The 431,095-nt window shown below is 35.8% G+C and carries 358 protein-coding genes, 4 tRNA genes, 1 pseudogene and 1 riboswitch (1 of these 364 running past the window's edge); of the genes and pseudogenes, 142 read left to right on the top strand and 221 right to left on the bottom strand.

Annotated elements, in window-relative coordinates:
* Positions 1-33: 33 nt before the first annotated feature.
* From ACM6F9_RS16970 to ACM6F9_RS16945, 6 genes are all read right to left on the bottom strand, one after another.
* On the bottom strand, positions 34-1,473 hold the full coding sequence (locus tag ACM6F9_RS16970; RefSeq protein WP_414846799.1) for a glycoside hydrolase family 30 protein: 1,440 nt from the start codon (positions 1,471-1,473) through the stop codon (positions 34-36).
* A gap of 38 nt (positions 1,474-1,511) precedes the next feature.
* Entirely contained in the window at positions 1,512-2,321 is an 810-nt protein-coding gene (locus tag ACM6F9_RS16965; RefSeq protein WP_414846798.1) for a family 16 glycosylhydrolase, read from the bottom strand.
* 114 nt (positions 2,322-2,435) lie between these two features.
* Positions 2,436-4,658, bottom strand: coding sequence for a beta-glucosidase BglX (gene bglX, locus ACM6F9_RS16960; protein WP_414846797.1), 2,223 nt, complete (start codon positions 4,656-4,658; stop codon positions 2,436-2,438).
* A 9-nt stretch (positions 4,659-4,667) separates the two neighbouring features.
* Complete coding sequence (locus ACM6F9_RS16955) at positions 4,668-6,092, bottom strand: glycoside hydrolase family 30 protein (RefSeq protein ID WP_414846796.1); 1,425 nt, start codon at positions 6,090-6,092, stop codon at positions 4,668-4,670.
* 2 nt (positions 6,093-6,094) lie between these two features.
* Entirely contained in the window at positions 6,095-7,645 is a 1,551-nt protein-coding gene (locus tag ACM6F9_RS16950; protein WP_414846795.1) for a RagB/SusD family nutrient uptake outer membrane protein, read from the bottom strand.
* An 11-nt stretch (positions 7,646-7,656) separates the two neighbouring features.
* Positions 7,657-10,578: a SusC/RagA family TonB-linked outer membrane protein gene (locus ACM6F9_RS16945; RefSeq protein ID WP_414846794.1), complete on the bottom strand. Its 2,922-nt coding sequence runs from the start codon at positions 10,576-10,578 to the stop codon at positions 7,657-7,659.
* A gap of 176 nt (positions 10,579-10,754) precedes the next feature.
* Between ACM6F9_RS16945 and ACM6F9_RS16940 the strand changes: the two genes are divergently transcribed.
* The 4 genes from ACM6F9_RS16940 to ACM6F9_RS16925 all read left to right on the top strand — a co-directional run bounded on the left by ACM6F9_RS16940 (position 10,755) and on the right by ACM6F9_RS16925 (position 16,170).
* Positions 10,755-11,939 (top strand): MFS transporter, encoded by a 1,185-nt coding sequence (locus ACM6F9_RS16940; RefSeq protein WP_414846793.1) that lies wholly within the window; start codon positions 10,755-10,757, stop codon positions 11,937-11,939.
* 16 nt (positions 11,940-11,955) lie between these two features.
* The gene (locus ACM6F9_RS16935) at positions 11,956-12,744 is read left to right on the top strand and encodes an NUDIX hydrolase (protein ID WP_414846792.1); all 789 of its coding nucleotides are present in this window, start codon (positions 11,956-11,958) and stop codon (positions 12,742-12,744) included.
* Between the two features lie 128 nt (positions 12,745-12,872).
* Complete coding sequence (locus ACM6F9_RS16930) at positions 12,873-14,051, top strand: acyl-CoA dehydrogenase family protein (RefSeq protein ID WP_414846791.1); 1,179 nt, start codon at positions 12,873-12,875, stop codon at positions 14,049-14,051.
* 160 nt (positions 14,052-14,211) lie between these two features.
* Complete coding sequence (locus tag ACM6F9_RS16925; protein ID WP_414846790.1) at positions 14,212-16,170, top strand: T9SS type A sorting domain-containing protein; 1,959 nt, start codon at positions 14,212-14,214, stop codon at positions 16,168-16,170.
* 120 nt (positions 16,171-16,290) lie between these two features.
* Here ACM6F9_RS16925 and ACM6F9_RS16920 read toward each other — a convergent pair whose 3' ends face one another.
* The 6 genes from ACM6F9_RS16920 to ACM6F9_RS16895 form a co-directional block, all read right to left on the bottom strand.
* Positions 16,291-18,648, bottom strand: a complete 2,358-nt coding sequence (locus ACM6F9_RS16920) for a patatin-like phospholipase family protein (RefSeq protein ID WP_414846789.1) — start codon at positions 18,646-18,648, stop codon at positions 16,291-16,293.
* A 168-nt stretch (positions 18,649-18,816) separates the two neighbouring features.
* Complete coding sequence (locus tag ACM6F9_RS16915) at positions 18,817-21,504, bottom strand: PD-(D/E)XK nuclease family protein (RefSeq protein ID WP_414846788.1); 2,688 nt, start codon at positions 21,502-21,504, stop codon at positions 18,817-18,819.
* Positions 21,501-22,040 (bottom strand): DUF922 domain-containing protein, encoded by a 540-nt coding sequence (locus tag ACM6F9_RS16910; protein WP_414846787.1) that lies wholly within the window; start codon positions 22,038-22,040, stop codon positions 21,501-21,503. The genes ACM6F9_RS16915 and ACM6F9_RS16910 overlap by 4 nt, the downstream gene beginning before the upstream one ends.
* Positions 22,037-22,441 carry a hypothetical protein gene (locus tag ACM6F9_RS16905; RefSeq protein WP_105703409.1) on the bottom strand — a complete coding sequence of 135 codons (405 nt, stop codon included), beginning with the start codon at positions 22,439-22,441 and terminating at the stop codon, positions 22,037-22,039. Before ACM6F9_RS16905 ends, ACM6F9_RS16910 begins: the two co-directional genes overlap by 4 nt.
* Positions 22,442-22,502: 61 nt before the next feature.
* A complete protein-coding gene (rsmG, locus tag ACM6F9_RS16900) occupies positions 22,503-23,138 on the bottom strand; it encodes a 16S rRNA (guanine(527)-N(7))-methyltransferase RsmG (RefSeq protein WP_414846786.1) in 636 nt (211 codons plus the stop codon).
* Positions 23,139-23,236: 98 nt separating this feature from the next.
* Positions 23,237-24,574: a M20/M25/M40 family metallo-hydrolase gene (locus ACM6F9_RS16895; RefSeq protein ID WP_414846785.1), complete on the bottom strand. Its 1,338-nt coding sequence runs from the start codon at positions 24,572-24,574 to the stop codon at positions 23,237-23,239.
* Positions 24,575-24,805: 231 nt separating this feature from the next.
* Between ACM6F9_RS16895 and ACM6F9_RS16890 the strand changes: the two genes are divergently transcribed.
* The 5 genes from ACM6F9_RS16890 (at position 24,806) to ACM6F9_RS16870 (ending at position 30,435) form a co-directional block, all read left to right on the top strand.
* The gene (locus ACM6F9_RS16890; RefSeq protein ID WP_414846784.1) at positions 24,806-25,999 is read left to right on the top strand and encodes a pyridoxal phosphate-dependent aminotransferase; all 1,194 of its coding nucleotides are present in this window, start codon (positions 24,806-24,808) and stop codon (positions 25,997-25,999) included.
* Between the two features lie 33 nt (positions 26,000-26,032).
* Positions 26,033-28,972 (top strand): insulinase family protein, encoded by a 2,940-nt coding sequence (locus ACM6F9_RS16885; protein ID WP_414846783.1) that lies wholly within the window; start codon positions 26,033-26,035, stop codon positions 28,970-28,972.
* Positions 28,973-29,119: 147 nt separating this feature from the next.
* Positions 29,120-29,752: a peroxiredoxin gene (locus ACM6F9_RS16880; protein ID WP_034698496.1), complete on the top strand. Its 633-nt coding sequence runs from the start codon at positions 29,120-29,122 to the stop codon at positions 29,750-29,752.
* A gap of 126 nt (positions 29,753-29,878) precedes the next feature.
* Complete coding sequence (locus ACM6F9_RS16875; RefSeq protein ID WP_343658190.1) at positions 29,879-30,187, top strand: thioredoxin family protein; 309 nt, start codon at positions 29,879-29,881, stop codon at positions 30,185-30,187.
* Positions 30,187-30,435, top strand: coding sequence for a DUF6952 family protein (locus ACM6F9_RS16870; protein WP_123939986.1), 249 nt, complete (start codon positions 30,187-30,189; stop codon positions 30,433-30,435). The genes ACM6F9_RS16875 and ACM6F9_RS16870 overlap by 1 nt, the downstream gene beginning before the upstream one ends.
* Positions 30,436-30,997: 562 nt before the next feature.
* On the opposite strand, the gene ACM6F9_RS16865 is transcribed toward ACM6F9_RS16870, so the two are convergent.
* From ACM6F9_RS16865 to ACM6F9_RS16855, 3 genes are read right to left on the bottom strand one after another with little or no spacing between them, the layout of a single operon-like run.
* Entirely contained in the window at positions 30,998-31,687 is a 690-nt protein-coding gene (locus ACM6F9_RS16865) for a Bax inhibitor-1 family protein (RefSeq protein ID WP_129036593.1), read from the bottom strand.
* A gap of 39 nt (positions 31,688-31,726) precedes the next feature.
* A complete protein-coding gene (locus ACM6F9_RS16860; RefSeq protein WP_414846782.1) occupies positions 31,727-32,164 on the bottom strand; it encodes a peptidylprolyl isomerase in 438 nt (145 codons plus the stop codon).
* A gap of 46 nt (positions 32,165-32,210) precedes the next feature.
* A complete protein-coding gene (locus ACM6F9_RS16855) occupies positions 32,211-33,245 on the bottom strand; it encodes an acyl-CoA reductase (protein ID WP_414846781.1) in 1,035 nt (344 codons plus the stop codon).
* 59 nt (positions 33,246-33,304) lie between these two features.
* Here ACM6F9_RS16855 and ACM6F9_RS16850 point away from each other — a divergent pair, with 59 nt between their 5' ends.
* The 8 genes from ACM6F9_RS16850 (at position 33,305) to ACM6F9_RS16815 (ending at position 42,441) form a co-directional block, all read left to right on the top strand.
* On the top strand, positions 33,305-33,655 hold the full coding sequence (locus tag ACM6F9_RS16850; RefSeq protein WP_034698512.1) for a 4Fe-4S binding protein: 351 nt from the start codon (positions 33,305-33,307) through the stop codon (positions 33,653-33,655).
* Between the two features lie 112 nt (positions 33,656-33,767).
* Complete coding sequence (gene serC, locus ACM6F9_RS16845; protein ID WP_414846780.1) at positions 33,768-34,832, top strand: 3-phosphoserine/phosphohydroxythreonine transaminase; 1,065 nt, start codon at positions 33,768-33,770, stop codon at positions 34,830-34,832.
* A 114-nt stretch (positions 34,833-34,946) separates the two neighbouring features.
* On the top strand, positions 34,947-35,912 hold the full coding sequence (locus ACM6F9_RS16840) for a D-2-hydroxyacid dehydrogenase (RefSeq protein ID WP_414846779.1): 966 nt from the start codon (positions 34,947-34,949) through the stop codon (positions 35,910-35,912).
* Positions 35,913-35,914: 2 nt separating this feature from the next.
* Positions 35,915-37,159 (top strand): DUF1015 domain-containing protein, encoded by a 1,245-nt coding sequence (locus ACM6F9_RS16835; RefSeq protein WP_414846778.1) that lies wholly within the window; start codon positions 35,915-35,917, stop codon positions 37,157-37,159.
* Positions 37,160-37,213: 54 nt separating this feature from the next.
* A complete protein-coding gene (locus ACM6F9_RS16830; protein WP_414846777.1) occupies positions 37,214-38,617 on the top strand; it encodes a M28 family peptidase in 1,404 nt (467 codons plus the stop codon).
* A 2-nt stretch (positions 38,618-38,619) separates the two neighbouring features.
* On the top strand, positions 38,620-39,978 hold the full coding sequence (locus ACM6F9_RS16825; RefSeq protein WP_414846776.1) for a M20/M25/M40 family metallo-hydrolase: 1,359 nt from the start codon (positions 38,620-38,622) through the stop codon (positions 39,976-39,978).
* A gap of 3 nt (positions 39,979-39,981) precedes the next feature.
* Entirely contained in the window at positions 39,982-41,340 is a 1,359-nt protein-coding gene (locus tag ACM6F9_RS16820) for a M28 family peptidase (protein ID WP_414846775.1), read from the top strand.
* An 870-nt stretch (positions 41,341-42,210) separates the two neighbouring features.
* On the top strand, positions 42,211-42,441 hold the full coding sequence (locus tag ACM6F9_RS16815) for a hypothetical protein (protein WP_414846774.1): 231 nt from the start codon (positions 42,211-42,213) through the stop codon (positions 42,439-42,441).
* A 158-nt stretch (positions 42,442-42,599) separates the two neighbouring features.
* Here ACM6F9_RS16815 and ACM6F9_RS16810 read toward each other — a convergent pair whose 3' ends face one another.
* From ACM6F9_RS16810 to ACM6F9_RS16790, 5 genes are all read right to left on the bottom strand, one after another.
* Positions 42,600-42,821: a hypothetical protein gene (locus ACM6F9_RS16810; RefSeq protein WP_414846773.1), complete on the bottom strand. Its 222-nt coding sequence runs from the start codon at positions 42,819-42,821 to the stop codon at positions 42,600-42,602.
* A gap of 156 nt (positions 42,822-42,977) precedes the next feature.
* Entirely contained in the window at positions 42,978-43,553 is a 576-nt protein-coding gene (locus ACM6F9_RS16805; protein ID WP_414846772.1) for a hypothetical protein, read from the bottom strand.
* Positions 43,554-43,718: 165 nt separating this feature from the next.
* A complete protein-coding gene (locus ACM6F9_RS16800; protein ID WP_414846807.1) occupies positions 43,719-44,756 on the bottom strand; it encodes a peptidylprolyl isomerase in 1,038 nt (345 codons plus the stop codon).
* A gap of 81 nt (positions 44,757-44,837) precedes the next feature.
* Positions 44,838-45,350, bottom strand: a complete 513-nt coding sequence (locus ACM6F9_RS16795) for an FKBP-type peptidyl-prolyl cis-trans isomerase (protein WP_129036605.1) — start codon at positions 45,348-45,350, stop codon at positions 44,838-44,840.
* A gap of 194 nt (positions 45,351-45,544) precedes the next feature.
* Positions 45,545-46,615 carry a branched-chain amino acid aminotransferase gene (locus ACM6F9_RS16790; protein ID WP_105702989.1) on the bottom strand — a complete coding sequence of 357 codons (1,071 nt, stop codon included), beginning with the start codon at positions 46,613-46,615 and terminating at the stop codon, positions 45,545-45,547.
* A gap of 85 nt (positions 46,616-46,700) precedes the next feature.
* On the opposite strand from ACM6F9_RS16790, the gene mnmD reads away from it, so the two are divergent.
* Both mnmD and ACM6F9_RS16780 read left to right on the top strand, forming a co-directional pair.
* On the top strand, positions 46,701-47,375 hold the full coding sequence (mnmD, locus tag ACM6F9_RS16785; protein ID WP_414846771.1) for a tRNA (5-methylaminomethyl-2-thiouridine)(34)-methyltransferase MnmD: 675 nt from the start codon (positions 46,701-46,703) through the stop codon (positions 47,373-47,375).
* A 216-nt stretch (positions 47,376-47,591) separates the two neighbouring features.
* Complete coding sequence (locus tag ACM6F9_RS16780) at positions 47,592-48,008, top strand: NUDIX domain-containing protein (protein ID WP_414846770.1); 417 nt, start codon at positions 47,592-47,594, stop codon at positions 48,006-48,008.
* A gap of 21 nt (positions 48,009-48,029) precedes the next feature.
* Here ACM6F9_RS16780 and ACM6F9_RS16775 read toward each other — a convergent pair whose 3' ends face one another.
* Positions 48,030-48,734: a DUF4294 domain-containing protein gene (locus tag ACM6F9_RS16775; protein WP_414846769.1), complete on the bottom strand. Its 705-nt coding sequence runs from the start codon at positions 48,732-48,734 to the stop codon at positions 48,030-48,032.
* A gap of 51 nt (positions 48,735-48,785) precedes the next feature.
* On the opposite strand from ACM6F9_RS16775, the gene ACM6F9_RS16770 reads away from it, so the two are divergent.
* Positions 48,786-49,859, top strand: coding sequence for a M42 family peptidase (locus ACM6F9_RS16770; RefSeq protein WP_414846768.1), 1,074 nt, complete (start codon positions 48,786-48,788; stop codon positions 49,857-49,859).
* A 124-nt stretch (positions 49,860-49,983) separates the two neighbouring features.
* A complete protein-coding gene (gene rpe, locus ACM6F9_RS16765; RefSeq protein ID WP_105702994.1) occupies positions 49,984-50,634 on the top strand; it encodes a ribulose-phosphate 3-epimerase in 651 nt (216 codons plus the stop codon).
* Between the two features lie 217 nt (positions 50,635-50,851).
* Here rpe and ACM6F9_RS16760 read toward each other — a convergent pair whose 3' ends face one another.
* The 3 genes from ACM6F9_RS16760 to ACM6F9_RS16750 are packed head-to-tail and all read right to left on the bottom strand — an operon-like array spanning position 50,852 to position 52,699.
* On the bottom strand, positions 50,852-51,337 hold the full coding sequence (locus ACM6F9_RS16760; protein WP_414846767.1) for a DUF1772 domain-containing protein: 486 nt from the start codon (positions 51,335-51,337) through the stop codon (positions 50,852-50,854).
* Between the two features lie 39 nt (positions 51,338-51,376).
* Positions 51,377-52,474, bottom strand: a complete 1,098-nt coding sequence (locus tag ACM6F9_RS16755; RefSeq protein WP_414846766.1) for a DUF692 family multinuclear iron-containing protein — start codon at positions 52,472-52,474, stop codon at positions 51,377-51,379.
* A 3-nt stretch (positions 52,475-52,477) separates the two neighbouring features.
* Positions 52,478-52,699 carry a hypothetical protein gene (locus ACM6F9_RS16750; protein WP_414846765.1) on the bottom strand — a complete coding sequence of 74 codons (222 nt, stop codon included), beginning with the start codon at positions 52,697-52,699 and terminating at the stop codon, positions 52,478-52,480.
* 155 nt (positions 52,700-52,854) lie between these two features.
* On the opposite strand from ACM6F9_RS16750, the gene ACM6F9_RS16745 reads away from it, so the two are divergent.
* Positions 52,855-54,702 carry an alpha-L-fucosidase gene (locus ACM6F9_RS16745; RefSeq protein ID WP_414846764.1) on the top strand — a complete coding sequence of 616 codons (1,848 nt, stop codon included), beginning with the start codon at positions 52,855-52,857 and terminating at the stop codon, positions 54,700-54,702.
* Between the two features lie 68 nt (positions 54,703-54,770).
* Here the strand turns inward: ACM6F9_RS16745 and ACM6F9_RS16740 are convergent, their stop codons facing one another.
* The 9 genes from ACM6F9_RS16740 to ACM6F9_RS16700 form a co-directional block, all read right to left on the bottom strand.
* The gene (locus ACM6F9_RS16740; protein ID WP_034687444.1) at positions 54,771-55,187 is read right to left on the bottom strand and encodes a nucleoside-diphosphate kinase; all 417 of its coding nucleotides are present in this window, start codon (positions 55,185-55,187) and stop codon (positions 54,771-54,773) included.
* A 587-nt stretch (positions 55,188-55,774) separates the two neighbouring features.
* On the bottom strand, positions 55,775-56,701 hold the full coding sequence (gene rsgA, locus ACM6F9_RS16735) for a ribosome small subunit-dependent GTPase A (protein WP_414846763.1): 927 nt from the start codon (positions 56,699-56,701) through the stop codon (positions 55,775-55,777).
* Between the two features lie 163 nt (positions 56,702-56,864).
* The gene (locus ACM6F9_RS16730; protein ID WP_089691033.1) at positions 56,865-57,944 is read right to left on the bottom strand and encodes a chorismate mutase; all 1,080 of its coding nucleotides are present in this window, start codon (positions 57,942-57,944) and stop codon (positions 56,865-56,867) included.
* 399 nt (positions 57,945-58,343) lie between these two features.
* Complete coding sequence (locus ACM6F9_RS16725; RefSeq protein WP_414846762.1) at positions 58,344-58,919, bottom strand: hypothetical protein; 576 nt, start codon at positions 58,917-58,919, stop codon at positions 58,344-58,346.
* A 38-nt stretch (positions 58,920-58,957) separates the two neighbouring features.
* The gene (gene dnaX, locus ACM6F9_RS16720) at positions 58,958-60,043 is read right to left on the bottom strand and encodes a DNA polymerase III subunit gamma/tau (RefSeq protein WP_105702999.1); all 1,086 of its coding nucleotides are present in this window, start codon (positions 60,041-60,043) and stop codon (positions 58,958-58,960) included.
* Between the two features lie 98 nt (positions 60,044-60,141).
* Positions 60,142-60,774 (bottom strand): TetR/AcrR family transcriptional regulator, encoded by a 633-nt coding sequence (locus ACM6F9_RS16715; protein ID WP_105703000.1) that lies wholly within the window; start codon positions 60,772-60,774, stop codon positions 60,142-60,144.
* Between the two features lie 5 nt (positions 60,775-60,779).
* Positions 60,780-62,036 carry an aminotransferase class I/II-fold pyridoxal phosphate-dependent enzyme gene (locus ACM6F9_RS16710; RefSeq protein ID WP_414846761.1) on the bottom strand — a complete coding sequence of 419 codons (1,257 nt, stop codon included), beginning with the start codon at positions 62,034-62,036 and terminating at the stop codon, positions 60,780-60,782.
* 424 nt (positions 62,037-62,460) lie between these two features.
* Complete coding sequence (locus tag ACM6F9_RS16705) at positions 62,461-62,820, bottom strand: helix-turn-helix domain-containing protein (RefSeq protein ID WP_414846760.1); 360 nt, start codon at positions 62,818-62,820, stop codon at positions 62,461-62,463.
* A gap of 96 nt (positions 62,821-62,916) precedes the next feature.
* Positions 62,917-63,654, bottom strand: a complete 738-nt coding sequence (locus ACM6F9_RS16700) for a response regulator transcription factor (protein WP_414846759.1) — start codon at positions 63,652-63,654, stop codon at positions 62,917-62,919.
* A gap of 89 nt (positions 63,655-63,743) precedes the next feature.
* On the opposite strand from ACM6F9_RS16700, the gene ACM6F9_RS16695 reads away from it, so the two are divergent.
* A complete protein-coding gene (locus ACM6F9_RS16695; RefSeq protein ID WP_414846758.1) occupies positions 63,744-64,391 on the top strand; it encodes a DUF1349 domain-containing protein in 648 nt (215 codons plus the stop codon).
* A gap of 91 nt (positions 64,392-64,482) precedes the next feature.
* Here the strand turns inward: ACM6F9_RS16695 and ACM6F9_RS16690 are convergent, their stop codons facing one another.
* A complete protein-coding gene (locus ACM6F9_RS16690) occupies positions 64,483-64,692 on the bottom strand; it encodes a hypothetical protein (protein ID WP_414846757.1) in 210 nt (69 codons plus the stop codon).
* A 755-nt stretch (positions 64,693-65,447) separates the two neighbouring features.
* On the opposite strand from ACM6F9_RS16690, the gene ACM6F9_RS16685 reads away from it, so the two are divergent.
* Positions 65,448-66,422 carry a sensor histidine kinase gene (locus ACM6F9_RS16685; RefSeq protein WP_414846756.1) on the top strand — a complete coding sequence of 325 codons (975 nt, stop codon included), beginning with the start codon at positions 65,448-65,450 and terminating at the stop codon, positions 66,420-66,422.
* A 5-nt stretch (positions 66,423-66,427) separates the two neighbouring features.
* Positions 66,428-67,039: a response regulator gene (locus ACM6F9_RS16680; RefSeq protein WP_414846755.1), complete on the top strand. Its 612-nt coding sequence runs from the start codon at positions 66,428-66,430 to the stop codon at positions 67,037-67,039.
* Between the two features lie 150 nt (positions 67,040-67,189).
* Here ACM6F9_RS16680 and ACM6F9_RS16675 read toward each other — a convergent pair whose 3' ends face one another.
* Positions 67,190-68,035: a hypothetical protein gene (locus ACM6F9_RS16675; RefSeq protein WP_414846754.1), complete on the bottom strand. Its 846-nt coding sequence runs from the start codon at positions 68,033-68,035 to the stop codon at positions 67,190-67,192.
* Between the two features lie 272 nt (positions 68,036-68,307).
* Between ACM6F9_RS16675 and ACM6F9_RS16670 the strand changes: the two genes are divergently transcribed.
* The 5 genes from ACM6F9_RS16670 (at position 68,308) to ACM6F9_RS16650 (ending at position 72,159) form a co-directional block, all read left to right on the top strand.
* Positions 68,308-69,264 (top strand): helix-turn-helix domain-containing protein, encoded by a 957-nt coding sequence (locus ACM6F9_RS16670; RefSeq protein WP_414846753.1) that lies wholly within the window; start codon positions 68,308-68,310, stop codon positions 69,262-69,264.
* 116 nt (positions 69,265-69,380) lie between these two features.
* Positions 69,381-70,583, top strand: a complete 1,203-nt coding sequence (locus ACM6F9_RS16665) for an MFS transporter (protein ID WP_414846752.1) — start codon at positions 69,381-69,383, stop codon at positions 70,581-70,583.
* Between the two features lie 196 nt (positions 70,584-70,779).
* A complete protein-coding gene (locus ACM6F9_RS16660) occupies positions 70,780-71,193 on the top strand; it encodes a hypothetical protein (protein WP_414846751.1) in 414 nt (137 codons plus the stop codon).
* A 175-nt stretch (positions 71,194-71,368) separates the two neighbouring features.
* Positions 71,369-71,716 (top strand): DoxX family protein, encoded by a 348-nt coding sequence (locus tag ACM6F9_RS16655; RefSeq protein WP_414846750.1) that lies wholly within the window; start codon positions 71,369-71,371, stop codon positions 71,714-71,716.
* Between the two features lie 125 nt (positions 71,717-71,841).
* A complete protein-coding gene (locus ACM6F9_RS16650; RefSeq protein ID WP_414846749.1) occupies positions 71,842-72,159 on the top strand; it encodes a hypothetical protein in 318 nt (105 codons plus the stop codon).
* A 71-nt stretch (positions 72,160-72,230) separates the two neighbouring features.
* On the opposite strand, the gene ACM6F9_RS16645 is transcribed toward ACM6F9_RS16650, so the two are convergent.
* Entirely contained in the window at positions 72,231-73,871 is a 1,641-nt protein-coding gene (locus tag ACM6F9_RS16645) for a serine hydrolase domain-containing protein (RefSeq protein ID WP_414846748.1), read from the bottom strand.
* Between the two features lie 119 nt (positions 73,872-73,990).
* Positions 73,991-75,046, bottom strand: a complete 1,056-nt coding sequence (locus tag ACM6F9_RS16640; RefSeq protein ID WP_414846747.1) for a helix-turn-helix domain-containing protein — start codon at positions 75,044-75,046, stop codon at positions 73,991-73,993.
* A gap of 171 nt (positions 75,047-75,217) precedes the next feature.
* On the opposite strand from ACM6F9_RS16640, the gene ACM6F9_RS16635 reads away from it, so the two are divergent.
* The 6 genes from ACM6F9_RS16635 (at position 75,218) to ACM6F9_RS16610 (ending at position 80,550) form a co-directional block, all read left to right on the top strand.
* Positions 75,218-75,814, top strand: coding sequence for a Crp/Fnr family transcriptional regulator (locus ACM6F9_RS16635; protein WP_414846746.1), 597 nt, complete (start codon positions 75,218-75,220; stop codon positions 75,812-75,814).
* 65 nt (positions 75,815-75,879) lie between these two features.
* The gene (locus tag ACM6F9_RS16630; RefSeq protein WP_414846745.1) at positions 75,880-76,500 is read left to right on the top strand and encodes a hypothetical protein; all 621 of its coding nucleotides are present in this window, start codon (positions 75,880-75,882) and stop codon (positions 76,498-76,500) included.
* A gap of 13 nt (positions 76,501-76,513) precedes the next feature.
* Complete coding sequence (locus tag ACM6F9_RS16625; RefSeq protein ID WP_129036631.1) at positions 76,514-76,915, top strand: DoxX family protein; 402 nt, start codon at positions 76,514-76,516, stop codon at positions 76,913-76,915.
* Between the two features lie 482 nt (positions 76,916-77,397).
* Positions 77,398-77,946, top strand: a complete 549-nt coding sequence (locus tag ACM6F9_RS16620; protein WP_414846744.1) for a Crp/Fnr family transcriptional regulator — start codon at positions 77,398-77,400, stop codon at positions 77,944-77,946.
* 281 nt (positions 77,947-78,227) lie between these two features.
* The gene (locus tag ACM6F9_RS16615) at positions 78,228-79,181 is read left to right on the top strand and encodes an alpha/beta hydrolase (RefSeq protein ID WP_414846743.1); all 954 of its coding nucleotides are present in this window, start codon (positions 78,228-78,230) and stop codon (positions 79,179-79,181) included.
* A 130-nt stretch (positions 79,182-79,311) separates the two neighbouring features.
* Positions 79,312-80,550 (top strand): RNA polymerase sigma factor, encoded by a 1,239-nt coding sequence (locus tag ACM6F9_RS16610; RefSeq protein ID WP_414846742.1) that lies wholly within the window; start codon positions 79,312-79,314, stop codon positions 80,548-80,550.
* A gap of 51 nt (positions 80,551-80,601) precedes the next feature.
* Here ACM6F9_RS16610 and ACM6F9_RS16605 read toward each other — a convergent pair whose 3' ends face one another.
* Entirely contained in the window at positions 80,602-81,246 is a 645-nt protein-coding gene (locus tag ACM6F9_RS16605; RefSeq protein WP_414846741.1) for a DUF1062 domain-containing protein, read from the bottom strand.
* Positions 81,247-81,732: 486 nt separating this feature from the next.
* Between ACM6F9_RS16605 and ACM6F9_RS16600 the strand changes: the two genes are divergently transcribed.
* The gene (locus ACM6F9_RS16600; protein ID WP_414846740.1) at positions 81,733-83,148 is read left to right on the top strand and encodes an aldehyde dehydrogenase family protein; all 1,416 of its coding nucleotides are present in this window, start codon (positions 81,733-81,735) and stop codon (positions 83,146-83,148) included.
* A gap of 124 nt (positions 83,149-83,272) precedes the next feature.
* Complete coding sequence (locus ACM6F9_RS16595) at positions 83,273-84,070, top strand: helix-turn-helix domain-containing protein (protein WP_414846739.1); 798 nt, start codon at positions 83,273-83,275, stop codon at positions 84,068-84,070.
* Position 84,071: 1 nt separating this feature from the next.
* Here the strand turns inward: ACM6F9_RS16595 and ACM6F9_RS16590 are convergent, their stop codons facing one another.
* Positions 84,072-84,782, bottom strand: a complete 711-nt coding sequence (locus ACM6F9_RS16590; RefSeq protein ID WP_414846738.1) for a hypothetical protein — start codon at positions 84,780-84,782, stop codon at positions 84,072-84,074.
* Between the two features lie 210 nt (positions 84,783-84,992).
* Complete coding sequence (gene metE / locus ACM6F9_RS16585; protein ID WP_414846737.1) at positions 84,993-87,296, bottom strand: 5-methyltetrahydropteroyltriglutamate--homocysteine S-methyltransferase; 2,304 nt, start codon at positions 87,294-87,296, stop codon at positions 84,993-84,995.
* Positions 87,297-87,470: 174 nt separating this feature from the next.
* Positions 87,471-87,657, bottom strand: a riboswitch (cobalamin riboswitch).
* A gap of 195 nt (positions 87,658-87,852) precedes the next feature.
* On the opposite strand from metE, the gene ACM6F9_RS16580 reads away from it, so the two are divergent.
* On the top strand, positions 87,853-88,314 hold the full coding sequence (locus ACM6F9_RS16580) for an Lrp/AsnC family transcriptional regulator (protein WP_414846736.1): 462 nt from the start codon (positions 87,853-87,855) through the stop codon (positions 88,312-88,314).
* Between the two features lie 86 nt (positions 88,315-88,400).
* Here ACM6F9_RS16580 and ACM6F9_RS16575 read toward each other — a convergent pair whose 3' ends face one another.
* The 3 genes from ACM6F9_RS16575 to ACM6F9_RS16565 all read right to left on the bottom strand — a co-directional run bounded on the left by ACM6F9_RS16575 (position 88,401) and on the right by ACM6F9_RS16565 (position 90,284).
* Positions 88,401-88,937 carry a hypothetical protein gene (locus tag ACM6F9_RS16575; protein ID WP_414846735.1) on the bottom strand — a complete coding sequence of 179 codons (537 nt, stop codon included), beginning with the start codon at positions 88,935-88,937 and terminating at the stop codon, positions 88,401-88,403.
* Positions 88,938-89,047: 110 nt separating this feature from the next.
* Entirely contained in the window at positions 89,048-89,416 is a 369-nt protein-coding gene (locus ACM6F9_RS16570; protein WP_414846734.1) for a VOC family protein, read from the bottom strand.
* Between the two features lie 7 nt (positions 89,417-89,423).
* Complete coding sequence (locus ACM6F9_RS16565; RefSeq protein WP_414846733.1) at positions 89,424-90,284, bottom strand: alpha/beta fold hydrolase; 861 nt, start codon at positions 90,282-90,284, stop codon at positions 89,424-89,426.
* A 287-nt stretch (positions 90,285-90,571) separates the two neighbouring features.
* Between ACM6F9_RS16565 and ACM6F9_RS16560 the strand changes: the two genes are divergently transcribed.
* Both ACM6F9_RS16560 and ACM6F9_RS16555 read left to right on the top strand, forming a co-directional pair.
* Positions 90,572-90,715, top strand: a complete 144-nt coding sequence (locus ACM6F9_RS16560) for a bacteriocin-like protein (protein ID WP_414846732.1) — start codon at positions 90,572-90,574, stop codon at positions 90,713-90,715.
* A 27-nt stretch (positions 90,716-90,742) separates the two neighbouring features.
* Complete coding sequence (locus tag ACM6F9_RS16555) at positions 90,743-90,889, top strand: bacteriocin-like protein (RefSeq protein ID WP_414846731.1); 147 nt, start codon at positions 90,743-90,745, stop codon at positions 90,887-90,889.
* Between the two features lie 220 nt (positions 90,890-91,109).
* On the opposite strand, the gene ACM6F9_RS16550 is transcribed toward ACM6F9_RS16555, so the two are convergent.
* A complete protein-coding gene (locus tag ACM6F9_RS16550; RefSeq protein WP_414846730.1) occupies positions 91,110-92,369 on the bottom strand; it encodes a phage integrase SAM-like domain-containing protein in 1,260 nt (419 codons plus the stop codon).
* Between the two features lie 295 nt (positions 92,370-92,664).
* Here ACM6F9_RS16550 and ACM6F9_RS16545 point away from each other — a divergent pair, with 295 nt between their 5' ends.
* From ACM6F9_RS16545 to ACM6F9_RS16530, 4 genes are all read left to right on the top strand, one after another.
* Positions 92,665-93,267, top strand: coding sequence for a hypothetical protein (locus ACM6F9_RS16545; protein ID WP_414846729.1), 603 nt, complete (start codon positions 92,665-92,667; stop codon positions 93,265-93,267).
* Between the two features lie 78 nt (positions 93,268-93,345).
* The gene (locus ACM6F9_RS16540; protein WP_414846728.1) at positions 93,346-94,380 is read left to right on the top strand and encodes a hypothetical protein; all 1,035 of its coding nucleotides are present in this window, start codon (positions 93,346-93,348) and stop codon (positions 94,378-94,380) included.
* Between the two features lie 333 nt (positions 94,381-94,713).
* Positions 94,714-95,154, top strand: coding sequence for a transposase (locus tag ACM6F9_RS16535; RefSeq protein WP_414846727.1), 441 nt, complete (start codon positions 94,714-94,716; stop codon positions 95,152-95,154).
* Positions 95,155-95,228: 74 nt separating this feature from the next.
* Positions 95,229-95,510: a helix-turn-helix domain-containing protein gene (locus tag ACM6F9_RS16530; protein ID WP_414846726.1), complete on the top strand. Its 282-nt coding sequence runs from the start codon at positions 95,229-95,231 to the stop codon at positions 95,508-95,510.
* A 527-nt stretch (positions 95,511-96,037) separates the two neighbouring features.
* On the opposite strand, the gene ACM6F9_RS16525 is transcribed toward ACM6F9_RS16530, so the two are convergent.
* The 3 genes from ACM6F9_RS16525 to ACM6F9_RS16515 form a co-directional block, all read right to left on the bottom strand.
* Entirely contained in the window at positions 96,038-97,648 is a 1,611-nt protein-coding gene (locus ACM6F9_RS16525; protein WP_414846725.1) for a hypothetical protein, read from the bottom strand.
* Positions 97,649-97,946: 298 nt separating this feature from the next.
* On the bottom strand, positions 97,947-98,933 hold the full coding sequence (locus ACM6F9_RS16520; protein WP_414846724.1) for a hypothetical protein: 987 nt from the start codon (positions 98,931-98,933) through the stop codon (positions 97,947-97,949).
* Between the two features lie 150 nt (positions 98,934-99,083).
* Positions 99,084-99,794, bottom strand: coding sequence for a hypothetical protein (locus ACM6F9_RS16515; RefSeq protein ID WP_414846723.1), 711 nt, complete (start codon positions 99,792-99,794; stop codon positions 99,084-99,086).
* Between the two features lie 208 nt (positions 99,795-100,002).
* On the opposite strand from ACM6F9_RS16515, the gene ACM6F9_RS16510 reads away from it, so the two are divergent.
* The gene (locus tag ACM6F9_RS16510; protein WP_414846722.1) at positions 100,003-100,596 is read left to right on the top strand and encodes a suppressor of fused domain protein; all 594 of its coding nucleotides are present in this window, start codon (positions 100,003-100,005) and stop codon (positions 100,594-100,596) included.
* 299 nt (positions 100,597-100,895) lie between these two features.
* Here the strand turns inward: ACM6F9_RS16510 and ACM6F9_RS16505 are convergent, their stop codons facing one another.
* From ACM6F9_RS16505 to traK, 22 genes and pseudogenes are all read right to left on the bottom strand, one after another.
* On the bottom strand, positions 100,896-101,372 hold the full coding sequence (locus tag ACM6F9_RS16505; protein ID WP_414846721.1) for a hypothetical protein: 477 nt from the start codon (positions 101,370-101,372) through the stop codon (positions 100,896-100,898).
* Between the two features lie 51 nt (positions 101,373-101,423).
* Positions 101,424-101,663: a hypothetical protein gene (locus ACM6F9_RS16500; RefSeq protein WP_414846720.1), complete on the bottom strand. Its 240-nt coding sequence runs from the start codon at positions 101,661-101,663 to the stop codon at positions 101,424-101,426.
* A 158-nt stretch (positions 101,664-101,821) separates the two neighbouring features.
* Positions 101,822-102,571 carry a DUF2625 domain-containing protein gene (locus ACM6F9_RS16495; protein WP_414846719.1) on the bottom strand — a complete coding sequence of 250 codons (750 nt, stop codon included), beginning with the start codon at positions 102,569-102,571 and terminating at the stop codon, positions 101,822-101,824.
* A gap of 416 nt (positions 102,572-102,987) precedes the next feature.
* Positions 102,988-103,371 (bottom strand): hypothetical protein, encoded by a 384-nt coding sequence (locus tag ACM6F9_RS16490; protein ID WP_414846718.1) that lies wholly within the window; start codon positions 103,369-103,371, stop codon positions 102,988-102,990.
* A 236-nt stretch (positions 103,372-103,607) separates the two neighbouring features.
* Positions 103,608-104,897, bottom strand: coding sequence for a helix-turn-helix domain-containing protein (locus ACM6F9_RS16485; protein ID WP_414846717.1), 1,290 nt, complete (start codon positions 104,895-104,897; stop codon positions 103,608-103,610).
* 219 nt (positions 104,898-105,116) lie between these two features.
* Entirely contained in the window at positions 105,117-109,109 is a 3,993-nt protein-coding gene (locus ACM6F9_RS16480) for an NACHT domain-containing protein (RefSeq protein ID WP_414846716.1), read from the bottom strand.
* Positions 109,110-109,371: 262 nt separating this feature from the next.
* Positions 109,372-110,001, bottom strand: coding sequence for a hypothetical protein (locus tag ACM6F9_RS16475; RefSeq protein ID WP_414846715.1), 630 nt, complete (start codon positions 109,999-110,001; stop codon positions 109,372-109,374).
* Positions 110,002-110,253: 252 nt separating this feature from the next.
* Positions 110,254-112,056 (bottom strand): UvrD-helicase domain-containing protein, encoded by a 1,803-nt coding sequence (locus tag ACM6F9_RS16470; protein WP_414846714.1) that lies wholly within the window; start codon positions 112,054-112,056, stop codon positions 110,254-110,256.
* A 2-nt stretch (positions 112,057-112,058) separates the two neighbouring features.
* Positions 112,059-114,200: an ATP-dependent nuclease gene (locus ACM6F9_RS16465; RefSeq protein ID WP_414846713.1), complete on the bottom strand. Its 2,142-nt coding sequence runs from the start codon at positions 114,198-114,200 to the stop codon at positions 112,059-112,061.
* Between the two features lie 170 nt (positions 114,201-114,370).
* A pseudogene (locus ACM6F9_RS16460) lies at positions 114,371-119,534 on the bottom strand (Eco57I restriction-modification methylase domain-containing protein).
* Entirely contained in the window at positions 119,527-120,207 is a 681-nt protein-coding gene (locus ACM6F9_RS16455; RefSeq protein ID WP_414846712.1) for a hypothetical protein, read from the bottom strand. Before ACM6F9_RS16455 ends, ACM6F9_RS16460 begins: the two are co-directional and overlap by 8 nt.
* A 71-nt stretch (positions 120,208-120,278) precedes the next feature.
* On the bottom strand, positions 120,279-121,814 hold the full coding sequence (locus ACM6F9_RS16450) for a hypothetical protein (RefSeq protein ID WP_414846711.1): 1,536 nt from the start codon (positions 121,812-121,814) through the stop codon (positions 120,279-120,281).
* 26 nt (positions 121,815-121,840) lie between these two features.
* Positions 121,841-122,362, bottom strand: a complete 522-nt coding sequence (locus tag ACM6F9_RS16445) for a hypothetical protein (protein ID WP_414846710.1) — start codon at positions 122,360-122,362, stop codon at positions 121,841-121,843.
* Positions 122,363-122,425: 63 nt separating this feature from the next.
* Positions 122,426-123,130 (bottom strand): hypothetical protein, encoded by a 705-nt coding sequence (locus tag ACM6F9_RS16440; protein ID WP_414846709.1) that lies wholly within the window; start codon positions 123,128-123,130, stop codon positions 122,426-122,428.
* Positions 123,131-123,142: 12 nt separating this feature from the next.
* Complete coding sequence (locus tag ACM6F9_RS16435; RefSeq protein ID WP_414846708.1) at positions 123,143-124,015, bottom strand: M23 family metallopeptidase; 873 nt, start codon at positions 124,013-124,015, stop codon at positions 123,143-123,145.
* Positions 124,016-124,019: 4 nt separating this feature from the next.
* A complete protein-coding gene (locus ACM6F9_RS16430; protein ID WP_414846707.1) occupies positions 124,020-126,008 on the bottom strand; it encodes a type IV secretory system conjugative DNA transfer family protein in 1,989 nt (662 codons plus the stop codon).
* A 4-nt stretch (positions 126,009-126,012) separates the two neighbouring features.
* Entirely contained in the window at positions 126,013-126,279 is a 267-nt protein-coding gene (locus ACM6F9_RS16425; protein WP_414846706.1) for a hypothetical protein, read from the bottom strand.
* Positions 126,280-126,284: 5 nt separating this feature from the next.
* A complete protein-coding gene (locus ACM6F9_RS16420; protein ID WP_414846705.1) occupies positions 126,285-126,755 on the bottom strand; it encodes a DUF4138 domain-containing protein in 471 nt (156 codons plus the stop codon).
* Positions 126,743-127,153 (bottom strand): hypothetical protein, encoded by a 411-nt coding sequence (locus ACM6F9_RS16415; RefSeq protein WP_414846704.1) that lies wholly within the window; start codon positions 127,151-127,153, stop codon positions 126,743-126,745. Before ACM6F9_RS16415 ends, ACM6F9_RS16420 begins: the two co-directional genes overlap by 13 nt.
* 4 nt (positions 127,154-127,157) lie before the next feature.
* Positions 127,158-128,372, bottom strand: coding sequence for a conjugative transposon protein TraM (traM, locus tag ACM6F9_RS16410; RefSeq protein ID WP_414846703.1), 1,215 nt, complete (start codon positions 128,370-128,372; stop codon positions 127,158-127,160).
* Positions 128,369-128,719: a hypothetical protein gene (locus ACM6F9_RS16405; RefSeq protein ID WP_414846702.1), complete on the bottom strand. Its 351-nt coding sequence runs from the start codon at positions 128,717-128,719 to the stop codon at positions 128,369-128,371. Before ACM6F9_RS16405 ends, traM begins: the two co-directional genes overlap by 4 nt.
* 2 nt (positions 128,720-128,721) lie before the next feature.
* The gene (gene traK, locus ACM6F9_RS16400) at positions 128,722-129,117 is read right to left on the bottom strand and encodes a conjugative transposon protein TraK (protein WP_414846806.1); all 396 of its coding nucleotides are present in this window, start codon (positions 129,115-129,117) and stop codon (positions 128,722-128,724) included.
* Positions 129,118-129,939: 822 nt separating this feature from the next.
* Between traK and ACM6F9_RS16395 the strand changes: the two genes are divergently transcribed.
* Positions 129,940-130,443, top strand: coding sequence for a helix-turn-helix domain-containing protein (locus ACM6F9_RS16395; RefSeq protein ID WP_414846701.1), 504 nt, complete (start codon positions 129,940-129,942; stop codon positions 130,441-130,443).
* 478 nt (positions 130,444-130,921) lie between these two features.
* On the opposite strand, the gene ACM6F9_RS16390 is transcribed toward ACM6F9_RS16395, so the two are convergent.
* The 23 genes from ACM6F9_RS16390 to ACM6F9_RS16280 form a co-directional block, all read right to left on the bottom strand.
* Entirely contained in the window at positions 130,922-132,676 is a 1,755-nt protein-coding gene (locus ACM6F9_RS16390; protein WP_414846700.1) for a hypothetical protein, read from the bottom strand.
* A gap of 10 nt (positions 132,677-132,686) precedes the next feature.
* Positions 132,687-134,045 (bottom strand): PKD domain-containing protein, encoded by a 1,359-nt coding sequence (locus tag ACM6F9_RS16385; RefSeq protein WP_414846699.1) that lies wholly within the window; start codon positions 134,043-134,045, stop codon positions 132,687-132,689.
* Between the two features lie 27 nt (positions 134,046-134,072).
* The gene (locus ACM6F9_RS16380) at positions 134,073-137,291 is read right to left on the bottom strand and encodes a hypothetical protein (RefSeq protein ID WP_414846698.1); all 3,219 of its coding nucleotides are present in this window, start codon (positions 137,289-137,291) and stop codon (positions 134,073-134,075) included.
* A gap of 23 nt (positions 137,292-137,314) precedes the next feature.
* Positions 137,315-139,408: a hypothetical protein gene (locus tag ACM6F9_RS16375; RefSeq protein WP_414846697.1), complete on the bottom strand. Its 2,094-nt coding sequence runs from the start codon at positions 139,406-139,408 to the stop codon at positions 137,315-137,317.
* Between the two features lie 40 nt (positions 139,409-139,448).
* Entirely contained in the window at positions 139,449-140,153 is a 705-nt protein-coding gene (locus tag ACM6F9_RS16370) for a hypothetical protein (protein ID WP_414846696.1), read from the bottom strand.
* A gap of 91 nt (positions 140,154-140,244) precedes the next feature.
* Entirely contained in the window at positions 140,245-140,877 is a 633-nt protein-coding gene (locus ACM6F9_RS16365; protein WP_414846695.1) for a hypothetical protein, read from the bottom strand.
* A gap of 13 nt (positions 140,878-140,890) precedes the next feature.
* Complete coding sequence (locus ACM6F9_RS16360) at positions 140,891-141,592, bottom strand: hypothetical protein (protein WP_414846694.1); 702 nt, start codon at positions 141,590-141,592, stop codon at positions 140,891-140,893.
* Between the two features lie 5 nt (positions 141,593-141,597).
* The gene (locus ACM6F9_RS16355; protein WP_414846805.1) at positions 141,598-141,915 is read right to left on the bottom strand and encodes a DNA/RNA non-specific endonuclease; all 318 of its coding nucleotides are present in this window, start codon (positions 141,913-141,915) and stop codon (positions 141,598-141,600) included.
* A 32-nt stretch (positions 141,916-141,947) separates the two neighbouring features.
* The gene (locus tag ACM6F9_RS16350) at positions 141,948-142,358 is read right to left on the bottom strand and encodes a hypothetical protein (protein WP_414846693.1); all 411 of its coding nucleotides are present in this window, start codon (positions 142,356-142,358) and stop codon (positions 141,948-141,950) included.
* Between the two features lies 1 nt (position 142,359).
* Entirely contained in the window at positions 142,360-147,456 is a 5,097-nt protein-coding gene (locus ACM6F9_RS16345) for a deaminase domain-containing protein (protein WP_414846692.1), read from the bottom strand.
* Between the two features lie 111 nt (positions 147,457-147,567).
* Complete coding sequence (locus ACM6F9_RS16340; RefSeq protein WP_414846691.1) at positions 147,568-152,262, bottom strand: hypothetical protein; 4,695 nt, start codon at positions 152,260-152,262, stop codon at positions 147,568-147,570.
* A 1,020-nt stretch (positions 152,263-153,282) separates the two neighbouring features.
* The gene (locus ACM6F9_RS16335; protein WP_414846690.1) at positions 153,283-153,582 is read right to left on the bottom strand and encodes a hypothetical protein; all 300 of its coding nucleotides are present in this window, start codon (positions 153,580-153,582) and stop codon (positions 153,283-153,285) included.
* An 11-nt stretch (positions 153,583-153,593) separates the two neighbouring features.
* Complete coding sequence (locus ACM6F9_RS16330) at positions 153,594-154,196, bottom strand: serine hydrolase domain-containing protein (protein WP_414846689.1); 603 nt, start codon at positions 154,194-154,196, stop codon at positions 153,594-153,596.
* 306 nt (positions 154,197-154,502) lie between these two features.
* Positions 154,503-155,606, bottom strand: a complete 1,104-nt coding sequence (locus ACM6F9_RS16325; protein WP_414846688.1) for a site-specific integrase — start codon at positions 155,604-155,606, stop codon at positions 154,503-154,505.
* Positions 155,607-155,855: 249 nt separating this feature from the next.
* Positions 155,856-155,940: transfer RNA gene (locus tag ACM6F9_RS16320), tRNA-Ser, on the bottom strand.
* A gap of 213 nt (positions 155,941-156,153) precedes the next feature.
* The gene (locus ACM6F9_RS16315; RefSeq protein ID WP_414846687.1) at positions 156,154-156,648 is read right to left on the bottom strand and encodes a hypothetical protein; all 495 of its coding nucleotides are present in this window, start codon (positions 156,646-156,648) and stop codon (positions 156,154-156,156) included.
* 78 nt (positions 156,649-156,726) lie between these two features.
* Complete coding sequence (locus ACM6F9_RS16310) at positions 156,727-157,215, bottom strand: hypothetical protein (RefSeq protein WP_414846686.1); 489 nt, start codon at positions 157,213-157,215, stop codon at positions 156,727-156,729.
* A gap of 93 nt (positions 157,216-157,308) precedes the next feature.
* Positions 157,309-158,217, bottom strand: coding sequence for a hypothetical protein (locus tag ACM6F9_RS16305; protein ID WP_414846685.1), 909 nt, complete (start codon positions 158,215-158,217; stop codon positions 157,309-157,311).
* A gap of 23 nt (positions 158,218-158,240) precedes the next feature.
* Positions 158,241-163,052, bottom strand: coding sequence for an RHS repeat-associated core domain-containing protein (locus ACM6F9_RS16300; RefSeq protein WP_414846684.1), 4,812 nt, complete (start codon positions 163,050-163,052; stop codon positions 158,241-158,243).
* A gap of 18 nt (positions 163,053-163,070) precedes the next feature.
* Complete coding sequence (locus tag ACM6F9_RS16295) at positions 163,071-164,330, bottom strand: tetratricopeptide repeat protein (protein ID WP_414846683.1); 1,260 nt, start codon at positions 164,328-164,330, stop codon at positions 163,071-163,073.
* Between the two features lie 6 nt (positions 164,331-164,336).
* A complete protein-coding gene (locus tag ACM6F9_RS16290) occupies positions 164,337-166,499 on the bottom strand; it encodes a type VI secretion system Vgr family protein (RefSeq protein WP_414846682.1) in 2,163 nt (720 codons plus the stop codon).
* A 572-nt stretch (positions 166,500-167,071) separates the two neighbouring features.
* Positions 167,072-168,838, bottom strand: a complete 1,767-nt coding sequence (locus ACM6F9_RS16285) for a S41 family peptidase (RefSeq protein ID WP_414846681.1) — start codon at positions 168,836-168,838, stop codon at positions 167,072-167,074.
* 75 nt (positions 168,839-168,913) lie between these two features.
* The gene (locus ACM6F9_RS16280) at positions 168,914-169,417 is read right to left on the bottom strand and encodes a DinB family protein (RefSeq protein ID WP_414846680.1); all 504 of its coding nucleotides are present in this window, start codon (positions 169,415-169,417) and stop codon (positions 168,914-168,916) included.
* Positions 169,418-169,583: 166 nt separating this feature from the next.
* On the opposite strand from ACM6F9_RS16280, the gene ACM6F9_RS16275 reads away from it, so the two are divergent.
* From ACM6F9_RS16275 to ACM6F9_RS16265, 3 genes are all read left to right on the top strand, one after another.
* A complete protein-coding gene (locus tag ACM6F9_RS16275) occupies positions 169,584-170,720 on the top strand; it encodes a tetratricopeptide repeat protein (protein ID WP_414846679.1) in 1,137 nt (378 codons plus the stop codon).
* A gap of 90 nt (positions 170,721-170,810) precedes the next feature.
* Positions 170,811-171,146: a nuclear transport factor 2 family protein gene (locus tag ACM6F9_RS16270; RefSeq protein ID WP_414846678.1), complete on the top strand. Its 336-nt coding sequence runs from the start codon at positions 170,811-170,813 to the stop codon at positions 171,144-171,146.
* Positions 171,147-171,219: 73 nt separating this feature from the next.
* Positions 171,220-171,558 carry a YciI family protein gene (locus ACM6F9_RS16265; protein WP_414846677.1) on the top strand — a complete coding sequence of 113 codons (339 nt, stop codon included), beginning with the start codon at positions 171,220-171,222 and terminating at the stop codon, positions 171,556-171,558.
* A gap of 61 nt (positions 171,559-171,619) precedes the next feature.
* Here ACM6F9_RS16265 and ACM6F9_RS16260 read toward each other — a convergent pair whose 3' ends face one another.
* The 6 genes from ACM6F9_RS16260 to ACM6F9_RS16235 all read right to left on the bottom strand — a co-directional run bounded on the left by ACM6F9_RS16260 (position 171,620) and on the right by ACM6F9_RS16235 (position 175,853).
* On the bottom strand, positions 171,620-172,183 hold the full coding sequence (locus ACM6F9_RS16260) for a DUF6624 domain-containing protein (RefSeq protein WP_414846676.1): 564 nt from the start codon (positions 172,181-172,183) through the stop codon (positions 171,620-171,622).
* 50 nt (positions 172,184-172,233) lie between these two features.
* A complete protein-coding gene (locus ACM6F9_RS16255; protein WP_414846675.1) occupies positions 172,234-172,794 on the bottom strand; it encodes an AAA family ATPase in 561 nt (186 codons plus the stop codon).
* 25 nt (positions 172,795-172,819) lie between these two features.
* Entirely contained in the window at positions 172,820-173,815 is a 996-nt protein-coding gene (locus ACM6F9_RS16250) for an MsnO8 family LLM class oxidoreductase (RefSeq protein ID WP_414846674.1), read from the bottom strand.
* Positions 173,816-173,879: 64 nt separating this feature from the next.
* Positions 173,880-174,236 carry a winged helix-turn-helix transcriptional regulator gene (locus ACM6F9_RS16245; protein WP_414846673.1) on the bottom strand — a complete coding sequence of 119 codons (357 nt, stop codon included), beginning with the start codon at positions 174,234-174,236 and terminating at the stop codon, positions 173,880-173,882.
* 37 nt (positions 174,237-174,273) lie between these two features.
* Positions 174,274-174,525, bottom strand: coding sequence for a hypothetical protein (locus ACM6F9_RS16240; RefSeq protein WP_414846672.1), 252 nt, complete (start codon positions 174,523-174,525; stop codon positions 174,274-174,276).
* A 32-nt stretch (positions 174,526-174,557) separates the two neighbouring features.
* Positions 174,558-175,853: an Ig-like domain-containing protein gene (locus ACM6F9_RS16235; RefSeq protein ID WP_414846671.1), complete on the bottom strand. Its 1,296-nt coding sequence runs from the start codon at positions 175,851-175,853 to the stop codon at positions 174,558-174,560.
* Between the two features lie 237 nt (positions 175,854-176,090).
* Between ACM6F9_RS16235 and ACM6F9_RS16230 the strand changes: the two genes are divergently transcribed.
* The 7 genes from ACM6F9_RS16230 (at position 176,091) to ACM6F9_RS16200 (ending at position 183,399) form a co-directional block, all read left to right on the top strand.
* A complete protein-coding gene (locus ACM6F9_RS16230) occupies positions 176,091-176,972 on the top strand; it encodes a cupin-like domain-containing protein (RefSeq protein ID WP_121487500.1) in 882 nt (293 codons plus the stop codon).
* Between the two features lie 142 nt (positions 176,973-177,114).
* Positions 177,115-177,819, top strand: a complete 705-nt coding sequence (locus ACM6F9_RS16225; protein WP_414846670.1) for a hypothetical protein — start codon at positions 177,115-177,117, stop codon at positions 177,817-177,819.
* A gap of 63 nt (positions 177,820-177,882) precedes the next feature.
* The gene (locus tag ACM6F9_RS16220; protein ID WP_414846669.1) at positions 177,883-178,419 is read left to right on the top strand and encodes a TetR/AcrR family transcriptional regulator; all 537 of its coding nucleotides are present in this window, start codon (positions 177,883-177,885) and stop codon (positions 178,417-178,419) included.
* A 10-nt stretch (positions 178,420-178,429) separates the two neighbouring features.
* A complete protein-coding gene (locus ACM6F9_RS16215; RefSeq protein WP_414846668.1) occupies positions 178,430-178,963 on the top strand; it encodes a Crp/Fnr family transcriptional regulator in 534 nt (177 codons plus the stop codon).
* Between the two features lie 67 nt (positions 178,964-179,030).
* On the top strand, positions 179,031-179,414 hold the full coding sequence (locus ACM6F9_RS16210; RefSeq protein ID WP_414846667.1) for a hypothetical protein: 384 nt from the start codon (positions 179,031-179,033) through the stop codon (positions 179,412-179,414).
* A gap of 133 nt (positions 179,415-179,547) precedes the next feature.
* Positions 179,548-182,358 carry a TonB-dependent receptor gene (locus ACM6F9_RS16205; protein ID WP_414846666.1) on the top strand — a complete coding sequence of 937 codons (2,811 nt, stop codon included), beginning with the start codon at positions 179,548-179,550 and terminating at the stop codon, positions 182,356-182,358.
* Positions 182,359-182,364: 6 nt separating this feature from the next.
* Positions 182,365-183,399, top strand: a complete 1,035-nt coding sequence (locus tag ACM6F9_RS16200) for a phytase (RefSeq protein ID WP_414846665.1) — start codon at positions 182,365-182,367, stop codon at positions 183,397-183,399.
* A 378-nt stretch (positions 183,400-183,777) separates the two neighbouring features.
* Here ACM6F9_RS16200 and ACM6F9_RS16195 read toward each other — a convergent pair whose 3' ends face one another.
* Entirely contained in the window at positions 183,778-186,027 is a 2,250-nt protein-coding gene (locus ACM6F9_RS16195) for an ATP-binding cassette domain-containing protein (protein ID WP_414846664.1), read from the bottom strand.
* Between the two features lie 51 nt (positions 186,028-186,078).
* Between ACM6F9_RS16195 and ACM6F9_RS16190 the strand changes: the two genes are divergently transcribed.
* Positions 186,079-186,501: a MarR family winged helix-turn-helix transcriptional regulator gene (locus tag ACM6F9_RS16190; RefSeq protein ID WP_414846663.1), complete on the top strand. Its 423-nt coding sequence runs from the start codon at positions 186,079-186,081 to the stop codon at positions 186,499-186,501.
* A 10-nt stretch (positions 186,502-186,511) separates the two neighbouring features.
* Here the strand turns inward: ACM6F9_RS16190 and ACM6F9_RS16185 are convergent, their stop codons facing one another.
* The 8 genes from ACM6F9_RS16185 to ACM6F9_RS16150 form a co-directional block, all read right to left on the bottom strand.
* Positions 186,512-187,234 carry a sterol desaturase family protein gene (locus tag ACM6F9_RS16185; protein WP_414846662.1) on the bottom strand — a complete coding sequence of 241 codons (723 nt, stop codon included), beginning with the start codon at positions 187,232-187,234 and terminating at the stop codon, positions 186,512-186,514.
* 79 nt (positions 187,235-187,313) lie between these two features.
* Entirely contained in the window at positions 187,314-187,583 is a 270-nt protein-coding gene (locus ACM6F9_RS16180) for a hypothetical protein (protein WP_414846661.1), read from the bottom strand.
* A 293-nt stretch (positions 187,584-187,876) separates the two neighbouring features.
* Positions 187,877-189,217, bottom strand: coding sequence for a S41 family peptidase (locus tag ACM6F9_RS16175; protein ID WP_414846660.1), 1,341 nt, complete (start codon positions 189,215-189,217; stop codon positions 187,877-187,879).
* Positions 189,218-189,223: 6 nt separating this feature from the next.
* Positions 189,224-189,967: a hypothetical protein gene (locus ACM6F9_RS16170; RefSeq protein ID WP_414846659.1), complete on the bottom strand. Its 744-nt coding sequence runs from the start codon at positions 189,965-189,967 to the stop codon at positions 189,224-189,226.
* 175 nt (positions 189,968-190,142) lie between these two features.
* The gene (locus ACM6F9_RS16165; RefSeq protein ID WP_414846658.1) at positions 190,143-191,066 is read right to left on the bottom strand and encodes a T9SS type A sorting domain-containing protein; all 924 of its coding nucleotides are present in this window, start codon (positions 191,064-191,066) and stop codon (positions 190,143-190,145) included.
* Between the two features lie 76 nt (positions 191,067-191,142).
* Positions 191,143-192,435 (bottom strand): hypothetical protein, encoded by a 1,293-nt coding sequence (locus tag ACM6F9_RS16160; RefSeq protein WP_414846657.1) that lies wholly within the window; start codon positions 192,433-192,435, stop codon positions 191,143-191,145.
* A gap of 313 nt (positions 192,436-192,748) precedes the next feature.
* Entirely contained in the window at positions 192,749-196,036 is a 3,288-nt protein-coding gene (locus ACM6F9_RS16155) for a TonB-dependent receptor domain-containing protein (RefSeq protein WP_414846656.1), read from the bottom strand.
* A gap of 52 nt (positions 196,037-196,088) precedes the next feature.
* The gene (locus ACM6F9_RS16150) at positions 196,089-197,036 is read right to left on the bottom strand and encodes a FecR family protein (protein ID WP_414846655.1); all 948 of its coding nucleotides are present in this window, start codon (positions 197,034-197,036) and stop codon (positions 196,089-196,091) included.
* Positions 197,037-197,278: 242 nt separating this feature from the next.
* On the opposite strand from ACM6F9_RS16150, the gene ACM6F9_RS16145 reads away from it, so the two are divergent.
* The gene (locus ACM6F9_RS16145) at positions 197,279-197,905 is read left to right on the top strand and encodes an RNA polymerase sigma factor (RefSeq protein WP_414846654.1); all 627 of its coding nucleotides are present in this window, start codon (positions 197,279-197,281) and stop codon (positions 197,903-197,905) included.
* A gap of 107 nt (positions 197,906-198,012) precedes the next feature.
* Here the strand turns inward: ACM6F9_RS16145 and hxpB are convergent, their stop codons facing one another.
* Positions 198,013-198,660 carry a hexitol phosphatase HxpB gene (gene hxpB / locus ACM6F9_RS16140; RefSeq protein WP_414846653.1) on the bottom strand — a complete coding sequence of 216 codons (648 nt, stop codon included), beginning with the start codon at positions 198,658-198,660 and terminating at the stop codon, positions 198,013-198,015.
* A gap of 36 nt (positions 198,661-198,696) precedes the next feature.
* Complete coding sequence (locus ACM6F9_RS16135) at positions 198,697-199,317, bottom strand: helix-turn-helix transcriptional regulator (protein WP_414846652.1); 621 nt, start codon at positions 199,315-199,317, stop codon at positions 198,697-198,699.
* Positions 199,318-199,512: 195 nt separating this feature from the next.
* Between ACM6F9_RS16135 and ACM6F9_RS16130 the strand changes: the two genes are divergently transcribed.
* The 5 genes from ACM6F9_RS16130 to ACM6F9_RS16110 all read left to right on the top strand — a co-directional run bounded on the left by ACM6F9_RS16130 (position 199,513) and on the right by ACM6F9_RS16110 (position 202,048).
* Positions 199,513-200,139 (top strand): superoxide dismutase, encoded by a 627-nt coding sequence (locus tag ACM6F9_RS16130; protein WP_414846651.1) that lies wholly within the window; start codon positions 199,513-199,515, stop codon positions 200,137-200,139.
* Positions 200,140-200,162: 23 nt separating this feature from the next.
* Entirely contained in the window at positions 200,163-200,663 is a 501-nt protein-coding gene (locus ACM6F9_RS16125) for a DUF2480 family protein (protein ID WP_414846650.1), read from the top strand.
* A 3-nt stretch (positions 200,664-200,666) separates the two neighbouring features.
* Complete coding sequence (locus ACM6F9_RS16120; RefSeq protein ID WP_414846649.1) at positions 200,667-201,224, top strand: NADPH-dependent FMN reductase; 558 nt, start codon at positions 200,667-200,669, stop codon at positions 201,222-201,224.
* Positions 201,225-201,229: 5 nt separating this feature from the next.
* On the top strand, positions 201,230-201,553 hold the full coding sequence (locus ACM6F9_RS16115) for a 2Fe-2S iron-sulfur cluster-binding protein (protein WP_414846648.1): 324 nt from the start codon (positions 201,230-201,232) through the stop codon (positions 201,551-201,553).
* A gap of 144 nt (positions 201,554-201,697) precedes the next feature.
* Positions 201,698-202,048, top strand: a complete 351-nt coding sequence (locus tag ACM6F9_RS16110; protein WP_414846647.1) for a 4Fe-4S dicluster domain-containing protein — start codon at positions 201,698-201,700, stop codon at positions 202,046-202,048.
* Positions 202,049-202,162: 114 nt separating this feature from the next.
* Here the strand turns inward: ACM6F9_RS16110 and ACM6F9_RS16105 are convergent, their stop codons facing one another.
* Both ACM6F9_RS16105 and ACM6F9_RS16100 read right to left on the bottom strand, forming a co-directional pair.
* Complete coding sequence (locus ACM6F9_RS16105) at positions 202,163-203,110, bottom strand: ketopantoate reductase family protein (protein WP_414846646.1); 948 nt, start codon at positions 203,108-203,110, stop codon at positions 202,163-202,165.
* Between the two features lie 64 nt (positions 203,111-203,174).
* Entirely contained in the window at positions 203,175-203,756 is a 582-nt protein-coding gene (locus ACM6F9_RS16100) for a Crp/Fnr family transcriptional regulator (RefSeq protein WP_414846645.1), read from the bottom strand.
* Between the two features lie 237 nt (positions 203,757-203,993).
* Between ACM6F9_RS16100 and ACM6F9_RS16095 the strand changes: the two genes are divergently transcribed.
* Positions 203,994-204,749 carry a helix-turn-helix domain-containing protein gene (locus ACM6F9_RS16095; protein WP_414846644.1) on the top strand — a complete coding sequence of 252 codons (756 nt, stop codon included), beginning with the start codon at positions 203,994-203,996 and terminating at the stop codon, positions 204,747-204,749.
* Positions 204,750-204,776: 27 nt separating this feature from the next.
* Entirely contained in the window at positions 204,777-205,937 is a 1,161-nt protein-coding gene (locus ACM6F9_RS16090; RefSeq protein WP_414846643.1) for an FAD-dependent oxidoreductase, read from the top strand.
* A 110-nt stretch (positions 205,938-206,047) separates the two neighbouring features.
* Here ACM6F9_RS16090 and ACM6F9_RS16085 read toward each other — a convergent pair whose 3' ends face one another.
* The 3 genes from ACM6F9_RS16085 to ACM6F9_RS16075 all read right to left on the bottom strand — a co-directional run bounded on the left by ACM6F9_RS16085 (position 206,048) and on the right by ACM6F9_RS16075 (position 212,767).
* Positions 206,048-209,047 carry a reprolysin-like metallopeptidase gene (locus ACM6F9_RS16085; protein WP_414846642.1) on the bottom strand — a complete coding sequence of 1,000 codons (3,000 nt, stop codon included), beginning with the start codon at positions 209,045-209,047 and terminating at the stop codon, positions 206,048-206,050.
* A gap of 636 nt (positions 209,048-209,683) precedes the next feature.
* Entirely contained in the window at positions 209,684-211,108 is a 1,425-nt protein-coding gene (locus tag ACM6F9_RS16080) for a tetratricopeptide repeat protein (RefSeq protein WP_414846641.1), read from the bottom strand.
* A gap of 165 nt (positions 211,109-211,273) precedes the next feature.
* On the bottom strand, positions 211,274-212,767 hold the full coding sequence (locus ACM6F9_RS16075) for a tetratricopeptide repeat protein (RefSeq protein ID WP_414846640.1): 1,494 nt from the start codon (positions 212,765-212,767) through the stop codon (positions 211,274-211,276).
* A gap of 425 nt (positions 212,768-213,192) precedes the next feature.
* Between ACM6F9_RS16075 and ACM6F9_RS16070 the strand changes: the two genes are divergently transcribed.
* Positions 213,193-213,678 (top strand): GNAT family N-acetyltransferase, encoded by a 486-nt coding sequence (locus ACM6F9_RS16070; RefSeq protein ID WP_414846639.1) that lies wholly within the window; start codon positions 213,193-213,195, stop codon positions 213,676-213,678.
* A gap of 326 nt (positions 213,679-214,004) precedes the next feature.
* Here the strand turns inward: ACM6F9_RS16070 and ACM6F9_RS16065 are convergent, their stop codons facing one another.
* Complete coding sequence (locus ACM6F9_RS16065) at positions 214,005-215,051, bottom strand: hypothetical protein (RefSeq protein WP_414846638.1); 1,047 nt, start codon at positions 215,049-215,051, stop codon at positions 214,005-214,007.
* 95 nt (positions 215,052-215,146) lie between these two features.
* Between ACM6F9_RS16065 and ACM6F9_RS16060 the strand changes: the two genes are divergently transcribed.
* Positions 215,147-215,350, top strand: a complete 204-nt coding sequence (locus ACM6F9_RS16060) for a hypothetical protein (RefSeq protein WP_414846637.1) — start codon at positions 215,147-215,149, stop codon at positions 215,348-215,350.
* A 389-nt stretch (positions 215,351-215,739) separates the two neighbouring features.
* Here ACM6F9_RS16060 and ACM6F9_RS16055 read toward each other — a convergent pair.
* Positions 215,740-215,812 (bottom strand) — tRNA-Lys (locus ACM6F9_RS16055).
* A gap of 314 nt (positions 215,813-216,126) precedes the next feature.
* Here ACM6F9_RS16055 and ACM6F9_RS16050 point away from each other — a divergent pair.
* A complete protein-coding gene (locus ACM6F9_RS16050) occupies positions 216,127-216,288 on the top strand; it encodes a hypothetical protein (protein WP_165790583.1) in 162 nt (53 codons plus the stop codon).
* Between the two features lie 193 nt (positions 216,289-216,481).
* Here ACM6F9_RS16050 and ACM6F9_RS16045 read toward each other — a convergent pair.
* Positions 216,482-216,554 (bottom strand) — tRNA-Lys (locus ACM6F9_RS16045).
* 286 nt (positions 216,555-216,840) lie between these two features.
* On the opposite strand from ACM6F9_RS16045, the gene ACM6F9_RS16040 reads away from it, so the two are divergent.
* Both ACM6F9_RS16040 and ACM6F9_RS16035 read left to right on the top strand, forming a co-directional pair.
* Positions 216,841-217,296 carry a MarR family winged helix-turn-helix transcriptional regulator gene (locus tag ACM6F9_RS16040; RefSeq protein WP_414846636.1) on the top strand — a complete coding sequence of 152 codons (456 nt, stop codon included), beginning with the start codon at positions 216,841-216,843 and terminating at the stop codon, positions 217,294-217,296.
* 15 nt (positions 217,297-217,311) lie between these two features.
* The gene (locus ACM6F9_RS16035) at positions 217,312-217,815 is read left to right on the top strand and encodes a transposase (protein WP_414846635.1); all 504 of its coding nucleotides are present in this window, start codon (positions 217,312-217,314) and stop codon (positions 217,813-217,815) included.
* 70 nt (positions 217,816-217,885) lie between these two features.
* Here ACM6F9_RS16035 and ACM6F9_RS16030 read toward each other — a convergent pair whose 3' ends face one another.
* The 5 genes from ACM6F9_RS16030 to ACM6F9_RS16010 all read right to left on the bottom strand — a co-directional run bounded on the left by ACM6F9_RS16030 (position 217,886) and on the right by ACM6F9_RS16010 (position 223,787).
* Positions 217,886-218,524 (bottom strand): DJ-1/PfpI family protein, encoded by a 639-nt coding sequence (locus ACM6F9_RS16030; RefSeq protein ID WP_414846634.1) that lies wholly within the window; start codon positions 218,522-218,524, stop codon positions 217,886-217,888.
* Between the two features lie 104 nt (positions 218,525-218,628).
* Complete coding sequence (locus ACM6F9_RS16025) at positions 218,629-219,693, bottom strand: GlxA family transcriptional regulator (protein WP_414846633.1); 1,065 nt, start codon at positions 219,691-219,693, stop codon at positions 218,629-218,631.
* 117 nt (positions 219,694-219,810) lie between these two features.
* Positions 219,811-221,403 carry a beta-carotene 15,15'-monooxygenase gene (locus tag ACM6F9_RS16020; protein ID WP_414846632.1) on the bottom strand — a complete coding sequence of 531 codons (1,593 nt, stop codon included), beginning with the start codon at positions 221,401-221,403 and terminating at the stop codon, positions 219,811-219,813.
* A complete protein-coding gene (locus tag ACM6F9_RS16015; protein ID WP_414846631.1) occupies positions 221,396-222,460 on the bottom strand; it encodes an HlyD family secretion protein in 1,065 nt (354 codons plus the stop codon). The genes ACM6F9_RS16020 and ACM6F9_RS16015 overlap by 8 nt, the downstream gene beginning before the upstream one ends.
* Before the next feature lie 4 nt (positions 222,461-222,464).
* Positions 222,465-223,787 (bottom strand): TolC family protein, encoded by a 1,323-nt coding sequence (locus ACM6F9_RS16010; protein WP_414846630.1) that lies wholly within the window; start codon positions 223,785-223,787, stop codon positions 222,465-222,467.
* 132 nt (positions 223,788-223,919) lie between these two features.
* Between ACM6F9_RS16010 and ACM6F9_RS16005 the strand changes: the two genes are divergently transcribed.
* The 6 genes from ACM6F9_RS16005 to ACM6F9_RS15980 all read left to right on the top strand — a co-directional run bounded on the left by ACM6F9_RS16005 (position 223,920) and on the right by ACM6F9_RS15980 (position 229,242).
* Positions 223,920-224,732 carry a helix-turn-helix domain-containing protein gene (locus ACM6F9_RS16005; protein ID WP_414846629.1) on the top strand — a complete coding sequence of 271 codons (813 nt, stop codon included), beginning with the start codon at positions 223,920-223,922 and terminating at the stop codon, positions 224,730-224,732.
* A gap of 102 nt (positions 224,733-224,834) precedes the next feature.
* Positions 224,835-225,266 (top strand): RrF2 family transcriptional regulator, encoded by a 432-nt coding sequence (locus ACM6F9_RS16000; RefSeq protein WP_414846628.1) that lies wholly within the window; start codon positions 224,835-224,837, stop codon positions 225,264-225,266.
* Positions 225,267-225,322: 56 nt separating this feature from the next.
* On the top strand, positions 225,323-225,772 hold the full coding sequence (locus tag ACM6F9_RS15995) for a hypothetical protein (protein WP_414846627.1): 450 nt from the start codon (positions 225,323-225,325) through the stop codon (positions 225,770-225,772).
* Between the two features lie 15 nt (positions 225,773-225,787).
* Entirely contained in the window at positions 225,788-226,216 is a 429-nt protein-coding gene (locus ACM6F9_RS15990) for a c-type cytochrome (RefSeq protein ID WP_414846626.1), read from the top strand.
* 43 nt (positions 226,217-226,259) lie between these two features.
* Complete coding sequence (gene ric / locus ACM6F9_RS15985) at positions 226,260-226,985, top strand: iron-sulfur cluster repair di-iron protein (protein WP_414846625.1); 726 nt, start codon at positions 226,260-226,262, stop codon at positions 226,983-226,985.
* A gap of 13 nt (positions 226,986-226,998) precedes the next feature.
* Positions 226,999-229,242, top strand: a complete 2,244-nt coding sequence (locus tag ACM6F9_RS15980; RefSeq protein WP_414846624.1) for a nitric-oxide reductase large subunit — start codon at positions 226,999-227,001, stop codon at positions 229,240-229,242.
* 314 nt (positions 229,243-229,556) lie between these two features.
* Here ACM6F9_RS15980 and ACM6F9_RS15975 read toward each other — a convergent pair whose 3' ends face one another.
* The 5 genes from ACM6F9_RS15975 to ACM6F9_RS15955 form a co-directional block, all read right to left on the bottom strand.
* Entirely contained in the window at positions 229,557-233,039 is a 3,483-nt protein-coding gene (locus tag ACM6F9_RS15975) for a DUF2723 domain-containing protein (RefSeq protein WP_414846623.1), read from the bottom strand.
* Positions 233,040-233,289: 250 nt separating this feature from the next.
* Complete coding sequence (locus ACM6F9_RS15970; protein WP_414846622.1) at positions 233,290-234,078, bottom strand: SDR family oxidoreductase; 789 nt, start codon at positions 234,076-234,078, stop codon at positions 233,290-233,292.
* 91 nt (positions 234,079-234,169) lie between these two features.
* Positions 234,170-234,559, bottom strand: a complete 390-nt coding sequence (locus tag ACM6F9_RS15965) for a RidA family protein (protein ID WP_414846621.1) — start codon at positions 234,557-234,559, stop codon at positions 234,170-234,172.
* Between the two features lie 101 nt (positions 234,560-234,660).
* Entirely contained in the window at positions 234,661-235,224 is a 564-nt protein-coding gene (locus ACM6F9_RS15960) for a Crp/Fnr family transcriptional regulator (RefSeq protein WP_414846620.1), read from the bottom strand.
* Between the two features lie 44 nt (positions 235,225-235,268).
* Positions 235,269-235,928 (bottom strand): TlpA family protein disulfide reductase, encoded by a 660-nt coding sequence (locus ACM6F9_RS15955; protein WP_414846619.1) that lies wholly within the window; start codon positions 235,926-235,928, stop codon positions 235,269-235,271.
* Positions 235,929-236,271: 343 nt separating this feature from the next.
* On the opposite strand from ACM6F9_RS15955, the gene ACM6F9_RS15950 reads away from it, so the two are divergent.
* From ACM6F9_RS15950 to ACM6F9_RS15940, 3 genes are all read left to right on the top strand, one after another.
* Positions 236,272-238,602: a TonB-dependent receptor gene (locus ACM6F9_RS15950; RefSeq protein ID WP_414846618.1), complete on the top strand. Its 2,331-nt coding sequence runs from the start codon at positions 236,272-236,274 to the stop codon at positions 238,600-238,602.
* Between the two features lie 3 nt (positions 238,603-238,605).
* Positions 238,606-239,424 carry a DUF4249 domain-containing protein gene (locus tag ACM6F9_RS15945; protein ID WP_414846617.1) on the top strand — a complete coding sequence of 273 codons (819 nt, stop codon included), beginning with the start codon at positions 238,606-238,608 and terminating at the stop codon, positions 239,422-239,424.
* Between the two features lie 126 nt (positions 239,425-239,550).
* Positions 239,551-239,946, top strand: coding sequence for a VOC family protein (locus ACM6F9_RS15940; protein ID WP_414846616.1), 396 nt, complete (start codon positions 239,551-239,553; stop codon positions 239,944-239,946).
* A 78-nt stretch (positions 239,947-240,024) separates the two neighbouring features.
* Here the strand turns inward: ACM6F9_RS15940 and ACM6F9_RS15935 are convergent, their stop codons facing one another.
* From ACM6F9_RS15935 to ACM6F9_RS15920, 4 genes are all read right to left on the bottom strand, one after another.
* On the bottom strand, positions 240,025-240,972 hold the full coding sequence (locus tag ACM6F9_RS15935) for an alpha/beta fold hydrolase (RefSeq protein WP_414846615.1): 948 nt from the start codon (positions 240,970-240,972) through the stop codon (positions 240,025-240,027).
* 148 nt (positions 240,973-241,120) lie between these two features.
* On the bottom strand, positions 241,121-241,528 hold the full coding sequence (locus tag ACM6F9_RS15930) for an ACT domain-containing protein (protein ID WP_414846614.1): 408 nt from the start codon (positions 241,526-241,528) through the stop codon (positions 241,121-241,123).
* A gap of 463 nt (positions 241,529-241,991) precedes the next feature.
* Positions 241,992-242,645: a response regulator gene (locus tag ACM6F9_RS15925; RefSeq protein WP_414846613.1), complete on the bottom strand. Its 654-nt coding sequence runs from the start codon at positions 242,643-242,645 to the stop codon at positions 241,992-241,994.
* The gene (locus ACM6F9_RS15920) at positions 242,623-244,305 is read right to left on the bottom strand and encodes an ATP-binding protein (RefSeq protein ID WP_414846612.1); all 1,683 of its coding nucleotides are present in this window, start codon (positions 244,303-244,305) and stop codon (positions 242,623-242,625) included. The genes ACM6F9_RS15925 and ACM6F9_RS15920 overlap by 23 nt, the downstream gene beginning before the upstream one ends.
* Before the next feature lie 729 nt (positions 244,306-245,034).
* Between ACM6F9_RS15920 and ACM6F9_RS15915 the strand changes: the two genes are divergently transcribed.
* The 6 genes from ACM6F9_RS15915 to ACM6F9_RS15890 all read left to right on the top strand — a co-directional run bounded on the left by ACM6F9_RS15915 (position 245,035) and on the right by ACM6F9_RS15890 (position 252,508).
* Positions 245,035-246,222, top strand: a complete 1,188-nt coding sequence (locus ACM6F9_RS15915; RefSeq protein WP_414846611.1) for an FAD-dependent oxidoreductase — start codon at positions 245,035-245,037, stop codon at positions 246,220-246,222.
* A gap of 13 nt (positions 246,223-246,235) precedes the next feature.
* Entirely contained in the window at positions 246,236-248,008 is a 1,773-nt protein-coding gene (locus tag ACM6F9_RS15910; protein ID WP_414846610.1) for a flavin monoamine oxidase family protein, read from the top strand.
* A gap of 149 nt (positions 248,009-248,157) precedes the next feature.
* Positions 248,158-249,114 (top strand): bifunctional helix-turn-helix transcriptional regulator/GNAT family N-acetyltransferase, encoded by a 957-nt coding sequence (locus ACM6F9_RS15905; protein WP_414846609.1) that lies wholly within the window; start codon positions 248,158-248,160, stop codon positions 249,112-249,114.
* Positions 249,115-249,117: 3 nt separating this feature from the next.
* On the top strand, positions 249,118-249,528 hold the full coding sequence (locus tag ACM6F9_RS15900; RefSeq protein ID WP_414846608.1) for a DUF2000 family protein: 411 nt from the start codon (positions 249,118-249,120) through the stop codon (positions 249,526-249,528).
* A 318-nt stretch (positions 249,529-249,846) separates the two neighbouring features.
* Positions 249,847-250,986, top strand: coding sequence for a vWA domain-containing protein (locus ACM6F9_RS15895; RefSeq protein WP_414846607.1), 1,140 nt, complete (start codon positions 249,847-249,849; stop codon positions 250,984-250,986).
* Between the two features lie 67 nt (positions 250,987-251,053).
* Positions 251,054-252,508 carry a sigma 54-interacting transcriptional regulator gene (locus ACM6F9_RS15890; RefSeq protein ID WP_414846606.1) on the top strand — a complete coding sequence of 485 codons (1,455 nt, stop codon included), beginning with the start codon at positions 251,054-251,056 and terminating at the stop codon, positions 252,506-252,508.
* Positions 252,509-252,575: 67 nt separating this feature from the next.
* Here the strand turns inward: ACM6F9_RS15890 and ACM6F9_RS15885 are convergent, their stop codons facing one another.
* The gene (locus ACM6F9_RS15885) at positions 252,576-252,983 is read right to left on the bottom strand and encodes a YybH family protein (protein WP_414846605.1); all 408 of its coding nucleotides are present in this window, start codon (positions 252,981-252,983) and stop codon (positions 252,576-252,578) included.
* Entirely contained in the window at positions 252,983-253,231 is a 249-nt protein-coding gene (locus tag ACM6F9_RS15880; RefSeq protein ID WP_414846604.1) for a hypothetical protein, read from the bottom strand. The genes ACM6F9_RS15885 and ACM6F9_RS15880 overlap by 1 nt, the downstream gene beginning before the upstream one ends.
* A 169-nt stretch (positions 253,232-253,400) precedes the next feature.
* Between ACM6F9_RS15880 and ACM6F9_RS15875 the strand changes: the two genes are divergently transcribed.
* The 3 genes from ACM6F9_RS15875 (at position 253,401) to ACM6F9_RS15865 (ending at position 256,483) form a co-directional block, all read left to right on the top strand.
* Positions 253,401-254,225, top strand: coding sequence for an AraC family transcriptional regulator (locus ACM6F9_RS15875; protein WP_414846603.1), 825 nt, complete (start codon positions 253,401-253,403; stop codon positions 254,223-254,225).
* A gap of 70 nt (positions 254,226-254,295) precedes the next feature.
* A complete protein-coding gene (locus ACM6F9_RS15870; protein ID WP_414846602.1) occupies positions 254,296-255,417 on the top strand; it encodes an agmatine deiminase family protein in 1,122 nt (373 codons plus the stop codon).
* A gap of 124 nt (positions 255,418-255,541) precedes the next feature.
* On the top strand, positions 255,542-256,483 hold the full coding sequence (locus tag ACM6F9_RS15865) for a 3',5'-cyclic-nucleotide phosphodiesterase (RefSeq protein ID WP_414846601.1): 942 nt from the start codon (positions 255,542-255,544) through the stop codon (positions 256,481-256,483).
* 126 nt (positions 256,484-256,609) lie between these two features.
* On the opposite strand, the gene ACM6F9_RS15860 is transcribed toward ACM6F9_RS15865, so the two are convergent.
* From ACM6F9_RS15860 to ACM6F9_RS15850, 3 genes are all read right to left on the bottom strand, one after another.
* Entirely contained in the window at positions 256,610-257,890 is a 1,281-nt protein-coding gene (locus ACM6F9_RS15860) for a hypothetical protein (RefSeq protein WP_414846600.1), read from the bottom strand.
* 179 nt (positions 257,891-258,069) lie between these two features.
* Entirely contained in the window at positions 258,070-258,729 is a 660-nt protein-coding gene (locus ACM6F9_RS15855; protein ID WP_414846599.1) for a hypothetical protein, read from the bottom strand.
* Between the two features lie 38 nt (positions 258,730-258,767).
* Positions 258,768-259,535: a helix-turn-helix domain-containing protein gene (locus ACM6F9_RS15850; RefSeq protein ID WP_414846598.1), complete on the bottom strand. Its 768-nt coding sequence runs from the start codon at positions 259,533-259,535 to the stop codon at positions 258,768-258,770.
* Positions 259,536-259,682: 147 nt separating this feature from the next.
* Between ACM6F9_RS15850 and ACM6F9_RS15845 the strand changes: the two genes are divergently transcribed.
* The gene (locus ACM6F9_RS15845; protein WP_414846597.1) at positions 259,683-260,471 is read left to right on the top strand and encodes a PhzF family phenazine biosynthesis protein; all 789 of its coding nucleotides are present in this window, start codon (positions 259,683-259,685) and stop codon (positions 260,469-260,471) included.
* A 1,131-nt stretch (positions 260,472-261,602) separates the two neighbouring features.
* On the opposite strand, the gene cas13b is transcribed toward ACM6F9_RS15845, so the two are convergent.
* From cas13b to ACM6F9_RS15830, 3 genes are all read right to left on the bottom strand, one after another.
* Positions 261,603-265,040, bottom strand: coding sequence for a type VI-B CRISPR-associated RNA-guided ribonuclease Cas13b (gene cas13b / locus ACM6F9_RS15840; protein WP_414846596.1), 3,438 nt, complete (start codon positions 265,038-265,040; stop codon positions 261,603-261,605).
* 282 nt (positions 265,041-265,322) lie between these two features.
* Positions 265,323-265,407: transfer RNA gene (locus ACM6F9_RS15835), tRNA-Ser, on the bottom strand.
* Positions 265,408-265,548: 141 nt separating this feature from the next.
* The gene (locus ACM6F9_RS15830; RefSeq protein WP_414846595.1) at positions 265,549-265,761 is read right to left on the bottom strand and encodes a glyceraldehyde-3-phosphate dehydrogenase; all 213 of its coding nucleotides are present in this window, start codon (positions 265,759-265,761) and stop codon (positions 265,549-265,551) included.
* 206 nt (positions 265,762-265,967) lie between these two features.
* Between ACM6F9_RS15830 and ACM6F9_RS15825 the strand changes: the two genes are divergently transcribed.
* On the top strand, positions 265,968-266,345 hold the full coding sequence (locus ACM6F9_RS15825; RefSeq protein ID WP_317046999.1) for a helix-turn-helix transcriptional regulator: 378 nt from the start codon (positions 265,968-265,970) through the stop codon (positions 266,343-266,345).
* 442 nt (positions 266,346-266,787) lie between these two features.
* Here the strand turns inward: ACM6F9_RS15825 and ACM6F9_RS15820 are convergent, their stop codons facing one another.
* From ACM6F9_RS15820 to holA, 3 genes are all read right to left on the bottom strand, one after another.
* The gene (locus ACM6F9_RS15820; protein ID WP_414846594.1) at positions 266,788-267,165 is read right to left on the bottom strand and encodes a VOC family protein; all 378 of its coding nucleotides are present in this window, start codon (positions 267,163-267,165) and stop codon (positions 266,788-266,790) included.
* A 561-nt stretch (positions 267,166-267,726) separates the two neighbouring features.
* Positions 267,727-268,668, bottom strand: a complete 942-nt coding sequence (trxB, locus tag ACM6F9_RS15815) for a thioredoxin-disulfide reductase (RefSeq protein WP_414846593.1) — start codon at positions 268,666-268,668, stop codon at positions 267,727-267,729.
* A gap of 219 nt (positions 268,669-268,887) precedes the next feature.
* Complete coding sequence (holA, locus tag ACM6F9_RS15810; RefSeq protein WP_414846592.1) at positions 268,888-269,925, bottom strand: DNA polymerase III subunit delta; 1,038 nt, start codon at positions 269,923-269,925, stop codon at positions 268,888-268,890.
* 7 nt (positions 269,926-269,932) lie between these two features.
* On the opposite strand from holA, the gene ACM6F9_RS15805 reads away from it, so the two are divergent.
* The 3 genes from ACM6F9_RS15805 to ACM6F9_RS15795 all read left to right on the top strand — a co-directional run bounded on the left by ACM6F9_RS15805 (position 269,933) and on the right by ACM6F9_RS15795 (position 271,827).
* Positions 269,933-270,364: a type I restriction enzyme HsdR N-terminal domain-containing protein gene (locus ACM6F9_RS15805; RefSeq protein WP_414846591.1), complete on the top strand. Its 432-nt coding sequence runs from the start codon at positions 269,933-269,935 to the stop codon at positions 270,362-270,364.
* Positions 270,365-270,406: 42 nt separating this feature from the next.
* On the top strand, positions 270,407-271,018 hold the full coding sequence (locus ACM6F9_RS15800) for an HAD family hydrolase (protein WP_414846590.1): 612 nt from the start codon (positions 270,407-270,409) through the stop codon (positions 271,016-271,018).
* Between the two features lie 65 nt (positions 271,019-271,083).
* A complete protein-coding gene (locus ACM6F9_RS15795) occupies positions 271,084-271,827 on the top strand; it encodes a dienelactone hydrolase family protein (protein ID WP_414846589.1) in 744 nt (247 codons plus the stop codon).
* A gap of 62 nt (positions 271,828-271,889) precedes the next feature.
* Here ACM6F9_RS15795 and ACM6F9_RS15790 read toward each other — a convergent pair whose 3' ends face one another.
* Positions 271,890-272,270, bottom strand: a complete 381-nt coding sequence (locus ACM6F9_RS15790; protein WP_414846588.1) for a PEGA domain-containing protein — start codon at positions 272,268-272,270, stop codon at positions 271,890-271,892.
* A gap of 180 nt (positions 272,271-272,450) precedes the next feature.
* On the bottom strand, positions 272,451-273,329 hold the full coding sequence (locus ACM6F9_RS15785; RefSeq protein WP_414846587.1) for a T9SS type A sorting domain-containing protein: 879 nt from the start codon (positions 273,327-273,329) through the stop codon (positions 272,451-272,453).
* Between the two features lie 273 nt (positions 273,330-273,602).
* On the opposite strand from ACM6F9_RS15785, the gene ACM6F9_RS15780 reads away from it, so the two are divergent.
* Together ACM6F9_RS15780 and ACM6F9_RS15775 are read left to right on the top strand one after the other, a co-directional pair.
* Positions 273,603-276,434, top strand: coding sequence for a histidine kinase (locus ACM6F9_RS15780; protein ID WP_414846586.1), 2,832 nt, complete (start codon positions 273,603-273,605; stop codon positions 276,432-276,434).
* Complete coding sequence (locus tag ACM6F9_RS15775; protein ID WP_414846585.1) at positions 276,431-277,186, top strand: LytR/AlgR family response regulator transcription factor; 756 nt, start codon at positions 276,431-276,433, stop codon at positions 277,184-277,186. The genes ACM6F9_RS15780 and ACM6F9_RS15775 overlap by 4 nt, the downstream gene beginning before the upstream one ends.
* A 69-nt stretch (positions 277,187-277,255) precedes the next feature.
* On the opposite strand, the gene ACM6F9_RS15770 is transcribed toward ACM6F9_RS15775, so the two are convergent.
* The 7 genes from ACM6F9_RS15770 to ACM6F9_RS15740 all read right to left on the bottom strand — a co-directional run bounded on the left by ACM6F9_RS15770 (position 277,256) and on the right by ACM6F9_RS15740 (position 281,211).
* Entirely contained in the window at positions 277,256-277,615 is a 360-nt protein-coding gene (locus ACM6F9_RS15770; protein WP_105683499.1) for a cupin domain-containing protein, read from the bottom strand.
* The gene (locus ACM6F9_RS15765; RefSeq protein WP_414846584.1) at positions 277,612-278,139 is read right to left on the bottom strand and encodes a GNAT family N-acetyltransferase; all 528 of its coding nucleotides are present in this window, start codon (positions 278,137-278,139) and stop codon (positions 277,612-277,614) included. The genes ACM6F9_RS15770 and ACM6F9_RS15765 overlap by 4 nt, the downstream gene beginning before the upstream one ends.
* 3 nt (positions 278,140-278,142) lie before the next feature.
* Positions 278,143-278,745, bottom strand: coding sequence for a DUF2911 domain-containing protein (locus ACM6F9_RS15760; RefSeq protein WP_034696226.1), 603 nt, complete (start codon positions 278,743-278,745; stop codon positions 278,143-278,145).
* Positions 278,746-278,872: 127 nt separating this feature from the next.
* Positions 278,873-279,478 (bottom strand): CDP-alcohol phosphatidyltransferase family protein, encoded by a 606-nt coding sequence (locus tag ACM6F9_RS15755; RefSeq protein ID WP_414846583.1) that lies wholly within the window; start codon positions 279,476-279,478, stop codon positions 278,873-278,875.
* Positions 279,479-279,541: 63 nt separating this feature from the next.
* Entirely contained in the window at positions 279,542-280,054 is a 513-nt protein-coding gene (locus tag ACM6F9_RS15750; protein WP_414846582.1) for a methylated-DNA--[protein]-cysteine S-methyltransferase, read from the bottom strand.
* Positions 280,055-280,093: 39 nt separating this feature from the next.
* Positions 280,094-280,639, bottom strand: coding sequence for a DinB family protein (locus ACM6F9_RS15745; protein WP_414846581.1), 546 nt, complete (start codon positions 280,637-280,639; stop codon positions 280,094-280,096).
* Positions 280,640-280,692: 53 nt separating this feature from the next.
* Positions 280,693-281,211 (bottom strand): Crp/Fnr family transcriptional regulator, encoded by a 519-nt coding sequence (locus ACM6F9_RS15740; protein ID WP_414846580.1) that lies wholly within the window; start codon positions 281,209-281,211, stop codon positions 280,693-280,695.
* 69 nt (positions 281,212-281,280) lie between these two features.
* On the opposite strand from ACM6F9_RS15740, the gene ACM6F9_RS15735 reads away from it, so the two are divergent.
* Together ACM6F9_RS15735 and ACM6F9_RS15730 are read left to right on the top strand one after the other, a co-directional pair.
* Complete coding sequence (locus ACM6F9_RS15735; protein ID WP_414846579.1) at positions 281,281-282,135, top strand: hypothetical protein; 855 nt, start codon at positions 281,281-281,283, stop codon at positions 282,133-282,135.
* A gap of 23 nt (positions 282,136-282,158) precedes the next feature.
* The gene (locus ACM6F9_RS15730; protein WP_414846578.1) at positions 282,159-283,175 is read left to right on the top strand and encodes a hypothetical protein; all 1,017 of its coding nucleotides are present in this window, start codon (positions 282,159-282,161) and stop codon (positions 283,173-283,175) included.
* A gap of 237 nt (positions 283,176-283,412) precedes the next feature.
* Here the strand turns inward: ACM6F9_RS15730 and ACM6F9_RS15725 are convergent, their stop codons facing one another.
* The 3 genes from ACM6F9_RS15725 to ACM6F9_RS15715 form a co-directional block, all read right to left on the bottom strand.
* Positions 283,413-284,465, bottom strand: coding sequence for an alpha/beta hydrolase (locus ACM6F9_RS15725; RefSeq protein WP_414846577.1), 1,053 nt, complete (start codon positions 284,463-284,465; stop codon positions 283,413-283,415).
* Entirely contained in the window at positions 284,449-285,714 is a 1,266-nt protein-coding gene (locus ACM6F9_RS15720) for a PepSY-associated TM helix domain-containing protein (RefSeq protein WP_414846576.1), read from the bottom strand. Before ACM6F9_RS15720 ends, ACM6F9_RS15725 begins: the two co-directional genes overlap by 17 nt.
* A gap of 216 nt (positions 285,715-285,930) precedes the next feature.
* Positions 285,931-288,081 (bottom strand): TonB-dependent siderophore receptor, encoded by a 2,151-nt coding sequence (locus ACM6F9_RS15715; protein WP_414846575.1) that lies wholly within the window; start codon positions 288,079-288,081, stop codon positions 285,931-285,933.
* Positions 288,082-288,279: 198 nt separating this feature from the next.
* On the opposite strand from ACM6F9_RS15715, the gene ACM6F9_RS15710 reads away from it, so the two are divergent.
* Entirely contained in the window at positions 288,280-288,681 is a 402-nt protein-coding gene (locus ACM6F9_RS15710) for a nuclear transport factor 2 family protein (protein WP_414846574.1), read from the top strand.
* A 323-nt stretch (positions 288,682-289,004) separates the two neighbouring features.
* Here the strand turns inward: ACM6F9_RS15710 and ACM6F9_RS15705 are convergent, their stop codons facing one another.
* From ACM6F9_RS15705 to ACM6F9_RS15670, 8 genes are all read right to left on the bottom strand, one after another.
* The gene (locus tag ACM6F9_RS15705) at positions 289,005-289,505 is read right to left on the bottom strand and encodes a hypothetical protein (RefSeq protein WP_414846573.1); all 501 of its coding nucleotides are present in this window, start codon (positions 289,503-289,505) and stop codon (positions 289,005-289,007) included.
* 181 nt (positions 289,506-289,686) lie between these two features.
* A complete protein-coding gene (locus ACM6F9_RS15700; RefSeq protein ID WP_414846572.1) occupies positions 289,687-291,189 on the bottom strand; it encodes a hypothetical protein in 1,503 nt (500 codons plus the stop codon).
* A 252-nt stretch (positions 291,190-291,441) separates the two neighbouring features.
* Positions 291,442-291,885, bottom strand: coding sequence for a hypothetical protein (locus tag ACM6F9_RS15695; RefSeq protein ID WP_414846571.1), 444 nt, complete (start codon positions 291,883-291,885; stop codon positions 291,442-291,444).
* A gap of 214 nt (positions 291,886-292,099) precedes the next feature.
* Positions 292,100-294,955: a kelch repeat-containing protein gene (locus tag ACM6F9_RS15690; protein ID WP_414846570.1), complete on the bottom strand. Its 2,856-nt coding sequence runs from the start codon at positions 294,953-294,955 to the stop codon at positions 292,100-292,102.
* A 278-nt stretch (positions 294,956-295,233) separates the two neighbouring features.
* Positions 295,234-298,416, bottom strand: coding sequence for a carbamoyl-phosphate synthase large subunit (gene carB / locus ACM6F9_RS15685; RefSeq protein WP_414846569.1), 3,183 nt, complete (start codon positions 298,414-298,416; stop codon positions 295,234-295,236).
* Between the two features lie 60 nt (positions 298,417-298,476).
* Positions 298,477-298,830: a four helix bundle protein gene (locus ACM6F9_RS15680; protein ID WP_414846568.1), complete on the bottom strand. Its 354-nt coding sequence runs from the start codon at positions 298,828-298,830 to the stop codon at positions 298,477-298,479.
* Between the two features lie 41 nt (positions 298,831-298,871).
* Positions 298,872-299,945, bottom strand: coding sequence for a carbamoyl phosphate synthase small subunit (locus ACM6F9_RS15675; protein ID WP_414846567.1), 1,074 nt, complete (start codon positions 299,943-299,945; stop codon positions 298,872-298,874).
* A gap of 182 nt (positions 299,946-300,127) precedes the next feature.
* On the bottom strand, positions 300,128-301,018 hold the full coding sequence (locus ACM6F9_RS15670) for an aspartate carbamoyltransferase catalytic subunit (protein WP_414846566.1): 891 nt from the start codon (positions 301,016-301,018) through the stop codon (positions 300,128-300,130).
* Positions 301,019-301,259: 241 nt separating this feature from the next.
* Between ACM6F9_RS15670 and ACM6F9_RS15665 the strand changes: the two genes are divergently transcribed.
* Positions 301,260-301,721, top strand: a complete 462-nt coding sequence (locus ACM6F9_RS15665; RefSeq protein ID WP_105701629.1) for an Lrp/AsnC family transcriptional regulator — start codon at positions 301,260-301,262, stop codon at positions 301,719-301,721.
* Positions 301,722-301,993: 272 nt separating this feature from the next.
* Here the strand turns inward: ACM6F9_RS15665 and argH are convergent, their stop codons facing one another.
* From argH to ACM6F9_RS15625, 8 genes are all read right to left on the bottom strand, one after another.
* The gene (gene argH / locus ACM6F9_RS15660) at positions 301,994-303,298 is read right to left on the bottom strand and encodes an argininosuccinate lyase (RefSeq protein WP_414846565.1); all 1,305 of its coding nucleotides are present in this window, start codon (positions 303,296-303,298) and stop codon (positions 301,994-301,996) included.
* A 259-nt stretch (positions 303,299-303,557) separates the two neighbouring features.
* Positions 303,558-304,640, bottom strand: coding sequence for a M20 family metallo-hydrolase (locus ACM6F9_RS15655; RefSeq protein WP_414846564.1), 1,083 nt, complete (start codon positions 304,638-304,640; stop codon positions 303,558-303,560).
* Positions 304,615-305,409: an acetylglutamate kinase gene (gene argB / locus ACM6F9_RS15650; RefSeq protein ID WP_414846563.1), complete on the bottom strand. Its 795-nt coding sequence runs from the start codon at positions 305,407-305,409 to the stop codon at positions 304,615-304,617. Before argB ends, ACM6F9_RS15655 begins: the two co-directional genes overlap by 26 nt.
* A 60-nt stretch (positions 305,410-305,469) precedes the next feature.
* Positions 305,470-306,426, bottom strand: coding sequence for an N-acetylornithine carbamoyltransferase (locus ACM6F9_RS15645; protein WP_414846562.1), 957 nt, complete (start codon positions 306,424-306,426; stop codon positions 305,470-305,472).
* A 36-nt stretch (positions 306,427-306,462) separates the two neighbouring features.
* Positions 306,463-307,602, bottom strand: a complete 1,140-nt coding sequence (locus ACM6F9_RS15640) for an aspartate aminotransferase family protein (protein WP_414846561.1) — start codon at positions 307,600-307,602, stop codon at positions 306,463-306,465.
* Positions 307,603-307,686: 84 nt separating this feature from the next.
* Positions 307,687-308,652, bottom strand: coding sequence for an N-acetyl-gamma-glutamyl-phosphate reductase (gene argC / locus ACM6F9_RS15635; protein WP_414846560.1), 966 nt, complete (start codon positions 308,650-308,652; stop codon positions 307,687-307,689).
* A 52-nt stretch (positions 308,653-308,704) separates the two neighbouring features.
* The gene (locus ACM6F9_RS15630) at positions 308,705-309,901 is read right to left on the bottom strand and encodes an argininosuccinate synthase (protein ID WP_414846559.1); all 1,197 of its coding nucleotides are present in this window, start codon (positions 309,899-309,901) and stop codon (positions 308,705-308,707) included.
* Positions 309,873-310,562 carry a GNAT family N-acetyltransferase gene (locus ACM6F9_RS15625; RefSeq protein WP_414846558.1) on the bottom strand — a complete coding sequence of 230 codons (690 nt, stop codon included), beginning with the start codon at positions 310,560-310,562 and terminating at the stop codon, positions 309,873-309,875. Before ACM6F9_RS15625 ends, ACM6F9_RS15630 begins: the two co-directional genes overlap by 29 nt.
* A 160-nt stretch (positions 310,563-310,722) precedes the next feature.
* Between ACM6F9_RS15625 and ACM6F9_RS15620 the strand changes: the two genes are divergently transcribed.
* The 19 genes from ACM6F9_RS15620 to nhaA all read left to right on the top strand — a co-directional run bounded on the left by ACM6F9_RS15620 (position 310,723) and on the right by nhaA (position 337,911).
* Positions 310,723-311,139: a transposase-like zinc-binding domain-containing protein gene (locus ACM6F9_RS15620; RefSeq protein WP_414846557.1), complete on the top strand. Its 417-nt coding sequence runs from the start codon at positions 310,723-310,725 to the stop codon at positions 311,137-311,139.
* A 160-nt stretch (positions 311,140-311,299) separates the two neighbouring features.
* On the top strand, positions 311,300-312,679 hold the full coding sequence (locus tag ACM6F9_RS15615; protein ID WP_414846556.1) for a porin: 1,380 nt from the start codon (positions 311,300-311,302) through the stop codon (positions 312,677-312,679).
* Positions 312,680-312,988: 309 nt separating this feature from the next.
* Positions 312,989-314,569, top strand: coding sequence for an MFS transporter (locus tag ACM6F9_RS15610; protein WP_414846555.1), 1,581 nt, complete (start codon positions 312,989-312,991; stop codon positions 314,567-314,569).
* A gap of 44 nt (positions 314,570-314,613) precedes the next feature.
* Positions 314,614-314,841 (top strand): DUF6814 family protein, encoded by a 228-nt coding sequence (locus ACM6F9_RS15605; protein WP_034696261.1) that lies wholly within the window; start codon positions 314,614-314,616, stop codon positions 314,839-314,841.
* 63 nt (positions 314,842-314,904) lie between these two features.
* On the top strand, positions 314,905-315,099 hold the full coding sequence (locus ACM6F9_RS15600; protein WP_105701671.1) for a hypothetical protein: 195 nt from the start codon (positions 314,905-314,907) through the stop codon (positions 315,097-315,099).
* The gene (locus tag ACM6F9_RS15595; protein ID WP_414846554.1) at positions 315,092-317,794 is read left to right on the top strand and encodes an ATP-binding protein; all 2,703 of its coding nucleotides are present in this window, start codon (positions 315,092-315,094) and stop codon (positions 317,792-317,794) included. Before ACM6F9_RS15600 ends, ACM6F9_RS15595 begins: the two co-directional genes overlap by 8 nt.
* Before the next feature lie 9 nt (positions 317,795-317,803).
* Positions 317,804-318,163 carry a response regulator transcription factor gene (locus ACM6F9_RS15590; protein ID WP_414846553.1) on the top strand — a complete coding sequence of 120 codons (360 nt, stop codon included), beginning with the start codon at positions 317,804-317,806 and terminating at the stop codon, positions 318,161-318,163.
* A 95-nt stretch (positions 318,164-318,258) separates the two neighbouring features.
* Complete coding sequence (locus ACM6F9_RS15585; RefSeq protein ID WP_414846552.1) at positions 318,259-320,145, top strand: AMP-binding protein; 1,887 nt, start codon at positions 318,259-318,261, stop codon at positions 320,143-320,145.
* Positions 320,146-320,201: 56 nt separating this feature from the next.
* Positions 320,202-322,109, top strand: a complete 1,908-nt coding sequence (gene acs / locus ACM6F9_RS15580; protein WP_414846551.1) for an acetate--CoA ligase — start codon at positions 320,202-320,204, stop codon at positions 322,107-322,109.
* A 268-nt stretch (positions 322,110-322,377) separates the two neighbouring features.
* Entirely contained in the window at positions 322,378-324,024 is a 1,647-nt protein-coding gene (locus tag ACM6F9_RS15575; protein ID WP_414846550.1) for a T9SS type A sorting domain-containing protein, read from the top strand.
* A gap of 10 nt (positions 324,025-324,034) precedes the next feature.
* Positions 324,035-326,830: a hypothetical protein gene (locus tag ACM6F9_RS15570; RefSeq protein ID WP_414846549.1), complete on the top strand. Its 2,796-nt coding sequence runs from the start codon at positions 324,035-324,037 to the stop codon at positions 326,828-326,830.
* A gap of 5 nt (positions 326,831-326,835) precedes the next feature.
* Positions 326,836-330,510 carry a DUF6443 domain-containing protein gene (locus ACM6F9_RS15565; RefSeq protein ID WP_414846548.1) on the top strand — a complete coding sequence of 1,225 codons (3,675 nt, stop codon included), beginning with the start codon at positions 326,836-326,838 and terminating at the stop codon, positions 330,508-330,510.
* A gap of 24 nt (positions 330,511-330,534) precedes the next feature.
* The gene (locus ACM6F9_RS15560; protein ID WP_414846547.1) at positions 330,535-330,882 is read left to right on the top strand and encodes an enoyl-CoA hydratase; all 348 of its coding nucleotides are present in this window, start codon (positions 330,535-330,537) and stop codon (positions 330,880-330,882) included.
* Positions 330,883-330,945: 63 nt separating this feature from the next.
* Positions 330,946-332,025: an RHS repeat-associated core domain-containing protein gene (locus tag ACM6F9_RS15555; RefSeq protein WP_414846804.1), complete on the top strand. Its 1,080-nt coding sequence runs from the start codon at positions 330,946-330,948 to the stop codon at positions 332,023-332,025.
* A gap of 9 nt (positions 332,026-332,034) precedes the next feature.
* Complete coding sequence (locus tag ACM6F9_RS15550) at positions 332,035-332,664, top strand: hypothetical protein (RefSeq protein WP_414846546.1); 630 nt, start codon at positions 332,035-332,037, stop codon at positions 332,662-332,664.
* A 124-nt stretch (positions 332,665-332,788) separates the two neighbouring features.
* Positions 332,789-333,751, top strand: coding sequence for an RHS repeat-associated core domain-containing protein (locus ACM6F9_RS15545; RefSeq protein ID WP_414846803.1), 963 nt, complete (start codon positions 332,789-332,791; stop codon positions 333,749-333,751).
* A gap of 293 nt (positions 333,752-334,044) precedes the next feature.
* A complete protein-coding gene (locus ACM6F9_RS15540; RefSeq protein WP_414846545.1) occupies positions 334,045-334,410 on the top strand; it encodes a hypothetical protein in 366 nt (121 codons plus the stop codon).
* Positions 334,411-334,519: 109 nt separating this feature from the next.
* Positions 334,520-336,730 carry a RelA/SpoT family protein gene (locus ACM6F9_RS15535; protein WP_414846544.1) on the top strand — a complete coding sequence of 737 codons (2,211 nt, stop codon included), beginning with the start codon at positions 334,520-334,522 and terminating at the stop codon, positions 336,728-336,730.
* Positions 336,731-336,732: 2 nt separating this feature from the next.
* Positions 336,733-337,911 (top strand): Na+/H+ antiporter NhaA, encoded by a 1,179-nt coding sequence (gene nhaA / locus ACM6F9_RS15530; RefSeq protein ID WP_414846543.1) that lies wholly within the window; start codon positions 336,733-336,735, stop codon positions 337,909-337,911.
* Here nhaA and ACM6F9_RS15525 read toward each other — a convergent pair.
* Positions 337,908-338,921: a YihY/virulence factor BrkB family protein gene (locus tag ACM6F9_RS15525; protein WP_414846542.1), complete on the bottom strand. Its 1,014-nt coding sequence runs from the start codon at positions 338,919-338,921 to the stop codon at positions 337,908-337,910. The two genes, nhaA and ACM6F9_RS15525, sit on opposite strands and share 4 nt — an antisense overlap.
* Positions 338,922-339,182: 261 nt before the next feature.
* On the opposite strand from ACM6F9_RS15525, the gene ACM6F9_RS15520 reads away from it, so the two are divergent.
* Positions 339,183-339,656, top strand: a complete 474-nt coding sequence (locus tag ACM6F9_RS15520; protein ID WP_105701611.1) for a 23S rRNA (pseudouridine(1915)-N(3))-methyltransferase RlmH — start codon at positions 339,183-339,185, stop codon at positions 339,654-339,656.
* Positions 339,657-339,796: 140 nt separating this feature from the next.
* On the opposite strand, the gene ACM6F9_RS15515 is transcribed toward ACM6F9_RS15520, so the two are convergent.
* The 4 genes from ACM6F9_RS15515 to ACM6F9_RS15500 all read right to left on the bottom strand — a co-directional run bounded on the left by ACM6F9_RS15515 (position 339,797) and on the right by ACM6F9_RS15500 (position 342,037).
* On the bottom strand, positions 339,797-340,249 hold the full coding sequence (locus ACM6F9_RS15515; RefSeq protein WP_414846541.1) for a tRNA (cytidine(34)-2'-O)-methyltransferase: 453 nt from the start codon (positions 340,247-340,249) through the stop codon (positions 339,797-339,799).
* A gap of 68 nt (positions 340,250-340,317) precedes the next feature.
* Positions 340,318-341,130: a tetratricopeptide repeat protein gene (locus ACM6F9_RS15510; RefSeq protein WP_414846540.1), complete on the bottom strand. Its 813-nt coding sequence runs from the start codon at positions 341,128-341,130 to the stop codon at positions 340,318-340,320.
* Entirely contained in the window at positions 341,127-341,693 is a 567-nt protein-coding gene (locus ACM6F9_RS15505; RefSeq protein WP_414846539.1) for a phosphatase PAP2 family protein, read from the bottom strand. The genes ACM6F9_RS15510 and ACM6F9_RS15505 overlap by 4 nt, the downstream gene beginning before the upstream one ends.
* Positions 341,694-341,695: 2 nt before the next feature.
* Positions 341,696-342,037: a twin-arginine translocase TatA/TatE family subunit gene (locus ACM6F9_RS15500; protein ID WP_105701607.1), complete on the bottom strand. Its 342-nt coding sequence runs from the start codon at positions 342,035-342,037 to the stop codon at positions 341,696-341,698.
* Between the two features lie 361 nt (positions 342,038-342,398).
* On the opposite strand from ACM6F9_RS15500, the gene ACM6F9_RS15495 reads away from it, so the two are divergent.
* Entirely contained in the window at positions 342,399-343,346 is a 948-nt protein-coding gene (locus ACM6F9_RS15495) for a hypothetical protein (protein ID WP_414846538.1), read from the top strand.
* A 91-nt stretch (positions 343,347-343,437) separates the two neighbouring features.
* Here ACM6F9_RS15495 and ACM6F9_RS15490 read toward each other — a convergent pair whose 3' ends face one another.
* The 7 genes from ACM6F9_RS15490 to secD form a co-directional block, all read right to left on the bottom strand.
* A complete protein-coding gene (locus ACM6F9_RS15490; RefSeq protein WP_414846537.1) occupies positions 343,438-344,238 on the bottom strand; it encodes an arylamine N-acetyltransferase family protein in 801 nt (266 codons plus the stop codon).
* A gap of 106 nt (positions 344,239-344,344) precedes the next feature.
* Positions 344,345-345,598 (bottom strand): TCR/Tet family MFS transporter, encoded by a 1,254-nt coding sequence (locus tag ACM6F9_RS15485; protein ID WP_414846536.1) that lies wholly within the window; start codon positions 345,596-345,598, stop codon positions 344,345-344,347.
* Positions 345,599-345,761: 163 nt separating this feature from the next.
* Complete coding sequence (locus ACM6F9_RS15480) at positions 345,762-347,027, bottom strand: hypothetical protein (RefSeq protein ID WP_414846535.1); 1,266 nt, start codon at positions 347,025-347,027, stop codon at positions 345,762-345,764.
* Positions 347,028-347,112: 85 nt separating this feature from the next.
* Positions 347,113-347,685 carry a hypothetical protein gene (locus ACM6F9_RS15475; protein ID WP_414846534.1) on the bottom strand — a complete coding sequence of 191 codons (573 nt, stop codon included), beginning with the start codon at positions 347,683-347,685 and terminating at the stop codon, positions 347,113-347,115.
* Between the two features lie 463 nt (positions 347,686-348,148).
* Positions 348,149-349,111, bottom strand: a complete 963-nt coding sequence (locus tag ACM6F9_RS15470) for a hypothetical protein (RefSeq protein WP_414846533.1) — start codon at positions 349,109-349,111, stop codon at positions 348,149-348,151.
* Between the two features lie 86 nt (positions 349,112-349,197).
* Positions 349,198-349,770, bottom strand: a complete 573-nt coding sequence (locus tag ACM6F9_RS15465; protein WP_414846532.1) for a hypothetical protein — start codon at positions 349,768-349,770, stop codon at positions 349,198-349,200.
* A 305-nt stretch (positions 349,771-350,075) separates the two neighbouring features.
* Positions 350,076-352,985: a protein translocase subunit SecD gene (gene secD / locus ACM6F9_RS15460; RefSeq protein ID WP_414846531.1), complete on the bottom strand. Its 2,910-nt coding sequence runs from the start codon at positions 352,983-352,985 to the stop codon at positions 350,076-350,078.
* 217 nt (positions 352,986-353,202) lie between these two features.
* Between secD and ACM6F9_RS15455 the strand changes: the two genes are divergently transcribed.
* The gene (locus ACM6F9_RS15455) at positions 353,203-354,570 is read left to right on the top strand and encodes a PQQ-dependent sugar dehydrogenase (protein ID WP_414846530.1); all 1,368 of its coding nucleotides are present in this window, start codon (positions 353,203-353,205) and stop codon (positions 354,568-354,570) included.
* Between the two features lie 47 nt (positions 354,571-354,617).
* Here the strand turns inward: ACM6F9_RS15455 and hemN are convergent, their stop codons facing one another.
* From hemN to ACM6F9_RS15440, 3 genes are all read right to left on the bottom strand, one after another.
* Positions 354,618-355,976, bottom strand: coding sequence for an oxygen-independent coproporphyrinogen III oxidase (hemN, locus tag ACM6F9_RS15450; protein WP_414846529.1), 1,359 nt, complete (start codon positions 355,974-355,976; stop codon positions 354,618-354,620).
* 177 nt (positions 355,977-356,153) lie between these two features.
* Entirely contained in the window at positions 356,154-357,167 is a 1,014-nt protein-coding gene (locus tag ACM6F9_RS15445; RefSeq protein WP_414846528.1) for a WD40/YVTN/BNR-like repeat-containing protein, read from the bottom strand.
* Between the two features lie 47 nt (positions 357,168-357,214).
* Entirely contained in the window at positions 357,215-358,732 is a 1,518-nt protein-coding gene (locus ACM6F9_RS15440; RefSeq protein WP_414846527.1) for an amino acid permease, read from the bottom strand.
* Between the two features lie 161 nt (positions 358,733-358,893).
* Between ACM6F9_RS15440 and pnuC the strand changes: the two genes are divergently transcribed.
* From pnuC to ACM6F9_RS15415, 5 genes are all read left to right on the top strand, one after another.
* The gene (gene pnuC, locus ACM6F9_RS15435) at positions 358,894-359,565 is read left to right on the top strand and encodes a nicotinamide riboside transporter PnuC (protein ID WP_414846526.1); all 672 of its coding nucleotides are present in this window, start codon (positions 358,894-358,896) and stop codon (positions 359,563-359,565) included.
* A 4-nt stretch (positions 359,566-359,569) separates the two neighbouring features.
* Complete coding sequence (locus ACM6F9_RS15430) at positions 359,570-360,250, top strand: hypothetical protein (RefSeq protein WP_414846525.1); 681 nt, start codon at positions 359,570-359,572, stop codon at positions 360,248-360,250.
* A gap of 89 nt (positions 360,251-360,339) precedes the next feature.
* Positions 360,340-361,107, top strand: a complete 768-nt coding sequence (gene dapF / locus ACM6F9_RS15425) for a diaminopimelate epimerase (RefSeq protein WP_414846524.1) — start codon at positions 360,340-360,342, stop codon at positions 361,105-361,107.
* A gap of 33 nt (positions 361,108-361,140) precedes the next feature.
* Positions 361,141-362,166, top strand: a complete 1,026-nt coding sequence (gene mltG, locus ACM6F9_RS15420; protein WP_414846523.1) for an endolytic transglycosylase MltG — start codon at positions 361,141-361,143, stop codon at positions 362,164-362,166.
* 134 nt (positions 362,167-362,300) lie between these two features.
* A complete protein-coding gene (locus tag ACM6F9_RS15415) occupies positions 362,301-364,910 on the top strand; it encodes a TonB-dependent receptor domain-containing protein (RefSeq protein ID WP_414846522.1) in 2,610 nt (869 codons plus the stop codon).
* Positions 364,911-365,043: 133 nt separating this feature from the next.
* Here the strand turns inward: ACM6F9_RS15415 and ACM6F9_RS15410 are convergent, their stop codons facing one another.
* The 7 genes from ACM6F9_RS15410 to ACM6F9_RS15380 all read right to left on the bottom strand — a co-directional run bounded on the left by ACM6F9_RS15410 (position 365,044) and on the right by ACM6F9_RS15380 (position 372,605).
* Positions 365,044-367,707 (bottom strand): hypothetical protein, encoded by a 2,664-nt coding sequence (locus ACM6F9_RS15410; RefSeq protein ID WP_414846521.1) that lies wholly within the window; start codon positions 367,705-367,707, stop codon positions 365,044-365,046.
* 6 nt (positions 367,708-367,713) lie between these two features.
* Positions 367,714-368,493: a GLPGLI family protein gene (locus tag ACM6F9_RS15405; RefSeq protein ID WP_414846520.1), complete on the bottom strand. Its 780-nt coding sequence runs from the start codon at positions 368,491-368,493 to the stop codon at positions 367,714-367,716.
* 79 nt (positions 368,494-368,572) lie between these two features.
* Positions 368,573-368,863 (bottom strand): hypothetical protein, encoded by a 291-nt coding sequence (locus ACM6F9_RS15400; protein WP_414846519.1) that lies wholly within the window; start codon positions 368,861-368,863, stop codon positions 368,573-368,575.
* A gap of 23 nt (positions 368,864-368,886) precedes the next feature.
* Entirely contained in the window at positions 368,887-369,162 is a 276-nt protein-coding gene (locus ACM6F9_RS15395) for a hypothetical protein (protein WP_110367249.1), read from the bottom strand.
* Positions 369,163-369,362: 200 nt separating this feature from the next.
* Positions 369,363-369,815, bottom strand: coding sequence for an adenylyltransferase/cytidyltransferase family protein (locus tag ACM6F9_RS15390; RefSeq protein WP_414846518.1), 453 nt, complete (start codon positions 369,813-369,815; stop codon positions 369,363-369,365).
* Positions 369,816-369,961: 146 nt separating this feature from the next.
* Entirely contained in the window at positions 369,962-370,984 is a 1,023-nt protein-coding gene (gene galE / locus ACM6F9_RS15385) for a UDP-glucose 4-epimerase GalE (protein ID WP_414846517.1), read from the bottom strand.
* A 496-nt stretch (positions 370,985-371,480) separates the two neighbouring features.
* Positions 371,481-372,605 carry a DegT/DnrJ/EryC1/StrS family aminotransferase gene (locus ACM6F9_RS15380; RefSeq protein ID WP_105701586.1) on the bottom strand — a complete coding sequence of 375 codons (1,125 nt, stop codon included), beginning with the start codon at positions 372,603-372,605 and terminating at the stop codon, positions 371,481-371,483.
* 88 nt (positions 372,606-372,693) lie between these two features.
* Between ACM6F9_RS15380 and ACM6F9_RS15375 the strand changes: the two genes are divergently transcribed.
* The gene (locus ACM6F9_RS15375; RefSeq protein WP_414846516.1) at positions 372,694-374,295 is read left to right on the top strand and encodes a S8/S53 family peptidase; all 1,602 of its coding nucleotides are present in this window, start codon (positions 372,694-372,696) and stop codon (positions 374,293-374,295) included.
* Positions 374,296-374,527: 232 nt separating this feature from the next.
* Here the strand turns inward: ACM6F9_RS15375 and ACM6F9_RS15370 are convergent, their stop codons facing one another.
* The gene (locus ACM6F9_RS15370) at positions 374,528-377,062 is read right to left on the bottom strand and encodes a phosphoenolpyruvate carboxylase (protein ID WP_414846515.1); all 2,535 of its coding nucleotides are present in this window, start codon (positions 377,060-377,062) and stop codon (positions 374,528-374,530) included.
* A 132-nt stretch (positions 377,063-377,194) separates the two neighbouring features.
* Between ACM6F9_RS15370 and ACM6F9_RS15365 the strand changes: the two genes are divergently transcribed.
* The 3 genes from ACM6F9_RS15365 (at position 377,195) to ACM6F9_RS15355 (ending at position 379,073) form a co-directional block, all read left to right on the top strand.
* Positions 377,195-377,911 (top strand): hypothetical protein, encoded by a 717-nt coding sequence (locus ACM6F9_RS15365; protein ID WP_414846514.1) that lies wholly within the window; start codon positions 377,195-377,197, stop codon positions 377,909-377,911.
* 114 nt (positions 377,912-378,025) lie between these two features.
* A complete protein-coding gene (locus ACM6F9_RS15360) occupies positions 378,026-378,430 on the top strand; it encodes a hypothetical protein (RefSeq protein WP_414846513.1) in 405 nt (134 codons plus the stop codon).
* Positions 378,431-378,467: 37 nt separating this feature from the next.
* Positions 378,468-379,073 carry a hypothetical protein gene (locus ACM6F9_RS15355; RefSeq protein WP_414846512.1) on the top strand — a complete coding sequence of 202 codons (606 nt, stop codon included), beginning with the start codon at positions 378,468-378,470 and terminating at the stop codon, positions 379,071-379,073.
* A gap of 198 nt (positions 379,074-379,271) precedes the next feature.
* On the opposite strand, the gene lpdA is transcribed toward ACM6F9_RS15355, so the two are convergent.
* Positions 379,272-380,672, bottom strand: coding sequence for a dihydrolipoyl dehydrogenase (gene lpdA / locus ACM6F9_RS15350; protein WP_414846511.1), 1,401 nt, complete (start codon positions 380,670-380,672; stop codon positions 379,272-379,274).
* 99 nt (positions 380,673-380,771) lie between these two features.
* Between lpdA and ACM6F9_RS15345 the strand changes: the two genes are divergently transcribed.
* From ACM6F9_RS15345 to ACM6F9_RS15330, 4 genes are all read left to right on the top strand, one after another.
* Positions 380,772-381,179: a winged helix-turn-helix transcriptional regulator gene (locus ACM6F9_RS15345; RefSeq protein ID WP_414846510.1), complete on the top strand. Its 408-nt coding sequence runs from the start codon at positions 380,772-380,774 to the stop codon at positions 381,177-381,179.
* A gap of 148 nt (positions 381,180-381,327) precedes the next feature.
* Positions 381,328-382,491 carry an iron-containing alcohol dehydrogenase gene (locus tag ACM6F9_RS15340; RefSeq protein WP_414846509.1) on the top strand — a complete coding sequence of 388 codons (1,164 nt, stop codon included), beginning with the start codon at positions 381,328-381,330 and terminating at the stop codon, positions 382,489-382,491.
* Between the two features lie 225 nt (positions 382,492-382,716).
* Entirely contained in the window at positions 382,717-383,178 is a 462-nt protein-coding gene (locus ACM6F9_RS15335) for a lipocalin family protein (RefSeq protein WP_414846508.1), read from the top strand.
* 65 nt (positions 383,179-383,243) lie between these two features.
* Positions 383,244-383,900 (top strand): GDSL-type esterase/lipase family protein, encoded by a 657-nt coding sequence (locus ACM6F9_RS15330; RefSeq protein ID WP_414846507.1) that lies wholly within the window; start codon positions 383,244-383,246, stop codon positions 383,898-383,900.
* A 54-nt stretch (positions 383,901-383,954) separates the two neighbouring features.
* Here the strand turns inward: ACM6F9_RS15330 and ACM6F9_RS15325 are convergent, their stop codons facing one another.
* Positions 383,955-385,307, bottom strand: a complete 1,353-nt coding sequence (locus ACM6F9_RS15325) for a DEAD/DEAH box helicase (RefSeq protein ID WP_414846506.1) — start codon at positions 385,305-385,307, stop codon at positions 383,955-383,957.
* Positions 385,308-385,750: 443 nt separating this feature from the next.
* Here ACM6F9_RS15325 and ACM6F9_RS15320 point away from each other — a divergent pair, with 443 nt between their 5' ends.
* Positions 385,751-387,133 (top strand): DUF3472 domain-containing protein, encoded by a 1,383-nt coding sequence (locus tag ACM6F9_RS15320; RefSeq protein ID WP_414846505.1) that lies wholly within the window; start codon positions 385,751-385,753, stop codon positions 387,131-387,133.
* A 71-nt stretch (positions 387,134-387,204) separates the two neighbouring features.
* On the opposite strand, the gene ACM6F9_RS15315 is transcribed toward ACM6F9_RS15320, so the two are convergent.
* Positions 387,205-388,851, bottom strand: a complete 1,647-nt coding sequence (locus tag ACM6F9_RS15315) for an ABC1 kinase family protein (protein WP_414846504.1) — start codon at positions 388,849-388,851, stop codon at positions 387,205-387,207.
* A gap of 210 nt (positions 388,852-389,061) precedes the next feature.
* On the opposite strand from ACM6F9_RS15315, the gene ACM6F9_RS15310 reads away from it, so the two are divergent.
* Entirely contained in the window at positions 389,062-389,226 is a 165-nt protein-coding gene (locus ACM6F9_RS15310) for a hypothetical protein (protein ID WP_165790479.1), read from the top strand.
* 57 nt (positions 389,227-389,283) lie between these two features.
* On the opposite strand, the gene ACM6F9_RS15305 is transcribed toward ACM6F9_RS15310, so the two are convergent.
* On the bottom strand, positions 389,284-390,792 hold the full coding sequence (locus ACM6F9_RS15305; protein WP_047383509.1) for a carbon-nitrogen hydrolase family protein: 1,509 nt from the start codon (positions 390,790-390,792) through the stop codon (positions 389,284-389,286).
* 89 nt (positions 390,793-390,881) lie between these two features.
* Here ACM6F9_RS15305 and ACM6F9_RS15300 point away from each other — a divergent pair, with 89 nt between their 5' ends.
* Positions 390,882-391,268: a hypothetical protein gene (locus tag ACM6F9_RS15300; RefSeq protein ID WP_414846503.1), complete on the top strand. Its 387-nt coding sequence runs from the start codon at positions 390,882-390,884 to the stop codon at positions 391,266-391,268.
* 608 nt (positions 391,269-391,876) lie between these two features.
* On the opposite strand, the gene guaA is transcribed toward ACM6F9_RS15300, so the two are convergent.
* From guaA to ACM6F9_RS15245, 11 genes are all read right to left on the bottom strand, one after another.
* The gene (gene guaA, locus ACM6F9_RS15295) at positions 391,877-393,406 is read right to left on the bottom strand and encodes a glutamine-hydrolyzing GMP synthase (RefSeq protein ID WP_414846502.1); all 1,530 of its coding nucleotides are present in this window, start codon (positions 393,404-393,406) and stop codon (positions 391,877-391,879) included.
* Between the two features lie 133 nt (positions 393,407-393,539).
* Positions 393,540-394,778 carry a phosphoribosylamine--glycine ligase gene (gene purD, locus ACM6F9_RS15290; RefSeq protein WP_414846501.1) on the bottom strand — a complete coding sequence of 413 codons (1,239 nt, stop codon included), beginning with the start codon at positions 394,776-394,778 and terminating at the stop codon, positions 393,540-393,542.
* Positions 394,779-394,867: 89 nt separating this feature from the next.
* On the bottom strand, positions 394,868-396,385 hold the full coding sequence (gene purH / locus ACM6F9_RS15285) for a bifunctional phosphoribosylaminoimidazolecarboxamide formyltransferase/IMP cyclohydrolase (protein WP_414846500.1): 1,518 nt from the start codon (positions 396,383-396,385) through the stop codon (positions 394,868-394,870).
* A gap of 142 nt (positions 396,386-396,527) precedes the next feature.
* Positions 396,528-397,091 (bottom strand): phosphoribosylglycinamide formyltransferase, encoded by a 564-nt coding sequence (gene purN / locus ACM6F9_RS15280; RefSeq protein WP_414846499.1) that lies wholly within the window; start codon positions 397,089-397,091, stop codon positions 396,528-396,530.
* A gap of 75 nt (positions 397,092-397,166) precedes the next feature.
* Complete coding sequence (gene purM, locus ACM6F9_RS15275; RefSeq protein ID WP_414846498.1) at positions 397,167-398,159, bottom strand: phosphoribosylformylglycinamidine cyclo-ligase; 993 nt, start codon at positions 398,157-398,159, stop codon at positions 397,167-397,169.
* Between the two features lie 282 nt (positions 398,160-398,441).
* Positions 398,442-398,993, bottom strand: a complete 552-nt coding sequence (locus ACM6F9_RS15270) for an NADPH-dependent FMN reductase (RefSeq protein ID WP_414846497.1) — start codon at positions 398,991-398,993, stop codon at positions 398,442-398,444.
* 37 nt (positions 398,994-399,030) lie between these two features.
* Entirely contained in the window at positions 399,031-399,759 is a 729-nt protein-coding gene (locus ACM6F9_RS15265; protein ID WP_105701565.1) for a pirin family protein, read from the bottom strand.
* 308 nt (positions 399,760-400,067) lie between these two features.
* Positions 400,068-401,600: a GMC oxidoreductase gene (locus ACM6F9_RS15260; protein ID WP_414846496.1), complete on the bottom strand. Its 1,533-nt coding sequence runs from the start codon at positions 401,598-401,600 to the stop codon at positions 400,068-400,070.
* 291 nt (positions 401,601-401,891) lie between these two features.
* Complete coding sequence (locus tag ACM6F9_RS15255) at positions 401,892-403,310, bottom strand: MFS transporter (RefSeq protein ID WP_414846495.1); 1,419 nt, start codon at positions 403,308-403,310, stop codon at positions 401,892-401,894.
* Entirely contained in the window at positions 403,310-403,828 is a 519-nt protein-coding gene (locus ACM6F9_RS15250; RefSeq protein WP_414846494.1) for a nuclear transport factor 2 family protein, read from the bottom strand. Before ACM6F9_RS15250 ends, ACM6F9_RS15255 begins: the two co-directional genes overlap by 1 nt.
* Before the next feature lie 9 nt (positions 403,829-403,837).
* Entirely contained in the window at positions 403,838-405,697 is a 1,860-nt protein-coding gene (locus tag ACM6F9_RS15245) for a glycoside hydrolase family 13 protein (protein WP_414846493.1), read from the bottom strand.
* 207 nt (positions 405,698-405,904) lie between these two features.
* Between ACM6F9_RS15245 and ACM6F9_RS15240 the strand changes: the two genes are divergently transcribed.
* Positions 405,905-406,897 (top strand): sterol desaturase family protein, encoded by a 993-nt coding sequence (locus ACM6F9_RS15240; RefSeq protein ID WP_414846492.1) that lies wholly within the window; start codon positions 405,905-405,907, stop codon positions 406,895-406,897.
* 72 nt (positions 406,898-406,969) lie between these two features.
* On the opposite strand, the gene ACM6F9_RS15235 is transcribed toward ACM6F9_RS15240, so the two are convergent.
* The 4 genes from ACM6F9_RS15235 to ACM6F9_RS15220 all read right to left on the bottom strand — a co-directional run bounded on the left by ACM6F9_RS15235 (position 406,970) and on the right by ACM6F9_RS15220 (position 414,684).
* Positions 406,970-409,126, bottom strand: coding sequence for a glycoside hydrolase family 97 protein (locus tag ACM6F9_RS15235; RefSeq protein WP_414846491.1), 2,157 nt, complete (start codon positions 409,124-409,126; stop codon positions 406,970-406,972).
* 79 nt (positions 409,127-409,205) lie between these two features.
* Positions 409,206-410,324, bottom strand: coding sequence for a SusE domain-containing protein (locus tag ACM6F9_RS15230; protein ID WP_414846490.1), 1,119 nt, complete (start codon positions 410,322-410,324; stop codon positions 409,206-409,208).
* A 17-nt stretch (positions 410,325-410,341) separates the two neighbouring features.
* The gene (locus ACM6F9_RS15225; protein WP_414846489.1) at positions 410,342-411,940 is read right to left on the bottom strand and encodes a RagB/SusD family nutrient uptake outer membrane protein; all 1,599 of its coding nucleotides are present in this window, start codon (positions 411,938-411,940) and stop codon (positions 410,342-410,344) included.
* A gap of 5 nt (positions 411,941-411,945) precedes the next feature.
* Complete coding sequence (locus ACM6F9_RS15220; RefSeq protein WP_414846488.1) at positions 411,946-414,684, bottom strand: SusC/RagA family TonB-linked outer membrane protein; 2,739 nt, start codon at positions 414,682-414,684, stop codon at positions 411,946-411,948.
* Between the two features lie 336 nt (positions 414,685-415,020).
* Here ACM6F9_RS15220 and metG point away from each other — a divergent pair, with 336 nt between their 5' ends.
* Positions 415,021-417,057, top strand: a complete 2,037-nt coding sequence (metG, locus tag ACM6F9_RS15215; RefSeq protein ID WP_414846487.1) for a methionine--tRNA ligase — start codon at positions 415,021-415,023, stop codon at positions 417,055-417,057.
* A 282-nt stretch (positions 417,058-417,339) separates the two neighbouring features.
* Here metG and ACM6F9_RS15210 read toward each other — a convergent pair whose 3' ends face one another.
* The 7 genes from ACM6F9_RS15210 to ACM6F9_RS15180 all read right to left on the bottom strand — a co-directional run bounded on the left by ACM6F9_RS15210 (position 417,340) and on the right by ACM6F9_RS15180 (position 426,762).
* A complete protein-coding gene (locus tag ACM6F9_RS15210) occupies positions 417,340-418,044 on the bottom strand; it encodes a class I SAM-dependent methyltransferase (protein WP_414846486.1) in 705 nt (234 codons plus the stop codon).
* 201 nt (positions 418,045-418,245) lie between these two features.
* Positions 418,246-419,058 carry a siderophore-interacting protein gene (locus ACM6F9_RS15205; RefSeq protein WP_414846485.1) on the bottom strand — a complete coding sequence of 271 codons (813 nt, stop codon included), beginning with the start codon at positions 419,056-419,058 and terminating at the stop codon, positions 418,246-418,248.
* Positions 419,059-419,167: 109 nt separating this feature from the next.
* A complete protein-coding gene (locus tag ACM6F9_RS15200; RefSeq protein WP_414846484.1) occupies positions 419,168-421,378 on the bottom strand; it encodes a TonB-dependent receptor in 2,211 nt (736 codons plus the stop codon).
* A 301-nt stretch (positions 421,379-421,679) separates the two neighbouring features.
* Positions 421,680-423,272: an MFS transporter gene (locus tag ACM6F9_RS15195; RefSeq protein ID WP_414846483.1), complete on the bottom strand. Its 1,593-nt coding sequence runs from the start codon at positions 423,270-423,272 to the stop codon at positions 421,680-421,682.
* Positions 423,273-423,373: 101 nt separating this feature from the next.
* A complete protein-coding gene (locus ACM6F9_RS15190) occupies positions 423,374-424,492 on the bottom strand; it encodes an HlyD family secretion protein (protein WP_414846482.1) in 1,119 nt (372 codons plus the stop codon).
* Positions 424,493-424,516: 24 nt separating this feature from the next.
* Entirely contained in the window at positions 424,517-425,827 is a 1,311-nt protein-coding gene (locus ACM6F9_RS15185; RefSeq protein ID WP_414846481.1) for a TolC family protein, read from the bottom strand.
* 89 nt (positions 425,828-425,916) lie between these two features.
* A complete protein-coding gene (locus ACM6F9_RS15180) occupies positions 425,917-426,762 on the bottom strand; it encodes a helix-turn-helix domain-containing protein (RefSeq protein ID WP_414846480.1) in 846 nt (281 codons plus the stop codon).
* Positions 426,763-426,836: 74 nt separating this feature from the next.
* Here ACM6F9_RS15180 and ACM6F9_RS15175 point away from each other — a divergent pair, with 74 nt between their 5' ends.
* On the top strand, positions 426,837-427,310 hold the full coding sequence (locus ACM6F9_RS15175; protein ID WP_414846479.1) for a DUF962 domain-containing protein: 474 nt from the start codon (positions 426,837-426,839) through the stop codon (positions 427,308-427,310).
* Here ACM6F9_RS15175 and ACM6F9_RS15170 read toward each other — a convergent pair.
* Positions 427,307-428,374, bottom strand: a complete 1,068-nt coding sequence (locus ACM6F9_RS15170; protein ID WP_414846478.1) for a DUF2891 domain-containing protein — start codon at positions 428,372-428,374, stop codon at positions 427,307-427,309. The two genes, ACM6F9_RS15175 and ACM6F9_RS15170, sit on opposite strands and share 4 nt — an antisense overlap.
* Positions 428,375-428,559: 185 nt before the next feature.
* Here ACM6F9_RS15170 and ACM6F9_RS15165 point away from each other — a divergent pair, with 185 nt between their 5' ends.
* The gene (locus tag ACM6F9_RS15165; protein WP_414846477.1) at positions 428,560-429,453 is read left to right on the top strand and encodes a DUF4349 domain-containing protein; all 894 of its coding nucleotides are present in this window, start codon (positions 428,560-428,562) and stop codon (positions 429,451-429,453) included.
* A gap of 135 nt (positions 429,454-429,588) precedes the next feature.
* Here the strand turns inward: ACM6F9_RS15165 and ACM6F9_RS15160 are convergent, their stop codons facing one another.
* On the bottom strand, positions 429,589-431,095 hold the 3' portion of the coding sequence (locus ACM6F9_RS15160; RefSeq protein WP_414846476.1) for a lytic polysaccharide monooxygenase. 296 nt of this gene lie beyond the right edge of the window; only the last 1,507 of its 1,803 coding nucleotides appear in the window; its start codon lies beyond the right edge, outside the window; it ends in the stop codon at positions 429,589-429,591.

Below are 431,095 nucleotides of genomic sequence, written 5' to 3'. Positions count from 1 at the left end.
CCCGATTCTGTCAAAAATAATATTAATATGATATTATAAAATTACGGTCTGTATTGAGTGTGCCGGAGCATTCAGTTTGGCAGCCATTCCTTCAATCCACAGATTGGTTTCAATATCATTATCAGAATCGTTCATAATAACAGTAACCAACTGTCCGTTTTCATTCATAAATGCGGAAGAAGTCAGAGCTGCTCTGTTAGAAGAACTTCCGATTCTCTGGGCGTTTGGCTTGATGTATTTTGAAACGTGGCCTATATAATAGTATTCATAGGTGTAGAATACTTCTCCTGTTTTGGTATCTGCGATAATTGGAGCAAAACAGAAGTTTCCTTTATGGTTAGGTCCTCCCGTTTCATCCAGAAGAATATTCCAGTCAGTCCATAGCGCATTTCCTTTGTTGAAATCGTTCAGCATATTTTTGCTGTATAGTTCTCCCAGGCTTACATCATAAATCTTATCCATATTGAACTGCTCTTTACATCCTTCGGTGAATGCTAGAAACTTATCAGGAAAAGCTCTGTGAGTTTCAGCTAAATTGTCAAACAGCTGGGTTTTATTATTCCATGTTTCATACCAGTGATAGCCGATACCGCTGGCATATTTTGATGTTTCCGGGTCGCTTAAAGTGGTCGTGGCTCTCTGATAAATAAGGTCTCTGTTATGATCCCAGATCATTACTTTTTTATCTTTATATCCGTTTTTCCAAAGGGTTGGACCAAGATTCTTTTTCAGGAATTCTCCTTCTTCTTCAGCAGTGTAGATACATGATTCCCAGCTTTGGGTAGCCATTGGCTCATTCTGAACGGTTAATCCCCAGATATTGATTCCTCTTTTTTCGTATTCTTTAATAAATTTGATATAATAATCTGCCCATGTCTGATAATACTGATTTTCCAATCTTCCACCTTTGTATAAGCTTTGGTTTGATTTCATCCATGCTGGCGGGCTCCACGGAGAGAAATAAAAGGTAAAATTATTTCCTATAGCCTTTTGAGCTTCTTTAATCATAGGAATTTTATATTTCTCATCATGAGCAACATTAAAGGTTTTCAGTGAAGTATCATTGTCTTCTACATACGTATAAGAATCACTGGAAAAGTCACAGGAGTTCATATTAGTACGAACCACAGTATATCCCAATCCGTTTTTTCCAAAATAAGCGTCAAGAATTTCCTTCTGCTTGTTCTTTGGCATTTTATAAAAAGTCTCCGCTGATGCATCTGTGATAGCACCTCCTATTCCTATCAGTTTTTGATATTTAAAATTCGGAGCCACAAAAATGCAGGCATCCGTTTCTTTAGGCTGCCCGAATTGTTCAAATTTCACCGCTCCTTTATCCACCATCTTCTCATTCACTTTCGAATTGGTAAGGACTACTTTAGCTGTTCTTCCTGCATTCTTTTTCCAATAATTCTGAGCATTGACATTAATGACAACGCCTACTACAAAACAACTTACAATTAGTTTTCTCATGATTTTTTCTGTTTTTGGACCTTTCGTCCCCTTTTTCATTATTTATTCTGATAGACTCTTACGTAATCTATGTAATACTTCTGTGGAAAAACCGTATCATCAATACCTTCTTTCCCACCCCAAAATCCTCCTACTGCAAGATTTAAAAGAATAAAATAAGGCTGATCAAAAGGCCATGCTTCCTTAGTTTTTTCTTTATTCTCATAGGTGAAGAATTTCTGATTATCTATATAAACATCAATTTTTTCCGGAGTCCAGTCTGCTTTATAGACATGGAATTTTTCGCTGGCATCCTTTACAAATAAAGTATCGGTCTTCTGTGTTCCCTGAATATGATTGTATTTTTTGGTATGAACAGAAGCATGGATATATCCCTGATTAAACCCAACATGTTCCATGATATCCAATTCACCATCATCCGGCCATTTCTTCATATTTTCGCTCATCATCCAGATGGCTGGCCACGTTCCTCGACCTTTGGTAAGCTTTGCTCTCACTTCTATTGTTCCATACTGAAAAGAGAATTTTCCTTTGGTTAAAAGTCTTGCAGAAGTGTATTTATTCTTATCCCAATTTTCTTTTCTGGCTTCAATGATGAGATTTCCATTTTCCATTCTGGCATTCTCAGGCCTGTTTTTGGTATAAAACTGAGCTTCCTGATTTCCAAAGCCGTCTCCTCCGGTCTCATAATTCCATTTTAATGAATCCGGAAGCCCTTTGCCATTAAACTCATCACTCCAAATCAATGTTCTGCCAGCATCTGGTTTGTTTGAAGCACAATTGAATACAGAAAGGAAGAAAATTCCTGCTGCAGACATTTTGATGAGATTTTTAGCTTTGAGATTCATATGTATTAGATTTTTAAGTTTTGGCTAAAGCCAATATTTCTGATGTTTTTAATGAGCAGGGTTCCTTCGTCTCTGCCCAGGATTATAGCCCGCTCCTATTACATTTTCTCCAATTTATTTCGTCCAGTTAACTCTTTTGGCCTGAACATTTTGAGAATTGGCTCCGATCATAATGTCGAATTCTCCACCTTCCCAGTCAAAATTTAACTCGTCATCAAAGAACTTCAAATCTTCTGGAGTAAGTTTAAAATCGATTTTTTTACTTTCTCCTTTTTTGATGAATATTTTCTGAAAACCTTTCAGCTCTTTTACAGGTCTTACTACTTTTCCGAAAAGATCTCTGATATAAAGCTGTACCACTTCTTCTCCATCATATTTTCCTGTATTGGAAACAGTAACGCTGATATTCAACGCTTGATTTCCTGTAAGGTTTGTGGAACTTAAAGTCATGTCAGAATATTTAAAATCCGTATAGCTTAAACCATATCCAAACGGGTATTTTGGATCATTATCAAGATCTATATATGCCGAAACATAGTTTCTGTCTGTATTATTTTTTGCAGGCCTTCCTGTATTATAGTGATTATAATAGACAGGAATCTGACCTTCTGTTCTTGGAAAGCTCATTGGAAGTTTCCCTCCAGGATTTACCGAACCGAATACAACGTCTGCAATGGAATTTCCAGCTTCTGTTCCCAGCCACCACGTGTATACAATTGCAGGAATATTGTCTGACGCCCAGTTGAAAATCAAAGGTCTTCCGGCATTGATCATCAGAATGATTGGCTTACCAGTCTTGGCAATTTCTTTCAGTAAATCTTCCTGAACTCCCGTAAATCCGATATTACTTCTACTTTTTGCTTCTCCGCTCATCGCATGGCCTTCACCTAATGTCATGATGACCACATCAGCTTTTTTTGCCGTTTCTATAGCTTCTGAAAACTGACTTTTGTCTTGATCATCAACGTTACAGCCTTTAGCATATAATAAGGTAGAGTTTTTATCCAGTTGATTCTTAATTCCGTCAAATTGTGAAACAATTCTTTGGTTGTCATCTTTAAAAGCAATAGACCAGAAGCCATGATTAGCCACTGTTTCTTTACCAAAAGGACCAATCAGAGCGACTGTTTTTACCGTTTTTGAGAGCGGAAGAATATTTCCCTGATTTTTAAGAAGAACGATACTCTTTGAACCAAATTCTCTTCCGAATTTTCTGTTTTCCTGATTATCGGTCTGTTCTTTTTGTCTTTTTTCGTTACTGAACCTGAAAGGATCATCGAAAAGTCCCATTTCGAATTTCTTGGTTAAGATTCTTCCCGTTGCATCATCTACCAATTTGGGATCTACTTTTCCTTCTTTAACCAGTTTTGGAAGTTCTGCCATGTAGACACGGCTTTCCATATCCATATCACTTCCCCCTTGTATGGCTCTTTCTGCTGCTTCATTAGCATCTTTAGCGTAACCATGAGGAACCATTTCTCCGATACTTCCCCAGTCTGAAACAACAAAGCCTTTATAATTCCATTTTCCTTTTAAAAGATTTCTCTGAATATATTGGTTGGCCGTTGCCGGAACGCCGTTAATATCATTGAAGGAATTCATAAAAGTGGCAACACCTGCTTCTGCTGCGGCTTTGAACGGCGGAAGATATGTTTCATTCAGCTGTCTGAGACTCATATCTACGGAATTGTAATCTCTTCCACCCACAGCAGCTCCATAAGCTGCAAAGTGTTTTGCGCAAGCCATCACCGCATCCAGACTTCCTAATCCTCTCCCCTGAAATCCTTTAATTCTCGCCAATCCGATTTTTGTTCCCAGGTAAGTATCTTCACCGGAACCTTCCATTACCCTTCCCCATCTCGGATCTCTTGCAATATCCACCATTGGAGCAAATGTCCAGTGAATACCGTAAGCAGCAGCTTCTGTCGCTGCAATTCTTTCAGATTTTTCTATCATTCCCAGATCCCAGCTTGCGGCCTGTCCCAAATTTACAGGAAAGGTGGTACGATATCCATGAATAACATCCTGTCCGAACAGCAAAGGGATTTTCAGTCTTGACTGCATGGCCAGTTTCTGAAAGGCCCGGGTTTCTTCTGATCCTGCAACATTCAGCATAGAACCTACTTTTCCTTTTTTAATTTCATCCAAGACAGCAGCTGAATTAGAATGCTGTGGCCCTGTGGCATATTCAAACCCACTGTACTGAACCATTTGTCCTACTTTCTCTTCCAAAGTCATTTTAGACAGCAATTCTGCTACTTTCTGATCAATTGTCTTTTGTCCGTAAGCATTCAATCCAAATGCGGAAAATGCCAGTAAGAAATAAACTCTTTTCATAGTATCAAATTAAAAAATATAGGTTGCTGTAGAACGTCCTGAAATTGTTACAGCAGCAGTTTTCCCGGCAAATTTAATATTAAAATTCTCATCTTCTTTGTTGTCGTTCTGAACAATTAATACTATTTTCCCAAATTGAGTCTTAAATGCCGCAGTGGAAAGTTTATCGGTTTCTGTGGAAGCAATACGCTGAGATCCTGCAGGAACAAATTTCGAAGCGTGGGCAATAATATAATAGGAAACATTTCTTGTGAAATTCTCACTGTCGGAAACTGTAATGGCTCCTTTACATTCTGTGCACCCGCCGTCTGTATGCGGTGCAAATTTCGGATCATTGGCAAGGTTCCATTCCAGAGCAATTTTGCTCCAGTTTCTCATAGAACCGATGATAACATTTTTTGTATGCCAGTTCAGGTCTTCAGTAAAAGTTCCTTTTGAACCTGTCCATTGTTCAGTAAAGTATAGGTTTTTATCCGGAAAAGCTTCATGCACGGTGCTTAATGCCGAGATATCTCCTTCATACAAATGAAAAGCAGATCCATCAATATATTGGTTGGCTTCAGAGTCTTTTAAAATATCAATAGCATATTCAGGTTTATTGCAATTGTGGTCATAGACAACAATTTTAGTAGTAATTCCATTGGCTTTAAAAACCGGGCCAAGATGATTCTTAATAAAATCTCCCTGTTGTTCAGATGGCATGTACAAACTAGGATTGTTTCCCGGATGTAAAGGTTCATTCTGTGGAGTTACAGTATCAATAGTAATACCTTCTTTTTTCATTCCCTGAATGTATTTTACAAAATATTGCGCGTACGTTCCATAGAATTCAGGTTTTAAGCTTCCTCCTTTTGATTTTCCGTTATCTTTCATCCAAACCGGAGCCGACCACGGAGCTGCAATGATTTTAATTTTAGGGTTGATTGATAAAATCTCTTTCAACATAGCAATCAAAGCTTTATCTTTTGCCAGACTGAATTTTGAAAGAGAAGCATCCGTTTGCCCTTCAGGAAGATCATCGTAAGAGAATACTTCTCCATCAAGATCAGAAGCACCTATGCTTAATCTCAGATAACTTATAGAGATTGAATTTTTATCATTTCCGAAAAGTTCGGCAAGCAGTGCTTTTCTTTTGGAAGGTGACAATCTGTTGATTACCTCAACACTTCCTCCTGTTAATGTATATCCAAAACCATCAACATATTGAAACTTTTGAGCATCATCAATTTCAATATTCTGAAAGCTGTTGGTATTATTTACAAATTTAACGGGAGCCTGCTGCTGTAATTTTACACTTTCATCATCTTTTGTAAGCCAGTACTGCACTTCATTTCCTTTATTGGACATCACTGATGTACATGATAAAGGGAAAAGGGCCACACCACTAAGTAGTGCGGCACCTCTAAAGAAACTATATAAGTTGTAAAACTTCATATTTAGTAACCAGGATTTTGTTTTAAAGCTGTATTCGGCAATTCATTGAACGGAATTGGAAGAATTTCATTTTTATTGGCTTTAAATCCTTTGAAGGCCAGCTTAGAAGGGGCATCTCCCCATCTTACGAGGTCAAACCATCTGTGTCCTTCTCCTGCAAGTTCTCTTCTTCTTTCATCTTTAATAGCCTGTAAAGAAACCGGAACCGACGCTAATCCAACTCTTGATCTTACCGCATCTAATAAAGCCTGAGCTCTTGCTCCTGTTCCACCTAAAGCTTCTGCTTCCATCAGATAAGTATCTGCAAGTCTTATAGCGATATAGTTTTGACGGAAATTCAGCTCTGCTGGTCCTGGGAGTGAACTTTTTAAAGCATTCGTGGGTAAGTATTTATTTAAGAAATATCCTGTATCAGCAAATGCCGGGCTGTATGTTATTTTACCATCTGTTACCAGTTTTTTTGCATTAAAAACAGTCACATCCAACCTTGGATCTCCTTGCATGAAAGTAACAAAATTCTCTGTTACAGTATTAAATGCCCAGCCTGAATAGATATCAGGGGCATCGTTATTCGGGATGTCTTTTAGTGAATAAGAACGCGGTCCTACCATTACGTTGATCGAATTCCCTTCATCTTTACCCTGTCCCCAGAACCCCCAATCGGAGTTTCCTTTATTGGTATGCATTACTTCAAGGATAGATTCTGTTGAAAATTTATAAGGATCTGATAATTCAGGACCTACTTTAAATAAATCTGCATAATTGGCTACCAGTTTATATCCATATTGGCTGGTTCCTCCAGGAGTACCATTTACCTCAGCAAACTGTGCTGCTGCTTGAGGCATTTTTTTATCATACAGATAGATTTTACCTAAAATAGCTCTGGCTGTTCCCTGTGTGATTCTTCCTCTATCATTCCCGCTTGATACCATCATCAGATCCGGAATGGCAGCATTGATGTCACCTTCTATCTGAGTATATACATCACTTGGATTAGCTTGTGGAATATTCCAATAGTTATCATCAAATTTTACGGATTTAAGAATCAAAGGAATATTTCCAAACATTCTTAGTAGTTCGAAATAATATAAGGAGCGAAGAACTTTTGCTTCTGCGATATATCTTTTCTTAATATCATCACCCATATTAGCTCCCGGAACTCTTTCTATTAAAAGGTTAGCACGTGCAATTCCCTGATAATAGTCTCTCCAGTAACTGGCTGGCATTGTATTCGGGTTTATCATATAGTTATTTAGTCCCTGAATTCCTGCTCCATCATTAGAGTTTCCCCCTCCGGAATAAAAATCATCAGATCCTGCATTAAAAAAGGTAACCGTATTCTCAAATCCACCGGAATATTTTCTCAAAAGATCATATACTGAAACCAGAGCACTGAAAGACTGCTGCTCATTCTGAAAATACAAATCAGTATTAAAAGATCCTGAATTCTGAACATCATCCAGATAGGAATCGCTGCAACCCATATTGGTAAAGCTCAGACCTGTCAGAAACGCTACGGCAAGTCCTTTATATATAAAATTCTTATTTTTCATTTTGTTAGTCATTAAAATTGAATATTAGCCCCTATCAGGAATGTTCTTGCCTGTGGATAGTAAGCTCTGTCTACACCCACAATATCCTGTTCAGAATTATTTCTTCCTGCAATTTCCGGATCATATCCTGTGTATTTTGTAAAAGTGATCAGGTTTTCTCCTGTGATATACAGTCTTACTTTACTCATTCCGAACCGTTGAGTAACATCCTTAGGAATGGTATACCCTAACTGAACAATTTTCAAGCGTACATAATCACCTTTCTGAAGATAATAATTAGACATCCATGAATAGTTATGGTTAGGGTCATTACGTGTAACTCTTGGGTTATCGTTGGTAGAACCTTCACCTGTCCATCTGTCTAAGATTTTTGTCTGATAGTTGGCATCAAGCATATCCAGTCTTCTCAGACCCTGGAAAATTTTATTACCAGCCTGCCCTTGTGCAAACATCATTAAATCAAAATTCTTATAATTAAGATTTACGGTAAGTCCGAAAGTATATTTCGGGATAGAGCTTCCCAGGTTTACTTTATCTTCATCATCAATTTTACCATCTCCATTGTTATCCTGCCAGATAAAGTCTCCCGGTTTTGCATCAGGTAGTAATTTTACTCCATTCGCGTTTACATAATTATCAATTTGTGTTTGATTTTGGAAAACACCACTATAGGTCTGTCCGTAAAATGACCCGTAAGGCTGTCCTACTGCTACTCTTGATACAGCTCCCATTGTTTGAAAAGAAGCTAAGTTGAAGTATTTAATATCATCTTCCAATCTAAGAACTTCATTCTTTATGGTTGCAAAGTTACCATTCACTGAAATTCCGAAATCTTCCCAGTTCTTTTTATAACCTAATTCAAGCTCCAGACCGGTATTCTGCATATCTCCCACGTTTGACCAAGGTAAATTCGGAACTCCTACATAACCGGGGATATTGATTTGTCGAAGGATATCACTTGTCTTCTTTTTGTACCAATCTGCTGTAAGGGTGAAATTATTGAATAATTTCAAATCCGCAGCAATATTCAGCTGACTGGTCTGTTCCCATTTCAGATTGGGATTTTCCAGCGTACTTGGTGCATATCCAATGATGATATTATTTCCAGAGTTGGTATAGTTACTTCCTGAAACCATGAAACTTGCAAATCTGAAATTATCCATTTCATCATTACCTAAAACACCGTAACCTCCTCTTAGTTTTAAGTTGTTGATTACTTTATTCTCAGGCCAGAAGTTTTCTTTATGTACATTCCATCCAAGAGACATAGATGGGAAAGTTCCCCAATGCTGATTGGTAGCAAATTTTGAAGATCCATCTCTACGAATTGTTCCCGTGAATAGATATTTGTCTGCATAATCATAAATAATTCTACCAAAATAAGATGCTTTACGGGTTTGAATACCATCCCATCCGGTTGCAGTAATATTATCCTGCGGAATATTAAAGTTGAAAGAAGCATCCTGCCAATTATCAATAGGTAGGTTACTATAGGTAAGACTAGTCCCGCCAGCAATGTTATAGCGGTAAACTCCCTGCCCAACCATAATGTTGATATTATGATCTCCGAACTTATTCTGATAGGTTAAGGTATTTTCCATACTCCATTCGAATTTATTTTCGTCTACCTTATTCAGGCTGTTGAAGCTGGTGTTATTATAGTTTGGACTTAAATAATATTTCGGAGTAAAAGAACGGCTTCCCCAATAAGATTTTTTTCCATTCAAACTGGATTTAAAGGTAAAATGCTCAAGAAATTTAAGTTCGGCAAAAACATTTCCTACAAAATCATCTGACCAGCTATAATTTCCTTGTTGTATGTGACGGAAAGCCTGGGGATTGGTCATTTCCTGATTTACATATCTTGAAATTCCATATGGACGACCTTCAGAATCACGAATGATATATGGATTGGTATAGCCGCTCGGATCTACCATTGACCAATCTGTTACAACAACTGGAGTGGTAGGATCCAGATTAACGGCTGAAGCCAACGGCCCCCCGTATTCCTCGTTTGCACTTACTCCCTGAGACTTCACATGGGTGTATGCAAAGGTTTGACCTAACGTCAGATAATCTGTAACTTTATGTGTTGAATTAAATCTTGCATTGATTCTTTTGTAATAAGAAATATCACTCAATACAATACCACTCTGATCAAAATATCCAAAGGATGTATAATATGTTGACTTTTCATTACCTCCGGTAATGCTTACTTCATGAGAAGATTTTTCACCTGTCCCGAAAATAGCATCCTGCCAGTTTGTGCCTTTTCCAAATGATTCCGGATTAGTAAACCTTGGGGTTCCTCCATCATTAACGAAACCTTCATTGATGATTTTGGCATATTGTGTAGCATCTAAGAGATCCAGTTTTTTAGAAGCATTAGAAAAACCGTAAAAACCATTATAAGAAAGAGTAAGTTTTCCTTTTTTTCCTTTTTTAGTGGTTACCAGAATTACCCCTTTGGCAGCAGAAACTCCGTAAATAGCTGCTGAAGCACCGTCTTTTAATACTTCGATACTTTCTATATCAGACTGGTTAAGCCACCCGATATTGTCTACAACAATACCATCTACCACCCATAAAGGGCTGTTACTTCCTGCTCCAAAACTGGTAATCCCTCTTACACGAACAGTAGCTGCAGCACCGGGCTGCCCGGAATTGGTTACAACAGAAACACCAGCTGCCCTTCCCTGTAATACCTGTTCCGGTTTACCAGATGGAATGTTTTCTATGTCGCTGGCTTTAATACTTGCTATAGCTCCCGTTACATTACTCTTTTTCTGAGTACCGTAACCAATGACTACAACTTCGTCTATTTTGTTTTCTTTAGCAAGTGTGTCCTTCGCCTTGGTAGTCTGGGCACTGAAGTTGGCCGTAAAATAGAGGACGGCAACCACTCCTACACTTCTTGATATTCTTACATTCATATACAGTTATTGTTTAATTCTCAAATTGAGACAATAAAAATATATTTTTTTTTAATTAATTAACATTCTATTCATAAATATTTTAATTTTTCTTTTATTTTTCAGGGTTAGAAGCCCTATCTTCGCATCAATATTTCATAAAATATCATAAAAAATTAATAAAGATATCTCCCAAAATGATCGTCAAGCCTTCAAAAATATCTCTTCCTTTAAAACTTACCTTTCTTATTTTTTCAATGGTTTTAAACTGTATGGGACTTGTGATTCTGCAGTTGTCTGAAGAGAAAATCACTTACGGAGAACTGGGATTATTAGAGTCTTTTAAGGATTTACCTATTGCTTTTATTTCGTTTTTTGCAGTAAGTTTTATTAATAAAACCGGACCTAAAAAGGCATTGATTTTAGCTTTAACCATTGTTGGACTCTGCTCTTGCATTCTTCCATTTGTAGAAGTTTTCTGGTTTTATAAATTATGGTTTGCTATCATAGGGGCCTGTTTTGCCATTGGTAAGATCTGTGTTTTTGGGATCATCAGGAATAATATTTCGGATGAAAAATCCCTGGCAAAAACTATGAATAATGTGGAAGCTTCTTTTATGATCGGAATTTTCGTGGTAAATACCGGCTTTGGGTGGGTCATTTCCAGTCAGTATTCAGAATTCTGGAAATTTGGTTTCTTATTAATTGCTTTATTATCCGTGTTTACCATTTTTCTGCTTTCAAAGATAGAAATAGTGGAATCTAAGCCTATGGAAAACAAAAGTATTCTCACAGAGCTCTCAGGATTTACCACTCCTGCTGTAGCTTTATTTTTAGGGGTAGTGTTCTTTATTGTCTTTGTAGAACAGGGATTCAATTCATGGCTTCCTTCTTTTTACAAAAACCATCTGAAAGTGAATTCTTTTTTTGCTCTTCAGGCTACTTCTTTCTTATCCCTTTTTTCTTATGCCGGAAGAACAGCTACTGCCAATATTATCAAAAGATTTGCACTGCCAAAATACTACATTACATGCATGGCTCTGATCATCACTTTACTCGTAACTATCGTTGGCATACAATATTTTGAATCGGAAGATTCAAGAATGCTTCTTTTTTTGTTTCCGGTTATTGGACTGTTCCTTTCACCACTCTATCCTGTTATCAACTCGAGAATGATTGCTCAGGTGGATAAAGATAAAATCAACCTGTTCACATCTCTAATTGTGATTTTTTCTTCCCTAGGAAGCTCTGTCAGTTCAATTATTATGGCCGTTTTATTTGAAAAACAGCTGTTAAATTACTATCCATTATACATCTTATCCTCTGTAATTCTGCTTTTTGTGATTAGTTTAATATATTTTACTGTCACAAATAGAAAATAGTTTTATTTTTACTACCATGAAAATCAAAGACACAAAAAGTAAAGAAACGCTTCGGGAACTTATCGATACTAAAGATTTCGTAGCGCATATTTCTGTAGACTGCACCATATTCGGCTTTCATAATAACATTCTGAAAGTTTTGCTTTTAAAATATCATGATCTGGATCTATGGTCTCTTCCAGGTGGTTTTGTTTTCAATGACGAAGATCTTAGAGAAGCTGCTGAAAGGGTTTTGTATGAAAGAACTCATCTTAAAGGTTTATTTTTGAAACAGTTTCACACGTTTGGAAGAATAGACCGTACAGAAAATAATGTTCATCAGATTCTTCTTCAAAATAAAGGAATAGCTGTTCCTGAAGACCACTGGATCTTCCAGCGTTTTGTGACAGTAGGCTATTGCAGCCTTATTGATTTTTCATTGACAGATACTTTTCCTGATGCTTTCAACGAAAGCTGTGAATGGTTTGAAGTGAATAACCTGCCCAAAATGGCATTCGATCATGACAGAATCATAGAAACCGGTCTGGAATACCTCAGAATGAATATCAATACGGAAGTTGCAGCAAGTAACCTGCTTCCGGAAAAATTTACCATGAAAGACCTTCAGGCTCTTTATGAAACTATTTTAGGACAGAAATTCAGAAGAAATAACTTTCAGCGAAAAATTTTAAGTTTAAATATCCTTGACAGAATGGAAAAGCTCTATGACGGCTCAGCCAATAAAGCCCCTTATCTGTACAAATTTAAAACTGAAGTTCATAATTCTACCAATCAGTATCCCATCTCAAATGATGAGGAGTCATAAAAATATAAATTTAACCCCAATCACCCATAAAGTAGTATTATATATCTGAAAACCAATATCAAAATAAGTTGCTAAAAAAACTTTTCAGACACCACGAAAAATGCTACTTTTAACCAAATCAAAAAATCATGTCATATTATCCTCTTACAAGCATCCCTGATTATTACGGAATTGATGCTTTACTTACTGAAGAACACAAACTAATCCGCCAATCTGTAAGAGACTGGGTTGAAAGTTTTGTAATGCCGCAGATAGATCAGGCCGCACAAAATCATACAGATATTCCTAATCTGATGAGAGAATTGGGGAAAATCGGGGCATTGGGACCTTATATCCCTGTTGAGTATGGCGGTTCAGGATTAGACCAGATTTCTTATGGTCTGATTATGCAGGAATTGGAAAGAGGAGATTCTGCAGTACGTTCTGCTGCTTCGGTACAGAGCTCTTTGGTAATGTTTCCTATTAATGAATTCGGTTCTGAAGAACAGAAAAAGAAATATCTTCCTAAGCTTGCTGTCGGAGAAATGATCGGATCTTTTGGATTGACAGAACCTAACCACGGTTCAGACCCAAGTTCTATGGAAACTTATTTTAAAGATATGGGAGATCATTATCTTTTAAATGGTGCTAAAATGTGGATCACAAACTCTCCTTTATGCGATATCGCTGTGGTATGGGCGAAAAATGAGGAAGGAAAAGTACAGGGATTAATCGTTGAAAGAGGAATGGAAGGTTTTACCACTCCTGAAACACACAATAAATGGAGCTTAAGAGCTTCTAAAACGGGAGAACTGGTATTTAATGATGTAAAAGTTCCGAAAGAAAACCTTCTTCCTGGAGTAACCGGACTGAAAGGACCTCTTTCTTGTCTGAACTCTGCAAGATACGGAATCTCATGGGGGGTAATCGGTGCTGCTATTGATTGCCATTGTACTGCTGTTCAGTATTCTAAGGAAAGAAAACAGTTTGGAAAGCCAATTGCTTCTTACCAGCTTCAGCAGAAAAAATTAGCTGAATTCTTAACAGAGATTACAAAAGCTCAGCTATTATGTCTTCAGTTAGGAAATCTTAAAAATGCTCACAAAGCAACTCCAGCTCAGATCTCGATGGCTAAACGTAACAACGTAAATATAGCTATTGAAATTGCAAGAGAATCAAGACAGATCCTTGGTGGTATGGGAATCATGGGTGAGTTCCCAATGATGAGACATGCTGCGAACCTGGAATCTGTAATTACTTATGAAGGAACTCATGACGTTCATTTGTTAATCACTGGTTTAGATATTACAGGAATTAACGCTTTCTAAAAAAAGACAAACATATAAAGAAAGAGTCTGGCCAATCGTCAGACTCTTTTATTTTACTCACTTTCCGGAGAATTGATATTCAGTGAATAATTATTGATGCTATAATATTTTTGTTAATTTATTAAAGTTATTACCTTAATGAACACAAAAAACCATCAATATGAAAAAAATTACGACTTTTTTATTGGGTCTTGCGGCCCCATTTTATTTTGCGCAGCAAGCTGGTGATGTTGTAAACGCCGAGCAGAAACTGGATCTTACTCCACAGGGAGTTATCAATTTCATTGCCAATAATCTTGGCGATCAAAACGCACCGGAATTTGCCAGCTATCTGAACAGCTTTAATATTGGCCTGAAAGGATATAAGATCACTTATTACACCAAAAATGAAAACAATGTACTTGTAAAAGCTACCGGATTACTTATGTATCCTAATGTACCCTTCAAACTTTCAACTGTGGTATCAGATCACGGAACAACGGACAGCAGAGATAATGTTCCTTCTAATTTTAAAGGAGCTTTAACTGCAGGATTTGTTGTAGAACTATCTTATGTACTCAACGGCTATATTCTAATGGCACCTGACTATGTAGGTATGGGATCTGGCGACGGAGTCCATCCTTATGTGGATTACGCTACAGAAGCTGGTGCTACCATTGATTTCGTTACTGCTGCCAATAAAGTATTAGCACAATTGAACATTAAACGTTATGACGAATATTTCTTAGCCGGATATTCCCAGGGGGCACATGCTGCTATGTCTACATTAAAAAGATTAAGCATTTCAAATCCCAATAATCTAAAATTCAAATATGCCTATATGGGAGATGGGCCATATGATTTCTCTGGAGTAACGCTAAATAAAGGAGTTCTGGAAAAAGATATTTATCCGTTTACTTCATTCCTTGCTAATGTTCTTCATACATGTAACAACACAGGATATAAAACCTATACTAACAACATTTCAGAAGTTATTTCTGCGGAATATCTCGACAAATACAACTATCATGTTGTTCAGGATAATGGTGGACTTTTATGGGGGCCTGTCATATGGAGAAAGCTCTTTACAACCAGCTTCGTGAATGATGTTACCAATAATCCCAATAACAAGCTCAGGCTATGTATGAAACCTAAGGATGTATATGACTGGTATAATAAAACACCTATGACATTGGGACATTCTACAATAGATCTGGCTATTCCGCCAGAAAATACTTCTAAAACCATTGATGTTCAGCGTGGATATTATCCTTGGTGGGATCTGAATAAATATAAACTGGATTCTTTCTACTGGGGACCACTAGGGCATGTAGGTGGAATTCTACCATTCACTTTAGCATCTAATGCGAAGTTCAATACGTTGAGAAGCGGCGGACTTCTTAATGAATGGGCTATTGCCGGATCAATTTTCGGTAAGCAATCGGCAAAGAAAACTTCTGACAAGCCTACCCTTTTATCCTCACAGATAAAACCAGATTTAGGCAGCATGCAGCTGGTTGAAATTACTGATTTCAATAAAGAAAAAGCGCAGAGCAGAGCAGCCAATGACCGCAATTTATCAACTTTAAAAGACGGCGTTTATTTATTAAAAGTATCAGAAAACAATGAAAACAAAATAATCCCGTACATCAAAAATACCCCTAAAGAAGTTGCTGAAAACGAAATCGTACAATCTGTGAATACATCAGTTCTCCAATTAAAAGTAGATCAGGAAGAACTTACTGCCGTGAATATTTTTGATGAAAATAAAATCCTGATCAAAAGTATTTCCCAAAAACAATATCGTGAAGCCGGAGGAATCAATATTCAGGATCTGGAAAATAAAAACTATACGTTTGAGGTAGTTACACCCTATTATAATCTTCAGTTCAGTAAAGCTGTTGGCGGTACTCCATCACTGGAAAACAATATCGATATCTATGTCCAAAAGCAACAAATTCTTGCCAGATCCAGCAATGACATTAAAAGCATTAGCATCTATAGTATTTCCGGTACTCTGATTGTTCAACAGGAAGTAAACAAACCGTTGTTTGAATCCAGAAGCCTGGAATCAGGAGTATATCTGGTGCAGATTACCCTTTCCAATGGAAAAATTATTAATAAAAAAGTAAAACTCTAAAGACAATCCTCTTCAATAATCTCATTTCAAGTTAATTTTTGGCACTTCAGCGATGAAGTGCTTTTTTATGTGTATGAATAAAAGGATTTTTTAATATCTTCCAAATTGATACGTTATTCTTTAAAACTTAAAGCCTACACTGAAATAGATTCTTGAAAAATCAAGTACGTTATTTCTTGAAATATTAAAACTGATAGGACCTATAGCAGATTCATAGCCTAAATTCAATCCATACCCAAATATATCAAGGCTCTGATTAAAAGGAGAAAACTCATCACTCACTTTGCCATAGCTAACTGAAGGGGTAAGATAGAGCTTTTTCATAATTCTATACTGAAATGATAGGGCTGCCTTAGCAACCGACGTCACTGGAAGCTCTTTCTGACGAAGACCATTGAATTCAGGGCTTAGCATATCATCGTTATATTCACTCCCGCCGAGATCATATTTCTGATTTAGGAAAAGATACGGAATATCATACTCTCTTTCTTTGCCAAAACTTGCTCCTAAAAACACGTTTGCCTTTACGGTCAGTCTTCTTGTAATCGGATGATAGAAATTTTCATTTAAAGTAAAAGAGATTAGGTTTCTAGGTCGGAAATACCCTTCCGTTTCAGGATTTAGTATAAGATTTAAAATGGGTTGCACTGTTTCCAGATCATAAAGCTTATACCTGTCACCATAATATAATCTTGTGCTCACCTGAAGATGGTTACCTTTTGTTGTAAAGTATCTTTTATTAAGACTGTTCTGTTCAAACTTCAGAAAGGTGTTGAAATTGCTATGGTCATATAATTTATTACTGTAATTATCCACTTTTGCCTGATCTACTTTATCCAGTAAACTATACATTCTTTCTGTACTGAACTCCGTTCCCAATGACAGGTATGCATTAGGAGTAATATTATAATTAAGAGCTATCTTTCCGGTGATATTACGGTATATATTGTTAGGAAAGCGGTCACTGCCATTTTCATTGATAGAATACAGCCTAAAGTTCAAATCGTTACTTTTAAGATTAATCATTTTAGCCTCCAGATCCAACCACAAACGATCTCCTTTATCCAGGAACTGCTGATAGGCTAATTTAGCCTTAAAACGTTCGGAAATATCTACCGTTGCCAAGAATCTTGATCTGTTCAGAATAATATTCCTGTAGGTGTAATTAACAATAATTCCAACCGACTGTTCCGTATCATAATGCAGAGCCAGCTTGAAAGCTCCTTTTTTTGCTCTTTTTACAAAAATATTCATTACAAGTCCGTCGTTTGTATTTGTGTAAGTATAATATACCTTTAGATACTGGCGCATTCCGAATACCCTGTCTATTGCTTCATTAATGGTTTTCACATCGTAATATTTACCTTCTGTAAGTCCCATCTGCCTTTTCATCACTTCAATCTCTGCAGAATCTGTCATAGGAGTACCATCTTCTTCATTAAAAGTGAATTTCACAGTAGGCAATTGAACTTCTTCAATCATCCTGTGTTCATACTTGATTCCTAATTTTCTTTGAGCTTCTGCCAAAGCCACAAACTCAGGAAGATGCTTCTTTGCCTCAATCTCTCCTATTCTAATAATCTTTCTGAATTTATCAAAATCTTTTGTTGTAATCTCTCCTAATGGATTTACGAAATCTACGAGGATGTTAGACAATTCTTTTTGATGCTTAAAATCTTCCACTGACCGGATGGCATGAGTCTGATAAATCATTTTCATCGGATTCTCAATTTCTTTTTTGGTAAAAAGCCTGAAACCGGTATACCCTCCGATTACGAAATCGGCTCCCATCTCTCGAACCTCGTTGGCTGGATAATTGCGATCCAATCCACCGTCTACCAGAAGCTTTCCATCAATATAAACAGGTGCAAAAGCAGCGGGAATCGCCAATGTGGAACGAATAGCCAATGGTAAGGATCCTTCTTTCTGCATCACCAGACCTCCATTTTCAATATCGGATGAAGTAAGCTGAACAGGAATTCTTAGTTTACTGAAATCGTTAATGTGTTTGGCGTTGAAAGTAAGCGTATTAAGAACCTCACCCATGTATTGACCCTCAATATAAGAACTTGGAAGTGTAGGAATTCCTTTCACTACCGGAAACTCAAGGATATATTTATCGTATTCGTCTTTTTCGCTGATATTGATTTTATTATAAGGGATTTTGTTACTTAGAATTCTACCCCAGTCCATCTTATATACTGTCTGTTTAAGCTGGTCAGCATTATATCCCATCGCATAAAGACCCCCCAAAATACCTCCCATACTGGTTCCTGTAATATAATCAACTTTGATTCCCAGTGAATCAATCATTTTCAGAATACCAATGTGTGCAAACCCTTTCGCGCCACCACCACTCAGAGCAAGACCAAATTTGGTATCTTTAGTTATATTCTGAAGATCAAGAGAGTCTTTTTTTTGCTGAGATTTGATAATAAAAGAAATGGCTATAGCTAAGAATATCAAGATTTTTTTCATTTATATGCTTCTTCTGGTGTTTAATTTAAATCTTTAAAGTTTCCAAGAGTTAAAGATACACAAAAAACACACCCATATAATTTACATTATCAACAAAGTAAATAATCCTAACTCAGCCTATTCATCGAGAATAAACAAAGATTTAAACGCAACTAAAACTAAAAATTTTTAATACGTTTTTATAGTTTCCACGAAATTTATATCCGGATTCAGTATTTCAAGAATAAGACTTTTGACAGATTTCATGGCATCATCAATATTTCCTTTGTCAAATTGTAGAGAAACCATGCCCTTTTTAGCATCGGCAAAACTCCAGATTCCTGTTTCAATCGGGAAGCCCCAAAACTCCGGAAGATGCTGCACAACGTAATGATAAATACAAAGCTGAAGTGCCTGTTTTCTGTCGCTGTTATGAAAATATCCATCTACATTATCCTGATCAATTTTTACAGTAAGATTTTTGATCTTGGCCGTTTTATAATCAATGATTCTTAGCGTTCCGTTCAGTTTATCAATTCTGTCAATATATCCTAAGAATGAAATTTTATCATTTCCATCAAGAGGAAAATCTATGTTTTCAAACTTTCTTTCAATATCTACAATCTCCAGTTTGTTGCCTTGTTTTATGAGTTCAAGATCATGATTCAGGACATTTTCAATTACTTTTTTGGCAATGGCTTTATGGATGTAGTTCATCCCTTTTTCATAGAATTCCGGCTGATGTTTCAGCTTTTCAATGGCAATATTTATATAGTGATCTATTGCTTTAACTGAATTCTTTAAATCACTTTCTTTTAAAACCTTACCCTTTAATACCTCATACACTTCTTGAAGCGAATAATGCACCAAATTCCCGTAATTCTTTACGGACAGCTCTTCCTCAATTTCATCCGTTTCCGAGGTATTCAAAATCTTGGAAAGGTAAAAATCAATCGGATTATAGAGGTAGCTTGTAAGATGGGAAGCTGATACTTTTCCTTTCCATTTCTGTAGACGTTCCTGTACAATCTGCGTCTTTGTAATTTCGATCGGTTTGGTCGCAATAGGTTCGGAAGAATTTTCAATAATCAGATGTTCAATATCATGAGAACTCTCCATTTCTATCTGTGTAATAAACCTACTCTTTTCCCCTGTATTCACTCCCGAACTTAATGCATTGTACAGTAAATGGACGTTTTTCGCATCCTGAATCAGCCTGTAAAAGTGATACGCATAAATGCTGTCATTTTCCAGAAAAGTATGCAGATCAAAGAATCTTCGGATATCAAAAGGAATATAGGTATTCTGTGAGTTTCCAAGGGGAAGTTTTCCTTCATTGACGGAAAGCAGAATAACATTTTCAAAATTCAGTAGACGTGTTTCCAGCAATCCCATGATCTGTAAACCTCTCAAAGGCTCTCCTTGAAAATCGATACTCTCAGAGTTGATATGCTGGTTGATCAGAATTTCCAGCGTTTCCATTTTGATCTCAATATTGTAAGGAGTCAGCTGGTTTTTGATGATTCTGAATGCATTTTCAAAGTGAGAGACATTCTCATACTGAATATCATCTATTTCGAGCCATTTTACCTGCTGGCAGAACTCAATAAGCATATCCAGATATCTATTTGTTCCCGGAGCTTTCTGAAGAAGTCTAAAGTAAGACAAACCACTCAGCAGCTCTTGTAAAAGCTTATTAGAGATATAAACGATATTCCGCTCTTCTACTTTGGCTTTAAAATCATTGATAACCTTTTCATCTTCTACAGATTTCGGCAGCTCTTCCAGGATTGGAAAAACATCTCTGTAATAGTAAGAAGACTTATTTTTTTCCAATTGTTTCTGCAGATAAAAAAGACGTTTAACCGCATTGGAAAAAGATAAGTTCTTCAACGGGAATCCCATTGTAATATTCAAATTATCAACTCCATGCATTACGTCAAGACTTGCAGGAAGAAGATTTTCGTCCAGCAATACTACTGCAGTATTGGAATAGGTTTTATTATTGATCTCTTTAAAGATCTCAGGCAGTACTTTGGTCTGGGTAACATTCCCGGAGACTTCGTACACCTTAATTTTTTTAGGTTGATTAAAATCGTCTTCTATCCATTGGAAAGCTCTGTTATCATCAAATTCTTTCCATGTTTTATGATTTCTAAGGAATTTTCCGGCTTCCTGTCTTTCATCATCAAAATAATAACGGTCTGCCTGAAAAAAGCACTGTGCTTTATTCCACTGCAAAAGACTTCTTACCAGTTTTTCTTCTACCGGGGTAAAGGCATTGAACCCACAAAAAACAAACTCTTCTTTAGTGTTTTTAGCAAAATCAATAATTTTGGCTTTGGCGGCCTCATGAATCATTCCCGAAGTTGCCCAGTTTCTTTCCTGCAGCCTCTCCTTTAAAACAGGGAGAAAAACGTTCATATTCTGCCAGAAATTAAGGAATTTCTTTCTCGGGACATCATCATCCTCACCTAAGTCCTGGGCCCATTCTTTGATCCTCTCTTCATCAAACATATATTGAAGAACAGCCTGATCGCTGTCTGAGAACTTGAGAATATCATCCCAATCCTTTTGGAGTGTAGGAAACCACTTCAGAAAGTCTGAAAAATCATCTCTTGGAATAAGATTCAGACTTCTGTATACATCAAATGAAAAAAGCCACAGCGGAATTCCCTGAATAGGCTGCTGATCGGCAATTGTATTGATAAGTTCTTCTACTGTAAAAAAGTTGGGCAGAAACCCAGAATAATTATTTTCCTCTAAGATCTGTCTGATAAACACAATGGGACGTTTTCCGGGCAGAATGATATTAAACGCAGAAAGATCCGTGTTTTGGGCTAGCAGTTCGTGGATGATCTTATTGAGGAATTTCAATTGGCTTGGTAGCTTTTTAAGTTGTCTAGTTGTTCAGAAATGGTATCGTTATATTCAGCCTGTTTTTCTTTATCTATTCCATGGCGGGTATCTCTGTCATAAGCCATCTGGAAGTTTTTATAATCTACGGATATTCCATCATAAATAGTTTGGAAATATTTATTATAATCTCCTGATGTTCTGATTTTTTCAGCAACTACCTTCCTGAATTTTCTCACAAATAATTCTGCAATATCAAAATGCTTCTGCTCATGCAACAGAATATAATCATCCATTCTTTTGACATCTTTCCAGGATTTTTCTTCGTGAAACAGGGTCTTAATCGTAATCGTAACAGGAGCCTTTGGATCTGAAGATTTTTTAGAGTAAAATTCCCAGCCACAATGGGTGTATGCTGCTACATCAGGATTCTTTTTCTTGTTAACAGGACTCTTAAAGTTATCCCACGTCAGTTTTTTTCCTTCTTCCCAGATAATTTTCTGTCCGGCCACAGCCTGAGCTGCCAATAAACACAATACAAAAGTCAATCTCATCATTCCACTACAATTGTTTTGGTAATCCAATTATTCCCTCCATTCCAGAATTTAAAAGTATAGGTTCCTTTTTTCTGCGGACTGAAGTTGATTTGATTTGCTCCCACATAATTTCCCTGTGTACAAGGTCCGTTTGTAATATATTTGTAGGAAGTTACGGTTCTTTCCAGATTATTGTTGTAAATATAATCATATCCGTAAAATCCTTCGCAGTGAGACGGATAGGTGGAATAAGTCTTTATGCTCTGTATTGCAAAAACATCCATGGTATCATTGACGATTTTCACACTGTCTATTTTGATTTTATCAATAGACTCAATCGTATGGTAATCGTCATCATTACACGAAACCAGAAGCACGCTCAACACGAATACTGAAAATCCAATATTTAAAAGTTTTTTCATAACCTTTACTTTTCTGATTATTAACAAATATTAGCAAAAATTATTCCTTATTTATATAAAATTAAGAATTAAAATTACCTTTTGATACATAAACTACTTTTTTAGTATCAAAAAATTCTTCATCAAAATAGTGTTTAAGATTAAAAATTTCACATTTAAGTCCGGCTAGTTCTTCTGCAAGATCGCCGCCTTTCAAATATAAAATCCCGTTATGTTTAGCGTTAAACTGTTCTTTTTCAAATTTCCCTTTCAGCCATCTTAAAAATTCCGGCATTTGGGTTACTGCTCTACTGACTACAAAGTGGAATTTCTCTTTCAGTTTTTCCGCTCTTCCGTGGATAGCCGTTACATTGGTCAATCCTACACCTTCTGCTACAGCCTGTACCACACTGATTTTCTTACCAATAGAATCAATTAGAGTAAACTCAGTATCAGGAAAAAGAATCGCTAAAGGAATTCCAGGAAAACCGCCTCCTGTCCCGATATCCAAAACTTTGGTTCCCGGTGCAAATTCCATCACTTTTGCTATTCCCAAAGAGTGTAGAATGTGCTTTTCATACAGCGATTCCATATCTTTTCTGGAAATTACGTTGATCTTTTCATTCCATTCATTGTACAGATTTTCCAATTTTGAGAATTGTTCTTTCTGTTTTTCAGTAAGATCCGGGAAATATTTTAATAGTAACGATGCAGACATGTGAATTATTATAAACCGCAAAAATAAGTTTTATTTCTCTTGTATTCAAATCTACTTTTCCTGATCCGACTGTAAACTCAGCTTTTCTGTACAATCCGTTACTTCGCAATTCCCGGAATTACTGGGACACTCAGGTTTCCTGACTGATTAATTGACTGTACAGCAAAAATATAATTGTCCTTCGAAAGCGGAACCTTCATGGAAAGCTCTGTTGTAAATATTTTTTTCTGCCATACCGGACTGTCCGTTTCCCTTGCCAACACATAATATCCTGCAGGTGTTCCTGATTTTGGTTTTTCCCAATGCAAAGTTGTTGAGTTCGTCAGTTCTTTCACCTCCATTTCTACTTTTTCCGGTTTCGAAGTAGATTTTGCAAGATTAGCCAGTACAGCAATATTGGCAGCAACATTCTTTTTCAGATATTTAAAATCAATAAATTCGGGAAGATCACCGTATTTCTTATTGTTTTCTGTTCTTATATCCTGATGCTGATGATCGTAATTTTCATAATACTCAGTGAGTCTCACGGAAGGAAATCCGTTATTCACAAAGCTGGTATGATCTCCTCCACGCAAAAATCTGTCATTTCTGTAGATCAGTTTGATCTCCAGCCCTTTCACATATTGTTCTGTAATTTCTTTGATATAACGGGCCAGCTGTCTGGATTCACTATCGTTTTCAAAACCCAGATTCCTGATCGTCATTGCTTTTTTATCGAGGTCTTTGTAAGGCATACCTTCACTGAATACACGAAGGATACGGGTATTAATTTCTCCAGTTTCTCCAGCTTTGGGATTACCGATCATATCATTGTTCAGAACAGCTTCCAATTGTAAATTTTCTCTTTTAATCTTTTCTGCCAACTGTTTAGACCCCAATAACGATTGTTCTTCGCCTGAAAAAGCTACAAAGATGATGGATGCCGGAAACGAAGATTTACTCAATATTCTCGCAGATTCTATAACAGCACTTACTCCACTGCCGTCATCATTGGCTCCGGGTGCTATAGAAGTCCTGTTCATCACATCGGTCACTCTTGAGTCAAGATGTCCTCCGATCAGGAAGATTCTTTTATCATTTGGGTCAGTTCCTTTCAGAAAAGCGACAGCGTTTCCAAGATTTACTACTTTATCAATTCGTTTTCCATCGGGCTGAAGATCTTCCTGCTGAAGATAGACTTCCATTCTACCTCCGGAATTTTTAGCATAATCATTGAACTTTTTAATCACCCAGCTTCTTGCCGCACCTATTCCCTGCTTAGGATCATCCGTTGTACTTAAAGTGTGCCTTGTTCCAAAACTCACCAGTTTACCAATATAAGCCTTTAGCGAGTCTTCATTCACCTGCGAAACATACTTCTTCACTTCATTATCTTTTGAATATCTCTGAGAGAAGACAGTACAGGATATCAATAACAAAAAAACGGAATATTTCATAGGATAAGTCTTAGATTGTTTAAAGATACAAAACCATAGGATTAGTATCTAGTTTTTTATTTTAATGAAGTTCACTATCGGTTAATATCTGCTAAAGCGTAAAAAAATATATAATGCTCCAAAACAGGTTAAATTTGGTTAAAACCTGATAAAAATCTTCTCACCTAACCCACTTTTATTACCCCTGCAAGGCGTTTTTATTATATATTTGTTAAAATTCAAAAAAATACAATGGATAGACTTTCAGATAGAGTAAAAAGATTAGGATACTCCCAGACATTCGTAATGTCAAACAAAGCCAGAGAAATGAAAGCCAACGGAATAGATGTGATCAGCTTAACTCTTGGCGAGCCGGATTTCGATGTTCCGGACAATATCAAACAGGCCGCTTTCGATGCCATCAATGAAAATTACAGCCACTACTCCCCTGTTCCGGGATTTCTGGAACTGCGTGAAGCTATTGCATATAAATTAAAAAGAGACAATAAACTGGAATACAAACCTACCCAGATTTGTGTTTCAAATGGTGCTAAACAGGCTATTATTAATGTTTTGGCAGCCATTATCAATGACGGCGATGAAGTTCTTCTCCCTGCGCCTTATTGGGTAAGCTATGATGAAATGGTAAAAATGATGGGAGGAACCTCCGTAATGCTCCCTGCCTCTTATCTTACTGATTTCAAAGTAACTGCAGAACAGATTGAAGAAGCTATTACTGAAAAGACCAAAGCTATACTTTTCAGTTCACCATGTAACCCTTCAGGAGGATATTATACTTACGACGAACTAAAATCTATCGCAAAAGTGATTGCCAAGTACCCACAGGTAACGATCATTTCCGATGAGATTTATGAATATATCAATTACGAAACTAATACTACTTCTATCGCTCAATTTCCGGAAGTATATGAACAAACAGCTGTTATCAACGGAATGTCAAAAGCATTTGCCATGACAGGATGGAGAATCGGATATTCTGCATGTCCGGAATGGCTGGCAAAAGCATGTGAAAAAGTACAGGGGCAGATGACCAGCGGAGCCAATACCGTAGCACAAAGAGCATCCATCGTTGCCCTAAAAACAGATCCTTCCGAATACAAATATATGATTGATGCTTTCAAAAAAAGAAGAGATCTTGTATATGAACTCATCAAAGAAATCCCAGGATTCAAAGTATTGCTTCCAAAGGCAGCATTCTATTTCTTCCCGGATATATCGCACTATATCGGTAAAACCCTTAATGGGACAGAAATTAATAACTCTGATGACTTTGCCATGTTTCTTCTTGAAAATGCTCATGTAGGATGTGTAGGTGGATTCTCTTTCGGAAGCCCGGAATGTATCAGATTCTCTTACGCTGCTTCTGAGGAAGATTTGAGAGAAGCGATGAAACGAATCAAAGATTTACTAGCTCCATTCAATTAATCAACTAACCATCAACAATAAAACACAACAGCAATGAATCTGTTAAAAAAACTAACCATCGCTACAAGTATTGCCGCAGCAAGTTTTGCAGGACATGCTTTTGGCCAGGATTTCCAATGGAAAGAAGCTAATTCTAATGGCTACAAGTACAAATACGTAACCAATGACCCTACTTCCGCAAGGTACTATACCCTGAAAAACGGATTAACGGTTATTTTGAGTCCAACAAATAAGGATCCGAGAATACAAACGTATATTGCCACAAAAGCAGGAAGTAAAACTGACCCTGCAGACCACACCGGTCTTGCCCATTATCTTGAGCATATGCTTTTCAAAGGAACCAATCAGTTTGGATCTAAAGATTGGGCGAAAGAAAAACCTCTTTTAGACCAGATTGATGCTCTTTACGAAAAGTATAATCAGACCAAGGACGAAGCCAAGAGAAAAGAGATCTACAAAGAGATTGATAAAGTTTCTGGAGAGGCTGCAAAATTTGCAATCGCAAATGAATACGACAAAATGATGGCTGGTATGGGAGCTGACGGAACCAATGCCTTCACTTCCTTTGAACAGACAGTGTATACAGAAGATGTACCTGCCAATGTTCTTGACAAATTTCTTGCTGTACAGGCTGAAAGATTCAGAGAACCAGTTTTAAGATTATTCCATACAGAGCTTGAAGCTGTATATGAAGAAAAAAACAGATCTCTTGATGATGACGGAGATAAAGTTTTTGACACCATGTTTGCAAACCTTTTCCCTAACAACAATTATGGAAAGCAAACAACCATCGGAACTATTGAACACCTGAAAAACCCTTCCCTGCACGCGATCAGAGAATACTATAACAATTATTATGTTCCCAATAACATGGGGATCATCATGTCAGGAGACTTTAATCCGGATGAAGTCATTGCAAAGATTGACAAGGCTTTTTCATACATGAAGCCTAAAGCAATTCCTGAATACAAAGTAGGACAGGAAAAAGCGATCACTACCCCGGTTGTAAAAGAAGTTGTAGGACCAAATCCTGAAAATGTAATGCTTGGTTTCAGATTTCCGGGAGCATCTACCAAGGACGCAAGAATGCTGAATCTTGTCGGAAATATGCTTACCAACAGACAAGCGGGATTAATTGATCTTGATTTGGTAAAAAAACAAAAGTTACTGGGCGCTTATGCAGGATCTTATGCTTTAAAGGATTATTCCGTTTTACTTTTACAGGGAAAACCTACTGAAGGACAATCTCTGGATGAAGTAAAGAATCTTCTTCTACAGGAAATTGATAAATTAAGAAAAGGAGATTTTTCTGATGATCTTATCCAGTCTATCGTTAACAACGAAAAGAAAGGAATTATTCAGAAAGATGAAAAATATTCGTCAAGAGCAAGCATTCTGATGGATGAATTCACTTCAGACATTGACCACAAAGCATCATTGGAATATGTGGACGAAATTTCAAAACTTACCAAGAAAGATATCATGGATTTCGTATCCAAATATCTTCAGAATAACAACTACGTTGCAGTTTACAAAAGAAAAGGGGAAGATAAGAGTATTGTAAAAGTTGACAAACCAACTATTACTCCGGTTTCCGTTAACAGAGAGGATCAGTCACCTTTCCTTAAGAAGATTGATGAAATGCCTGAAAACCCTATCGCTCCGGTATGGTTGAACTATGACAAAGACATTGCGAAAAACAAATTAGCTGATGTAGATGTGCTTTCTGTAAAAAATACAGACAATGCATTATTCAGAATGTACTATCACTTTGATTCAGGAAAATGGAATAACAAAATTCTTCCATTGGCTGCCGAATACCTTCAATATCTGGGAACTAAAGACAAATCTTCTGAAGTTATCAGTAAAGAGTTCTACAAACTGGCTTCAAGCTTCAATGTAGGAGCCGGAAATGAAGAAACGTATGTGTCTCTTGAAGGTTTAAATGAAAACTTCGATAAAACGATTGCTTTATTTGAAGATCTGATTAAAAATTGTCAGGCAGACCAGACCGCTCTTGATGCTTACAAAACAAGACTGAAAAAAGCCAGAGCCAACGCTAAGCAAAACAAAGGAACCATTATGGCTGGATTAAGAAGCTATGCTCAATATGGTGCACAGAATCCTTTTAACAATGTACTAAGCGATGCTGAACTTGATGCATTAAAAGCTGAAGATCTGATCAATGTTCTTCATGACTTGTTTAATTTCAAGCACAAAGTATTGTATTACGGTCCAAAGTCAGGAAACGAAGTAGTAGCATCTTTACAACCTGTTCACAAACTTCCTGCAACTCTGAAAGATCTTCCTAAGTCTAAAACGTTTGCTCAGATCCCAACAGATAAGAACAAAGTATTATTTGCACACTACGACATGGTGCAGGCAGAAGTTTTCTGGGTAAGAAATTCTGACCAATACAATCCTTCTATGACTCCTACGGTAAGTTTATTCAATAACTATTTCGGAGGAGGAATGGGATCTATTGTTTTCCAAACCATCAGAGAATCAAAAGCGCTGGCTTATTCTACCTACTCTTATTTCGCACTTCCAAGCAAGAAAACAGATAAGGATATGGTTATGGCTTATGTGGGAACACAGGCAGATAAATTCAATGAGTCTACAACGGCAATGAATGAGCTTCTGACTACCCTTCCAAAATCTGAGCAGTTATTCGAGACAGCAAAAAGCGGATTGAAAAAATCAATTGCTTCTGAAAGAATCACTCAGGACGGAATCATCTTCTCTTATCTGAAGTCTCAAAGACTTGGAAACAATTTTGATATGAGAAAGAATGTCTATGAACAGGCACCAAAACTGTCTTTCACAGATATCAATTCTTTCCACGATAAGGAAATGAAGAACAAGAACTATACTTACTGTCTCGTTGCATCTCAAGACAAAGTGAATGAGGCCGATATGAAAAAATTAGGCGAAGTAAAAAAACTTAATTTAACTGAAATATTTGGTTATTAAAATAAACAAAAAGCCCTGATGTCAGGGCTTTTTTATTTAACAACCCACCAAAAACAATTATAGATTTTATTTATCGATTTTAGTTTGTTTGATAGATGAATCTTTTATATATTTGCAATAGAAATTTAAATATAAAAACAGAAAATTATGTCTTTAGTAGGAAAAAAATTCCCAAATTTAACAATCGACGCAATGTCTGAAATGGGTGACGATTTAAGAATCAACATCCTTGATGAAGCAGTAAACAACCAGCAAAAAGTTCTTTTATTCTGGTACCCTAAAGATTTCACTTTCGTATGTCCTACTGAGCTTCACGCTTTCCAGGAGGCTTTAGGTGAATTCGAAAAAAGAAACACTAAAGTAATCGGTGCATCTTGTGATACTAACGAAGTACACTTCGCTTGGTTGAACACACCAAAAGATAACGGAGGAATTGAAGGAGTAACTTACCCACTTTTAGCTGATACTCACAGACAATTAGCTAACACATTGGGAATTGTTGATCAGGATTTTGAATATGATGAAGATGGAAACGAAGTTTTCACAGGTTCTAACGTAACTTACAGAGCTACTTACCTTATCGACGAAACTGGAAAAATTTTCCACGAAGCGGTAAACGATATGCCTCTAGGAAGAAACGTAAAAGAATTCTTAAGATTAATTGACGCTTACACACACGTACAAAAGCACGGTGAAGTATGCCCTGCAAACTGGGAAGAAGGAAAAGACGCTATGAAAGCTGACAGAACTTCCACAGCAGAATACTTAGCGAAGAACTAATATAATGTGTTAATTTGAAAATGAGATAATTTGAATATTGATCTCAGGATTAATAAAAATTATCTCATTTTCTTCTTTACAAAACATTAGCACATTTTCAAATTAACAAATTTTCAAATTACAATCATGTACACAGAATTAACCGAAGATACATTACAAAATATAGTTAACGACAACGAAAAAGTAGTTGTTCAGTATGGCGCAACATGGTGCGGAAACTGCAGAATCATGAAGCCGAAATTCAAAAAATTAGCCTCTGAAAATGATTCTATCCCATTTTTATATGTAGATGCTGAAAAGCTTCCTGAAAGCAGAAAATTAGCAAAAGTAGACAACTTACCTACTTTCGCCATCTTTAAAAACGGAGAACTAGTGAACCAGGTTCAATCTAACCAGGCAGAAAGTTTAATTAACCTTTTTAACGAATTAACATAATGAAATTACCCGTAATCAGACAGTTTTATCAGAATCAGACTCCTGAAAACCTTGAAAAAACATTAGAAGTACTGGAAAGTTTCTGTGAATTCAGAGGAACAAGTGAAGAAGATCTGAATGTTGCAGGAGAATTGATTACCAATATTTGCGGAGCTTTAGAAGTTCACGCCAACGTACAAAGCGGAATGAGTGAAAAAGATGCTTTAAACTCTTTTGCTCAGAAGGTTTTAGGATCAATCGACAAATAACATCTTTCGATTATTTTTAATCAAAAGACTGCAAAAACACAAACTATACAATACCTGAGGTTTTCCTCATTACTATACTTTTTTCTATTCTTTAAGAATCTTTTATTTCAACTGTAAAATGTACTTCAAAGGACTTTAACCGGTCACATGAGGCTGGAAGTTGTATGAAAATCCGTCAAGAATAACCAATTAAAATCCCGGTGATATTTTCATCAGGATTTTTTGGATTTATTGTTTAAACACGAATAGCACAAATATTTTTCACAAATAACACGAATAAATATACGCAATCATCTGTGTCAATCTGTAGAATCTGTGGGCAAAAAAAAAATAATCAAAAATTATTCTAGGTTTCTGATAAAGCCATCGAAGACATCCACAATGATAAAACGGGCTCCTTCGACCAGGCTCAGGATAATAACGCTTCTATTGATATTATCGAATTCGTGCTATTAGTGAAAACATTGGTGACCTTTGTGTTTAAATTTTATGTTTAAATAATAAAAAATCCCGATGAAAAAATCACCGGGACTCTATTTTAAAAGCTAAAACAACTTATCAATTAGCTTCTTCTGTTCATCAAAATACTTAGAATATACCAGAATAAAAGCATAATGGAAGCAAAAAGCTGCAAAGCCGCTCCTACATACTGGTTCGTTCCATACGAGTCTTTTAATTTACTTGTCTGATATAAAATTGTAGCTGAAGCTAAAATTACCATTCCTACTGAAAACCACAACCCAAGGTTAAAACCAAAGATCATTCCTCCTACAATCAGTCCGATAGAAATAAATCCACCAATTACAATGATATTTCTTAAGAAAGAAAAATCTCTTTTAGAAGTGAATGCCACTGCAGAAATCCCTGCAAACATAGCAATCGTTAAAGTAGCAGCCTGGAAAATTACATTGGTACCACCCGTCATATTGGTTGCAATAAAAAGCAGAGGTAAAAAGATAATTGCTTCCAACAGAATGTAAAATCCTAACCCTAAATACTGGGTAGATTTACTTTGCGAAAGTGACCACTTAGAAGCCAAAACCGAAGCCAACCAGAAAACTCCGATGATCAGCAGCCATATATATCTTTGGCTAAACATCATCGCAATAAGTTCTGCCGGAACAGTTTTCAATAATATCGTTTCAACTCCAATAAATGCAAGAATAGATAAAGCAACATGCAAATACGTCTTCTTGTAAAAACTCGCCTTCTCCACGTCCGAAGAATGAGCGACTAAAACATCTGTCATCATAGTTAATATTTTTTTAGTTAATCGAAAATAAATTTTGATCTATTTCGCAGGCAATACCCCCAGGATTTTTCCATCATCCTCGAATACAGCTGTAATAGCTTCTTTGGAAGATGATTCTCCTGCATATTTATATTTAATACTTGGATGATTGGTACCATCCATCGTTTTATAATATCCTGCTTTTAAAATTTCAAGCTTTTTATTTGGGTCAATACCATCTTTGACCTTTTTAAGAACATTATCTGTAACGATTTCCTTCACTTTCTCAGAAAGTAATCCATCAATCGTTGCACGGTCAGAAGCCTGTAAAGCATCCACAAACTTAAGGAAGTTATCATTGTACAAACTGACTTTCTCCTTACTTATAGCAGCAGGCTGTTCTTTCTTCTGTCCATTTTCAACCTTTACACCCGCTACCTTCTGCGCAAACACTAACTGTACACCTACAAGAGCAAGTCCCAGCAATAATTTTCTCATAATATTCATTTTTATTTGGTGAAATAAGTGATGGAAGATACGAAAATCAGACCAGTTCCAAAAATTTCATCGTATCCACATTATCTGCATACGTATCAAGACCCGGATTTTGTGCTTCTCCAAACGGAATTGCATTCAAACCGATCTCTTCTTTTGCCACTACACACTGGATATTCTCTTCGTTTTCTTCAATGAAAGATTTCACATCATCCAAAGATTCATATCTGCTGAAATTAATTACAGAAAGCGGACTAAATAGCTTATCGTCCTCTTTTAGCATCACAAAATTATTATCCCAGAATTTATCCTGATTCAAAAGATAAACCGCTCTGTTATAATCATAATTGTTGGCATATTTATTATGATTGATAATATCCTGAAAGCCTAAGAAACTTTCAAACAATCTGTCAATTACAAAATCCTGCGGAATAAAAATTCTCGTCACATTTCGGCATCCTAATCCAAAATACTGAAAAATATCATTTGCCAGCAGTTCCAGTTCTTCTTGTGTTTCATCACCTTTCAACACGGCAACAGAAGTTCTGTTTTTACGAATAATGCTTAAATGATTTTTAAAATAATATTCCAGATATCTGGCCGTATTATTACTTCCTGTAGCAATAACAGCATCAAAATTTTCTAATTTTTCTACAAACTCAAAAGTTACATTTCCATTAGAAAATTCATTCCATTTCTTTAATAAAAACGGAATCATATACTTATCTTTTGATGACAGTTTAATCACAGGAATATGATTGCCCAAAACAACGGACATCACATCGTGGAAACCCACTAAAGGAATATTTCCTGCTAAAATAAGTCCAACTCTCTTTGAAATTTTAGAGATTGAATAATTTTTAAGCCAGTTTTTGATATTCTCTTCAGTTAAAAGATCTGCCCATTGCTGTAAAGCAAATTTCTGATTATCAATGGTAAACCACGGGTTCTCTATTTCAGATCTTTTTAACAATAATTCAATATCAACATCATCTTCATTGTGATCTTCCTGTTTCTTCGATAAAAACGCTTTTATATAATCACTTAATTTAATAAGTCCTAAAACTTGATTTTCGGTATTCATAATTACTTTAAAATTGGGGAATATTTTGTAATTTTGTGCAAATTTAAAAAAAATTAGCGATGGCTATTAAAATAACTGATGAATGCATTAATTGCGGGGCTTGCGAACCGGAATGTCCAAATAATGCAATATATGAAGGAGCTGTGGATTGGAAAGCTTCTGACGGTACGGCACTTCAAGGTACCATTACAATGCCGTCGGGACTTACTGTAGATGCCAATTCACCACAGGAACCTGTAAGTGATGATGTATACTTCATTGTAACAGATAAATGTACAGAATGTAAAGGATTCCACGAAGAACCTCAGTGTGCAGCAGTATGCCCTGTAGACTGCTGTGTTCCTGATGAAGATCACGTAGAATCTGAAGAAGCTCTTCTTAACAAAAAAGCATTCTTACACGGCGAATAAAAAAAATTCCGTCTCATGATCTGTGAGACGGAATTTTTTGATCAAAAAGCACAATTAACCAAAAATAAAGCAAAAGGATTTCCTAATCCCAAAGCACCTAAAAAATAAAAATATGAACAAAAAGCACAACTTCAGCGCAGGACCATGTATTTTACCTCAAGAGGTATTTGAAAAATCAGCACAGGCTATCCTTGACTTTAACGGTATCGGATTGTCTCTTCTTGAAATTTCTCACAGAAGTAAGGATTTCGTTGCGGTAATGGACGAAGCGCGTGCGATTGTAAAAAGATTAATGAATCTTGGTGATGATTATGAAGTACTTTATTTAGGAGGAGGTGCCAGCCTGCAGTTTGCCATGGTTCCTTACAACCTGATGAAAGTAGGTGGAAAAGCAGCTTACCTGGATACAGGAACTTGGGCTGCCGGAGCCATCAAAGAAGCAAAAAAAGTAGGAACGGTAGATGTAGTAGGTTCTTCAAAAGAAGAAAACTATTCTTTTATTCCTAAAGATTATACGGTAGGTGCAGAATACGATTATTTCCACTGTACTTCCAACAACACCATCTACGGAACTCAGATGAAATCTTTCCCTGAAGTGGATACGCTGATGGTATGTGATATGAGTTCTGATATTTTTTCAAGACAGCTGGATTTCTCTAAATTTGATCTGATCTATGCCGGAGCTCAGAAAAATATGGGTCCTGCCGGAGTTACTTTGGTGGTTATCAAAAAAGAAATTCTTGGAAAAACAGGAAGAGAAAACATGTTTTCTATCCTTGATTATTCTCAGCACATTTCTAAAGAATCTATGTACAATACTCCACCGGTATTTCCTGTATATGCTTCTTTGCTTACCCTTCAGTATCTTGAAAGAAACGGAGGAATTGCTGCTGCAGAACAGAGAAATGAAGCTAAAGCAAAGCTTTTATATGATGAAATTGACAGCAACCCATTATTCGAAACGTTCTGCGTAAAAGAAGACCGTTCATTGATGAATGTTTCTTTCAAAATTACAGACGAAAGCAAGAAAGAAGAATTTGACAATGCATGGAAAGCTGCGGGGATCAGCGGACTCAACGGACACAGAAGCTTAGGCGGATACAGAGCAAGTTTATACAATGCCTTACCTATTGAAAGTGTACAGGTTTTGGTGAATGTAATGAAGTCAATAAAATAGCTTATATTAGGCGACCGAAAAAATAAAAAGATATCAGACAACAGATCTCAGATAATAGAACCTCAAAATCTAGCTTCTGACATCTTTAATCTAACATCTGTAATAAAATAACTCATGAAAGTTTTAGCAAACGACGGAATCTCAAAAGCAGGAGAAAACACTTTAAAAGAAGCCGGAATTGAAATTCTGGACAATAGGGTGGCTCAGGATCACGTTATTAATTTTATCAACGATAATAATGTGGACGTTCTTCTGGTAAGAAGTGCAACAAAAGTGAGACAGGATCTGATTGATGCATGCCCGGGTCTTAAGATTATTGGAAGAGGTGGTATCGGAATGGACAATATTGACGTAGAGTATGCCAAAAGCAAAGGTATCAAAGTCATCAATACGCCTACAGCATCTTCAAAATCAGTGGCAGAATTGGTTTTCGGACACTTTCTTTCATTGGCAAGATTCCTTCACGAATCCAACAGACTGATGCCTTTGGAAGGAGAAACTCACTTCAACGCCATGAAAAAGTCATTCAGCAATGCGTATGAACTTTCAGGGAAAACATTAGGAGTAATCGGCTTTGGAAGTATTGGTCAGGAAGTCATTAAGATTGGAATTGCTTTAGGAATGAAAGTAACTGTTCTGACAAGAAGCCCTAAAACAGAAGTTCTTACGCTGAATTTCTTTGATGGCCAGTCAGTCAACTTTGAAATCACTTCCACCAATGATATGGAAGCATTTCTTAAAGATACAGATTTCATCAGTATCAATACGCCGAAAACGAATGAGTATATTATAGACACCCCTCAGTTTGAAAAAATGAAAGATGGAGTCTATATTGTAAATACTGCAAGAGGAGGTGTCATCAATGAAGTGGCCCTTATTGATTTTATCGAGTCAGGAAAAGTAGCCGGAGCGGCATTAGACGTTTTTGAAAACGAACCAAGCCCCGAACTTCCTTTACTGATGAACCCTGCATTATCACTCTCCCCTCACGTAGGCGGTAATACAGTGGATGCACAAGAAAAAATCGGTATCGAACTTGCTGAACAAATTATTAAGCTACAAAAAGAAACTATAAGATAAATATGCCTGTTTTTAAACCTTTCCGTGGAATTAGACCTCATAGAGACTTTGAGAGTACTTTCCCTACCCATCCACTGGATAATTTCACCCAGGAAGAGATCGCAGAGAAAGCTCAAGTTGAAAATACTTACATCAATATGATTAAACCCTATGTTGTAAGTAAATCTAAAGATATTGACCGGAATCTTCGAAAGATCCGCTCTACATTTGAAGAACTTCTGGACGAAAAGAAATTGGTCCAGGACAATTCTGCCTATTATCTTTATGAGCAGATCTATCCCAACAAACAGGTGTTCAGGGGACTTCTCGGATTGGCAAGTATTGAAGATTTCTGGAGTGGAAAAATCAAAAGACACGAAAGTACTATTCCTCAGAAAAAAGAAAAACTTGCTCATTACCTTGAAAAAGTAAATCTGCAGGCAGAACCTGTACTCCTTACCTATCCTGCCAATTCAAAAATTGAGCTGCTGATGAATCATGAGGAAAAAAATGTTCCTATCTTCAACCATGTAGACTCTATCGGGATCAGACATAAAATCTGGAGAATAGACAACCGTCTGAAGCTGCAGCAGTTTAAAGAAGTAATAGATCAGATTGATTCATTCTATATTGCGGACGGTCACCACAGAATTGGTTCTACAGCAATAAACGCCAAATATCATAAAGAAAAGAACAAAAAGCATAATGGTACAGAGCTTTACAACTTTGTATACAGCTTTATTGTTTCCAATCAGTCAATTAAGATTCATGATTATAACAGAATCTTACATGACCTGAATGGCATCACTCCCGAAGATTTCCTGAAGGAACTTGATAAATATTTCCTTATTCACGAAAAAGGAGAAACATCATACTACCCTTCTCAGAAATTCCATATTTCAATGTATATGGATGGGAAGTTCTACTCTCTTCACGTGAAGCATGATCTTCGTTCCAAAGAAATGTCTCTTGACAATCTTGATCACCACCTTCTGGACAAATATATTTTCAAAAATATCCTGAAAATTGAAGATCCGGACAGCTCTGAACTTATTTCTTATGTAAAAGGAACATCCAACATCAACGGAATTAATCTTTTAAAAGAAAAAGTAGACAGCGGTGAAGGTAAAGTAGGTTTCGGAATTTATCCTGTAAGTTTTAATGATATGATTAAAATTTCAGACTTAAAATTAAGCATGCCTCCAAAATGTACATTCATTGAGCCAAAATTGATTACAGCCCTGTTAATGTACGACATGAAACCTTAATAAATTCCTATTTTTTCCCTACTTTTATCAACGGAAAAGATAAGTAAATAAAAAATGAAAAAAATATTCATTATACTTCCACTCTTTTTGAGTGGATTTTTATTTTCTCAGAAAAAGCCACAAAAAAGCCCGGCAAAAAAAGGGACTGTTGCCAAATTCAACTATCATGATGAGTTCAGAAAAATTTCAGACGAAATTATGACCAACGGTACAGCTTATGATAACCTCGGCGAACTCACCAAAGGCATAGGCCCACGTTTCAGTGCAACTCCCGGATATTCAAAAGCTGTAGAATGGGCTGAAAAAAAATTCAAGGAAATTGGTATTAATATGATCTGGAGACAGGAAGCCAAAGCACCTGTCTGGATCAGAGGAAAAGAATCCTTACAAATCAAAGCCGGAAATGGAGATTGGAAAAGTATCAGAATGCTTTCTTTCGGAAACTCTGAAGGAACAGACGGAAAAGATCTAACAGGTGAAATTGTTTTAATTAATTCCACTTCAGAGCTTAATGCTATGTCAGTAGGACAATTAAGAGACAAAATTGTTTTCGTAAACGTTCCTATGGATCCGAAAATTATCAATACCAGTGATTCTTATTTACAGACTGCAAAATCAAAATTAATTTCCGCTTCTGTGATTGCTAAAACTGGAGCGAAAGCATTAATCATAAGATCACTGACAACCGCTAATGACGATACTCCTCATGCTAAAATGATTTATTACGAACCAGACGATAAAGTTAAAATTCCGGCTTTATCAATTGGAGTAAGATCTGCAGAAGAACTGGAGAAAATAATTAAAAAACAAAAAGTCACCGCCAAAATCAACATGACCGCCGAATCAAAAGGCGACACTACAAACCCCAATATCATTGCTGAAATTGGAGGAAAAAAAGATTCTAAAGTAATTGTTCTAGGTGCTCAGCTTGATTCCTGGGATGTTGGTGAAGGAGCGGTTGATGACGGAACAGGCGTTGTACAGTGCATAGAAGTTCTAAGAACACTGAAAGCACTGGGCTATGAAAACAACCATACCATCCGTGTTGTTCTGTATGCCAACAGTGAAAATGGCGGACAAGGCCGTGAGATGTATGCTGCTTATGTTAAAAAGAAAGACGAAAAACACGTATTTGCCCTAGGAACCGATGCAGGAGGATATTCTCCACGAGGTTTTTCTTTAGACATGTCACCACAGAGAAGAAGATTGGTTTATCCATGGAAAGAATATTTTCTACCTTATGGAGTTTATGATTTCGATCAGACAGAAGCTATTCAGGATATTTCTCCTTTAAAAAAACTGGATATTCCTTTAGCAGAGCTTGTTGTAGATACACAAAGATATTTTGATTATCATCATTCAGAACAGGATACTTTTGATAAAGTGAATAAAAGAGAGCTTCTTCTGGGAGCCGTTACAATAACGCAGATGATTTTTATGGTTGATAAAAACTGGTAACAATGAAAAAGATATTAGGAATAACATTATTACTTCTTGGAATAACTGTTTTTAGCCAAACTAAAGAAGATTCCATCCAGTTTAAAAAGATTTCTACAGAAATTCTGAATAATGGTAAAGGATACAATGAACTGAGAGAACTTACCAAAACAATTGGTAACCGCTTAAGCGGCTCTGAAGCCTATGAAAAATCTGTACAATGGGCAGCTCAGAAACTTCGTGATGCCGGAGCCGATAAAGTATGGCTTCAGGAAGTGATGATTCCGGTATGGGTAAGAGGAAAAGAATCCCTGCACATCCAGACTTCCAATGGAAAATGGAAAAGTATCAAAATGCTCTCCCTTGGAAATTCCGAAGGTACGGCTGGAAAAGACGTATTGGGAGAAATCATCATGGTAAAATCACTTGAAGAATATGATCAACTTTCCGCTGAAAAAGTAAAAAATAAAATTGTTTTCTTCAACTACCCTTTTAACCAAGGAAATGTACAGACATTTATTTCTTACCGTGATGCAGGCGCCTACAGAAGAACTGCAGCTTCATTAACAGCTAAAAAAGGAGGTAAATTTGCCATCATCAGATCCCTTTCTTCAGCTTTCGATGATGTTCCTCACACAGGAAACATGCGTTATGAAGAGAATATTTCAAAAGTACCGGCTATCACTATAGGCAACACTTCCGCAGATGAGCTGGAAACCTTGTTGAAGAACCAAAAAGTTACGGCCAAACTGAACTCCAACTGTGGAATGAAAGGAGAAAAACTCTCCCATTCTGTAATCGGAGAAATAGCGGGTAAAAAAGACCAGAGCGTTATCGTTGTCGGCGGACACCTTGATTCCTGGGATGTAGGCGAAGGTGCTCATGATGACGGAGCCGGAATCGTGCAAAGTATTGAGGTTTTAAGAACCTTTAAAAAATTAGGAATCCAAAACAACCATACGATCCGTGCAGTTTGTTTCGCTAATGAAGAAAACGGAACAAAAGGTGGTAAAGAATATGGTAAAGTTGTTAAAGAAAACAACGAGAAACATCTTTTCGCCATAGAATCGGACGCAGGAGGCTTTTCACCACGGGGAATTTCCCTTGAAATGAATGAACCTCAAAGAAACCAGATCAAAAGCTGGGTGAATTTGTTTTTGCCTTATGGTGTTTACAACTTTGAAGGTAAATATTCCGGTTCAGATATCGCTCCCCTTCATGAAATGGGAGTCCCAACAGCAGAGCTGGTACCCGATCCTCAACGTTATTTTGACATTCACCATACAGAGGAAGACACTTTTGAAAAAGTGAACCGAAGAGAGCTTTTACTGGGTTCTGCGGTGATGACACAACTTATTTATATGATTGATAAAAATTGGTAAACAATGAAAAAAATATTAGGAACTTCACTATTGCTTTTTGGAATGGTCGCTTTTGGCCAGTCTAAAGAAGATTCTATCCAGTTCAAAAAAATATCAACAGAAATTTTGAACAACGGAAAAGGATATACCGAGCTTAGAGAGCTTACAAAAAATATCGGACACCGTTTGAGCGGATCCAAAGCTTATGAAAAGTCAGTAAAATGGGCTGAACAAAAACTTCGTGATGCCGGAGCCGACAAAGTATGGCTTCAGGAAGTGATGATCCCGGTGTGGGAAAGAGGAAAAGAATCCCTTCAAATCCAAACCGGTAACGGAAAATGGAAAAACCTTAAAATGCTTTCTCTTGGAAATTCTGAAGGAACCGGAGGAAAAGATGTTTCCGGAGAAATCATCATGGTAAAATCTATGGAAGAATACGACAAACTTCCTGCTGAAAAGGTGAAAGATAAAATTGTTTTCTTCAACTACCCTTTCAGCCAATCGTTCATAGAGACTTTCAAAGCATATGGTGACGCCTCCAAATACAGAACTACAGCTGCATCCCTAACCGCGAAAAAAGGAGGTAAATTTGCCATCGTCAGATCCCTTTCTTCTGCTTTTGATGATGTTCCTCACACCGGAGCGATGCGCTATGAAGACAAGGTTTCCAAAATACCTGCTGTAGCCATCGGAAGTACTACAGCAGATGAACTGGAAGCTTTATTAAAAAATCAGAAAATTACAGCAAAACTTAATTCCAATTGTGGAATGAAAGGAGAAAAACTCTCCCACTCTGTTATCGGAGAAATTACAGGCAAAAAAGATCAAAGTGTGATCGTTGTCGGCGGACATCTTGATTCCTGGGATGTAGGTGAAGGCGCTCATGATGACGGAGCCGGAATTGTACAAAGCATTGAAGTATTGAGAACCTTTAAAAAGTTAGGAATTCCGAACAACCATACCATCAGAGTGGTCTGTTTCGCCAATGAAGAAAACGGAGTAAAAGGCGGAATTCAATACGGTAAAACAGTAAAAGAGAAAAATGAAAAACATCTTTTTGCCATAGAAACAGATGCCGGAGGTTTTGCACCAAGAGGTATCGCACTTGATATGGATGATGCAAAGAGAAATCAGATCAAAGGCTGGTCAAACTTATTCCTTCCTTACGGAGTTTACAACTTTGAAGAGAGATTTTCAGGAACAGACCTTTACCCACTCCACGATATGGGAATTCCTGCAGCTGAACTAATGCCGGATTCTCAACGTTATTTCGACATCCACCATACAGAAGAAGATACTTTTGAAAAGGTGAACCGAAGAGAGCTTCTATTGGGTGCTACAGCCCTGACACAGATTATTTATATGATTGATAAAAACTGGTAAAATAAAAAACCGTCTTTAAAGGCGGTTTTCTTTTTTTTAACATTATATTCGATAGGAACAGCGCTAACCTATAGATATGTTTTTTAATCAATGAATTTCTCGGTATTCCATTTGTGAAATTTGTTAAAAATATTTGTGGTTTTAAAATTAAACACAAATTACACGAATAATTTCACCAATAACACGAATTCAATAGGAACGGACTAAATCCCGTTTATTCTTATATCTTCATCTATGGCTTTAGCCAAAACACATATACTTCAGCTGTATTTAAACGATTTCTAAAGAAGTTTAAAATGTGAAAAAAATTAACCATTTCGCTATTATTATCCTATTTCAAATTATCAAAAACAATGTCGATTTTTTTCTACGTTTAAGGAAATAATCACCAAAAACACCCTCCAATACGCACTTTACTAATTTCATAAAACAAAGTGTTAATCGACAAATCAAAACTTTGGCATGAAATTGGCATGTAAGATAATGAGAAAAAAATTATAAAAAGACACTAAGGATGAGAAAAAAGGTTTTCTGTGGATTTTCAGTTTTTCCACTGATTCAAGTTCATATCTAGTATATGAATCCTTTTTTTTCTACGATGCCGTACAAGATACGGGTTCGTGATTAGCCAACTCCCCCGTTGGTTTTTCACAGCAATTTTGCACCCCGTATCTAACTGGTATCATCAATAACCAGGAATCTTAATTGATTCAAAAAAACAAAAATTTCCCGGACTTTTAGCCCGGAATAACGATATAGATAAATGGCAAAGTCATCGTGAACCTTAGCCCAGTAAAGGAATTTATTCTTTTTACCGTGATGAGTACGCCTTTATTTTTAATTAATTGTATAACCCTTAAAATGTTAGTAATGATGAGATCCTTTTTTGAAATGATTTTTAAGAGAAATGAAGATGCTGCAAAATTGAATATCTGGAGCCTGTTATTGGTTCTGAGCTTTGCTGCGTTTTCTGTATTGGTATACGCTTCAAAACCAAGCTTCAATAGCTTAATTATATATCTAACGGCATTTGCCGCATATATTGGCTTTGGCCTCGTATTCATCAGTTCCCTTGCCGGGAAAAGTATGAAGAAAAGATAACAGAAAACATAACTTTCAATTTACTTTTACTGAAAAAACCGCCCTGTTTGGGGCGGTTTTTTATTTTAAAATTTTATTTAGAAGTTATAAATAAAAAAGCCACTCCATCCGGAGCAGCCTTGCGACAACAACAAGTGCTATCGTCACATCGTAATAATTTATTCTTTAAACAGATCCTTCATCATTTCATCGAGGATCTTTTTGGTTTCTTCTTCAATCATTTTTCCTGACTTTTCAACGAGTTCTTCTCTGAAAGGTTCACAACAGGCTTTTATTCCAAAACCTTCATCCGTTTTTACAAACTCGGGATGCATATGGTGTTCTTTGCATATCTCAGATTCTATTTCTTCCTTTATTTGGTCGTAATTCAGATCAAACATATTATTCTATTTTGTTTCTTAAAAGTGCACGATAAAGATAGAGGTAATAAATCCTTACCGAAATCCGTATTTCTACGGTATTTACAGGAAACAAAAAAACCGCCTTTTTCAAGACGGTATTATTTTAATAAAAAATTGATACTTACTGCTTACCCTTTAAAATTTATCCAGAATTTTCTTCGGTAAGACTTTCACAAGTCCTTTTTTATATTCTTTTTCCAGAATAACAAATTTCCAAGCTTTTTTATCTTTTGAAACAGCACAGGCTTTCATATTAGCATTGATAAGATATGAACCTTCGTTAGCTAAATATTTTACATTTTTTGCACCATATTTGTCCGTTAGAGCGCTGTTCATTTTTTGTTTCATCTCATCATTTAATGAACTGACATTACATTTCAGTTTCAAAGAATAATGGGTAATAGAAAAATACTCACCAGTAATAAGTTCGGGTTTTTCAATATTTCCAAACTTTAAATCCTGTACTTCAATTTTCATGAATGGATTATTGTAGGTCATATTCAAAATCTGTGTCATCTGCTCTTTTGAAATGATGGTGAAGAATTTTGGATAAATACAATTTACTGCTTGATCAATCTGTTTGGATTTAATACTGTTTACAAAATAAGTAAGTGATTTCTTTATTGCTGCATCGTCAGGATTTGCTTTAGCCTGTGAAAAAGCCATACACGACAGCAGAACAAAAAGAAACAAAAGTGATTTAATTTTCATTATTTAATTGTGTTACAAATTTTAAAATTATTTTTTACTAGAAATCATTAAACTCTCCAGCTATAAAATGGGTCGCAACATGTAGGCTGATCGTTACAGAATATATTTGAACTAAATAAAAAAAGCCATCCTTATCGGACGGCTTCATATTTTAAAAAGATTCAATTATTTTACTTTTACAAGCTCAACATCGAAAACTAACCAAGAGTTTGGCGGGATCACTCCTCCTGCTCCTCTCTCTCCGTAAGCCATTGCTGGCGGGATCAATAATGTAGCAGTTTCACCTTCTTTCAATAATAGGATACCTTCATCCCATCCTTTGATTACTCTTCCCATTCCGATTGGAATTTCGATAGGCTCATTTCTTTTGAATGAAGAATCAAACTCAGTTCCGTCTACTAATTTACCTGCATAATGTACAGATACATTGTCACCAACTTTTGGAGCTTTACCGTCAGCTGTTTTTGTAATTTTATAATAAAGACCTGATTCAGTTTTTTGCATACCAGCTTTTAGGTTTTCAACTAATTTCTCCTGGTTAGCTTTGAATTCTTCTTCTTTTTTCTTCTTCTCAGCTTCTTCTTTAGCGATAAAAGCTTTATTGTTTTCTGCGATTTTAGCTTTTCCTTCGTTGAAAGTTTTAGCTGCATCGTAGTGCTTATATTCGTCACCTTTGCTGAAAACAGAAACTTTTTCTAAAACGATATCTGTTTTAGGCTTATCCTGAGCTCCTTTTTCAACGTTAGCAATAGCATCAATTACATCGTTACCCTTTACTACCTTCCCGAAGATGGTGTGTCTTCCATCTAACCAAGGTGTAGCAACTTCAGTGATGAAGAACTGAGAACCGTTTGTATTAGGTCCTGAGTTTGCCATAGAAAGAACTCCTTTTCCTGTGTGTTTAAGGTCATTTCTTTCATCCTCAAATTTATATCCAGGATCACCTGCTCCAGTTCCTTTAGGATCACCTCCCTGGATCATGAAATCTTTGATCACTCTGTGGAAAATAGTTCCGTCATAGTAAGGAACTCCCTTAGCCTTAGCTTTGTTGTCGATTTTACCTTCTGCAAGACCGATAAAGTTGGCTACAGTTACTGGTGCTTTCTTGTCCTCAAACTTTACAATTAAGTTACCTTTTGTAGTTTGAAGATTGGCATAAAGTCCGTCATTAAGACCTTCGTAAGTTTCTTTGTCTACGTTCATTTTTTTATAAATTGGGGTACAACTCATCAGCGAAATACTTGCCGCTGCCAGAATTATATTCTTGTTAAACAATTTCATGTATTATAGGGCTTTTAATTTTATGATTAATGGAATGTCGTTGTCTATTTTCTTTTCGTCTCCGTAAGTTCCGTACGCTAAAGAAGACGGCACCAAAAGCGTTACTTCCTCTCCATCATGTATAAAACGCAAAGCGTTCTCCACTGCTCTCAGTTCATCAAAGTGCCCGAATTTGGCATCTCTTCTCTCAAAAGGCTGGTCATAGATTTTAGTCTGGTCAAAATCGTACAGATCATAAGAATAAGAAATCAAAGATTCATCTTTTCTTCTTTCTCTCTGATCATAACCTTCTACCGTTACCCAGTAATTAAGCTGCGTAGGAAAATACTTCACAGATTGACCACTGATCCAATCCTGAATCTGTCCTCTTTCTATGACATTTAAATTTTTCATCCTGTTTTTAGAAACATCCAGATCTTTTTGGCTTAAAACACCACCTACAGGAGGGTGCGCCGTCTGTGTATTTCTATTGCAGCTCAACAGGCTTATAGCTGATATGAAGAGTATTTTTTTCATAAACTTCTGCGAAAATACACATTTCGCGAATTAATTACAAAACTTATCTAGGATTTACAGGAACAATTTAGTGAGAATAAAAATACCTGCTTAACTTCTGGAAAATGATTTAAGTATTTAAGCAAAATTTTAGTTTAAAGGAAAATTAAAAAGCCGGGAAAAATCCCGGCTTTCATATCATTATTTAAATACTATTAAACTGTTTCTAGAGCGTGATCTACAGTCACTCTCCATCCGAAAGGATCTTCAGAAAGGTTGTTCTGCAGGTCTACCAAATCTTTCTTAAGAAGAGCAGCAAAGCTTTCTTCATCAGATAATCTTGGAAGAGCCAATTTCTCACCCTGATATCCTAAGGCCTGGAACTGAGTGGTTACAACTGCTGTACCTACTCCCCACACTTCTTTAAGAGAACCTTCTTTTAAAGCTTCAATAACTGTTTTTACAGGAATTGGTTCTACTTTTACTTCGATTCCTCTTTTCTTAGCTAATTGAATAAAGCTATCTCTTGTTACTCCGTCAAGGATTTTCTCAGATGTTGGAGGTGTATAAATTGTATCGTTGATTCTTACAAATACGTTCATAGTACCACTCTCTTCGAAATATTCGTGAGTAGCATCATCTGTCCAGATGATTTGCTCGTAACCTTCTTCTATTGCCAATTGAGTTGGATAGAAAGAAGCAGCATAGTTCCCTGCAGCTTTTGCAGAACCTACACCTCCGTTTGCAGCTCTTGAATAGTGATCAGAGATTTTTACAGATACCGGCTCAGAATAGTAGCTCTTCGCTGGTGTTGCAACAATGGCAAACATATATTTATTAGATACTCTTGCTTTCAAAGCTTCCTCCGTAGCAAAAATCAATGGTCTGATGTAAAGTGACATTCCTTCCCCCTGTGGAATCCACTCTCTATCGATATCTACCAATGCTTTTAATCCGTCTAAAAACATTTCTTCAGTTACCTCAGGCATAGCAAGACGCTTTGCCGATTTATTGATACGTTCAAAATTCTTTTCAGGCCTGAAAAGGAAAACCTGCCCGTCTTTGTCTTTATAGGCTTTCATACCTTCAAAACAAGCTTGTCCATAGTTTACCCCCATCATGGCAGGTGTAAATGGTATTGGACCATAAGGAACTAATTTTACATCCCCCCATTTTCCGTCTTCATACTCACATATAATCATATGATCAATGAAAGTACCACCAAATGAAAAATTGTTAGGGTCAAATGTAGAAATTCTGGAGTTTTCAGTTTTTTGAATTATCATTTTTTAAAATTTTTACGATGTTCTACAAATTTAACATAATTTTCTAAATATAAAAATTTTAGAGTAAATTTGACAAAAAAATAGCTTGAAAAGAGAGATTAAGACCACAAACGACGGCAGTAAAACATTGTTTATCAATGATTTAAATGAAAATTACCATTCTCATCATGGAGCACTTCAGGAAGCAGAACATGTGTTTATTAAAAACGGACTAAATCTGGTAAATGATTACGAAATTAATATTTTAGAACTCGGTTTTGGAACAGGTTTGAATGTTTTGGTGACAATTAATGAATATTTAAAAACTGACAAAAATCATGTCATTAATTATTTTTCGCTGGAAAAATACCCCATAAATGAATCCGAAGTTAAGGATTTGGCTTACTTTGAGCTTTTTGACAACCCTGAGTTCAAAAATATTTATCAGAAAATTCATCTGTCAGATTGGGAAAAGTCAGTAGAAATCATTAGTGGATTCAACTTAAAAAAGATAGAATGTGATTTTTTTGACCTAAAAGACATTGATCTGCCCAAAATCAATCTTGTTTACTTCGATTGCTTTGGAGCCAGAGTACAGCCTGACCTTTGGGAAAAGCCCTTATTTGAACTGGTATCTGACAAAATGGCCATTAACGGATTATTAACCACCTACTCTTCTAAAGGCAGTGTAAGACGAATCCTTCAGGAACTGAATTTTCAGGTTGAAAAAAAACAGGGACCTCCGGGAAAAAGAGAAATGATTAATGCAATTAAATTGTAGAATGGAAGCTTGAGGATGGAAGATGGATGTTTACAACCGACTGTTTAATTAATTTTGATTTTTTTATTTTAAAATAATAATCAATATATAAGGATACGCTGATTCAATATTATTAAAAATAGATCGTATTAAACTTCCAGCTTTGTGCTTTCAACTTCCGGCTTTTTCTCAACAAAATTCCTTACATTAGCTATACAAATATTATACATTATATATATGATAGATAAGATCAACATTAGAGTGTATGCGTGTGCGGTAAAAGACAAACAAGTTCTTACATTATTTGAAGAATATGCCGGCGAACCTTTAATGAAATTTCCGGGTGGCGGATTGGAATACGGTGAAGGAGTTATAGAATGTCTGCATCGTGAATTTGATGAAGAGCTGAATGTGAAGATCAATATTCTGGAACATTTCTATACTCAGGAAAACTTTCTGGTTTCCCGATTCAAAGAAAATGAGCAGCTTCTTACCATATATTATATAGTAGATATCGTGAATGAGGAAGATTTTATTATTCTGGATCCATGTATTGAAAAAACAGAATGGATTGATATAGACAGACCAGATAATCCTTTTCCCCTTCCAATAGACAAAATTGTATTCGATAAATTAAAAGAAAAATTCCTGTAAGTATTCTTACAGGAATTTATATTATTTCTTAACTTTAAAATCATTGGCTCCAGGATAAGGCTGCAAATAGCCTGAATTCCAGTTAGACTGAAGCAATGACTCTATAAATTCATCAGTTCTGTTGGTATGGGGATCATAGCGGTCTTTCAGATCAATATCGGCCATTTTTCCTTTTACATTCCACCAGAAAGCGCTCCATCCTCCTCTTAATTCTTTGATAATTTCAAATACATTTTTTCCGGTAGCTCTGTTCATTAGCTTTGCAAAAACCTGTCCTTCGGTTGTGGTAAGGTCTCTAAGTTGTTTTTCATACTGATCTGCAAGCATATTCTGTCTCTCTCTTACAAACTTTCTTTTGGCTTTGCTGTCCATATCATTCATATCCACCTGGATATCTCTGTACTGCTGGAGTGCAGTCACAAATAGCGGATATACTCTGTACAACTTTTTATTGAGGAAATAATAGTAATTCTTATCCAGCTGATTATTAAATCTTGGTTTATTCACCAAAACCAACTCATCCAGTACAATTACCGGCTCTCCGTTCGTCTCATAAACTCTGAACTTTTGCTGTTCATCGTAATAGTATTTACTTCCAAATTCATCTACTTTCAGAGATTCTGGCGGATATTGATTCAGCGGTTTTGCCACTATACCATCTTTTTGACCGAAAGCACTGACTCCAAAAAAGAAAACAAAAAGGCAGATAATCTTGCTAAAATTCATTATTTTTACACTTATAAGAACAAAAATTGAACGCAAAAATCATTCCTTTTTATGAAATTTGAAAAGAAATCTTTGAAATTTTTAGAAAATTATTTAAACACGTCATCACCAACTGGTTATGAACACAAGGGACAGGAAGTCTGGATGAACTACATCAGACCTTATGTAGACAAAATAGAAGTAGACCATTATGGAACCTGTTATGGGATCATCAATCCGGAAGCTGAATTTAAAGTAGTAATTGAAGCCCATGCTGATGAAATTTCGTGGTACGTTAATTATATTACAGATGACGGATTAATCTATGTTATCAGAAACGGAGGTTCAGACCAAACAATTGCCCCTTCAAAAGTGGTTCATATTCACGGAGAAAAAGGAATTGTAAAAGGGGTATTCGGATGGCCGGCTATTCATACAAGAGCCAATCAAAATGAGCCTACTCCAAAAATCGAAAATATCTTCATTGATTGTGGTGCCACTTCTAAAAAGGAAGTGGAAGAAATGGGAATTTTTGTAGGCTGCATGATCACTTACCCTGATGAATTCTTTGAAATGAATGACAGATATTTCGTCTGCAGAGCACTAGACAACAGAATTGGAGGTTTTATGATTGCTGAAGTAGCAAGACTTTTAAAAGAAAATAAAAAATCTATCCCTTTCGGACTTTACATTACCAATTCCGTACAGGAAGAAGTAGGTTTATACGGAGCAGATATGATTGCTGATACCATCAAACCGAATATCGCAATTGTAACGGATGTTACCCACGACACCACTACTCCAATGATTGAAAAGAAAAAAGAGGGAGATCAGAAATGTGGTGCAGGACCGGTAGTATTCTTCGCTCCAAGTGTTCATCATACCATCAGAGAACTGATTATTGACACCGCAAAAGCTAAAAAAATTCCTTTCCAAAGAGCAGCGGCAAGCAGAGCGACAGGAACAGATACAGACGCGTTTGCCCATTCTAATGGCGGAGTACCGAGTGCTTTAATTTCCTTACCTTTGCGTTATATGCATACTACGGTAGAAATGGTTGCTAAAGAAGATGTAGGTAATGTGATTAAACTTATCTATGAAACGATTCTTAAGATCAAACCGGAAATGAAACTGAAGTATCATTAATTGAGATTTCAGATATGAGACAGCAGATATAAGACTCTAATAAATACATTTACTTCGGCTCTTTAAAGATCTGAAATCTTATATCTAGCATCTTATATCTAAATAAAAAGTATAAAAAGTAAAAATGAAAACGAAGCTTATTGCTCCATCCCTTTTATCAGCAGACTTTGGGAACCTGCAAAGAGACATTGAAATGCTGAACAACTCTCAGGCCGACTGGTTCCACATTGATGTAATGGACGGCAGGTTTGTTCCTAACATTTCATTTGGTTTTCCAGTGATGAAAACTGTTCAGCAGCATGCCAAAAAATTTGTAGATGTTCACCTGATGATAGTGGAACCTGAAAAATATGTTGATGAATTCATCAATCATGGAGCAGATCTTATTTCTGTACATTATGAAGCATGTACTCACCTTCACAGAACCATTCACCATATTCAAAGCAAGGGAGCAAAAGCGGGTGTCGTTTTAAACCCATCTACTCCGGTATTAATGCTTGAAGACATTATTGCAGATGTAGATCTAGTATTGTTGATGAGTGTTAACCCAGGATTTGGAGGTCAGAAATTCATTGAAAACACCTACAAAAAGATTGCTGAAACTAAAGATTTAATTTTAAGCAACAATTCTACAGCACTTATAGAAATAGATGGTGGTGTAAATATTGACAATGCTTCTAAACTTTTTGAAGCAGGAGCTGATGTTCTTGTGGCGGGAAATGCTGTTTTCTCAGCAGAAAGCCCAGAAAGAATGATTGAACTTTTAAAGATTTAACAGATCTGTTTATCTTAATAATAAACAAAAGGCAGCCAATGGCTGCCTTTTCTCTTGTTTGGAATTAAAGTCTTCGTGGTTATAAATCTTTTCTTAACATTTAAAATGTTAAGATCTGTTTTGTCTTGTTAACAACACAAAGATCTAAATAAACCAGCAGTTAAACATCCGTAGAAATACCGAATCTGCCATTAAGTATTTTTACTTAATCATTCCTCTATACCTCCCTGTTCCATACACAGGCACAGACTACAAAAATAATAGAAACAACAGAGAATACTGTCCTTATATTATTCAGAAAGTTCCATCTGTTTTCAAAATTATCACGCATCTGTTTGATTGCTTCTGTTGTAGAATTGGAAATGTCAAACTTATCCAGAGCATCATTCATTGGAACATTTCCAGCGACTGTTACCCCGAAAACACCAATCAGATAAGCCAATGTGGCCAACAGGAGAAAAATAAAAGCCGGCTGATGCCCACGGAATAAAAAGGTAGATACCGGAAGAAGAATCACAGTTCCCATAAAACTCATAAAAAAGACAGGATTTAGAATTTCCCGGTTAATGTTCTGCATTGCCTTCAGGTATTCCGTATCGGACAGTTTTCCCAGTCCAAGAACAACAGAACATGAATAAGCATAGAAAAGTCCTCCTATCAGAGCAGTGAGGACAGCGGTAATGATCAATACTAGTGTTGTCATTTTCATATAATTTGATTTTGGTTATCAGGTAGGAATGAATTAATAAGGATTCCATTTTCTAATGATATTCTGGGCAGTCAGAATCATCTCAGGATCCCAGTTTTCGGTTTTAAAATAATGAAAGTCCTGATCTTTAATAACTGCTGCATCTGCATTGTCAAAAAGAAGTTGTGTAAGCCTTGACTGCTCTTCAAACAAAACAGGATCTTCCAAAGGTTTCTCAGCAATTTTTACTTCCTTCTTATTCCAATTCTTTTTTTCACTTTCTTTCCAGTTTGAAGCTTCTATAATATTTTTAACTTGATTAAAATCATTTAAGAAATTGTCTTTTTCTTCTTCTGTTTTCAAAGTATGTCCCAGCCTTTCAATAATGATATATTCAAGATTTTGACATTGTGTCAGTACTTCAGGTAAAACAGAAAAAATCTCTTTTGGGATAACATCATCATGTGTATCTCTTCTCATCTGCTTTTTCCCATAAACACTCTCCTGCCAGCTTCCTCCGGAAAGATGAATTTCTTTCACTTTTTCCAGCGGATATAAATTTACGATTTCCTGCAACTCAACTTCAAAATTACAGGATTGACAATAAATATTGTGAAGATCTAGAATCAGAAAACCATCGGTATCTTCTGTCAGTTTATCCAAGAAAATACCTTGTTCTTTAACATCGTCAACAGAAAATGAAAAGGCTAGATTTTCTATCCCCACAGGAATATTTATAGCTTCCTGAAGCCTGTACAGCCTATCTTTTCCTATCTCTAAGGTTTTGAGATTCAAAGATACCGGCAGCGGCACTCCCTGGTGAAAATTTTCAGTGTTCATGAAACCGAAATGTTCCGTGATATGATTGTATTTCCGCAGGCTTACCTCTTCTTTAAGCTTTTTCAGCCATTCTTCCTGCCTACCTGTCCATCTTGCATCAAACAAGGAATAATAAACACCATGTCCTATTAATCGGTTATTTTCTGCATAAAAATTCAGCAGATCGCAAAGCCAGTCTGGTTCATCTGAATGATAAAGCGTATCAAAAGACCATTCCAGTACATCCACGGAATTGCTTTGCAATAATGGTAAAAGGGCAGAAACAAACTCTGCTTCTGCCATTATTGATATTCCTAATAGTGGTTTACCCATATTTTATCCCATTCCGCAAGCCGGACAGCCATGCCCACGAAGAACAAGTGTATCTTGTTTTACTACAGGCTTAGGAGTTCCCGGTTTTTTCTTTTCAATAGTATCCTGTGCAGTTGCTTTCTTTACTTTTTTAATAGGCTTTTTCACTTTAGCATTGGGTTTCGTAGTTTGTGCAGAAACTCCTACAGCTAGTAAGCTTGCCATTAATATTGCTGGAATTTTCATAATCGATTTTTTCAAATAAAATTTGCAATAAACGTTCCATTTATAAAAATACAATAATAAGCAACGTTATGATACTATTAATCAATAAATATCAAAAACTATTTTATGCTATAATACATTCTTTATTTATATTTAAGGTTAAAATAAATCTATATATGAAAAGCAGTCTGATTAAAGCTGTTTTCCTCGGGTTGGTATTATCTGCATATAGTACCGATGCCCAGGTTCAAACAGTTGACAACAGCAAAAAAATGGAATGGTTTAAAAATGCCAAACTGGGTATTTTTATTCATTGGGGAATCTATTCCGTGAATGGGATCTCAGAATCCTGGTCATTCTTCAACAATTACATCAACCACGAAAATTATATGAAACAGCTGAATGGTTTTTCAGCGTCGAAATATCAGCCTGAGCAATGGGCTAATCTGATTAAAGAATCCGGAGCCAAATATGCAGTCATTACCACCAAACATCATGATGGCGTAGCTTTATGGAACTCAAAAGCAGAAAATGCGACAACTATTTCTCAACAGTCCTTGGCAAAGAAAGATGTTCTGAGCCCATTTGTTTTGGCTTTGAAAAAATCAGGATTAAAAACCGGACTTTATTTTTCGTTGCCAGATTGGAGCCATCCGTATTATGATATTAATACCCGCATAAAAAAACGTTATGAAATAAAAGATGATCCGAAACGCTGGCAGAATTTCATCAGCTATTATCAGACTCAGCTTGATGAACTGTCTTCTCAATATTCACCTGATCTTCTTTGGTTTGATGGAGACTGGGAACATACTTCCGAGGAGTGGAAAGCGCCCCAGACTCTTGATTTACTAAAAAAATACAATTCCAATATTATTATTAATTCAAGACTCAATAATCATGGAGATTATGATACTCCTGAGCAGGGAATTCCGGTCATTCCCCCACAAAATCCCTACTGGGAACTTTGTTACACCATGAATGATTCCTGGGGATATCAACCTTACGATAAGGCATACAAAACCCCTAATATGATTGTCAGAACATTGGCAGATGTGATTAGTATGGGAGGAAATCTTCTGCTCGATATTGGTCCAAAATCTGACGGTACCATTCCTGAGGAACAGGTTGAGATTTTGAAAAATCTTGGAAGATGGACCTCTAAAAATCAGAAAGCTATTTATGAAACAACCCGTGGTATTCCTTTTGAAAATTATAAAGGAAAATCTTCATTTTCTACTTCTAAGAAATCATTATTCCTTTATCTGGAAGAAATCAAAAATTTTACAAAAATTTATGGATTAACAACAAAACCTCTTTCAGTAAAAGTGATAGGAGATCCTTCAGCTGTCATTACAATGGATCACAATACTGAAAAAACACTCACTCTTAATTTTTCCAATGTAAAATTTGACAAAGATGTTACCGTTGTAGAACTCACTTTTGATACTCCACCTGTATTTTTGAAGGATTTTAAAACAGAAGAACGTTCTCTGCCCGAAATTTTAGATCATAAGAACACTCAGGAAGCGGTCTACAATATTGCCAATATGCTTTATAATGGAAATAATCTCCTGGCTTCTTCAGGGTTGACCAGTGATGGACTTGACATGACGATCAGAAAAACACCTAAAACCAATCCTGAAATCTTACAATGGATCAGTAAACATGCAGAAGCGCTTTTTGAAACCGAAAAAGGGCTCCCGGATGGACACTACCCAGGAATGAGTGCATTATCAAAAGACAAACAGACGCTTTATCTTTTTGTGGAAGGAACACCTACAGGTCCTGTTGCTTTAAAAGGTATAAAAAACGGAATTGCCAGAATAAGAGTTGTGGGCGAAGGCACCATGCTGTCTCATACCATTTACAATAAACTGTACTGGAGTGACAGGCCTGGTATTATTTATATTGATGTTCCAAAAGAAAAACTTAACAAGCAGATGACCGTCGTTGCCGTTCTACTTAATAAGCCTCTGGAGCTGTACAGAGAAAATGTGGGAGCCATTGAAAATAATCTTTAAAACAACTGCCTATAAAAACAAAATCCGGAGAATTATCTCCGGATCTTTTATTTTGTAAGATAATTTTCTTAGAAAATCTCTCTTCCTGAAAAATGGAATTGAGCTTCGATTAATGCATTCTCGTCAGAATCAGAACCGTGAACTGCATTTTCTCCGATGCTTCTTGCGAACATTTTTCTGATTGTACCTTCTGCAGCTTCTGCAGGGTTAGTAGCACCAATTAATGTTCTGAAGTCTTCAACTGCATTGTCTTTTTCTAAAACTGCAGCTACGATAGGACCAGAGCTCATGAATTCTACTAATTCTCCATAAAATGGTCTTTCAGCGTGTACTTCATAGAATTTTTTTGCATCAGCAACTGTAAGCTGAGTTAATTTTAAAGCTTTGATTTTAAAACCTCCTTCAGCAATCTTACCCAATATAGCACCGATATGTCCGTCAGCAACTGCATCAGGCTTAATCATAGTGAATGTAATGTTAGACATAAATGTATATTTTTTTAATGGCGCAAAATTACAAAAAATATCTTTGATTTTTATTTTAATTTTTTTTTAACATAAAAATAACTTTTATTAAGAAATCATGAACCAATCTTTGGCACAGTAATTGTTTATTCTATTGCGATTCTCATGTTTAATTTGAGTTTTCATGGTTATTAGTTTTTACCCAGCTTCGGCTGGGTTTTTTATTTTCAAAAAACAGGGTGTTTTTTTGTTAATTATACAATTTTTAAAAGAATATTGCACCATATTTAATGATATCATTGCTTTTAATTCAATTGATAAAACAATTCGTTTTTATAAAAAATGATTTTTAAGGTCAATCAAAATATGACAAAAGTGGAGTTATATGTCAAAATAGTAAAGTCAAAAAGTAGAGTTATTTAAAAACCGATTTTTTTTCATCAAAATTCAAAAAATCCAGTTATTAAAAACAGACATCCAATCAAAGCATTAAATTTAATCTTAAAATAATTAATATCATAAAATATTATACTCGCGAAGTAACATGAATATATGTACAGATTGTCCGAATTAATCTGCAATGGTTATGAAAACGAATTTGTTTCTGATTATTTTTGAGCAGCTTCTTCTGCCTCATCCATCAGTTTAATGTATGTAGCATAGCGTGAATGCTCAATTTCTCCTGTTTCAAGAGCATCAATTACAGCACATTTTGGTTCATTGACGTGTAGACAATTATGGAATTTGCACTCTTCTCTCTTCTTGAAAATCTCAGGAAAGTAATGTTGTACTTCTTCTTTTTCAATATCAATCATGGCAAATTCACGAACACCAGGGGTATCGATAACATTTCCGCCAAAATGCCAGAAATGCATCTGCGCAAAAGTTGTTGTATGTTTCCCTTTAAGATGGGTATCAGAAATCTCGGATGTTTTTAAGTTTAATCCAGGTTGCAAGGCATTCACCAAAGTAGATTTTCCACAACCGGAGTGACCAAAGAATACAGAAGTTCTATCTTTAAGAATTTCCTGTAACTGCTCAAGATTTAATTTTGAATAGGATGAAATCTCCAAAGTATCATAGCCTATTTCCTGATACAGAAACTCTACGTCTTTTACAATTTCAATTTCCTCTTCATGAAGAACATCCATTTTATTAAAAAGGATTACAGGTGTAATATTATAAGCTTCACAACATGCCAAAAACCTGTCAAGGAAACCTAAAGACGTTTCGGGATGCTTTAAAGTGAAGATAAAACACGCTAAATCAATATTGGATGCAATAATGTGAGCTTCTTTTGAAAGGTTTACCGATTTTCTGATCAGATAATTGGTACGAGGTTCAATTTTCGTGATCCAGGCAATATCATCCTGTTCGAGCTGAAACTCAACAAAATCTCCTACAGCAAGTGGATTGGTAAGTCTGGTTTTTATTAATTTGAATTTCCCCCTGATTCTGGCCTCGAAAATTTTATTTGTTTCCAATTCCAAAACCTGGTACCAACTGCCTGTAGATTTAATGATTTTTCCTTTCATAGATAATGCTGGTGCAAATATACGCAATTAGGGCTTAGAATTCAGGAAATAGGTTTAAAAACACATGTTTCTGTTACCCTAAATACTGATGCCTAAGCCCTAATCTATTTTTTAGATGAAAATTTAGTGAAGGTTTTACCCTATGTTACCTTTTCTTTTCAACTTATCTCTCAATCATAATATTATTTTGAACTTCAATAGATTCTTCGTGAATCGCTTTGAAAACTTTTTCAATGAATTCCTGAGACATTCCGGTTTCTTTTGCTTTTTGATTAGCGTATTCCGTGATGACTTTCCAACGTTCAGGCTGGAAGATTGCAATATCATTCTCTTTTTTAAGCTTACCAATCTTTTCAGAAATTTTCATTCTTTGAGAAAGAAGTTCAATTAACTGGAAGTCAAGATCTGAAATCAGCGTTCTGTGTCTACCCATTTCACCTTCAAAACCTGCAAGATTAGAGCTTCTTACTTTCAGATTACCAATAAGATCTGCAAGAACTTCAGGTGTAATCTGCTGAGAAGCATCACTCCACGCCTCATCAGGATTACAGTGTGATTCAATGATAGCACCCTGGTATCCTACGTTAAGAGCTTCCTGTGTGATATCAGCAAGCCCCGTTCTGTTTCCACAGATGTGAGAAGGGTCAATCAACATTGGAATATTTGGGAACTGGCTCTTGAAATCAAGGGCAATCTGCCAGTTTGGATTATTTCTGTATTTAGTTTTCTGGTAGGTTGAAAATCCTCTGTGAATTGCTCCAAGGTTTTTAATATCCTGGCCTAAAAGTCTTTCCAAAGCTCCGATCCATAATGCAAGATCCGGATTAACAGGGTTTTTCACGAATACAGGCTTGTCTGTTCCTCTTAAAGCCATGGCGATTTCCTGTACTGTAAATGGATTTACTGTAGAACGGGCTCCAATCCAAAGAACATCTACATCTGCTTCTAAAGCAGCAAATACGTGGTGTGCATTAGCAACTTCGGTAGCTGTTTTAAAACCGTACTCTTCTTTTACTTTTTTCAGCCAGTTCAAACCGATCACTCCTACTCCTTCGAAACCGTTTGGTTTAGTACGAGGTTTCCAGATTCCTGCACGGAAAACTGATACATTGGCGTTGGATTCTTTAATTCTTTTAGCCGTTTCAAGCATTTGAGCTTCACTTTCCGCACTACATGGTCCCGCGATCATTAAAGGTTGTGTAAGCTCATTGATCCACTCATTTTTTAAATCATTTAAATTCATTATTCTAAATTTTATTGTTTTTTTATATAATTTTTTCGTTACAGCAATAGCCCTTTGGATTATAAAATTTAATTTATAATTCTTTTCAAAAAATGCCGTTCAAAATTGTTTAAAGGAATCAGGAAAATAATAGGGCTCTACTTCTCCTGTATTTTTTGGAAAGAAATTCAGTTAACAGTACCAATAAAATCGGTAATACGTTCTGAAATTTCTATAATAAGAAGCAGAAAAACTAAAATAACCGCTAAAAAAATAATTAGCGGGTGCAAAAAAAGACTGATATGTGTTATTCAAATTTTCCATTTTATTCTGGAAATGTCTTGTTTTAGCGTTTCTGGTTGTAATTTGCTTTTGTCAAAAACTTATTTTCGACACAAATATTTGACAAATATATAAAAATTATGTCAAATCAAACTTCATTAAATCATCAAGATCTTTTAAAAGTGGATTTTTTTCGATAAATTTCTCAAACATTTTTCTCTTAGTCACCACCTCAATCTTCAGATTTTCAACGTCTCTGACGTATTCTACCTCGATAATATGATTCTGAATTTTTCTTTTAAAATGATTAAAAAATTCTCCACTTATTTTATCAAATTCTACTTTTGCAGAATCTGAAGGGAACAAAACTTTGATTTTATGCTCTTCAGCTTTTACCAGTTTGAAGGTTTTCACGGCATTAAATACAAAGTTGTTTTTCACCTGAAGCTGTTTAAGCATAATTTTCCACTCCATCTGCAGATCTGTATCTGTAAAATGGTTTTGCGGAAGATTTTCGGTTCTTACAGTTACATTTTCTGTTTCTTCTACTTTATCTTCTTTATTCAGGAAAGAATTAATGCTGAAACCGGAAGACATTCCCGGTCTTGATAATGGTTTGGATGTTTTTGTTACTGGAGTTTCCTCTACTTTATCCGAAACTGCAGTCGGCTGTTCTATTTTAATTTCCTTTTTCTCAGGAGCCTTTTCCGGCATTTTCACCTCCTGTTTCTCACTGAGAAACGGAGCCAGGATCAGGAACTTTTTTTTTTAGTATCGCCTAAATTAGCTGTCAGTGAAGCCAGCTGCATTAATGCAATTTCAACCGTAAGTCTAGGGTTTTTCGAATTCTTATAATTAATATCCGCATGGTTGCAGATCTCAATACCATCTATTAACTGCTGGGCGACCCATTTTTGTCCCTGTTCTACGAACTTAGCTTTTGTCTTCTCTCCCACCTCAATGAGTTCCATGGTGGAAGCGTTTTGTGCCATCATCAGGTCTCTGAAATGATTTCCTAATCCGGCAATGAAAATATGAGGATCAAAACCTTTTTTCACAATCTCATTGAACGCGAAAAGCACTTCAGGGATTTTGTTTTCCTTGGCGAGATCTACGATGTTCAAATACTGATCATAATCCAGAATATTTAATACTTCGGCGGCTTTTGCCAGCGTAATATTTTTCTGGGAGAAAGTAGAGAGTCTGTCGAAAATAGAAAGCGCATCTCTTAATGCACCATCAGCTTTTTGTGCGATCAGATACAATGCATCGTCTTCGTACTGGATATTTTCTTTCTGGGCAATATTTTTGAGATGATTCTGGATATCTTCAATAGTAATTCTCTTGAAGTCGTAAATCTGACAACGGGATAAAATGGTTGGAATAATTTTATGCTTCTCCGTGGTTGCCAGAATAAAAATGGCATGAGCAGGCGGTTCTTCCAAAGTTTTAAGGAAAGCATTGAAAGCGGCAGAAGACAGCATATGAACCTCATCGATGATATATACTTTGTATTTACCAACCTGAGGTGCAAAGCGTACCTGATCTATCAGTTCTCTGATATCATCTACGGAGTTATTGGATGCAGCATCCAGCTCATAGATATTATAAGCAAAGCCGTCTTCTGAAACCGAGCCATCTTTCTCATTGATCTTTCTTGCCAGAATCCTCGCACAGGTAGTTTTACCCACACCGCGGGGTCCACAAAAAAGTAATGCTTGAGCTAATTGACTTTCTTCAATTGCATGTTCTAAAGTATCCGTAATATGGGATTGCCCTACAACTGTATCAAACTCTTGAGGACGATATTTTCTTGCAGATACTATAAAATTTTCCATTGGTCAAAAATAAGAAATATAGTTTTAATTTGAAAATTAAAAGTTTTCAAATATCAACAAAAAACATATTTCTGTTTAAATTGGAAAACTTTTAATCTCTATTTCTTTTTGCTGTAGGCAAAGTCAATCAACTCAACAACAGCAGCTTCAATTTCTTTTCTTCCTTCTTCAGTCTTCAGGTCGATACCGCAGAATTTGTTAGCGTTATATCCTGTATAAAGGTTAAGATAGTAAGCTCCGGAAACAATCAAAGCCATAATTGCTCTGTGTCTTGTAGCTACTCCTTCACCGAAATAAGGATCTGAGATATTCCCAAATAAAACTTCCCCTACCTCTTCACGTTGTTCAACTAATTTCTTAAGAATAGGCTTGCTTTCTGAAAGCTCCCAAAGGATAATTTTCTGAAGTTCTTTATTTTTCTTCAGGTTTTCGAACTGGTTTAATACAACCATTTTGGTAAGTTCATGTCCACCGTCGGAGAAATCCATATCAACATCCTGGTTGACCTGGCTCCAGTAATCCTGAGATTTGATATATTCATCGATCAGCTTATCAGTACTTCCAAAGTACTCATAGATCAACTTTTTATCAAATCCGGCCACTGCGGCAATTTTACTTACTTTTAGTCCGGAGTATCCTTTTACTCTTAAAATTTTACCAACTGCAGCAAGCAGTTTTTGCTTTGTTTTTTCTTTGTCCCTAATGGGGCCCTGCACTACTTTTCTAGGCATAATTATTATTTTTTCGCAATATGCAATTTTTTATTAATATCATCAAACGCATTAAGCGTTTTGTCGAGATGTTCTTTTTCGTGTCTTGCCGTTACACTCATCCTTATACGCGCATCTTTTCTTGGTACTGCCGGATAAAGAATCGGGTTGGTATAGATTCCTTTTTCTATTAGTAGTTTTCCGGCTTCTCCTGTTACATAAGGATCTCCTATTTTCACAGGAATAATTGCTGAACAGGTAACTCCGGTATCTAAACCTAGATCATCAAGTCCTTTTTTGAAATAATTGATGTTGTTCCAGAGTTTTTCTCTCCAGATGGGTTCTTCGTCTATTAAATCAATGGCTTTAACAATTCCTGCGGATGATGGTGGAGCTGTTGCTGAGAAAATCTGCTGACGGGAATGGAATCTCATAAAAGCAGCCAATTTTTTATCGGCAATGACATATCCTCCAAGATTTCCAAACGTTTTACTGAATGTTCCTGTGATAAGGTCTACTTTATCCAATAATCCAGCCTGTTCCAAAGTACCTCTACCCGTTTCTCCAAGGATACCAACGCCATGTACGTCGTCTACCATTAGAAAGGCATTATACTTTTTCACAAGATTATAGATCTCATTAATACGGGAGGTATCACCATCCTGGGAATACACTCCATCCACAATAACGAGTTTCGTACGGTACAGATTTTCAGATACCTTCAAAATGTGTTCCAAAGATTCCAAATTATTGTGCGGAAATGTTTTTTTATTGGTAAAAGCACATCCTTCGTGTACACTTGCATGCACTGCCATGTCTAAAATAGCAAGGTCTTCTTTCTGCATTAAACATTGTAAACTCGCACTATTAGCGGTATAACCGGTAGTAAATACTACGGCTTCATCTTCTGTTCGTTTAAAAAAACTTGAAATTCTTTTTTCTAGGGCGTTGTGATAATCAAAGTAGCCTCCAATAAGAGGAGTAGCTCCTGTTCCTGTTCCATACTTCTCTATTCCTTCAATAGCAGCTTGCTTTACTTTTGGGTGTTGTGTAAATCCCAAATAATCACTTGATACAAAACTAACAAATTCTCTGTTTTGGTCTGCAATATTTACATTCAATATTGCATTGGTTCCTGAAGTATTCTTCAGTCTATAATTCATGTGTCCGTTAGACTTTACAAAGTCTAAATATTCATAAAAAATTTCAGCTCTTTGAGCCATATCATTATCTGGTATATTCTCAAAGTCTTTAATAGTTGCTGTTGTGAAATTGATGCTCATCCTTAATTTTGTTTGTTGTGTGGTTTAAAAGAAACAAATATATAACTATTTAGAAGGCTTAAGCGCCTCTCATAAGATTAAATATTATTAAAGACACAATATTTTATTCTTATCATCTGGAAACCAAAGTATTTATATGTTTATCAATCTTTTTAACGTTTTCACCTATTGAATTAATTAGTTTTTTCTTACCTAAATTTAATAAAAAAATCAAACAATAAAGAAATATTAGTACATAAATAATAAAAAAATATGGTTTTTTTTCACAAACGACTCATTTATAAAAGATTATTTTCTTATTATTTTAACATTTTAATTCACTAAACAGCCTTTTAAAACAGACAATCTGGATGGCCAAATCCCTACTTAAAGACAAAAGCAGGTACAAATCTCCTGCTATAGCAATATTAAACAAAAAAAGTAGTCAAATTATGTTCTTTTTAGAATTTCTGAAATTCCCGGGAGTAAAACCGGTCATTTTTTTAAAAAATTTTGAAAAATTGGATGGGTCATATGTAAAAATACGGGCAATTTCTGCTACAGATTTATCGGAAACAATGAGCATTTTTTTAATCTGATCGATAATTTTTTCATCATAAAAAGAACAAGGGTGCTGTCCGGTTTCTTTTTTAATAGTATCAGAAAGATGTTTATGAGAGATCGCAAGCTTTCCTGCAATTTCATTCAGTTCCATAAATTCAGGAACAGTTCCGAAAATTACATCCTGAATATGCTTGTCTAAAAAAGCAAAATACTGAAGGGTGATTTCTTCACTTCTTTTCATCGTGTATTGTTCTTGTTAATCTGTATTCAATATATAAATTTAATCATAAGATACAAAATAGCACGGTGAACTTTTCGGATATTTCAAGCTGAATATTTAATAAAAACTATCTTTAAAAGCCTGTGTAGAATTTTTCACTTTCAGTTTTTCCAGAATATTCTGACGGTGTCTGCTCACGGTATTGATACTTATAGAAAGAAGATCAGCAATTTCTTTACTTGCATACCCCTCTCCTACAAATCTCAAGACTTCCATCTCCCTTGGGCTCAGAATATTTTTATAATCAAGCCTGTCTTTTACAAGAACTTCTCCTTTGATTGTATTGACAATCATAAAATCAGGAACTGATGAGGAAGAAAGTGCAATATTATAAAGACAGAAAGCCAGTCTCAACCTGCCATTGTAAGGAGAATAAATATAAAACATACGATGCTTCACCCAACGATACTCTTCATTTTTATCTTTCATTCTTATTTTTGAAACAACACTGTAAGCTGCACGCTGGTCAGCCTCCGTTGCTTCCAGTAATTTGAAAAAACGAAGCTCATGGATATATTTCTTTAGCCGGTCATCAGGATGTATCTTTTTCAGCATTTCTTCTTCCCAGATTGAATCAATTTCTATTGGATTTTCCCCTACACTGAGTCCCAGTTCGCCCGCTGCTGCGGATTTATAAATATAGCTTTTATTCTCCTGCATATCGCTCAATACAGATATAGCACCTTCCATCTGAGAATACACAAGTGCTCTTTGTTTATAGATTTCTATATCAAGCAGACACTTTTTGGAGGTTTTGTCCAGTAATTTATCACTGAGCTGTTCACGTATTTCCATAATGGTTATTTATCAGTATTGACGCGATTCGGGTTTAATTATATTTTTGCTAAAATAATAATTTACCCTTAGAACTTATTTAAAATAGAATGAAGAAATTGCTTTTAGGCTTTTGTATACTATCCCTGGTTCAAAATCTCTCTGCCCAGACTCTGGAGAAGATGACATGGTTTAATGAACCTGAAAAATGGGAAATCAAAAACAACAGCCTGTCTATGTTTGTGACTCCGCAGAGTGATTACTGGAGAGTTTCCCACTATGGATTTACTGTTGATGATGCACCTTTTTACTACACTACTTATGGAGGAGAATTTGAAGCAAAAGTAAAAATCACAGGCAGCTATAGAGCAAGATTTGATCAGATGGGACTTATGCTCAGAACAGATAAAGAGCACTACATCAAAGCCGGAGTGGAATTTGTAGATGGCAAGTACAACCTCAGCACTGTGGTAACTCACAACAAAAGCGACTGGAGCGTTATCACTTTAGACAAAACACCTCCTGCCATATGGATAAAAGCAGTGAGAAGACTGGACGCTGTAGAAATATTTTACTCATTTGATGATAAGAATTATATCATGATGAGAAATGCTCCTCTACAGGACAACACTCCTGTAATGGTCGGTTTAATGGCAGCCTGCCCAGACGGACAAGGTTTCAATGCTCTTTTTGAAAACTTCAAAGTAAAACATCTTCCGGACGAGCGCAGACTAAAGTGGCTTGAAACCCATAAATAATGATTGAATTACACTTCAATATACAGTCAATTTTATTCACCTCCCATCATTTCCGGGAGGTTTTTTTGTAATTCCGACAACAAAACAGGAATTAGCAGTTTTTAAAAGTCTTATGTAATGTAATACTGACAGCTTTATTTCCGTTAAACAGAACCGACAAGATAACTTTCTTTCCTAACCAAGTTTGACCCACGTGGTAAGTCCAAATATTGTGTTTAAAAAAATTGAAACCATCACCCATTTCAGCTTTCACTTCGTGGCGTGTTTTTCCAATTAGATAGTTAAAATTATCTTTATTCATTTCATTATGTTTGCCATTCCTTTACAAAACCAATGCCATTCAACTAGAAATCAGTATCTTCTAGTAATACTTCTATAATAAATTCGTATTTTTTAATGGAATGAAAAGGAATAGAAACATCAAAAGATCTCATTAAAGAGACCCTTTGCTTTGTGAGATAAAACCGTTTGTGTTCTTAGAATCATTATTCAGAAACAAAGTTCCTTTAATTGTTCTGAGAATATTTTTGCAAAAATATGAATATTCATCAGTGATGACAAAGACATTCTGTAGAATTAACCTCTGTTTTTTGTCAAACTTTTACTACAAAAAGCAATTCAATAAAACTTAAACTATTAATCTATAAATAATAAAAAAAATTCCACAAACATCAATATTTTACATTTATAAAATTCTAAAACAAATCGCAAATCAGGTATATCATTGACATCTAAAGAAGTTATTTTAAATTGAATCACGAATAAATTTGTCACTTATTATTGAATTACTAAAATATTTCAGCATTATTTAAGTACCACACTATCCGGAAACCTCGATAAAACTTATAGAAAACAGATTACGAAATACTAATTTATCCCCATAATTTCACTATTTTTACACAATCAAAAAAAATAAAACACAATAGACCAGAAAACACCAATGATAAAAATTTATTTTCAATCGTTCCCGATCATTAAAAAAACTTCGACTTGTACAAATACTATTATTAACCGCCTATTGCATTAGCAGCAGGCATAGATCAGTTTTGCACATTTATGAGAGTTTGGGCATTTATTTTTGCTTGTATATCTTTAACTGTTTCCGGACAGCGCCACATTTCCCCGTGGCACAATATAGACAATGGAGTTTCACCAATAGAACCACCTTTTCATCAGACTATCTTGTTCAGAGTGTCTGCTGCTATCATTATTCTGATTATTATTATCATTATTTTTCAGCTAACAACCAATTTTTTAAGGATAAAGAATAAAACATTAAAACAAATTGTTCACAATAAAAATTCTGAACTAAAAGAAACTTATCTCCATCTGGAACTGGTAAAAAGCAACCTGCAAAAGGAAACAGAATATCAGAAAAAGCTGGTAGAAACTATCAGTCATGATATTACAACACCAATCAGGTTTATTGCGATGCTTTCCCAAAAAATTCATGAGTCTGATGACTTAGAACTTCAGAAGAAATATTTTGACAGCATTTATAAATCTTCGGAGCAGCTTTATCAGTTTACCCTGAACTTAAAGGAATACACAGAGCTTTACAAAGCCGAAAATATTTTTGAAGAGAAAGAATATCCTATCAATAGAATTCTGGAAATCAAGAACAGATTATTTTGTGAAATTGCAAAAGAAAAAGGAACAGTCATCACTAATCTTACTGATCATAAAGTATATTCTAAAGTAAATGAAAGTATTTTAACCGCCATTATTCACAATATCCTTGATAATGCTGTGAAAAATACTTTTGAAGGAAATATCATCCTAAACATTACAGAAAACCAACAAAAATCTACAATAATTATTGCCGATACAGGAATCGGAATGTCAGCAGAACAGATTGCAAGTTATATGAGCCTGTTCAGAAATCCTAAGCTGGAAACTCCTAGTTTCAAAGGAAAAGGACTTGGTCTTCATATGGTTATCCATCTGGTAAAAAAGATCAATGCTGAAATCAGTTTCAGGCAAAATGAACCTCAAGGAACTGTGGTAGAAATAACACTCAATAAAAACTAATTTGTATGAATGAAAGAATTTTAATTGCTGATGATCACTATGTAGTAAGAGCAGGCACATCACTGGTTCTTGAAACTGCTTATCCGGAGCTAAAAATAGATTTTGCAGAAAACTACGACCAGGTAAAAAATAAGATCGGCTTTTCACGTTATGATCTTCTTATTTTAGATATTGATATGCCCGGAACACAGTATAAAAAAATGATTCCGGAATTAAAAGATATACAGAATGACCTTAAGATTCTGATATTCTCAGGTTATGATAAGGATGTTGCCATTCAATACATCAGAGAAGGTGCGGAAGGTTATCTCAACAAACAAAGCAGTGAGGAAGAAATTAAGAATGCTGTAAAAACTGTGATTGAAAAGGGGTATTTCTACCCTGCAGAACTAATTGGCCTTATTATCCAAAACAAAAGAGACAATCCTGTAGAAAAGTTATCCTCCCGTGAGTATGAAATTTTCAAACTCCTTGCCGATGGAAACGGAAACCTGGAAATTGCCAACAGGCTTAATATTCAAATGTCTACAGTAAGTACTTACAAGAAAAGAATTTTTCAAAAGCTTAACGTTGCCAATATTGCAGAATTAATCAAGGTATACGAAATGATGCATTAAAAAAATGGGGTCGGAATAATTTAATTCCGACCCCGGAAAAAACACAAATCTCATTAGGTTTTAAACAGCTAACCTATTGAGCCCGTAGATTTTTTTATATTGTCATTGTATTTTTAGAATTCTCAGAATGGCTTTATGAAAAAGCGTCTTTTAATATAATCTCTGTACAGAAAGAAACAGTTCTCTTGTGTTATCAGCAGTATTGGAATCTGTTGTGGTAGCATCACTGCTTCCTGTTGTGGATTTATTATCTACACGGAATGCAAAATACACTCTGTACCACCTTGGTTCCGGTTCCTGTATTGTAATATCAAAGGTTACCGTCTCATTATGGGTCTGGCTAAGATAAACACCGTCATCAAACTGCCTGAAGGCTCCTGGTGACAGCTTAATATTTCCGTTATCAGAATCCCCGGTATGAGTAGACATCTCCGAAACCCAGATTTTTACATCTGAAGTTCCTACATTATAGAGCCTTGGATTAAAAGAAGTAACTGCTCCTGTACCTGCTGAACTACTGTTGAACTGAGCATCAAGTCTTAAAAAACCTCCCAAAACAGGAAGATCGGTAAGATAAGTACTGGCCAATGTACTTGCTCCTGAAGTCCCTGCAGGAATGCTTCCATGATAATAGATCAGGTCTCCGATGGTAATATCATCATCTTTACCCCCAAATGCGAACTTCCAGGTGGTTCCATTGAACATATAGTATCCGGCTTTATCTACTTTCGCCGTTTTTACAGAAGGTGCGGTCACAGCCTGTGTTACATAAACCAATGCTCCGGTCTGTGCAGCTAAATAGACATCATCTTTAGCTTTCAATTGATCCCCTGTTATTCTTGGAGCCATCACCCCATCAGGCACAGTAACCACGTCTGGCTTTCCTTCTACATGTAATGTTACTTTGGGAGAATCTGTATTAATACCTACTTGGGAAAATGCAGCTACTGAAAAAGACATCATTATGCTGGCAAGAGTTAATTTTATTTTCTTCATTTTAGTATATTTGTTTAAAAATTATTTGACTTGTTCAAAAAATTGAATAAATCATGTGGGGTCAACTGAGATATCATCAATCAACTTTTATTGAGCTAGCTGGTGCAAAGTTATCCGCATTGACAAATCAAATTCATGAATAATCAATGAAAAACCGGAAACGACTCAACAAAACACAAATTATTAATACACAGATTATTACCACAGTCATTTTCTTATATTTGATTGTTGTAAAATGTATTTAAATGATTTAAAATTATCTATTACCACAAATGACCACCGAAAAAGACATAAAAATTGAAGAGTACAAAAGACAGCTGGTATATTATTACCACATTCTGATGTCTGTTATTCTTGCCATATTTGGTTTGATATTTACTTTTATTATTCCGGATAAAATAATGGCCTGGTATCTTTTTGGAGGACTTTTTTTGCTATTATACACTTACATGATTGTGCGTAAGACGTACTCGGTAGATGTAATGGTGCATTCTTATATTGTTATTGCAACCCTTTATAATTTTTACATTATGCTTGCTTTCTGGGATAATTCTATAGCAAGCTTTGTATGGCTTATTCCAATTCCATTAGCCGCATATGTTTTCTTTCAGAGAAAGTATGTCTTTATTTACAGCATGTTTGTATTGCTGAATATTATTGCGGGATATCTTATTTCAAAAACATTCAGCTTTAATTTCCCAAAACACAGACCTGAAGATGTAAGAATTACGGACACCATTCTTATGATATCCAATGTAGCTGTAATAGCACTCCTGCTCTATTTTAAGGATAAAATAAAAAGAGTTGAAATTTACCATGAAATCGAAGAAAAAAAACAAAACATAGCAATACAGCCACTCAATGTAACAGAGAAGGCTCCGTTTGCAGATGAGTTATTTGAGAAAATAGAACTTGTCATGAGGGAAAAACAGCTGTATAAAGATGTTAATTTCAATATTTCGAAGCTTTCAACAGAAATGAATATTAACAGCAGTTATATTTCAAAATCAATCCGTGCTAAAGGATATCCCAACTTCAACAATTATCTGAATATGCATAGAATTGAATGCGTAAAAAGACTTCTTAGTGAAAATGATATTGAAAAGGTAACCCTTATGTATATTTATACGGAAGCAGGATTCTCTAACCAGTCTACTTTCAACAGAGTATTCAAGCAGATGGAAAACATTACGCCTTCCGAATACATCAGCAGCCTGCAGCTCCACTGATTTGTTTCACCAATAAATATCATCGAGATAATGATTTTTACATTCGGAAAATAATCAGGAAATTTGTAAAACTTAATTTTCTGTCAAACAACTGCATTTTAATTGCAAAAAAAATAATGAATTCATCTGAAAAAGCCATTCAGGGAAGCTCACGTTTCCGATATATAAAACTTTGTATTTTCTTTTCAGGACTTTCGGTTTTTGCACAGCTTTATCTTTTCCAGCCGATGCTGCCGATGGCTGCAGAACAGTTTGGGGTTTCCGTAGGTGACACTTCCCTTCTGGTATCTTCATCCACGATAGGGATGGCATTGGGATTATTATTTTTTGCTTTTAAAGCTGACAGTTATTCGAGGAAGAATTTAATGGTTTTTTCACTGATTTCATCTGCGCTGCTCACCATTATTTCCACCTGGATCCCAAGCTTAAGCCTTTTGATTGCTGTTGGAGTACTGAAAGGTTTTGTTGTTTCCGGTGTTTCAGCAGTCGCCCTGGCCTATCTTACGGAAGAAGTAAATGCTTTGGCAGTGCCAGCGGCAATCAGTATGTATCTCAGTGGAAATACAATTGGCGGGATGAGCGGAAGGATAATGGCTACTCTGTTTGCAGGTGAATTCGGATGGCGCAATGCTGTTCTTCTTATCGGGGTAGAAAGTTTCATTCTGGGGGCTGTATTCTGGAAATTATTTCCTGAATCACGGTTTTTCAATCCACAGAAAACTGATTATCACCTCAAGGTAAAACAGATGAAGTTTTTCCTTACCAATCCTTATATGCTTCGTTTATACTGTACAGCAGCTTTACTGATGGGTGTTTTTGTGAGTGTTTATAATTATCTGACGTTCAGATTAGAGGCAGAACCTTTTTCATTAAGCCATTTTATTATCGCTTTTATCTTCCTGATGTATATCTTTGGCGTCTTTGGAACGATGATCGTAGGCCGTCTTTCCAGAAGGTTTCCCATGAATAATATTCTTAAAGCGTCTATTCTGTCTATGCTTACGGGAGCAGCATTATTATTATCCGAAAACATCTATATTCTTATTTTCGGACTTGGACTTTTTACCTTATCATTTTTCGCAGCCCACACTATGGCAAGTCAGATGACCGCATTATATGCCAAACGAGGAAAATCTTCAGCAACTTCTATTTACTGGCTGTTTTACTATTTTGGTTCAAGCATATTAGGAAGTGGTACTGGATATCTGCTTCATGCTTATTCCTGGAATGTTTTCATAGCCGTTCTTATCATTTCCGTTATCATAGCACTTATTTTAACTACGGTGAATGTAAATCCAAAAGCAACGGCAAAACATTAGTACCACATACATACCACATTTATTTTTTCGGCACATTCAATAATTCGCCCCCGTGTGTACTATTTTAACATATTATTAATTTTTTATAGTAAAAATTTAACCTAAATTTCAACAAAACAGGACTTAGCAAAACAATGTAGGGCATGCTATTTGATGTTTATCTGTAACCATATCATCAACTAAAAATCAAAATATTATGAACGTAGCAGATCTAAAAATCAAGAACTTAGTGGAGTACAAAAACCAGATTTTCACAATCACTGAGATCTTTCACAATGTCGAGCAGGATTATTTTGTTAAAATTGAAAATGATATTCAAAGTATTTCCGTTCCGGCAGCCTCCATCAAACCTATTAAAATAACGGAAGAATGGCTTGAAAAACTGGGATTTTCAAGGACATACAGTTCGGAGCAGAGCATCCGGTATGAAAGACCGGAATCTTTTATAAAATACGATATAGACCTGAGCTCCAGAAAAATACTGGAAGGGCTAAAAATATACGGGAACGCCATAAAATGCAGATATATCCATGAGTTTCAGAATATTTTCTCAAGCTTATTCGGAAAAGAAACTGCTTTACATTATGGGTATTTGAAAACAGAATCGTAGTTAAATAGTTCTTAGTTGAGGAAGACCACAATTTAGCCCGTAAATTGTGGTCTTCTTTTTAGAATAAAGCAGGTAAAAACCAACATTCTTCATTTAAAATAATTCCGAAAACTTCACCATTGCTATCTCATTAATTTCATTGATATTTGTATTAATAATATAAAAAAACACATCAATGATTCTAAAGATAATTAATTCTGCATTGATTTTATTTGCTGTCTTTATGGGCTTCAAACAAGGAATTGCTATGATTTCCGGTAAAGCTGAAATGACAGAAATGTTCGGAAAATGGGGTTTTGACAAAACAGGGCTTATGATTAATGGAGCCCTTACTATATTGGCTTCTGTAATGATTTTATTCCCAAAAACATTTGTCTGGGGAAATTTTCTGATGGCGGCCGGCATCTTATTGATTATCTGTTTCCAGCTTTTAAATAAAGACCTGAAAGGTGCCATGATAGAGCTTCCATTTCTTTGTTTAAACCTGCTCATTATTTATCTGCAACATCCTCTTAAAAGCTAAAACCGATGAAACCCTATAAGTTAATCATCATATTTCTGATAGGCTTCTCCTGCATAGCCTGCGGACAAAATACAAACACAAGGAAACAAAATATTCAACCAAAATCTTCAAAAAAACAACAAATAATGGACTTAACAAAAATAACTGATCTGGAAGTAAAAAAAGCCATTGAAGCTTTACAAGCTGGTGATAAAAGCTGGTACGGTTTCTTTACGGAAAACCCGACAATGACCGATGATGGCCGTTCTATAGATTTTAACTCTTTCTTCTCCAATGCTCTGGGTAATGAAATGTTTCTTAGCATAGACCGCGTAGAAAATGATGGAAAAAATATATATGGTAATTTTAAGGCTGGAAAATGGGGAACCTTTCAGACTTATTTCAAATTCCATAAAAATGCAGAAGGTAAATTTGATAAACTGGATATCGGACAGGCCAAATAAGTTCTTTTATACTAAAAAAGTGTCATTCAGGGTTTTAATTATAAAAACATCCGGAATGGCACTTTTGAGAGCTATTTTATTCTTTTAAATTCAATCTGGTTAAAATTGGCTCCTGAAAGCATAAATCCTGAAATAGCTTTGTTTTTATCGTATTTAAAACTAAGCCGTCCGAAGTGGGATTTATAGGAATACATTTCTGATTCACTCAGGAAGTATAAAGGAATATCGGGATTGATTGAATGCCTGGCAACCAGTTTATTGTTTTCTACAACTAACTGATAAATAGTATTAAACTCTTCATTTCTATAGAATCCAATATACTTATTAAGATCTACAGCATTCTCTTTCAAAGACTTTAATACTACTTTTTTACAGGTAAATGTAAAATCTCCAATTCTGAAAGTTAGGTTCCCGGTATGAAATGTGAGGCTTCCTGTTGGAAGGAAAGGAATAATAAATTTATTATCACCTGCTAATTGTAAAGGAGTTTCATTATTATCCCAGTATAGATTTTTGCCATCTGTTTTTATTTCGAGATAGTTTCCCGGATTGATTTCATAAATTCCTTCAAATGACTTCAGTTTACCAGCCGTATAAGATACTTTCTCTGGAGATGCCGGAAGAACCTGCTGCTCTTTAAGAAATACATCTACCAGCCCATAAGCAACCAGTAAACCATCAAAAACACTTTTATTTCCCATCAGTACAACAGACAAATGATAAGCAGGAACATGCAGAATATACGATCTGTAACTGGCTGTCCCGCCTCCGTGAAAGACAATATCCAATCCTTTATATTTTCCGGTTTGCAACCCCATCCCGTATTCAATTTTCTCGCCAGTATTCAAAAGTGTATTTTGCTGCATCTTACTGTAAATCTCCCGGCTTCCAATCAATGGTTTCTGAAAATTGGCGGCCCAAATACAAAGGTCATTCAAAGTGGTAAAAATATTAGAAGACCCATTTTCCATCTGCCCAAGAGGTGTTTTGACAAAACCGGAACTCTTTTCCTGATAAGATTCTGCTCTATTGGGTATAATTTTTACAGGATCATTCACTGCCATCGTACGATCCATATGCAATGGCTTGAGAATATATTCTTTAAGTATTTGTGCAAAATCTTTTTTATAAACTCTGTGAAGAATTTCCGCCAGCAGCATAAATCCGGTATTGTTATAGCTGTACTGATCACCAGGTTTAAAGTTGATGCTTTTAATAGCCAAAACAGTTTTCACGGCTTCAGCATTAGTTACTCTAAATTCATCTCCGAATCCCTGCAGTCTTTTGATACTTGTAAAATCCGGTAATCCATGGGTATGATTAGCCAGCTGTCTGATAGTAATTTTATAAGGCAGATTCTTCAGCTCCGGCAGATAATTTCTGATGTCATCTTCCAGCGATAATCTGCCTTCTTTTTCAGCCATAAGGGTAATAAATGCAGTAAACTGTTTTGAAACAGAAGCAATATCAAAAGCTGTAGAGTCTGTTACTGGAATCTTGTCTTCAAGATTCGCCAGTCCGTATGTTTTTTTGTAGATTACTTTTCCATCTTTTATAATACCTACAGCCATTCCGGGAGCATTGGGTTGGGAGTAAATGCTCAATACGGAATCTGCTTTGTGAATTTTATCCTGCAGGGTTACCTGCCCGAAATAAAGCCCGGTATTCAGGATGGCAAAAAGAAACAATAGGAGTCTGATTTGTGGTTTCATCTGTTTTATATTTTAATGATGAAGCAAATCTGGAACTTTGTACTGATTTAAATATCCGACTATCGGAAATCGGACTCTTTTTGTCTGAAAAATCAGTTCGACTTAAAGTCGGACACCATTTAAACAACTGATTTTCTGTAATCTGTAGGAGTAACACCTGTTTCTTTTTTAAACGCTGTATAAAATGAAGATTTTGAATTGAACCCCACTTCATACAAAACTTCAAGCACCGTAAGCTGAGGGTGATCCTTGAGAAGATTTTTAGCTTTGTTTATTCTGAACTCATTAATAAAGTCAAAAAAATGTTTACCCGTATGCTTATTAATTAAGACCGACAACTGCTTTTCCTGCATACCAATCAGTTCTGCCAGCTTCTGCAAAGTCAGCTTGTCATCCAGATAAGGATTTTCGGTTTTCATAAAATTCAGAAGGCTTTTCAGCTGTTCTGGCTCCTCTTTCAGAGATTCTTCAGCCTGTTGTACCGGAACAAGATCTTTATTGATCCCTGCCAGAAGATTGGGACGGTATAAAGCATTTAATACAAACCAGCTAATGACAAATAATACAAATATTGAGTTCAGGGTGTATAAATATAAAAATGCAGTTTCATTATCTTTCAAAAATTCCCTGATCAATACAAAAGTATTCCCAATCAAAAAGAGAATTGTAGTCTGCAAGAGCCACTTATAAGTAAGATGATGATTGCTGGAATAATTTTCCTGATACAGTTTTCTGAAAGTCCTCAGTTCAAAAAATACAGCAACGATATAAAAGTAATACTGAACCGTAGAAACAATATCAAATACGTTGTTATTTTGCTCCGAAATTCCTGTTATGCCAAACCAAATCAGAAAAAACAAAAAAGGTAATGCGTGCAGAAGATGTTTTTTACGAAAAGTAAAATTATAATAACACGCTGCATTAACGTACAGATAGTATAACGGCATCTGCAGCAGTACACTGGCCAGTTTGAATCCTTTGATAATTTTATTGTCAGGCGGTGTCAGGAAAAACCCGGAAAGATCAATGACAGAAACCAACAGAAAGGCAGCAAATAAATAATTCGGTAGTTTTCTTTCAGATTTTGCTGTGATTAGAAAAGCGCTTAACAGCAGAAAAAGGAAGAAAATAATTTTACCTAAATCGTTGATGAATGACATATTCTCTATTTTCATGATATTCACAAAACTACAAATAATAGTTTCTTGTTGAGTATTTTAGCCCATTGGAAAAGTACTTTTTCCAAAAACTTATTATTTCCTCTGCCCATGTTCATCATACTTTATCAAAACAAATTTTTAATATTTATGTAAATTTGTATCTGTACGCTATAAGCACAAATTTTAATGACAGATACAATACTTTTACAGCTGATAGAACACTTTAAAGAAATCGTCTCTTTGGAAGATAAAGATATTGACTGTATCATATCAAAATTAGAAATTACATCTCTTAAAAAGAAGGAATATCTTCTTCGTGAAGGACAGGTTTCCAGACATATGCGTTTCATTGCAAAAGGAAGCCTGTATGCTTATCATATTGATGAAAAAGGAAAAGAAAACACCACTCAGCTAGGTATTGAAAACTGGTGGGTGAATGATCTTTACAGCTATCTGAGTGAACTGCCATCAAGAATGTTTATTCAGGCGAATGAAGATACCACGATCATACAAATCAGTAAAGGCAACCTGGAATTATTATACAAAGAAGTTCCGGCGATTTCCGAATTCTGGCGCTTGAAAATGCAGTCTGCTTATGTTACTTTACAGGAAAGAACATTTGAACATTCCCGTGTAGATGCTTACACCAAATACAGAACATTTGTCTCAACCTACCGCAATATCGAACAGCGTTTTCCTCAATATATGATTGCTTCCTACCTTGGAATAACCGTAGAATATCTGAGTTACCTTAGAAAAAAACACCTCTCTGACGTTTCTTAAGATTTCTTAAGTTTATTCCCCTCCAGCCCGAATAATTTTGCTCACAGAAATTTAATGAGTGAAATATGAAGGCAAAAATTATCGCCATAACAGCTCTTGCATCAGTTTCTCTGAGTCTGAATGCACAGAAACTTTCCTATACCCCGGATCTTGTTTTAGGACACCGCTCCTATACTTATATGCACAATATCAATTATCAGCTGAATGATCGATTGAAATTGAACAATCTCACCCTATTTGATACAGAATACACCAAAGATAAGGAGAATATATTTTTCATTAGAAATACTCTCGCTTATAATTTTACCAAAAGGTTGAGTGCCAATGCTGCATTTGGGATGAAAAATCCGGGAGCATTTTTCAGTGCTTATCTGCAATATAAGATCATTCAGCCGTCCTATTCACTCTCCTACTCTATAGGAACTACTTATCAGAAAGGATTTTCGCTGGAACAGTCCATATCGTTTGAATATACGCCGTATCTGACAGAAAACTTTAAAGGGTATTTCAGTGTGCTTGCTATTGGAAACCTTGATGACAGCGGATATCCCAGAGGTCTTCAGTTTATCAGATTAGGTGTAAAACAGGATAAAATGATGTATGGCCTGGCTTCTAACTTCGATCAGTTTAATAACGGAAAAAAGACCCTGGAAAACATCGGGGCATTTGTAAAATATAACTTTTAAATAATTATAGGAAATGAAAAAGAACATTGATTTAGGAATGCTTATCACAAGAATTGCAATCGGATTTCCGATGTCGGTTTATGGAATCAGTAAACTGATTCATGGAGTTGGTTTTATTAAAGATATGATGACCATGCACGGATTACCGTCATTCTTTGCTTATGGAGTATTTGCCGGAGAAATTATCGCTCCCGTGATGCTGATCATAGGATTCCGGGCTCGTCTGGCAGGATTGATTTTTGCTGCCAATTGCTTCACTGCAACTATTCTTGCCCAAACAGCCAATATTTTTAAACTTAATGAATTCGGAGGCTGGGCGTTGGAACTGCTCGTAATTTATATGCTTGTAAGTCTAAGTTTTTTCTTTACCGGTGCCGGAAAATATGCAGTTTCAACCCAAAATAAATGGGATTAAAATACCCCAGAAACTTTCTGTTCACTAATTGATAAATCAGGATCTCAGGATTCTGGTTTATTTTTTTATTTATTGCAATTAAAAAATTCTTTTAGCCTTTGTTTGCATTATGTATTTTTACATTAAACTTAATCATTCCAATACTATTTTTTGAAAATGTCCCTTTTACAAAAATCAGTCGTCATTAAGGTGAATCAAAAAATTGAATACAATGAAAGAATTCTTATTGGTCTTCCGTGCAGACTACAAGTCTATGCCTAAGACATCGCCCGAACAAATGCAGGCTAACACACAAAAATGGATTTGAAGTGTAAAACTGAGCTTTTCTTTTTCTTTTTCCGCAAAACCTAGACCGATATTGGCAATTCTCAACCATAGAAACAATTGAATTTTGAATCGACATATTATTTACTGAAATAAATCTGTAAATTTAACGTTAGTCATAAAATTTTACTCAAACGATGCATTTATTTATTCAAAATATGGAAAAAACCGGTTTTACATTTCCTGAAATAGAATATGTTCTAAGTCTGGGTGAGAGAATATCTTTGAAAAAAGGAACCATTTTTTCGCAACCGAATAAGTGTTGGGAACATCTTGGTATTCTTGAAAGTGGAATATTGGGTGGCTGGAAACCCAACGAGAATTTTGACAAAAAATTCATGCAATTCTTTTATTCACCTTCACATTACCTGATTGTTGATTACGAGTGTTTTGTAGAAGATAAACCAGCCATTCAAACAATAGAGGTATTAGAAGATGCTACAATACTATTTTATAGCAGAAAGCACTACTTTGAAGTAAAAGATAAGCTTTCTAAATTTTTGGATTTGGAGAAAAGAACTGCAGAAAGAAAATTCTTAGAATCCCAAAAACTAGTTACTATGTTTCAGAACTGTGATGCAATAGAAAGAATAAAATTGATTCAAGAATCTTCACCCGAAATTATGACTAAGGTTCCTTACTCTTACATTGCTTCATTTCTGGGTTTACACAGAAATACTTTTGCACAAGCAATCAAGAAATTATAAAATTCGCACATTTTTGTGCATTGTCCTGCAATTCTTTGTTTTTAATTTTGCTTTATTATTTAAAAATTTATTAGAACGTGCAAAATAAGTAAGATCACAATTGATTGACTATTTAGTAATTTCTGCAAAGTCGCAAACGATGATTGTAGCAATACCCTTAATAAATAAACATATCACTTTTGTATTAAAACTTATAAAATGTAATTTCTAGAAACAAATTTTGAATTTTATTAATCATAAAATATAATATACTTAATTAAAATAAATTCAATTCTCATACTATGGGTTCAAATCAAATAAATGAAGACTTGGTAACAACGATTCCAAGTTCTGAAATGACTAAAGCATGCCAATATTTTATAGATCAAAAAACAAATGCAGTGTTTTCTGATATCGAACTTTTTTTCAAGCATGTTATAGGCAGAGAATATCCTGAAGTAGCACCAATCTCTGAACAATTACGAAATTCTTGTGATATTCGAACTGAAAAAATTAAAGGTTATACTGTATATACATTCACACCCAAGAAAAAACGTTCTGAAGTGCATATTATTTATACACACGGTGGAGGCTGGGTACATGAACTTATTGCACCGCATTGGGATATGATTCACCAATTGATCGAAGACAATGGAGCAATGGTTACTGTTCCTATTTACCCTTTGTCACCTGAAAGTAATCATAAGGTGGCATACGAATTTCTTGGAGAAGTTTATCGTAATGTAATTGCGGTAACTCCTGTAGATAAAGTGATCCTTTCAGGTGATTCAGCAGGCGGAGGGTTAGCAATAGGTCAGTGTTTCTATTTTAGAGATTTAGGTCTTCCATTACCTAAGCTTGTGGTTGCCTTTTCGCCTTGTGTTGACATGACACTTGAAAATCCAGAAATGTCTGATTTGGAAAAAATGGATGTTATACTTGGTTTAGAAGGTGGTCGTGAAGCAGCTAGAATGTGGATTAATGATGTCAATCCTAAGTCGCCAATTTTAAGTCCACTTTATGGTGATTTAACGGGATTGCCACCAATCAGAATTTATATTGGCACATATGATATGCTTTTACCAGACAATCGCCTTTTTAAAAAGAAAATGAAAGCAGCAGGTGGTGATATACAACTTTACGAGTATACGGGCGGAATTCATGTTTTTATGGCTTTCCCTCCGATTCCAGAATCACAAGATGTATTTAAAAAAGTGAAAAATGCAATCACAGAAATAGTAAAAACCAAAGATTAAGAATCTTTTCAAGAAGCCACAGCTTTATGTAAAGAATGTCCCATCCTTTTATTGGGAGGAAGTGTAGAAGTCAGAGAGATTAGTAAACTGTAATATTAATGACGGAATTTGATACAGCCTTTTATGAACTATGGCAAACCCGAATGAAATAACCCCGCATTTATTCAGAACTGAGTACAGCAAAATCGTTGCAGTACTTTGCAAAACATTTGATATAAAACATATCGAAATTGCAGAAGATATTGCCAGCGAAACTTTTCTGAAAGCCTCAGAATATTGGGCTGTGAACGGACTTCCTGACAATCCTGCAGCCTGGCTTTACACCGTAGCAAAGAATAAAACGAAAGATTATTTCAAACACCTTTCCATTATTGAAAAAAACAAATTGGCTGAAATAACAACAGCTGAAAAAGAGCTTCAGGAAATAGATTTTGATACCAAAAATATATCCGACAGCCAGCTGGAAATGATTTTTGCCATCTGTAATCCGATCAATTCCCAGGAAACCCAAATAGGTTTGGCTTTGCAAGTTCTCTGTGGCTTCAGTGTAGAAGAAATTGCCAATGCTTTTCTCTCCAAAACCGAAACCATTAAAAAAAGATTGCAACGAGGCCGGAACGCTCTCAGAGCCCATCATTTTAAAATAGATTCTTTAAGTGAACAGGAAATCCACGAACGCCTGGAAACCGTACTGGCTACTTTATATTTACTCTTTAATGAAGGCTATTTTTCCAAAACAAATGATCTTTTAATCCGCAAAGATCTTTGTCTTGAAGCCATCAGGCTCGCCCTGATACTTATAGATAATCAATTCACCAATACTCCCAATACCAATGCTTTGCTCGCTTTGATGTGTTTTCAGAGCTCAAGGCTGGAAGCAAGGATTAATGATAAAGGTGAAGCTATTCTTTTTGATGAACAGGATGAAGCTTTATGGGATAAAGCCTTGATTGAAAAAGGCAATTATTACCTTATAGAAGCCTGCCAGACTCACAGCAATGAAGTTTCAAAATATCATCTGGAAGCAGGAATTGCTTACTGGCACACATCTCCTGCCGGTAAAGATAAATGGCTGCATATTTTAAACCTGTATAATCAGCTTATCATTATTGAATATTCTCCTGTTACTGCTTTAAACAAGGCTTTTGCTTTTTCCAAAGTCTATGGAAATGAAAAAGCACTTATTGAGGCAGAAAAACTCAACCTCATCACTAGTGAATATTATCATGGGTTGCTGGGGTATTTATATTCAGAACTCAATATTGATAAGGCTATTCATCATTATGAAGAAGCGATCCGTCTGACTAAATCAAAGCTGGAAAAACAGACTTTGCAGAAACAGATTCATCTTTTAAAACAATCAAATTAAGATATCAATAAAAACCCTCCCGATCAATGACCGGAAGGGTTTCTTTAATTATTAATCATCTACAGTATTGAGGAACAAATCCTCTTTACCAATAAGATAAAGGTTGACAAGCTTTTGTCTGTTGATTTTAACAGTAATCCCGTTTTTAATTTTATATTTCTTTTGTAATAGTTTTTCATTAAAATAAACGGCATCTGTATCCAGCAGTTGATTCAATTTAGAGGATGAAAGACCTAAACATGTACGGATTACCATTGAAACCCTCATATTAAAATCAAAAGGACAATTTATTTTAAACGAAATCATCTCGCTGTCCATATTAATAAGATCTTCTACCAGGAGATTGGGATATAAAATTTCATATTCTACACTTTCCCAGTCTGCTTCCGCATTATTTTTCCGTATTAATTCCTGCGAAAAGGCATATTCCCAGGCAATTCCCCTATTATTTTCTGAAAATTTATTAAATATTTCTTTACTGATAGATTCTGTTCTGATTCTTGAAAACACCGTCATATTATAGGTATTATTGCATTTTACACATCGGTAAATCAACCATATATCAATATTTTTTTTCTGAGCATTCAATCTGAATTTATCGCTGCATTGAAATCTTTCGCTGTCACAATGACTGCATTTCTTTTTGAGTAAGGGAGTATTTTTCACTTTTACCTCCCAGCTATGTTGGGTACTCATAACTTATAATGGTGCTTATTATTCTTTGTTGGATTTTTTCCATATTATTCACGCATTACAAGAGGGTTACATACATCCGGATTAGAGCTTAATGATTATTTCTTAAGTCACAGTTGCTGTATATTCAGCAATTATCAAAGCCAAAACAGCCAGGATAAAGCCACCTTTATAGGTAATACGATAAATAATATGATGAAATGAAAACCTGTTCGGGCAGAGTTACCCAAACGAAAGAACGATCAGCCTGTGGTTACGGAGACTGATACTAAGCCAAAATAAGTTTAAGAGTTGTTCTCAAAACGAGTTATTACTTGGTTATGATAAAAGTAGTCAATTTTATTGAATAACAGAGCGTTTCCACATTTAAATTCAAAAAATTAAAATTAACAATCTGTAAAATGAACTATACAACAAATAAAAATTGAGCTATACAACAAACCTATCCTTTTCCTTTCTCCCGAACTTTGTGGTATTAAAATCATCAAAATGATACAGATTAATAAAATTTACGTAAACGGAGAATTCGTTACCCCAAAAGGGACAGAAACTTTTGATCTTATAAACCCAACTACCAATCAGAAAACCGGAGAAGTAGTGCTGGGAAATGAAGAAGATACCCAAATGGCCATTGCAGCCGCAAAGAAAGCTTTTAAAACATTTTCAAAAACAACAAAAGAAGAAAGAATCAGCCTTCTTAAAAAATTACATGAAGCTGTAAGCAAAAGAGAAGATGAGCTGGTTTCTGCCATGGTGAATGAATATGGAGGAACATTGCAATTCTGCAGGATGAGTGTCCAAAATGCCATTTCATCTTTTACAGCGACCATCAACACCTTAGAATCTTATGATTTCGAAAGAACAGTGGGACATTCTAAAGTACGTTTTGAATCTTTAGGGGTAGTAGGAATTATTACTCCATGGAACGCCAGCAACAGTTTCATCTGTAATAAACTGGCCACTGCCATTGCTGCCGGATGTACAGCTGTTATCAAACCAAGCGAGATGAGCGCGGTACAAACTCAGCTGCTTACAGAATGCTTTCATGAAGCAGGATTACCTGAAGGAGTATTCAATATCATTAACGGATTGGGAAATGTGGTTGGTGCTGAAATCACTCAACATCCGGACATCGCAAAAATATCTTTCACAGGATCTACAATAACTGGAAAAGCGATTGCAAAAGGAGCCGTAGATACCATGAAAAGAGTAACATTAGAGCTTGGTGGAAAGTCTCCAAACATCATTCTGGAAGATGCCGATCTTGATAAAGCAATCCCTATGGCTGTTTTCGGGGCTTATATGAACAACGGACAGGCTTGTATTGCTCCTACCCGACTTCTTGTTCCCCAAAGCAGACTGGATGAAGTGAATGAACTGGCTAAAAAAGCTGCTGAACAGGTAAAAGTAGGAAATCCTGGCGAAGAAGACACCCTTGTGGGCCCAATGGTAAGTGCCAAACAGTTTGAAAGAGTACAAAGCTACATCCGCCTTGGTCAGAACGAGGGAGCCGTTCTGCTTGCAGGTGGTGAAGGAAAGCCGGAAGGTCTTGAAAACGGTAATTTCGTAAAAGCTACCATCTTTACCAATGTTCGTAATGATATGCGTATCGCTCAGGAGGAAATTTTTGGGCCTGTACTATCCATCATTCCATATAACAATGAAGAAGAAGCGATTACCATTGCCAATGATACCACGTATGGTCTTGCTGCTTATATTAGCTCTGCCGATCAAGCGCATGCGGAACGTGTAGCAGCACAGATTGATGCCGGAAGGATCTGTATTAATGGGTTTGCACATGATCCTTACGCTCCTTTCGGAGGCTTTAAACAAAGTGGTATTGGACGTGAGTTTGGAGTATTCGGATTGGAAGCTTATCTGGAACCCAAAGCCATTCTTGTATAATATTACATTCCTCAAAGTCTATGAATATTGGGCTTTGAGGAATATTAATATCTGCTGAAGATATGATCATAAAAAAGTTTTGTAAGTTTGAAGAAGAATCGATCAAGAAATACCCTTCTGAGATATGAGCGAAAATAAAATTCCTTTTCCTATTAATTATTCCTGTCACTTTTCAGAATTCAGAGAAGGAGAACAGTTTGCGCAAATTCATAGTCTCGGATTGGTTCTGTCCGGAGAAATGGAGCTTAATGACGGTATTACAAAAACAGTTTTCAAGGAAGGTGAGCTTTATTCCGCAAGGAAAAACAGCTTATTGAAATTTGCAAAATACCCTCCTAAAAATGGAGAAATCAGAACAATATCCATTTATTTTGATGATGCTATGCTTCAAGATTTCAGTCGGGAGTATGGATATCAGGCAGAAAAAAAAGAACATGTTCCCGCTTATATAAAACCGGAGCAAAAGACATTACAATCTTTTATGTATTCCTTATTAGCCTATGAAGATCTTTCGGCTTCTGAAGAAATCCTGCGCCTTAAACAGAAAGAAGCTTTACTCCTGCTGCTTAATTATGATCCGGGTCTTAAGGATATTTTATTTGATTTTTCTGAGCCGTATAAAATAGATATTGAAGCTTTTATGAATAAGAATTTTCATTTCAATGTGAATGTAGAGCGTTTTGCTTATTTAACAGGAAGGAGTTTGTCTGCGTTTAAAAGAGATTTTCAAAAGATATTCGGGGTGCCTCCAAGACAATGGCTGCAGCTTCGAAGATTAAAAGAAGCGCATTTTCTGCTTACCCAAAAAGGCAGATCTGTTTCTGATATTTACCTGGATCTGGGGTTTGAAAACCTATCTCATTTCTCTTTTGCCTTTAAAAAACAGTTTGGTTATCCTCCAAGCACATTACAGGCAAAATAAATTAAATCTCATCTAAAAAAAAGTATCTGAAAGCAATAATCACCAGGATAATAACTGCTATTGTAATGATTTTCACCTTCATATCACTTTTAAGATTTTCAGGAGCATAACGGAGTGTTTTTTCATCAAGATAAAAGTCCTTGTACACTTCCGGATCAATTTTAAGATCAGGGCGGAACATCTTTACTCCTTTCAGAAAATGTCCGATAAGATCATATCGGTTTTTAAGCGGAATCACATCAAGATTAACCAATTTTTTTTTGGATTTTCCGTTTTCATCTTTTTCATGAACATACAGATTTTTCCTGAAATCACTGTATTTTCCGTTGGAAGCAGATTCAGAAAACATATCTTTTGTATAAGGGTTTCCACTCTTTACCAAATCATAATATTTGATTGCTGACAGCACTTTTTCATTCCTGTTGAGAAAAAGAATTCCCTGGTGATTGATGAGGAGACCACTGATCTTCTCATCCTTATTTCTGGTCATTTCATACGCCAGCCAACCCGCCAGTGAACCCGCAATAAGAAAGAGCAAAAAGAAAATCATATCAGAAGCAGTGTCTGTAAAAGGATCTGAAAGAGCATCAATAAAAAATCCCAGTAAAACAACCGCAATCGTTCCAAAAAGAATAACAATACTCCATCGTAATCTGGATATGTATTCCGGGCTATAGGTTTCTGCTCTCATTTCAGAAAATGATTCTTTCATTGGTTAAATATATAGTTCGTTGGTTATCAGTTTTCAAAGTATTATAAAGACTTTCTTTCTGTCAGAATGAGTCTTCTGTCAAAAATATACTATATAAATGAATGGTGAAAGCTTTATTTCATCAATGTTTTCAGGGATTATTACAATAAATCGTGCCATGAAAATCATGGCACGATCCGAGTGATTGTATCTAATTATTTCTAAAGTTTTCTAAAGTGCGTATTCTACAGAGGCTTCTTTAGCAGCAGCTACCATTGCTATTAAAGCTTTTTCTGTTTCGTCCCAATGTCTGGTTTTCAGTCCGCAGTCCGGATTTACCCAAAGCTGGTTCGCAGGAATTACATTCTGAGCCTTTCTCAACAACTCGATCATTTCTTCTTTTGACGGAACTCTTGGTGAATGAATATCGTATACTCCAGGACCAATTTCATTTGGATATTTGAAATCTGCAAAAGCATTCAGTAATTCCATCTGAGAGCGTGAGCATTCTATGGTAATCACGTCTGCATCCATATCGGCGATATTTTCAATAATATCATTGAATTCCGAGTAACACATATGGGTATGGATTTGGGTAGCATCCTCTACTCCACTTGCTGAAATTCTAAAGGCTTCCACGGCCCATTTCAGATAATTCTGCCAGTCTGTTTTTCTTAAAGGAAGTCCCTCTCTGATAGCAGGTTCGTCAATCTGAATAATCCTGATCCCAGCTTTTTCCAGATCCACGACTTCATCACGGATCGCCAAAGCAATCTGCTTACACGTTTCGGAACGAGGCTGATCATCACGTACAAAAGACCATTGTAAAATCGTAACCGGACCTGTCAGCATTCCTTTTACCCATTTTTCAGTCTGGGATTGTGCATATTGAGACCAATAAACCGTCATAGGAGTCGGGCGGGAAACATCACCAAAGATCACAGGAGGTTTTACACAACGGCTTCCATAGCTTTGTACCCATCCGTTTTTAGTGAAAACAAATCCTTCCAGCTGTTCTCCGAAGTATTCTACCATGTCATTACGCTCAAATTCCCCGTGAACCAATACATCAATTCCGATGTCTTCCTGCCAACGGATTGTTCTCTGAGTTTCCTCTTTCAGTAAAGTATCATATTGTTCTGCGGTAAGCTCTCCTTTTTTGAATTGTGCTCTCCAGCTTCTTACCTCTGTTGTCTGCGGGAATGATCCAATGGTTGTGGTTGGGAATAAAGGAAGCTGCAATACTTCCTGCTGTTCTTCTTTACGAATTTTGAAGGTATTTATTCTCTGAGCATCTTTTTCGGTAACAGCATTGGCTCTTTGCTTCACCTGATCATTATGAATAAGAGAAGAGGTTCTTCTGCTTTCAATTGATTTTTTATTTTCTTCGAATGCTTCAAGAATCTGTTCATTTTCTGTTCCTGCTGCCAGTTCCTTAAGGGTAACCACTTCCGCCACTTTTTGTTTGGCAAAAGCCAGCCAGTTTTTGATTTCAGGATTAAGACTGGTTTCAAAATCCAGATCACACGGTGAATGAAGCAATGAACATGATGGTGCGATGAAAATTCTTTCAGATCCTAATTTCTCAACTGCTTTTCTGATGAAAGACAGCGATTTTTCATAATTATTTTTCCAGATATTTCTGCCGTCAATTACCCCTAATGAAAGACTTAAGCTTTCCGGAATAACATTCAGTATATCATCCAGCTGTTCAGGATTTCTTACCAGATCAATATGTAGTGTGTTCACCGGAAGTGAAACAGCAAGCGATGCATTATCCTTTAATCCGTCAAAATAAGTGGCAACAATAAATTTCAGTTTCGGGAAACGTTTTCTTATTTCAGTATATACAGAAAGATAAATTTCTTTTGCTTTTTCAGTTAAATCCAATGCCAGAAAAGGTTCATCAAACTGAATCCATTCAGCACCCTGATCCTGAAGCTTGGTTAAAATTTCTGTGTATACTGGAAGAAGATTTCCGGCAAGATCTAACTTATCAAATCCTTCTTCTTTTTCCTTTCCTAAAAGAAGATAAGAAACCAATCCGATAATGACAGGTTTTGCATTGATTCCAGCTTGTTTTGCCCCAGCAAATTCATTGAAAATTTTGTCTGAGCTTAATTTAAACTGCTGGTTTTTATAAAATTCCGGAACGATGTAATGATAATTGGTATCAAACCATTTGGTCATTTCCATTGCTGTGATATCCAATCCATCTTTCTGATATCCTCTTGCCATGGCAAAATAAAGATCCAGTTCAGAATTGTTCTTCTTAAGCACAACTTCATGATAGCGTGTAGGGATTGCTCCAACCACAAGGCTCATATCTAATACCTGATCATAATATGAAAAATCATTACACGGAATAAGGTCTATTCCGGCTTCTTTCTGAATATTCCAGTTTTGGTTACAGATATTTCTTCCGGTATTCAGAAGTTCTTCCAGAAGGATTTTACCTGACCAATACTGCTCGCAGGCTTTTTTGAGTTCTCTTTTGCTACCAATACGCGGATAGCCCAGAATGTGAGTTTGCATTTTTTAAAACTTTTTAATTAAACTTATTGGAAAAGTCCTTTAAAATGCTTCTTCATGTTTTTGCGGAAGAAATTTCAGGAAAGTAGTGACATAGCAGGCAATGTATTTCCACTCGATAGAAAATACATATCTGATATATCATCTGTATGACCCAAAAGCTTCAGACCGCGAAAGCATTGTCAATTCAGTAAAGGCAGGTCTCCTGACTTGTAACAGTTTCCGTCATCCTTCCCGCTTTTGGCAGTGGATATACAAGGACAGAAACTTTTGGTGTGTTACTTACAGTTGCGCGACAGCTCGTGATTCTCACACGATTCCCTATTAATCTACCTTAAGTAAAACCTTTCCTGTTTGATGAAGTATCTATAAAGAACTGTACTTTTACCTTTAACAACTGTCATCAGTAAAAGTTTTTAATTTTGTGTAAAATTAGCAATACAGAATAAAAGCACAATCAATAAGAAATAATTAAGCAAATTAAACTTTTAAAAATTCAAATAAAAGCATATAATTCTTTACATTTGACTGTTTTAATCATTTAAAAGAATAATATTCTGTGGAACAACTCGATAATAAGGATTTACAGCTGCTCAGGCTGCTCCAGAAAAATGCCAAATTGACCGTTAAAGAACTGGCAAAGGAAGTGAACCTCTCTACTTCACCTGTTTTTGAAAGGGTGAAAAGGCTGGAACAAGATGGTTTTGTTAAAAGATATGCTGCAGTTCTTGATGCTGAAAAACTGAACCGGGGATTTACTGTTTTCTGTCAGATCAAATTGAAAATTCACGACAGATCTGTGGGTTATGATTTTGTAAAAGAAATTTTAGAAATTGAAGAAGTGGCTGAGTGCTATAATATTTCCGGAGATTTTGACTTCCTGCTGAAAGTTCAGGTAAGAGATATGAAACATTACCAGGATTTTGTATTTAATAAACTGGGATCCGTAGATTCCATCGGAAGTACTCATAGTACTTTTGTCATGGCTGAAGTGAAAAACAATCATGGATTAACGATATAGATTTCTCTTATAATCCAACCACTCTATACATAAAAAAATCCGTCATTATTTGACGGATTTTTTATTATTTTGAAATTTTCCAGCGATTAATTGGCTGCCGGATCAATAAGTACTGTTGTTAAACCCAATGATTTCAACAGGTTTTTGTTGTCAAAAAGTAACGTTGCATAATGTTTTCCTTTCTTAAAAACCAGTTTTGAACCTCCTGGAAATTCACTGTCTGCTCCCAGCTTCTGTGTTTTTGCATGGTATTTACTGAATCTGTTTTTACTATCCTGCAATGTACTTTTATTCAGAATAAGACCAAAAGGAAGTCCTTCTACCACTAAAGATTTATTATCTGAAGTAGTGAAAAACATCTCATTAACAGTATTATCTTTTTCCAGACTGCAATATAGTTCTAAACCGGTCTTCATGGGCCATTTTGCATACTTTTCCTCATTGGCATCTTCATAAAAAACGGTTTTTATGTTCAATGCTTTTGATATTTTATCAGTAGTCTGCGGGAAGACAAATTCTGAATTTTTGTCTAGTAAAGAATTTAAAGCTGCTGTTTTCTGTGAGAATGCTGTTACACTTAACACAAGCAAAAAAACTGTTACAATAAAAGTGAAAGGTTTCATCTGCATGAGGATATTTAAAATTTTAATGATTTGATGGCTAAAGGTATTAAAATTACCTAATTCACCCAATACAATTCTACGAAATAGCCTAGCCGGCTGAATACACAATTTTATTCCTTTTGCTGCAAATTGAACACTGTACCCGCTGGATCAATAATCCAATGCATATTTTCAGGAAGTTCCTCAATTTCATCACAGGTTTCTACTCCATTCGACTGTAGATATTGCGTAGCCGCTTCTACATCAGGAACTGTAAGCTGTAACCAGGTTTCAGAGTGGGTATAATTGTCTACACAATCCAGCCATATAATGTTATAGCCAAATTTTACTTCGTGTGTTCTGGAAACAGTAGGATTTTTAATAGGTTTTTCTTCAACTTCTAATTTTAAAATATCTCTGTAAAAAGCAACCGTTTTTTCATATTTACTTTTTGGAATTTTTATGGCGATATTAATTCCGGCTTCAAATTTTGTATTCATCATCAAGTTATTTTAAAAAACCATTAAGGTAATTAAGAATCATTGTAGTCTGCATCATAAGACTCACATGGGTTTGCCCCGGAGCAATAGCCAATTGAGATTTTGGCATAGCTCCCATATCTGCAAAAACGTCACCTCCTAATAACTTATAGGTCTTTGAAAGTTCTGTTTTATCCAATCCATCATTATCACCAGCTATGATTAAAACAGGTGCCGGTATCTTAGAAATATGATCATCACCAAGATCAAAAGGCTTTCCGGCAGAAGCGATCATTTGCTCCAGAAATTTTGTCCATTTTGTTTTATCGGGTGCTACGGCATTGTAGGCAGTATGCAGAGGACTGTTTGTAAAGAGATCAGGTTTCATTCCTTCAAATGCTTTATTGACTTCAGGCAGCCAGCCACTTGTTTTATAAGTTGACGAAATAATAACCAGTTTGTTCAGTCTTTCCGGACTCTGTATTGCCAGCTGATAAGCCACTTCCCCTCCAAAGCTGTACCCCACAACATCTGCCTTATCAATTTTCAGATAGTCCATTACCTTTGTAACATCACTGGCCAAAATACCATGTGATAGTTTTCGTTCTGAAAATGGAGAATGTCCGTGTCCCTGTAATTCAAGAGCTATTACTTTTCTGTTTTTAGACAGCTCCGGAATCAATTCGCCCCAATTCATATCAATGGTCATGAAAGCACCATGCAGCAACACAATGGGCTTTCCACTGCCATAAACTTCGTAGTAAACTTTGATGCCATTAACAGATGCGTAGCCACTTTCAGAAGGTTTTACTTTTTGTCCGTATACCTGAGATGCAGTGAGGATAATGGTTAAAACCAGTAGCGCAGAGAATTTGAATAAAGTTTTCATAATACTATCAGATTTGGTGGATTAAACTTTTTATCAAAATTAGCTGGTTACAATGAAACCGGACTTGCCACAGGACAAGATTTTATTTCATTGAAACGACTTATTATAAATTCTTCTAAAAGGAGCTTTCACAAAACACTTTACATTTATTTAATTTTACAAAATCACACCCCATAATCACAAAACACCAATCAATTACTTATTTTAAAATAAATATTTTAACAATAATTCTACAATAGTTGATAAAATTTGATTAATTTCGAATAGAACTAAACTTAAAAATTATTATGAAAAATTTAAAGAAAATCGACAGACAGGAATTGAAAACAATTAAGGGTGGAATTGACTGCAGAGGTGGCCAGTTATGTTTAATCGGAGGAAAATGGCAATGTATGCCTTATGATGGATGTGGTGGTGGAAATCAGCCATAATTTTATGTTTAACCCAACAACTTGACTATGAAAAATTCTAAAAAAATTTCAAGAGACCAATTGAAAAGTATTAATGGCGGAGCGGCAACCTGTTCTGAAGCATGCTGCCCACCTCCGGGAATTAAAAGATGCCCATGGGTGTATTGTGTAGCGCCATGTGAGATTTTAAGTTAAAAAAAAGGAAATTTCTTATCAACATAAAGCCATTGCAGATGCAATGGCTTTCATTTATTTATAAATACAAGCCAAATATTCAGATTGAAAAAATTTCACAAAGCTCAATGTCGTGAGGCTCTGCGCAAAAGGCTGGCAAAATATCGTTTTTCAGGATGTAATGTTAATGAGAAATCTCCTTTTCTCAATTACTATAAATAGAACACTCTGGGATATTGAATCATAATAATCTTTCTTCATAGATTTTTTCAAAATAATTTCCTAGCGAAAGAACTCTTTCATGATTGAGCGGATTAATGTAGTGTAAAAACATTTTCTCCGAACTATGTCCTGTTGCCTGCATCAATAAAGGGGTTGGAATTTTACCATAGAAATTAGAGGCAAAACTTCTTCGCCCGATGTGGCTGGACATCGTTTCCCATTTTTCTGTTATAGTTTCATAACTTCTGTATCCACTACGTTTACGGATATTAATAGTATTGTTAATACCTGCTGCCCGAGCAATATTTTTAATAAATGAATTATAATGAGTTACATCAATAGGCTTGGGAAAAACACCGCCATTCTTTTTGATAATTTTAAGAACAATGGGATGCAGCGGTATAAGCATCTCTTTTCCTGTTTTCTGTTGAATAAAAGAAATGCATGCTTTTCCATCTATCATTAAAACCTGATCAAGGTTGAATTTCATAAAATCTGATATTCTTTGCCCGGTATAACAACTGATTACCAGCCAGTCTCGGGCATTTTCAAATTCCTGGGGAAGCTTAACCCTTTTAATTTTTACAATTTCCTGTTCAGAAAGTATAGATAATCTTTTTCTTGCGGTTATCTTAGGAATATCAAGATTTCTAACAGGAATCTGGTATCCATTTCTTTCAGAAAAATTTATTATGGTTTTCACAAAATGAAGGGTTCTTATAACAGTACTTTGGGTATATTTTTCCAAAACACCGAAATGTTGAAATTTTTTTACTAATTCCGCATTCACATCTTGCAGAGTTAGACGTTTCATTAGATGCCCTTCAAAATTCTGCAAAAGTCTTATAAAGACAATGTATCTCCTATAAGTCGACAGTTGTATTGAACTCTTTTTCTGTTCAATATACATGGATGCCAGATAAAGTAATGACTCTTTTTCATAAGAATAAATTTTCGATTTACTGATATTTTCAATATGGGAAGAGAATTTTTTTTGGGGAAAATTTTTATGATGTCTCGTATAATACTGAATGAGTTTTTGTATTTCAATTTTAATTTCGTTAAGCAGAAAATTCAATTCTTTATATTTCTTGCAGTAAATATTTTTTGGACGTTGTCTTTCGTAATCCCAGTCTCCTTCACTGATAAAAAATGGAGTTTCAAAAACCATTTCTTTATGATGACTTTCAGATTTTTTTTGAATAGTGAGAATGATTTTACTGAAAATATGATCTGAACTTTCTTTTAAAGAGAATTTTAGGCTGGCAAAATTAGACATTGATATTTATTTTTTTGCCAAAAATAGTACAAATAATTAGTCAATATTAGACTAACATTGCAAATGTACTAATTAAATTTAACTGTAAAAACAATTTATATAATTTATTGTAAAATAAACATTTAAACAACATTTGAATAAGAGTTCATTTTATTGATATTACCCATAATATGCACAAGTTCAGACTGCTGTTTTTTACTTTTTCCAAACCTTTTCCAAGTAACCTATTTTATTACAGATATTTAAATTTTTCACATTAGTCTAATATTGACTAATATGAAAAAAAACGCAATTTTTGGAAACATTATACCTATATCCCAACCACAAAATCTCTTCATTATGGAGAGAATCTAAAGGTATAATGATTCTGTTATTCTTCTTACTGATTAATCCCATTTTAATATTCTCACAACAAGACAGCTTGTTAAAAGAAAATGGTTCTTTTTTAAAAATAGTACCTGATGATAAAAAAGAATTGATTTTTGTCTCAGACGATGTGAAAGTTTGGGGATTAGAAGAAAATTCTAATTCTATTATTGTTCATGTTAAAAATAAAAGGGACTTAGAAAAGACCATAGGCGGAAAATTAAAAAGGCTTAATAAAATATCTAAAAAATATCTAAAAACAAAGACCTTAACTAAAGATTTAGTCCATTATAATACATTTCTTTTTAAACCGCTTAAAAAAATCAATTTCTTCTCTTTCTGGAATAATTCGATACAGCAACTTTATTTCCCTCAAACACAATATAAAAATAGTATAAAAATACAACTTTGGAACATTTACCAATGGGCTTTCTTTGAGAAACCGCTTAACGCAAAAACAAAAAATAGAAGTCTGTTATTGGTAAATTTTAATTTTACTTATTCCTCACGACCTCCGCCAATGACATCCTGACCTTGCCGACAATCGAATATCAAATTAAACAATACTATTATAGAATGCCTATGGCATCAAACTTAAATAATGAAAAAAATGAAAAAGAAAATTATTTTAATAACAAGTCTGCTTTTTACAGGACTTGTATTCGCACAAGTTGGAATTAATAATACCACTCCAAAGGCTACTTTGGATGTCACCGCCAAAACCACAGACGGCAGTACACCGGAAGGGGTAATTGCTCCAAGACTTACAGGAGATCAGATTAAGGCTGCTGATGCACAGTACGGACCAAACCAGACAGGAGCTTTAGTTTATGCTACAGCTGCTGTATCTTCATCAACAACTAAGACCGTCAACATCACTGCTGCAGGTTATTATTATTTTGACGGAATTATTTGGCAGAAAGTTATTAACTCCACCACGTCATCTGTTTACAGTGCAAATAACGGACTTACAATGTCAGGCAACAACGTAAAATTAGGCGGTGCTCTTATTGAAGCAACTACAATTTCAGGAGTTACAGCAACTAACAAACTTGCTGTAACAGCTACAGGAACTGATGCCATTAATTTTGACAATAATACTTTTAGTGTTGATGCAACAAACGACAGGATTGGTATAGGAACCAATGCTCCTACGCAGCAGCTGGATGTAAATGGCAAAGTAAGAATTGGAACCGCTAGTTCGACATCTTCATCTTCTGTATCTACATTAGTAAGAGATAACAGTACAGGAGAAGTGATGGTAGCTGGTACAACAACTAACAATAAAGCTTTTAGTTATGTAAAGTATGTCATAAGCAATGTTAATAAAGATTGGATAAGTGACTTTAATACTAATATTTCTACAACCAATTACACTGTAGTGGTTGTAGGAAGCAGCTTTAGTGAGCAATTTATAACCAGTACTAATGCCAGCACATACAATCCTGTTAACGTTAATGCATTTATCTCTGGTGGAACCTGGAGACTTACAGCAGATTATAGTGGCGGTGGATCTGCCAATAATGGAACATGGACTATATATTGTCTTGTTCTTAATAATTCACAGGTTAAGTCACTTTCAGATGTGACGGCAAATCTTGGAGGAACAACAGCAGGCAGTGCTCCTGCTCCATCAGGATTATAAACTTAATCAGAATATTTAACTCAATCAATTTCTACAGTATAATAATAGCTTTAATTATACAGTTTTTAATTTTTCTAAAATCCAAATATTATGTGAAAAATTAGCATCCTTTGTATCAATTGAATGCTATGTATTTCAGAAATACCAGTTAGAAATTATTTTGAAAAAACAATTCTTATAAGCACATTGATTCCATTAAAAGGAACTTTTAATTCGGCGTATATAAATATTGTTTTTAAATATTTCCTTTTACAAACTCTCTCTCTTCTCTTTTTTTAATTTATAATAAAGGTGATCCGAGAGAGTTTGTTTACCTCAAAAAAATTATAATAAATGGATTTTAAAGATATACATATAGGAAAGCTGATTCAATTGCGTGTTAATGATCTGGATATCAGCATAGAGCGGATTTGTAATTTTCTCGAAATAAACGAGCTGGAGGTTTCGGAAATGTATGAAAGTAAAGAAATCAATACTTACTTTTTACTTCGGTGGAGTAAATTGTTAGAATATGATTATTTCAGGCTTTACAGCCAGCATTTGATATTGTATTCTCCTCCCTCCAATATAAATAAAAAAAATTCTAAGAGTAGAAAGTCAAGACTTCCAGATTTCAGAAAGCATATTTACACCCGGGAAGTCATACACTTTATATTGGAATTAATATCAAGTGGTAAAAAGACGAAACTAGAAATTATCAATGATTATAAAATACCAAAGACTACTTTATACAAATGGATCAGCAAAAACAGTTCTAATAAGCTCGGTTCATAGAACATAAATATTTTCATGATAAAACTATGAGCATGCCCCCCGATTACAAAAAGATCTATAAGGATATAATTATAATGAAATATCCTGACAAATTAGCGTTATGTAAAAGTATTTTAGAGAAAGAAAATCTAAGTATTTTAGATGTTATCCATCTGAATGAGCTTTTATTCGATTCTACACTATCAGATTCCAAAATTATCAATCAGCGGCTGCGTTCCTATGATAAAAATTCAATACTAGAAATATTGGCATATCAGAAGAAAAAAGGATTGAATAACATTCAGCTGGCCAAGCATTTTAATTTAAGCCGAAATACAATAACCAAATGGAAAAGACTGTTTTTTGTTAATATTTAAAAAATATATTAGAGTTTTTTAGAGCTTTATTTTTTAATCCCGAGCCTAGGTTTGGGATTAAATTTTAGCAGCAATCTTAAAATTTTGGTAAGACTAATAAGGTATCTTTTAAAGCTTCTAAACCTATTTAATCACTTAAGATAATGAATATAGATTATTTATACACAAAAAAAGAGGATCTTAATAAAAGACCCTCTTAGCGGAGAGTGAGGGACTTGTATCTTTTCAGAAAAAGTCCTCACCATCGGCTTTATGCTGTTCTCTTATTTTATAGGTCACCGAATAGGTCACTTTTTGAATAAGTTTGTAAGAGCGTTTGTTTTAACTAATGCTAATTTATACTTTTTTTCACAAATAAATTCAACATATATGTCTTTTTTTGTGATTTAAGTTTAGAACTCTTAAGCTCTTCGTAGGGGAAAAGAAATCTGCTGTAAATAATTTTTCTCCAATTCTTGGAAGAAAAAAGAACGCCAAATACTTTACATTAATTAAATTAGGTTAATAAATATAAATAACTGAGACAATTATTCTTCTTCATCTAGAAACAGTTTAGTTAGTGTATTGAGAGTATGCAATGATTTAACAAAAATATCCAAAGCTACTTCCCTGTAATTCTCATTATTCAGTCCAAAATAATCTACTGCTCTCTTGACATTTTTATTAGAATTACTAAACCTATGTGCTATCATTCCCGAACGAAGATCTTGTAGATTTCGTAAAAATTTAATCATATCAGGAATCTCTATATCTTTACTTTCCAGAAAGCGCTCAAGCTTAGCAATACCTTTTTCATTTTCTACTTTTGATAATCCTTTTATCAACATTTCTTCGTTCAGGCTATCAATGGTGAGCTTTACCAAAGTTAATAATTGATCTGAAAATGAGGTAACAGTATTTTCTGAAGGAACATGCAAGGCGTCAAAATGTTGTTGATCAGTACCTACCTGCATTTTATAAAAATACCAACCGTATTTATTAAACCATTGTTCATTAAACCGTTTATATTTTTCTTTTAATCTTACATCAACAGCATCTGAATCTCGTGCCCATTTACCCATAATCATTGTGTCATAATAGGAACCGCTGAGTCCCATTCCTGGTTCAGGCGCAATATTATGATGTTTCCAATGTAATTGTTCTTTTTGGGGAAGCGTTCTTAAATCATTTAAAAACACCATTACATAATCATCGTGATTATTATCTATTTTTAAAGTAATAAAACTCGAACTGATATGGAAACCATTCACAGTATACTTTTGGGGATTATCATAATACTTATTTAGTACAGTCTTTTTAAAAAACACTGGTGTAAAAAATTTATATTCTTCCGAATTGCAGGGTATCAGCTTTTCACTTCCATCTTCGTTATATCCAATAATGAAAGTTTCGTGAGCATCTTCATTCACTTCAAAATGAAAAGTTTGGCTTTTAGCCGGATCATATTTCAACAATGTTTTTCCTATAATCCAACTTTGGTAACTGCGATTATCAAGTCCCAGTACAAACCTAATCAAGTGGTTGTAGTTAAAAGTTTCTCCAATAAAATCCTGATCTTTGTATACAAGAGATCTTCCAGTTCCATCCTTGTCCGTAATCATCATAAAATCAAAACACAATGAAAGATGAATTTTACGAACTGCAAGGTACTCTGCAACAAACTTTAGTTTAATCTTAACTTCACGCTCCTTAACGCTAATCGCTTCTTCTTCATCTCCCAAATCATCTATATAAAAGTAACTACGTATTTGTTTGGAAGATGATTTTTCATACAAATTAAAATAATTCACGAACTCCTGTGAAACATCGACATAACGTTCGCGATTGTGACTAAACCATTTTGGAAAAACGAAAGGCTCCATTCCTTCTTCCGCAAAGCGATAATATTCTGTAATTGAGCTACCGTCTTTATAATGTGTAATTATACTTGGATGTCCCTCACTACCACAATGAATACCCCAATTACGGTTTTCCATATATTTACTGAGATATTCAGGTTTAACTAATAAACTATAAATACAAGAATCCACACCCTCGCCTTCGTTGTGACCACAATAAACCGTGATCCAACCATCTTTGATGAAACGTTTATTAATCAAATTGTGTTGCTCATTTAAGCTAAATAGGTCCTCTTCCATAAATATTAAAAAAATTTTCAAGTAAAAATAGATAGCCACTGCGTAATCTATTCGCGCATTAAAACCCAACTCAGTTATTTGTGTTTATCTTTCTGAATTCATTAGTTCTAATAGTTGTAAGTGTATTACTGAAATTGCAATTGGGTTATTATTTTCTACCATCTCAACAAAATTCTCTCTTTATCTTATATAGGTGACAAAGCATGCATGACGATTTACCTAATAATCTATTATACAATAAAAAATTCTTAGATTATAACAATTAGATTTGGATTTCAACAATTTTGTGTGCTGCAGTCTATCCTTCAATTATAATCCTGTTAATCCTGTCATCTTGTAGTCTAAACTGTATTCGGTCGTATTTTTGTTGCTGAACAGCCCCTTGTTCGGAGGCCGATGGGAAATATTTTACACCGATGGTCACAACGGGTAATGCAAAATTCCATGAGGTTCGGATCTTAAAATTTTTACCACATAATTGTTGGTCAGCAGAAGTCAGATATTCTTTAAATGCTATGATCCCGTCTGTTCTAACTGTGGACCTGAAATTTTTCAACTTTTCAAAAGACATAGTTTCATGAAGGTTCTTAATAATCGCATCCTCATCAAAGCTGTTGCATGCAGCAATAAAATCTCTTATTATCTTTCGCGGAACTTTTTGTATAGCTGTCGTTTCTTTTTTTTTCTTTTCAAGATATAAAACAAAATCAGCATTAATTACATTTTGCATTTTATAATAAGCAGAATGAAATGCGTCCCATTCAGAACGATAAAGCTTATCCCCAAAAATCTCAGAGTCTTTATTTTTTGTTTTGAAGTTATTTAGCAATAGTACCCCTTGTTCGTCGTTTGCTTTATTCAACCCCGGCACAGTATTTACGTAGTAATGCTGTTCTTCATCTCCAAATAAAACCCTGATTGTTGAACTAAATTCTTCAAATCTTTTATCTGATTTTTTTACAAGATATTTGGTTTCATTTAAAGGTGTCTCGATTTGCCTACCCCAACCGTCTGTTGAGTAGGGAGATTGATATCTTGAAACTTGAACTCTGATTTCTTTTCTTCCTCCGCCGAGATTTGTCACATATTCATAATCTGGAAAGGCGCCAAGTATAGCAGTGTCAAGCTCCCACTGCTCATAATCGCTTGTAAAATCTATTTGGTAGCTGTGTGCATATTTGCGGATAAAAACAGGAGATTGAATTTTGCTGTTAATAATTTTTTGTTCTACCTGTTCAATATCTGATTTGCGATTTATTGTAATGGTGATTTCGGTTTCTATCATTTGGCATTATATTGTTTCTTACAAGTAAAGCTATTAAAACTTATTTTTTATATAATGAGGGAAAGCATTTTTATATACTGTTTCTTACAAAAATTAAGAAGAGTTAAATTATTATTTAAACAAAGAAATTTATTGTTGGGCATAGCAATATTAATTCCTGTTTAATCTATTTTCCTTAACATAATCATGCCTCAATTTTAACCATTCAAAATGTTCTTTTTTAAATGTTCTTGAATTTAATTCCTTAGATACAATCTGATCCAGGATATCTTCTACTCGGTTAGTAAACTCTTTCATATTAGCAGTTAGATCTACTTCTTCAATGTCTTTTTTTCTACCCACAAGACCTAAATTACTTCCCCATTTATCAATACTTGTTTGCGCCAGTCTATAAAAATCTGGTTCTTCTTCCGATCCAGCGTGCAAATAACTAGTTGTATGTGATCCTAATTTATTTCTAAGTTCAATAATTTTTGTAAACTTCAGATCATCTCTAATTTTTTTTAGTCCTCTAAGTTTAAACAATCTCGCTAAATCAGTTATAACGCCTAATTGAAGGTAGTAAGCATTCAGTACCCCATAAAGTCTTAAATACTTTTCACCGTGTGAGTCTGATTTAGTAATTAAACCGTTTTCAAAAACTTCATCGATAGCATATTGAGTATCTTCAAGTAAATCTATACAAGCCCTGAATAAATCAGGATCATGAGTTTTTTCAAATTTCAATACTTTAGTTAATTTCCTTTGATATTCATTCTCACTAGATGTATTTTTTACAGGTACATATCTTAAGATACCTAAAAGTATTTCTGCATATATACCTACCGTTGAAGTAGCATCCAAATAGTTTTTATCAGTCATTTTTTACTTTAAATAGGGTTCCCAACCAGAGAATGATTATTTATATGTTAGAAATATACTCCACGGGCTTATTGCCAACTTATATTTTATTTTATTTAGTAATATCCATGGAGTATTTAACAAACATCAGGTTAATACTGTCATTCTTTTTACTAATATAGAGATATTTATAATTTGCAAATACGCTATATTTAAAAAATAAAACTTTATGTCTCAACAAACTTCTGAAGAAAACAAAAAACTTTTCGATTATATAACAAATATCGTTGGTATCAATAAAATGATTGAACGTCATCATGCTGAAGACAAAAAGAATTTTATCGATATTTTCACTTGTGATGATCCACTTTATCCAAGGATAAAAATTTGCGGTACTATTGGTGTGTCTGATCATCCTAATAAAATTGAAATGAATGATAATAGCTTTAAAGACATCCCAGTAGAACTTTTAATTTCTGGAAATACAGAGTTCACCATGCTAGCTAATATACTTTCCACATCAGCATTTTATATTATTAATAGGGGGTGGAAATGTCAACTTGGCTCTGTTTTTATGAGAGTTATTGAATTGTACTTTGAAACTTCTGACATGAAACATATTATGTTTATTTCACCATTTTTGTGGGAGGATAAGTTAAAACCATTGAAATTTGAAACGAAAATTGTACATTGGCTTTTGGGCATTCCAATTTCGGATAAAGAACTCGAATACAAAATAGAAAATGGGACATCGGCATTAGAGGACATATTTCAAGAAAAAGATATTGACATATTTGATATTAACAGAAAATCCGCTATTTAAGAACTATATTATCTTAAATTGTAAATCAGATACGGCGTAATACTGTCGTTTTTTGAGTCGTCACGATTCACGTTTATGTTTGCATATAGAAATTAGCATATCACTTTGAAAGGCTAATCTTAAATTATTTACTCCTCTTCATTCTTTCGCATTTGAATATTTCCTTCTTTCATACGGAATCTATATCCAAAAGGAATCGCTAAATATTTCAAGATATCAGGACGAGCAAAAGCGATATGAAAAAAATGAACCATTTTTAATGACTTAATATCATCATTATAATCATCTGTGATAAGGTATCAGCCACTTTCGTCCTGAGGTGACTCATATCTAATTCCTTCAATATCTTTTCCTTCATAAACACCATCTGAAATAACGACGGACTGATTGAAGTTTGGAAAATTAGGAATAAGGTTTTGCTGCCAACATATTTTCCCTTGATTCCTAACAACTGAAATTGCCATATCACAACCTTTATTAAAGCCGCTACCATCAGAGTTTGCTTCATACAGATCATAGTATTTATCTTCATCTAGCCTAAATTGCAAAAGCCATGAATAATAGCCAATATTTTGATTTTCAGAAATAATTGGTTTACTATCTACAATATAATCTATAAGGTATTTAATCACGTTTATGTAATCTTCCTGGCAATTACTTCCAATTGTTACTCGAATTTCCTTATTTAAAAATGAGTGTAGCCCTTTAGTCTCAACATATCTATTAGTTACACTTATTTCAATTTCCTTGTATGTTATCATAAATTTTCTGTTCATACTTTATAAGAAAATAGAGCGTCAAATTTTGACGCTCTATGTATTATCAAATTATAAATCTTCTATTTCTGCCTCTGTAATGTTATACTTCTTCATTAAAAGATATGCTCTCACAGAAATAGCCAAAATATAATTTTTTTTCTGTAATAAAAAAATCAGCTTTATAAAGTTCCCCGTTAATCTTTGCCCTCGTTCTCTGATCTTTAAAATAGTAATTTCGAACAAATCGAAAATTGTGTTTTTTAAAATTACGCAAAATCCATTTTTTATTTTCTTCATAGGTACTTCCATCTAATCATATTTTATCTTGTACTAACTGCTCAGGGGGTGCGATGGTTGACCATCGAAGCATATATCTTCAATTTTGCACATGAGTTCAATTGAAGGATTAAGGTTAAACTTAGCAGTTTCGCCCCACTATTGCAAAACTATTGTTAGTGGCTGTTTTTTTATTTCTGCGTATCAAGTCCAAGTTGTTTTCTAAATTCAAGAGTTAATCTGTAATGTTCTTCAATTGGAACTTCTTTTTTGGATGCTTTATTTATATCCTTACCTTGCTTCGTCCATAAGTAAGGAAAAAAGTTAAAGACTTGGTCACTTTTGAGTTTTGCTAGATCTATTTTCCAATTTGCCCATCTGTAATCTTTGTAAAATTCATCAAGATTGTTATTAAAGCAAAAATTCAGAAAGTCAGTGTAAGTAAGATCAAGAGGTTCATATTCTAAATTATCAGGTGCTAAATAATAAACTTTTCCTAAATCGCTACCAAGTCCACCTCCATTAAGAATAAAAATGCCCCCTATTGCATCGTCAGCAATTAAAAGATATGATGCTGGCTGTCCATAATCCTCAAATGTTTTTCCTCTATTCCATTCTGGCAATGACCTGCTTAGCTTATCACTACCCGAGCCAAGAATTCTAATCCATCCATTATCAACTAAAAGTCCGCCTGTCATATATACAACTGCACCCATTGGAGAACGAGTTGTAACTTGAGTTTTATATAGAGCATCCTTTGCTTTATTTGTGTCAACAGGCAAGATTTCTACTTTGTTTTTGGCAGAGTCTATCCATTCTTTTACAAAAATCCATCCTGGGTCTGTATTGTTTACTAATTCATCAATAGAACGCATCTTTGTTTGTCCATAAGTTGTTAATGAAAATAAGGGTAATATTATGATTATCAGAAATTTCATCATACTGTAATATCTTTTAAAATTGCTCCCAACATCCAAATATAACCATTGTCTTAATACAATATGGATTTGTGTGCTTATATTTTTTACTCAATCCATAGCTGCTGTTGCTATCAACAATATTATGATATATGTGATATAATAAACACACCAAACATTCAACAATTTATTTTAATAAAAACTTCTTCTGTATATTCAAAGGCAAACATTCATTACTATTTTTCAGGAAATAATTGACAAAAAAAAATCAATAGTTACTTTTCTTTTCTTAGATATTCAGCTAACGAATTAAATCAATTAGATTTAATCTTTTTCCAAAGGTTTATTCTTATTGATTTGAAAATCAGAAACTGAAATATCAATATCATCCGCAAATCTGCCCAATGGAAATCCTGAAATAATCCGGTCTTCTGCTTCTATTATATCTCTATCATCAGACGAAAGATCGTGTTTGTTGGTACAAAATCAATGTTAATGCTTCCATCAGCCAATAACCATCCGCTGATTAAATACTCGACACTTTTTTCAAAATGCACATCAACAGGAAGGGTCAATACCTTTGAATATTTTGGTGATGTTTCTGAAGAGGGATTACGGTTTATGGGAACCTTAAATGTGTAAGCTTTCAGAGCTTCATCAACTATCAGTGGCTTAACCGTAGGAATTGACTTCATTCCTTGTTGGCTTTCTGCTCCAGCAATAAATTCAATATCTTCATTAGGGATAAACTCTATAACCTTCCTCCCATCACGCTTAACTTCCAATAACCCTTGTTTTTCCAGCTTGTTGATTATTCCCCACATATTATCATATCCATTCTTATAGATGAGATGATCATTGATAAGCTGTTTTTCTCTTAGGATTAATAAACTGCTTTAACACATGCAGTTCCTCCGCATCAAGTTTTTTTTAGACGTCCAAGTTTCTTAATATCGATCAGTTTCCCACCCATTCCTGTACTAAACTCCTCTCTTATGTCATCCCATTCTTCTATAAGTTCCTTATATACTAGACATCCTCTCTTTTGTAAGGGGAAATTCTATTTTAATAAAAAGCCCTCCACTATGCCAGATAGGATTTCATTTCCGTAATAATTGTCATCATCATCCGTAACATAGTCAATTTTATCCCTATATACAAAGCTATATTCAGTTATTAGCTGCGAAATATTGTCACGAGGAATTAGCTCAATAGTTTTTTCTATTAGAGTTTTATCAAAATTGAAAGAATAATCTTCAAATTCGATAAATTCCATATAAGGACATTCCGCCAATCGAAGGAGCAAATCAAGTTTTTGCGGACGTAGAGCACCTCCCATTCCACATAATACATCAAGAGTTGATTTAATCATAAGCCGGTCCTCTTCATCCACAGCATGTATAAATTTAGAAAGTTCTGTTTCACTTACGTTCATACTATTTAAAAGGTTCTCATATTCTTCCCGTAATTGGTTGGTGAAACTATCATAAATGGGTTGGCTACGGACGAAGATTCCTGCATTTCTGTTAATCTGGGGTCTAATATTTTTATTGTATATATGTTGCTGATAATCGAGGAACATGAACCCATTTTCACCTTCTATCATTTCATTCCAATTCAATATACTATCAAGAATTTCATCTTTTACATTTTTTTCCTGTTTGATCGCGACATTATAAATTAGGCTCAGGTAGGCACTCTTATCAGTTGGGACAAAGGAGTAATCAGTTTCACCAGTTCGACTAAATATGGCAAAAAGATCTAACCGTTCATAATTAGTACGATCAAAAAACACCCTAAAAATAACTTCTTTTTCAAAGGCAAACATTGGCAATCTAAAGCAGGTATTTTGCATCTCGTATATAACCGTTTTACATAATTCACCATCATCCCTGACGCTATAAATTCCGGTCAGCAGAACCATCCGAAAAATAATCTCTTCCAGATCCTTCCTATCCTGCGAAAACATAAAGTCATTATCAAGGGAATCATTGCCAGATTGTTCCCACCAATTCACAGTATCTGTACTATTGATAGCTTTTCCTCCAAAGGTCATTCCATAATGTGTTTTAAACAGATCGGCGAATTGGCGTTCAGTAAGATCCCACCCTATTTTTAAAACCACTTCCTTTATCGTTAATGCAGGATCTTTCGATTTATAATAATGTGCGAGTTCAATCTTCATTCTAATCAGATAATACCGGGGAGTAGATTCAGTCCTACCTTTAAAATTCCTGCGGAACTTTGAAGGGGAAATATTAAAAGGTTTCCTCAGCTCATCGACTTTCTTAATAGAAATGTTAGCGATGTTCTGTTCCATATATTCTATAATTTCGTCGATGTAAGCCATAATAACTTTTTAATGAGTTTATTAATTTTCAAAATTATCACTTTGCTTTACACAAAAAAAGGAAGTTCAAAGGCAATTTAGGAAATCTAAGGTCAAAAATTATTGACTGTGACAAAAATTATTGCCCAGCAAACTTAACCATGTAAAATGGGGTTTAGCTATAAAATAGCCAGTCAGCCACCGTACCACATAACTTATGATTTCTTCGTTAGTTATTCCCTAAGTAATCAAAAAAATACAAAATTGATGAAATTTTTTAAACATTTCTAATGCTTTTTCTTTTTCATTCATTGCTGTATAAACGTAGATCATTTTATAAAATGAGCCATGACCTCCGTTTTCAATTAAAAAAGATTCCATCTGCTCTTTTGTATTCGGATTTTCCAGACAGCAGGCAACACCTAGATCAAAACATTTCGAATTAGAAATTCCCCAGAAACCAGATGTTAGGAATTGCTGTTCCTTCGTCAAATCAATAAACATATCAATATTTCCATCAATAGATAATGTTTTATCAACCCATTTTTTCCATATATCTTTATCCTCAATTGTAATTCTATTTTCGTAATTATTATACAGGGAATATAACTCTTGGAGTTCGCCATGATTCGAAACATCGTGTATCATTTTCGAAAATTCACTTTGGCTGATATTGTTATAACTTCCGTAGCTATCTATTTCCGTATCAAGTATATTTTCCTTTTCATTCAGTTTACAATAAGAATCATATACAACATAATAATTGTCTATTACACCTTGCTGGTAATCAAATTTACCCTTTACCGAAGTAACGATGTCAAATGCTTTGGCAAATGAAGTCTTTTTTACCTCATCATCATAAAAATTACTGCTGAGAACTTCCATTTCTATGTCAAATAAAGATTGCTTATAATTTTCTTCCCTAAATCTCCACCCATTAACGATATCACATACTTTATTATAATGAATCGCATTACATTTTATATCTTGTATTAATAAAGCTACTATTGACAGATTCTCAACGTACTTCTCAAGATTCTTTTGTTTAAACTTCTTTAAATATTTATAAGCAAGCTTTAGATCATATGAACCTATAGCTTCCAAAAAATTCAAAATCCCATAGCGGGTATGATCCCGGTCCGTAATTTCATATAATCTTAAGTTCAGTGAAAATATCGATTCAGCATATTTCTTTAGTTCTTTCTTTGTTAACCAGTTCTTGGCTAGAACCTTTTCAAAGGCCTCATTAAAAAAGTCGGAAATAAAAATATCTTTCCTCCATCCATGGCGAAGTTTACTATTTATAAAAGCTTCTTTTATATATTTTATTGATTTTTCAACATTGAACTGTGAATACATTCCACTTAGTACAAAGCATCGGTCAATATATTTTGAATAATCATCTTTCCAGGATTTTAAGGAATTTTCATAGGGTAAAAGTTCACCTTCTGTAATAACATTCGAAAAGGACTCCAAATCTAATTTACTTAGTTGGCTCAAAAAAACCAACGCATCAAAATCAAAGGTTAAAGCATTAATCAATTGAAGATAGTCGAGCCTGCTGCCCTTAGAAGAATAAAAAATGTAAGCCCATAGCCGGGTAAGTGTAGTTTTTATCCTAGGTCTAGAGTCATACCATTGCTGAAATCGATCTCTATAATCTACCAAATTTTTAGAAAAGGATATTTGTTCTTCTAAAGACTTACAATAAATGTCATAAAGCACGCAGTATTTCACCACATCATCAGCTGAAGGGAAATCTGTTGCTGAATGCACCTCATCTATAAACCTTTTGTCTCCTGCTATAATATAGCCCAGCGCAAATGGATGAATAAGCCTAATAAAACTAAATTCCCGCACATTGGGCTGGCTTGGACGCAGAAGCTCTAATATTTCATTAATCTGTTTCTCTGTCACCGTTGCCTTCAAAAGCGTTCTAAAGAAAAAAACAGGTAGATTATTTTGTGTCGGTTTTCTTTTATATTTAGTTAACTTGCCTGAAATAGCTTTTTGCAATTCTTTGTTATCAAAAAATAGTGGCAAAAATTCCGCTGTAGATAAAAGATCCAGGAAGAAAGAAAGTTCGTCATTTGTCAGCTCTTTAATTAATCCGTTCATTTCCTCTTTGAAATGTTTAATCCCTACCTTAAAATAACATTTTACCGCATATTCCTTAGGGGACTGATTGTCCAGCAATGAATTTGAGTCTGTAGCAAAGTTCTTAAAGTATTTACGATATTTTTTCAAGAAAAATGACCCATAAGTCTTAGATCCTTCCTCCAGCATCATAAATTTGTAGTAAAGCTGTCCTTCAAGATCTTTCATTTCAGTGGTATTTTCAAACCTCCCTAATTCTTCAGTGCAGGTTTCAATTACGGTTAAAGCCGCGTCGCTCTTCCCTCGTTCGAAGAAATTAAGTGCATTTGCATAGGTTCCGCTGATGTAGTTTTTCGTATTTAATACATCGTCATTAAGCAGAAATTCCAGCGTTTTAGGTTTCTGGCACGCTAATGCATCAACAAACTCCACCGAATCATTTATATACCATTGATCACCGTTTTTCTGATAATACGTGATACTTGCCAACAAAGCCAACGAAGGAATATCGTTTGTTTTTTTATATTCTTTTTGAAGATATTTCATAAAGATATCATCAAAGAAATCTGGGCTGAGAATAACTCCTGTCTCGCGGATGATATTGATATCTCTTTCAAATTTTTTCTTTAATCTCCTTGCAAAAAAATACTCCTGATATCTTCTGTGCTGATATATATAGGTATCATTGTTCTCATCTGTTACGCTTTTATCAAAAAAGGTATTTAAATTATAGCTTGCAATCCTGTTGATGTCCTCGTAATTCAGCTGAGGAAACTCTTTGCATAAAAATTTGCCAATGGCCGAATGTTTAAATCTATACTGATATTTTTTTGAGAAACGGTAGGATAATTTTTCATTTATCCTAATAATTTCCTTTTCCTTTGGAACCAATAGATTAAGGTTCCTAAGGTTAGTCCGGTGAGGTGTTTCTTTGAGAAGTCCATTTATTTTCAACTCCAAAAGATCAATGATCGTAGTATTATCCGTCAGATCATTAATGGTATCCCATAGCAGTTTAACAAGAAAAATGTCAGTGATTTCTTCAATAAGTTGACTATGTTGCGCTTTGAGTTGGTAGAGTTTGTCGTTTTTATCCTTGTCATCTTTCTGGTCAAAGTATCTTTCAATATCTTCAAAAGTCAATTCATTAATATCATAACTGTCAAATGAATCAAAGTATTCATTTATCGTCAGTTTGTTAAGGCTTCCTCTTCGACAAGAGATAATAATTTTATCCGTACTCGTAGTTTCAGAGAGCCTTTTTATAAATCGAAGCGCAAGGTCACCATGGTGACTGTTCAATTCGTCCAATCCATCTAGGATATATATAAAACGTATACTTTTATTTTGTACCTGATAATCTTTTTGGCGTTGCCTGATCAGGTTCTCCAAGCTGTCGGAGTAACAGTCTTTAAGATTAACCAACATGGGTAAAACATGATTGCTATCAAATACCCTTTTTTTTTCAAACAATTTTGCATACTTGCAATAAAGATATTTTATAATAACGCTTTTCCCTGAACCGGGATTTCCTGTGAGCAGTGAGAGCTTTGCCTTAAGTTTCAAGTCAGTCAATTCTCTACCGGGAAGTTTAACAATTGGCAAATTCAGAAAACCCGAGGATTGGATAAAGTTTGAGTCAGCTATTGAAATATTACTTTTGATAAAATTCTCCTCATCACCAAAGCCAAAGTAAAGCTGCGCAAGATCCAAGTTATTTGGTTGATTTAAGGCAATCTGAAACTTGCTCTGTGTGAACCAATTTATCCTAACATTTTGTTTCTTGGCAATAGATACAATTTCTTTTGCACTTTCTGACGATAATAAAGCGTTTGAGTTTAAAAAGATTGTAATCTCATTCAAATCATTCCCAAATAATTTCAGTGCTTTTAAAATTGATTTCTTTATTTGCCCATAATCAGTTTTACTTTCAAAAAATTTAGATTGGAAACCTACCATTATGTTTAAAGATCCTGATTTCTTAGGATACGTTTCAAGACCGGCCTGATTAAAATCGGCCATAATGCCTTCCGAAAATTTATGTTTTCTACAAAAAAGCTGGTAACATAATTCTTCAAACGCTTCATTGTAATTCTTATTTTTAACTCTAAAGGAATTCCAATCTATCTTATTCATCAAAAGTTTTTTAATATGGATCAGTGAACAAAAAAAAATGGCTATTTGCTGTCATCTGCAACTTAAATCTTTTTAACGACAATTTACTCCCTAATAATTATTAGTTTTTATGCATCCTTACAATGGCTGTTACATTTTAAAGAACTTCATAAATCAACCATGATTTGGACCTATTTACTATTCAATAAATTCAGAAAATTTCAATTTATTTGTTTGAGTCTTGTTATCCATTTAATATATGTTCTGCCTTAGAACTTAAAATTTACTGGTGCTGCTTTATTCTTTTAAAAAATTCTTTTGTGATTTTCCTTCGGAGTTTTATACTTTGAAGACCTATAAGTCTTCTATTACGATTTATAGTTGAAGAATCTTTTACAAATTCGTTATCAGTACTTTTTAAACCATACACAGGCTTCTCATCAGGAAGATTTTTATACGTTAAATGATGAACTTCTTCAGCATCTTTATAACATATTTGGCATTTATTCCCATCTCTAATGAGTGCTTGTTTTCTAATATTTTTATACTTTTCTGTGGAATAGTGTTCTTGTAATTTACCAAAATTTGATATTCTGAAATTATTTTCATCAATATACCCTTTTATTGATTGATAGTCATTTCTAATATATTCCAGCCATTCTTTTAAACGATAAATATTTATTTCATCTCTTATTTGATCCGAGAATTTTTTAAAGGATAATGGTTTACTTCTATTCACTATACCTCCACAATTAATGCATTGATAAAGCAATCGATCTACTTTCATAGTTTTATCAATGATTACAATTTTTAGTGGATTTCGACAACATTCATCAATTTGAATTACTTTCTGGTAATGACAATTTGGACATTCAAAAACTTCATGATAGTCTGTATTATAATTTTTTTTCATGTCTGTTGTGCATTTATTACATTTAGTTTTATAGGTGTGATTGTTCATTGGATGTTTCCTAACTTTTAAAAATTATCAAATACCTTACGCCATGCTATATTGATTATTGAGATGGAGTAATGTAGCTCTTACAAGAGCTAAAAAAAGAATCTATGTCATTAGAAATAAAAATTTATGGGAACAATGTTCCTATTTTGATTTAATGGCAGCTATAATTTAAGTTTTACCAAATTATGGATAAAAAGTGTAAAACTAGACAATAGAGTAAATAAAGTTATATTCAATTAAATGAGAAGTTGGCAATTTACCATCCGGAGCATAATACGGATGTACATTTCTATTTCTTTCAGAAATGAGATGTAAATTTTTTCTGGCTCTAGATGCTAAGACATATAATAATTTCTTAGAATTAATAACACCATTACTATCATTAAAGTGAGGAACAAAACCATCAAGTAATCCAAAGCCTATCACAGTATCATATTCTTCACCTTTAGTTCCGTGGATAGTAGATACCGTAATTCCATCACGTTGTCTAAAAACTTTTCTAAAATATTCAATTTCGCCAATATATGGATTTCCTTCTGCTACAAGTCTTTGAATTCTACTTTCAGAGCTTAAAAAAAATGAGATATAATGTTCATCCAATAAAGGAAAATTTACTATAGTAATTCTGAGTTTGTGACAAATTTGTTCAAAGAATGATCGCAGATACATCAAACCTTCAGTTTCTGAAATTTCAAATGAATTACAGATTCTTAGAAATTCTTTACTGGTAAAATTTGTAACGTCAACGCCTATAGAATCAAGCTCATTTAGGATTTCTTTACTCCATCGGAGACGCCGTAAATACATAAAAGGTGATGGTTCAGTCAATGCAATCCTTGAAACTTTGAACCAAAAATTATCAAGATCCCTCGAAAACGGAGCCATTCCTGGACCATCAAAATTTAAATCTGGGAGTTTAATCATAAGTCGTCTTGTTATACTAGCAATATGAACCCATTGCGGGGCAGCGATGCAAATTTGATTAGGACTAATTCCCTTTGTTTCAATATTAAAAGTAATTAATCTAGCAATTTCTTCAATTAAGCCGTCTACAGATACTGTCGAATTAAAGGTAATTGAACTTAGATAGTCTTTGTTATTACCAAATGGTATAATAGGTGTTTCAAAAGTCTTGTAATAATCAAAATACTCTATAATAGAAGAAGCTGATCTATAATTTTTGTCTAGGCTTAATGATACTAAGTTAAAACCTAGTAACTTTTCTAATTCCTCTTTTGGCATTACATAACCTCCTAAAGAATCATATATCGATTGATTAGGATCACCTACAATTAGAGTTTTCGATATACCATTGTCAGCACTCAATATTTTCGCTATAATATGATATTGTATTTCTTTAGTATCTTGATATTCATCAATTAAAATAAAAGGGAACAGCTTACATAGTATTTTTGCAATAACAGGTTTTTCGTTCAGTAACTTATACGCGTAAAAAAGTATCTGTTCAAAATCAATTTGTTGATTTTTTTCAAGAATAAGAAAATATTCGCTAATAATCTTTCTTAAAGAATCGTGTTTCTTAGAGTCTAAGCAGGTTAGATAAAATTTATCAGTTTTTGCTAATATTCCACAGTCATAATGAGTAATTTTCTCATTTTTATAGGGTATACATAGTTCAGCTAAAATTTTTTCGGAATCAAAAGAATTTATAACCTTAAAACCATTTTTTAACCGTTCGGAGTATAAATGATATGGCTTTAAAATCCATTCCATACAAAATGAATGTATTGTACCAATCCATAATTGAGAAGTATCAACTCCAAGTAGCTCAACTCTCTCCTTTATCTCGTCTGATGCCCTATTGGTATATGTGATAGCTATAATAAATTCTTTATCTGATTTAAGACGACTTAGCTCATAAGCTATTTTATATGTTAATGTTCTTGTTTTGCCACTGCCTGGACAAGCAACAAGAAGTACACTGTCATTTTGTAAAATTGCATCTTCTTGTTGTTTATTAAGGCTGTCTTTCTCCCACAAAAACATAATTACTTTAATTTATTTATTAATTTCATAATCTGATCATTTGGAATAATAAGATCAAAATCAAATTCCAAATCTTCTAATTTAATGTCTCCATTTCTATACTTCAAAAGTTCGGCTCGGCAGCTTGCAAAGTCTAATGAATCATCTGCTTCAACATTTTTTTCAATCCGATAATTTATTATATCAGCAATAATCTCTGAAGAATATGTTTCTTTAGCAAATAATAGAGCATCTATAATATAATCTGGTATTTCTGTAAAGGGAGTGATATGCTTACCTAGCATGATAGCAAACCAGCCTTTACCAACATGCCTAGCCATTGTAAGAACACGTTTACCATAAATAGCGACATCAGTTGAGGTAAGTTGTCTATCTGAAAGATCTTTTGTTGGCTGGTCGCTATAAACTTGACCTATAATCTGCCTAACTTCCCAATCGTTATTGTTTGTTACAAAATCCACTTCAAAAGTATGTTTTGCGTAGAAAGTCATTACCCAATCATTATCTGCTTCAAAGGTATCTAACTTCACTTTTCTTTCTAAACCTTTCTTTTGAGAGGCTGTAACTTTCTTTTTATATTTTTTCACAGATTCACTGTCTGTTACCAACTCAGTGGTATCACATATAGCATCATCTAAATCAGTGAGAATAGCACACTTTCTTTGTATTCTATCATTATGAAAAAGTTGCGCAACATTTTCAAATCCCGTACTGCGAATATTTATTAAACTAATTCCAAGTTCATCAAGACTAATTCCAAACACTTTCTTAACCATTATTGGAATAAGAATTTCCTCGGCATCACCTTCCACTAAAATTACTCCTTTAGCAAAAAGCAAATTAGTCCTTACAGCATCTAAGTATCTTTGTATTTCACCCACATTTTCAGAATTCAATCCGTTAGAAGGCTGATAAACCTCTGCATAATTTAGTTTCTTAGCAAGAATATTTATATTTTCTACGTTACTTACTTCAGATATCTGGGTTGAGTGAGTAGAATAAATTATTTGCGTATCTCCGTAATCTAATTTATCGAATAGTGTTTTTTGAATGTGATTATGGATGTGAGCTTCGGGCTCTTCAATAATTAAAAAATTCGCAAAAGTATCTTTTGATTTACGATATTTAAATTCCAACAATTTTAAGGTTAAGAAAATAAGATTCGCTCCTCCTAAACTAAGTTCATGAATACCACCTTCATACATCTCTCCTGGTTCCCCAATGAAAAGCTTTAAGGATTGTAATAATTTTTCAGCTTCATCGGGAACACTAGATTTGATAGAAAGGGATGATGGAGAATAAGTCAATCCTACAGCATCTTGAATTGTAGATTTTATGTCGTCACGTATTTTCTTTACATCGGGTAATTCTTCTATACTTTCGTTTAAACTATTTACCAAATTACTAATTGGTTGATAATCTGCTTCCGTAATTTCACCACTTTTATTTTTTAGAAGAGTTAATAAAGGATTAGTTCTATTATTATGAAAGTCACTTACCACATCTCGTAATGCCTGGATAAATGTAAAAGAGACTTCTTTCGCTACTGACAGCTGATGTGGAATCTTAGAGCCAAATTTTGAAGCATCAATTGTTGAGGGAAAAATTACATTCTCAAAATCACCAACTAATTCTTTATATATTGTTGGATCAGTAAAATCAGCAGTACTTTTACCTGTGAAAAAAGTTTCATAATTGTCTTGGATTGTAATATCCTTAAGTATATTTTGTAATCCATCTATGTCTCCTTCTGTTAATTCAGCTAGCTTTTGCCTAATATCTGCTTTTGGTCTAAAAAAAAGATTGTATGTTGCCTTTTTAACATATTCATCTTCGGCAATTCCAGAACCATGAATAAATAATGATTGGATAGCTTCCTCATCATTGAGTTCATCAAATTCAATGCTAATTATAATCCAATGCCCTTTCCACAAGCCATTTCCCAAAGTACGATTAAAATCACTATCTGTGAGTTTATATGCATATTGTATTGAAGCATCTTCCAATAATAACCTTATCGCTTTAAACACATTGGTTTTCCCTGCTCCATTCTCACCTATCACAGTGTTAATTCCCTTTTTAAAATAAAAATTGGCATTAGCAAAGTTCCGATAATTAACTAAGCTGACCTTTGATATATACATGTTTTATTTAAGTTTTTCATACTAATATACGGTTTTCTTAATATTTAGAGATAAGTTCATATGGGATAAAATAGAGAGAAAATCAATGTGCTTGCTTCATCTAACATTTAAATCATTGAAAACACTTATTTAGAAAGATAGGACGCAAAGAAACACCAAAATATTATATCTCATCTTTTCCTGGTTACAGGCACCATATTTACTGAATTCATATATTCTCTTTGGCTTGGTACTATATCCTTGGAATTTTTAACATTTATATTATTAATACAATTATCAGTAAGAAAAGCATTATAGAGATTCTTATTCTCTTCTGTCCTGTCTTTTACATGATCTATATGCTTATTAATTGTAAGCTGCTGCTCTTTTTCTATCTTATATTGAGCAATTAAATTATCTTTTATCTCCGGAAGCTCTTCCAGTTTTTTATCCAGTTCAGCTATTTTATCCTTTGTAGCCCTAGTTTGCTTCTCAATTTCTGTAACATTCACTCCTTTTTCAGCTAAATGCTGGATTGCTTTTTGAACTTCTTCTTTTGCGAGATCAATCGTTTTTTGATAAGATGGAAGCTGATTTTCCAATACTCCCCATTCTCCCCCTCTTCTTTTGAATACCCTAAAATCCTATTATAATTATACTCTGCTTTGGTCACTCCCTCCTGAACTTTGATAAAATCCTCGTATTTCCTTAATACAAAGGCACTATCCGCAAGGTGTTTGTTTTTCTCACTTTCAATCCGTTTTTTCATCAGTTCAATCTCAATATTAGCCCTTGTTTCCGGATTGGTAATGATTGATGTCTTGAGTTCCTGGGTACTGATATCCGAGATATCCAAAACATCTGCTCCTTTTTTCATCGCTTCTAAATATCTTGCCTGCTTAGCCTGCAATTTTTGAAGCATAAAAACATCAATACTGTCATTGGTTAGCATAAAATTGACACGGACATTTTCATTCTTATTCCCCTGTCTCCATATTCGTCCTTCCACCTGCCGTAGAGAAGTAAAATTATAGGGTAAAGAAAGGAGATACGGATCGGTTGTATTTTCCTGAAGATTCATTCCTTCCTGAATGGCTTCACTTCCTATGATTACTTTTATTTTCCCGGAATTAAAATCATCTTGGATTTTTAACCTGTTAGGTTTACTTGTTGCTCCGGTAATGATTCCAATCTCTTCAGGTTTACAGCCAACTTTCTGTACAAGATATTCTTTCAATTTAGGAAATTCTGCAACGGCTAATTCTGAATAAATAATCTGTCCTGAATCCGGAATATCTTTTTTATTCTGCCGGATCAGCTGCATCGTCTGCCTTAGCTTCGGAGAATTCTCTATAAATTCCTGTACAGAAGGTTTTTCTCCATCATAATAAGTCGACAGATATGGAGAAATGGCAATCAACCGGGCATTAAGGATATGGGTAAGGATCGCTCCTTTCTCTGTTTCACTAAAGCTTTCATTGAGTAGATCATATTGCTCTTTCGTCACATCATTTTGCTCAATTTTATATTCTTTGTTGATTTTGTTGGGACGCTTCAGTTCTGGATTATCTTCTTCCCCTTTAATATCAATAAATTCGGAAAGCAGCTGCTGAAACAAAGAACTATTCTTAAACCTACGGACATTCGCTTTGAATTTCACATCACCTTTGGCATCAATTTCCATATCATTATCTGCCTCCATAAAGGTTTCAAAAAATGTATTGACATTGAAGTAACCGGACTCTTCCAAACGTTTATTGGCGATCAGGGATAAAATGGAATAATACTCCAAAGGCTTATTGGTGAAAGGGGTAGCAGAAAGCAGAGTAACATTTCTTCCATCATTCTTGTCCTGAATGCATTGTGCTGCCATCCAGGTATTGATTCCCAGTTTGGAAGTCTGCTGGTTCTGGCTCCTGAAATCCGAAGCAAATCTCCGGTCTTCTACCCTAACCTTTCCTACGATATGATTGGCATTATGGACTTCATCATACGTCAGATGGTCAAAGCCAAAGTCTTCCCAATCATAGATTTTACCCCGTTTCATTTTTCCCTGCAGTTCTTTTTCTTTCTCAAGCTCTTTCTGAAAATCCCTTTCGCTAATGGAATTAACACTTTTCAGTTCACTTTCTGAAATATAAGAAAATCTGGAAGCCAGTTCTTGCGTAATATTTTCGGAAAAACCGATATTATTAAAGCCTTCATAGGTAACTATGGTAATCTCTCCGTCCTTGTTATCAAACTTTGAGAGATCATAGTCATTACCCAGGTTTCCCAGTATATTTAGTTTTGCATGAGGAACAGTTTCAAAAATCGTTTCCACCCATTGTTTGAGAATACTTTCGTTGGGAACAACAATTAAAGGTCTTTTTGCATTTCCACGCTCCATCGCTTCGTGCATAGATAAGATTCCGGATAAAGTTTTCCCAAAACCAACTTCATGAGCTAATAAGCCAACTCCTTTGGTCGTTTGTCTTCCGATTCCAGCTTTCTGAACCTCCGTTAGTTTTAGTTCCCTTCGTTTGAAATTGAGATGAATTTTAGAAAAAAGAGGGAATTTGGAATAATCAGGAACATGGATGTTATTATAGTTTCTGTTAAAGTCTTTTACGAAACGTTGCCTTAGTTCACCCAATAATTCTTCTCTTAAAAATTTATAAAACAAATCGTTAGCAGCAGCTTTTCTCCTTTCACGGACGAGAGCATTCCTTTCTTTATCGCTTCCCGTAACGGTCTCATTATCGACAAAACTTCGCACCTCCCACGACGACGATCCCGCAAAGGCATCAATGGGTAAACCGCTTACAAAATCCTTAAATTTCTCCGCAAGTGTATAATTTTCCGTGACCGGCTCCGTGCTTTTTGTCACTGAATTATATCGTAACCTTTCAATAGTACCTAAATTAAACTGATGAATGAACTCATGGTTAGGACTGATATAAATTTCATCGAGGGATTTAGGCTTGGGTAAAACACTTTCCAGTAGAGCCTTTTGCTTTTCATATTGATTTTCGGTTCCGCCAATAATAGCATATTTATCGGCAAAATCTTTTTCTAACTGTTCCAGTTTTTTATAAATATTCCCTTCGGCATAATAAAAATCATGCACCCATTTTTCGTCTATGTAGTTGGCAAATTGATAGTACCACGATTATGTAAAGTTCCGTCATATGAGGTATCCCTGAAAGCTTCAACCTGTGCGTTAGAAAGATCAGAACTGTTTTGAACCGAAGCATTTACGATTTCATCAGATTTAAGGAATTGATACTTTAGAACTCCTTTTTTAAGCTCCGGCTTGGTCTGAATTCTATACTCCGTATTTTTTTCATGTTGAGACTGAATAATTTTTTCCGCTTTTTGAAGAATTTCATCAATTTGGCTTTGATCGAATTTCTTTGGCTCGCTGGCAATTTGGGATTGAATTTTAGAATATTTCTCAATCTCCTTTACAACTGCCGGAGATTTGAATTTTACAGCACCTAGCGATGAAAGTACTTGTTCTACTTTTTCCCGGACTTCAGTAAGATCTGCTTCAACAGGCTCAGAATCCGTAATTTTTTCCGGTTGAACCTCTGAAACCTTACTTTTTAAAGTGATTTTAGGTTCCTGCTCAGCTTCCAGGAATAAATCTTCAAAGAGATTTCCGATTCTTTCGGTTTCTTTTTTGCCACTCAGCTGTTCAATTCTTATTAAAGCCTCCTCTAAATTTCCGTGGACATAGTTTTCCTGACGCCCAAAACGGTTGGTTTTTTCCCGGGTTTCACCCAGAATTTTTTCCGGATTAATTTCAAAATAACTGGAAATATCCGTAGAAATTTTCTGAGGGTCTTTCTTAAGAATAATAATATCCGTACCAATGGCAGTCCCAGCAAAAGCACCGCTGGGTAAACGGAATCCCTCCATTAATTCGGCATTTTTCAATTGGTCTTGACAGTTGAGCCAACCCGACGGAAGCACCATTGCCAGAATCCCACCGGGCTTTAAGGAATCTAAAGAACGTTTGACAAAATAATCTTCATATTTTGAGATTTTCGGCTCTTCTCCCAACCCTTTGTACAATCCCCGATGATCACCATAAGGAGGATTACCGATAACCAGATCATAATTTTCGGAAAATTCTTTTTTGCCACCCTTCTCATCAATAAATTCAGTTTCAAAGGAACGAAGATGGATATCAGCTTCGGGATGAAGGATTTTGGCAATTTTTGCTGTAGTTTCGTTGATTTCAAAAGCCGTAATACTGGTTTTTATCCCCAAGTCTTTTGCAGCATAGAGAAAGTTTCCTATTCCTACGCTGGGTTCCAATACTGAAATTTCCTGATGGTTTTTAAATCGGTCTTTGATTAAATTGCGTACAGCATATACAATCTTTGAATCGGTGTAGTATTCATCTAAAATCCCTCTGCCTTCTTTCGTTGTTCCACCGCTTTTAAACTGGCTGCAAATACCTTTCAGCTCATCTGTACGGCTAAGATTTTCATTTAGAGAAATTTTGTGATTCCCCGAAACAAAGCAAGCTGCGGAAACCACTTCCGCAACTTGCTCATTAGTCAGCTTCTGACCTCTATACTTTGAAATGAGAATATCTAAATCCTCATTATTTTTATGGGATAAATCTAATCCTGATCTATTGGATAAAGTTCTCCCGGATACGATTCCGCCCACGGGGTGTTTTCTTCCTTCATTTTCTTCATCATTCTGCGGTTGTGTTCCGTCAGTGGATCTTCCTCTTGTTCCGCTTCCCAAATCGCTCCGCTTTGTCCCTTCAAATCCATTTCCAGCATGGTTGCTGCCCATAGCTTGTCCTCTCGGGTGATTTCCGTTTTGTTCGGATTGGCTGCTTTGGAAAGGCTTTCCAGAATTTCGTTCAGAAAGTTGGGATCCCACGTGCTGAGCGTCGGAAATTCCGTTTCGTTTAATACTAAGGTTTGCATCTTCTGAATTTTTTGGTTCGACTAAAGTAGTATTTTTATTTTGAAGACCTAGTTTGTTTTCTAAATAATCACTTAGGTTTTGATTACCGCTTTCTGAGATTCCATATAAGGGACGAATGTCCTTTATATTTTTATCATTCAGCTCAGTAAGGATTTTCAGTGTTATCATATTTCCTGCTCTGTCACCATTCAGACAAAGGAATATTTTCCCCTCATAGTTCTGATACCTGTTAATCAATTTTTTGGTATTTGTAGCAGAATGGAGAGCAACAAGGGTTCTGTTATTATTCTGATTATTTAATTTCAGCAGTTCCAGGAATGAATGCCTGTCCTTACTGCTGTTAAAAACAATCAGTTCATCTTTATTCCCTTCTATTACGGAAATATCATCGATGTTATATGCTAGCTGATTTTCATTCACTTTCCCTTTTTTTTACAAAATGATTAAATTCAAATAGTTCTTTCGCGGTATCATCCCAGTTTTTTCTAGGCAGTAATTGGAGCGTTACAAAAACGTCCTCTTTTTTATTATAGGAATCAATACGTTCCAACCGTCCGCGATAATCTTTTTCGGCATGTCTGTACAGCGAATAAGGTAAAATAGTGTCTGTCGGATAGATATAAAATCTTGTGTACATCCAGGGAGAATTAATCTCAAATCGTTTGTATTTCTTATGGAATAAAATAGTATCGGATAGGTTTCTTCTGTTCCTGTAGTTGGGAATCCATTCTTTTGAAAACACAGCTCCCACTTTCTTTTTCCAAACCAGAAAAGGCTGCTGTTTCCTGGAAAGATCAGAAAAGATGAGATTACGCTCCATAAGCTCAATTGAATAGCAGAGTGAATCCCTGATATAATACACCTGTCTGTTAATCTCAGGTAATGAAAGATCAGGAACCAGTTCTATAAGCTGATCGTGAGAATAATTTATTTTCGATACATGAAAACTTTGCATGTTGTCCAGCCCCTTGGATGCATCAAAATAGACATTGGAAATCAAATCAATTCCACCTTTCTCGGATTTGATTTCTTTGTGACAGGAACATGCGATAAAAAGAAAAAGCACATATGGCAGTATTAAATGTATTTTCATAGGGATTGATTTAAAGAAAGCGGCAAATCACTATCTGACTTACCGCTCTCAGATAATTGTTAGGGAAATTTTTATCGTTTGATGCTTTGCTCTCTTACATTGGCTTTATCTTGCGCGCTCTCATCTTCCAAACCCTGCAAAGGCTTGTTGGTATTGATCCTGTTCATATCCTGATCATACAGGTTCAGATTTTTGTACTGGGGATTAAGAACGGCTTTTCCTTCTATAACCCCGTCGTCCAGTTCAAACTTCACCTTAACCACGTTCCCTTTTTCCAAAGATTTTATCGTATTCTCCTTATATTCGGGCTTATCAAATACCAGATTGGACTTTTCTACAATTTCAGCGGTATCAATACCATAGTTTTTATAAAAATTCTGAAAATTATAATTCCCTTTTTCTGTTTTAGGCTCTTTGAAATCGAGCTTAACAAAGGCAGGTTCTACCTGATCTGTTTTCGGATTGTGAAATTCTATTTTCACAGAACGCCCTTCCAGAAGATTAACAGCCTCTTTAGCAGTAAAGGTGCCTTCTTTGCTCACATAAAAATTGTGGGAAAAATTTTCATTCTTTTCATTTTTCAGTGTTGCCAGGTAAGAATTAAAGAAAACACCTCCATTTTCGCTTTTATTGAATTTCAAAACAAAGTCTACGATATTTCCGGGCAGTGCCTTATCTGAAGCCGTGTTGATTTCAAACTGCTGTTTGGGAGACTCAATACCTTTTTCCAGATCTTTGTGAAGTATTGAATCTTCGCCAAAGCCAAGGTATTTTAACTGGTCTTTTAGGTATTGAACCTGATCGAATTCTTTTGTTGTTTCCATAATGTTGGGATTTTGTTTGTTATTAATTGATTTATGATGAATCAGGACCAGAAGTCTTTTTATTTGACTACTGGTAAAAGACATAGCAATGATATCATCATTCACTTGTTCTATTTTATACTGTTCTTTCTTTAGCTTTAATAGATTTTCTAATTCGCCATCTGACAGATTCATTAATTCACTGCTGCTATACCCTTCGATGGTAGTTTCCACATGGGGATTATTTTTTTCCATTTGAGGGGACGATGTTATTTCATACGTTTTCCTATCATTATTAGCATGAATTACTGATTGATCTGTATTAATGGCTTTAATGGTAGCTTTAGTTTCAGCAGAAAACCGATTAGAAAGGTCATGCATTAAGACTTTGAACGCATCCGGTGCGCTTTCGACATTAGAATCATGGACCATATGAATATCAAAATTGTACCTGTCAAAAACTGAATAAACATTTTCTAAAAAAAGGTTATATTTTTCTATCTTTATCTTATGAGATTCCTTTGCTTTCTCATAAGAAGATTCTCCCCTGTCATAAGAATCATCCGTGAAGTCGTAAAAATCAGGCTGTAGTGGCGGTTTTGTAAAAATGTATGTCAGAACTTCCTTCTTTAACGGTTCATCTGCATTTTGAAGAAATAATGCCAGTTCCAACGTCTTAATAGATTTCGGATGGGTAAAATCAAACATACTTTCCTGCTCATTTTCATAATATTGAGTCAGCATATCCTTGAGTTCATCAAGCTTCAATGCCCTGTTCTCTGCAATACCTAAATTCTCTTGCATAACATTTCGAGTACCGAGATCAAAACTTAGATTATCTTTAACAGATTCATTCTGATATCTTTTGTTTTTATTTCACCCCTTACTGATTCTATCCTTTCAGGATAAGAAACATTCATGTCATTTTTAGAATTTTTATACTCAAGAATCTCTAAAAACTTGATTTCTTTCGCCGTCAAGACTCTCTCACCATCTTGAAAAAAATGTTCAGGTGAGGTATTTTCTTTTTCTCTTACAAAATCCTTATAAGCCCGGGTTAGAGGAGTAATAGTCTTATCATACCAGCTTAGATCATTTGTTGTTCGTATAATGCCTGGATTTTGATTGTTCGTAATATGGTCTTGTAATTGTTGCCCTAAATTGATGGGTCGTAAATCAAATGGTTCTGCATCCAGTCCGTAATCAAACGTATAGCCAATAGCTTCGCATTCTTTCTGAAAAATCTCACAATCATTATAATCAAGTCCCCAGTATGCTGATTTTTGCTGCCATTTATCACAGACCGCCTTCAATTCCTCCGGAAGTAGGCTGTAATCTTCAAATAAATCCATTTTAAAATTTTATTTTGAGATTTTTATATATTCTGAAACAGTTTATCAGAGGCATCCATAGGATTATCTTCTAAACCTTCGCTTTTCTTCTTGCTCCTGCTCCTCTTCTTCTCTCATCCGGTTGGCATCTTGATAAAGATCCGGGTCGTTTACATTCAGACTGATATCAGATTTTTCTTTTTGATTAAGATTTTGCTGGGCAAGAATTCCATCAACTGTACTAATCTCTTTGGAGATAATATTCAAATCATTAGTAATTTCTTTAGCGATCTCCGGCGGAAGTTCCGCTTCCAATTTATCCTGGATGAATGCTTTAAGTTTTAGTAACTCATTTTTATATCGTCCGGTTTCAGTTGCATCTCTGAGATCAGCTATAATTGCAGTCAACTTCGTTGTATGCTTGATGAAATCAAACTCGGCTACTTTGCCGGATTCCTGATCGAAAATAAAGGCTTTCTTTTCCAGTGCCGGAAGCTCCGGTGGCAATTTATTTGAGAGTTCCTTTATATCGGAGTATTCGATTCTCGTTTTACTGTTTTTAAGAATTTCCGAGATGCTTTTGTCTCTTTCCAGGAAGATGACTTTAAGCCTGGTATTATTATCCGTGAGCTGAAAGGTTGCCCTGTTCTTATCGTTGTCAGCGACAATGGTGTATCCCTGTAGGAATCTCTGAACATCTTCTGCGCTTAGTTTTTTAGAAAATGTATAGTCTTCACCAATAATTCCATATTTTTTCAGTTCGTCTGTGGGTAAATTGCTGTTTTTCATTGTTAATTTATTTTAGTAGGGTTTGTCGGTATTATGATAAGCTGCCATGAGATGAGTGGCTTGTATTAAATCATTAAAAAAATGAGCTGGATTAATACTTTGTCCGAATTCTTTCACCGAAAAATGCAGGTGAGGCCCTGTAGAATTCCCGGTATTCCCGCTTCTTCCCAAGATAAATCCGGCTTTCACAAACTCTCCGGTCCGGTAATAAATCTCAGAAAGATGGAGGTAAGCAGTTTCAAAGCGGTTAAAGTGTCGTATTTTAATATAATTGCCTCCGCCACGTGAGTCCCAGCCAACAGCCGTTACGACTCCGTCCATGACTGCATATACATTTTCATAATATGCTTTCAGGTCAATACCGCTGTGCATTTTCCGGTTTCCGGAAATGGGATGAACCCGCGCTCCGTAAGAAGAAGTGATCGCCATCTTACCCGCCAAAGGCATTACAACTTTTGATAAAGGTTCTTTAGGCTCCTCCACAAAATCATATAAAGCCTGGGAACTTTGATTTTTTAAAAGATCCTTTTTCCGTTCAGCTCTATGCTTGGTGGCCAATAGAAAAGAATCTTTTATTTTTTCGTATCGCGCTTTTCTGCTATTGTTCACTTGACTATAGTCTTTCATAAGGATTTTCAAGGAATCCAATTCCTTTTTTAAATCCGACCTTGTCGTCGTATTGAAGACTTTTTTCCAGAAATTTTTCCCATTTTTTTGCTCAGGAGGGTTTTCTTCTTTTGTAGTTTCAATGCAGGTTTGACTATCTGGCTTTTGAGGCCGGGCAGGCATTAAGGTATTGAACTGGGCAAACAGAAAACTGCTTACCAACAGGAACACGGAGACGGCTATTTTGAAAATTTGGAGACCAATTATTTTACTCTTCATAACATTATGCTTTTACTGATTCACGGACAATTAATTCTACTTCCTTATTGATTTTCCTGAAGTTGGTCATTAAAACTTCTTCTTTGCGGTTAATTCCTGCCTTATCCACAAAGGAATAATAGGAAGGCAAGGGCGGAAGTTCCGCTTCCTCTTTTTTAATATTTTTCATATCCAGGTTGATTTTACCGTTCACAGCAGAGGTTTTGTATTCTTCGGTATCATTTTCTTCTCCCTGGGCGATCATCCCCACCATTTCTCCGGTTTTAAGTGCTGCAATTTTTCCGGCGGGAATCATATGGTCCATTTTCTCATTGATACTGGTGGTCGTACCTTGCTGGGAGATGGATTGGGAATACGACTTCTGCTTTATTTTTCCAAATAATTTTTCGAGCCAATCCAAGGTATTCTTATCCCTTGCAGAGCCGGACAGGATATTTCCGACAATGGCAGAAATGGTATCAGCCACTTCTTTCTTATAAAACTGGCGAAGCTGTGGAAGCTCCTGAAGTCCTAACATTACGGCAACCCTGTTGCTTCTTGCCGTAGCCACCACATTATCAATTTTATGGATGTAAATCGTAGGAAATTCATCGGCAATGATTCCTCCAGGGAAGTTGCCTTTTGAATTGATCAATCTTAAAGTCCTATTAATCACCGAAGAATACAAAGCAGAGTTGATGTCCTGAGTTCCCGGGTCTGACGCTAAAATAACAATGGAAGGATTATTCCGGTCTGTTATTTTGAGTTCCACTTCATCCCCTGAAAACACCCAAAAGCTTTCTTTGGTAGCCAGTCTGGATAGGAATATCTTTAATGTTCCGACCTGCCCTTCCAATTGGTCAAAAGCTTTGTTATCATAGGCTGATTTAAAAGGTGATAATAAAGAATACAGCTCTTCATGGCCAAAAAGGGTGTCAAATATTTCCTTATAGCTTCGGTTCATAAAGGAAAGGATGTGGGGCAGATCCGAATACTTTCCGTTTTCGTGGGTCGCAAAAAAATAAATGCAGGACGAAAGGAAATTAATCGCGGATTGGGTAAAGAACTGGTCTGCCCCACCACCGGAGCTGGTACTTCCTTTTTGTAGTGAAGACACCATAGCCTCTGCCATTTCCTGTGCTTCGGCTAACGTCTTTATGTACTCCTTTTTGAAAGGGTTCACTCTTTTTGATTTCTCCACTTCATTGAGATTGATAACATTGAAACTGTAATTATAATTGGAATCTTTACTTTTCTTCATTAAATAATGGTAATAAGCTATCTGCGCCAGGTCGGGAAACTTAAAATCATAAATGATGAGACAAAATCCTTTAGCTATCATCTGCCTGATCGCGGGATTGATCACTCCAAAAGATTTACCGGAACCTGGCACGCCAATAACCATCGTTCCCCGGAAGGGATTAATATTCATCCAGCCTTTATTGCTCTTCCCTTTATACCGGAATAAATAAGGAATATTAATCATCATGTCGGATTCTACTAATTCCTGGTTCTGGACAAAAGATTCTTCCTCGACATTCCATCGGTCTTTTCCCATTTTCTGCTGCATCAGCTTAGAGATGCTGTCAGCTCCCATTTGAAGAACAACCGCTCCCAAAAACGATAAAAAAGCATACACAACCTGGTAAAGACTCATTCCGGGAAATATTTTAGGAAGTAAAGGATTTCCGGCTTCCTTTTCCCAAACCAGAGAGGAAAACATCATCAGGAGTCCCAATACCATAGGAACTACTATTTCCATAGCGATATTAAGGTCTTTCTTTTTCTTAGCTTTTGTTCCTACCGCCACTAATCCTATCAATAAAAGGGTTGCCAGTTTAGCATTGACAGGAGGATAAATGAAACTCATTCTGGAAAAATTTTTCAATAAGTTGGAAACTACCGGAATATTGGCATGCAGATAAAATAGGGAAGCACAATCGAGTGCGACCACTGCATACACTGCTTTTTGTAGAAAGCCATAAATCTTGATTTGATGTTGTTGTTCTTGCATGATCTTAATTTTGTGAAAATTTTCCCAATGAGGTTCTAAAATATTCTAAAGCTTTTAATTGGATTTTTGACTTATCAAAATCTTCTTTTATCTCATCAAGTCTTTCAAAATATTTGTGCGTTTCAGCTATTTTCAAATTTGTTTCTATAATATCTTGCTTTACCTTAATTGCAATTTTTTTGTAGTGATGTACCATTAATAAAGAAGACAAGAAGAGTAATAGAGAAAAACAAAAAAGAAGGAGTGCAATGATTAATATTGTTGATTCCATAATAATTAAAAAGTATCGGCTTTTAAAATGTCCGAATAATTGATTCTCATTTCGATGGTTCTTCCCGAGAGCTGTTCTTCAATCAGGCGGATCATCATCACTTTAGAGTTCGGGTAGGTGAACTTTTTGAACACATAGATATTCCGGAAATTCTTCCTGAAATGCTTCTGAGGGTTGAGCTGGAATAATGGGGTCATCTCGATACTTTGGTTGTTGGTCGCCTTATGGATCTTTTTATCTTCTACTGAGAATTTCAAAGCTTCTATATCATAACTTAAGTTGGAATTGTTTTTAAAGGTCATATCCAGGAATATATAGTCACTGATGACATAGACATTATTGAGCTGAACACTGAGCCCCAGGTTTTTCTCTTCCCGGATCGGATTTTTTTCTGATTTTTTCTGAATAATGTCCATCGCAAATTTTCTCAGCTCAAGATTGGAGAAAACCATTTTATCAAACTCTATGGGCTGCATTTCTTCCGGCTGAATATGGTATTGGTAATGGTATTCAGGTTTTCAGAATTCCGGTAAACAGCTTTGTATTGGGCAATAAAAGACTGGCCCACCACCGTGATCACCCCGATTTGATCTCCGTTAAAGTGCAGAAATAGATTTTGGTTTTTTTCTTTGTCGGTGCTTTCGGGCTTATCCACAATTTTAACACGGGCAATCTGCGTCGAAGGTAAATCCCCGGTGAGCTGCTGAGTCGAAAGGTCCACATATTGAATGGGTTCCGGAGAAATAATATGAAGACTGATTCCTTCAGTAATTTCAAGTTCCGGTAAATCCGAGCTCAACTGCTGCTTGGTGGCGGTTTGGGCGGTAAAAAGTTGGGATAAGAAAATCAGTAGGATATACAATATGGCTTTCATTTTTTTATTTTTTTTGTTGGTTTTGTGATTCTTTTAATTGCTTTTCGTCAATCAGGAATACATAAGAGTTGTATTTCAATTTGGCTTTGTTGGTTTTAATCAGGTTAGCAATGGACTTGGAAGTGGATGTAAAAAGCTTAGAGCCAATACTGGTAAAAAATCCCTGTCCGCCCATATCCATCTGCGTTCCCTGTACGGAATTGCTCCCCATTTCCCGTATCATATCCCGGAAAATACTCTCCGGCACATACAATCCCTTCATGCCGTCGACGTCGTAAACAGATAAGTTGACCGGGTAAATTTCTCCTTTAGTGAATACGGATACGATACTGAGATTCACTCTTTGCATCGCAAATCCTGAAATCTGCCCATAGAGTATGGAACCTTTGCTGAGCTTTTTGTTCCCCACAAATATGTCTTCCAGTAACCTGAACCGGATCCGGCTTCCCAAATACCCTTTATTGTTTTCATCAATGACCGCTTTGATAAAGCTGTTTTCCTTTTCTTTGTAGAAAGCATTGAACACGCTATTGATACCGGATTTACTGACATTGAAGGTCGAATTCAGAAATTCTTCCATTTTTTCCTTACTCATTTTCAGCTTTTCCTCAGCTGCCAGCTTACTTTGGTATTCCGGGTCTCTTGCTTTTTCCAAAGAATCCATGACCAGCATCTGCTGTTTCAGGTATTTGACCGGATCAGGGTTTTGTTGAGGAGTTTGAGGAGCTGCTTTTGAATGCTCTGAAGCATAGTCATTTTCCGGTTTGCCATAGGATTTATCGTTCAGCATCCGGATAATTTCCGAAGACCGTTTGTAATCCCAGTCGTCATTCTGTTCTTTTTTAGGATTATAGTAAGAAGATAAATTTCCTTTCGACTGATACCCGTTTTGTCTTCCGGACACCGCTTTGAGCGAATCTATTTTTCTCTTTTGAGCTAATGACAACTGATCTTCGTAACTCAGCAAACTGTCCTTTTCTTTGCCAAGCCCTTCAAGCATCGTCCTGTTATCCTCTTTTTTGAAGAATGCATCATAGGCATCATTTTTACTCATAATCGAATCCTGCGACTCACCAAGGGAAATGGAGAGTTCTTTGGGCTTCTCTTTGGTTTGTTCTTCTTTGGCGAACTGGGTTCCTACATAGATAAAAAGCAGCAGAAACGGTAATGCCAGAAGGGGCAGGATGTATTTCTTCTGTTTGAAATCGAGTTTTTTCATTGAGTTTTTAATTTTTGAAATTGGTTAAACAAATATTCAATCCTCAGGCTATCTTCTTTCTGTAATTGCTTTCGGTCTCTTTTCACTTTTAAAATCTTAAGCTCTTCCACAATTTTTTTCATCTGTCTTTCATTGTTTACAGTGGGGGGCTGAGCCATCTGGCTTTTGGAATAAAGGACAGGTGGTTTAATGGTAAATACTGTATCTCTGGGAAAGAAAATCCCCTGTATCAGAGAACCTATGAATGACACTGACAAAAAAATCATCGAATAGATAAAAACCTTTTTCGGGTGATGGACCATCCATTGCAGGCATTTCTGTCCGGCGTGTTTAAATGAAGTATTCATTGTTAGTACGAATTTTTAGTTTGATTGGAAATTTCTTCATTATCAAGGATGCGCCAATTTTTAAGGATCACTCCATGCGGGTTATTGGGGCTTCGGATAATATCCTCAAAGAACCCCTCAGTAATAAGCTTTCGGGTAATGACAGATGACTTTCTTGTGATCATCTGTTTTCCGAAAAAGGCGAATTTCTTTTGTCCCATATCAAGCTTAACCGAATCGGTATGAATGCTTACCATCGAACTTGAAGCAATGATCTGGTTATAAAAGCCTTTTTCCCTAAGGTTCGTGTATTCTTTCTTTCCGCTGTCATCGATCAGGTACAATGATTTTTGAATATTATCCTTGATGTAGGTATCGTCAGGCGCCAATGTGAAAAATAACCGATGAAAGAGCTCAATCTGGGTTTTGAAAAGTTTAATTTAATTAAGCAATTAGCTCTTTCCTGCGGTAGCGACTAACTTATGCGGAAAGGGCTTTTCTCTTTCTGTTTCTATGGTTACCTCTACACTGTCTGTTTCGTAAAAACCTATTTATTTCTTAGTTCTAAATCTCTGATTGATGAAGGCTCGGGAGGAAGTTTAAGCACAAAGCATAGCTCTCCTACCCTAAGCCCATCAATTGAAATATGAATGAAATTTGTGTCCCATGAAAGCTGTAAAGCAGCAATAAGTTATACAACCTATTGTTACAATCTTGAATGATGGATTCCTTAATTACAAATCAAATAAATTTATCCTCCTGATTAGCAGACCGTTAACAATATGTTTTTTGAACTAAATCCCCTTCTTGCTGAAAATAATTTGGAAAATTAAAAGAAAGCGAGTACTTTTAAAGTGTAAGTTTAAAGTGCAATCTGCCTTTCCTTTTACTATTAAAGGAATTTCGGGGTATTTCGGTTATTATTAAAGTCATATCATAACCTGTCGCACTATTATCGTCAGATTTAGTATTGAGCTGTTAGTTCTTCATCTGCACCAGATTATTCTGGTGGTCTATGCAGAATGATTGAAAATGTCGTCCTCATAAATATAGATTAATATATGGGACGATGTTTTAATGTATGAGAAAAATTCTTGCAAAAAAAGCAAGGAGCGGTCTCACACTTTAGAGTCAAGGGTGACCAAACCCAACTTTAAAATCCTAGGATTTATAAAGCTCCAATCTAAAGTTAACGTGAGAACCGCTCACATGCCAACGCAAAAGTAGTGAACTTTTTAGACATGGAGCGATATCACGACTCTCTCGATCGGAAATTTGGTCATTTTGACTCGAGAAAACATCGTCAATTAATACCCCAGGGGCTTAATTATCAAATCGCTAAAGCAAATATAACAAAAATAATTCAAATACCAACATGTGGGTATAAAAAAAATAAAAATATGCAAAAAATAGTAGAATATAAGGTTATTTATTTCGATTATATATTCATTCAACATGTAAAAAGAATTAGAGAAAAACAAGGCTTAAGCCAAGAGCAACTAAGCTTAAAAATGGGGCTTTCTAAAAGCTTTGTTGGAAGTGTTGAAAATTTAAAGGAAAGACATAAGTACTCTACTCGACATATAACCTTATTAGCAAATGCATTGGGTTATGCAAATATTTCAAAATTAATGAATATTCCTACCCCTGAATTTGATAAGGTTAAATTAACAATCCAAGTAACTTTAAATAAAAGTGGTACTAAAACTATTAGCAGTGAGGTAATAAATATAACCCCTTTCTAATAAGAATTACGAAATAAATTAAACTAAATAATTGGGTATTATTACAATTTAACCCTAAAATATTTTTATGATTTAAAGACTGATCTAGGCTTGAAATAGGAAACTGTTAATTGATCAATATGGTTAAAATGACCTTTTAAATACTTAAATTTATTCAATAAAATGGTAACTCATAAGCTAAAAATGATAGGAAAATGATGTTGAAAAATTTCACTTATTGTATATCTAACCTTATAGTATTAGAAGATATATGTATGTATCTGATACAATAAATTGGGAGGGGGAAATCATTAATATCAATTTTCATCTCCCTAACAATGATCAAAGCTGGTAATACCAGAACTCTCGTGCTGTATGTAAAATATGCAATAGATTGCATATTTCACAAATGTGGCTTTAGACCATTATAGCGTATGAATCTAATCATAACTGTATGTGTAAAATCTTATTTTTATAATTATCAAATCATTTAATTTTTTTAAAAACTATAATTATATCCAACGGTACAGGTCATTTCATTTAGGTTAGAGTTTTCAACCGCCTGATCTGTATTTCTGAACATCTGAATAAAAGCAAGATCAAAGCTATGTTTCTTCCATGGCATATAATTTCCTCCCAATCTGAAATTCATGACATTAATATTTGCCGTTGAGCTTCCTGAATGATTATAGGATGCTCCAATACTGGTTTTCAGCTTATCTTCTTTAAGGAAAGACTTAGTAACAGTAACCGCAGGTCCCCAAATATTTGATATCTGTGAAGCGGCATAGGTATAAGTATAATTTACTGATGCCGCAATGTTCATCTTCTTTTCCGGAAAACCTAAACTGTAGTTGACATTTGCATTATGGAACCTTGAAAGCCCCCCTCTTCTTACAATACCGTTTTCCCTGTTGACCATCTCGTTTAAGGAATAGTTGATATTGACATTCTGTACTTTTTCCTTGCTGCTGGAAATAATATAATTAACATTAATGTTTGTATTCTGCGAGATCTGCTTATAATCTATCGAATCCTTTGGTTGCTGAATAAGCAGCGGATTATTATTAATGTTATTGAACTGGTTAAGCTGTTTATTGGTAAACATCGTAAAGTTCGAGTAGCTTGCTGTAATCATTAGCTTATCTGATGCTTTAAGATTAGCGTTCACCGCTCCTACCCAACGGCTCGTCTGCTTAAATTTCTGATTATCCAGATTATCCCGCTGTCTTCCTATATTGGCAGAAAGAGCTAATCTGTCTTTTAACAAAGTAAAAGAAGAATTAAGCGTGATATTTTCCAGATCATTATTGAAATAATAGGCTCCTAAAGTTTTATATCCCGGATCTATTCTTTCATATTTTACGCCTACCATTCCTTTTTTAAGCTTAAGGTTTACTCCGCCATTATACGCAGAGTAGCTTTCCATAGATGAATTAGGGGAAAGAAATCTGGCTGCAATTCCCTTTTTTTCTGCACCATTAGCAGTTGCTCTTAAATCATTAACCAAGGCTGTATTAGCATATTCCCCGAATACTTCCAGGTTTTTATCGATCATAAAACTTCCTGTCATGGATAGTACCAGATTCTCCTGCGGTAGTACTCCTTTTGCATCGGGAGCTGTTGACAAAGAACCCACATAATCTTTTGCATAAAAGCCGATCAATCCTAATTTATATCTTTCTTTCTCCCATTTTAAATGAGCACCATATCCCATTCTTTTGTAAGCAGGAATCGTATTGGGGTTTCCATCATCTTCTACTGCTTTGTTAAGCCTTCCTGTCATCAAAGCTACTTTAAGAGGCATGTTAGGGTTCAGCTCCAAGCCAGCACCGGTAAATAACAATCCATTAAATGTATAAGGGGAAAATGTCATATTGGCATCACCGATATAAGCTTTTATCCACTTGTATTTTGGTGCAATACTTATTCTGTTGAATTTAAAAGGAACCTGATACCCCAACTGACTTCCTTGATTGGTGAGACTATAGGATATAGGCATAGACCATCTGTATAATCCCAAATTAAGGTTCCCGTTCAGAAAGTAAGTAAACGGAGCTCTTCCATTATATACATTGGAACTGTAAAAAACTGAATTCGCAGAAACTCCCCCACTTATTTTAAAAGGATTTTTCTTAAGCTCTTCCATTGTTCTTTTTCCGATATTTTCAAGATCAACTTCCTGGGCATTATTTAATGTAAATGCTGAAGTGAAAAATACTAAAGCAATGCTTCTTACATAACACTTTTTCATATAAGAAATTTTAAGGTTGCTTTTGTACTTTGATATCTACTAAAATATACGAATTCAATCCGTTGGCTACAAAGGCTTTGATTTTAACAGCTCCTTTCCTTCCATCAGAAGTCTGAAAAAGAATTACCCTTGGAACCACAGAATTATTGAAAGGAGATTTTCCAGCATTGGTTTCTGTAACCGTAATGGTATTAAAATCATTTCCGGCATCCAGGGCATCAAATCCTGATGAAGAAAGCTGTGTTCCAACCAGTTCCTGTGAGTTGATCACTTTAGTATGAGTAACATTCGGAATAGCTAAAAATCCATTATTCTGGACTTCATCCGGTGATATAAACTGGTTATATATAAAGGATGAATTCAATCCAAAAAAAGCAAAATCTATTTTTGAACCATTGCCAGCATTTACTTCATTTTGCTTAAGCACAGTTCCCAATTCGGATGAAAAGAAAGAACCTACCGTTGAACTGGCACTGCTTATTCCCAGCTGAATATTTGAAAATGATAACAGATTGGCATCGGGTAAAACGGTTACCTGTTTCTGTAAAATCTTAGTTTCTTTATCATTCGTTGCTTTCAAAATAATAGTGTACGTTCCCGCTGACGGCAGGTTGATATCAGGACTTGCTGATGTGGAAGCTGCAGGATTTGCACCGGCAATAATCCATTCATATGTAAAGGCATTAGTCGACATATTATTCAAGTGTAATAATACCGGAGCCTGGTAATCATTATCAATAGGATCAACAGTCCAGTTAAAATCTATCGTCATTGCCGGCTTAATGGTAACTGTCTTCTGAGTTGAATAAGTTTCCAGTCCATTGGAAATTGTTAATTTAATAATATGGTCGCCCGGAGTTGTAAATGTTACATCAGGGTTTGGGGCATTGGAAGTTGCAGGACTTCCTCCCTCAAACTCCCAAAGGTATTGTGTAGCGCCTAAAGACTTGTCTATCATATGTAAGGTTACCGGAGAAATATCACTGCCCTGCATCTGCCATTCAAAGTCTACATTCATTGCAGCATCAGCTTTTACCTCAATTTCTTTCTCGTCTACATTTCCATCTTTATTGGATGCCTTTAGTTTTATTTTATAAACTCCGGGACTGGCATAAGTAATGGGTAAAGGGCTTTTCTCTGTAGAACTTGTTACTGAAGCTCCATCAAATGACCATTGATAGGTCTCCGCTCCTGTTGATTTATTGGTAATTTCCACTTTTACAGGCACGGAATAATCATCGTTTATCACTTTTATACTAAAATCAGCCTTTACCGGAATACTTTCTTCCACTGCACACGCATTAAATGCAAATGCGAGTACAGCAAAAAGAAGGAAGTATATTGTCTTTAGATTCTTATAAAATTTCATTTGTTAATTTTTAGTTTGACATGGTTATTATTGTACAAGCATTTTCTTTACCAATGCCTCATTACCTGTTTCGAGTATAATCAGGTAAGATCCACCAGGAAGCGATGTATTGAACGGTACTGAAAAATACGTTGATGGAGTCAATTTAGTAGCAGGATAGACTTCATGGGAAATCATATCAATAATTCTGATATTAATAACCGCTGCCTTATCCAGCCCTACCAATACTTTAAACACTCCATTATTTGGGTTCGGAAGAATGGTAAACTCCCTAACATTAGAGGCTTTATCAGGATTCAGGTTTACTCCTGTAGTATTTTCTTCAACAATTACTTTTTTATAGAATGTCTTTTCACATGCTCCCTGAGTTCCTTTCAGACCTATTTCATAAGCTCCAAGCTTAGAGAATTTCAGTTCTAAAAAATCCTTTGTTTTATTAATAACCTGGATATCCGGTGTATCAGGAATTACCCATTCTACTGTTTGCGGCTGTGTTGGAGAGGTATTAACCAATACTACGGTTGCTTCTCTGTACGCATGAGTGGTCAGCATAAACTGTGGATTCAAAACTTCTGAAGAGTTTTTGATTATTACGCTGTCAGTAGCTGTACAACCTTTTGAATCTGTAATGAGTACAGTATAAGTTCCCGCATTGGATAAAGTAATTGACGGATTTGTAGAAATTATATTTCCATTTTGATCTTTCCATTGATAGGTTGCTGCCGGATCACTAATCGCCACATTATAAATTTGGCTGTCTCCTAAGCACAATGTAATGTCCTTTCCTAAATTTACAGTAAGCTGTGCCGGATCTGTTAACGTGTAATTTCTGAAAATACTGCATCCATTGGCATCTGTGACTGTAACTGTATAAACTCCTGAAGGAATTGATGTATTATTCAGTCCTGTTACTCCATTTGACCAAACAATATTGTATGGAGCTTTTCCTCCTGAAACCTCTATTTTAATTTCACCGTTATTGGCACCAAAACATATGGGATTCTGTACTGATAAATCATTAATTAATAACTGATCCGGCCCTTGAATCTGGACACTTCCGCTTACTTTACAGTTTTTCGTATCATTAACCAACACAAAATAGTTTCCTGCCGAAAGGCCTGTTACCGTAGGTGTCGTATCATTGGTATTCCACTGATAGGTGTATCCACCCGTTCCACCTGTAGCAGCGACGGAAACCTGACCACTGCTTTGGTTATAACAGGCAATTGTATTGGCAGAGAGTGTAATGGCCAGTTCTGCAGGAAATACTAAAGTATATTGTGTATCTGCCATATTGTTATTGGCATCTTTTACCAATACTTTATACGTTCCTGTCGTAAGATTTCCTAATGTTGACTGTGTAGCTCCCGGTATATTTTGGAAAAGTCCGCCATTTAATTTTTGCCACTGATAGGTATAGGTTCCTACACCACCTGTTACGATAGCTTTCAGGATCCCATCTTCTGCCTCATCCGGAACTCCATTGTTATCCAAATCCGGTTTATACTGGTAATTATTGGCTATATTACAGGATATCTGTTTGTCAACCTGAATGTTAACGGTAAGAGGATCTGGCTGGCTTACAATGAATTCCTGGGAGATAATTCCACAATTACCCAACTGGCTTGATGCATTGGCATAATTTTTATCTTTTACGGTCAGATAATAGTTTCCGGCCGGAAGTCCATCTATCTTAATGGTATAAGGGTTATTCACCAAATCAGTCGTAATTCCTGTAGTGATTACAGCACCCGTAGGGCTGTCTTTTCTCCATTCGAAATTGTAAGACCCATCTGTATTTGGAGTTCCGCCGACCACTCTTACAGAGATGTAGCCATTGCTTAGTCCATACCCTGTTGGCTGTGAAATATCAACCTCAGCAGGTGGAATTGCAATAGCTGCGCTAGGTTGGGTAATAGTAACTGTAATTTCTTTTTCAGCACCATTTTCCTTGGCTACACAAAGATTGGAATCTCTTACTTTGATTTTATAAATTCCTGCTGCAAGGTTTTGTATCTGGGTAGTATTTCCATTGGAGAAATTCGTCCAGTCCAAAAAAGGCTGTCCATCTTTGGTTACTTTATATTGAAACTGGTTTTGCCCGCCTGCTGCAGTTAAATTGATAACCCCGTCACTTCCCTGAAAACAATACACATTGGTTTGCGAAGTCATAGAAAAAGTAACCGGAGTGGGTTTTGTTATCTCAAAATTAATGGTGTGACTGGGACTATCCGTATAGGTTGCATTTCCGCTATATGTTCCCAATAAATCTAATTTATAGGTCCCAGGTGGTAAATTCTGTAGGGTGTATGAAGTACTGGTCTGCAAATCATTGGTAATATCCTGATTAAGTACTGCCGCACCTGTAACTGTATTCACTAAGGATATCTTTAATGTCTCACCTGCTACGAGTGTTCTGTCGAAGTTTAAAGTTACCGTACCATCTGTAGTATCAAAACATTTGGTAGGAGTGACCGTACTTGAAAGCACATGTGGAGCAGATTTTGTCATGGTTAAAACTACGGGCGAAGAAACTGCCTGATAAACTCCGTTGGACAAGCAAGATGCCACTCTAAAGTAAATATTTTGCCCAATATACTGGGAATAGTTATTTCCAAAGAGATCTTTTGCAGACACACTCAGTTTATTCAAATTGGATAAAGAAGGATCAATATCGATCCAGTTTACATTATCTAAACTGTACTGATAATGATATAAATTGGCTGCAAATCCCTGTCTTGCATATAAATTAATTTTGTCCTCAGAAGGCAAAACCGTATTTGTAGCTCCTGCATCGGTTAATGATACTAATGTATGAACAGGGGTTACCTTCATCTTATATGATATCCATGTCATTCTCGGTGAATGGGTATCAACGTTGTAATTGTTCTCATTACATATATTGATGGCATCATATTGGTCATAATTCGCATCTGTACCGGTTCTGAAGTTCACAAATCCCTCAGTATGGGCAGTAACAGGAAGCTTTGATGAAGTTTGCGGAGGGCTTAATGTCCAGTTATTCTCATTATCCCCATTATTGGCAATAGGTCTGAAATACAAATCTTCTGTGGAATTATCATTATAAATAACCGTAATGGTGACATGAGAGCTCGTACTGTTTTTCACTCCGGCATTAACACTGTAGTTAAGACCATATAATTCAATCTTATATTCAGCCTGTCCTCCTTGCCCCCAAAGGAAAACATTGGTTATTATTAATAGCAGTAATAAAAATTTTTTCATTGTTTTCGTATTGTATTTGTGTCCTAATATTCGATTGTGATTTTTTCAGTTTTAGCAACCTGATTGCTTTTCAGCATCGGTTTTATAAGATACGTGTAAGCATTACCTACCTGAACCGATTTATCTTCAAGAAAATTCTGGGCTCCATTGAGGGTTCCCCACATCGTTGGCTTTTCAGTACCTTTCTGGCGATACACTACAATTTCGCCAACGTCTTTGCCGTTGATTTTCCAGTTTAAATCAATTTGTTTTTTATTTCTATTGGCTGAACCTGAAAGATTGATCAATACTGATAAAGCTTCAATCCTGTTGCTTCTGAGGGTCATTTCCTGAGACTTATCCGATTTCAGTTTACTTTTATCAACTGCCAACAAATAATACGTGTAGCTTTTATCAGCTTCCACATCTTTATCGGTGTACGTATAGTCAGGTTTAATTTCCTTGGTTTCATAAATCATTTTCCAGCTTTTGTCAGCATCATCCTTTGCCTTACGGAATAATTGGTGAACCTCAACATCATCGCTATGGCTTCTCATCCAGTTAATGGTAATTTTACCGTCATCTTCCAATTTATATTCTGTGAAAACCGGGGTTTGAGGCTTCACTTTATCAGGCTTTTCCAATTCAAGAATGACTGATGGTTTAGATTGATTTTTTCTTCTGTCTGTTGCTGTCACATAATAATATACCTTCGAGTTAAGGTTTTCTAAAACAACCTTATCTTCAAAATGATTTTTAGTAATTGCCTGAGGTGTTACACGCACCAATTCGTCTCCTTTTTGAATTCCTCTGAAAATATGATAGCCTTCCAGATCTTTTTCTGTATTGGCTTTCCATTTCAAATGAGCAACTCCCAGTGAATCTATTTTCCCTTCAAACTGTAGTGGTGTTTCGGGAGGGGTCATATCGTTGGGCTGGGCAAGAACCGAGAACGATTCTCTTTTGTCACCGGCTTTACCAATGGCCTGTATTTTATAATAATTGGAGGGTGCCAAGCTTTTTGTAATTATGCTTCTGCTGTTTACAGGAATTTTATTTTTGATCACTTTATAGGTGTTCTGCAGATCTGTTTCCGAATGAAGCAATTCAAATGAAGCAATATTTTTTTCGTCTTCTTGAGGGAATTCCCATTCAAGTTTGATTTCTTCATTTTCATCAATAATAAAATCTGAGATTCTTGGTGTTGCCTCAAGACTTTTCTTTCCAGCACCTGAAACCACATCGGAATAAGGACCATAATCTCCAAAGATTGTTTTCCCACGGATACGGTAGCTGAATTTAGAATTATTCTGAGCTAAAGAATCCACAAAGGTCATTCCCTGCACCTGTCTTCCATCATTGTCATTCATATTCATCACAGGAAGATCTCCTAGGGGTTTGAAACTGCTTCCATCCTGTGCTTTCTCAACATAATAGGCGGTATACGTATCTCTTAATTGTAGATATTCCCATGAAAGAGTAACGGTTTTATCTTTAAATATTCCGATAAAGTCTAATGGTTTAGGAAGTTCATTGTTTGATGAAACAGCCGCTAAAGCATCTCCTTTTTGAACTAATAATGTCCCTTCAGAAGTATTGATACTTACTGTATAAAGATATCTTTCATTAGATTTTACGTTAGTATCTGTAAAAGCCCATCCAGCCAGTTTGGCTACTTCAAAATCCAGATCGGCAGCCATTAATGCATAGGCAAACCGCTGCTCAACTTCCTGAGATTTGTTGACCACACCTTCAAGTTTACCTTGCTTCTCTCCCATTTCCACTTCAAAACTGTCACCGAAAAGAGATTGTGCAACAATGGCTGCATTATCATTTTTCTCAACAATTTTTTTCCATTCGTTTTCGGAAGCGGGCTTGAAGATTCCCAAATCTTTTTCTTCTGCTTTTGGAAGAACCTTTCCGTCACGGGAAAGGGTGAATCTTTTTAATGAAAATCCGATTTTGTTGGCTTTTTGCCAGGCTATAGGCTCATCTACCGCCCAACGTAAAGAAATACGGTCTTTCTTACCGTCTACTTTTAGACGGATGTGAGGAATGATGGTTTTGTCTTTATCCTTTTGCTGTCCCCATAAAAAAGGAAACGAAAACAGCAATAGCAGTAATAAATATTTATTCAAAATAGGTTGTTTTTTTAATTTCATACGTGTTGCGTAATGGTTATTCTAAAATGTAGCTCACAAACTCATCCTTTTTATCTGAAGGAATATCATTATGTGGCGATTTCAAAACCATAGTATTCCATGGTTCCCATATATTAGAAAGTTCTGTGTTCGTGGAATGATAATGTTTCAAAATTCCTTTAATAAAATAGTCCTTTAAAGGCATTTCTAAAACTCTTTCAACTCCATCTTTGGTTAGAACTATTTTATATTTCAATTCATTTTTATCATTAATATGAAAAGTAAATATCCCGCTATCCCAAGAACTCAGATATTCTAAACCTCCATCATTATCATATTGTGTTGGGATAAGACCATTATCTTTTTCAAATTCAAAAATCATTGACATCATTCTGTCGTTTGCCCAATGGGGAAAGACGTTTGCATAATCTATCAAATTTTCGTTTGCTTTTTCACTTTCCCACTCATATAAACTCGAGTATGTCCCATCCTTTTTAATTTTATAGATTGCCACGTTAAATTTTTCTTCAGTGTCAATTTTAGTTTTAAAAAGTTCATAAACTTGATGCTCATATTTAAATAACTCTCTCCCATCTAATGAAGTATATTTTTTATCATCATTATCGTGATACGATATGAAAACATCGTAGCTTCCCCCAAGAGTAAATATAAATTTCACTTCTAATATATCGTAAGGAAATTCATCATAATATCCATAAAAAGCTTTCACTACAGTTTTCATATTTATCATAAATTATTCTAAAATGTAACTCACAAATTCATCCACTCTGTCATAAGGAATTCCAGTATGAGGTGACTTAATTTTCAAAGTATTACCAAGGTCTCCATTCATCAGAAAGGATTGTATTCGTTATCTTATGATGTTCTAAAATCCCATCTATAAAATAATCTTTTAATGGCATTTCCAATACTCTTTCAACACCATCTTTGGTAAGAACAATTTTATATTCCAATTCACTTTTATCATTAATATGAAAAGTAAATACTCCACTATCCCAAGAGCTCAAATATTCTAATTCACCATCGTTGTCATATTGAGTCGGCAGTAAATTATTATCTTTTTCAAACTCAAATATCATAGACATCATTCTTTCATTTGCCCATTGAAAAAATACATTAGCATAATCAAGTAAATCTTGATGTTCTTTACCCATGTCCCACCAATATTTATCGGAAAAAGTACCATCACTATTAATCTCTATTCTTACATGATTAAATTTTTGTTTAGAATCCTTAAGTTCTTCAAATCTTTCAGCCATTTCTCTCACAACACTTCTTATAGGTTTATTAGAAACTAATGACTCTACGTACCTATTATCTTTCTCATATTGAACAATAAAATTGTAACTACCCTGTAATGTGAATATATAGTCGACAATTAATTTGTCATACTCAAATTCCTTGTAGTAATCTTTTATTTCTGAGACTAAATGATTAATATCCATTTCAATAATTAATCTATTCTAAGATATAAATTACATACTCATCCACTTTATCATAAGGAATACCAGTATGAGGAGATTTAATTACTAATGTATTCCATGGTTTCCATACATCAGAAAGGATTGTATGGGTTATTTGATAATGATTCAAAATTCCTTCTATAAAATAATCTTTCAAAGGCATTTCTAGGACTCTTTCAATCCCATCTTTGGTAAGAACGATTTTATATTCCACTTCATTTTTTTCATTAACATGGAAAGTAAACACCCCGCTATCCCAAGAACTCAGATATTCTAATTCATCGTCAGCATCAAGCTGTGTAGGTAATAAATTATTATCTTGCTCAAACTCAAAAATTAGAGACATCATTCTTTCATTTGCCCATTGAAAAAACACTTCTGCACCATCCAGCAAATCTTGTTTTTCTTGTTCTGAATCCCAAAAGTATTTTTCTGAATATGCACCATCTGGATAAATTTCAATTATGGCCGAATTAAATTTATCTTCAGTTGAAAATAATGAATTATAACGTTCATATATTTCATCAGAAAACGCCCTATATTCTTTTGGTTTAGGTCTAAAGGAAACTTGCTCATTATTAATAACTTCATAAAATCGAGTACTAACTTTTTCTTCATTTAGTTTTATAATCACAATCACTTGATTACTACTAACATAATTTCTTGTTGCTTCTATTAATTTATTTATTGATTCCATTTTCTTTAGGGTTTTTTATAATTATCAGATAAAATATCATCCAAAGTCCCATCTTTATAAATTTCAACATCAACAGATGTAGGTCTTTTAGAATTTCCATTGAAATTAAATTCCATAACAGCTTTTACTTTCACCGAAGGATTGGCTTTTTTATAATCGGACACTGCTTGTTCCATTTTGAACCACGCACCGTAGCTATTTTCAGGAGCGTTTTGCGAAAAATAGTTAATTTGTTCACTTGGTCCTCCCCATTCATTTCTGAAAATATGTCCACCATCATCACTTCCTACAACCGCAGTAACCTTTTCTCCATCTACATCAATTTCTACCAGATGATGCCATTTTCATCAACTGATTAAGAATCTTTCAACTTAACGTAATTTAATTTCTCTAATTTTTCATCTAAATATTTTATAAAATCATACTCTTTAAGTCCTATATCATATTTTTCCCAAGGAGAAATTAAATTTTCATTTCTATTAATATAGAATTTAATCAAGTTTAATATTTCTTCTCTTTCAAATAACTCACCGTTATAATTTTCAATATTCTCAAATTCTTCATAATTATTAATTATATTATATATCAATAATAATTGTTGTTTAAAATTATTTTTTCCAAATAATTTTATTGAGTTTTCCAATTTGGAATCAGATAAGTCTGCAAAATTAAAAATAGGCGTATAAAGTTCATAAGGTTCTCCCCATTCAAATTTCTTCTCTTCAATTTTACAGCTAGGCACTGTACTATCATCTATATAATTCATACTATTTCATATTTTTAATTCCATCTACTAAGTAAACCTTCACATTTGGAAACATTGTTGCAAAATCCTGTATTACCCCTTGACAAGAAATACAATATGGAAGTTCGGAAGCAATTGTAATTTGACCATTAATATTAGGGAAGATTTGCCCTTTTTTACCACCTAATTGTTTAGCAATTTCGCTTAAACCAACATATTCCGTATCAAACTCTCGACTCCAAGCACCTTCTGTATCAATATTACCTTCTTTGTCTACCTTATAAGCGTCAAAAATAGGCTCGCCTTCATATTTCGACCCACTTATTTTAATATGGTCGGAATCTAATGTAATATTATCTATTTTTCCTTCAAAATAAGCTAGATTTCTTTTACTGAATGTTTGAATTTCTTCTAAGAGTTCATTTCCAGTATATTGTTGTTTTAGCTGATAAATTTTCCCTTCTCTAAAATTTTTGAAAGTATTTTTAGCTTTTGAATAATCTATTGCAAATCCTCTGAATACATTTTTTCCCTCCATTAAAGAAGTCGGACCTGAGATATCTTCTTTAGATATTTTATTCAATCCATCTTCGTTTCCTACAATCGCCGTAACCTTTTCTCCATCAACCTCAATTTCCACCAGATGATTTCCATTTTCATCAACCGGAAGTTTATCTAATCCACCTTCATTATTTATAGCCTGCTCAATCTTTTGCTTAATTCCTTGAGCTTCCTGCTCACTTAAGTTAACAAGTTTATTTTTTAAAGAAATTTTTATATTCTGAATCGGGAAACCGCATCCAAATCCGTTTGGAGTCACTTTAATATCAATTCTCTTTATAAAATCAACACCTTCTTTCAGAACGTATTTTACTGCTTTTCCAGATGCGCTTACTACAGGTTTAATTACTTTTCCGGCAATTTGTATCGTTTTACCAAGTAATTGCCCCATTACATCCAGCTTTTCCATGGTCTGAACAACAGCAGTTGCCCCTTTTATTTCGCCTGCTCCTATAAAGCAAGAGGCAACCACAAAAGTAACTTCACCTGCTCCATAGGATATCATACAAGGATTGGAAGTGTACTTATTCCATTGTTCCCCTACCATTCCTTTTACATCCTTCCACTGTATTTTGGAAATCGTTGTTGCAAAATTGGTTCTGGCATCATTCTCATTCGTAATCATTTTGATTAAGAATGAACCTCCTTCAGGAATTGCTGCTGCTGTACCTACTAATCCGTTCCAGACTCCGCAAGTGAATGCAAAATCTATACGGCTTGGAGTATATTTGTCTCCCATCGGAGATCCCACTAATCCGCTTAGTTCATCATCAATAACTTTTAGACTTACATAAGAATAAATCTTTGCAGGGAACGGATTATAATCTGTAGTATCAGGATTGTAATATCTTTCCGGAATTTTAGCTTTGGTAAGTAATTCTGACAGACCATCTAAAATTGCAGTCAGCGGATTGAATTTCATCAACCAGAAATCGTCTATCCACGCTGAATTCTGTTTCAGCAGTAGTTCTATATCCTTAGCAGATTTTCCTGCATATTCAGGAAGACCACTTCCAACGTTGATCTTGATATCGTATTTCTTAGTCTGACTGTTCACATTCAGCCAGATGACCATTTCCTTAGCTTCAGGTTGATTGTATCTTGCCTGTACTTTTTGAAGAACAGATGCAGCAGTATTCTCGTCAGTAATAAAGATTTTACCTTTAATTCCTGTAGAATTTTTATTAGAAACAATGCTTCCTAACATTGCCTGTATTTCCTCGGCAGTAAATCTTCCTGTATAATCTACAACATCTTTGGATTCATCTGTTGTGGTTCCATTACCTGTAGATGGTCTGTTGTATAGATCATTAATAGATTTCAATCCATTACCAGATCCCGTTCCTGCACCTGAACAGGCAATAAATCCGGAGTAGATAGGTTTTGTCTTATCATCAATTTTATCATATTGCTGGATATAATCCGCCAATGCCTGAGTCTTGTCAGGTTTCGACAATATATTTGCTGTTACTTCTGCAAATGTAGTTTTGATAAATTTCGATTTTCCACAAACAGCATCATGATCGTAAATTAACCAGACGGTATTTTCATTTTTTGGAGTAACCGTAGATGAATACGCTCCCTTCTGTACATCACCATTTGGATAATATGCTTTTTGAGATTCTACCCACTGATACTGAATATCATTTTCAATAAAGCCCGGTAAGAATCCTTCTCCAACTTTTACAACATTTCCATGAACAGCAGTCGACGTATTTGCTTTAATTAATTTGAAGTCCGGTGTCAAACCAAAACCTCCTGCAATCTCCCCGCTACTCTGCCCTTGGAACGCATACAGCTTAAACGCAGGATCATTAACTTGTTTCCAATCCAGATGAGAAAGTTCTTCACCTGTGCTGTAATCCATTAGCAGATCAGTTGCGCCTTTTGTCGTCTGGTAAGCTTTCCAAGGATGTTCTAGCTTAAACACTCCGTGACCTAATTCATGGGCTCCTGTTTTCTGAAGCGCATTATTGTAAACATATCCAAACTGACCGTTGAGACGCATGTACCCATTCTGGCCGGTAGAAGAATTTTTGTTGGTAACGAATAGAACATATCTTGCATCAGTACCTTTGTACAATGCATTGATCTGCTGTTGCTGAGGACTGTAGGTACTCATTAAATCAGCATCTTCGCTACTGATCGTATTACCGTTTACAATGCTGCTGATATCTAAGACAGGTTCTTCTTTTACGGTAAAGTTAACCCCGATTCTATTATAAACCTGATTGATTTTATTGCCCTGTGCCTGTAGCTTAGATTGAGAACTGCCGTCTAATGGCACTAAGCTTACATTAACAGTTTTAGGACTTAAGTGTACCAATCGGAAATTGCTGATTACTTTTTGTTTTCCTGTACTTTCTTTCGGCATCAGTACAGCAATTACCTCTTCTTCGGCATAATCAAATGTTCCCGGAAGCTTTAGCTGGTAATTTCTTTCCGTGTCTGTTTTGTTTAGTTCTATAGCCTCAATTGCCTTACCTAAGCTCAACGTTTTAAAGATAATTTTAGAATCTTTAAGCGCTGGATCAGTAATGCTTACTTTAGCATCAAACAGTTCAGTTTGTTTATTTACCGTGGCTTTATATGGTACATATACGGTATTGTTTTCTGTATCTTTTACTGAAGGATATTTAGATGTTGGAAGTTTTGTTTTATCGGCAGTATCGTACGCGAATTTTCCATTGGTATCTTCTTTCCACTCAATTTTAATACCTTTTGCGGTGTATTGGTTTACAGCAGCACTGCTTCCGCTTCCGGTAACGCCTTCTGTATTTGTTGAATTCGATGCACCTCCTTCCGCTTCTTTACCTACTTTGGTTACGTTACCATTTTCATCAACTGTCCAAATATTCCCATCTTTATCTTTGATCTGATAGTCTTTTCCACCTGGGAAATCTTGCTGACTCGGGCTCCCTCCTGTACCAAAATCGCCATAAACGGTAATTTTCCCCGGAGGTGGTGTAGCCGTGTAAGTGACATTCGTAATAACATAATCTACGGTAACATCTTTTACTCCTGCATCTCCAAATGTTTCTCCTAAACCTCCTGAAGCATAATGTACAGCAGATTCATTAGGATCATAAGTGGTTTCAATAACTCCCTCTATCAGTTTTTTATCGGTATTAAGCTTAATATTGGTAAAACTTACTTTTATTTTAGTATCTGCTAAATAAGGAACTTCAATATAACCGACTCCTGTATATACTCCACTTCCCTGTGCTGATAATACGGTAACCGGGAAATCTCCTGCTGTGAAGACTTCATTATTGCCTAACTGAGTATTTAATGGAGTTTTATTGGCGATGTCAATGGCAGGCATAATCCCGCACTGATAATTATTGTCTACATCATTAGCATTGGTTGTGAAATATTGTATTCCGCTATATGAATAGGCGTTTCCTCCGGAATTGCCGTTTTCAAATGGATTGGTATTATTAAAAGTCTGTGTATTTCCACATACGGAACCGATACGGTACTCGTATTCTGTTTTATCTTCCAGTCCGGTAAGAATGGCAGAGGCCTGATAGCTTTGCTGGCTTACCCATTCTCCCGTGCTTCCTTTTTTACGGTACTGCACATTATACAAACCTGCCGGCTGACCTGCAATGCTCCATTTTAGTTCTACCCTTCCCCTGCCTATATTTTTAGCCATTAAAAGTGTTGGAACGGCACAGTTCTCTACGTAATCAAAATAAAAAATCTCAGATAATCCATTGTTTTTATACACTCCGTTATCGTCGGTAGGATTCGCTCCCAAAACAGGGTTTCCTGATTTTGCCTGTACCTGCCAGGCATATCTTTTCCCTGGTATCAGCTGAGTCTTATCAATCCCATAATATAAGGTAGGAGCATAGGTTTCTTCTCTCCATAGTGGCGGGGCAGAAAGAAATCCTGAAATCGGGCTTTGCCCCTGATCCCAAAGTTCTTTTAATGTAAAAATATATTTCGTGTTGGGTGCAATCTGCCTCGGCATCCACTGGAACACAATACCGGCCCCTCCGCTGTAAGGGGAAAGCGCCTGAACTTTTTCGGCATTTTGTGGCAGCGTAAGCATGGGCGGATCATATTGAACCATGAACACCGTAGCACACGTTTTAGCTGAAAGATTGTTTTTAGTATAAAAATCATAAGCCTGAAAGCAAAACTGGTAAACCCCATCCGACAACGGTTTGGAATACTGAACGGCATTAATTCCCGATAGATTTTGCAGTTCAAATAAGGATCTGAGGTCTACATTGGTTAATGTAACATTGTTACCGGGATAGAGCGTAAAAGGATTCATGCCCACAATAAAATCATTGGATCTCGCCAATGGAACAGCATTTAAACCCGCCTCCAGGGAAAATCTAATTCCTGTCTGATGCTGAGGTTCCAGCAAATCAGTCATTAGAACCTGCAATTGAAGCTTGTTATCAGTACTTGTTGCATAATCCCCTATTTTTAAACTATAGGGTGGTATTACGACAGGAATCAGTTTAACAGGATACTGCTGAGCCTTTGCGGTAGGCAATATGCCATAAGCCATAAGCATGAATGCTGCCATGAGCTTCATACAGTAAGCAGTAAGCTTTTGCCGATTATTTTTATATGGTTTACAATAACTCTTAGTCATCTTTCGGTGTTCGTATTTGTTGTTTTTGAGTGAATAAGTATTTTTATGTACTTATTTAAATTCATAGTTAATCTGTTTTTCTGTTCCCTGCTTATTCCCCGGCAGCGTATATTTAGCTTTCACATTGTATCTGGTTTCAGGGATAACTCCATAGGTTGATTCCAGCAAGGCATTAATCACGGCTGGTCTTACGTTAGCTGGAGAACCTACATATTTAGATGCAGCTTTTGAAATCAGCTCATACCAGTCGGATTTATAATAGCTGAACAAATCGTATTTGAATGGGAACGTTTGTTTTAAGAATCCGTTTCCTTTATCGCTTCCTAAATACTGCATATATGAAGTAAAGACAGGGAATGCTTTTACCGGTGGAATTCCTGCAAAATCATCTTCACTTTCAGCTCTGTTTAATGTCAATTCATCAATCGGATAATTGTTGTAGATCAATCCTTTAAATTTACCTGCAAAAGAATCATCCATTAATGCTGTAAGATCAATAAGAGGCATATTGTCTGTATATTTTGAACCTGAAATTTCAGTAGCATCAAAGTATTCATCAGCATTCATATTATTTTGAAGGGTAACCACATCGGAGCTTAATTTGATCCATAACGGATTAAAATTCAATGAAGACAGCTTGTTTTCGAAAGTAGTATACTTACTGGTTCTGAACGTATAAGCCAGCCTTTCGATCTCTCCATCTTTGGAAAGACTTTGAGCTTTTTTCACTTCCGTCGTTACGGATACAGCAGAGTCGTCTGTATTTTCTTCTGTTTTTACCGTCTCTTCAACCGTATTATTTCCTATGGAAGCATTATTTCCATTTTTATTTTTGGCAATTAACGCAAATGTGTAGTCTTTCTGTTTACCAAGATTAGGGGTATTGAAATTGACAATATTATCATTACCGTTATAAGAGAAATTACTTTCCGTTGGTGATTCAGCAGCAAAGGCTGATACAGTATTCCAGTTCGGATCATCAAATAAATAATCCTGTCCACGTTTAAGCTTAATATAACCTGTATTGGCTTCTCCTGTGTAATAATTTTCCTGCTCAGGAACCGGATATGCATATTTGATATTGCTTAAAGGAATAACATTTGGTGCTGATCCAGTGGTAAAGATTCTTTCTTCTATTTCAATCGCCTTTTGTCCGTCTGCCATTACCACTTCATACATTCCGTTCTTTTTCTCCATAAAGCTTACCTGAGCAATTGCTTTCAGGGTTTTATTTGGAGGAAGAATATCTTCAGAAACAAAGTTGGCTACATCTTTAGAGTTAGCATATTCAATTATCCCTTTAATTTCTTTACCCTGATCATCGATGATGGTCATCTTATCGACAACAACCTTATAGGTATGATCACCATCGTCCTCAGGAATGACAATAGGCTCATTAACTCGCACTGCAAATGTTGCCTGTGGAATAGCAAATACGTCTACATCGGTTTCATCTTTTTTGGGAGTAAGGTCAGAAATAATCTTCATGCCTCCAAGAACAGATGAATTTTCCAGTACACATTCTTCTCCAAATTCCATCTTGAATCTGAATCTTCCTTTGATCATACCTCCAAGCAAATTATAATATCCTCCAAGGTATCCTCTCACCCAGTAAGGATTGGGTCCTTTTGCCTGTAATAAAGAAGCAACTCCGGCCTTGATAATCGGGATTTTCTTTTTGATGAACCATAGTTTTATCTTAATACCAAGCTCACCCTGTAAATACACATAAGCCTGTCCGTTAGCATACCATCCGTTGATACCGATCTGATCTCCGCCACGGTTTGAACATTTTGCCTCACCGTAGTTTTTCAGCATAATATCTGTTCCTAAACCTGCCTGGAAACGGGCGTAAAGGAACAAAGCGGTCATATCTCCGGTATCAAACTTCAGGTGGGTTCCGAATGCAAAACCTTTTCCATCCCCTAAAGCGTTAAGACTGCTCATATAATCAAGGTCATTGAGCTGAAGCCCTAAAATCTCTGCAACTTCAGGCGGTGGTGGTGGGCTTCCCGGAATACGGGTTCCTACCATAAAGTAACTTCCGGACTGAAGATAGAAACTTCCCAGACCAACTTTTAACCCAATCATATCGGTAGGTGTCCCGATGTGCATATACCACTCATCAGGCGCAACGTGAATCACAGCCCAACCTGCTCTTCCGTTTGGCCCAATTCCTTTTATTATACCATGAGCAATATCTACAAAAACATCAAGGCTTGCATGAAAAACGCTATTGTTGAAATCATAATTCATAGCGAGCTTCGCATAAATGGCACCCTCTACTTTTTCAGTTACAGGATATTGCTCGTCAACGGTTTTTGTATCAAGGAAAGAATTTACGTGGCTGTTATTTTTAAGTTCATTCAGGAATTTTGAATTTCCGGTCATTTCTTTAAACTTATCTTTTACTCCTGCTAAAGGATCACCGGGAACTAATTTGGATATATCAGCCATCACAACAGCTTCTCCAATAAATCCGATATTAGCCAAACCACCATTCGGATTAGTCGAAATATTAAAACCGGCCATAATACTAACTGCTTTGTCACTGGCTACAGAACCATAAATTCCGGCTCTTAATGCCAATCCTATTGTATTATCAGGCTTTAAAACCAATGCTTTATTGGCATATGCAGGATTTAAACTCATATCTCTATCGGGAACCATGTGATAAAATGCTCCGCCTGTAAATCCTGTAATCGTTAAAGCGGTAGCCTGAATTTTAAGTCCTTTGACAGAACCTTCAAATCCCCAATATCTAAAAGTGCTATATCCGTAAGCGGCATTAACGTCAACTTCTATTCCTTTAATTCCTTTGATCTTTGCATTAAGATGTGCCGTAAAGCCATTACCGTACAAGGGGTCTTTACGCATAATCTGAAATTCACCGGAAACAATTGCTACACCGATATCGACATTCCTAAGTCCTAATTTTGTTAAATTAAAACCATCATATTTCCATCTTTGCTTATTATTTTCGTTAGTAATAAGACCTCTTATCATCATTCCACCGGTAGCAGAGAAACGTTCTTCCTGCAAACCAACAGTTACAGAAAAGCCTAAGCTGGCTTGTGAACCATCAGCTATAACAACAATATCGCTGATACTTGCCGGAAAATTGGCTAATTTTTGCTCACCCTCAACACCAAAATACTGTGCTGTGATGTAAGGCGCTTTTGTTTGAAGGGTCAACCCCTGAAATTTCACCCCTTTAAAATCAGCATCTTTCTTTTCGTTGGGATCATTGTCATCAGCAGAAGCATTCGCTCCGATAGCAAGACTCCCATTAAGAATAGCCTTAGGTAAAAATTCGCGGTTTTTAACCCGCATTTCTATTGTTGAGCCTGCGGCAATAGTTGCCTTGGCACTCCAGATATCAAAGTTAATATCATCAAATGTCGTAACAGAAATTAAATACTCTTCTTCGGTTATCATTCCCCGGTATCCTAAATACTTTGGAATTGTATTATTCTGGTTGTCGTTATTCTTCTGAATAGGAAGCTGAACTGTTCCTTCCAGGTTTGCTCCTACAATTTTAGAGGCAGCTAAATCAATTCCAATTTTATCCAGAGAATATCTCCATGCATTTTCTTTATTCGTCACCCCTCTGTCGATGGGAAATAAATTATTGGCTGCAAAATTTCCTGATACACCATATGAATCAATCAAGAGATTATTGGCTTCAAAAGAAACCCTGGTGTCGATATGATCTTCTGTTTTAAATTCCTGGGGCAGTCCTATATTTAAAGTCTGAACATATAGTCCCCGCCATGATTCTGTACCTCCTATTAAATATCCGTGTGTATTATAATACTGGGGAAACATTACAGTCGGATCTGTTCTCAGATCACTTAAATCCAAAACGGCATTATTTACAAAGAATGAAAAATATCCTTTATCCTGATTCTTAATTTGAGAAGTGATTGCAAATGGTGTAATACTCACTTTTACTAAAATATCATTCCAGTCCGTAGCTTTAAAAGCAAAATCTCCACGAACTCTGTTGGTCTGACCGTTACTGCCAAGCTCAGGCAAAACACTTCCATTACCGTCCAAAGGAACCAGAACATTTCTGGATATCTGCACATTTCCTTTTAAGGATAACTCTTTTATACCGTCACAATCAATGATTACATAAGTATTGTCATTGACGCTTCCTCCGTTCAGCTTATTAATCCTTCCTCCTTCAAGGGTAAGCATCCACTGGTTCTGATTGAAGGGCATATTGATGTCACCCAACAAAGACAGCTTGGCATCTCCTATAATCTTTCCACTATAAGAAAGCTTAACATCTTCTGCCCCAAAAAACAGAGTTTTTTTTCCGCCTTCTGCTCCTTGCTGTGGAGTAACTATACGGGCATACACATTAATTAAAGCATACTCAGGAGTGAATTTAGCTTTGGTAACAACAATTCCGTATTCTACATTGGATATATTTTCTTTAAGCCCAATCGGTAATTCCGTAAGATCATTGGGATTTATAGTATTGGTAAAATGACCGTTGTCTTCAAGTGTATTGAAAGCTCCAATCGCTTTACCAATTTCAGCATCAGTCTCAGGATCATTATCACTAAAGACCAAAAATTTATCTGAATAATTATCTGATAATAAATTATGATCTAATCTAATGTTTTTTATTCTTTTCAGGGATTGTATAGAATCTATATTACCTAAAGTATTAGCAAGAATTTTATCGAAAAAAAAGAATGAAATAACTACTAAAAAAGTAAATATTTTTTTCATGTGCTCCATTGTGTTTGTGCAAAACTATAGTATTTATTCTAATTTATCAAAAATATTACTTAATTTTTGCAAAAAAAACAAATTAAAACATAAAATTTAATGTTAATTTTTATTGATATTTTTCAACCCTTTTATTGATTGTATAGACTTTTAGTATGCACTTAGTTAAGTAAACTTCCTTGTATTGATTAATAAAATGTTTTTATTACGTTCATTATTTCAGCCGTTTTTATTATCATTCTGTCATGGTTACTTTTTAATATAAGAAACAAATCTGCCTGAGCTGGACTGATCAAATAAAATCTATCACCCTATTCGGCTCTATGATGTCATAATGCCGTCGTTATTTTTATATTTAGGTTTACTAATTATCATAATTCAACTTTATATTTATAACAAAGTGAGATCAACAATACGGAGGATAGCAAGCAATTAAATTGGTCTTAAACAATTCATTACTTGGCATTCATTTATTCAGAAAAAGCCTCATACAAAAAAAGGGGAATAATAAAATTCAAAAAATTTCATCTAAAAAGTGGAGAAATGGAGAAGGTTAAAAAAATTATCAAAGACCAACATGTATGGTAATAGATTACTTGTTTCGGTTTTAGGATAAAATAAAAAACATATTTGACATTATCTTGGTTTATAATTTTTTTCCAACTTACCTTCATCTCCTATATCATAAATCCAGTATTCAATTTTATTTATTGATGGGGTTATTATTTCATTTATTTCTAGCTGTTTTCATGAAACTAGGGGATTTTTTCTTTGCGTTTTTATCAAGCTATCCCATATTATTTCTTACATTTTTGAAACTTCATAAAATCCCATTTGATAAATTAATTATATATTTTTTTTAACCTTCCTATATATAAATATACCACTTCAGCGGTTAAATCTTCAAGTTTTGGTTCTTGGCTATTGATTAGTATGGAAATAACTAAATTATATTTGGGATAAACTCTGAGGATTGCTCTGGCTCCATTTTCTAATCCATTATGCCCTATAAAATAATTATTATAAAAATCTACAGTAGACATAATGCCAGTAAATACCATAACCTGTTCTACTACCTGAATTTAATGTTTGTTGTTTTGTCATAATTTGAACTGGCCTATAAGAATTAAAAATCAAATTATGCTTAAAAAAAAAGTTCCCTAGCTTAACTAAATCTTCCGAGGTAGAAAGGTGACAGCCTTGAGCGTATTTAAATTTGCAGTCCATATAAGAAGACTTTTGAACAGTTCCATCTTTATTTACATAAAAATTAGAAATTTCTGGTTTATTAAAATTATAGTCTGGAATTGTATTTTTCATTCCAATTTTGTTTATAACATAATCTTCTTGACAATGAGTAATTGTTTTTTTGCACTTTTTTCAATTAATAACCCTAATAATTTATATCCGTAGTTGCTATACTGAAATTGAGTGCCTGGTTCAAAGTCTAACTCATCTTTTTTTAAACTATTATAGAATTTTTGTTCAGTATAATCATTAAGTTGATCCCATCTTTCGCCGGAGGGATTTCTTTGTAGTCCAGATAAGTGACCTGCTAATTGTCTGATTGTAAAATTATATTTTTCACGAGGAATACTATCTAAATAAAATGAAGGTGTGTTATAAATATTTATTGAATCTAGTTCATTTAATTTCATTAATACAAGAGCTGTAATTATTTTAGAGATGCTAGCTATTCGAAATTTTGTAAGTGAGGGATTAACCCTAATTTTATTATCAATATCTGAATATCCAAAACCTTCCGATAAAATAATATTCCCGTTATACAAAATAGAGACCGACATTCCAGGAATATCATTTTGTTTTAAAAAACGTTCAAGTTTATTTTTAGTAATAGTATTTTCTTTCCCGAGCAAATTACTTTGACTAGATATACAAATAGAGCTTAAAATGAAAAGTAAAAAATTCCTCATTCTTAAATGTGTTTTCCAAACTTAAATTTATAGATAATGTATTTTATCAAAAAATAAAATCTTTTGATAAAGTTTGATAAAAATATTTTAAGTATTATTATTTCAAACCTAATTAAACTTTATTTCCTGAGAAACGTTACTGTTTTCTTATCCAGAACTCAAGTTATGCTAAGTCAAATTAAAACATTTATACAATTTTATCAATAAATTTTTGTCTTAAAGAAAGCATATCCTCACTTACTTTGCTATCCAAAATTTTTGCGTAATGCTGGGTCGTTCTCATGTTTTTATGACCAAGCATTTTACTCACACTCTCAATAGAAACTCCGTTTGACAGGGTAACTGTAGTGGCAAAGGTATGCGGGCTATATGATACGTCAATTCTTTATTAATACCACATAAATCAGCAATTTCTTTTAAATAGGCATTCATTTTTTGATTGCTGAGAACAGGAAGCAGTCTGTCATTGTTGATACAAGCAGGATGATCTTTATATTTTTCAATAATGCTTTCAGCTTGTGCAAGTAAAGGAATATTTGAAGTCGTTTTTGTTTTCTCTCTATTCGTATAGATCCATTTACTTCCGTCAAGTCCTATACCTATATTTTGAGCAGTTAATTTTTTGGTGTCAATATAAGCTAATCCGGTAAAGCAGCTGAACAAAAAAATATCCCTTACCACTGATAACCTCTCATTATTGAAATTTTTAGAAGAAATAGCTGACATCTCAGATTCATTAAGAAAGACTCTTGTTATTTCCTTAATTTTAGAGTGATAGTTTACAAACGGATCTTTTTGAATCCATCCATTAGCAATACAAATCCTAATAACCTTTCCGAAATTCCTGATATATTTTATTGCTGAATTGTTATTGCATAGTCTTTCTGTTCGCAGGAACAGTTCAAAATCATTAAGAAAAGCATAGTCAATTTTTTGAATATCAATATCCGAAATTTTATATTTCCAGCGTATAAACTCTTTAGTATGGCTCAGGCAGGTTTTATAACGGGTTAAAGTTCCTTTTGCAAACTCTTTTCCAATTAACTTTTCTATCCTGTCATTATGATCCTGAAAAATAGGAATCAGCATTCGATTCTTCTGATCTCTTCCCAAGAGCTTGTTTTTAAGAATTTCACAGCTAATTATCTCTTTTTCCCGTATCAATTCATAATACGTATCATAAACTTTCTGCTCAAATGTTTTAAGGTAAAAGTTGAGAGATTTGGATTCTTCTGAAGATCCCTTTACACTTTGAGCCAGGGAATTCCATTTCAAAGGCTGCACGATACGCTTTGTACTGATCTCCGAAATTTTACCGTCAATAGTAATTCTCATGTAGATGGGGGCTTCTCCCTTAGCGTTGATTTTAGCTTTTTTGATATAAAAAAGCAAATTGAATGTCTTGTTCATAATATCGGCTTTAATAATTCCAAATTAATCTGATCATAAACATGTCACAAGATGTTCAATTTCTGAACAAACCAATGAACATGCAGTTTTCTAACTTTTCAGTGACCTGTCTCTTACCTTTTGATTAGGTCACCGAATAGGTCACTTTCAGATTGTGATTATTTAGCTCTTTTTAGAACCGACATAAAACAAAAAATGCTGTAAAACATCTATTTTACAGCATTTTGCACTATTTTGTTTGAATAGTTGCGGAGAGTGAGGGATTCGAACCCCCGGACCTGTTACAGTCAACAGTTTTCAAGACTGCCGCAATCGACCACTCTGCCAACTCTCCTTTAACCCCGGTAGTACCGTTGTTTTCAGTGGTGCAAATATAGAAAGTTTTTTATTACTGACAAAATATTTTTTCAATAAAATTTACATTTCCGTAATTTTAAAGAAAACTCAATTTTTTCAAACTTTCAAAATAGGAATATTAAAAACTCAACATCAGCCACTTACCCTAAAATAGGCAATATTCTCTTCAATATTATTTTTTACAAATATTTTATCCATAGTAATATTCTGTACTGACATCTCCGCTAAAAGCCGGATGCATATCCTGTTTTTGCATATTCAGTTCAAATAATCTTTCTTCATTTTTAGTTCCTCCTCGTATTTTTAAGGAATACCATCCGTTTTCCAAAGAAAATGTGATACAGTTTTCATTATTAATAGAGGCAATATCTTTTAAATAACCGATGCCTACAATTTTCACTTCATTATTAGTGGTCTGAAATACCCAGCCTCTCGATTCCACTTCTACCTCATCATCATTCAAAATCTTTTCATCATTCACAGAAACCCGAAATGCATAGTAATCTTCTTCTACACCTATTATTGGAATAGCAATTCCTGATTTTGTAATTTCATCCCCATGTTCGTTTTCTACGAAATATTTTAAAATATTATTATCCTGAAGATGATTTTCTTCCAGATATTTTGCTAAAAGCTGTGGGCTAAATACCACAAAACCTTTAAGTTCTGAGAATATTTTCTTCATATTATTTGGATTGGATTTGGATTAAGTTTTAGATGAAAGAAGATATGGAGACTCTCTTCCAAAAATTTCTATATACCTTTAAGTTGTTTTTCTATCATTAACAATTTTTTGCTCTTTAATTTCTTCAAATCTCTCCTTAAGCAATGGAATAAATGCTACTGCATCAAAATCCTGAAATTTAGTTTTGTTTTTTAGGATAACTTCTTCAAAATAACCGAAAACATCATCACAAATTGCTTTTCTGGTTTCATCCTCAGTTAAAGATTCATATTTGTTGGCAATAAGCATTTGATCTATCACAAGTTTATCATCTTTTTTTATATATCTGGAGAATGATTTTAAATTACCAATTTCTATATTTTTAAGAAGAAAAAGCCTTAGAATAGTACCGAGTGTAATGTGACTATATTGGGCGTTTAATGTTCTTAATTTTGGTGCTATTTGGTCTTGCCAATAATAATCATTTAATCCATCAAGAATGTAATTTATCACTTTGTTGTTAATAATAGCTTTTTCAACCGTTTCTGCTCCTTGGGATTCGGAAGTAATTTTCAAAAATAAACCCATAATTTATTTTAATTTTAATGATATGTTATTACTTTTCCTATTTCTAATCTCCTTTGATTTAAGAAACACATCATCAATTAGTACGATAAAAAATCAGATTATTTTACTCTCTAATCTTTTGGTCAATTCATCATCTGGAAGAGCTTCAACTTCAAAAATAAATGGCAGGAAATGCGAAATTAATAGATGACTGATTCCTTCATTTGATAATCCTTTTTTTCTTCTAGCAATTAAAATACTTATCATCTCCAATGGAAAAATTTTCCAGCAATCATGGTTAAAAGTATCTAAGTAGGATTCTCCTTTGTTATTAATATGAAATGCGGCCATTTTCTCTAATACTTCATTCACAACATTTGGGTCTTCACTTAAGTAATTATTAATGATAAATTCATAGGATTTATCAGCTGAGACAGTAAGCATTTCTTTAAAAGAATTATTATAATCATTCGAAATCAATGATTGCAGCAATTGAAAAATATCAGCATAACCATAGTATTTATCGTATTTCCTTTTTCCAGGAGCAATCCTTTCGCTTTCATTTTTCAGTAATTCATAATATTCCGCATATAAATAATCTAATGTACCTTCTAATGCCTGCGGATAGAAGCAATATGCAAGGAGAGAAGCAAATACCGTGTCCTGAAAAAATTCTCCTTTTAACTCCTGACTATCCTTATATCCTTTCATAAAAGCCATATTAAGCCAATAATAAGCATCAAGTAATTTTATAAAACTCTCATTATCATATTTTTTACTAAACTCAACGATCTTAATTTCTGATCTTACATAGAATATTTTTTGAAGGATACCTGGGATATAGTATTTATTCTCAAACGGCATCCCGAATTCAGTAAAAGCTTGAATAAATTCTTCTTTATCATTTTCAATAAAATCATTGATGCAGTTATAAAAAAACTCAAAATCATTATTTTTTGTTCTGCTGTTAAGATTTGATTCTATTTTTTTAATTTGAGTATCTAAATATTTTTTGTAATTCATATATAACTATAAATTTTATCTGATTATTGATATAATTTTCCTATTTCATCCCAATTAGACAGCATTGTTTTCTCAACAAACCATTTTCCTTTTTCACCTCTTCCCACATAAACATCAACTAAAAATTTATCACCTATATTGGTTCGAATTCTTTCTGCCATTTGTGGTGATATGCCATAAGTTCCAGTACCTGCCTTCTGATCACTCAATACATCATTTATAAATGCCGAAGGATTTGCTTGCCTGTCAGAAAGTTTTCCTACATTCCCGGTAATATTGGTTTTTACTTCAAACACATCAAATTTACCATCATGTCTTAATCCTACAATATCAATTCCATGATTGGATGCATTTTGTACGTGGAAAACACCCCCGTCAACATATTTGCCACTTTCCTTTAAGCCTGTTATTACTTTGTCCTCTCCAAAATTACCTAATCTTTGTACAAAGGTCTCAAGTCCATAAAGATCATATTGACTTAAACTATCCCACACATATCCATATAATGTAGGATTTCCTCCATTCAAACTTATTGGATCCTTAGAAATATAATTGCCCTGTCCGCTGTCATAATATCGGAACCGGTTATAATAAAGACCATCTAATTCCTGATCTTCGTATTGACCTAATTGCCTAAAAGGTATAAAACTGCTATCTCCTTTTAATTTTTTAACTTGTCCAAATATAGTATATTCTGTACTCCAAATTAAAGTTCCATCTGCATTATACGATTGTATTGGCCTGCCAATGTAGTCATTAATTATACTAAATTTTTCCTCGTTGATTAATTTAGCACTTGGCACATGACTTCCCATTTCATACACCCAGGTCACCACATTCTCCACAGGTTCTTTTCCCACAATGACATTTCCGTCATCATCTACAACCGTTACAGGAACTTCTTCAACATCATAGCTCCATTCATGCAGAAGAACATTACCATCCCAAATATAACGAGTTATTTTCTTTAGGCCAATTTTTGAGGTTCTTCTTCCGAGGGCATCATACTCAAAGCTTACATCTTTTCCGTCGGGACGTTTTACTTTGGCCAGCATTCCATTAGCATTCCAGGAATACGCCCAGTCTCCTGGGGACCATTCCGGGTTTTGGATTTCTGTTGGAGAGTCTTCGGTTACATTGGGTAAATCATCTCCATCCGGCAGTTTCGGGCCGTTCAGCCAATCTGAAGCAATGGTTTTATAATAAGGATGTGTATTCTCTTGTTCTTCTTTATGCTCGGGCTTGGCATTGTTGATTGGCCGTTTACTTTTTAACAATAAATTTCCTTCTTCATCGTAATGGTAAAACCAGTTTTTATCGCGCATCAGCTTTCCTCCTTTGTCGTAGACGCGGTCAGTCTGCCGGGCACTTTCATATAAGCATCCCGTAGCATCCGGATTTTTGTACTGTACCTCTCCGTTCGAATATTCTGCAGCAACAAGGCTTCCAAAAGCATCGTAATCAAATCTTGTTCTTCCGCCCGTCACCCTGTCCAGCGTATGCAGCAATCGGCTTCCGGCTCCCCAGTCGTAATCTTTATGGAAGGTAGTATTGGTTTTATTCACTATTACTTTCTGACTTACCGGCATTCCGATATGGTCAAATTCAAAAGTGCTTTCTACCCCGCCGGTCATTTCACGGGACTGCATCTGTCCGTTCCTACTGATCTCAAGATTCATCTGCCAGGGTACATGCACTTCCGGAGTAGCAGCAGTTACTGTTTTAAGCTGTCCCAGATCATTATAAGAATAGTCTACTTCGGCTCCTAAGCTACTTTTCAAACCGATCATATTTGCCTGAGTGTCATATTCATATTGAATCGTATGCTCACCCTGTTTTTCACTGGTGATCTGACCTAATTTATTTCTCTGAAAAGCTACACTGCTGTTTTCATTATCTGCTTTAACCAATAATCCTGAGGGGTCATACTGATAGGCTTCCCAGGCTCCGTCGGGATAATGGGTTTGTGTTAATCTTCCGCCCAGATCATATTCATAAAAAATATCTTTTCCGTGAGGAAGCCTGGTTTGGGTGACCATTCCGTCTTTATCTCTTATAAAGAACTTTTTCTGGCCGTCAAAACCTATCTCCCCAGTGACTTCGTCATTATAGTTTCTTTCAAACCGGTAAACTTCTCCTTTTTCATTGATAATGCTCATCAGATTCTCATAAGCATCATACCCAAAAACTAACGTTTCTTCTTTTTTATGGGAAATAGCATTCCTGCGGACCTGACGTTTGAGTCTTCCCATCGGCGTATAGCTCATGAGCCATTCTGCATGCCCGTCGGTGGCATACACCGGGAGATCATAGGCATCGTAACGAAGTTTTAACGGGAATTGCCCCTGCTCGTTCACTTCAACCACTCTTCCCATTTTATCCCTATTCCAGAGGGTTCTGTTCAAAGGACTCGGGCTGAACACCAACAACCTTCCATACTCATCATATTTCCAGTACTGTCCGGCTCCGGCAGTATTGATGAGTTGAGTAAGCTGGCCTCTCTGGTTATATTTATAATAGGTAACAATCTCTTCTCTGCTACTGCTTTCAGGAACTCTGTCACCGTCTGCATATTCATAGTATACACTTTCTTCGGCAGGATCGGTATAGCTGATCAGTTTTCCCTCTTCATCATAGCTCCATGTTTCCGAAGCTCCTGCAGGGGAAAAACGGGCAATTACCTGTCCGAATTCATTGTACTGATAATGGTATTCTTCTCCATCAGGGGTATGGAAAATTTTAATATTTCCCATTTCATCATAGGTATACCCCTGAACACGTCCTTCAGGCGTTCCCATCATCTTTAGTTCGTTGTGCGCTGTAAAATCGTACCATGTTTCTCCACCCTCTCCATCTATTTTTTTGTAAACCAGAAAGTTTTCATCGTAATGATATTCCTCTGTTTTATTGTTTTGCTTTGGGTAGATAACTTCTGTAAAGCCTTCTTCATCATGGTAATGAAGTTTTCCTTCCATATATCCATCCGTACCTTTGGTATGAACAACTCTTCCGTTTTTGTCATATTCCCACTGATAACTCATTCCGTTCCGGTTAGTTCTTCTCACAACATGGTTTTTTCCATCATAATCAAATACAATGGCCTTTTTATGAATATCCCATACATGAGTAAGATTACCACGCTCGTCATAATCATACTTAACCTGCAGATCTCTCTGCTTTTTATAACAATAATAAACTTCTGTTACTTTTTTATATTCAGGATGGATCACAGTTTCTATACTGCACCCACTTTTGACATCTTTTATACTTTTCAGTACAATGTTCCGGGCTTCATACTCATATTCCCTGATTGTTCCGTCACCATATTCAATGCGGGTTACCTTATAAATAACCCCTTCCGAAATATGATGGAAACGTTTATAAGTATAGATATCAGTTCCTTTACGGACAACCCAAATACTGCTATTGGGTCTGTACTGCCATATCTTTTGATCTCTGAAATAGGTCATTTCTTCTCCGATCTCAGGTGCAGGAATCAGCATTGCTATATTTTCGTCCGGATGCATCCATCCGGCAAACTTATTGTTTTCTTCGGGTAGAATAAATAGATCATGATTATTAAAGATACCGTTTCCTAAAGGACCAAAATCATAAGGCCGGTCGCTGTGCCAGATATTTCTCCAAGTTAAAGGTGTACTGCCCTTAATAATAAAATCTTCCCATTCGAAAACCATGGCACCGGTTGCAAAATTCACAGGTTCAAGGCCGTAATGACATAATTTTTTGGATAAGGCATTGGCAAATTTAAACTTATTGAAAGGAGCTTTTTTGAGAACACTGTTGTTCAGCTTTTTTAAACCATTAGCTCCCAGTTTTCCTATTTTCTTGGTCAGGCTTCTCATTAAAAACATCCCGGCAAGACGCATCAGCATTTCTCCGGGAGTATAAACATGGGGAACGAAAGCTCCTCCCACCAATACAGGCCCACCTGTATTGATCTGGATATACATGCTTGAAAAGTTATTATAGAAGGCGAAGTACGCCAGTGGGTTTTTCTTTGGTTTGTTCGGCATGGCAGGCAGCATGGTCATCCCAAAAGGAAACCCCATACAGGTAAGTACCTGCTGTGGCTGGTTTCCGCTCATTTTACTTCCCTGCGCCAAAACGGTTTGAGAGCCGTAATATACTTCTCCTTCGTGAGGAGCTTCCTGAGGAAAAGGAATGAGATATACCGGAATCAATGAGGTGACATGTCTGAACGGAATTACCACTCCCATGACACTCGTCGTAGTGGTTGCTTTATGTCTTCCGTGAACGTATATTGAGCCTCCCATCGGAATACTTTCCGGCAGTGACGGCATCAGATTTCTTGCAAACTGTGGAATCGGAATGGTGATGGTAATATAATCCATGATGTCAAAAACAATTCCGATAAAAGGATGTGGCAATGGCAGTGGAATCAGCATAAATGATGGCGGCGGCGGAATCAACGTCCAGTGGATATCAATCGCCAGCACAATATCAAAATGTTTACTCGTATGCTGAATGGCAGTGGAAGGCATTGCCGGTGTATTGACTTTGATCAACTTTACTTTACTTTCCGGAGCTGCTTTTTCTGCTGTTACAGCACTATCTCCTCCACCTCCGCCACTATTTTTTGCTGGCTGAGCGCTGTCTCCACCTGCAATGGATTTAGCCATGGAAACCGGATTCAGGGAATCAATATTATTTTTCATCCCGTTTTTCCAGCCTTGTGTGGTTTTGTCCCAACTTACCGAGGTAACGTCTGCATTCACTTTCAGCGAGCGGTCCGGATTCATATTCGGTTTTTCAACCTTTATGGGTTTTACTGTTTTTTTATTCAGATCTGCCATGATTCTTTTAATTTGAGATTACCCAGCTTTTGGTCTTTCCACACTCACCTTCCAGTCATCACCAAAATAAGTCTTCATTTCATTGTCCAGTTTTGTTTTTTTATCCTGATCGCCTTCGTATTTCAGAATCAGCATTGAGGCTACGAACCGCAGACTGCTTTGTTCTCTGGTTGAAGGCTCCATTAGTTTTGCGATATCAAGGCACTTTTCAAAATACCTTATCATTTTATCTTTTGTCAAAACAGTATCATTCAGTGTTGCGATGATTCTGTAACATTCAATAGCCATCGCATACTCTCCTACTTTCTGTGCTGTTTCTGCAGCTTTTTCAAATGTTTTTTCTGCTTTGGATTTTTTGGAGTTTCCTAACAGATGACTTCCATAATTCATCAACATCTGAACTTCCAAAGGTGAATCCGGCTCTACTTCTTCTAATATCGTTCTGTAAGTATCTTCTGCACGATCTTTTTTTCTGTCTGCAGTATAAGCCTGTGTAAGCATAAAATAAGCTGAGATTTCTCCCTGTTTGTTCTTTTGCTCTTTGGCCAGTTTCACTGCTGTTTTCAGGGCATGTTCTGCTTCTTTGAATCTTTCTTTACTTAAATGGTTACTCGCTACAAGAATCTGCTGCTGAAAATCAGTATCAGGGCTGTTCTTCTTCCGGTTGGTATGTGCCGCCGTATTCTGCATCAGCTGATGAATATCCACTTCTACCCTGAAACTATGTGCTGAAGGAATTTGTGATAACGTTCTGTAGGTGTGATGCTCTGCCCATACCAGTTTAATATCTTTATTTTCCAATGTTTCACAGATTCTGCACCATTCTTTCACCCATAGAGCCAGCTCTTCTTTATCACTGATTCTAAGTGGGGCAATATAGAGATAGATCCTGGAGTGCTGAATATTCGGGAAGTTTTTCTTTAATTCCAGCAGAGGATAAAAGGCTTTATAAGCATCTGTTTTAAATTTTTCTTCCGGATTCTTCAACTCCCATTGAGGAACATTTTCTTCGCTTTTTTTCAGCATTTCGTAGAACTCGGTCCATTCATCCAATAAGGTCTGCCCGTAAGAATTCATACCGTTAAATTCTTGATAGTGGAGTAAAAAAACATCGTCGCTTTCTTCATCTTCTGAAAGTCTGGATTTGATAAATCCGTCAAAAAGATCCGTTTCGTGTTTTTCTCCTGTACAGATCAGCATAGGTTTTTCTTTGTTCTTTGAAACGACTTTCTGCCATTGTCTCTTTAATTTTACCAACTCCAAATCTACTGGATTCATCTGCTTTTAATTCAGTTTTACAGTTCCACTTACAATATTTGTTTCACTTCCGCCTCCTACATTTATTTTTCCTCCACTACTAAGATTGGCTTCAGTATCTCCTCTCATGGAAAGGGTTTTGGTTCCAATATCCAAAGTATCTGATTTGATTCCGATTCCTGAAGTAGGATCACCGTCTTCAGGCCCTACACCCACTCCAATACTCGATGTTCCCCCAACTCCGATATTAATTCCCTGTACAAATATTTCTTTTCCTTTGATCTGAATATTCCCATCTTTATCCATATAAAGGGAACTGCTTCCGCAATTCAGAGTAATAGAAATCTTACTATCTATGGTTATATTTCCAGCTCCATCCAGAAATACAGAGTTTTGATCTTTATCTTTTACCGTAATTCCGCCTCCATCATCAAGACTCATGGTATGGCCGCTTTTACTGCTTAAACTTTTAATATTATTTCCAGCGCCGCCTCCGCCGCCAACTCCACCGTGAAACATTCCTCCCATCACAAACGGGCGGTCAGGATGCTGATGGGCAAAATTGACCACAACCTGATCTCCCTCTTCCGGAATGGCCATGAATCCACGATTTTTACTTACTTTTTCGCTTCCACCGCCATCTGGAGTCATTACTCTGATATATTCTGTAGTAGTAGAACCATTTTGCCAGTCAAACTGAACTTTCACTCTTCCCTGGTTTAAAGGATCTGTATTGGAAATTACTTTGGCAAATTGTGCATCTGCTTTTGGAGTTTGAAACTCCGGGCGTGGAATAAATCCTGTGTCAGAAGCAATTGCTTCAAAAGTTCCTGTATAATACCCTCTTGCATCTACTTCATGCTGCATATCTACAATCATCAGTTTTGTGAAATACGTGGTTTCACTGCTTTCTGCTTTTCTCATTTCGATATCAGCGATACAGCCCGGATACAGGAAAGGTACTGTTGTAATCCCCGAAATAACAAATACTTCTGAGGCTTTGCTTCCGGCTGTTCCTTTCTGGGAATTTTCCACATCCATAAAAGACGTTGCTTTTATCGGAGCCACTCTTAATGAAGGAGTGGTAAAAGTTTTCTCTGAAATTTCATAAGCCCTTTTAGCAATATCCGAAGTATGATTTATTTTTGAATTCCCAGTGGTTAATTTCTCATTTTTACTGCTGTTATAGCCATAAAATGATGGATTCACGTGCTGGGCTTTCATTTTTATCTTTACATCGCTTACGCTGCTTCCGTAAGTCAGTTTTACTGGTTTTTCCTGAGGTGGCAATTTCCCGAAATGAAGCACTTCACCATCATAATAAAACTGTTCTCCATAGGCTTCTGCCATTCTTGCCAGATAGTTGTAATGGGTTTCTTCATATTGTGAGCTGTAGGAAACATTTCCGTGAGCTGCATCTACTCTGAAATCAAAGGAGTTTTGTCCTAAACCTTCTTTAATTACCTGATCTGCGATACTATTCAGACTGATTTCCTGTGCTCCGCCAAAACTCTGAATATGAGGAGCCGCATCCAAAAGTACCGTTGGGCTTGATCCTGTAAGAACAATATTTCCCAGACTCCCTTTTTCCTGGCTAAAACCTACTTCAGTAATTACACCTACAAAGTTTCTTTCCGGGCCATCTTCAACGTCTTTATATTTGAAAATTACAGTAATTCTTTTTCCCAGAAAGTTTTGAGCTTCCTCCAGATTATGATTTTCTGAGCTTCCTAAAATATCGTGAGCCAGCATCAGATCAAATTCATGATGTTTTACAGCACTTTGTTTTAACTGAAAATGCTTGAAATGCTTGATCACCTTTCCGTCAATCACAATTTCAAGTTTTACCACACGGTTGATTCCCGCTACCTGATTGCCGGGGATGGTATTGGCATTGTAAATTCCGGAAGTAGGCTGTTTGGACCATACTTTATCTTCTACCAATGTGGGTGGATTAGGCTGTTTAACCTGATTCATAAACATCTGAGAGCCGTTCTGAACCATTCCTGTATAGGCTTGAGCCTGAACCATTTTTTCTGTTGCTTTTTTAACGGTTCCGCTCGATTTTTCCTGTACTTCCTTGGCAGCTTTGCTTACCGCCTGATCTTTCAGCGTTTCTTTTATATTATTGGCAGCTGGGATTTTATCTTTGGAAACAGGCATTTTGGGTGAATGATCGTCCTGAAACATAATTGTAATATTTTGATTGATTGGGTGTCAAGTTTTTAAAGACTAAAAATTTATCTGAAATACATCAGATACATTTTCGTTATCCGGATTCTATTCCGAGAAATAAAATGCAGATAATGAGATCAAAAACAGGGTATATTATAGTAATGGTAAAAAGGTAAAACAGATATTGTATCTCCTTTACTCCCTGTTGAATTCCGGGATTTCTCCTCTATTTATCGTTATGAGATGAAAGTTTTAATCATTATTAATTTTTTTGTCATTAGATTGGTGGTATTACAAAGATAGAACGGTAATTTCTATTCAAAAAATTTTCAGAAGCCAATCTGAAAATTTGTAGTAGTTCTACGACTTTTCATTAATAATTCCAAAACAAATGATAAAAAAAAACAACTAAACATCTATTTATCAGAATGATATTTAACATTTTTTAATAAATAAAAATAACAAATTTGTCACCGAAAATAGATATAATATAAAAATACTCTATTTTTTAACAACAAAAAAACCAGCTGCAGATAATGAGTTTACAGCTGGTTTTATATGTAATGATTCAATAAATGAAATTCTTTTTACTGCTTTTTAAGCTCTAAAACTGTTTTAAGATAAACATCTGTCTGATCCAGAAATTCCTGATCGGTCTCCTTAACTTTATTATGAGGCATAATACCCTGCCCCCTTTTCTGGTCCGGAAGATTTTGAGCATCCTGAATCACATGAACAATAGAAAATCCTGTCTGAATACCTGTATTGGGAAGTTCATAAACCAACGGCAAGTGACCGTTATGTTCGTAATAACCTCCTACTGTTTCTTTTCCGATTACTATTGCATTGGTATAAGATTTAATCAATGAAGCTAAGTGTGAAGCGGCAGAAGCCACGCGTTGATCTACCAGCAGGTAGAGCTGCCCTTTAAAAGTTCTTTCGTTAGGCATAATGGAAGGGTTTTTATCATCCGCCCAATAATATTTCCCCTGAACATCTTTAGGATAAAGCTGTTTCAGATAAGCATTCAATCCATGTTTATCTTTTACTCCGTTAGAAAGGAAAAGTGAAGTTATTACCAGTTTTTCTTCCATGGGAACTTCATTAAACTTAGTATAAGCATAATGGCTGTCACGGAAAGGTCTTTGGGTAAGGTAAGAGAATACTTTTTCATACAGGGCTCCTGTTCCTCCGGTATTTCCTCTGAGATCTATGATAAGGTTTTCTATTTTTTCTCGTTCCAGGGTATCCATCATCTGATCAAGAAAAGCACTGAATTTTTTGTAGGCCGGATCTTCTTTTCCGGTTGCAAAATCAAAACCTCTCACAGATAAGCGGTACAGTCCTTGTGCTTCTTTGGTAAAACTATATTTTTCTGAGAGTAGCTTTTTGTCAAAAGTTAATGAGTGTCTGGAATCCTGAAGCTTTTTAAAATTTCCCAATGATATTCCGGGCAATGAAACTTCTTTTACATTTCCATTCCACTGATAGCTGATGACATAGTTTTTGTGGGTTCCGAATTCTATATAAAATTTGTCAAGCATCCCTCTTTCAAAGCCTGTTGTTTCTTTGTAAGGCATGGAATATCCGTCAGAAAAATAATATTTTGAAAAACGGCTGATCATTTCTTTGGCAGGAACTCCGTTGATAGAAAGGATTTCAGCACCTAAAGGTAGTGCCACATCTTTAGAATCCTGAAGCAGACGACCGTCAATATTCTTCAGTGTTATGGGTAAGTATTCCGGTTTTTGGGTGAGATAATAAGAAGCGTGATTAGGTAAATCAGTGTAATTATGACAGCTCCCTTCAAATCCGGTAACATTCGCTATTACTTTATAAAAGTCGAAAATATTTTTGCTGTTTCGGGCGTCTGCTTCTGCCTTCTGGTAGATACTATCTATCTGTTCTTTGGTTCTGTATACATACAATCCTGAATTTGCTTTTTCTCTTATAGAACGAAATGTTCTAAGGTCTTCCACAAACTGGTCAGGAGTGAACTGGCCGTCCAAAACTGCCACATTTTTAGATTCCATAATGGAAACTTTTGCCGTTTTGCTTTTCTCCACATAAGACTTAGCCCACACTTTGAGTTCATATTTTTTTCCTTTTTCCGGGGTAAAATACAAGCGTTCAACACTTTTTATCCCTCTAGAATCATCCTGTTCTTTTATTTTTTTTCCATCCATGAATAATGCTATTCCTAAATTGGCATTTTCGGAATGTATTGAAATCCATGAAGGTTTATGAGATAAGGGAGCATATTTTAAAGTATCTCCCGGTTTCAGGTCTGAATGAATCTGTGCATATGCACTGTTTAAAAGCAGTAAAAGAGGAATGATGAAAGGTCTGGTCATTATTATTTTTTGAATGGGCTAATATACAAATTAACCTCACCCGACCGTATATTCTTTCTCAAGGCGCATTTGATTCTATAATTTCACGCTCATTCCCTGAACTTCTTCAGCAGAAAATCCGTAGATCTGCGGTGTTTTTACATCCAGAAGGTTCAAATAAATATAAATTTCAGCTCTGTGATGAATTTCATGTTCTATCATAGCACGAAGCCATTTCCAGATAGAAATTTCATTGTTGGCGGGTGTTAAGCATTTATGGGTAAGATCTTCATCGGAAAGTCTATTGATAATTTCCAGAGTCTGATGGTGCATTTCATTAAAAAACTTCACCGTATTTTCATAGCCATCAGCCAGCTCTTTTCCACATCCCGGATAAGCACTTTTCTTTCCGGAAATGGTTTCTCCATACATATACCGTTCTATCGTAGCAATATGCCTTATCTGATCTCCAATAGTAAATTTCCCGGGTTTGTAGGTGAAGTCAATATGTTCGGGAGGAACCACCTCAATGATCCGGTTGGTTCTTTCTCTTATTTTTTTATAGTAATCTAAGAATGATCCTACAGTCTTTATTTCCATAGCTATTGGCTTTTTTGATCTTTTCTGTAGGTGAATATAAGGAATCTAAGGACAAAAATTTTTGATTTCAATGATAAACTATTCATAAAATTGAAAAAATCCCCAATAAGTGAGGATAAAATTTGGAACCTTATTAAATATCCAATATTTTAGTTAAAAAATAACCATGATGAAAATAGGAACCTGTGTGTGTATTATTCTGTTATGCTTTAACAATATCACTGCTCAGTCTGCAAAAATTGATACTGAAAAACTTCTTGAATACTATGAAACACAACGTTATGCCGATGCCGCAAAATATCTTCAGAGCATATATCCAGAAGATATGCAGGATATAAAAGCGCTTTCTCAGATAGCTTACTGTAATATGATGGCTGGTAAACTGCCTGAAGCAGAGAAAAATTATCAGAAAATCAATGCTATTCAACCCAATCATCTGCCTACTCTATTCAGTCTGGCCAGTATTAATTCCAGACGTGGTAATACATCCAATGCCAAGATATATCTTCAACAAATTATTCAAGTGGACAGTCTCAATTTCAATGCTTATAAGCAGCTTGCCGTCTATGCGGATACTCCTGAGTCTAAACTTAATTATCTGAAAAAAGCCAATACTCTGAACTCTACAGATCCGGATGTGGCTTATGATCTTTCTCTGACTTACAGCGGTCTGAAACAATTTAAACCGGCTTATGATGTATTAAAAACTGCCATTGCTTCCGATACAGAAAATTTCACTTTACAACAGGCTTTATTACCGGTTGCCAATCAGCTAGGAAAGTATCCGGAAGTGATTGAAATTGGTGAAAAACTCCTGAAAAATCATGCTGATGTGAACGTGATGAATGATATGGGACAGGCCTATTTTTATGTAAAAGATTATCAGAAATGCATCAGTCTTTATAAAATGTTGGAAGAGACAGGAGTACAGAGCGAAGGCACCTTATATTTCATGACATTAAGCTATCGTGAGCTGAAAGATTATAATAACGCGGCTATCTATGCACAAAAAACGATTGATGAAGCTATCTCAGATCACACCACCCTTTACTATGCTGCATTGGCGGGAATTTATGAAACCAAAAATCAATATAATGATGCAGTGACAGCTTATAAAAGAGGATTAACTTTTGGCACGAGCAATATTATTTATTATCGCTTGGGCCTTCTTTACGATCTCAACCTGAAGCAGCCTAAAAACGCAGCAACTTATTACCAGTTATACCTTAAAAACAATCCGGATCAGGAAAAAGAAAAAGAACAGATTGCTTATGCTAAAAGCAGAACTCCAAGCTTAAAATAGTAAAAACTACGAATCATTTTGTGATTATAATCACAGATGAAATGATATGTAACCAGCTAAATTTGTATTTAATAATAAAAAAGGATCGTTATGAACAATACAAACCAAAATACAGCAGAACAGTTTATCCAATATTTAAATGAAGAAAATTTTGACAAGGCAGAAAGCTGTCTTGATCCTGATTTTAAATTTATAGGCGTATTGGGAAAAAGAGAAGGTGCTTCTGTTTATATCAATGATATGAAGCAGATGAAGTTTAAGTACAAAATTCTGAAAGCTTTTACATCCGGTGAAGATGTATGTTTCTGGTATACCATTGACATGGGCACAAAAGAAGTAGAGGCTTCCGGATGGTATCAGATTAAAGATGGAAAGATTTATACCTTAAAAGTTTTATTTGATCCCAGACCTTTGTTAAAAGAATAAAATAAAATTAAGATTTTTGTCTCCATTTTTATGTTTCAATCGTCATTGAAATGAATAACAAAAAAAATAGATCATGAAAGAATTTGCATTAATCTTCAGACTGAAAGATATTTCCGATTTTAAACCTTCCCCTGAACAGATTCAGGAACGGATGAACTGGCTGGGAAACATTGCCGCTCAGAATAAACTGGTGGATAAAGGAAACACTCTTCTGCCTGCTTCCGGAGCTGCAAAAACCATAAAACCGGATAATATTGTAACTGATGGACCTTATACTGAGATTAAAGAATTCATTAGCGGATATATTATTGTAAGAGCAGAGTCTATAGATGAAGCAGTAGAAATGGCAAAAGGAAATCCTATCTTTAAAATTGGGGGAAATATTGAAGTACGTGAAGTTTTGAAGGCATAAAAATGAGCTTGAAATTATTGCAGTCTAAGCCGAAAATTACTTTCTTTATTCTGCATTTTTATTAAATCCAGCCTACTTTTTTTCTCCAGACTGTATACCCGGCATCTTTACTGTCAATTTCCGGAATCTCTTCAGGCTCCGGAATATTGTTGATTTCCTCTTTTGAAAGAAGAGGCAGATTTATCTTTTTACGTTCTTCGTTTAGGTTGTCTTTATTTTCTACAGGATAGATGGCTCTTTCAGCAGTCAGCTGCGTTCCATATTTCTGTGGCTTGCTTTGAAAAACCTGAATCCTGTCGTATAAATAGGCCTTATTAACAGGATTGATGTCATTGTCACTCTCTTCCATCATGATACTGCATTCTTTCATAAATTCAGGCTCACCAATAGCATGCTGGATAATCAGCCACGCAGCCTCGCTTGCTTTTTCACCTACTTTCGAGATGGTAGGGTAACCTATTTCCGATATTATTTCCCGAAGACGTTGTGCATTGGCTCTATGAATACGTTCCATTTCAGGATGATAACCTCCGGATAATTTCTCTGCTTCCAAAAGTTTTTCTCTAACTGACAGATCTTTGTCAGCCATTTCAATGAGCTCTTTTTCAAAAGGAAGATGGTTCATATTATAATTATAATTGATAAATGATGATTGGTGATTGATAAGCAATTAATTTAATTATTAGATGAAATAGCGTCAAGGATGAAGCGTGCTCTGTTTTCCACTGCAGCTTTCGGGACTTCTATGAGACTGTAGCCGTATTCCTGATAAATTTCCTTCATGCATTCAAAAGTAAGTATTGCTTTTTCAAAGGTTTGTTTTCTTTCGGGATCATTTTTATAAATCTCTTTCCATGGCGGAAGAATAAAAACATTGTTATGATACACCATTTCTCTTGCTTTCGCTTCCATGAATGCCGGAATTGGAATATTTTCAAGCCTCATATAGCCCATCGTATCCAATATTCCCCGGTCGAAGAAAACAGGTCTCACATTGTTCATCTGACTTATTTTCAGGTACGATTTTACAGATTCTTTAAACATCAGTTCTGCAAAAAGTTCTTTATTAAGCCATGGAAGTCCTTCACCATTAGAATCAATTTGTTCCTTAATGATTTTTCGTCCTTCTTCAGGTACCGTTTCCAGTCCGTTTTTGTTTAATTCATCCAGTAAGGTTGTCTTTCCCGCTCCAGGACCACCCGTTATGATATATACTATTGAATTATCCTGCTTCATGGTTTTCACTTATATTCCGGAGAAGTTATTTATTATTGTTAATGATATGTTTATAGGTGTTGATACGGTCTTCCTCCTGATGCATATTGCATAATATAAGGAGATCATCCGTATTATATTTTTCTGAAATCTGTTTCAACTTCTGATTGACAGAGTTGGGTGTTTCTATAATAATCCTATCCAAAACAGTGAAAAACTCTTCTTCATCATGAATTCCTAAAATCCTTTGCTCTACAGCTTCAGGGGAAAGAACAGCATTGGGACTAGCTAGCTGCCGTGATTGTAAAAACTGATATGCCATGCCATAAGCGTTCCTCCTGGCCTGATCCAGAGTTTCCGCCACAGATACTGCTACTGCAATCTGTAAAGAAGGCTGAGAAAAATATTGATTCCCATCAAATTCTCTGAGATATACTGCTGTATTTTCCATCCCGTTCTCATTGTTCATAAAAGCAGCAAACGAATAGCCAATCCCATGTTTCGCAGCCTCTTTTGCAGAGGTTATTCCTGAGCCCAGCCACATAATTTCAGGGAGGTATTTCACCTGGGTGGGTTGTGCAATCAGCCCATTGTACACTCCTTTTTCATCTTTGATAAATTGAATAATCTCTTCCAGTTTCGTTTCCATATTGGATAAAATGACAGGTTTATGATTATTCAGAGCCATCACCGCATCTTTCAATCCTCCGGGAGCTTTTCCCAATCCAAGGATAAAGCGTTCGGGATATAAGGTTGACAGCATTTTAGTCCATTCCGCGATCTTATAAGCAGAATAATTTCGCATCATAATGCCGGCTGTTCCTATCTTAATTCGGTTTGTTTTGCTGAGTACAATAGCAGCTAATAATTCAGGGCTGGAACTTCCATAAGCCTCCACGCCATGATGTTCGGAATACATGATACTGTGAAAGCCCGTTTCTTCAGCCAATAAGGCAAGATTGATGCTGTTTTCCAATGCAGATGCAGCACTGCCTCCCATGGTGGTAGGTGACTGGTCTAATATCCCTAATTTCAGCTTCATACCATTGAATAATTTATGGTGAAGGTATGAAAAAAGCTTTATTTAATGACGAAATATCCGCTTATCATTCTTTGGGAGGAAACACAATTCCTTCCTCTTTGATCAAGTCATAACCAAAATTCATAATGGTTTCAATTACAGGAATTGCTTTTCTTCCTTTCTCTGTAAGACTATACTCCACTTTTGGCGGAACTACAGGGAATACCTCCCGATGGATCATGTCTTTAGCTTCCAGTTCGCGCAGCTGGCTGGTCAGCATTTTATCTGTAATATGCGGAATATCTTTTTTAAGCTCACTGAAACGAAGAGGTTTCTCCTGCAATCTCCACAGAATAGGCATCTTCCAGGTTCCTCCGATATGGCTTAAAGCAAATTCAATAGGCGTATAATACAGTCTTTTATCATGAAAAAATTGAGGCATAATAATATTTTTTATCGCTACACTTTAAAGTTTGACTTTAACTGTTAGATTGTTGTTTTTTAAGGATATAATATAAAAAAGTCAGTAATAAAGCTCCACCTATAATAATCAACCACCAGTAAGGCAATACCCAAAGCACAAAATATTGTATGGAATTGATCAGATAAGAGAACCCGTCTTCTGAGGGATAAACCTGTCTGAAGGCGGAGTCTGTAAGCCCAAGAATATAGGCTATCAAAGACAATATCATGATGTTTGTGCTGAACACTTTGAGTATATTATTCTTCATAGCCTTATTTTAAACAAATCTTTTCCGATTATCTATTTATTCCCGGTTTTAAACCTGATAAGAAGTTTTTCGTCTTTCAGAGAATAGCCCTCTTTGGATCTGAAACTTTTATTAGTAAGGAAAAATTCATATTCTTTATTAGGCTTAAGATTTACACCCAAGACCAACGTTTTATCATTATTTTCCATTCCAATAACCTTGGTGATCGGCATATATTCTTTTCCTTTTTCTGAAAGATTGAAAGAATAATATTCCGGCACCATTTCTTTAGAAAAAGTAATTCGTATTTCTTTTGTATCAGGATTTACATCTTCAGAACCATTGGCAGGATCTATTTTTACGATCTCCGGTGAATTTTTACGATATTCCTTCATCAGATCTTTCGTTTTTTCTTTAAAAAACTTTGACTGGCTAAGGAAATCCTCAACGGCTTTATCACTGTTATAATTCAGCTCAATGATATCTTTTATGGCCTGTTTCTTATCTTTAGCATTCTGGTAATACAATTTACTGATCTCATATCCTACATAATATCCTAAATCTGCACTTTCTCCTTTATCTCTTCCATTATAAAGCCAGTTGGCAAAATTTCCGGTGAACATTTCTTTTTTAAACCGATCTTTCACTTTATCCGCATGAGCAGTTCCATAAGATAAATATTTCCTTTCCTGAGGTTTATTCATCACAAGCTCAGCAATCAGGTCGCATGATCCTTCTTTTATAGATTGATTTAAGACCCTTCTGCGGTCTCCAACCTGCTGGGTATGGATATATTCATGGATATTCAGAGATACGATATTATCCAGAGACTGCATTGCAAAAACGCCTTTCAGCCATTCGTCTTTGAATTCTGAAACATCTGTAGACGAAAGTCCTGTGGCAAGTTCAGCGCCTACCAACACCATATTTCCACTCACTGTTCCCCCGGAATTCAGTCCGCCAATGGTAAAATACATTTCAGCATCTTTTAGTTCAGGATATAATTCTTTTAACTTGACAACACTGGCTTCCAGTTCTTTTGTTTTAGTTTTAATCGTCAAAGTATTGGGTCTTACGGAATTCCAGAATTTAGGATATTTATCAATGACTTTCACGTATACACTATCATTATAATTTCTGGATTTCATAAAAGCTTTTAAGCCTTTTGTAGCTTTATCGGTATACAATCTTTTTATCAGATCCAGTTTTTGGGAGTGATTGTCTGTCTTTTGAATGCTGTCATAAGCGACCCAAAAATTATCAATATCCGAAGTAAATATTTTGGCCGATTTCTGTGAAAAAGCACTTGCAAATACAAGTGAGAAAATAATAGTGGTAAAACGTTTCATGATTATTTTTAACAGTAACAATGATACATACAATTATTGTATTTCACAACAGTCTTTTTCCCATATAAACACGGTACATTTTAAAAGAATAAAAACTAAAAATCTATCCTAATAACTCCAACAAAGAAAGATCACAATCTGGGGTTTGTTATTTATTTATATCAATTCCAAATAATTTTAATTCTTTCCATTTTATTGTCGCAAATATTTAATACTTTAGCTTAATAATTTGAACGAATGGGAATAATCCTTAAACCAATTGATATTGTAGATGATATTTCACAAGAAGATTTCCGTGAAAAATATCTAAAGCCATGTAAGCCAGTGGTAATCAAGAATATGGCAAGAAAATGGCCTGCCTACCAAAAATGGACGATGGAGTATATGAAAGAAGTAGTAGGAGACGTTGAAGTTCCCCTTTACGACAGTTCCAAAGCAGATCCTGCCGCTCCTATTAATACTCCAACGACGAAAATGCCTTTTAGCGAGTATGTAGACCTGATTCAAAGGGAGCCTACAGATCTAAGAATATTTTTCTTTGATCCTATAAAATTTGCACCCAAACTTCTGGACGATTATGTTCCGCCAAAGAATCTGATGGGAGGATTTTTAGATAAATATCCGAGTATGTTTTTTGGAGGGAAAGGTTCTGTGACCTTCCTTCATTATGATATTGATATGCCGCATATTTTCCATACGCATTTCAATGGAAGGAAACATGTTCTTTTATTTGAATACAAATGGAAATCAAGACTTTATAAACTTCCATATGCTACTTATGCACTGGAAGATTATGATATTGCCAATCCTGATTTTGAGAAATTCCCGGCATTGGATGGTATTGAGGGTATTGAATGCTTCCTTGAACACGGAGATACACTCTTCATGCCTACCGGATGGTGGCACTGGATGAAATATCTGGACGGTTCTTTCTCTATTTCTCTGCGTGCATGGGACAAAAGCTGGGCTGTAAAAGCACATTCTCTTTGGAACCTTGCTGTTCAGCGTAATTTTGATAACTTTATGAAAGGACGATACAAAAAAAGGTATATGGACTGGAAAGAAAGAAAAGCTGTAGAAATAGCGAATAATGCATTAAAAAGAGGGCTTCCCAAATAATAAAAGGCAATTCTAATACATATAAAGAGTGGATGGTTTTACTATAATCATCCATTCTTTTTTTATTTGTAGGCTTTATTTTTTTGAGATATCGTTTAAAATTTAATTAAATTGCATAATACGTTCCCTAATACCCGTGTATATGTTTGAAAAGTTGATCGATAGCTTTGAGAAGCTGTGCCTGCAGATTATTATTGAAATATTGTTGGTTCCGGTAACCATTTTCAAATTGTTTCAGGATCCCCGCCGCTGCTATGATCTTTCTGTACACGAGATGGAAAAAGAAGAAACAGAACGTTTTCACGACTACCTCTCTCCTATCAAGCTTTCCGTTTATACCTCTGTCATTATCTCTGTCCTTTTAATGGATTATGGTGGTGAGCACAATATTATTTCAAAGATCAAGGGATTAAGTATGGTAGAAAAAGCCTTATTCATTTTTCTGATGAATAATGTTACAGCCGTTATTTTCAGCGTTGCTTTATTATGGTACAAAAAGGAAAAAGTAAATACAGTTACTTTCCGTACGCTGTTGTTTTCTTTCATTTATACCACAGTGTATACTTCTACTCCATTTTTTATATTAATCATTTCGGCTATGTTTTTGGGACAAACCCTGAATGTAGAATCCTATCTGGATCATCTTGGTAAAGTGACTGAATATGGAACAAGAGATTATTTTGTTTTTCTTGTTTTTATTATTATTGGAATCATTGGTATATTTAAGCTTTTCAAAGCACTGCACTATATTCTGAAGAATAATTTCAGTTATCATCCTTATGTTGTGTGGTTTTTCACAGTACTCTTTTTTGTTATTCAGCTTTATTTTGCACGAGGATTTACTTAAAATTAATTCTATTTTCAAACATACCAGTCTGTTTATTTTTTACATTTGTAAAAATTTTATACGATGCTCAAACCTCGCGAAAGAATACTAAATACAGCAATGGTTCTCTTCCATAAGCAAGGTTACAACAATACAGGCATCAACCAGATTATTGACGTAGCCGGTGTTTCCAAAGCAAGCTTCTACCAGCATTTTAAATCTAAAGATGATCTTTGTATTGAATTTCTCAACAAAAGATATGATTATTGGGTTTCTGAACTTGAACAATTCACAGCAGAAACAAAAACCGTACAGGAGAAATTTCAAAGATCTTTTGATTTCCTGATTTACATGAATGAAAAAGAAGATTTCAGAGGATGCAGTTTTCTGAATATTTTGTCGGAAATTCCTTCAGATAAGGAAGATGTTCACCATGTGATCCGTACTCATAAAAATAAGCTGAGAGAAAGCTTTAATGATGTTCTTCAAAATGATATGGTTTCAGCTCATATTTATCTTCTTTTTGAAAGTGCCATACTTACCAGCCAGCTTTACAGATCGAATGAATTAATCGAAAAATCAAAAATTATTGTACAGGATATTCTGAACAACTCCCATTAATCTTTCAGCTATGCATATTCCAGATTTTCATTCTTTTTTTAAAACTGATCTTCATTCATTAGCAGAAATTACTTATCCTGTCAAAACTATCCTGCTTGAGGAAGGAAAAGTTTCAGATAAGATGTTCCTTGTAAAAAATGGAGCCTTAAGAGTTTTTTTCTATCAGGATGGAAAAGAACTTACACTGGATTTTATAACAGAAAACCAGGCTGTTTCATCCTTTGACAGCTTCCTGAATGGGATTCCCAGCGATTTTGTTATTGAAACATTGGAAACTACCACAGTCTATGAGCTTCATACTGACACTTTTCATAAGCTCATGGAAAATCAGGAATTCCAGCATACTTTTCATCCGCTTTTTTACAAACGTTTCAGCGAAATCAATAAAAGGCTCATTTCCTTCATTAAAGATTCTCCCCAACAGAGATATGAACAACTTCTCAAAAACAGGCCAGAGCTTCTTCTCCGCTTTCCACAGCATTATATTGCCTCTTATCTTGGAATAACAAGTGTTTCATTGAGCAGAATACGTAACCGGAGATAATTTCTTTACAATTGTTATCGTTCAGCCATTAATCTATAAGGTAATTTTGTTTCAAAATAATAAAGTTATGAAACATTTTATCCAACAGGTATTCAAAGAGGTATTAGAAAATCCGGTATTTGACGAATCATTAATTGAGAAATATTTTTCAAAAGAATACATTCAGCTTGTAGATCATTCCCAACTGAATTATGATCAATTTGTCCTACATATCAAGAAACTCAAAGAAAAAGTGCATGAACAAAAGCTTGAAATCATCAGCTATGCTGAAAACGGTAATATTATATTTACCAATCACATAGCAAAATCCACACTAAAAGACGGAAGTGAAGTTGTGCACAAGGTACTGGCAGAATTTACAATCCACAATCATCAGATTATACGATGTGATGAATTGACTTTACTCGTGGAAGGAGATGAAACTGCAAAAAATTTAGGATCCGAAAGGTAATTAATTACTCTGTGTTTTCTTTTAACAAACAGTTTCCATATTAACAATTCTTAAGAAAACCTTAATTTTCTCTTCAACTTCTTTTCCAAACAGACGTTTAATTTTGTTAAGTTTTTAATCTAATCTAAAGAAAGTGAAGAAAATTTTTACATCTGTTTTATTTTGTGCTTCCTTATTTTTCTATGCACAAACCGGATCTCTTTCCGGAAACATCAATGACGATTCTAAAATTGCCCTGCCTGGAGCCAAAATCTCTTTAAGTCCGGGAAATATTTATACCACATCTGATGAACACGGAAATTTTGTATTTCTCAATGTTCCCCCTGGCAGTTACACCATGAAAATTGATTATCTGGGTTATGGTGTGCATGAATATAATGTGACGGTAGAACCAGAGAAAAATACCCGCCAGAATATCGTTTTCGACAAGAAAGAAACCTCTATTGCAGAAGTTGTAGTCTCCGGCGCTACGTTGAAAAATCAGGCAAGAGCTTTAAACAAGCAAAAAAACAATGCCAATATTACCAATGTGATTTCTTCTGATCAGATCGGGCGTTTTCCTGATGCCAATATCGGAGATGCTTTGAAAAGGGTTCCGGGAATAACAATACAAAACGATCAGGGTGAAGCCAGAAACCTAATCATCAGAGGTCTTGCCCCTAATCTTAATTCGGTTACGTTGAATGGTGACAGAATTCCTTCTGCTGAAGGAGATAACCGTAATGTACAGATGGATTTGATTCCTTCTGATATGATTTCTACCATAGAAGTTAATAAAACCCTGACTCCGGATATGGATGCCGATGCTATCGGTGGTTCTGTAAATCTGATTACCAGAGCTTCCCCGAACGGACAAAGAATTTCAGCAACCGTTGCAGGAGGTTATAATCCTATCCGTGAAAAAGGAAATTACACCGCCGGATTTGTCTATGGAAACCGGTTTTTAGACAAAAAATTAGGGGCTGTATTCAGCTTTTCATATAACAACAACAATTTTGGATCCGATAATATAGAACCCGTATGGAGCCAGGCGAATGATCTTGCACAAACCGTTTATGTAAGCAAGATGGGTGTACGTTATTATAATGAGCACCGTATCAGACATAGTTTTGATCTTAATATGGACTATGAATTCAATTCCAAAAACAAGATCTACGCTTCTGCGATGTACAATTTCAGAAATGATAAAGAAACCAGACTGGCTTTAGGATATAAAATAAAACCGGTCTACAATGCCGATGAAACGGAGATTACAGACTGGAAAGGAAGTATCACAAGACAGAATAAAGGAGGAGATGCTGATAACGACAATACCCGTCTGGAAAAACAAAGAGTTCAGAACTATGCATTAAGAGGTGAACATTTATTAGGATCTAAAGTAGATCTGGACTGGTCAGTAAACTACGCCATCGCCAGTGAAGACAAACCTCATCAGCGTTATATAGAGTTTGAAAACAGCAAGATGAACTTTTCTCCAGATCTTAGCAACCCTGAAAAACCGATGTTCAATCTTCTGGCTGCAGACAATCTGGGCAGTTATAAACTGAGTGATCTTTCGGATGCTAATAACTTTACGCAAGAAAAAGAATTGGGAGCGAAAGTGAATATAAGGTTTCCGTTTTCGGTTATTGATGGCCAGAAAGGTCGTCTTCGTACAGGTTTCCGTATGCGTTTGAAGAAAAAGGAAAGAGAGAATGATTTCTATGCTTTTACTCCGGTCAATAGTATGGGAAGTCTTTTATCTGTACCTACGATCAATCTTGACGGCCAGAACTTCCAGGCTGGAAATTATGTTCCGGGGACTTTTGTGGATCCTGCTTTTCTTGGAAGTTTGGATTTATTCAATCCCAATTTGTTTAAAGGAACCCTGAAGCCAGAAAAGTATCTTTCCAGCAACTACAATGCAAAAGAGCAGATCTATGCAGGTTACATCCGTTGGGATCAGGATTTTAATGATAAATTATCAATGATTGTTGGAGCTCGTATTGAAACAACACAGATTGATTATACCGGAAATTATGTGATGAATGAGAAAGATCTGGTAGGACAAATTAATAACACCAATACGTACACCAATGTACTTCCGAATATCTCCTTCAAATATGTTCCAATGCAGGATCTTGTACTTCGTGCAGCATTTACCACAGCCCTTGCCCGTCCGAATTACTATTCACTGGTTCCGTACCTGAATGTAATTTCAGAAGATGAGATTGTAGCAGCTGGTAATCCTAACCTGAAAGCCACTTATGCCTATAATTTTGATTTTATGGCTGAAAAATATTTCAAGTCTGTCGGAATTCTTTCCGGAGGTATTTTTTATAAAAACCTGAACGATTTTATTTATACCTATTCCAAAAGAAATTATACAGCCAATGATTTCGCCAATGATTTTGCAGGACAAACCAACCCGATCCCTGCCGGAGAAAGCAACTGGAAATTTACCCAGCAACGTAATGGTGATAATGTAGATATCTACGGTTTTGAAGTCGCATTGCAAAGACAACTTGATTTTATCCCAGGAGCTTTCTGGAAAGGGCTTGGAGTTTATGTAAACTATACGTATACAAAATCCAAAGCAAAAGGAATTACTAACGAAGAAGGTATTGAAAGAACAGATGTAGGGCTTCCGGGTGCGGCTCCTCATATGTTCAACGGTTCGCTTTCGTGGGAAAACAAACGATTTTCAGCCAGAATTTCCATGAACTACGCTTCTCATTATATTGATGAGCTTGGCGGCAAAGCGTTTGATGACCGTTATTATGATAAACAATTCTTCCTTGATGCTAATGCTTCCTACAAGATTACAAGTCAGCTTAGAGTTTTTGCAGAAGCCAATAATCTGACCAATCAGCCGTTAAGATACTACCAGGGAATCCAAAGCAGAACTGCCCAGGCCGAATATTACAGACCGAGATTTACAATGGGAGTGAAATTTGATTTTTAAATAAACATGAAAAACATACATTATATATTGGCTCTTTCAGTTTTTCCTTTGGTGATCAACTGTACAGGGCAGAAAGAAGTAATCGAAAAACTAAAACCTGCCATTATTACAGAAACTGTGGTTCATGATACGGATGATCCTGCCATATGGATCAACCCTCAGGATGCTTCCAAAAGTATCATCATCGGAACAGATAAAGATACTGATGGAGGGCTGTACGCCTTTGATCTCAACGGAAAAATCATTAATAAAGTTACAGGACTGAAGCGTCCCAATAACGTTGATATTGAATATAGCTTTGTTCTCCACGGAAAAAAAACAGATATCGCTGCAGTAACGGAAAGAGAGACCAACAAAGTAAAATTATATGCTTTTCCAGATTTGAAAGAAGTAGGAGAAGTCTCTGTATTTGAAGGAGAAACAGAACGTGGTCCAATGGGCGTTTCAATGTATAAAGATCCGAAAACAGGAGAAATATTTGTAATTGTCGGAAGAAAATCCGGTCCGTCTGACGGTTATTTATGGCAGTATAAACTTTCTGAAAAAGATGGTACCATTACAGGAGAAGTTGTCCGCAAATTCGGGAAATACAGCGGCTTAAAAGAGATTGAAAGCATTGCTGTAGATGATGAAATGGGCTATGTTTATTATTCCGATGAGCAGTTTGGAGTCCATAAATATTATGCTGATCCGGGAAAAGGCAATGAAGAGTTATCGGTTTTTGGGAAAGGTGATTTTAAATCTGATGCGGAAGGAATTTCGATTTATCCAACCTCCAAAGGGAAAGGATATATTCTGGTTTCCAATCAGCAGAATGACACGTTCAATGTCTATTTAAGAGAAGACCAATCCAAAGGAAGAATTGCTGAAATTCCGGTTTCTACGTTGGAAAGTGATGGTTCTGAGGTAACGAATGTTAATTTGGGTCCAAAATTCCCGAAAGGAGTTTTTGTGGCGATGAGTAATGGCAGAGTATTTCACTTTTACGACTGGAGAATAGTTGAAAAAGCAATAAAATCAGCCGTGAAAGCTGATAAATAAAATAATCTTTTGAACCATTAAGATTTTAAGAGTATTAAGCTGAGCTACAATGATGAGATTGCTTCACCTTTAATTCGCAATGACAGGTTGCTCATCTTAATACCCTTCACTTTTTCATTTTTCTTAATGGTTTAGATCTTAAAGTTTTTCAACGCAAAGTTTATTTTAAATTCTGTAGTATTTTAAGTGAGCTAAGAAAGAGTTGATTTTCAATCAACCGATGAAGCGAAATATTTATCCATGAGCTTTTTAAGCCGCTTGTCGCAACTCTTTGCTACTTTAAAAGTAAAAAAATTATTCTTCAGACTTTGTGTTTAAGATTTAATTCCATTCTTATAAAATAAAGCGAATCTTAATAATCATCGTTTTTCATACTTCTTACTGAATATGTTTCCTCAGAAATTCCGCAGTATATGATATTTTGTTTTTCAATAGCTCCTGCGGAGTACCTTCAAACAAAACTTCACCACCAAATTTCCCTGCACCTGGCCCCATATCAACAATCCAGTCTGCCTGTGAAATAATATCAAGATTATGCTCTATAACAAGCAGTGTATTATTCTGATCTACAAGACCGTTAAAAAATGTCAGCAGTTTTTGAGTATCACTTGGATGCAGCCCTGTACTAGGTTCATCAAGGATAATGATCTGATTGGTATTTTTCAATTCTCTTGTCAGTTTCAGGCGCTGTCTCTCACCTCCGGAAAAGCTGTCCAGCCTTTGTCCTAATGTCAGATAATCAAGACCTAATTGTATCAGTAGATCAAAATTTTTGAGAACAGATTCTTCCCCAAAAAAGGAAACGGCCTCCAGAACCGTCATATTCATAACTTCTACAATTGTTTTTCCGCTGTACATGTATTGCAGCACATCAGAATCAAAACCTGAACCTCCGCAAACTTCACAGGGCTGTTCAATATCATCCATAAAAGCAAGATCAATTTTTTCTATTCCCAATCCTTTACAGTTTTTACAGGCTCCTTCACTATTCCTGCTAAACAATCTATCTGAAACATGATTAGATTGTGCAAAAAGCTTACGCACACTATCTGATATTCCCAGATAAGTAAGCAAATTAGAACGGGCGCTTGCTGCAAACAGAGATTGATCAATAATGGTCACCTCCGGATAAAGTTCTGGCAGAATACGATTTATCAGAGTACTTTTGCCAGATCCAGCAACTCCTGTTACCACCGTCATTACTCCAGTCGGAATCTGTACGGTCACATTTTTAAGATTATACCTGTTGGCATTTTTAATTTCCAGATAGCCGTCAGGTTTTCTGAATTTTTGTTTTACAAATGGTTTTTCAGCGAAATAAGAACCAGTTTTACCTGCCGAATTTTTTAAATTTTTAAAAGTTCCGTTATACACCACTTCTCCTCCATTTCTTCCTGAACCTGGGCCTATATCAATCACGCGGTCTGCCATTTTTATCAGATCCGGATCATGTTCTACGATTAAAACAGAGTTTCCTTTATCTCTGATCTGCTGTATGATAGTGATAATATTTTGCAGATCTTTTGGATGAAGGCCAATACTTGGTTCATCAAAAATATATAAAAGGTCTATCAGGCTGTTTCCCAGACTCCGAACCATTTTTATACGCTGAGATTCTCCTCCGGAAAGCGTATTGGTACTTCTATCCAGAGTCAGATACTGCAATCCGATCGTAATGATATTCTGCAGCTTTGCGGAAAGTTCTTTGATGACGACTTCGTATTGTTTTGAATCCAGCGAAGTAATAAACTCAAGCAGTTCGTCCACAGAAAGAGCCATACAGTCTGCAATATTTTTTCCTTCGACCTTACAGGACAGGATTTTTTCATTCAACCGTTTTCCACGGCATGACGGGCAGGTTTTTGTGATCACAATATTCTTCAGGGCATCTTTTCTTGTGATATTTTCTTTGGAATCTTTTTTCAGAAACGCTTTTTCAATCCTTGGAATGATACCTTCGTATTTTACCGTTTTTCCCCAGTCTTTATGTGGATGTTTAGGTTTGTGTTCCTGCGCATAGAGCAAAATTTCCCATTCCTTATTGGTGAAATCCTTTAATTTTTTATCGTTATCGAAATAGCCAGACATCGTATATCTTGTTAATCGCCATCCACCCGGCTGAAAAGTCGGGAAACGGACAGCACCTTCGTGTAAAGATTTATCGCGGTCAATTAAAGCATTCACATTCAATGTCTGAACAAAACCTAACCCTTCACATTCAGGGCACATTCCCTGGGGGTGATTAAATGAAAAAACATTGGAATATCCTACAAAAGGCTCTCCCATTCTTGAAAACAGCAGTCTTAAAGAAGCAGACACATCGGCAGCCGTTCCCACCGTAGATCTGGCATTCCCTCCTAACCGCTTCTGATTGATGATGATAGGAACATTTAAATTTTCAATTTTATCCACATCCGACACACCATAATGCTGCAAACGGTTTCTGATAAAACTGTTCTGGGTTTCATTGATCTGTCTTTGGGCTTCAGCCCCGATAGTTTCAAAAACCAAAGATGATTTTCCGGATCCTGATACTCCAGTAAAAACTACGATCTTATATTTTGGAATTTTTATGGAAATATTTTTGAGATTATTCTGCCGGGCATTGGTAATTTCTATATTTTCCATGATAAAAATGTTTAACTTTGTTAATAATTAACTAAGTTAAGTATATTTCTCATGAAACGCATTGAAAAAGAATTTTTTAACACATTTACTGATTTCCAATGTCTTATTCTGGCTCATATGAATCGAGGTGACATTAACGGAGTAACTGCCGCCCATTATAATATTATTGAATTTATTATGAGAAAAGGAACAGCAACAGGCAGAGAAATATCAATGGCATTCAATATCAGCCAGGCAGCTATCTCCAAGCAGCTGAAATTTCTGATTAGTAGTGATTTGATTATTAAGAAACAGCAAGAAACAGATCACAGAAAATACAATCTTTCGGTAACAGATAAAGGAAGATTTATCATAGAAAATTCAGAGACTTTCCGTAAAAACATTACCAAACAGACGGCTTCTATACTGACTTCTAAAGAATTGGAAAATTTCAATTATCTGTTAAAAAAATTACTGAATCATGTAAAATTGTAATAGTTTTCTCCTATTTAAAGGTCCCAAACACCCTATCCCAGATAGAAGTATAAAATCCAAAATTTTTGCTTTCATCCATATGATGCTGATTATGAAATCTTGTTGTTCCTACAAAGAAACGGTCAAAAGAAGACGGAAAAAATTCTCTGTTTAAATGTCCTATGGTTCCCCAAATAAGATTGAGCAAAAGATATATTGAAATGGAAACTACAGAAAAATCATAGCCAATGAGTAAAGCCAGCATCATTAATCCAAATCCTATGGTTTCGAAAGGATGCAGTACAAAAAGGCTTAAAAAATTGGTACTGACATGCTCATGATGTTTTCCATGCAAAGTTTTATAGATGAAAGGTAAATGGGCTGCAAAATGAAAGAAATACATCAGAAGATCCATCAAAAGAAGCAAAGCAGCAACTTCCACTATTATTCCAAATGTGGATTGAGCTTCTCTCAGCACAATCCATCCGTTTTTCCATAAGAAAGCACCTATTAAAAGTACCAAACTGTTACATAATACAGTCAGCAGACTGAGATAAAAATCAGATCTGGTGACAGGATGATTTTTCTCCTGTAACTGGCTTTTATGGCAAGTTTTTTCAATAAAAACATATAAGCCTATGGAAAACAAATACAGAAAAATATTAATGATCAGACTGAATATAATCCATTCTGGCCAGGAAAACTGCCAAAAAATATCCAAATAACCGGAAAGTTCTGTTTGATTAAAATTCATAAGTCCTTCATCCTTCAGCTTGATGTCATAAAGGTATGAATTTCATAGTGAAATCTACCGATAAAGTGCATTCCGGATACTATTTCTGTCTTGCCTTTCTTCTGAGCTCCCGCAATCTTGATGTGAGTTTTTTTCTTAAATCATTATGATATTCGCGGTAGTTTTTGATGCTGTTCTCAAGATTCTTTTTATTCAACAGATACTCATCATACAAATGTCTGAGTTCTGAAATCTGATTAATCACATCCGAAGGCTGGCTTTCAGGATCTTCCGCAGCTTCTATCAGCAGACGGTAATATTCAACACGGCTGGTCAGGTTCATATGAAGTTTTGGCTCTATTCCCTGCATGATCTTATTATTTTATTGATTTTCTGAATAAGTAAAACGGCAAGAAGTCTTATCCTTATACTATTCGATATATTATTTTTTATTATTAAATAACCTTTTTAAATTTCTTTTTTTAAACGATTAAGATTGTATTAAGGTCTTAAGATTATTAAGATAAGCTTCGCCTTAATTTAAAATCAGAATGATTGACCTTAACGCTGCTTTAATTCTTTAAAATTCTTAATGGTTTAAAAATAGATATCCATTTTCACATAGCTGAAATGTAACGACTTTTTATATTTTCTATCCAAATTCTATTTCTCCATCATAACCGGAGGAACATCACTCTGATATAAAATCTTAACACTTCCATTTTTTTCCTGGCTTGCAGATTTGAAATAACCTCCGTTAAGGGCAGAAGAAATAAGGGTTTCGTTAGGATCACCCAAAGATAATAATGGGAGTCCGGCAAATTCATTGACACTAATCTGTGGAGAAATTCCGTTGCTGTATTCTCCGGCTCCATTGGCATTGAATACTTTATAGATTACCGGATGAATCTGCCATGAAATTTTTCTTGGCTTACGTTTATCTTCCACTACAAATCCTGCCATATCTTTTCCCAGTGTAACATCTCCAATCTGAATGACCTGCATATAAAGTTTCAGGTTGTTTACAACAATTTCGGCTGCAGATGCTGTACTATTCGATGTAAGAATAAATACTTTCTGTAATCCCAACGCATTCGCACGCAAGGTTGTAAAGTCTAAAGCTTTTGGGTCATAAGCGATTTGCTGGGCAAATGTTCTCTTTACCTCACCCCCATTTTTATTTCCTTTAAAAATAATGAATGGCGAGCCAGATGATAATCCTGAAGGAATCAATGAACAGAGTGCAGCAGCAGATGATACCGAACCTCCATAATTGTAGCGGAGATCGAGTATCAGCTCCTGAACTCCGGCAGCTTTTAATTCTCCAAACTTTTGATACAATGTCTGGGTCATTCCGTCCGGAAAATCATAGATATACAGATATCCTATTTTTTTACCGTTTTTCTCAAAAACCTTAGATAATACAGGTTGTTCAAATGAGAAACCATAGTAAACCGTGATATTTTTTTCGTCAGCTACTACTCCATTTTGCCATTTCCCGACGGTAAGCTCTACTACGGTCTGATCTTTAATAGAGGAAGCCATTGTTTCAGCATTCGCAGCTGTCATTGCTTTTCCATTGATTTTGGTAATGATCATTCCTCTTTCCAGCCCGGAATTGAAAGCCGGAGAGTTTTGCAGAACCAGCTTCACAACGGTAACTACTTCATTATTGGCAAGCTGAACAACAGAGTAATCAAACCCGTACATATTTCTGATAGAACGCGGATAGGTAGAAGAATCTTCAGTATTAACCATAAAAGAAAACCGATCCTTGGGAGAAAGCAGACTTTTGAAAAAATCTTTAACGGGAAGCTGATAATCTGGCTTTGAAGGCATTTCATCTGCCCAATAATAATACCGTTTCATACTGTCCTGAACCCAAAGATTAACGGATTCTGTGCTTCCTTCCGGAAAAACGGGTGCGCCTTCGTCATTATTATTCGTACACGAAATGAGAAAGGCTGCGATGGCAATGCATTGAAGTTTTAAAAAATTTTTCATACGCAATTACAGATATTCTGCTACATCTATATCTCCTTTTACTACCCATTCTCCATTCTCCATTTTTTCCTGAAGGACAATCATATTGGCACCTGTGTGCTGTTTTATTTTCACCTGAATCATTTTAGATCCGGCGTAAGGTTCTGTAGCTCCCGATTTATACAGTTCCAAATATACGGGAGCGGTAGAGCTGTAAAAATTATAGATTTTCACTGCTGTGAAATTGTCTTTCCCGATATTGTCAAATTCTGCCAGTACAACTCCATTATCTCTTTTCAAAATACCTTTTACGTTTTTCAATGAGGTTCCGGACAATTCACCCAGATTGGGAAAAATAAATTCAAAACCTACTTTCCCCAGATTAACCTGCGGTTTTACGGCATAAGTCTGCAGATAAATTCCTGGAAGATTAAAAAAGTTCAGGGTTTTAAAATCATTTATATTGTCATAGGTAATATTGTATTTTGCGATTTCGGTGCCTGTTTCACTGTTGTAAACAGACAATTTATTGGTTTCTCCCTGATCCAGGACAAACTGAAGCTGGGTTTCTATTTTATTGGTATAAGACGTCTTACCGTCAATGGATACAGGCTGCCCGTTGAACCTCAGCTGAACAGCATCAGGCTTGGAAAACCCTTTGATAGTAATCTCTCCTGGTTTCTGTACTTTATCATACAACTCCATCGTGTTGCTGTCTGTACATGAAAAAAGTACGGTAAAAAATAGTAGTAATGCAAAGATTTTATTCATCTTTCTTCAATTATTTCATGGTAAAACTTTAAAATATTGCCCAACCCATCGGCTGGGCAATATATAATTATAAAAAAACTAGTTGGATATGTTCTGGATAGCGTTTTTCAGGTGATATCCATTATTGTATTTAAAATTTCTGGTGTTTCTAAAGTCAGTTTCTAAGGGTGAAGCTTTATTTTTTAATAAATTTCAGTCTTTCTGTAGTCTTTCCGTCTGTAATTTCAGCGATATATGCTCCTGATGTAAGACTTGCTACATGAATTGCTTTTGAATACTGAGCGGTAATCATTTTTTGTCCAGCAGCATTGTAAATATTCACTACAGTTGTATTTTCCTTCAATGCAGGATTAAGCTGTAGTACTAAAGATTCTTTTACCGGATTTTCTGCTATTTGTGTAAGTGTTTTGTTTCCTTTTACATCCTTAGTTCCTAAAAATGCCGTAGCATAAATTCCTATTTCATCAATATTGATATTCTGAATATTATTTCCGCTTGCTTTTCTGTTCGCCCACATTCCGATATAGATTTTCTTTCCTGCGAAAGCAGAAAGATCTACAAGAGATTGTACAAACTCGGTAAGATCTGCCGGAAACGGATTGGCTGAGTCTCCTACCTGTATTTTATAAAGACTCTGAACATCGTTACCACCTGCATCTACTGTCATAGCCTGAAAATCAGCTAATGTAGGAACTTCTTTCTGCGGAGTGCTTATATAGATAAAAAGGTCTCTGGCAACAATTGTGTGGGTAGTTCTCTGTCTTCCGATATTGGCAGCCAAAGTAACAGTACCCGCAGTGTTCGTAAGATCAATCTGAGGAGAAATGATCCAGTCATTTTCTGTAGTAAATCCTGTAGCATTACCGGTTGGTACTACACTGATGGAATGACGAAGAACACCTGTAGTTCCATAGGTTAAAGTCGTTCCATTGTGGTAGATGTTTTGTCCCTGCACCCATCCGTTACCGTTGCTGTTCAGATCATGGAACGTCCATCCCTGTAGGTCAGCAGGCGTATCAAAAGAATTTCCCCAAACCAGAGTCTGCGCTGCAGCAAGGTGGGATAAAAACAGAACAGATGATAAAATTATTTTTTTCATAATGCTGATTATTAATATTTTTGAAGTAAAAGCAAGGAATCAGCTTTCGCTGTTCCCTGCTTTTTAAAGTTTTTTATTATTCTACAATCGTGAAATTGTATTTTGTCCAAAGTCCCTGGAAGTTTCCACAGTTTCTTGGAGATACATTCCAGCTTCCTTCGTTGAAGAACGGCTGGCTCATACCCCATAGAGATGCAGGAGTACCCGTTAATAGGTTAGCAGCTGGGATTCCCGCAGTTCCTGTACCAGTCACTGAAGTACCAAATCCGTGGATCTGGATCGTGTTATATGCTGAAGCTGAAGAAAGTTCAGAACCTGTACCTTCTACTTTGATTCCCACAGGATATCCTGTCACTACAGCGTTATTTAATGTTAATCTTCCGTGTCTTCTGATGTGGATACCGTTTTCATACAAAGCTCCCTGAGTAGAGTTTTTAGTACCGATGATCGTAAGATTGTTGATCACAGGGTGAGTCAATAATGATGTAGAAGAACCGTCTGCATTGTTATCAAGCTCGATACCGTTAGAATCCGGGCTAGATCCGCTAAGACTGTGCGTAGAATTGTAATCTGCTAAAGCAAGAGCACAAGTAATAGTTCCTGTATATCCATTATCAAAGTCGAAGTTATCATCATCTGCTGCGAAAGAAACAAGGTTTGAAGCGTTTACAGTACCACCGAAGAATTCAAAAGAGTCATCTTTCCCGAAAGATACCTGAATATGATCTAAAGTAGTTCCATTTCCAACACCTCCTAAAGTAAGACCATTGATTTCATTTCCTGAATTCGGAGCCAAAAGGTCATATCCTGCAAACTCAATACGTACATATTTCAATGTTCCACCGTTGTGAGAAGCGTTTGTACCTCCGTAATAGAAATCAGGACCAGATAATCCTTCAATTGTTTTAGTGAAAGGAGTGTTGGTAGGAGCATCTCCTAAGATAATCACCCCTCCGAAATCACCAGGAGCAGCAGTTGTATCTTCATTTCCGTCTAACAATTTGTAGCTTGTGAAAATGATTGGCTGAGCTTCTGTACCTGCTGCGTTGATTTTTCCTGTTTTAGCAATTACCAAAACTCCTGTAGCGGTATTGCTTGAATTTGGTTTTGCTTTAATGAATGTACCCGGCTGGATTGTTAATGTAGCACCATCTTTTACGGTTACAACTCCATCTAATTCTACTACACCACTCCATGTAGTATTGGTAGTAATAGCACCACTTACGCTGGTTACCGGAAGCGCAGAAGCGGTAAGGTATTCAGCAGAAGTAGATTTCATTTCGAATGGAGATGATGAATCCGCCAGTTGATCGTGTTGACAAGCTGTAAGAGATAATGCTGCCACTGCAATTAGAGTTAGTCTTTTCATTGTTATAATTTTTAGTACAATCCGGTCGTATTATTTTTATACCAGATCAGTTTTTTAATATTCAGGAATATCTTCCTCTTTATTCCTTCGATTTGTTTTTTGGTGTTCATCCCATCGCCGCAGGAGGAGCTGCTTTGTGGGAGTTCCCATGATATCCGTTAATGCCTGGGAAAAGCAGTTAACGTCCGGTTTTTTCTTAACTGTACTGTTGTGCGCATCATCAGTATTTTTTCAGTCTTTAATCAGGTTCCCGAAACCTGTACGCCTCTATCTTAAGAGCTCTTTTTATATGGTATTGTTTGGTGTCTTATTTTTAAAAAGTATAGTTTACACTTAGGCTGAACATTCTTCCGCTGTATGCTCTGAACATAATCTTATCAATATTTTTATCATACTTATCTGTAGCTCCCGGAAGAAGATCCCAAGCTTCTCTTTCTGTTCCTACATTACTTCCGCCTCCGTTTTTTGCAGCGAGATAAGAATTGAAGTTGTTATAATATTCCTTTACCCTGTTGAAGAGATTCCTTACATTAAATTTCACTTCAAAATTTCTGTTTCGAAGGAATTTATATGAGATCTGAGCATCTGCCACTGCATAAGGACGTTGAATTTCCTCTCCTTTATAAGCATATCCAACTGTGATGTACTGGTCTCCTTTTGCGTTATACAAAAAGCTCATCCCAAAACGGTTTCCGTCATAGACAAGTCCAAGATTGTAAGCATAAGGTGTTTGTCCGTAAAGCGGTCGTTTTACTTCGTAGGTATCGTCATTATCTCCTGTTTTATACAGGTCTTTAAAAGCCACTACTTTGGTATGGTTATAGGTAAAGTTTCCGCTTATGAAAAGCTTTTCAAGAAAAGTTCCATCAGCAATAAAACCTAAGCTTTTTCTTACTTCTGCTTCTACTCCTATCAGTTTTGCATTTTTTGAATTTCCATTGTACAGAAATAGATTTCCTTCACTTGAAATATGACCTTCACGTTCAATGGGTCTGTCAATATTCTTGTAATACAATCCTGCAGAAAATATCTCGCCCAGCCCTGGAAACCATTCAAACTTGAAATCATAATTATTGATTACTGATGAACTTAATTCCGTATTGTAGATCAACCCATTAGCGATAGGATCGAAATAGGGCAATCCTGTTCTTTCATTGAATTGAGGGCGGATAACAGATTTGTTGTAGGCAAGCCTTAGGTTTATTTTATTGGTAGGACTGTACGTAAAATTCACAGAAGGCATCCATTGCCAAGGTTTATCATCTATAGCCGTTCTCATGATGTATTTGGAATCGGTAGGATCCAGCTGCTGAGAAATCATATCGTACTTAAAATATTCTGCACGAAGTCCCCAGACTAATCTTAATTTTTTCCAACGGTTATCAAACATCACAAAAACCGCATGCTGATTCACTTCCCCTTCATACTTATCATTTTTATACAATCCTCTGGTTTCCCAGCCAATACCACCCGGAACATAATGGGAACCATTAAACCAGTCAGCAAGAGAACCATACATCGTCAAATAGTTCTTCTCGCTATTCGGAACGTTCCGGTTTTCGTCAACACGAAGAAAAAATTTCTGCTGTTGGTTGGTATTGTTTTTTATAGCTCCGGCATATCCGGTTTTGATGGTATTTTTAAAACTTCCGGCATCCATATCCCACTTCACAGAAGCACCATAGTTGTAATCTGTTTCTCTGTTTTCAATATATCCTCTGTAGAAGTCTGCTCCGGAGTTGTAGATCTTATGAAACGTCAGAATTTCATTTCCAATAAAATCATATCGGGTAATATACTGTGTGTAATCTTTGGTATCAGAAGCCACTCCTGTACGTGCTGCAAACCAGCTTACTTCTGCATTTCCTATTTTATGGTTTCCTTCTAATTTATTTTGTAAAAGGGTCTGAAAAATGGGGTAATTGGTATTATCGGTATAAGGTCTGTCTAAGTTTTTGATCTGCGCAGGATCATTATTAGGGATAATTCCGTGGTAAAAATAATTATAGGCTAATTCTGCGTTAGCTGCCATTCCACTTCCGGTTGAGTATTCATTCCATCCTGTTACTCTTGTCAGCGTATTGTCGAAAATATGGGTGTAGGAATTACGGAATGAGATTCTGTTTTTTCCAAATTGGTATCCGAAATTCAACATCCCAGCCAGCGTAGAATTATAGTTATAGGAAGCTCCGCTGTTTTTGAAATTATAGAATGGAATCTGTCCGTTCGCATCCGGCATTCCTGTTGTATCAAGCCAGTTTCCTCTTCCTGTGTGGTCAATATCCAGTTTATTTTGCTCATTTCTGATGACAAATGCTCCTGCAAATCCCCATTTATTATTATTTTTAAGGGCATATGTTCTTCCTACTGCCAGCTGTATATTAGATCCCATATCACCTCTTGTCTTATAGGTGCTGAAATTGTCATTGGTAAACTGTTTAGATTGCTCAAAAAATTTGGGGTCTGTCCAGTTTACAGGTTCAAGTCTTCTTGGAAAATCTCTTGTTCCGTCATCATATCCAAAATAATCATACTTTCCGCGCTTACGGGTCAGAAATTCTTTGAATGCCGACTGATCATTATAAGAAGTTCCCATCGTTACCGTTGTAAAGTTTTCATTGGGAATATCTTTCGTTCTTACTTCCACATATCCTCCTGCAAAGCTGGCATTCATATCCGGAGTGGCAGATTTGCTTACCACCACACTTTCTACCATTGCGGTAGGAATGATATCAAACGAAAAATTCTGGCTGTAGGCTTCCGTACTTGGCAGGTTGATACCGTCCATAGCTGCAGTGTTCCAACGTTCTCCCATGGATCTTACAACAACATATTTATTATCAATAGTAGTGATTCCTGTTACTCTTTTCAGTGTTCCTCCCACATCGCTGTCCGGAGTTTTGGAAATCTGTTCTGCAGAAATACCATCACTCATCTGAGCTGCTTTTTTCTGCTGGGCAAGAAGTCCTGCCTGGGTATCTGCTTTACGTGCTGCTGTAATCACAACTTCTTTAATATCCGTGATTTTATCCGAAGCTTTGTTTAATGCAAATGAAACTGAATTGGTTTCTTTATTGGTAACGGATAGTTTTTCAACCCTCAGCGTATTATATTTAGGAGCTTTTATGGTCAGATTATAAGTTCCTGAAGGAAGATCAACCGTAAAATCTCCATTATTATCTGTTATGACGGTTTTTTGAGCGATATTCACTTCTGCTCCGGTAATAGGATTTCCTACCTCATCTACTATTTTACCGGAAATTCGTCCGTTTCCCGGTACTGAAATATTTGAGCTTTCATATTTTATCGAAATAAGATCACCATGCAGGCGGTAAATCACAGGAAGTCCATTGGTAATATCCTTCAGACAGTTGTTCACGGAAGTATTTTCACATTTCACTCCTCTTACCTTCAGCTCTTTAATATCTACCTTGGAGTAAGCCAGTCTCATCCCTGTTTTTCCAGCAAATTCTTCCAAAACTTCAATCAACGGTCTGTTGGCAGGTACGGAAAATGTTACTTTCTGAACCAGCTCCTGAGCTTCTGCGGCTACAGTAAAAAATAAGGCTGCTATGGTAATCCCACATTTCAAACTTTTCATACTTAATAGTGTTCTCTTGATTATGATTATTTAATTTTTTTTGAATAATGATTTATTTCTTAAGGATATAAGTGTTTTCTTTTTTCTGTACTTCCAGCCCCAGGATGAAAGCCAGTGATTCAATATTTTCACTCACTGTTCCTCCGGTAAAATCTGCCGTAATCTTTTTATCTTCAGCTTCTTTAGGATACAGTACTTTTGTGTTGTAACTGCTTTCCAGAACTGCAACCACTTCTTTTAATGGAACATCATTAAAGCTTAAAGACAATATTGCAGGAACTTTGTTGGGTGAATTTTTTGCTGGTTTCAATGAAACAATTGCTGTAGTATGAGCAATCCCGAAATTGGTCCACTTTTGATTTGGTGTCAGGAAAGAAACCGGAACGCCCGGAGATGATACTGCAACCTTTCCTTCATAAAGATCAACTGCTTTTTTTCTCCCTGATTGTGAGATTTTAAATACCGTTCCCAATACTTTGGTACTGAAACCATCTGCACGAACGATAAAAGGATGTATTTTTGATTTTGCCACAGAGAAAATTGCATCTCCTTTTAAATTCACCACCCTAGTGGACGCCGGAAAAGATTTTTCTACGGTCAGTTCAGCACCCGGCAAAAGGGTAACCACAGATCCGTCTTCAAGATAAACAGTTCTGTTTTCCGATTTTGCAAGATAAACATCTGGCTTAATGAATATCGTGTAAGTAAAAATGCTTCCGAGCGACAACAACAGAATAATAACTGCTGCAATTTTATAAAAATGGGCTTTAAAACTTTTTGCAGATTGTATATTTCTTTGAGGAAAGTAATGTTCCAGTCCTGATAATATCCTTTCTTTGGATTCTTTAAGATGAGCAATATCAAGATCTTTTTCTGCAAGGATCTTCCATTGTTTTAAAAGCTCATTTTCCTTTTCAGAAATCTTATCTTCCGAAACTTCCCGTTCCCAAAGTCTGAAAACAAAGGTTTCAATATTTTTATAGGTTAAGCGTTTTTTCATAGAGTCTTTCATCGTATTCACAGATACTTCTATCTATAAGACTTTGAAAATGAAAAACTTCCCCAGGGAATTCTTAATATTATATTCACATTAAGACCAAATTGTTAATAATTTTCGTTATTTTTTACATTTACTAAACACTAACATCCTATTTCACCCTACTTTTTCAGAAATATTTAATCTTACCATACCCAAAGTTCACAAAAAGTTAATTTTCCTTTAGGTAATTTTGTGACAACAATATGAGCGCAACCGACTATACATTATTAAAGAAAATAAAATCAGGCGACCGTCCTGCATTTATGCTGCTGTATGACCGATACTGGGATAGTCTATATCGCTTTGTTTATGTGCGGACAAGGGATAAAGAAGTCTCTGAGGAAATTCTTCAGAACCTATGGATGAAGATTCTTGAGAACACAGACCTTATACAAACCGATGATGCAGAAAGTGCCAAAGGCTACCTTCTCCGCCATCTTCATTACCGGATCATTGATTTTTATAACAGCTACAAAAAAGCACCTCCTACGCTGAGCATTGATGAGTTTGATATTCCGAATGAAATTGAAATCGCAGACTCAGAATATTTCGAAATCCTTGAAGAGAATGAGATCAGTACTTTATTATCCATGATTGATGAGGTAGTTTCCCAGCTTCCTTCAACAGAACAACAGGTGTATGATATGAGAATCCGGAAAAATATGTCTGTGAATGAAACCGCAGAAGCATTGGGTATCAGCAACAAAACAGTAAGTAATAAATTGAGCAAGGCTTTAGGAGAAATCCGTGAACAATTGAATCCTGAGTATCAGTCTTCTAAAAAACTGGTCTCTATTTTATTGTTGATGGAGGTGTTGACAAGGTATTGATTTTGGGGTGCGAGATTGTGCTAATAGTCAATTTGCTGCGCAGGCAATCGTAAATAATTAATTGCTGAACCCCGAACTTATAAAAAAATCACAGTAAAGCGGATACATTACTCACTAAATAGGGGCGGAAAATCTGTATTAAAGTCTAAGATTTTAAAATCTGCAAGATTTGAATGTATGCTTTCATCATTATTGGTGAAAATTATGGTTTGCATTCCGGCTGCTTTTGCTGCTTTTAATCCTGAATGGCTGTCTTCAATTGCAATACAGTGCTCAGGAGAAACACCCAGGTTTTTTGCAGAAGTAAGGTACACTGCCGGATGAGGTTTTCCCTGAGTTTCAAACTCCGATGAATGAACAGTATCAAACAATTCCCGAACCTGAAGCTTTTCAAGAACCACATGTGCCACACGCAAAGGAGCATTGGTTGCCAGCCCTATTTTGTATTCTTTATTTTTAAGATTTTGAATAAATTCCTGTATACCAGACATTGTACAATCTTGATTCTGTATCATTTCGATCACTCTTGTAACTACTTTATTTTCCAGATCAGAGGCATCAAAATTTTCCCACGGAAATCTTTCATACCAGAATTCTGTGACTTCCTGAGTGGTCATATATTTGGTTTGTGCAGCCAGTTCATCTGTAACCTGTACTCCATAAGATGAAAATACATCCAATTCTGCCTGCGTCCAGAATTTTTCTGAATCTATCAGAACACCGTCCATGTCAAATATTACTGCTTTTAAAACCATTTTCTGAATGATAAATTATAAATGATGAATAATGAATTATTGGCTGATTTTATATACACAGCGCTGTCCTCCGGAAATGATATGGTCTATCCTTTCTACTTTGTAATCCTTCCCTATCAACGACTGGAAATTGGATAATTCGGCACGGCAAAAACCCTGGCATTCGGTTGCAGCAGCACATATTGGGCAATGATTTTCAATCAAAAAATAATCTGTACCTTCTTTTTTCCATTCTGCCATATAGCCTTCATCACTACGCACTTTTGCAAGGGATTCAAGGCGCTGCTCAAGAGATTTTGTCTTGGAAAGTATCTTTTCATAGCGGTCATGGGTGTTTTTTTCACGATCACTGATCAATAAATTCAAAGCATTTTCACCTAAAAGACTTTTCACAGATTTCAAAATCTGAACCGTCACATCCGCATGCGTATCCGGAAATTGAGCCAATCCTTTTTCTGTAAGGGTATAGTAAGTAGATGGCCTGCCAACTCCTTCGCTCTTCATTGAAGACCGGATTAATCCCTCCTGAGCAAGATTCAGTAAATGCTTTCTCGCTCCTTCTTTGGTAATCGACAATTCTTCAGCAATAAGAAGGGATGTAACTTCACCTCTCATCTTTAAAAACATCAGAATACGATCTGCAGCAGGCTTCTTCATTTGACAATATTTAGGTTGTTTTATTTTCCAACAACAAATATAGTCATTTTCTATAATCTTATAAAATAAAGCTTAATACAAACATTTACAATACATTATTCATTTAAAGTAGACAACCTATAAAACAACCTAAAAGTTGTTTTATTAAAATATATTTTTACCTTTGTCATACATTAATCAAAAAAAATAAAGACGATGAACCCATTTACATTACCACAATTACCTTATGCTTATGATGCTTTGGCACCTTTTATAGATAAAGAAACAATGACTATTCACCACCAAAAGCATCACCAGGCTTATGTAGATAATCTGAATGCAGCTTTGGCACAAACCGATGAAGTCAATCCAGATTTGGATTCCTTACTGCAAAGAATAAGTGAATACAGCCCTGCTGTAAGAAATAATGGCGGTGGTCACTATAACCACTCTTTATTCTGGGAAATTCTTTCCTCTCAGCCTAAACTCACCCCTGAAGGGATGCTTTATGATGATATCACAGCCACTTTCGGAAGCCTTGACAATCTTAAAGCAGAAATGAAAAAAACAGGTTTATCTCAGTTCGGTTCCGGATGGGTATGGCTTTTTGTGAAATTCAACGGATCATTGGCAATCAGTTCTACTCCTAATCAGGATAATCCGATGATGGATATTCTTTCTACGAACCGAGGCTTTCCGATTTTGGGAATAGATGTGTGGGAACATGCTTACTATCTGAATTATCAGAATAAACGTGCAGATTATCTGGATGCTTTCTGGTCTGTACTGGATTGGTCTGCTGTTGAAAGAAAATATGAAGAAGCTTTGTCAAAAGTAAGATAATTAATACTGAATGTAAACAAACTATGACTGAGGAAAATTTTATCAATAAAGCAAAGGCTTCAGGCATTATTGCCCTTGACCTTTCAGACTACAAACCGACTACGGAAATTGTAGAGCTGGATATCAAAGATCATCTTTTTATGGGAATGATTGTGAAGGAGAAAGAGTTTAAAGAATCAATTGCTGCGGTAGATTTTTCTATATACAACGAAAAAGCTGTAGGAATCATCTGTTCTACGGACGCCATCATCCCGCCCTGGGCCTACATGCTGATTATGGAAAAACTGTCTCCTTATGCTTCCTATGCTGATTTAAACAATGCAGAAACTATTCTGCTCGATCTCTGGAAACGCCGTCTCATCTACGCTGATCTGAAACACTACAGAAATCAGAAAGTAGTTGTTCGTGCAAGTACGAATCATGACCCTGCATTGTACTTATTAGCAGCAGGATTATTGAAGCCTCTGGTGAAAACACTGATGTACGGTGAGATAGGATTACCCAAAGTAATTTTTAAACAATAAAAAATGAAAGCTATTATATTCAACGGGTCGCTGGAAAGAAGAACTTTATCAACTTCCGGACTGATTTCGGACTATTTTTCAGAACGCCTGAAAAGGCTGGGAATTCAGACTGATATTTTTACGCTTGCTGATTCCGGTATCCCTTTATTCGATGTTACCCTGAATAAAACTCCTTTGGCTGTAGAACGTATGACTCAGATGTTCACTGACGCAGATCTTCATATCTGGCTGGCTCCCCTTTACCACGGAAGTATTCCGGGAGTGATGAAAAACTGCCTGGACTGGCTTGAAGTGACCGCCAACAGGAAAGAACCTTATCTTACCGATAAAACAGTCGGCTTGGTTTGCTGGGCTGATGGTCTGCAGGCGATGCAGGGAATTAATGCCATGGATTCTATTGCCAAATCATTACGTGCGTGGCCATTGCCATTCAGTGTACCTGTTCTCAGATCGGCATTATTCGCAGGTGACAATTCAACTGAAATTTCCGATTTCTATTCCGGTAAGTTTAATCAACTCATCAGCATTGCAACTTCTAAAAAAGTAGCCCTTATTGACTAAGAATTATGGAGAACGAGATTACGATTACTGTTATTGATCAAAGCGGTATTATACATACTTTATTATGTCCTTTAGAAATGGGTCTTACCCTTAAAGACATCTGCAAGGCTTACGAATTACCTATGGAAGCGATGTGCGGTGGTATGGCCATGTGTGCTACCTGTCACTGCTTTATTCTGAGTGAAACAGTTCCTCTGCCTGAAAAAAATGACATTGAAGAAGCTTTGTTATCAGAATTATTTACCTCCAAGACAACCAGCAGATTAGCCTGCCAGATTTACCTTACAGCCCAGATGGATGGGCTGTCGGTAGAAATAGCTGCAGATTAATGATTAAAAAATAAAAATTAGCACACTTTATGCTGCTTATTTTTAAAGAACAGTGTTGAACTGCTGTAATTAAGTTTAGCGGGGATTTCCTAGCCGTCCGACGTTGAAGAAATCCCTTTTTTAAACCCTTAAAATTCAAACAATATGGCGATAAAAATAACAGATGCCTGTATCAACTGTGGAGCCTGCGAACCTGAATGCCCCAACTCAGCCATTTACGAAGGTGCCATCGACTGGCGCTGGAAAGACAAGACCAAACTTTCGGGACATATTATATTTCCTGACGGCAGTGAAGGTGATGCCGATGCTTATCATGAAGCTGTCTCGGATGAAGTTTATTATATCGTGGCCGGAAAATGTACGGAATGTAAAGGTTTTCATGACGAACCTCAATGTAAAGCTGTGTGCCCTGTAGATTGCTGTGTGGATGATCCTGATCACTGGGAAACGGAAGAAGTACTATTGGATCGGCAGAAATTTATGCACAGTGCTTAAACGGTTCGTTTTTGCAGAAGAAAACAAAGAATTTTAAAAAATTTCTATCTTTTATATTTAATTTCAATAGAGGCGGGTTTTAACCCGCCTTTTTATATTTCTTTTCATTTGGCTTTAGCCTAAACTTATTTTGTTTTTAATCTCAGTGTAGATTTTTTGAGTAAAAGGTGTTTCTACACCTACTTCAGAACCATATTTTAGTACAGCACCTGCAAACAGTTCCAGTTCATTATCCTTCTTTCCAGAATTGATATCAAGCTGCAAAGAAGTAGGAGTTTCAAAAGGAAATGTAGAGGCTTTTTCAAAAGTTGCACTAATAATATTTTCCTGAAGTTCAATTTCTTTTTTGGCTGCGATGAGCTTTATTTCATTCATAATTCCAGCCGCCTCGCCCTTCTGCTTTTTATCATTACATACGGCTCCCATAGACGAATTATGCTTGGCTGTTACCAATCCGAAACTTGCAATAAATATAAATTTCGTCCAGATAGCATTCAATGAATTATCTTTAAATTCAAACTCTATTTTACTTTCGCTCAATAAATCTGTAACCCATTCCACCGGAGTCGCAAAATGCTCTGGATCTCTTCCTACAATGACTTTTCCAGGATTTCCTTTGTGTTCTACAATTCCTTTCTCTTTAATATGAGAAGCCACATACACACAGGTTGGAAGAACAGTATGATCCGGAATTATAGTACGTATTCTGTCGTAAATATCTGCTCCGTTCATCATCGGAAGCAATATGGTATCTTTGTTAAGGATCGGCAATAGCTGCTTGCACACATTTTCAAGATCGTATTCTTTGACACCAATCAAAACCAAATCAGGATTTTCGATTTCATTGATATTCTGCACCATAGCATTAGGATGAGTTTGTGAATTGGAATGCTCGGGAGATAGTAAGGTCAATCCGTTTTGTTTCACTTTCTCATAAGTTTCTCCGCGGGCAACAAAAGAAACAGTATATTTTCCGGTAGTTTCATTGATCTGATTTATTTTAAAACCAAAATAATCGCCTACACCTCCCAGTCCTACTACAACAATATGTTTTTTGTTCATGAAATTATTTTTAAGCAAAGATCAGTGATCATGTCTGAACTATCACTTGACAAATGAAAAGAAATTACAGTTTATGAATATCCCTTCTGATCCTGCTTAGAGAGCTGTCTTTAATCCCAAGGTAAGAAGCAATCACCTTCAAAGGAACATGCTGGAAAATATCGGGATCTTTCTTCATCAGATTAAAATATCTTGTGGAAGCCTTCTGACTGGCCATTTCGATCAGTCTGTCATGAATATTATAATAATTAAGAACAAAAAGAAGCCTGCTAAACTCTCTGAATTCGGGAATATTATGGAAATTATGCTGTACATTTTCCAATCCTGTTTCCCAGAAAACACATTCCGTTACGGTTTGATATATCTCTTTAGTGGGCTGTTGTCTGAAAAATGACAGAAAATCATTCACAAAACACGGAGCTCTATAAATATTGGTAGTAATCTCCTCATTATCTTCATTCAATATATACGACCGCACATACCCTTTTTCCAAAAAATAGGTTTTGGTACTAATGGCATTTTTATCCAGCAAAACAGTATTCGCTTTTAACTCAAAATGGCTGAATTTCTCAGTAATTTTTTCCACCACCTCAGCTTTAATACTGAATAGAGAATGAAAGTAGGTATTAAGTAATGATTTGTCCATTAGGTATTGTCCTAAATCTATTTTAAGCTCCTAAAAATAGCAATAATTTGTGGAAATTTGATTAATTGGAAATTGTAAAACCAACCCGTCAAATTTTTTTGAATTTTCGTCACCCCTCCGAAGGATGGGAATTTTTTTACACTATCAGATATAAATGATAATGAGTTTCTGGACTTGGTGGTTTATAACAAATTTTGTAATTTTCTTCATCAAAAGCGGTTTGCAAAGACAACACTTATGGACAATGATTTCACTTATAATTTCATCGAACCAGATAAAGAGATCGCGGATTTTGTTGAAAATCTGGGAACTTTTCAAAATCTTTCGGATGAGGCTAAAGAAGTGGTGATCATTCCTGATGGAAGAATTGATTTATTTTTCTCACAATCTCCTTCAGAACCTTTTCATATTACTCTTCTGGGACTGGAAACCTATCCAGAACAGAGATACATTGCTCCTCATACAACTGCTTTTATCGTCAGCTTTAAACCCCTTGCAGTAGAATATATTTTGGAGACTTCTATTGCTGATTTGTTGAATATTGGAAAAGAACTTTCCCCTGATTTCTGGAATTTTAAAGCTGAAGACTTAAGGGATTTCAACCATTGCTGTACTAAAGCCATTCACAAAATAAAAGAACTGCTTCCTCAAAAAACAGATGAAAGAAAACTCCGGCTTTTCGAATTGGTATATGCTTCAAAAGGCGAAATGAGCGTGCAGGAACTTTCTGAAAAAACAGGCTGGAGCAGCAGGCAGATCAATCGTTATTTTACCAAGCAGCTTGGGTTATCATTAAAGGCCTACTCTACTATTTTGCGCTTCAGGGCATCATTGGAACATATTGCCCAAGGAAGACTTTTCCCGGAACTGAATTATACCGATCAAAATCACTTCATCAAAGAAGTGAAGAAATTTTCAGGGGTTGCCCCTAAAGAATTATCCAAAAATAAAAACGACCGATTTGTACTATTATCCGTATTGAAAGGAAAATAACTTTGCATTGTAAAATTTAAATCAACAATGCTGATAAACAATAAATCAATAGCAATCGTTGGTGGTGGTCCTGCAGGACTTACACTGGCAAGACTTTTACAACTGAAAGGTGCAAACGTAAAAGTATATGAAAGAGACTTCAACAAAAATGCCCGCGTACAGGGCTCTCCCCTTGACGTGCACGAAGATTCCGGGTTGGCAGCTATTCGTAAAGCTGAATTATTGGAAGAGTTTAAAAAGACTTTTCGTCCCGGAGCAGACCGAACACTGATCATGAATGAAAAGGCAGAAATATTTTTTAATGATCATGAAACGAAACCTGAAGAGGATTTTGGACATGAACATTTCCGTCCTGAAATAGACCGTGGTCCGTTAAGAAATATGCTGCTGGAATCGCTACATCCTGAAACTGTAGTCTGGGACAGTCATTTTCTCTCGATGGAACGTCAGAGTGAAGGCTGGCTGATGCATTTCAAAAACGGAAATTCAGCGTATGCAGATCTTGTCATTGCAGGAGATGGAGCCAACTCTAAAATCCGACCTTATCTCACTGATATCAAATCCATTTATTCCGGAATCATCATGCTGGAAGGAAATATTTCAAAAGAGAATGCACCTCAAATTGACACCATCATTAAAGGTGGAAAAATAATGGCATTTGGAAATACGCAAAATATTTTGCTTGGTCAGAAAGGGAATGGAGATTTAGGATTTTATGCAAGTTTTAAAGCTGAAGAAAACTGGCCTGTTACCTGCGGTCTTGACTTTTCTGATAATGTTCAGATGTTACAATGGTTTCAAACCAAATATTCAGAGTGGAATGCTATCTGGGAGGAACTTTTTAAAAATGCCAAAACACCTTTTATTCCCCGCCTGATTTACTATATGCCTTTGGATCAGAGCTGGGAAGCTCAGTCTAATTTAACATTGATAGGTGATGCAGCCCATGTAATGCCCCCATTCGCTGGAGAAGGAGCTAATATGGCTATGCTGGATGCCTTGGAACTGAGTGAATATTTAACAGATAGCAGCTACAGCACCTTACAGGAAGCCATTTCCGGTTATGAACAAAACATGCGTAAAAGAGCCGCTATTGCCACACAGGAGTCTCTTGAAAATGGGGAACGGATGCATTCAGAAAACTCATTAGCCACTATGCTGGATTTTTTTAATGGCCATCTGACTTAATTAATCATCATCAAAAGGCTGCCTTCTGGTGAAGACAGCCTTTTTTCCCTCTCGAAAATAATTCTTTTTCTCTCCGCATTTAGATCCTGATACGGAGATTCATTAGTGATTTATTTTTTTATTAATTTGGTGTTGTAAGTGTTTTTCTCATCTTTTATGGTAATCACGTACATTCCTTTTACCAAAGAAGCTACGTTGATTCTTCCTTCAATCTTACCTTCCTGAACAAGTCTGCCGTCTGCACTGTAGATTTTGTAATCTGCCTTACCTTTCAGGTTCTTCACTTCTACAAATGTGTCTGCAGGGTTAGGATAAATGGATAGTTCTGATGTTTTTGTGTCTACCGCTTCTCTTACGGCAAGCGTACCTGCTGTAATTTTCACAGGAAGATCTAAAATACCTCCTGCCTGGCTTGCCAGCTCGCCACATGTATTAGTGAGAGCAGCCGTTGAAAACTTACCAATAATTCTCATTCTTAGTAATTTATCTCCAGCATATGATGTTGCCGGAACGGTAAAGGTGTGATCTCCAAAATTCACAAGTCCTTTCGGTGCTGTCCCTGATATACTGCTCACTCTCTCTGTAGCTTCAAACACTCCATTTCTGTTATAGTCAATCCAGACAGATACATTTTCATTTGCCGCAGCAAATACGTTAATAACAGCAGGCTTTAGTGTATAAGAATTGCCCTGGACAAGATTAATTATTTTAGAAGAATCTTCACTTAAATCGATATAAGATCTTGCAACACCATTGAAATAATCCACATTCGCAACTTTAGCCGCTACAATCCCTGCATAATAAGGTGAACCTGAATTCAGTATACAATAATCAACACCGGTTTTTAATCCTTTTGTTTTGAAAGTATAATTATTAGAGAAAGTCCCAGGAACAGAATTTACTACAGCTGCTACCTGTACTTCATAATTTGTTTCATCTTCTAAATTATTCAGAACTGCAGAATTTGCCTGGCTCACTACGTTAGACCAATTTACCGTTCCTGCTTTCCTGTAATTAACTGAGTAGGTAGCTCCGGGAACACTGTTCCATGATACTCTTGCTGTTGTTTTGAAAACTTCGGTATCTATTGTAGCAATACCTGTAGGCGCTGAAGTAGACGATGTAGGAGCAGCACCTACATTAATAGCTGGTGATACTGCATAAAATACATTTCCAACCGCAGATACTCTCAGTTTTATTGCTCCACTTAGATTCGCAGGCAATTGTGCGCTGTAACTTCCTGAATTAGGAGTTGCCGCTACAAGATCCGTCCATGTAGTTCCGTTATTCGTGGTGTAGTCAATTTTTACACTTGCCACATTGTAAGGAGCTGCATTGGTATTAGCTACATCCCAATAAATAGTGTTTGCTGCATTATTATACAATACTGATGATGCAGTAAGCCCATTGAATTTGAAAGGTCCATCATTTCCTACAGTAACAGTGGTTGTAGAAGTGGAAACCATTGGACGCTGCGGATTTTGATCTCTTACCGTTACAGCATAGTTCAATACACGAGGAATGTAAGATACGGTTTCCCAATCCTGTTTATTGGTTAACGCACCATTAACCACCGTTTCCAATTTAGGAAAATATCTTCTTCCGTTTGGTGATCCGGGTAATGATCTTGCTAAAGCTCCTTTTGGATTATATCCCCACCCGCTGTCTCCTGAAATGGTAGAAAACTCATCTGTACTGTCATTCTGTTCCCAGGTATAGTTTACAGGATCACTTTCTGCATCGGCAGCTGAAGCATCAAGATAATATGCTGTACCTTTAGGAATATTGTAAGCTACCAAAGCATTAATAGCTGGTGCTGTGTTATTATTGATTTCCAAAGATGTTCCGCAGTTAGCCTTATTTTCCAAGTTGGTCAATACCTGATCAATTGATTTGTAATGAAAATAGCCGTCTGCATTAGCCTGTACATTATCATAGGTAATCCCCGCATACCCCATGATGGTAGTTCCTCCTCCAGGTTCTACATTGGCCCCTTTGTTGGCATCTGTAACGGAAGTATTTGAAAATGTATGATTAGCACCTAGCTGATGTCCCATTTCATGAGCAGCAGTAAAGTCAAACACTTCGCCTACAGGTACAGGACCTTGTGTAAATGCGGATCCTTTTTGTTTATCTGTGTTATTAGCAGGATCTGTACAGACAATTCCAATTCCGCCTGCGTTTCCGCTTCTTTCTGCATTTTGATTAAAAACATGCCCTATATCATAATTGGCATTTCCTACAACTGTCGTAAGGGTTTGCTGTAATTGCGTATTTAAATCGTTTGAATAGGGATCAGCAGCTGCATCAAGATAGATAAGAGCCGGAAAGTTCTGAACTGTTAAGTGAGCACCAAAATCACGTTCAAAGACGCCATTGATACGAGTCATTGTATTATTCATCGCAGCTAAAATCACTCCTTTTTTTACATCATCTGTTGCATTAGCCGGTGTTCCTGCCGCCGTCAGCTGATATTGGCTGTATTCTCCGGTAACAGACAATGCCATTCTGAAGTTTCTGTATTTTGTGTTAGTAGGCCTGCTGGTAATTCCTACTCCTGAGAGCATATTTTTACCATTTTCCACCAATTTATTAATATCATTTAGATGACGTTCTCCTGTGTCACATTTAAAACCGTGTTCTCCAGCTTCTTTGGTCTTATAAAAAACTCCATAAGTTTGTTTATCAGCACTTATGGGCTCTATAAACTGAAATACGCCATCTTTGATAATCATGGATTGCATATCATTCGGTGATGTACTGAATCTTAAATATTTAGATGGATCATCTACACCCACTCCTACATATGATCCTAACTGATATCTTTCTACCAGCGATTTATCCATTACAGGATTGCTGTAAACGGAAAACTTCTCTATCTTTCCTTCTGCTGTAGGTAAAGAAATAATAACAGGTCTGGCATTCTTACCTGTCTCTTCAGCATTTCTAAGCATTTCTCTCAGAGACTTCAGATCCAATCTGTAAGACTGCTGTACTTCCACACCTTTTCTTATCTGCGAAGATTTCTGGGAAACAGATTCCCATTTCTGAGCATTGAAAACGGTAAAACAAGACGCTAATGCGCAAACTAATAAAATTCTTTTTTTCATAAATAAAATTAAAGTTATTGGGAAGTATGTTTTAATAATATACAAGAGTTGTTTTCATTCTCTGATAACTATTATCATAATCTTAATAAAATGAAACTTATCGTATAATATTCACAACAAAACTCTCTACAAAACTTATATATTTTGAATAAAAAACAAAAAAACGCCCTACTACACAGATACAACAATAATATAACAAACTCATTATCAATAAATTATATTTCACGCATATTTTCATGTTTCATTCTATCACTTTTTAAATACAAAAAACCATACAGTTTTTCCATCTCAAAGAAAATGATAAAAACTGTTTGAAAATCAGAAAAAATACTTCTCCAAAGAACTCAAAAATGATAAATTATTAGAAATGCGGATCAAAATATGAGGCAGTTCAGAAACATTCATACTTTATTTCATCAATAAACAGGCAGAACCCCTAAAAACGCTAAACAACTGTATATCAAATATTTAAAAACACAAATGCCCCATGTAGTACCCGTGTAGTAGAGTCTTTTTTTCTGTTTTGGTTAAAAATTTTCATATTTGACCCTGAGACCACGAAAAAAAATACAAGTGGTGAAAAGAGAATATTTCGAGTGCTGTCTGACCTGATGAATCAGACAGTTTTTTTTTGAGTTATTTCAGCGTATCAAAAAAGAGATAGATATCTGTTTCGCTGGGAATATTCAGTTTTTTTCTGATTCTATATTTTTTCTGCTGAACACTTCTGTGCTGAACCAAAGTATAGCTTGCAATTTCTTTAGATGTAAAATGCAGTTTCAGCATGGCACAAAAAACCAACTCGGAACTTTCAAGACCAGGATTAATGGATAAAAGCTGATCTATAAAATCAGGATAAACTTCTTTAAAACGATCCAGAAAGTCAGGATCATTCTTTTTCCCAAGTTCTATAATCTCTTCCTGTTTGTTATCATTCATTCTTATCTTCAGCCTTTCCGCTTCTATTGTAAGATCCTCTTTTCTTTTTCCTAAAGCACGAATAATCCTCCAGGCATATAATCCCAGTAAAGAAAGCCCTGCCAGTGAGAGAAGAATAATCCAATATATTTTACTCTGATGCCGATCCGCATCCTTTTGCGCTCCTGTAATAAAAGCCTCCATATCCTGATTAATGGTTGCCAATAAAGAGGTATTGGCTTTATAATAAGCATCCGTATATGCCTTCAAATAAAGATATGCTTTTTCTTTATCGCCTGTACGTTCATACAACACCCTGAGATCGTTATAAATATATTTGCCATAGTAAGCATAAATACGTTTTGTTTTCTCATTAATTTTCAATGCATTCTTAAGAGCTTCTTCAGCTTTACCGTATTCTTTATAGGTAAGATAATATTCTCCCATAATGGTATTTGCATATAAAGCGACACCGTCTTCTTTTCTTCTTAAATTGGCTTTATTATAAGCAACCGTTACATATTTATAGGCTGAATCCTTATTTTTATGCATATACACATAATCACCTATTGCACAATCCGTTGATCCAGTATCGTCTAATTTCTTTGCTTTATGGAAATATTCAAGAGCTTTTTCGTAATTCTTTTTTTGGATAAAATAAATGGCTTGTCTAAAATAAATACTGAAAAGTAAATCGGTTTTGAGTTCTGATGGAAAGCTTTTGTGCACAAAGCTCATCGCCTCATTATTGTATTGAAAAGCTTTATTAAGCCTTCGGAGTTCTAGATTAAAACGACCATACACATTATAAAACCTGGCTTTATGTAAATTATCTTCCGAATTATCAAGGATTTCTTTTGCATTATCAAAAAGAATCTGGGATTTTTGAAAGTTTTCCAGTGAAATATTAAGTTCTGCCAGATTGATATAGCACAGAGCTTTTCCATCGGCATAGTTTATTTTATCTGCTTGTTTGTAATATCTTTTATTAAGACTGATTAAGGAGTCATATTCTCCGGCAATTCTAAATTTCTCATTCTGCCTCAGCAAAGAAAGATCAAATTTCTGTTCTGCCTCTTTTTTTGAATGAGAATGACAAGAAACCAAAATAATAAATAAAACTGCAAGAAAAATACGTGTCATATGTTTCTTTATTTAAGCTAAATTTCTGTATAAATTATAATTAAAAGATAATCTCTTAGAAACTCTACTAACGTTTTTAAGTTTTCAATAGTTATTTCTGCTGAGATGAATAATAAAATCTTTTCATAAAACAGAATCAGGCAACTTTTATTGTGATCAATTCCATTATTCACCTAAGTTTTCAAAAAAGTCATAAATATCTGTTTCTCCAGGGATATTCATTCTTTTTCTGATTCTGTATTTTTTCTGCTGAACAGATCTGTGCTGTACAAAAGTATAGTCTGCGATTTCCTTTGACGAAAAACGCAGTTTTAGCATAGCACAGAAGGTAAGTTCAGAATTTTCAAGGTCAGGGTTGATCTCTAGAAGTGCTTTAATAAATTCAGGATACAGTTCTTTGAACTTCAATAGAAAAGAGGAATCATTGAGCTTGGCAAGCTCAGTAATTTCTTCCAGCTGTTTTGTTTGAACACTGTTTTTCAAAGCATCTGTCTGTTCTTTCAATGTATTTTTCTTCTGCTTCAGACCACTGATCATCTTTCTTACATATACTCCTGAAACGGTAAGAACAGTTATAGATAAAGCGATAAATAATGGGAGATCATTCTTATGCCAGTCGGATTCCTGCTTTACTTCCAACATAAAATCTTCGGTAGCTTTATTCATTGCAGCAAATCGGGAGACATCAGACCTTCCCTCTTCCTCCATGTATCTTTTTAAATAAAAGTAGGCTTTTTCTCCTTCATTTTTTTTCTTATACAACTCCGCAAGAGCTTTATAAACGTCTTTTATATGTGAAGAATAGGTATGTCTTGTTTTAATATTAATTTCCAGTGCTTTTTTCAGTGCTTTTTCAGCCTGTTCACTATTATCCATTTCATTATAGTAATATCCCATGGTATAGTAAACCCAAAGAGATTCTACATCTGTCGTTTTTTGGTTCAACATTTTTTCATCTGCCCGGGCTATATATATCCCTGCAGAATCTGGCTTATGAACAAATAAATAGTACTGAGCAACCATACAGTTTGTGTAGGCTGAATTTTCCAGCGCATTGGCTTTTGTAAAGCATTTTAAAGAGGTTCCCAACCATCCTTTCCATGCATAATAAATGCCTTTATTTACATATAGTCTTGGAAGAAGCTTTTGAGTAAGTTTCGTTTTTTTTGCCTGTTTTAAATATTGAAAAGCTTTATTATTACATTCTAGAGCCTTATCGTTTAGTTTAAGATGCGAATAATAAAAACTGTAATCATCATAGAAGGTTGCTTTGTGATAAGGATTCTCAGAGTTTTCCAAATCTTTCTCTGCTTTATTGAAAAAAAAGCGGGCTTTTTCGTAATTCCCTGCTGAGACATTGACTCCTGCCATGTTCAGGTAACATAACCCTTTTCCTGCTTTATATTTCATTTTAGCAGCTTTTTTCAGATAGGTTATATTGAGGTGGACAAAAGATTCATACCTGCCGGACAGCTGCAGTTCAGCACTTTGAGTCAATAAAGAAACATCAAAATTTTCTCTTTCCTTATCATGAGAATCCTGATTACAAGAAAATATACACAAAAACAATCCTATACAGATTGTATAAGCTATTACTTTCTTTATGTCCTTTGGATGCCTCTTTTTATTTTTAAAAAAGATCAAATCTATTTTTCCCATCACCACCAACTTTTCCCTATGTCTACCTATACATATTTCGTAAAAATATGTTGATAATTTTCTACTATTCTTTTATTATTATTCCCCAATATGTGTTATAAATATACATAATTTATCATGCTTATTGTGAAATAAGCATCTTATTTTGCAAAAATGTAATATTTAAATAAAGTAACACAATTTTCCCCATAAACAGACACTTTTTACTATATCAGAATTTTATGTAGGCATTTCTGATCAAAAAAACGAATGTTTTGTTTATAATAAGACTACCTGAAATGAAAATTGTTACAAATATCTTCAGCGGTAAAAAATTCCTGACAATTATTTAAGCTAAACAAATCATATATATTAAATTTAGCATTAAAATAATTCTAAATTTTAAATTAAAAAATTAATAAACACATATCAATCAATAACAAATTATGAATATTAATTATAGGAAAATTTTTCCTGAAGAAAGTAAAATCTATAGAGCTATCCGACTGGAAAGCCTAGAGAAATTTCCTGAATCATTTGGAGCAAATTATCAGGAAGCTCTGAAAATTGAAAAATTTCGGATGGAAAATGATATTGAAGAACAAACAGAGGAAAGATTTGTATTGGGAGCCTTTGCAGACAAGGAACTTATTGGGATCTGTACGTTTGTGAAAGATGAAAATAATATTGGAAATATTTACCAGATGTACGTAAAAAAAGAGTATCAGGGAAAAAATGTAGGTCTGGAACTAATTGAAGCTATTATTGATGAAGCACGTCAAAAATTTAATGATATTGAAATCCATTTAGAAGTCACCCATGGTAACGATAAGGCTTACAACCTGTATAAAAAAGCTGGATTTGAAGAAGTAGAGAGTATCTCCAAGGAAGGTCTGAGTCACAACATTAGTATGAAATATATATGTGAATAAAAAAGCTAATAAATTACCTCAAAGCAGAGCTTTGGCTATCCTTCATAGTTTTAGACATTACTTCTTATGATTTAGAATTATCCGTTTTTTTCTAATCAAAATCAATATTATATAATACCCCAAACAAAAATGCAGAAATATTTTGTGAAGCATAAAACTGCAAGCTTTATTATAATAGTTCTTTTTAACTAAGAAAGGCAATTCAAATGAATCGCCTTTCTTAGTTAATGCTAAGTAATATATTGATCTGTATTAAGTAATTTTTTTTAATTAGTGTATTTTCCTTGTACAAACCATTTTATAATAAAAAACATATAGACTATTTTTTAGAACATTCTAATAAGCGTTATATAAAAATTTTGTGTGACATTTCCTGTATTTTTGATATTCAACGAAGTTCCATGAGCTGTTAAAGTATAATTAAAAGCAGTAGCATTACCCCCCGACTGGCAAGACACTATACCCGTCCAAGAAGTTTCAACTACAGCCCTTGAAGTATTGTTAAATGTAGGAGATTTTTGTGTCCCACTACCGGAATCTGTCATTCCTCCCAAACCGTTTACAGCAATAAAGTTATTACCCGCAAAATTAGCATAATAATACTCTGCAACAGTTCCACCACCACAACCATCAATTGAGGTAATAATAACTTTATAGATCCCTGAATCAATAGTTAAAAACATAGTTGCATCTGTATTAGGAATTACAAAAGCGTTATTAGATCTAAGCTCCCCAAAATGATCATTAGTAGATGGCTTCACCAGAACTCCGTCAGTCTGTGCATATACAGGAGTAATAAGACCAACTCCCAAAGCAGATGCAGCCGTATTTATAGTCCTTACTCTTGCCGTTCCGTTTACGTCAAGTGAATTAGTTGGAGCAGTAGTTGCTATTCCTACCCTGTTGTTGGCAGCATCCACAGAAAGGGATCCATCATCTACTGAAAAAGCATTTACTGCAGTTCCGGTAAAGTTCAATGTATTAGCATTTTGCTTTACAGTTCTGTTTCCTGTAAGTGTTCCATCTGCATTGTAAATGTTTGTGGGATTGTTGCCTGAATTCAACTTCGTCCATACATTGGTGGCATCAAAGTAATAATATCCCACAGTATCTATATTAATGGCATTTCCGGTTTGTGATCCAGTAGCAATGTTATTTATATAGATCAGTGTAGAGTTAGGAATACTTACCATACTTTGAGCTCTTTGTCGGTCCACTCTTGGGATTATAAGTCCATCTACATTGGTTGAAGTTCCTGTTGTATTTTTTGCTTTGATGTCAAAAGTAGATGCGGGTGATGGAGTATTGACACCCATTTGACAGTACATGTTTAAAGAAGCAGCTAATGCTGCTGGAAATAATAATTTTTTCATCTTTAATGTGTTTTATAAAATTATAGATTGATTAAAAAATAATGTTCATCATTTTTTAAAGTTTGCTGATTCAATTGTGTTTGTAAAATTCTATTTTGCAAATTGAAGGAAAAACAAACTTATTTTCAAAAAAAAGATATAACACAAAATTACCACAAAGCACACAATATATTGAAAATCAAAATAATAAAAACAGCAATAATAACAAAACAAAGAAGGTATTAGGTGAAGAGTATCAAATCATATTAATTGAAATTCATACATTTTTTGATAATATCAAACATAATAATGATCTTTAAAAAGGAAAAAGAGCACTTTCAAAATTAAAAATGAGATCATAAATTACTCAAATCAGTTTTTATAACTTTAATATAAAATAAAAATTCTTGTTTTAATTATGCACTGCTATATCTAATTCTAAAAAAAAGAGAATAAGGAAAAAGCAATATTTCTAATAAGATGATAAGTTGAGGAATACAGCGAGCGATAAATAGAATGTTTGATTATTTTGAAACAACAGATTTCAAATCCTGGAATATTTGCACTCATTTAAAATAAAAGCACTATTATACGATTAAATACAGTACAAATAGATTTAAAATTTATCTTTTCTAAAAATTGGATACAACTTTAAATAAAAAAAGAGAACATGCAATAATTTAATTACATATTCTCTTTTTGTTAAAAGTGACCCGGCTGGGATTCGAACCCAGGACCCATACATTAAAAGTGTATTGCTCTACCAGCTGAGCTACCGAGTCGGCCGCTTACTTTTTCAAGTAAATCCCTTTGTTTAAGGGACTGCAAAGATAGAAACTTTTTCTTTATTTACAATACTTTCCTGAGATTTCACAACCTGAACTACGCTAACTTTTACAAAATCAGAGAGAAAAATTTTTCACTCTGGAACTAGCTCTGTGATTTAAATTTTGAATATTGTAAAAATGAACAGAAACCCTTACTCTTATTACTTAAAATAATCTCTAATAGATAAAAATTCTTTGCTTAAAAATTTCTTATATGAATTTTCAGAACTATAATTTGTTTTTTTCAAATAAATTCACTATATTATAGCATGAAAAAAAATGAACGTCAGGACAATATAACACATGCTGGCAAAATCAACGAACGAGCAAAAGCATTGGAAGTCCTTGAAAAAGCAAAAAAAGTACAGGGAAAAATTACATTTCTCCGTCAGGGAGTTGGGAAAAACTTTAAACCGAAAAACGAAGAGTAACGATATTCCTGAATTTCAATTGAATGAACGAGTAAAATCAAACTGGTCAGTTAATACAAATGTATAATAATCGACCATTTTTGAAACATTATAGCAAACACTATAAACAAAAAACCTGCAAATTTAAATTTGCAGGTTTTTTTAATATTTTTCCGATGTATTTGAAAATTTCATTTTCACATCTTTCAGATAGTGACCCGGCTGGGATTCGAACCCAGGACCCATACATTAAAAGTGTATTGCTCTACCTGCTGAGCTACCGAGTCGGCCATTTACTTTATCAAGTAAATCCCTTTGTTTAAGGGACTGCAAAGATAGAAAAACAGTCTTAAATTCCAAACTTTTCCGGGCTTTTTTATAATAAAATTTACTGTCAAAAAGTCAAACGCTTGTTTATAAATTAATTACGTTAATTATTTTTTTTGATAAAAATTACTGGAATAACGGAAATTGCCAAATGAACAAATTTTTTAGACATAATAAAAATATTTTGCTGAATCAAAAATAAAATATATCTTAGCAACTAAGATAATTAGTAATTAAATTAAATAGATGACTAAAAATAATATACAGGATTTTCGTGAAGCCAGCAGATCATATTCTGATGCTTCTATTTTTATGCACGAAGCTATTGCCAGAAAAGCAGGTCTTTCCAGTGCTGACCATAAGTATCTGGGACTTATTCTGAAGTATGAATCTATAACAGCAGGTGAAATTTCAAAGTTAACAGGCCTTACTACCGGTGCCGTGACAGGATTGATAGACAGGCTGGAAAAAAAAAATCTACTTAAGAGGCAGTTTATCCCGGAAGACCGAAGAAAAGTAGTCATCATTCCAAATGTTGAGAACAGCATGAAATTATTGGGTCCTATTTTCGATGAGCTGCAGCAGAAAACACTTGCACTCATTGCTACTTTTTCTCAAAAGGAAATAGAATCCATTGAGCGGTATTTCAGAGAGGCAACGATTATTATGAAAGAAACAGCAGATCATTTAAACACCCCATAAAACCATTATAAAACCATGGAAAGTTTAACCGTCACTTCAATTAGCCGCGCAGAAATATGGCTTTGTATTACCACATTGCTTTATTTCCTTATGAATGGCGCACAGATTTTCGAAACTCTTGTATTTGTCCCAAAATGGGCTTCTTCCCCACCCGACACATTTAAATTCCTTCAGGATGGAAAAGGAGCAAGTCTGAAATTTTTCTGGATCATTCTTCATTCCCTTCATGAGATCGCTTTCATATTTGCTATTATTTTTTGCTGGAAAATAGATCCGGTAAGGAACTGGCTGTTGGCTTTATTCGTCATTCATGCAGCGGTAAGAGTCTGGACGCTAACCTTTTTTGCTCCTCATATTATACAATTCCAAAACCTGGCAGCATCCTCTTCCGTTTCAGAAGAAATAATATCCCGGATATCACTCTGGAAAACCCTTAATTATGTGCGGGTAGCTATTTATATTGCCTTATCAATGGGCTTTATTCCTCTTTGTATCAAACTTTTCAGCTTCCGTCATTAATTATTATTCAAAAAATAAATTTCGCCAACTTTTACAGTTGGCGAAATTGTAAAATAAAATAGTTTTAGTTCTAATTTGAAACATCAACTTTATTATTCTGATATTCAAAAATTTCAACAATTGTATCAACAGTTTCCTGCCCCAGATGCTTTCCAATAAGATAAAGGGCAGCATCAATTCCGGCTGTAATTCCTGCAGTAGTAATTAGCTGTTCCTGATCAACATAACGCACATTTCTGATTACATTAGCCTCAAGGTTATGCTGTTCCAGGGTATCTAGCAACATACTATGTGTTGTAATCTTATGATTGGCCAGTATACCTGTTCCGGTAAGCAGCATACTTCCTGTACATACTGTAAATACTACAGTACCTAGATCGTAATTGTCTTTGATCCATTTCAGCACAGTTCCCTGAAAGTCTTTATCCTGAATATACTTCATAATGTGCTCTGGATTTGCTCCTGGAACAACAATCATATCCGGTTTAGGGCATGTATGAATGTCATAAGTAGGAATGATGGCCATTGTATTGGCTTCCATATACACAGGTTCTTTTATCTTCCCGACTGTAAAGCAATGATAGGAATTTGGATGGATGACATTTGCTTTTACAAAAACATCTAAAGGTCCGTTTAAATCAAGGGCTTCTACCTGATCATAGATTAAAAATGCGACATTCATTGTTTTCCTGTTTTGTACGTGTTTCATAATGCTGTTATTTTTAAGATTATTATTTTTTGAAGAAAGGCACAGGTCTACCCTGCTGACCATTGAGGATGATCAGTTTTATGTTAATTCAGAAGAAAAAACAATTATTCTGTGGTCTTGAATGCTTTCCGGTATTGTGCCGGAGAAATGGAAATATTTTTAAGAAATACTCTGCTAAGCGAAACCGAATTGCTAAAACCACATTTATCCGCAATCATATCCACGCTCATATCGGTATATTCCAGCATATTTTTAGCCTGATCCAACCTCATTTTTTCAAGAAATTTACCCGGTGGCATTCCTGATTCTTTTACAAATACTCTGGAAAAATTACGAATACTCATGTTAAGTGACTCTGCGATGTATTCTATTGTTATTGTTTCACCCAGCTTATCTTTCAACAGGTCACGAACATCTTTTGTAAGAGGAGACATCATTTCATATTCTGGCAGAGCATTTCCAAACTGCGATTGCATTCCGGATCTTTTTAAATGCAGCACAAGATGACGGGCAACTTCTGTGGCCAACGGTTTTCCAAAATCTTCTTCTAAAAGAGCTAATGCAAGATCCATCCCCGAAGAAACACCTCCTGAAGTATAGATAGGTTTATCACAAATAAAAAAAGGATTGACATTCACCTCCAGTTTTGGGTAGGATTTCTGCAATGTGTCTGCAAATTTCCAATGAGTTGTTACCTGTTTACCATCCAACAGACCTGCTTTGGCCAGAACAAATGCTCCTACACAAACGGATCCTAAACGCCTTACTTCTGACCTTATATTTTGGAGATAATGATAAATATCCGGGCTGATCTCATCTAATACGCACAAGGTTGTCCCAGCCACCAACAAAGTATCTATAGGAAAATCAATATCATAAATGGTATGACTGCACAATAAAGGCATTCCTGAACCGGAACAAATGGTTTTCTCGGAAGTTCCGGAAACCAGATAAACATGATAACCTCCATCATAACTGTCACTGCTCAAAAATCGGCTTGCGGCTGTAAAAACATCCAGAGGTCCGGCAATATCAAGCAGCTGCACTTGTGGCAATGCCAGAAGCACTATGTTTTTCACTTCGGCATATTGTCCTTCTTTCCTCATATCTCGTTCTGTATGAGTACAAATGTAAAGAGAAAGCATTTTGTCTGCAATGACAAAAAACATACTGTTTCGGCCAAAATAGATATTCAACCACAATAAAAAGAGACTGCCTATAAGACAGTCTCAGCACTCTACTATAAAATTAGCTAACAAGCTATACTTTTAATTAAGAATCCATCCTTAAGCCGGTGACAATCTGCGGGATTTCAAATAAAGAGCAGTACGATTCAGATAAGGAAAAATTAAAATCAATAACAATGAAGCGGCAAGAAGCCAGACCATCATTTCGTAATAATCCATGGCAAAACGGACATGATTCTGAACATTCATCCTTCCAATCAATAACTTATTGGCAGCTTTTACAGCCTTACCTTCAGGCATTCCTCTGGCAACCAGTTTAGCTGTCTGCTGGTGAAGAAAAATCTTGACAGCAGGATCTACAGCACTTAAATGATCCTGAAAAGCATTATAATGACGACTTTTTTCAAAAAGTTCAAAAAAATTAATCAAAGCAATGCTGACGCAAAATCCAAGATATCGGATTGCTAAAGCCGTTGCAGCAGCGGAAGGTCCAATTATGGCAGGAACGGACGAAATAATAAAAATGATTGTAGGAACCATAATCAATCCTACCCCCAATCCCTGAAGGAATAATGGGATGTAATAATTAAATTCATCAGCCTGAACATCAAAAGAATAATACATTAATCCATGAAAAATCAACAGCATAAGAAAGCCAGGAACCCAGATAAACCGTATATTTTTCTTTTGCAAAACCATACAGCAGGCAATGATTACTCCGATAACCAGCCCGGCCAGATTAAAAATATTAATATAAGAAATATGAAACGGATCTAAATGCAATTCTGCAGCAAAGTAAGTATTCACAATTCCTGATGCAAACCTGCAGATGTACATTACAAAAAGAATCAGTAAACCCACTTTAAAGTTTCGGTATCTGAAAACCCGCAGGTCAATATAAGGTCTTTTAATAGCCTGCTGGCGGAATATGGATATACTAGTTAAAACAATAATTCCGATTACACTTCCCAGAATCCGGTTATCTTCCAGCCAATAATATTCCTGACCAAAAATGGTAATATATCCTACCAGAACCAATATTGTACTGAACAGCCCAAAACTCTGCCAGTCAAGTTTATAGAGATGAAATCTGGCATGGGTTCTGTAATTGCTCATCGCAAAAGTCAGGAAAATAAGTCCCGGCAGATAGGAGAATATGGCGGTTTTATAAACAATATTAAAATTATAGGAGTCAATTAGATCCGCCGTAATCAGGTTATTGAATGGTAATGCACAGATCAGAATTCCGAAAAATACAGAAAAACTGATCTCCCTTCCTCTTTCACTACTCAGCCGGGTAAAAATAAGGGTAAGCGAAAGATTGACATTCCCTGCAAACAACATTCCCTGTATAAAACGAACCGGAAACAGAATGTAAACTTCACGAGTGAAATAACAAATCAGACAAGCCAGAATCTGTAGTGTAGTAAACAGAAGAAAATATTCTTTGGCGGCCAGAAAACTGAAAAACCTCCTTTCCAAGCTATAAAAACCTACATATCCGGCATAAAACAATGCTACAGAAAACTGAATATCTGCCGGTTCACATCCATAATATCCCGCAGCTGCATTCACATTCGCCAAGGGAAGAAAAAATATAATAATTCCCGGAAGCGTCATTGAAAAAAGAATAATCTTCACCAGCCATTCCGGAGCCCATTTTTTAAAATAGGGCATTTGTCTTTTAACCATTGGAATGCTTTTTATCGGCATATACATTTACGTTCATTCCTACTTTCAGAACATCAATATCTTTCCTTATTCCATCCACTTTAATTCTCACAGGAATACGCTGTACAATTTTCACGTAATTTCCGGTAGAGTTATCCGGTGGAAGCAGTGAAAAACTTGATCCTGTTGCAGGAGAAAGTGAGATTATCGTCCCTTTAAATTCTCTGTCCGGATAAGAATCGGCCACAATTTTCACATGATCACCGATGTGCATATCTTTGATCTGTGTCTCTTTATAATTGGCTACCACCCATTTATCGGTTTCGTTATTAACAATAAATGCCAAGGTTTCTCCGGCATCAATCATCTGCCCTACCTCAACCGTTCTTCTTCCCATCCTTCCATCATAGGCTGCTGTGACAGCGGTATAACTCACATCCAGTTTGTGACGATCCAACAATGCTTCCAGTCTTGCAATTTCAGCTAATACAACCGTTTTTTCAGCCTGAATATCATTAATTTTAGATACTGATGCCGCATAATTATCCTGTGAAGATTTATAATCGCTTTCATTCACATCCAGTGTTGCTTTCACATCTTCAAGACGCTGCTTAGTAGCAGATTCTTCATCATACAGCTTTTTATATCTGTCATAATCCAGCTGTTGTTTCCAGACTTTCGCTTTACTGGCATCCACCTGGGCCATTGCTACTGCGGCTTCTTTTTCTGTGGTACCAGTAGTGCTTTCCAACACTCTCAGTTGTGCGCGGGCTTTCTGAATGGCTGCCTGAGTCTGTTTTTCCTGAAGAATATATTCACGGTTATCAATGATTAAAAGGGTATCTCCTTTTTTGACCTCCTGATTTTCTTCAAACTTTACGGCTACGATAAACCCTCCGGCTCTTGAAATAATAGGATTCACATATTCCTGAACCTGCGCATCATTGGTCTGCTCATAAGCATAATAATTTTTGAGGGTAAAACCGCCCCAAACTGCAAGTGCAGCTACGATTAGAACTGAAATCCATCCTGTAATCTTTGTAATCAATCTATCGGTGGGAGTATATTTTTTTTTCATTGTATTATAAAATTCCTGTAATATTTTGTAATAAATAGTAATTATTTTGAGCCATGATCTTGGCTGCTTCCAGCTCAAATTTTGTCTGAAGCAGCTGTATATCAGCATCCAGCAGTTCTGTAATAAGAGAAGTCTGGCTGAAATAGGTATTCTTAATGATACGTGCGTTCTCTTTGGCCTGAATGACATTCGCTTCTGCTACTTTTATCTGTTCAAGAGCTTCCTGATAGCGCAAATACGCTTCTTTCACCTGTTGCCTTACCTGATCTTCTGTATCCTTGTGTGCCTCTTCTTCTTTTTCAAATTCCAGCTGTGCCTCTTTTACTTTATTTGTATTATGATAAAGGGAAGAAATGGAAAATGAAGCCTTAATTCCCACAATTCCCAACGAATACCAATAAGGATTATAAGGATAAAGGAAAATCTGCGGATTGGCATAATAAAATTCGCCATACATCCCAATTTTAGGGCGTACATTGGCTTTTACCTGCTTCACTTTCAGTTTACTCAATTCTGTCTGCTGTCCTGAAACATGGTAGTTGAAAGAATGGTCCAATGCCAGTTTCAGATATTCATTGTAGGTAGTGTTTTCGTTCCACTGATTAATGGGTGCTTCGGGCATCACCATCTGGTCATCAGGAATTCCGAGAATAATATTCAGTTTTTGGGTAGCAATCAGAATATCATTTTCTATGGTAATCAGTGTCATTTTTCGTTTTGAAAGCTCAAGTTCAATTCTTAACACATCACTTTTTAAAACCACGCCGTTTTTATAAAGTACCTGTATTTCTTTAAGCTGTGTTTTTTGATCCTCTATATCGTGTTTTATCAGATCTCTGAAAATCAAAGTTTTCTGAAGTTCAAGATAAAGGGCTGCTGTTTTATAATGAATATCTGAAACCGACTGTTTCTTCTGAATATTCTTAATTTTTTGAAGCGTTTGGTTTTCTTTGATCTTAAGATTCAGTTTGTTTCCGTTATAAATGTTCAGGTAAAAATCTGCTCCGGCCCGGTAAAGCGTATGAATCACTTCATGCTGTGTGGGTCTGGAAAAAATTCCGTTTTCATAGATAGGAATATTGGATGCTTTTTCTACCGAACCTTTTACATCAATCTCCGGCAAACGCTCTCTTTTAGCATCTTTTACTTCAGCTTCGGCAATGTCTGCACTGATGGTATTGATTCTGATGTTGCGGCTATTTTCTTCCGCTTTTTGCCATGCGTCTTTTAGGGAGAGACGTATGGTATCCTTTGCTGGACTACCGGTTTGAGCTGATAGGGTGTAGGAAATTCCAACTATCAGTAATCCGGCGACATAAGTTTTCATTTGAATTTTTGAATTATTGCACTGCAAATTTATTGGCAATCCGGAAATATTATTTATCTAAAATAGTCAACTTTTACATGATTCCGGCCAAATGCTTATATTTGCATTTTCTTTGGAACTTTAAACTTTTTTATGGGATTAATTGCTGCACTTCCTGACATTGATAAAGACGATAAAAGTGTATTTGTAATGCACGAAAAATCAGAAAAACTGATTCCTTTTCATAAACATACAAAGGGGCAGTTGAGCTATGTAGAAGGAGGTATCGCCTATATTACGATTAATAACAGAACCTATGTAGTTCCGGCAAGACACTTTTTCTGGATTCCGCAAGGGATGGAACACATTTTAGAGATCGGATATACCGCCACTGTCCTGAGATCGCTTTATTTTTATGCTCATGATGATACTGCAGATCCTTTCTATAGCCGGCTGGGAATTTATCCGGCATCAGAACTTTTGATTCAGATGATCAAGTACACTGAAATCTGGGATGAAAAACATATCACGGCAAAAGATGAAAACTTTGAATTTTTAGTGGCATTAAAAAAGATTCTTCCCAAAACCCATCAACAGCCCTTGCCTATTATTCTTCCTGCGACCCATAACAAACAGATGATGAAAATAGTTTCTTATCTGGAATGGAATATCGGAGAAAAGCTTACTCTGTCCAATATCAGCAGTAGATTTGGTTTGAGTGAGCGCTCTCTGTCACGACTTTTCAAAGCGGATATGGACATTTCTTTTCTTCAGTATCTGAAAACATTAAGAATCATCAAAGCCATTGAACTGCTTTTAAATACAGACAAACCCATCAATGAAATTGCCGATGATGTAGGCTATAGCTCTATCAGTGCATTCAGTGATACTTTTCATGAATTTACCCAATCGAGGCCATCTGATCTTAGAAAAAGTAATAAAGCAACCCAAAATATGTTGGGATAGAGAGCTTAGAAATGATCTTCATCAGATTTAGAAAAAAATAAAAGACTAATTTATCTTTTATTAAAAATATCTTTCTATATTTGTCCCATAAAACTCAGTAAAATGTTTTCAAAAACCTGTGAATATGCTTTAAGAGCCTTGATCTATATTGCCCAGCAGTCTAAAAATGACAGCAGGGTCGGGATTAAGGACATTTCAAAAAGCATCCATTCACCAGAACATTTTATTGCTAAAATTTTACAGGATCTGGGCAGAAAAGGATTTGTGCAATCCGCCAAAGGTCCAAACGGAGGTTTCTATATGGATCAAAAAAATCTGAATACTTCCATTGCTGATATTGTAAAAGAAATTGACGGAGATAAGCTTTTTACCGGTTGCGGACTTGGGCTTGATCAATGTTCAGAAATACATCCGTGCCCGCTTCATGATCAATTTAAAAGCATCAGACAGGATTTGCGTATTATGCTTGAAACTTCAAAAATTCAAATGTTTGTTGATAATCTGGATTTACAACTCACTCATTTAAAAGCTTAAAAAAAAATTTAAATTAATAAAAGATAAAAAGATCTTTTAATATTAAATAAATCATCATGAAATTATATCTTAAAAATCCACTTGTACTGATGCTATTCTGTCTAATGACCGGAATGTTTATCACCATCAGTTTTCTGGAGACTCCTTTGAAGTTTCAGGTTCCCGGGATTACCCTTCCAACAGCACTAGGACTGGGAAAGCTCATGTTTGGACTCTCATCAAAAATGCAGTGGGGATTTCTTATTGTAATCTTGGTTCTGATGCTCATCAGCCGAAGAAATTATACGAAAATTGATTTTATTCTTCTGGTAATTTTATTTTCATTACTTGCTTTAGAGCAGTTCTGGCTGTTACCTGTATTAGATTCTCGTGTCGACTTACTTTCATCAGGAAAAGCAGTATCTCCTACTCCATTGCACGACTATTTTATTTATGCAGAAACCGCGAAAGCATTGATGCTGATGACAGCCATCACTTTACAATTCAAAAGAAACCCAGTTCAATAGCAAAACCAATTCATTATGAAAAAACTTATTCTAAATACCATAGGCGCAATAACCTTAACCGCAATATTATTTTCATGCTCCAAAACAGAAACCACTCCCATTCCACAGCCGGAACCATATTCTACATCACAAAATATTGAGCCACAACCAGTAGAAACAACTCCGGAAGTTCCTGCATCCATAGATGCATCAAAACATGAAGGGTTGAAATTAATAGAAGGAACCGACTGCCTTACCTGCCATAAAATAGATTCAAAATTAATAGGTCCTTCTTACCAGGAAGTTGCAGCAAAATATACGGACACAGATCTTGATATGCTGGCACAAAAAATCATTGACGGTGGTAAAGGCAATTGGGGCGAAATTCCCATGACTCCTCATACAGGCTTGAGTAAAGAGAATGCCAAGCAGATGGTAAAATATATCCTATCACTTAAAAAGTAATAAAAAAAATTTAAAATAATAAAAGACAAAAAAGTATTATATTATGAATACAAGAACAGACTTTATAGGTAATATGGTAGCTGAAGATTTCAGAACAGCTGCAATTTTTAAAAGACATGGCATTGATTTCTGCTGTAAAGGCGGAAGAACCATTGAAGAAGCATGCAGCAATAAGAAACTTGCTCCCGAAAAAATTTATGAAGAACTGGAAGCGCTTCCAAAAAATGAAGGTTCCTCAATAGACTTCAACAGCTGGCCTCTGGATCTTCTCACAGATTACATCGAGAAAACCCACCATCGTTATGTAGAAGAAAAAACTCCCGTTTTGCAGGCATTTCTTGATAAATTGTGTAAAGTGCACGGAGGAAGACATCCTGAATTGTTTGAAATCAATTCTTTATTTAATGAATCGGCACACGATCTGGCCGCTCATATGAAAAAAGAAGAACTGATTCTGTTCCCATTTGTAAAGAAAATGGTGAAAGCTAAACTATCCGGCAATACCCTTCAAAAACCTCATTTTGGAACGGTAGAAAATCCGGTCCACATGATGGAACATGATCATACAATAGAAGGCGACCGTTTCAGAAGGATTGCAGAAATCACCAATGAATATCTTCCGCCAGCGGATGCCTGCAACACTTATAAAGTTGCTTTTGCCATGCTTCAGGATTTTGAAAATGATCTGCATAAACACATCCACCTTGAAAATAATATCCTTTTCCCAAAAGCCATCCGACTGGAGAAAGAATTTGCCGTTGAATCTTAAAAATTAATACTGAATGACACCTAAAAAACTTTGGATATGGCTTGCTGTAGTAATGATTGCGTCGTTTGCTGTATTGATCTTCTATGGAACTGAAATTTACAGAAAAATACCGCCAATTCCGGACAAAGTAGTAACTACAGATGGAACTGTGATTGCAACCGCACAGGATATTAAAGACGGGCAGAACGTCTGGCAGTCTATTGGTGGACAAACGGTAGGAAGTATCTGGGGACATGGTGCCTATATTGCTCCAGACTGGACGGCAGATTACCTTCACCGCGAATCTGTTCTGCTGCTTCATGAACTGGCCAAAAAGGATGGAAAGGTTTATAAAAACCTTCCGGATGAAGAACAGGCGAAATATCAGGTATTGCTGAAAAAAGAGCTTCGTACCAATACTTTTAACGAGAGTAAAAATGAAATTATATTCTCTCCTGAACGGGCTGAAGTGCAGAAACAGCTTGCACAGTATTATTCAAATTTATTTATGAATGATGCTTCCATGGCAACACTCCGTGATCAGTACGCTATTCCGGAGAATACCATCAAAGATACCGGAAGAATGGCCAAAATGAATGCTTTCTTTGCATGGAGCACCTGGGTGTGTATTACGGAAAGGCCGGGAGATGATGTAACCTATACCAATAACTGGCCTCATGATGAGTCCGTTGGAAATGTTCCCCCTCCTTCACTTCATTTGTGGTCAGGATTCAGTATTTTACTTTTATTAGGGAGTGTGGGGCTTTTGGTATTTTACCATGCAAGGAACAAAGAGGAAGAGATCAGTGAGGTTCTTCCACACGGAGATCCACTGAGAAATATGAAGCCAACACCTTCTATGAAAGCCACATTGAAATATATCTGGGTGGTAGCATTGCTGATTCTTGTTCAAATGCTTGCAGGAGTCGTTACCGCGCATTATGGTGTGGAAGGAAGCGGATTTTATGGAATTCCTTTGGATCAGTTTTTGCCACAGTCGGTTTCCAGAAGCTGGCATGTACAGCTCGCCATATTCTGGATTGCTACCTCATGGCTGGCCACAGGACTTTATATTGCTCCAGCCGTTTCAGGGTATGAGCCGAAATATCAGAAATTGGGAGTCAATATATTATTCGGTGCCTTACTGATTGTTGTACTGGGATCTTTAACCGGACAATGGCTTGGTGTGATGCAAAAGCTTGGTCTGGTAGATAATTTCCTTTGGGGCCATCAGGGATATGAATATGTAGAACTGGGCAGAGTTTGGCAGGTATTATTACTCATAGGCCTTATCCTTTGGTTGGTTTTAATGGTCAGAGCACTGCTTCCGGCTTTAAGACGTAAAGATGGAGACCGTCATTTATTAACCTTATTTACGCTTTCATCTGTAGCAATTGCCTTATTTTATGGTGCAGGATTAATGTATGGAAGGCAAACTCATATGGCCATTGCCGAATATTGGAGATGGTGGGTGGTTCATCTTTGGGTAGAAGGTTTTTTTGAAGTGTTCGCAACGGTAGTGGCTGCATTTTTATTTACAAGACTCGGATTATTAAGACTAAAATCTGCCACCAATGCCGTTTTATTTTCTACCATTATCTTTCTTGGCGGAGGCATTTTGGGAACATTCCACCATTTGTATTTCAGTGCTACGCCAACCGCTGTGCTGGCATTGGGAGCAACTTTCAGTGCACTTGAAATTGTTCCGCTTGTTTTGATAGGTTATGAAGCCTACCAAAACTATCAGTTAAGTAAATCAACGCCTTGGATTCAGGCTTACAAATGGCCTATATACTGTTTCATAGCCATGTGTTTTTGGAATTTTCTTGGTGCAGGGATCTTCGGATTTGCTATCAACCCTCCTATTGCATTGTATTATATTCAGGGACTGAATACCACAGCGGTGCACGGTCACGCTGCCTTGTTTGGAGTCTATGGAATTCTGGGAATCGGATTGATGATGTTTGTTTTGCGCGGGCTTTATCCTGACCGTCAGTGGAATGATAAATTAATAGGCTGGGCATTCTGGATGATCAACATAGGATTGCTGGTGATGGTAACCATCAGTCTTCTTCCAATAGGAATTATGCAGTCTGTGGCTTCTATAAAAGAAGGTTACTGGTATGCACGTTCTGCAGAATTTATGCAAACGGACATCATGCATTTTCTAAGATGGATGCGGGTGCCTGGAGATATTTTATTGGCTGCCGGTGAATTGCTTTTGGTTATTTTTATCATTGGATTGAAATTTGGCTGGTCGTTGAAAGAAAAGCGTTAGGATGAATGATTCAACCTCATCGATTTTTGAACTTGTGAGGTTTGAGGATTTTTAAAAAGCTTTATTCCGATGTTGATTTTTAACGCAAAGGAATATTATGGTCCCATTTATTTCAAGGGAGCGAAGAAGAGCGACTTTGTCGCGGATGAAGCTTTATGATAATACATTCGCTTAAAAATGATCAATGAAATTGATCAAATCTACTTGCTCTCAATAAATAGAATCAAGTATGTAATTCTTTGCGTTTATAAAATAAAATTCCATTTACATTAAAAAGCCTTTAAATATTGAATTTAAAGGCTTTTATTTAAGATTTACTGCGTTACTTTCATTAGCGCATTGGTAATTTCAAGTTCTTTTTTTCTGGAATACGTGGAATCAAACGGCTCCATCACATTAAATAAATACTGATAAAAAGGAGCAATCTGGCGAACATTTTCAGCTTCTTTCGCGGCCTTTTCTTTGCCCATCTGCTGCAGTCCTTTTATAAATACATTGAATTTCTTATCAATCGGCTCCATTGATTTTAAAAGGTAAGCTTTTGCTTTTTCATTCTCACCCAAAGTCTTGTAACCATCTGTAACCGCTGAAACAACAAGTGCATATTCCATCGGTTTTGACTTCATCTGTCTTTTGGCCATTGCTTTAAATGAAGGGGTCAGGTTTTGGTAATAATCGTACTCTTCAAATATTCCTTTTTTCAGCGTTTCTGCCAGTTCAAGACCTTTTTGTTCCTGTCCGGCAGCAATATATCCTGTAACCATGGCACTTAATGAGCGCGGATCATTATATTTTTCCACAGGAATTTCTTTGGCTGCAAGATCCAGTAATTCTAATGCTTTAGCTTTCTGTCCGCTTGCCACAAGTGCAGACACAGCTCTGCTAACCGACGTTCTGTAGCCCAGAATATTAGACGTAGCCGTTTCATCATAATAATTACTCAGGTCTTTAAAATTTCCCCATCTGAAGTTTTTCACCACCTGATAAAGAGAATTGGCATCTACTCTTCCTTTGTCTCCATCCGGTTTCTGAGGAGTGTGAATAGGAACCAGCCTGTAACTGAAACCGTCAAATTGAAGATACTCATCCAGATAAAAAATGTTTTCACTGTCGTACATTCCGCCTGAAGAGAAATTTATAGAACGTTTCCAATCGAAATTAGCCAGCATATCCAGCAGCATCAGATTGCTTTTATAAAGTAAACTGGCTTCATAATTAATCATGATCTGATCCTCGGTATTTGGAAGATCAGCTTTATTAATAATTCCAGATTTCACAGCATTTTCTTTATTGACAGGAAGAATAAATTTACTCACCGGAAGGATATTATATTTTTCATAATTTTCCCCAACGTACATTTTCAACAGCTCGTCTTTTTCTGGTGATTTTAATTTCAGGAATTTCATAGCCTCTTTTAAAGTAAGCGAATCCTGGGTCAGATATTTTCTGAACTCCTGAAAAGCGGTCTCCGGAGCTCCTTGTTCTTTTAACATTTGGAAAATCCGTTCCCAATTTTGTTTTGTCATCAGATATACGGCGTCATTCACTCCATCTCTGTATTCTTCATGAGTCAATTCACTTGGAATTCCCATGGCATTGTATGTTTTTCTTTTTACCTGATCAATATTCCAGGGCGTACCTAAAAGTGTAAAATTGACCGTTTTCACATCATCTCTGAATCTTTCCGTCTCCTGAATGGCCCACACCGGAAAAGTATCATTATCACCATAAATAAATATGATGTCGTTTTTAGGCAGCGAATGTAAGAACGAATAGGCATAATCACGGGCTGCCGTCTTTTTGCTTCTGTCATGCGAAGTATAATTCTGAAATCCCATCATAAAAGGAACCCCTAATAAAACTATTCCCAAAACAATATTAGCAGCATTGGATTTAACCTTAGATTGAATCAGCCAAAGGAGTGCTCCCGCTCCCAACCCTATCCAGATTGCAAAAGCGTAAAAAGAACCTACCATGGCATAATCTCTTTCTCTTACTTCAAATGGTTTTACTCCGGTATAGAAAACAATTCCCAGACTTGTCAAAATAAACAGTGAAAGCATGGCATAAAATCGTCCAAAATCTCTGTTGAGCTGGAAAAAGAAACCAAACAAACCTAAAATCAATGGCAAAAAGAAAAACTTTACAGTACTTTCATTTTTAAACTTGACGGGCATATGATCCTGATCTCCCAATAACGTATTATCAATAAAAGAAAATCCTGAGATCCAGTTACCGTTGGTATTTTCCATATGCCCCTGAAGATCATTCTGTCTCCCTACAAAATTCCACATCAGATATCTTACAAAATAATATCCGGTTTGAAAGGAGAAAAAATAGTCCATATTCTGAGCCAAAGAAGGACGTTTAACCTTAATAATATCATAAGGCTTTACCTTCAGATAATCTTCCGCAGTGATGGAATCTCCTTCATATTTCGCTCTCAATTCTTCGAAAATCCTTTTAGCTTCCGGATTGTCTGCCGCTTCTTCGTTATCATAATTAAAGGTAAAATCAGGAGCTCCGTATAAAGAAATATAGTTGGCCATCACTTCTTTATCTTCATTGAACATCCTTGGCATAAAGCTGATATGAGATTTATTAAATACATAATTGAACCTTTCACCGGCTTTTCTGTAAGTACCTGTTTTTTCGTCTTTTTCGTAAATATCTCCAGTAATGTCTTTTTTGTAATTTCCTTCTTCATCTTTTTCTAATCCGTTACTGTCGAGAAATGCGGTGTAGTTCTGTCCGTAAATGGTAGGCCAGTCGCCATATTGTGCTCTGTTATAGTAGTCTCTCATTCCGATGGCTGTATCCGGATCATTAAGGTTCATCGGAGGATTGGCATTCGCTCTGATGGGGATCACCAGCCAGCATGAGAATCCAATAATCATATAAACAAGGGATAAGGCTACAGTCTGATACACTTTTCTTTTGGCTTTTCGGGCATATTTTATCAGGAGATAACTGATTACTGTCATAAGAACAAACGCTGCAATTGTTCCTGAATGGAAAGGAAGCCCCAGCCCATTCACAAAGAAAATTTCAAGTTTTCCAAACATCGTCATAATCAAAGGAAAAATAATTTTGAATACGAAGGCAAGAATTCCCAGCGTAATCAAATTCGCAATCATAAAACTCTTCCAGGAAAAAGTGTAATTTCTGGCATAATAAACCAGGCAGATAGCCGGAATAGCCAGCATACACATCATATGTACACCTACAGAAAGCCCGATGATGAAGAAAATAAGAATAATCCATCGCTCGCTGTCAACTGCTTTATATTCGTTCTCCCATTTGGTGATAAGCCACACCAGCAAAGCAACAAACATAGAAGCCATTGCATACACCTCTCCTTCTACCGCCGAAAACCAAAATGTATCTGAAAATGTAAAACATAAAGCACCGATTACTCCGGCAAAAAGAATCGAGATTTGTTGATGTTTCGTAATTTCTTCAAAATCTTTATGTAAAAGTCTTCTTAAAAAATGAGTAATCGTCCAGAATAGAAACAAAATGGTAAAGGCACTGAATAATGCAGACATAGCATTGATCACAATAGAATAATTTTCAGCATTTCCTAACGCAAAAAAACTCGCTACAGCTCCCACAATCTGAAACAAAGCGGCTCCCGGAGCATGGGTAACTTCCAGTTTCACAGCTGAAGAGATATACTCTCCACAATCCCAAAAACTCAGGGAATGTTCCATCGTTGAAAGATAAGTAATAAGCGCAATGGCGAAAAGGAACCATCCCAGTATGGTGTTCCATTTTTTAAAAGACCAATTTTTCATATAATATTTTCCAATATGTATATAACAATTGGAGAAAAGGTTTTATTACATTTAACTTAGTATTTTCTAAACCATAGAAGCTCTAATCTAACTTAATTAAGTTCAAAATGAGATCATAGAAAAGTTCATATAAGTAAGAAATCGAAGATTTATATAAGCTTAAGTGTACTTAATATGCAACGTTAAGAGCTTAGAAATAGCTTCAAAAACTTTTGTGGTTTAAAAAGTATTTGTTTCTTAAATGATAATTTTAATACGTATTATTCAATCCTCCATCCAAAGGAATACTAGTTCCTGTAAGGTAATTTGAATATTCTGAAGCAAGGAAAGCTACCAAATGGCCGTATTCTTCCGGCTGCCCAAATCTTTTCATCGGAATTTTATTTTCTCTTGCTTTTTTTATTTCTTCTTCCGGAGCACCACTTTGCTGAGACTCATGAGCTACCAGTTTTTGAATTCGTTCCGTGTCAAAATATCCTGTTAAAACATTATTTACCGTGATATTATGCTGTGCTATTTCATTGGAAAGGGTTTTCGCCCATGCAATCACTGCCGAGCGAATAGAATTGGACAATGCAAGATTTCCGATCGGTTCTTTTACCGATAAAGATGAAACGTTGATGATACGTCCGCTTCTCTGTTTGATCAGATGGGGTAATGCCAATAATGTTGTTTCACAAACAGTTTTAAAAAGAAGATCAAATGCTTTCTGATAATCATCTGTACTTTTATCAACGGCTAAGCCCGGTTCAGGACCATTGGTATTGTTTACCAGGATATCTATTGAATGGGCATTAAAATATTGAACAATAGTTTTTCTATAATTTTCAAAATCCGAAAAATCTGCTACCAGATATTCATGTTTCTGATCAGGATTGATAACCGGCAGTGAAGAAACAAAATTTTTAAGTTTTGTTTCATTACGGGCCATAACAGTAACATTCGCCCCACATTTCGCCAGTTCTATGGCAATTCCAGCTCCGATTCCCTGTGTAGCACCTCCTACTAAAGCATTCTTTGAAAAAAGTTGAATATTCATTTTTATAATGATTATGGATTAATCTATATAAATGTATGAAAAAAACCTCCAAATCATATTTGAAGGTTAGCTTTTAATTCATGTTTACGATTTATTTTACCACGATAGCTTCAAGTTCAACTTTTAGTGTTTCAAATAAACCTTTTACCTCCAGCATCGTTAATGCCTGTTGAATCTTATGTTCAGCAATCCACTTCTGGAGGATTGGGAAATAAGGCCAAAGTTCTTCCGAAGAAGTGGTGTAAACATTTAATCTGACAATACCTCCGCATTTATATCCTGCTGAATTGATGACCTCCTCCAGATTGGCAATAGCCTGTTCCAGCTGAGATTTCATATCCTTATTACTGGATGTTCCGTCAGGATCAATCGCTGCCTGCCCTGAACAATATAAGGTACTTTCAACATTTTTTACTTCTACAGCCTGAGAATAGCTTCTCTCATTCTGCCATTTCCATGGATTAACCGTCCTTTTTTCCATTGTATTAAATTTTTTGTTGTTATTACAATGCAAAATTGCAGAACAGAATCAATAAATTCCTGTGATCCGGATCACAATTATTATGTGAATATGGTCACATTTTACAGAGGCAGACGGCTTAACGTTTCTCTGGATACGCCTAAATAAGCAGCCAAAAGAGATTTGGGAACACGTTGAACCAAAGAAGGGTATTTTTTCAAAAGCTGATCATATCGTTCTTTAATTCCGGTTGTCATCATTGAAACGGTGCGTTGTTGTGCTGTAATAAATCCCATATATGCTTTTTCAAGGAAGAAATGTTCTAGCTTTGGAAGTTGAGCACAAAGTTTTCTGTAATCATCCAGCTTAAGGCATAATACTTCCGTATCTTCTACACATTCCAGAGACATGGTAGCTGTAGCCTGCTGATAGTAAGCAGGAAAGTCTGTTTCCCACCAGTCTTCCATAGCAAAACCAATAATATGTTCTTTTCCCGTTTCGTCTGTATACACTAATTTCAGAAGACCTTTTAATACAAAATAATTGTAAGGCACCTCTTCTCCTTCTTGTATTAAGAACTGGTGTTTTTTATATTTTTTATGAGTAAAACAGGATGAGATGAATTCAAATTCATCATCGTTAATCGGAATTATTTTTTCGATATGGGTTCTCAGCAGATGCAGCATACTCTATTTTTTTATGATACAAAAATACTGTTCAACAGCTAAAATTATTGTTTAAGAAGTTCATCAATCTGTTTGTAAAAAGAATCTTTACTATAATCTGCCAGCCCTTTATGATGCAATCGGATTTCTCCTTTTCTATCCAATACTACCGTAGTGGGCAAAGAACCATTATAAAGTACATCAGGAATATTACCTGCCGGAACCAGAAAAGGAACCGTAAAGCCTTTTTCTTTTAAATAAGATTTTCCTAAAGCAACATTATCATCAAGGTTCACGGTAAGAAATACCATATCCGGATTTTCTTTGTACCGATCATACATTTTCTGAACAGACGGAAATTCTGCACGGCACGGAGGACACCAGGATGCCCAGAAATTGATGAAAACCACCTTATTCTGTAAAGTTGAGGAATCAATACTAGTTCCATCTTCATTTTTCAGGGTAAAACCTGCATAGGACCCTTTTATAGAAGTATTTTGCGTTTCTTTTGATTCTGATATGCTGGAATTGAGAATTCCCGTGGAAGCAACCTGTCTCATCAGCCATGCCTTTGCATCTTTGTTCACCAGAATGACAATAAACAATACGGTCAGTATTGTGGTAGAGGCATTTTTCCTTAACCATATTTTCAGATTTCCCATATTCTTCCGCTTAATTCTTAGCCAATATAAGATTAATATTCCGATCAGGATTCTAAAAATCATAGTTTTAAAAGTAAAAAAGTCTTTAAATCCTGGAATTTAAAGACTTTTCTCTGCATTTTTTCCCTGACAATAATAAAATCCAACTAATAACCGTTAATAATTTGTTTTTTAATAGAATCATCAAAAAAGCAGTAAATAAATCAATATACCATGCATAATATTATTTTTTATGTAATAGTCTTATTTTATCCTTGCCTTTACAATTTCCGAAAACCTATTTTTTCAATGGATTTATTTCATAATTAAATTGTTACGTGTAACAAATCCCCTATTCATCTAACTAATCATACAACATCAAAATATTAATTCATATACAAGAGATCTACTACTTTAAAATAAACTAATGCAAACATCCTTTTTAAAAATTACCGCTGCCACCGCTGCGCTCTGTTTCAGCACTCTGGCAATGGCCCAGCAAACCTATTCTGTAAGTGGAACCGTGAAAGACAAAAAAAACGGAGAACTATTACTTGGAGTATCAGTAAAAGTAAGTGAAGATCCCACGATCAATGTTGTTGCCAATGAATATGGATTTTACTCTCTTTCATTACCAGAGGGAAATTACACCATCATTATTTCCAATCCGGGATATAAAGATTTTGAACAGCAGATCAAAGTGGATCAGAATATAAAACTTGATCTTCCTCTTCTTCCCGCAGAAGCAGATACTAAATCAATTGATGAGGTCGTAATCACCGGTATCAAAAAGGACAAAAACTTAACTTCAGCTCAGATGGGGGCTGAAACATTAAGCATTAAAAACATAGAAAAACTGCCTGTTCTTTTCGGAGAAAAGGATGTAATGAAAACCATACAGCTTTTACCAGGTATCAAAAGTAATGGTGAAGGAAGCAGCGGATTCAGCGTAAGAGGTGGTGCTACCGATCAAAACCTGATACTACTGGATGAAGCTCCTGTTTATAATGCCTCTCACCTTCTTGGCTTTTTCAGTACATTCAACAGTGATGCGCTGAAAGATGCCAGCATCATTAAAGGAAACAGCCCTGCTCAATATGGAGGCCGTCTTTCTTCCGTTCTGGATGTCAAAATGAAAGATGGGAATAACAAAGATTATAACGTCAACGGAGGTATTGGTCTTATCAGCAGCAGACTGAGTGTGGAAGGGCCTATTCAGAAAGAGAAATCCTCATTCATTGTTTCCGGAAGAAGAACTTATGCCGATTTGTTCCTTAAAACCAATAAGGACTATAAAGACAACAAATTATATTTTTATGATCTGAACCTGAAGGCCAATTTTCAGATCAATGAAAACAATCGTATTTATCTGTCCGGTTATTTTGGAAGAGACGTTTTAGGATTGGGAGATACGTTCAATACAGACTGGGGAAATACTACAGCCACATTGAGATGGAACAGCATTATCAGCAGTAAACTATTCTCCAATACGTCATTCATCTACAGTAATTATGATTATAAAATCAGCCTGAAAAATGATGATACTGTATTTGATTTAAATTCAAAAATACGTGACTGGAACCTTAAACAGGATTTCACCTGGTTTGCAGGAAACAAACATTCTGTACGTTTCGGTCTTCAGTCGATATATCATACTCTGACTCCGAGCAGTGCTTCCGGTACAACAGTGAGCAGTTTTGCAAGAAATCCAAGATATTCATGGGAAAACGCGGTTTACATCAATGATGATTATAAAGCAACAGAAAAGCTGACGATCAATTACGGACTGAGACTTTCTATGTTCAGTGTACTGGGAGGAGATACCTTTAATACTTATGAGAATGGAGTTCTTACCGACAGTCGATTTTTAGAAAAAGGAAAATTCGGGAAAACATATACCAATCTAGAGCCCCGTATTAGTGCTAATTATCGTATCAATGAAGTCAGCAGTGTGAAAGGAGGATATTCCCGTAATACCCAGAACCTTCATCTTTTAAGCAACAGCAACAGTGGAAATCCTACGGATCAATGGATAGGAAGCAGTTATACGGTAAAACCGGAAATTGCAGATCAGATCAGTCTTGGGTACAGCAGAAATTTCAACAATAATAATTATGAATTAAATGCTGAGATTTACTATAAAGACATGAAAAACCAGATCGACTTCAAAAACGGAGCTCAGATTGGATTTGATACGGGAGCAGATGTAGAAAGTGAGCTGTTATTTGGAAAAGGAAGAGCTTACGGTCTGGAACTTATTGCCAAAAAGAAAAGTGGAAAATTAACAGGATGGATTTCCTATACCCTTTCTAAAACAGAAAGAAAAATCAACGGAATTAATAATAATGAGTGGTATAATGCCAGAATGGATAAAACCCACGACCTTTCCATTGTGGCCACGTATCAGCTTAATCCTAAATGGAGTTTTTCAGGATTATTTGTATACAGTACAGGAAATGCTGTTACCTTCCCTACCGGAAAATATGAACTTAACGGACAAACCATATTCCAATACAGCAACAGAAATGCAGACAGAATGCCGGCCTATCACAGAATGGATCTGAGTGCCACTTACGAACCAAGTTCCAATAAGCGATTCCGAGGATCATGGACGTTTGGTATTTATAACCTTTATGGTAGAGAAAATGCCTATACAATCAACTTTGAAGATAATCCTGACCGTCCCGGCACAACACGAGCCATGCAGACCTCTTTGTTCCGCTGGGTACCCAACATCACTTATAATTTCAAATTCTAAATCATGAAAAATACTTTTTATATCATATTCTCTCTCTTTGCATTAACTTCTTGTGAAAAAGAGATCGAGCTGGATCTGAACGATCAGAGCGGAAACATTGTTATCGAAGGAAATGTAACGAATAAACCAGGACCGTATACTGTAAAAATCACGAAATCAGTCGGTTTTTCTGAACCTAATCAATATCCGGCTGTAACAGGAGCTCAGGTAATTTTAAGTGATGACACAGGGCAAACTGAAACCCTTCAGTATACCGGAAATGGGATGTATCAAACCACTACATTTACAGGACAACCAGGCAGAATCTATACCTTAAAAGTACAGGCTAACGGGAAGCAGTATAGTGCCCAAAGCAAAATGCCGGATGTAGTTAATTTTGACGGGTTAGAGCAGAGTTCTTTCAAGTTTGGAGATAAAAATACATATACGCTTTTACCCCTTTTCACAGATCCTATGCCATTGGGAAATCGTTATCTTTTTAGCTTTACGATCAATGATCTTACTAAAAAATATATGAATACTTTTTCAGATAATGTGAATAACGGATTAGCCAATCAACAGCCTCTTATACTTCCCAATGATGATAATAAAGGAAGAGATCATGAGGTGGTAGTAGGAGATAAAATTCATGTAGAGATGCAGTGTATTGACAATAATATATTCACCTATTACAGTTCGTTGCTTCAGATTTCAGGTGGGAACGGAGGAACGGCTACTCCAGCCAATCCACCAAGCAATATCAGTAATGGAGCTTTAGGTTATTTTTCAGCCCATACCACAGATACACAAACTTTTGTCATTGAACAGACAACAACCCCATAAAATTAAAAGAATCCCGATGTATGTCGGGATTTTTTATTTAAGTTAAAAAATTGTTCTTCCTACTGACAGCTTGTTGTCATAGTTCTACTCTACTTTTGTCTTATAATTGTTTAAACATAAAACAGTATGAAACTTACCTCATTAAGAATTATCAGTAAAGATATTAAAGCAGCAGTAGAATTTTATGAGAAGATCAGCGGTATAACTGCAAGATGGTACACTGAAGATTTTGCAGAATTCTCTACAAATTCTATCACGATCGCTATCGGAAGTGCTAAAACAATGCAAATGTTTTCGGAAGGTCTTACCGATTTTGCAGGGACAAAATCTACAATCATTGAGTTTTTGGTTAAAAATGTAGATGAAGAATATGAAAGAATTAAAAGTATTGCTTCAGAAATCATCCAGGAACCTACAACAATGCCTTGGGGAAACAGATCACTTCTTTTCTGTGATCCGGATGGCAATATGATCAACTTTTTTACTCCCGTGAGTGTGGAAGCTATAAAGAAATTCAGCTAAACCCTTCCATCCATAAAAACTGAAAACTCGCTGAAAATTACAGCGAGTTTTTTATAAATGTATCGATATCGTTTTCATTTATTTTCCAAGAAATTCAATGGCTTTTCCAACAAATGCATTATGATACTGATAAAAAGAAGCATGCCCTGAATCCGGAAAAATCACCAGCTCTGCATGGTCTAAATTCTGAGCCATATTTTTAGCATTCTGAACAGACACTGGCAAATCATTCTCCCCGTGAACAATCAATACCGGATTTTTAATCTGTTTTATTTCCGTAAGAGCATTTGCATCAGCTTGAGCCCAGCTTAGAACCGCGGTAAATTGTGAATTGGAAGCTGCATCATTCAACGGAAGGTCTCTGTCTACCATACGAAGCTGAACCCTTGCAAAAGAAGCTTTTCCCTCCGCTGTACTTTGAGCTGATTCTGTAAACCCAAATTTCAAAAAGGCAGCCTCAGGACTTAATCCTGCAGTTCCCGCAATAATATTAGGAAGGTTAGACAATCCGATTGCTCCCTGTGGCCCTGTTCCCGTTAATATTACTTTATTAATCAATGCTGGATTCGTTAGCACAATTCTTTGGGCAATAAAACCTCCCATGGAAAATCCCATGATATTTACTTTATTCAGATTCAAAGCTTTGATAAAATCGACTGCATCATCTGCCATTGCCTGAACCGTATTGGGTGTTGTCCCTTTTGAAGAAGCCACTCCTTTATTATCGAAGATAATGACCTTATATTTTCCAGCCAATCCATCTGTCACTGCAGGATCCCAATCATCCATTGAACCACCCAGACCAGGAAGTAGTACTAGAGGAATTCCATCTTCTTTTCCTAAAACACGATATGCAATAGGATCTCCTTTCACATTTATGAATTGGGTTTTGGCAGTTTGGTGGTTACGGTTTTGTATCTCCTGTAGCGTGGGAGGTTCGTTTTCTTCAGTACAGGAGACTGTCACTACAGCAAAAAGAGTTAAACACAATAGGCTTACGACTGAGATTTTTCTGATTGTTTTCATTGTTGTTTATTTTTGTATGATTATGGTACAAACATAAAATACAAAAACAGGCAATACACTTAAAAGCTGTATCAACAGGACATTTTAGTAACCCAATTAGACATTTTTGAAGGTGAAAATATAAAGCAGAAGTTTTAAAAATCAGTTCTTAAAGATCTTGAGCTAATCTCAATGCGTGAAGAGCTTCCATTGCTTTTCCGGCATCTATTTTTGCTATAAAAATATGATCATGAAAATAAGCTGCCACTACATTACAGCTGATATTTTCTTTTTTCAATGCATTAGCAAAAGCAGCGGTGAGTCCCACAGCTTCAAGAGAAGAGTGAATATTCAGAGTGATCCAGGAAGAAATATAACTATATTCCAAAGACCATGTATCAGCAATATTCTTTTCTAAAACAATGGTAACCGCTTCAGCTTCCCGAAAGAAAAAGAGAATCTTTTCTATATCCGGTATTCCACCCAGGTTTTCAACAGTACAGAATACATATTCTCCGGCATTTAATACCGGTTCCATATTCTGAAGCAAAATATTTAAATCTTTTTCTCCTGACATCTTTTTTTATTGCAAAACTAAGATATAGATGGCAGCATCTGTTTATCAAATGATAAAAAAACAAAAAAGGAGGCAGACTGCCTCCTTTTTGTTGTACTTGTAACCTATCAACTGAACCTCACTATATGTGTTTGTGTTTTTTTTTAAAATTTGGTTTTTAAGAAGCCTTGTTTAAGGGTTATTCATACACTCCTTTTTTCATCAATTGTTTTTTTCCATCATTTGCGTTCTTATAACTATCGTTTACTATTTGAATAGTTATAATCATTTGTGTATATGAAATTTTAAAATCAAAACCATTCTTTCTCATTGGCTTTTTCATTACTTAAATTTCACAGTACAAAGGAACAACATTCTGGAATAAAATCTTCTATAAAACCCATCGATACAACTCGATTGTTATATCGATATTTATCTATAAAAATTTTGATGATAAGAAGTACAGAATTTTCTTACGACTACTCTATAGTTTATGGTGCGTCTTGACAAGCTCAATAAGCTCAACCATATTTTCTATCTTTAGTTTTTCAAAGATATTTTTTTTGATTGTGCTTACTGTATTTTGTTTTATATTCAGGGCATTTGAAATTTCAAGGTTTCCATATCCATCGGCATATAGTTCCGCTATTTCCAATTCCCGTTTAGTTAAACTCATAAGAGGACTGATCAGATTAGGATTATGAACCAGCTGTACCATGAGATTCCTCAACTGCTCAGAAAAATATTCTCCTTTCTCTATAAAAGTGGTGATTGCATTTCTTACCTCATCCTCTTCGCTCAGCTTACTCAGGTAACCATTTGCACCTGCTTTTACAAATTTAAGCCCATGCAGTTCCTCTTCAAGTCCTGTAAAAACTAAAATTTTAATATCAGGATTTATCTTTTTCATATCAGGTAAAATATGCAGACTGTTTCCGTCCGGGAAATGAGCATCAATGATCACCATCTCTACCTTTTTTGATTCTACTAGCTCCAATACCTGATGTAAGGATGAAGTATGATACACGGTAGCCTCAGGGACAATATCACTGATAACAATCTCCATTCCCTGGCGTACGATGCTGTGATCGTCTGCCAACAGGAATATAATTTCTTTATTTTGAATTGGTATTTCCATTATTATTACTATTTAAATTGATCCTGAATGTCACTTTAGTTCCTTTATGCAATTTACTTTCCACTGATATATTACCATCAAAAAGTTCTACAATTTCTTTTACAAGATTAAGCCCAAGCCCTGCTCCCAGATTATCTACTTCATCAGACACCACTCCCTGATAATAAGGATCAAAAATTTTACCAAGATCTGATTCTGATATCCCCACTCCCGTATCTCCTACTGTTGTAATCAGGGAAATTTTATTTTCTCCCACTAGTTCTGTATCCATCACAAGATCTATCTGCCCGTTTTCTGTAAATTTATTGGCATTCCCAATAATATTCATAAAAATCTGGTTGATTCTGATATTATCCGAAAAAACATCTACATTCTCCGGAATTCTGTCTGTAACCACAAATCTGTTATTTCTTGTTTCCAGATAAGGAGTAATAACTTTTACAATAGAACTGATCTCTTCTTTAAGATTAAAATTCGATTTTATAAGTTCTTTTTCAGCGTTCTCATTTTTGGTGTATTCCAGAATCTGATTAGACTGAAGAAGCAAAGTACTGTTTGTAAACTTTATAGATTTCAGATAGTCTTTTATTGTTTCATCTTTTGTTGTTCTATGAATCTTATCGATAAAAATATTGATAATTTTCAATGGAGATCTCAAATCATGGCTCAGCATTCCTAAAATTCTGTTTTTGAAATTAAGATTCTTTTTAATCTCTTTGTTGGCTGCATTCAGTTTTTGTTCATAAACAAATGCCATTCTTGTAAAATACATGATCAGAATGGATACAATAAACATCAGTATCATAAGTCCCAATACCAAATTGGTCCTAATTCTGTTATTATTAGAACTCTGTTCGCTATACTCCTTTTCAAGTTCTTTTTTAAAGTCCTTAATTGCATTTTCATATACCTCAATCAAACTGTTACTGTATACCAATAACTTACTGAAATTACTGTAAAACTGTAAATTCTTTTTTTGACTTTGAGCGGCCAGTTGCTGCATTTTCTTTACCTCAGCAACATAATGCTTATCCATAGATTTTATGGTGTTATCCATTTTGGATTTTACCTGAGAAATATCTATAGTTTTATTGTTGGTCATCGTAATCACCGTACTTTCCTTCTGTACATCAACTTTTCCCTTTACAGCATCTTTTAAACGTCCAAAAAAACCTTTCTTTTTAACAGTATCAGCATACGTACGTGTCTGAATATTGAAATTTTCAAAATCATTTTTATACTTTGCAGGTTCAAATGGCTCATCTTCAATATTCGAAGGTAGATTCAGTGAATTCTTATATACAGAATCTATCAATGTTTGCAATTTTGCAGTCTTCTGGGAATTCTGACGATGAGCTTCCAGACTTTTTTTCAGTTTCGGACTTGTATTTTCATATTCCCCAATCTTATCAAAATTGGTTTTAAGTTTTCTCAACGACTGGAAATAAAGCTGCAAATCATTATTATTCTGAGTAGCCATATATTTTTGCAGATGATCCTGTGCATCTATAAAATCTTTCCGGGAATTGTCTGTCAATCCCCCCAGCGCACGGCTTTCCTCCAGCTGATCTTTAATAAATTTCAGCTTTTTCCCATTGACAAATTCGTTATAAAAAAATATAGCAATGATAACCTGTATTAATAAAATACAGAGGATCATTGAATAATGAACAACTTTTCTCAATTTAAAATTTAAGAATTTATTTTTCATATCTGTTTATAAGTTAAATTAATTCTTAGACCCCATAGGTCTATTTGATATTAATTCTCAACAATATACCATTATTTTCAATAATTATGCAATAGCTGTATATCATCTATTTGGCAAAGTTAAAGTAATTTTTGTCTTCTTGTAATAATGAATATGTGATAAAACCCACAAAAAATAATTTTATTTTATATAAAAACGCTCTGTAAACATTAAGTTTTATTCACGTAAACTCATTTTTTTAAATCAATTGCAAAAAGTTGAGACTCAGCAAAATATTCTTATTCTCTCCATTTTATTACAAATAGTATATGACAGTCTTCAAAATATGATCTGCTTCTTTCCATTTTGTCTGCTTTTTTAATGGGTTAAGTCCCTCTCCTTGCATCATTTTATCCCATTCCGTATTTCTACTCAATACCACAATTGGTTATTTACACTCTAAGAACATATATCCTCTTCTTTGTTACTTTGAAATGCTTATTAATAGTGACAATATCCCATGGTAGACAAGGATATTCACATGTACCGGCAGATTCATCTCTATACTCAATCTATCGTATGGATGGTAAAGATCAGAGATTATTAAAGATCAGAAATGAAGGTATATTCCTTCATTTTGCTGTCTTTACTTTTTCTGTATCTCTTCAATACGATTATAAAAATAAAAACAAATAACCTATGATTACAGAAAACTACGACGTAATCGTCATTGGCGGAGGAGCAATAGGTCTGGCAACAGCTTATCATCTTGGTCAGCGCCAGGCTAAAACACTGGTACTGGAACAATATACCTTTGTCAATCAGCTGGGCAGTTCTGCAGGAGTATCACGTCAATTCCGGATTCCCTATCCAGATGAATATATGGTACAAATGGCTTTGGACGCGCAACCTTATTGGGATGAACTACAAAAAAAGACAGATACCCAATTGCTTGATAAAGTGGGAACACTCTGGTTTGGAGATCCTGAAGTACATTCTACCGAAGGAAATATTGCAGAAGCTGAAAAATCTTTAAAGGCTTTAGGTGTTCCTTACACCACCTTAACTTCAAAGGAAATTGAAGAGCAATATCATTTTAAAAACCTTCCGGATAATTATACAGGTCTGTTTCAGCCTGATGGTGCCAGCATTAATTTCAAAGCAACTATTGAAACACTTTTAGATCTTTGTAAAAAGGAAGAAACCGTTGAGCTTAGAGAAGATTCTCCGGTACTTGAAATCAAACAAAAAGGTGATCTTTTTGAGCTTACCACTCCCAATGGAATTTATATCGCCAAAAAACTGGCCATTATTCCGGGACCTTACATCAACAGTGTTATTAATCTTCTTGATTTTAAAATAGAAGCCACTTACTGGAATATGTCTTCCGCTTATTTTAAGAAGACAGATCCTTCGATACAATATCCAACCTGGTTTGTATTCCAGAATGCAACAGGAGAAAATGGCAACCAGTTTTATGGTTTCCCATCTGTGGAATGGGATCATCCGGAATACATCCGTGTGGCACCGGATTTTGTTATCAAACCTTTGGAAGAGCCAAGCGACAGAACATTGATTCCAAACCCTCAGGAACTGGCTTACACCTCCGAATGGATAGAGAAACATATGACCGGGCTCAATATCATTCCGGAATATACCTCAACATGCCTTATTGCTCTGAGCACAATCCCTAATAAAGAACTGCTGATAGATTTTGCACCCTCTTATGTTCCCAACCATAAAAATATTGTGGTGTATGCTACAGGATGGGCTGCAAAATTCACTCCATTCTTAGGTAAAATCATGTCTGATCTTGCATTAGACGGACATACTGATTTTGATATTACTCCATTCCGATTAGGATATAAATATTTCTTAGCACTTTAAAAATTATAAAATCATGAATCAAGAAAACGTAAATAAGGATACTCCACTGTATCCGGGAATGCAGCCAGATCTGAAAACTGAAGTAGCCATCATTGGTGCCGGAACCTCCGGATTATACACTGCTTTCCGTTTGGTAGCAGATAATAAATATAAAGGCCATGAAGTTCAGATCTTCGATATGAGCGACAGATTAGGTGGAAGACTGGAATCCGTAATCATGCCCGGAATGAATTTTTGGGGTGAGCTTGGAGGAATGCGCTACCTGACCTCCCAGGAAATTGTAACCACTTTAATAGAAGGCTATCCGCTAAAAGAAAAAGATCTGAATAAAAGAACACCTGTATTAAAGGATAAGATGACCCCTGTTGAGTTCCCTATGGGTGAGCCGGACAAACTATTCATGTACATCAGAAAAGAACGTTTCAAACAAAATGCATGGACAGAAGAGCAAAAACAAGGCAATAAGCTTATTACCCGTTATTTTTTGAATGAAAATGATGAAGGTTTCAGCTCTGATCAGTTATTTAATAAAATCATCTACAATGTTTTAATGTCAGATCCCTGGGTAGCTGCAACTTATAAAGACCTCATTATTGCAGATCCTAACGGCTATGATTATACGTTCAAGTTGACCAGCAGAGACTGGGACGCCATAAAACCAAGAATGATTTACAACTTCCCTGGTTCTCCTTATGATAAGCGTTTAGTGAATGATATTGGTTTCTGGAACCTTATTAAAGATCAGGTTTCTCAGGAAGGATATGAGTTCTTAGCGAATGCCGGAGGCTATTATTCCAATACAATCAACTGGAATTCTGCAGAAGCGTTTCCGTATATGGTAGGAGATTTTTCGGCTGATACTACCTACAAAACCATTGAAGAGGGTTATGACAGCATCGCTTATGCAGTTGCCAACACGTATATGGCATATGATGGAGCGCGTATATGGTCTGAAAACAAGTTGATTACCTTCACCAAAGATCATCATTTGATCGCAACTCACAAATATGAGCTTACTTTCCTGAATATCAAGAGCAACACTACATGGAAAGTGTATGCCAATTCAATCGTATTGGGTATGCCAAGAAAATCGCTTGAACTTCTGGATCAGAATAACTTCTTTTTTGATGCCAACAGACACCAGGAACTGAACAAAAATATCCGTTCTATCATTATGGAGCCTGCATTTAAAATCCTGATGGGCTTCGAAGGTCCTTGGTGGAGAGATATGGGAATTGATTCCGGGCATTCTATTACAGATTTACCAATGAGACAGTGTTATTATTTCGGTACAGATAATGAGACCAAAAACTCAATGCTATTGGGAAGTTACGGTGATATGGAAACCGAAACATTCTGGAAAGCACTTTCCGATGACAAAGTTCTGTTTAAAGTAAGAGCAGCCCGATCTGCATCTCTTGAAGAATTACATAAGTTTGATGACGTTCAGGCCACTCAGTTTATGGTCAATGAATTGATGAATCAGCTGAAAGAATTACATGGTGTAGATATTCCTGAACCTTATGTTACTTATTTCAGAGACTGGACAGATGATCCTTACGGTGCAGGATATCACGCTTGGAAAGCTGGTTTTTCCGTAAAAGATGTGATGCCTTATATGAGAAAACCATTGATGGATGAGCAGATTCATATTATTGGGGAAGCGTATTCTGATCAGCAGGGCTGGGTGGAAGGAGCTTTCTGTGAAGCTGAAAAAATGCTTCAGACCCATTTTAAATTAGACTGGCCATACTGGTTAGATCCTGAATATTATTTAGGATGGTAACCAAGTATCAATAGATAAGATGATGTATATAGGTAAAGCTCCGGATTGTTCCGGAGCTTTTATTATTTTTAATTTTATCTAAGAGATCCATTGTATTATCAATTAATTCATTACATTTGCATAACTAGTTATATAATTAATTATACATTATGGATTTATTTGAAAAAACAGGAAAGATTGCTCTAGGCAGCAGATTGCGTTTTATGGCTTCTACTATTACAGAAGAAGCAGCAAAAATCTATGAGCTGTATGATGTTGATTTTTCACCAAAATGGTTTCCCGTGTTCTTTGTTCTTTCCGAAGAAGGTTCAAAAACCATCACTGAAATTGCTGAAGAAATAGGACATTCTCAACCTTCTGTAACAAAAATTATCAAAGAAATGACTACAGCAGGCCTGGTAAAGGATAATCAAAAATCAGAAGATAAAAGAAGAAATATTGCAGGACTTACTGAAAAAGGAAAAGAACTTTCTGCCAAAATAAAAATCCAATGTACAGATCTTGACTGTGCCATTGATGAAATGATCAGCGAAGCTACACACAATCTTTGGGAGGCACTTGCAGAATGGGAACATCTGTTTGAAAAAAAGTCTTTGCTCGCAAGAGTAAAAGATCAGAAAAAAAACCGTGAAAGTAAAAATGTAAAAATTGTTGATTATGAACCAAAATACCAATCAGCATTCAAAGCACTCAATCAAGAGTGGATCTCTACTTATTTTGAAATGGAAGATGCCGATTATAAAGCATTGGATAATCCTGAAGAATATATTTTAAATAAAGGCGGAAAGATCCTTGTCGCTCTATACAATGAGGAACCACTTGGTGTCTGCGCTCTTATCAAGATGGATGATCCGGAATATGATTTTGAACTGGCAAAAATGGCTGTTTCTCCCAAAGCACAGGGCAAAAATATAGGCTGGTTGTTGGGGCAGGCTATCATCAGCAAAGCCAAGGAATCCGGTGCATCAAAAATATATCTTGAGAGCAATACCCTACTGAAACCGGCCATTAATCTGTATTACAAACTGGGATTCCAGAAAGTAACAGGACGTTCTACACCTTATCAGCGCTGTAATATTCAAATGGAATTAAATGTAAAAAATTAAAATATGTACGATAAAAAAGTAGCCATCGTCATTAAAGATGATTTGTTGCTATGGCAAAAACTTAATGTTGTTTCTTTTTTAGCCGGAAGCATTGCCATTAAGTTCCCTGAAACTCATGGTGAAAAATTCGTTACCGCGGATCAGAAAGAATTCCTGCCATTTATAAAGCATCCCACCCTTATCTATAAAGCAGATGATACAGAGAAACTTCAAAGAGCATTTCGTCGCTCAAGAGACCGTGAGCTGACAATCGGGATCTATACACAGCAACTGTTTGACACCCGATCCGGGGAAGAAAATGTTCTTGAAATAGCAAAACATACTGCAGATAATCTGGACCTGGTTGGTATTATCATGTATGGTGACAATAAAAAGGTAGATAAAGCTTTAGACGGATTAAAATTCCATGAATAAATCTTAGTAAATTTAAAAAACTTACTCTGTCATAAAACCTGATTTTAAAATGATTACAATCACAAATGCACAAATCTTTTATTTGTGCATTTCTTACTATAAGAATTAATATCCATTCTTCTAAACTCTGTTAAAATATGGGCTGTTATATACTAATTCCATATCACCATCATTAGTATTTTCTATTTTTCTAATGGAATCCTGAAACTATATTTTCCTAACTTTTCAGATCAAAACGAAATAAAGAATACGCCAGATAATTTATTAGGTTATCTGAAATATTCGAAAACCAATAACAGCAAAACAGCTTATCATCTTATGACAGATAAAAATTTTAATCATCAGAAAGGATTTATATTCAGTAAGCATGTGCCGGAAGAATTATCACATTTTGACCGGATCTTTGATGTTTTCAAAGATTTGCTTACCCACACCTCAGGTGATCTTGAAGAAGCCTTCGAGTGGCTTGATATGCTGGATAAGGAATATGATATCTTCAGTGATGAATATACTCTTCAGGATTTTGAAGAAGATTTGAAAAAAAGAGGTTATATCAGAGAGGAAGACCCTGAAGAGGGCAATACAGGAAGTGGAAAAGGTAAAAATATATTAACTCCCAAGCTGGAAGCTGCTCTTCGTGAGTATGCCTTAGATCAGATTTTTGGCAAGCTGAAGAAAAACGGAGCGGGAAACCACCGCACCAGCAAAACAGGAATCGGAGATGAACGGGATGGTGAAAACCGTTCCTTTCAATACGGAGATGATCTTGCAGCTGTAAACATGACAGAAAGCTTAAAAAATGCACAGATCAATAACGGAATTTCAGACCTTCGCCTGACGGAAGAAGACCTCATTGTAGAGGAAACCAAACATAAGGCACAGATGAGTACCGTTTTGATGATTGACATCAGCCACTCTATGATTCTGTATGGTGAAGATCGCATTACCCCGGCCAAAAAAGTAGCTATGGCACTCGTGGAGTTGATTAAACGAAAATATCCCAAAGATTCCATAGATATCATTGTTTTTGGAAACGAAGCCTGGCCTATCAAAATCAAAGACCTTCCCTATTTAAAAGTTGGGCCTTATCATACCAATACAGTAGCAGGCCTGGAACTCGCAATGGATATCCTCCGCAGAAAAAGAAATACCAACAAACAAATTTTTATGATTACAGACGGTAAACCGAGCTGTATTCAGTTACCTAGCGGAGAGTTCTATATGAACAGTTTCGGTTTGGATGAAAAAATTGTTAATCAATGCCTCAACAGAGCTGCACAGGCCAGAAAACTGAAAATTCCTATTACTACATTTATGATTGCACAGGATCCTTATCTGCGTCAGTTTGTGGAAGAGTTCACAGCTCAGAATAAAGGAAAAGCCTTTCTGACAGGACTTTCAGGTTTGGGGCAAATGATTTTTGAAGATTACGAGAAAAACAGAATAAGAAGAATATAAAAGTCAGATTGTTGACTTTAAACCATTCAAAATAAAAATCTTACCAGATAATTAGTATTACAAGAAAATGAAAAACGATATTACATTCAAAGAATTAAAAAACTCCGGTTACACTCATAAAACGATTAATGAGGAAATCCAGGCGAACTTAATTGCAAGGATCAAAGCTAAAGAACCTGTATTTGAAGGACTTTGGGGCTATGAAGACACCGTTGTTCCTCAATTGAAAAAAGCGATTCTTGCAGGTCATCATATTAATCTGCTTGGCTTGCGTGGTCAGGCAAAAACCAGAATTGCAAGAAGTATGGTGAATCTGCTTGATGAATATATGCCTATCGTAAAAGGTTCCGAGATCAACGACAGTCCGTTCCTCCCTATTTCAAAATTTGCGAAAGATCTTCTTGCAGAACTGGGTGATGAAACTCCTATTTCGTGGGTACATCGCTCTCATCGTTTCTATGAAAAACTAGCAACTCCGGATGTGAATGTGGCTGATTTGATTGGTGATATAGATCCTATCAAAGCAGCTACCTTAAAACTACCCTATTCCGATGAACGGGTTTTACATTATGGAATGATTCCGCGTGCAAACCGTTCTATTTTTGTTTTAAATGAACTACCGGATCTGCAGGCAAGAATTCAGGTTTCCCTGTTCAATATTTTGCAGGAAGGAGATATTCAGATCCGCGGATTTCAGCTGAGAATGCCACTTGACATTCAATTTGTGTTCACTGCCAATCCGGAAGATTATACCAACAGAGGAAGTATTGTAACCCCGCTGAAAGACAGAATCGGGTCGCAGATTTTCACCCATTATCCAAAAACAATTGCCCTTGCAAGACAGATTACAGAACAGGAGGCTATGATTTCTGCTGAAGATAAAGCACAGATTCAGATTCCTGATCTGGCAAAAGATCTTTTGGAAGAAGTAGCCTTTGCAGCCCGTGTCAGTGAATATGTAGATGCAAAAAGCGGTGTAAGTGCACGTCTTACCATCAGTGCTATGGAAAACTTAATGGCAGCAGCAAAATTACGCTTGATAGAGTCCGATAAAGAGAAAACTACTATCCGTCTGCTTGACTTTATGTCTATCATTCCTTCTATCACTGGAAAAATTGAACTGGTGTATGAAGGAGAACAGGAAGGTGCAGATTATGTAGCTAAAATCTTAATTGACAAAGCTGTAATGGCCCAGTTTGAAAGTATTTTCCCGCGTATTTCCAAGCTGGAAAAAGAAGGAATCAAAACACCTTATACCGACCTGATCAGATGGTTCAATAAGAATCATCTGGAGCTTAATTATAATGATACGGATGAAGAATTCTATGCTAAGCTTGATAAGATAGCTCCTCTGACAACTATAGTGGAAGAAAATGCTTCTGATTTGAGTCCGGAAGACCAGAATTTCTGCAAAGAGCTTATCCTATGGGCATTAACGATCAGTAACAAAATTGACAAATCTGAAAATCAGAATGCCTTTACTTTTGAATCACAGGGTATTGGGCAGTTTTTACGTAACTAATCATAGTCAATAAAATAGATAAAAATAAAACCCTTCAGATTTGAAGGGTTTTTATATTATTTAAAGTTTATACCATATTACCGCCTTTTAAGATGGCAGAACCAAAAGGATTATCAATCAGCCACAGCCACTCTCCCGCTTGATTTCTTTTCATGATGCAGGAAGTATTACCCGTCATATGAAGAGGATGTCCATCCGGAGCTATTCCGGTCATTTCCCACTGATCCATCCACATTGCAAGATCATTCACAAGAGTTATATGCGGAGTCTCACCTTGTATATCAAGTTTTAATCTGCAGATCTCATTCATTGCCATTGCTATCTGATCAAGGCCTCTCAGCTCTCTCCCATCTCTGTCTATGTAGACTGCTTCAGGATGAAAGCAACTTAACGCTCCTTTGTCATCTCCGTTTTTTATACAATCACGAAAATAGGCTACTGCACCAGCTTCTGTTTTTCTGTCAAAATCCTCCATTATTTCAGATTTCGGGAGTCTATTTCCCTTTTCAATGCTCTCTTGTCTTTATTCCAGCTGTTAGCTACAAAAAAAGCAAAAATTATGGGTAAAAAAGTCATCAGACCGAGACCTTTAGTTATTGTACTATAAATAGCAATACCAGCCAATACTCCCAGAATTATTGCATTCACAATATTTCTGGCTTCAATAGTTCTTTTTTTCTCTAAGAGCTCCTGATCGGTTAATTCTGACAATTCTTTTTCCATATTTTAATATAAGTTTTTGGGTTATTTTTGGGTTAAAACGGCAAAAGTTTATGATGTTAAAAATCTATTTTTACCGAAAGCTAAAATACAATATTGCCAAGACATTCTTTTATTCCTTTTATTTGTAATTTTATTTTGCCTTATTTATTTCGGAAAAATTTTAAGATTTATGGAAGACAACCTGAATTGTATTTACAGAGTTATCAATTTCATGGAAAAAAATTATGACAATCCTGTTTCGGTAAAGGAACTGGAAGATATTTCCCATTATTCTTACCGAAATATTCAACGTATCTTTAAGTACAGCTGTGGAGAAACAATAGGTGCTTTCCAGCAAAGGCTAAAGGTAGAAAATGCCTATAAACGAATCCTTTACACCCAGGAAAACCTCACCTCCATTGCTATTGAAGTGGGTTTCGCCAATATCGCTTCCTTTTCCAAAGCTTTTAAACAACATTTCGGAATTTCCCCAAAAGCAGCAAGATTAAGTAAAGAAAAACTTTTGTGTGAAGACGAAATCATTCCGGTAACTTCTGATGAACTGCTGGAGCCGGAAATTGTATATATTCAACCACTACAGGTATATTATCAAAGCATTAAAACCCATTACAACAATGAAGAAATTGAAGTACTCTGGGAAAAATTCATGAAAAATAAGTTTCCAGATTCCGGAACAGAATATTTTGGGGTAATAGCAGATGAACCCTTAATTAAAATTGAAATCAACTGTAGATATGATGCATGCGCCTCCGTTCAATCTGCCAGCAAAAAGCTTCCTTTAAAAACAATATTTGGAGGCAAATATGCCCGTTTTACCCATACAGGCAGCTATGAAACAATAGATGATACCTATACCAAAATCTATTCCCGCTGGATTTTTAATTCAGGACTGGAATTTTCCCACACTCCTATCATAGAAAAGTATGAAAGGCATGCTGAGAATGAAGATGATCAGGAAAAACAGCTGACCTATATTTTATTGCCACTGAAGTAAGTTGTCAATTTGGGACAACTTTAAAAATTTTTGCAGATCTAATTTTGCCTTATTAAAAAATAGATCAATTATGCAAAAAAAGAAAATTTTATTCACGCTACTACCTGCTCTTTTATTTTCATGTTCACAGACGGATATACCGGAACCTCCAGGTACTACAAACCCTGTAACTCCTGTTTACAAAATGCCGGAAGAATCTGCAACACACGAAGGAACCTGGCTTCAGTGGCCACACCAATATCAATATGGAACAACCTACCGAAACCGCCTGGATGCAACCTGGGTAGCCATGACCAAAGAGCTGGTACAAAGTGAAAAGGTTCACATCATTGCTTATGACGCTACGGAAAAAAACCGTATTACAGGGTTATTAAACAGCGCCGGAGTTCCGCTTACCAACATTAATTTCAAACTTTATCAGACCGATGATTTCTGGGTAAGAGATAACGGGCCTATCTATGTGAAAGACCAAAATGGCCAGTTATTCATTCAGGATTGGGGATTTAACGGTTGGGGAAACAAAGCCGAATATAGCAAATGTAATGTGATTCCATCCAAAATCGCTACAGATACCAATATTCCGAAAATCAATCTCAATTCAGTGATGATCAATGAAGGCGGAAGTGTTGAAATTGATGGAAACGGAGTATTAATGGCTTGTAAAAGTTCCATCCTGAATAACAACAGAAACCCTGGAATGACCCAACAGGAGGCTGAAGCAATATTTACTAAAAATTTAGGGGTAACGAAGTTCATCTGGCTGAATGGAAAAGCCGGTCTCGATATCACAGACATGCACATTGACGGTTTTGCCCGATTTGCCAATTCGTCCACTATTATCACAATGAGTCCTGATGATCTTAACTACTGGCAGGTTCCTGACGGAGATATTGATAAACTATATGATGCTACTACAAAAACCGGAGCAGCTTATCAGTTTGTAAAAGTGCCTTTAACAAGAAATGATGTGATCACCACCTACGGGAAAAATGTGGGTCGTGCTTCTTATATCAATTATTATATCGCCAACAACCGTGTATTGGTTCCTAATTACAATGACCCGAATGATGCGGTTGCCAACAATATCATCCAACAGCTCTACCCTGGTAAACAAGTGGTTGGAATAGACTGCCGCAACTTATTTGCCAATGGCGGAATGGTGCATTGTGTAACTCAGCAACAGCCTCAATAAATAATCTTAAAAATAAAGCCTGCTCATTTTCAGCAGGCTTTACTGATAGAGAATGCCAGTCACTAAAAATAGCGTAATTTTGCTTTGCCATCTTTGTAAGAGACGGTTTTCTATTATAAGTATTATGAAAAAAACAGCACTTTCTTTATTGGTTCTTCTGAATATTGTCTGTCAGGCACAAAATTTTGATGTAATTCCCCTGGGAATATATGGTGGTGAGCAGGAAGATAATTTATCTGCCTATCTGGTAGGTGCTCCGAAAGACAATGCATTTCTCTGTCTTGATGCTGGTACCGTAAACGCAGGAATCCGAAAAGCAATTGAATTGAAAAGTCTTGAAGGATCAGCAGAAACAGTTCTGAAGGACCAGATAAAAGGATATTTTGTATCACATGGTCATCTGGATCATTTATCAGGACTTATCATCAATTCTCCGGCAGATTCTAAGAAAGATATTTTTGCCATAGCTCCTGTAATCCAGATCTTGCAGAATCATTACTTTATCACCGATACCTGGATCAATTTTGCTGATCAGGGACAAAAACCTATCCTTGGAAAATACCATTATAATGAGCTTCAGGAAGGAACTGAAATTCCAGCACCTAAAACACCATTTTTTATAACAGGCTATGAACTAAGTCATGTTAATCCTTATAAAAGCAGTGCTGCACTGGTAAGAAGGGATGATCATTATTTGCTGTATCTTGGAGATACTGGAGCAGATCGCATCGAAAAATCTGACCGCCTGGATCATCTTTGGAACACGATAGCTCCGCTTGTTAAAAAAAGAAAGTTAAACACCATATTAATTGAAGTTTCTTTCCCTAACAGCCAGCCTGAACATCTGCTATTCGGACATCTTACTCCTAATTTGTTGATTGAAGAATTGAATAAACTGAAAGAAAAAACCGGACAAAATAGTCTTGAAGGATTCAACATCGTGGTTACTCATCGAAAGCCAACTGGTGATAATCCTGAACTTATCAAAAAAGAGCTATTGAAAAACAATCCTTTAAAAGTAAATTATATCTTCCCCGAACAAGGTAAAAAGATTAGTTTACCATAACAATATATTAAAAGATGAAGCACAGTTGTGCTTCATCTTTTTTATTTCAAAATTGTAGCTTTATTTAGAAGTCAGGATAATAATATTCAAAAAAGCCTGAAACGGGGGATAAACAACAAAAAAATATTATTTCTTAGCCAATCTGTAATTTCCGGTAGCCCTATCTTTTTCTACAGTGTAACCGTCAGCCAATTCAAGGGTCCAGCCATCCCCCGATATCTTTTTATTTTCTGTTTTGACAGGATTTGTTATTGAAATTCTATCCCAATTAGGACTCATTAAGGCTCCGTTTTCAACAGTCAGAATGCCCCATAAATCTGTTATCCTGATCGTAGGATATACTGTACCCTTATCTTCCAGTGGCATAATATTTTTAGGATCAAAAGAAACATTCATTTTCTCAAATTTGATTTCAAAATGAGGTTGTTGAATGAATTTCAGCTTGTATTCCGCAATCAGTTTTTTGGTTCTTTCTTCCCTTTCCCCTTCTTCTTTAATAATTGTTTTGCCATCATAATCACCGGATAGTTTATGCACTTCTTTCTTCAGATCAGCAGAAATGACAATATTGAATCCTTTAATGAAATAATCTGTCAGATCAGTTATTGCATTGATTTTTTTGTTCCAGCTTTGATCCCTCTGATAAAGCAAATATCCATAAACAGGAGTCGTATGATAAGCGAATGAACGTACAAATGTAGGATTCTTCATAAAATCCTCCATGCCACCCAAAAGAAACGATCTTGTCTGTTCATTATTTCTTCCACTTACAATGATTCCTGTAAACTCAGCCATTCCTTCATTCAGCTCCAATAAATTTTCTGTATTCCGGGAATCTTTATACAATGTATTTCTATATTTTCTGAAAGTAAGTGCATTGGTAAGATGTTTTTGTAATTCTTTTTCTGAAGTTGACCGGACAGCCTGTTTAAGAGCCTCAAGTTCCAGCCGTAGATAAACCCTGCCCTCTTTCTGATCAAGGTGATTATTTTCTACATTGTTAAGCGTAAATCCTAAAGAAGGCTGAATGCTGTGAAATGATTCATGTGCCAACAGATTTATCCTGTTATATCTGTTGACAGAAAGGGGAAGCATGATCATTGCCCATCTTTTGCCTGCCCAGTTGGCAGCAGTATTGGCAATATTAATATGAGCAGGTAAAATTCCGTAATAAATATTTCCATTGCGTTTCAGAATTCCTTCTGTATCTGGCTCATTGGTATATAATTCTCTGGTTTTCGGATCAATTAAAATCATAGGACCATATAAATCTTTGTTCCAAAGTCCTCTATTCTTCACCGAGGCTTCTTTCATCTCATCAAAAAAAACAGCAATACTATCTTGTTTTTGCGCCTTTATACTGAAAACTGACAATAAAAATAAAGCGGTAAAAATAATCTGTCTCATGGTTAGTTTCATTATTATTAAGCTGTATCCGCTATGGAAATGTAAGTATTAACATCCATATCAGCTATTATTCTGGTTACGAATATAATGAATTACTAAAAATCATAATTACAGAAATATTTTATTCAGCAATAACTAAAATGTGTGGAATATTTTAATCTATTTTAAATACAAAAAAATTAAATCTCATCAATCAAAGGTCTATTCTTATCACCTTTCGAATCGGCATAACGGTAAACAAAATACCAGGTAATAACAATCTGAAATAAGATAACAGTGGGCAGAATAAAAGGATAATGCACAAATATATTTAATGAATCTCCGTGTGCCAGCATCATAGGTAAATCAAGGAAATTAAAGATAATAATTGTCCAAAGCAAAGCCTTACTTCCCTTAAAATACCACCAGCAAAATAGTCCATAAACAAATTCAATGATAAAATTCAGAATGGGAAAATCGAGAATACCCAATCCAAAAACCGGTTGGGCAGAGAATGGCGACAGCTGAATATCCTTCTCATGAAAAATAACATCAATCACGACATGAGACAAAACGCCAATGGCAAAGGCCAGTGCCAATTTTCTGTTTTTATAACCCCAATTAATCACACAAAACGAAAGTGCAGCAGCAGCAACTCCGGAAAAAATGGAATGTGAATAGGGCAGGAAATCGAGATGTACCCTACCTCCGGAGATTGAAAAATGCTCCCAACCTAAATAGTTGAAAAATACCCATAATACTTCTACAAGTTGTACAGAAATCAAAAGTGGGAATAATGGTAGTTTGGAGTTGTTTTTTTTAATCAGCAAAGCTGTTGCTGCATGGTTAATTGCATACATACTATTAGATTTAAATTATATATGCAAAGATGCACCGGCTATTTTACATAGGCTTGTATGATTCGGCTATTCTGCAATAACAATGTAGGAGCCTGCCCAAACATTCTCTTGAACGTCCGGTTGAAGTGTGGAGCATCTGAAAACCCAGCTTCCAGAGCAGCATTCGTGATATTACAGCCATCAATGATATGTTGCAATGCTGTTAAAAGTCTCACCCAAAGAATATATTTTCTCACCGGAATACCCACTTGTTCTGTAAATAAGTGAATAAGCCTGCCTGGAGACAGATAAACCAGATCTGACAGATATTCAATCTTTAACGGTTCATTTCCCAGTTGCTTAAGAAACTCAAGAACTTTGATGATCCTGTCATCCATATTCTCATTTCCATCTGTGTCTGACAATCTCTGAAGGAATTGTAGTATTGTATTAAAGATAGGATCAACGTCTGTATCATTAATCAATAACGGTTTCATATCCATCAAAAGTTCTTCCACCACGGGTTTTGGTAATGCTGTTATTTTTTGTTCAGATAAATAAGCTTTCTTAAGCCTCATTCCTATTTTACTTTCCGGATCAATATTGATCAGTAAAAAAGCATTGTCGTAGGTTCTGCATTCGTGAGGTTCATCAGAATTGATGATAACAGCTCTATATTTCATAACAGAATCAGACGAAATCACTTCTATTTCGTTCTCAAGACTTATGGCAATCTGTATTGCATGATGCTCATGAACTACAGTATCAACAGCTCGTCCAAGATAGATAAAGTATCCGGTCGAAAAGAACAACAGCGGTTTGGTCATATAAGCTTGAATGTTAAGTTTTATGTTCAAATATATTTAAATAAAGATACATGAATAAGATGTATTTATTTTGAATCTGAAAATCATTTTCTCAGAAATATCAGAGGTAAATGGAGTATCTTTATCTATTACAAATTTTTACAACCTATGAAGTTAGAATTATATCAAATAGATGCTTTTACAGAATCTATTTTCCATGGAAATCCGGCGTGTGTTGTTCCATTAAAAAATTGGTTACCTGATGAAATCCTTTTAAAAATAGCCCGTGAAAATGCAGTAGCAGAAACCGCTTTCTTTATTGACAATGGCAATACTATTCATCTGAGATGGTTTACCCCTGAAATAGAGATGGATTTGTGCGGGCATGCTACCCTTGCCACAGCGCATTGCTTAGTCTCAATTTTAAATTATCAAAGTGATAGAATCATTTTTGAAACAAAAAGTGGGGACTTAACCGTTGACATTAAAGATGGAGTTTATTATATGGATTTTCCGTCAAGAATGCCAACACCTTCTACTCTTCCGGACAACATATCCAGATCGCTTACTATACAGCCTAAAGAGGTCTTCAAAGCAAGAGACTATGTCTTGGTATACGATTCTGAGGAGGATATAAAAAATATCAAAATTGAAAGATCTCTTTTTGATCTTATCAATCTTGACCCAGGCGGTGTTATTGTGACATCAACAGGAACTGACAGTGATTTTGTTTCAAGGTATTTTACCCCGCAATCATCCATTCTTGAAGATCCTGTAACCGGTTCTGCGCATTGCTCACTCATCCCCTTCTGGTCAGCAAGGTTAGGAAAAGATCAGCTTTTTGCCCGTCAGATATCTGAAAGAGGCGGACAGCTCTATTGTGAGAACAAAAATGAAAGAGTAATTGTGGCTGGTAAAGCCAAAACGTATTCTATGGGGTATTTTTGGATAGAGTAAAAGTTATGTAAAGAGATATACAATAATAAAAAAGCCTTGAATCAAATGATTCAAGGCTTTTTTTGCGGAGAGAGAGGGAGGCCTGTCGAACTCCTAATACCCCTTTTGAGTTTTCTAAGCAACATTAAATAACTGATTTACATACAATATAACAGAATTATTACATATATATACTCATATTGGCATGCTTCTTAAAGAATAATTGTGACTATCCTTCAAATTGTAATATGTCCCAATTTTGATCAAGAAGGGTGCTTGGTGATTTTTGTTGTGACTACCCTTCAAACTGTGATACTTCCCAACCTTAAAAAATCTTTCGTATTGGTAGTGCCCGTTGTGACTACCCTTCAAACTGTGATACTTCCCAACCTTCTATTAGTGAGCAATTTGATTTTATCTGTTGTGACTACCCTTCAAACTGTGATACTTCCCAACGCGAACGCACACGTCTTATGTCAAATTTTAGTTGTGACTACCCTTCAAACTGTGATACTTCCCAACTAGCATTTAAATTACATGAGTCTTTCCAGAGTTGTGACTACCCTTCAAACTGTGATACTTCCCAACCTTATATTTGCAATAACAAAATACAACAATAGTTGTGAATACCCTTCAAACTGTGATATTTCCTAACATATTCACAAAGATATAAAAATGAAGATTAGTTGTGACTACCCTTCAAAATGTAATACGTCCCAACCAGCAAATATATACCAAATGTTTTTCTCGTTGTGAATACCCTTCAAAATATGATACGTTCCAACTATATGTTTTTCGGGTTCTTCAGATACTATGTTGTGATTACCTTTCAAAATGTGATACGTCTCAACTATTTGGCTATATTCCTCGTTATGCAGAGTGTTGTGATTACCTTTCAAAATGTGATACGTCTCAACATCTTTTTTGGTAATAATATCTTTTTGCATGTTGTGATTACCTTTCAAAATGTGATACGTCTCAACCGAAGTTCCAGATTATGAGGAGGAGATGAAGTTGTGAATATCCTTCAAAATGTGATACGTCCCAACTCGGCCTATTCAAATGGAACGAAAAACGTTGTTTTGAATCGTCTTTAAATATAAACATGATTTCTTCCTTCCAGTACGACAACTATGTTTTGAATACCCTACACTATATCATCACCTTTTTAAATTCATTAATAGCATACTTTGTAAAATTCAGATAAATTAATGCAACAGAGGATTCGTCTGTAAATCCATACTTTTCTCCAATATAATAATAAAACTGTTTTGCTGGAAGTTGATTATGGGCAAATTTATTTCGAATAGCTGTCAGTAAAAAAGCCAATTGTACCAATTCAGACTTAGTCTCTAAAACATCTGCATCCATATTATTAAAATCAGCGTTATACTCGAACCAAATATCTTCACCGTGACTATATAGTCCAACAGATTTTCTTAAAATTCCATTAACAATATACATTTTAAACTTTGGGTTCCCGTTATCTTCCAATTGAGCAGGATGATTAACGCCGTCCCACCCTGATCGAGATAAAATTTCAGATTCGAATTGCTGAATTTCTTTGAATAGTTTTTCCCGTCTTATCACTTCATAAGAATTTTCACCGATAGAAAACTCATTTTCTAAAGCAGTCTTACTCCAGGGTTTTGCATCATCATAAGATAGAAGTGTTTTTACCTTATCATTCAATGATAAAACATTTAACTTCCCAATGTCTTTTAGCTTAACAGACTCTTCAATTATCTGTCCTTTTTTATACGGAACCGTTTTGCTCCATATAAAATTGCCTTTTATGATGTTTGGGCTTTTGTCACCTTCCTCCCGTACACTTTGTAGAGCGGCCATATTTTCCTTTTCTATTCTTTCTTCCTGAGTTAAGTAGAAATCACTTAAAGGAAGTGTTGCAGAATATTTAAATACTTTTTGAAACAAATTCTCAGCAATAAGTTTCAGAAACAGATCCTGTATCTTGATTGTCTTAATTTTAATATCCTGTTTTATAATAATACGCTCTTTTAACTCCTCCATACCAAGAGTCCTCCTCTCACCGTTATTAATAAAAGGTTTTTGAAGGTGCTCTAAAAAAACATCACCGTAATCACGTTTCCAATCATAAAACTTCTGAAATTGATGACCTTTTTGATAACCATATTTATACCAATTTGCAAAGGATTCCGGGCTATCTTCAACCTTAACATCTTTAATAAAAGTTGGTTTTTTATCAAAGATACCTCTTGGAAAAATAAAGGGTTTTGACAATATCTTATTTTTCTCCGTCTGCAAATCCTCTATAATATAATGACGCTTTTCAAATAAGTCTTTTGGCATCTGCTGCTTCATGAACTTTTGAAGATTTTTAGCATTGGAGGTATACTGAACAATATGTTCAGACAGAAGAGAAAAATACTTCCTTCTTCCCATCAAATAGTCATTGTAAAAAGTGTCAAAAAATTTATTTTGCGAAAAACTCTTTAATATCCACTCATTCCAGACTATCTTTTCATCTTTTAAATTCCAACTACTTTCCAGGATTGCCAGCGCTTCTTTGGGTCGGGCGTTATAGAAAGCTAATGATTGTTGCAACTGGCTATGCTGATAGCCTTTCCATTCTTTTCGCATATCTTCCGGCATAAAACGTTTGATATCATCGGCGAGCCACATGGCTTCGTTACCAAGTTCAGAATTCGTAAATACAAACTTCCTGGTGTATTGGTTCCCTTTCTTTTGATTAAGAGCTTCCCTGTTATCCGAAATCATCTTAAGCTTTTGTTCAGTAACAAACAATTCTTTAGCTATTAATTGAAGTAATTTATCTGTATTTATAATTCTTTCTCCTTTATTGCTTCGCAGCCTTCGGCTTATCTGAGAAGCAGCAAGCGAATTTTCAGGATTATAATTTTTAATGACTTCCTGTCTTTCATTGAGCTTGTCTTTTATTATCCGTTCAATTTCTGCAGGCTCCTTGCCATTTACTAATATTTCATATAAAAGAGCTGGAATTTCATTTAATGATAGAAGAGCGATCGGTCCTTCGTGGTTTAATATTAACTTGTTACCAATCATCTGGGTTATTTCAAACTTTCTCTTTTTCTCAGCACCTCTTATTTTTAATTCATCCGGTGCTTGGGCTGTTCTCAGTTTTTTAAAATCGGCAATCTCCTTTTTAAGACTCGCATCAACAGAAATATGAATAGGTATGTTATTATTGATAAATACATAAGATGGATTAGGAAATATTTCCCATCCGGTTTCATCGTGTTTATCTGAAACCGAACTGAGGTATTGAGCCTTATAAGAGGAGATTTCCGAAAGTCTTCCGAAAACTTTTATCCGGTCCTTAACTACCCTTTCAGTCTCGAATATTGTTCCATCAATATTTTTTATCCTCCTGTCATGAACATAATTTCCCACATGAACCTGAAATCTGAGCGAAGGGAATTTCACAAATTCATCTAGAAACCTAATAGCAAAATAATTAAACTTATTTTCATACCGTTTACGAATGACAGGATGAATGACTTTAGCATCTTCCAAACTAAAATCCTGGTGTCCTTCCTTAACGTACTCATTAATATCTTCTATAAATTTGTCTCTGGTTTCTTTATCAAACGCACAATAAAGCTCATCTGGAACTTTACTGAGCTCATCAATGATCTGAATTAATAATGTTTCTTCGTGAAATTCATTGGATAACTTCGATTTGAGTCCTTTAAAACATAGATAGGAAAAAACCCAATGGGTAGCCATAAATTTAAGACCATTTACTTTTTCATCTTCATCTCTTATCACTTTAGCTTTAAAACCTCTATTTCTGCTTTTAAGATCTTCAATTTCCTTCCTTTTAAGAAACATACTGAGAAGAAATAAAAGGCCGCTTTGAGAGATTTCAATACCGTTTTCAGCCGGTTCGAAAGAAGTCAGTGCTGAACTGTAATTGAGTTTTGTTTTAAAAGACTCACCGTCTTTATAAATTAAATGATTGAAAGCGTTGTTAAGAACCCCATTTTTTATTGCCTCTTTATCATGAATATTTACCTTTTTCCCTTGGCGCTTCAATTCTTTTAACCTTTCCAGCTGGAGCTGATAACTAATTTCCAGTTCTTCAGATAAGCTTTTACTCAGCAACTGCCTGGTCTTATCATCTTTCATCTTTTGATCTCTTACTTCCTTAGCCGTTCTGGCAAAAATGTCATCCAAAAGAATAAATAAAGAAGCATCAAAATCTAATGGTTTGTGATAATAATGCGTATAAAAGTTTCTTAATTGGTCAATGGATTTGAAAAGTATAGTAAGATCAGATCTGAATTTCCCCCTATTACTTGGGTTGTTGATCTTATCAACAACTGGGAAATACATTTTTAGAAAGGTTACTCTCTTTTGAAAATCGTTATCGGGGAGATTATCCTTTAGAGAGACATCAGCGAACTGTTTCACATCAACATTACCAACATTAAATTTTTCTGAAAAAGCTCTTAGTACAGCCTCAATATTATTCTCTGCTAAATTTAAGAATCCTCCGAAAAAATGTTTGTCTTGTATTTTAGAATGATCGTAGGCAATTCTATTACCGATTGCTTGGGTTTCCATAGGTGTTTTTAGTTGATATTAAATAAATTTTTCTAATATAGTAATTTCACTTCTAACTAAAATACGGGTTCCCACATTAGTATCAGATCCCTTAACGAGTATTCTAACTGCTTAAAGAAGCAATAGCTATATTTTTAAATTAACTAGCACCATCAATTTTATCTTCAAAATCAAATATTAGTTATTTATTCCACTTAAAAACATAGTCTTGCTTCAATGATTTCTATGATAGTTTATAAATAAAAAATCCTGTACGATATTCGTACAGGATTTACTTTTTTGCGGAGAGTGAGGGATTCGAACCCCCGGACCTGTTACAGTCAACAGTTTTCAAGACTGCCGCAATCGACCACTCTGCCAACTCTCCCTAAACTCCGGCTATACCGTTGTTTTCAGTGGTGCAAATATAGAACGATTTTTATTTTCTGCAAAACTTTTCCCACACAAATTTTAACAAAACTTAATAATAGACTAGGAATCAGGGGAATTATTTTTTCGAAAACATCACCTATTCCCTATCTATGATTGCAATGAAGCTATTTTTTAAAAGCTCGGACGGATATACAAACTGATCTCCATCGTCTCCCTTTACTACAATAGCTCCCTGCTCATCGTTCAGGCATTTATCCAGCTGGGTCTTCAGGTCGTTGAGTTTTCCATGGGAAGCTTCAATGATGTAGGTTCCGGTAACGTGTGTTATTTTAATGACTTTTGTTTCCATATTCTTTTTGATTAGTCGCTAAATGTAGGAATTTCAGTTTAAGTATGAAGACATTTATTATCATGAATAATTCTTCCCTTAGAAATTAACAGATTATCTAATAAAACTATTCAATTTCCCGTACTCAATTTTATATTTTATAATTTTTGCTCCTCACAGACCACACATTTTTTCTATATTTGTAAAAACACAGCTACCCTATGACAATGGAGAAACTAAGAACTATAAGAAAGCAGAAAGGTTATACTCAGCAGCAGATTGCTGATATTCTGGCAACCGATGTCTCCAACTACAGCAGAAAAGAAAGTGGAGACGTTAAAATATTTGATGATGAATGGGAGAAACTGGCAAGAGCTTTAAATGTTTCTGTGGAAGATATTAAAGAGGAAAGAGTTTCTCAAGCGCAGACTCAAAATGCTATCCTTAATGATAGCTCAAGTCTTAATGATAATGCAAGTATTAATTATAATCTTTTTTGTAATGTACCCAATTATCTTTTGGAAAATCAACAAGAATACATCAATCTTCTAAAAGAGCAGATTAAAGCTTTAAAAGAAGAAAATGCAAAACTAAAAAAGGGATAATCTCTTCTATATAAGAATAAAAACGGCTTCCAGTGGAGGTCGTTTTTTTATTGTCTATCCTCAAAAATTCCGTTTACCCCCTTCCGAAGCCCCTATAGCCCCTTCCATAAGGGTCTGGAGCCCCTTACCTAACCCCCTCTACCCCCTTGGGTAAGGGGGTAGAGACCCTTCACTAAGGGGGGCATACCCCGTTCCGAAGGGGGTAGAGACCGTACATGAACCCCCTGGAGGTGGTTATACAAGTATCTGGAGAGGGTTTCATAACTACCTGGAGACCGTTCCAAACTGGCTGGAAGTGATTTTAGATGAGAATTTTCGAAAACCACCCCGTCAAAAATTCTTTGAATTTTCGCCACCCCTCCGAGGGAGGGGAATGTCTACGTCTTCAGCTGAAATATTTTGTCGGGATTTTTAAATGAGTTTTTATGAACTTCCTGACTCTTTACTCTCCTGCCGGTTCGAACAATTCAATTTTATTGCCTTCCGGATCCAGGATGTGAACAAACTTCCCGTATTCATAGGTAGCGACCTCATCCAAAACCGTAACGCCTTCTTTCTTTAATTCCTCTACCAATGCTTCAATATTCTCCACATGATAATTGATCATAAACTCTTTGGTGGAAGGCTCAAAATATTGGGTAGACTCTTTAAAAGGACTCCACAGCGTATATCCTTTCTTATCAGACTCTTCATCTTTCCAGTCGAATTTGGCGCCATATGGGCTGGTTGGTAATCCAAGATGGGTTTTGTACCATTCGTTTACTTGTTCAGGGTCTTTACACTTAAAAAAGATTCCTCCGATAGCGGTTACTCTTTTCATTTTTATTCGTTTTTTTCAGTTTATATAAATAGAATGCAAAACGGAATCATTTTGCTTGTTCACAAATATATTAATGTTTTCATTAGATATTTCATTAATTTCTCATTGAATATTTGATATGAAGAAATATTCTTGTTGGAAAACGCAAAGGCGCAAATAATAGTAAAAAAGACTGTTATAAGACGCAAAGATTTTATCTTCGATAAAATTGATAGCACATAACCTTTGCTGAAAATCTCACATTGAGCGAAGTCGAAATGTTCTTGCGCCTTAAAACTATACATAAAGATTAGAAAAAATTTGCCCCTTTGCTATTACCCAACAAAAAAATATAAACGCTGTTGAAAAAACGCAAAAAGATTAAACCATTAAGGAAAATTAAATAATTAAGAATATTAAGATGAAACGCTAAGCTTTCTAAAAACATCTTTGTTGTTTTCTTAATTTTCCTTCACCTCTTCAATCTCCTTAATGGTTCAAAAGATTTTCAAGAACATTATATTTTTCAAACAAAAAAGCGCACCCATCGGGCACGCTTTGTATTGTATAAACTGAATATAATTAATGTAATTCAGCCAGGTATTTTTCTGCATCCATTGCAGACATACATCCGCTTCCCGCAGCTGTAATAGCCTGTCTGTAGATGTGATCCTGAACGTCTCCGGCAGCAAATACTCCCGGAAGATTTGTTCTTGTAGAACCTTTTTCAGTAACGATATATCCGTTTTCATCAAGATCTATCTGACCCACGAAGATATCTGTATTGGGTTTGTGACCAATCGCGATAAAGATACCCTCCACATCTACTGTAGATTTCTCCTGAGTCTGGTTATTGATGATAACAGCTCTTTCTACCAGACTGTTTTCACCTTCAATTCCGATTAATTCATGGTGAAATTTCACTTCGATATTCGGAGTATTTTCTACTCTGTGAACCATTGCTTTTGAAGCTCTGAAAACGTCTTTTCTTACCAATAAAGTTACTTTTTTACAAAGTTTTGCAAGGTAAGTAGCCTCTTCTGCAGCTGTATCTCCCGCTCCTACTACTACAACATCTTTTCCTCTGTAGAAGAATCCGTCACACGTAGCACAAGCTGAGACACCACCTCCTGCATATTTTTTCTCGTCATCAAGACCTAAATATTTTGCAGTAGCTCCTGTAGAGATGATTACTGTTTTGGCAAGGATTTCTTTGTTTCCTGCATATAATTTGTGAACACCGCCTACTTCCTTAGAGAATTCAGCTTTAGTGATCATTTCGTAATGAACTTTGGTTTCAAATCTTTCTGCCTGTTTTTGCAGATCCATCATCATTTCAGGACCTGTAATCCCGGCTGGATACCCTGGGAAGTTGTCAACTTCAGTAGTGGTTGTTAATTGTCCGCCCGGCTCCAGACCTGTGTATAATTCAGGTTTCAAGTCTGCTCTTGCTGCATAGATAGCAGCGGTGAAGCCAGAAGGCCCAGATCCAACGATCACACAATCTAAAATGTTTTGCTCCATAATTTACTTTGTTCGAAAAGATTTAATTTGAATTAAGACTGCTAATTTCGGAATTTTTAATTTCTCCTTAAAGTAATTTTAATGATACTTGTCAATATCTGATATGTTGAATTTCGATAGTGATTGTTGTGAGGTTCTGAGATTTGGTTCGGTATAAAAAATTAAAACTTTTTCCTTTAACCCCCTCGAATCACATATCTCGTTACCTTGCACCACGCCTCATACCTTCATTTTAATCTTATCTACATTGATAATTTTGTATACCAGCTCCCTGATCAGTTCTGCTTCACCCATATTCACAGCTCCAAGTCCTTTTCCTTTCATATCGAATTCGCGTAGAATAGAAATGACTCTTGTAGCATGTTTTAAAGGATAAAGTCTTGCACTTTCCGCATAATCTTTGATAAAATAAGGATTTACCCCCATCTGTGACGCAATAGCCTGTGGAGACTGCCCCGCCATGGTCTGATAGATAATAACGTTTGAAAAATAATTGTAAAGGCTCGCCAGCATCATGACAAAAGGATTGTTCTTCGGGTTCTTACCCATAAAATGGGCAATTTTAAAAGCTGTATTGGCGTTTTTAGTCCCTAAAGCCTTCTGAAGTTCAAAAATATTGTATTCCTTGCTGATGCCGATATGGTTTTCAACGATTGTTCCGTCAAGAACATCGCCTTCTTTAAGGATGATTTTTAATTTGTTGAGCTCATTCGCAATTCTTGACAAATCGTTACCCAGATATTCTGCCAGAAGATGAGAAATATTTGGGGCTGTATTAATTTTAAGCTTTGCACATTCATCTGAAATCCATTTAGGAAGGTTATTTTCCTTTACAGATTCACTCAGGAAAAGAGCTTTGGCTTTATCCAGGGCTTTGGCAGCCTTTTTTCTGCTGTCCAGTTTCTTGTGCTTATGCGCAAAAACCAAGACCGTAGAAGGTACCGGGTTTTCTACATAAGATTCCAGAATTCTGTTTTCCTCTTCATTGAGTTTTAAATCCTGAGCTTCTTTCACGATAATCACTTGCTTGTCTCCCATCATCGGAAACTGTCTTGCCAAAGAAAGAACTTCCTGATAAGAGGTATCTTTTCCGTAGGTAACCGTCTGGTTGAAAGCTTTTTCATCTTCTTCCAAAAAGTTGTGTTCAAGGGCTTTTACAGCGAGATCAATAAAGTAGGCTTCTTCTCCGTGGAAAAAATAAATAGGTAAAACTTCTTTATTTTTAATATTTTTGAGGATTAAATCTAATTCTTTCATCTTATTAATGGAACTTCCAAAACTGAATTTTCAGGAAACTTTTGATTTTAAATTCAAGAAAGACAAAGATAAGTTTTTTATTTATGATTTGGTTCGTAAAACTTATCTTCTGCTCACTCCTGAGGAATGGGTAAGACAGCACTGGATACATTATTATCTTACTGTAAAATCCTATTCTACATCGGCTCTGATTACCGAAAAAAAGATTGTTCTGAATGGTCTTACCAAACGTATTGACCTTCTTATTACTGAAAAAACAGAACCTGTTATTCTGATTGAATGTAAAGCTCCCCAGATCAAATTAACAGAAAAAACATTCGAACAAACCGCGAGATATAACTCCATCATCGGAGCAAGAGAAATCATTCTGACCAATGGACTTCAGCATATCAATGCTTATTATCAGGACGGACAGTATCAGTTTTACAGACCGGAATAAAGGTAAAATCACTCTCAACAGTAATTCACAACAATATTAATTATGAAAATAAAAAACATCATTTTCGATTTCGGAGGTGTACTTATGGACTGGAATCCGAGATATTATTTCAAAGATTATTTTAATGACAACGAAAAAATGGAATACTTCCTTGAACATATTGCCCAGGACGAATGGAATATTGAACAGGACAGAGGAAGAAGCCTTGCTGAAGGAACAGAAATTCAGGTAAAGAAATTCCCTGAATGGGAAAAAGAAATCCGCGCTTTCTATGACAACTGGACGGTAATGCTGAAAAGCGATATTCCACAGAATGTAGACGTTCTCAGAAAGCTTAAAAACACTGATTATAATCTGTTTGGTCTTACCAACTGGTCGGAAGAAACTTTCCCTTATGCATTAGAAAACTATGATTTTTTTCAAATATTCGAAGGTAAAATTGTGGTTTCCGGAACAGAAAAACTGATCAAACCTGATCCTAAAATCTGGCATGTGCTTCTGGAAAGATATAACATCAAGGCTGAAGAATCGGTTTTCATTGATGATAATACGAAGAATATTGAAATGGCAAAATCTCTGGGGTTCACAACTATTCAGGTTTCTCCGGATACCGATTTAACAAAAGAATTAAAGAAATTTGGAGTTGAAGTTTAACTCATTTAAATATTTTCTTATTTTTAATACTGTTTTATAATCTGCTAATCCACAAATAATTAATTATGATACGTTCTATCTTATTAACCACAATGATTATGGCTTCAGGAACTCTTTTCAGTCAAAAACTTAAAACCGTATCCTACCAGGACGGTTCACAGAAACTGAATAGTCTTATTACTTCCAACGCAGGAAAAAAACTTCCTGGAGTATTGATCCTTCCAGCCTGGAAAGGCATTGATGAAGAAGCTAAAACAGCTGCCATTGAACTTGAAAAACAAGGGTATATTGCCTTTATCGCAGATATTTATGGTGAAGGAAAAATTCCGGCCGACAATGAATCTGCCGCTAAAACTTCAGGATATTACAAACAGAACTATCAGGAATACCAGAAAAGAATTTCGCTGGCATTGGAACAGCTGAAAAAAAACGGAGCAATTTCTGATAAAGTAGCTGTTATTGGTTATTGTTTTGGAGGTACAGGTGCTTTAGAATCAGCCAGAGGACATCTTCCTGTAGCTGGTGTTGTTTCTATCCATGGAAGTCTGGCCAGAGATCAGAGCAGAAAAAATGAAGCTTTATCTGCTAAAATCCTTGTTGAAAATCCAGCAGATGATAAAAGTGTGACTCCTGATGATTACAATAACCTCATCAAAGAAATGAATGAAGGAAACGCTGACTGGCAGATTATCACCTATGCTCATTCTAAACATACATTCACAGATCCGAAATCTCCGGATTATAACCCGACAATGGCCAAAAGAGCATGGAACCATACGCTGCTGTTCCTGAAAGAACTTTTGAAATAAATACAAAAAAGGCAAATTTGAGAATCATCAAATTTGCCTTTTTACTTTATATTTTTAGCTCGTTATGGTTTAGCCTGCAGCTCCACATCATATTTTTTCGGAGAATATTTGGTTAAAGAGCCTGTAGCAGCATCAATTCCCACTCCTATTGCACCCCCAAAAATGATATTCAGTAACGTTACGGCATTAAAAGTTTTTGTCAGTTTTACTTCCTTCTTCTCAAATCCTTCTTTTTCAAATGCAACCATCTGCTTACTTAAAGATCTTGGAATCTTTGTTGTACACGGTGTTGTGCATTTTTCTATTCCTTTGTGAAAGACTTTTGCTCCTTCAGGATTTGAAGAAAAAGCTATTGAATCCTGAGTTCCGGTAAAAATAGTTGCACATGAAGTAGTTGAAAGTGTGATTCCCAGCATGAGTACAATTGATAATTTGTTTTTCATAGATTTTAATTAGTTCATTTTTTTAAGTTCGCGAACTTACAAAATAATTCAAAAACAACCGCTATCAATTGGAGTAAATATTTCTTTAAAGACAGCATTCATAAGGGTTTCAGTATTATAAATCACAAAAGCGCACTAAAGTGCGCCTTTTCATCAATATTAGTTTTTACCTGTACATATTTATTTCTTTATCAATTGTAACGAACCGGAGCTTCCGCTAGTTGAACTCCAGTTGACATAATAGGTTCCTGATACTGAGGTTTGAATATCTATAGGCAGTTTATTAACTCCGGATTCAATATCCGTCTTATATCCATATACTGTTCTGCCCGCAATATCTGAAACCATTACCGTAATAGTTTCTCTTGCTGAAGCTGTATACTCAAACTGTGAAAGTCCACTGCTAGGATTGGGATAAAGTTTTGGTTTGTCTTGTGGGGTTTTATTTGATTTAGTTGATGTGGGAATCAAAGGCGGGCATGGCTGGCATTCGTAGCACAGAAATTTAGTACACTGAAGAAGATATTCTGCAGAAGCAGTGCGGGTAAGAGTTACACCATATCCATAGCTGTTATAAGGTCCAATGTTATAGAATAATCCTCGATCCATCTCAGGTGACCAACATCCGGGAATAATCGTAGTAGAACCTCCAACTGCAGTTGGAACCGGATAATACTGGCTTGTCAACCCGGGAGAAGGAAAATATACTTTAAAGGTTCGGACTGCGGGTGGATATCCGGGAAGACTGAAAAGCAATGGAAATGTATAGGTATGAGGATCGGTTTGGGTTGTAGTAAAAACTTTGGTTTCCGGTGTTGATCCTGACTTGATTTCCAATGAAACAGAAGAAGGTACAAATCCAGGTACATTAGCTCCAACAAACTGTCTGGTTATTTTCACTTTGTTATTGGTTGGAACGGATGGAACGCCAGGATCAGTTATAATGATCTGGGCACTTAAAGCTGTACTGCAAAATACAGCCACTATAATAAGACCTGCTTTTTTTTCTCTTAAAAATGATTCTGATGATCTGAAGATCTCTGTTAAAGTTTTTTTCATAAGATAATATTTTTGTGATGGCATTCTTTCTTATCACGGGATGCCGTTACCGATAAACAGGTACAAGTTGTCTCTTTTTTAAAGAAAAAAAAAGAACTAATGAGCAACTGAGCAGGATAAAAACACAGACGAGTATTTTAATCCTTTCAATGAGAAAAAGAACTGTAAATATGGCACATAGATTATTTCTCATTCTGGAGATTTTTTTATATTAGCCTGAAAACTATGTATCATTACCGTCTCATATTATTCCTGTTATTTCAAAGTCTGCTGATGTACAGTCAGAAGCCACAGCTTCGTCATTACAGTTTAAGTGACGGGTTACCCAGCAATACGGTATACTCTGTCTATCAGGACAGCAAAGGATTTATCTGGTTTTGTACGAGCTGGGGAATTTCCAGATTTGACGGGCATCATTTTGAAACAATCACCAGTAATCACGGACTTCCGGATAATGAAACTTTTCAGGCATGGGAAGACTCATGGCATCGATTATGGGTAAGTACCTATAACGGCAGCCCTACTTACATTTATAATGGAAAAGTATATTCTGTACAGAATGATAAACTATGCCGTCTCATGGAAAAAAGAGGAATTAATTTTTATGACATTGTTCCAAGATGGAGTCTTTATTCTGATCAACATAAAAAATATATAATAGGCAAAAACAATATTGCCAATCCAAAGGACAGCACATCATCATCTCCCCACATGCATTTTTCTGATCAGGGGAATAACTATTACATTACTTTGAAAAAGATCATAAGGAAGGATAATCCGGGATCGACAATCATTCATACATTTAAAGAAAAAGCGGTAAAAGCATGTTTTTATTTCAAAGGTCATCTTTATACAAGGCATCTTAATATCTTATATGATGTTGTATTTAAAGGAAATAAACCGATAATCAAAAAAATCGAACTGCCCAGCAATATTCTTGATCTTACGATAAGCAAAAATGGTAAAATATGGAGCTGCACAACAAGTGGAATTCTGGAATATGATCCTGATCAGGTAACAGGTCAAAACCCCAAATACATTGCGATGAAAGGCATTGTAAGTTACAGCAGTTTTATAGACAAGCAGGGTAATAGCTGGTATCCTACCAATGAAGGTGTTTATATGCAGCCTGCCAACAAAACACTGATTTATACTACAGATGATGGGCTTACAGATAATAATGTTCTGACAGTAAAATATTTGCCTGGAGGAAAACTAATCGCAGGATATAGCAACAGTGCTATTATGATCAGGGATAAAAACAGCTTCAGACCATTATACACGCTGGGTGATGGACAATGGAACAGACTCAGATATATTTCACCTCTTGATAATAACACGTTTTTAGCCGGAACAGACAAAGGTTTATATCAATGCAGCCTGGCCGGAAATCAATATACAAAAATTCTGGAATTTTCTCAAAAATCATTATTCATCAGAAATAATACTGCGCTGATAAGCTATACCAATACAGAAAAAAAGAATCATCTTATTTATGACCTTAAAGAAAGAAAATTTAGTACACTGCCAGTATTGAGTACCAACATAGCAGCACCAGCAACAGCCATTGATGCAAAAGGAACCTATTGGCTTGGAACGGTGCAGGGTTTATTCTATTATCATCCCTCTTTAAAAAAATTCATTCACGATTCGGCTTTAGGTAAAAACCGCATTACCTCTTTGAACTTTCTGAAAGACAGACTTATCATCAGTACTCATTCTGATGGCGTTTTTATTCGTGATAGACAAAGGATAATCAGGTTGAATACAACGAATGGACTTATCAGTAATATTTGTGAAAAAGCCTATGTAGATGAGAAAGAGAGATTATGGGTCAACACAGACAAAGGATTATCAAGAATCACTTTTGATAGCCTTATGCACTACTCTATTTATCATTTTTCGGCTGCAGACGGAGTTCCGAGCCATATGATCAATAATATTACATTCGGTGAAGGAAAAGCTTTTCTTGCAACATCGAATGGAATTATTATGATTAATCAGGATAAGGTCAGTAAAAGTCAGCCTTATAAAGTGTATTTCCTGAAAGCCGTTTTTAAAGACAGTCTTGTTTATTATCCTAAAAAGATCAGTCTCAAATACAATCAGAATAATGCTCAGATCTCTTATACTGCTATTTCTTATCTGGATGAGAAGGATATTAAGTATAAGTATCTTCTGTCCGGAACAGAAAATGACACCATAATTACAGAAGAGAGTACCTTAAATCTAGGAGCCTTAAAGCCCGGCAACTATCACCTCAACGTTTGGGCTTCCGGAAAAAATAATATCTGGAATACAACACCGGCAGTACTTGCTATTGTTGTAAAACCTCCCTTTTGGGAAGAACTGTGGTTTATGACAGGAGTATTTCTGTTATTGCTAATCTTAATGATCATCATTTACAGACACCGCGTCAATATTATCCGCAAAAAAGAGGCTGAGAAAACGGAAAGAAAAAAGATGATTGCCGAACTGGAAATGCAGGCGCTCCGTGCCCAGATCAACCCTCATTTTATCTTCAATGTTCTGAATGCCATCCAGAATTATTATGGTAAAGAAGATGAATTAAACGCCAATTATTATATGGCAGCCTTTTCAGATCTGATACGCAAAACCCTCACCCATTCCAAAGAACACTGGAATACCATTGAGAAAGAAATGGCTATGCTGAAAACCTATATCGAATTGGAGCAGATGCGTTTTAAAAACCATTTCACCTATGAAATTTCTGTAGATCCGGGATTAGAGCAATTAAAAATTCCAACCATGCTTCTTCAAACTTATACTGAAAACTCTATCAGCCATGGATTAAGACATTTGAAAACAGGAGGAATACTGGGAATTTCCTGCAGCCGGAGTGAAAATTCCATTATATGTACTGTAGAAGACAATGGTGTAGGATTTGAAAAAGCTCGTGAATTTGACAGCAGACCAGACGATTATAAATCTATGGGACTGAAAATTACTGCAGGCAGAATTTCCGCCATTAATGAGCTATATGGAACATCTATTTCTACAGAGATTATTGATAAAAGTACTGCAAATCCGAAAGTACAGGGAACAATTGTCAAAATAACCATCAAAAACACTCCTTTTCTATGAGCAAAATAAAGTCTATCGTAGTAGATGATGAACAGGAATCACGCGAAACTCTTCTTCGTTTCTTATCAAAATATTGCCCGGACGTTGAAATAATCGGGGAAGCCGATTCTGTGAATCAAGCTGTGGAAGTCATTAGAGAAACATCTCCGGAACTGGTATTTCTGGATGTCAATATGCCTGTTGAAAATGGTTTTAAACTGTTTGAAAAAATATCGGACATTCATTTTTATACCGTATTCGTTACAGCTTATGATCAGTATGCTATACAGGCATTTAAACATCATGCGGTAGACTATCTTCTGAAACCAATTGTGATCCATGAACTGATTATTACAGTGAACAGGGTTGCTAAACTTTTAGAAGATAAAAACAAAATACAGCAATTATCTGCCCTGCTTCAGCATATTAAAAACCCTGTAGAACAAAGCAAAATTGCACTGCCAACCATGGAAGGACTTGTCTATGTACATACTATGGATATTGTACGTCTTCAGGCTGATGATAATTATACGTCCATCTTTTTCAAAGGAGGAAAAAAAATGATGATATCCCATACATTGGCCTACTTTGAAGAAACATTGAAAGATCAAGGTTTTGTTCGTATTCATCATCAGCACCTCATCAATCTTCAGCATGTTGAGAAATACATCCGTGGACGAGGCGGCTATATTATTATGAGCGATGAAACTTCTTTACAGGTATCACAAAGGAAAAAAGATGAGTTTCTGCGGATTATTAAAAGAATGAAATAATAGAAAAAGGCAAATTCGCTGAAATTCGCCAATTTGCCTTTTTATGTTTTGATGTTATTAATCTATTCCTTATTCTTCTCTGTTTACCAACTCCATAGAGAAAGCAGGCAGGCAGATTGCAAGGTATTCACAAGGTTCTGAAAACGGGTTGCTGTAACGGATTCTTGCTCCTTTTTCAATAAGAATACTATGTCCTTTTTCGAGAACAACGATTTCTCCGTCTATTTCAAATTGCTTTTTTCCTGAAATGATATAGGTAAATTCATCAAATTCCGGAGTCTGATGAGGCTCGCTCCAATCCGGAGGTGCTACCATGTGAGCAATTGAAACATTAGAATTCCCTGTAGAGTTCCCCCAGTGTTCTTCGATCAGTTTTCCGTCTGTAGTAGGAACTACAAATGGTGACTGCTGGATTTTATATTTTTTCATGCCCAGTCTTCTTTTTTAATTTCATACACAAAATTAGTTCTTGAAGGTTCTGCAAAATAGGCTACTTCCTCTTCAGCAATTTTTTGTCCTCCTAATCTTTCTAAAGCGGTCTGCGAACGGAAATTTTCTTTTCCAATGTGAAAGTGAACTTTATCTACAAACTGAAAGATATAATCCAGCATCAGCTTTTTAACCTTAGGATTGATTCCTTTTCCCCACGATTTTGTTCCGTAGAAAGTATACCCAATGAAGATATGATTATCCTCTTGATCAAAGTCATAATATCGGCTGCTTCCCAATACATCTCCGGTAGCTTTCTCAATAATTTTGAAAGCACCATTACTCTCTATAGCTCCTCTAAAAAAGTTTTCAAAAACCTCTCTCTTATAACGATCTTTATTAGGGTGTTGTTCCCACACTTTAGGATCGGAAGCTACTTCATATAAAGATTCAAAATCCCCTTGTTGTAAGGGGATTAATTGAAATTCTTCATTCTCTAAAACAGGCTGAACAGAAAAATTCATTGTTTAGCTCTTTTTAGTAGAATCTGATTCTATTTTCTTGATTTCTTTCAATTTGTCAGAAATCTTGATCACGGTGTCTAATTTTGAAGGTTTCAAAGGAACTTCAGCCTGAGCCATATCCCATTTGATGACCAGGTTCCCTGTATTTTCATCGGTAGGATTCAAAGTGATTTCAAACCACTCCTGTTTGTCTGTCAACTTATTAACCGGTACAGTAACGTCTACTACATCTTGTTTTGGATCGTAAGTATAAGCTCCCCATTGCTGGAAGTCTTTATTCAGGATTACTTTCCATTCTTTCTCTGTAGGAACGATGAATAGTCCGTATGTTCCTGCAGGTACTGTTTTCCCTCCGAAATTAACGGCCTGTCCAAATGTAATTTTTGTAGATGAGTTAGCTCCGGCTCTCCAAACCTGACCATAAGGAACCAGTTCTCCAAAAATCTTACGTCCTTTCACTCCTGGTCTTCCATAGTCGATAGAGATCTTGGACATAGAAAACTGCTGCTCAACCTTCTGACGCGGACTTGCCGCCGGTACAGAATAATCCTGAGCAAAACTGAATGCTGAAACTGAAATGCAAACTGCTATTATTAAATTTTTCACGTGTAAATTTTTGCTTAAAATTACAAAAATCAAAACAAAATAGCTTTCCCAAACTTCGTTAATTTTTGTTTTACCGATATTTTTCTACAAATATATTTTTAACCAAATCCTTATAAAAAGTAAATTATTAACTATTGAAAATTTTACTTTTCTTAATAACTTTCCCTTTTCTGAGTTGTATTGAATGAAAAACGGAAGGAACATCATTAGTCCAGGTTTTCAATATGAAAAGAATAGCTATAATCTCTGCTCTGGTCAACAGTCCAACCCAAAAACAAAGGTTGAACAGAATGACAGACTGACATTGTAAAATAACCTGAATCAATGTTCCAAAAAGGAGTAAAGTCCAGATCTTGGCACCAATAGAATGCGTTGCTACTTCTTTTCGGAATTTTAAAAAACTTACCAGATAGATAAGAGCTTCAGCTCCTACGAGAATGATTATTTTGAAAGCATTTGCTTCAAAAAACTCCGGACACATTATATAAACAGCTACTCCTACTGATATGAAAAATATCTGATCAACGGTAGAATCCAAACGTCTGAGTTTTTGTGTGGAAACATTCAGATGCCGGGCGATAATTCCATCAAAAATATCCGTCAATAATCCGATTGATAACAAAATAACTGTAATTATTTGATAGTTTTCGATTTTCAGAAGACTTAAACCAATAATGATAAAGCCAATAATCAATCTGGAAAAAATTAAAATATCTGGGATTTTCGATTTCATAAAAAGAGAGGAAAAACTTATTTTAAGTGGCGAAAGATAGGGATAAAAATGTTTTTATTATTTCTAAAACAAAATAGCCTTTTCCAGCTCCAATAATTTTTGTTTTCTCCAGATGCCACCCGCATAACCTACCAACTCACCGTTAGAGCCTATCACACGATGGCAGGGAATTAAAATGGCAATTTTATTGATTCCGTTGGCTGTTCCTACGGCACGGATCGCCTTGGGGTTTCCCAGTATTTCTGACTGCTGTTTATAGGTTCTTATTTCTCCCATCGGGATTTCGCGAAGAAGCTTCCATACTTTTTCCTGAAACTCAGTTCCTGTAGTCAACAGCGGAACATCAAAATGACTTCTTTGCCCCTCAAAATATTCTTTCAGTTCTTTTTCCAACTGGGCAAAATGAAGATGTTCATTTTCTACAATTTCAGCCTTTAGAACCTTTGATAAAGCCTTCAGTTGTTTTTCAATATTCTTACGGTCTGTGAATTCAAGCAGACAGATTCCCTGATCTACAGCACAGGCGATCATTTCTCCCAGTGGGGTTGATATGTTTTTTTGGTGTATCATTTCCATTAGTCTAAAATTAAGCTTTTTGGAAATTACAACTTGTCTTTAATCCGTTAAAATTCTTTTTATCTGCTCAATATGTCTTGCATTATGATAAATAACAAAACGGAAGGTATCTCCTAGCTTCAGTTTGATCAGTTTGGAAATACTGATATTTGTTTTTGCCTTTTCGAGATCAACATATTGTGCTTCTTGCAGTAATTCAAGCAAATTTTCCTGTTGCTTTATAAATATATCTATTACATTTTTATTCAGCTGACTGTTGATTGGATTCATTGCTTTAAGCGTTTTCATTGTATTCAGTTTTTCTTTAGGAAGCATACTTTTAGCAAAATAATTCCCAAGAATTCCAGGCTTAAAATAAGACTGAGGAGACTTATTGGCAGAAGAAATATTGCGGCTGATTTCAGTAATATAAAAATCTCCGTAGCGATTAAGATGTTCCAGACATTCCAATGTACTCCAACTTTCTGCTGAAGTTCTGAAATTCAGATCATTTTCTGTCTTTAAAGACAACATTTCAGCAAAGTGTAAATGTCCTTCAGTTCTATTTCTTAATTCATTCAGTAATTCTGAGGTTGAAATTTTCATTACGTTTTTTATGCAAATATGCTGATCCTTCTTTTTTTAAATCTTGACTGAACTCAAGATTTTTTGAGCCTGGACAATGTTTCAGGTGACATTCTCAGATAATTGGCGATATATTTATTGGGAACTTCCTGAAACAGCTTCGGACTTCGTTTTAAAACTCTCTCAAAACGTTCTCCCGGAGCATGAATCAACAGATCTTTTTCTCTTTCAAGCTGCTGCAATACGAGATCTTCCAGAACGCTCATCCAAAATTTCATGTGTTCTTCATCTGATTGTATAAACTTATAAAAATCTTTTTTTGAAGCCCTTTTTACCGTTGTTTTTTTAATCGCCTGAATATAAAGGTCTGAGGGTTTTTCCGATAAAAAAGAGTCCAGGCTTACAATAATATTTCCGGTATACCCGAAACGAATAATCCTTTCCTCATTTTCATCCATCATAAAAATCCGGGCACTTCCACTTTCAATATAATAAATGTTGGTATCCGTACTGCCTGAAATCTTCAGAAACTCATTTCTCCTGAATTCTTTCTTTTCCCAATAGATTCCACTTTGAAGCAATTTTTCAACCATTTCATTTTAATATTTGCTTTTCCAAAGATAATAGGTAATTTTAAAGTTTTAAAACACTAATCACTGATAATGCTCAAACAAACAGTACTTTTCATACTGCTTTCTGCCGGATTTTATGGTATGAAAGCACAACAGACCATCCCCTTCAGAATCACAAAACACAATAATATTATTGTCAAAACCCTTGTCAACAAAAAGGATTCATTAGATCTGATGTTCCAGATCGCCATGAAGGATTATGCTATTTCTCCTGATGGCAAGCGGAAAGCAAAACATATTATTTTCGGCAAAGAAGAACTCAGTGATTATAATACCGTACAAATTGTGGAAATTACTCAGAAAAACGTTCGCTTTTTTGATAATCAGTTAACAGGACATGAAGCTGATGGAAAAATCGGAACCGGAATTTTTGAAGGGAAAATATTTAAAATTGATTATGATAACAACCAGTTTGTCATGTACAACAAGATGCCTGATCTGAAAGATTACCAGCCTATCAGTATCATCTTAGATCATGAAGGCTTTTATCTTGCCGCAGATAATATTATTGATGGACACCAGCAACAAGAAGCTTATTTTGTTTTACAATCAGGATTTTCCGGAGCACTTCTGTACAGCAACGAGTTTGCAGAAGAAAAGAGCCTGGAAAAAAAACTGAAGGTAACCGGAGAAAAAACTCTGAAAAATTCTGAGGGTAAGACATTAACAACCAAACAGGCCGTTCTTCCTTTTTTTAAATTGGGAAATAGTGTGTTTAAAGATGTTTCCGTAGGATTTTTCTCCGGAGAACTTAAAACACAAAATGTAAGTTATCTGGGTGCTGATATGCTCCGCAGGTTTATTTGGATCTTTGATGCTGATAGAAAGATGGCTTATATTAAACCCAGCAAATACTTTTCGGAGCCTTACTATAAAATGAATTAGAATACTATAAATTATTAAGAAAGATGATGAAGCTTAAAACTGCCACAGTCCTTTTATTTTTTCAATTGGTTATTGTTAGCTGCCAGAAAGAAGAGAAAAAAGCAGTAGCTACAGAACCAAAAATCACGAATGATACTATAAAAACAGTAAAAACTGAAGAGAAAATAGATTACAGCAACTTTAATATTTTCAGTCTGTCTGTTATTTCATCCGCAGAAAAAGATTCTGATATGGATATTTTCATTTCTGTTTCGGATATTTATAAAGGAGAACAACCGATTCCTTCAGATATTGTTAAAAATTATAAGCAGATGTCTTTCGAAGAACGCCAACATTTTGAATTAGATTCTTCCAGCAGAAAAAAACTGCTTAACGGAATTCATCTTACAGAAAATGACTCCCTGTATATTTATGAGTATGGCTCTAATAAACTTCAAAAAATGCCGGTCAGCCAATTAAAAGCTGTCGCTTATCTAAGTCCTTATACAGATAGTGAAGATTTAGATCCAGATTCTTATATGATGGGGTTTCAGGTAGCGACTCATCAAAAAACAACAGACTACGACCAATATAATAATGCCATCGCTTATTTTGGAAATAAAAATCCTTTTATAGAAAACAAAATGAAGCCTGTGAAATGGCAAAAAGCTGGAGCTGATATTTCAAAAAAATACTTTTCTCACTCAAAACTGACTCAGGGAAAAACTTACCAGTCTCAGTATGAAAATATGACGTATTATCTGCAGGATTATCTTGAAGAAGGAAATATTGTAGAGCGTAAACTTGTAGCTATCAATGATCATAAAGAAAAGATTGCTGAGAAAACGTTTTCTCTTGCAGGAAGTGATGGCGGAGAATTTCTTCCTTTGTATGGAATAGATGCTGATGAAGCAAACGTTTTCCAATATACAGGCCATCTTTTCAAAGGAAAACCTCCTGTTATTTTCGGATTCATTGCGCAATCTTTTGGCTGTCCTTCTGTTAGTTTTTTAGATCAAAAAGAGAAGGATTTTCCGATTAATTGTGATAACAGACATTAACTTTTGGAAAAGGTTTATCAGGATTCTTATAGAATGACAAACTGTGCGGATAATCTTTTAGAATAAATTTGCGAAAAAAAATTCAATAGGAACGGGCTATAATCCAGAGCTTAGTCGAAGAAAGCCCGTTAACTCTATAAAAATATAAATCCATTGGCTTCAGCCAAAACTTATTTTCAGGATTATGATACAAACAAAAAGCAAATCTGTTGATGAGCGGATTTGCTTTTTTTGTTACTATTTCTTAGGATAATATCCGTCTTTCAGATTCATAAAATAGATTTCGGGGTCTTTGAAACCATTGCTCTTCATGAATTTGATCACTACATTCAGATAGACCTCAGAGGGTTTAAAATCGGCTCCCATTTTTTCGGAAAACTTCTGATAATTTTCTTCAAGCAGTTTAGGATTTCTGGACAACTGTTTTATATCGGTTCTGAATCCTTTAAATATAAACTTTAAAGCTTCATAATTTCCGGGATAGGAAACGGTTCCGTGGGTTTCTCCTTCAAAAAAACTATGTTTATAGTTGAGAGTTCCGTTCTTTTCTATAATTTCTTTAAATTCCTCAATAGCCTGTGTCATATCAGAATTCCAGTTTTTCTGCTGTTCTTCATTGTCCGCCTGGGAAACATACAAAGATTTTTTCGCAGGAAAGTTCTTATTTTTTTCCAAATAGTCTTTCGTTCTGGAAATAGTCACTTTATTATCCCACCACAAACTCGGATCATTGGCAACATAAGCATTAAAATAATCAGGATGTAAAAGGAAGGTATTGATGGCAAACAGCCCTCCGAAAGAATGCCCTACCAACACAGAATAATCCTGAATTCTGTAATTTTTGCTGATAAAAGGTTTCAGCTCATCCTGCATGAATTTCACGAAGTTTTCACCACCTCCGCTGTCTGCGAAAAGAGTAAGAGCAGGATTTACGGGACTTTTCTTTTCAGACTTTGTCGGTGTAAGGTCTCTTGTTCTTTCTGTGTTTTTAATTCCGACAACAATACATTCCGGGATATCGGCATAAGGTGTTCTGGCAATAAAATTCGTTAATCCTGTATAATATTCAAAATTGATTTCCCCATCTAAAAGATAGATGACCGGATATTTTGCGGGATTGATGGTATTGTCGTTATACGTTTTAGGCAAATGAACCCAGATTTCTCTGTTTTCGTTCAGAGTTTTTGAAAATAAGTTTTGCTTCTCTCCTATTGTCAGTTTTTCCTGAGCATTTCCCAATGCAAACAATAAAAATAAGGGAAAATAGATAATTTTAAACCAGTTGTTCATGGTGTGAGTCTTTTCTGTGTTGATGAATATTTTTAATTTCGTTATTCTTTTTGGGTGATTTGTTTCTTCGGCCCCACCAAATCAGGAATCCGGTAACCGGGAGACTTGTACAGATAATTCCAATAATGAAGGTGAATATTTTACCAAACATTCCGCCCCAATAGCCTACGTGAAGATCGAAATTCATGTGTTCTATCACTTCATGCATCTGAACTTCTTTAGGATAATCAATTTCTTTTCCTGTGTATTTGTTGGTTTCCATACTTTTTCCGTTGACAAGGCTTTTCAATCCAATAAACTGAGCTACCCCAATATGATAGACCGTTGCGGAATCATTTCTTGGAATACTCATTCTGAACTGCTTCGCCTCCGGAAACTCTTTGAATTTTCTGTTTACAAAAACTGCATAGGAAAGTGCTTTTTTCTCCGGATCAAACTTAGGTTCATATTTTTCTGCAATGGTATGGACATCCACAGCTCCACCAAAAGCCTGCTGGGTAAGATTGGTTAAGACTTCATAAGCCATAATGAGTCCTGTAATGGTAATAAATACGGCCGGAAGCAATGAATAAAAGCCAAAAACATTGTGAAAATCGTAGTTTTTCCTGCGCCATTTTGTTCCGGATTTGATTTTAAAAGCGGTTGTTCTTGTTGTTTTGTTCCATTTTTTAGGCCACCAGAGAATCAGGCCGCCGATGAGCTGAATAAAAAAGATGATTGAGGCAATTCCCACCACTGTTTTCCCGAACTTTCCTGCCAGCAACTGGGCATGAATATGGGCAACAACATAGAAAAATTCATAGCTTTTTGTAGAACCTATTACCTTTCCTGTGTAAGGATCAAGATAATGATAGGCAAATACTCCGCGTGGTCCTCGTCCTTTCTTATTTGCTTTATCTGCGTTTTTATCTTTAGGAGGTTTGGTAGCTGAAGCTACCCTGAAACTTCTGTCTGCTTCTTTATAAGTATCAAAATAAAATGCTTTTCTGTCCGGAATCTGTTTATGAAACTGAGCAAGCAATTCTTCAGGTGTTATTTTTTTAGCATTAACCGGTACTTGAACATATTTAGCGCTTCCTCCGCACAGATCAATAATCTCATCACAAAAGACAAATACAGTCCCTGAAAGGGTAACTGTAAGTACAATGATCCCGGAAACCAGTCCGAGCCAGAGGTGCAGCCAACCGGTAATCCTTTTGGTAAGGGATTTACCCTGCTTTTTTTTAGGATTTGTTTTTTTATTCTCCATATCTCTTTTTCATCCTCAAAAAATGAAAGTGTAGAAATGCAAAGGCGCAATAGTATTTATAATGGCGTGTTTGTAAAGTGAAAAGAGTTATTCCTGCTGCCATTTACTTTAGCATATTCGAAGGCTTCAGAAATAGGTATTATAAATTAAAGCTTTGCACCTTTGCGGGTTTTCATCCTTATATTTTCTTTGAGGTTATTTTTTGTTTTTCAGGTATTAAAATTTGAATGCAAAATTGGCAAGGATTTCTCTTGGCTTCTGTGGCTGCCCGTAGAAATTCCAATAGTTTTCATTTAAGGCATTATTCATTTTCAGACCGATTCTGTATTTTTTCTTGTCATAGAAAATGGTAGCTCCTACCGTTGTATATGAAGGAGCAAGAAAATGATTGGTAATATTGATGTAGGTTTGGTCTACAAAATTAAATCCAGCCCCGAAACCAAGCCCTTCATATGCACCATCCATAATTTTGTAGCTTGTCCATAGGTTAGCGACATGTTTTGGAGTCCAAGCAATTCTTTTTCCGCTGTCTTTGCTTCGATCGTCATATTTGTTGTCGTTATATCCGTATCCTGCAACGATATTCCATCCTTTGAAAGGGTTTGCAATAATCCCTATTTCTAATCCCTGACTTTTAATATTCCCATCCTGAATACTTCCTATTCCACCAGGATCCGCAACCAGTCTGTTTTTAACATTAATATTATAATAACTCACCGTTGTCAATAGTTTTTTATGGAAAAGATCTACTTTAAAACCTGTTTCAATCTGATTTCCCTGCTCCGGATCCCATTTTGTCAAAACACCTGCTTCATTTAGTGACGGCGCATAATTTTTAAATCCGTTTACATAATTGGCGAAGAATGAAATCTGATCCTTTACAATTTCATAGACCAATCCAAACTTGGGCGAAAATTGCGTTTGACTGTACCCTGTTACTTTATTTTCAGGATATCCGTTTTTGGTAGAGATTTCTACCCCGTTTACTATTGTATCATCATTTTTATAGCTGTCTACTCTCAAACTGGCCATTACCAATAAGTTATCTGTGATATTCAAAACATCAGAGATATAACCACTTATTGTTCTGAATGTGGTGATATCAGATTCGGTAGATTTTCTCTCCTTGTTCATGAATTTGTTTCTTGAGATAGGATCCCACGCTGAAGAGCTGTCCAAATTCACTTTATCATAAGGCATAAAAACATTGCTGTATCCGTTCGCTTCATAATAAGGGAACTGATATTTTGTTCTTTGCTGGAAGTAATCTATTCCTACAACCAGACGGTTTCTTAAGCCTCCTATTTTAAAATCTCCTGTAAAATTCTGCTGAATATTGTCGGTTGTCACCTTAAAACTGTCGAAAGGGCGGATCATTCTTTCGACCTGATTGTTATTCAAATATCTAAGCACTAAAAAGATCGATTCGTTTTCATTGGCTTCTCCTCTTTGGTAAGATGTTCTTGAAGTCCATTGATCATTAAATTTATGGGTAACCTCAGCCATCGTCACAAAATTGGTTCTTTTGGAACCGATATCATTACTTGTAAATGCTCTTTTGTAAGCAACTTCAAGGTCTTTCATGGAATGTAAAGTCAGCTTTTCTGAGTTTCTTACATAAGCATTCAATGTTTTATCCGGAGCATGAAATTCGGTATCAAGCGTTACAGTGGTTTTGTCACTTACTTTGTACAAAACACTTCCTGAGAAAAATAACCCTTTGTTATACCCTGCATCCTGAAAAGAATCCTGAGAATAGGCTGCTACATTGAATCTTGCCAATGCTGTTTTCTCTTTGTTTAAAGGAGTATTTACATCAGCTGTAATCCTGTTCATTCCCCAGCTTCCCGTGGTATAATTGATAATTCCTCCGAAATTTTCCTGTGGTTTTTTAGTCACAATATTTACAACACCTCCATAATTGGCAAGTGTTCCTCCGAATAAGGTTCCGGATGGTCCTTTAATTACTTCTACTCTCTCGATATTAGCGATCTCCGACTGTACTCTTGGGTTTTGAGTCAATCCGTTTCTAAAACTGGCGTTTGAACTGAATCCTCTCATGAAAATATCGTTTCCGCTGTCGTTTACACTATTGCTTACGACTACTCCGGGAGCAGAAGCCATGGCTGTATTGAAGTCCATTGCTCCCATTTCACTGATGATTTCTTTGGGAACAAGGTTGTAAACAGTTGGATTTTCCAGATTTTCCAGAGGAAGTCTTGCGATGGATTCAGATTTTTTTGTTCTGTAATTATGAGTTCCCTGAAGTGATACGGACTGGATCTCAGCCACTTTAATGGTATCTGCTTCCTGGGCACTCAACACAGTTACGGCTAATAGAGCTGCAGAAATAATTGTTTTTTTCATGTTTATAATTAAGTTAGTTCTGCAAAATTATTTTATTTTTATTAATTCTAAATAAAAATATGACACATATCATAAAATTACCTTTACGATATAGCCCATCAATAAAGCATTTACCGAAAATAAACAACAATCAGAATTTAAATTTTTCTTATCTTCATGACTCCAAGTAAAGCTAATAATTGATTATAATTTTTAAAAATGAGTAACAATATCCAAGAAACCATTCAACAATTTCTACAGTTTATGTCGGAAAGAAATCTAACAGAATTAACGGGTCTTTTTTCTGATACTGTAGACTGGTATATCCCTGGTGATGAACAAAAAGCGCCATGGCTGGGAGTAAGAAATACAAAGCAGGAAGTCTCCGAATTTTTTGAGGTATTGTGGAAAAATACGGAACCTGTTTCTGCTAAAATCAATCATATTTTCAACGACGATGAAAATGCGGTTATCACCGGAGAATTTGTAACAAAAATGCTTGAAACAGATCGTATTGTAGAGTCTTTATTCTGTATTCAGATGTGTATTCAGAATAATAAAATTACTCGCTACAGACTGTTGGAAGATAGTTTGGCTGTTTCAAAGGCTTTGGATAATTAGCCTAAATATTATTTATCTTATTGATAACAAAATACATTGGAGTTTCTTCAACTTATCAAAAAATATTGGATATTTCTTAAACCATTAAGAAGAATTTAAGCAGTAAAGCATAGTTAAGTTAAGATAAATCATTCTGATTTTTAAGCTTAAAGCGAAGCTTATCTTAATGCTCTAAAGACCTTAATGCAATCTTAATGTTTCAAAAAAGTTTAAACAAGTTTATTATTAATGAGATTCTTCCTTCGTCAGAATGACAAAAGTCGAATCATCCGACTTTTGAGATAATGATATGTAATAATTTTTATTAAACCTAAAATTATTTTTTATATCACGGCAGAGGCTATCATCGACATATAATAATTAGCACAATGCAATGCGTTGATTAAGACAATTTCTTTTTCGGGAAAGGTTTCAAAGGCATCAGAAGTGGTAATCTGATATTCGTAATTCAGGGAAGTCCATTTCAGATGTGGCTTTATGATCATCAGCTCTACCCCATCCTGATCTGTAAGGACAAATGATTCTTTAAAAATACCTCTGTGTTTAAAAAGATAGCCATTCTTAATTCCATCAAAATAGGTTTGCACTACTATTTCCCCATTCCAGTTCATTCTGAATTTCAGAAGTACCCTTTCGTGATCTTTCAGCTCAATAGTGGTTCCCCAAAAACCTTTTGGCTCTATCTGATAGGTCTGCCCATCTGCAATTTCAATGACAGCATTAAATTTGAACCAACTTGTGTAAGTAAGTTTCCCAATTAATTTTTCTTCTCTTGTGACTTCAAAAGATAAAGAATTACTTGATTTTGCGTAATATTCTGCCATGGTTATATTGTAATTTGGTGGAATTTTTATTAGTTTTTAAAATAATAATAACAGCTTGAATTTTAACGCTCTAATTTATAAATAATTCGGTATAATTTAATAGCTTTTTAATTCAATAAAGTAAAAACCCTGTAAGAAAATACTTACAGGGTGAATTTATAAAGAATTTATCCTAAAAAATCTAATTACTTTGGAATTTTACACCCATTGTTACATTTCCTAAACCGTCTGATTCTCCTGCTAAAGCATTAACTAATGTTGCAAATCTATTTACTAAATCAAGATTGGCAATTGGAATTCTGGTAACATTCAAAATTTTACCTGCCTGCTCAGTGATCACATTTTCTGAAGCTTTTGCCAATATAGAATCTACAATATCACTTATTGGAAAGGAAAGATCGGGGAATGTTCTAAAATGAAAATCATGTCCTTTAATATTTTCTATTTTTGAAATAAAAACAATCTGCTTACTTCCCCAATCTAAATAAATTTTAAAGCTTATATCAAAGGGATCTACCTGTCCATCAAACATAGCTCCCAATGCTTCATACCTAATACAGCCAATTTTTATGCCTGCTCCTGCCTGCCCCGTTACCTCAGTAGGTAAGCTTAGCTTAAATTCAATAGGCCAGCTGCTGGTAAGATCTAAGTTTATTGATTTAACGGCAGCAGTTACAGAATAGTGCCAATAGACGGGTCCAAAACTTCCGTTATCAGAGGCTGTAACAGAGGGTTTAACTACATCAAAATTAACTCTAAGCAAATTAATAGGTGTAAACAGGAAAATATCTCCTGTACTAATTTTTTCAATATTACCATCAACTGGGTAATGCAATGTTTGAGAGTTCTGATCTATTGTAGTCTCAACAATCAGATTACTATGCTCCGGAGCATTCCCAATAGTATAACTTGTGTTATCTCCATTTTTTACTTTTGATACTGAATTAACCTGAGTTCGTCCTGTTGCATTAAAAGTTGGGCAATTATTAAAGTTAATAGATGAATCAGCGGTAAACATTAGTAAATTTCCGGACTGATCAGCGCCTAGTTTTGCATTTTCTCCAAACTTAATTCCAATAAAAGTTTTAAAAATATCCGGAAGTCGAAGAGAGTCAATAAATGCTTCTGCGATATCCCGAGCTGAGAAAAGGGATGTTGCTTTAAAGTAAACGACAAGCTGGTTCCAGTCATCAGCTACAAAATTGTAAGGTTCATTTTCAAAAAATTGCTTCAACTGATCCTCATTTTCCCAGTTTTTTACAAAATTGATCTCATTATGTACTTCATTAAATAATGAAATTTTAATATGCTTATCTAGCAATTGTATTATGCCATTAATTTCAGCATATTCGACTTCAATTTCAACAACTTGTTTTTCTTCCAAAAATCCCTTGATTTTTAATTTTAAACCGCTGAGTTGAACCTGGGGAAAAAATTCATTTGCATCTGCCGGATTAAATACATTTACAAATCTAAATGCTAGCCCTGCAGTATCAAAATCCCCTGTAAATGATACCTTCAAAGTATTTTTGAATCTCTGATTAGATTCAAGATGGCTAAAGTGACCTGATAATCTTTGTAACTGATCATTAATTAATCTTTTGATCAATTCGATTGAAATTCCTATTCCAGCATTCTGTCCGCTGAAATCCAATAAGGATAGGTGTGCATCTTGTACATTCATTTTATTAAGTTTTAATGGTTAAAATATTTGAATACTATTTTTAGTAATCAGTAACTCTCAAAATCATACATTGCTTCAACCTTAGCTGCTTCATCAATAAATGCTTATTATATATCAAAATTATTCTTTGTATGAATAATTATCAATTACCCTTTTGTGGTATTTATTTCATTAGCTTAACTCATAAAAAAAGCCTCATAGATTTTTGAAATCTATGAGGCTTATATCTTTTACAGATTATTTTTTAAACTTCTAATTAATTTTATACACATAATGATTACTGATATACCTGCTTTTATCCTTCAGCTTTTCAGGATAAAAAATTATCCCATCAATTTCAACACTTTTAATCTTATATCTCCAGCTGCCATTATGGCTTTTGTAAATTTTTGTTGTTGAATTTGGATAAAGCTCAAGAACAATGGAAGAATCTCTCACTTCTACTTTTTCAAGAGACTTTGGATTTTTGATTTTATAAAAAGCCCGGGGTGACAGTAATCCATTCTCGTAATTAAACCCAAAACTGCCGGATTCATTATCAATTGCTTTTGATATGGGATAACTGTAATTGATCTTTATTATTTTTTTGGAATCGGTCAGGTTTTGAATATAAAAATCAGTTAACCAAGAACATCCTAAAAGCACTGTTAAGAAAATACAACTTAACAATCCTATCGCAATTGATTTTATACGCATATACTGAAATTTAGATGGTTTTGTAAAAATAATCATATTGCCTTAATTTATAGGTCTTTCGATAAAAAATCCCGTAAGTAAACTTCATTTAAACATAGCTTGTATAAAAACCATAAATAAAGGGTTTCCGCATCCGAAAACCCTATTTGATTTGAATAGCAGTTGTTAGATACTTTTTAAATTATTATCTTTTTAAAGGCTCATATAAATTTTCTTATTTTTTTATAATTTTTGTTGAAAACAGAGCTTTGTTTTTCAATCCATGAACAGTTACTATATAAGCTCCGGAATTCAGCTCTGATAAATTAATCATCCTCTTTTTATCTGAATTAAAATTTAATGTTTTTACATTTTTACCGGAAAAATCAGAAATTGTTACTTTTTCAAAACTTTCAGCAGATTCGACCGTTACCTCGTTTGAAAAAAGAGACGGATAAACCTTGAATTTTTCATCTGACTTTATGGATTCATTGGTATTCAAGGTATAGTTGGCAATATCTATTCTCCAAACATCATTATAACTCAGGTGATCATAAGCTTCTGTCTGCGTACCTCCAAAGAAATATAAATTTCCAAGCGTATCATTCCAGGTAGCAGAATAGCGTCTGTATGGCGGTAGATTCATATTGGAAGGAACATTTAACTCACCATAATTATAAGAAGATGAAGTCTGAGGGCCATACATCCAGGTCCATTTATTTGTATAGATATTATATTTCCATAAATTTTGCTGAGAGGTACTATTTCCGCCAAATAACCACAGATCTCCATTTTTACCGGTCCATGTTAATGCCTTGTTTCTGTCTCCAGGGAAATTGGATGAGCTTTCCGTTCCCATAGTTCCATAGCTTGCATTTCCGTAAGGAGGAGGAGTACCAACCACAGACCAGCTGTTGGTATTGGTTTGATATTTCCACATTTTGGTGTTGGTAAAATACCAGAAGTCTTTGTTTTCGTCGGCCCAGCTGATGCCGGTTCCATAGTCAGCTACAGGATAGCTGGTACTGTTGAAGTTGTTAACGGTTTTATCACCACTCAGCCATACCCATTGATTCTGAGCAACATCATATTTCCATACGTCATTTAAATATCCTTCATTTGAAGAAGTTTCATCAGAACCATAACCGCCGTACAAGTAAAAATTTCCCTGGGCATCTGTCCATGTTTTTCCTCTTACTCTTGCTCCCGGAATATTAGCTGAAGAGTATATCCCCTGGCTTCCATAGCTAGCATGCCTGTTAGAAACAGTATTAGGATTTTTTATTCCTCCTTTCCAAATCCAGTTGTTGGATGCAACGTTGTACATCCATAAATCCTGGTAATAAGAATTTACCAGCGGTACCTGCCCCCCGAACATCCAGAGATTTCCATTATTATCAATCCAGGACATAGCATCAATTCTGCGTCCCGGAGCGTTTCTCTTGTTTTCAACGTTTATTATTCCATAATTGAGCAGATCACCGGTATAAGATTTAAAGAAGCTGTTTTCATTACCGTTGATCCATTGCCATTTCTTTTGAGAGGAATTAAATTTCCATAAATCGACAGAAGAATAGCCTGTACCATTTATTTCATTACCATATTTCCCACAAATTCCGTAAAGCCATAAATTTCCGTCAGTATCTCTCCATTGAGCACCATATTTGGCTGTTCCTCCGGGAGTATTTTCGTTTTCAACAAGCCCTGCCAGTTTTTCATAGGCAGTAAAGTCATACGAATTACCACCGCTTGTGATTCCCGGTCCTTTAACCTGAACCCAGTTATTGGTCATTGTATTATACTTCCAAAGATCAATTGCGTATGTACTTGAAGCATTGGTATTTCCGTTGTACATATACAGATTTCCGTCATTTCCTGTCCAGCAGGCTGAAGAATTTCTGAATCCCGGAAAATTTTGTGCATCTTCCACGTTCAGTGTTCCATAAACAGGCGGTTGACTCACAGGCGGATTCCCATTTTTCTTCATTAGCGTCCAGGAATTAGTAGAAGGTGTGTACTTCCACATATAATAATTTACCTGAATCCAGAAATTTCCGTTTTTATCTGTCCAGTTATTGGGTTTGGGATTGTCATAATTATAGTTAATGATTCCCGGCATATTATTAGTGTTTTCCACTCCTATTCCACCGGCAATATTTTCGGTACTTGTCTGGCTTCCTTTCATCCAGGTCCATAATCCGTTTACAGGATTAAACTTCCATATATCATTGTAATTATAGCTTTGCGGTACGGAATTATGATATCCTCCATAAATAAAGATATTCCCCTGCAAATTTTTAAAACTGCAGCTTCCAAACCTTGCACTTGGAGTATTCAGGGTGTTTTCCTGCCCTATGCTGTTGTATACACCATTTATATTGGGTTGATCTGATCCTCCTATCCAAGACCACATATTGGTAGAAATATTATACTTCCATACCGTATTATATTCGTTCCCATTTGATGTTTTACCTCCGAAGAAATAGAGATTTCCTGACGAATCGGTCCATGTTGTCGTATTGATCAGTGCAGGAGGAATATTGGTAATATTTTCAACTCCTTTTGTTCCGAAATCAGCTTCACCGGTTGATGTTCCGTTTGAAATTTTAGTCCAGTTATTCGTAAGACTGTTGAATTTCCACAGTTCATTTTTTTGTTTGCCAGAAGCATCTGCTCCTCCGAAAATATATAAATTTTTATTTGTTGAAGCCCACATGGAAGACTGCCTTACCGCCCCGGGGACATTTCTATAGCTATCTACGTTTATCCCTTTATTGTAACCATTAAAATCGTGGTAAAGCCAACCTTTTCTGAAAGTAAAATTGTTATTCTGATAGTTGTAGCTCCACAACAGACTGGTTGCATTCCCGACCCATCCGGTGCTGTGCCCGCCAAACATCCAGAAAGTGCCGTCGTTATCTACAACATAGGACATTTCTTTTAGAATATTCGGCCAGTTCTCGTTACTCTCCAGTCCGTATATTCCGAATTCAGCAATTTGTTCAATTTGATTTCCTCCTTGTATCCAGGTAAAATTGGTGCTTTGTGATAAGCACAATGTGCTTATCAAAAGAAAAAATATTTTTCTCATGGTTATGTGTGTTTTTTATTTTTTTAGTATAAAATAATTTTCGACATATCTTATCATGAAAGATATTTGTCATCGAAAAATTATTCTATTAATTTTTAAGCGAATTTATACAAATTATATAAATCAACAAATAATTTATTTATTACGCATTAAAATTGAGCCAGCTTTTCATATATGATTTTTCCTACTAGCTGCCTTTTTATGCTACTGTAAATGATAAAAATAAAAACCCCGTAAGAAAACTTACGGGGTTTGAAATATATTATCTGGTTTGATTATTACATCGTCTCCATTTTGAAGCTCATACTTTCAATTACTTTCAGAATAGCTTCTACTGTATCCATTGAAGTCAAACAAGGAACACCGTTTTCCACACTCATTCTTCTGATCTGGAATCCGTCTCTTTCTGCTTGCTTACCTTTTGTGGTAGTGTTTACAACATACTGAACTTTTCCTTTCTGGATCAGGTCGATAAGATTTACACTTTCTTCTCCGATTTTGTATCCGATTTTGCAAGGGATTCCTTTTTCTTCAAAGAACTTCGCAGTCCCTTCCGTAGCCCAGATTCTGAATCCTACTTCATGGAATCTTGCCGCAAGAGCTGCCGCTTCATCTTTATGCTTATCTGCTACTGTGAACAGGATAGATCCGTGCATTGGAACTTTTCTTCCCGCTGCTACCAATCCTTTGTAAAGTGCTTTTTCAAGAGTAGTATCTTTCCCCATAACTTCTCCTGTAGACTTCATTTCTGGGCCTAAAGAGATGTCAACTTTCGTTAGCTTAGAGAAAGAGAATACCGGTACTTTTACAAATACACCTTCTTTGTTTGGAACCAATCCGTTTTTGTAACCTAAATCTTTCAGTTTTTGTCCCAGGATTGCCTTTGTTGCAAGGTTCGCCATTGGAACTTCTGTGATTTTGGATAAGAAAGGAACTGTTCTTGATGAACGAGGGTTTACTTCGATTACATATACATTTCCTTCGAAAAGAACGTACTGGATGTTCATTAATCCAATAACCTTTAATCCTTTTGCCAGCCTTTGTGTATAATCTACCAAAGTATCAATCTCACTCTGAGAGATATTTTGTGGCGGATATACTGCGATAGAGTCTCCGGAGTGAACTCCTGCTCTTTCGATGTGCTCCATAATTCCTGGAATTACTACTGTTTCTCCGTCACAGATGGCATCTACTTCAATTTCTTTTCCTACCATGTATTTGTCTACCAAAACAGGGTGCTCTGGGCTTGCTTCTACCGCATTTTCCATGTAGTGAGCCAATTCTGCTTCTGCGTATACAATTTCCATTGCTCTACCTCCAAGAACGTAGCTTGGACGCACCAATACCGGATATCCGATTTCGTTAGCGATTTTGATAGCTTCTTCTTTAGATGTTGAAGTTCTTCCTTTTGGTTGGGGAATTCCCATTTCCTGAAGTGCTTTCTCGAATTTATCTCTGTTTTCAGCTCTGTCAAGATCTTCCAATGAAGTTCCTAAGATCTGTACTCCGTGAGAGGCTAATTTATCTGCAAGGTTAATGGCAGTCTGCCCTCCGAATTGTACTACAACTCCTTTTGGTTTTTCAAGCTCGATGATGTTCATTACATCTTCTTCTGTAAGCGGCTCGAAGTATAATTTATCAGAGATAGAGAAGTCAGTAGAAACTGTTTCAGGGTTGTTGTTGATGATAATCGCTTCATAACCCATTTCTTTGATCGCCCATACAGAGTGAACAGTAGCGTAGTCAAACTCAACTCCCTGTCCGATTCTGATAGGTCCGGAACCTAATACTATGATTTTTTCTTTGTCTGAAACAACACTTTCATTCTCTTCTTCGTAAGTTCCGTAGAAGTAAGGCGTTTCACTTTCAAATTCAGCCGCACAAGTGTCTACCATTTTGTAAACCGGCATGATTCCGTTTTCTTTTCTGAAGTTGAAAATCTCACGCTCTTTTACATCCCAAAGAACAGCGATGTTGATGTCTGCAAAACCTAATCTTTTAGCTTCGATTAATGTTTCTTTATCAAATTTGTTTCCAGCGATTACTTTTTCGAAGTCAACTAACTTTTTCAGTTTCCAGATAAAGAATTTGTCGATTTTACTCCATTCTACAATCTGTTCCCAGTCGTATCCTCTTCTTAAAGCATCTCCGATGATGAATAATCTCTCGTCATCACATACTCTGATTCTTCTTTCAATTTCTTCAGCAGTAAGTGCCTGGGCCTGTTTTGTTTTTAATCCTAAATGTTTGATTCCTGTTTCTAATGAACGGATTGCTTTCTGTAAAGATTCTTCAAGGTTTCTTCCGATCGCCATTACTTCACCAGTTGCTTTCATTTGAGTTGAAAGTCTTCTGTCGGCAGTTTCGAATTTATCGAATGGGAATCTTGGGAATTTTGTTACGACATAGTCAAGAGCCGGCTCGAAACATGCATATGTTTTTCCTGTTACAGGGTTCATGATTTCATCCAAAGTCAATCCCACAGCGATTTTTGCTGCAATTTTTGCAATCGGATATCCTGTTGCTTTACTTGCTAAAGCTGATGAACGGGAAACTCTAGGGTTTACCTCGATGATATAATATTCGAATGAATGCGGATCTAAAGCTAACTGTACGTTACATCCACCTTCAATTCCTAACGCTCTGATGATTTTTAATGAAGCATTTCTCAGTAACTGATACTCTCTGTCTGAAAGGGTCTGAGAAGGTGCTACTACGATAGAGTCACCTGTGTGAACTCCTACAGGATCAATATTTTCCATGTTACAAACCACAATGGCGTTGTCGTTTGCATCACGCATTACTTCGTATTCAATTTCTTTGAAACCTGCGATTGATTTTTCAATAAGACACTGAGTAACCGGGCTGTGTTTCAGTCCTAATTCAGCAATCTCTTTCAATTCAACTTCTGTAGAAGCGATACCACCTCCGGTACCTCCCATCGTAAAAGCAGGACGAACAATTACAGGATAACCAATCTCATTTGCGAAAGCAAGTGCTCCTTCAACCGTATTGACGATATCAGATTCTGGTACCGGTTCGTTCAGCTCTCTCATCAACTCGCGGAAAAGGTCTCTGTCTTCTGCTCTGTTGATGGCAGAAAGCTTAGTTCCTAATACTTCCACTTTGCACTCTTCAAGAATTCCTGATTTTTCCAATTCTACCGCCATATTCAGACCTGTTTGTCCTCCTAATGTTGGTAATAATGCATCCGGACGTTCTTTTCTGATGATGTGGCTTACAAACTGTAATGAAATCGGCTCGATATATACTTTATCAGCGATTTCCACATCCGTCATGATCGTTGCAGGGTTTGAGTTGATCAAAATTACCTTGTAGCCTTCTTCCTTCAAAGACAGACAAGCCTGCGTTCCTGCGTAATCGAATTCAGCTGCCTGACCAATGATGATAGGTCCTGAACCGATTACTAAAATTGTTTTTATATCTGTACGTTTTGCCATTTTTCTTTTTTTAGATACAAGATGTTAGATGTCAGATTTCAGACCTCCAACAAGTTGTTTTTACTTTTTTAAATTAGATTTGAATGTATAAATCATTCTTTGAATTTCATTCAGATTTGATATTAAACTATTAACTTTTTCTACTTCGAGCAAATTTAATTCTCTGGTTAAAATTAACTGGGTCTGTAGCTCAAAAGAGGAAGCATTTGTAATTCCTAGAAAATGATAAAACTCTCTGTCATTATTTCTTCCTGCCCCTTCTGCTATATTAGAAGGAATAGAGATTACAGATCTTTTAATTTGAGAAACCAAACCAAACTTTTCATCTTTAGGTAACTCTGCACAAATGACGTAAACCTCTTTTGCAAGTTCAATCGATTTTTGCCAAAAAACTATTTTTTCAAAATTATGCATGATAGAATCTGTTATCTGATGTCTAATATCTGATGTCTTTCTTACTTTTTAAAGTCCTCCATCATTTGAATGAACTCGTCAAACAGGTAGTTTGCATCTTCCGGACCAGGGCTCGCTTCAGGGTGATACTGAACTGAGAAACAAGGGTGGATTTTGTGTTTCAATCCTTCGTTTGTTCTGTCGTTCAAAGCGATATGCGTTTCGATAAGATCTGTTCCTTTTAAGCTTTCCTGATCTACAGCGTATCCATGGTTTTGAGAAGTAATGGCTACTGTATTTTTCTCCAGATCCAACACAGGGTGGTTTCCTCCTCTGTGTCCGAATTTCAGCTTAAACGTTTTCGCTCCACAAGCAAGACCAATCAATTGGTGTCCTAAACAAATTCCGAAAATTGGAACTTTTCCTAATAATCCTCTGATCATATCTAACGCGTGCGGCACATCTTCCGGGTCACCAGGACCGTTTGAAAGCATAATCCCGTCCGGATTCATCAATAAGATTTCTTCTGCTGTTGTATCATGAGAAACCACAATGATATCACAGTTTCTTTGAGACAGTTCTCTGATAATTCCCAGTTTTGCACCGAAGTCTACCAATACTACTTTGAAACCTCTGTTTGGGTTAGCATAAGGTGTTTTTGTGGAAACTTCTTCTACCTGATTAGTTGGGAAACTTGTTGATTTTAACTCAGAAGCTACTGTAGCTTCGTCCGCATCAGCGTTTACAATTTTTCCTTTTACAACTCCGGAGTTACGAAGAATTCTTGTCAGTCTTCTTGTGTCGATTCCTGAAATTCCTGAAAGGTTTTTCTTTTTAAATAATTCATCTAAAGTAATCTGAGTACGGAAATTGGAAGGAAGATCGCAAAGTTCTTTTACGATAAGCCCTTTGATTGCCGGCTCAATACTTTCATAATCATCACGGTTAATACCATAATTTCCGATAAGCGGATAGGTCATACAAACTATCTGACCGCAGTATGATGGGTCAGAAATCAATTCCTGATACCCTGTCATTCCGGTATTGAAAACTACTTCTCCTGCTGTTTCCAATTCTGCTCCGAAACCTTCTCCATGAAACACTTCACCGGACTCCAGTATTAATTTTTTCTTCATTTTAAACTTTTATCTCTATTATTTTACTTATATTTTATTAACAGGCCGCCCTTACAGGGCTCGGATTTTCTATATCCTTTTGTTTCCATGGGTTCTCTCCCATTGCTATTAACAGGCCGCCCCTCTGGGGCTTTTTTAACTTTTAGCTTCTTACTTTTAACCTGGCTCTTTTACCTTGAGTCTTACTTAAAGGTATACCCTTTGCTTACCAATGCTTCTTTCAAAATGGCCATTCTTGCGAATACCCCGTTCTGCATTTGTTTAAAAACTCTTGATCTTTCGCATTCTACAAGATCTGAATCTATCTCCACTCCTCTGTTGATCGGAGCCGGGTGCATGATGATTGCTTCTTTTTTCATAGCTTGTTCTCTTTCTTTGGTCAGACCATATCTTCTGTGATATTCTGAGGCAGTGAAGCTCATTGCATCATCATGTCTTTCATGCTGAATTCTTAATAGCATCAAAACATCCACTTCAGCGATCAGTTCATCTACTGACATATAAGTTCCGTTGATCAGAGCTCCTTCGTCAAACCACTGTTCTGGTCCTGAGAAGTATACTTTAGCTCCTAACCTTCTTAATGCTTCTGCATTTGAGTTGGCAACACGGCTGTGCTTTACATCGCCGACAATTCCTACCTTTAATCCTTCGAACTTTCCAAATTCCTGGTAGATGGTCATCAGATCCAGCATACATTGTGAAGGGTGATTTCCAGTACCGTCTCCTCCGTTGATCACCGGAATTTTGATATTTTTCAGTTCCTCGAAGTATCTGTCTTTCTTATCGCGGATCACCACAAGGTTCACTCCTATACTCTCGATGGTCTTTACAGTGTCATAAAGACTTTCTCCTTTGTTTACCGAACTGTGTGATGCATCAAAAGGAACTACCTGAAGTCCCAGTTTTCTTTCTGCAAGATCAAAACTTGTTTTCGTTCTTGTACTGTCTTCGAAGAAAAGGTTTGAGCAAAAAACTTCTCCTTCAATTTTGGCAGTTTTACCATTTGCAAAAGCCATTGCTTCTGTCAGTATACTGTTGATTCTCTCGGTGCTTAGTTCTGTAATCGTAAACATAATTCTAATTTTTGGGCATAAAAAAAGCGAAGACAACTATCTTCGCTTAATAACAATAAATATCGTAAAGGGCGCTTTCGCCCGGTAAATCTAATGATATAAATGCTTTTTTATTCATTAGGTGCAAAGATACAACAATTTTATGAACCCACAAAAATTATGTTTAAAATAAATTAAAAACTTCAGTCCTTCCTTATTCTCATTTAAAATTAATATTTTTGTTAGCACACAACTTTATTCTATGGATTTAAAAGACAAAATGATTCTCAGTATTATTCAGGAAGACTCTACACTATCGGTAAAAGAAATTTCCGAAAAGATAGGGCTTACCTTTACTCCTACGTATGAGCGAATCAAACAATTGGAGAAACATGGGATCATTGAAAAATACGTTGGTCTTTTAAACCGTGAAAAACTGGGACTGAATATTATCGTTTATTGTAATGTACGTCTTAAGGAACAATCCAAAAAAGTATTGGAGACCTTTGAGGACAATATTTCCAAATACGATGAAGTTCAGGAAATCACCAGCCTTTCCGGAGAATATGATTATATGCTGAAAATTATCGCAAAAGACATCAATTCTTATAATGAGTTTGCGGTGAGTGTGATTTCAAACCTGCCTAACATTGGACAATATCACAGTTCTATCGTACTTCACGAAGTGAAAAAATCTACCAAGTTTAAAATTGATCTGGAATAATCCTTCTATTTTTAAACCATTAAGAGCTTTTAAGGCGTGAAGAATAATTAAGGAATTCGCAAGCGAATTTTAAAATCTTTACTTCCTTAATGGTTCAGTTTATCAATCATCAAATTCAAAGAGCGGAATTACAATCCAGCCATTAAGATCACTTAAGCAATTAAGATTTATTAAAGATTAAGGTTCACAAACGAAAAGACAGCAGGCTAAAAATTACTTTTAGAACTTCTACTGATATTGCCTAAGTTTTGATGACCTTAATGGCTTAGATTCTAACCCAATAATTTATTTTTCAGTTTATTGAACTGATATTCTATTTTGTCCAGACAAAGATTCCCGATACTTCCCTGGTGAGTATGTTCAAGATTTCCGGCCTCAAATTCAAACTCGTTGTTTTCAATTTCCTGCCCTACTTTTACATAAGCATCACGGAATGAACTTCCATTTTTCACTTCTTCATTGATCTTTTCTACGCTGAAAAGATATTTATACTTTTCATCTTCCAGAATTCCGTCTTTTACCTGAATATTCGGTAAAGTATAACTTAAGATTTCCAGACATTCCTTTAAAGAATCTATTGCCGGGAAAAGTATCTCTTTCGTCAATTGTACATCTCTGTGATATCCGGAAGGCAGATTGCTTGTCAAAAGAATCAATTCGTTCGGAAGTGACTGAATTCTGTTGCATCGTGCACGAACAAGCTCAAAGATATCCGGATTCTTTTTATGAGGCATAATACTGCTTCCTGTCGTAAATTCTTTCGGAAAGCTAATGAAGTCAAAATTCTGGCTTAGATATAAACATACATCATAAGAAAACTTCCCCAATGTTCCGGCTAAAGTCGCCATTGCCATTGATAACATTTTTTCCGACTTTCCACGGGTCATCTGAGCATACACCGAGTTATAATTCATCGACTGGAAGCCCAGATTATAAGTAGTACTTTCACGATTGATAGGGAAAGACGAACCATAACCAGCAGCTGATCCCAGTGGGTTTTTATTAATGATATTCTTTACAGAAAACAGCATTTCCACATCATCCAAAAGCGCTTCTGCATAAGCTCCGAACCACAGTCCGAATGATGAAGGCATTGCAATCTGCAAATGGGTATATCCCGGAAGCAGAACATTTTTGTGTTGATCTGCCAATTGAATTAAAATCTGGAAAAACTCATCTGTAAGCGCTGTGATCTCACGAATTTCATCCAATAAGTACAATTTTATATCCAGTAAAACCTGATCATTTCGTGATCTTGCCGTATGAATTTTCTTTCCTGTATCGCCTAATTCTTCAATGAGAATGGCTTCTACCTGAGAATGGATATCCTCAGCATCTTTATCAATTTCAAAACTACCTTCTTCAATTTTATTTAAAATAGTATTCAAAACAAATAACATCTGTTCTGATTCTTCCTGAGTGATAATTCCGGTTTCTGCCAGCATTTTGCAATGTGCCATAGAACCTTTCACATCATATTTCGCTAAACGTTCGTCAAAGTCAAGGTCTTTACCGACTGTAAAGTTATTGACTAATATATTGGTGGCAAGGTCATCCTTCTGCCATATTTTTTTCATAATATTCTGATTTAAAATACTGATGGGTTTTGACATACCCGGCAAGGCAATCCTTATTACTATTAACTATAAAAAAACATTTCCTCATCTAAAGCTTTCATTTCTAATTTTCTTTTTGCATAAATCTTATTAAAAACTAAACTTCAATGCCTGCCGGGCGGAGTCAAAACATATATTGAGCTGGAAGCCTGAGGCTGGAGGCTGGAAGCGAATTACAAACTATAATAACTTCCATCTTCCCGCTTCATTCTTCCATTATTTATAACACTTTTTCTAAAATTCTGATGTAGATTTCTATTCCTTCTTCTATTTCCTGGATATAGATAAATTCATCTGCTGTGTGAGAGCGCCTACTGTCTCCAGGTCCCATTTTTACCGATGTGCATGGAATAATGGCCTGATCCGAAGAAGTCGGTGAACCGTAAGTTGTCCTTCCGATTTCAATTCCTGCTTTTACGAATGGGTGATCCATTTCGATCTTTGAAGAATTCAGCCTGAACGATCTTGCCGTTAATGTAGATTTCATCTGAGACTGAATAATATCGAATGCTTCCTGATTAGAATATTCATCTGTCACTCTTACATCAAGCGTAAAATTACAAGACTCCGGAACAACGTTATGCTGTACTCCTGCATGAATTCCGGATAAAGTAACCTTAACTTCTCCCAGATATTCTGAAACCTTTGGAAATTTAAAGGAAAGAATATTCTGCAGATCCTGCATACATTTTACAATCGAATTATCATCATTAGGATGAGCAGCATGAGAAGGAGTACCTTTCATTTCTCCATCAATCACAAGAAGTCCTTTTTCTGCAATCGCCAGATTCATCTGCGTGGGTTCTCCTACAATAGCGAGTTCTACATTGGGTAGCTGCGGAAACAGGGCTTCTATTCCATCAAATCCTGAGATCTCCTCCTCTGCCGTCAAAGCAATAACTAAATTATATTTTAAATCTTCTTTATCATAAAAATGTAAAAATACCTGTGCCATAGAAACCAAAGAAGCTCCGGCATCATTACTTCCTAATCCAAATAATTTTCCATCTTTTTCAATAGGAACAAACGGATCCAGCGTGTAAGCTTTGTTAGGTTTTACTGTATCATGATGCGTATTCAATAAAATGGAAGGCTTAAAAACATCAAAGTGCTTATTCACTGCCCAGATATTGTTTTTAAAACGTTTGGTAGGAATCTGGTGTTTTTTAAAAAAATTCTCAATTTCTATCGAAGTATTAAATTCATCTTTGCTGAATGAAGGAATCTCAATCAAATTTTTAAGCAATCCGACCGCATTATTCAATAACTCTTCTTTATTATAAACAGATTTCAGTTCCTGCATGATGATTTTCTATATGGTTTTTCAATTCTGTTTCTTTGATCAGAAACACTTTGTCTACATTATTTTTTATGGCTCCAAGAGCATTTTCAAGTTTGGGCAAAATCCCTTTGTGAAGCTTTCCTTCTTCTTTTAATGTGGTGAAATCTTCCTCAGTTACACTTTTAATGACTGATTCAGGATCGTTTACATCTTCCAAAACTCCTTCTTTATCAAAACAATACAACAATTCAACTTCATATTTCTCTGAAAGAGCCTGGGCCATTACAGATGCAATGGTATCTGCATTGGTATTGAAAAGATTTCCTTTTCTATCGTGGGTAATCGCCGAAAACACAGGAATAAGACCAAGCTTGATGAGTTTTGAAACCAGTTTTCTATTTACACTCTTCTTATTGATGTCCCCTACAAATCCGAAATCGATTTCAGGATGTTCTCTTTTTTTAGCCTTGATTAAATTTCCATCTGCTCCGGAAAACCCTATGGCATTGCATTTTTTCTGCTGCAGCTTTTCAACAATATTTTTATTGATTCCTCCTGCATAGACCATCGTTACAATATCCAATGTCTCTTTATCTGTAATCCTCCTTCCGTTGATCATTTTCTGTTCGATGCCCAGTTTATCAGCAAGCGTTGTTGCCAGCTTGCCTCCACCATGTACAAGAATCTTCTTTTCCTGAATTTCAGAAAACTGCTCTAAGAATTGGGTTAATAATTCCTCATCATCAATTAAAGCTCCGCCAATTTTTATGATGTATAACTTTTCTTTCATTTGTCAACATTTTGTGATACTTGCTCTTTCCTGATCCTTGACAAGGATAAAAGCAAAAAACTATTTGGCTAATTCATCTAAAATTTCACTGAATACAGCTTGTGCCGAGAAAATTCGGTTTTTTGCCTGCTGATAAATGATAGAATGATCTCCATCCATCACTTCATCACTCAATTCCACATTACGGCGAACCGGAAGACAGTGCATTACTTTTGCTTCATTGGTATTGGCTAATTTTTCGTTGGTAAGCATCCAGTTGCCTTTTACTTCAGGCATTGCAGCATAATCATCAAAAGAAGACCAGTTTTTTACATAAACAAAATCCGCATCTTTCAACGCTTCATCCTGATCATGGAATACCGTCACATCTTTTGTGAAGTTTTTATCTAAATCATACCCTTCGGGATTAGTAATTACCAATTCCACATCCATTTCCTGCATCCATTCTGCGAAAGAATTTCCCACAGCATGAGCGATAGGTTTGATGTGTGGCGCCCAAGTCAATACCACTTTTGGCTTATGGTCCTTTTTCCAGTTTTCTGTGATCGTGATACAGTCTGCAAGACTTTGCAACGGGTGACGGGTAGCTGATTCCAATGAAATGACAGGAACTTTTGCATGTTTTTCAAACTGACTTAAGATACTTTCATTCACATCATCTTCTTTACTCTTCATTCCTGCAAAACAACGCACTGCAATGATGTCACAATATTGGTTTAAAACCTCAATTGCATCTTTGATATGCTCTACGGTATCTCCGTTCATTACAGCTCCATCTGCAAATTCAAGATTCCAGGCTTCCTGTGCAGCATTTAATGTCAATACATTCAGCCCTAGATTTTGAGCTGCAATCTGACTGCTCAGGCGGGTTCTCAAACTTGAGTTTAAAAATACAAGTCCGATTGTTTTTCCCTTTCCTTTTTGTGTTTCAGTAAGGGGATCTGCTTTTATTTGTAAAGCTTTTTTTATGATTTCCTGTAAGTCTTCTACATCACTTACAGAGGTAAATTTTTTCATTTTGAATTAATTTTAAAGATTTTGTTTTTAAATCGCTTAGATATTTCCCAATACCCCCTTCAGGGCACTGATGAAAAGATCCGTTTCCTCTTTTTTGATATTCAGTGCCGGAAGAATCCTTAACACTGTTTTATCATTAGAGTTTCCAGTGAAAATATGATGATCGAACAGTAATTCTTTCCTTACTTCTGAACAGTCTATATCGAGTTCTATTCCGATCATCAATCCTTTCCTTCGGATGGATTTAATATGTGGTAAATCTTTAATTTCATTTTCAATATACTCACCCATCTGTTGAGCATTTTCAAGAAGATTCTCATCTTTCATGACATCCAGAACAGCAATTGAAGCTGCACAAGCCAGATGATTTCCTCCAAATGTGGTCCCCAGCAAACCGTTGCTTGCCTCGAATTTAGGATGGATTAAAACTCCGCCAACAGGAAAACCATTCCCCATTCCTTTTGCTGTCGTAATAATGTCTGCCTCTACACCAAATTCCTGATGGGCAAAGAAATATCCGCTTCTCCCATACCCGGACTGCACTTCATCCAAAATAAGAACAGCATCATATTTTTCGCACAATTCTTTAATTTTAGATAAAAATTCCGGCGTTGGAATCATAATTCCTCCTACTCCCTGAATTCCTTCGATGATTACGGATGAAATTTCATTTCCAAATTTTTCAAAGGTTTCTTCAAGCTGTTGTACATCATTCCATTCAGATTTGATAAATCTTTCTGAGAAGTTAACCGGAGCAACAATTTTTGGATTATCTGTCACGGAAACTGCAGCGGAAGTTCTTCCGTGAAATGAACCTGAAAAATAAAGTACTTTGCTCTTTCCATTGTGAAAAGAAGCCAGTTTCAATGCATTTTCATTCGCTTCCGCTCCTGAATTACATAAGAAAAGGTTATAATCTTCATATCCTGAAAGCTTTCCTAATTTTTCTGCCAGTTCAGTCTGTAATTCATTCTGAACAGAGTTGGAATAAAAAGATATTTTTTCCAGTTGATCTTTCAGTTTGTTCTGATAATGTGGATGGTTGTGCCCGATAGAAATCACTGCATGACCTCCGTAAAAATCAAGATATTGTTCTCCTTTATCATCCCAAAGAAAAGATCCCTGAGCTTTTACCGGATTTATGTTGAATAATGGATATACGTTGAATAAATTCATGTCTTTTTATAAATGATAATTGATAAATAATAAATGATGTGAGATTCGGGTTTCTAGTTCCCATACATCCATCTACTTTCTATATTAGAATGCTATCGGTTTCAGGTTCAGCCCTGCATTTTCTTCCCAGTTCATGGCCAGATTCATATTCTGTACTGCCTGTCCCGAAGCACCTTTTAACAAATTGTCAATCGCTGAGTGAATAACGACAACATTTCCACTCTTTTCGATCTGAATCACACAGCGATTGGTATTGACAACCTGCTTTAAATCAACTGCCCTGCTACTTACTGTAACAAAAGGCTCCTCCGCATAAAAATCCTGATACAATTGTTCTATTTCCTCCAGCGTCAAGTCTGTCTTCATGGTAGAACTTGTAAAAATCCCTCTCGCAAAATCTCCTCTCCATGGAACAAAATTCAGGTTTACTTCTTTATTATTAAATGAATTCAGTTGCTGTAAAATCTCATCTACATGTTGATGAGCTAGTGTTTTATAGGCTGACACATTATCATTTCTCCAGGTAAAATGAGTGGTTGCCTGCAAAGATTGTCCGGCTCCTGTAGAACCTGTGATCCCTGTAGTAAAAACTTCATTTAATATTCCTTTTTCTGCCAATGGCAATAAAGCCAATTGAATAGCTGTAGCAAAACATCCCGGGTTGGCAATACTTTTTGCACCCGTCAGTTGTTTTTTATTGATTTCTGGCAATCCATAGATAAAATCTCTGTTCCCAAAGTTTCCTTCTAAACGGAAATCGTTTCCAAGATCAATTACCAGCGTTTCATCTTTAACAGGATTCTGAGTTAACCAGTTTTGACTTTCTTTATGGGGAAGACACAGAAAAAGAACATCTACCTCTTCAGGTTTATCCGTCAAAACCATTTCACAAACTGTCGTTAAATCCGGGTACAGATCCGAAATTCTTGTTCCCGAATTCGAACGACTATATAAAAAACTCAATGTCACATGGGGATGAAAAGCTAGTAAGCGTATCAGCTCACTTCCTGTATAACCGTTGGCACCAATTATTCCTACTGTTTTCTTCATTTTGATTCTGACAGAATTTTGTTCTGCCTTTCATTACATTGTCCTTTCGGAACTAGTTGATATTTTGGTTAATCTGGTGGTATATATTTAAAGAATTGCTTACAATCTTTGTGTATCCTTTTACATCATCACCTGTCCAAGCTCTGTTAGCTTCTCCATAGCTTCCGAATTTATCAGACATCAGGTCATGAGCAGATTCAATTCCATTCAAAATAAATCTGTATGGATGAAGAGTGACAAATACTTTTCCGCTCACTGTTTTCTGAGAATCTACTAAGAAAGATTCAATATTTCTCATCACAGGATCTAAGAAAAGTGCCTCATGAAGCCAGTTTCCATACCAATCGGATAACTGAGACTTCATCATCTGCTGATATTTTGAAAGGGTATGCTTTTCTAATAAATGATGCGCTTTGATGATCACCGATGCTGCGGCAGCTTCAAATCCTACTCTTCCTTTAATCCCAACAATGGTATCTCCTACATGGATATCACGACCAATTCCGTATGCTGAAGCTAATTTTTCTATTTTTTGAATAGCGTACACTGAATGTTCAAAACTTTCTCCATTAACTCCAACAACTTCACCATTTTTAAACTCGATCTCCAGTTCTGAAGGCTGAGTTTCTTTGATTTGCGATGGAAAAGCTTCTTCCGGAAGATAATTTCTTGAAGTCAATGTTTCTTTCCCTCCTACAGAAGTTCCCCAAAGTCCTTTATTGACGGAATATTGAGCCTTTTGAAACTCCATTTCGTAACCGTGTTCTTTCAAAAATTCAATTTCTTCTTCACGGGACAAAGCCATATCGCGAATTGGAGTAATAATTTCAATATTCGGACACATCACCTGGAAAATCAAGTCAAAACGAACCTGATCGTTTCCAGCTCCCGTACTTCCGTGAGCAATTGCATCCGCTTTTACCTCAATCGCATATTTTGCAATTTCCTGCGCCTGAATAGTACGTTCAGCACTTACAGAAAGAGGATAGGTATTATTTTTCAGCACATTCCCAAAAATCAAATATTTCACACATGAATTATAATAATCTTCCTGAGCATCTACGCACCTGTATTCTTTTACCCCAAGGTTTAAAGCTTTTCTCTCCAACTCTTTTTCTTCTTCTTTTGAAAAACCTCCGGTATTTACAGTAACTGCATACACCTCATATCCTAGTGTTTCACTAAGATATTTAGCACAGTAGGAAGTATCTAAACCTCCGCTAAACGCTAAGATGACTTTCTTTTTCATCTGGACTCTTTTTATTTTTTTTAGTTGTCAAATGGAACTCACCAAGAGATTTCTGTACAGAATGTTCAAAATCATTTTGGTTTACTTCATTATATTTATTTTCAGGCAGATCATGTACTACCTCATCTTTTTTTTTATCATTTTCAGGAACAAATAACATAGCTGTACACAGACAGTTTTTGCGTTCCTTCATCATTAAAATTTCATAGTTCACGCAGTTTTTGCAGCCATTCCAAAATTCCTCATCCTGAGTCAGTTCAGAATAAATAACCGGCTTATATCCTAAATCACTATTGATTTTCATTACTGCTAAACCTGTTGTCAAACCAAATACTTTCGCATCCGGATATTTGTCTCTAGATAATTGGAAAACTTTCTGCTTAATCTGAGTCGCTACTCCCCCGTTCCTGAATTTCGGTGACACAATCAGCCCCGAGTTAGCCACAAACTTCCCATGTGACCAGGTCTCTATATAACAGAAACCTACCCACTCACCATTTTCAGTGGCTACCACAGCATTGCCCTCTGAAATCTTCTTACTCAAATATTCTATAGAACGTTTTGCGATACCCGTTCCTCTACGCTGTGCAGAATCATACATTTCCTGCTGTATTTCACTCACATACATTAGATGTTCGCATGAGGAAATTTCTATTTCCATTTATTTATCTAATTTTTTTGGCAAATTTAAAATATAATTTCTTTTAAATCCAAATAAAAAAGATATTTTTTTTGTTTTAAAATTTAAAGCAGGTAAAATTATCTTTACAGGAAAATATACATTTGCTAATTTATTATATATTTGCTAAAATAATATAGTTATGGAAAATATCTGTCCTAAATGCAAGAGTATCAAAGTTGTGAAAAGCGGTATCATTAATGAGAAACAGCGCTTTCACTGCAAAGACTGCAACTATTATTTTACCGTTAAAAAGCTGGGAAAACAAATTGATGACTATTATGTCACCAAGGCTCTTCAACTTTATCTTGAAGGTTTAAGCTACCGTGAAATTGAAAGAATTATCGGAGTTTCCCACGTTACGATAAGCTCATGGATCAAAAAATATAATATCACCAGACCTCCTCACTCTGAATTCCATCCTGTTTATAAAATATTAAAGCAGAATGAACTTATAGAATACATTGCACAGGAAGAAAACATTAAGAATTCTGGAATTATCATCACTCAATTTGCTGATAAATACATGCTGATTAAATGGGAAAGATTTAAGAAATAAGTAGAAAAGTGAGTGTATTAAACTAAGAGATAATAGAATGATTGACATATCACTCATATCACAACTATATTATTACCACTAATATATATTAAATTTTCATAAATAAATTATTAATTACAATTTGGCATTCATAAAAAACAACGCCAAAAATTGATAATTTATGAAGAAATTACTTACATTCATTGGATTAGCTTTAATCAGCAGTTCCTTATATTCACAGGGCTCTCCTGATTACGGCAATGGCTTAAAAATAAACCTCAATCAAAACGGTGATAAATTTGTCAGATTTATTTTATGGGATCAGTTTTGGTTAAGAAACACTTCCATGAACCCCGGAACCATGGTAGGAGGCGAACCCACTGACAACTCATGGAGCCTGGGAAACAGAAGATTACGTGCTTTAACCCACGCACAAATCTCTAAAAGATATATGATTCTCCTCCATTTCGGGATCAACAATCAGACTTTCATCAATGGTGGTGCTTCAGGAACTTCAGGTACAGGAGGTTATGGAAACGGAAAGAAGACACAGTTATTTTTTCATGATGCCTGGAACGAATACGCAGTTATTTTACCTGGAGAAGCTGGAAAATTCAGTTTAACTTTAGGGGCAGGTCTTCATTATTACATGGGACTTTCCCGTATGACTATGGCTTCTACGCTTAATTTCTTAACATTAGATTCTCCCGTTTTCTCATGGCCATTGATTGACAATTCAGACCAGTTTGCAAGACAACTGGGAATGTTTGCAAAAGGAAAATACGGAAAACTGGAATATCGTTTCAGTTTAAATAAACCCTTCGCTACAGATCTTACCCCTGTAAATGTAACAGATCCTTCGAAGGCTGTAGCTGTAGACAATAACGGGAACCCAAGCTTTTCAAAGGCAGGATATGTTGAGTATCAATTTCTTGATGAGGAATCCAATACACTCCCTTTCAAAGTGGGATCTTACCTTGGAACGAAAAAGGTTTTCAATGTAGGTGCTGGTTTTTATAATCAGGCTGACGGAACAAGAACTTCCGTCAATTCAAATATTGAAAAACATGACATTACCCTTTTTGCAGTTGATGCTTTTGCAGACATTCCATTAGGTGAAGCAAAAAACAAAATGGCTGTTTCTGCCTATGCAGGATATTATAACTATAATTTCGGGCCAAATTATGTAAGAAACCTGGGAACGATGAACATTGGAGCATCTGATCCTAATTTCATCGGCAATAAAGCCATCGCAGGACCAGGAAATCTACAACCAACCATCGGAACAGGTAATATTATCTACGCACAGGCTGGTTTACTATTACCCAGTCAGGCCGAGAAACCAAAAATCAGAATACAGCCTTTTGCAGCTTATACTCATAAAAGTTTTGAGGCTTTCGATAAATCTTCATCCCAGTTTGATGTAGGTGCCAATTGGTTTATAGACGGACATCATGCAAAAATCACAACACAATATTCAACAAGACCGATTTACACGAGTCCTACGGAAAGTCCTTCTTCTAAAGGAGAATTTATTGTGCAGTTTCAAATCTACCTGTAAAACTTAAACCATTAAGAAGAAAAAAGAAATTAATATGGATCAGGGATACTTTCTCAAAATTCAAATCATTTGACTTTTGTCATTGACTACGTCGAATCTTTGATTTCTGACGAAGGAAGAATCTTACTAACAACCAGACTCACATGAGATTCTTCACTATATTTCATTTCATTCAGAATGGCACTCCCCAATTATTGAACTTAATCATATCTTCAGACATATCTTATTTTTCTTAATTATTTAAAGTTCTTAATGATTCAAAAAATTCAATTTAACACCCTATTCCAATAACATCAAAAACTAATCGATATGAGCGAAAATCATCACGAAACCTACGAAAATATGACCGACAGGCAGAAGAACCGCACCATTTGGAGCGTGATCACAGCCTCATCCCTCGGAACATTGATAGAATGGTATGACTTCTACATTTTTGGAAGTTTGGCCGTTGTTTTAGCAACCAAATTTTTCCCTGCCGATAATCCTACCGCTGCATTTTTATCTACTCTAGCCACTTTTGCTGCCGGATTTGTAGTAAGACCTTTCGGAGCTTTATTTTTTGGGAGACTGGGAGATATTATCGGAAGAAAATACACTTTTCTTGTTACTTTGCTAATCATGGGATTTTCTACGTTCCTGATTGGATGTATTCCAAGTTATAAAACCATTGGTTTTATGGCACCGGTTTTAGTTTTAATCCTGAGATTACTTCAGGGACTTGCTTTAGGAGGTGAATACGGAGGTGCCGCCACTTATGTAGCAGAATATGCTCAACCTCATCGCCGCGGATATTGGACTTCATGGATCCAGACTACTGCTACAGCAGGACTTTTCATTTCATTAATTGTTATTCTCATCACTAAAACAACCCTTTCTGCAGAAGAGTTTGACACCTGGGGCTGGAGAGTTCCTTTCTGGATTTCAATTCTAATGGTAGCTGTATCTTACATCATCAGAAAGAATATGAAAGAGTCTCCTCTTTTTGCGAAAGCTAAAAGCGAGGGTAAAACGTCTAAAAACCCTTTAAAAGAAAGCTTTGGAAACAAATACAATTTCAAGTTTGTCTTACTAGCTTTATTCGGGGCTGCAATGGGACAAGGGGTCATCTGGTACACAGGACAGTTCTATGCGATGAGCTTCCTTCAAAAGGTAATGAATGTAGAATCTGCACAGGTAGATTCACTGATGGCAACGGCTTTATTTTTAGGAACACCTTTCTTCGTATTTTTTGGATGGCTGTCTGATAAAATCGGGCGAAAAGCAGTGATGATGACTGGAATGCTGGTTGCTATTTTAGCCTACAGACCCATTTACGACAGTATGTTCAAGAGTGTAAACCTTGAAAATAAAACGGTTGCAGCAAATGGAATTACAGAAAAAAGAACTGCTAAAATCCACAATGATATTGCAACAGACAGTCTGGTCACTTTTCATAAAGAAACCCTTTATACAGACGGAACTTTAATCAAAAAAGACAGTGTTGTTCACTGGTCGCCTGCAGGTGTCGTGATGAAAGACGGAAAAGCTGAGGAAGCCAAAGTTTCTCAAAGTTTAAAATTAAGTGACAACACCAAATGGTATCTGGTCTTCCTGGTATTCATCCAGGTGATATTTGTAACCATGGTATATGGCCCTATTGCTGCTTTTCTTGTTGAAATGTTCCCTGTGAGAATCCGATACACCTCAATGTCATTGCCTTACCACATCGGAAACGGAGTATTTGGAGGACTTCTTCCGGCAGTAGCAACTTATCTGGTAACAACAGGAAAAGAAGCAGGACATGCGACATGGTATCTGGAAGGACTTTGGTACCCGATTGGGGTTGCTACAGTCTGTTTGATCATCGGATTGTTTTATCTTAAAAATAAGAACAATAATCTTCATGATTAGGCACTGAATCACTCAAATTTTTATTAATTTTAAAACAATTAAAAATGAACGGACTAAAAAAAATATTAGGCATTCTCTGGATCGCCATCGCGGTGATTGTAGGATATTTCGGAATTACGGTATTGGGAATTCCAAAAATCGCTTCCGGAAAACAGGAAGATCTGGTTTTTGGCATCATCATTCTTTTTGTACTGATGCCGATTATCTCAGGCGGAATGGCTATTTTCGGTTATTATGCCTTAAAAGGAGAATATTCTGACGATAAAATTTAAAACCAATAATATAGATAATTGATGGATAGCGCGTCCATCAATTATCTTTTATCAAAATCGTTTATGAAAAAAAGACACGAACAAAAACTTATCATACTGAGCGTAGGGCTTATGATTGCTTTCAGCATTCCTATTTCATTGCTTTTCAACAGTGACAGGGAGGTTTTGGGCTATCCTATGATCCTGATCTATCTGTTCGCGGTCTGGATGATCTCTATTGTGATTTCTTTTGTAATTGTAAAAAGGTACGATGAGTAGTTTCGCATTATTTTTTGTAGTTCTGTTTTATCTTGCCCTTCTTTTCTTAGTTGCTTATCTGGCAGAGAAGAAAAGGAGTAAAATCTGGATCAACAATCCTTACATTTATGCTTTGTCTCTTGCGGTATATTGTACAGCATGGACGTATTACGGAAGTATTGGAGTGGCAGCGACAAGCGGGCTCAACTATCTTCCGATTTACATTGGCCCTATTATGATTATTCCGGCATGGATCTACATTAATACCCGGATTGTAAGAATTTCAAGAGTGAATAAAATAAGCAGCCTTGCCGATTTTATTTCATTGAGATATGGTAACAGCAGAAGCCTGAGTGCTATTATCACCGTGGTCTGCCTTCTGGCGATCGTTCCTTATATCGGGCTGCAGATCAAAGCCATTTCTGAAACCTTTCATCTGGTAACGGAAACACCGATGTCTAAGGATATACTGACCGATAATGCCACTTTTGTTGTTGTTTTAATTGCCTTATTTTCCTCTTATTATGGAACAAGATATGTAGATGCTTCAGAAAAGCGTCTGGGAATTATCTCTGCCATTGCACTGGAAAGCTTTTTAAAACTATTCTTTATTATTATTCTTGGACTTTTCGTGATTTATTATGCTTTTGATGGGTTTTCAGATATTTATGAGAAGGCCAGCAAATTTGAAGATTTTAAAGAAAAAAATACATTCAACGGAATTGAAGGGGCCATGAACTGGATGGTTCTGTGTATGATTTCTGCCACAGCGATCTGCATTCTTCCAAGACAATTTCACACCGCCATTGTTGAGAACAGACAGGAAAAGCACATTAGAACAGCCATTTGGTTTTTCCCGCTTTACCTTTTAATCTTCACCATCTTTATTTTCCCGATTGCATGGGGAGGAAGATTGATTTTTGACGGACAGAAAGTAAATCCTGAGTTCTACTCTATTCTTATTCCACAACATTTCGATAATACTTTGATCACTGTCCTTGTTTTTCTTGGCGGATTAAGCTCTTGTATTTCTATGATTATTATTTCTGCCATCACTTTATCTATCATGCTTTCCAACAACCTGATCATCCCGTATGGATTGCTTGGAAAATTGAAATCTGAAAGTGAAGAAAAAAATACAAGAAGCATTACCAACATCAGAAAATTCAGCATTTTTGCTCTGATCATCATGGCTTTTGCCTTCTACAAATATTTCATTCTGAAAACCTCGCTGGATTCTGTAGGATTGATCTCTTTTGTAGTGATTGCACAGCTTGCCCCTGCATTTTTCGGTGCTTTATTTTGGAGAAGAGGAAGTTATAAAGGTACTGTTACAGGACTTTTAGCCGGGTTAATAATCTGTTATTTCGGATTGATTATTCCACAGTATTATTTTTCGTACAATCAGGAGTTTAAAGGAGTAATCCGGGATATGTATAACGCTTTTGACTTTTTCACCATTCCTTATTTAGAAAGAATTCCTCAGATCTTTTTCTGGTCGATGCTCATAAATACAAGCCTGTTTACCATTGTTTCCGTAAGCTCTAAAGGAAATTACCGGGAAAGAAACTTTGCTGAATTGTATGTGGATATTGACAAGTATATTCAAAATCACGAAAATGCTTTCATCTGGCGCGGAACTGCTTATATTTCAGATATTCAGAATATTTTGGAGCGTTTTTTAGGTAAAAATAAAACAGAGCAGGCCTTAAGGATTTTTAATTTAAAATATAATATTGATTCAAAGACCGAAACTGCTGACTCAAGATTTATCAAATTTTCAGAAAACCTTTTAGCCGGAAGAATTGGAACCGCATCAGCAAAAATATTAATTGAAGGGGTAACCAAAGAAGATAAAATATCTTTAAAAGAGGTTTTGAATATCCTTGAAGAATCACAAGAAAATATCAGTTTAAATAAAAAACTTACAGAACAATCTGAGGAGCTGCAAAAACTTTCTGATGATCTAAGAAATGCCAACGAAAATCTGATTGTCAAAGACCGTCAAAAAGACGACTTCCTTGATTCGGTCGCCCACGAACTGAGAACTCCGATTACAGCCATCCGCTCTGCCGGAGAAATCTTAGCCGATGATGATGATATTCCTTTTGATATCAAACAGGAGTTTTTAAACAACATTGTTACAGAATCTGACCGATTAAGCGAAATCATCAACGATATTCTTTATCTGGACAAATTACAACATGGTGAAATCTCTTTACATATTGAGGAAAATACTATTATTGAAACGTATAAAAAAGCATTAAATCCTCTCCTTCACCTGATACAGCAGAAAAATATTCATTTGAGTGAAGTTAATCTCCTGAATCATTTTATATTTGAATATGATGAAGCAAGAATGATTCAGCTGTTTCAGAATATCTGGGGTAATGCCTTAAAATTTACAGAAGAACAAGGAACAATCCAGACCAAATTATTTGAAAAAGACGGGCAGCTGATCATCTCCATTTTCAATACCGGGAAACATATTCCTGAAGAGGATCTGGAAATGATTTTTGACAAGTTTTATCAATCGAAAAATCAAAACATATTGAAGCCAACAGGAAGCGGATTGGGACTGGCCATTTCCAAAAAAATAGTACAGGCACACGGAGGAAGTATAAAAGCCGAAAACAGTGGATTGGGCGTAACTTTCACCATAAGCATTCCCAAAAAAACTAAAAACGAGATTACAAATGAAGTTGAACACCATTAAAACCTTCTTATGAGAAAGATAATTATTGCGGATGACGAACACAAAATATTAATGTCGCTAGAATACAGTTTTAAGAAAAACGGATACGATGTCTATATTGCCCGTGACGGAACGGAAGTTCTGGATTTCCTTAAAACAATGGTTCCGGACGTGATCCTTCTTGATATTATGATGCCTAATCTTGATGGCTACAGCACCCTTGATCTCATTAAACAGGATGAAAAACTGAAGGGTACCAAAGTCATCTTTCTGAGTGCCAAAAACAATCCAAGGGATATTGAAAAAGGATTGGAAATGGGAGCAGATGCCTATGTCACAAAGCCCTACTCGATTAAAAAGCTGATGCAGCAGATTGAGGAGATGTTTTAATAGGCAAAAACAAACTATTAAGATTTATAAAGAGATTACTTCGCCTTCGCCTCGTAATGACACTTGAATACTAAAACACAACTATTGACCTTGATATGAACACCGATACATTATTTAAACAAAGCATAGAAAACAAAGAAGATTTTTGGAAAGAACAAGCCGGACAAATAAAGTGGTTTGATTTTCCCCAGCAAATCCTTTCCCAAGACGAAAATAATTACCCACAATGGTTTTCCGACGGAAAACTTAATATGTGCTATCTGTGTATTGACAAACATATTGAAGACAGTTTCGGAGAACAGATTGCTATCGTTTATGATTCGCCTGTCACTAATCAGAAGAAAACCTATACTTTCAATCAGGCCAAAGAAGAAATTTCCAGGCTTGCGGGAGGTCTCGTTTCTTTGGGATTGAAAAAAGGAGATACTGCTGTTATTTATATGCCGATGATTCCACAAACTCTTTTTGCGATGCTGGCATGTGCAAGAATCGGGGTTATTCACAATGTGGTTTTCGGAGGCTTTGCCCCACATGAGCTTGTGGTGAGAATTGACGATTGCAAACCTAAAGTTTTAATCACAGCTACAGCCGGTGTGGAAATTGCCAAAAGAATCCCTTATCTGCCGTTGGTAGAAAAAGCGATTGAACTGGCACAGGATAAAGTAGACAATATCATTGTATACAACAGAAAACTAGTCGATAATAAGGATGAAATGTTCGAAGGGCTGATTGACTATGAAGAATTGGTAGAAAAATCTACCCCGGCAGATTGTATTTCTGTGGAATCTACTCACCCGCTTTATTTGCTTTACACCTCGGGAACTACCGGAAAACCTAAAGGCATTGTTCGTGATACCGGAGGTTATGCTACTGCATTACAATTCTCAATGACGCATGTTTATGGTGTAGAACGAGGAGAAACCTATTGGGCGGCTTCAGACTTTGGATGGGCTGTAGGACATAGTTTTTCTGTGTACGGGCCATTAATCAACAGAAATACAACCATAATTTTTGAAGGGAAACCGATCATGACTCCTGATGCAGGAACTTTCTGGAGAATCATTTCAGAATATAAAGTTTCCGTGATGTTTACAGCTCCTACCGCCATCAGAGCCATTAAAAAAGAAGATCCAAACGGAGAACTGGTAAAAAAATATGATCTGTCACATTTTAAAAAGCAGTTTCTGGCTGGTGAAAGATGTGATGTAGCTACCTTAGACTGGTTTGCAGAGCACATCGGTATTCCGGCAATAGACCATTGGTGGCAGACAGAATCCGGCTGGCCTATGCTCGGATTACTGACGCATGATGAAAACTATCAGATCAAAAGAGCATCTGCGGGAAAACCAATTCCGGGATATGACATTAAAATCTTCGATGAAAACGGATTGGAACTTGATCCTCACCATGAAGGCTATCTGGTGATCAAACTTCCTCTTCCTCCTGGTGCCATGCTTGGAATTTGGAAAGATTATGCACGCTTTGAAAATAGTTACTTGTCTCAGTATAAAGGATATTATTTTTCTGGTGATGGTGCAATACAAGATGAAGACGGTTATATTTTCATTACAGGAAGAGTGGATGATGTAATCAATGTAGCGGGACACAGGCTTTCCACTTCGGAAATGGAAGAAATTGTTTCTTCACATCCTGATGTTGCAGAATGCGCTGTGGTGGGCATTGATGATGATTTAAAAGGACAGGTTCCTTTTGCAACGGTTGTTTTAAAGAATGGTTCAACTATTTCTGAAGAAGAGATTGAAAAAGACATTATCCAAATGGTACGCAATAAAATCGGAGCAGTAGCTTTTCTGAAAAGCGCAATGGTTGTCAATCGCTTACCTAAGACAAGATCCGGCAAGATTTTAAGAAAGCTGATCCGAACGCTGCTTGACGGGAAAGATTTTCAGATTCCATCCACTATTGATGATGAAAAAATCATTGATGAAATTCAGAAAAAAATAAAGGAATACAAGGCTTAAGCCAGAAATTAAACATAAATTTAAAATAAATTCAAATTTCAAAAAACGAAAGGGATATGAGAAATTACTTAATAGAAGATTTACCACAATATTTTGAAGACTATAAAAAGTCTATCAAAAATCCTAAAAAATTCTGGGATAAGGTAGCAGATCAAAACTTTGTGTGGTATCAAAGATGGAGCAAGGTTGTTAAGTACGATATGAATGAAGCGAAGATCACCTGGTTCAAAAATGCTAAACTCAATATTACCAAAAACTGTATCGACAGACATCTTACCATAAGAGGAGAAAAAACAGCGATCATCTGGGAACCCAATGATCCTAAGGAAGAAGCACAGCATATTTCTTACAACGAACTGTATACACGTGTTAATAAAACAGCCAATGTTCTACGTGACATGGGTATTGAAAAAGGAGACAGAGTCTGTATTTATCTTCCCATGATTCCTGAACTGGCAGTAACTATGCTTGCCTGTGCAAAACTGGGAGCTGTACATTCTGTTATATTCGCTGGATTCTCTGCTTCCGCAGTTGCTTCAAGAGTGAATGACTGTGAGGCAAAAATGGTTATCACATCAGACGGAAGCTACAGAGGAAATAAAGTCCTGGATCTGAAAACTATTGTGGATGATGCCCTGGAGAAAACTCCAACCGTTGAGAAAGTTCTTGTTGTAAAGAGAACCCACAACGAAATTACCATGAAAGAAGGACGAGATTACTGGATGGCTGATCTGTATGAAAAAGCTTCTCCTGATTTCGTTACTGTCATTATGGATTCTGAAGATCCTCTTTTCATTTTATATACTTCCGGATCTACTGGAAAACCAAAAGGAATGCTGCATACCTGCGCCGGCTATATGGTATACACCGCCTATACTTTCAAAAATGTATTTAATTATAAAGAAAATGATATTTATTGGTGTACAGCAGATATCGGGTGGATCACTGGACATTCTTACATTCTTTACGGACCATTATTGAATGGAGCTACAACGGTAATTTTCGAAGGAGTACCTACTTACCCTGAACCAGACCGTTTCTGGGAAGTGATTGAAAAGCATAAAATCACTCAGTTTTACACGGCTCCTACAGCCATCCGTTCTTTAGCAAAAGAAAGTACAGAATGGGTAGATAAACATGATCTCAGCTCTTTGAAAGTTATTGGTTCTGTAGGTGAACCTATCAATGATGAAGCATGGCATTGGTTCAATGATCATGTCGGAAAGAAAAAATGTCCGATTGTAGATACATGGTGGCAGACAGAAACAGGAGGAATTATGATTTCACCATTGCCTTTTGTGACACCTACCAAACCAACTTATGCTACTCTTCCTCTTCCAGGTGTACAGCCGGTTCTGATGGATGATAAGCGAAATGAAATTACAGGAAATCAGGTTACAGGAAATCTTTGCATCCGTTTTCCATGGCCGGGAATTGCAAGAACCATCTGGGGTGACCACCAAAGATATAAGGAGACTTATTTCACAGCTTTCCCAGGAAAGTATTTTACAGGTGATGGTGCTTTGAGAGACGAGGTCGGTTATTACAGAATTACAGGTCGTGTAGATGATGTGATCATTGTTTCAGGGCACAATCTAGGGACAGCACCTATCGAAGACAGTATCAACCAGCATCCTGCCGTTGCAGAATCCGCAATTGTTGGCTATCCTCACGATATCAAAGGAAATGCATTGTACGGTTATGTAACGCTTAAAGAAACCGGAGAAGGACGTGATAAGGAAAATCTTAAGAAAGAAATCAATCAACTGATTGCCGATCAGATCGGGCCGATTGCTAAACTGGACAAGATACAGTTTGTTTCCGGGCTTCCAAAAACACGTTCAGGAAAGATTATGCGTAGAATCCTGAGAAAAATTGCGGAGGGTGACTTCAGTAATTTTGGAGACATCAGTACGCTTTTAAATCCTGAAATTGTAGAGGAGATCAAAAACGAAAGAATCTAAAATTTAATCATTTTTTTTAACCAATAGAAACCCTGGAAGTCATTCTCAGGGCTTTTTTATTGTTAAAAAAATACGTCAAGTTCTGTCGCTGCGTGTAAATAATTTTACATCAAAACAAAATGAGTTTTATTACATTTTAAATAGTATTCAATTATTAATAGTATTATTTAAAGCATACCACATTAATTTAATTATCACATCTTAAAAAGTGTTAAATTCGCGCAGTTTTAAATAAACGGATTAATAACTCCAAAAAAACAACATTGAAATGAGAAAACTTTATCTCGGTGCATTTTCTTTATGCGCAGTCTTGGGTCTATCTGCCCAGGAAGTAGTGTGGCAGAAAGATATCAAATCCTCTACCCAGGATTTTTTAAGCCAGGTTACCACGACAATTGATCAGCAATATTTAATCACAGGCAGCTCGATTCAGAGTGACCCTTCGACAGGCTCAGGATTAACAGGCCAAAAACAAAACAACGGTTACGATTTTCATTTGGTTAAACTCAATCAGCAGGGAGAAGAAGTCTGGGAAAAATATTTCTCAGGACAGAATCACGATTATTTATCAGCAACAGTCACTACACAGGATGGCGGATTTTTATTAGCCGGAACCTCTTATTCCGGAAAAGGTCTGGATAAAAAAGAGGATTCCAAAGGAGGATCTGATATCTGGCTCATCAGAATCAATGAATTTGGGGATGAATTATGGCAGAAAACATTGGGAAGTTCTTCAGATGAAGAAGCAAGAGCTGTTATTCAAACAACAGACTTAGGATTCTTTGTTGCAGGTAATGTTACAGCCCTTCGACAAGCTCAGGATTTAAAAGGTTACGGTTCCAAGGATGTTTTGATCACAAAACTAGATAAAGACGGAAAAGAATTATCACAATTAATTTTAGGCGGAAAAGGCTTAGACGAAGTTGAAAAGATGATTCCAACTCGTGATGGCGGAGCATTACTGGGAATTTACTCCAGGAGTTCTGAGGTTCGTGTTTCGGGATCCGACAACACACAAGCGAATAGCCAGGCGTCTGCAAACTCATCAGCCATTAGCCAGATGCCAAAAGCAAGTAGCAATTATGGTGAAGGCGACTATTGGATCGTTAAGCTAGACAAAACCGGAAAAGTAGAATGGGAAAAGAACTTTGGAGGAAAGGGTGACGATCATATCAGAACATTGGCTTTAACTTCAAACGGATTCATCGTTGGCGGAGAATCAAGATCAGAACGATCGGGAAATAAAACTGTAGGAATAGAAGAAGGAACAGATCTTTGGCTGATTGCTTTAAACGAAAGAGGCGATGAACAGTGGCAGAAATCCTACAACTTCAAAAACCGCGATATTTTGATGGGAATGAGTGTTGTAGGCGGGAGGCTGGAAGATGGAAGCGAGAAGTCTAAAGGCATTCTGCTGGGAGGTTACACTCAGGCTGAAGGAAGAGTACAAACCGATGATGAGACTTTCTGGATGTTATATCTCGACCAAAATGGAAATGAACAGTGGAGAAAACACGTAAAAGGAGAATCCAGACAAAAAGAGGAAAGACTTTCCGATTTAAAATTAAATAGAGATGGTTCAATCATTCTTGCCGGAACCAGCGCAGAAGAATTAGGTAAAGAAAACTGGAAGATTGTAAAGCTGGGTGACAAACAGGTTGATCAGTTAATTGAAAAATACGATATCAAAATCTATCCTAACCCTGTCTCAGATTATGCTTACATAGAAATCGGTTTTGACTTCAAAGATGCTGATATTCTCTTATATGATATGAGTGGAAGACAGCTTCAAAGTATAAAAACAAAGAACAGAGTAACGAAGATCAATACCCAGGCTTTAGTTCAGGGAGCTTATCTGGTAGCTATAAAAACTGATACTAATAAAACGGCGAATGCCAAATTAATCAAGAAATAAACACGAGATCATGAAAAAAACAATCATTTCACTGGCAATCCTTATTGCTGGTATGGGGAAGCTTTATGCTCAGCAACAACAGGTTAATTTCGGGGATTCTTCCCGGCCTGTACCCTCCGTTTCTTCCCTTGCAACCTATGCCAATACTCCTGTTTCCAATGCAACGGGGCTTCCTGATATTTCATTTCCTTTGTTAGGAATACCAACCTACAATGACGGGATAAGCTTAAATGTAGGACTGTCTTACAACCCTATGAATGTCTCACAGAATGAACCTGCCAGCCAAACAGGTACGGGATGGACCGTTTTTACAGGAGGAGTTATCTCAAGGAGTATAATGCTTGATATTGATGAGATGTATGATGATCCAGCTAGTGGTAATTATGTTAAAAATAATTTTGATGACATTTATTATTACAATCTTCCTGGCCTTTCTGGAAAATTCAAATTTATTAGGAATCTTACTATTAATACTTTTGAGCTGGTTAATCTTTCTTCCAATAAAGTGAAGATTGAGTATACGAGAACCAGCAATACAGCAACCCTTATCCTTGATTCTTTTACCATAACCGATACAAACGGCACAAAATACTTCTTTAATGATTTCAGCAGGAGCAATCAGGAAAGAAACGTTTATTCATTGGGAGGAAAGGTGTATAGATCTGCTTTCTTTTTATCTCAGATTAAAGATGCCAATAATGTTGAGCTTGCTAATTTTACGTATCAGAAAAACATAAAATACAAGAATAATTCCACCACACTGGTCTATGAAACCTGTAAGTTAAAAACAATTACCTCACCCGGCTTCGGAAAAATTGAATTTGACTATTTGTATGACTCTTTTTTGGAAGGTAGTATGAATGACCCTTATGAGCTTCAGAAAATAAGTTTAAAAGACAATTATAACCATATGATTTCCGGCTACGGTTTTGAATATACGGAAAATCCTTTAAGAACTTTACTGAAACTTAAAAAGCTGGATAAGAATGAATCTGTTTCTGAAACCACAGAATTTGGATATGATGCGTCCGCAGCTCCGCAATCTCCGGGAATGAATCCCCATGATTTATGCGACCAATCTACTTTGCCCACGTTACCTAAAGCAGTTTACGGAGTTTTAAAGAGAATAATAAGTCCAGCCAAAGGAGTGGTGGAATATAATTTTGAGCCGAATCAATATTATAAGGATCGTAATGAGCCAGATTATGCAAATCCTATTTTGAGTGGAAACAGCTTCATAGATCCGGAATTACAATATTTGAGTCCGTTCAAGGATATATTGTATAATACCACTAAACCAATACCCAATTATCCTTTTACGGTTTCAGGAACAACACCAACCAAAAAAGTGTTTATAGTCTTTGGTGTTGATCAATTCTATCCTGTTCCTCTTTATTGGGACACCAATACTCCACCCAAAGTAGATTATACAATTTATAACAGTGACGGAGCCGTTGTAGGGGGAAGCCAGTGCTATTCTTACCAATATTATTCAGTAAGAGAATATGACCTGCCACCCGGAACTTATGTTTTACAGGTAACAGGATCCGGAGGAAGAGGTTTGGCCAATTTATTCGGGATGGAGCATGTTGCTCAGCCTTTCCCTAACAGGGTAACCGGAAAAGGAATAAGAATCGGCAGTATTAATTATTATAACAGCAAAACGGAAACCAATCCTGTAAAATCTACCAGATTTGAGTATAACAGTTTTTCAGACAGCCAGGCTTCATCAGGCGTCTTATTCTCTCCGGAATTAGATGCGAATGCTGACAGCTACCCATTATATAAAAATGTAAAAATAACGGAGGCTGATAACAACAACGGCTATGTAAAGTATTACTATAAAAATCCGGACGATTATCCTAAAACTGTAGACAACTGGCCTTATTATTCTTTAACCAGCGGAGGATTACTGGATAAAAAAGAAGTGTACAATGCACAGAATAAACTTCTGGTTTCAGAGCAGAATAATTACACTTTTGAAGAAATTTTTGGAATCGGGGATTATCAACTTTGGAGCAATAACACGTTAACTACCAAGCCAGGATGGCTGAAAAAATCATCGGTTACCTCTACCAGCTATTTTGATAACGGACAAAGTATAGAAGAGAAATCGGAAACGAATTTCAATGCCTTCAATTTTGGCGTAGAATCTACCAAAAAAGTAGTGGATGGAAATACCGTAGAACAATTCTATACCTATCCGGAAACGGGATATACCAATCTTTCCAACGCTCGTATTTTGGACGTTCCTGTTGTACAGGAAGAAAAAAATGATGGCAAAACACTTTCCAAAATACAGACAAAATATGACAATGCAGGCAGTACATTACCTACTTCAGTGCTAGCCACTAACATGAGTGACGGAACGACAAAAACAACAATGAAATTTGACCTCTATGATGAAAAAGGAAATCTTCTGCAATTAACGTCTTCCGTAGGCATGCCTACAGCTATTGTGTATGGATATGACAAAACACAGCCTATTGCTAAGATAGATGGAGCAACATATGCACAGGTAACCCCTTACATTCAGGCTATTGTAGATGCTTCCAATGCAGATGCTCAAAACCCTGCCAACGAACAGGCACTCCTTACAGCATTGGATAATTTCAGAAAAACAGCCGCATTGAAAGACTTTCAAATCACCACCACCACCTATGATCCACTCATAGGAACCACTACTACTACTCCACCTAACGGAATCAGGGTAATTTACAAGTACGATGCAAATAACCGATTACAAAAAATAGTGGATATGAACGGTGTAACCCTGAAAGAATACCAATACAACTACAAAAACTAAACACAATGAAGAAAATAATACTCCTCCTCAATTTGTTTATGGCAGGTTTTACCTTTGCGCAGACCAGCCTTACACAGACAGAAAATTATATTTATGAAAAAACCTGCTTAACGGAAGACTGTTCCAAAAAAACAGAATCCGTACAATATCTTGACGGGCTGGGAAGAGCTAAGCAAACCATCGCTATAAAAGCAACACCCTCCGGAAAAGACATTGCTGTTCCCATAGAATATGACGCCTATGGAAGACAGGTGAAAAGCTACCTTCCCGTTCCGCAGCCAGGGACGCAAAATGGGGCTTTATATGCCAACCCGCTTTCCAACGCTGCTTCAATATATGGAAATGAAAAAATCTATGCCGAAAAAGTGCTGGAATCTTCTCCTATGGGAAGACCACAACAGCAAAAACAGGTTGGGAATGACTGGTCTGGGCATCCCGTACAGTTTTCTTATGATGCCAACACCTCAGCAGATGCGGTAAAAAAATACACAGTGGTCACAAGCTGGCCGGAAGGAAGAACTAACAGCGAACTGAGTCTTTCAGGAACCTATCCCGAAAACACATTATACAAATCCACGGTTACAGATGAAGACGGTAATATAACCACCCAATTTAAAAATAAAAAAGGACAGACCATCTTAACCAGAAAAAAAGACGGAACCCAGAACGCAGATACGTACTATGTATACAACGAATATGGCGGATTGGCTTATACCCTTCCCCCATTGGCTTCTGCCTCTGCTTTAACCACTGCCATTGTAGATAATCTTTGCTACCAGTACCGCTATGATGGCTGGAACAGGCTCGTGGAAAAGAAAATACCAGGAAAAGGCTGGGAATTTATGGTGTATGATAAGCAAAACAGACTGGTACTGGCGCAAGATGCCAACTTAAGAACAAACACGAATAATTTTGCTGCCAAAGGCTGGATGTTCACCAAATACGATCAGTTTGGAAGAGTGGCTTATACCGGATTTTTTGCCAATACGGCAGCCAGAACAGCTATGCAGACGGCTTTGAATAATATGTCTGCCAATGAGGCAAATAATGAGGCTAGGAGCACAACATCATTTGCTTCAGGTGGAATGGATGTTTATTATACTAAAAGTGCTTTCCCCACAGGAAGTATGAAAGTTGTAAGCATTAATTATTATGATACCTATCCTTCTTACAGTTTCAATCCTGCTTTCCCTAGTGCAATTATGGGAAAAACTTTGCTATCTGATAATTCCACAGCCAATGCGGTAAGCACAAAAAGCCTTCCCGTAATGAGCCTTGTAAAGAATATTGAAGATGATAACTGGACAAAAAATTATAACTACTACGATTCTAAAGGAAGAGTAATCGGAACTCATTCTATTAACCATTTAGGCGGGTATTCCAAAACAGAATCATTACTTGACTTTGCAGGCATGCCCCAACAGAGCAAAGTATGGCACAAAAGACTGGCAACAGATCCTGAAAAAGTAATTACCCAGACTTTTACCTATGACCAGCAAAACAGATTATTGGTGCATAAACATCAGATTGATTCCAATCCTGAAGAAATTCTGATACAAAATGAATACAATGAGCTTTCACAGCTAAAAAACAGAAAACTGGGTGGAACCAGCCCATCACAGCCATTACAGAATATAGACTATACTTATAATATCAGAGGATGGAATACCAAGATCAATGACCCCTCCAATTTGAACGGCAAATTGTTTGGGTATGAAATGAAATATTTCAATCCGGTAAACCCCAATGTAGCTCCTGGAAAATTCTCGGGAATGATCACAGAGGTAGACTGGAAAAATGCTTCCGAAGATGTATTGAAAAGATATAACTACAGTTATGACGGGCTAAACAGGCTAAAGGATGCTGTCTATTCAGAGCCTAATGCAGCAATTCCGTTTAACAATTATTACAATGAACACCTTACTTATGATCTGAACGGAAACATCAAAACTCTAAAAAGAAATGCATTCCCAATTACCGGGAACACAGCTACACAGGCAGATGACTTGGTATATGATTATACTGGAAATCAATTGACTAAAGTAACCGAAAATGCATTGAATGATTCAGGATATGAAGGAGGAAATAACCCTATTACCTATGATCAGAACGGAAACATGAAAGATATGCTGGATAAAGGAATACAGTCTATTCAATACAATTATCTGAATCTTTCCAACCAGTATATCATTCAGCAATCAAGTACATTTGGGCAAATGAGTTACAGCACAATAAACTATCTTTATCGTGCTGACGGAACCAAACTGCGTAAAACTTATTCAAGCGCACCACCAAGAGGATCTACCACTACCCGTATTACAGACTATCTGGATGGCTTCCAGTATACCTACACTGAAGGAGGCGGAATATGTCTTGAATGCAGAACAGAAAGTGCCTTTGAACAGCAGGCGTATAAAAATGCGTCATTTGTGTTTCCTGGAAATCCAACCCCGGAATGGAAGCTGGATTTTGTTTCTACAGCAGCAGGATATTACAGTTTCACAGAAAACCGCTATATTTACCAATATATAGACCACCTTGGAAATGCCAGGGTAAGTTTTGCAAAAAACAGCGAAGGTGTTCCTGAAATTATAGATACCAACAACTACTATCCTTTTGGGCTGAATCATATTTCAAATTCGTTCAGCAATTCAGGTTTCGGAAGCTTCTATAGTTACAAGTATAATGATAAGGAGCTTCAGGAAACAGGATTGTTTGATTATGGCTGGAGACAATATATGCCGGATTTGGGAAGATGGAACGGGATAGACCAGCTTGCAGAAAGCTATCTTTCTACCAGTCCATTTGCTTATGTAGCCAATAATCCTGTATCAAGCTTTGATGTAGACGGAAGATGGTTTAATGAGGATGGAAGCATAGGGCAAGCTCCTCCCACATGGGGACTTCACGGTTCTCAGTATCAACCTATGATGACATTCAGCACGAATGATGGTATGCACACTAATGAAGGTGCGGGTGTTACGGATAATGGAAATAACAGAATTGCACAAGGACCTAAACCTAATATTTTTAAGACAATAGGTAATTTTGTTAAAAAGATATTTGGTAAAAGTAAACGTGCGGTTGCTGGTGTTCTCACTGTCGGAGCTGCTACATTTGAAGGGCTCGCTCCTTCAGTAGAATTTGGCTCAACTGTAGCAGAAATAGCTGGCTATGCAAGATTGGGATTATGGAGTTTACCTTTAATGCTTAATGGAGATAGCTCACATGCCAGTGGTTATGATATACCTCTTACGGGTGCTACTGATATTCCTGTTACAACAACAGCTGATGAACCAACTCCAGGAGAAATGATTACTTTGTATAGAGGAGTTTCATCAAAAGCTAAGGGCTCAATGTATTTTGAAGCATCACAAGGTATTGCTATACCAAATGGTTTTAGACAAGTTGCTACTACATGGGGGCCTCACAGTGATATGGAAGCTCATGCTGGAGGAGATAATTTAAGTATTTGGACCAGTTGGAGTACAAGTAAAGAATCTGCTAGAGATTTTGCTACAGGTGTAGCAATGTATCAAAATAGAATTCCAGGAATTATCATTTCTAAGCAATTTAGAGTGGGTACAGTACTCCCTAATCCACATAATCCACAAGAAGCTGAATGGCTGGTGCCTGGTGTAGTATATGGAGCGAAAGTTGAGTATGTCTTACCCAGATAAAAATAAAAACTTCAAAATATGTTAATGAAAGAAAAAATTTTTAATTTAATTAAAGAAAATAGAAAATTTTTAAAAACTTTTGAAAATTATAAAATTAAGATAAGCGATAGTAATAATTTTGAAAAAGAAAATCTGATTGGAATATATAAAATTAGACAGTATAGTGCTATCCGAACTGGAAATAATAAGTTATCTAATGAAATGGGAACCTTAATCTTAAACTTAGAAAATTATAATGGGGATAGATTGAAATTCGTAACCTTATTAGGAGAAAAATATTATGGAATGTTCTATTTAAATGACAATTTTGATAAAGTGATTGGATATTTAGAAAGAGAAATTGATGATAACGAATTTAATTTAATGAAATAATAATATTTCAAACATATTAGCAACGAAATAAAGTATTGAAAACCAAAATTCTATTTTTAAAGCATCGCAAGCGTTCCTGAAATTATAGATACCAACAACTATTATCCTTTTGGACTGAACCATATTTCAAATTCGTTCAGCAATTCAGGTTTTGGAAGTTTCTACAGCTACAAGTATAATGATAAAGAGCTTCAGGAAACAGGATTGTTTGATTATGGCTGGAGACAATATATGCCGGATTTAGGAAGATGGAGCGGGATAGATCAGCTTGCTGAAAGCTACCTTTCTACAAGTACTTATGCATATGTTGCGAATAATCCTGTTTCACAATTTGATGTAGACGGAAGATGGTTTAATGATGATGGAAACATAGGGCAAGCTCCTCCCACATGGGGGCTTCATGACTCTCAGTATAAACCTCTCTTGTCATTCAGTACGTATGATGGTATGCATACTAATGAAGGTGCCGGGGTACAATACACACCATTTGGAAAGACAGGGGCTTATATAGATTTAATGACCGCACTTCAAAATCGTCAAAAATTTTCGTTAACAACTCGTAACGGATATATGAGTTGGTGGACAGATGGTGATGAGCCAGAATATCGCGGGATTGTAAATGGTGAAATTGAAATAGGGGCACAAGAAATCATAATTCATAAAATGAAACTGTATGAAAGGGATCAATTTTTAGATGGATTTACTAAAAGATTAGGTCCTTTAGGTTTTGCTAATGATGTAAAAATACAATTATTTGAAGCTGGTATTAGAAGAAGTGCCGGATTAACAATAAATGAGTTTAATGCATTAAATAAAACGGCACAAGAATTAAGAACTCTAGGAGCATTAGGTTACACTGGATCTAAATATCTTAGTGTTTTTAAAAATTTAGGTGTAGCCGCGTCAATTGTTACTACAGCTTATTCAGCAAGTAAAGTCTATAATCAATACAAAGAAGGTGGAGCAAGTGAAGTTTTCAGTCATAGAGATGTTGTTGATGCTACTGTAGGTGCAATTGGTCTAGGTACAACAGCTTTAGTTGCGGTGGGACTTGTCTCCAACCCTGTTGGATGGGCTATTGGTATTGGTGTTCTTGCTTATGGTACCGGAACAATGATTTATGATTTAACACAACAACCTTAATAACAAACAATGCAAGAATATAATATCATAATTTTTAGGCAATCAAGAATCTTACTATGTCTTTTTTTATTGCCTATATTTTTTTTAACTGCAATATTTATAGGAGCAGAAACAAATTCATTTATAGTTTCGGTTTTGTTTATAATTATTAGTATTTTTTTAATGTACTACTATATGGTTGGTACTCTCAAAATATCTATTAATGAGAACGAATTGTTTTTTGAGTGGAAAAAAAAGTTTATGTTTAATTATAATCCTATTAAATCTATTAAAATTAATGATATAAAAACTATTGTTTTAGATGAAGAAAGACTTTTAAGAAAAATAAAGACAGAGGATACTGTAATTTATATCAATAATTCTAAAATTAAATCTGAAGCTGCAGAAAAATTTATTAATAGATTGAAAAATGATACTAAAAAAAATGATGTTAAAATAATTGATAGTTGGGATGAATTCGCTGAAAAAGGATATTTAAAGTTAGCATATAGAATAAATTCAATAATACTCATTGTATCAGCTATCATTGTTATAATTTTTACAGTGTTAAAAGGATTTAATCCTGTCTCCTTATCTATTTTGTTATTATTTATACCACAAATGATTTTATATCAAAAACAAATGAAAGATAAAAACTAATAGATAATGTTTCAAACAAAATAGAGTATTGATTTTCAATACTCTATTTTGTTTGAAACATTGGTAAAATTACCTTGGAAATGCCAGGGTAAGTTTTGCGAAAAACAGCGAAGGTGCTCCCGAAATTATCGATACCAACAACTACTATCCTTTTGGACTGAACCATATTTCAAATTCGTTCAGCAATTCAGGTTTTGGAAGTTTCTACAGCTACAAGTACAATGATAAAGAGCTTCAGGAAACAGGATTGTTTGATTATGGATGGAGACAATACATACCGGAACTGGGAAGATGGAACGGGATAGATCAGCTTGCAGAAAGCTATCTTTCTACAAGTACATATGCATATGTAGCTAATAACCCTATTTCTAATACTGACCCAGACGGAAGATGGATTTACGAAGATGGAAGCATGGGGCTACCTCCTGCTACATTCGATCTTCACGGTTCACAGTATAAACCTACGATGTCGTTCAGTACCTATGATGGTATGCATTATAACGAAGGCGGCGGAAGCTATACCCCGTTTGGCAATACACAAACATATGCAGATCTAATGGCTGCATGGAGAAATGGAGGAACATTTGGCTTAACCAATTCTAATGGAACTATGAAATGGTGGACTGATATACCTGATAGTTACGATGAAGAAGGTAATTTTGTGAAGGGAGTTGGTGGGTTTAATATCCTGAAATTTGTAAATAATGGCTTAATAGGACTTACAAATGATATAGAAAGTGCAAGCAACTCTTTAATGAAATATCAAACGGAAGACTTTTTTAAAGATTCAGAAAAACATTTAAATGGACAATTAGGAAATGCTAATATGATAATAGATGAGTATAATAAATTATCTAATATAAACAAAATAAATGCTTCAACGTTTCTTTCAGCAGTTAGTGGTATTAGAGCTGGAAAGATTTTAAGATCAACTGAAGGATTTATGAAATCTGTAGGAAAAGTTGAGAAGAGATTATATGCCAGATTTGAGAAGATGAAAGCATCTGTCAGTTTAGAACATTCAATCATTTTTTTAACCATAGAAGCCCTTGGAAGTTATTTCCAGGGCATTTTTTATTTGCTTTAAAACTTTAAATTCTATTATGGATTAATCTTTTTTTAAAACGATAGATAAATTAGAATTAAAATAGATTAAAACTCACTATTCTTTCTAAAGATCAATAATATACTCGAACTTCCAATCATTAAAATCAACAATTACTTAATTGTTAAAATTAAACACATGTTCAATAATTATTCTTAAATATTATCATTTTCTATTGAAAACAGAATATTAATTAACAAATTATATTACCTTAAATACAATGATAATCGGAAAATTATTACTAACTTTAGTCATAACTTTAAAACCAATTAACTATGTCACATATATTAGCTGGACTATTTGATCATCACAGCGACTACAAAAAACTGGAAAACGATCTGGAGAATTCAGGATTTGAAAATTCAGATTACATTGTATACCTTAATAGTGGTTCTAATAATTCCCAATATCTGGCAAGTGTTACCGTAAATGATATCAATCAGATTGACCTTGCACGGAATGCATTTATTCAGAATGCAGCATTGAAATCATACTTATTTGAAAATATGAACATCAATGAAACGAATTATGATACCATTAAAAAGTATATTGATGCAAGAAACAGAGCTGAAATTCAGAACAGCCCTGATATTAAAATCAAAACGTCAAGCGACGGTATAAATTCTGAAGTGAAATTCTAATCGATATAAAATCTAATAGCCGAAGATCCGCAGTGCATACTGCGGATCTTTTATCTTTGAAAAAACTAAAAAATTTCGTATTTTCGTCTTATTATAGGCATGCGCACAAATGAGTTACGATTTAGAACAAGAGAATAAGGAGATCCTTGCAAGATATAAGGATCTGATTTCTAATACATACAGAACGTTGGATGAGGAAAATAATAAGCTCATCCGAAAGGCATTCGACATTGCTCTGGATGCCCACAAGGATCAAAGGAGAAAATCCGGAGAACCTTACATCTACCACCCTATTGCTGTTGCTAAAATTGTAGCTACAGAGATTGGTCTGGGTGCAACTTCTATTGCCTGTGCACTTTTGCATGACGTGATTGAAGACTCCGATTATACCTACGAAGATCTGAAAAAAATCTTTGGCGAAAAGATTGCCAGTATCGTGAATGGATTGACCAAAATATCCATCATGAATCATCAGAATATTTCTGTACAGTCTGAAAATTACAGAAAACTGTTGTTGACGTTATCTGAGGATTTCAGGGTTATTCTGATCAAAATCGCAGACCGCCTTCACAATATGAGAACGCTGGAAAGCATGGCTCCGGACAAGCAGAAAAAAATCGCCTCAGAAACGGTTTATATCTATGCCCCGATGGCTCACCGTCTTGGGTTGTACAACATCAAATCTGAGCTGGAAGATCTTTCCTTAAAATATAACAGCCCGGAAGTATATAATGAAATCACGGAAAAGTTGGAACTTGCCAAAGAAAGCCGTGAAAGATATATTAATGAATTTACCAAAGAAGTATCAGAAAGGCTTAACGAAGAAGGTTTAAACTTTAAAATCAAAGGCCGTGCAAAAGCTATCTCCTCCATTTACAGAAAGATGCTGAAACAGGGAGTTTCCTTTGAAGAAGTTTTTGATAACTATGCCATCAGAATTATTTATAAATCAGATGCGAAAAATGAAAAGTTCCTGGCCTGGAAAATCTACTCTATCGTTACGGATGTATACCACAGCAACCCTTCAAGAATGCGTGATTGGATTACCCAGCCCCGTTCTACAGGATATGAGAGTTTACACTTAACTGTTCTAGGGCCGGACAGAAAATGGATTGAAGTACAGATTCGTTCGGAAAGAATGGACGAAATTGCTGAAAAAGGAGTTGCCGCTCACTATAAATACAAAGAAGGGTATAAACAGAGTTCTGATGACAGAAACTTTGAAAGATGGGTAACAGAAATCCGTGAAGTACTGGAACAACAGCAAAACCTCTCCACTTCGGAGCTTTTGGATAATATTAAACTTAATTTATATTCCAAAGAGGTATTTGTCTTTACCCCGAAAGGAGAAATTAAAATTCTGCCAACCAATGCTACTGCCCTGGATTTTGCATTCTCCGTCCATTCCGACTTGGGAATGAAATGTTTGGGAGCAAAAATCAACGGAAAACTGGTTCCAATCTCCTATATCCTTCAAAACGGAGATCAGGTAGATATTCTTTCTTCACAAAATCAGAAACCAAAGTCTGACTGGCTGGAATTCGTAGTAACTTCGAAAGCCAAATCCAAGATCAAAAGTTATCTGAACTCTCAGAAAAACCAATTGGTAGAAGAAGGAAAAGAAATTCTGCAGAGAAAGCTTCGTCATGCAAAAATCAATTTCAATGATGAGGAAATTAATAAACTTCAAAAGTTCTTTAATTTAAAATCTTCACAAGAACTCTTCCTTAAGTTCCAAAGTAACGAACTGGACGTAAGCAGCCTGAGAAAATATATTGAAAGTAAAAACGTATTCAACAACTTACTTTCAAGATTCAGAAAATCATCTAATAAGAGTCAGCATTTCGAGGAACATAAAGAAGAAAACCTTGATATGATTGTCTTTGGAAAAGATGAAGAAAAACTGAATTACAGCTATGCAAAATGCTGTACAGTGATTCCTGGAGACAAAATTTTCGGATTCATTACCATCTCAGACGGAATTAAGGTTCACAGTGATACCTGTCCGAATGCCATCAATCTGAGAGCGCAGTATGACTATCGTGTTATCCCTGCCAAATGGGTGAATGCAGAAAGCTTTAAAAACAGAGTAAAAATTGAAATTGAAGGACTTGACAGAATGGGTATGATTAATGATATCACTACTGTCATCAGTGGAAGTATGGGAATGGATATGAAGAGTATGTCTATTGAATCCAACAATGGTGTTTTCACAGGAAATATCAATCTCGAAGTCAAAAACAAAGGTCAGTTGGAAGAGACCTTTAAAAAACTTAAAAGTATTAATGGTGTTTCAAGAGTGAGACGACTACAATCGTAAACATGAATTTATCTTTATATTTTAAAAAATTTTTCAATAACAGTCAGTCCTCAGGAATTATTCTTATTTTCTGTGTGTTTATTTCATTACTTATTGCCAACTCTTCTGCTGCAGAGAATTTTCAGCATTTTTTAGACAAGGAAGTGGGCACTCATCTTTTCGGATTGGAATACCCAGTCAGCATCTGGATCAACGACGGATTAATGGCTATATTTTTCCTTCTGGTAGGCCTTGAAATAAAACGTGAACTCGTGGAAGGTGAACTTTCCTCTTTTAAAAATGCCTCCCTTCCCATTTTTGCTGCAGTAGGCGGAATGCTTGTTCCGGCTGTTATCTACAGTATCTTCAATACAGGAACAGAATACAGCAATGGTTGGGGGATTCCGATGGCTACAGATATTGCTTTCTCGCTGGCTATTATTTCAATGTTGGGTAAAAAAATCCCGAATTCCATTAAGATATTCTTAGCAGCTCTGGCAATTGTAGACGATCTTGGGGCTATCCTTGTAATTGCTATTTTCTACACCGAACAGATTCATTGGACCTATCTTTTATTGTCTTTTGGAGTGACAGCCCTACTGTTTATTTTAAATTTTTTAAAAGTAACCAAAACGATATTTTACATCATTCCGGGATTGTTTCTATGGTATTTCCTTCATCATTCCGGAATTCACGCAACGATAGCAGGTGTTTTATTAGCCTTTTCGATTCCTACCAATGCTTCGAATGTAGAAATTTCGCCACTGGAAAAACTGGAGCACCTACTTCACATTCCGGTAAGTTTTCTGATCATGCCGATATTTGCTTTAACCAATACCAATATCACTTTTTCCAATGATATGGTGGCTGGCCTTACCAGTACATTAGGATTGGGTATTATTTGCGGTTTGATATTAGGAAAGCTGATTGGAATCAACCTTTTCTCACTGATTGCTATTAAATTAAAGCTGAGTTCTCTGCCTCAGAACAGTAACTGGCTTCAAATGATTGGGGTGGGTTTGTTGGCAGGAATCGGATTTACCATGTCCATTTTTATTGCATTGCTTTCCTTTAAAGGTGAACTTCATATTCAGGATGAAGCAAAATTTGCGATTTTGATTGCTTCTTTTGTGGCTGCCATTGCAGGATTTATTATATTGAGTGTAAGTTCAAAAGAAAATCCTGATCTGGAAGAGAATTAATCTTTTTTCCGGTTTTCAAGTTTTCTTCTATGTTCTTCATCGCCATCAAAATCAGGTTCTGTAATCAGACTGTGATAATGCATCGTTTCTTTTTGAATTTCATCAGACAGCAGCTTTTCTATTCTGAGCTTTCTGATGGCCATATTCAATTCGTTCCCGAATAAAAGGAGATATACATTCACATTTACCCAAACCATCAGCAGAATCATACTTCCGATGGATCCATAGAGCACGTTATATCTTGCAATATCTTTTACATAAATGGCAAAGATATAAGTAGTCACCACAAACAGAACAGTCGTTAAAATAGCACCAGGAACTGCCTGACGAAATCTTGTAATTTTCACTGTTCCCAGCCAATAAAATAAGGTCAGGAGTATAAAGTAAAAAAGAGGAAATGAAACGAATCCAATGATACTGGAAAGGTTATCTACAAGCCATGTAATGTCATAAGCCGGTGTAAAGAGCTTCATTACCACCTCCACATAATACACCCCGAAAAGGGCTAGAAAAACAATAGTAATAAAACCTATAGTGATAAAGAACGAAAGAATAAACTCCTTTACATCGCTCAGTTTTTCATCCGAATTTTCATTAAAACCATTAATCAGGGAAAACGTGCCATTGGTAGCAAAAACTAGCGCTAAAACAATCGTCAGATTACTGATCCCTCTCATATTCGGGATAATATTGTTTTCTATATACCCTCTTACATCACCCTCCATATTGGAAGGGAAAACATTATGCATCAATACGTCAAAAATATAGAACTGCAGCTTATCATAATGCGGCATATAAGGCAAAACAGAAAGTAAGAATAGAATAAAAGGAAACAAACTTATGGTAAAGCTCCAGGAAATAGCCGCCGCTTTTCTTCCTATTTTTCCTTTGAAAATCCCTGAAATATAGATCTGAAACATCTGCCAAAGCGATATTCCCAAAACAGGAATATGGATGCTGTCAAAAAACTCTTGAATCTTCAAAATAAATTTAGGAATCTTTACACTCATCGATCTGTTTGTCTTTATACAAATGTAGGGGAATTAAATTAAATAGGGAAAAGATAGGTGGCAGATGTTAGGTAGTAGGTGGCAGGTTTTAGGGATTAGGGGTGAATTTGAGAGTCTGAGAACTCAAGGTTTAAAGTTTAGAGTTTAACGTTATATAGGTAACCAGCAACTAATATAATCTGTAACTCGCAACTCGTAACCCGAAACCAGCAACAAATTCGCCACGAAACCCTATCTTTGCACTCTGAAATTTCTCACACAATGCGAATCAGTTTACTTTGTATCGGTAAAACGGATGATAAGGAAATCACCTCTTTAATCAGTTATTATCTCAACCGTTTACCCAAACACTGGAATTTTGAAATTACCGAAATACCGGATGTTAAAAATGCTAAAAACCTATCTTCTGATCTTCTTAAAAAAGAGGAAGCCAAGTTATTCTTAAACCATATTGATAAAAATGATCTGGTTGTTATTCTTGATGAAAAAGGAAAACAGTTTACCAGTCGTGAATTTTCTCAAAAAATTGATACCTGGATGAATTCTTCTGTGAAAAAAGTACATATTCTGATTGGAGGAGCCTATGGTTTTTCTGAAGAAATTTACAGCAGAGCGAATGAAAAAATGTCTTTATCTAAAATGACTTTTACCCATCAGATGATCCGCCTGTTTATTGTGGAACAGCTCTACCGCGCTGATCAGATTCTACAGGGAAAACCTTATCATAATGATTAAAACAAAAAAGATTGTCCCAAAAGTCAAATAATTGGCTTTTGTCATTCTGACGAAGGAAGAATCTCATTATAACCAAAAGTATGGGATTCTTCATTACATTTCATTTCATTCAGAATGACATTTTTGGGACAACCTCTTTTTTATTTCAGGCCGATCTGTCTCTTTGCCTCCCCTACTACAAAAGCAACGGAATTAGCAATATTGAAACTCCTGATAAGCTTCGACATAGGAATCGTTAAATGATTTTCAAAACGATCCAGCACCTCTTTACTCAATCCTACACTTTCCTTTCCGAAAACCAGCCAATCACCATCTTGAAAATCAGTTTCCAGATATGATTTTTCAGCATGTGAACTCATTAGAAAAACACGCGACAGATCAGGAATGCTGCCAATCCATTCTTCTATGTCCGCATATTCAGTAACATCGAGATGCACCCAATAGTCTAATCCGGAACGTTTCAGGTTTTTATCATTAATTACAAATCCAAATGGATGAATCAGGTGTAATCTGCTTTCGGTTCCTACACATAATCTTCCGATATTTCCTGTATTGTTAGGGATTTCGGGTTCTACAAGAACAATATTCAACATCTCTCTATCTCTTTATTCGTTTTTTTAGTATGGATTTATTTAAATGATCTGGATCGGAATTTTGTAATTTATTTCTTTACACATTTAGCATAAACATCGGTCAATACAGCTTTTTCATAGCCGAGAGCTACAGCTTTATTTAAATTTTCGCAAGCTTCCTTAGGTTTGGAAGTATCGAACAAAATCATAGCTTTACTCACATAGGACTGGGCAAATTTTGGGTCTATGGAAATCGCTTTATTGGCGTCAATCAGTGCTTCCTTATATTTTTTCATTTTAAAATAAACGTCTGCCCGGCCGTTGTAAAGCAGTGATTCCGGTTTTTCTGCAAGAAGTTGATTATAATCTTTTAAAGCTCCGTCAAGGTCACCATTATTTTTTTTAAGATTGGCCAGTCCGGTCTTTGCAAAAAGATTATCAGGAGCAAAAGTCAGAATCTGATTAAGATCTTTGATGGCAAGATCCTTTTTTCCTTGACTATCGTAAATTTTGGAACGCGTAAGATATAAATCCGGAGTTTCAGCATTCACCTGAAGCCCTTTTTCTATATATTCCAGCGCTTTCACCTTATTTCCTTTCTGACTGTACAGTGAAGAAAGATTAGCGTAAACAGAAACCGACAATGGATTTGCTTTCAGGGCAGATTCATAGGATTTAAAAGCCTGAGTGGTCTTCCCAAGTCTTCTCTGAGCCGTACCCAGATAATCGTAATATTCCGATTGAAATTTTTGGATCTGTTCTTTCTCTGCCAGTTTTAAATACTGCTCTTCGGCACATTTATAATCAGCTTTGTTAAAACATTCTTCAGCCAGTTTTTTATCCTGAGCATAGAAATTAAGGGAAATACTGAGGGAAGTTACTAGTAATACAATTTTTTTCATGAGGTTATAGATTGTTTATTGATCACTTTTTTGGCGAGTGCACCAAATATCACTCCCAATAAAGATCCAACAAACGCCCCCACCAAAATATCTATCGGGAAATGCACTCCTAAATATATTCGGCTGTAGGAAACCACTATAGCCCATACAAATATAGCATATGGAAACCATTTAAGTTTATTTTTCAATAAAATACTTAAAAAAGAAGCCAAAAAGAAGGTATTGGAAGCATGGGCAGAATAAAACCCAAACTGTCCACCGCATTTCACGATTCTCATATGATGTTCCAAAGTAGGATCATGACAGGGTCTGAGCCTTGCCACACCATATTTGAAAACACTGGCCAACTGATCAGAAACCGTTGCACCAATAGCCAAAAATATAAGGATAAAAACTAAAGATCTTAGTTTATAACTTTTGTATAAAAAATAAAGAAATATAATATAAAGAGGCACCCAGATCCAGGTACTGGAAATCAGCATCCAAAACTGGTCGAAAGATGAATCGCCCAAATTATTAAGGTAAAGAAATACCTTCTTATCTTCCTGAATAATCTCCTCCATGATTATCTGCTTACAGGTCCTTCGTAAGTATCATCATCTGCCGGCTTCGGTTTTGGAGGCTCATTAGAAGCAACGGAAGAAGGCTCCGTAAGAATATCTTTCTTGATATCATTCATCGGGTTGAAATCTTTTGCAGCATCTTTTACCTTTTCAATCTCACGTTTGATTTCAGAAACAGGGTTATCTGTTTCCTTCATGATTTCAGTTTTGATATCTTCCACTGCCCCACGCATTTTTCTTACGCCTGCACCTAAGTCACGCGCAATCTGTGGCAGTTTATCCGGACCGAATAATACAACGATTGCAATGGCAATGAGTGCCATTTCTCCAATGCTTAATTCCATGGTGTAAAATTACAAAAGATTATTGCATTTACGGACTGTAAACTAAAAATTTAAACAAATTTTAAGATTTTATAAAAGTTGTACAAGTTGAAGAGGTTATTTGTTACGAGTTGCGAGTTTATTTTACTTCGGGGTAAGTGTTGCAGGTTTATTTTGTTGCAGGTTATATTAGTTGCGAGTTACCTACAGCCTTAAACTTTAAAGCCTTCAAACCCTCAAACTCAAAACACCTAATTCCTATTACCTAATTCCTGCTACCTACCACCTCCTACCTATTAATTAACAAATACTTAATTCAAAACAATGAGAATTACATAACAATTCTGTATATTTATGATACACAACTCAATAAATATTTAATATGAAAAAATTAGTGACTACTTTTAAAGTTTTCGCTGTATTATCGGTATTGGCACTTCAAAGCTGCCATAACGAAGACAACGAAATAAACCAACAGGAAACTGTTCAGGCCAAGGTAACCGCAGATGATCTGAAAAAAGAAATTACTCCTCTACCCTCACAGATTATTCCTGATGCTGTTCAACTTCAACTGAATGAATCTCAAAAAAATCTTGAAACGTATCTGAAAAATGATTTACAGATTGCAGGAGTAGCTGTTTTGGGAAAAATTACAACCCCAAAAGGAATTGAGCTTTCCAAAAGCCTGATTACTGATAAAGACCAATTCATTGCATCCGGAAACATTATGGATCCGTCTTCCATAAAAATTGGGAAAATTGGTGATCTGTATAGCGGTGATGATCTGACTACAGCACAGCAGGGATTAAAAGAAGCCATCACTGAAGAAGTGAAATCTGGAACCAATGTGATGGAAGTAACCTGGAACAGCAAAAACGGAAAATTTACCACTTTATGCTTTTACAGCGATTCAGGAATTATCTGGGATAATATCTTCGGAGGTCTTATTATGATGGACACCCGTGGAAATTCGGAGGCCTCTAACAACCAAGCGGCAAAAGTGGTTTCTACATGGTATAAACAATGGTGGACAGCCAACTGGCTATGGGGTTCTAAGAGGGGTGAAACCGGATACCAGATAACTATTTATTATTCCGGTTCTACGGTTTCTAACGCCGATGTAAGCGACTGGGGATATATCAGTTTAGGAAAAGCAAAAAGTGAGAGCAAAATCACAAAGAAAACTGGTGCTTACGGACAATGCCGTTATGCATTAGGACTTTGTACTCCTACAGGTTCTTTAAGTTTTAACTCCAGTAATTTCTCTGTGTCATTCTCAGGATTGGGCAGCAATGTTGTAAGTAATGGGACAAAATCCCTTTATCCATAATTATTTTCATAAAAATCTGATTTTAAAAGAAACGGGAAGCTCGCTGAGCTTCCCGTTTTTTATTGTCAAAGATGATATTCATTAAGTTTTGTCAAATCGCTACTTTTGATTTCAAGGCTTCAATAGCATTTTCCTTTAATCCAAAAGTATTTACCAATATTTCATACAACTGCATGTCATTTTCTATGGATATGGATTCTTTTTCACCATCATTGGACCGTATATTCAAAACACCGTCAGTATAAGTATATCGGGCATTTTCATCTACTTTTGAAAGAATCAGCCTGTTTTTAAAATGAGAATCCGGATGCGTAGACAAATACCAGTTGGAAATATCAAGATCAATAGGTTCTACGTGCTCAATTATGAAGCGATACACCGGAAGCCACTGCTCTTTCCACATCCAGAGTGTATGGGTTTCTTCTTTGTGAGAAACTTTAAATATTCCATTGGGTGTTTGCTGCTGATCTTCTTCGTTTAAAAGTACCGGAGCCGTAAGTGTAGCTGTTCCAAATCCGCAGTCTACCACATATTTTTCCCCTTCAAAATCTACAATAAGCAACAGATGAGTTTGTGCAGCAACGCTATCCTCCTGTCTTCCCCACACTACTCTTCCGAGCTGGAGTTTTACATTGAATCCTAATGTTTTTAAGACTTCACTCAAAAGCAGATTCTGTTCATAGCAATATCCGCCTCTGGATCCAGTAACCAGCTTGTTGAAAATATCATCTAACTTCAAAGAAGGAACTGTTCCTGTATAAGGGTCAATATTCTCAAAAGGAATATATTTGGGATGAAGCTCGTGTATTCTTTTCAGGGTTTCCATATTCAATTCCGGAGTTCCGGAGAAATGAATTCTTTCGAAATACTTTTCCAGTTCTGATGTATTCATAATTTGTTTTTTGGGTTTCAAAAGTAAGTAAAAACTACTTCTGTAAAATTATCGAATAGATCGAACCTGGAACAGCATATATATTCGGAATAGAACAAATCTATTGTTAATGAAGATCTTTTTTCGAGGTTACATCCACTACATCTTTTCCTTTTTTCTGGAAAGCAGAATACGTAATCACAACACTGATTGCCATTAGAACAAACGCTAAAAAGAAAGGTGCTCCGGAAAATTTGAAAGGCGCTTCGTCATGTGTGAAATAGTAAAACAAATTCGTCATCATCGGAGGTCCGATAATGGATGTAGCACTCATTAAACTCGTTAATGCTCCCTGAAGCTCTCCCTGTTCGTTGGAAGGAACACTTTTCGTGATAACAGACTGCAAAGCCGGACCACAAATTCCCCCTAAACAATAGGGCACCAAAAAGACGAACATCATCCATCCTTCAGAAGCAAAAGCAAATAGCAGCATTCCTACAGCATAGAAAGCCAATCCGTAATAAATACTTTTCTGCTCTCCCAGCCTTGGAGTGGTATATCGGATAAGTCCTCCTTGTACAAGACCTACCAATAAACCAACAACTCCCAATGAAATTCCCACCATTCTTTCCGTCCAGCTGAATTTATACATGGTAAAGAAGCTCCAGTTACTCTGTACAGCATGACCTGCAATATAAATTAATATTAATGAAGCTATCAATCCGGAGATTTCAGGGTGTTTACCTAAAAATTTAAATGAACCTATGGGATTGGCACGTTTCCAGTCGAATTCTCTTCTTTTATCTTTATCTAAACTTTCAGGAAGGATAAAATATCCATACAAGAAATTAAGCAAACATAAACCTGCCGCTGCATAGAAAGGAACTCTGGCACCATAATGCCCAAGAACGCCACCCAAAACCGGGCCTATAATAAATCCAAGGCCAAAGGCAGCCCCTATCAGTCCAAAGTTTTTAGCTCTGTCTTCATCTGTGGAAATATCTGCAATATAAGCACTGGCGGTGGTGACACTTGCACCGGTAATTCCTGCAATAACTCTTCCCAAAAACAGCCACCAGATTGTGGGAGCCAATGCAAGGAAAATATAATCTACAGCAAATCCAAAGAGAGAGATTAGAATAATGGGTCTTCGTCCGTATTTATCACTCAGGTTTCCAACAAGTGGAGAGAAAATAAATTGTGTAAATGCATAGGCAAATCCCAACCAGCCGCCATATTTTGCAGCTTCACTGATATCTGCATGAATAAGTTCCTCAATCAATTTAGGAACAACAGGAATGATGATTCCCCATCCCGTAATATCTATCAGTAAAGTAATAAATATGAAGCCTATGGCCGCTTTTTTCTTTGAATTTTCCATGATGGTGCAAAATTAATCAAATCTGGAAAATAATGATTCTAAATTGTAGTGTATTAAAGAAGTATAATATGAAATAATATATTAAGACTCCCAGCAGAACAAAAAACCCTGCTTCATCCTCATTGTTGAAACAGGGTTTATTATTAATTAGAAATCCGTTATACTAATTGCTGTTGAGCTTCGTATAGAGCACCCTGTTTGTGATGATACATTTGATCAGACAGCTTTGCTTTAAGGTCACTTTAACCACATTGCTATATTGATAAGCAGTTGTGTTGCCATTCAATACAGAACGCACTCCTCTACGGTAATAGGTAGTCTGTGTAACTGGTGGAGCATCGTAAGTGGCAGATGTAGCATTTGTAATATTTGTGAATGTTACATTATCCGGTGAACTTTGCCACTGATATTCTGCAGAACCGCTTACCTGTGCTGTTACAGTCTGACTAAACGCTGCAGGATCATTACTGATATCCATACATACCGTCTGATCTGCGGCAATAGCTCCGGGAACATTTACAGAATTTACAAAAAGCCGACCTACAGTAGAAATTGCTTGAAAAGAACAGGTGTGAAAGCTAGAGTTAGCAACTACTCTGTATTGGTTATTATTAAATCCTACGGGAACATTGCTAATGGTGAGGGTTGATGAAGTAACATTACTATAATTGGTACCATTCGTGAGGTTGGTCCATGTGCTGCCGTTAAGAACCTGCCATTGGTACGTAATATTATCCGGCGTTTCATCTGTAGTGGTGTTATTAATCACAGCAGTCATTGTTGTAGACCCACCAGCAGCCACAGTTTTATCAGTAGGCTGAGACAGATAAGTCATTGGAGCAAGGTAATATTCTGAAAGGATATTATATACCCTCATCTGGCTGAATGAGAATCCAATACCTATAGCTTCTCCAAAAGCAAGCTGTACTTCATCCCATGCGGCAGTAGGAATTACTTTAATAATCCGGCGCTCTTGATTGTCTCCAAAATCAAAGAAAAAATGCCCATTAATACCTGTACGGTAGACTTCCTGACCATTGTTATAGAAAACAAAATTTCCACCGTTAAAACTGGGATTAAAATTAAAACCATCTGAAGCAAAGTCAATATAGACGGGTTTATTAGCCTGAAAATCTGCTCCGGTAGTTCCTACCCCTATGTACATACTGCAAAAAAGTCCAGCACCAGTACCGGGTTTCAAAGAGGCAAATGAGTTTACATCCGTATCTGTCATATTATTAGGATTAGCTGCTTCTTTTCCCAACCTGAAACAAAGAAAACCTCCATCACTTGCACTTGAAGTATTGGTATCCAATAATCTTCCGCAGCCGCCGTTGGGCAGAGCTACCATCTCCTGAGCTCTCATTTTATTTGATACAAAAAGACACAATGCTATAAGCAAATAGCTTACTATTGAATTTGTTTTCATCATCAATAATTTTTAAAGTTAGTTATACACGGAAGGATATTCATCCTGGGTAAGAATGATCATAATGACGGTATGTCACTTAAAATTATTTGATTACAAATACAATATTCACGAAAGAACATGCAGTAGCTGTTCCAATCACATCATATCGCAGTATTCCGTTGGCATCAATGCTTACATTGCTTAAGACTGTATTATCAAAATCAGTTACATAATAATACAGATCTGTTGCATTCGCAAAGAACGGGATTGCACCCGGAGCTCCTGTACTTGAGACCTTCGGGGTAGAAAACTGAGCCTTATAAAGCTGAAACAAATCTTTTGTTCTTGCGGTACCTGTAGTAGAAGTATCAATACTAATGGAAGGCATATAGAAAAATTTAACAATATTCCCACTAATCGGCACCCAGTTCGGACTGGCAGATGTTCCAATATTTTGGGCTAATGCCTGTCTTTTAAGATCATAAACCAGCAAACCATTAGCCGGGGTTGGAATTGTTGACAAATCTAAAATTCTTGGGATGAGTACACCCTTATTGGTGTTCGTAACATCTAATGCGGAACTTTTATCGGGATTAGGAATCCCAATCCCTACCTGAGAATAAAGGAAACTGCCAACACCTAATGCTGCAGCAATGAATAATTTTTCGGCTTTCATTTTTGTTTTGTTTTATGTAAATATAAAATAATTTACTACATAAAACTCTTATTTATTAATAATTTTCAATTAAAACAAAAATATTTTTAATAATTCGAAAAAATCCTTTATTATTCAATAATTACACGCAAACAAACTATTATAAAAAAGTAGACTTATTATACATAACTCTACTTTACAATGATTTCCAAAAAGCATAATTAATAAAAATATACAAGAATATTTATTATTAAATACGATAATAAATAATTACCAATAAAAAATATATAATATAACAAGAAATTAAATATAAATATATTCATTCAAGCCAAAAACATACAAATACATGCAGGCAGATCCAAAATCTACCCTTTAAAATATAAATTCATCAAAATAATAATCTCTTAAGGCATGATAGAAATAAAATACAAAATCTGCTTCAAAATATATGAAACAGGCTTATTATTAATTAGAGAACATTTCGTTAATTATTTTTCGGCTTTGTATAAATCATTTTATTAGTAATGATACCTTTAATCAGGTTCACATACAGATTTCCTACATTGGAAACTGCCTGAAAAGCACATGTATGGAAGCTGGAGTTGGCAACAACTCTATACTGATTATTATTAAAACCTACAGGAACATTATTAATCATAAGAGTAGATAAAGTAACATTGCTGTAATTGGCATCATTAACGATATTAGTCCATGTACTTCCGTTAAGAACCTGCCATTGGTAGGTAATATTTTCAGGAGTTTCATCTGTAGGAGTATTATTGATCACGGCAGTCATTGTTGCCGATCCACCAACAGTTACCGTTTGATCAGAAGGCTGAGACAGATAAGTCATGGGAGCAAGATAATATTCAGAAAGGATATTATACACCCTTATTTGACTGAATACAAGGCCAGCGCCTAAAGTGTCATTAAAAACCAGTCTTACTTCATCCCATGCTGCCGGAGGAGTCACTTTAATAATCCTTCGTCCCTGGCTATCTCCAAGGTCTAACAGAAGATGTTCATTAATCCCTGTACGATAGACTTCCTGGCCATTATTGTAGAATACAAAATTTCCTGCATTAAAGCTGATATACAAATTAAAGCCATCCGAAGCAAAGTCAATATAGACAGGTTTATCAGCCTGAAAATCGGTTCCGGAAGTTCCTACTCCTAAAGACATACTACAAAACACTCCAACACCTGTTCCGGGCTTAAGAGAAGCATAGGAATTCACATCCGTATCCGTCATATTATTAGGATTAACAGCCTCTTTACCCAGCCTGACACAAAGAAGACCTCCGTCACTTGAGCTTGAAGTATTGGTGTCCAATAATCTTCCACACCCACCACCGGGTAAGGATACCATCTCCTGAGATATCAATTGACCTGATACAGCAAAGCATATCACTGTAAGGACACATCGTACTATTGAATTTATTTTCATCACCAATAATTTTAAAAGTTAATTGTATACCAGAGAACATTCACCCCTGGGTAAGAATGATTACAATGACAGGATCTCATTTAAAACTATTTGATTACAAATACAATATTAACAAAGGAGCATGCAGTAGCAGATCCTATCACATCATAACTCAATATTCCGTTCGCATCAATACTTACATTACTTAGAACTGTATTATCAAAATCAGTTACATAATAATATAGATCTGATGCATTGGTAAAGAACGGAATGGCAGCCGGAGCTCCTGTACTCGAAACTTTTGGGGTAGAAAACTGGGCTTTATAAAGCTGGAATAAATCTTTTATTCTTCCTGTACCTAAAGTAGATGTGTCAATATTAATAGAAGGCATATAGAAAAACTTAACAATATTACCACTGATTGGAACCCAGTTGGGACTTGCTGATGTTCCGATATTCTGAGTTAAGGCCTGCCTTTTGAGATCATATACCAGTAATCCGTTAGCAGGAGTAGCAATTGTTGACAGATCTAAAATTCTGGGGATCAATACCCCTTTATTAGTGTTGGTGACATCTAACGCAGAACTTATATCAGGATTTGGTATCCCTATTCCGATCTGCGAAAATAGAGAACTAAATGCACCTAATGCCACTGCAATGAATAATTTTTCGGTTTTCATCTTTGTTTTTGGTTTTGGTTTTATTTGCTATAAATATAAAACAATCTACCACATAAATTACTATTCATCAACAATAATTGAACACGCAAACACCTTTATACCAATGAGTTATGAATAAAAAATCAATCAAAATAACTGGAATCATTAAACATAATTCTATCATATGATGATTTTTAAAATTAACTTTAACAAAAACATGCATTATGCAATACATATAGATTAATCAAAAATGAATAATCCACATATGACACAAAAAAAAGACCGTCTCTTTCGAAACGGTCTTTATTAATTTATTGTAGTTTGTATTACTTTGAAGCAAGTTCTTCTTTAGCAGAAGTGGATTTCCCATGTACTTCCTCTTCTTTCCCTGTTTTAAGGAAGTCATAAGCAATTGCAGACGCAATAAAGATGGATGAGTAAGTACCGAACCCAATACCAATTAACATCGCAAACATGAATCCTCTCAAGTTGTCACCACCGAATATGAAAATCGCAAGGATAACCAAAATCGTAGTGAATGAGGTGTTGAATGTTCTACCCAATGTACTTGAAATAGAGTCATCAAACAGACCTGCTAATGTTAAAGATTTTTTCTCTCTCAGGTATTCTCTAATTCTGTCGAAGATAATTACCGTATCGTTAATTGAGTACCCTAATACAGTAAGGATTGCAGCAATGAAATCCTGGTTGATCTCCATATTGAAAGGCATATACTTGTGAAGCAATGAATATGCTCCTAAGATAATTACCGCATCGTGGAATAGAGCTGCAACCGCTCCAAGAGAGAATTGCCATTTTCTAAATCTTATCAAGATATAGACAAAGATCATTGCTAATGCAGCTAATACTGCATAGATACCGTGAGTCTGGATATCATCAGCAACGGAAGGTCCTACTTTCTCTGAAGAAATAATTCCTGCATGGTCTTTATCAGCAGATTTGAAATCTTTCAATGTAGTTCCTGCCGGTAAGTTTGCTTTTAAACCTTCAAATAATTTCTGTTCAATAATTTGGTCAGCTTTTAAAGATTCATCCTCGATAAGGTAATCTGTAGAGATCTTTAATTGTTTGCTGTTTCCAAAAGTTTTAGCTTCTACAGAAGAGTTTTTACCATCTTCAGTTTTGAATAAAGCCACTAATTTTTCTTCAACATCTTCAGCTTTTACATCTTTATCAAATCTTACTACATAGTTTCTACCACCAGTAAAGTCGATACCGTATTTGAAACCGTGAGTTGCGATTGAAATGATACACACTACTGTAAGAACAGCAGAAACGATGTATGCATATTTTCTCTTTCCAATAAAATCAATCCAAGTGTTTCTGAATAGGTTCTTCGTAGCCGGAGTCCAAACAGAAAGACCTTTTCCTTTATTTAATCTTGAGAAGATCATTACTCTGGAAAGCAATACAGAGGTAAATAACGTCATTAAAATACCGATCATCAACGTCAATGCAAAACCTTTAATAGGTCCCGTTCCGAAGAAGAACAATACAACTGCCGTTAAGAAAGTCGTAGTGTGACCGTCAATAATCGCATTCAATGCATGTTTGAAACCATCTTTGTAAGCTTCAAGAATACTTTTCCCTGCGAATAATTCTTCTTTTGTTCTTTCATAAATGATAACGTTCGTATCGACCGCTACTGCCATCGTAAGAACGATACCCGCGATACCTGGAAGCGTAAGCGTAAAATCTCCCGAATCCATAATACCGAAAATATAGAATAAGTTGATCACCATTGCAATTACTGCATATACACCAGCTCCACCGTAGTAGAAAATGATATAAACAATGATAATCGCAAATGCAATAATGAACGACATTAAACCTGAATCAATAGCCTCCTGTCCTAAAGATGGACCTACAACCGTAGCCTGAACTACTTTTGCACCTGCAGGCAATTTACCAGCACCTAAAACGTCTACCAGTTCTTTAGCTTCTTCCTGAGAGAAGTTACCAGAAACTCGAGTTCTACCATTAGGGATAGCATTTGTAACGTTTGGAGCTGTGTATACTCTGTTATCAAGAGTTACAGCAACTGGTTTTCCAACGTTTTTCTCCGTTAAGGTTTTCCATTCTTTTGCTCCTTTAGAGTCCATCTGCATATCTACCACTACTCTGCTTAGTTCATCGTAGCCGATATTTGCATTTTCTACAGCACCGTCTACCGGAGCTTTTTGGTTGATGTTACCTCTGATAGCGTACAATACTAAACTTTCAGCATCTGTAGCTTCAGGTTTGTAACCCCACATGAACTGTGTATATTTAATGTTGGACGGACGTAAAGACTGTCCTACTTTGCTGTTTAAAATTTTGTTTACAACTGCAGTATCAGATAATTTTACGTTGGCAACACCATTCGTTCTTAATTTGTCAAGCTGTAAAAGGTTCATGAAGTTCACATTCTTTGCCACTCCCATAGAATCTCCTTTTGCAGCAACCATAGTTGTCAAAGTTTGGAAATAAGGTGCAATTTCAGGAACCTGCTGCACTTCCCAGAACTGAAGTTTTGCGGAAGTCTGAAGCATTTTCTTCACTTTATCGATGTCCTTCATACCAGGCATTTCCACAGAAATTCTAGCAGTTCCAGGTACTCTCTGAACGTTTGGCTGGATGGCTCCAAGCTTGTCAATTCTCGTTCTGATTACCTCGAAAGCCGTTCCTACAGACGCATCAATTTTTCTTTTAACAATGCTTTTCACCTGCTCATCAGGCGTGTTGTACTTCACCTCAGTAAGGGTTGTATTTCCGAAAATTTCCGGATCTGCCAACTTAAGGTTTGTTCCTTTAGCTTTGTTAACTACATCGAACTGCTCAAAGAAGTTGTCGATGTAAGGTCTTGTAGAATTCTTCTGTGCTTCATCAGTTTTGTTTAAAGCCTCAATAAGAACAGGATTTGTAGAATAATTGGTTAAATCATTCACAAGATCTCTTTGGTTAATTTCCAAAAGAACGTTGATCCCTCCTTTCAAGTCAAGACCAAGTTTCATTTCCTTGTCTTTGGCTTTAGTGTAATAAAGTTTTGTGAATCCTAAATTCAAAGTATCCTTAGAAAGTCTTGCGATTTCTTTTTGATACTTCTCCGGATTGTCTCCTGCAATAGCAGTCGCCTGCTTTTCAATTTTGCTGGCGTACCATGTTGGTAATAGCTCGTTTAAGCAAATCAACCCTAGTACAATAGCGACAATTGTAATAAGTCCTTTTCCTTGCATTTTGTTATAACTACGTTAAATTAAGTCGGCAAATATAATGATTTTCTTGTATTTTATGAATTTTTAACAACAGAAATGGTTTATTTTCAGATATATTGGTATTCTGATTTCTATTTAAGATTTAACAATTTTTTCATACTATCATAGTGAAGTCTTCAAAATATGATTGGTATAAAATTTTCATTCACTTTTCCAACACACTAACCCTCAAAATATTATGAAAAAACTACTTTTTAGCATCAGTATTTTTTCTTCCTTAATTGTTAATTCTCAAAGCATTAATTTGGAAGAATTTGTTACAGGACTTACCAGCCCTGTAGAGATTACGAATGCCAATGACAGCCGGCTTTTTGTTGTTCAGCAGAACGGTATCATTAAAATTATTCAACCTAACGGGACAATTAACGCAACAAATTTTCTGAACATTAGTTCGAAAATTGTTTTTGGCGGTGAAAGAGGCCTTTTGGGACTTGCATTTCATCCACAATACTCTACTAATGGGTATTTTTTTGTGTATTATAACAATCCTGCAGGAAATATTATCGTTGCCAGGTACAGTGTAAACTCAACAGATCCCAATGTGGCCGATCCTAATTCCGAAAAAATCCTGTTGAACATTCCTAAACCCTTCGATAATCATAACGGAGGAAGCATTCATTTCGCCCCTGACGGAAAACTCTGGATTATCACCGGAGACGGAGGAAGTGGCGGAGACCCCAATAATAATGCTCAGAATAAAAATATATTGCTGGGAAAAATGCTGAGAATTGATGTAGACGCCACCGGGCCATATAATATCCCTCCTGATAACCCTTTTGCGGGAGCAGGAGTGGATGGTGCTGATGAAATTTGGGCTTATGGCCTCAGAAATGGATGGAAATTTTCTTTTGACCTGACTACAGGCAATGCTATGATTGCAGATGTAGGACAGGGAGCCATCGAAGAAATCAACAAAATGCCTATTACTATAGCCGGATTAAACTATGGATGGAGATGTTATGAAGGAAATAATCCTTACAATACAACAGGATGTGCAGCACAGGCTACGATGACATTCCCTATTGCTGTATATGATCACTCTGGCGGAAAATGTTCCATTACTGGTGGCTATGTATACCGGGGAACACAATATCCATCGCTTCAGGGGAAATATTTCTTCGCAGACTACTGCTCTACCCAAATCGGAATTCTGGATACTAATAATGTCATCACCTGGATGCCTCCTTCTTCTGGAAATAATTTCTCTACTTTTGGAGAAGATTATCAAAAAGGATTGTATGTAGCCGCAGTAAACAGTGGAAAAATCTTTAAAATATCAACAGGTACCCTAGGTACTCAAGAAAATACTTTAACCCATATTAAGGTATACCCTAACCCTGCTTCAAAAGAGATTTTCATTAATGGTGTGAACGATAAAAAGGCAACATTGGAAATAATCAGTACAGAAGGAAAAAAAGTAATGGAAACAGATCAGATCATGAACGGCAAAGGAATCAATATTTCAGGAATCCCAGCCGGAGTTTATTTTATCAATCTGAAATCCGGAGAATTAAAATCGTATAGTCAGAAATTGGTTATCAAATAAGGGTTTAAAACAATAAAAAAGCGGTTCAGATGTGAACCGCTTTTGTTTTATATTGTCATTGAGAAAATTCTCGTTTCCGGTTTATTTCTCATCATTCTCAGGTCAAAAACCATGGCCACATTTCTTGTAAAAGCTCTTCCTTCTTCTGTAATTTTAATTTCAGTTCCATTGATTTCAACCAAACCGTCATTTTCCATTTCTTTCAGCATTTCCAATGCATTGTCAAGCTCAGGGAACGAATTATTGATGTCAAAGGTTGTTTCAAGCTGGCACATCAGATTCAGAATATGTCTTCTTACAATAAGATCTTCTTCACTCAGTACGTGTCCTTTTACAACAGGGATTTTTCCCTCTTCTACCATTTTCTGGTATTCTTCTACGGTTTTTACATTTTGGGCAAACGCATACCAGGAATCTGAAATAGCAGACATCCCAAGTCCTACCATCAGCTGGGTATTGCTTGAAGTATAACCCATGAAATTTCTGTGAAGTTTTTTGTGAATCAAAGATTGATACAGATCATCGTGCTCAAGAGAAAAGTGATCCATCCCTACTTCAATATATCCTAAATCCTGAAGAAGTCTTTTACCATCTTCATACAAACGGCGTTTTTCTTCTCCGCTTGGAAGATCATTTTCATCAAAACCTCTCTGCCCAACACCTTTTACCCATGGAACATGTGCATAAGAATAAAATGCCAGTCTGTCTGGCTTCAGCTCCATAGTCTTTCTGATGGTGTGTTCCATTGCCTCCCAATTCTGGTGTGGCAATCCGAAAACAAGATCATGACTGATTCCTCTGTAACCAATTTCTTTCGCCCATTCTGTAACATTTTTCACATTTTCAAAAGGCTGGATTCTATTGATTGCTTTTTGGACTTTAGGATCATAATCCTGAACTCCAAAGCTTACTCTTCTGAAACCAAGGTCATATAAAGTCTGAAGATGTTCTTTTGTTGTGTTATTTGGATGTCCTTCAAAAGAGAATTCCGGATGTTCTGCAATGTCTACTGATGAAAAAATACCTTCCAACAATGTTCTTAAATTTTCGGGAGAGAAAAACGTAGGAGTACCTCCTCCAAGGTGTAATTCTTTAAGTTTAGGTCTTTCGTTGAAAAGATCAAGGTAAAGTTTCCACTCTTTTAAAACGCTTTCCAGATAAGGCACTTCCACACTATGTTGTTTGGTAATACGCTTATGACATGCACAAAATGTACACAATGCCTCACAGAAAGGCAAATGGATATAAATAGAAATTCCCTCCTCTGCATTGCTTTCATGAAAAGACCTGATTACGGTTTCCTTCCACTTTTCCGGTGAAAATGTAGATTCATCCCAATATGGAACGGTAGGATAAGAAGTGTAACGCGGTCCAGGAATATTATACTTATCTATTAAAGAGTTCATTTTGAAAATTAAATTTTATAAGGGTATGAAATTTAACATAATTAAAATTTCACCTTACAAAATTAACCATTAGTTATGAATTTTAACCTATGAATTATATTAGGTTCTATTTTATAATGAGTCTAAATACGTATGATCAGGCTTTTGACAAATAGTGATAAATTCTATATCTGATATTTAAAATTTTAATTTCATCACCGCTATTCTGTTATTTCCTGCAAGAACCACATTGCTACCATCAATCCATTGGCAGACAAAAAAGCCTTTTTCATCGGAAATTTTCTTCCATGTCTTCCCAAAATCTGAAGAATAGCTGATGTGCTTGTCTCCTACCGCTACTATTTCTTTTCCTTTGGATCCCGGTTTGATTTTCACACAGGTGGTATATCCCGCATTTTGTCCTGAAGCCTGAATCTGCCAGGTCTTTCCACCATCATTAGTGGTTGCAATATTGTTGACATTAGCATCTTGTTTTGTATAATCACCTCCTGCTGCAATTCCAAAATTGTCATCAAAAAAATCAATAGAATACATTCCCTGAGAAGATTCTCCCTGTATGATTGGAGTATTAAAAACTTTTATTTTTTCATCTTTCAGATTCATTCTTAAGATTCTTGAGGCTTTTCCTCCCGTTGCAATCCACAAGTATTTTTTAGTTGATGAAATATTGGTATTACTGGCAGCAAAAGCAGCTTCGCCTTCATTTAATACTATATTATTTTTAAACATACTCCATGTACCATTTTTGTAGACAGCCAGCTTCAAAAGATGATCTTTATCCGAATCACTAAAAGTATAAGCAAGTTTATCATTCACAAAATGTAAAGCATCATAAAAAGCTGTTTTTGCAGTATCTTTAAAAACAACCTGAGATTTCAGATCTTTTTTATCAATTTTAAAAAAACGGGCCGGACTTTCAATATTGATTGCATAAAAAGACGTTTTGTCTTGTGCTAATGTTCTGAACTGAAGCTTCTCTTCCGAAAGTTTGATCTGCTTTTGATTTTTATAGTCTTTAAGATCAGCAAACCCAAATTTGGAATCCGTACCACTGTACCAAACTTTATGATCGTACACCTCAATAGCTCTGATACTGATCTTATCATTCAAAATTGTTTCAATACTTTCCACCTGTTGGGAAAATGCCGTAAGTCCTAAGGACAGAAATAAAATGGAAAAAAGCTTTTTCATATACATATTTTAAGACAAAAAAACCGCCGAAGCGGTTTATATTATTATTAATCTTGGTTCTGATATTTTTCAGGATTGTTAAGTTTACTATTTGATTTTCCATAAAGGAAATATACCAAACCTCCTAAAAATAACCATACCGCAGAAAGTTCTAATGCATGAGCACTTAGGTTGAATATCAAATAAATATTGATAAATACTCCCAGTGCAACCACTATTTTATAAGCCGGAACTTTGAAAGGTCTGATCAAATTAGGTTCTTTTTTTCTCATTACCCAAACAGCAATACAAACCAGTGTAAATGCAAACAGGGTTCCGAAGCTTGTCATATCAGCCAATGTTGAAATTGGGGTAAATGCCGCAATTAATGCTACAACAATTCCTAACAAAATGATTCCTTTGTAAGGTGTTTTTGTTTTTGGATGAAGATCACCGAAGAATTTAGGAATCAATCCGTCTTTTGCCATTCCAATGAAGATTCTTGACTGTCCCATCATCATTACCATTACTACAGAAATTAATCCTACAGTAGCAGCAATGGTTACTACATTACTAGCCCAGTGTTTTCCTGCAATTTCGAATGCATACGCTACAGGAGCTTTAATTGCATCAGGATATTTACCTTCAGGGTTAAAGTCTGTATAATGCATCATCCCTGTTAATACAAGAGATACACAGATGTATAAAGCAGTACAAACCAACAATGAGGCAATAATCGCGAAAGGCACATCTTTCTTAGGATTAATAGCCTCTCCAGCCTGTGTAGAAACAGCATCAAAACCAATATAAGCAAAGAAAATTGCTGCTGCTCCGGAAATAATTCCTTTAATACCGTAGGCGGAGATCATATCTCCTTCAGAATTTTTAATCTGAACCGGATCCGGGATAAAAGGTTTCCAGTTTTTAACACCGTCTACAGCATTATATAGATCAGTATTAGAGAAAATGATATATACTCCTGCAATAATTACAAAGATAACAGCAGACGTTTTCATCAAAACGATCAGGTTATTAGCTCCTGCTGCTTCTTTCGTTCCCTTTACCAATAGTGCAGTAATCAAAAGAACAAGAATAAATGCAGGCAGGTTCATAGAAAAACCGTCTCCTGTATAACTTGCCGGATCTGATGTAAGATAAGCAGGCAAATGAATATTAAAAATTTTCAAAAATTTGTTAAAATATCCGGACCAACTCACGGAAACAGCCATACTCGCCATAGCATATTCGAGGATGAGACACCATCCCATAGCCCATGCAAAAATTTCTCCTACTGTTCCGTAAGCATAAGCATAAGCTGAACCTTCTACAGGAATAATAGATGCAAACTCTGCATAGCACAAAGCTGCAAAGACACAGGCAATCCCTGCAATAATAAAGGAAATTGCAAGTGCTGGCCCTGCGTGATAATAGGCTCCTGTTCCGGTAAGAACGAAAATCCCTCCACCGATGATAGCACCTACTCCAATTGCTGTTAAACTCCATTTTCCCAGGACTTTTTTCAGCTCACTTTTCTTCATATCTGCCTCATAGGCACTGAGTGGTTTTTTGACCCAAATTTTCGACATAATTTTTTTATTTTAAGAATTTACGAAAGTATAAAAAATTTAGAAACTTTCACTTTAATCGTTAAACTTTCATCATTTATTTTACATTAAAACTTTAAAAACCCAACCAGGGCTTTTCTCGAAGCATTTTAACATGTGACAACTTTTGTATATTTTTGATCATGAATTTGTATGATCTTTTTATAAAGCCTTATGAAAATTATGATACTTTACAGGTTATGCTGGAAACTTTTGGGGCTATTTTTGGCACTTTGAGTGTTTATTTTTCTATAAAAAAGAATATTTGGGTATATCCTACCGGCATTATTTCTACACTGATCTATGTTTATATTCTCTATAATTTTGGTTTGTTGGGAGACTGTCTGATCAATGTTTATTATTCGGTGATGAGTATTTACGGTTGGATTCTTTGGGCCAAAAACTCTAAAGATAACATTCATGTGGATGTTAAATGGGCTACTAAAAAGGAATGGATCTATGCCAATATGCTTTTTATTTTGAGCCTGATATTGGTAACTGTTATTTATTATTACAAACCTTATATAGATAATAAGTTTTCCATGGAAGGAACCAGCTTAGGGTTATATCATCTTGACTGGGCAAATTGGATGGATGTTTTCACCACTTCAATATTTTTAGCAGGAATGTGGTTTATGGCCAAACAGCGCATTGAGAGCTGGATTTTCTGGATTATCGGAGACCTTATTTGCATTCCAATGATGATTTTTAAGGGACTTGGTATCACTTCGGTTCAATATTTGGTATTTACTATAATGGCAATCTTAGGATATGTCAATTGGAAAAAAAGTTTTAAAGAAAAAAAAGTTCAATAAAGTCATGAAAAATTTATTTAAAATAGCAGTCAGTATTTTTGCTATTACCAGTTTAACATCTTGTTTAGCATATACCGATGGATACGGAAGCAATAGTGGGGGTTATGGCTATGGAGACCCTTATTATAACAACGGATATTACTATGCGCCTTCAGGATATTACGGAAGCGGAGGATATTATGGTAATGACGGCTATTATTACAGAAATAACGTTAATTACTACTATGATAGTGGCGTGCCTTATTATTACGATACTTATAACAACTCCAGAAGAAAAGTATATGTAGAGAGAAGATCATCCACTTCTTCAAGACCTGAAAACGGATTCCAGAATACACGTACAACCAACAGTAATGGTTCATACAACAATGGAGGTGGTTTCAATAATAATGGAAACAGAAACAACAACGGCGGATTCAGAAACCAAAACAGTGGTTACCAGAACAACCAAAGCAGCGGTGGTTTCAGAAACTCTAACAGCAATAGTGGATTTAGAAATCAAAGCAGTGAATCTCAGAACAACCAAAACAATAGCGGTTTCAGAAACTCTAACAGCAATAGTGGTTTCAGAAATTCTGAAAGCAGCACAAGATCAGACTCTTCCGGAGGTGGATTCAGAAATAGCTCAAGCAGCCAAAGCAGTGGTTCTACCAGACAGCAGAGCAGCGGAGGCGGCTTTAGATAAAACGATTATAAATAAGGAAACGAACAGCTAACACTGTTCGTTTTTCATTTAAAATATAGTAATTTTGCTTCTTCATTTAACAAAAAAATATGGAATTTTATAAATATCAGGGAACAGGGAATGATTTTGTAATGGTGGATAACCGTGATCTGCAATTTACTAAAGATAAAGACAGTATTGAAAAACTATGTGACAGACGTTTTGGGATAGGAGCCGATGGTCTGATTCTATTGGAAAACGACTCAAACTATGATTTTAAAATGGTTTATTATAATTCTGATGGTGGAGAAAGCACTATGTGTGGAAACGGAGGAAGATGTCTTGTAGCTTTTGCTTTTTTCCTTGACATTTTTGAAGATAAATGCAAATTCATTGCAACAGACGGAGAACATGAAGCAGAAATCCATAACGGGATCATTAAATTAAAAATGATCAATGTAGACACTGTTTCCCATGATGGAAATGACTTTGTTTTGAACACCGGATCTCCTCACTATGTAAAATATGTAGACAACCTGAAGGATTATCACGTATATGACGAAGGATATGCAATCAGAAATTCAGAAAAATATAAAGAAAAAGGAATCAATGTGAACTTTATAGAAAAAATTTCTGATGATGAAATTTTTGTAAGAACCTATGAACGAGGCGTTGAGGACGAAACTTACAGTTGTGGAACAGGAGTTACAGCTTCTGCTTTAACTTTTCTACAAAAACATAATCTAACCTCTGTAAAAGTTAAAACTTTAGGCGGAAACCTTAAAGTATATGCTGAAAAAAGCGGAGACGCATTCCAGAATATATGGCTGGAAGGTCCTGCAAAGCAGGTTTTTAGAGGTAAAACAGATCTTCTTTAAAAACAGAAAACTTTTAATCAACATTTATATAGAATGAAAAAAGCTATTCTCATTATCATTCTGCTGGTTTTTGTAGTCGCAGGATTTTTTGGTTTGAGATTTTATAATAAATATTTAGGAAACAATGTAGAAAAGGAAGGTTATGTTCTGATTCCTCATAGAGCGGGTTTTCAACAGATCCTCGACTCTATTGCTCCTTATATTAAAGACAAAGAATCTTTTGAAGCTGTGGCTAAAGAAAAAGGTCTTGACACCAATTTTAAAGCAGGACGTTATTACATCCAGGGCGGAACAGGAAATAAAAATCTTGTCAATATGATCAAAGCAGGTAATCAGACAGCAAATTCTTACAGAATCGGAGATTTTGGAGATATGTATCAGATGATCGGCAAGGTTTCTAAAAAAACGGAAATTGATTCGTTACATTTTGTAAAAGATCTGGATGTTGTTGCACAAGAGAAAGGCTATAAAAATGTGGAAGATTTAAAAAAGTATTTTTTCATCGATACTTATAAATTTTTCTGGACAGTAAGCCCGAGAGAATTTTTTTCAAAGTTTGAAAATCAGTATAATGATTTCTGGACGAGTGAAAGAAAAAATAAAGAACAGCAGTCTGGTCTTACAAGAGATCAAATCTATGCGCTGGCTTCTATTGTTTATAAAGAATCCGGAGGAAAAAAAGATGAAATGAAAACGATTGCAGGATTATATTTAAACCGTTACAGAAAAGGAATGAAACTTCAGTCTGATCCTACGGTAATCTATGCAATCAATAAGCAGACTAATTTTAAAGAACCTATAAAAAGGGTATTATATAAGCATTTGTCTACACCATCACCTTACAATACTTACGCCAATGCAGGTATTCCTCCGGGACCTATCTGCGTAGTGGATAAGAATTCAATAGATGCTGTTTTAAATGCTGAAAACAACAATTTTATATTTATGTGTGCTGATCCTGCAAGATTTGGATACCATAAGTTTACTGCAAGCGCTGAAGAACATGCTGTGAACGCAAAAGCTTATCAGGACTGGCTCAACTCCAAAAATATAAAATAAGCTTAGAAAGCACCTAAAAATTTATACAGTTAAAAAAAACAATACACAACCATAATGTTTTGATAATCAAATTGATACGGATATTCAAAATATTAAGGGTTATTCTTTCACGATTTTATACAAAAAAATAACCTATGAAGAATAAGACAGAAATTGTCAATATTTTCACAAGAAAAACTTTAGGACTTACGTTAGTACTTTCAGCGGCGGCACTGGCTTTTGCACAGGAGAAAGCAGGAGTTTCCGGGACTATTGTCAACAAAAAAAATCAGCCGGTTCCTTATGCTTCTGTAACTTTCAGTAACAAAACCAACAAAACATTAAGTGATGCTGTATTGACTGATGAAAAGGGACAGTACAAGCTTCAGCTGATGCCGGGAGATTATGATATTACAGTAGAAGCTATTGATTACAAAAAAAGTGTAGTCAGCAAAAATATTGCAGCAGCAGGTAATATCGGGGCACTATCTATTGAAGCAGAATCTACTTCTACAGTTGATGGTAAAACAAAAGAAATACAAGGTGTTGTTATTACCGCTTCAGCAGCCAAACCTTATAAAGTAGAACTTGACAAAAAAACATATGATCCGTCTCAGGATATTGTAAGCAAGGGAGGAAGTCTTCAGGATGTTTTAACCAATGTGCCTTCAGTTTCTGTGGATACTGACGGAACAGTGTCTATGAGAGGGAGCACCAACGTAAAATTTCTGATCAACGGAAAACCATCAGCCCTTCTTGGAATAGATGATGGAGCTAATGCACTACAAAGTATTCCTGCAGATCAGATTGAAAGAATTGAAGTAATCACCAACCCTTCGTCTAAATTTGAAGCAAGTGGAACTTCAGGTATTTTGAATATTATTCTTAAAAAAAGTAAGAAAGTTGGCTTTAATGGTAGCGTTGTAGGATCTCTTGGATATTTCCCGAGAACTTCACTTAATACCAATCTAAGCTGGAGAAAGAACAACTGGACCTGGTTTGTGAACGGCGGCGGCGGCTACACAGAAAACAAAACCAAGAATAATTCGGAAACAACTTATCACAACATTATTTTTCCGGAAATACAGCCCAATAAACAGCCTAATGATGTTCTTGAACATCAGTTGCAAAACTCCACCAATAAGACATATAACAAAAACTATAATGTAAGTGCAGGTTTTGTGTATGATCTATCTGATAAAACCTCTATCAATTTAACAGGATTGGTCAGAACTTTTGAAGGAGACGGAGATGAGCTTCTGGAAACTTATGAGAGTTTTCACAGATTCTTCAAAGATCCATCAAATCCAAGCGGAACAACCGGAACATGGCAGTTATTAAATCCTTATGGACAAAGGGATTCTAAATCTGTATTTAACAACCTTGCATTTCAGGGAGATTTAGGAATAGATCACAAATTTGATGATAATGGTCAGAATTTATCCGTTTCATTAAGTTTGCAGAGAAACAGAAGCAATAACAATGCGAATATTCTTGAAACGAACGATCTCCTTCCGGATGTACAAGACATTACAAGAAGACATTCTGTAAGCAAAACGATTATAGGGAAAGCTGACTATGAATTGCCGTTAGGAGAAAAATCTAAACTTGAAGCAGGATATAGATTGGATGTTAATGATAATACCTATGATAACTTCGTAAGCAGTACTTCCAATAACCCTTATATCCCGAATTATAATAATAATACGGACTACAGAGAAATATTCAATGCTTTCTATTTACAGTTTAAGAGTAAAATTGGAGAAAAATTTGCTTATCAGGTAGGATTGAGAGATGAGCTTTCAAATGTTAAGATCAATTACATCAATCAAAACCCTAATGATCCGGCACTTAATAAAACTAAAAACTACAATAATTTATTTCCAAGTGTATTCTTAAGCTATGATATATCTAAGAACAACCAGATTTTAGTTAATTATTCCCGTAGAATAGACAGACCGAGATCTTTCTTTATGGTTCCTTTCCCAAATTACAGCAACAGCCAGAATATTTTTGAAGGAAATATAGATTTGAACCCATCCTATGTAGATTCATTTGAAGTAGGATATAATATTACAAGAAAAAAGTTCACGGTTAACCCTACTTTGTACTACAGACACGCAACTGACGACACTAAAATGCTGGTATACAGACCTGATGAAAGTCTTGGAGTATTCTATACGAAGCCTGTTAACTTAGGAAGTGATGATCGTTATGGATTGGATCTGAACTTTACTTATGATCCATTTGCATGGTTAAAAATTATGGGTAGCCTTGATATGTTCGGATATAAAACAACAGGAATTCAGTATTATAATGCAATAGACCGTGATAAGCAGCAACAGACCCGCTTCATGGATTTTACAGGAAGTGGTTTCTCTACCAGAGCACGTCTTAATACAACATTCAAGCTAGATAAAACGCTAAGCGTACAACTTCAGGGATTCTATAGAGGAGCTCAGAAATCTGCCAATCAAAATACTCAGGATATGTATGCGCTGAACCTTGGTGCATCCAAGACTATCTGGAAAGGAGATGGAACAATATCTTTCAATATCCAGGATATCTTTAATACAAGAAGTAGAGAAGTATTCAGTTTTAATGAAGATTATACGCGAAGAAACTATATGCAGTGGCAGCCAAGACAGTTTTCTATATCCTTGACTTATAGATTCAAGCAAGGAGAAAAAGTAGATCAACCTAAAAAGAAAAAGGATATCAATTCCAATGCAGCAGGTGATGATCAGCAAGGCGGTCCAATGTAATACAATAAAAAATCAGGAAATAAGCCTATTCAATAGAAAAATCTTTATCAAATTTGATAAAGGTTTTTTTATTAGGAATAATTGTTATTATAATCCACTTGAATGTCAAAATAGATATGGCTACTCAGATGTATCAAAAATTATACGTTATATTCATCAAAAAATATCTTGGGATAATATTTACATTGGTTGTATTTACAGAGTAATCATTAATATCTACCTCGGTTATCATTTTTTTATTCAATAGATTTTTCATAAAAAAGGATAATTCCCAATTCCTATTTACAATATATTTTATTGTATTATCAATAAAGAAATAATTTGCTTGGGATTTGGTATTGGGGTGGAAATAATCAAAACTTGCGATGATTGAAAATTTACTAAACGGCCTGGCAATAATCCTAAAACTATTATTAAATGACCTCAAAGTATTTTTTTCTTTATCTTCTACCTGAGTACTGTTTATATTGTAAGTAAGTTTATTCTCAAAATTAATTTTAAGATCAAAAACTGTTTTCCATGAAAAATCATATGTTTGAGTAACACTGTTTATTTTTCTGGTTTCAGAATTATTTAGAATGTTTTCATAATTTGAAAATGTGAGGTTTGAACTTAGCTTTAATACGCTATCCAGGAATGAAAAATATTTATCATACATAAAATCAGCACCATAAGTAGATCTTACTTTAGGAGAATAAAAATAGGTATAGTGAGTGATATAAGGTGAAATTGTTATATCTGAAAAATAATTCCCTTTATCACTTGTATAATACAATCCAAAGTTAAAATTTAATTGCTTATACAGATCATTGATAACATAACTTACCCTGCCGTTAAAAGTCTTTTGAAAGCTTAAAGAAGGTACATTACTTATTATATTCCTATTACTAATAAAGACAGGATTTACAAATAGCTTATCTTCTGAAAAAGGCTTCTGCCGATAATCTACAATGCTATTTATGAAAGCTACATCATTAATTTTATATTTCAAATAAAGTTTAGGTTCAAATACAACAGTTTTATTTTCAAGGTTTATACTGTTTAAACTTTGTCTCTGATAGTATAAATTAAAAGAAGGCTGTATATATAATCTTGATATATTGAAGTTAGCTTGCCCTGAAAGATATGTAGAAGCTTTTTTATTATTCAATAAATTGGTATAATTATTTTCCTTCGAATTATTTAAACCCAATACTTCCGAAGTATAGGTATTGGTTTCATTACTATTCCCCAAGGAAAGGAAATACTTGATATTTTTATATTTAGCCAAATAAGTTAACTGAAAATCCAATACTGATTTTTTAAAATTACTCAATTGGGTATTAAATGATGTATCATTCTCAATATTTAAATAAGGAAATGAGGACATATTTTGAGGAATATCATTCCAAGCATAGATAGTACTGAATTGAAAAGCAGACTTATCATTTAGCTTATATGTAAATTGTAAGTTTTGTTTTAAAAAAGTGTTTTTGGTTAATAAATTGGTTTCAAAATTCCTGTCACCATTTTGTAGAACCGAGCTATATTGTTGGTTACTCTCATTAGATGCTGATAATTTATATTCTAAAAGAGATCTTTTGGTTGTATTTGTTTTACTATCAATTTCTATCCTAAATAATTCCGGTTTCTTTATTGTATTATAGGTATCTGAAAGATTTATATTATCATCTATAATATAGCTTTCATTATGGATATCCTGCATGAGTTTATCTTTCAAATATGAAAGGTTTATCCTTGTACTATTCTTCTTAAATGCCTTAAATATCAAATTATAACTGCTAAAAAAAGCATTATTGCGGTTAGCTCTGGTATCTTCTAGAAAACTTGAAAATGAGTTATCATTGATGATTTTTGCTGCAGAATAATCTGAGTTTTTCTGTTGATCTATAGAGAGATTATTGGAAAAATAATCGTAGGGAGATTGATTAACTCCGATATTGTTATAAGAAAGATTTAAAAAAGACTTATACCCTTTAGCAACCTGTAATAAAGTTGAGTTGATAGAACTCACCTGTTTTACATCAGAATCAAATCCACTTGCCCAATCTATATTTCCAGAAAAATCAATTTTTCCTTTTTTGATTTTTAAATTTAAGGCAACCTTATCAGAAGATTCTATTCCCTTTAATAAAGGGTTTTCAGAATAATTTTCTATTGCCTCAACTTTTTCAACAATATCAACATTAATATTTTTTGTCCCTACAGTATAATTAGTTCCAAACAAATCATCTCCTTCCAGCTTTACAGCTTCTACTGACTTCCCTTTATATTTTATTTCTCCGGTTTTTTCATTTACCGTGATTCCAGGCATTTTTTTTAATACATCCTGAACCTTTTTGTCAGCCGGATCCTTGTATCTGGACACGTCATATACCACAGTATCTTCCTTTATCTCAAATGATTCTTTTTTTTGATTAATGATGACTTCCTGTATTGTCTTTATTTTTTCGTTCTTTAAAACAAAATCAAGAGAAATTTTTTCTTTATTATCTAATTCTACTTCCTGAACTGATGTTTCAAAATTAGCAGCATTTGCAACTATATAAATCTTTTTATACTTCTTATTGAGAACAAGATTATATACTCCGTTTTTAGTTTGAGTGAATTGATTTATTTTTTCATCACCTGCATTTTCTTTAATGAGAATATTGACAAAAGATAGTTTATTTCCCGCCTCAGAAGTTACAATGCCAGAAATAGTCTGAGAAAAAAAGCAATGAGAAAACAATAAAAAAACAAGGAACATGGTAGGTGTTCCTTTATTCATTATTTTCTCAAAAAAATGTATAATCATACAATTTTATTTTATTTCAGTAAAACCTAAATCTTCTATTGTATTATCCATTTTAATAGATCCTCCATTCCCATCTTCACTGTCTGCACTCCATTTTTTTATCAACTTCTTCAGATATTCTTTATAATTTTCTTTATACTGATCCCAAGTTATTAATTTTTCTTTTTCAAATGGATTATTAATAGGTGTATTTTTCTCTACTATTTTATATTCCTTTAGTTCAAAAGTATATAAATTATCCGTAGTTTTTGCATATACTATTACACCAGGCAATCCATAAAACTTCCATGGAGCAATATTGAATGAGACTTTAGGATCAAAATAAACAATCCAGGTTTTCCCCCGAAATTCTGTTGTTGCCTCATTATATTTTTTTCCATTATAAGTTACTGTCTCATCTGATATCTTCCATGTAAACTGATCCAGATTTTCTTTAATATAACATGCTTTCGTTAAATAAAAATTTCGGGAAAGCATATTATCCGTTTGGGAATCTTTATAATATTCTGGAGGAGAAGGCATTATAATATTTTTATAATCATCAGAAATATGTTCCACAGTTAATCCACTCTCACTAGATGTTTTTTTCGTTTCTGAAGTATCAATTAACAACTCTTGCTTTGTTTCTACAAACCAGGTTTTATTTTGGGAGCTAAGAATACTATTATATGTCTGGGTAGGAACTTTTGAATTAATTTTGAATATATATATTCCTGTAAATGTCTGAGAACTAAGTATACTAAAGCAAAGTACAAATGCCAAAATAAATAATTTATTTTTGTTCATTCCTTTTAAATTAAAAACAAGTTGTTTTTATTTCAAAACAACTTGTTATGTTACATACCAAAAATTGGCTTATTAATTTTTATTCAGTGGCCATTGAAAGATCCAAAACCTTTCTCATTAATTTTTTTGTGCAATTCTGAGAAGCAGTTTCGCAGCTTGTAAAAATACTTCCGGCAGAAGATGTTATAGTAAGGGTATTCATTCCTATCTGAACAGATGTAGAACATGATACAGTACAAAGAGAAGACTTTGCTTTTGCCGAAACTGAATTTGTAATCTTTTTAGGAGATGAAGCCGGTTCTTTAGGAGTGTTTTTAGCGCTAGCTAATCCAGCAATCATAATCGTAGTAGCTAAAATAATCTTTTTCATATATGTACAATATTAGATTTTAATTAAAGTTCATATCCAGTTGGTTCCATACCAAAAGTAGCTTTCATTTTCGTGCTACATTTCTGTTGGGCTGCTCCACAACTAGTGAAAAGATTTCCTGCTGACATAGTGTAAGTTATACTTGATCCGTTGCTATTGCTAACGGTAACGCTACAACTTACAGTACAAGTAGCTTTTTTATTTGTTTTTTTTACTTTTTTTGCTGGTTGATTAGTACCTGCAAAAGCTAAACCTGTCCCCAATGTCATACATAACATGGTTAAAATTGTTTTTTTCATGGTTGTTTTAGTTTTTAATTAATTAACGCTCAAAAAGAGTGAAAAATTATCAAATAAAAAAGTAAAATACCTTTTTTTTTATTATGTTAAGTATCACACACTAACAATTTCACAATATTTAATTCTGATTTTCAGCATATTAAAAGAGCAATATGGATAAAAAAAATCTTCATCACATTGGATAAAGATTTTTTATTTTTCTATTTTACAGGTTCTGCTTTGGCATCTTTTTCTTTTTCAGCTTCATAGATTCTTCTTCTCAGGTCGCTGGTGGAAAACCTATGGTCTCTTTTGTTGTAAAAAAGCTCAATTCCTTTCTCTTCACAGTATTTTTTACCTGTAAAGTCTCTATCCATATAATCATCTCCAATGATTCTTACATCAATCACAAATGATTTTAAAATATCCAACAAGTCTTCCTCTGTATAATAAGGGATGATTTCATCTACAGCATTCACTGCTTTCAATTGAATATACCTTTCAACAATAGTCTGGCTTGGCTTATTTTTGTTGGGACGATCGTGAGACGGGTCGATCTGAAGTCCTACGATTAAATAGTCACATACCGTTTTAGCTTCTTCAAGCATTTTGATGTGCCCTGCATGCAATAAGTCAAATGAGGAAAATGTAATACCTATTCTTTGTGTCTTCATATTAATTGTAATTTAAGACTTCTCTGACAACACACTTGTTTTTGAGGGTAAAAGCTAAGATGTTCAGGGAAGATGTTTTGTAATTTTTTATAATTATTTAAAAATTTTTCTTTCATAAGATAAGGAAAATTTCACAATCACTAAAATTATGAATTCCTTGCATTTAGATAGTGTTGCCATTCCCAAACCGTTCTTAAAGACTCCTCAAGAGACGTTTCAGATTTCCAATTGAGCTCTTTCTCCGCTTTTTCAGGGTTGGCATAAGCAATCGTAATATCTCCATCTCTTCTGGCGGAGATCTGATATGGCACTTCTACATTATTAGCTTTTTCAAATGCTTTTACCACTTCCAATACGGATGAACCTTTTCCTGTTCCTAGATTGTAAATATCTATCACTGCTTCAGATGAAGAGTCTCCTATCAGTTTCTTTAACGCTGCAACATGGGCTTTTGCCAGATCAACAACATAGATATAATCACGAACGGCTGTTCCGTCCACCGTTGGATAATCGTCTCCCCAAATGTTCAGTTTCTCTCGTATTCCTGCAGCAGTCTGCATTACATAAGGCACCAAATTATCAGGAACCCCGATTGGTAACTCTCCCAATTTTGCAGATGGATGGGCGCCAATTGGATTAAAATATCTTAATACCGAAATTTTACGGTGATAAGCTTTTGCAAAATCAATCAGGATTTCTTCTCCCATTTGTTTTGTTTTCCCATATACACTTTCAGGTGTTTTCAACTGAGTATTTTCATCTATCGGCATTACATCAGCTTGTCCGTAAACGGTACATGATGAGCTGAAAATAAAGTTAGAAATTCCTCTTTCTTTAAATTCCTGAAGAATATTAATTAATGAGAACAAATTATTCTCATAATAATCTACTGGCTTCAGCTGACTCTCTCCTACTGCTTTTGAAGCTGCAAAGTTGATACAGCCATCAATCTGATGCGCATCAAAAACCTGAGTAAGAAGTTCTTTCCTCCTCAAATCAAAAGGATAAAAAGCAGGTTTCTTCCCTGTAATTTCCTCAATATTCTTTAAAATAAATCTTTCTGAATTGGATAAATCATCTACAATAACAACTTCAAAGCCATTATTGATAAGTTCTACAACAGTATGAGAACCAATATATCCAAGCCCTCCGGTAACAAGTATTGTCATTATTTCTATTTTAATTCGTTGTGTTTTTCTTAATCTTTGTGTTTTCCTATACTTTCTATTTCATTTATTTCTATGTCTTCTTTCTCGTTAATCTTATTAAGATAAAAGATATAAAAAATGATAAAACCAATAACTCCTGTATTAAAAGTAATTACAAAGTTATAATATGAGTTATTAACATAAGTTTTAGTCAGGGTATATTCGGCATAACAAACCAAAATAAAGATCATTACAGCAAAAAAATTGAGAATAACCTTTGTAAATTTTATTTTGAAATAAATAATTAATCCTGAAATTAAATTTATAACAATATAAAAAGAGTATTTTGCAATGTTTTCAAAAATACTCTCTTTATAATATGTTGAGTAAGATGAGGAATTGTAAGAATTCAATGTATTTATTATATATATTGAATAGAGCCCTACAATAAAAAGGTGAAATCCTAAAAAGAATTTATATTTTCTCCCTTTTAAAAAAAATTCCTTCATGCTTAGTTCTATCCCATAAACTCAAGCACTGCATCCGTAATATACTTCAGCTGCTCTTCGTCTAATTCTGTATGCATTGGTAAAGAAATTACCTGATCCAAAAGCTTATCAGTATTCACAAAGTCTGCAGCATTACTTTCCTGGAAGTAAGCTTTTTGCTTTCTCAATGCTACCGGATAATAGATCATGGCAGGAATTTCTTTTTCCGTTAAAAACTTCTGAAGTTCATTACGTTTTCCGTTCAGGATTCTTAAAGTATACTGGTGGAATACGTGAGTAGAATTCTCAGCTCTTTTTGGGGTAAGAATATTCGGGTTTCCTTCGAATGCTTCATCATAAAAATCTGCTGCTCTTCTTCTTGCTTCGTTGTAAGAATCAAGATGAGGAAGTTTCTTTCTCAAAACAGCGGCCTGAATACTGTCTAGACGGGAGTTTACTCCTACCTCATCATGATAGTATCTTTCGTACATTCCATGGTTTACAATTCCTCTTAAACGGTGTGCAAGCTCGTCATTATTGGTAAAAATAGCTCCTCCGTCTCCGTAGCATCCAAGGTTTTTGGAAGGGAAGAAAGATGTTGTACCTACCGTAGACATGGTTCCTGCCTGCTTTACAGTTCCGTCAGAGAATGTATATTCTGAACCGATTGCCTGGGCGTTGTCTTCAATAACATACAAATTGTGCTCTTCAGCAATTTTCAAAATCTCTTCCATATTCGCACACTGTCCGAAAATGTGTACCGGAATAATCGCTTTTGTTCTTGGTGTAATCGCTTTTTTAATCTGTTCTGTAGAAATCGTGAATGTATCATAATCCACATCTACCAATACAGATTTTAATTTAAGCAAATGAATTACTTCTACTGTTGCAGCAAAAGTAAAATCAGCTGTAATAATTTCGTCTCCTTCTTTCAGATCTAAAGCCATCAGGGCAATCTGTAATGCATCTGTACCATTGGCACATGGGATTACATGTTTTACTTCTAAATAAGACTCCAATTCATTCTGGAAAGACTTTACTTCAGGACCGTTAATAAATGCCGCAGAATCCATTACATTCAAAACCGCATTGTCTACATCATTCTTTATTTTGTAATACTGACTTTGCAAGTCAACCATCTGAATTTTTTTCATATAATAAATATTTCTGTAAAAATAAGGAATTTAATATCCGATCAAAAATTTTATTGATTTTGTTTTTATCTTTATAGAAATTATTCTTATGAAAAAACTTTTACTCTTTTGTTTCCTAACGGGTTATCTTCATGTTTCTGCCCAAACAGAACTCGTTTTTGTTTACTTTACTGATAAGCCCAATAAAGCTGCGTTTTATGCCAACCCGTTGTCAGAACTTAGCCAGAAATCACTCAACAGACGTACTACGCTGGGAATTCCGCTTAATGATCAGGATGCTCCTATTGAACAGGCCTATCTTCAGAATCTTCAAAATTTAGGATTTACGGTTATAGATTATTCAAAATGGCTTAACGGAGCAGCGGTAAATGCCACTCCTGCTCAAAAAACGTTGCTGCAGACACAGCCTTTTGTTTTATCCATAGAAAGTTTTGCAAGAAACAGTTCAACTACTGTAAAAATGACACCCGGAAAATGGAAAGACGACGCCAGTATCAATAAAACACTTACTACTTTTAACTATGGTTCCGGTGCAGGGCAGATTGATCAGGTTAATATACGGCCTCTTCATCTTGCAGGTTTTACCGGAACAGGAATTTCCATTGCCGTGATTGATTCAGGATTTCCAACAGTGAATACCGGAACAGCCTTTTCAAGATTATGGACTGGCAACCATATTAAAGCTACTTATGATTTTGTTACCAAAACCGGAGACGTTTACAATACTTCCCTCAATGGTCATGGTTCTGTTGTTTTAGGAGCTATCGGAGGTTATCTGGAAGATACTTTTGTAGGTGCTGCACCTGATGCTGATTTCTATCTTTACCGTAGTGAGAATGCAGCTGTAGAAGTTCCCGAAGAAGAGTTATACTGGATCGAAGCTGCCGAAGAGGCAGACCGAAAAGGGGTGGAAATCATCACCTCATCATTGGGATACAATGTTTTTGATGACAGCCGTTATAATTATACTTATGCCAATATGAACGGAAATACTTCTTTCATTGCCCGCGGAGCAGGTATTGCTGCTGAAAAAGGCATTTTTGTTCTTGCCGCTGCAGGTAACTCCGGACAACAGCCATGGCATTACCTTATGACCCCTTCTGATAATGCTAAAGTATTTTCTATTGGGTCTGTGGATTCTGCAGGAACTGCCTCCGGATTTTCTTCTTTCGGACCGAATTCTCTTGGAGTGGTAAAGCCTGACGGAAGTGCTCAGGGGACCGGTACAACAACAGTGTATGATAATGCAACTCTTATCGTAAATGGAACTTCCATTGCTACTCCTATTGCTGCCGGAGGTGTAGCTTGTCTTATTCAGGCATTCCCAACGATGAACCGAGAGCAGATGAGAACAAGGTTGAGACAAACTGCTTCTCTTTATCCTGCTTCTTCAGATCAGATAGGATATGGAATTCTTAATTTCGGGAGTTTATATAATCTCGTCCTGAATACTTCTGAGATTGTGAAAAAGGAAAAGTTCTCTATCTTTCCCAATCCAGTTAAAAACATCCTGAACGTAGCATCAGAGCAAGAAATTCAGTTATTGGAAATTTATGATAATCTGGGAAGATTAGTCCGAAAAGCAAACAACCAAAAATCTATAAAAGTGGAGGATTTTGCAAAAGGAACCTATTATCTGAAAATTCAGACGAAGGATAAAGTTTTATATGAAAAATTCTTAAAGGAATAAAATGTATTATCTCTCGCAGATTGAGCATATTTTGATATTGTATTAAACATGTTGAATGTGCGAGAGATATTTTTGTAAAACTGTATAGAATATATTTTGGCTAAAGCCTAATGGATGGGTAAATAAAAAAAGAATGGGCTTCCTTCGACTACGCTCAGGATTATAACCCATTCCTATTGATATATTGATATATTGTTCTACGTTATGTACAAAACATTTTTACAAAAATAGCTTATGCCGAGTTTCTGCTCGCATTAATATTTCCGAATAAAGAACGGGTCACCAGCTTTTCATATGCTTCTTTATTTCCTTCTCCTTTCTGAATTTTCATCAAAGCATACTGCTGAATACTCAGCAATGGAAGAACAATTTTTTCACGAATTTTTACCGATTTTCTGGATAATGGATCTTCTTCCTGAAGCATTTTAAATCCTGTCAGTTCCAGCATAATATCTCTTGAAAGCTCATATTCATCGAAAAGGACATTCCAGAATGCACCGAACTTCGGATTGTTTTTAATATAGTAAGTCAAAGGGAAATAAGACTTGTTCATACTCATCATCGAGTTCAAAACTAAGGTTTTAAAGAAATCTGAACCTTTGTACAATTCTCTTACTTCTTCAAACCTTCCCTGCTCTTTCATTTTCTCCATTGCATATCCAAAACCGAAGAATCCTGGTACGTTCTGCTTTAGCTGTGACCATGACCCAACAAACGGTATCGCTCTTAGATCTTCAAACTTCAGCTCATTTCCGTTTCCTCTTTTTGACGGACGGCTTCCAATATTGGTTTTCCCGTAATATTCCAGCGTACTCATTTCCTGAAGATAAGGTACAAACATTGGGTGTGCCTTTAAATCTGAATATTTTTGATAGCTGATATCTGCCAGCTCAATAATCAAAGCTCTCTCTTTCTCTGTAAGTTCTTTTTTTGCATTTTTGAATACGTCATTTTCTACACCAGCCGTCAGAAGCTGCTCAAAGTTGTATTTTGCCTGTTCTTTATTTCCAAAAATACTGGTAATAGTCTGCCCCTGAATGGTGAGTTCGATCTTATTATTGGCAATCGTTTTTCCCTGAGAAGCATAAAAATCGTGAGTTTTCCCACCTCCTCTTGCTGGCGGGCCACCTCTACCGTCAAAGAATACGACTTTAATATTATTCTGTTCAGAAAGTTTTGTCAGGACTTCTTTTGCTTTATAAATTTCCCAGTTAGCTTTTAAATATCCTCCGTCTTTGGTTCCATCCGAGAATCCAAGCATAATCGTCTGCTGGTTCCCTCTTTTTTCAAGGTGCTTTTTATAGACAGGATTATGATAAAGTTCATTCATTACATTCTCTGCATTGGCAAGACCTTCCATGGTTTCAAAAAGCGGAACAATATCCATGTTGATATCCTCATTTTTATAACCGCAAACTTTAAAGAATGCATAGACATTCATAACGTCTTTTACTGCATCGGAATTGGAAATAATATAACGGTTCATTCCTCGCAGTCCATTCAGGTTTTGAATATCTGTAACCTGTGAAACTGTTAATAATGTATCTTTTACAATATCTTCAAAATCATTGGCATTTATTTTCTCTGAAACCTGAATCAGTTTGTTGAATTTCTGATCATAATCAACCTCTTCATTGCCATACACTTTTGCATACACTTCATCAATCACTTTCTGATGAATTCTGCTGTCCTGGCGGATATCCAACGTTGCAAAGTGAGTTCCGAAGATCATCACACGATCTCTGAAATTAACCAAAAGATCCAGAAATAAAGAGTTATGTTCGTTGATTAATATTTTCTCCGCTTCAGCTGCTTTCTTTAAAATATCTTCTGCTTTAATACTTTTTCCATCAAAAATGGCAGCATACAGTTCTTCACTTAATTCGGTCAACACTTCAGAAACGCCTCTGAAACTCAATCTTCTTCTGATAAACTTCAAATGGCTGTAATATGATTTCAGAATAGCTGAACGAAGTTCTTCCGCAACTCTTTTTGTTACCTCTGCGGTTACAAAAGGATTTCCGTCCCTATCACCTCCCGGCCAGAAACCAAGCTGAATAATATCTTCATGAAGATGAAAATGTCCGTTGCCAAAAGTCTTTTTGATCTTCGTAAACAGTTCACCAATGGTATCGTAATAGACATACCTCAGATAAGAAATAATACTTAAAGCTTCATCTATCGGAGTGGGCTTTTCTTTGTTGACAAAAGGAGTCTTCCCCAACTGCTGCAGAAGCATATCAATCTGCGTCACCGAATCCCCGGTAATAGCTCCTCTCAAATCCTGAATAATTCTTTGTACCGAACTTGGATAAAACTGAGTGGGGTGAGCAGTAAATACGACCTTTACACTAAAATCTTTTAGTTTTTCGCGGACTTTTTCAATCTTATGATCCTGAAAAGAGCGTTCAAAGAGATTTGTTACGGTACCATTATCACTTTCAGAATGGAGGTTGGGAAATGCAGCATCTTCAATACTGTCAAATAAAACGACCTGTCTTTCTATATACTGAATGATCTTGAAAAGAAGTTCCAGCTTCTGCTCTTCGTTTTGGAGATCGGTATGGTTTTTAAAGAATTCTTCAACGATATCTTCAGGAGTTTTTCCTGCTTCATAGCCGGTTCTGCTTTCTTCATAAAGAAACGGAAGCAGCATTCCGATATTCGTCATTTTATCATAAGGCAGGCTCATAAATAATGAATTGTAGATCTGGAACTTATTTTCCACAATCTGCCTGAATTTTTCTGCGCGTTGGTCATGTATCATACTAACAAATGTAAGCGATTTTGACATCAATTTAATTGACAAATGACAAAAATTAAGGCCGAAATGCAAAAAAAATAATATTAATTTTTGTTTTAAATTTGATTAGTTTTGTCCTCCATGTAAACTCTCCTAATGATTAAATTCAACTTCAACGGCAATGTAAATATCAAATCAAACGGAACAAAGGTTGATAAAAAGGGAATTAAAATCATGCTTATCATATTTGGTGTGTTTATATTTATTTGCATTTCTATGTTTATAGGGTTTAGTTCTTTTGTTTTCAACAGTATTAACTCCATGCAGGAAGCAGTAAAAGACCACAATGACCAGCAGGATAAAATTACATCTTTGCCGGTTCTGAAATGTAAAATATATGCCAATAAAACGGTGAACTCACCTATGGCAGGAAAAGAAGCCGCTTTATATCTTCTGCGTATCGGAACCGCTGAAAGAAAGAAACGCCCCATAAGAATTGATGAAGATTTTGATTATAGTGTAATTGCAGGATATTCGGAAGGAACCCAACTTTCTATTAATGGACAATTATATACTATTGATTTTAAATTAGGTATCCCGGATTATCTTGTCAGCATGGGACATTTCACTCAAGACACCTATGGTATCAATTACAAAACTCCTTCTTATTTAAAAGACTATAAACCTATAGAGAATCCTAAGATATCGATTTTAAAAGATCAGCATCCGTGGGTCAATTCATTTCTTGAACCGTATGGTCTCACCAATCTTCTGGTGAAAGAATATGTATTCAATAACGGTGATTCCATCTATATTAAAGGAAAAATTGAAAATGGACGAATTGTTCCGTTTGTAGAACATAGGGTCAACTAATTCAGATTACATTATTTTGAAAATACTCAGGGCTCGTTTTAAGCATTCATGTTTGATATAATTTTGATTACAAAACATTTATGATTAATTTTACTCTTTACACATCCATAATCCATGAAAAAAATATTTACTTTTTTACTCTTAGCAATTCTGTTCATCTCTTGTGAAAAAGATTGTTACAACCCACCACTGCCCATCATTTTTGAGTTCGTAAACTCCAATAATGAAAATATTATTGCCAATGGAACATTGACCACCTATTCGGTACAGGATGAAAATAATATTAATATCCAATTAACCAAAACATCAGACAACAAGGTTATTGTAGAAAATGTAGGTGCCTATAACGGAACAAAAAATTATAAATTTTACTCTAATATTAAAAACCTTGATTTTGCAATACAATCATCAGAATTTAAAGGTGCTTGTGATGGGTATCAAATCAATAAAATAACATTTACAGGCATAGGTATTGATGTAACTGATGAAAAAGGATATTATAAAATTGTATTGGAATAATTCTGTTTCTTAAATTTGTCCGGATAATCCATTCCCTATGAAAGTAATCATCGCATTTTCCCTGATTTTCTCTAATCTGCTTTATAGCCAGATCAAGGTGCCTGATGATTATAAAAAAATTCCTGATATCCTTGACAATGTAGAATATCTCTACCCGTTCATTGTACCGGATAAAGATTATGCTTACTGGCGTGTTCTCAGCAATGATATGGATTATGAAAAAGCTGTTATTTATGAAAGTCAGGCTCCTGACTTTATGACGATCAATGAACCTGTTCCCGAAAAAGGTTTTTTCCAGAAATGTATAGGGAATAACTGTTTTTCATACATTCTGGCATGTAAGAATGAAAAATCTGTTTATTTTTCCAATGAACAGCAATTGAGAGATTTTATCGGAACGGTAGACAATCTTCCCGAAGCTATTTTACTGGCAAAAACGTATGGTTATTCTGTGGATACGAGTAACCGATTTACCGGAGCGTATAAAATTGAAGACCGTCATATTTCCATGTATCTTATGCAGTCTAAGGGCTGTCCGGCTGGAAAAGAGTCTTTTTTCGTTAAAATCAATAGAAAAACCGCAAAACTGGAAGCGAAAAGTAATGGTATTTATGCAAAAGATGAAAACTGTACTTCTTTGTAAATGATCCTTTTGAAAAATACCACAATTGAAAATCTTATATTTTAAACCATTAAGATTTTTTAAGCAGATAAGATTAGTTAAGGCAATAGCTAAAGCTATTTTGTTTAGTACTTCGCTTAATTTTTTTATTAAAGATAGAGCTTAATTTTTCTTAAATTCTTCAAAAATCTTAATGGTCTAATTTTGAATATTATTCTTTTATATATTGATTGCTCCCTGTCCGGATGCAATCAGGTAAGCTTCTTTCAGGGTCTCAGAATAAGTAGGATGAGCATAAGAAATACGGAACATATCTTGTGCGGTCACTTCATATTCCTGAGCAATGACACCCTGAGCAATCAAATCAGCAGCTCTGGCACCAATGATGTGAACACCCAGAACTTCACCATACTTCGGATCTACCAATACTTTAGCAAAACCTTCCATATCCATTGAAGCGCGGGCCCTTGCACTGGCAGAAAATGGGAATTTCCCTACATTGTACGCTATATCATTTTGTTTTAGATATTCTTCCGTATACCCTACTGAAGCTACTTCCGGCCATGTATACACCACTGAAGGAATACGGTTGTAATGGATATGTCGTTTTTGTCCATTAATAGTTTCTGCCACAAAAACACCTTCTTCCTCAGCTTTATGAGCAAGCATTGCTCCACCAATAACATCTCCGATTGCATATATATTGGATGCTGAAGTTTGATTATTTTCATTCACTTTAATAAAACCTCTCTCATCAAGCTGTATATCTGTATTTTCAAGACCGAGGCCTTTTACATAAGGACTTCTTCCTACTGCTACCAGAATATAATTTGCTTCCATTTCGCCTTCTTCTCCGTTTTTATCTTTAAAAAATACTTTGGCTGACGAACTTGTATTTTCAGTTTTATAAACGGCATGATTAAGACGGATATCAATTCCTTCTTTTTTCAGAATTTTCTGAAGGCTTTTTCCCAGTTCATGATCCATATTCGCAATCAGGTGACCGGCATATTCCAGAATAGTTACTTTGGTTCCGATACGGTTAAAAATAGAGGCCATTTCTACTCCTATTACTCCACCGCCGATGATTACCATAGATTCCGGCTTTTCCTGCAAAGACAGGGCTTCTGTGGAAGTAATGATTCTTTTTTTATCAATTTCTACTCCCGGAATACTTGAGGGTTTTGAACCCGTAGCAATGATATAATGTTGAGCAGTGATCTCTGTAACCTCAGATTCGTTGACAATTTTTATGGTAGAATTATTGACAAAGGTTGCTGTCCCTTTTAACCTTGTAATGTTGTTTTTATTCATTAAAAAGTTCAGTCCGCCGGTATTTTTTGAAACCACATCTGCTTTTCTTCTGTACATTTTGGAAAAATCAAGTTCTATAGTGTTCAGTTTAATCCCATGCTCATCAAACTTGTGTTGTGCTTCTGAATAATGATGGGTACTGTCCAATAAAGCTTTGGTAGGAATACAGCCCACATTGGTACATGTTCCTCCTAATGCATCATACTTTTCTATAATCACTGTTTTATACCCCAGCTGAGCGCTTCGTATAGCTGCCACATATCCTCCGGGTCCTGAGCCAATTACGGCAATGTCATAATGATCCATTTGATTTATTTATTTTTTATGATTAAATTTACTTGCAAAATAAAAGCAAAATTAAAACAAACACTTTCATTTTGCAAGTGTTATTTTTAAATTAACAAAATGAGTAAAAAAAGATCAGACTGCCCCATCAGCTGTTCACTGGAAATGTGGGGTGACAAATGGTCTCTGCTAATCATAAGAGATCTTATGCTGAAAAAGGAATGTACGTATGGTGACTTCCTGAAGGCAGATGAAAAAATAGCAACCAATATTCTGGCTACAAGGCTTCAAAACCTTTTAGACGATGGAATTATTGGTAAAAAAGATCATCCGGACAGTAAACTGAAAATTCTTTATTTTCTGACTCAGAAAGGGATAGATCTTATTCCTGTGATTGTAGAAATCAATCTTTGGGGTGACCAATACCTCACTATTCCTGATGAAAGAAAAAAACTATTGGAAGAGATTAAAAAAGATAAAGCAGCCTTTATAGAAAGAGCAAAAACCTATCTTTCTTCTGAATTGTAATATTGAGATGAAAAAGGAATAGAAAACAGGAATCAAAACAGCTCAAGGCAATAGCTTTCATAAAAATGAATTATAGCAATTTTAAAATTTCATTAACTCACTTTTCCTTTTTCATTCCGTAAATTTGACTTAAAATAAATTTAGAACAATGCTTAATTTCGAGTTTAAAAACCCAACAAAAATACTTTTCGGGAAAGGTGAAATTGCTAAAATTTCCAATGAAATTCCTAAAGACGCAAGAATATTAATGATTTACGGTGGTGGAAGCATCAAAAGCAATGGCGTTTATGACCAGGTAAAACAGGCTTTGACAGACCATGAAGTATATGAGTTTGGCGGAGTGCCGGCCAATCCGGAATATGAAATCCTGATCAATGCATTAAGCTTTATTAAAGAAAAAAATATCACTTATCTTCTAGCTGTAGGTGGTGGATCTGTGATTGACGGTACCAAATTCCTTTCCGCAGCTGCCAATTACGATGGTGAACCATGGGATATCCTGAGAAAATCGGTAAGAACATTTGAAGGACAAGGAATGCCTTTTGGAAGTATTTTAACACTACCTGCAACAGGTTCGGAAATGAATTCTGGCTATGTAATCTCAAGAAGAGAAACCAATGAGAAATTGTCTTCAGGAGGACCTGGACTTTTCCCTCAGTTTTCCGTACTGGATCCGGAAGTGATCAGATCTATTCCAAAAAATCAAATTGTGAACGGAATTACTGATGCCTATACTCACGTTTTGGAACAGTATATGACAGCTCCTTCTTCTGCTGATCTTCAGGAAAGAATTGCAGAAAGCATTCTGATCAGTCTACAGGAAACAGCTCCTAAAGTACTGGCTGATGACTTCAGCTACGATGCTGCAGGAAACTTCATGTGGTGCTGCACAATGGCGTTGAACGGATTAATCCAGAAAGGAGTAATTACAGACTGGGCAGTACACGCTATGGGACACGAGCTGACAGCTTATTTTGGTATTGACCATGCAAGAACGCTTGCGATTATAGCACCATCTCATTACCGTTATAATTTCGAAGATAAAAAAGGAAAACTGGCTCAGTACGCTGAAAGAGTTTGGGGAATTAAAGACGGAACTATAGAAGAAAAAGCAGAAATAGGAATTAAAAAAATGGAGGAATTCTTCCACAGTCTTCATATCAAAACTAAACTATCCGAATATACAGAGGATTATAACGGAACTGCTGAAAAAGTTGAAAAAGCCTTTACAGATAGAAATTGGTTAGGTCTTGGAGAATATAAAAAACTGACTCCTCAGGATGCTTATAAGATTGTAGAGATGAGTTATTAAAGGATTTGGGGTGAGAGATGCGAGTTTCGGGGTACGCTGTTTCGAGGTTTGGAGGTAAGTGTTTATACTCATTTTCAAACTGAAAAAATATGATCAGAAACTCTCATCTCATATCGCAACATTCATAAAATTATTTAATTTACAAACATTCGTTTAAAAAATCGTTATTTCATTACAAATATTTCAAATTTATTTATATTTTAGCATATTCTTAAATTTGTGAAAATGAAAAAACAGCTACTTTTATTTGCCTTTTCTGCCTTGGCGCTTACTTCTTGTAAAGATGACAATCTTGAAGCTTACGATATGGATATCATGAAGGGAGATTGGAAGGAAGTTAAAAGGGAAGTAATTTCCGGAAAAGATAATAAAACAGTGCTTTATTCTGAAGTTGTAACAGGATGTGCAACCAAAAATACTCTTTTCCTAAGAACAGACTATTATGTAAGCTATACAGCGTATACAGGAAGCGGTGCAGATTGTACTCCATCTCCGAAAACTGAAGGAAGATATACCTACGATGCTGATTCAAAAGTTATTGGAATTAAGCTTGGCGACGATAGCTCAGTAAACTACAGAGTGGATGTTTTGACAGGCAAAGATTTAAAACTGGCTCAGCAATCAGGAATCTTTGATATGAATGGAGATAAAGTTCCTGACATCCTTTACGTTACCTACAAAAGATAAAACATAAAGCTCCCGTTAATCGGGAGTTTTTTATTATTTTTATATCTAATTTAAAACTGAATATAATGAAGAAGATTCTAACAGCATTTCTATTGCTGTGCTTTACTATTGCCTTTTCTCAGGAAAATAAACCTATGTTCTGGCAGGATATCCAGGAATTCAAAAAACTGGATCAGCAAAACCCGCCACAAAAGGATGCTATTCTATTCCTGGGAAGCTCGTCATTCACCAAATGGACTGATATAGCAGATTACTTTCCTGGCAAAACAATTATCAACAGAGGATTCGGGGGATCAAGACTTACAGATCTTAACGATTTTGCGAATGACCTTTTAGCTCCCTACCAGCCTAAGCAAATCATTATTTATTGTGGTGAAAATGACTTTGCAGATAATCACCAGCTTAAAGCAAAAGTGGTAGTTGACCGATATAAAACGTTCTACAAAAAGATTCGTGAGAGATTTCCAACTATTGAAATAGATTATATATCGATCAAATATTCGCCAAGCAGAGAAGTGATCTGGCCTCAAATGAAAATAGCCAACAAAAAGATTGCTGCCTTTATGAAAAAAGAGTCCAATGCAGAATTCATTGATGTTACAAAGGCAATGGAAGATGCTAACGGAAATGTAAGAAAAGATATTTTTGTGGAAGACATGCTTCACTTTAAGCCGGAAGGATATAAAATCTGGACGAAAGTGATTACTCCTTACCTGAAATAAAAATTAATTCCTCATACCATAAAAAAACTCCCGGTTCGCCGGGAGTTTTTTATTTTATTTCTTTCTTTTCGATTTCGAAATTGCTTTCTGCTGAGATCTGTTAGCTCCAAACTTCTTAGGTGCTTTTCTTTTGGAAGGTCCACCCCAGTTTTCTTTTGTATTTTTAGCTTTCTTCTCGTGGAATGCGCCCCCTCCATCATTCAGTTTTACCTGAGCAGGATTTTTCATGACTACCTGATCTTCTTCAGCGGCGATCTTTTTAGGATTAATCTTAACATCTTCAGGGAATTCATTAAACTTCAGTTCTTTATCCATCAATAGCTCAATGTCAAGAATTAAAGGCTCTTCTTTTTTAGTAACAAATGTAATAGCCTTTCCTTCTTTGTCTGCTCTACCCGTTCTACCAATTCTGTGGATATACTGCTCCGGAATATCAGGTGTTTCAAAATTGATTACATGAGTAATATTTGAAATATCAAGACCTCTTGCCATTACATCCGTTGTAATCAAACCTCTGATTTCTTCATTCTCAAAGCTTTTCATAGCCTTCAATCTGTAATTCTGAGATTTATTGGAGTGAATCACATCAAATTGTTCAGGGAAAAGCTCATCAATTTTAGTAAAAAGAAGATCTGCATGCTTTTTATTATTATTAAAAATCAACACTTTAGACATATCTGTATCATTCTTCAGCAAATGTTCCAATAAGTTGACCTTTGTATTGAAGTTTTCTACTTTATAGCCTGTCTGTTCAATTTTTTCAAGCGGTGTACCCGATTTTGCCAATGAAATTTCTATCGGATTTGCAAAATAGACATCCAGCATGTCATCTACAGCTTCTGTCATGGTTGCAGAGAAAAGGATATTCTGTCTCTTCTCTTTCATCATTTCAAAAATATGGGTAAGCTGTGGTCTGAAACCTAAGTTAAGCATCTCATCAAATTCATCAATGATCAATTTCTGAACTTCTTTCAGGGAAATAGCATTGTCTATGGCAAGATCCATCACTCTTCCCGGTGTTCCTACCAAAATATCACAACCATCATTGAACAATAGTTTTTGAGTATTTATATTTTTCCCACCGTATATTCCGATTACTCTTGCAGTAATATTTTCTGTCAGTTTCTCAAGGATTTCAGTTACCTGCACTACCAATTCTCTTGTAGGAACAAGCACCAAAACAGTTGGATTTCCTGTTTTGCTATACTTCCATGTTTTCAGAACGGGTAAAAGGTAAGCTAATGTTTTCCCGGTTCCGGTTTGTGCAATTCCCATAACATCTCTACCCGAAAGAATAGGTTTTATGCTCTTCTCCTGAATCGGTGTAGGTTCAAATAATTCCAAATCCGCTAAAACATCAAGAATTTTAACCGGAAGGTCAAAATCTGCAAAAGTGAGTTTTTCCATTTTGCAAAGATAGGTAATTAATTTGTAGAAGGAAGAATCATGAAAAGCAGAAGAATTTTAAGTAAAAAATATAAAGCACAATACTTCCTTAAATTGTCAATCTAAACATTTCTCATTCCCATTATCCAAATATGAAATAACATGATTAAAATACATAAAAAATATAGTTTAGAATATGGATATTAAAAATCTTACAATGACATTTAAAGTGAATTTCTCAAATTTGGGTTCTGATTCTGAAACAAAAAGATCACAATTCTGATCACACCAATTATACAAATTCTATAAACATTAAAAAAAAAAGAATATAATCAATAATAAATAAAAAAAACAATTAATTATTTAATTAAAAATTAAAATAATTAAAATTTGATAGAAAAAAAAATAAAAAAACCACATAAAAGTAATATTTTAATAACCATAAACAATAAAATTTTAAGATTATGAAAAAATTTACTTTTATATTATTTCTATCTTTAATAACCCCATTTTGTTTTTCCCAAAATCGGGCTCCTTCCTGCTGGTTAAAATACCATGATAGTTTTCAGGGAGATATATTGGTTAACACGATTCGAGTAGATATCCCCTCTCCATTATATACTTATTATTGTGCACTTCAATGGAATGCGGGGCAAGAAGGTGGTGGATATTGCGGTATTCAGGATCATCCAAATGGCCATAATTTTATTTACTCTATATGGAATTCTCCTTCTACCAATCAACCCATAACAGCTGCTTATGTAGCATCCGGCACGAACACGGAAGCATTTGGCGGGGAAGGTACCGGTTTAAAATCCTGGAATTTTAATCTTGGATGGAATACACAGCAATGGTACTCTTTTGTAAGCCGGGCATGGAATAGTAATGGGCATACTATGTTTGGATACTGGATATATAAGCATACAGAAGGACAATGGTTTCACCTTGTTACGATGGATTATCCGGTGCCTAATGTAAAATTTAATGGCGGTACAGGGTCATTTATTGAAGACTGGTTGGGAAATGGTTCAAATGCGAGAACAGTTGGTCATAAATACGGATGGAAGCGAAATACAAACCTATCCTGGAGCTCATTTTCACAGGCTACCTTTGAAAGAGTGAGCCCAGACCCTGGTGCTGCAAATTATATTAATAAATACAACGGAGGTATAGAAACCAATACTCATTATTTTATGAAAACAGGAGGAACAACGACACCTGTTAATAATGTTTCCGGAGCTATTCTTAATTTGAACAGCAATGACGCTGCCCCTAATCTTTATTTCCAAAAGGGAGAAGTATCTAACCTTTCTTTAGTCAATACAGGACCCAATATCAATTTCACATGGACGACCAATATTACTAAAGTACCTCAGTTTTCGTACCATATAGAAGTTTATAATAATCCGGCATTTACCGGAACTCCTATTATGCAAATGAGCGAAAATATTCCGCATAAAAGAAATCATACCCTTAATATTAATTCATTACCTAATAATTCAATCTATTACGTAAAATTTTATATCACGGATATTTTTGGTAACCAGTCAAGCATTCTATTTCAAAATTTCACTAAAGGAACATTAAATGTTAGTGATGTAAGCCACAATAATACGGAAGTTAAATATTTTCCAAATCCAACAGACAGGTATATAAATATAGAGTTCGGTAAATCTCAACGAGATATCGAGTTAGAAATTTTGGATATTTCCGGGAAGCTTTTAAAGAAAGAGTCTTATCAGAATATATCTAAGATAACTGTTGATCTGGCAAAATTCAAACCCGGTGTCTATCTTTTAAAGACAAAAGGGCAAAACGATCAGGTTTTCAAGGTAATCAAAAAATAAAATATAAGTTTTATCTAAATAGATGCAACAGAAAATAAAATAGTCAGGGCAATTCTCGTGCCCTGACTATTTTATTTTCTGTTGACTCTTAGCAAGAGAATTAAAATCAAAAATAGAGAAAAGATAGATCCTAGTATAGCCACCAAAGACAGCTCTCCTATTCTGGGGCCGGATTCTGAAGAAAAAACAATAGCCGTTGCAATAATATTAGCCCCTAAAATCATAGCCAGAATCAGATTAATCACACTAGATTTGATCAATTGGTTGGTTTTGTCTATATTTTTGATCTCACTGGAAACGGTGAACTTGTTTTCATCCAGTTTTTGAAGGACGGAACGAAGCTCTTTCGGGATTTCATCCACATTATCTGTGAAATTCATCATTCGATCCATTCCTGTTTTTAAAAGATTTTTAGGACTAATTTTCTTTGTGAAAATTTTCTTTGTATAGGGATGAAGACTTTTTACAATATCCAGATCCGGATTAATACTCCTTCCAACACCTTCTATCAGACTGATTCCTTTAAATAAAAGATAAAAATAATCCGGCATATAAAGCCTGTTGTCTTTTAAAATATCCTTCATCTTGTTGATGATCACCTGCACATTGATATCCTGTAATGATGAGCTGTGAACGAAATTCAGGATATCATCCACATCATTTTCGAATCTTCTTTCATCCGGAATTTCATAGCTTATCGCCATTTTTTTGAGTGAACGGACTATTTTATGAGAATTTTTGGCAACAAAACTTACAATAAGATTTTCAAGGATTTCCTTATCGTTAGGCTGAATTTTTCCAACCGCACCAAAATCAATGAAAACAATTTTACCGTCTTTTTTTACTAAAATATTCCCGGCGTGAGGATCAGCATGAAAGAATCCGTAATCTAAGATTTGGGAAACAAAAAGCCTTAACCCAGCTTCAGAAACTTTTACAGGATCAATATTATTAGCTAATAGAACTGATTTGTCGGTAACTTTTATTCCATCGATGAATTCCATACAAAGAATATTGTTGTTGGAAAATTCTTCATAGACCTTCGGAACATAAGTTTCTTTATTGTTTTTAAAATTAAGGCGGAACTGCAGAATATTATTTCGTTCATTTGTCAAAGAAACCTCTTCCAGCAATGATTTTTCAAAGGTAGAAATCGCCTGTTTCATATTAAGCTTCTCTCCTATTTCCGAATAAGCAGAGATCAGTTTTTCAATATCTTTGATTAAAAGCAAATCATCTTCAATGACTGACTGGACATCGGGTTTTCTGAGCTTTAAAATAACAAGGCTCCCATCTTTTAAAACAGCTTTATAAACTTGTGCAATGGAAGCTGTAGCCAGAGGTTCTTTCTGAATTTCCAGGAAATAATCTTTAACAGAAATATTGAATTCACTTTCCAATGCTTCTTCCACGTCCATATCAACTGTTTCCACTTTGTCCTGAAGTTTTTGCAGCTCCTGAATCAATTCCGGGGGCAAAAGGTCTTCCCTGTTACTGAATGACTGACCAAGTTTCACAAAAGTAGGTCCCAACTCTTCCAGCGCCAGTCTTATTCTTTCGTAAACGGTTCCTTTTGAAATGATCTCGTCCGAACTGGAAGTTTCTTCCTGCTTATTCCCTCCGTTCATTCTTGCCAGCATATCTTTAAATCCATATTTGCTCAATACGGAAATTAGTCTTGCGGATCTTTTCAGTTTTCTTTGTTGCTTATCAAACATAGTGTATCAATAGTAGGTGCAATTTACTCCAAAAATTGTTCCTTTATGAAAAGAATAATTACACCGCCACCAACATATAAAATTAAAAACAATAACACATAATCAGTATTTTAGAGAATCATATTCATCATAATAACAAAAACACATCACATATTACAAAAATTAATATATTTACAACGTACAAATAAAACAAACCAAAAGTATTAGAACATGAAAAATTTACGTAACAACAAACTTTCAAGAGAGCAATTAAAAGGGATTGCAGGAAGCGGAATCATTATCGGAAACTGCTCTAACCAATGCTGTCCAACAGATGGAAGACCAAGATGTCCAAGACTGATCTGCCCTGCTGTAGTATGTCCTGAGTACATGTAATTCACTCAAAGAAATTTTAGGTAAAATAAAAACAGAATGCTTTCGCATTCTGTTTTGTTATTTAAGATAGGTTTCGTACAAATCTTTTCTGCGGTCTTTCATCACCTGAACAGATCCGTTGTGATGGAGGTCTTTTAACAGATTCAGATCTACGTCTACAATCAAAGTCATTTCAGTATTGGGCGTAGCTTCTCCTTTCACGGCATTGGATGGGAAGGCAAAATCAGAAGGGGTAAATACGGCAGCCTGACCGAACTGGATGTCCATATTATTGACCTTCGGAAGATTTCCTACACAGCCGGCAATGGCAACATAACATTCATTTTCTATAGCTCTTGCGGCAGCACAGTGGCGTACTCTCATATACGCATTTTGAGTGTCTGTCAGATACGGAACAAACAGGATTTTCATCCCTTGATCTGCCAGGATCCTTGGTAATTCCGGGAATTCTACGTCATAGCAGATTACAAGTCCTATCTTACCACAATCAGTATCAAAAACTTTGATTTCATTTCCGCCTTTCATTCCGTAATATCTTTTCTCGTTCGGGGTAATGTGAATTTTTCGGTATTCATCCATACGACCGTCACGGTGAAGAAGGTAGCTTACGTTGTACAAATCATTATTTTCATTATCAAAAACAGGCATACTTCCGGAAATAATATTCACGTTGTAGCTGATGGCCAGTTCTGAAATTTTATTTTTGATCTGTTCCGTAAGTTTAGCCAGTTCTATCATACTGTCTCTTTCGGAAAGATTGTTAAAAGGAGCCAGCAACGGCGTGTTGAACAGTTCCGGGAAAAGGACAAAATCAGATTTATAATCTCCCATCACATTCACGAAGAACTCTACCTGCTCATAAAAGGCTTCTATGTCTTTAAAAGTCCTCATCTGCCATTGTACCAATCCAAGACGGATGATACTGTCCTGCATTGTGTTTGGCTTTCTGCTGTAATAGATGTTATTCCATTGCAAAAGAACTGCGTTTTCTCTGGAAGCTTCATCTTCCGGAAGGTATTTTTTCAGGATCCTTATCGGAAGAAAGTTATTGGAAAGCTGGAAAGACAATACCGGATCATAAATCTCTTTATCTCTTACTTTTCGGATATATTCTCTTGGAGAAAACTCGTGACTGTATTTGTGGTAATTCGGGATTCTGCCGCCCAGGACAATCGATTTCAGGTTTAATAATTCACAAAGTTCTTTTCGCGCATCATACAACCTTCTTCCCAAACGTAATTCACGGAACTCCGGGTCTACAAAAACTTCGATTCCATACAGAACATTTCCCGTGGAAGTATGGGTATTGAACGTATAATTTCCCGTAATATCACTATAGGTATGGTCATCCCCGAATTCATCGTAATTCACAATGATGGAAAGTGCTACAGCAGCCAATTTTCCGTCAACGGTGATACAAATCTGGCCATTAGGGAACATTTTTGTAAGCTTATCAATACTTTTTTTGGACCAAATGGATTCCGACATTTGCGGGTAGGCCCTTTTCATCGTTTCCGCCAGCTCATTATAATCCTGAAGGGTCAGGTTTCTTGTTTCTATTTGCATTTGATGTAATTTTACTTAAATTTAGTGAAAATATTTTACTTACATCCTTATACAAAGTACTTCCCAACTATTTTACACAAAATTTAACAGTGGATATCACCGAAACTTTACAAACAGCAATTCATTCAAATAAGTACTGGAAACATTCTGATTTCAGTACTGTAATCGAGACACTTACACGTCATTATAGTATTGATATAGAAATGGATATAGAAAAAATATCTGTTCTACACCTGGAAAATAAAACCATCGGATATCTCTGTTTAAATTATCCTCTGATTTTTATCGAAAGTCAATATGCTTTACAAGTAAAAAATATTCTTCATTCATTTCATGATATAGAATACATTATTGTTGATACCCTCTCTAATCCATATCTATCTGTAAATCCTGATATTTACAATGTTTATTTTGACTTTATGGAAAATTTGAATGCTTTTTCTGCTGAAGATTTTTATTTTTACAATGTCAATTAAAAATCATTCTCGTCCGATTAAATGAAAAGATAATTAGCAGGCCGCTCCTCTGGAGCTTTATTTTTATGAAAACTTCTTTTTTTCTACTAACAGCAGATCCCAACGGGATCAAATCCAGCTCCACTGGGAGCTAAATTGTTAATAGGAAATATTTGTTTTAAAATTATAACTCCGGAGGAGCGACCTGTTAATTCATGCTGTAAACATTGATATTCCCAATGTATTTATACTTTTTATCGGAGAGTAAGATTATATTAAATTTTTATCAGCTGATGAAACCATACGCAGTAACTTTACTCATAAGTATCACCACTATTTTTATTCTAAGAATTTTTTATTCAGATTCGTCACTCAACATTTCACATAATTTAAACTTGTTTTCAGTATCTGAAATAAAACCTGCGGATGCAAAAAATTTTATTTACTTTTATTTAATGGTGGCAATGTTTGTAAATTATGTTATTTTCCATAAGCATATCCTCTTTAAACTGGTATATTGCTTGTTAATTGTTATCAATATTATCCTGATCGTTTTTTCATTAAAACAGTTTTAACAAAAAATCCCACCCAAAAACGGGTAGGATTTATATTTTAATTCAAGTCAAAGATTATTCCCACTCAATGGTTGCAGGTGGTTTGCTTGAAATATCGTAAGCTACTCTGTTGATTCCTCTTACTTCGTTGATAATTCTGCTTGAAACAGTATCTAAGAATTCATAAGGAAGTCTGCTCCACGTTGCTGTCATAAAGTCGATCGTGTTTGCAGAACGAACTACAGCTGTATATTCATAAGTTCTTTCATCACCCATTACTCCTACAGATTTTACCGGAAGAAGTACTACAAACGCCTGAGATACTTTTTCGTAAAGGTCATTTTTGTATAATTCTTCGATGAAGATATCGTCAGCTTCCTGAAGGATTCTTACTTTCTCAGCATCAACCGCTCCCAATACTCTGATTCCAAGTCCTGGACCTGGGAAAGGGTGTCTGTATACCATGTGGTGAGGAATCCCTAATTCTTCTCCTACTCTTCTTACTTCGTCCTTGAAAAGCTCTCTTAATGGCTCTAATAATTCGAATTCCATATCTTCAGGAAGTCCTCCAACATTGTGGTGAGATTTGATTACTGCAGATGGTCCGTTTACAGACTGGCTTTCGATAACATCAGGATAAATAGTACCTTGAGCAAGGAATTTAGCACCTTCAATTTTGTGAGATTCTTCGTCAAATACATGGATAAATTCGTTTCCGATGATTTTTCTCTTCGCTTCAGGATCATCTACTCCTGCTAATTTTGTAAGGAATCTATCCTGAGCATCTACCATTTTAATGTTCATATGGAAATGTTCTCCATATTGATCCATTACTTTCTTGCCTTCATCTTTTCTCAATAATCCTGTATCTACGAAGATACAAGTCAACTGATCACCGATTGCTTTGTGGATCAAAACAGCCGCTACAGAAGAGTCTACACCACCAGAAAGTCCAAGGATTACTTTGTTGTCTCCTACTTTCTCACGGATTTCTTCAACTGTTTTTTCGATATAGTTGGTCAGTTTCCAGTTTTTCTCTGAGTTACAGATTCCGAAAACGAAATTTTCAAGCATTTTTCCTCCTTCTTCTGTATGAGAAACTTCCGGGTGGAACTGCACACAGTAGATTTTACTTTCTTCATTAGAGATAGAAGCAATTACTCCTGATTTTGCGTTTAATTCAAAACCTGCAGGCAATTCTCCTACTTCGTCAAAGTGGCTCATCCAAACTACAGAGTTCTGAGTAACTCCTTTCAATAAAGAGCTCTCTTTAACGATCTCAAGGTTTGCTTTACCGTATTCTCCTTTTTCTCCTTTGTTTACTTTACCTCCTAAAAGGTGAGCCGTCATCTGCATTCCGTAGCAGATTCCCAACACAGGAACTCCCTGTTCGTATAAAGCTTTTTCAACCAGGTGAGCATTTTCTGCATTTACAGAGCTTGGTCCACCAGAAAGAATGATTCCTTTTGGCTGTTTTGCTAAAATATCTTGTAGTGGCGTATTGTAAGGCAAAATCTCAGAATATACACCCATCTCACGGATTCTTCTTCCGATAAGCTGGTTGTACTGGGATCCGAAATCTAAAATAATAATACCGTTGTTCATTGTTGATAATTGATTTGTTTGAAAGAGATCAGATTTCAGATTTTTGTTCTGATGTCTGGAATCTTGTTCTTAATATTAACTGTTTTACAAAAAAAGACTTGGAATGGCTCCAAATCTTTTTTCGTGATTTTTATTAAAACTTTCCGATGTCTTCTCTGTAGAAGCCGTAATCGAAATGTACATGACTTGCATCTTCGTAAACTTTTTTGCGGGCATCTTCGAAAGTAGCTCCTGTAGCTACAATGTTCAGAACTCTACCACCATTGGAAACCACTTTGTCTCCTTTGCTGATTGCTCCTGCATATAATAGTTTACTATGTTTCAGTTTATCTTCTCCTGTAATTTCGAAACCTGTTTCGATGTTTCTTGGATAACCTCCTGAACACATTACAAGACAAACTGCTTTTTCGTCTTTAAATTTAAGCTGAATATCTTTTCCATCCATACAGTCCTGGATCACATCAAGAAGATTGTTTTCCATAAGTGCCATCAATACCTGAGTTTCAGGATCTCCGAATCTCATGTTATATTCAAGAAGGTAAGCTCCGTTTTTCGTTACCATCAATCCGAAGAAGATAATTCCTTTAAATCCGAAACCTTCAGCTTTAAGACCTTTAATAGTAGGCTCTAAGATATTTTTCTCAAAATCTGCATAGTGCTCCTGAGTAAATTCCGGGCTTGGTGCGATGGAACCCATACCTCCTGTATTAGGTCCTGTATCTCCATTTCCGGCTTTTTTATAGTCTTTCGCTGCTACACATGGGAATAATTTATCTCCATTAGAGAAAGCAATGATAGACGCTTCAAAACCTTGTAAATATTCTTCAATAACTAAACGAATACCAGCATCTCCATAGATTCTTCTGATCATGAAATCATGGATTGTAGCTTCAGCTTCTTCCAGAGTATCACAGATTACCACACCTTTTCCTCCAGCTAAACCACTTGCTTTAACTACTAAAGGATACTGCTGTGTCTTTACATACTCTATAGCTTCGTTATATGAATCAAATACCACAGCTTTAGCTGTTTTGATATCATAGGTCTGCATAAATTTCTTAGAGAAAGCTTTACTTCCTTCCAGGCTTGCTACTTTTTGAGTAGGCCCGAAAACTTTAAGATCATGCTTTTTAAATTCGTCTTTGATACCCGCTACAAGAGGAGCTTCCGGACCTACGATCGTAAGATCAATCTTTTCTTTAATGGCGAAATCTCTAAGTTCTTTGATTTCCGATAAATGAACATTTTTCCCTATTACATCGGTAGTAGCATTCCCGTTGGCAAAAAACATTTTAGAAATTCTTGAGTCATTCTGAAGCTTTGCCGCTAAAGCAGATTCTCTACCGCCTTCACCTATGATTAATATTCTCATACTTTATATTATTATCTAGTCTATTTTACAAATATATAATTTTGAATGCTAAAAATACAATCCCTAATTATTTTTTAATTCTATTTTAATTAGTGGAAAAAGTGTCTAACACCTGTAAACATCATTGGAATATTGTGCTCATTTGCAGCCTCAATACTATCCTGATCTTTTACACTTCCACCTGGCTGAATAATCGCCTTGATACCTTCCTGAGCGCAGAAATCTACCACGTCACGGAATGGAAAAAACGCATCTGAAGCCAATACCAAATCTCCGGAGAATTTTTCTTTAGCTCTTTCGATAGCCTGCTGAGTCGCCCAGATTCTATTTACCTGTCCGCCTCCGATACCGAATGCCTGAATTCCGTTGGAAACTACGATTGCGTTAGACTTCACATATTTTACTACTCTCTGAGAGAAGAGTAATGCTTTTTTCTGTTCTTCTGTAGGCTGTACTTCAGTTACCACTTTGATATCATCTGAAAAGTGAAGGTCATTATCCTGAACAAGGATACCACCGTCTACTTTCACCCAAGTCTGTTTGTCTGAAACCGGGTTTACGATTTTGATGATTCTTAAATTTTTCTTTTTTCTTAAGATTTCAAGAGCTTCTTCATCAAATTCAGGAGCCATTACAATTTCAAGGAAAGTTTTGTTTAATTCTTCAGCTGTAGCTGCATCGATTTTATAGTTCATTGCAACAATTCCGCCAAAGATAGAAACCGGATCACATTCAAATGTTTTCTGGTAAGTCTCCAATGCTGAAGTTCCGATTGCCACTCCACAAGGGGTAGAGTGTTTTACGGCACAACAAGCCATTTCTTCTTTGAACTCCGTTACCACTTTCCAGCAAAGGTCCATATCACGAAGATTGTTGAAAGAAAGTTCTTTACCACCAAGCTGTTCAAAGTCTTTCATTGCTCCATTCTCGAAAGTAGAAACATAGTAAGCTGCTGTCTGGTGAGGATTTTCTCCGTATCTTAAGTCAGCCACTTTTTTGTAAGAAGCATTCAAATAAGTAGGATATTCTTCATCTAAAAGCATTCTTGAAATAGCTGCATCATACGCAGAGGTAAGGTTGAATACTTTTCCCGCAAGCTTTTTACGGGTTTCGATGTAAGTATCCCCGTTTTGTTCCATTTCAATTTTTACTGCTGCATAATCTTCAACATCAGTGATTACTGTTACAGAATCAAAGTTTTTAGCTGCAGAACGAAGCATTGAAGGACCTCCGATATCGATAAACTCTACTTTTTCATGTAAAGAAATGTCTTTGTTTACATTTTCAAAGAAAGGGTAAAGATTTACGATCACCATGTCAATCAGATCAATTCCGTGCTCCTGAACGGTTTTCATGTGCACTTCGTTGTTACGAACAGCCAGCAATCCTCCGTGAACTTTCGGGTGTAAAGTTTTCACTCTTCCGTCCAGCATTTCAGGGAAATTGGTTACCTCATCAATCTGAATAGGATTTAAACCAGCGTCTTTCAAATGTTTGAACGTTCCTCCTGTAGAGATCAACTCATAATTCTGAGCTTCCAAAAACTGCGCGAATTCTATTAATCCACTTTTGTCAGAAACACTGATTAAAACTCTCTTTTTACTCATTTTACTTTCGATTTTTTACTTTTTACAGCTATTTCAAACTGTGTCCGGGTCTTTCACCTCCGAACTTACTTTTATTTTACTTAGATTTTTCTATTTTCCTGTCAAAAATTAAAAATTTTGACACCTTTCCAAAGGAAAGGAATTAGTTTCCCAGGACCTTATTGATCGCTATCGGAAATATTTCATATTCAATCTGGTGAACTTTCTGAGCCAGGGTTTCAGGAGTATCATCGGCGGTTACTTCAAAAGACTTCTGAAGAATAGCTTCTCCCTCATCAATGCCCGGTGTTACAAAATGTACAGTCGCACCACTCTCTACTTCTTTGGCTTCAATAACTGCATTGTGAACGTTCATTCCCCACATTCCTTTTCCTCCGAATTTTGGAAGCAAAGCAGGGTGAATATTGATTATTTTACCATTCCAGTTTTCACAGAATTCAGATTTCAAGATGGATAAAAATCCGGCCAATACGATCAAATCTGTATTTTCAGGGATTACTTTAGCCAGCTCACTGCTGAAATTCTTTCCTCTTGGAATCAATATGTTTTCTATATTGTGATTCTTTGCTCTTTCCAGCCCGAAACATTCTCTGTCTGCTACAACTAAAGTTACTTTTGCATTCTGGATTTCTCCGGAATCAATAGTATCAATGATTCTTTGCAGATTGGTTCCTGAACCAGATACGAGTACAACGATGTTCTTCATTATTCAGATGTTAGATGTCAGATTTAAGATTACAGACTTACCGTCTGATGCCTAGGGTCTGAAATCTGATGTCATTTAAAATTTCAAATCAATTTTCTCTGCTCCTTCAGTGATTTCTCCGATTTCGTAAGCATCATCAAGAAGATTTAATACTTTTTCAGCATGTTCATCATCCACAACGATTACCATACCTACCCCCATATTGAATGTTCCGTACATTTCCTCACGAGCTACTTCACCTCTCTTTTCAAGCTCAAGCATAACACTAGGAATTCTGATTTTTGATTCGTCAATAGAAGCACAAAGTCCTTCAGGAATAATTCTTGGAACGTTTTCGTAAAGACCGCCTCCTGTGATGTGAGCAATTCCGCTTACTTTTACTTCTTCCAATACCTTGTGAATATCTTTGTAGTATAGTCTTGTAGGAACTAAAAGGGTCTCGTATAAAGGTTTTCCTTCAAATTCTTCTTCGAAGTTCGGGAATACTTTTCTTACTAAAGAGAATCCGTTTGAATGGAATCCTGAGCTTGGTAATGCAATAATTTTGTTACCTGCTTTGATGGTAGAACCATCAATAATCTGATCTTTTTCTACAATTCCTACACAGAATCCTGCAACATCATAATCTCCCGGCTGGTACATTCCCGGCATTTCAGCAGTTTCTCCACCAATCAGAGCACAGTTGTTATCCTTACAAGCGGCAACCATTCCTAAAACGATTTCGGCAGCGATTTCTGAATCAAGCTTTCCGCAAGCCAGATAATCCAGAAAGAATAAAGGTTTTGCTCCGTGACACAGAATATCATTGGCACACATTGCAAAGCAATCAACACCAATAGAATCATATTTTTTAGTATCTAAAGCTACTTTCAGCTTTGTTCCTACTCCATCTGTTCCTGATACAAGAACCGGATTTTTGTATCCACCGATCTCATAGAAAGCACCAAAACTTCCCAAGTGGTTCAGTACATTGGAATTGTGGGTTTCACCGACCGCTTTTTTGATCTTGTCAACCGTTTTGTATCCTTCTTCTTTGTCTACTCCTGCTGATTTGTAAGTGTTGCTCATGTCTGCTTAGATTTTTAGATATCGGATTCAGATTTCAGATGATTAATTGTCTTGCACCTGGTATCTTGTGTCTTCTTATCTTTTAATATTTCAATTACTTTTATACTTGATTTTAGAAAACAAAAAAGCCGACAATCTTTTCAGATTATCGGCCGTTATTTTATCTCAGAATTTCAGAGCCCACAATTTTCCCTTTATGAGAAAAACATTGTTTATAGGAGGTCTGAATTTTCATCTCTTTTCTTTTTGCAAAAATAGTAATTTTAAATGAATATTCAAATTCTATTTTTCAAGGATGGTTTCAATAGCCGCAATCTTCTTTATTTTCTCTTTCAACTCACTGATTTTCTCTTCATTAGAAATTTTTTGAGCTGTTTTATCAAAGTTATCATTAAAGAATGGAAGTGAAAAAGTTTCCACCACATTTCCTCCGTGGAAAGGAAAACGCTTTGATGCAGCTTCTAAAACTCCTGCTCCACCTCTACCTCCCGGAGACGTAGACATCAATAACATTGGCACTTCATTCCAAACTGTTCTGTCTTTGATTCTCGATACCCAGTCGAACACATTTTTAAATGCTGTAGAGTATGTTCCGTTGTGTTCTGCCAAAGCTACCAACAATACATTAGCACCGTCAATTTTAGCGGCAAAATCATGCGCTTCCTGAGGAACACCACCTGCTAATTCTCTTTCATGTTTATAGATTGGCATTTCGAAAGGATTCAAATCCACTACTTCTACTTCTGCATTTTCAAATAATGTTGATGCGTATGCAACCAACTGTTTGTTCATTGAAACTTCTGAGTTGCTTCCTGCTATTGCTAAGATTTTCATATGTGAGGTTTATTTTTAAGATTACAAATTTAGTTTTTTATTTAAGATAAGAAGGCAGTTCCATTGGGACTTCCATTAATAATACTTCGGTATCTTCCACAGCTTCGATATTAAAACTCTGGGTATCCCAGATTCCCAATCCGTCTCTTTCATTCAGAACACGGTCTCCTATTTTAGCACTTCCTTTTAGAACAAATGCATAGACTCCGTTTCCTTTTTTGTTGAGCATATAATTCTTACCGTTTCCTTTTGTAAAATTAGCTAGATTGAACCATGCATCCTGATGAATCCATACTCCGTCATCATTTTTATTGGGAGATAAGATCTGCTGGAATCCATTGATTTTTTCACCTTCTTTGATACTTTTCTGATCATATCTTGGTTCAACATTCTGCTCTTTCGGGAAAACCCAGATCTGAAGGAATTTTACTTCTTCATCTTTGTTTTTATTGTATTCGCTGTGCATTACACCGGTTCCTGCACTCATCACCTGGATTTCGCCTTTTTTGATCACCGCTGTAGTTCCCATTGAATCTTTATGCTCCAGATCTCCTTCCAAAGGAATTGAAATAATTTCCATGTCTCTGTGCGGATGTGTTCCGAAGCCCATTCCTTGCGAAACGGTGTCATCGTTCAATACTCTTAAAACACCAAAATTTGTTCTGTCTCTGTTTTGATAGTTCGCAAAACTGAATGTATGGTAAGAATTTAACCATCCGTGATTGGCATGGCCTCTTGAATCTGCTTTATGATATACTGTTTTCATTTCTGTGATTATTTATAGTACAAATGTACGGGATGTGGATGCTTTAAAAGTTGATGTAGGGTAAGAAAGGAAATCCAGGAAGTAAAAAGGGTGTGAGAGCTCAGAAAATGAAGATTATTTATAAATTGGATACACAAAGGTTTTATCTGCGATAAAATTTTATACTGGATGTTCTTTACTAACAGATTTAAAGGATTGCAGATTATATGAATAAGCATAAACATTTGTGTTATCTGTGAAATTTGTGGGAGACTATCAGATTCTGAATACTAATTATAGATTTAAGTTTTGGCTAAAATCCGCTTCTATTAAATTTTAAAAAGAGTGTTTTTAAGATGCTCTCCTACTCTCAATGCCATTGCAGCAATTGTCAATGCAGGATTTACTGCTCCACTGGAAACAAAAAAACCGCCATCTACAATATAAAGATTTTCAAGATCATGCGCTTTACAATAAGTATCTACTACTGAGTTTGCCGGATCAAGTCCCATTTTTGTTGTTCCATTTTGATGAGCCGGAGAAGCAATATCCATTCCTTTACTGAAATAATATCCTTTAAACAGGAAGCTTTCAAACTTTCCGGATGCTTTTAAAGCTTTAATTAATTCTGATTTAAGAAATTCATGTCCTTTTTGATTGTTATCTGTATAGCTGAGTTTAATCTGTCCGTTTTCTACTGTTACTCTGTTTTCAGGATCCGGCAGATCTTCTGAAGTCATCCAGAAATCGACAGCATGTCTGGCCATTAATTCAAAAGTGAATCCCGGTGCTGCAACCGGACTATCAGCCTTAATCTGATGTTCATCTGATTTTCCCAGCATCTGTATATGTCCTAAAGGAAATTCGTACTGAGTGGTTGCATGGTAGAAATCATTAATTCCAAATGTCTTCCCAAATTTTGTAGGATTGGGTTCTGTGTAGAGTGCAATCAACGCAGTATTCTGATGAAACATATAATTTCTTCCTACCTGATCTGAGGTATTGGCAAGTCCGTTAGGAAATTGCTCGCTTTTACTTTCCAGCAGAATTGCCGCTGAATTGATGGCTCCTGCAGAAAGAATCACAATATCGGAAGTTAATGTTTTAGTTTCACCATTTTGCTCTATAATCACCTCTGTAACTTTCTGTCCTGAACTATCGGCATTGAGTTTTATTACTTTTGAATTGATCATCAACTCCACATTAGGATATTCAAGTGCTTTTGATAATGCACAAATATGAGCATCTCCTTTTCTTTCGGAAGCATCGGGAAAACCATCAAAGCGATCGAGTGCATAGGGAGCATTAGCTGCAGTATGAGGTGTAAAGTTTACTCCGATAGGCAATTCAAAAGGATGTAAGCCATAATTTTTCAGTTCATCAAAAATTTCCTGGATTCTGGGTTCATGTGGTAATGGAGGATTAGGATAGGGTTCCGCATCGAAAGGTTCCGTAGGATCTGAGCCTCTTTTACCATGTACATGGAACAGTTGTTCAGCTTCCAGATAATACTCTTTCAAATCTTCATATTGAATTGGCCATGCCGGTGACAGCCCTCCATAATGCTTTATTTCCTTAAAATCTTCTTCTCTTAACCGGAACAAAGCAGCTCCATAGAACTTGGTATTTCCCCCTACATTATAATGCATTCCGGGTCTAAAGCTCTCTCCATTTTTATCCAGCCAAAGATCAGTAGTTGTATATCTGTTTTTCTCAAAAACCTCCTCAGAGTTCCAATTTTCTTTTTCTACAGGAACATATCCTCCTCTTTCCAAGATCAATATTTTTTTACCGCTGTCGGCCAGTTTATAGGCCATCGTTGAGCCTCCAGCTCCAGTTCCAATAATGATAATATCGTACATTGTTTATTATTTGGTGTATCTAATTTAGAGATTAAAAAAGCAGAATAAGCTTAAAAAAATATTAAATCTCAATTGATAATATAAATAATTGATAAAAAAGTAAAATGGATCTTCCAGGATTTTGAAAGCTGCAAGCCGGGAACCTAAAATTTACAGGAAAGAACGGTTTGGCCAAAGCCAGTTGATGGTTACTTAAAGAGAAAGCGGGCTAAAGCCCGCTCCTATTGAATTTTATGATATTTTTCCAAATTACATTTCAAAACACATCACATTATTAACTTCTAGTTTCTATTAAAAGTGCACCTGTTTGATCTCTTCTTCAATTTCCTTAGGCGTTTCATCTTCAGATTTAACAAAAATCATGGTCAATACAGCTCCAATCAGCATGCAGACACCACCTACAACAACATAATCCATAGCCTGTTTCCCAAAAATACCACTCACAATGGGACCTCCGAATAAACCATTAATGATCTGCGGAATTACGATAAAGAAGTTAAATATTCCCATATAAACTCCCATTTTCCGTTGTGGAATCACCTCAATAAGCATGGCATAAGGCATTGCTAAAATACTTGCCCACGCGAAGCCTAATCCAATCATGGAGATCCATAAGTTATTCACATCTTTAATAAAATACATTGAAACAAGTCCCAAACCTCCACACAATAAAGCTAAGGCATGGGTTTGTTTTTTACCAATTAGTTTAGCAATAGGTGTCAATAAAAAAGCAAACGGAATTGCCCACAGATTGTACATTCCAAAAAGTTTACCTGTAAGGTCCCCTGCATCATTAAATGCTTTGGAATGGGTGTCTTCGGGAGAAAGCCCAAAATGATGAGTTGCCAATGCACTGGTAGTAAATACCCACATGGTAAACAATGCAAACCACGAGAAAAACTGAACAATTCCCAGCTTTTTCATCTGTGCAGGAATCGCAGCAAAATCTTTGAAAATATCTGAAAATTTTGATTCATGCTTTTCACCTTCCTTTCCATCATCAAAATCAGCAAACTCCTGTGGAGAATATTCTCTGGTTGTCATGATCGTATATAAGATAGATATGATTAACAATCCTGCACCAATATAGAAAGAGTAAATTACATTATCTGCTACAAATCCTTCCGGAGCTTCATTAGAGATCCCCATTTTTGTTAACCAATCCGGTAAATAAGAACCTAATACGGCTCCTATTCCAATCAGAATAGTTTGTACTGAAAATCCTATGGTACCCTGATGTTTTGGGAGCATATCTCCTACCAGAGCTCTGAAGGGTTCCATTGCAATATTTACCGAAGCATCCATCATAGCCAGAAATATTACGGCTAATAAAAGAGCATTGGCAGCAAACATCTGAGTAATAGAAGCAGCATTAGGAAGGAGTACCAATCCAATGGCACACAAAACAGCTCCAATTAAAAAGTAAGGTTTTCTTCTTCCCAGCGGACTCCATGTATTATCACCCATGTGGCCGATAATAGGCTGAACAATCAAACCTGTAACAGGGGCCACCAACCAGAACCAGGATAATTCGTGAACATCAGCTCCTAAATTTCCAAGAATACGGCTCGCATTTCCATTCTGTAAGCCAAATGCCATCTGAATTCCCAGGAATCCCATGCTCATATTGATAATCTGGAGCATAGATAAATTGGGCTTTTTTCTTCTTCCAAATGGACCTGTATTATATCTTCCTACCATTTCTGCCATTACGACTTCAGTTTTTGAATTAATGCATCTTCAATTGGTGCTTTTTCAGGAACCACCTTATCTACCACTTCATTAGGAACCGTCATGGAAAGAACGTATTGTTTTACCTTCCAGCTTCCGTTGATCTTTTCTACCACACCAGAACCTCTACAAATTTTCATTTGGGTATCCAATAGTTCATCAAACCATGCCAATTTTCCATCTTTATTGAAATAGATATTTCTTTTAATCGCTTTAAAATTCCAGGTTTTCTTTTTGTCAAAATAAGGTTTTGCCCACACCATGAATTCTTTTTTATTCCAGATTTCGGTAGCATCTGTTCCAATGAAGGTAGACTCATCTGCAAAGAAATTAAAATAAGTATTGTAATCCGCTTTAGCAGCTGCTATGTTGAACTCATCAAGCATCGTACTAATTTCTGCTTTTTCTTTTTCAAATGCATTTTTTGATTGTGCAGTGAATATAGAAAAGCCCAGTACAAATAGGATTAGCGTATAAACTGTTGTTAGTTTTTTCATGTATAATAATTATTTTTCGAGTTCAATAATCAACGGAGTTTTTGCAGAAATATTCATACTGTTTTGTAATGAAATTTCTTTTCCTGAGATAATCTCTTTTCCTTTTGTAAATCCATTAAGAGATTCGGCAAAACGCTTCAAATCTAATGTCTGATCTTTTTCATTATTATTGATCACCACCATTACACTTTCTCTATCATTGTATCTGAAGTAAACAAAAACACCATCCTGAGGAACGAAATTTTTAGTTTTCCCATTATGAATTACATCTTTCCCTTTTCTCCAGTTCAGTAATTTTTGCGTAAACTGGAAAAACTCTTTCTGTTCCGGAGTCTGAGCAGATGGAAGAAAAGCATTTTGTTTATCAGATTTCCAGCCTCCCGGAAAATCTCTGCGGATATCGGCATCTCCTCCGGCATTTTTATCTCCACGCATTCCTATTTCTGATCCGTAATAGATCTGTGGAGTTCCTCTCACCGTTGAAATCAGGGCGAGTGCCATTTTATAAGCATTGGGATTGGCGTTAAAGATTTCGTTCCATCTTTCGGTATCATGATTTTCGAAGAAAACTAAAAGATTTTTAAGATCCGGATATAGGAAATCACTGGTAAAAGAATCGTAAATACGGATCATACCTTTATCCCAGCTTTCTTTTTCTTTAAGAGCTTTAGGCATATTTTCAAACAGCATAAAATCCATTACCGATGGTAAGTTTGAATTGTATCCTGCAATCTCCCCCACTTTGGAATCTTTCTGCCATGCTGCAATTTGTGCGGCTGTATATAACCAGGTTTCGCCTACGATATTGAATTTCGGATATTCATCAGTAATTGCCTTAGCCCATTTTGCCATGGCTTCTTTATCATTGTAAGGGTAAGTGTCCACACGGATGCCGCCCAGATCTGCATATTCTATCCACCAAATAGCATTTTGAGTCAGATATTTTAAAACTAATGGATTTTTCTGATTAATATCCGGCATGGTTTTATCAAACCATCCATCCAACGCATATTTTTTATCAATATCAGAAGCATTGATATCAAACTGTGTGGTCGTTTTATAATTGGAACGTTTAAATCCATTCTCTCCTTCGTCGAACCAGTGTATCCAGTCTTTTGATGGTAGATCTTTAATCATCCAGTGTGAACTTCCCCAATGGTTGGTTACATAATCCATCACCAACATCATTTTTCGTTTGTTCAGCTCCTGAGATAAAGTTTTGTATTCCTCATTGGTTCCATAGCGACCATCTATTTTATACAGATCGGTTTGGGCATAGCCGTGATAAGAATATACTTTTTCGTTGTCCTCATTCACAGGGGTCAGCCAGACCGCCGTTGCACCCAAATTCTGAATATAATCCAGATTATTGATAATACCACGGAGATCTCCACCATGTCTTCCATTAGGGAGACTGCGGTCTACTTTTTCTGTAAGCTCCTGCCTTGAATCATTCTTCTCGTCACCATTAGCAAAGCGGTCAGGCATGATCAGGTACATCACATCTTTTGAAGTAAAAGATTCCCGATTGGCAGAACCAGATTCTCTCTGCTTCAGTTCGTAAGTATAAGCACCGATATTTTTTTTATCTTTTTTAATATTGATGGTAAACTTCGGAACGTTTATTTCATTGGTATTGACCGTAATAAAAACATAATTCGGGTTATCCACTTTCCTGATGTCTTTTATCTGAATTCCATCTGAAAGCATAATCTCGTTGTTGGCAACGTCTTTTCCGTAAACAAGAATCTGTAGTTCTGGGTTTTTCATTCCCTTCCACCAAAAAGCAGGTTCTACTCTTTCCAATGTTTTTTGGGAAAAAGCAACAGAAGCTATTGAAAGGGCTAATGTAGCGTATATTGTCTTCATATTAGTGTTCAATTTAGCATTAAATTTTCATATATACATTCAAAAATAGAGCGTAGAGTATCTTTTTTTGCTGCCGTTAATGTAAAGTTTCAAAATTTAACACCCTTATTTAGATTTTTATTAAAAAAACTTAAATTTTTCATAAAAAATTCATCCTGAAAGTTGATTTTTCATTCTTTTTATTTCTAGTTTTACAGAAAAAAAGAAATGTTTGATTTCAGTAATATGTTCAAAACTGAGGGACCGGATGTTGTTTACAGCTGGACCATTCCTGTATTTGCTGTGATTATTTTTTTAGAGATGGCCTACAGCCACTTTAATAAAGAAAAGATCTATGAAACTAAGGACGTAGCAACCAATGTCCTTTTTGCTTTGCTCAATTATGGTTTAGACATCATTATGAAAGGTTTCTCTTTATTTGTCATGATGTTTTTCTACCATCACCGTATCTTCGACTGGCAGGAAGGCATTTGGTATTGGATTGCTGTATTCCTGGCTCAGGATTTTGCTTATTATGTTCACCATTACGTAGATCATCACTCACGGGTTTTCTGGGCAGTGCATATCACTCACCATAATTCTGATTATTTCAATATCAGTACAGGATTCAGAAGTCCGGTGTTTCAACCATTGTACAGATATTTGTTTTTCTCACCATTAGCTTTTATGGGTTTTCATCCATGGCATATTCTGGTAGCCTATTCTGCCATACAGATTTATGGTACTTTTGTACACACACAATCCATTAAAAGTATGGGATTCCTAGAGTATATTCTGGTTACCCCTTCTCACCACAGGGTACATCATGCATGTAATATTAAATATCTTGACCGCAATATGGGAATGGGGCTGATTATTTGGGATAAAATTTTCGGAACTTTTGAAAAAGAAGACCCTGAAGTACCTGTTAAATATGGGGTTTATCCAAAAATTAAATCCAAAGACCCAGCTACCATGCTTTTCTATGAATGGAGAAGAATAGGAAAAGACATCAGACAGCCGGGATTATCTTTTAAAAACCGTATAAAGTATCTTTTTTATTCACCAGGATGGAGACATGACGGTACCGGAAAAACGGTAAAGCAGTATCAGAAGGAATACAAAGAAAAGATAAAAAGCAGAACCTCATCTGTAAAAGAACCAGCAACAGACACCGAATACCAATTTTCACCATTGAACCAACAGGCAGGAGATAAATAATTTCTCCTAAAAAAATACCCCGGACATCAAAAGTTTGATGAACCGGGGCACCTTAGTGTTTCTTCAAATTAATTATTTTACCGGTTTAATAGAAATTGCGAAACCGCCACTTCTTGCCATTTTAAAATTAATTTTTGACTTGTTTGTAATCTCTTTTTTATAAATGTTATAACTTTGAGGATTATCAATATAATCAGCATCTTTTCCATCTTCATAGATAGTTGCTTCATATTTTTTCCCTTTGTCTAAGAAAGAGAAGTCTACTGTATATTCACGTTTATTTTCATCGGTAATACCTCCTACAAACCAGTTTTCAGTACCTTTTGCTTTTCTTGCTGTAACTACATAATCCCCCGGTTCTGCAGATAAGATTTTCGTATCATCCCAATCTGCTGCTACATCCTTGATAAACTGGAATGCATCCATATGTTTTTTATAGTTTTCAGGAAGATCAGCAGCCATCTGAAGCGGCATATACATTGTTACATAAAGTGCCAGCTGTTTTACTAAAGTAGTTTTCACAGAACGGTTATCTCCAGGGAAATAATAGTCTAGCTTTGTTTGGAAAATTCCCGGTGTATAATCCATAGAACCTCCCATCCATCTTGTAAACGGAAGAACGGTCTGGTGATCCGGTTTATTTCCTCCGAATGCTTCATATTCTGTTCCGCGGGCTGCTTCTGCAGAAATATAGTTCGGGTAAGTACGGCTTTCTCCTGTAGGACGTACAGATTCGTGAGAATTGACCATGATTTTATAGTCATTTGCTTTTTCTGCAATTCTATAATAGTGATTAATCATCCATTGAGAATAATGATGTTCTCCTCTAGGAATAATATCTCCTACATATCCTGTTTTCACAGCATCATAGCCGTACTTATTCATGGTTTGGAATGCTTTGTCCGCCCATCTTTCATAGTTCGTAGCAGAACCTGAAGTTTCATGGTGCATGATTAGCTTAATTCCTTTTGAATGGGCATATTCATTCAACATTTTGATATCAAAATCCGGATAAGGGGTAATGAAATCGAAAACAAATTCTTTAGAATGTCCGAACCAGTCTTCCCAACCGATATTCCAACCTTCAATCAATAATCCCTGGAATCCATTTTCTGCAGCGAAGTCAATATATTCTTTAACTTTTGTATTGTTGGCTGCGTGTTTTCCGTTTGGAGTTAATTTCGCAAAATCAGTTTTACCTAAATGAACATTTTCAGCTGTAGAATAGGCCCATTGTGATTTTCCGATGATCATTTCCCACCAAACTCCCATGTATTTTGTAGGGTGAATGTAAGAAGTATCTGTGTATTTTGTAGGTTCATTAAGGTTGAATATCATTTTAGAATCCATCACCTGCTCTGCTTTTGGTGCTACAATAATAGTTCTCCAAGGCGTTACTGATGGTGTCTGAATATATCCTTTTGCTCCCTGTCTGTCCGCAGTCAAATGCGTTTTGAATTTATAATTCTGCGCATCTACTTCAAGATGTGAAGCCGGATAATCTAACACTGCTGCTTCTGCAACGTTGATATACAAAGGTTCTTTTCCTTCTTTTTTAAGCATCAATGGAGACTGAACTGCATTTTTCACCAATGATTGTGAAGCGTTGGCATCATATGCTTTATCCCATTTTGCCGGAATTTCAGAAACTTTTGTTTCCTGATACTGATATTCCTGAGAGTCATAATCTGCAACGATCCACCATGCCTTCATATCAGTAGGGAAATCAATTTCTGAATCTTCTTCTCTGATTACGAAATAATTAAGATTTTTTTGTTGTGGAAACTCATATCTGAACCCCAGACCATCATTGAATAATCTGAATTTCACTACAATACTTCTGTCTGTAGAAGCCTGATTCAGGGTAACTGCCAGCTCATTGTAGTTATTGATATAGTTTTTCTTTTCTCCTAAAACCGGTTGCCAGGTTTCATTTTTGGAATCTCTTTTTTCATCTGTCTTTGCAAAACCGTTGTTCAGATCGAATTTTGCATCTTCCGGTTTGGCTATTTCGGAAGCAAACTTTATAGCTGTGTCTTTAAATAATCTCAATCCCAATTTAGAATCTTCTACCACTACCGCACCGTTATATTTCAGATTATAGTATGGAACTCCACTTTTCAGCTGAAAATTCATTTCAAATTTTCCGTCCGGAGATTTTAAAGATTGGGCTTTCAAACCTGTAAACATCATTGAGAGCAAAAGCGCTCCAACTGTAATTTTCTTCATAATGACTATTTAATTAACTTAAAAATAGATAAAAAGTGCTGCGATAAAGCAGCACTTTGCTTTTATAAACTCAATATTCTTATAATTTTGTAATCGTAAGCTTATAATACGCTGAATTATGTAAATCCAGCTCAATTTTATAATTACCTGCCTGTGAAACTTTATATGCAGGATCTCCTGTTACAGTGTTCTCTGAACTTAAATAAGACTGAACAGCAGTTCCGGAAACCAAAGTCTGATCTGCATCTTTTGGCTGGAATTTCATCGCCCAATCATCATTAGCTCTGAATTTAAATACTCCTGTAGTAGATAAAGCAATAGAATTAATCACAAAAGTCTTAGTTGCAGGATTATATACAAAATCAGTATCTGATCCCCATCCTGTAGGAGTAGCGTCACCAATCACCCCAAAGTTTGCAATAACTGAAGAATAGGTATTGGCAGCCCAGTTTACTTTAATGTAGTATGTTCCTGCAGCTGGAGCTTTTATATTGTCTCCATCTGCTTTCAATTTTCCAGAATTGCTTCCGTCATCTCCTTTATTTCCTGGCCAGTCCTGATTGATTGCAAATTTATATTTTCCATCTTCAGCACCAGCAACAGTATTGATCCAGATAAATCCTCTGTACTCATCATTCTTTCCAGGAGAAAACAAATTAGGTGAGTTGGCTGGAGTCCAGTCTGCATACCCTGCAGCTCCTGCATAGCTTCCTGGTACATTGATCTTAGGATATACCAAATCCGGGTTTGGAGTATAAGGAGTTACTTTGAGTGCTATTACATTGGAATAAAAAGCTGCAGACCCCACAGAAGTCTTCAATCTTACCTCAATATCATTCACAACATCCGGTGTAGCTCCGATACTGAACATAGCAGCGTTCATAGAAGCATTAGTAACAGGACCAGAAGTCATATCGTTGGAAAAGTCAACAGTCGCACTATTTTTGAAGCCATTCCCTTTAATTCCAAATTCTAATTGTTGACTGGAAACAACGGAAATATTGTATGTAGGTTTTGTCCAGTTAAAAGTGATTACAGCAACATTAGCATTGAGCTCATTAAGAACAACTGCACTTTTATCAGCAGATAACTTACTTGCAGATGTTTCATTAATAACTGCCTGATCCTCGTCTTTTTCACAGGAAAAAACTAATAGTCCGGTAAAAACCAGGGCTAATATTTTGAATAAATTTTTCATTATAATAGTGTTTTTAATTAATAGCCAGGATTCTGAACAAGATTAGGGTTAGCAACGATGTCGTTAGCAGGAATTGGAAATAAGTTTCTATAATCTTCAACTCCTTTACCATCTTTTACACCACCTTTCCAAGGCCATAGATATGAACCTGAAGTAAATTTACCATAACGAATTAGGTCAGTTCTTCTCGTTGCTTCCCAAGACATTTCTCTAGATCTTTCATCTAAGAAAAAATCGATATTAAGTGAAGCAACAGTAGTTCCTCCTGCTCTCATTCTTAAGGCATTTACATATCCTAATGCTGTGGCCGCATCTCCTCCTGATCCACCTCTTGAAACGGCTTCACCATACATAAGATAAATATCTGCTAAACGATATAAAGGAATATCTGCGTCAACGAAATTACCTGATGCATCTGATCCAGGGGCACCATTAGAATACTTTATATTTTTATATTTAACAAATGCATAACCATCTGTAAATGTTGATATATTATTTATTTCTAAATTCTGACCACTTGTATAGAAATTTCCTCTTTGATCATTTGGAGAACCAGTAAATAGATTAACAAAAGATTTCGTAGTTCTTATACCACCCCAACCTCCATTGATTCCGAACTGAGAAGCAGGCATCGAACCTCCAACTGCAGCGTGTACCATAAAAGTTGAACCTCCATAAGTTTTTGTGCTTGTACCATCGTAGTTTACAGATAAAATAACTTCAGGATTATTTACATTATTATCTGCCATAAATAATGATGAATAGTTTGATTTTAATGAATATCCTGCGTTTATTATTTTATTACAGTAGGTAATACAATCCGTATATCTTGCTGTACCCGTATAAACTTGTGCGTTTAAATATAATCTTGCTAATAAAGACCAAGCAGCAGCTTTATCTGCTCTGCCATACTCATTACTTCTTGCATCTTTAAGATCATTTGCACAAGCTAAAAGCTCAGACTCTACATATTTGAATAGCTCTGCTCTGGCAATTCTTGGAGGAGGCGTATTAATAATATCAGTGGTCTCAGTTACCATTGGTACATTTCCAAATAAATCCATTGCATGATAATACGATTGAGCTCTTAGAAAACGAGCTTCTGCACGCATATATTTCGCTTCTGTAAGATTAGTCCCAGTAATTCCGTTTGTAGAAAGTTTTTCGTCAGTCGTATTTTTAATAAATTCATTACTTACCGCAATTACGTTGAATATTCTATAGTATATTGCTGCAACAAACGGATTGGAAGCATTCCAAGTCATATTGTGCATTTCTGGAAGGCCTGAATCAGCCCAAGCAATAACAGCTTCATCTGTTGTTAAAACCTGCATACTGTACATTTGACGAAGATAGTTTGAGAAACCTCCGTCAATTCCGCCTATATCAGTATTTCCGTCTGCATTATTTTGATCTCCTTGACCGCCAATTGCTAATCCTGCATAAATTTTAGCTAGAGCAGGTTTATAATTATTAAAATCTTTGTATAAAACAGAAGCCGTTAATCCTAGACTTGGTTCTCTCTCAAGATCTTGTGTACAAGAACCTGCAAAAAATAGAGTCCCTAGAGTAATAGACCCTATAATTAATTTTTTATATAAATATTTATTTTTCATGTTGATTAAAATTGGAAGTTAAACCCTACTGAATACACTTTTGGTCTTTGATAGAAACCATTATCAATTCCTCCAAATACCTCAGGATCTATACCTTTATATTTTGTAATTACAAAAACATTTTGTGCCATTGCATTTACTCTTAAATTTGTTCCTTTTCCCATAAATTCTCCCGCATTATAAGCAATTGAGAAATTATCCATTCTAAGGAATGATGCATCTTCAATGAACATATCCGAGAAAAGTTGTGTTGCAGCAAACTGTGTTGTTAAAACACTTGAATTTGTATTACTCAAGAAATTATTCGCCTGAATATTTGCAATTGAGCTATTAGAAGCAGAATTATTATAAACGTAATTTCCTAAAACAGCTCTAAGCGATGTGCTAAATTCCCATTTTTTTACACTTACCTTTGTAGAAAAGCCTAAAATTACATCAGGGTTTGGAGATTTGTAGAAATATTTATCATCTTCAGTAGATTTCCCATCACCATTTCTGTCAACATAAACTCCCTCTAGAGGTTTTCCGTTACTATCATAGACTTGTTGATAAACATAAAATGCATTTAGGGGCTGACCAACTGTAATTGCTTGAATATAGTTATTAATACCAGTAAGCGTTCCCACTTGAATTTTATATGATGAATCTACGTATTGAGATAAACTTGTAACCCTAGGATTAAATCTAGTAGCATTAAGATTTACATCCCAAGTTACGTTTTCATTTTTCACCGGAACCAAATTCAAGTTAGCTTCAAAACCTTTATTGGCAATAATTCCAACATTTTTAATATTAAAGTTACTTAAATCGCCTGCCCAAGTGGGTACTTTTGCAATAAGATTTTCAGATTTTTTATCAAAATAATCTATTGAACCACTAATTCTATTATTTAAAATTGCAAAGTCTAAACCTAAGTTTTTAGTAGTTGTTGTTTCCCAAACCAAGTTTGGATTGTAAACATCTGGACGGAGTAAAGTATAGAAACTATTACCAAACTGATACTGCGCCGTGCTACTATTACTATAAGAATAAGAACCAAATGCAGGATAGAAATTACCTGTTTCTTGCTGACCTGTTTTCCCCCAACCTGCTCTTATTTTTAATGATTTAATTGCTGAAATACCCTTTAAGAAGCTTTCTTCATTAATTTTCCATGCAACTGACACTGCTGGAAAATTACCCCATAACTGGCTTTTATCTGCTCCATTCCAGAATGTAGAAGATCCGTCTCTTCTGATAGAACCATTGATAACATACTTATCTGCTATAGTAAAAATACCTCTGGCATAAAAAGACAGTAAAGTTCTCTGTGTATCTCCTGCAGTTGAAAAATCGGTTTTTTGACCATTTCCATAATATGTAGGAGCTTCCGGAGTAATTGATCTTGTATCTTGATAAGAATAACCGCCAATAATATCTACAGTTGTATTAATTGCATTAATCTTTTTTGCATAATTTAGATAAGATTCAAATAATTTACTTTTAATTTCCTGTGAATATGAACGATAAGACCCTAAAGTTCCAATTCCTTGAGCGTACTCTTTATATGTGTTAACAGAGCCATCACTTTTTGCATAATCATAAGATCCTGTTATATTCAGTCTTAAATCAGGTAAGAAATGAAACTTATAATCTAGTTGTAAACTTGGAATGACCCTAAAGACAGATGAAATATCTCTTTTACCATATAATAAACCTAATGGGTTTCTTGTTCCATTTACGTTTAAACCTGTAGCAGTGTTGGCAGGATCTAACCATTCGTAATATCCTCCATATTTAGAATTCCCTGAATATACAGGTTGCGTTGGATCAAAATAAATAGATGCTCCAATAGCTCCAGCATCTGGAAATCTATTCTCAGAAAAAGTTCCTTTTAAATTACCATTAACAGTTAAATGATTATCAAAAAATTTAGGCGAAAAATTTAAACCTAATGAAGTTCTTCTGAATTCATTTGTCCTTACAATCCCGTTTTGCTCGTTGTACCCCAGAGAAACTCTATATGGCAAACCTTTTACACCTCCTGAAAATGCAACATTATTGTCTGTTCCCCAGGCTTGTTGATAAATTTTATCCTGCCAGTTAGTGTCTGCAGTACCGAGATAAGATTTTTGAACATCCGTTCCATAAGTATTCACAAAACTTCTAAACTGATCAGCATCTAAAACATCTACATTACCCATTTTAGTAGAGACAGAAAAATTAGTATTGAAATTTACCTTGAATTTACCTGCAGTACCTTTTTTCGTTGTAATTAATATAACCCCGTTCGAAGCTCTATTACCGTAAATAGCTGCAGAAGATGCATCTTTTAAGATATCAAATGTTTCGATATCATTTGGATTAATCAATGATAACGGATTCGTTGCTCCACTTAAACTGTTAAAATCAATAGGAACACCATCAATAACAATTAGCGGATCATTATTAATGAATGAAGAACCACCTCTTACTCTAATTGTAGAACCTGAACCAGGAGCACCGCTATTGCCGGTAATTTGTACCCCAGGAGTTTTACCAACAATTAGTTGATCAGCAGTGGCTGCTCCACCATTAAAATCTTTGGATGTTATAGAAGAAATAGATCCTGTAAGATCCGTCTTTTTCTGCTTACCATATCCGATCAAAACCACTTCGTCAATTTTCTTCTCTTGAGGAAGGGAATCCTTTTTCTGCGCGTGTATTACTGTACTTGCCAATAAAAAAGCGGGCGCAATTTTCAAAACTGTTGTAAAGTTCTTCACAATCATATTTTTTATAGTTTCGTTTTTTTTCAGTCATTTTTTGGCCTCGAGCCAGACTCGCAATTTATAAAAAAATTGGAATTATCATAAATTTAATATAATTTTATCTAAAATTATGTATATTACGAAACGGGTTTTAGTTAGTTTTTTACAGTCCAATATTTTACAGCATCTTATGCTTTGCATAATATTTGTTTTAATTTAACAATTTGTTAAACGATTGTTTAACTTAATTTCATATTCAACCTTTCAAAATTGCTTTATTCCTCATAATAATACCACCAATAGCGGTATTCAGCAGATATTCCTTATCTTTGCATTTAAACTTTACTATAAATGTCAAACAGAAAGATGATTACGGCAGCTTTGCCTTATGCAAACGGGCCGGTTCATATAGGACATTTGGCAGGTGTTTATATTCCTGCGGATGTTTACGCAAGATTTCAGAGAAGATTAGGAAAAGATGTAGCGTTTATCTGTGGATCAGATGAGCACGGGATTCCTATTACCATAAGAGCTAAAAAAGAAGGAGTTACCCCTCAGGATATCGTTGACAAATATCACGAGATCATTAAAAAATCTTTTTCAGATCTGGGAATTTCATTTGATGAATATTCAAGAACAACGTCTAAAAATCATTATGAAACCAGTCAGGATTTCTTCAAGGTTTTATACGAGAAAGGAAAATTCACAGAAGAAATTTCTGAGCAGTATTTTGATGAGCAGGCAGGAGAATTCCTTGCTGACCGTTATATTGTAGGAACATGTCCTAATTGTGGTAACGAAAACGCTTATGGTGACCAGTGCGAGAAATGCGGTTCTACCCTTTCTCCTTCTGAACTGATCAATCCGAAATCAATGCTTAGCGGAAATGTTCCTATCCTTAAAGAAACAAAAAACTGGTATCTTCCATTAAACGAATACGAAGATTTTTTAAATGATTGGATCATTGAAGGTCATAAAGATGACTGGAAGCCTAACGTGTACGGACAGGTTAAGTCATGGTTGAATGACGGTCTTAAGCCTCGTGCAATGACCAGAGACCTGAACTGGGGAGTTCCTGTTCCTCTTCCGAATGCTGAAGGAAAAGTATTATACGTATGGTTTGATGCTCCTATCGGTTATATCTCTTTCACCAAAGAATGGGCTGAGAAAAACGGAAAAGACTGGAAAGATTACTGGCAGAGTGAAAACAGTGACCTGGTACACTTTATCGGAAAAGATAATATTGTATTCCACTGTATTATTTTCCCGGCCATGATGAAGGCTCATGGAGATTATATTATGCCGGCTAATGTTCCTGCATTTGAATTCCTGAATCTTGAGAATGATAAAATCTCAACATCAAGAAACTGGGCAGTATGGGCTCATGAATATGTGGAAGATTTCCCTGGACAACAGGATGTTTTAAGATATGCTCTTCTTTCATCTGCTCCGGAAACGAAGGATAACAACTTTACATGGAAGGATTTCCAGACTAAGAATAATTCTGAATTGGTAGGGATTTTCGGAAACTTCATCAACAGAGTTGCAGTTCTTATTCATAAATATTACGACGGAGTTGTTCCACAAGGTGATGTAAATAGTCCTGAATTGCAGGAAATAAGTAAGTCTGCGAAAGAAATTTCTGGATTCCTTGAAAATTATGAATTCAGAAATTCATTAACTGCATTAATGAACCTTGCCCGTTTTGGGAACCAATACCTTCAGACAGAGGAACCTTGGAAAACCATTAAAGATAACCCAGAAAAAGCGGCTCAATCTTTATTCGTTGGAGCACAAATAGCTGTTGCATTAGCTCAGTTATGCGAACCTTTCATGCCTTTCAGCTCTGAAAAGTTATTGAACATGTTCAATGTTGAGAAGAAAGATTGGAATACAATTGAAACGCAGTCAATTTTAATTGAAACAGGACATAAAATCAATGAATCATCACTTCTTTTCTCAAAAATTGAGGATAATGTCATTGAAGCTCAGATCCAGAAATTAGAAGATACAAAACAAAACAATAAAAAGACAAACCCTAACGCAAACCCTATGAAAGAAGAGATCACGTTTGATGACTTTACTAAAATAGACCTTAGAACAGCAACCATTACAGAAGCTGAAAAAGTAGAAAAAGCAGACAAATTATTAAAACTTACTGTAGATACAGGTGTAGATGTAAGAACTGTTGTTTCTGGTATTGCAGAAAGTTTCTCTCCTGAAGAAGTAATCGGTAAGCAGGTAATGATCCTTCTGAACCTTGCTCCAAGAAAAATCAGAGGAATTGAATCTCAGGGAATGTTATTATTAACAACAAAACCAGACGGAAAATTATCTTTCGTAACACCGGACGACAGTAATGTTGAAAACGGGATTGAGATTGGATAATTAACCTCAACATAAGATAACAGGCTGTTTCACTAGAAGCAGCCTTTCTTTTTTATGATCCGTTTGCAAGAGTCATCCATCTGTTCAGACCATAATAAGGAGCTGTTTCCCGCTATCCACTTTTACTCCTCGTGCCTGATCAAAAAACCAACCGCATACTGTGGGGTAACCGTTACTATCGGGGCTAGAAATAGTACAAAAAAAGTCATTCCTGTTTACAGAATGACAATATATTAATTCGTGAGATTGCTTCGCTTTCAGCTCGCAATGACTTGTCGTTAATTATTTCTTAGTTAGTTTTGCCAGATAAGAATCCTCATCTTTCAGAACTCTTTCTATTTTAAAGCCGTTGTTTTGAGCCGCATTTTTCAACGTGTTGAAGTCAAGATATAGCCATGTAATCGGTTCTTCAGATTCCCCTTTATAATGAACCACATACTCCAATTCTCCGTAATATCCACCGGCAGGAATATATACTCCACCATCTTTATCACGGTCGAACATATAAAGGATATCTGTACTGTCAATTAAAACCTGTCCGCCATCATTCAGTAAAGTATGCAGTTTTTGAAGATAGGGATCTATTTTAGCAAGGCTTTCAAAAACTCCGGTACCGTTCATTAATAATAAAATAGTATCGAAAGTTTCTCCTGAGAAATCAAGCATATTTTCACAAACTGCTTTTTTAATACCTCTAAGCTTACAAACCTCAATAGATTTTGGTGAAATATCCAATGCAGTCACCTCAAGATTTCTTTCATTTTGAAGGTATAAAGAATGAGAACCTGCACCCGCTCCGATATCCAAAATTTTTCCTTCGGTTAACTGCAGTGCTTTCTGCTCAATATCATTCATTTCTTCAAAATCTCTGAATAAATAATCTACCGGAAGTTCATCCAGCTCAGAAATTGACGTTTCTGTCTGCAGATCTTCAGGATTGTCATTGTGGTAATAATCCCAGATCGCTCTGCCCATTAAATCTTTCATAATGCAAAGATACGGGTTCAGAGGAATAGTTGCGAGTTTATTTTGTTGCAAGTAGCTGGTTTATTTGCTACGGGATGATAGTTGCAAGGTACGAGTTGCTGGTTATTATTGTTCTTAGTTACCCACAGCTTTAAACTCTAAAATCCATAAACCCTAATCCCTGCTACCTAACTTCTTTAACCTGCTACCTAAATCCGCCATCTACTCCATCGAATCCTTCTCCTTATGTCTGTCCGCCTGAGATTCATTTTCTGCAACACCTGCTTTCCAATAAGAATAGGCATATAATTCCTGGGAAGTCCAGTTTTTTTCTTTTCTCAGATAGGTACGGATTTCTTTCACACTTGAGAATTCACAAGCTACATAACCAAACTTTGTAGTCTCAGGAATCTCAATACTTTTTACTGCATTTGAAATTTCACTGCTGATCTGAGGCTGGGTATTATGTAACCATTTAAAATCAATTTGAGCTTTCGTTTCAAGCAGCTGTTCATCTTCCTTTCCATGAACTTCGATGATACATATTCCTTTTGCCATTGCAGGAAGTGTTTCCAGAATAGCACTGATCACTGGAATGGCCGTAGCATCTCCCACAAGCAGATACCAATCTGCAGCGGGATACAACTCCTTACCTTCCAAACGCATCATCACTCCCAACTTTGAGCCTGCTTCAGCTTCCCTCACCCATTTGGAGGCAGGGCCGCCGTCTCCATGATCTACAAAGTCGATGACTAATTCATTTTTTTCCAGATCAATTCCTCTGTGGGTATAAGTTCTGATGGATGGAGCAACTTCTTTTGGTGGATACACCCACTGATGGTTTTCATCCAGTGTAGGGAAATGAATTTCATTCAGTCCAGTCGGAGGAACGGCAATCTTATTATTATCTCCCATCATCGTATTTTTGAACAAATGAACTTCTGGTGAGTACAAATACACTCTGATAAAATGGTCAGTAATGTATTCTTTTCTGGTTACTTCGGCAACAATCTGCCCTGTTGAAATTTTAGCCATAACTGATTTTTTTTAAAAAAATTAAAATCCGATTTCCGATTAATTTCAGAAACCGGATTTGAAATACAATATGTTTTCAGATTAAGGCATTTTTACCTTCATCTTATTTTTAAAATTCAAAAGTGTAAGAAAGGTTGAATGTTCTTCCTCTTCCTTTATAATTAAACAATTCCGGAAGTCCGTAAGTAGAATACAGAACCTGTGAACGCTTGCTCCATATTGTCTGATAATCTGTATTGAACAGATTCTGGATTCCTAAATTGAATTTTCCAAAATGGAATTTATATCCAACCATCAGATCTGAAGTATTATAGCCTTCCACCACATTATTAAGTTCGTCTTTCTGTTTGAAGTTTTGCAAAGACTGGAATCTGAACGACCAGTTTTGAATGTTATATCCGATATACGTTACCAGTTTTGAAGGAGAAGCGTTGTAAATTTCCTGTTTCTGCCATTCTCCCTTGTTATCAACCTCAGATTTGATCAAAAGACCGCTCGCCCCGAAATAAACGCCATTGTTTAAGGAATAAGAAACCTCAGCTTCTATTCCCATATTTCTTAATTTCAAATCATTTACCAAGATCTGGAATGTTTTTTTGTCTACAGCAACGGTTTTGTCTGAATTACTTAAAAATCCGGCAATCTGAGCTCTTAAACCACCTTTGTTAACACGGTAACCTACCTCAAACTGATTCGTTTTGATAGCCTGTAGCGGCTGTTCTTTTACGTTGATACTGGATACAACATCCCAGTTGGTTCCTACCAGTTTGTATTGTCCGATTCCGTAAAATTTGGCAGGATCGGCTAGACTTGCTCCCTGGGAAAAAGTTCCCCAAACCTGATGCTGCTCATTGAATTTGTACAACAATCCTGCATTGGCCAATGTCACGTTATAAGAACTTTCACCACCAGGAATTGCGGATGCTGAACTTCCATATCCCATGGCAACCTGAGTCTGCTGCTCTGAACCTACGAAGTCATCCATTTTTACGTTGATATGCTGATAACGGATTCCTGCATTCAATTGTAATTTGGGAAGAATATTATATTTTGCCTGAACATATCCCGCATAACTCTGTGAATGATTGGTAGGATATCTTCCCAAGCTGTATCTTGTTTCATTTACCAAACCTCCGCTGGACATTGTCTTTGCAATATCATAAACAGATTGTGTTCCCTCAAATTTTTCAAAATCGAAATCTGCTCCATAGGTAACATTCAGCCCCCGCCATGATTTTGATAATAAAGCTTTAATCCCGGAATAATAGGTATCCTGCTGTGAAGAGGACATATATGGTATTTTACTGGTCTGTAAAGTAACATTTCCGGGGAATGGATAGAATCCTAATTTTTCACCTCGGGTAGCCAATTGTACATACAAATCCTGTCCGCCTAAAATTCCGTTTCCGTTATAGGCTACGGTTGCCATATAACGTTCTGTTCCTACGTTTTTATCAGATGAGAAACCATCTCTCATTTCCAATAACGACGCATTTTTTGTCGTGAATGCACTTAGGTTTTGACCTAAAAATAAACTTCTGTCTCCATTAAATTTAGAGTTGTAATACTGAACAGAAGCTGTTATTTTGTGTTTATTGTTAAACTGATATCCTCCTGTAGCCAAAATATCAATCGACTGATTATACTGAAGATCCGTCTGTGTAATATCTGTGAAAAGCTGTTTCTGATCCGCACCATAGACACCTCCATTTTGCTGATAAGCCACTCCCAATCTTCCGAAAAATTTATCTCCTTTTGCTGCAATAGACTGAGCAGCACGAAAATCATGATCATCTTTTCCCATAAATCCGGTACGTACTCCCAATTCAGTTTCACCACTGATTCCTTTTTTGGAAGGTGTTTTGGTAATGATATTGATAATTCCGCCAGTCGCGTTACCTCCGTAAATTGAGCTTGCCCCTGAAAGCACTTCAATTCTTTCAATATTAAACGGATCAATGGCATCCAGCTGACGGCTTATGGCACGAATACTGTTCAGGGAAACACCGTCGATCATTACCAGTGCCGAACGTCCTCTCATATTCTGTCCGTAATTGGTTCTTCCCTGTGGACCAATATCCATAGAGGGAATCAGAATCGACAACATTTCTTTGATGGGAACTCCACTTTTAGCCTGTTCCTGAATCTTTTCTTTCTGTACGACCCAAACCGTTCCCGGAACTTCTGAGATTTTTGTAGGTTTTCTGGAGGCTACGATTACCACATCTTCAATACCCTTAGAGGCTATAGAATCTTTCGCTGTCTGGGAAAATAATACTCCCGAAGCTAAAAGACCTATGAATGCATACTGCTTTTTCATTCTTTCTACTCAACGTTTTATAATCTCACAAAGATAATTCTTATTTAGAAAGAATAAAAATAACAAAATATGAGATTTAACCTTTTTTATAAAAAAATGGAAGCTGGAAGAAGGGAGCTGGAAGTTATTGATGACCTGTAAATCAATAAAAGTTCTAAGAATCTCTTTTGGAATAAAGAAACAAACAGCTATAAACCGTCTTTCATTACTTCCCTCTTCCAGCATCCGGCTCCTTCATTAAAAACGTAAAATCCCAGCCCAACGAAGAACCAGGATTTTACTGGTAAAAACAAGGTATTTTTTATACTGCAGGCCCTGCTGCATCTTTTATATCTTCTAATAATTTTTTTCTTTCGCGAAGTCTTCTTCTCGCTATGACGGATTTACCACCCAGAACTCTTATAAATCTGAAATATTGGAATCGTTTTGCTCCGAAATGATGGGTTGCAACATAAATCAGCACTCCAAATCCCACCAGAATAATATATCCAAATATCTTTTTGGTGGCTATGATAATAGCATTAAGCTGAATGGCTTTCATATTAGATGCTACATTCTGAGGAGTAATGGTCATTCCGTCCATATAAACAGCAAGATCACCAATTGCAGTAACCTGAAAACGATACTGAAACCATGAATACAGTGTTGAAAAGATTCCTACGGCAAGGAAAGTTCTCCAAACCAATACAAGCCCGATGGCTGCCAGCATTTCATCCATTTCAAGCTTATCCAGCGTATAAAACCATATGGAAATAAACAGTGAACACATTCCATAACCTTTTAAGAACATCGGCAGATACCAGTTGTGATAACTGAATTCCAGTACCATAGAAAAGTACATAATAATGGCATAGCCAATCATTGCGGCAAAACCGGAAAAAATATACATTTTTAAAGGTTTTTCTTTTTTGAACCAGAAAATAGCAATGACTCCGGCCAGAATAATTCCGGGAATCATCAGTAAACTCAGTCTGGTATTTGTCAATTGATCATATCCCAATACTCCGACTGCAAAAGTATTCTGAATGGATGCCGTTCCTAAAAACATTCCCAGCCAGAAAAGCATAAACAAACCATGCTGTACATTATTTTTTTTGAAAATTTTGAACGAAAGATATGGTCGTTTTAAAGTTAACTGACGAATAGAAAGCAGTGCAAAACTTACAAAAGCTGCAATACTTGCATTCATGATATTTTTAGAATTGAACCAATCCTGCTGTCTCCCAAATGAATACACATACGCCGAAAACATAAAAGTGGAGATGAAAAGTAAAATACTCAACCAGTCAATATAATGCAGAGGAACTTTTAGTGCAAAATATTTATCATGCATAAAAATCCAGTGTATTAAAGCTAAAATAAAGCATAAAACTGCTGTGAACAGATAAAACTGCTGCCAGTTGTAGATTAGAGCAAACTCTGCGGCATAATAGGTAGCCACCTGATTCATTACCAAAACGAATGTATAGAAAGCTCCGTAAAACATACCGCGGTTTCCAATCATCACCATTAATGGCAGGAACAGCTCTATAGTAACCATCATTTTCATAAAACCAATCAGTAGAGAAGTAAATATGAAGACCATTGGCTGTAAAGTAGTCCCGTTCACATAGCTGAGCAATCCTAAAAGTACCAGAAGTAAAACCAGTTTATCTCTTACTTTGAATCTCATTTTGATTCTGATAACAACAGGCATGCAGGCTCCCATCCCAATGGTAGTGGCGTAGTTAGCCCACATAAAATATTCTGTCATGGCGCCGGTACCACTTACCAGAGAACTGATATTTCCCGTGTACACCCCACCGATAGGCATTACCACAGCAAGCAGTAATACAATCAGCAGCAGCTGTACGGGTTTTGGTACCCAATCGCTATATAATCCTTTGTTGTACATGTTTTTTAGGTAGTAGATTTCAGATATCAGATGGCAGACTTCCAACATTCACCCTTAGCTTTCCATACGCATAATGTCTGGAATCTGATATCTTCCATCTTTTAGTCTTTATTAATATTCACGTTCATGTTCATTCCGGCACTCAGTTTATCCAGATCTTCTTTCTTGTTGGAAGCTGTAAATTCTATTCTTACAGGAATTCTCTGCTGTACTTTGATGAAGTTTCCCGTAGAGTTATCAGTAGGTACGCTTGAATATCTTGATCCGGTAGCTGCAGAAACCGCTGTTACTACTCCTTCGAATTTTTTACCTCCTAAAGCATCAGCTGTCATGGCAATTTTTTCTCCCACTTTAATATTTGGCATCTGGCTTTCAAGGAAATTGGCGGTTACCCATTTTTGACCATTCAGTACAATGGTTGCCACCTGTTGTCCCGGTTGGATCAACTGCCCTTCAGAAATTGTTCTTCTTCCCATCACTCCATAGTAAGGTGCCGTAATAACAGTATATGAAAGATTGATTCTCGCCATATCCAAAGCAGATTTTGTTCTTTTAATTTCTGCATCATTAATTCCCAGTCTGCTTTTCACTTCTGTAGTGGAAAGATTAGCTGATTGTTTTTGATTCACTAACGTTTCATAAGCTGCCTTTTGAGCATCGTATTCTGTCTTTATCTGATCATATTGCTGTCTTGTAACGGCTTCGGCCGCCAAAAGGTTTTTATATCGGTTTAAATTCTGTTCAGCATTCCATAATCTGGCTTTTGCTCCCGCAATATTGGACTGCATTACATTAATATTGTTGGAAACCGTATTCACGGAAGAACTTGTTGCTGTTTTTTGAGCCATTGCATTCTGATAAGCTGCTTCTGCCTGCCCCAATTGGGTAAGAATTTCACGTTCATCAAGGATTACCAATGTATCTCCTTTTTTTACGTGCTGATGTTCTATGAACTTAATTTCTTTGATATAAGCAGAAACTCTCGTATTGATAGGATTGATAAATTCCTCTACCTGTGCTGCTTCCGTATAGGTTTTGCTTCCGATATGAAAATATTCACGGATTAACCAAAATAATCCGAATCCAATCACCAGAAAAACGATGATATTGGAAATGATGGCTCTGATTTTATTGGTTTTATTTTTCTTTTTCTTGTTTTCTACAGCAGATGTTGCCGGAGTTGGTGTAGTATTTTGAGTAGTTTGTTCCTTGTTTTCCATTGTGTTGATTTTCAGTTTTAAAAATTAAAGTGTTCCTGTAGATTTCAAAAGGTTGTAATACTGATACAAAACATTGATTTCAGCATTGGCATAATCCAGTTCTGATTGTAGCTTCTGGTTCTGTGCATCAATCATTTCTGCCTGTACAGCCAGCTGATTCAGATATTTCGCTTCTGTAATCTTGTAGTTTTCTTCTGCCAGTCTTTTAGAATCATTCAGAATATCAGCTTGCTGAATCGCTTCCTGATATTTTGTATAAGCAGCATTCACTCCCATGTCTACATTCTGCTGTGTCAGGGTCATCACATCATTCGCCTGATTTTTTTGCAGTTCACCTAATTTTACTTTTTCCTTCGTTTTATAAAGGGTATCTATGTTATAACTCAAAGAAACTCCGGTCTGCCAGCCTCCTGAATACATATCCAAAACAGGATTTCTGGTCGTGATCGGTCTTTGCAGTGTATATCCGCCAAATCCGGCCAGTGTAGGTGCATTATCGGTTTTTATAATCTCAATGTTCTTATCTGCGACCGCAATATTTTTTTGAGCAGATTTCAACAGCGGATTGCTTTCATGAGCAAGATCCGTGTAATAATCCATGCCTATTCCGGATTCTTTGTTTTCCAGATTTTCTGTAGGAACAATCTCCGTGTCTGAAGATAAACCTAAAGCAATATTCAGGTTATAATTAAGGATTTTCTTATTATTGGTAAGGGTAAGAATTCCCTGATCCAAATTTTTGATGGCCAATTCTCCACGAATCACTTCATTTCGGGTCACCATTCCCTGCTGATAGAACTTCTGGATATTTTTAAGACGTTCCTGAGCCAGTTTCTTATTATTCTGAAACACCTCTTCCTGATTGATGGTTTTATAGACATCCAGATAATTGGAAATCACTAAAAATTTCACATCCTGCTTGTTTTTCTCTAAATCCAGTTCGGAAAGCTGTTCACGAAGCCCCGCCATTTCAATAGATTTATTCACCAGTCCTCCTTTGAAAATCAGCTGTGTTGCCTGTACTGCATATGAACTTCCATAATGCGGCATCGGAACATTTGTAGAATTCGAAAAGTCTTTGTCAATAGCGACTGCATCTCCTAAATAGAATTGGCTTGTAGAAGCTGTGATGGTAGGAAGTTTCTGAAGCTTAACAACATTCGTATTTTGTTTTGCAATACCAATGTTTTGGGCAGAAACCTTGAGCTGCTGGTGATTCTGAACAGCGAGTTCCGCCACCTCACCTGCGGTCATCTGCTTGATCTGTTGTGAAAAAAACAGCGCAGGAAAGGCCGCTATCAGAACTGATAGTGCTGTTTTTATTTGCTTTGTCATTTTACCTTGTTTTACAGATGCAAAGTTAGGTCAACAACAAAATCAATCAAATGTTTGATTTTTGGAAAAAGATGTTCAAATGTAAGATTCTAACTTTCGAACTGATGTCTGTACTGTGTAGGACTTACCTCCAGATGTTTCTTGAAAAAGTGAGAAAATGAGTATTGATCACTGAATCCTAGAATAGAAGAAACCTCCGAAACCGGTTTATTGGAAGAGTTTAAGAGTACTTTTGCTTCATTGATTACAATTAAAGCAATAATCTGACTTGCAGATTTGCCTGTAATGGTCTTCACCACGGAAGAAAGATGTCTGGTTGTAATGGATTGCCGTTCGGCATAAAATTCAACAGTTCTTTCCGTAAGATGATGTTCTGCAATATCAGTAAGAAATACAAATACAATTTCTTCCTGTCTGGACATCTGATTCATAGAACTGTTATCTTCCTTGGAAATAATTCCGGCCATCTGATAACAAAAAACAGAGAAAAGATGCTCTACCATTTCTTTTTTATAGAGCATTTCCGTCTCAGAATCCAGGATATATTTCAGGAAATTGACACTTTTCCAGACGACTTCCATTTCGTCTTCAGGAAAAGGAACTCCTTTATTCATCTGCTGCCTGAAATAGCGATACGTAATCAGGCGGTTAAATTTCAATGACAAGGCAGAAATAAATTCTCTTTTATAAGAAACCATTCTCGACTGAAAATCATCTGTCACAGAAACTACTTCATAAATGGTTTGCGGATCGGTTACCATAAACATATTAGCAGAAACCTCCAGATCACTAAAGTGCTGACGAAGTTTTATGGTACCTGATTTAATAAAGATAAAAGCAGGATTATCAGGACGGAAAGGTTTATCGACAGCAATTCTCTCGAAAATATTACGTTCCGTAAAAATATCAACTCCAAATTTTTCCAGGGGAGACATAAGACAAATGTAAGCAATCTTACCAGTGATTACAAAATTTTATTATTTTAGCATTAATCCAATTTTCCTTCAGCATGAGAAAGGTTGATCTCTTATTTGCCGAATACAGTAAAAGCCATAGAAATGCGACCAACAAGTTCATTCACTGGATTTGTGTGCCCTTAATTTTCTGGACAATTCTGGGCTTTACCTCCCTTATTCCCTCCCCTCATTTTTGTGCTTCCTATTTCGGATGTGCCAGTATCATAAGCATTGTGGTGATTATTCTGATCACGCTGTTCTATATAAGACTGTCTTTTTTGATCGCTCTCATGATGATTGTGATCATGCTTATTATGGAACATTTTATCTACCTTACCAATATCAGTTTGGGAAGACAATCATGGATCGTTTACCTAAGTGTATTCATCATCACATGGATTTTCCAGTTTATAGGTCATAAAATAGAAGGGGAAAAGCCCACTTTCCTTAAAGATCTACAGTTTCTTCTGATAGGACCGATCTGGCTTTTAGGCTTTATTCTGAAAAAGACAGGGATCAAATATTAATCTTCCAGCGCATATACCGCAAAACTTGCCAGCCAGTGATCTCCACCATAATTTCCCTGGAAAAGTAACGGCAATCCATTATTTAGAAATACATCTGCTGTTTTTCTGAAATCTTTTTTCAATGGATGATTGGCAGGAAGTGCATTGGAAATTCCTTTCATACACCATGCTTTAGAAAAAGACAATCCTACAAGGTGAACCGTCTGATAATCGCTCAGGTCACTCACCACAGGGATTGTTTCAACATTTTCTAAACTTCTTTTTTCGTAGAAAGCATTCAGCCACTGTACAAATTCTTTTTGAGGAAGAACTCTTCGCATCAGATCGGCAATTTCCAGACTTGGCGAAAAGAAATCCGAGCCGTCCGGTTCCAGATAAGCGGGAGTTTTCTGCTCTTTCAAGAAAAAGTATTTTGCCTTTTCCATCAACTGGTTTTCAAACTCTTTATCTTTATTAGCTCTTGCCCAATCTATAGCAAAAACCATGGCAAATGCAGTATTAGGGTGAACTCCGGTTCTGTTGGGGTACGTTTGTTTTGGAAGATACGTTTTCCAGGATTTCAGGATCTGATCTGTAAGAGGTTTCAGGTTTTGATGCCATATTTTAGCTTTTGGGTGATTCCAATTCGTGAGTTCTTCGTCCAGTTTTAAGATCCAGGCCCAGCCGTAGGTTCTTTCAAAAGTTCCCGTTAGCTCATATTTTGTAAAATAATCAGCTTCTGTCTGCAGCTTTTCTTTTTGAAATGATTCATCCAGAATTTTTTCAATCTCTTTGGTATTGGAGAGATTAGGTTTTGTTTTCAAAAGTCTTGTGAGCATCCAATGTCCGTGAACAGAGCTATGCCAGTCAAAACATCCATAAAAACTTGGGTGAAGGTCTTTGGGAGTCAAAGGAACTTCGCCGGCATTATTAATGATATGGGCTGTTTTATTAGGATATTCCTGGTTGATACAGTGAAGAGGTTTATCAGATAATTTCATAGCCATTTCGTCTGTAAGTTTCGGGGCTTCCTGGGCGTACATCAGAAATGGAGAAAACACAAATGCTAAAAGACTTTTTTTCATGAATTAAAAATAAAAATTATTTACCAGTCTCAGCAATTTTTAAGGTGGGTTTTACAGCTAATTTCTCTATTTCTTGAGTTATTTTTAAACATTCTCGTGTTTTAAATGGTAATCAATCTTACAAACAATCATTTTTGAGCACACTTTTTGATCATATCCGTAAAAAACTAATTAACAATTAACCCATGAAAAAAATTATTTTCCTATTATCAGGTCTTATTCTGATCAATTGCAGCAAATCAGGTGGTGAAAAACAGGAAGTGAAAGCCGATCTGATGGAAGTTATAACCGAAGATAAAACACCTTCTTCTGCAGCGGCACCTTTACCTCCACCAGCTTTTGTTTCTGAAAAACTGTCTTCTGATGAGAACGGAACCAACAAAGATGTTTACACCCCAAAGAAAACTGATACAATCTCCAAAAAAATCATCAAAAACGGAGATATGAAGATTCAGGTGGGTGATATCAAAAAGACACAGAATCAGGTCAATGAAATTATCAAAAAGAACAATGCTTATATCCAGAAAGAAGAGTTTCAAAATACGGATATGGATGATAATCTTACTCTGATTATCCGGGTGCCTCATAAAAATTTTGATGCATTGATCAATTCCTTTTCGAATGGTGTAGGAACTGTTTTGTCTAAAAACATTTCATCTAATGATGTCACAGAAGAATATACCGATATCGCTATAAAACTGGCTAATAAAAAGATATATCTTGAAAAATACCGTGACATGCTGAAAAGCGCTGCTACCACGAAGGATATGCTGGAAATTCAGGAAAATATCCGCGAACTGGAAGATGAGATAGATGTGGCTGAAGGCAGACTTCGTTTTATTGATGACCGCGTGAATTACAGTACTCTGAACTTAAACTTATACAAAGAAAAAGTAAGAAGCTCAACCACTTCAAAAATTGGTTTTGGAAGCCGTTTTATGGATTCTCTGACCGAAGGCTGGAATAGTTTTGTAAGCCTTCTTCTGGGAATGGTTTCATTATGGCCTTTCTTTTTGCTGATTCCTGTAATTATTGTTCTTTGGAGAAAATGGAAGTCGAAGAAGAAAGATCAGAATTAATTTATTAAAAATCCGGGCATCTTCGATGCCCGGATTTCTACTGCATTATCAACAATTTATACTGTTTCCAGTACTTGTTTAAAATCAATAACAATGCAATAGTCTTGTTAACAGCTGTTAAATATTTTCGAAAATTTACTTTCTGATGGTTTTAGTAATACTGCTTCCATCTTTATAAAGGATTTTCACAAAATAGATTCCAGACTGAAGTCGGCTGATATTCATGTTGTTTTGTCCCGGATTCACGAAAGTCATAATCTGAAGTCCGTGAGGAGTAATGACATCAACTCTGCTTATTTTATCATAAGAGCTTTCAGGTACAAAATTGATCAGATGCTCAGATACGATGATTAAAAGATCATTTTCTTTATTAGCAAGAGCTGATATTTTACAGCTTTGGCCTTCATTACAGTTACTTACAACTTTCCAAACTGCATTACTTCCCGGTTCCTCACCTGGATTTGCGTACCATTTGTTTTCCCAGATTTTGCATGCATGGAAAACCTTTGTTCCTGCTGTTGGATAAGTTTTTGTTGGGCTATATTCCTGTGCACCGCAATAAGTAACCGGACCACTTGATGCACAACCAGGCCCTTCAGTACATGCACTTACTTCTTCCCATACCATATTGGTTCCCGGCATTTCTCCCGGATTTGCATACCATTTGTTTTTCCAGATTTTGCAAGAATAGAAAACTTTTACTCCTGCTATAGGATATGCATTAGCAGCATTATATTGCTCTGCTCCGCAATAGGATTGTCCATTTCCTGGTGTAACTTTCTTCGTTCTGATTTTTAATTCATTGCTGGCATCAGAGAGTTGATCGTTCATGGCAACAGATCTTACGGTATAACGATATTCTGTATCCTGCGCTAATCCTGTTCTTAAAAAGCTTGTTTGTACGGTTTCTCCTACTTTGATTCCATTTTCAAAGATTTGATAATTTTTGATTCCCTGTGAGTGGGTAGAAGCCATCCACATGAGTGAAACTGAGTTTTCAGTAACTGCCATCGAATGAAGGTTGGACGGTGCTGTAGGTTTTTCAATTGTCCCCTCACTATTTGTTTTCACATTGAGTGGCGTACTTTTTCCTGAAGTAAGTCCTGAAGAGCCCTTCGCCTGTATTTCATACGTATAGATTGTATTAGCAGCTAAACCAGTATCTTCAAATGAAACCCCGCTTACCTGTTGAATATTCTGTCCATTACGGAAAACATTATAGGATAGTGCGTCTGATTGTGGGTTCCAGCTTATTTTTGCAGAAGAACTTGTTACTCCAACCTGAGTTAATCCTGTAGGAGTGGCAGGTGCAGAAACTCCTGTTCCGGAGGTTACATTCACATCAATTACATTATAAAATGCATTGGTGGTATCTGCTACATCCCAAACTGCTAAAATAATATGATAACCTGTACGGTTAACAGGAACGGTAATCTGATGAGAAACATTATCTTGTGGTGGTGTCCCGTTATGTGTGACTGTGCCAATAAGCTCAAGATCCTGTCGGGAAAGAGGTTGATTAGGATTCCAGCCTTGCTTTGTCATGTAATAATGCCATTTTGCAGTCGCATGATACGCCGAGTATTTCCAGATAAAAGCATTCACACCCGTAGAGATATTTGTTTTCTTCCACCTGTCGGCA

The sequence above is a fragment of the Chryseobacterium sp. IT-36CA2 genome (assembly GCF_949767875.1).
Classification (GTDB): Bacteria; Bacteroidota; Bacteroidia; order Flavobacteriales; family Weeksellaceae; genus Chryseobacterium.
Note: the sequence above shows the minus strand (reverse complement) of the source record. Positions and strands in the feature narration are given on the sequence as shown.

Excerpts from the sequence above, each read along its gene's own strand:
- ACM6F9_RS16970 (WP_414846799.1), bottom strand. The coding sequence starts at position 1,473 with ATGAGAAAACTAATTGTAAGTTGTTTTGTAGTAGGCGTTGTCATTAAT.
- ACM6F9_RS16965 (WP_414846798.1), bottom strand. The coding sequence starts at position 2,321 with ATGAATCTCAAAGCTAAAAATCTCATCAAAATGTCTGCAGCAGGAATT.
- bglX (WP_414846797.1), bottom strand. The coding sequence starts at position 4,658 with ATGAAAAGAGTTTATTTCTTACTGGCATTTTCCGCATTTGGATTGAAT.
- ACM6F9_RS16955 (WP_414846796.1), bottom strand. The coding sequence starts at position 6,092 with ATGAAGTTTTACAACTTATATAGTTTCTTTAGAGGTGCCGCACTACTT.
- ACM6F9_RS16950 (WP_414846795.1), bottom strand. The coding sequence starts at position 7,645 with ATGAAAAATAAGAATTTTATATATAAAGGACTTGCCGTAGCGTTTCTG.
- ACM6F9_RS16945 (WP_414846794.1), bottom strand. The coding sequence starts at position 10,578 with ATGAATGTAAGAATATCAAGAAGTGTAGGAGTGGTTGCCGTCCTCTAT.
- ACM6F9_RS16940 (WP_414846793.1), top strand. The coding sequence starts at position 10,755 with ATGATCGTCAAGCCTTCAAAAATATCTCTTCCTTTAAAACTTACCTTT.
- ACM6F9_RS16935 (WP_414846792.1), top strand. The coding sequence starts at position 11,956 with ATGAAAATCAAAGACACAAAAAGTAAAGAAACGCTTCGGGAACTTATC.
- ACM6F9_RS16930 (WP_414846791.1), top strand. The coding sequence starts at position 12,873 with ATGTCATATTATCCTCTTACAAGCATCCCTGATTATTACGGAATTGAT.
- ACM6F9_RS16925 (WP_414846790.1), top strand. The coding sequence starts at position 14,212 with ATGAAAAAAATTACGACTTTTTTATTGGGTCTTGCGGCCCCATTTTAT.
- ACM6F9_RS16920 (WP_414846789.1), bottom strand. The coding sequence starts at position 18,648 with ATGAAAAAAATCTTGATATTCTTAGCTATAGCCATTTCTTTTATTATC.
- ACM6F9_RS16910 (WP_414846787.1), bottom strand. The coding sequence starts at position 22,040 with ATGATGAGATTGACTTTTGTATTGTGTTTATTGGCAGCTCAGGCTGTG.
- ACM6F9_RS16905 (WP_105703409.1), bottom strand. The coding sequence starts at position 22,441 with ATGAAAAAACTTTTAAATATTGGATTTTCAGTATTCGTGTTGAGCGTG.
- rsmG (WP_414846786.1), bottom strand. The coding sequence starts at position 23,138 with ATGTCTGCATCGTTACTATTAAAATATTTCCCGGATCTTACTGAAAAA.
- ACM6F9_RS16895 (WP_414846785.1), bottom strand. The coding sequence starts at position 24,574 with ATGAAATATTCCGTTTTTTTGTTATTGATATCCTGTACTGTCTTCTCT.
- ACM6F9_RS16890 (WP_414846784.1), top strand. The coding sequence starts at position 24,806 with ATGGATAGACTTTCAGATAGAGTAAAAAGATTAGGATACTCCCAGACA.
- ACM6F9_RS16885 (WP_414846783.1), top strand. The coding sequence starts at position 26,033 with ATGAATCTGTTAAAAAAACTAACCATCGCTACAAGTATTGCCGCAGCA.
- ACM6F9_RS16880 (WP_034698496.1), top strand. The coding sequence starts at position 29,120 with ATGTCTTTAGTAGGAAAAAAATTCCCAAATTTAACAATCGACGCAATG.
- ACM6F9_RS16875 (WP_343658190.1), top strand. The coding sequence starts at position 29,879 with ATGTACACAGAATTAACCGAAGATACATTACAAAATATAGTTAACGAC.
- ACM6F9_RS16870 (WP_123939986.1), top strand. The coding sequence starts at position 30,187 with ATGAAATTACCCGTAATCAGACAGTTTTATCAGAATCAGACTCCTGAA.
- ACM6F9_RS16865 (WP_129036593.1), bottom strand. The coding sequence starts at position 31,687 with ATGATGACAGATGTTTTAGTCGCTCATTCTTCGGACGTGGAGAAGGCG.
- ACM6F9_RS16860 (WP_414846782.1), bottom strand. The coding sequence starts at position 32,164 with ATGAGAAAATTATTGCTGGGACTTGCTCTTGTAGGTGTACAGTTAGTG.
- ACM6F9_RS16855 (WP_414846781.1), bottom strand. The coding sequence starts at position 33,245 with ATGAATACCGAAAATCAAGTTTTAGGACTTATTAAATTAAGTGATTAT.
- ACM6F9_RS16850 (WP_034698512.1), top strand. The coding sequence starts at position 33,305 with ATGGCTATTAAAATAACTGATGAATGCATTAATTGCGGGGCTTGCGAA.
- serC (WP_414846780.1), top strand. The coding sequence starts at position 33,768 with ATGAACAAAAAGCACAACTTCAGCGCAGGACCATGTATTTTACCTCAA.
- ACM6F9_RS16840 (WP_414846779.1), top strand. The coding sequence starts at position 34,947 with ATGAAAGTTTTAGCAAACGACGGAATCTCAAAAGCAGGAGAAAACACT.
- ACM6F9_RS16835 (WP_414846778.1), top strand. The coding sequence starts at position 35,915 with ATGCCTGTTTTTAAACCTTTCCGTGGAATTAGACCTCATAGAGACTTT.
- ACM6F9_RS16830 (WP_414846777.1), top strand. The coding sequence starts at position 37,214 with ATGAAAAAAATATTCATTATACTTCCACTCTTTTTGAGTGGATTTTTA.
- ACM6F9_RS16825 (WP_414846776.1), top strand. The coding sequence starts at position 38,620 with ATGAAAAAGATATTAGGAATAACATTATTACTTCTTGGAATAACTGTT.
- ACM6F9_RS16820 (WP_414846775.1), top strand. The coding sequence starts at position 39,982 with ATGAAAAAAATATTAGGAACTTCACTATTGCTTTTTGGAATGGTCGCT.
- ACM6F9_RS16815 (WP_414846774.1), top strand. The coding sequence starts at position 42,211 with ATGATGAGATCCTTTTTTGAAATGATTTTTAAGAGAAATGAAGATGCT.
- ACM6F9_RS16810 (WP_414846773.1), bottom strand. The coding sequence starts at position 42,821 with ATGTTTGATCTGAATTACGACCAAATAAAGGAAGAAATAGAATCTGAG.
- ACM6F9_RS16805 (WP_414846772.1), bottom strand. The coding sequence starts at position 43,553 with ATGAAAATTAAATCACTTTTGTTTCTTTTTGTTCTGCTGTCGTGTATG.
- ACM6F9_RS16800 (WP_414846807.1), bottom strand. The coding sequence starts at position 44,756 with ATGAACGTAGACAAAGAAACTTACGAAGGTCTTAATGACGGACTTTAT.
- ACM6F9_RS16795 (WP_129036605.1), bottom strand. The coding sequence starts at position 45,350 with ATGAAAAAAATACTCTTCATATCAGCTATAAGCCTGTTGAGCTGCAAT.
- ACM6F9_RS16790 (WP_105702989.1), bottom strand. The coding sequence starts at position 46,615 with ATGATAATTCAAAAAACTGAAAACTCCAGAATTTCTACATTTGACCCT.
- ACM6F9_RS16780 (WP_414846770.1), top strand. The coding sequence starts at position 47,592 with ATGATAGATAAGATCAACATTAGAGTGTATGCGTGTGCGGTAAAAGAC.
- ACM6F9_RS16775 (WP_414846769.1), bottom strand. The coding sequence starts at position 48,734 with ATGAATTTTAGCAAGATTATCTGCCTTTTTGTTTTCTTTTTTGGAGTC.
- ACM6F9_RS16770 (WP_414846768.1), top strand. The coding sequence starts at position 48,786 with ATGAAATTTGAAAAGAAATCTTTGAAATTTTTAGAAAATTATTTAAAC.
- rpe (WP_105702994.1), top strand. The coding sequence starts at position 49,984 with ATGAAAACGAAGCTTATTGCTCCATCCCTTTTATCAGCAGACTTTGGG.
- ACM6F9_RS16760 (WP_414846767.1), bottom strand. The coding sequence starts at position 51,337 with ATGACAACACTAGTATTGATCATTACCGCTGTCCTCACTGCTCTGATA.
- ACM6F9_RS16755 (WP_414846766.1), bottom strand. The coding sequence starts at position 52,474 with ATGGGTAAACCACTATTAGGAATATCAATAATGGCAGAAGCAGAGTTT.
- ACM6F9_RS16750 (WP_414846765.1), bottom strand. The coding sequence starts at position 52,699 with ATGAAAATTCCAGCAATATTAATGGCAAGCTTACTAGCTGTAGGAGTT.
- ACM6F9_RS16745 (WP_414846764.1), top strand. The coding sequence starts at position 52,855 with ATGAAAAGCAGTCTGATTAAAGCTGTTTTCCTCGGGTTGGTATTATCT.
- ACM6F9_RS16740 (WP_034687444.1), bottom strand. The coding sequence starts at position 55,187 with ATGTCTAACATTACATTCACTATGATTAAGCCTGATGCAGTTGCTGAC.
- rsgA (WP_414846763.1), bottom strand. The coding sequence starts at position 56,701 with ATGAAAGGAAAAATCATTAAATCTACAGGCAGTTGGTACCAGGTTTTG.
- ACM6F9_RS16730 (WP_089691033.1), bottom strand. The coding sequence starts at position 57,944 with ATGAATTTAAATGATTTAAAAAATGAGTGGATCAATGAGCTTACACAA.
- ACM6F9_RS16725 (WP_414846762.1), bottom strand. The coding sequence starts at position 58,919 with ATGCCGGAAAAGGCTCCTGAGAAAAAGGAAATTAAAATAGAACAGCCG.
- dnaX (WP_105702999.1), bottom strand. The coding sequence starts at position 60,043 with ATGGAAAATTTTATAGTATCTGCAAGAAAATATCGTCCTCAAGAGTTT.
- ACM6F9_RS16715 (WP_105703000.1), bottom strand. The coding sequence starts at position 60,774 with ATGCCTAGAAAAGTAGTGCAGGGCCCCATTAGGGACAAAGAAAAAACA.
- ACM6F9_RS16710 (WP_414846761.1), bottom strand. The coding sequence starts at position 62,036 with ATGAGCATCAATTTCACAACAGCAACTATTAAAGACTTTGAGAATATA.
- ACM6F9_RS16705 (WP_414846760.1), bottom strand. The coding sequence starts at position 62,820 with ATGAAAAGAAGTGAAGAAATCACCCTTCAGTATTTTGCTTTTTTAGAC.
- ACM6F9_RS16700 (WP_414846759.1), bottom strand. The coding sequence starts at position 63,654 with ATGGAAATACGTGAACAGCTCAGTGATAAATTACTGGACAAAACCTCC.
- ACM6F9_RS16695 (WP_414846758.1), top strand. The coding sequence starts at position 63,744 with ATGAAGAAATTGCTTTTAGGCTTTTGTATACTATCCCTGGTTCAAAAT.
- ACM6F9_RS16690 (WP_414846757.1), bottom strand. The coding sequence starts at position 64,692 with ATGAATAAAGATAATTTTAACTATCTAATTGGAAAAACACGCCACGAA.
- ACM6F9_RS16685 (WP_414846756.1), top strand. The coding sequence starts at position 65,448 with ATGAGAGTTTGGGCATTTATTTTTGCTTGTATATCTTTAACTGTTTCC.
- ACM6F9_RS16680 (WP_414846755.1), top strand. The coding sequence starts at position 66,428 with ATGAATGAAAGAATTTTAATTGCTGATGATCACTATGTAGTAAGAGCA.
- ACM6F9_RS16675 (WP_414846754.1), bottom strand. The coding sequence starts at position 68,035 with ATGAAGAAAATAAAATTAACTCTTGCCAGCATAATGATGTCTTTTTCA.
- ACM6F9_RS16670 (WP_414846753.1), top strand. The coding sequence starts at position 68,308 with ATGACCACCGAAAAAGACATAAAAATTGAAGAGTACAAAAGACAGCTG.
- ACM6F9_RS16665 (WP_414846752.1), top strand. The coding sequence starts at position 69,381 with ATGAATTCATCTGAAAAAGCCATTCAGGGAAGCTCACGTTTCCGATAT.
- ACM6F9_RS16660 (WP_414846751.1), top strand. The coding sequence starts at position 70,780 with ATGAACGTAGCAGATCTAAAAATCAAGAACTTAGTGGAGTACAAAAAC.
- ACM6F9_RS16655 (WP_414846750.1), top strand. The coding sequence starts at position 71,369 with ATGATTCTAAAGATAATTAATTCTGCATTGATTTTATTTGCTGTCTTT.
- ACM6F9_RS16650 (WP_414846749.1), top strand. The coding sequence starts at position 71,842 with ATGGACTTAACAAAAATAACTGATCTGGAAGTAAAAAAAGCCATTGAA.
- ACM6F9_RS16645 (WP_414846748.1), bottom strand. The coding sequence starts at position 73,871 with ATGAAACCACAAATCAGACTCCTATTGTTTCTTTTTGCCATCCTGAAT.
- ACM6F9_RS16640 (WP_414846747.1), bottom strand. The coding sequence starts at position 75,046 with ATGAAAATAGAGAATATGTCATTCATCAACGATTTAGGTAAAATTATT.
- ACM6F9_RS16635 (WP_414846746.1), top strand. The coding sequence starts at position 75,218 with ATGACAGATACAATACTTTTACAGCTGATAGAACACTTTAAAGAAATC.
- ACM6F9_RS16630 (WP_414846745.1), top strand. The coding sequence starts at position 75,880 with ATGAAGGCAAAAATTATCGCCATAACAGCTCTTGCATCAGTTTCTCTG.
- ACM6F9_RS16625 (WP_129036631.1), top strand. The coding sequence starts at position 76,514 with ATGAAAAAGAACATTGATTTAGGAATGCTTATCACAAGAATTGCAATC.
- ACM6F9_RS16620 (WP_414846744.1), top strand. The coding sequence starts at position 77,398 with ATGGAAAAAACCGGTTTTACATTTCCTGAAATAGAATATGTTCTAAGT.
- ACM6F9_RS16615 (WP_414846743.1), top strand. The coding sequence starts at position 78,228 with ATGGGTTCAAATCAAATAAATGAAGACTTGGTAACAACGATTCCAAGT.
- ACM6F9_RS16610 (WP_414846742.1), top strand. The coding sequence starts at position 79,312 with ATGGCAAACCCGAATGAAATAACCCCGCATTTATTCAGAACTGAGTAC.
- ACM6F9_RS16605 (WP_414846741.1), bottom strand. The coding sequence starts at position 81,246 with ATGAGTACCCAACATAGCTGGGAGGTAAAAGTGAAAAATACTCCCTTA.
- ACM6F9_RS16600 (WP_414846740.1), top strand. The coding sequence starts at position 81,733 with ATGATACAGATTAATAAAATTTACGTAAACGGAGAATTCGTTACCCCA.
- ACM6F9_RS16595 (WP_414846739.1), top strand. The coding sequence starts at position 83,273 with ATGAGCGAAAATAAAATTCCTTTTCCTATTAATTATTCCTGTCACTTT.
- ACM6F9_RS16590 (WP_414846738.1), bottom strand. The coding sequence starts at position 84,782 with ATGAAAGAATCATTTTCTGAAATGAGAGCAGAAACCTATAGCCCGGAA.
- metE (WP_414846737.1), bottom strand. The coding sequence starts at position 87,296 with ATGCAAACTCACATTCTGGGCTATCCGCGTATTGGTAGCAAAAGAGAA.
- ACM6F9_RS16575 (WP_414846735.1), bottom strand. The coding sequence starts at position 88,937 with ATGAAACCTTTCACTTTTATTGTAACAGTTTTTTTGCTTGTGTTAAGT.
- ACM6F9_RS16570 (WP_414846734.1), bottom strand. The coding sequence starts at position 89,416 with ATGAATACAAAATTTGAAGCCGGAATTAATATCGCCATAAAAATTCCA.
- ACM6F9_RS16565 (WP_414846733.1), bottom strand. The coding sequence starts at position 90,284 with ATGAAAACTTTATTCAAATTCTCTGCGCTACTGGTTTTAACCATTATC.
- ACM6F9_RS16560 (WP_414846732.1), top strand. The coding sequence starts at position 90,572 with ATGAAAAATTTAAAGAAAATCGACAGACAGGAATTGAAAACAATTAAG.
- ACM6F9_RS16555 (WP_414846731.1), top strand. The coding sequence starts at position 90,743 with ATGAAAAATTCTAAAAAAATTTCAAGAGACCAATTGAAAAGTATTAAT.
- ACM6F9_RS16550 (WP_414846730.1), bottom strand. The coding sequence starts at position 92,369 with ATGTCTAATTTTGCCAGCCTAAAATTCTCTTTAAAAGAAAGTTCAGAT.
- ACM6F9_RS16540 (WP_414846728.1), top strand. The coding sequence starts at position 93,346 with ATGAAAAAGAAAATTATTTTAATAACAAGTCTGCTTTTTACAGGACTT.
- ACM6F9_RS16535 (WP_414846727.1), top strand. The coding sequence starts at position 94,714 with ATGGATTTTAAAGATATACATATAGGAAAGCTGATTCAATTGCGTGTT.
- ACM6F9_RS16530 (WP_414846726.1), top strand. The coding sequence starts at position 95,229 with ATGAAATATCCTGACAAATTAGCGTTATGTAAAAGTATTTTAGAGAAA.
- ACM6F9_RS16525 (WP_414846725.1), bottom strand. The coding sequence starts at position 97,648 with ATGGAAGAGGACCTATTTAGCTTAAATGAGCAACACAATTTGATTAAT.
- ACM6F9_RS16520 (WP_414846724.1), bottom strand. The coding sequence starts at position 98,933 with ATGATAGAAACCGAAATCACCATTACAATAAATCGCAAATCAGATATT.
- ACM6F9_RS16515 (WP_414846723.1), bottom strand. The coding sequence starts at position 99,794 with ATGACTGATAAAAACTATTTGGATGCTACTTCAACGGTAGGTATATAT.
- ACM6F9_RS16510 (WP_414846722.1), top strand. The coding sequence starts at position 100,003 with ATGTCTCAACAAACTTCTGAAGAAAACAAAAAACTTTTCGATTATATA.
- ACM6F9_RS16505 (WP_414846721.1), bottom strand. The coding sequence starts at position 101,372 with ATGAACAGAAAATTTATGATAACATACAAGGAAATTGAAATAAGTGTA.
- ACM6F9_RS16500 (WP_414846720.1), bottom strand. The coding sequence starts at position 101,663 with ATGGAAGTACCTATGAAGAAAATAAAAAATGGATTTTGCGTAATTTTA.
- ACM6F9_RS16495 (WP_414846719.1), bottom strand. The coding sequence starts at position 102,571 with ATGATGAAATTTCTGATAATCATAATATTACCCTTATTTTCATTAACA.
- ACM6F9_RS16490 (WP_414846718.1), bottom strand. The coding sequence starts at position 103,371 with ATGTGGGGAATAATCAACAAGCTGGAAAAACAAGGGTTATTGGAAGTT.
- ACM6F9_RS16485 (WP_414846717.1), bottom strand. The coding sequence starts at position 104,897 with ATGGCTTACATCGACGAAATTATAGAATATATGGAACAGAACATCGCT.
- ACM6F9_RS16480 (WP_414846716.1), bottom strand. The coding sequence starts at position 109,109 with ATGAATAAGATAGATTGGAATTCCTTTAGAGTTAAAAATAAGAATTAC.
- ACM6F9_RS16475 (WP_414846715.1), bottom strand. The coding sequence starts at position 110,001 with ATGAAAAAAAATTATAATACAGACTATCATGAAGTTTTTGAATGTCCA.
- ACM6F9_RS16470 (WP_414846714.1), bottom strand. The coding sequence starts at position 112,056 with ATGTTTTTGTGGGAGAAAGACAGCCTTAATAAACAACAAGAAGATGCA.
- ACM6F9_RS16465 (WP_414846713.1), bottom strand. The coding sequence starts at position 114,200 with ATGTATATATCAAAGGTCAGCTTAGTTAATTATCGGAACTTTGCTAAT.
- ACM6F9_RS16455 (WP_414846712.1), bottom strand. The coding sequence starts at position 120,207 with ATGAAAATACATTTAATACTGCCATATGTGCTTTTTCTTTTTATCGCA.
- ACM6F9_RS16450 (WP_414846711.1), bottom strand. The coding sequence starts at position 121,814 with ATGCAAGAGAATTTAGGTATTGCAGAGAACAGGGCATTGAAGCTTGAT.
- ACM6F9_RS16445 (WP_414846710.1), bottom strand. The coding sequence starts at position 122,362 with ATGGATTTATTTGAAGATTACAGCCTACTTCCGGAGGAATTGAAGGCG.
- ACM6F9_RS16440 (WP_414846709.1), bottom strand. The coding sequence starts at position 123,130 with ATGAAAAACAGCAATTTACCCACAGACGAACTGAAAAAATATGGAATT.
- ACM6F9_RS16435 (WP_414846708.1), bottom strand. The coding sequence starts at position 124,015 with ATGAAGAGTAAAATAATTGGTCTCCAAATTTTCAAAATAGCCGTCTCC.
- ACM6F9_RS16430 (WP_414846707.1), bottom strand. The coding sequence starts at position 126,008 with ATGCAAGAACAACAACATCAAATCAAGATTTATGGCTTTCTACAAAAA.
- ACM6F9_RS16425 (WP_414846706.1), bottom strand. The coding sequence starts at position 126,279 with ATGGAATCAACAATATTAATCATTGCACTCCTTCTTTTTTGTTTTTCT.
- ACM6F9_RS16420 (WP_414846705.1), bottom strand. The coding sequence starts at position 126,755 with ATGCAGCCCATAGAGTTTGATAAAATGGTTTTCTCCAATCTTGAGCTG.
- ACM6F9_RS16415 (WP_414846704.1), bottom strand. The coding sequence starts at position 127,153 with ATGAAAGCCATATTGTATATCCTACTGATTTTCTTATCCCAACTTTTT.
- traM (WP_414846703.1), bottom strand. The coding sequence starts at position 128,372 with ATGAAAAAACTCGATTTCAAACAGAAGAAATACATCCTGCCCCTTCTG.
- ACM6F9_RS16405 (WP_414846702.1), bottom strand. The coding sequence starts at position 128,719 with ATGAATACTTCATTTAAACACGCCGGACAGAAATGCCTGCAATGGATG.
- ACM6F9_RS16395 (WP_414846701.1), top strand. The coding sequence starts at position 129,940 with ATGGAGCGATATCACGACTCTCTCGATCGGAAATTTGGTCATTTTGAC.
- ACM6F9_RS16390 (WP_414846700.1), bottom strand. The coding sequence starts at position 132,676 with ATGAAAAAGTGTTATGTAAGAAGCATTGCTTTAGTATTTTTCACTTCA.
- ACM6F9_RS16385 (WP_414846699.1), bottom strand. The coding sequence starts at position 134,045 with ATGAAATTTTATAAGAATCTAAAGACAATATACTTCCTTCTTTTTGCT.
- ACM6F9_RS16380 (WP_414846698.1), bottom strand. The coding sequence starts at position 137,291 with ATGAAAAAATTTTTATTACTGCTATTAATAATAACCAATGTTTTCCTT.
- ACM6F9_RS16370 (WP_414846696.1), bottom strand. The coding sequence starts at position 140,153 with ATGAAAACTGTAGTGAAAGCTTTTTATGGATATTATGATGAATTTCCT.
- ACM6F9_RS16365 (WP_414846695.1), bottom strand. The coding sequence starts at position 140,877 with ATGGATATTAATCATTTAGTCTCAGAAATAAAAGATTACTACAAGGAA.
- ACM6F9_RS16360 (WP_414846694.1), bottom strand. The coding sequence starts at position 141,592 with ATGGAATCAATAAATAAATTAATAGAAGCAACAAGAAATTATGTTAGT.
- ACM6F9_RS16350 (WP_414846693.1), bottom strand. The coding sequence starts at position 142,358 with ATGAATTATATAGATGATAGTACAGTGCCTAGCTGTAAAATTGAAGAG.
- ACM6F9_RS16345 (WP_414846692.1), bottom strand. The coding sequence starts at position 147,456 with ATGAAGCTCATGGCAGCATTCATGCTTATGGCTTATGGCATATTGCCT.
- ACM6F9_RS16340 (WP_414846691.1), bottom strand. The coding sequence starts at position 152,262 with ATGAAAAAAATATTTACTTTTTTAGTAGTTATTTCATTCTTTTTTTTC.
- ACM6F9_RS16335 (WP_414846690.1), bottom strand. The coding sequence starts at position 153,582 with ATGAAAAATACAATTCCAGACTATAATTTTAATAAACCAGAAATTTCT.
- ACM6F9_RS16330 (WP_414846689.1), bottom strand. The coding sequence starts at position 154,196 with ATGAGGAATTTTTTACTTTTCATTTTAAGCTCTATTTGTATATCTAGT.
- ACM6F9_RS16325 (WP_414846688.1), bottom strand. The coding sequence starts at position 155,606 with ATGAACAAGACATTCAATTTGCTTTTTTATATCAAAAAAGCTAAAATC.
- ACM6F9_RS16315 (WP_414846687.1), bottom strand. The coding sequence starts at position 156,648 with ATGAAGAAAATATTCTCAGAACTTAAAGGTTTTGTGGTATTTAGCCCA.
- ACM6F9_RS16310 (WP_414846686.1), bottom strand. The coding sequence starts at position 157,215 with ATGGGTTTATTTTTGAAAATTACTTCCGAATCCCAAGGAGCAGAAACG.
- ACM6F9_RS16305 (WP_414846685.1), bottom strand. The coding sequence starts at position 158,217 with ATGAATTACAAAAAATATTTAGATACTCAAATTAAAAAAATAGAATCA.
- ACM6F9_RS16300 (WP_414846684.1), bottom strand. The coding sequence starts at position 163,052 with ATGGCAGATCTGAATAAAAAAACAGTAAAACCCATAAAGGTTGAAAAA.
- ACM6F9_RS16295 (WP_414846683.1), bottom strand. The coding sequence starts at position 164,330 with ATGAATCCAGTAGATTTGGAGTTGGTAAAATTAAAGAGACAATGGCAG.
- ACM6F9_RS16290 (WP_414846682.1), bottom strand. The coding sequence starts at position 166,499 with ATGTTTCAGGACGATCATTCACCCAAAATGCCTGTTTCCAAAGATAAA.
- ACM6F9_RS16285 (WP_414846681.1), bottom strand. The coding sequence starts at position 168,838 with ATGACCAGACCTTTCATCATTCCTCTTTTACTGCTTTTAAACAGTGCA.
- ACM6F9_RS16280 (WP_414846680.1), bottom strand. The coding sequence starts at position 169,417 with ATGGAAATAAAGACTGTAGGATCATTCTTAGATTACTATAAAAAAATA.
- ACM6F9_RS16275 (WP_414846679.1), top strand. The coding sequence starts at position 169,584 with ATGATGAAAATAGGAACCTGTGTGTGTATTATTCTGTTATGCTTTAAC.
- ACM6F9_RS16270 (WP_414846678.1), top strand. The coding sequence starts at position 170,811 with ATGAACAATACAAACCAAAATACAGCAGAACAGTTTATCCAATATTTA.
- ACM6F9_RS16265 (WP_414846677.1), top strand. The coding sequence starts at position 171,220 with ATGAAAGAATTTGCATTAATCTTCAGACTGAAAGATATTTCCGATTTT.
- ACM6F9_RS16260 (WP_414846676.1), bottom strand. The coding sequence starts at position 172,183 with ATGAACCATCTTCCTTTTGAAAAAGAGCTCATTGAAATGGCTGACAAA.
- ACM6F9_RS16255 (WP_414846675.1), bottom strand. The coding sequence starts at position 172,794 with ATGAAGCAGGATAATTCAATAGTATATATCATAACGGGTGGTCCTGGA.
- ACM6F9_RS16250 (WP_414846674.1), bottom strand. The coding sequence starts at position 173,815 with ATGAAGCTGAAATTAGGGATATTAGACCAGTCACCTACCACCATGGGA.
- ACM6F9_RS16245 (WP_414846673.1), bottom strand. The coding sequence starts at position 174,236 with ATGCCTCAATTTTTTCATGATAAAAGACTGTATTATACGCCTATTGAA.
- ACM6F9_RS16240 (WP_414846672.1), bottom strand. The coding sequence starts at position 174,525 with ATGAAGAATAATATACTCAAAGTGTTCAGCACAAACATCATGATATTG.
- ACM6F9_RS16235 (WP_414846671.1), bottom strand. The coding sequence starts at position 175,853 with ATGAAACGTTTTACCACTATTATTTTCTCACTTGTATTTGCAAGTGCT.
- ACM6F9_RS16230 (WP_121487500.1), top strand. The coding sequence starts at position 176,091 with ATGGGAATAATCCTTAAACCAATTGATATTGTAGATGATATTTCACAA.
- ACM6F9_RS16225 (WP_414846670.1), top strand. The coding sequence starts at position 177,115 with ATGTTTGAAAAGTTGATCGATAGCTTTGAGAAGCTGTGCCTGCAGATT.
- ACM6F9_RS16220 (WP_414846669.1), top strand. The coding sequence starts at position 177,883 with ATGCTCAAACCTCGCGAAAGAATACTAAATACAGCAATGGTTCTCTTC.
- ACM6F9_RS16215 (WP_414846668.1), top strand. The coding sequence starts at position 178,430 with ATGCATATTCCAGATTTTCATTCTTTTTTTAAAACTGATCTTCATTCA.
- ACM6F9_RS16210 (WP_414846667.1), top strand. The coding sequence starts at position 179,031 with ATGAAACATTTTATCCAACAGGTATTCAAAGAGGTATTAGAAAATCCG.
- ACM6F9_RS16200 (WP_414846665.1), top strand. The coding sequence starts at position 182,365 with ATGAAAAACATACATTATATATTGGCTCTTTCAGTTTTTCCTTTGGTG.
- ACM6F9_RS16195 (WP_414846664.1), bottom strand. The coding sequence starts at position 186,027 with ATGGAAAATATAGAAATTACCAATGCCCGGCAGAATAATCTCAAAAAT.
- ACM6F9_RS16190 (WP_414846663.1), top strand. The coding sequence starts at position 186,079 with ATGAAACGCATTGAAAAAGAATTTTTTAACACATTTACTGATTTCCAA.
- ACM6F9_RS16185 (WP_414846662.1), bottom strand. The coding sequence starts at position 187,234 with ATGAATTTTAATCAAACAGAACTTTCCGGTTATTTGGATATTTTTTGG.
- ACM6F9_RS16180 (WP_414846661.1), bottom strand. The coding sequence starts at position 187,583 with ATGCAGGGAATAGAGCCAAAACTTCATATGAACCTGACCAGCCGTGTT.
- ACM6F9_RS16175 (WP_414846660.1), bottom strand. The coding sequence starts at position 189,217 with ATGAAAAATTTTTTAAAACTTCAATGCATTGCCATCGCAGCCTTTCTC.
- ACM6F9_RS16170 (WP_414846659.1), bottom strand. The coding sequence starts at position 189,967 with ATGAATAAAATCTTTGCATTACTACTATTTTTTACCGTACTTTTTTCA.
- ACM6F9_RS16165 (WP_414846658.1), bottom strand. The coding sequence starts at position 191,066 with ATGAAAAAAATAATTTTATCATCTGTTCTGTTTTTATCCCACCTTGCT.
- ACM6F9_RS16160 (WP_414846657.1), bottom strand. The coding sequence starts at position 192,435 with ATGAAAAGACTAACTCTAATTGCAGTGGCAGCATTATCTCTTACAGCT.
- ACM6F9_RS16155 (WP_414846656.1), bottom strand. The coding sequence starts at position 196,036 with ATGAAAAGTTTGAAATGTGGGATTACCATAGCAGCCTTATTTTTTACT.
- ACM6F9_RS16150 (WP_414846655.1), bottom strand. The coding sequence starts at position 197,036 with ATGAAAAAACGCTTAACCTATAAAAATATTGAAACCTTTGTTTTCAGA.
- ACM6F9_RS16145 (WP_414846654.1), top strand. The coding sequence starts at position 197,279 with ATGAGCGCAACCGACTATACATTATTAAAGAAAATAAAATCAGGCGAC.
- hxpB (WP_414846653.1), bottom strand. The coding sequence starts at position 198,660 with ATGGTTTTAAAAGCAGTAATATTTGACATGGACGGTGTTCTGATAGAT.
- ACM6F9_RS16135 (WP_414846652.1), bottom strand. The coding sequence starts at position 199,317 with ATGAAGAAGCCTGCTGCAGATCGTATTCTGATGTTTTTAAAGATGAGA.
- ACM6F9_RS16130 (WP_414846651.1), top strand. The coding sequence starts at position 199,513 with ATGAACCCATTTACATTACCACAATTACCTTATGCTTATGATGCTTTG.
- ACM6F9_RS16125 (WP_414846650.1), top strand. The coding sequence starts at position 200,163 with ATGACTGAGGAAAATTTTATCAATAAAGCAAAGGCTTCAGGCATTATT.
- ACM6F9_RS16120 (WP_414846649.1), top strand. The coding sequence starts at position 200,667 with ATGAAAGCTATTATATTCAACGGGTCGCTGGAAAGAAGAACTTTATCA.
- ACM6F9_RS16115 (WP_414846648.1), top strand. The coding sequence starts at position 201,230 with ATGGAGAACGAGATTACGATTACTGTTATTGATCAAAGCGGTATTATA.
- ACM6F9_RS16110 (WP_414846647.1), top strand. The coding sequence starts at position 201,698 with ATGGCGATAAAAATAACAGATGCCTGTATCAACTGTGGAGCCTGCGAA.
- ACM6F9_RS16105 (WP_414846646.1), bottom strand. The coding sequence starts at position 203,110 with ATGAACAAAAAACATATTGTTGTAGTAGGACTGGGAGGTGTAGGCGAT.
- ACM6F9_RS16100 (WP_414846645.1), bottom strand. The coding sequence starts at position 203,756 with ATGGACAAATCATTACTTAATACCTACTTTCATTCTCTATTCAGTATT.
- ACM6F9_RS16095 (WP_414846644.1), top strand. The coding sequence starts at position 203,994 with ATGGACAATGATTTCACTTATAATTTCATCGAACCAGATAAAGAGATC.
- ACM6F9_RS16090 (WP_414846643.1), top strand. The coding sequence starts at position 204,777 with ATGCTGATAAACAATAAATCAATAGCAATCGTTGGTGGTGGTCCTGCA.
- ACM6F9_RS16085 (WP_414846642.1), bottom strand. The coding sequence starts at position 209,047 with ATGAAAAAAAGAATTTTATTAGTTTGCGCATTAGCGTCTTGTTTTACC.
- ACM6F9_RS16080 (WP_414846641.1), bottom strand. The coding sequence starts at position 211,108 with ATGACACGTATTTTTCTTGCAGTTTTATTTATTATTTTGGTTTCTTGT.
- ACM6F9_RS16075 (WP_414846640.1), bottom strand. The coding sequence starts at position 212,767 with ATGGGAAAAATAGATTTGATCTTTTTTAAAAATAAAAAGAGGCATCCA.
- ACM6F9_RS16070 (WP_414846639.1), top strand. The coding sequence starts at position 213,193 with ATGAATATTAATTATAGGAAAATTTTTCCTGAAGAAAGTAAAATCTAT.
- ACM6F9_RS16065 (WP_414846638.1), bottom strand. The coding sequence starts at position 215,051 with ATGAAAAAATTATTATTTCCAGCAGCATTAGCTGCTTCTTTAAACATG.
- ACM6F9_RS16050 (WP_165790583.1), top strand. The coding sequence starts at position 216,127 with ATGAAAAAAAATGAACGTCAGGACAATATAACACATGCTGGCAAAATC.
- ACM6F9_RS16040 (WP_414846636.1), top strand. The coding sequence starts at position 216,841 with ATGACTAAAAATAATATACAGGATTTTCGTGAAGCCAGCAGATCATAT.
- ACM6F9_RS16035 (WP_414846635.1), top strand. The coding sequence starts at position 217,312 with ATGGAAAGTTTAACCGTCACTTCAATTAGCCGCGCAGAAATATGGCTT.
- ACM6F9_RS16030 (WP_414846634.1), bottom strand. The coding sequence starts at position 218,524 with ATGAAACACGTACAAAACAGGAAAACAATGAATGTCGCATTTTTAATC.
- ACM6F9_RS16025 (WP_414846633.1), bottom strand. The coding sequence starts at position 219,693 with ATGTTTTTTGTCATTGCAGACAAAATGCTTTCTCTTTACATTTGTACT.
- ACM6F9_RS16020 (WP_414846632.1), bottom strand. The coding sequence starts at position 221,403 with ATGGTTAAAAGACAAATGCCCTATTTTAAAAAATGGGCTCCGGAATGG.
- ACM6F9_RS16015 (WP_414846631.1), bottom strand. The coding sequence starts at position 222,460 with ATGAAAAAAAAATATACTCCCACCGATAGATTGATTACAAAGATTACA.
- ACM6F9_RS16010 (WP_414846630.1), bottom strand. The coding sequence starts at position 223,787 with ATGAAAACTTATGTCGCCGGATTACTGATAGTTGGAATTTCCTACACC.
- ACM6F9_RS16005 (WP_414846629.1), top strand. The coding sequence starts at position 223,920 with ATGGGATTAATTGCTGCACTTCCTGACATTGATAAAGACGATAAAAGT.
- ACM6F9_RS16000 (WP_414846628.1), top strand. The coding sequence starts at position 224,835 with ATGTTTTCAAAAACCTGTGAATATGCTTTAAGAGCCTTGATCTATATT.
- ACM6F9_RS15995 (WP_414846627.1), top strand. The coding sequence starts at position 225,323 with ATGAAATTATATCTTAAAAATCCACTTGTACTGATGCTATTCTGTCTA.
- ACM6F9_RS15990 (WP_414846626.1), top strand. The coding sequence starts at position 225,788 with ATGAAAAAACTTATTCTAAATACCATAGGCGCAATAACCTTAACCGCA.
- ric (WP_414846625.1), top strand. The coding sequence starts at position 226,260 with ATGAATACAAGAACAGACTTTATAGGTAATATGGTAGCTGAAGATTTC.
- ACM6F9_RS15980 (WP_414846624.1), top strand. The coding sequence starts at position 226,999 with ATGACACCTAAAAAACTTTGGATATGGCTTGCTGTAGTAATGATTGCG.
- ACM6F9_RS15975 (WP_414846623.1), bottom strand. The coding sequence starts at position 233,039 with ATGAAAAATTGGTCTTTTAAAAAATGGAACACCATACTGGGATGGTTC.
- ACM6F9_RS15970 (WP_414846622.1), bottom strand. The coding sequence starts at position 234,078 with ATGAATATTCAACTTTTTTCAAAGAATGCTTTAGTAGGAGGTGCTACA.
- ACM6F9_RS15965 (WP_414846621.1), bottom strand. The coding sequence starts at position 234,559 with ATGGAAAAAAGGACGGTTAATCCATGGAAATGGCAGAATGAGAGAAGC.
- ACM6F9_RS15960 (WP_414846620.1), bottom strand. The coding sequence starts at position 235,224 with ATGCTGCATCTGCTGAGAACCCATATCGAAAAAATAATTCCGATTAAC.
- ACM6F9_RS15955 (WP_414846619.1), bottom strand. The coding sequence starts at position 235,928 with ATGATTTTTAGAATCCTGATCGGAATATTAATCTTATATTGGCTAAGA.
- ACM6F9_RS15950 (WP_414846618.1), top strand. The coding sequence starts at position 236,272 with ATGCAAACATCCTTTTTAAAAATTACCGCTGCCACCGCTGCGCTCTGT.
- ACM6F9_RS15945 (WP_414846617.1), top strand. The coding sequence starts at position 238,606 with ATGAAAAATACTTTTTATATCATATTCTCTCTCTTTGCATTAACTTCT.
- ACM6F9_RS15940 (WP_414846616.1), top strand. The coding sequence starts at position 239,551 with ATGAAACTTACCTCATTAAGAATTATCAGTAAAGATATTAAAGCAGCA.
- ACM6F9_RS15935 (WP_414846615.1), bottom strand. The coding sequence starts at position 240,972 with ATGAAAACAATCAGAAAAATCTCAGTCGTAAGCCTATTGTGTTTAACT.
- ACM6F9_RS15930 (WP_414846614.1), bottom strand. The coding sequence starts at position 241,528 with ATGTCAGGAGAAAAAGATTTAAATATTTTGCTTCAGAATATGGAACCG.
- ACM6F9_RS15925 (WP_414846613.1), bottom strand. The coding sequence starts at position 242,645 with ATGGAAATACCAATTCAAAATAAAGAAATTATATTCCTGTTGGCAGAC.
- ACM6F9_RS15920 (WP_414846612.1), bottom strand. The coding sequence starts at position 244,305 with ATGATCCTCTGTATTTTATTAATACAGGTTATCATTGCTATATTTTTT.
- ACM6F9_RS15915 (WP_414846611.1), top strand. The coding sequence starts at position 245,035 with ATGATTACAGAAAACTACGACGTAATCGTCATTGGCGGAGGAGCAATA.
- ACM6F9_RS15910 (WP_414846610.1), top strand. The coding sequence starts at position 246,236 with ATGAATCAAGAAAACGTAAATAAGGATACTCCACTGTATCCGGGAATG.
- ACM6F9_RS15905 (WP_414846609.1), top strand. The coding sequence starts at position 248,158 with ATGGATTTATTTGAAAAAACAGGAAAGATTGCTCTAGGCAGCAGATTG.
- ACM6F9_RS15900 (WP_414846608.1), top strand. The coding sequence starts at position 249,118 with ATGTACGATAAAAAAGTAGCCATCGTCATTAAAGATGATTTGTTGCTA.
- ACM6F9_RS15895 (WP_414846607.1), top strand. The coding sequence starts at position 249,847 with ATGACAGATAAAAATTTTAATCATCAGAAAGGATTTATATTCAGTAAG.
- ACM6F9_RS15890 (WP_414846606.1), top strand. The coding sequence starts at position 251,054 with ATGAAAAACGATATTACATTCAAAGAATTAAAAAACTCCGGTTACACT.
- ACM6F9_RS15885 (WP_414846605.1), bottom strand. The coding sequence starts at position 252,983 with ATGGAGGATTTTGACAGAAAAACAGAAGCTGGTGCAGTAGCCTATTTT.
- ACM6F9_RS15880 (WP_414846604.1), bottom strand. The coding sequence starts at position 253,231 with ATGGAAAAAGAATTGTCAGAATTAACCGATCAGGAGCTCTTAGAGAAA.
- ACM6F9_RS15875 (WP_414846603.1), top strand. The coding sequence starts at position 253,401 with ATGGAAGACAACCTGAATTGTATTTACAGAGTTATCAATTTCATGGAA.
- ACM6F9_RS15870 (WP_414846602.1), top strand. The coding sequence starts at position 254,296 with ATGCAAAAAAAGAAAATTTTATTCACGCTACTACCTGCTCTTTTATTT.
- ACM6F9_RS15865 (WP_414846601.1), top strand. The coding sequence starts at position 255,542 with ATGAAAAAAACAGCACTTTCTTTATTGGTTCTTCTGAATATTGTCTGT.
- ACM6F9_RS15860 (WP_414846600.1), bottom strand. The coding sequence starts at position 257,890 with ATGAGACAGATTATTTTTACCGCTTTATTTTTATTGTCAGTTTTCAGT.
- ACM6F9_RS15855 (WP_414846599.1), bottom strand. The coding sequence starts at position 258,729 with ATGTATGCAATTAACCATGCAGCAACAGCTTTGCTGATTAAAAAAAAC.
- ACM6F9_RS15850 (WP_414846598.1), bottom strand. The coding sequence starts at position 259,535 with ATGACCAAACCGCTGTTGTTCTTTTCGACCGGATACTTTATCTATCTT.
- ACM6F9_RS15845 (WP_414846597.1), top strand. The coding sequence starts at position 259,683 with ATGAAGTTAGAATTATATCAAATAGATGCTTTTACAGAATCTATTTTC.
- cas13b (WP_414846596.1), bottom strand. The coding sequence starts at position 265,040 with ATGGAAACCCAAGCAATCGGTAATAGAATTGCCTACGATCATTCTAAA.
- ACM6F9_RS15830 (WP_414846595.1), bottom strand. The coding sequence starts at position 265,761 with ATGGAAACAAAAGTCATTAAAATAACACACGTTACCGGAACCTACATC.
- ACM6F9_RS15825 (WP_317046999.1), top strand. The coding sequence starts at position 265,968 with ATGGAGAAACTAAGAACTATAAGAAAGCAGAAAGGTTATACTCAGCAG.
- ACM6F9_RS15820 (WP_414846594.1), bottom strand. The coding sequence starts at position 267,165 with ATGAAAAGAGTAACCGCTATCGGAGGAATCTTTTTTAAGTGTAAAGAC.
- trxB (WP_414846593.1), bottom strand. The coding sequence starts at position 268,668 with ATGGAGCAAAACATTTTAGATTGTGTGATCGTTGGATCTGGGCCTTCT.
- holA (WP_414846592.1), bottom strand. The coding sequence starts at position 269,925 with ATGAAAGAATTAGATTTAATCCTCAAAAATATTAAAAATAAAGAAGTT.
- ACM6F9_RS15805 (WP_414846591.1), top strand. The coding sequence starts at position 269,933 with ATGGAACTTCCAAAACTGAATTTTCAGGAAACTTTTGATTTTAAATTC.
- ACM6F9_RS15800 (WP_414846590.1), top strand. The coding sequence starts at position 270,407 with ATGAAAATAAAAAACATCATTTTCGATTTCGGAGGTGTACTTATGGAC.
- ACM6F9_RS15795 (WP_414846589.1), top strand. The coding sequence starts at position 271,084 with ATGATACGTTCTATCTTATTAACCACAATGATTATGGCTTCAGGAACT.
- ACM6F9_RS15790 (WP_414846588.1), bottom strand. The coding sequence starts at position 272,270 with ATGAAAAACAAATTATCAATTGTACTCATGCTGGGAATCACACTTTCA.
- ACM6F9_RS15785 (WP_414846587.1), bottom strand. The coding sequence starts at position 273,329 with ATGAAAAAAACTTTAACAGAGATCTTCAGATCATCAGAATCATTTTTA.
- ACM6F9_RS15780 (WP_414846586.1), top strand. The coding sequence starts at position 273,603 with ATGTACAGTCAGAAGCCACAGCTTCGTCATTACAGTTTAAGTGACGGG.
- ACM6F9_RS15775 (WP_414846585.1), top strand. The coding sequence starts at position 276,431 with ATGAGCAAAATAAAGTCTATCGTAGTAGATGATGAACAGGAATCACGC.
- ACM6F9_RS15770 (WP_105683499.1), bottom strand. The coding sequence starts at position 277,615 with ATGAAAAAATATAAAATCCAGCAGTCACCATTTGTAGTTCCTACTACA.
- ACM6F9_RS15765 (WP_414846584.1), bottom strand. The coding sequence starts at position 278,139 with ATGAATTTTTCTGTTCAGCCTGTTTTAGAGAATGAAGAATTTCAATTA.
- ACM6F9_RS15755 (WP_414846583.1), bottom strand. The coding sequence starts at position 279,478 with ATGAAATCGAAAATCCCAGATATTTTAATTTTTTCCAGATTGATTATT.
- ACM6F9_RS15750 (WP_414846582.1), bottom strand. The coding sequence starts at position 280,054 with ATGGAAATGATACACCAAAAAAACATATCAACCCCACTGGGAGAAATG.
- ACM6F9_RS15745 (WP_414846581.1), bottom strand. The coding sequence starts at position 280,639 with ATGAAAATTTCAACCTCAGAATTACTGAATGAATTAAGAAATAGAACT.
- ACM6F9_RS15740 (WP_414846580.1), bottom strand. The coding sequence starts at position 281,211 with ATGGTTGAAAAATTGCTTCAAAGTGGAATCTATTGGGAAAAGAAAGAA.
- ACM6F9_RS15735 (WP_414846579.1), top strand. The coding sequence starts at position 281,281 with ATGCTCAAACAAACAGTACTTTTCATACTGCTTTCTGCCGGATTTTAT.
- ACM6F9_RS15730 (WP_414846578.1), top strand. The coding sequence starts at position 282,159 with ATGATGAAGCTTAAAACTGCCACAGTCCTTTTATTTTTTCAATTGGTT.
- ACM6F9_RS15725 (WP_414846577.1), bottom strand. The coding sequence starts at position 284,465 with ATGAACAACTGGTTTAAAATTATCTATTTTCCCTTATTTTTATTGTTT.
- ACM6F9_RS15720 (WP_414846576.1), bottom strand. The coding sequence starts at position 285,714 with ATGGAGAATAAAAAAACAAATCCTAAAAAAAAGCAGGGTAAATCCCTT.
- ACM6F9_RS15715 (WP_414846575.1), bottom strand. The coding sequence starts at position 288,081 with ATGAAAAAAACAATTATTTCTGCAGCTCTATTAGCCGTAACTGTGTTG.
- ACM6F9_RS15710 (WP_414846574.1), top strand. The coding sequence starts at position 288,280 with ATGAGTAACAATATCCAAGAAACCATTCAACAATTTCTACAGTTTATG.
- ACM6F9_RS15705 (WP_414846573.1), bottom strand. The coding sequence starts at position 289,505 with ATGGCAGAATATTACGCAAAATCAAGTAATTCTTTATCTTTTGAAGTC.
- ACM6F9_RS15700 (WP_414846572.1), bottom strand. The coding sequence starts at position 291,189 with ATGAATGTACAAGATGCACACCTATCCTTATTGGATTTCAGCGGACAG.
- ACM6F9_RS15695 (WP_414846571.1), bottom strand. The coding sequence starts at position 291,885 with ATGCGTATAAAATCAATTGCGATAGGATTGTTAAGTTGTATTTTCTTA.
- ACM6F9_RS15690 (WP_414846570.1), bottom strand. The coding sequence starts at position 294,955 with ATGAGAAAAATATTTTTTCTTTTGATAAGCACATTGTGCTTATCACAA.
- carB (WP_414846569.1), bottom strand. The coding sequence starts at position 298,416 with ATGGCAAAACGTACAGATATAAAAACAATTTTAGTAATCGGTTCAGGA.
- ACM6F9_RS15680 (WP_414846568.1), bottom strand. The coding sequence starts at position 298,830 with ATGCATAATTTTGAAAAAATAGTTTTTTGGCAAAAATCGATTGAACTT.
- ACM6F9_RS15675 (WP_414846567.1), bottom strand. The coding sequence starts at position 299,945 with ATGAAGAAAAAATTAATACTGGAGTCCGGTGAAGTGTTTCATGGAGAA.
- ACM6F9_RS15670 (WP_414846566.1), bottom strand. The coding sequence starts at position 301,018 with ATGTTTACGATTACAGAACTAAGCACCGAGAGAATCAACAGTATACTG.
- ACM6F9_RS15665 (WP_105701629.1), top strand. The coding sequence starts at position 301,260 with ATGGATTTAAAAGACAAAATGATTCTCAGTATTATTCAGGAAGACTCT.
- argH (WP_414846565.1), bottom strand. The coding sequence starts at position 303,298 with ATGAAAAAAATATGGCAGAAGGATGACCTTGCCACCAATATATTAGTC.
- ACM6F9_RS15655 (WP_414846564.1), bottom strand. The coding sequence starts at position 304,640 with ATGCAGGAACTGAAATCTGTTTATAATAAAGAAGAGTTATTGAATAAT.
- argB (WP_414846563.1), bottom strand. The coding sequence starts at position 305,409 with ATGAAAGAAAAGTTATACATCATAAAAATTGGCGGAGCTTTAATTGAT.
- ACM6F9_RS15645 (WP_414846562.1), bottom strand. The coding sequence starts at position 306,426 with ATGAAAAAATTTACCTCTGTAAGTGATGTAGAAGACTTACAGGAAATC.
- ACM6F9_RS15640 (WP_414846561.1), bottom strand. The coding sequence starts at position 307,602 with ATGAATTTATTCAACGTATATCCATTATTCAACATAAATCCGGTAAAA.
- argC (WP_414846560.1), bottom strand. The coding sequence starts at position 308,652 with ATGAAGAAAACAGTAGGAATAATTGGTGCCAACGGTTATACAGGAAGT.
- ACM6F9_RS15630 (WP_414846559.1), bottom strand. The coding sequence starts at position 309,901 with ATGAAAAAGAAAGTCATCTTAGCGTTTAGCGGAGGTTTAGATACTTCC.
- ACM6F9_RS15625 (WP_414846558.1), bottom strand. The coding sequence starts at position 310,562 with ATGGAAATAGAAATTTCCTCATGCGAACATCTAATGTATGTGAGTGAA.
- ACM6F9_RS15620 (WP_414846557.1), top strand. The coding sequence starts at position 310,723 with ATGGAAAATATCTGTCCTAAATGCAAGAGTATCAAAGTTGTGAAAAGC.
- ACM6F9_RS15615 (WP_414846556.1), top strand. The coding sequence starts at position 311,300 with ATGAAGAAATTACTTACATTCATTGGATTAGCTTTAATCAGCAGTTCC.
- ACM6F9_RS15610 (WP_414846555.1), top strand. The coding sequence starts at position 312,989 with ATGAGCGAAAATCATCACGAAACCTACGAAAATATGACCGACAGGCAG.
- ACM6F9_RS15605 (WP_034696261.1), top strand. The coding sequence starts at position 314,614 with ATGAACGGACTAAAAAAAATATTAGGCATTCTCTGGATCGCCATCGCG.
- ACM6F9_RS15600 (WP_105701671.1), top strand. The coding sequence starts at position 314,905 with ATGAAAAAAAGACACGAACAAAAACTTATCATACTGAGCGTAGGGCTT.
- ACM6F9_RS15595 (WP_414846554.1), top strand. The coding sequence starts at position 315,092 with ATGAGTAGTTTCGCATTATTTTTTGTAGTTCTGTTTTATCTTGCCCTT.
- ACM6F9_RS15590 (WP_414846553.1), top strand. The coding sequence starts at position 317,804 with ATGAGAAAGATAATTATTGCGGATGACGAACACAAAATATTAATGTCG.
- ACM6F9_RS15585 (WP_414846552.1), top strand. The coding sequence starts at position 318,259 with ATGAACACCGATACATTATTTAAACAAAGCATAGAAAACAAAGAAGAT.
- acs (WP_414846551.1), top strand. The coding sequence starts at position 320,202 with ATGAGAAATTACTTAATAGAAGATTTACCACAATATTTTGAAGACTAT.
- ACM6F9_RS15575 (WP_414846550.1), top strand. The coding sequence starts at position 322,378 with ATGAGAAAACTTTATCTCGGTGCATTTTCTTTATGCGCAGTCTTGGGT.
- ACM6F9_RS15570 (WP_414846549.1), top strand. The coding sequence starts at position 324,035 with ATGAAAAAAACAATCATTTCACTGGCAATCCTTATTGCTGGTATGGGG.
- ACM6F9_RS15565 (WP_414846548.1), top strand. The coding sequence starts at position 326,836 with ATGAAGAAAATAATACTCCTCCTCAATTTGTTTATGGCAGGTTTTACC.
- ACM6F9_RS15560 (WP_414846547.1), top strand. The coding sequence starts at position 330,535 with ATGAAAGAAAAAATTTTTAATTTAATTAAAGAAAATAGAAAATTTTTA.
- ACM6F9_RS15550 (WP_414846546.1), top strand. The coding sequence starts at position 332,035 with ATGCAAGAATATAATATCATAATTTTTAGGCAATCAAGAATCTTACTA.
- ACM6F9_RS15540 (WP_414846545.1), top strand. The coding sequence starts at position 334,045 with ATGTCACATATATTAGCTGGACTATTTGATCATCACAGCGACTACAAA.
- ACM6F9_RS15535 (WP_414846544.1), top strand. The coding sequence starts at position 334,520 with ATGAGTTACGATTTAGAACAAGAGAATAAGGAGATCCTTGCAAGATAT.
- nhaA (WP_414846543.1), top strand. The coding sequence starts at position 336,733 with ATGAATTTATCTTTATATTTTAAAAAATTTTTCAATAACAGTCAGTCC.
- ACM6F9_RS15525 (WP_414846542.1), bottom strand. The coding sequence starts at position 338,921 with ATGAGTGTAAAGATTCCTAAATTTATTTTGAAGATTCAAGAGTTTTTT.
- ACM6F9_RS15520 (WP_105701611.1), top strand. The coding sequence starts at position 339,183 with ATGCGAATCAGTTTACTTTGTATCGGTAAAACGGATGATAAGGAAATC.
- ACM6F9_RS15515 (WP_414846541.1), bottom strand. The coding sequence starts at position 340,249 with ATGTTGAATATTGTTCTTGTAGAACCCGAAATCCCTAACAATACAGGA.
- ACM6F9_RS15510 (WP_414846540.1), bottom strand. The coding sequence starts at position 341,130 with ATGAAAAAAATTGTATTACTAGTAACTTCCCTCAGTATTTCCCTTAAT.
- ACM6F9_RS15505 (WP_414846539.1), bottom strand. The coding sequence starts at position 341,693 with ATGGAGGAGATTATTCAGGAAGATAAGAAGGTATTTCTTTACCTTAAT.
- ACM6F9_RS15500 (WP_105701607.1), bottom strand. The coding sequence starts at position 342,037 with ATGGAATTAAGCATTGGAGAAATGGCACTCATTGCCATTGCAATCGTT.
- ACM6F9_RS15495 (WP_414846538.1), top strand. The coding sequence starts at position 342,399 with ATGAAAAAATTAGTGACTACTTTTAAAGTTTTCGCTGTATTATCGGTA.
- ACM6F9_RS15490 (WP_414846537.1), bottom strand. The coding sequence starts at position 344,238 with ATGAATACATCAGAACTGGAAAAGTATTTCGAAAGAATTCATTTCTCC.
- ACM6F9_RS15485 (WP_414846536.1), bottom strand. The coding sequence starts at position 345,598 with ATGGAAAATTCAAAGAAAAAAGCGGCCATAGGCTTCATATTTATTACT.
- ACM6F9_RS15480 (WP_414846535.1), bottom strand. The coding sequence starts at position 347,027 with ATGAAAACAAATTCAATAGTAAGCTATTTGCTTATAGCATTGTGTCTT.
- ACM6F9_RS15475 (WP_414846534.1), bottom strand. The coding sequence starts at position 347,685 with ATGAAAGCCGAAAAATTATTCATTGCTGCAGCATTAGGTGTTGGCAGT.
- ACM6F9_RS15470 (WP_414846533.1), bottom strand. The coding sequence starts at position 349,111 with ATGAAAATAAATTCAATAGTACGATGTGTCCTTACAGTGATATGCTTT.
- ACM6F9_RS15465 (WP_414846532.1), bottom strand. The coding sequence starts at position 349,770 with ATGAAAACCGAAAAATTATTCATTGCAGTGGCATTAGGTGCATTTAGT.
- secD (WP_414846531.1), bottom strand. The coding sequence starts at position 352,985 with ATGCAAGGAAAAGGACTTATTACAATTGTCGCTATTGTACTAGGGTTG.
- ACM6F9_RS15455 (WP_414846530.1), top strand. The coding sequence starts at position 353,203 with ATGAAAAAACTACTTTTTAGCATCAGTATTTTTTCTTCCTTAATTGTT.
- hemN (WP_414846529.1), bottom strand. The coding sequence starts at position 355,976 with ATGAACTCTTTAATAGATAAGTATAATATTCCTGGACCGCGTTACACT.
- ACM6F9_RS15445 (WP_414846528.1), bottom strand. The coding sequence starts at position 357,167 with ATGAAAAAGCTTTTTTCCATTTTATTTCTGTCCTTAGGACTTACGGCA.
- ACM6F9_RS15440 (WP_414846527.1), bottom strand. The coding sequence starts at position 358,732 with ATGTCGAAAATTTGGGTCAAAAAACCACTCAGTGCCTATGAGGCAGAT.
- pnuC (WP_414846526.1), top strand. The coding sequence starts at position 358,894 with ATGAATTTGTATGATCTTTTTATAAAGCCTTATGAAAATTATGATACT.
- ACM6F9_RS15430 (WP_414846525.1), top strand. The coding sequence starts at position 359,570 with ATGAAAAATTTATTTAAAATAGCAGTCAGTATTTTTGCTATTACCAGT.
- dapF (WP_414846524.1), top strand. The coding sequence starts at position 360,340 with ATGGAATTTTATAAATATCAGGGAACAGGGAATGATTTTGTAATGGTG.
- mltG (WP_414846523.1), top strand. The coding sequence starts at position 361,141 with ATGAAAAAAGCTATTCTCATTATCATTCTGCTGGTTTTTGTAGTCGCA.
- ACM6F9_RS15415 (WP_414846522.1), top strand. The coding sequence starts at position 362,301 with ATGAAGAATAAGACAGAAATTGTCAATATTTTCACAAGAAAAACTTTA.
- ACM6F9_RS15410 (WP_414846521.1), bottom strand. The coding sequence starts at position 367,707 with ATGATTATACATTTTTTTGAGAAAATAATGAATAAAGGAACACCTACC.
- ACM6F9_RS15405 (WP_414846520.1), bottom strand. The coding sequence starts at position 368,493 with ATGAACAAAAATAAATTATTTATTTTGGCATTTGTACTTTGCTTTAGT.
- ACM6F9_RS15400 (WP_414846519.1), bottom strand. The coding sequence starts at position 368,863 with ATGAAAAAGATTATTTTAGCTACTACGATTATGATTGCTGGATTAGCT.
- ACM6F9_RS15395 (WP_110367249.1), bottom strand. The coding sequence starts at position 369,162 with ATGAAAAAAACAATTTTAACCATGTTATGTATGACATTGGGGACAGGT.
- ACM6F9_RS15390 (WP_414846518.1), bottom strand. The coding sequence starts at position 369,815 with ATGAAGACACAAAGAATAGGTATTACATTTTCCTCATTTGACTTATTG.
- galE (WP_414846517.1), bottom strand. The coding sequence starts at position 370,984 with ATGACAATACTTGTTACCGGAGGGCTTGGATATATTGGTTCTCATACT.
- ACM6F9_RS15380 (WP_105701586.1), bottom strand. The coding sequence starts at position 372,605 with ATGAAAAAAATTCAGATGGTTGACTTGCAAAGTCAGTATTACAAAATA.
- ACM6F9_RS15375 (WP_414846516.1), top strand. The coding sequence starts at position 372,694 with ATGAAAAAACTTTTACTCTTTTGTTTCCTAACGGGTTATCTTCATGTT.
- ACM6F9_RS15370 (WP_414846515.1), bottom strand. The coding sequence starts at position 377,062 with ATGATACATGACCAACGCGCAGAAAAATTCAGGCAGATTGTGGAAAAT.
- ACM6F9_RS15365 (WP_414846514.1), top strand. The coding sequence starts at position 377,195 with ATGATTAAATTCAACTTCAACGGCAATGTAAATATCAAATCAAACGGA.
- ACM6F9_RS15360 (WP_414846513.1), top strand. The coding sequence starts at position 378,026 with ATGAAAAAAATATTTACTTTTTTACTCTTAGCAATTCTGTTCATCTCT.
- ACM6F9_RS15355 (WP_414846512.1), top strand. The coding sequence starts at position 378,468 with ATGAAAGTAATCATCGCATTTTCCCTGATTTTCTCTAATCTGCTTTAT.
- lpdA (WP_414846511.1), bottom strand. The coding sequence starts at position 380,672 with ATGGATCATTATGACATTGCCGTAATTGGCTCAGGACCCGGAGGATAT.
- ACM6F9_RS15345 (WP_414846510.1), top strand. The coding sequence starts at position 380,772 with ATGAGTAAAAAAAGATCAGACTGCCCCATCAGCTGTTCACTGGAAATG.
- ACM6F9_RS15340 (WP_414846509.1), top strand. The coding sequence starts at position 381,328 with ATGCTTAATTTCGAGTTTAAAAACCCAACAAAAATACTTTTCGGGAAA.
- ACM6F9_RS15335 (WP_414846508.1), top strand. The coding sequence starts at position 382,717 with ATGAAAAAACAGCTACTTTTATTTGCCTTTTCTGCCTTGGCGCTTACT.
- ACM6F9_RS15330 (WP_414846507.1), top strand. The coding sequence starts at position 383,244 with ATGAAGAAGATTCTAACAGCATTTCTATTGCTGTGCTTTACTATTGCC.
- ACM6F9_RS15325 (WP_414846506.1), bottom strand. The coding sequence starts at position 385,307 with ATGGAAAAACTCACTTTTGCAGATTTTGACCTTCCGGTTAAAATTCTT.
- ACM6F9_RS15320 (WP_414846505.1), top strand. The coding sequence starts at position 385,751 with ATGAAAAAATTTACTTTTATATTATTTCTATCTTTAATAACCCCATTT.
- ACM6F9_RS15315 (WP_414846504.1), bottom strand. The coding sequence starts at position 388,851 with ATGTTTGATAAGCAACAAAGAAAACTGAAAAGATCCGCAAGACTAATT.
- ACM6F9_RS15310 (WP_165790479.1), top strand. The coding sequence starts at position 389,062 with ATGAAAAATTTACGTAACAACAAACTTTCAAGAGAGCAATTAAAAGGG.
- ACM6F9_RS15305 (WP_047383509.1), bottom strand. The coding sequence starts at position 390,792 with ATGCAAATAGAAACAAGAAACCTGACCCTTCAGGATTATAATGAGCTG.
- guaA (WP_414846502.1), bottom strand. The coding sequence starts at position 393,406 with ATGAACAACGGTATTATTATTTTAGATTTCGGATCCCAGTACAACCAG.
- purD (WP_414846501.1), bottom strand. The coding sequence starts at position 394,778 with ATGAGAATATTAATCATAGGTGAAGGCGGTAGAGAATCTGCTTTAGCG.
- purH (WP_414846500.1), bottom strand. The coding sequence starts at position 396,385 with ATGAGTAAAAAGAGAGTTTTAATCAGTGTTTCTGACAAAAGTGGATTA.
- purN (WP_414846499.1), bottom strand. The coding sequence starts at position 397,091 with ATGAAGAACATCGTTGTACTCGTATCTGGTTCAGGAACCAATCTGCAA.
- purM (WP_414846498.1), bottom strand. The coding sequence starts at position 398,159 with ATGAGCAACACTTACAAATCAGCAGGAGTAGACAAAGAAGAAGGATAC.
- ACM6F9_RS15270 (WP_414846497.1), bottom strand. The coding sequence starts at position 398,993 with ATGAAAATCTTAGCAATAGCAGGAAGCAACTCAGAAGTTTCAATGAAC.
- ACM6F9_RS15265 (WP_105701565.1), bottom strand. The coding sequence starts at position 399,759 with ATGAAAACAGTATATCATAAAGCAGATTCAAGAGGCCATGCCAATCAC.
- ACM6F9_RS15260 (WP_414846496.1), bottom strand. The coding sequence starts at position 401,600 with ATGTACGATATTATCATTATTGGAACTGGAGCTGGAGGCTCAACGATG.
- ACM6F9_RS15255 (WP_414846495.1), bottom strand. The coding sequence starts at position 403,310 with ATGGCAGAAATGGTAGGAAGATATAATACAGGTCCATTTGGAAGAAGA.
- ACM6F9_RS15250 (WP_414846494.1), bottom strand. The coding sequence starts at position 403,828 with ATGAAAAAACTAACAACAGTTTATACGCTAATCCTATTTGTACTGGGC.
- ACM6F9_RS15245 (WP_414846493.1), bottom strand. The coding sequence starts at position 405,697 with ATGAAGACAATATACGCTACATTAGCCCTTTCAATAGCTTCTGTTGCT.
- ACM6F9_RS15240 (WP_414846492.1), top strand. The coding sequence starts at position 405,905 with ATGTTTGATTTCAGTAATATGTTCAAAACTGAGGGACCGGATGTTGTT.
- ACM6F9_RS15235 (WP_414846491.1), bottom strand. The coding sequence starts at position 409,126 with ATGAAGAAAATTACAGTTGGAGCGCTTTTGCTCTCAATGATGTTTACA.
- ACM6F9_RS15230 (WP_414846490.1), bottom strand. The coding sequence starts at position 410,324 with ATGAAAAATTTATTCAAAATATTAGCCCTGGTTTTTACCGGACTATTA.
- ACM6F9_RS15225 (WP_414846489.1), bottom strand. The coding sequence starts at position 411,940 with ATGAAAAATAAATATTTATATAAAAAATTAATTATAGGGTCTATTACT.
- metG (WP_414846487.1), top strand. The coding sequence starts at position 415,021 with ATGTCAAACAGAAAGATGATTACGGCAGCTTTGCCTTATGCAAACGGG.
- ACM6F9_RS15210 (WP_414846486.1), bottom strand. The coding sequence starts at position 418,044 with ATGAAAGATTTAATGGGCAGAGCGATCTGGGATTATTACCACAATGAC.
- ACM6F9_RS15205 (WP_414846485.1), bottom strand. The coding sequence starts at position 419,058 with ATGGCTAAAATTTCAACAGGGCAGATTGTTGCCGAAGTAACCAGAAAA.
- ACM6F9_RS15200 (WP_414846484.1), bottom strand. The coding sequence starts at position 421,378 with ATGAAAAAGCAGTATGCATTCATAGGTCTTTTAGCTTCGGGAGTATTA.
- ACM6F9_RS15195 (WP_414846483.1), bottom strand. The coding sequence starts at position 423,272 with ATGTACAACAAAGGATTATATAGCGATTGGGTACCAAAACCCGTACAG.
- ACM6F9_RS15190 (WP_414846482.1), bottom strand. The coding sequence starts at position 424,492 with ATGGAAAACAAGGAACAAACTACTCAAAATACTACACCAACTCCGGCA.
- ACM6F9_RS15185 (WP_414846481.1), bottom strand. The coding sequence starts at position 425,827 with ATGACAAAGCAAATAAAAACAGCACTATCAGTTCTGATAGCGGCCTTT.
- ACM6F9_RS15180 (WP_414846480.1), bottom strand. The coding sequence starts at position 426,762 with ATGTCTCCCCTGGAAAAATTTGGAGTTGATATTTTTACGGAACGTAAT.
- ACM6F9_RS15175 (WP_414846479.1), top strand. The coding sequence starts at position 426,837 with ATGAGAAAGGTTGATCTCTTATTTGCCGAATACAGTAAAAGCCATAGA.
- ACM6F9_RS15170 (WP_414846478.1), bottom strand. The coding sequence starts at position 428,374 with ATGAAAAAAAGTCTTTTAGCATTTGTGTTTTCTCCATTTCTGATGTAC.
- ACM6F9_RS15165 (WP_414846477.1), top strand. The coding sequence starts at position 428,560 with ATGAAAAAAATTATTTTCCTATTATCAGGTCTTATTCTGATCAATTGC.